This window comes from Nocardia sp. NPDC001965, from assembly GCF_053594175.1.
Window position 1 is genome coordinate 56,715 of sequence record NZ_JBSFDZ010000003.1, and the last position, 366,745, is coordinate 423,459.

Genomic DNA, 366,745 nt, shown 5'->3' on the forward strand with positions numbered 1-366,745 from the left:
CCGTGTACCTGATCATCGAGCGGGAGTGGGATATCGCGGTGCTCGCCGTGGCTCTCGGATCCGCCGTCGGGTTCGTACTGTGGGAGTTGCGGCAGAAAAATCCGATGCTGCCGCTGGGACTGTTCGCGAACCGTGATTTCGCCGGTACCTGTGCCACCGTGCTGCTGATGGTGTTCGGAATGGGCGCGGTGATGCTGATGCTCACCCAGTACCTGCAGTTCGTGCTCGGCTACGGCCCGATGAAGGCGGGTCTCGCCCTGCTGCCCTACGCGCTGGCGGGGGCGGTGTGCAACGGGCTCGGTGCGACGCTGGGCAAGAACCTGGCGAACAAGACGCTGATCGTCGCGGGCCTGGCCGTGACGGCCGTGGCCTTCGCGATATTGGCCGCGGGCACCGGGTACCTGTGGGTCCTGGGGAGCATGCTGGTCATGGGTATCGGCGGGGGTCTGGCCGGCCCGGCCGCCTACACCGCGATCATGAACGCCATCCCGTTGCGGCACGCGGGCGTGGGCTCGGCTCTCAACGACACCCTGCAACAGGTCGGTATGGCGTTGAGTATCGCGATCCTGGGCAGTGTGCTGGCCGGGGTGTTCACCGCGCGGATGCCGGACAACGCCCCCGCGGCCGCTCGTGAATCCATCGGCGCGGCGTTCGAGCTCGGGTACACCGATGCCGCGAAAGCCGCCTTCGGCGACGCGGTGTCGGTGGGAGCGTGGGTGAGTGCCGGGTTCAGTGTGGCGGCCGCCCTGCTCGGTGCCGTCGTCCTGCGGGCCCGCCCGGCCCCCACCGAACCCGGCGAGCCGGCCGCCGCGGAAATCCCGGTCCGCAATCCGTGACGTGGGACCGGTCCCGGCCTACCGTGGAGCAATGAGCTGGGACCAGCTGGCACAGGCCAAGTACGTTTCGCTGACCACCTACAAGAAGGACGGCTCGCCCGTCGGGACCCCGGTCTGGGTGGCACCCGACGGCGACCTCCTCCTGGTGTGGACCAACCCGGACTCCGGGAAGGTCAAACGGATCCGCCGCAACCCCGAGGTCACCCTGCAGATCTCGGACAATCGCGGGCGGACGGCAGGCGGGGAGATCGTTCTCGGCACCGCCGAGATCTTGAATGCCATCGGCACCGAGCACGTCCGCGAGGTGGTGGGCAACAAATACGGCCTGATCGGAAAGATCATGATCCGCGGTCACCGACTGCTGCGCGGGCCGGACGGGTCGGTGGGGATCGCGATCAGCCGACGCCCGGGCTGAGGTCACCAGGGGCCGCGCCCGAAGACGACCTCGATCGGCATGTTCCGATATACGAACACGCCCTCCTTGTTCTGCACGTTGTAGATCGCCTCGGACAGCTCCTTGATCGAGGTGACCTGTACCGCGTCGGTCACCGTGGAATACGAACTGGTGTCCGGATCCCAGGTCATCTTGTGTTTCGGCAGATTCCAGGTCGAGTAGACCTCGGGTGACCCGTCCGCCGCGGTGCGGCCGGTGGCCATCGTGACATGTTCCGCGTTCTTGTTCCACATGACGATATCGCCGCGTTGCGGGCGTGGTGCGCCGGCTTCACCTGTGTACACCCGGCGCCCTTCCGGGATCAGCCAGTCGCCCGTCCGGTGCAGCCATGCCTGGAGGTGATCCGCACCCCAGCTGCCGTCCGGGCGCCGTTTCAGTTCGAGCAGTTCCCGCATCTGATGCTTGTCCAGAACGCCCACGCGGGCCGCTGCATAGCAGATCAATTCCCAGCAGCTCAATCCTTGGTGTTCATTGAGCGGTGCGAGCGGGCCCTCGGTCGTCAACCACCTCTCGAGCGCTCGATGGTCGTTCCGCCACAGACCCGGGTCGTAATTCGCCCAGCGGACCTTGTCGTCGGCGAGGTGTATCCGTTCGAGTTCGTCCGCGATCTGGGCCGGGGCGTTCTCCACCCGGCGAACCGGGGGCTGATGCCAGCGCCCGGGATAGAGTCCGGAATAGTACGAGGTGTCCTTGCGGTGGTCGGCACCGACAGCGCGCAATGTCGGCACACCCGATCTGTCGCCGTTGGTCAGCGTCCCGGTACCACGACGTACATTTCGCGCCTTCCACTCGATATCGCGCCGGAGAATCCCGGCCGCATCGTCGACGGATCCATGGATCCGTCGCAGGATCTGCGCAATGGTCGCGCCCAGTCGGCTTTCGGCCACCTCATGAGAATACGTAACGTTCGGTACGAAACCCATTCGCGCGCAACATATCAGCTGTTCCGTTACCGACTCGGTGCCGGGGACATCTCGCCGGAACCGGCCGGTACCCGGTCCCCTCGGCCGAGTGAGTCTGTCATGCGGATGCCCGACAACGTGGACATCATCCGGTGACCTGGTTAACGTCCAGGGAGAACCGGTCGGCGCCGGCCGACCGGCACACCGAAATGTGAGGTTCCGGATGCACCCGTTCCGCAAGGCCGTGGAGGACCGCGATTCCGCTGCCATCGAGGCGCAGCTGGCCGACGACGTGGTGTTCACCAGCCCGGTGGCGTTCAAGCCCTACCCGGGTAAACCCCTCACGGCGGCTATCCTGCGCGGTGTCCTGCGGGTGTTCGAGGACTTCCGGTATATCCGTGAGATCGCCGACCCGGGTGGGCGCGATCATGCCCTGGTCTTCGAGGCGACGGTCGCGGGTAAACGCCTCACCGGCTGCGATTTCCTGCATTTCGACGCCGACGGCAAGATCGACGATTTCATGGTGATGGTGCGTCCGCTCTCGGCCGCCACCGCGCTTGCCGAGGCGATGGCCGCCCAGTTCGACCGGATCCAGAGCGAGGCGATCGCCGCGACCTCGGACGCACCGTAGCGGGGGCGCAGCCGCGGAACCGGGCCGGCCGGACCGATCGGCACTCACCAGGGGCCACGCCCGAAGAGGACCTGGAAAACCGTGCCCGGGTCGTAGATGGGTTCGCCCTCTGGATCCCGCATGGCGAGCATCCCGTCGGTCAGTTCTCTGACGCTCGTCACCTGTACGGCGTCCACCACCTGGGAATACGTCCCGGTTTCCGGATCGTGGGTGAGCTGGTACTTCGGCAGGTACCAGAAGGAATACAGTTCGGGGGAACCGTCCTTGCCGGTGCGCCCGGTGGCTACCGCGACATGGTGTGCGGTGTTGTTCCACATGACGATATCGCCGCGCTGCGGTACCGGGCTGTCGGCCGCCCCGGTATAGACGCGCCGACCTTCCGGGATCATCCAGTCACCCATACGTCGGGACCACGTGGTGTCGAGGAAATCCCCGTCACAGGTTCCATCGGCATTACGCGGTACCAGGAGCAACCTACGCAGGAAGCTCTTGCTCGCCACGCCGGCCCTGGCCGCCGCGTAGCCGACCATCTCCGTGCAGTTGAGTCCGTAACGCCCGTTCAGTGCCCCGAGCGGCTGGTTTCCCTCGGATCGCAACCAGTTCTCGAACCCGCGGAGACCGTCCTGGAACAGGCTGGGGGTGTAGTTCGCCCAGCGTGCCTCGGTGCCGGATCGGTGGATACGTTCCAATTCGTCCGCGATCCGTTCGGGTGCGCCGGCGATCCTGACCACCGGCGGCTGGATCCACTGTGCGATAGGTTTCCCGACGTAGTCCCGGGATCCGACACCGCCCAGCGTGATATCGGAACGGTTCAGTCTGTCCCGGCTCACCACGGTATCCGTGCCGCGCCGCAGCCCGGCGGCGATCGCGTCGGAGTCACGACGGAGCACCGCGGCCACGCCGTCGAGGGATCCGCCGATCCGGTGCAGGGCCTGCGCGATTATCGCGTCCAGGTTGCTACCCGCCACAGTCCATCAGGTTACGGAGCGAACCGCTCGAAACAGTAACTTGCGTAATGTGATTCCGACTCCGTCACCTGTCCGTGGGCGCGAACTCGGCGGCATCGGATCGCCGCGCCGGGAACCGGGCCCCGGCAGCGGAACCCACCGCACCCGACGTTCCCTGCCCGGACGATAGTGGACGTCACCGGGCGATCAACTGGTCAGCGGCGCGCCGTCGGGCCGAAGTGCAGGGCCGAGTGCCCGGAGCGTGCCGGGTGTGCGGCCTTTACCCCAGCCGATCTGCTCGCGATAGCTGCCGAGCAGTCCGCTGCGGACCAGTTCCTCCTGATCTCGTGCCGTCGACGATTCGGGTTCCGGGGTCGTCCGGGGGGAGACGAACAGGGCATCGGCCGGGCAATTCGCTTCGCACTGAAAGCAGGTCTGGCAGTCGCTGTGCCGGCTGATCACCGGTATACCGTCGGCGCCGCGGTCGAAGACATCGGTCGGGCAGACCGCGATGCATTTATCGCAGGCGATGCAGCGTTGCGCGGAGACGAGTTCGATCACGACGCCACCGCCACCGGGGTCGCCGCCTGTTCCGGACGGACCCAGACGCGATCCAGGCCGCCGGTGATCAGCCGATGGTGCTGATCGGGGTCCTGATCGGGGAAATCGAGACGTTTCGCCATACCGCGGGTCTCGCTGCGGGCCAGCGCCGCCCGGTACATCCAGCGGGCGTGCGCGGTCATCGCCGCCGCCTGCCGGGTGCGTACCCGTTCCTCGCCGTCACCGCCCAGGGATTCGCGGATATCGGTCCAGAGCGTGTCCAGGGTCGCCAGCGATTCGGTGAGTACCGGGCCGCGCCGCAGGTAGTTCTTGTCATAGGGCAGGACCTCGCGCTGTACGGCCTCCACCACCCGGCGTGGATCGCGGTCGATCCGGCGGCCCTGTGGCCGCGCGCCGACGGTGCCGATCCCGGTCACCCGGCGGCCCGCAGCGGCGGCGCCGAGTGCCACCGCGTAGCGGGCGGCGCCCGCCCCGGCCCAGGTGCCCGAGGAGATCGCCCACGCGGCATTGTGGCTGCCGCCGCCGGTGAATCCGCCGCAGATCAATTCGCGGGTCGCGGCGTCACCGGCGGCGTAGAGACCGGGCACGCTGGTACCGCATTCGTCGGTGACGAGCCGGATTCCCCCGGTCCCGCGGACGGTGCCCTCGGCGATCAGCGTGATCGGGAACTTGTCGGAGAACGGGTCTATGCCCAGCCGGTCGAAGGTCAGAAAGAAGTTCGGCTGGGCGCGGCGCATGGCCGCACGAGCCGGTTCCCCGGCTCGGTCGAGACGGCAGAAAACCTTGTCGCGCAGCAGTTCCGCCGCGATGAGGGAGCGGTTGTGGCCGCCGGCGCCTTCGAGCACGCTGCCGTCGGCGCGGTAGAAGGTGGCGAAATGGTAGAACGCCGTCTTGGTCACCGAGGTGCCCTCCGGCGCGATGCCGTAGGCATTGGAGAACTCCATCCCGGAAAGCTCGGCCCCGGCCTCGACAGCGAACAGCGCGCCGTCACCGGTGTTCACATCGCAACCCAGCGCTTTGGACTGGAAGGCGCAACCGCCGGTCGCCAGCACCACCGCCCCGGCCCGGACCAGGTAGCTCTCCCCGGCCTGTCGCCGATACCCCGCGGCCCCGGCGACCGCCCCGGCTGCGTCGACGAGTAGCTCGGTGACCGGGCTGTGGTCGAGGATCCGCACACCGGCGCGGCGCACTCGTATCCGCATCCGCCGCATGTACTCCGGGCCCTGTAGCCCGTTCCGGAGTTGCCGGCCGTCCGGCCCGACCGGGAACGGATAGCGGGCCTCCTCGGCGAGTTCGTTCAGCCGATCGTAGGTTTCGTCCAGCACCCGTGCCGACCACCGGCGATCGGCCAGATAGCCGCCCAGGCTCTCGCGGCTCGCGATCGCGGCCTCGCGTTCGACCGGGTCCGGCGGTACGTACCACACCCCTGTACCGGCGGACGCGGTCGCGCCACTGGTTCCGCAGTAACCCTTGTCGGCGAGCACCACATCCGCCCCGGCCCGGGCCGCGCGCAGGGCAGCCCAGGTGGCGGCCGGGCCACCACCGATCACGAGAACATCGGTGCTCGACTCGTGCACATCCGTCATTCGAACCCCTCGTTGGTGAGCGACTGCCGCGTCGGCGCGGGTCACAGTGACGAATGCCAGGCTGCACCCGGGTCACTCGAGCGGACAACGGTTGGAATCGCGGGTAGTGCAAATCTCGTCGCCGACCATCGGGGTCGCCATGATCACGCAATGCGAAAACGTGTGCCGGCCCTGCTCTTCGCGCTGCTCGCGGCGGTCTCCCTGGCGTCGGCGTGCGGCACCTCGTCGGAAGCCCGGACGACCGAGGACGGCCGGACGCTCATCCGGTACCAGGGCTGGGCCGGCCAGGTCACCTACCCCGAACTCGCCGCCGACCTCGGCTATTTCGACAAGGTCGCCCTGGACTGGGTCGGTAATACGACCAGTGGCCCGCAGGACATCCAGTCCGCGGCCACCGGAGCCACCGATATCGGCGGGGCGTTCAACGGCGCCGTGGTCAAACTCGCCGCCGCCGGGTCCCCGATCACCTCGGTGATCAGCTATTACGGCTCGGACAAGGAGAACTTCACCGGGTACTACGTGCTCGACAAGAGCCCGATCCGAAGCGCTCGTGATCTGATCGGCAAGAAATTCGGGGTGAACACCCTCGGTGCGCACCACGAGTTCGTGGCGCGGGAGTGGCTGGCCCAGCAGGGCTTGAGCAACGACGAGATCGCACAGGTGGAGCTGACGGTCGTACCGCCGGTGAACGCTGAACAGGCCCTGCGGCAGGGGCAGATCGATGCGGTCGCGCTCTTCGACATCTGGCGTGACGAGGCGGTGGCCCGCGGCGGGGTCCGGCCGCTGTTCACCGACGGTGATCTCTTCGGCACTTTCAGCTACGGCACCTATATCGTGCGCGACGATTTCCTGGCCCGGAACCGCGATGCCGTGGCCGATCTGACCCAGGGGACCGCCCGCGCGATCCGCTGGGCGCAGACCACACCACGCGATCAGGTGATCGCGAAATTCAAGGACATCATCACCCGGCGGGGCCGCGAGGGTGAGAGCCCGGACAAGGCGAACTACTGGAAGAGCACCGGTGTCGCCGGGCCCGGTGGGGTGACGCGCGAGCAGGAGATCCGGTTGTGGATCGACTGGCTGGTGCGCAACGGCGAGGTGGAGAGCGGAAAGCTGGCGGCGAAGGATCTCTACACCAACGAGTTCAACCCGTACGCCAACGGCACATATCCGGAGAACGCCGGACCGGACGGCAAGGTGGTCGGGTAGCACGCGGACATCGCCCGACTCGAACATATGACATCGACCTGGACAACGCTGCGCCCACTACTGCCCACCGTCTTCCTTCCCTCCGCCGTGTTCGGGATCGGTCAGGGCGCCGGTTCCCCCGTGATCGCCCTGACCGCCCGTGATCTCGGTGCCTCGGTGGGCGTCGCCGGGGTGATCGTGGCCCTCGTCGGCCTCGGCGCGGTACTGGGTGATCTCCCGGCGGGCCGGGTGGTGGCCCGGTTCGGGGAACGGCGGTCGATCATCGTCGGATCGATGATCGGCACCGCCGGTGTACTGCTGTCCCTGCTGGCGTGGACCCCTGCGGTACTGGCGGTGGGCGCCCTGCTCACCGGTGTCTCGAATGCGGTGTGGGGGCTGGCCCGGCAGAGCTATCTGGCCGAGGTGGTACCGGATCATATGCGGGCCCGGGCCATGTCGACGTTCGCCCTCATGTGGCGGCTGGGCTTTCTCATCGGCCCCTTCGCGGGCGCGCTGATGATTCTCGCGATCGGAACGCGCGGCGGATTCGCTGTCCAACTGGCCGGTGTGATCATCTCCGGCTGTCTGATGTCGAGAGTTCCCGACCCGCCCCGCGCCCACGATGCCCCGGCGGGCGGGGTCTCGCTGGGGACGATTCTGCGCCGGCATCGCGGGTTGCTCGCGACACTGGGCGCCGGGTCGATGCTCATGGGGGCTGCCCGGGCGTCCCGAGAAGCGGCGCTTCCCTTGTGGGCCGACCATATCGGTTTGGACGCCGCGTCGGCCTCGATGGTCTTCGGGATCGGTGCCGCGTTCGATCTGCTGTGTTCGTACCCGGCCGGGCAGTTGATGGACCGCTACGGTCGCCGGTTCGTCGCGGTGCCGTCGCTGCTGATCATCGCGCTGTCCTATTTTCTGCTCCCCCTCGCCCACGATGTGTCGACCATCGGCGCGGTGGCGGTGATCATGGGGATAGGCAACGGCTTCGGCAACGGCGTGATCATGACGTTGGGGGCCGATGTGGCGCCGCCGGCCACCCGCGCGGAATTCCTGGCGGCCTGGCGGTTGACCCACGATTTCGGGATGTTCCTCGGCCCGCTGGCCGCCGGAGCGGCGGCCACGACGGTCGCGCTCGGGATTGCGGTGGCGGCGCTGGGGGTCGTTTCGGCGACCGGCGCCGGGGTGATGTTCCGCTGTATTCCGCGATACGTACCGGTCCCGGGCCGGCCTGCGCCCGATCTGGTCTCCCGATAGGCCACCTGGCATACCGAGAATACGCGCGGTCCTCGGCGCGGCGGCCGAGCGTGCGCAATCGCGATGTCACCGGCGCTCGGTGATCCGGCTACGTTCCGTCGCGATCCGGCGGCGCGCGGCTCAGCCGAGGGGGAGCGGTGGCGTAGGCGGAAAGACGACCGGCAGCCCGGCGAGAGTGCGATGCAGCGGTCCCGGCCGCCAGACCAACTCTTCCGTCGGCACTGCCAGCCGTACTTCGGGCAGTGCGTCGAGCAGTTGATCGATGGCTTCCTGGGCGATCAGATAGGCGGTGGGCCGGGCCGGGCACGCGTGCGGCCCGGCACCCCAGGCCAGATGGGCACGATTGCCGGTGTGGTTACCGGTGCGGATCTCCGGATCGTTGTTGCAGCCGGCGAGACTGATCACCACCGGCTGGTGGGCGGGCAACCAGACACCGTCGACCAGGATGGGCTGGCGAGGATAGGTGACGCTGGCATTGGGTAGCGGCGGATCGTCGAAGAGCACATCGTCGAGCGCGTCCCGGGTCGCCAGGGCACCGCCGATCATCTCGTCGGCGAACCGGTCGTCGGTGAGGATCAGGGACAGCGTATTGATGATCAGGCTCTGCATCGGGCCCATCCCGACGCCGTACAGGGCGACCACCTGGTGGGTCATCTCGGTGTCGTCGAGCCCGGCGGAATGGTGTAGCAGTCGGCTGGTGACATCGTCGCCCGGTTCGGTGGTCTTGGTAGCCACCAGTTCCTGTACCGCCTCCCCGAACATCAGGTTGCCCTTCTCCGCATCGACCCCGTCGAAGATGGCGGCGGTCGCCGCGGCGGCGCGCGCACCGATATCGGGCGGGCAGCCGAGCATCGCGTTGATGACCTCGAAGGTCAGCGGAAACGCGTACTCGGTGACCAGATCGGCCGAACCGGTCGTGCAGAACGAGTTGATCAGCGGTACGGCGAGGCGCTCCACGGTGCCGCGCAACGCGTGCAGGTCTATCCCGTTCAGGGCCGCGGTGGTCGCGCCCCGATAGCGCGCGTGTTCGGTGCCGGCGCTACGTGGTGCGTTGGGGCGCCACTGCAGTACCGGCAGAACCGGGCAGTCGGCGGGGACGGTTTTCTCCCAACGGCGGGGATCGGCGGGAAAACGGTCAGGGTCGTTCAGGATGCGGAGTGCGGCGCGATAGCCGATCACCAGTGTGGCGGGTACCCCGGGCGCCAGCTCCACCGGCACCAGCGCGCCGTGGCGTTCCCGCATCTCCTGGTATGCGCGGTGCGGATCGGCGGCGAATTCATCGGAATACAGTGCGACCCGCTCTTCGGCGCTCCGTCCGGGCACCTGCGGTGGCACGGATTCGGGCGGCGAGTTCATGGTATTGCTCCAAGCAGGTCGGCAGACAACGGCAGGGACGATCGAGAAGCGTCGGCCCGGGGAGTGGTTCGGCCGGTTCCGCTGCGCTGCGGGCACCAAGAGCATAGGTCATTTCGCCCGGAAAAGGTTGCGCCGGGGTTGCCGCTCGTGGGCACAGGGGCATCGACTTTTGACAGAGGGTGCCATATCGTCGGCTCTGCGGTAGACGGCACAGCATTCGGTGCGGATAGGGGTAAGTCATGGGCAAATTGGACGGCAAGGTCGCATTCATCACCGGCGCCGGACGTGGCCAGGGACGATCACATGCGGTGCGGTTCGCCCAGGAAGGCGCCGATATCGTCGCGGTCGATACGACCTCCCGGGTCGACAGCGTCCCCTACCCGCTGGCCGATGCCGACGACCTCGCGGAGACCGTCCGGCTGGTGGAGGCCACCGGTCGCCGAATCGTCGCCCGGGACGCCGATGTCCGGGATTTCGGAGCCCTGTCCGCCGCGGTCGCCGCGGGGGTGGACGCGTTCGGCCGCCTCGATATCGTCGTCGCCAATGCCGGGATCTCCAGCCCGGCCCCGACTCTGGAGATGAGCGAGGACGTCTGGCAGGACATGATCGATATCAACCTCACCGGAGTATGGAAGTCGCTGAAGGCAGCGGTACCGCATGTCGTCGACGGCGGCCGCGGGGGTTCGGTGGTGATCACCAGTTCGCTGGCCGCGTTCCACGCCAACGAGAACACCGCACACTATTCGGCGTCCAAATCCGGTTTGGTGATGCTGATGAAAGTGCTGGCAAAAGAGCTCGCGCCGCACGATATCCGGGTGAACACCGTGCATCCGACCACCGTGGCCACGGAGATGATCCTCAACGACGCCACCTATCGCCTCTTCCGTCCCGATCTGGCGGCGCCGGATCGCGCCGATTTCGAAGAAGCGGCCCGGACGCTCAACCGGCTACCGGTAGCGGCCCTGGAACCCGAAGACATCACCGCGACGGTGCTGCACCTGGTCTCCGACGATGCCCGCTACGTCACCGGGACCACCCAGTTGATCGATGCCGGTGGAGCACTCTGAGCGACGACCCGGTCCCGCCCCGGGCGACTGCGACTCCGCTGCTCGTCGCGGCTCCGGGACAGCTACACCCGGGGGCGCGGATGCTTCTCCTCCCCGCCGGTGACATTCGACGGGCTGTGAACCACCGGACCGGCTCCCTGCTCGACGGGTGTTCCGGCTGCGGTCGGGCGCACCGGCCCGGTCCCGGTCACCGTGGCGAGTGCAAGGACTTCGAAAGGTTCTCTCGAGCGCGCCGGATAGATTTGCGGATATGACGCGCGATGTTGTCCGCCGGCTGCTGCTCGGCGCGGGGTGGTGTGCGCTGCTGACCGGGATACTCGGGATCGCCCTCTATTCCGGGGGCTGGCAGCGGCGGGAACTGATCCTGCTGGCGTCGGGAGCGACGTATCTGATGTTCGCGACCGTGCTCGCGCTACTGCTGTTCCTGAGCGCGCGTGGTTGGCGCAGCGCCGCGGCGGCGGTGGTGGTGCTGGCCGGGGTGCTGTGGACCCAGCTGCCGTTGTTCGTTCCGGACAGTCGCGCCGCCACCGGCGGCGGCGCCGAACTGACAGTGCTGCAATCGAATCTGTTGTTCGGCGGCGCCGACACCGATGCGCTTGTACATGCGGTCCGCGACCGCGATGTCGATGTGCTCACCGTGGACGAGCTCACCCCGGAAGCCGTCGACGCGTTGACCGCCGACGGTCTGGGCACCCTGCTCCCGTACACCTATCTGGATCCGGGCCCCAGTGGCGGAGGTACCGGTATCTACAGCCGCTTCCCGCTGTCGGACCCGGTGCGGCACCAGGAGTTCGTCCTGGGCAACCTGTCCGCGATACTCACCCATCCCGACCTGGGTCCGGTCACGGTGTACGCGTTCCATCCGTTGCCGCCGACAGTGGATTCGGCCGCCTGGGCTCGGGAGATGAGCGCGGTCGATACGATCCTGCGGAAATCGCGGGGACCGGCGGTGGTCGGCGCCGATTTCAACGCCACGAGTGATCACGCGGCTTTCCGGCGGCTGGTGACCGGAGGTTTCGCCGCCGCGGCCGAACAGGCCGGGGCGGGAAGGCTGCTCACCTATCCAGCCGACAGAACGTGGGGTCCGCTGATCGGTATCGATCATATTCTGGTATCCGGCGGCACCACCGATCACATCAGCACGTTCACCCTCGCGGGCACCGACCACCGGGCCGTGGTGGCCCGGCTCCGGCTCACCCGCTGACCCGCCACCGAGCGCCCCGATCCCCGTCGACAACTGGAGAGAACATGTATTCCGGCATCCGTCTGCGCACTGTCACCGGCACCATCGCGATCGCCCTCGCGGCCGGTCTCGGTTCGGTCGCCTGTAGCAGCAACCGGTGGTGCGAATTCGACGCGACCGATACGAAGGTCGCCGATTCCTACTGTGAGAACGGGACTCCCGGCTACGAGTGGGAGCCCGACAGCGACGGCAAGAACAGCAAGAAGAAGCCCAGCAAACCCACCACCTCCAAACGTACGCACTGAGGCGGCCACCGGGCCCGCCGTCACGGGTGATCCGCACCGGTGTCGAGCACGTCGATGATCCGGTGCGCCGCGGCGATCCGGGCGGGAATGGGGATGTTCCTGTTCATCAGCAGGACCACCGCGATGGATCGGCTCGGTACGTAAGAGACATAGGTACCGAATCCATCGGTCGAACCGGTTTTGTCGAACAGGAGCGGCCCGGCGGCGGGAACGGCCGGACCGATCGGCTGCGGCCGACCGATGACCTCGGGCGAGTTTCCGGTCTGTAGGGCCTCGAGGGATATCGGGTAGTCGAAATACTCCCAGCCCAGAGCTTGGGTCATCCCGCCGACCCGGTATTGCCCTCGATGGGTCGAGTCGAGAGCTTCGCGCAGCGCGGGCGTCGCGCGCTGTGTATCCATATTCACCGCGACGAACGACAGCAGATCGGACACGGTCGTCTTCAATCCGTAGGCCTCGGCATCTCCCGGGCCGGGCGAGACACGCTTCCTGTCACCCGATCTCGAAGTGCCCCAGGCATATTCGCTCTGAATCGCGGCCGGTACCTCGAAGTAGGTGTCTCGGAGCCCCAGCGGTTCGAGTACTTCGGCGCCCATCGCTTCCTCGAACGGCTCTCGCAGCGCTGCGCCGGTGGCACGGCCGAGCAACGCCATGCCCGGGTTCCCGTACAGGCGGGTGGTGGCCGGGGGATACGTGGCGCGCCACTGCTGGAAGTAGTGCCACATATCGGCTTCAGCTGTCACATCATCGGGAAACTGTTGCGGCAGACCGCCCGCCGTGTAGGTCGCGATATCGCGCAGCCGTACGCCGCCGATCGGATGACCGGCGAGCTGGGGCAGGTATTCGCCGACGGCGGCGTCGAGGTCGAGACGTTGCCGGGATGCGGCGGTGGCGGACAGCAGCGTCGTGAACAACTTGCTGACCGAGCCGATCTCGAAAATCGTCCGCTCGGTGACCGGGCGATCACCGTCCGGGGCGGTGGTTCCGAACACGAAGTGCCGGCGGCGATCCCCGTGGATCACGCCCACCGCGACTCCGGGCACGTCATACCTCGCCTGCAACTCCACGGAGATTTCGTCTACCGCGGCCCGCAGCGGATCCGGGGTCGCCACGGGCGCGGCCGATCCTCCGGTACACGCGGCTACGAGCAGGCCCGCGAGCGGCAGGACCATCCGCCGGACCCACCGTGCGGGGCCGTCGGCCCGAGTCCCGCGGACGGTGTGCCCGTAACGATATCCCGCCGCTGTGGGCCCGATGGTGCTGCTCCGGGATTCGTCCCCGGAGCCGCTGACCGAATGAACCATGAGCCGAACGGTAGGCGAGGTATCGGCGACCGTAAATGCCTGCGTGGCGGTTCGTGGTCTGCCGCGTCCGCGCCGGTAGAGTCCGGTCCGCTCGAGTACGTGTCGATGGATCTGGCCGGTAGCACGATGCGATCGGGGTGGCGATGGACAGGCGTACGGTGTTGTCGTTGCTGGCCGCGGGTACCGTGGCCGCCTTGACCGGCTGTCATGCCGCGCAGGGGGAATCGGCGGTCGCGGGTGAGGTGCGGATCCCCGAAGCGGTGGATCCGCCGATATCACCGCCGTCCCCGCTGCTACCGCCTCCGCCGGGTGGCCCGCCGACGGTGATTCCGGCCGGCGTGATCACCGCGCTGCCCGGGCCGGGCAGCACCATGGCGCTCACTGTGGACGATGGAGTGAGTCCGGAGGTTGTCGGCGCCTATATCCGGTTCGCCCGGGATACCGGGGCTCGCTTGACCTTCTTCGTCACCGCCTGCTACGACTCCTGGTCCACCCACCGGGACGAGTTGCGTCCTCTGGTGGAGGCCGGTCAGGTGCAGCTCGCCAATCACACCTGGGCCCATACCGATCTCACCACCGGCTCGGAGTTCGCGGTCGCCGACGAGCTGTCCCGCTGCAAGATGTTCCTGCACAACACCTTCGGTGTCACCGGCGCTCCGTTCTATCGGCCGCCGTTCGGTCGCCACAATGCCACGGTCGACCGGGTCGCCGCCGATCTCGGCTACACCGTCCCGGTCATGTGGTTCGGCTCCCTGTCGGATTCCGGCCTCATCACCGAGCAATACCTGGTGGAGTGTGCGCACCGATACTTCAACCCGCAGTCGATCGTCATCGGGCACGCGAACTTCCCACCGGTGACCCGCTGCTACGGACAGCTGGTGGACATCATCCGGGAGCGCAATCTCGCCCTGGTCACGCTCGACGATGTGCTCTCCGTGGCCTGACCCGGTTCGTGAACCGCCTGGGTCGGGGCTGCAGAATGTATGCGATCCGCATGGCCTTTCACCCGCATCGATGGCCGATGGGCATCGATTGGACACAGTAAAATAGACTGACTGGTGTCATTTTCTGTTCTTCGGGAAGGGTGCCGGTGTCGCGGGTTCCGGACGAGTACGCCGCGTTCGCGAACCGGCTGGCCGGCTATGTGCAGACCTACGTGCGGAGAGTGCGGGCCGAAGTCGGCGATCTGATCGACGCCGGGGCCGGGGCCGGGCCGGGGAAACTCGAAGGAGCGGACGCCGCGGGCGCGGGGCGGATCCGAGGGGCGGAGCCCGCCGGAAGCGCCGCGGTGCCGGCGGACGGTCCGAACCGCGGGGCCGGGACGGAGCCGGTGCCGCCGCGCGAGCCCGAGGGGAAGCGGACATCTGCGCGTCCGGACCGGCAGCGAGTGGTCGAGATCGTCCGGAGTGCCCGGTCGCGTGGTGGCAATTTCGGGATCGGCCGGGCGCGCCGGGCCGAGGCGGATGCCGCCGGACTGGCCTGGGTGGGCGTCGAGCCACGCCGGTTGCCCTACGGCGACGGTCATCGGTGGGTGAGCGGCGATGGATTGCGGCAGTACCGCCCGCCGCAACAGAAACCGTCCGGCCGTGGTGTGGAAGCCAATTACGAGTCGCGGTCGGCGACCGCGCGCCACTGGGAGAGCAACGCGCACCTGGAGATCGAGGAGCGGTGATGAGAGCCGAACTCAAGGGAATGTACAGCCCGGATGCCGATCTCACGGATCCGGTTGTGGTGGGCGCGGCCGATGCCCTGCTGGTGCAGTTGATGATCGGCCCGGCGGGCGCGCCGGGAGCCGAGTCGTTCGATCTACTCGTCCGCGCAGCCGGGAATGCCGATGCGACCGCGAGCGGGCCGGGATTCGATCCATCGGGGCGCGCTCTCGTACTCGACCGGATCGATATCGACGAGGTGCGCCGCCGGGTCGACGCTTTCCTGCGTGAACTCGAGGAGCCCACCTGGCAGGCGCTGGCACAGGCGATCGGCCGGATCGCGCGCTGGGAGTTCGCAGGCTTTCTGCCCGGTCGCCCGCCGGGCGAATAGTCCCGGCCGCGCGCGTAGCGGCCCGCGGCCGGGGCGGCTGCGGCCGTTCTGTCAGGCGGATTCGGCGAGGTTGTCCGCGGTCCAGATCTCGGCCAGCTCGTCGAGCGGGAGTTCGAGAACGCGGCTCAGGGAAACGACGGTGCCGAAGCCCGGGGAGGGCAGGCGGCCGGTTTCGATCTTGCGAAGAGTTTCCGGGGAGATACCGGCCGCCCGGGCGACTTCGGTGAGGTCGCGTCCTTCGCGGGCGGTGCGCAATCGGAGTCCGAGGCGGCGGCCGGCATCGATCTGGGTGGCGGTGAGTGGCAGGCGGACCATGGGCTCCACTCTAGGAGTGGTATTAATGTACCGCAATGACGGTATAGAAATACCTGTGACGGTGGAGGTCCTGATGGTGGAGTTGAAAACGCCCGGCGAGATCGAGCGGATGCGCGTCGCGGGCGCGTTCGTGGCCAAGATCCTGGCGGAACTGCGCGCGGTGGCGGCGGTGGGCGTGAACCTGCTGGAACTGGAGATGATCGTGCGTGAACGGATCCGGCAGCGGGGCGCAGTGTCCTGCTACTGGGATTACGCGCCCTCGTTCGGGCGGGGGCCGTTCCGCAATACGGTGTGCCTGTCGGTCAACGACGCTGTGCTACACGGCCTGCCCTTCGACTACGCCCTGCGCGACGGCGATGTGCTGACCGCGGATCTGGCGCTGAGCATCGACGGCTGGGTCGCCGACGCGGCCACCACGGTCATCGTCGGCACCGCCGCTGCCGAGGATCTGCGCCTGGTACGGGCGACCGAGGAAGCCCTGGCGGCGGCGATCGAGGCCGCGCAGCCCGGTAACCGGATCGGTGACATCTCGGCTGCCATCTCCGCGGTGGCCGCCACCCACGGGTATCCGGTGAACACCGAATTCGGTGGTCACGGGCTCGGCCGGACCATGCACGAGGATCCGCACGTCGCCAATGCCGGGCGCGCGGGCCGGGGCTTCCGGTTGCGACCCGGGCTCACCCTCGCCCTGGAACCGTGGTTCGCCGCGACCACCGACCGGATCGTCACAGACGCGGACGGCTGGACCATCCGCTCGGCCGACGGTTCCCGCACGGCCCATTCCGAGCACACCATCGCGATCACCGCCGCCGGTCCGCGGGTTCTCACCGCGGCTGCGTGACGGACCGGCGACGGGGCGCACCGCGGGCCTGTCGCGACAATCGGCTCGACCACCCGAAACCCGCCCGGTGGACCCGTACGCCTCGAGCGGGTCGGTATATGTGTCGCCCACGGCCGACCCGCCGGTCCGGGCTCAGGTCGCCCGGCTCACCGACGACATGTGGAAATCGGGGATCCGCAGCGGCGGCATGGCGGTACGGGTGAACCAGTCCTTCCATTCCCGTGGCAGCGTGAGTTCGGTGGCCCCCGCCTCGGTGACCCGGCGCAGCAGATCCAGTGGGCTCTCGTTGAACCGGAAATTGTTCACCGCTCCGGTGACCTCGCCGTTCTCGACCAGATACACACCGTCGCGGGTGAGGCCGGTGAGCAGCAGGGTCGCCGGGTCCACTTCGCGGATGTACCAGAGCGTGGTCAGCAGCAGACCGCGCTCGGTACGGGCGATCATATCGTCCAGTGTCGCGGTGGAACCGCCGGTGAGCAGCAGGTTCTGCACCTGCACCGTCGGTTCGGTGTCGTAGTCGGCGGCGATGGCCCGGGGGTACACCAGATCGGCTATCGCCCCGTCGCGCAACCAGTCCACCCGCTGCGCGGGCAGGCCGTTGTCGAATATCGATACCGTCTCCGACGAGGCCTGCGTGGCCACAAAGGGCAGGCACTGCAAACCGGGTGCCTGCGGATCGGAGAAGAGCGTCAGCGGAATATCGGTGAGTTTCTCGCCGACCCTGGTACCACCCGCGGCGGCGAAAGCGGTGTGGCCCTCCTGCGCGCCCCGGCCCTCCATCGACCAGTACATGTAGATCAGCAGATCGGCGACCGCCGACGGCGGCAGCAGCGTTTCGTAGCGTCCGGCGGGCAGATCCACCCGGCGCTCCGACCAGTCCAGCCGCCGGGACAGTTCCGTGAGCAGGCCCGGAGTGTCCAGATCGGTGAAATCGGTGGTGCCCGCACCGACCCAGGCACTGGCCAGTTCCGCGCCGTCCCCGCGTTTGCCGTTGATCTCCACCGACCCGGTGGGCTGGGTGTAGCGGCGCCGGATACCGGTGGAGGTCCCGAGCCAGGTGGTCTGCACCTGGTGGTGCGCGAATCCGTAGAGGCGGTCGGCGCCGTCGAAACCGGTGGACAGATCGGCGGCGAGCCCGGTGAACACCTCGATACCGGTGACGGCCGGAGCCTCTTCCCAATCCGGGTCCGCAGGTACCGTATCCGCGTCCAGCAGTGGCATCGCGTCGCGCGCCGGCTCGGCCGCCCGGGCCGCCGCCTCGGCGGCCCGCACCACGGCCGCGATATCGGCCGGGTCGACACTGGTCGAGGCCACACTGCCGACCCGGGCCGAACGTGGCCCGTCGCGGAACACCGCGATCACCGACCAGCGCCGCGATACCGAGGCGCCGTTCGTGGTCATGGAGTTCCCGGCCCAGCGCAGCGAGGCCTCGTATTCGTCGGTGACGATGACGATCGCCTCGTCGGCCCGGGATTCGGCCAGGGCCCGCTCGACTACCGCACCCGCGGGCAGCACTCCCGCACCGGTCACCGTCATCGCCCTGCCTCCGTCCGGGTGTTGAGTACGTTCACGCCGCGCACCAGTACCGACGGGCAGCCGTGGCTGACCGCGGCGACCTGCCCCGGCTGGGCTTTCCCGCAATTGAACGCGCCACCCAGCTGCCAGGTCGACGGGCCGCCGACCGCCTCCATCGACCCCCAGAAATCGGTGGTGGTCGCCTGATAGGCGACATCGCGCAGTTGCCCGGCCAGTTCCCCGTTGCGGATACGGAAGAAACGCTGCCCGGTGAACTGGAAGTTGTAGCGCTGCATATCGATCGACCAGCTCTTGTCGCCCACGATGTAGATACCGTCGGTCACCCGCGAGATCAGCTCCGCCGTGCTGGTATCGGCGGCGGGATCGGGTTGCAGCGAGACATTGGCCATCCGCTGGATCGGCACATGATGTGGGGAATCGGCGTAGGAACAGCCATTGGAACGCTCGAGGCCCAGCCGCGGCGCGAAGACCCGGTCGAGCTGATAACCCACCAGCACCCCGTCGCGCACCAGATCCCAGCGCTGACCGGCTACCCCGTCGTCGTCGTAGCCGACGGTGGCCAACCCGAACGGCTGCACCCGGTCGGCGGTGACGTGCATGATCGGGGTGCCGTAGCGCAGGATGCCCAGCAGATCCGGCGTCGCGAACGAAGTCCCGGCGTACGCGGATTCATACCCGATCGCGCGGTCGTACTCGGTGGCGTGGCCGATGGATTCGTGGATGGTCAGCCACAGATTGGTCGGGTCGATCACCAGATCGGTCGGTCCCGCGGTGACGGTCGGCGCCTTCACCTTCTCGGCGAGCCATTCCGGGATCCGGGCCAGTTCGGAATCCCAGTCCCAGATCCCGTCGGCGCCGGTGACGTACTCCCAGCCCCGGCCGACCGGTGGTGCCAGGGTGCGCATGGTCTCGAAGCCACCCGAGACGGTGTCGACGGTGATCGCCTCCAATTGTGGCTGTAGGCGCACTCGCTGCTGGATTATCGAGGAGCCGGCGGTGTCGGCGTAGTAGGTCTGCTCCTTGACCTGCAGCAGTGTCGCGGTGACGTGATCGACGCCGTCGGCGGCCGTGAGACGACCCGAATAGTCCTGTAACAGCGTTACTTTGTCCGCCGAGGCGATACTGAACGGATCGATCCGGTAGTCCGAGATCCAGCGCGCGTTCTCGTAGCGGGGTTCCCCGGCGAGTTCGACACGTTCCCGGTTCAGCGCGCGCAGGGTGGTCGCCACGGCCACCGCCGAGCGTGCGACCTCGGCCGCGGTTTCCCGGGTCAGTGCCGCGTGCGAGGCGAAACCCCAGGTGCCGTCGACGATGACGCGCACCGCGAAACCGAGTTCGACGGTATCGGTGAGGGCCTCCACCCGACCGTCGCGCAACCGAAGTGTCTGCGTACACAACCGGTGCACCCGCAGATCGGCGTGCTCGGCCCCGGCCGTGCGGGCCGCCGAGAGCGCCGCCTCCGCCAGCGCCGCCAGCGGCAGGTCCGCGAACTCCGGATCGATATCGTGCCCGGACGGTAGCCCGCCCGATTCATTGGAGATTGTCGCCGTCACTCTGGACAACTTAGTCCGCCATGACGATTTCCGGGGGTGCGCCGGGCTCAGCCGAACTGCTGCCAGCCCAACCGGATCACCATGGCCACCACGACCACCAGCAGCACTACGCGGACGAACTCCGCGCCCCGGTCCAGGGCCATCCGCGAACCGACCACCGCACCCGCGATATTGGCCAGCGCCATCGCCCCGCCCAGCGCCCACAAAACATGACCGGTGGAACCGAAGTAGATCAGCGCCCCGATATTCGAACCGCAGTTGATCACCTTCGCCATCGCGGCCGCCCGCACGAACTCGGTGCCCAGCAGGGTGGCGAAGGTGATGATGAGAAATGTCCCGGTCCCGGGCCCCAGCAATCCGTCGTAGGCGCCGATCAGACCGGCGGCCAGCGCCACCACCAGGACCACCTTGCGCCGCGACGGGGGGTGGGTGGCCAGGGTGATCCCGATCGACGGCCGGGCCGTCACGAAAACGGCCACTCCGATCAGCACCGCGAGCACGATCGGGATGAACAGGTCCCGGTCGATCAGCGATACCGCGGCCGCTCCCGCGGCTGCAGTACCCGCCGCCAGCACCGCGGCGGGTATCAGCAACCACCACTCGATCGGGACCTTCCGGGCAAAGGTGGCCGCCGCCGCGGCTGTTCCCGCGACCGCCGACAGTTTGTTGGTGCCCAGCGCTGTCTGCGGGGGGAGGCCGGGGGCCACCAGCAGCAGGGTCGGCAGCACGATCAGGCCGCCGCCGCCCACCACGGCATCCACCCAGCCCGCGGCGGCCGCCGCGGGCAGCAGCATCAGCCAGTCGGTCACATCCACCCGCTCAGCAAACCAGACGGTGTGCAATGTGGCCGGGGCAGCATATGGCCGGGCGGACGTTCAACGGTAGGTCGGACGAGAGCGCCGGACGCTGCACCGCTTTCGTACACGGTTCGCGCCGAGCACGAATCGTGTATGTTCATTTGCCGTCCTGCCGGGTCGATGCTCGGAGTATCGGCGCCGAGGGCGGCGCGGCCGCGAGCCGGCTCCGGGGCAGACCGTAGCGAACGGAGGGCGGCCTGTGACATCGCCTCAGTGGCAGCAAATTGCTCGGCGCCTCCTCGACGCCGGCGAATCGGTTGCCGAATTCGCCGGTGAACGAGTGATAAGGCCGACGGCGCGTGGAGTGGACGATGCGGCGCATACGTTTGTCGCCGGAGACGGCACTATCGTGTCCAACAGATTCACGGCGCCGCCCGAGCGCCATATCGGGCACCCGATCCATACATCCGCCGCCGATGGGGCCGCGAGTGATCGCCTCCTGCAGAACGTCTACGGGGACCTGTATCACACAGATCATTCCGCGGTGTCTGCGTGGCAGGCCAACGAGTTGGTCATCAGACTACCCGCGGAATTACATTTCAAGATGAGAGACTTCATGGGTGACCCCGACCACCGAGCCAATGGTTACAACGATCCGGGAATATGGTTGGGGGATTCCGATATATTGGATCTCGGTCATCAGTTCATGAATCGTCACAACTGGCCTTTCATCGAAATGATGAGATTGGGAGGCAATGACGTAGAGAGGAAGATCGCCGGTGTCTACATCCCCGACCACAGGGCGCTGCTGCTCGGTAACCAGTCGACACGGTCGCAGAACATGGTGCTGCACGAGTACGGGCACGGTACGGACCATCTGCTCTCGCGGATGTCCGCTGACAAGGACAATTATATTCGACGAGTGCATATCCCTGCATTGAGGGACATAATCGAGAATGGATCCCCGAAGGCGAGTGACGCTATAGATCGCTGGATCGAGAAACCCGGTGAGACTTGGGCGGAAGGATTCTCATGGTATTACGACAAATACGATGATCTGTTCTACGATTCACGTAGGGCGACCAAGCTGATGTCGGAATATTTCAGTGAAGTGGACAGTATGATCAAGTCGTAGTCTCTGAGCCCTCGCGGAGGATTCGGCGTGTGGCTGTGGTTCTAGGCTGGTCCGGTGCGCCGGTTCAGCTTGTGGCTCCGAGACAACCCCATAGTCGCCGATTCCGTCCTCGCGGTCGTGCTGCTGCTGCTCGATCTCGCGGTGGCCCGCGACAGCACGAATCTCGTCGCGTTCCTGGTGTTCTCGGTGCTCATCCCGCTGCCGATCGCGCTGCGCCGGATCTACCCGCGGGCGATGGCAGCGACGTTCATGGCGTTGTCGTTCTGTGCCAGCACAATCGGCTTCATCGTGGGCGATCCCACCGTGCACGGCGCGCTGCTCGGTCACGGGATCATGCTGTACACACTGGTGGCCTACGTCGGCCGGCGCGCCGGGCTCTGGTACGTCCTGGCGCTGGTCGCCGATACCGCGTACGGGATGGCGCTGGTGAGCGGGTTCAAGGCCGGCGACGCCGCGTTCGTCTCCGTGTTCTTCGCCCTGTGCTGGGCGCTGGGCGAATTCACCGGCGCTCGCCGTGCCTATGATGCCGAGGTCGCGGCCCGGCTCGCCGTCGCCGACTCCGACCGGGAACGGCGTGCGCACGACGCGGTGTCGGCGGAGCGCACCCGGATCGCCCGGGAACTGCACGATGTGGTCGCGCACGCGGTGAGCGTGATGATCGTCCAGGCCGACGGCGCGCGATTCGCTCTGCGCACCGATCCCGGCACCACAGAACAGGCGCTGGTCACCATCGCCGGAACCGGCCGCGAGGCATTGCGCGAACTACGCCGCACCGTCGCCCTGCTGCGTACCGAACACGCCCCGGACGAGGTTCCGCAGCACGGTACGGCCGGGCTCGCGGCGGTCGTACAGCTGATGCGCGACGCCGGCCTGGCGGTCGAGCTGGAACTGGCCGGCGAACTGGACGGTGTCGCACCCGAAACCAGTCTGGGTATGCACCGCATCGTGCAGGAGGCGCTGACCAACACCCTGCGCCACGCTGGGGCCCACCCGAAGGCGTGGGTGCGGGTGCGGCGCCACTCCGACCACATCGAAGTGGAGGTCACCGATTCCGGCGGGGTCCCGGTCCGGCCCGAAGACCGGATCGAGGGCAGCGGTCTGGGGCTGGCCGGTATGCGTGAGCGGATGGCGGTGCTCGGCGGCAGCCTCGAGGCCGGGCGCCGGGCCGACGGAGCCTGGCGGGTGTACGCGCGTATTCCGCTGTCCACACCGGATCGGGAATAGGCAGCGCCCGCCGCTACATTGGATCCCGTGCCGATCACCGTGCTCGTAGTGGACGACCAGGAACTCATGCGCGTAGGACTGAAAATGGTGCTCGGCGCCCACCCCGATATCGAAGTGATCGGTGAAGCCGACAACGGGGCCACCGCGGTGGCCCGCGCCGCAGAACTCGTCCCCGATGTGGTGCTGATGGACGTCCGGATGCCGGTGGTGGACGGAGTCACCGCCACCGGCCGCATCCTCGAGGCCGATCACGGGACCCGGGTCCTGGTGATGACCACTTTCGACCTCGACGAACACGCCCTGGGTGCGTTGCGCGCCGGAGCCAGCGGGTTTCTTCTCAAGGACACGCCACCCGAGGATCTGATCTCGGCCATCCGCAGTGTCGCGGCGGGTGACGCCGTCGTATCGCCCAAGGTGACCAAACGCCTGCTCGACCGGTTGATCGCCGAGGAGCCCGCGCCGTCGCGTGATCCGGAGATACTCGAGGTGCTGACAGCGCGGGAGCGTGAGGTGCTCGAGCAGATCGCCGCCGGACGGTCCAATGCCGAGATCGCCGGTGAACTGTTCCTGTCCGAAGCGACCGTCAAGACACATGTCGGGCGGGTGCTGACGAAACTCGGCCTGCGTGACCGGGTGCAGGCAGTGGTGCTGGCCTACGAAACCGGGCTGGTGCGGCCGGGCGGCTGAGCTTTCGGGACCGGACTCACAGCGGTCCGGGAGAAAATCGGACATCTCGTTCGTTGGTCGGGTAGTCCGACCCGAAAGGTTCGCTCATGCCCGCTCTCGGTTTCCTCGTCTACCTCGTCGTCGAGATCGCCGCTTTTGCCGCCGCCGTCGCCTGGCTCGGCGCGTTCCCCGCGATTCTGCTGCTCATCGCCAGCTCCGCCGCCGGCATGCTGCTGCTCGGTTCCCAGTGGCGACGGGTGGGTGAACAGTTCCGCCGCGCCTCCCGCGGTGAGATCACCCCCGGCGCCGCGGTCGCCGACGGCGCACTGGTGGGGTTGGGCAGCCTGCTCATGTTCGTACCCGGCCTGGTCACCTCGGTGGTCGGCCTGCTGATGCTGCTTCCGCCGACCCGCGCCGTGTTCCGGCCGGTACTGGCGGCCCTGGCCGCGCGACGGGTCGCGAAGATCGCCGCGGCGGCGCCGTACCGGCCCACGGTGATCGACGCCGATATCGTCGACGGTGTCGTGGTGAGCGAGTGGTACACCGACGACCGCCCGAAATCCGCGACCGCGCTGGAACTGCGTCCGCCCTCGACGACCGAGCGGAATCCGGGCGATCCGGCCTAGTCCCGGCGTTCGTCGACGGGTGACGGGCCGACGGCCGGGCTACGAATCGTCGGCCATGCGGTATTCGCCCCGTTCCAGCCGGGCGAGTACGCCGGCGGTCCAGCCGGTGAGGTTGTCGAAGACGCCGCTCCACAGATCCAGCAGGTCGATGGCGTGTGGGGGCTCGTAGCGGCTCGGATAGTCGTCGGCCATGGCCACAAGATCGTCGCGGACGGCACGACTGTTCTCGCGCTGTTCGCGTAGTTTCGCGATCACATGTGCCCGGGGTAGCGCGTCCATGAATGCGATTCCGGCGCCGAGTTCCTCCATGTCCACGCTGGTCAGCGCCTCGTCCATCCGTTCGAGAAACTCCGCCTCGCCGGTGTCGGTCAGTTCGAACAGGGTCCGGCCCGGGCCACGGCCGCCGTCCTCGGTGCCGAGTGTCCGTAGTTTTCCTTCCTGGGTGAGCTGTTTGACCGCGTGGTAGATGGAACCGGGCTGCACATTGGTCCAGGTGTCGGCGCGCCAGGACAACAGTTCGCGGCGCACCGCGTACCCGTGGGTCGGCTGCTGCCGACGTGTCACTCCGAGAACCAGCAACCGAACCGCTGCCATCGTCGCTCCTTCCGTCATCGGAACAGTACGGTACTCAAATTTGACTTCTTGATGTAGTGGGATCTAACCTCTGGTAGTCAAAATTGACTATTGGGAGGGTTCTCATGGGAGATATCGCGGTACCGGTGCTGCCCACTCACGATCTGGCCCGCACGCTCGACTTCTACCGGGCGCTGGGATACACGGTCACCTACGAACAGACGAGGCCGTATATATACGGCGCGATCTCGGCCCACGACTGTGAACTCCATTTCGCCGACCCGCCCGCCGATAGCCCACCCCGGGAGCAGACGGGCTGCCTGGTCATGGTGGCGGACGCCGCGCAGCGGCACCGGACTTTCAGCGCGGCGCTACGTGAACGATTCGGCCGGATCCCGGCCCGGGGACTCGGGCGGATCACCCGCTTCCGTCCCGGCCAGACCCGTTTCAGCCTGATCGACCCGGACGGCAACTGGGTGACCTATATCCAGCGCAGTGAACCGGAGAGCCTGGAATACGGCGGATCGGCGACGTTGTCCGGTTTGGCGCAAGTGCTCGACAACGCCCGGATCCTGCGCGATTTCAAATCCGACGACAAGGCCGCGGAGCGAGCGATCGAGGCCGGGCTGCACCGGCACGGCGCCGAAGCCGGGCGGACGGACCGGGCCCGGGCCTTCGCGGCACTGGCCGAACTGGCGATCGCGCTCGGCAAACCGGACCGGGCAGCCGAGCGCCGCGCCGACCTGGCGGCGCTCGGGTTGACCGAGGCGGAGCGGGCGGAACTGGCCACCGAACTCGGTGCGGCCGATGACCTGGAACAGTGGCTGCGTCCGCACGCGGAATGATCCGCCTGGCCGTATCGAGGGCGGGAGCGTTGTCATCTGCCCGGTCCGTTCACAGCAGCCGGAGAGCGGATTCGCGATCCGCAGCGCCTGCCTGCCGATTGCGTGAATGTTGCGCCCTTCGCGGCGGAACAGCAACAGATCGCCCCGGCCCGCCCAGGTGCTCGGCCGTGCCGGGCGTCCGCGACGAAGGGTGAAATAGCCCGGCGCGGGCACTTCCCGGATCCCCACCCGGTGAAGTGCCCGGCCAGCCGGGGCGCCGTTATTCCGGGGCGGCCGGTGTGGAGCTCGGGGTGAGTTCGATTCCGACGGTGCCGGACTTTCCGCGGCGCAGCGTGCTGCCCAGCACCACCAGCGGACCGGTGAACCGGTATTTGCGGCGGATCAGGCGGCGTACGCGGGCACTACCGTCGGCGTCGAGAATGCGTCCGGTGCCGTGGACGACCTCGCCGCGCGGGGTGCCCTTGTAATCACACGGTTGCAGCGTCACCGCCGGGTTACGCCGCAGCCGCTTCACTTTCCAGCTGTCGGTGACGGTCCAGATATAGAGTTTGTCGTCCTCGGCCACCGCCCACAGCGGTGTCGGTACCGGGGTGCCGTCCTTGCGGAAGGTGGTGACCAGGACGTATTCGGCCGTGCCGACCGCGCCGAGCGTGTTGTTCATGAAAGGCAGCGTAATTCGCCGCCGCCCGGTGGGCGATCCGGTGCCGCGGCGGCCCGGCGCCGGGCGTCCGTCGGCGGGACCGGGCCGCGCGACGCCCACGGTGGTGCGGCAGACTGGACCCTCGTGAGTACGCAGCTGCTGGTCGGAGGCCGGATCTACAGTTCGAGTGCGCCCGATGCCACCGCCATGGCGGTGACAGACGGTGTCGTCGTATGGCTCGGCGCCGACCATGTGGGCCGCGCGTTGCATCCGGACGCAGAGGTCGTCGAGCTCGACGGCGCGTTCGTGACCCCCGCGTTCGTGGAGCCCCATCTGCACACCACCGCGCTCGGTCTCCAGCTCTCGGGACTCGACCTGTCGGCGGCGCGTTCGCTCACCCACTGCCTGGAACTGGTCGCCGGATACGCCGCCCGGCACCCCGGCGCCGCGATTCTGGCCGACGGCTGGGACGAGACCCGCTGGCCCGAGGGCCGGCCGCCGACCGCCGCCGAACTGGATGCCGCCGCCGGACCCGGTCGAGCGGTCTACCTGGCGCGGGTGGATGTGCATTCGGCGGTGGCCTCCTCGGCGTTGCTCGACGAGGTACCCGGGCTGCGGTCGGCTGCCGGGTTCGTGGCCGGCGAGCCGGTCCGGGCCGATGCGCACCATCTCGTCCGGGCCGCGGCCCGGACCAGGCTCACCCGGGAACAGCGGGATACGGCGCGGCGGACCGCGCTGGATGCCGCGGCCGCGCACGGGGTGGCGGTGGTGCACGAATGTGCGGGGCCCGATATAGAAGGCGAGATCGATCTGCGTGAGCTGCTCGCCTTCGAGCACGGTGTGCAGGTGCGGGCCTACTGGGGGCAGGGGGTCCGGACCGCGGACGAGGCGCGCACGCTGCTGGCCGAGCTCGGCGCGCACGGGCTGGCCGGTGATCTGTTCGTCGACGGTTCGATCGGCTCGCATACCGCCTGGTTGCGTGATTCCTACGCCGACAACCCCGGGACCGGTATCGGCTATCTCGACGCCGCGGATATCGCGGCGCATGTGCGGGCCTGCACCGAAGCGGGTGTGCAGGCCGGTTTCCACGCGATCGGTGACGGCGCGCTCGATGCAGTGGTGGCCGGGTTCGGGCAGGTCGTCGCCGAACTGGGCGGTCCGGCCGTGGCCGCCCGCGGGCACCGGGTCGAGCACGCGGAGCTGCTCGACGCGGCGCAGATCGAGGCGCTCGCCTCCTGGGGGGTCATCGCGAGTGTGCAGCCCGCATTCGACCTGGCCTGGGGCGGTCCCGACGGTATGTACGCCGAACGCCTCGGCACCACCCGAGCCGCCGCGCTGAACCCGTTCGCCGCCATGGCCTCGGCCGGAGTATCGCTGGCCATCGGTTCGGATGCGCCGGTGTCGGCCCTCGATCCGTGGGCGGCCGTCCGCGCGGCGGTACACCACCGCACGCCCGGGCACGGGCTCTCCCCGCGGGCCGCTTTCGCCGCCGCCACCCGTGGTGCCTGGCGGGCGGGCGGCGTGCGGGACGGAGTCGCGGGGACACTGGTACCTGGAGCGCCCGCCTCGTACGCGGTGTGGGAGGCCGGCGAGTTGGTGGTCGCCGCGTCCGCCGATTCGGTACAGCGCTGGTCCACCGATCCGCGGTCGCGGGTGCCCGGCCTGCCGTCGCTGACCCCGGATGCCGTGCTGCCGCGCTGTCTGCGGACCGTGCACGACGGCGCCACCATCTACAACGCGTGATCTCGGCCCGGACGGAACAGGACGCAGCAGTGGTACAGGGTGACAGTTCGGCGATTCGGTGGATCGGCGGGCTCGCCCGCTACCCGGTGCTGGTGCGGTGGGTGGGCGCGATCCTCGCCGGTGCCCTGCTCTTCGGCAGTTTCCCACCGCGGCCGTGGTGGTTTCTCGCGCCCGCCGGTATCGCGCTGCTGACTCTGATCGTGCGCAGCGGGACCGGGCTGCGGTCCGGTTTCGGGTACGGGTTCCTCGCGGGGCTCGGTTTCTTCCTACCGCTGCTGCCGTGGACCGGTATATATGTGGGCCCGCTGCCGTGGCTCGCGCTGTCCATCGCGTGCGCGGTGTATGTGGGTCTGTTCGGCGTGCTCGGCCGGTTGCTGGGCCGGCTGCCCGGATGGCCGTTGTGGCTGGCGCTGGCCTGGTCGGCCGCCGAATGGGGGCGGTCGAGTTTCCCGTTCGGCGGGTTTCCGTGGGGGCGGCTGGCGTTCGGCCAGGCCGACGGGTGGTTTCTGCCGCTGGCCGCCTACGGTGGTGCACCGCTGGTGAGTTTCGCGGTGGCGCTCAGTGGTACCTGCGGGGCAGCGGTGGTGCTGGGATTGCTCCGGGAGATCGGTTTCCCCGCGACGGCGGCGACCGTTGCGGGGAGCCGTGCCGGTACCGACACCGACGGTGCGCCAGGGGCAGGATCCGGGCCTAACGGTGCCGGCCGGGTGGCGACCGCGGCCGCGGCGGCGAGTTGTGTGCTGCTCGCCGCGGCCGGGCTCGGACTCCGCGCGACACTGCCCGACCCGATGGACGGTGACCGGACCATTACCGTGGCCGCTGTGCAGGGCAGCGTGCCGCGCCTGGGGCTGGATTTCAATGCTCAGCGCCGAGCCGTGCTCGACAATCATGTCCGCCGGACCGAGCAACTGACCGACGAGGTGGCGGCCGGTCTGTTTCCGGCCCCGGATGTGGTCGTGTGGCCCGAGAACTCCTCCGATATCGACCCGTTGCGCAATCCGGACGCCGCCGCGCTCATCTCGGCGGCCGCCCGCCGTGTCTCGGCGCCCATCCTGGTGGGAGCTGTGCTGGTCAACGGGGACGGGACCACCACCAATTCGGTAATGGTCTGGACCGCGGAAAGCGGTCCGGGAGACCGTCACGACAAAAAAATAGTACAGCCTTTCGGGGAATACCTGCCGATGCGCGGATTTTTTCGTCTCTTTTCGGACTATGCGGACAGGGCAGGATACTTTGTGCCGGGTCACGGGGACGGAACAATTCGGGCCGCGGGTACGGAAATCGGGGTGGCAACCTGTTATGAGGTCGCTTTCGACCGGGCCTTCCGGGATTCCCTGCGCTCGGGTGCGCAATTGCTCACGGTCCCGACGAACAATGCGACTTTCGGCGACAGTGAAATGACTTACCAGCAACTTGCGATGTCCAGAGTGCGGGCGGTCGAACACGGGCGCTCGCTGGTCGTGGCCGCCACCTCGGGGGTCAGCGCGATCATCGCCGCGGACGGATCGGTGCGGCAGGAGAGCGCGCTGTTCGTGCCCGAGGCGCTGGTCGCCGAGGTGCCGCTACGTGATTCGCACACCCCGGCAACCGTGCTGGGGCCCTGGCCGGAGTTGGTCGCCGTGCTCGTGACGGCGGCCGGTGTGATGCTCTCGATCGCCGGGCGAGTTGGTCGCAGGCGGGCCGGGGCCTCCACTGCGCCCGTGCGCGGCTGACCGCCGAATCGGTTTCCCGTCGCCACCGGCGGGTAAGCGATGCCGCGCGGGCTGCTTGCGGTTCTTCCGATTTGCACAGTGTTTATTTTTCGGTAGCGAAGGGTAAACATGCTGGCCTCTTATGCGTAGTATCTAGGCATTGCCCGGCCCCGCCGGGCAAGAAGTGAAGCGATCTTCCGCGTCTCTGCGTGACCGACGCGCCGGAATTCGGACACCGTGGTCCGATGTCTCCTCCGGCTCCAGGTAACCATTCGGTTTCGACTGCAATCCATTCAACGTGATGCTCCGAATAACCAGTCGTGAATCACACCCCATGGCCGGTACGGGCCGGTTGTGGGCTGTTCGGGGAGTGTCGAGCTGTAGAACGGAGTGATTGATGAGATCGTCGGCCACCGGGGTCGATAGCAGTTCGTCGGCCGGAGTTTCGGTCGAACCGTTTCCGCTCACACCCGCCCAGACGGCGATGTGGTACGCCCAGCGGATCCAGCCCGATATCCCGCTCATCGTCGCCGAGTACGTGGAGTTCCACGGGGATCTCGATCCGGGCCTGCTGCTGTATGCGATCGAGCGTTTCGGGGTGGAAACCGAGGTCGGGCTGCAGCGCATCGTGCAGGTCGACGGGGTGCCCCATCAGGTGATCGATCCGACGACCCGGCCGGGCTGGGCGCGACTGGATCTGCGGTCCGAGCCGGACCCGCACGCCGCCGCCCTGGCCTGGATGAAAGAGGACGCCCGCACTCCGATCGATTTCGAGCACGACCCGCTCGTCTTCAACGCGGTGCTGCGCACCGGCGACCGTGACTACATCTGGTACTCGCGGGTCCATCACATCGTCATCGACGGCTATGCGGCGATGAACGGGCTGATCCGGACCGCGGAGATCTACACCGCCTACTACGAGTCCCGGGAACCGTCGGTTTCCCGGGCCGCACCGCTGGCCGAGCTGTACGCCGGGGAGAACGAGTACCGGAACTCGCAGCGGTTCGACAACGACCGTGTCTACTGGAGCGAAATCCTGGACGGCGCAGGGGAGGTTGTCAGCCTGTCCACGGTCGCGAATCCGCCCGCGACCGCGGACGCGGGCCGTCGGCTGGCCACCGCGATTCTCAGCGAGACCACGGAGGCGGCCGTCGAGGCGGCGGCCGCCGAACGCAGCGCCTCCAATCCAATCCTGTTCGCCGCGGCCACAGCCTGCTATGTCCGGGCGATGACCGGGGAAAACGATGTGGTGCTGAGCCTTCCGGTGTCGGCGCGCACCACGGTGTCACTGCGTCGCTCCGCCGGTGTGGTGTCGAATGTGGTGCCGTTGCGGATCCGGTTCGAAGCCGACACCACGATCGAGGATGTCGTACGAGCGGTGGAGCGCCAGATCACCGGCGCACTACGCCATCAGCGATACCGGCACGACGATATCCGCCGCGACTGCGGTTACGACCGGGACACCCGCGGTTTCTTCGGGCCGATGATCAACATCATGTTGTTCAGCAAACCGTTGCGCTTCGCCGAATGCGATGTGACGGTGCATGTCCTGGCGACCGGGCCGGTCGAGGATCTCTCGGTCAATCTGTACAACGGTGACGGCGGCCGGGTGCATCTCGATTTCGAGGCCAACCCGCTGCTCTACAGCGAGAACGAGGTCCAGACCCACCACCACAGGTTCCTGAACTTCCTGGACCGCTTCCTCACCACCGAGATGGACACCACTGTCCGGGAACTGCCCGTCCTCACCGACGCCGAACAACGGCAGGTGTTGCATACCTGGAACGATACGGCGGCCGCGGTCGAACCCGGCACGCTGGCCGGTATTTTCGACGCGCAGGTGCGCCGGAGCCCGGATACCGTGGCGCTGGAATTCGAAGGTACGTCGCTGACCTACCGCGAACTGGACGCACGCGCGAACCGGTTGGCCAGGCTGTTGATCGAGGCGGGAGCCGGACCGGAACGTGTGGTCGGACTGTGCCTGCGGCGCAGCGCCGAACTGGTGGTCGCGATGTACGCCGTGGTCAAGACCGGGGCCGCCTATCTGCCGTTGGACCCGGAGCATCCGGTCGCGCGGCTGGAGCAGATCGTGGCCAGATCCCGCCCGGTCGCGCTCCTGGTGGCCGACCGGGACGGCCTCGAACTACCCGGCAACGCCGATCTCGTCCCGGTCGATACCGTCGACCTCGCCGGCTTCGCCCCGGAACCGGTCACCGATGCCGACCGGACCACGGCCCTGCGCGGTGACCATCTCGCCTACCTGCTGTTCACCTCCGGGTCCACCGGTGCCCCGAAGGGGGTCGGTGTCACCCACGCGGCCATCGTGAACCGGCTGCGCTGGATGCAGCACGAATACCCGCTCGACCCGACCGACGCCGTACTACAGAAGACCCCGGCCACCTTCGACGTCTCGGTCTGGGAGTTCTTCTGGCCGTTGCAGACCGGTGCCCGGCTGGTCGTCGCCCGCCCGGACGGGCACCGTGATCCGGCCTACCTGGCCTGGGTGATCCGTGAGCGGGGTATCACCACAGCGCATTTCGTCCCGTCCATGCTGTCGGTGTTCGTCACCGATACCGAGGTCGGCGACTGTGTCTCGCTGCGCCGGGTGTTCTGCAGCGGCGAAGCGCTGCCCCCGGCGACCGTGCGCGATTTCCACGCCGCGCTACCGGGCCCGCAACTGCACAACCTGTACGGCCCCACCGAAGCCGCGGTGGATGTCACCTCCTGGCACTGCCCGGCCGAAACCGATGTGGTCCCGATCGGCTCCCCGGTGTGGAACACCCGCACCTACGTCCTCGATGCGGCCCTGCGCCCGGTCGCGCCCGGCGCGGTGGGCGAGCTGTACCTGTCCGGTGTGCAACTGGCCCGCGGTTATCTCGGGCAGGCACCGTTGACCGCCGAACGGTTCGTCGCCGATCCGTTCACACCCGGCGCTCGTATGTATCGCACCGGCGATCTGGCCCGCTGGCGGCTGGGCTCCGCCGACAGCGGCCGCGGCGTCCTGGAGTATCTGGGGCGTACCGATTTCCAGGTCAAGATCCGCGGTCTGCGGATCGAGCTCGGTGAGATCGAATCCGCCCTGCTGGCCGATACCCGGATCGCGCGCGCTGTCTGCGTCGCCCACCGGGCCTCCGCCGGCGACCAACTCGCCGCCTATGTGGTGGTTCGCGGTGGCACCGACCTCGACCCGGCGGAGATCCGGGCCTTTCTGGCCCGCTCGCTGCCCGGATATATGGTGCCCGCCACGGTGACCGTGCTCGACGAACTGCCGCTCAACAGCAACGGCAAGATCGACCGGGCCGCACTTCCGGCCCCCGGCCCCACTGTCCGGCGCGGCCGCACCGCGCCGCGCAACGAAGTGGAAGAAGCGCTGGCCACGATATTCGCCGAACTCCTGAACGTTGCGGAGGTCGGTATCGACGACGGATTCTTCGAACTGGGCGGGAATTCGCTGGTGGCTGCCCGCGCGGTGGCACGGATAAACACCGCACTGGGCACCGCGCTGACCATCCGCGACCTGTTCGAGGCCGGCACCATCGCCGAGCTGACCGATCGGTTCCCGGTACACGAACTGGACCTCGCCTCGCCGCAGCTGGTCCCGATGCCCAGGCCCGACCGGATTCCGCTGTCCCCGGCCCAGCAGCGGCTGTGGATCCTCAACCGTTTCGCCGAGCACGCAGCCGCCTACAACATGCCGCTCGCGGTACAGCTCGATGGCAATCTCGATATCGAGGCATTGCGGGCCGGTCTGCTGGACGTCCTGGACCGGCACGAGAGCCTGCGCACCACCTTCCCCGACTCCGGTGAAGGGCCGTATCAGCGGATCCATTCGGCCGCCGAGGCCGGTCGGGCGCTGGAGGTGATCGACGCGTCCGGTGTCGACATCACCGGCCCGGCCACCGAATTCGTTTCCCGTCCGTTCGATCTGCGCAGCGAGTTCCCGGTCCGGGTGGCCCTGTACGCCACCGATGTGGACTGTCACGTACTCGTGCTGGTGCTCCACCACATCTGCGGTGACGGCTGGTCGGTCACACCACTGGTCCGGGATCTGACCGCCGCGGTCGAGGCGCGGGCGGCCGGGCGCGCGCCGCAGTGGACGCCCCTGCCGGTGCAGTACGCGGATTTCGCGCTGTGGCAGCGGGAACTGCTCGGTGAGGAATCCGATCCCGGGAGTGCGCTGAGTCGGCAGGTGGCCCACTGGCGGGCCGAGCTCGCCGGCCTGCCCGATCAACTCGATCTCCCGCTGGACCGGCCCCGACCGGTCCGCCGCTCCACCGGGGGTGGCCGGGTCGCGTTCACCATCCCGGCCGGAACCCGGCGCGCGGCAGCGGAACTGGCTGCCTCGCGCGGGGCCAGCATGTTCATGGTGGTGCACGCGGCGCTGGCCACACTGCTGGCCCGGATCTGCGGCAGCACCGATATCGTGATCGGCACCCCTATCGCGGGCCGTACCGATCCGGCGCTCGACGAATTGGTCGGGATGTTCGTCAACACCCTGGTCCTGCGCACCGAGGTGGATCCCGGTGCCGATTTCGACCGGATGCTCGATATCGTCCGGGAGACCGATCTCAATGCGTTCGCCAATGCCGATGTGCCGTTCGAGCGGCTGGTCGAGGTGGTGAACCCGGAACGTTCCGGGGCGCGTCATCCGCTTTTCCAGGTGATGCTCTCCTACGACAACGCAGGTGAACTGGAACTGGCGCTACCCGGGGTGCGCACCGAGATCCTGCCGCTCGACGGTGCCATCGCGAAATTCGATCTCCAGCTCGAAGTGCACGACGACAACTCCGGCGGTGAACTGCACGCCGAGATCGGTTATGCGACAGATGTTTTCGACGAACGCACGGTCGGTGCGATCGCGCGCCGGTTCGTCGCGGTCCTGGACGCGGCGGTCGGTGATCCGCGGCGGCCCGTCGGCGATATCGAGGTACTGGAGCGCCGGGAACGCGGCAATCTCGTCCCGCTCGCCGGTGGTCCCGCCGAACCTCCGGTTCTGCTGGCCGATCTGTTCGGTCGGTCCGCGGTCCGCGACCCCGACGGGGTCGCGGTTCGCTACCGGGGCATCGACACCACGTACCGGGAACTGGACGAACGCGCCAACCAGGTCGCGCGGCTGCTGATCGATCAGGGCGCCGGGCCCGAGACGGTTGTCGCGCTGGCATTTCCGCGTGGTCTGGACGCGTTGACCGCGGTCTGGGCGGTCGCCAAGACCGGTGCCGCCTATGTACCGGTCGACCCCGGCTATCCGCCGGAGCGGATCGCCCATATGCTCACCGATTCGGGCGCCCGTCTCGCGGTCACCGGCCCGGACCAGGTTCCCGCGCTGGCCGAGGTGCCAGGTGTCGTCGAGTCGTGGCTGGTCTTCGGTACCCCGGAATTCGAGAAGGACTGTGCGGCAGTGTCCTCGGCGCCCGTCACGGATGCCGATCGGATCGCCCCACTGCGCGCCACGCATCCGGCGTACCTGATCTATACCTCCGGCTCGACCGGCACGCCGAAAGCCGTGGTCGTCACCCACGGTGGACTGGCCTCGTTCGCCGCCGAACAGTGCTACCTGTTCGGCGTCACCCCGGATTCGCGCACCCTGCACTTCTCCTCGCCGAGCTTCGACGCCTCGGTCCTCGAACTGCTGCTCGGTTTCGCCTGTGGCGCGACCATGGTGGTGGCGCCGCCGGATATCTACGGTGGTGGGGAACTGGCCGAGCTGCTGCGCACCGAGGCCGTCACCCACGCGTTCGTCACGCCCGCCGCCCTCGCCACGGTCGACCCGGCAGGGCTCGACCAGCTGCATGCTGTCCTGGTCGGTGGTGAGGCGTGCAGTCCCGAACTCGTGGCGACCTGGGCCGACCGGTACCGCATGCACAATATGTACGGTCCGTCCGAGGCGACGGTGGCCGCGACCATATCCGGGCCCATGCGCCCCGGCCGCCCGGTCCCGCTGGGTCATCCGGTGCGCGGTATGCGGTTGTTCCTACTGGATTCGCGATTGCGGCCGGTGCCGCCCGGCACCCCGGGCGAGCTGTATGTCTCCGGGCTCGGTGTGGCCCGCGGCTATCTGGGCCGGTATGCCCTGACGGCGGCGCGTTTCGTGCCCAATCCGTACGGACGCCGCGGTGAGCGGATGTATCGCACCGGCGATCTGGTGGTGGCCGACCGGTCCGGCCGGCTCCGGTTCCTCGGTCGCGCCGACGATCAGGTGAAACTCCGCGGCTTCCGTATCGAACTGTCCGAGATCGACCATGTGCTGCGCGGCCATCCCGGGGTGCGCTCCGCCCTGACCGTCGTACACACCGACGCGTACGCCCGGCAGCGGCTGGCCGCCTATATCGTCGCCGACGCCGGGCTGGATCCCGCCGCCGTCCGGGCGGCCGTGCGCGGGCAGTTGCCCGGATATATGGTTCCCGACGCCGTCACCGTGCTGCCCGAGTTCCCGACGGCACCTTCGGGCAAGCTCGACCGCCGGGCACTGCCCGAACCGGTCTTCCTGAACGCGGTCGCCACTTCGCGCGCACCCGCCACCGAGGCCGAACGCCGGGTGGCCGAGGTCTTCAGCGAGGTGCTGGGATGCGAGGTCACCGGTGCCGAGGACGGGTTCTTCGATCTGGGTGGTAACTCGCTGCTGGCGACCCGGCTGGTGGGCGCGCTCTACGAGCGGTTCGGGGTGGACCTGCCGGTACGCACCGTATTCGAGGCCCCGACCGTCGCCACGCTGACCGAACAGCTGCTGCGCACACCGGCCACCACGCGGGTTCCGCTGACCGCCTACGATCCCCGGCCGCAGCGGTTGCCGCTGTCGCTGCCGCAGCAGCGGCTGTGGTTCCTGAACCGGTTCGCACCCGAGTCCAGTGCCTACAACATCGCCTTCGTGCTCGATATCGAGGGCACACTGGATGTGCCGGCGCTGCGGGCGGCACTCGGCGATATCGTCGAACGGCACGAAGTGCTGCGCACCGTCTTCCCCGATGACGGTGCCGGCGCCCAGCAGCGGATCCTCCCGGCCGCGTGGGCACTGCCCGCGCTGGAATTGCGGGATGCCGATCCGGCCGGCGCCGAGGCGATACTCCGGGAATCGGCCACCACCGGTTTCGATCTCACCGCGGGTACACCGCTGCGGGCGACACTGTTGCGCACCGGCGCCGACCGGTATCGGCTCGGGGTGATCGTGCACCATATCGCCGCCGACGGCTGGTCGCTGGCCCCGTTGACCCGTGACCTCGCCCTGGCCTATCAGGCTCGGCTCGCCGGTGCGGATCCACAGTGGCCGCCGCTGCCGGTGCAGTACGCCGATTTCGGGCTCTGGCAGCGTGAACATCTCGGTGATCAGAACGACGCGGACAGTCTCGCCGCGCGTCAGCTCGGCTACTGGCGCGAACAGCTGGCGGGTCTGCCCGACGAACTGCCGCTGCCCTACGACCGGGCCCGTCCCACCGAACCCGAGCACACGGCCGGGTCGGTGCGCCGCGTTGTCCCGGAGCCGGTGCGTCGCGCCCTCGCCGAGGTCGCTCGTGGTCAGGGCATGAGCTCGTTCATGCTGCTGCGTTCGGCGCTCGCGGTGCTGTTGCGTTCGGTCACCGGTGGCCGCGATATCGCCATCGGCACCCCGGTCGCCGGACGGGCCGATCGCCGGCTCGACGAGCTGGTCGGAATGTTCGTCAACACACTCGTCCTGCGTTCGGAGGTCGACCCCGCCGCATCGTTCATCGAACTGCTGCGCAGCGACCGGGACACCGAACTCGCCGCGCTCGCGCATGCCGATATTCCGTTCGAGCAGGTGGTGGCCGCACTCGGTCACGATCCCCGCGCCACCGGCCGCCACCCGCTGTTCCAGGTCGCGCTCACCGTGCAGGACACCCCGGTCCCCACCCTGGAACTGCCCGGTCTGTCGGTGAACGCGGCCGCGCTCGATATCGCCCGCGCGAAATTCGATCTGGAGCTGCGGGCCGGTGATATCGGCGACGGTGAACTCGAATTCGTCTACGCAGATGAGCTGTTCGACGCCGCGACGGTGGAGATCCTGGCGGATCGGTTCGTCCGGGTGCTCGGCGCCATCGCCGCGCGACCCACGGTCGTAGTGGGTGATATCGACACCCGCACCACCACCGAACGCGAAATGCTCTGTCCGGCATACGGGCCCGTTCCCGGAGTGCCGCGCACCCTGGGCGCTCTGTTCGGTGCGACCGCGCTCGCCCACGGTCCGCGTCCGGCGCTGTACGAGGACGATACGGTGCTCACCTACGCCGAACTCGACCGTCGCGCGAACCGTCTGGCGCGGGCATTGATCCGGCGCGGCCTGGGTACCGGCGACAAGGTCGCGCTGGGGCTCACCCGGTCGGCGGATTCGGTGACGGCCGTGCTCGCCATCGCCAAATCCGGTGCCGCGTTCGTCCCCGTGGACCCGAACTATCCGGCCGAGCGGGTCACCCATATGCTCGCCGATTCCGGGTGTTCGGTCGGGATCACCCGGACCGGCCACGCCGAGCGGTTGCGTGCGGCGGGCGGGGCCGGAATCGAATGGATGCTCCTGGACTCGCCGGCCGGCCGGAGCGAGATCGGCGGTGAGACGGCGGGCCCGGTGACCGATCTGGATCGGATACGCCCGGTCCGGGTCGCCGATCCGGCCTATCTCATCTACACCTCCGGTTCCACCGGAAAACCCAAGGGTGTCACGGCGACGCACGGTTCACTCGCCGATCTCGCCGACGAGTTCCGGGACCGGCTCGCGGTGAACCCCGCCGCCCGGATCCTGCACTTCTCGTCGCCGAGCTTCGACGCGGCGGTCCTGGACCTGCTGCTCGCGATCGGCGCCGGTGCCGCCTTGGTGATCGTGCCGCCGGAGGTCTACGGCGGTGACGAACTGGCCGAGCTCATGACCCGCGCCGAGGTCACCCACACCTTCATCACGCCGGCCGCGCTCGCCACCATCGACCACGAACGCTGGCCGCTGCCCGCGCTGCGGGGTCTGATGGTGGGCGGTGAGCATCTGGGCCCGGAACTGGTCGCGCGGTGGGCGCCCGGCCGCCGCATGTTCAACGCATACGGACCCACCGAGACCACCGTGGTCGTCTCGGTGACCCCGGTTGCCGTGGACCGCCCCGCCGAACTGGGCAAGCTGATCCGCGGAATTCGTGCCCTGGTACTCGACGAACGGTTGCGTCCGGTACCCACGGGTGTGCCCGGCGAGCTCTATCTGGCCGGTCCCGGACTGGCCCGCGGCTACCACGAGCGGTTCGGGCTGACCGCCGCGCGGTTCGTCGCCGACCCGTACGGGCCGGCCGGTGCCCGGCTCTACCGCACCGGCGACGTCGTCCGTTGGACCCGCACCGGCGGACTGCGATACCTGGGTCGCAGTGACAACCAGGTGAAGATGCGCGGTTTCCGGATCGAACTGGGCGAGATCGCCGGCGCGCTCACCGCGCATCCGGCGGTGCATTTCGCCCATGTCGCGGTACGCAACATCGGCGATTCGGACCGGCTGGTCGCCTATGTGCATCCGGTCGATCCCGCGAACCGGCCCGAGCCCGAGGAACTGCGTGATCATCTGAGCCGGCGTCTGCCCAGGCATATGGTTCCGGCCGCGTTCGCCCTGCTCGACGAGATACCGCTGACCCCGGTCGGCAAATTGGATATCGCCGCGCTGCCCGAGCCCCGGGCACTGTCCCTGGCCGCATCCGGCCGCGCACTCGGTTCGGATACCGAACGCCGGGTCGCCGCGATCATGGGCGAACTGATCGGCACCGTGATCACCGATGCGGACGACAGCTTCTTCGATATCGGCGGCAACTCGCTGCTGGCCACCCAGCTGGTGGGCCGGCTCGACGCGGCGACCGGGGTCCGGCTGCCGGTGCGCGCGGTATTCGCCGCCCCGACGGTCGCCGAACTCGCGGCCCGCCTCGACGGGGAATCCGCCGGCACCGGCGCCGCTCTGGTACGCCGGGAACGGCCGGCGCGGATCCCGTTGTCGGCAGCCCAGCAGCGATTGTGGTTCCTCAACCGCTACGGCGGTGCGGACGGTGGCGCGTACAACATTCCGGTCGTCCTGCGGCTGCGCGGTCCGCTCGACCACGCGGCACTGCGCCGGGCCCTGCATCTGTTGCAGGAACAGCACGAAACCCTGCGCACGGTGTTCCCCGAGATCGACGGTGAGCCGGCCCAGGTGGTCCTCGACCCGGCCGAAGCCGCCGTGACGGTGGAAGCCCCGGTGGCCGGCGGCGCGGATCACGGCGCCGCCATCGAACGGTTCATCGCTCCCGGATTCGATCTTTCCTCCGAAATACCCTTGCGAGCAGCGATTTTCGTGGTGGCACCGGATGAGCACATCCTCGTGCTCGTCGTGCACCACATCGCGATGGACGGCTGGTCGCTGGAACCGCTCGCGGCCGATGTGGCCGCGGCCTACCGGGCGATACGGCTCGGAGCCGACCCGCGGGCCGATCCCGAGCAACTCCAGTACGTCGACTACACGCTGTGGCAACAGGAGGTGCTCGGTGACGAGGCCGATCCGGCCGCGCTGATCCGCCGTCAGCTCGACTATTGGCGCACCCGGCTGGAGGGATTGCCCGAACTGCTCGCGGTGCCCGCCGACCGCCCGCGCCCGCCGGTGCCGTCCTATCGCGGCGGCACGGTGGAACAGCGGGTCGGCGCCGGGGTGCACCGGGAACTGCGCGAGCTGGCCGCGCGCCACAATGTGAGCCTGTTCATGGTGCTGCACGCCGCGCTGGCGGTGCTGCTGCACCGGGTGACCGGCGTCGGCGATATCGCCGTCGGTACTCCGGTCGCCGGACGCGGTCGGCCCGAACTCGACCGGATGATCGGCATGTTCGTCAACACGCTGGTGCTGCGGACCCCGGTGGCGCACGATGCTCGCTTCACCGAACTGCTCGATACGGTGCGCGATACCGACCTCGATGCGTTCGGTCACGCGGATCTGCCGTTCGAACGGCTGGTCGAGGTCCTCAACCCGGTACGTTCGCAGGCCCATCATCCGCTGTTCCAGGTGATGCTCTCGGTCCGCGACGAACCGGTGCGGGCACTGGAACTTCCAGGGCTGAGTATCGAGGCGATGGATATCGACGCGGGTATCGCCAAATTCGATCTCCAGTTCACCCTCACCGAATCCCGGACCGCCGACCGCTCGCCGGACGGAATCAGTGTGGCCGTGAACTACAGCGGGGATCTGTTCGACGAACCGACCGCGGCCCGGCTCAATCGGCGGCTCATCCGGTTGCTCACCGCGATCGCCGCCGACCCGGCCGTGGTCGTCGGTGATCTGGAACTGCTGGAACCCGAGGAATGGTCGGCGCTGGCGCCGCTGCGCCGGGCCGACCCCGACCAGCCGTGCACCCTGGCCGAGGTCTTCGCCGCAGCGGTGGACACCGACCGGCAGGCCGTGGCGCTGGCGGGGGCGGGAGTGGAGGTCACCTACGACGCGCTCGATCGCTGGAGCAATCGGCTGGCGCGAGTCCTGGTCGGCTACGGAGTCGGGCCGGAAACACTGGTGGCACTGGGTATTCCGCGGACGGTCGAATCGGTGGCCACGGTATTGGCGGTCACCAAGACCGGCGCCGCGTTCGTACCGGTGGATCCCGGCTACCCGGCCGCCCGGATCACCCATATGCTCTCCGATTCCGGCGCCGCGCTGGGGCTCACGCTGGCCGAATATCGTGATCGGCTGCCCGACGGGGTCCGCTGGCTGGCGCTCGATGATGCCGAGATCCGCGAGCAGGTGCTGCGGGCATCCAGCGCGCCGCTCGGCGCAGCGGACCGGATCGCTCCGCTGCGGATGGACAATCCCGCATACGTGATCTACACCTCCGGTTCGACCGGAACGCCCAAGGGTGTGGTGGTCACCCATCGTGGACTGTCCAATTTCGCGGCCGAGACGGCACAGCGGTTCGATGTCCGGCCGGGCAGCCGGATCCTGCATTTCGCGACCCCCAGTTTCGACGCCGCCATGCTGGACCTGCTGTTCGCGCTCGGTGGTGCGGCCACCTTGGTGCTCACCCCGCCGGGTGTGGTCGGCGGCGCGGACCTGGCCCGAGTGCTCATCGCGGAACGGATCACGCACGCCTTCATCACCACGGCCGCGCTCGCCACCGTGGATCCGGAGGGCATCACCGATTTCCGGCATGTCCTGGTCGGTGGTGAGGCGTTGCCCGCCGAGGTCGTCGCGCGCTGGGCGCCGGGGCGGAATTTGCACAATGTCTACGGGCCCACCGAGACCACCATCGTCACCGTGATGTCGGCGCCGCTGGTACCGGGTGGGCCGATCCCGATCGGTGAACCGATCCGCGGGGTCGCGGCCATGGTGCTCGACGCCCGGCTGCGCCCGGCGCCGCTGGGCGTCACCGGCGAGTTGTATCTGGCCGGTGGGGCGCTGGCCCGCGGGTACCACGACCGTCCGGGCCTCACCGCCCAGCGGTTCGTGGCCAATCCGTACGGGAAGCCGGGGGAGCGGATGTACCGCACCGGCGACCTGGTACGTATCCGTACCGCCGCGAACGGCGGTCCCGGCGATATCGAATATGTCGGCCGGACCGACCATCAGGTGAAGATCCGCGGTTTCCGGATCGAACTGGGCGAGATCGACGCGGCGCTGAGCCGGCATCCGGCGGTCGAGTTCTCCTATACCGCCGGGCATCGTACGGCCGCGGGCGCCACCGCCCTGGTGTCGTATGTGAAGGTCGGATCGGTCACCACGGCGGCCGAACTGACCGCGCATGTGTCCGAACTGGTGCCCAACTACATGGTTCCGCAGTCGATCATGCTGATCGACCGGCTGCCGCTGACCCCGGTGGGCAAACTCGACCGGGCCGCACTGCCCGAGCCGGTGTTCGCCACCGCCGAGGGCTACCGGGCACCGGAAGGACCGGTGGAGGCCGCGCTGTGCGAGATCTTCGCCGAGGTGCTCGAGGTCGAACAGGTAGGGGCCGGGGACGGATTCTTCGAACTGGGTGGTAATTCGCTGCTCGCCACGAAGGTGGTCGCCCGGGCCCGGGAAGCCGGATACGAACTGCCGATGCAACTGTTGTTCGGCGAATCCACGCCGGCGGCACTGGCCGCGCGGCTGGGCGACGGCACCGCCGCCGACGCCATGGCGATGGCGCTCGCGCCACTGCTGCCGCTGCGCCCGGACACCGGCACCGGCCGGCCTCCGCTGTTCTGTGTGCATCCGGCGATCGGCCTGGCCTGGTGCTATGCCGGGCTACTCGCCGAACTTCCTGCCGATCAGCCCGTCTACGGTTTGCAGGCGCCGCAGGCGAGCGGGAAACCCGGATTCGGTTCCATCGGTGAGGCGGCCGAGCACTACATCACCCATATCCGGACCGTGCAACCGCACGGGCCCTATCAGCTGCTCGGTTGGTCGCTGGGTGGTCTGATCGCCCACGAGATCGCCGTGCGGTTGCAGGCGGCCGGCGAGGAGGTCGCGCTGCTCGGCATGCTGGACAGCTACCGGCTCTCCGACGAACTGGCCGCCGACGCCGTCCCCACCGTCGCCGAGATACTGGGCGAATTCGGCGGCGATCTCGTCGCCGACGGAGCCGAACCGACTCTGGCCGAGGCCGCCGAACTGCTGCGGTCCCGGCCGGGACCGTTCGCGGCGCTCACCTTGGATCATCTGGAACGCCTGTACGCCGGTTATGCCGACGGCACGGTCCAGGCCAACGGATTCGGTCCGGGGGTGTTCGACGGTGACCTGCTGTTCTTCGCCGCCGCGACCGATCCGGTGAACCTCGCCGCCGCGGACCGCGAACCCGGAGCCTGGCGGGCCTTCGTCACCGGCACGGTGCGCCCGCACGCTGTCGCCTGCACCCATGCGGAGATGACGACCCCGGAATCACTGGCAGTGATCGGTCCGGTGCTCCGGGCGCATCTCGGTGACCGGATGCCGGCGGCGCACGCACGATCACAGCCCGATGTCGAAACGAAGGAGAACGCTCAGTGAAGCCCGCGGTGCAGATCACCGGTCTGGTGAAGAACTACGGCCGGGTCTGCGTTTTGGACGAGGTCGATCTCGAAATTCCCGAAGGCACGGTGATGGGGCTGCTCGGCCCCAACGGGGCGGGTAAGACCACCGCCGTCCGGATCGTCACCACCCTGCTGCGGCCCAACGCCGGATCCGTCCACGTCGCGAATGTCGACGTCCTGCACGACCCGGCCGCGGCACGCAAACTCATCGGTCTGTCCGGTCAGTACGCGGCGGTGGACGCCAATCTCACCGGCTACGAGAACCTGCGGATGGTCGCGCGACTCTACGGGATGTCGCGTGAGCGCGCCGTCGTCCGGGCCCGGGAACTGCTCGGCGAATTCGGGCTCGAGGACGCCGCGGACCGCCGGGCCGGAACCTACTCCGGCGGCATGACCCGGCGTCTCGACCTGGCCGGTGCCCTGGTCGCGCGGCCGCCCGTGGTGGTGCTGGACGAACCGACCACCGGGCTGGACCCACGCGCCCGCAACGATATGTGGCGGGTGATCGGCGAACTCGTCCGGGACGGCACCACGGTTCTGCTGACCACCCAGTATCTCGAGGAAGCCGATCGGCTCGCCGATCAGATCACGGTGATCGACAAGGGCCGGGTCATCGCCCGCGGTTCCGCGGACGAACTCAAATCCTCGATCGGCGGTGACCGGCTCACCGTCACCCTGAGCCCCGGCCAGGATCCGGCGCCCGCCTTGCGGGTCCTCGCCGAGATCGGCATCGGTGAACCCGCGCACGAGGCGAGTGCCGACGAGGTATCGGTGGTGGTGGCCGATGGTTCCCGCACCATGGTTCAAGCGCTGCGCCGGCTCGATGACGCAGATGTGAATGTCGTCGATGCCCGGGTACACAGGCCCAGCCTCGACGACGTCTTCCTGTCCATCACCGGCTCGCCGGCGCTGCCGGATGCCGAGCCGGAAACCAGTGACGTACCCGAGGAGATCATGTCGTGAGCACCGCAGAAATCGCGGTCGAATCCGAAACCACCAGCCCGACCGATGAGACGGAGGCGGAACTGTCACACGCGACCGGCTCCCACCGGATTCCGAAGTCCGGCGAACCCCGATTCCGGTTCTTCCGGGACAGCGCGATCGTGGCGCACCGCAATCTGCTCACCATCATGCGGGTACCGACACTCCTGGTCACGGCCACGGTGCAGCCGCTGATGTTCGTGTTCCTGTTCGCCTACGTTTTCGGTGCCTCACTGGGTGGTGGTGAGTACCGGGAGTTCCTCATCGCCGGGATCATGGCCCAGACCGTCGCGTTCAGTGCCGCGTTCACCACCGTCGGACTCGCCGGTGATCTGGAGAAGGGCATCATCGACCGGATGCGTGCGCTGCCCATGTCGCGGCTGGCGGTGCTGATGGGGCGCACGCTCTCGGATCTGGTGGTGAGCATGGTCAGCTTGCTGGTGATGACGGTGTGCGGATACATCGTCGGCTGGAGCATCAACGGCAGTGTGGCCGATGCCGTACTCGCCTACGGGGTGATCCTGCTGTTCGCGTTCGCCATGTCGTGGGTCGGTGCGCTCACCGGCCTCCTCGCCCCGAACGTCGAGGTCGCCCAGAGCGCGGGGTTGATCTGGTTGTTCCCGCTGTCGTTCATCTCGTCCGCGTTCATCTCGGCTCAGACCCTGCCGGGCCCGCTGGCCACCATCGCCGAATGGAATCCGATCACCGCGGTCGCAGCGACCGGCCGGAAACTGTTCGACAACAGCGCGCCGCCGACGTTCCTCCCCGCCACCGGCTGGCCGGCCGTGCACTGCGTCGAATACGCGGTCATCTGTTCGGGGGCCATTCTGTTGATCGCCATGCCGTTGGCGTTGCTGCAGTACCGCCGGGTGGCCAGTCACTGAGCCCCGGCCACGACGAAAGGCCGTGCCCGCCGGATCTCCGGCGGGCACGGCCTTTCGTTCTGTGTGCGAACTATCCGGACGCTCAGCCCCGACGGCGGGTCTTGAGCAGTTCCAGCCGCTCCTTCAGCAATTCCTCGAGTTCCTCTTTGCTCCGCCGCTCCAGCAGCATGTCCCAATGTGTACGCGGCGGCTTCACCTTCTTCGCCTCCTGCGTGGTGCCTTCGATCAGCACGCCCTCCTGGCCGTTTCGGCACAACCAGGTCGGCGGGATCTCGGCGTCGTCGGCGAACGGGACGTCGAACTCTTCACCATTGTCGGTCCGGTACCGGGCGATCCGGCGGGGTGCCAGATCATGGTCGCGGTCGGTTTCGTAGCTCACCGCTCCGAGCCGGCTGCCCCGGAGTACGCGATCTGCCATCTGTACAGGTCCTCTCTGTGTTGTCGGCGCGTTGCCGCGCGCGGGCTCGCAGTTCCCGGCCGTCGGCTTCGATGATCCGGAGCGGAAACACCTGTGGTGTATCCACTGCGCGGGCACCGGAACCCGTACCGGGCGCGAACCGGTGGGTTGACCCCTGTCGTTCTGCTACCGCTTCCTCGTGGGTTGCGTTTCGCCGGCCGTTGTCGTCCGCCGACCGTTCGGGTCACATGCGCGGGCCGTTCGCTGTGCGACGAATCGTGGATTCGTGCCGGTCCAGGCCGTGCGCCCTGTTCTTGTCAACGTTCGTGAGGGTCTTTCCGTTCCCAGTTCGGGAGAGCCTTGTAATTGTACGGGGTTCCGCGAACGGGGTTGCGCGGTGTGCGGTGTGTGCTGCTGCGAGAGTGCCTATTAGGGTGTCGGGTCATGTCGCGCCGGTTGGAGTCGTGCCTGTGGTGTGGTCGGGAGATAGTGGATGCGGAGGCAGGGCGGCGGCGCCGCTACTGCCGCCAATCCTGCCGTCAGCGTGCCTATGAGCACCGCAACAATGTGAAGGGCACTGGAATCCCCGCCGATTCGGTCGTCCTCAGTGCCGCCGAGGCCGCCGCGCTGGCCGACCGCTGGTTCGCCGCGCGTTGCGCCGCCGAGGATGTGGCCACCGCGGTGGACGAGGGCGCCGGCCGGGAGGAGCTCGCCCGGCTCAGCGCGGTTCTGCTCGAACTCGCCCGGGACGCGGAACGGTTGCGCTGACCTGCGCCGAATCGTGCTGCAGGACCGGTGGTGAGTTCTGTCCGGGCGCCGGGACCGGGGTGGACCACAGGATCGCGGTACTGAAACCCGCGACCAGTACCCCCAGGCCGAGCACCGTGAGCAGGGTGGCGGTATCGGGGTGAACGAGCGACTGCCCGCGCATCGCCTGCCAGAACGTGATCGCCTGCAACCCACCCCAGCCGAGGATCACCACCCCGATCAGTCGGCTGCGGGTACGGGCCGGGCGCAGCCGGGGGTAGCGCGCCGCGCACCACATCAGCAGCACCACCGCGGCCAGTACCACCTGGATTCCGTGTAGCCCGACGAAATGCGGGATGCGCAGATCCCCGCCCACCGTGCTCCAGTGGGTGATCGGCATGCCCGCCACCGCGTCCGGTGCGCCGATGTCCTGCCGGGTTCCGGCATCGACGACGGTGTGCCCGGCGGCCAGTTCGACCAGCCGGCCGTCCGCGGTGCGGGTGAGCTGGGTGCCGGTGAATCCCATGAGGTAGCCCAATGCCATCGAGACCACTGCCATGGCCAGTCCGCCGCGAATCGCCCAGACCGTCGGCCGATCCGCGCCCGGACGTATCGAAACGATCACGGCGATCAACAGATTCGCGAGGAAAAGTCCCGGTACGCCGGAGGCGAATACCTTCTGCCCGATTTCGTTGACCGCGTCGGTTTCGGTGTTGAAATGACTGAAAGTGCCGCGTGCGGCCTGGAGCACGATGAATCCGACATCCACGAACGCGGTGACCGAGAACACGACGCCCAGCCACCAGGTGATCCGCCGGCCGCGGTGCGGTAGCGACAGCAGCCAGGCCAGGGTCAGCGAGTACAGCAGGAACGCCAGCCCGAATTTGACCGGTTTGAGCCAGACGGATTCACCGAGCAGGAGGCGGTCGTCGATCGTCATCGCGATCAGGCCCACAACCACCAGACCGGCCATTGCCGCAGAACTGAGCAGCAAAGGCCGGTGCAGGCGTCCGATCACCCGACAAAGATCGGAAGTCGTGGGGCGTCCGGAGCGAGCGGGAACGCCGGGGAGCGGGAGTACTGACATGAACCGACGGTAGGAACGGGAATCCGGCCGCGGCGTCCCGCTACGGGACTGTCTGCGGCCGGTACCCCGGTATGCCGGTGGCCGTCGGTTGGATCGAGGGTAAGGGTCAGTCGGGGATGGGGCCCAGGTTCAGCCCGCGCCCGGCCAGATAGGGTGCCGGGTCGACCGGGCCGACACCGGGCTGGTGGACCTCGTAGTGCAGGTGCGGTCCGGTGGACTGGCCGCGGCTGCCGACGGTGGCGATCACGTCACCGGCGCGCACGGGCTGGCCGACCGATACCAGGATGTCCTGCATATGGCCGTACACGCCGACGCTGCCGTCGTCCTGCTGGACGCGGACCCACAGCCCGAACCCGGTGGCGGGACCGGCCTCGATCACGACGCCGTCGGTGACCGTCCGGATGGGGGTGCCCATATTGGCGGCGAAGTCGATGCCGTTGTGGTTGGTGCCCCAGCGTGACCCGAAGCCCGAGGACACGACGCCGTCGGCTGGGTATACGGTGGTCGGTCGCGGCGGCTCGAAGAACGGGAACGAGACCGGGGCGGGCTGGGCGGCCTGATGGGGATCCCAGGCGGCGGGGTCGTGTGAGACGGCGGGCCGCTCGGCGGGGGCGCGGTCGGCCGGGTCGGCCGCGGCCTCCGAAGTGGCGGCCACCGGAGTGATCTGTTCGTTACCGGAATCGGCTCCCGCGGCGAAGAGGGCGAAACCGGCGCAAAGGGCTGTCGAGGTGGCGACGACCTGCGTCGTGAGGTGGCGACGGCCGATCGGCGGCACCGTGAGCTTACGGAAAGGTAACGGAAGGGTCACGGGCATGGTTACAAGCTAGGGGAGCGACACGCCGATTCAGCAATCGTGTGGCAACAGTCACGAGATCATATAAGCCCAGGTCGAGTATTACCGAACGATAACGAAACCGGAGATATCGGCCGACGAGCTGCACAAATGAGACATTGATCTAGATTTGACCGGAGTGTGCCAGAAGGGCCACACTATTTCAGTGGTCGCTAACAGAGTTGCGCCGCTGACGGCGCTGGCGGACCCCACCAGGCGCGCGATATTCGAAGCGTTGCCGGCCGGACCGCGCTCGGTCGGCCAGCTCGCGGCGCAGATCGGAATCAGTAGTTCGGCGGTATCCCAGCATCTGCGTGTCCTGCGGGATGCCCGGCTGGTGATGATGCGGCCGGCCGGTAATCGCCACCTGTACTCACTGGACCCGCGCGGACTCGGCGACGCCCGCGACTACCTCGAACAGTTCTGGCAGAGCGCACTGGCCGCCTACGCCGCCGCGCTCAGCGAGGCGAGCGAGCGGGGCTGACGGCCTCGTGGCGCTCTACCGTCGCCTCAGCCGACCCTGCGGTACGCCGCCCCGGTCACGCTCGCTTCGCCGCGGCGTTTGTTCAGCTGCCGGTCCAGCGCCGCGATCACCTCGGCCGAACCGATCTGTAGCAGGCCGGGGTCCGGGGTGGCGGCGAAACGGTCGCCGGTGCGGCCCGCCCACAGCACCTCGTGCCGATTCAGCAGATGGCGCGGCGGTCCGCCCTGCTCGGGCGGGGTGGGGCCGAACAACTGCACCGTGCGGGTACCGAAGGCGGTGGCCAGATGCGCCACCCCGGTATCGCCGCACAGGACGACGGAGGCCTCGGCCACGGTCGCCGACAGTTCGATGAGGTTCTGGGTTCCGGCCAGTACCCGATGCCCGGACAGGCCGGCGCGCGCCGCGATCCCCAGGGAGTCTTCCCGGTCGGACTCGTCGCCGGTCAGCACCACCTCGTGCCCGAGGACCAGCAGATGCCGGATCACCGCCGCGAACCGGTCGGCGGGCCAGCGACGGGCCGGTGCGCCCGCGCCGATATGGACGACCACGCTGTCGCGGTGACTGGTGGTGGCCACCGGCGGTAGCAGCCCCAGATTGCGGCGGTCCGCGCCGATCCCGTCGAATTCGAGCAGGTGACACCAGCGGTCGATGGGGTGATGGTCGGGCTGCCACTCCGGTGCCGGGATCTCCGGGAACCCGGGATCCCGGTAGGTGAGGATCCGCTCGGCGCCGGTTTTGCCGAGCTGCGCGATAGGGGTGGCGCCCGGGCGGTGCAGGTTCACCGCCAGTTTCGGCGGTGGACCGTCCCAGCGCAGGCCCTGCGGATCGGCGACGGGGACCATCTCGTCCACGCAGGCGATCACATCGACGATGGGACGCAGATGATGGGGCGCGGCCAGTACCAGATGATCGCTGCGCCGGGCCCGGCGCAGCGCACGCAATGCCGGGACCGCAGTCAGCAGATCACCGAGACCACGTGCCTGAAGCACGAGAACTACCGACACCCGACTCTCCTAGCCACCTGTTGCCCGTTGCGCCGCCCCCTCCCGCACCGTCCTGGTGGGGAACGGACCACGACGAGAGCATTTCCTTGGATGACTACCCGTGACACCCGGGTGCAAACGTTGACCGGTCGCGGCCTGGATCACATGCTGGGCGTTCGCCCTGCGCGCCGCTACCGCCCGCCACCTGCCGAGACAGGTTTCGCGTGCGATGAGCCCGTGGTCACCCGAGGGACGCTCGCGTAATGTGTCCGATGTCCGAGGGGAAGTCCGGTGTGAATCCGGCGCTGTCCCGCAACTGTGTGGCTCGTGCAGAGCCGCAGCCAGATACCCGCGGATGAACCAGGAACGGTCGTGATCACGTGGGTATTGATCGATGCGCCGAACGAGCCGCTCGATTCGCGGCCCGTTTCGCATGTCTTCGTCGCGTGACACTGCCGGACGCGACAGGAGTCGGATATGCGTTGTGCACCCTCGAAACCGAGCCGCCGGTCGATTCTGATCGGGGGTGTGCTGGCCGCCGGAGCGCTGGCCGCCGGATGCGGCCGCGGATCCACCTCCGATACCGGCACTTTCACCGCCGCTTTCCAGGGCTCCGGCGCCGGAGAGGGCATCGATCCCGGGGTGAACACACTGTTCATCGACGAGGCGCGGATGAAGGCGGTCTACGACGGCCTGTTCGAAGTGGACGGTTCGATGACCCCGATCCCGCGCTTGGCGGAGTCGGCCGAACCCAGCGCCGACGGCACTCGGTGGCGGATCGCCCTCCGGGACGCGGCCTGGCACGACGGGAAGAAGTTCACCGCACGCGATGTGCTGTACACCTTCGCGCGGGTCCTGGGTCCCGCTCGGCAGCGCCCGTTCATCGCGGCCACCTCGCTCGACCAGGTGGATCTGTCGGCCAGCCGCGCGGTCGACGACCGGACCGTCGAAATCGTGTTGAAGCGACCCTCTTTCGAGTTTCTCATCGCACTGTCGGGGTACGGCACCAAGATCGTCCAGGACGGGGCCGCCGATTTCACCCGCCCGGTCGGCACCGGGCCATTCGTCTTCGACTCCTTCGAAGCCGGCCGGCAGTTCACCGCGCACCGGAACGAGAACTACTGGGACGGTGCACCGGGTATCCAGGAGTTGCGCATCCTCAGCGCGGAGGCGGACGCTCGGGTGAACGCGGTGCGCGGCGGCGAGATCGACTACGCCGACAACCTCACTCCGTCGGCCGCACGGACACTGGCGGGTGGTTCCGGTGTCACGCTGGTGTCCACCCCGGGGAGCGGAATCTACTTCTTCGCCATGAAGACCGATCGCCCGCCGTTCGACAACCCGGATGTACGCCGTGCCGTCATGCGGATGGTCGACCGGACCGAACTGGTGAAGGTGGCGCTCGAAGGTCAGGGGGAGCCCTCCAACGATGTCTTCGGTAAGGGCTACCAGTACTACGCCGACCTGCCGCAGCACGAATACGATCCCGACGAGGTGGGCAGGTTGCTGCGCCGGGCGGGCGTCCGGGATCTGACCTTCGATCTGTTCACCGCCCCGGTCGCCTACGGGTTCGTCGAGGCGGCCCGGTTGTTCGCCGACCAGGCCGCCGCCTGCGGGGTGAAGGTGAACGTGGTGCTGGGCTCGAAGGACAGCTACTACACCGACGCGCTGCGGACCGGGCAGCTCACGATGGGACAGTCCGGCCCGTTGCCGATCCCCAACCACTTCGCCTCACGGCTGCTGACCGGCTCGCCGCAGAACCGCACCAAATGGTCCGATCAGCGGTTCGATTCGCTCTACGCCACCGCGCAGGCCACCCCGGATCCGCAGCGCCGCGCGGCACTCTATCGGGATATGCACGAAATACTGCAGGACAGAGGAGGTTTCGTGTTCTTCGGGACCACGCACTGGAACAGTGCAGCCCGCGACAGGTTCCGGCAACTCCCGGCCGCCGTACCCAATTCGCACGACTGGGCCCGGTTCGACGCGGTCGCGCCGCGATGACCACGATGCGGCTCGACCGGGAGCGGGCACGCTACTGGGTGGCGCGCTGGGATCGCCAGCAAGAGCACTACATGCCCGACCGCGAAGCCCGTTTCGAGGTGATCGGCGAGGTACTGACCGAGCTGATCGAGCGGCCCGATCCGCTGATCGTCGATCTCGGTGTCGGCCCGGGCACCCTGGCGGACCGGCTGCTCGCCCGCCTCCCCGGTGCCACCGTCGTCGGGGTGGACGCCGACCCGCTGCTGCTGGCACTGGCCGATTCCGGGTACGGATCGGTCCGGTTCCGAACCGTTTTCGCCGATCTCCGCGAGCCCGGCTGGTTCGCGGCGCTGGGTCTGGAGCGGGCACCTGACGCATTCGTGAGCACCACGGCCCTGCACTGGATGAACCGGTCGCCGCTGCGGGCGCTGATCGAGACGTGCGCACAGGCGCTGCCGCCGGGCGGAGTCTTCGTCGACGGTGACCACCTGTACGAAGGACCGGCCGGGCCACGGCTCGACGGTCTGGGCCGGGCGCTGACCGCGCGGCGTGCCGAACGGGTGGGTTCGGCGACCGCGGAGGATTGGTCGGCGTGGTGGGCGGCGGTCGGCGCGGCACCCGAGCTCGCCGAGCTGGTGCGCCTGCGCGCCGGTGGTTTCGAGCACACGGTCACCGACCGGCCGACCGTCGGCGACTACACAGCTTTCCTGCGCGCCGCCGGTTTCGCCGAGGCCGGGACAGTCTGGCAGTACGGTGACGACCGCGTCGTGGTCGGGATCCGGTAGCGGCCCGGTGGCGGGGGATTCGCAGGTGGTCCGCCGGTTGGTGCTGCGCCGGGCCGGATTCGGCGTCGGCCAGCTGGTGGTCCTGCTCGTCCTGGTATTCGTGTTGTCGCTGCTGCTGCCCGGCGATGCCGCCGATATCCAGAGCAACACCATACTGAGCGAGGCACAGCAGCAGACCGCGCGCCGGCTGCTCGGGCTCGATATGTCGCCGGTGACCAGGTTTCTCGATTGGATCGGTCGTGCGCTGCACGGTGATCTGGGCACCTCCTACGCCGGCGGCGAGCCGGTCGGCACCGTGATCGCGGGTCCGTTCCTGATCACCGGGCTGCTCGCCGGAACAGCACTGATCCTGCTGGTCCCGATCGCGGTGCTCGCGGGGTTCGCGGCGGGAACGCGCCCGGGATCGGCGCGAGACCGGGTGATCACCTCGATCAGTATCGGATTCGATTCGATTCCCGATTTCGTTCTCGCCGTCCTGCTGGTGACTTTTCTGTCGATCCGCCTCGAGCTGTTTCCCGCGACCTTCCTGGGCGTCGATCCGGGCACGCTGCTGGAACGGCCCGAATATCTGGTGCTTCCGTTGATCGTCACAGTGGCCCGGGTCGCGGCGCCGCTGGTGCGTCTGGTACGAGCGGGAGTCATCGATGTGCTGGACCGGCCGTATATCGCCCAGGCCCGCCGGGCCGGAGTGGGCCGGGTATCGCTGCTGGTGCGGCATATCGCGCCCAACGCGCTGGCTCCGGCGATGCAGGAATTGGGCCGCACCGGGGATGGGTTGCTGTCGGGCGTCTTGATCGTCGAAGCCGTTTTCGCCGTACCCGGTATCGCCACAGAGCTGATCGGCGCCATCGCCAATCGGGACGACCCGGTGATCCTGGCGATCGTCACGGTCACCGGAACGATCGCCGTCGTGGTCAACACGCTGATCGATATGGCCGGTTACCGGATGCACCCGCACGCCGTCGCGGAGCAGCCCGGATGACCCCGCGGCGCTGGTCGTATTCGGTGCTCGTGGCGGTGCCCCTGATATTCGCCCTGGCCGGACCACTCCTCGCGCGGTCGGCCCCGGCCGGGCGCGCGGTGCCGTTCGGGCCCTCGCAATGGTCGCCGCTGGGTACTGACCGGTTGGGGCGTGATGTGCTGGCGGCGGCGCTCACCGGCGGGCAGAACTTCCTGCTGACCGCGCTGCTGACCGTTCTCGGCGCCTACAGCGCGGGACTCCTCATCGGAGTGGCCGCGGCTGCCGCGCCGCGGGTCTGGCTCGACGAACTGCTGATGCGCCCGATCGATGTGCTGTTGTGTGTGCCGTCGCTGCTGATCATCATGGTCGCCGCGCTGCGCACCCAGGGGTCGGCGCCGGCGATCGCGGGCGCGATCGGCCTCGCGCTGCTGGCTCCGATCGCGCGGTTCGTCCGAATGGCGGCCGCCGGTGTGGTGCACGGGCCGGTGATGGACGCCCTGCGGATGCAGGGCCGGAGTCGCGCCTTCCGCTACGGGCGCTACGCGACGCGCGAAATGGCACGGCCGATCGCCGCCGACCTCGGGGTCCGGTTCACCGCGGCGGTCTACTTCCTCGCCTCCGCAAATTTCCTGGGACTCGGCTTCGACACCACCTCCACCGACTGGGCGGTATCGGTGGCGGCCAACAAGGACGCTCTGCTGATCGCGCCGTGGGCGGTGGCGCTGCCCGCCGCGCTGATCGTTTTCCTGGTGGTCGGGACGAATCTGCTGGTCGACGATCTGCTCGCCGATCCGCGGGCGGCGGCGGCCGGAGATCTGCGCCGGGCGGGTGGATATGCCTGATCGGCCGCTGATCTCGGTACGTACTCTCGGGGCGCGCGCGAACGGCGTGGTGATCCTGCGCGATATCGGATTCGATATCGCGCCCGGTGAGATCCTCGCGTTGTTCGGGCCCTCGGGCGCCGGTAAGACGACCGTCGCCGCCGCTCTGGCCGGCGCGGCCGGGCCCGGGATCGAACTGTCCGGCGAGATCCGCCGGGCGTCGGAGGTCCGGGTCGGGTACCTGCCACAGCATGCGGCGTCGACACTCAACCCGGCCCGGCGGATCGGTGCGGCACTGAGCGAACTGGTGGCCCTACAGCACCGGCAGGCCGGCGGCGGACGGTTGCGGGCGAGTGAGCGGCGGGCACGGATCGCCCGGGCGCTCGCGGCGGCGGCCTTCGATCCGGACGACCGCGCTCTCGCCACGATGCTGCGCAGGTATCCGTTCGAATTCTCCGGCGGCGAACGGGTCCGGCTGGCGCTGGCCCAGGTCCTGATCGGTCGACCCGATGTCCTGGTGGTCGACGAACCGACCGCCGGCCTGGACGCACTCGCCCGGGCCGTACTGCTCGACGGATTGGCGGGCTTGCGTTCCGCGGGTACGGCCGTAGTCCTGATCACCCACGATTCGCTCGCGGTCGAGCGGATCGCGGACCGCACATTGTTCGTCCGTGCCGGGCGGCTGGTCACCGACGGCTCGATCGAGTCGGCCCCGGTGCGGCGGCCGGTCGCCGCACCGGTCGCGGCCGAACCGGCCGAACCGGCTCTGCGGATCCGCGACCTCACGGTGCGATACCGCGGCCGGGTGATCCTCGACCGCATCGATCTCGATCTGCGCCCGGGGGAGCACTTCGGACTCGTCGGGGTATCCGGTGCCGGCAAAACGACACTGGCCCGGTGTATCGCCGGACTCACCCGCCCCGACGCCGGTGAGATCACGGCGCGGGGGGAGCGGCTACCGGTGCTGCGCCGCCGGTCGCGGCGACAGCTCGCCGATATCCAATATGTATGGCAGGAGTCGGCGGCCTCGTTCGACCCGCGTCGGAGCGTGCTGGAGCAGGTCGCCGCCACTGGGACCGGCCTGTGCGGGATGACCCGTACCGAGGCCCGCGCCGCGGCGACGGATCTGCTGGCCGGATTCGGGATCGGCCCGGAGCAGGCGGCCCGGCCGCCGGCTGGACTGTCCGGTGGCCAGCTGCAGCGTGCCGCGCTGGCCCGGGCGCTGCTGGCGCAGCCGCGGATACTGCTGTGCGACGAGGTGACCACCGCACTGGACGAACCCACCGCTCGGCGGATCCTCGACCGGCTGGACGACTATCGCGCACGCACCGGGGCGACACTGGTATCGATCAGCCATGATCTGCGCGGCCGGTCGGCCCGCTGTGATCGCCTCGCGGTACTCGACCGCGCGGTGATCGCGGCGTCCGGGGCGCCCGCCGATCTGATCGAGAATCCGCGTACCGAGATACTGGCCCGGTTGCTGCGCGCCGACGGCCCCGAGCCGGGACACCCGGCCATCCAGCATCAGCTCGAGCGCAATCGGTGACGGCGCCGGCCCGGCCGTCGAGACTCGTCGCTGTGGCAGCAAACCTGCAGCACGCGTCGTCGGCGATCGCGCCGACGGCGTATCCACTTCCGGCCGTCACCGGCCCGGACCGTCGAGGAGCCGACCCGTGTCCCGTGAACTCCATCTGGCAGGCTTCCTGATCGCCTCGCACGTCACGCATTCGCATGCGGCGTGGCGTCATCCCGCATCGGAGACCGACTATCTGGGACCCGGCTACTACCGGCGGGTGGCCCGCACCCTGGAGCGGGGCAAGTTCGATTTCCTGTTCTTCGCCGACCTGCTGGCGACACCGGTGCGGTACGGCAACGATATCCGGGTGCCGCTGCAGAGCGGTACTCAGGCGTCGGCGACGCTGGACCCGTCGCTGGTGGCGGCCGGGCTGGCGAATGTGACCGACCGGATCGGGCTGGCGATCACCAAGTCCACCACCTACTTCCACCCCTACGAGGTCGCCCGGATCTTCGCGACGCTGGACCACCTGTCCGGCGGCCGGGCAGGCTGGAACGTGGTGACTTCGCTGAACCAGGCCGAGGCGCAGAACTTCGGCGCGCAGGAGCATCTCGGGCACGACGAGCGTTACGAACGCGCCCAGGAATTCCTGGAGGTCGCCTACAAACTGTGGGGCAGCTGGGATTCCGACGCTCTGGTGCGGGACAAGGTCTCCGGTGTCTTCGCCGATCCGGACAAGGTGCGGACCGTCGATCACGAGGGCACCTGGTTCCGGACCCGTGGTCCACTGACCGTGCCGCGTTCCCCGCAGAGCCGCCCGGTGATCATCCAGGCCGGCTCGTCGCCGGTGGGTAAGGATTTCGCGGCGCGCTGGGCGGAGGCGATCTTCGAGATCGACCCGACTCCGGAGGGCCGGCGTGCCTACTACGACGATGTGAAATCGCGAGCGGTGAACTTCGGCCGCAACCCCGACGACATCAAGATCTTCCCGTCGTTCGTCCCCTTCGTGGGCGAGACCGAGGCGATCGCCCGGGAGAAACAGGCCTTCCACAACGAACTCGCCGATCCGATCTCCGGGCTCATCACGCTTTCGGTGCACACCGATCACGATTTCTCCCGCTACGATCTGGACGCTCCCGTCGAAGAGCTCGTCGTCCCGGGTACGCAGGGACTTTTCGAGGTGGCCCGCCGGCTCAGCGCCACCGAGAACCTGACCCTGCGCGATATCGGGAAGCTGTACGCCCAGGGAGTACTGCTACCGCAATTCGTCGGGACCGCCGAGCAGATCGCCGATCAGATCGAAGCCGGATTCACCGGCGGCGAGGCGGACGGCTATATCCTCTCCGCCGCGCAGGCGCCGGGTACCTTCCACGATTTCGTCGATCTCGTGGTGCCCGAACTCCAGCGCCGCGGGCTGTTCCGCACCGAGTACACCGGCAATACCCTGCGCGACCATCTCGGGCTGGGTCCGGCGTCGCTGGCCCCGGCCGTCCGGTCGGCGAGCGTCGCCGGCTGAGCCGGCACCGGACCCGGCCGGGTCAGCCGTCGTTATTGGATACGTTGTCGAGCAGTAGCTCCCGGGCCTCGGTGCCGCCGTCGAGGGCGCGGGTGCGGCGATGGGTGATCCGCCAGCCCGCCGGGGTGCGGGTGAGCCGGAAACTGTTCGCGCCTGCCCGCCATACGCGGTAGCTGTCGTCGTATCGGCGCACGAGCAGCGATTCGCAGACCGCCGTCGCTTCGTCGCCGTCGAGCACCACGCGGGCCGGGCCCAGGAAATGGGTACAACCCGCGTCGATCAGCGACCGGTGCGCCGCCGACTCGACCATTGCGTGGATATCCGCGCGATTGCGCATGGACCAGCCCTCGACGTCGTATCCGCCGTCCTCGGTCCACAGCTGGGCGACCGCCGGGGCGGCTCCGGCGTCGACGAACGGGCCGTAGGAGGCGAGCAGCCGGGTGATCTCGACTTCGTCCTCGAGGCGGCGTACCCGTTCTTCCAGGTGTGCCAGGCGATCCTCGTCCACAGTTGTCCTTCCGTCGTGGGTCTCAGAGCGGAGCGGCCACTTCGATCAGGGCCGCGAGCTGGTCGCAATAGTGATCGATATCGGTGGCCCGGACCGCGCAGCAGGCGACGGTGGCGCCGATATCGCGCAGCCCGGTCAGTCGCCGCCGGGTGTCGCCGGGGTCGGCCAGCGGATCCAGCGCGCGACCCGGGCTCAATACCAGTTCGAAATCCGGTGGCAGGTCCATTGCGCGCAGATGCGCGGACAGTGCCGCCGGGGCCAGGCCGAACGGTACCCAGCCGGTGCCCAGGGTCACGGCGCGGCGCAGCGACCGCCGGGTGCGGCCGCCGACCCAGAGGGGTGCGGTGGTCGAGGTCGCGGCCGGATCGACCACGAAATCGCCGACCTCGCGCCGGCCCCACGCGTCGCGTATTTCGGCGAGCGCGTGGTCGGCGGCCGCGCCGCGGTCCGCCCACTCCGCGCCCAGGAGTGCGAATTCGGCTTCCAGCGATCCGACGCCGACACCGAGCACGACCCGGCCGCCGCTCAGCCGATCCAGCGTGCCGTAGCTCTTCGCGAGGGCCAGCGGATGGTGGTAACCCAGGACGACGACGGAGGTGGCCAGGCGGATCCGGTCGGTTCGGGCCGCGAGATAGGACAGGGTCGCCAGCGGGTCCCAGTAGGTGGATCCCCGGGTGGCCGCGTCGGCGGCGGGGATCGCGGTGTGTTCCGAGCAGGTCAGGTGGTCGAAGCCGAGAGCATCGGCGATTTCCGCGATCCGGGCCAGCTCGGCGGGGCCACCGCTCGTTTCCCATGGAGAGGCGATCCCGGGGACCCGGACCACGATCGGGGTGGAGAGGCCGACCCTCACCGGCGCCGGTCCTCGGCGGCCCCGATGAGGCGGCGCATCATCCGATCGGCCCCCAGCACTGCTGCGGCGCGATCCGGATCGCTGCGCCGGACCGCCAGCTGCTCATGGGCACCGATGACATGGACCGGACCCCGGCCCAGCGCGGCCAGCCCCTCGGCGGCCACCTCGGCGGGCTCGGAGACCGGCATCCCGGGGATGTCGAAGTCGAGGCCGACCCGTTCCATCGCCGGTGTCCGGGTCACTCCCAGGACGAGTTCGAGTACGTCCACACCGGCTTCGCGGAGCTCGAGCCAGAGGCTCTCGGCGAAGATCCGCCCGAAGGCCTTCACGCCGCCGTAGACCGTATGCCGCCGCGATCCCAGGTATCCGGCCAGCGAGCCCACCAGGAGGATGCCGCCGCGGTGCCGGTCCCGCATCGGGTTGCCGAACCCGTGGACCAGGGCCAACGGCGTGGTGATGTTGAGGTCGATGACCTGATGGAAGGCGGTGAGGTCGCCGTCGAGGAAATCGGCGCTGTGCGTGTTGGCCCCGGCATTGTGGACCAGTAGCCCGACTTCGACATCGGAGACCGCGTCGAGGACGGCTGTCGCCGCGTCCGGTTCGGTGAGATCGGCGGTGAGGGTGCGTACCTCGACGCCCAGCGCCCGGCACTTTTCGGCGGTTTCGGCCAGCGGGCCGGGGCGGCGGGCCACCAGCAGCATGTGGAGCCCGGATTCCGCGAGCCGCAGCGCGAAGGATTCGCCGACCCCTTCGGAGCCCCCGGTGATCACTGCCCAGGGGCCGTAGCGCGCAGGGTCGAGATGGGTCATAGCTGTGTCTCCGTTCGGGTCCGCGGTCGGGCCACACCCAGTTCTACAACCGGCGGCGCGGAAATACTAGAGTGAATTCTACTTTTCCGATCGGAGGTACCCAGTGCCACGGATTGCCGAACCCCGGGAGCCGGGCCGGGCGACCACCAGCAGCCAGCACGCCCGGCGCCGCGCGATCCTGCGCGCGGCCGCCCGGCTCGGAGCCGAAGAAGGGCTCGAACGGGTCCAGATGTCCGACGTCGCCGCGGCGGCCGGGGTCGCGCTGGGGACGCTGTACCGCTACTACCCGTCCAAACACCATCTCTATTCGGGTGTCCTGGAATCGGCCGTCGCCGATCTGCCGCTGCCCGCGCATCCGCCCGGCGATCCGGTGGAAGCGGTCGGTGATCTCCTCGAATCCGCGGTGACCGGCCTGCTCCGGCGGCCGCTGCTCGGCCGGGCCATGCTGGTCTCGGCCAACGCCGTCCGGTCGGCCGGAACGGTGGCGGTCGACAATACGATGCGTGACCGGATAATCGCCGCCGCCGGTATCGCCGAGCCCGATGCCGCGGACCAGCAGCTGGCCCGGCTGGCCGAACAGTGCGCCTACGGCATTCTGACCTGGGCGACGGCCGGCCAGCTCAGTACGGATCAGGCCGTGGCCGATATGCGCCGGGCCTGCACCCTGCTGCTCGAACCCTGGGCCGGCCGGTAGCGATACCGTCGGTCAGCCGCCGGCGGCGCCGGTCGCCGGTACCGGTGGTGGCGCGGCGGGTGCCCGCCGCCTTTCCCACATCCGGGCCAGCAGGATCGCCAGCCCGACGTACACCCAGCCGAGCAGCACATCGATCACATAGTGCTCACCCCCGTAGACCAGGGTGAACCCCATCGCCACCGGGAAGACGGCCAGGAGAACCCGCCACCACCAGTGCCGGGCCGACGGCCACAAAGCGACCGAGACAAGGAGTGCGAAGGCGGCGTGCAGCGACGGTATCGCGGCCACGGGATTGCTGTGCGCGGCCAGCCAGTCTGCGCCGATATCGACCGAGTACAACCGGAACCCGAAACCGGTACTCCGGTGTATCTCGGCCTGGATCACCCCGATCCGAGCCGCGTACCAGGGCGGCGCGGCCGGAATCAGTACATAGGTCAGCAGGCCGAGATAGGACAGCAGCAGGATCCGGCGCATATATCTCGCCCAGCGCTCCCGCGACTGGACGTAGAAGATCGCGGCGACCAGCCACGGGACCAGGAAATGACTGGAATACACCAGCCCGGTGAGCACCGTCCACCAGGGTCGCCCGCCGTCGCCGGCCAGCTGTTCCTGGAGCCACACTGTCGGGACGGTCCCCCCGAACAGTCCACGCTCCACCAGGGCCGGTTCCCGGACCCGCACCGGCATCCCGAGCGTGTTGGCGATGCCCCGGCTGTGGTCGTAGACCACCAGTGCGGCGATCAGCGGGACCCAGTCGACGAGAATGCGTACCTGGTCGCGCCAGGGGCGGTCCGGTGTGAACGCCGCGATACCGGCGACGATCCAGAGCGCCTGATAGATCCGCTGCGTCGGTGGGCCGAAGAGCACCGTCACGACGACGAGTGCCAGCAGGTACGCCGACCACACGCCACTGCGCAGCAGCCTGCGGTGCCGTCGTGGGGCCGAAACCTCGGTGGTGGGGGCACCCATCCCCCCAGTTTTCATCAGCGGCACCGAAGTCGCTGTCGCGACCTGCGGAAACGACGCGCGATCGAGACCGCCGGGAAAGGTCGGTGCCGGGCGAACACGCGGCGGTGGGCCGCCGCGGAATGCGATCCGGGCAACCGGTCCCGACCGGCTCGCGGCGACGACCCGGGAAGGATCACCGAGTCGGATCGGTCGTTCGGATGCGTCGACGTGCGGTCCGGTGTTCTGGTTCGCCCACGGTGCAACCTCTAGGCTGGGTCGGTATGAGTCTGGCCGAGGTGGCTGCCGACCTGTACGGGCTGGCGCCCGAGGACTTCGTCGCCGCGCGCCGGGCTCGCGCCGCCGCGGCCACGGAGGCCGGTGATCGGGAGCTGGCGGCGGCCATCGCCGCGCTGCGCAAACCGACGGTCGCGGCCTGGACGGTGAACATGCTGGTGCGCAGCGCGCCCGGGGAGATCGAGGCCCTGTTCCGGCTCGGCGCCGACCTCCGTACAGCGCAGCGCCAACTGTCCGGTGCGCGCTTGCGTGAGCTGACCCGGCAGCGCCGGCAGGTGGTGGACTCGCTGGCCGACCGAGCGGGCCGGGTGGTCGCCGATCAGGGCAGACCCGTCTCGGCAGCGGTTCTCCGGCAGGTGAGCGAAACGCTGACCGCGGCGCTGGCGGATTCGGAGATCGCCGAGCGGGTCCGGACCGGTACCTCGGCCGCGGCGGCGAGCTACGCAGGTTTCGGTCCGGTGGGGCCGGACCTCGGCGTCGTCCGGGACGCGCCGGAAGCCGCCGCCGGCTCGCGACGGAAAACGGGACGTTCCGCCGGATCCGCCACGGAGCGGGACGGTCACCGATCGCGGGCGCAAGCGCGACGGCAGCATGAACGGGAACAGGCCCGGGCGGCGGAGGCGGCCGCGCAGGAGGTTCTCACCGCCGCCGAGCGGGCGGCGCGACAGGCCGCCGACCAGCTCGGCGCCACCGAAACCCGGCTGGTGGAGTTGCGCGCCGAGCTCACCGCCGTGGAGGCCCGGCACCGGTTCGCCCGGGAGGCCGATCGTGCCGCCCGGGACGCTGTCCGGGCGGCAACGGTCGAACTGGAACGCGCGCGGCGCCGGGCGCGGTGAATCGGTCACGCCGGGGCGATCAATTCCAGTCGTCGATCTTCACATCGTGCGGGTCCGGAGCGCCCGCACCTGTTTCCACCAGCGCTTTCAGGCTCAGGAGGAAGACCGCCCATTTGGTGCTGCAGTGGTACATGAATTCCACCGGCTCCCGCCAGCCCTCGTGTTCGAAGAGTACGACGGTGTACGCGCCGGAGCGGGTGAGTTTCCAGTCGATATGGGTGCCCACCCATTCGGCGGGGCCGTCGACCACCTCCCACCGGACGTGCTCGTCCGGCGTCAGATCGGCCACTTTCATATCGAAACCGCCGGCGACGAAGCGGAACTGCAGCAGCCCGCCGATATCGCTGCCTTTGCCCCGGGTGTCCGATGCCCACCAGCCGGCCAGTCCAACGGGTGTGGTCAAAGTCGTGTACACCTCGGCCGGCGCCGCTTCGACGCCGACCCGGTGCAGAATGCTCACCATGGTCGCTACCTTCTCTCTCCGAATGTATCTTGTTCTGCGCTGAAGGAATTCACTGTGGACCGCCCTGTTGGTCCCGGGTTCGCTGGATGGTCTCGGCGATGCCCTTGATCCGGCGCAGCCGGGCATCCCAGGCCGCTCCCACCGAGGACAGCTGGGCGACCGCCCGGGCGAGTTGCGCCTCGTCCACCCGGTATCTGCGTTCCCGGCCGGCGGCGGTGGCGTGGACCAGTCCCGCGCGGTCGAGGACCCCGAGATGTTTCGCGACGGCCTGCCGCGTCACCGGGAGCCGCTCGCTGAGACCGGTGGCGGTGCCCTCGCCCGTGGCGAGCAGCAGGTCGAGCATCCGGCGGCGGGTCGGGTCGCCGATGGCGGACCACAGGTAGTCGTCGACTGCGATGGTCACCGGGTGGAGGCCAGCCGGGTGACGTATTCACCCAGGCGGGGCAGGTAGAGGTCCCAGCCGGTGACATGTTCGCGGTGCTCCGCCTGTGCCAGCGCGTCCGCCCAGCCCATTTCCCGGAAGCCGGTCTCGGTGAGCCGGATCCTGGTTCCGTCTCCCACCGGGGTGAGTTCGAAGGTGACCAGCAGCGATCCGGCGGAATTGTCGACGGTATCGCCGGGGTAGCACCAGCGGAACGAGAACAGGCGAGGCGGATCGACTTCCACGACCGACATCGGCGCCACCTGTTCGCGCTCACCCCAGACGAGCTCGCCGATCGCGCCGGGCACCGGTTCGAATCCGGCATCGTCGGTCCACCATTGTGCGATGTGCTCGGGCCGGCTGACCACCTCGAAGACCACCTCGGGCGAGGCCGCCACGTGGATCTCGCGTTCGATACTGCCGTACTCCATACGCTTCCTCCGATGTGCAACTTATGGTTGCGTATGACAGTAGCGCCGACGGGCATGATGCGCAACCATTGGTTGCTCATCACGCCTTCGTGTCCCGGGCGCCCTTCGGCGGGCCGGTGGCCGGCACGGCCTGTTCGATCACCCGGTCGCTACCGCAGTGCCGGTGCCGGTGCGGTGCGGTCACCGGCGGCGCCGACCGGCGTCACGCGCTCACCGGTCGGCGGTGTTGTTCCGACCGTGACCGGTGCGGCCGGCAGCGGAACATCGAAATGCGTGCCGACTGTGCGGGACTCCGAACCGGCCGGCGCCTGTTCGCGGTATCCGGGCGGCGCGAGCAGATAGCCGAAGCGGCCCGGCCAGGTCTTCGCGTTCTTGATATCGCGGAGCATCGCGGAGAATTCACCGTAGTTCACCCGGATCGGATTCCGGGTGTCGATATTGTGTACCAGTCCGTACCGCACCGGCTCGATCTCGTCGGCGTAGCTGCCGAACCACCGGTCCCAGACGATGAAGACACCGCCGTAGTTCTTGTCCAGGTACGGGTTGTTCGAACCGTGGTGCACACGGTGATGTGACGGTGTGTTGAAGAGGTATTCGATCGGCCGCCACAGGATCCCGACTCGTTCGGTGTGGATCGGGAACTGGAACACCAGATTGAGCGATTGCATCAGGAGCACCATCCACACCGGGACCCCCAGCAGTACCGCCGGTGCGAAGAACATGCCGCGCACCAGCATCGACGGGTTCAGCCAGGGCAATCGGATCGCGGTGGTGAGATTGAAATACTGCGACGAGTGGTGCACCGAATGTGAAGTCCACATCAGCCGCACCCGGTGATCCGCGCGATGGGCCCAGTAGTAGCAGAAGTCCACCATCACGAAGGCCAGCGGCCACACCCACCAGATCCCGGTGTCGAGATGGAAGGGGGCGAGGGCGGCGGCCAGCGCGAGCGGGCCCACGGTACTGATCGCGGTCAGGATCGGTTTCGTGACCCGGCCGAGTACGAACGTCACGATATTGGTCGCCACCTCCCTGCTGTCGTAGCCGTGCAGGCCGGGCCGGGTGTCCGGATCGATCCGGCTGGCGATCCACTCCGCGAGCATCAGAAGTGCGAAGGCGATCATGGTGGGGACCGCGAAGAGTAGATCGTGCATCTGCCGAACCTTTCGCCGAGGAAATCCGCTGGTCATGGAGAAGAATGCCGGGTGATGGTGGGGCGTCGGTATGACGACCATGAGGAGTCTCTGAGGAATCCACCCCTTGACGACTCCGCCGGGTGACAGGCGGCCGCGCAACGGTAAGGGCTGTTACCGCAACGCACGACGGGCCTTGCGGAGCGGGAGCGGTGGGCCCGGGCGGTTTTCGGGCTCGAAACCGCTGGTCAGAAGGTATGTCGCCGCTGACGGATTCCGGAGAACGGGCTCCGCAGCCGATCCGAAGGCGCAGTGCGCGCGCTTTTCCGGCGACCGACACCGGCGCGTCGGCGGGAGACCGCGCAGCGGGTCGACTGTAATGGTCGGCGCCCGATCGGTTTACGAGTGTGATGTCCTCCCTGTCAGGAAGGTTCTTGCATGCGTCGTTCTGTGATGGCTCTGGGTTCGCTGGTGTTCGCGGTGGTGACGACCTCGGCCGTGGGCAATACCGCGCATGCCGCGACCGGGCAGGTCGCGCTGCGGTGGACGGTCGACGGGAGCCGGGTGGAAAAGGTCATCGACAACCCCAGTGGCTGTATCGATCTCAGTACCGTGGGTGCCATCGGCCGCGTATCGGTCCGTAACCTCACCGATCGCAAGGTCAAGCTCTGGAACGGTATCGGCTGTCGCGGAACCTACGGCGGCGGTATCGAGCACGGTGAGCGCAACGGCCGGTGGGGTTATCCGGACTGGAGTATCTACATCTCGTCCCAGCCTCCGGCGCCGAGATAGCGGGCGGGGGCCGGTTTCCCGGCGGATCCGATCCGTGAGCGCAGCGGAAATCGGGGTATCCGGCCCGCGAGACCCACTGGAGGTGGTTTGTGAAGGCCGAAGACGAGAGTGCCGCGCCGAGTTCGGTGAGCCCGTTCAATCCGGCAGACCCGCTCGATCCGCAGAGTCCGGTGAATCCGGCGAATCCGGTGGATCCCGAGGATGTGATCAATCCCGCGGGTACCGTGGTGCCGGTCGTCCCGCTGACCGAGGAGCAACCGATGCGGACCTGGTTGTGGCCCACGCTGATCATCTTCGGCCTGGTGGTCGGGGTGGCGATACTGGTGATGATCCTGGTGAGCACTGCGGATTTCGGCGGCGATCCGGCGGAGGTGACGCCGACCCCGGCCGGGTGCCAGGGCTTCTGCACGACCACGGTCACGCCACCTCCGAGGTGAGCGCGGCGGGGGTCCGGCGCACCGGCCCCCGCCCACGAGTCCGGTGAGCGCTACTGTGCGCCCTGCTGTCCGGTGTCCGGATCCCCGGCCGAGCGCAGCGCGGTCTCCAGTTCCCGGCGCAGCCGGGCGATGGTGTCCTGGATTGTCATCGGTCCTCTGTTCCTCCGCGGGACGATCCGCGCCGCGCGACTGCGCCGCCTGCCGCCGGGGCACATGACCGTGTTCGGGCCTTCGAAACAACGCGGGTGCCCATCTGTTCTATCGGCCCTGCTCAGGAGCCTGTCGTGGGTTCGCACTCACGGGTTTTTCAGATTACGTTTCGATTACCGGGCGATGCGGGTATCCCTGCTCCAACGAGACGATTGGGAAAGCCCGAGGTGCCTCCGGTGAACGAGACAACCGAATCCGCGACCGACCATCGCCCGGCCGCCCGGCCGGCGCGTACCGGCCATACGCCCGGGAACGGTGACAGCTACGACAATATCGAGCCACTGTTCGCCGAACTCGACGCGCTGGCGGCCGAGGATCCGCGCCGGCGGGCGATGCGCGAGCAGATCGTGCACCGCTGCCTACCGCTGGCCGAACATATCGCCCGGCGTTTCGCCGGCCGCGGCGAGTCGTTCGACGATCTGCTCCAGATCTCCCGGCTCGGCCTGGTCCAGGCGGTGGATCGCTTCGATCGGTCGCGGGGCAGTTCGTTCCTGTCCTTCGCGATCCCGACCATCATGGGCGAGGTGCGTAGGCACTTCCGCGATCACACCTGGGCCGTGCGGGTGCCGCGCGGGACCAAGGAACTCCACCTGCGGATCGGCCCGGCCACCGAGACCCTGTATCAGCGGCTCGGCCGGATGCCCACCGCGCGGGAGATCGCGACCGAACTCGGCGCCGATCTCACCGATGTCACCCGCGCGCTCATCGCCGGTAACGCCCACACCAGCAATTCGCTGGACGCCGGTGCCGACGACCAGGACGACGACACCTCGCCGCCGGCGGTACTGGCCCGGCTGGGCGGGGAAGACCCCTGCTACCGGTTGCTCGAGGACGCAATGACGCTGCGTCCGCTGATCGCGGAACTGCCGCAGCGGGAACGGCAGATCCTGGTGTGGCGGTACTTCGCGAACATGACCCAGGTCCAGATCGCCGAACGGCTCGATATCTCGCAGATGCAGGTGTCGCGGATCCTCGCGAAAACGCTGCGGACCCTGCGCGAACAGGCACTCGCCGAACCCGAGGGTGACGAGTCGGTCAGCACGGCCGCCTGATCCCGGGCGGGACCGGCCTCAGCGGATGTCCACCGCGACGGCCGGTCCGGTGCCGGCCGCGGCCCGCAGCCAATCCGCTGCCCGCGCCCGGTACCGGCTGATCCCTTTGTAGTCGGCCATATCGTCGGGTAGTTCGTCGAGCACGGTCGCGGTCCGGGAACGCCACTGGTCGACTGTGGCCAGTTCCGCCAGTGACAGCAGATGGGTGCGGATCAGGAACATCACCGCTCCGGAGTCCGGCAGCCGGAGCAGATGTTGCACCTCGACCCGTAGATGTACCAGCCGGCCGAACGTCGGGTCGTCGACGTGCCGGATCATCTCCCGGTCCGGCCCCCATTCCGGATAGCGCTCGGTGGATACGTCCAGTCGCCGCCCGATCGTCATGGTCCAGTTGGTGCGCCGATAGGGCTGGTGCGGTTGCAGGCGGGTCAGGAACCGGTGTGCCCGGGTGATCACACCCTCCCGCCGGATACGCGGCACCGGCCCGTGGATCTCCAGAAAGCTCATGCCGACGTCGAATCCGAAACTCCAGTCGGCGGCGAAGGTCACGACCCCGGCGTCGGCGAAGAGTTGCCCGTCACGTTGATCCAGCAGGACCACATCCTCCTGGATCTGTGTGCTCAGGAAGCGCAGCGGTTCGTCGGGCAGGGTGGTGTCGGCGCCGTAGACGAAATCCTGCGTGCTGCCGAGGACATCGTTCTCCCAGCGCCAGGATCCGGCGCCGGTACCGATGAGCCGGAACCGGTCCGGACAGGCCCGTGCCAGTTCGCCCAGCACCGTGACCATCGCGTCCCAGGCGGCCGGGCGCATATGCGGGAGAACGGTGTACCGGCTCGGATCGGCGGCCAGTATCCGTGCACGTTCGGCCAGTTCGGAGTGGTACTCGGTATCGATATCGACGAAGGCGCCGCCCCACTGCCCGGCCGCGGTGGGCACGATCGTGCGGGCCGGCTCGACATTTGTGCTGTAGCGGTAGGTGTCGGCCGTGAACGGGAAGGGGAAGCCGGTGATCGGCGCGGTTCCGGTGGACGATGTTGTCACAGGGGTACCTCCAGAGTCGTGCCGCGCGCCGCGCGGGATACACACGGCATGATCGCCGCTGCTTTCTCGTGGTCGCCGAGATAGAGGTCGCGATGGATCGGCGTCCCGCCGCGCAGCGGGATCACGCATTCGCCGCACACGCCCTGGCGGCACCGGCTGGGCACCCGGACCCCGCCGGCTTCCAGTGCTTCCAGGAGGCTGGTACCGGTAGGCACCGGGATGGTGCGGTCCGATTCGGTGAGGGTGACGGTGAACGGTTCGCCGGGATCGAGTGTGCCGGCGCCGAAACGTTCGGCGTGGATCCGCGATTCCGGCCAGCCGGCTCCGCGCGCGGTCGCGGTGACATGGTCGATCATGGCGGCCGGACCGCAGATGTAGAGATGTGTCCCCAGCGGCTGCGTGGTCAGGACCGCGGGCAGTCGGGCGCGGAACGCCGCGCCGCTGTCGAACAGTTCGGCTGCCGGTCCGGCCAGGTCGAGGACCTCCCCGGAGTGCGCGTCGCGCCCCGGCCGGTAGGTGTAGAGCACCCGGACAGTCCGGCCCCAGCGCCGCGCCGCGCGCAGATGCGACACCATCGGTGTGATGCCGATACCGCCGGCGACGAGCAGATGTCCTGATGCCCGGGCGATCGGCGGGAAAGCGCTGCACGGTGGCCGGGCGGCGAGCGTATCGCCCACTTCGACGCTGTCGTGCAATACGCGAGATCCGCCCGCGCCGTCGGCGACCCGCAGCACCGAGATCGTGTACTCGGTGGGAGCCACGCCGTCGGAGGTGAGGCTGTAGGCGTTCGTCCGGTCACCGGCCCGGACGAGTAGATGGCTTCCCGCGACGAATCCCGGTAGTGGCGCGCCGTCGGCGGCGGCGACGGTGAAACTCTTGATCAGCGGCGCTGTTTCGGCGATATCGGTGACCACGAGGCGGAGTTCCGGTGCCGTCGTTCCGGTACCCGGCGCGGCTGTCACGGTTCGGTTCACGACGACCATTCCTCCCCGTGGGCCAGATAGCCCAGATACTGTCCGGTCCGGCGCGAGACATGGTGGTAGACGACGAGTTCCTGCTCGCATCCCGAACATGCGGTGATATCGCCGATCTCGGTGTGTACCGCCGTCACCGCACGGCAGTGCGCGCAGAACAGCTGCCGCGTTCCCGGTGCCGTCGGCGCCACCTGGAGTTCGTCGTCCTCGAGACCGGCCGAGGTGGCGGTGGCGCGCAGTGCGAGACAGTCGCCCACGGATCCCGCGAGCCGGACGCGCACGCCGACTCGGGCCGTGCGCAATGCGGCGGCGAGCAGGGTGCGGCCGCGACCGATATCGGCGGTGAGGAGGGTGTGGAACTCTGCCGCACCGGTCAGCGCGCGGGACCATTCGTGCACGGTCGGTTCGGCATCGGGGCCGATGCCGACCAGCAGATAACAGCTACCGGTGATATCGGGCGGGGTCGGATCCGGCCGTGGTGAGCGCGCCCAGACCGGGATGCTGGAGTAGTCGATCTGCGACATGGGCGGTCACAGTAGATCGCCGTCGCGGTGGCCGGTGTAGAAGGCCAGCGCGTAATCCGGGGTGCTGAAGTAGATCTTGGATCCTTTCGGGAAGAAGATCGCATCCTTGGCCCTGGCGATCGAGGTCTGCCCGGTCTCCTTGTTCTCCAGCAGGAACTCGCCCTGTAGCACCACCTTCATCTCGTCGTACGCGTACTCGTAATAGAGCGGTGCGTCGGTATGGCGAAGTTCGAAGAAGCCGCTGCACATCGCAGCGCCGTCCGGGTTCTCGTAGACATCGCCGATGAAACCCTCGGTCCCCGGATACTCCGCCTCGGGCATCTTCGGCAGGTTCGCCCAGGCGCCGCTGGTCACCCGGAAAGGTGGGGTGTCGGTGGTGTGCTGCGGGGTCATGGCTCTCCTCGATGGTTCCAAGCGACTCTTTTCAAGAATCGCTGTTTCATTACATGAGACGGTCTCGGTATTTCGTTGTCGTAACGTGCAGGTTGAGTGTGGCGAACGAAGATCGACGTTCGGGCGAGCACTGCAGCGGTGCGCCGAAGTCGATCGGAAAGTGCTGTACCGCACTGGCTGTCTACTGTTGGGAAACATCGACTAGAGTGGGTCGATGGCCGATGATCCGAGCACCCAGATCCATCGCGATACCGGTGATCCGGCGCCGGTGCAGCGCGAGGTGATCGGCGATCCGCCCACCGGCGGTGATCTGGAGGCTGCCATCGCACGCCAGGTGCGGGCGCTGCGGAAGGCGAGCGGTCTGTCCGTCGGTGAGATGGCGGCGAAGGTCGGTATCTCCAAGGCCATGCTCTCCAAGATCGAGAACGCGCAGACCTCGTGCAGCCTGTCCACGCTCGCCCGCCTCGCGGCCGGGCTCGACGTACCGGTGACCTCGCTGTTCCGCGATGCCGACATCATCCGTGAGGCCGTGTACGTCGCGGCCGGACAGGGTGCGGTGATCGTGGGCCGCGGCACCAGGATCGGCCACCATTACGAACTGCTCGGATCGCTGCGCGGGCAGCACAAGCGGCTGGAACCGGTGCTGGTGACGCTGACCAGCTCGAGTGAGGTGTTCCCGCGTTTCCAGCATGCGGGTACCGAACTCATCTACATGCTCGAGGGAGTGATGGTCTACGGCCACGGCGCCGCGGAATACACCCTGCGGCCCGGGGATTCGCTGTTGCTCGACGGGGAGGGTATCCACGGGCCCAACGATCTGGTCCGGCTGCCGATCCGTTTCCTCGCGGTGACCGCCTACCCGGACAACCACGAGGAGATATGAGAACGGACCGGCCCCCGTCCGGAAGCCGGTCCGCGCTGCGGTCGGTCAGTCGGCCACCTCGACACGTGCCGCGCCCGCGGTGATGGATTCGGCGGCGGCAACGGCCTCCACCGGCCGAACCGGTGTGGAGGTCATCGTGACGACCTCCATCACGTAGGCGGTCTCTCCGTGTACCGAGGCGTCGAGGCCGTCCTGTTCGCTCTCCGCGGGAACACGCAGCCCCATGGTCATATCGATGATCTTGGCGAGGACGAACGTGACCGTGAAGGTGAAGGCCAGGACCGCCAGGACGGCCACCACCTGGCGCCACAGCACAGCGACACCGCCGCCGTAGAAGAGGCCCGCCGCGCCGTTGGGTGCGGCGGGATCGGCGAGGAAGCCGATGAGGATCGTGCCGAGTACGCCGCCGACCAGGTGGATGCCGACCACGTCGAGCGAATCGTCGACGCCGAAACGATATTTGAGCGAGACCGCGTAGCAGCAGACCATGCCGGAGGCCGCACCCACGACGAGTGCGCCGATCGGCGAGACCGCGCCGCAGGCGGGGGTGATGCCGACGAGCGCCGCGATCAGTCCGGAGCCGGCGCCCAGTGAGGTGGCACGGCCCTCCCGCAGTTTCTCCACGCTCAGCCAGCCGCATACTCCGGCGCAGGCGGCGGCCACAGTGTTGAGCACCACCACGGCGGCGCTGTTACCGGCGGCCAGCGCGGAACCGCCGTTGAATCCGAACCAGCCGAAGAACAGGATCCCCGCGCCGAGGGCGGTGAGCGGCAGATTGTGCGGTCGCGGCACGTTCGGGAACACTTTTCGTCGGCCGAGCACCAGGACCAGAGCCAGTGCGGCCACGCCCGCGTTGATGTGCACCGCCGTGCCGCCGGCGAAGTCGATCGCGCCCAGTGTGTTCGCGATCCAGCCGCCGAGCACCGAGCCGTCCGCGGAATCGAAGGCGAAAACCCAGTGCGCGACCGGGAAATACACCACCGTGGCCCAGAGCCCGGCGAACAGCATCCACGCGCCGAACTTCATCCGGTCGGCGACCGCGCCGGAGATCAGCGCCACCGTGATCGCCGCGAACAGCAGCTGGAAACCGGAGACGAGGGCCGGGGGTAGCCCCGGTTCGGCGGGTGCGGTGAGTAGATCCGCGGATCCGAGATATTCCAGCGGATTACCGAGCAGCCCGGCACCGCCCAGCGAATTGCCCAGGACGGCCGAATAGCCGAACAGGATCCAGAGCACGCCGACCACGGCGAAGGCGCCGAAGGTCATCATGGCCATATTGAGGGTGTTCTTGATGCTGACCATGCCGCCGTAGAACATGGCGAGCCCGGGCACCATCAGGCTCACGGCGGTGAAGGCCGCGAGTATCCACGCGGTATCCGCCGCGGCGATCGCTTCTGTCATGTCTTCCTCGCCTTCGTGTACTCCCGGGGAACCCTGCTGTATCGCATGAGTGGACCGGTTCGTCCACCAGTAGACGATGGCCCGGGTTGCGGGAGATTGTTCGCCGGTGACTTCTCTGTTAATTCCACTGCCGGGCACCGCCGCCGGGTGGCGGTGGTTCTCTTGTTGATCTTGTCTGTCGCGCGGCCGGAGTGCGGACGGCTGGGGCGGTGAAGTCATTCGGTACTGACGCCGCGGTAACAGCACCGTCATATCCCGCGTGTTTCATAGCAAATGACATCAGATAATGACAGGAAACAGCAGTGAGGATGCCGGTGCGCGAAACCCATAGCTACGTGATCGTGGGCGGGGGACTGGAAGGGCTCGCCATCGCCTGGTCGCTGGCCGAACAGGGCGAGACCGATGTGCTGGTGTTGGAACGCGGCACCCTCTGCTCGGGCATGACGGGTAAGTCCAGCGGTGTCGTGCGCTGCCACTACGGCGTACCGTCGCTGGCCGCCATGGCCTGGTACGGAGTCGATGTGTTCACCCGCGCGGCGGAGCTGTTCGGCGACGATATGGGCTTCCAACAGTGTGGATACGTGGTCGGGGTGGGCGCCGACAATATCGGCCCACTGCACGCGAACGTCGCGATGATGCAGGCGCTCGGCATCCGGGTCGAGCTGATCGGCCACGACGCGATGGGTGAACTATGGCCCGGCCTCGAGCTCGCGGATTTCGCCGCCTTCGCCTACGAACCGCTCGGCGGGCGCGGCGAGGCGTACCTGGCCGGAATGGCGTTCGCGGCGGCGGCCCGGAAACTCGGGGTACGGATCCGCCAGTCCGCACCGGTCCGCGAACTGATCGCCGGACCCGACGGCGCGGTGCGCGGGGTCCGGCTCCACGACGGGACCCGGATCCACGCGGGCACAGTGGTGCTCGCGGCCGGCCCGTGGACACCGGCGCTGGCGGCGTCCGCGGGCGTCCCGGTCGATGTGCGGGCCCAGCGGGCGCAACTGGTACTGGTCGATCAGGGTGCGCCACTGCCCGTGGTCCCGGTGCTGTCCGATCTGGCTGGACTGTCCTATCTGTGCCGGGAGCCCAATGGTGAACTGCTGACCGGAAATTCCGATCACCGGGCGCCGGAGTACATCGATCCCGACAACTACGTGAACCGTGCCGACGAGAGCACCGTGGACACCGTCATCGGCAAACTCGGCCACCGGCTACCGGATATGCCCGACCCACGGATCACCGGCTCCTATGTCGGTGCCTACGACGTCACCCCCGACTACAACCCGATCATCGGTCCGGCACCGGTCGAGGGACTGTTCCTGGCCACCGGCTTCTCCGGCCACGGATTCAAGATCGCCCCGGCGGTGGGCCGGTTGGTGGCCGATCTGCTCACCACCGGAAAGACCGACCTACCCGGGGTGGATCCGCACGATTTCCGCTGGTCCCGTTTCGCGGAGGGCGATCCGCTGGTGAGCCCGCATCCGTATCAGGGGGCGGGGGAGATGCGCTGACACCTTCCCGCCCGTACCGCCCACCGATCGTCTGGAGCGATAATGACCATCGACACTGTCCCCGGTCCTGTACCCGTGCGGGAGACCGCCACCACCGCGCGCACACTCACGGCAGCGGCCGAGGCCACCGGCACCGAATACATCCTCGCGCTGTTCACCACCCTGGCGGGTAAACCCTGCGCCAAACTCGTACCGATCGAGGCGGTCGCCCAACTGGAGGCCGACGGCGCCGGTTTCGCCGGCTATGCCGCCGGCACCATGGGGCAGCAGCCCCGGGATCCGGACCTGGTCGCCGTCCCCGACCCCACCTCTTTCACGCCGATCCCGTTCATCCGCCCCGGTCTGGCGCTCGTGCACTGTGACCCACATGTGCACGGCAGGCCGTGGCCGTATTCGCCACGGGTGATCCTGCGGGCGGCACTGCGCCGGGCCGCTGGGCGCGGACTCACGGTGCAGGCCGGTGCCGAGATCGAATACTTCCTGGTGCACCGGGAACCCGACGGGACGCTGCGCACCGCCGACCGCGCCGATACCAGCAGGCAGCCGTGCTACGACGCCCGCGATGTGACCAGGATGTACGACCACCTCACCGAGATCTCGGCGGCGATGAACACGCTGGGCTGGGGAAACTATGCCAGCGACCACGAGGACGCCAACGGCCAGTTCGAACAGAACTTCGCCTACGCCGAGGCCATGACCACGGCGGACCGGGTGATCACCGCGCGATATCTGCTGTCGGTGATCGCCGAGAAACGCGGTATGCGTGCGACTTTCATGCCCAAACCGTTCGCCGATCGCACCGGATCGGGTATGCATCTGCACCTGTCGCTGTGGCACGGGGAGCAGCCGGTCTTCCCCGACAGCGGTGACACCCGCGGTCTGGGACTGTCCGGTACCGCCTACGCCTTCATCGCGGGCCTGCTCGACCATGCCTGCGCGATGCAGGCGGTGCTGGCACCCACGGTCAACTCCTACAAACGGCTCGGGGCGGTCGCCACCAGCAGCGGTGCCACTTGGTCGCCGCGTTACGCCACATACGGCGGTAACGACCGGACCCACTATCTGCGTGTCCCCGACGAGCACCGGGTGGAGTTGCGCGGCGGTGACGGTTCGGCCAACCCCTATCTGGCGCTGGCCGCGGGGGTGGCCGCGGGCCTGGACGGTATCGAACGCGAGCTCGATCCCGGCGCCCCCGGTGATCAGCGGCATGCGGCAGCGATGCTGCCGATGACCCTGCTGCACGCCATGGACGCGCTCGACGCCGACCCGGTGGTCGCCGACGCGTTGAACGGGGCGGGGCCCGGCGTCAGCGATTACTTCGCCCGGCTCAAACGGGACGAGTTCTTCGCCTGGCACAACACGGTCTCCACCTGGGAGATCGACGAATACCTGACCGCTTTCTGATACCGCGACCGAACGAGGAGTTCATATGTGCGGAATTGTCGGGTTGCATCTCCGCGACCCCGCGCTGCACCCACGGCTCGGCGAACTGCTGACCACGATGCTCGACCAGATGTGCGAGCGCGGTCCGGATTCGGCCGGGATGGCGATATACGGCGATCCGCGATGGTCACCGCCGGACTCGGCGACGGTGTCGCTGCTCGGGGCCGGGATGCCCGCCGCGGAACTCGCGGCAGTGATCGGCGCCGAGATCGGTGTGCCGGTCACCGGTATCGATCTGGCGCCGACCACTGTCCTGTCCGCGAACGCCGAACCCGCGGACCTCGCCGCCGCCGCGCGCCGGGCGGCCCCGCTCGCCCGTATCGTCGGGCTCGGCCGCGATCTCACCGTGCTCAAGGGGGTCGGCGATCCGAGCATGCTGGCCCGGCGGTTCGGGTTACCCGCCGCGGCGGGCTGGCAGGGTGTCGCGCACACCCGGATGGCGACCGAATCGGCGGTCACCGCGGCCGGTTCGCATCCGTTCTCGGTCGGACCGGATCAGTGCCTGGTACACAACGGATCGTTCTCGAACCATATGAGTGTGAAACACGAATTGGAACGAGCCGGGGTGGTTTTCGACAGCGAGAACGATACCGAGGTGGGAGCCCGGTTCCTGGCCCGGCAACTCGCCGCGGGCGCCGATCTGGAGAAGGCGCTGCGCCTGCTGGCCGAACGTTTCGACGGCTTCTACACCCTGCTGGTCGCCAACCGTGAATCGTTCGCCGTGGTACGCGATCCGATCGCCTGTAAACCCGCGGTCGTCGCCGAAACCGAACGCTGGGTGGCGATGGCCTCGGAATACCGCGCGCTGGCCGACCTGCCGGGCGTGGCACAGGCGCGCATCTTCGAACCCGAACCGGAGGAGGTCTACGTATGGCACCGACAGTGAGCACCGCGGACGCCGTGCGGGCCGGATCCGCGCCGCCGGCGATGGATCTCGGCACGCATACCGTGCGCGAGATCAACGCGCTGTTGCACGCGCCGGACGCGCCACGCCGCGTCACGATCACCGGGCCGCGGGGGGCGCATGCGCTGGCCTGTGGTCTCGACGACGATATCGAGGTGGTCGTCGAGGGGCATGTGGGTTACTACTGCGCCGGAATGAACCAGCGGGCGACCGTCACCGTTCGCGGCAACGCGGGTGTCGGAGTGGCGGAGAACATGATGTCGGGCACCGTCCGGGTCACCGGTAACGCGTCCCAGTCGGCCGGTGCGACCGCACACGGCGGCCTGCTGGTGATCGAGGGTGACGCGGGCGCGCGATGCGGTATCTCGATGAAAGGCGTCGATATCGTCGTCGGCGGCGATATCGGGCATATGAGCGCTTTCATGGGGCAGGCCGGTCGTCTGGTCGTCTGTGGTGATGCCGGTGAGGCGCTGGGTGATTCGCTCTACGAGACCCGGATCTATGTCCGCGGCCGGGTGGCCTCGCTCGGCGCGGACTGTATCGAGAAGCCCGTGCGCCCGCAACATCTGGCCGAACTCGGTGAGCTCCTCGCGAGGGCCGGGTTCGACGCCGACCCCGCGGAGTTCACCCGGTACGGCTCGGCCCGCACGCTCTACAACTTCCATGTCGACAACCTCGGCGCCTACTGACGCGCGATCAGGAGAGACCGCATATGACCACTCCCACGCCGGTCGGCCCGGCCCTTCGTGAATCGGCGACCTATCCGCGCTCTGTCATCGCCGAGATCCAGCGCGCCGCCGAAACCGGTATCTACGATATTCGCGGCTGGGGCGCCAAACGCCCGCTGCCGCATTTCGACGATCTGCTGTTCCTCGGTGCCTCCATGTCCCGCTATCCCCTCGAGGGTTATCGCGAACGCTGCGATACCGCTGTCGTACTCGGCGATCGGTACGCGACGAAACCGCTGCACCTCGATATCCCGGTGACCATTGCCGGAATGAGTTTCGGCGCGCTCTCCGGCCAGGCCAAAGAGGCGTTGGGGCGGGGTGCGAGCGCGGTGGGCACCTCGACGACCACCGGTGACGGCGGAATGACCGCGGAGGAACGCGGCCAGTCGGAAAATCTCGTCTACCAGTACCTGCCGTCGCGATACGGGATGAACCCCGATGATCTGCGCAAGGCCGACGCGATCGAGATCGTGCTCGGACAGGGCGCGAAACCGGGTGGTGGCGGGATGCTGCTCGGGCAGAAGATCACCGAGCGGGTCGCGCGGATGCGCACCCTTCCCCAAGGCGTCGATCAGCGGTCGGCGTGCCGGCATCCGGACTGGACCGGGCCGGACGATCTGGCGATAAAGATCATCGAACTGCGCGAGATCACCGGATGGGAGAAACCCGTCTATGTGAAGGTCGGCGCCACCCGGACCTATTACGACGTGAAACTCGCGGTGCAGGCCGGCGCCGATGTGGTCGTGGTGGACGGAATGCAGGGCGGCACGGCCGCCACACAGGACGTGTTCATCGAACATGTCGGTATCCCCACCCTGGCCGCCCTGCCACAGGCGGTCCGGGCGCTGCAGGAACTGGGCGTGCACCGCAAGGTGCAGCTGATCGTCTCCGGCGGGATCCGCAGCGGCGCCGATGTCGCCAAGGCCATGGCACTGGGCGCGGACGCCGTGGCCATCGGAACGGCGGCGCTCATCGCACTCGGCGACAACAGTCCGCGTTACGCCGAACAGTATGCCGCGCTCGGTTCGGCGCCCGGTTACTACGACGATTTCCAGGCCGGCCGCGATCCGGCCGGTATCACCACCCAGGACCCGGAACTGGCCCGCAATCTCGATCCGGTCGCGGCGGGCCGGCGGCTGGCGAACTACCTCCGGGTGCTCACCATGGAGGCACAGACGCTGGCCCGGGCCTGCGGTAAATCGCATCTGCGCAATCTGGAACCCGAGGATCTCGTCGCGCTCACGGTGGAGGCGGCCGCCATGGCCGGTGTTCCGCTGGCGGGCACCGACTGGATCCCGGGCCGGTTCTGAAAGGACGGGTATGCGCACTTTCGACACCCTGTGGAACGACATCCTGGACATCGGCCGGGCCCCGGCGACCGGTGGCTACCGCCGGTTCGCCTGGAGCGACGCCGATCTGACCCTGCGCGAATGGTTCACCGGCTGCGCCGCCGCGCGCGATATGCAGGTCGAGGTGGACCGTAACGGCAACCTGTGGGCATGGTGGCTGCCGCCGGGATGGAACGGCGACCCGGTCGACGCCTTCGTCACCGGTTCGCATCTGGACTCGGTCCCCGACGGCGGCGCCTTCGACGGGCCGCTCGGGGTGGTGAGTGCCTTCGCCGCCGTGGACCTGGTCCGCGACCGCGGAATCGTGCCGGACCGGCCGGTGGCCGTCGTGGCCTTCTGCGACGAAGAAGGCGCCCGGTTCGGTGTCGCCTGCGTCGGATCGCAGTTGAGCACCGGTGCGCTGAGCGCCGACCGCGCGCTCGGATTGCGCGACGCCGACGGCATCACCCTGGCCGAGGCATTACGCGGCGCGGGCCACGATATCGGTCACCTCGGACCGGACCCCGATCTGGTGAAGCGGGTCGGGGTCTATGTCGAACTGCATGTGGAGCAGGGCCGGGCCCTGGACCTGGTGGACCGGCCGGTCGCGGTGGCCTCGTCCATCTGGCCGCACGGGCGGTGGGTGTTCGAGTTCGCCGGGGAGGCCAACCACGCCGGGGCGACCCGGCTGATCGACCGCCGCGATCCGATGCTCACCTACGCCACCGCGGTGCACACTGCCCGGCGGGCCGCCGAACTGCACAGCGCGGTCGCGACCTTCGGCAAGATCACGGTGCTGCCCAACGGGGCCAATGCGATCGCCTCGGAGATCACCGCCTGGCTGGACGCCCGGGCCGCCGACGAGGACACGCTGCGCCGGCTCGTCGCCGACATCGGGGAACAGACCACTGCCGATGCGGCCGTCGCCGGTATCGGTCTCCGGATCGAGGCCGAATCGGTGACGCCCGTTGTCGAATTCCCGGCCCGGATCCGCGACCGGGTCGGACGGGCGCTTGCGCAGCTCGGGGAGATACCGGTACTGCCGACCGCGGCCGGACACGACGCGGGCATCCTGTCGGCCCTGGTGCCGACAGCGATGCTGTTCGTCCGGAATCCGACCGGTGTCTCGCATTCGCCCGTCGAGTTCGCCCGGCCGCAGGACTGTCGAACCGGGGTCCGTGCCCTCGCCGATGTGATGGCGGAGTGGGTGTGCCCGGCCGTGCCGGCCGCCGGCGGATGAGGATCGGGACCGGGATCGGATCCCCCCGGCTGCCGATGAGGTCCGGTCGACCGGAGTTCGAATCGGTCCGAGCGGGATCCGCGACCCGCGCCGCACCGGCCGTTAACGTGCTCGGGGTGGATCTGGAACTGAACGGGAAACGGGCGATCGTCACCGGCGGCAGCTCGGGAATCGGGCTGGCCGTCGCGCGCGGGCTGGCGAGCGAAGGCGTGGAGGTGGCCCTCGCGGCCCGCTCGGCCGAACCGCTCGCGGCCGCGGCCAGCGCACTGTCGGCGGAGTCGGGCCGACGGGTGATCGCCGTACCCACCGATACCGGTGACGACGATCAGGTCCGGGAGCTCGTCGCGCGGACGGTCGCCGAACTCGGCGGAGTGGACATCCTGGTCAATGCGGCGGCCACACCGTGGAGTGCGGGCGCGCCCGCGGATCTGGCCGACACCACCGACGCGGTGGTGCGCCGGGAGATCGAGATCAAGGTACTCGGCTATTTGCGCACTGCCCGGGCGGTCGCACCGCATCTGATCGCACAGGGGTGGGGCCGCATCGTCAACGTCAGCGGACTCGGCGCCCGGCAAGCGAATTCCATCGCGCAGACCGTGCGCAATATCAGCGTTTCCGCGCTGACCAAGAACCTCGCCGACGAGCTCGGTCCGAAAGGGGTGAACGTGACGGTCGTACATCCCGGGCTGACCAGGACCGAACGGCTCACTGCGCGGCTGGCCGAACAGTCCGCGGAATCCGGCACGCCCGTCGCCGAGCTGGAGCGCGCGCTGGCCCGCAACTCGGTGGGCCGGATCATCGACGCCCGCGAGGTCGCCGATGTGGTGACCTTCCTGGCGTCACCGCGCAGTATCGCCGTCACCGGTGACGCGGTCGCGGTGGGCGGCGGCGTCCCGGGCCCGGTCTTCTACTGACATCCCGGCCGGGCGCCGCGGCTGACCGTACCCGGGCCGGCCTGATATACCGGGTTCATGCCGGCGAATTCGGAATCGGAATCCCATGCCTTCGACGATCTGGTGGCGGCCGCCGACGCGCCGGTCTATCTGATCACCGTCGCCGCGGGCGGCGAGCGGTCCGGCTGCCTGGTCGGGTTCGCCTCTCAGATCGGGATCGACCCGCGGCGGTTCCTGGTCTGCCTGTCCGCGGCGAACCACACCTACCGGGTAGCGCCGCAGGCGGAGTTCCTGGGTGTGCACCTGGTGAGCGCGGCGAACACCGGCCTCGCGGAGCTGTTCGGTGCCGAAACCGGTGACGAGATCGACAAATTCGACCGGTGCCGCTGGCGGAGCGGACCACACGGAGTGCCGGTGCTGCTCGATGCCGTGGCCTGGTTCTGCGGCCGTATCGTCACCCGCTACGACTTCGGTGATCACATCGGAGTCGTGCTCGCGCCCGAGACCGGCGAGGTGCAGGCGGATGCTCCGGCCGTGCTACGGCTAGGTCATGTCGCCACCATGACACCGGGGCATCCCGCCTGAGAACGGTATTCCGTGGCGGATCAGATATCGCCGGTGGTGATCCAGTGGTTCATCGCCGCGAAGGTCTGCGGTGCACTGGGATGCAGGGTGAGGTTATGAGCGACCCCCGGGGCGACGAGTGTGTCGAAATCGGCGGCACCGCTGTAGTAGGGCGCTTCGTTGGCGGCGACGGCGCCGGCATCGCGGCAGCTCACCGCGAAATTGCAGAAGATATCGTCCTCCGCGCCCATCACCACCAGAACCCGGGCGGTGATGCCCTGGCTCACGTTCCCTGCTGCGGGACTCAACAGCGTGGTCGACGACTCGGCGACCTCACCGACGGTGGTCACGTCCTTCGTGCGTTCGTCGTGCGCGATCACAGCGGGGTCGGCGGTACGCGGGTTGTAGAAGGCGGCGCCCCGGCGGCCCGGCTGGGTCGTCAGATAACCGGGGTCGGTGTCGCGCCCCGCCGCGATCGGATCGAGCGCCGCCGGATAGAGGCTGGTGAAGAAGCCGGTCGAATTCAGTCCGATCCCCGGCAGATGGATCACACCGGTGAGGATCACCCGCTCCAGATCGTGCCAGCGCGAGGCCTCGTGGGTGAGGGTGGCCGAGCCGAGCGAATGGCCGACGGCGTTGACTTCGGTGTACCCCCGCGCATGCACCCAGCCGATGAGCTGGTGCAGCACCAAGGCATCGCTGGACACGGTCAGCGCGCTGCTGGCGGGGCGCGAACTCGCCCCGGTACCGAGCCGGTCGAAACCGAAGGTCGCGCGACCGGCGGCCAGCGTGTCGTCGACATAGGAATAGGTTTCCGGTTCGTACGAGGAGTCCCAGTACCCGCGGTTGTAGGTCGCGCCCGCCACCAGCACGTCCGCCTGCCGGGGTCCGTCGGCCCACTGTCGCGGGGTGCAGAAGGTCGCGGCGACGGTATTGTCCGCCGGGCCGCGCTCGGTGACCGATACGGGTATCGACACCTCCTGACACGAACCGGGTTTGTCGTACGCCGCGGCGGCGGGCGCGGCGCCGGCGGTGAGCGTCGCGAGCAGCGCCGCCGACAGCAGCAGTGCGCGCCGCACGGAAGTGCTACGGCGGTGCGAGGGTACGGACGGGGCGGGGTCGAGCATGATTCACCTCGGGCGGGCCCGGTCGCCGGAGGCGGGCCGGGATGGATTCGGAAAGGGGCGGCGGTGGGATCGGTCAGCCGGGCAGCGAACGGGCTCGGTCGTGGGTTCGTACCAGCAGGCGCTGGGGTCCGCGGATGACCCGCGACGGGCAGTACGCGGGTTCACCCACGGCATGTATCCGGGGGAACCGGCGGAACAGCCCGCGCAGTGCGATCTCGCCCTCCATCCGGGCCAGTCCCGCCCCCAGGCAGTAGTGGGCGCCGGCCGCGAACGAGAGATGGTCGCGGGCGTTCGGCCGGGCGATATCGAACCGGCCGGGATGGGTGAACACCGCCGGATCCCGGTTGGCGGCGGCCAGCAGCGCGACCACGGGGGTGCCCTTGGTCAGCTCTCGACCGGCCAGTTCGAGCGGCTCGCCCACCACCCGCACGCTGTACTGGGCGGGTGCCTCCCAGCGCAGCGTCTCCTCGACCACCGCGGCGGCCAGATCGGGTTCGGCGGCGAACATCTCGTGCTGATCGGGACTCGCCGACAGCGCGATCATCGCATTGCCGATGATATTGGCGGTGGTGACGAAACCGCCGATCAGCAGTGCCTGGCAGGTGGATACCAGGCCGGCTTCGGTCATCGCGCCCTCGTCGACCGCGGCGGTGAGCGCCGTGATCAGATCGGGGCCGGGTTCGGCGCGGCGGGCGGCCACGGCCGCGGCGAAATAGTCGGTGAGTTCGGCCAGCAGTACCTGGGTGCGCCGGCGTTCGCGCGCGCCGCGCGCCCCGTCTACCGTCGCGCCGAATTCGATTCCCCAGCGCGCGAAATGATCGTGATCGGTAGCCGGAAGACCCAGCAGTTCGGCGATCACCAGACTCGGGATCCGCAGCGCGAAGGTGTCGATCAGATCCACCGGTTCGGTTGTGTCGAGCGCATCGAGTTGCCGGTCGACCAGTTCCTCGACGAAGTCGCGGCGGGCGCGCATCTGGGCGGCACCGAACAGCGGTGCGACGAGTTTACGGAGCCGGGTGTGCTCCGGCGGATTGGCCGAGGCCAGGGAATCGTCGAGCGGGTGTACCAGGAAATCCGTCCGCTGGCCGGGTAGCGGACGTAATCTCAGCCGGACCGCGGACGTGGGCGCCACCCGGAACCGGTTGTCACGCAGTACTTCGTTGGATACGGCGTGCGAGGCGGTCATGCACAATCCGCTGCGCCCGCGGACCAGATCCCCGCGGGCCCGGATCCGTTCGTAGTGGGTGTGGCCGTCCGCACCACGGGGCAGGTCGAGTATCGAGGCCACCGGGTCGCCCAGCGCGGTGGAGGTGCGCAGGCGCAGTGAGTTCCGGTACAGCCGGGCGACGGTGCGTAGTTCGCCGCTCATCGGGCATCCTGCGGCGCCCGTAGCTTCGGGGCGCGGTCGATTCCGCGTTCGGCCAGTTCGTCGCGGATACGTTCCCGCAGTACGTATTTCTTGATCTTGGTGCCGGACATCGGCCATTCCTCGACGAACCGGACGTAGCGCGGGGCGCGATAGGTCGCGATAGCGCCGAGACAGTAGTCGATGATCTCCTGTTCGGTCACGACCGCGCCCGGCACGAGTTCGATGAAGGCCGCGGGGACCTCGACGTAATAGGAATCCGGCGCCGCGACCACCTGCACGATGTGGACCGCGGGATGCCGGAGCAGGAAATCCTCCACTTCGACCGCGGAAACATTCTCGCCGCCCACCTTCAGCATGTCCTTGAGGCGGCTCACGAACGTCACCCGGCCCTCATCGTCCATGACCGCGACATCCCCGGTGTGGAACCAGCCCTGCTCGTCGAAACATCGTGCGGTGAGTTCCGGATCGTGCAGGTAGCCGTCGAAGCAGTTGGTTCCGCGGAAGAGTAGTTCGCCCTCGGTGCCGGGTGCCAGGTCGAGCCCGGTCTCGGGATCGACCACGCGGCATTCCATTCCGGGCAACGGCCGTCCACCGGTGGTGGTCCGCTGCTCCTGCGTATCGGTCTGTTCGCTCAGGGAGAGGAACGAGGATGCCTCGGTCATCCCGAAACACGAGACCTGGACCGCGTGCGGCAGGCGGTTCGCCATATCGCGGACGCGTTCCGGGACGCCGACGGTCATCACCAGGCGCAACGCCGAAAGGTCCCGGGTGGCGAAATCGGGATGGTTCAGCACGGGCAGCCAGACCGTCTCGAAACCGGGCAGCGCGACCGTGGCGCGCTGGGCCTCGAGTTGCTCCAGCGCGGTATCGGGCCGGAAGAAACCGACGTGACAGTAGGTGCAACCCGCGTAGATGCTGGCGACGGCGAAGGCCACCGCCCCGATGTGGAACAGGGGCAGCGGCGTCCAGACACGGTCGTCCGCGTGGAGCCCGAGCCGGCTGTGTACGGCGCCTGTCGCGAACCGGATCAGCGCCTCGTGGCTGATCATGGCGCCTTTGGGGCTGGCGGAGGTGCCGGATGTGTACATGACGACCGCGGTATCGCGGACGCGCACGTAGCGGCTTCGGTCCCGGGACAGTCCGGGGTCGATCCCGGCCGCGGCCCGCAGGAATTCGGATTCGGGGCGTACGCCCGCGGGGGCATCGCCCGGGCCGAGCTGGACCACCTCGCGCAGTCGCGCGGCCTGTTCCCGGACGGCGTGCGGAACCGGAGTGGCGGAATGGACGAACAACAGTCGCATTCTCGAGTGGTTCACCACCTGGGCCAGTTCGTGTTCTTTGAACCGGCTGTTGATCGGCACCGGGAGGGCGCCGATCCGGGTCACCGCGAAGAGCGCGGCGATGGAATCGGGGCAGTTCGGCAGCAGGATGCCGACCGTTTCGCCGGGCGCCACCCCGGCGGCGAGCAGCCCGCGGGCCAGCAGATCGGCCCGATCCGCCAATTCCGCGTAGCCGACTTCGATATCCGGGAAGGCGAGGGCGATGCGTTCGGGATGTTCGTGGGCCCGCCGTTCCAGTAGATCGCTCAGTGTCGTGACTTCCACCCAGCGAAGCGGCGTGCGATCTCCACGGTTCATTTCGTGACTCCAAATCCACCGGAACAGCGCCCTCCGGCAGGCCGGAACGTACCGCACCGATTGCGCTGTCGCAAACGGTAGCTCGAAAGCCGGGAAGCTCGCTCGCAATGTCTGCCGAAGGGCATCCCCGCGCCCGGCAAAAGGATTACCCTGTGCCCGATTTCGCGTGTTTGCGCAAGTTCCCGCTTCCCACACTTGGGAAGCGCGCGGGTGATTGCGTTGTGTTAGCTTCGCCGGTGTCGGCGTTGCATTCGCCGTGTGATTGTCCCCGGCGGTACGCGGAGTGAAATGTGAACGATCGGAATGCTTCTGGCTGCTGCAGTTTCCCGGAAAACACTCCGCGTTAGTCGGCCATGCTTTCCGATCATTTCGAAAAACGCGCACTGTCGGTCGACCGAGTGGTCTTCGAGGCCTGTGAGTACTTCCGCGCGGGCCAGCAGCCGGACGGATCGATCGCCGAGGATTCCTCGATCGTGGTGTTCCAGGAGTGGGACTCCGTCAACGCGCTCAAGGCGATATCGTTGTGGCAGAAGGAGTTACCTGCGGATTTCGGTCCGGTGACGGAGCGGATACTCGCTTTCCTCGCGGGCCGCGAGAAGCCGACCGGTATGCTCAGCTGGGGCGCGACGGAGATCGGTCCCGCCGAGTACTGCACGGAGACCAGTAGCGAGTACATCTCGTCGCTCGCCCTGCTGGGATTCGACGAGAAGGCCGGGCGCAAAGCGGAATTCCTGCGCAGTAGACAGCTCGCGGACGGCCCCTGGGAAGAAGTGCACAGCCATATCCCCAGAGCATTTCAATTGGAGCCCTCGGTAACCGGATTTGCCCTGTGCGCGCTGGACGAGGCCGGTGTCGATCCGATCCATCTCGACGAAGCTCTCGACTTTCTCGCCGGAAAGCAGGACCGCGAAGGTCATTTCGGGATCAACTGGTACTACTACTGCACGCACTACTACCTGATGCGCCCCGCGGTTGCCGCTCTCGTGCAATTCGGCAACTACGCCGCCGCCGCCCGCGCTCGCGATTTCGTCCTGAAACAGCAGCGCCCGGAAGGCAGCTGGTTCTCCGAGGTCGCCGGATTCCGCGGCGAGCCGTCGGTACCCGAACTGCAGACCGCGCTCGCCCTGATGACCCTCGCCCACACCGGGATGGATATCGGCGAACCGCCCGTACGGCGCGCGGTGGACTGGCTGCTGGACCGGCGGCGCGAGGACGGGTCCTGGTACGGCGGGCGTTACCCCTACCCGGAAACCGAGAGTTACAGCGCCTTCCGAGCGACACAGGACGTCTACACCACGGCACAGGTGCTCGCCGCCTTCAAATATCTGGAGCAGCAATGAACTACAGCGACAGTGAGCCGGTGGCCGTCATCGGGATCGGCTGCCGGCTTCCGGGCGGCGTATCCGGTCCCGCGGACCTGTGGGAACTGCTCGAACAGGGCGTGGACGCGATCACCCCCACCCCGGCCGACCGCTGGGACGTCGACCGGTTCTATTCGCCGAAACCGCAGCAACCGGGCCGGATCAGCGCCCGGAGTGGCGGCTACCTCGACCGGGTGGACACCTTCGACGCGGCTTTCTTCGGTATCTCGGGGCGTATTGCCGAGCAGATGGATCCGCAGCAGCGGCAGTTGCTGGAAGTCGCCTGGGAGACCTTCGAGGACGCGGGCACGGTGCCGGGCTCCTGCGCCGGCAGCCGGACCGGTGTGTTCATCGGTGCGTGCAGCCAGGACTACGGTGCGCTGCAATCGGCACCGAGCGAAGTGGAAGGGCTGGGGCCGCATTCGGCCACCGGCACCTTCATGAGCATCGTCTCCAATCGGCTCTCCTATACCTTCGACCTGCGCGGGCCGAGTATGACCATCGATACCGCGTGCTCGTCCTCACTGGTAGCCGTGCACCTGGCCGTGGAGAGCCTGCGCCGGGGGGAGAGCGAACTCGCCCTGGCCGGCGGGGTGAACCTCATGCTGACGCCGCAGTTCGGGATCGCGCTCAGCCAGGCCGCGATGCTCTCGCCCGACGGCCGGTCCCGGGCGTTCGACGCCTCGGCCAACGGCTACGTGCGCGGCGAGGGGGTCGGCCTGGTATTGCTGAAACCGCTGAGTGCCGCCCGTGCCGACGGTGACCGGATCTACGCGCTGATCCACGGCAGCGCGGTCAACCAGGACGGCCGCACCCAGGGCATCACGGTCCCCAGCGGCGAATCGCAGGAGGCCAATTTCCGGGCCGCGCTCGCGGCGGCGGGGGTCGCGCCCGCTGAGATCGGCTACGTCGAGGCACACGGAACCGGTACACCGGTGGGTGATCCGATCGAGGCGAACGCACTCGGTCGTGTCCTGGGCGACGGACGGGAGCGAGGCCGGGCCGCGCTGCTCGGCTCCATCAAGACCAATATCGGGCATCTGGAGGCGGCCGCGGGGATCGCCGGGCTGATCAAAGCCGCGCTCTGCGTGCGGAACAGGCGGGTGCCCGCGAGTCTGCACTACCGTGCGGGCAACCCGGATATCGATTTCGGGAACCTGCCCATCGCGGTCGCCGCGACCGGACAGCCATGGCCCGAGGGCTATTCCGTGGCCTATGCCAGCGTGAACTCCTTCGGCTTCGGCGGCACGAACGCAAATGTCGTACTGGGCGAGGCGATCGCGGAGACCGGGGTGACCGCCGAGCCGATCGGCCCGGAATCCGGCCCGGCCGTGCTCACCTTCAGCGCCCGCAGCGCCGCGGCGCTCGACCTGCTGACCGAACGACACGCGGCAGCCCTCGAACGGCCCGGCGCCGATCTGGTCGCCCACAGCGCGGCCACCGCGCTGCGGCGCGGGCACCACGAGTTCCGTCGCGCGGTCGTCGCCGCCGACGCGGCGGAGGCGGTGGCGAAACTGCGCGCGGACGAGGTGATCACCGGACAGGTCCGCCGTGGCGGCAGCGGGAAGATCGCGTTCGTTTTCAACGGGCAGGGTCCGCAGTGGTACGCCATGGGACGCACACTGCTGCAGACCTCCCCGGTGTATCGGGACAAGATCCTGGAATGCGACCGGGTCGCCCGGCAGTACATCGACTGGTCCATCCACGAAGCCCTCACCGCCGACGAGGAGTCGTCGCGGATCGGGGAGACCCGCTATCTGCAACCGACCATGTTCGCGCTCCAGGTGGCGCTGGTCGAACTCTGGCGGTCCCGGGGTATCGAACCGGACGCGGTGGTCGGGCACAGTATGGGTGAGATCGCCGCCGCGCATGTATCGGGCGCGCTCGGCCTGTCCGAGGCGCTGAAGGTGATCTGCCACCGCGCACGGATCCAGGACACGGCGGATCCCACCGGCGGCATGATGTTCGTCGCGGTCTCCGAGGCACAGGCCGGGGAACTGGCGGCACGGTATCCGGACGAGGTGTGGGTCTCCGCGCTGAACAGCCCCAAGGCCAGCACCCTGTCCGGGCGGCGTCCGGTACTCGAGACACTGGCCACCGAACTCGCCGACCAGGGCGTCTTCGCCCGCTTGTTGCGGGTGAACTGTGCGTGCCACAGCCGGGATATGGATCCGCTGCGGACCGAACTGCTCGCGGCGCTGGGCGAGATCGAGCATTCGGATACCGATATCCCGCTGTACTCGACGCTGACCGGCGCCCGTATCGAGGGCTCCGAACTCGGGACCGAATACTGGTGGCGCAACTTCCGGCAGCCCGTACTGTTCGAATCGGCCATCCGGGCGATGTTGTCGGACGGCTACGACACCTTCGTCGAGCTGAGTCCGCATCCGGTACTGGCGAACTCGGTCACCGAGATCTCCGCGGACGCCACCATCGTGCCGTCGCTCATGCGGACCAAGGACGACTGGGCGGTATTCCTCGATACCTTCGCGCGTCTCTACACCGCGGGCGGCGCGGTGGATTGGCGGCGGTGCCAACCCGGGGAGACCCCGGTGCTCGAGCTACCGAAGAATCCGTGGATCCGGCAGTCGTTCTGGAACGAGAGCGAGGTCTCCCAGCGCTACCGAGCCGGCGGGCAGCGGCACCCGATGCTCAAACCGGTCGACGGTGCCCGTCCGACCTGGGAGATCAGCTGGGACGACCACCGGTTGTCCTGGGTCCGCGAACACGATGTGTTCGGTTCGGTGATCGTTCCCGGTGCGGCCTATATCGAGGCGGCACTCGCCGCGGCGGCCGAGGCGACCGGGCAATCGTGCGCCCTGGAATTCGTCGAATTCGAACGTGCGTGCGTGCTGTCCGACGAACCCCAGATCAGCCGGCTCGAGCTGGATCCGGACGACGGCACCTTCGAATTCCATCAGCGCTCGGTACGCGGCGACACCTGGTTGCGTAATGCGCGCGGGCGGTTCCACATCATGGACGGCGGCCCCGGGAGCGGGGAGATGTTCGACCTGACCGCGATCCGGGAACGGTGCACCACCACCGTGAAGGCCATCGATGTGTACGGGCGTTTCGCGCAGAGCGGCTATGCGTACGGACCCGCGTTCTGCGGTATCGAGCGGATCGATCTCGGCGCCGGTGAGGCGCTCGCCCGCATCGAGGTCCCGCGGGTGCTGCGCCGCCGCCGCGACGGCTATCTGCTGCATCCCGCGGTGCTGGACGCCTGCTTCCAGAGCGCCATCCTGCATCCCGTTCCGCAGCATCCGGGCCTGCTGCTGCCGATCAGCTATCTGCCCACCGGTATCGAGCGGGTCCGGATGTACGACCGGGTCGATCCACCGGTGTGGTGCTACACCCGGCCGCGTAAGAACGACGACACCCTGCTGGTCGATATCTATCTGCTCGACGATTCGGGTGCGGTGGTCGCCGAGTACTCTTCGCTGTCCGGTAAAGCGGTGCGAGCCCGCACCGAGACCGGATCCGGCGAACTGGGCGAGCATTTCCACACCCTCGAATGGCAACCCGCCGGTCCGGTGACCGCGCCCGAGCGCAGCGCGTTCACCGCGGAACCCGCCGTGCTGGCCGCGGAGATCGCGCCGTTGGCGCAAACGCTGTCCCGGCGACTGGACAGCGCGGTGTATGCCGACGGGTACCAGCGGGACGTCACCCTGCTGTGCGCGAGCTATGTGGCCCGCTGCCTCGACGCTTTCGGACCGGCGGAGGAGTTCACGGTGGCCGGATTGCCCGGCCTGCTCCCGAAGTACCGTCGCGCGCTGGCGGGACTGCTGCGGCTGCTCGTCGACCGGGGCGCGCTGCGCGAGAGCGGCGAACAGTACCGCCGCGCCGGACAGATCGCCGACGACGCGGAGACACAGTGGGCCGCGATGTTCGCGGAATACCCCTCCTGCGCGTGGGAGTTGCTGCTGTTGCGCCGGACCGGGCCGCGGCTGCACGAGGTGCTGACCGGTACCGTCGACGCCGTCGAACTGCTGTTCGCCGACGGGGCGCTCGTCGACCTCGAGGCGATCTACCAGAATTCGCCGATCGCCCGGTTCTACAACGTGCTGGGCGGGGAGATACTGCGCCGGCTGGCCGAGTCCGCCGATCCGCGCCGGACCGTCCGGGTACTCGAGGTCGGTGGCGGTACCGGCGGACTCACCGCGAGCCTGCTGCCCGCTCTGCCCGCCGACCGATCCGAGTACGTCTTCACCGATATCTCCCCGGCGTTCCTCGGCGCGGCCCGGGAACGTTTCGCCGAGCACGATTTCGTGGATTATCGCGTACTCGACATCGAACACGATCCGGCCGCGCAGGGTATCGAACCCGCGACATTCGATCTCGTGGTCGCCTCCGATGTGGTGCACGCGACCGCCGACGCCAAGAAGACGCTGCTGTACCTCCAGGACATGCTCGCCCCGGGCGGCATGCTCATGCTGCTGGAGGCCACCCCGGACAATGCCTGGCTGGACCTGACCTTCGGCCTCACCGAGGGCTGGTGGTCCTTCCGCGACCAGAGGTTGCGCCCACAGACCCCGCTGCTGTCGGCCGCCGGCTGGGAAGAACTGCTGCGTTCGCTCGAATTCGACGAGGTGATCGCACTGGGTGATCCGGCGCATCCGGGTGCCGGGTCGCAGTCGATGATCGTGGCCCGCACCGCCGCGGAGCCGCTGCGCCCGGCCCGGCCCGCCACCGCACAGTCGGCGGGCAGCTGGCTCGTCCTCACCGGCGGCGACCCGGCGGCCGCCGGGCTGGCTGCCGAACTGGCCCGGCACGCGGGTCGTGCGGTCGTGGCCGGCGACCCGGGCGATATCGATATCGACGAGGTCGCGCCCACCGCGATCATCGATATACGCGATCGGTGGGACGGCTCTTTCGAAGCGGGACTCACCGGGCGGACCCTCGCCGTCATCGATCTGCTGCGCCGGGTGTGTCGCGACGATCTCGAGGATTGGCCGCGAGTGATCGAAGTGACCCGGGGAGCGCATGCTTTCCGGAATACCGAGACCGACCCCACCGGTGCCGCGGTGTGGGGTCTGGCGGCGGTGGTCGCGGTGGAGATGCCGCGGTTGTGTTTCACCGCGCTGGATCTGGATGCCGAACCCGGCGCCGGCGATCTCGACGCGATCTGCGCGGAACTGCGGTCCGACGGCCGGGAACGAGAAGTACTGGTCCGCGGCGGTGAGCGGTTCGTCCGCCGACTCGAACCCTGGTCGCCACGTCTGGATCTCGTCTCCGGTACGACGATTTTCACAGACCACAGCTATGTTCTGACCGCGGGGACCCCCGGCGCCCTGGACTCGCTGCGCTACCACCGGCACGACCGGGTCGCGCCCGCGGCCGGAGAGGTCGAGGTCGAGGTCGTCGCGGCGGGGCTGAATTTCCTCGATGTCATGATCGCGCTCGGCCAGATCCCGCCGCTGGAATCGGCCGCCGGGCCGCGTTTCGGCGCCGAATGTGCGGGTGTGATCACCCGGATCGGCAGCGGAGTGCGGGATCTGCGGGTGGGGGACGCGGTGGTCGCGGTCAGTCCGGCGCAGGGCAGTCTGGGCACCCATCTGACCGTTTCGGCGGCGCATATCGTTCCGAAGCCGGAGAATCTGGGCTTCGACGCGGCCGGATCGGTGCCCATCGTATTCCTCACCGCCTGGTACGCCCTGCACGAACTCGCCCGGGTGAACGCGGGGGAACGGGTCCTCATCCATGCGGGCACCGGTGGCACCGGCCTGGCCGCGATCCAGATCGCCCGGGCGGCCGGGGCCGAGATCTTCGCCACGGCCGGCAGTCCGGCCAAACGCGATCTGCTGCGTTCGCTCGGTGTCCGCGAGGTATTCGATTCGCGCTCGATGGATTTCGCCGACCGAATTCGGGCCGCCACCGACGGCGCGGGCGTGGACATCGTGCTGAACTCCCTCGCCGGCGAAGGCGCGGCCCGCAGCCTGGCGTGCCTGGCTCCCTACGGGCGATTCGTCGAACTCGGGAAGCGGGACCTGTTGCAGGACCGCAGGATGGGGTTGCGTCCGTTCCTGCGCAACCTCACCTATTTCGCGTTCGATCTGCGGCAGTTGCTGGTGGATCGCCCGCAGGCCACCAATACGGTGTTCCGGGCTCTGATGGGGCGTTTCGCCTCCGGCGAGCTGAGACCGCTGCCCTACCGGGTGTTCCGTCCCGCACAGACCGAGGCGGCGTTCCGGCAGCTGGCGGCCGCCCGGCATGTGGGCAAGGTGGTCCTCGCGATGGACGAACGGCAGGTCGCGGTGGTCCGTCCGCCGCATACGCCGTCGTTCGGCGGAACCTGGCTGGTCACCGGTGGTCTCGGCGGTTTCGGGCTTGCGATGGCGGAGGCGCTGGCGGAGTCGGGGGTGCGCAGTCTGGTCCTGCTCGGCCGCTCCGGCATCGGTGGGGGCGAACAGGCGGCCCGGGTCGACTCCTTGCGCGAACGCGGTGTCCGGGTGACGGTCGAGGCCGCGGACGTATCCTCGCGAACCGAACTGGCCGCGGTGCTGGATCGCATCGCCGATCCCGTGCCGCCGCTGCGCGGTGTGCTGCATTGCGCGATGGTGCTCGACGATGCGCTGCTGGCCGATCTGGACGCCGATCGGGTGCGTACCGTCCTGGCGGCCAAGGCCTTCGGAGCCCGGCATCTCGACGAGCTGACCGCCGATCTGCCGCTGGAGGCCTTCGTACTCTTCTCCTCGGCCACCTCGATGGTGGGCAACCGGGGCCAGGGCAACTACGCGGTGGCCAATGCCTTCCTGGATCAGCTGGCCCACACCAGGCGGGCCCGCGGTCAGGTGGCGCTGTCGGTGAACTGGGGTGCGATCTCCGACGCCGGTTATGTGGCCCGGCACGACGATATCGGCCGCTTCGTGGCCGCGACCGGTATGCGCGGATTCACCGCTGCCGCCGCCTATCGGGCGCTCACCACGCTGTGGACCGGTACCGCGGCCCAGGTCGGGGTGCTCCCGATGGACTGGCCGCAGTTCTTCGGCCATCACGGCATCACCCCGGAAACCCACCCACGCTACGAGCGGCTGGCCGCCCGGGCCCACGGCGCGGTCTCGGCGGCGGCCGGTGGATCGCTGCGGCAGCAACTGGATGCCTGCGCCGCGGGTGCGCACGCCGAACTGCTGAGCGGGGCACTGAAGACCCGGCTCGCGGCGGTACTCGGGATCCCGCTCGACACGCTGGACGAGAACATGCCACTGATGGACTACCTGGATTCCCTGCTGGCGGTGGAGATCAGCGCCTGGCTGGAACGGGAGCTCGCGACCAAGGTCACTATCATGGAACTGATGAAGGGGCCGAGTGTGCTGCAGTTGTCGGATCTGGTGCTGGAACGGCTCGAGCGCCGATGACCGCCCTGGACGAGGTCGCTTTTCCGCTACCGAAGGCCGGTATCACCCTGCGGGGCCGGCGCAGCCGCGACGGCAGTGGATTACCTGTGCTGTGCCTGCACGGCATTCTGGACAATTGTGCCGGTTTCGATCCGCTGGCCGGATACCTCACCGGCACCGATCTGATCGCGATCGACCTACCCGGGCACGGGTTGTCGGATCCGGTGCCCTCGATCGTCTGCGACTATCTCGACTACGCGGCCTGTGTCCTCGAACTGGCCCACACCCAGGGCTGGGACCGGTTCCGGCTGATCGGGCATTCGCTCGGCGGCGCGGTCGCGTCGCTCGTCGCCGGGATCCATCCGGACAAAGTGGACCGGCTGGTTCTCATCGACTCCATCGGACCGCTGTCCGCCGAACCGGATCGCGCGGTGTCCGGGATCGCGCGATACCTCGATACCTATCTCCGCGGCGACCGGCATCCGGTGTATCGCAGCCGGATGCACGCGGTGAAGACCCGGGTCCAGCTGGCCGATATCCTGCTCGATACCGCGGAACTGCTGGTGGACCGGGATCTGGTGGAGGTTTCGGACGGATTCTCCTGGCGCCACGACATACGGCTCAATCGCGGTATCACCCCGACGCTGCCGGAAGAGCAGGTGCTCGCCTTCCTCGGGGAGATCACCGCCCCGGCGCTGCTGGTGCTGGCCGAGCGCACCGCGCTGGTGGAACCCTATTACCCGGTCCGGATCGATACCGTCCCGAAGCTGCGCCAGGTCACGCTCGCCGGCGGCCACCATCTGCATATCGAGAACGCCGAGGCCGTGGCACAGGAGATCGCCGGGTTCCTGATCTCGGGGTGACGTAGGCCGCTCATCCGCCCTGCAGGACACCCGACAGGACGGATCGGTCCTCGCGTCCGGGAACTGTGGTGCGGTAGTGATATTCGCCGTCGCCGGTCCAGACCCGGATACGCAACGAGTCACCGGGGAACACGATGCCGGTGAACCGGCCGGTGAAGGCGCGCAGCCGCGCGATATCGGCGTCGAGCACGGTATCGACCAGCGCCGCGCAGACCATACCGTAGGTGCACACCCCCTGCATGATCGGTCCGTCCAGGCCGGCCGCGCGCGCGAAGGCCGGATCTGTGTGCACATTGTCGTGCAGCGAATTGTTCTTGCCGCAGCGTTGATACCGGACGGCCTGCTCCCGGTCGGTACGCACCACCACCTCCGCGTCCGGCGCCCGGGCCGGGGTGGCCGCGGTCACCGGGCGGGCAGCGGATCCGGCGGCCGTGCCCTCGCCACGCGCGTGGATCCGGGAGATCCCGGACACCAGCAGTGTCCCATCGGCATCCAGTAGTTCGGTGCGCTGCACCAGCACGGCCGCCGTACCGCGATCCTCGACGCCCAGTACCCGGCTACGGCACCGGGCACTGCCGGACTCCGGTAGCGCGGCGTGCACCCGCAGTTCCTGCTCCTGCTGCAACAGGGTGGCCAGTGACAGGGTGATTCCGGGAAAACGGATCTCCGGGGGCCGGGAATGATAGAAATCCGGCGACGCGACGCCGAAGGCGCCGGGCGCGGTCATCGCGAAGGTGGGCAGCAGACCGAGTTGGCGGTCGGACTGGCCGACAGCTTGCCGGTAGCGCCGCGCATCCGCTTCGTTCCAGCGGAATTCCTGTTCGGGGACCGTCAGGCCGGTTGCGATGGGCACGTCTATCGGCACCGGCGGCCGTCCTGCTGCTCGCTGCTGCTTATCACGGCCACGGGGGCAATCTACCCGGGTGTGACGGTGACGCGTTCCCGTGACCGGGGAAACTCCGGAGTCGTCGCTCCTCCACCGCGATCATGTTCCCGCGAAAGTCCGCCGATAGGCCGACGGCGACATGCCGAGGCCGCGCCGCATGTGGTGGCGGAGGTTGTCCGGTGAACCGAGCCCGGACAGCTGCGCCACCTCGTCCACCGAGAGACCGGCCGATTCGAGCAGTTCCCGGGCCCGGTCGATCCGGCGATCACGAATCCACGCTCCCGGTGACATGCCCGTCTCGGCCCGGAACCGGCGACTGAAGGTCCGCGGGCTCATCCGGGCCCGGGCCGCGAGGACCGCGACGCCGAGCGGCTCGGCGAGATGGGCCAGTGCCCAGGCCCGGGTCGCCGCCGTGCTGCGTTCGTCGTCATCGGGAACCTGATGTTCGATGAACTGGGCCTGTCCGCCTTCGCGCCAGGGCGGTACGACGCAGTGCCGCGCGACCCGGTTGGCCACGGCGGCACCGTGATCGCGCCGGACAATGTGCAGGCACAGGTCGATTCCGGCCGCCAGGCCCGCTGAACTGAGTACGGTGTCCTCGTCGACGAACAGCACGGTCTCGTCGAGTTCCACGGTGGGGAAGAGGCGGCGGAAGTCGCCCGCGTATCGCCAGTGGGTGGTGGCGCGGTGACCGTCGAACACCCGCGCGGCCGCGAGGACGAAGGCGCCGGTACAGATCGACACCATCCGGGCATCGGCGGGCACGGTCGCCAGCGCGGCCGCGACCTCGGGAGTGAGCGTGCCGCCGGATCGCGCGGAGTGGTATTTCGTCCCCGGAACGATCACGGTGTCGGCGTGGGCGAGCACGTCCGGTCCGGCCGCGGCGACCATCGAATATCCGGAGGTGGCCGGGACGGGTCCGGTGTCGAGGGAACACGTCACCACCCGGTAGAGCGGCGTGCCGTCGTCGGCGGTGGCCTCCCCGAACACCAGCGACGGGATGGTCGCGTCGAAGCCGACCACCGGCTCCAGCAACAGCACGGCGACCAGATGGGGCGGCCGGGCCGGACCATCGATGGCACGATTTTCACGCATATTGTCGATTCTGCCACTGGTGGCCGGGTGGGTGACTGCCGGAAGCTGATCAGCGTGATGACGAAGATCGATCCGGGTGCCGCCGTCGGGCGGTCCGCCCGGCGGCCGCGCGTACATTTCGCCTGGATCGTCGCGGGCGTGAGTTTCGTGGCGATCCTCGGTGCGGCGGGGTTCCGGTCGGTGCCCAGCGTCATGATGACGCCACTGCACCACGAGTTCGGCTGGTCGCATGCGACGATCGGCGCCGCGATGTCGGTGAACATGGTGCTGTTCGGCGTCACCGCGCCGTTCGCCGCCGCTCTCATGGACCGCTTCGGGGTCCGGCCGATCCTCACCGGTGCGCTGCTGCTGATCGCCGCCGGAACCGGCGTGGGCACAATCATGACCGCGAGCTGGCAACTGGTCCTGCTGTGGGGAGTGCTGGTCGGACTCGGGACCGGGTCCATATCGATGGGTTTCGTCGCCACCGTCTCGACGCGCTGGTTCGTCGCCCGGCGCGGTCTGGTCACCGGGGTGCTCACCGCCGCGAGCGCCACCGGCCAGCTCGTGTTCCTGCCCGTCGTCGCCGGGGTGACCGAACGGTTCGGGTGGCGCTGGGCCTCGGTGATCGTGACACTCGCGGCACTGGTGGTGATCCCGCTGGTGCTGCTGTTCATCCGCGACCGACCGAGCGATATCGGCGTCACGGCCTACGGCGGGGAACCCGGAACCGCCGACGAACCACTGCCCGGCGGCACCTTCGCGGCGGCCCTCACCGGATTGGCGCAGGGCGCCCGCGTGCCGGCGTTCTGGCTGCTCGCCGGTAGTTTCGCCATCTGCGGTATGACGACGAACGGGCTGATCGGTACCCATTTCATTCCCGCCGCCCACGACCACGGCATGCCGGTCACCGTGGCCGCTTCGCTTCTGGCCACCATCGGGATCTTCGATGTCGCGGGCACGGTGTTCTCGGGGTGGCTCACCGATCGCGTGGACCCCCGCGTGCTGCTGGTGATCTACTATCTCGGCCGCGGGGCGTCGCTCCTGTTGTTACCGGCCCTGCTGGCGCCCGGCGCCGCACCCGGCACCTGGGTCTTCATCGTGTTCTACGGGCTCGACTGGGTCGCTACGGTGCCGCCTACGATCGCGATCTGCCGCAGCTGGTTCGGCGCCTCGACGCCGGTGGTCTTCGGCTGGGTGTTCGCCGCCCACCAGCTCGGTGCCGCGGTCGCCGCGTTCGGTGCAGGGTATGTCCGGGACGCGCACGGTTCCTACGACCCCGCCTTCTACGTGGCGGCCGGTCTGTGCGTGGTGGCCGCGCTCATGTGCGGGCTCGCCCGGATGCCGGGCGCGCGGGTCCCGGTGCCGGGGAGCAGGTTCGCACCGGCGCGATGACGGCCGCCGGAGTCCGCGACGCTGTCGAAGGGCTGAGCGCCGCGCCCCGGCTCGGTGCAGCCGGTCTCGCGCGCGCTGGGCGCGCCACGCGTCTGTCATCCCTCTGTGTCCGGGCCGGGTCGTATCGGCGGCCGTTACGAGATCGGACTGTTGTCCGCCGGGGCCTCGCGGGGAGTTTGTGCCCGGTGCTCCGGGGAAAACCGCCGGTGTCCGTGGGCCGCCGCGCCCGCACCGACGCCGGGAGAACAGATATGGACTGTCGTGCGCTCGCGTTCACCGCCCTCCTCTCCTGTTGTGTTCTCACCCCGCCCCTCGCGAGCGCTGCTCCGGCGCCCGTGCCGATACCGTTCCCCGCGGCGAACGAACCCGCCCCGTCTCGTACGGTCATCTCGGTTCGTACCCAGAGCGGCCTGCACTGGGGCACTGCCGGAGAGCATCAGGTGCGGAGCGCGTTATCGCTGGCCAAGCTGTATCTCACCGATTACGCGCTACGCCACGGCGACGGTTCGGCCGACGACCGCGCGCTGGGCGAACGAATGATCCGTTACTCCGATGACGCGGCCGCCGACGCGGCGGAAGCGAAATATCCGCAGGCCATTGCGATCGTCGCCGCGGAGTACGGGTTGGCGCAGACCCGGCCCGGTGCGAGCTGGGGCAGTTCCACCACCAGTACCGCCGACGTGGCCGACTTTCTCGATGCCAAACAGCGAACCGACGCGGGCTCACCGCTGCTGGCCTGGATGACGGCCGCGGCGCCCCGCGCCGCCGACGGGACCGAGCAGAACTGGGGAACAGCCGTATTGCCCGGTGTACAGGGCACCAAATGGGGCTGGGCGGACGCGCCGCCGCCGGAGGTCGCCTCGGCCTCGTTCGGTCCCGGTTTCTCGGTGGCCGCGCATACCGCCGGCAGCCCCGAGGATCAGACCGCCGATGTCCTGGGTGCGCTGCCGATGTTTCGCGCCGACAGCGGCAGTCCGACCGGGATTCCGGGACCGGAGCGCACCGGCGGACGGACGGGGGCACCGGTGGGAGCAGGGCCGGGTTGAGCGCGTCCTGCGTTCCGCCGGCCCGGGGTCTGCCGGCTCACCGGCCGCGCGCGGGGCCCGGGTCCGAGCAGAGCCGCAGCGCGAACAGGAGATCGGTGTTGCGCACATGTTCCGGCTGGGTGGCGCCGCGCAGCAAGCCGGTGCGCCGGATCCAGCTGTGGTGCCAGTGATAGAGGTCGGGCACGGTGACCCCGCACCGCGCGGCGGTCCGGCGGAGACGGCCACTCCCGCCACCGATGGCCCCCGCGAACAGTTTCGACCGGAAGCCCCGGCGTGCTTCCTGATATGCCCGGGCGTCCTGCAACAGTCGCCGGACCGGTGGCGGTACGACCCACACGTACACGTCGGCGGCCCGCCCGAGGCCGATCGGTCCGGTGAAGATGAGCGCGTCCGGCGTTATCGCGGTACACGGAACGCAGCCGAGCTCCACCATGGTGGCGCCGGTGCAGAGCACCGTGGCGAGGGCTGCCGCGTCGACCGGGTTGGTGGTGCGCGTCCGGATCCGCTGGACCGTCTCGTCGTCGAGACGCTCGGTGGTCAGGCCCGGCCCCACGGAATAGTTGAGGTCGGCAGGCAGATCCAACCGCATTCCGTGCAGCAGGAACCCCGCCTGTGCGCCGCGCAGCCGGGCGATGGTGTGCCCGCGGCCCGGACTGTCGCAGACGAGGTCGCCGAGGAACCGGTACAGTGCCAGGATCTCGCGGCGGTCGCCGGTGTTGCCCGCTTCGGGTAATTCCGGGCGGGCCTGCGATTGCGGCTGGTCCCACGGGTAACCGGCCGAGCCGTATTGCGTGCCGGGGCCGGCTGCCGTGCCCGGGTCGGCGTGGTGCAGGCACGGCCGGCCGGTGCGCAGTGTGAACCAGCGGCAGGTCGCGTCGATACCCTCGGCGTAGCTCATATCGATCCGGGCGAACTCTTCCGATGTCAGGCCGCGGAACGCGTCGGCCCGGAAGGTGGGCACATCGCTGTCGGGTATCCGGGACACCACATCGTCTCCGGTGGTCATCGTGACTTCGGGAATCCGCGTCGGTAGCTCGGCTTCCCGATACCCCATCTTGCGGGTCGCCGATTCGGGCACCGCATTGGCCGTCACGGTGGCGCGCTGCGCCCGGTTGCTCGTCAACCACTGCTGTACTTGCTGTTCGGCAACTCCCAGTTGCTGTGCCGCATTCCGCACATCGTCGACGGACAACCCGCCGCTCTCGTCGAGCTGAATCAACTGTTCCAGCACCGACGGACGACGCAGCGCGGAGTCGCTGGTCTCGGTCACGGCGACAACCTCCTGGGTCCGGGGCCCGGACGATAATGCATTTCTCCCTGGGAACATTCGATCACTTACTCGGCGCGAGTGGAGACGATCAACCAGAACTTAACCGCCGTTGACAAAGAATGTGTACTCGGAACAGTTGCGGAATGTTGGCAGGATTTGTTGTACGAATGGTGAAAGCGATCGGTTCACATGATTTTTCGCTGGATCCGATACGCCGGACGGAAACCGTACGCGGTACGAAAAGGTGGCCATCGGATTGCTGACAATTCGGGATTCGCGGACTTTCGGCGGGCGCGCGGGTCAGTGTTCTTGCCGCCGTCCCGCTTCCAGCTGACCGCCGGCCGCGCGCCAGTCGACCAGGCCGCCGGACATGTTCTTCGCGTCGAAGCCGTACTCGACGAGGAGATTTGCGGCGCCGTACGATCGGAGGCCGCCGGTGCAGAAAGTTATCAGGAGCCGGTCGTCGGGCAGGTTTTCGCATCCGGTCGCCAGCTGCTCTAGCGGTAGATGGACCGCGCCCGGGATATGGGTGCGATTCCACTCGAACTGCCGGCGCACATCCACGATCAGCGCGCCGTCGCGGACGGCGTCGATCGCTTCGCGGGCCGAAAGTGCCGGTGCGCGATACAGATAGTGACGGATGCTCACGGGAATTGTCCTCGTTTCGTCGGGCACGACTTCGGATCCGGCCGTGCTGGGGGGTGCCGGGGTGTCAGGCGGAGGCGCCGGGCCGGACGATCATGAGCACCACCACGATCAGCCACAGCATGTTGTAGCTGCCGGTGAGCATGCTCAGGGTCTGTAACCGCCGGCCGGTGTCCGGGGTCGCGAGGGCTTGGCGCTGCATGGGATGGATGGTCGTGATGACGACCGCGGCAGCGCAGGCGGTGAGGACGATGGCCAGGGTGATCCAGATTTCTCCCATACGTCCCTGGACGAGGGCGAGGGCGAGTCCGGCGGCCGGTACGGCCAGGCCGAGCCGGGCGTAGGTGCCGGTGATCCGATGCAGCGCGGCGGCCACGGCGCGATCGCGTTCCGGTGCCGCGGCGGTGGTTTCGGACAGCGGCGCGCAGCGGGGGAACAGGCTGGTGGCGACGGTCGAACCGCCGATGAAGACAATGGCCGCCACGACATGGACCGACAGTAGTAGATGGTGCACGGCAGTTCCCTCTCGACCTTCAGATGGGCTGAAGCCTAGCAGGCCTTTCAGTCTGACTGAAGGGTGTTGGAGGGTGGGCTGTGGCACCACGACGGGCAGCCGCACCGATCAGGTGTGGCCGCCCGTCGCGGCGTGTTCCGTACTCGCGGGCGCCTACGTCAGGCCGGTACCGCGTCCAGGGCGAGGGTCGCCACGATGGCGTCCGCCAGTTCCGCGCCCTTGACCTCGAAATGCCGGGCGAAGTAGGTCAGGTGCTCGCCGTGTTCGTGGAAGTGATGCGGAGTGAGCACGGCCGAGAACACCGGCACATCGGTGTCGAGTTGTACGCGCATGAGCGCGTCGACCACGGTCCCGGCGACGAAATCGTGCCGGTAGATACCACCGTCCACCACCAGCGCGCACCCGGCCAGGGCGGCATACCGGCCGGTGGCAGCCAGCCTTTTCACACGGAGCGGGATCTCGAAGGCGCCGGGGACCCGGATCACCTCGACATCGGCGAATCCGTGCTCGGCCAGTCCGTCTCGGCAGGCCGTTACGGCCCGGTCGACGATATCGGCGTGCCAGCCGGCGGCGACGAGAGCAATACGATCGGGTGTGGGTGACATCGGTTTCTCCTGTTCGCTGTGTCACCCAGGGCATAGCAACGCGAACGGGAGCGGCCCACGCGGGCACTCCGATGCCGCGTTCTCTTTCATCCGGACTGTGACCGTCGGCTCCGGAATCACACCGGGATCTGCTCGACCCACCGCATCCACCGATGCCGTGGCGCTCGCGGGCTCGTGCACCCGGATCGATCCGGATGCCATTACCGCCGGTGGGGAATTCCACCCCGCCCTGAGAACGTGTACAGAACGGACACTAACAACGCCGGTAGAACACCGCAACAGCCGCCGGTCGCCGCGGGCGCCGCCCACGTTCCGGCGCTAACCCTGTTCGGCGGCCGCCTTGATCCCGCCGACATGTGACTCCCACATGCCGCGAGCATGCGCGGCGGCCTCCTCGCTCGCATTGTTGTCCTGAGTCAGCGACAGATGCGTCGCGGTCGCGTTTCCGCTCAGCTCGTAGGTGAGTGTGTGGTAGTTCTCCGGGACGTCCGGTAGTCCGCCGAGCGGGCTGAAATGCGTCATGCGCAGTAGCCGGCCGGGCTCGACGGCGAGGATCGTGCCCCGATCTTCGTACGGTCTGCCCTGGTACTCGCCCTTCCAGACGATCGTGCTGCCGACCCGCCAGTCGGTGCGCACCTCGGCCCCGAACATGAACCGGCGGATCTGCTCGGGGTCGGTGAGTACCGTCCACACCCGTTCCGGTGAGGCGCTGATATCGGTTGCCGCGGTGGCCGGATGATCGGTCACTGATCCCAACTCCCTTCGGTCGAGGACTCGAAGATAGGACGGCTGTCTCGCGTGGTCTTGTAAATAGGCGTCACAGAAAACGGCGGATCGGCCGGATCGCGGCCTCCCTGGCGCGCTGCCCGAGCGAACGCCGATGCCAGCGCTTCTCCGCGATCGGTTCGCTGACTGTCTTGTCGGTGTCGAACTGCGCATCGAGAGTCGCGGTGAACTCCCGATCCATGGCCACGAGCATGATCTCCTCGTCGTGGTCCAGCGAGCGGCGGTTGAAGTTCGTCGAACCGATCAGGGCCGCGATTCCGTCCACGGTCATGACTTTCGCGTGCATCATAGTCGGCTGGTACTGCAGAATTCGCACGCCGCAGGCGAGCAGGTCGCTGTAGAAATGCTGTCCGGCCAGTTGGCAGACGCGTTTGTCGGTATACGGTCCGGGCAGCAGGATCTCGACTTCCACGCCGCGCCGCGCGGCCGCACAGAGCAGTTCCACGAAATACGCGTCCGGTGAGAAGTAGGCCGTGGCCAGCCGCAGCCGGTGCTCGGCCGATTCGATCACCACTCGCAACAGCGTCTGCATATCCTGCCAGCCGAGACTTGCGGAGCCGCGAACCACCTGGACGATCGCCGAACCGGTCGGCTCCTGAGTGGGAAAGCGGTCGCGGTCGTCGAAGAGTTCGTCGTGGCATTCCGCCCAGTTCTGGGCGAAGGCCGCCGCGACTCCGTCCACTGCGGGTCCCTCGATCCGCACATGGGTATCGCGCCATTCGTTCTCGTGGCGCGCGTCCCCGCACCACTCTTGGGCGATGCCCACCCCGCCGGTGAACGCGATCCGCTCGTCGACGACGAGCGCTTTGCGGTGACAGCGGTGATTCTGTTTCAGCGGGGACAGGTACAAGGGTTTACGGAACCATGCGATCTGGACGCCCGCCCGCTCCATCAGTGTCAGCAGGTCCTTCTCGATCGACCGGCTGCCGAAACCGTCCAGGAGCAGGCGCACCCGCACGCCGGCTGCGGCGCGCTCGGCCAGCGCGTGGGCGAATCGGCGCGCGATCTCGCCCTGCCAGTACACGAAGGTCATCATGTCGACGGTGTGTCCGGCCGCCTCGACCGCGCTCAGCATCGCCGGGAAGATCTCGTCGCCGTTGCGGAGCGCGACCAGCCCGTTCCCCTCGGTGGCGGACACTCCGAGCAGCCGTTCCAGCCGCCTGCGCATCCGCAGGGTCGCGGTCTCGGGGTCTACGGGTAGTGGCGCCGATTCGGCGGAATCCCGCAGATCTCGGGTAACGGTCATGGCAACTCCTCTGTCCTGCGCACTGGGCAGTTCCGGATATACCCCCTGCCGTCACGAGATCACTGTGCCGGCCACCACCCTGAGTTCCCGGGCCGGGCCCGGGGCCGGATGTCGTTCCCGGACCGGGCCGGGGACCGGGTCGATCTGCCGCCCGCGGGCTCGACCGCCCGCAACTGTTGTCAGGTAGCGGTGGCGTGCGCCAGGACGATACCGCCGACGATCATAGACAGAGCCAGCACCCGGCCTGCGGTGAGCGGATCCTTGTCGATGATCACACCGAGACCGATGGCGCCGACGGCGCCGATTCCGGTGAAGACGGCGTAGGCGGTGCCGACGGGCAGGGTGCGCATCGCGTACGAGAGCAGGTAGACAGCGACGGCGGCGAGTGCGAAGCAGAGCAGGGTGGCCGCCGGCCGGGTGAAGTTCTGGGTCGGTTTGATGCTCTGCGACCAGGCTATTTCGACGATTCCGGCGGAGATCAGGATGAGCCAGTTCATTTCGGTGCGCGCTGCCGTTCGCCGATGGTGCCGAGCGCGGGGCCGGTGTCGCTCGTGTTCGGGGGTGGTGAGATCATCGTCAACCTCTCAAAAGTGGACACAGTGTCCACTTGAGACTTTAGGCCGAAGCGGACGTACTGTCCACTTCTGGCTAGAGTGCTGATATGGATCACCGCCCGGATCTGTTCGCGGTACCGATGCCCGCAGCGCCCGAACGGGCGGACGCGGCGCGCAACCGGGCCAAGATCCTCACCGCCGCCGGGGAACTCTTCACCACCCGCGACCCGCGCACCGTCACCATGGACGACATCGCCAGAGCGGCCGGTGTCGGGCGTGGAACCCTCTACCGCCGCTATCCGGATACCGGCGCGATCGCCGTCGCGTTACTCGACGAGCACGAACGCGAACTCCAGCGGCGGTTGCTCGCCGGGGATCCGCCACTGGGCCCCGGTGCACCGCCGGCGGAGCGGTTGTCCGCCTTCTATGCCGCCATGGTCGACCTGCTCGACGCGCATGCCGACCTGGTACTGGGTGCCGAAGGTGGGGAAGCGCGATTCGCCGCCGGTGCCTACGGGTTCTGGTCGGCGCATGTGCGGGCGCTACTGGCGGAGGCCGGGGTGGCGCACGCCGATACGCTCGTGGACGCCCTGCTGGCCCCGGTCTCGGTGGAGGTGTACCGGTATCAGCATGCCCGGGGCCTCGACTCCGCCCGGATCGTCGCCGGCCTCACGGCGCTGGCGCACGCGGTGGTCGCCCCCGGCGCCGGACCGCCGCCGGAACGCCGGAGCCGTGGATCGGATGGACCGAACAATGGGTGAGGATTTTTTCATGGGGCCCGCCTAGGCCACGATGTGCACCTTTACGACTCCATGTAGTAGGCATATCGGTTTTCGAGTAGCGTCGTGTCCCATGGATTTCGTCTACAACGTCGTGGTCGTCACCCACCTGCTCGGTATGGCGGCGGTGGTCGGCGGGTATGCCGCCGGCCGGCCGGCCGTGAACGAGGTGATGGTCTGGGGTGCTCGGGCGCAGCTCGTCACCGGTGTCGTCCTGGTGGGTATGGCCGAATCGCTCACCTCCCTGGACAAAGACCTGAACATGGTGAAGATCGGCGTCAAACTCGTCATCTCGGTCCTGGTGGCCGCTTTCGCCGAGATGGGCCGGGCCGACGCGAAACGCGGCAAGGATCCCGCGTGGATGCCGGACGCCGCGGGTGGGCTGGCGATCGTGAATGTACTGATCGCCGTGCTCTGGACCTGATCGCCACCGATGCCGGTGCGCAGCACCGGCATCGGTGGCGATCAGGATTCGAACAGGGTCCCGCCGATGTACTCGCCGGGCTCACGGACTCCGGGCGGAATCACGAAAACCGCGGAACCGACCGGTGTCGTCCACACGTTCAACGCGTCGAACTCGGCCAGTCGCTGCTGGACCGGAAGGAACTGGGCCCGCGGATCCCGCTGGTAGGCGGTGAAGAGCAGTCCGGAGTTCGAGATCGCCCCGGGGCCCGGGGCGTCGTCGTAGTTGTAGCCGCGCCGGTGGAATCGTTCACCCTCGTGCCGGTGGTGGGCGCGAGCGATATGCGACGACGGCGGGATGACCGCGATTCCGTTGGTGTCCACCGCCGTGAAATCCGGTTCGTCGAACTCGCCGGTCCCGGTCAGTGGCGCACCGGTGGCGATAGTCCGGCCGACGGTGAGTTCCCTTGCCTCCGGATCGATTTCGTCCCAGGTGTCCAATGTCATCGCGATCCGGCGCAGCACCATCGAGGTGCCACCCGCGAGCCACGGGTGCGCGGATCCGTCGTCCCAGACGAGCCGATCGAAATCCGCCGCGGCGATACCGGCGGTGCCGTCGAGTTGGCCCATCAAGTTCCGCGGCGTGGTTCCCGGCGCTCCGTTGCGGAATCCGCGCTGGACCCAGCGCACCGACATCAGTGAGCGCACACTGCGGCACAGCACCCGCACCGCGTGCGCTACCGCAGTCGATTCCCCGGCGCATATCTGCAACAGCACATCCCCGCCGCAGAAGGCGGGGTCGAGCTTGTCGATCGGGAACGGTGGCAACGGTGTCAGCCAGGACGGCCGTTCGGCGTCGAGTCCGCAGCGCTCGAAAACTCCGGGGCCGAGTCCGACCGTGACGGTGAGGCGGGCGGGTCGCAACGCCAACTCCGGTTCGGTATCGGCCAGCGCGGGCCGGCCCTGGGTCAGGCGAGCGGCATCGTCGGTCCAGATCCGGAGGGCACCCGTGAGCTCGTCGCGGGTGGTCCCGGGCCGCAGATCCATGGCGACGAAAGCGACGCCGACCTGCGGGACGGTCGCGATTCCGGCCTGGTGCGGGCCGTAGAACGGCTCGGTCGCCGGTTCGCCCGGATCGGTATCGCGCAGTACGGCCGCGGACGCCGCACCTACCCCGAAGCCCACTGCGCCGGCGGCGCTGCCACCCAGGAAGCGCCGCCGATCGAAGCGTTGCCCGCGGCGTTCAGTCACCGTGTGCGGGCGGTCGGGCCCCGCCGTCGGGCCGGTAGTCCTCCTGGTTGCCGGAGAAGTCACGCACCGGCGCGGTGAAGGTGGTGGTGGACCCGTCCGAGAAGGTCAGCGTGACCGGAGCTTCCGTTCCCGTGCGCAACGCACCGTGCAGGTCGATGAACATGATGTGTTCCCCGCCGGGGGCCAGTTCCAGTGCGCCGTGAGCCGGCACGACGAAGCCGCCCGCCTTGGGCCGCATGAATTTCGCGCCACCGCCGTCGGTGGTGACCTCGTGCAATTCGACCGCGGCGGATACCGGACTGCTCGCCGAGACGACGGTGACCTCTCGCGTACCGGAGTTGCGAAGTTCGCCGAATGCGGCCGACATCCCACCGTCGGCGGCCTTGGCCCACTGATCGGTGATCGTCACCGAATCGGCGGCAGTGGCCGGGGCGCCGGAGGAACACGCGACGGCGAGTAGCGGGACGGTGGTCGCCGCGACGACCACACGCAGAATTCTGGGGATGCCGGCACGGGACGCCGGCGGGCGAAATGACACGAGTGCTCCGTTCGAGGGAGTGGGGTGCCCGTCGAGGTCGAAGTTCACCGGGCGCGCAGCAGCGGCGCACTCCGGACTCGTGTCCGGGGCGTGCGACGGCGAGAACTTCTCGACGAGCCGATATCCGGAGCGTGCACCGCCTCGGCGGCGATCACACTGCGGTGAGTGAGAACCGGACCACCGGTGGGGGCGGACCCCGGGTCCCGGCGCCGGAGGACAGGAGCAGTCGCCGGACCGACCGGCGAATCGAGCTCGGAACGAGCACGGTCCGGGGGAGAACGACCGACCGGGCGAACGAACCGCGCAGAGCCTTTTTCAGCCGCGATATCGCGTACCCGGCCGCGCGTTCCGCGGCATGGATCAGTACCGCGCCAACCGGGATCGCGAGCAGATGCGCCATCAGCATGGGTGCCGTCGATGCCGAATCATGCTGATGTCCAGGGGCGGCGGCCAGCGCACTGTGCCCGATTACCTGGCCGAAGACGAGCAATACCGGTAACGGAACCGCGCCCCGTCGCGTGCGCAGCGTCGTCGCCAGTGCGCCGGCGATCGCACAACCGCCGAGGAGCAGGGCAGTCGCCGAATACCCGAGTGTGACGGTCCCGCCGCCGATCGCGTGGGCGGCGATACTCACCGTCCCCGACGCCGCCCCGACGAACGCGCCGCGTACTCGCGCGCGGGTCGATGCGGGACGGGACACGCACCCATACTACGTGCGGTCGTAGTCATTCGGCGGATTCGGTCCCGGAGAACCGCAGTGGCGGTGGAGAAGTCGGTCAGGGGGACGGTGAACGCGTAAGACCCCGGGTATCTTCGTGATACCCGGGGTCTGCTCCGATGATGTTCCGCGCTCAGTGCTGCAGCGCCGGCTCCCGGTCGAACTCGCCGGTATCCGCGCCGCCGCGGCGGCCGGCCGCATCCTCGTCGTCGGTGCGCATCGGGTCGAGCCCGGGTTCGATATCGATCGTGCGCCGCAGCGGCCGGTTCGGCAGCAGGACGGTCGCCAGGAGCGCCACCACCGCCGCGACCGCGGCGATCAGGAAGATCCGGCCGGTGGCGTCGCCGTAGGAGGCCCGCACGATCGTGGCGATCGGTCCGGGGAGGCTGTCCAGATCGAGGTTGCTGCCGCCGCTTCCGGATGCCTGGATCCCCAGTCGCTGGAACCCCTGGGCGGACAGCTCGCTCACCCGAGTGGCCAGCACCGAGCCCAGGACCGAGACGCCGATGGCGCCACCGAAGGTGCGGAAGAAGGCGACATTGCTGGACGCCGCGCCGATATCGTGCACGCTGACGGTGTTCTGTACGGCCAGCACCAGGTTCTGCATCATCATGCCGACGCCCAGGCCGACGACTGCGATGAACGCACCGACCAGCCAGAGATTCGTCGCGTGATCGATCGTGCCGAGCAGCGCGAAGCCCACGACCAGCAGGCCCGCGCCGCCGACGACGAACGGCTTCCACTGACCGAAGCGAGTGATCAACTGGCCGGAGCCCACCGAGGCGACGAGCATGCCCGCGACCATCGGGATGGTCAGGATGCCGGCCACGGTCGGCGAATAACCCCGTGCGGTCTGGAAGTACTGTCCGAGGAAGGTGGTCGCGCCGAACATACCGACGCCGACGGCGATGGATGCGATGATCGCCAGTCCGGTGGTCCGTTCGGTGACGATCCGCAGCGGCACGATCGGCGATTTCGCCCGTGCTTCGACCCAGACGGTCGCGCCGAGCAGTGCGACGCCGGCGAGCACATAGAGCAGCGATTCGCGGGAGAACCACTCGTAGTACCCGGCTTTACCGGCGAAGGAGACCCAGATCAGCAGGATCGATACGCCGGCGGTCATCAGGACGGCGCCGAGCCAGTCGATGGACACGTCGTTCTTACGGTCGGTGGGCAGGCGCAGGGTGCGCTGCAGCAGGAACAGGGCGATCAGCGCCAGCGGGACACAGACGAAGAAGCACCAGCGCCAGCCGAGTGGGCTGTCGACGATCACGCCGCCGAGGATGGGTCCACCCGACATCGATACGGCCATCACCGCGCCCATGTATCCCGAGTAGCGGCCGCGTTCACGCGGCGCGACGATACTGCCGATGATGGCGACGACGAGTGCGGTCAGGCCGCCCATTCCGATGCCCTGAACGACGCGGGCAGCCAGCAGCAGGGCCACATTGTGCGCGAAACCCGCCATGACCGAACCGGCCACGAAGATGACGATCGCGGTCTGGACGAGGAGTTTCTTGTTGAACAGGTCGGCGAGTTTGCCCCAGATCGGGGTGGAGGCCGCGTTGGCCAGCAGCGCGGTCGTGATCACCCAGGCGAAGGCGGTCTGCGATGCCTGCAGGTCACCGATGATCGTGGGCAGCGCGGTGGCCACGATCGTGGTGCTGAGCAGCGCGGTGAACAGCGCGGCCAGCAGCCCGGTGAGCGATTCGAGAACTTCGCGGTGACTCATCGCGTAGGGGTCCGGCCGCGTCACCGCCTCGACTGATCTAGACATCTATTTCCTGACTCTCTTTCGATTGCTGCCCGGCCTTTTCCGTGACGCTGCGCTGCGTATCCGCGGATGCGGAGCAGGATGGTTGCTCGTGGTTCTGAGTCGCGGCACCGCGACCGTCCCGGGCGATGAGCCGGCCGCGGAGGGTGCTCAGTATCTGGTGGGCGTGTTCGGCGTCTTCCACAGACCAGTCCGCCAGTACCTCCTGCAGGCCGCGGACCCGGGATGTCCGGATCCGGCCGAGCAGTTCGTGACCGGCGGGGGAGACCTCGACCCGGATGGCGCGTCCGTCGCGCGGGTCGGTGTTGCGCAGGACGTAGCCGTCGGCGACCAGTTCGGTGATGTGGCGGCTCATGGCCGAGGCGCTGATACCTATCCGGTCGGCGAGTTCGACCTGCCGGCACGGGCCGGTCGATTCGAGGTTGACCAGGACGCTGATTCCACCCGGTAGTAGTCGGCCCTCTTCGGGCTGAGCCAGGGACCGGCGTAGCGCCCGGCTGATGAGGAAGAGTTCGTCGAGGATGCCCTGTGCGGTGCTCGGGGGAATTCTCATACGTACTCCAGACCTTGTTAAGTTGCTTGCGGTAATCAACTATATGATTGTTGCTTTCGCTAATCAACAAATGTGAAGTGTGCGTATTCCCACACTCCACCAGGTAAGACGTCGTGATCTCGACCACGCGTTGCCGAAGCAATCGGAAGCTCGGGCGAGAATGCATCGGCGCCCGTCGATCGCCCGGTTCGGGAGACTCATCGGCTTTTGTCAGTGCCGGGAGGGCCCGCGCCAAGCAGATGGTCCGCGCCCTCGCCGGGCGCGCGGGCGGAGCGAATCCCGGCCGACCTCGCACAACTGCGGCCCGGTGGAACAGCACGGGCCCGACGACCCTCGACAGCAGGGCAGCCGGGGCCGCGGGACGAGCCCGGGAGTCCCCTCCGGGCCGGGGATCGCTGCGCGGCTCATCGCTCGAGGCCTGCGAGCGCGGCGGGACGAAGCCCCGGATCTCGGGGCACCCGCCCCGGCGACACGGTGTGCACAGCGGCGGAACACCTTTCGTTCGATCGGCGTTCCCCGGTTCCGGCTAGCCCGACCGGTCGTTCGATCGGAGGCCGGAAGCCCATGTCCTATGCGATCGTGACCCCGCACTTCCAGGAGTCACCGGAGCTGCTCCGCGACGGTGACGGTGAACTATCACTGCCTGTGGTCGGTGATCTACGAATCGGTGGGCGAGACACCGCCGCCCGGGGCGAAGCCGAATCCGCCCTGAGCCGAGATCGATGCGTGATCGGCCGCGCTGTTCCCGGCCGAACGGGCGGCGGGCCGGAAGCTGTGCGGCCTGGAATCCTGAGCCGGCAGCCCGGTCAGCGGACGAATTCGCCGGCCCGATCGGCCAGGTCCAGCAGCGGTTGCGGAGTGATGCCGAGAATCAGGGTGGCGAATGCGGCGACTCCCGCGACCGTGATCGCCGCGGGTGGAGCGGCCACTTCGGGCGGATCGGCCGGTGGGTCGGTGAAGAACATCAGCACGATCACCCGGATATAGAAGAACGCGGCGATCGCGCTGGCCAGGACACCGACGATCACCAGCAATCCGGCATCGCTACCGGCAGCGGCCTGGAACACCGCGAATTTGGCGACGAAACCGGCGGTGATGGGGATACCGGCGAACGAGAGCAGCAGCAGGGAGAACACACCGGCGAGCCAGGGTGCCCGCCGACCCAGGCCGGCCCACCGTGAAAGCGCTGTCGCCTCGGTTCCGTCGGTTTCGCGGACCATACTCACGATGGCGAAGGCGCCGAGCGTGCCGAGCCCGTAGACGAACAGATAGAACAGGGTCGCGGCGATACCACGATCGTCGGCGGCCACCAGGGCGGTGAGCAGGAACCCGGTATGGGCGATGGAGGAATACGCGAGCATCCGCTTCATATCGGTCTGGGTGATCGCGAGGATCGCGCCCACCAGCATGGTGGCCACGGCGATCGCGGCGAGTACCGGCCGCCAATCGTCGGCGATCCCCGGGACACCCACCGACAGCACCCGCATCAGCGCGCCCAGCGCGGCGATCTTGGTCGCGGCCGCCATGAACGCGGTGATCGGTGTGGGGGCGCCCTGGTACACATCGGGCACCCATGCCTGGAACGGCACCGCGCCGACCTTGAACAGCAATCCCACGGCCAGCATCGCCACTCCGAGAAGCGCCAGGGTGGGCGCGCCGGAGTCGGCGGCGAGCGCGTCGGCGATACCGGCGAGGCGGACGGTCCCGGCCTGCCCGTACAGCAGCGCGACACCGTAGAGGAAGAAAGCCGAGGAGAACGCGCCGAGCAGGAAGTATTTCAGCGCGGCCTCCTGGGAGAGCAGCCGGCGCCGGCGGGCCAGCCCGCAGAGCAGGTACAGCGGCAACGAGAGGACTTCCAGCGCGACGAACATGGTGAGCAGATCGTTCGCGGCCGGGAACAGCAGCAGGCCACCCATTGCCAGGAGCAGCAGCGGGAACACCTCGGTGGGCGTGATACCCGCGGTGGCCGCTGATCGTTCGGCGCCACTGCCCGGTACGGCGGACGCCTGCGGGGTGAAAGCGTCCATACCGTAGTCGGCGGTGGCAGCGGCGCGACTCCAGGTTCCCGGACCGGAGCGCGGCCGGGGCAGTGGGCCCCGCTCGGCGACGAACAGCACCGACAGGATGCCGACGACCAGCAGGGTGCCCTGCAGGAACAGGGTGACCCCGTCCACGGCGACCGCGCCGACCGCGGCCGTCGTCGCGGTCCCCGAGAGCAGGAGCACGGCCACCAGCGCGGCCAGCAGTGCCGCCAGGGCCAGGATCAGCTGCGCGAAATATCGCCACGGTCGCGGGCAGAACGCGTCGACGAGAACACCGGCGACGGCCGCGCCCAGCACGATGAGAACGGGTGCCAGGACGTGGTATTCGATACTGGGGGCGGGTACGGACGCGGCAAGGACCGCGCCGGCGGACAGCTCAGCGCTCATGACGCACACCTCCGGGATTCGCCGCCTCCGGCTGAGCCGGGACCGGCGGTGATGGATCGACACTGCCGACGGTGGTGAGGGTCTGGGTCACCGCGGGATCGATGAAATCGAGCACCGGCTTCGGGTAGACGCCGAAGAAGATCAACGCGCCCAGCAGCGGTACCACGACCACGAGTTCGCGGGGCACCAGATCCCGGATCCGATCGCTGCCCTCGGCCACCGGGCCCGTCATCATCCGCTGGTACAGCCACAGCACATAGACGGCGGCCAGGACAAGGGCGCCGGCGGCGATCACCGCGGCCACCTGATATCGGCTGAACGTACCGATCAGCACCAGGAATTCGCTGACGAACGGGGCCAGGCCGGGCAGCGACAGCGTGGCGAGACCGGCGATGAAGAAGGATCCGGCCAGGACCGGCGCCACCTTCTGCACGCCGCCGTAGTCGGCGATGACCCTGCTGCCCCGCCGCGAGACCAGGAACCCGGCCACCAGGAACAACGCTGCCGTGGACAGGCCGTGATTGACCATGTAGAGCGTCGCGCCGGTCTGGCCCTGACTGGTCATGGCGAAGATACCGAGCACGATGAAACCGAAATGCGAGATCGAGGTGTAGGCGATCAACCGCATCACATCGGTCTGGCCGATGGCGAGCAGAGCGCCGTAGATGATGCCGATCACGGCCAACGTGATCACCAGCGGCGCGTAGGTGTCGACGGCGGTGGGGAACAGCAGCAGGCAATAGCGCAGCATGCCGAAGGTGCCGACCTTGTCCACCACCGCCATCATCAGCACCGCACTCGCCGGAGTGGCGGACACCGCCGCGTCCGGTAGCCAGGTGTGCAGCGGCCACAGCGGCGCCTTCACCGCGAACGCGAACATGAAACCCAGGAAGAGGGCGTTCAGTACCGCGGGCCCGGCGCCGAGCTGGCCGGAGTTCGCGGCCGCCACCACGGTACGCAGATCGAAGGTCCCGACACCGTCCGCGCCGAGGTCCTGCTGGACGGTCAGCACATAGAGGCCGATCACGGCGGCCAGCATGATCAGGCCGCCGAAGAGGTTGTACAGCAGGAATTTCACTGCCGCGCGGGAGCGCTGCTGCCGGACCTGTGCGTTGTCGGTGCGCGGCCCGAAGCCACCGATGAGGAAGTACATCGGGATGAGCATGGCCTCGAAGAACACGTAGAACAGCAGGATGTCCAGAGACAGGAAGGACACCAGCACCATGGCCTCGACCAGCAGTGTGAGCGCGATATAGGTGTGCGCCACTCGTTTTCCGGTGCCCACCTCACGGTCGTCGTGCCAGCCGGCGACGATGAGCAACGGCACCAATCCGGCGGTGAGCAACACGAGGACCAGTGCGATTCCGTCCACCCCGAGGGTGTAGCCGGCGCCGAACGCGGGGATCCAGGTGTGGGATTCGACGAACTGGAACTGATCACCGCCGGGCTGGAACGCGGCAGCCACACCCAGTGCCACTCCGAAGGTCGCGATCGCGAACATCAGGCCGACCCAGCGGGCCAGTAGTCGCTGCGTGGCCGGCAGCAGGAGTACGACCGCCGCGCCCACCACGGGCAACAGCCAGAGCACGGACAACCAGGGCACAGCGCTCACCAGATCCTCACGGCCAGCAGGGCGGCGGCCACCAGGGCCGCGCCGGCGAACATGGACAGGGCATACGAACGGACGAAACCGGTCTGGATCCGGCGGGCCCGCGCCGACAATCCGCCGATGACCGCGGCGGTACCGTTGACGAGACCGTCGATACCGCGGCTGTCGAGGAATACCAGGGCCCGGGTCAGGTGGCGCCCGGGCCGCATGAAGGTGGCCTCGTTGACGGCGTCACCGTAGAGATCGCGCCGGGCCGCCACGGTCAGCGCCGTCACCTGCTCCGGTGCGCTGTCGGGTACCGCGCTGCGTCCGTACTGCCGGTAGGCGACTCCCACGCCCACCGCGACCACCGCCAGCGCGAGCCCGGTGATGACCGGTACCGGGAGGACGGGTTCGCCGTGATGCTCCCCGACGACCGGTGCCAGCCAGTTCTGCAACGAGGAACCCCAGACGAAAATCGCTCCGGCGCCGATCGATCCGAGGGCCAGCAGGATCATCGGACCGGTCATCACGGCCGGGGATTCGTGCGGGTGGGTATCGGGCTTCCAGCGCCGCGCACCGAAGAAGGTCAGCAGCATCACCCGCGTCATGTAGAAGGCGGTGAGTCCGGCGCCGAGCAGGGTCACGGTACCCAGGATCGGACCGGCGGCGCCTTCGGCGGCGAACGCGGCCTCGATGATGCGGTCCTTGGAGAAGAACCCGGCGAACGGCGGTACTCCGATGATCGCGAGATAGCCGAGACCGAAGGTGACATAGGTGATCGGCAGCAGGGTGCGCAAGCCGCCGTAGCGCCGCATATCGGTTTCGTCGTCCATGGCGTGCATGACCGAACCGGCACCCAGGAACAGGCCGGCCTTGAAGAATCCGTGGGTGAGCAGGTGCATGATGGCGACCGCGTAACCGGCGGGGCCGAGCCCGACCGCCAGCACCATATAGCCGATCTGGCTCATGGTGGAGGCGGCCAGCGCCTTCTTGATGTCGTCCTTGGCGCAACCGATGATCGCGCCGAACAGTAGGGTCACCGCACCGACCACCACCACCGCGACCCGCGCGGTGGGGGCGAGGTCGTAGATCGGGTTGGAACGGGCGATCAGATACACACCGGCGGTGACCATGGTGGCGGCGTGGATGAGCGCCGACACCGGCGTGGGGCCCTCCATGGCATCGCCGAGCCATGATTGCAGCGGTACCTGAGCCGATTTACCGCAGGCGGCCAGCAGCAGGAACAGGCCCACCGCGGTGAGTGTGGCGTCGCTCGCCCCAGGGGAGGCGGCGAAAACCGCTGTGAAATCGAGGGACCCGAAAGTGGTGAACATGATCATCATGGCGATCGCCAGACCCATATCGCCGACCCGGTTCACCACGAAAGCCTTCTTGGCCGCCGTGGCCGCCGAGGGTTTGTGGTACCAGAACCCGATCAGCAGATACGAGGCCAGGCCGACACCTTCCCAGCCCAGGTACAGCACCAGGTAGTTGTTCGCCAGTACCAGCAGCAGCATAGCTGCGAGGAAAAGGTTCAGATAAGCGAAGAACCGGCGGCGGTCGGGATCGCCGCTCATATAGCCGACGGAGTAGATGTGGATGAGCGATCCGACGCCGGTGATGAGCAGCGCGAAACAGATCGACAACTGGTCCAGGGCCAGTCCGAAGTCGACCTGGAGCCCGGCTACCGGTACCCAGCTGAACAGGTCCAGCGCCACAGCACGGTCGGCGTCGGCGCGGCCCAGCATCGCGGCGAATGCGATCACCGCCACGACGAACGACGCCAGCGCCGTCACGGTGGCGAGCAGATGACCCCATGCGTCGGAGCGACGCCCGGTGAGCAGCAGTACGGCGGCACCTGCGAGGGGCAGGGCGGGCAGCAGCCACAGCGTTGCGGTATCCACGTCAGTGTCCTTTCGGCATGCTCGGGGGCGCTGCGTGGTTACGCTGCGCTACCGCCTCCGCGCGTGACCCGAGCACGTCAGAACTTCAGCAGGTTGGCGTCGTCGACCGAGGTCGAACGGCGGGCACGGAAGATGGTGATGATGATGGCGAGGCCGACCACGACCTCGGCCGCGGCCACCACCATGGTGAAGAAGGCGAAGACCTGACCGTCCAGATTCGCGTGCATGCGGGCGAAGGTGACGAACGCGAGGTTCACCGCGTTGAGCATGAGCTCGATACACATGAAGACGATGATCGCGTTCCGTCGTAGCAGGACCCCGGCGGCGCCGATGGTGAACAGGAGCGCGGAAAGGAACAGATAGTTCTCGGGATTCACCGGGTACCTTCCTCGTCGGCGGGGCGGGCGGTTCCGGTGGTGGCTCCGGTGTCGGCCGGCGAACCGACCGAGAGCACAGCCGCATCGGTGAGCGCCTGGGTCCGACGGTGGCGCAGGATGGTCGATACCGACAGCTCTTCGAACGATCCGTCCGGGAGCCGCGCCGGGACATCGACCGCGTTGTGCCGGGCGTAGACACCGGGGGTGGGCAGTGGTGTGGGCCGGTGCCCGGCGTCACGGAACCGCCGGCGCGACAGTTCACGCTGGCCGAGTTTCGGGCCGAAGTGCTCGCGATGGGCGAGCAGCATGGCGCCGATGGTGGCGGCGATGAGCAGCGCGCCGGTGAGTTCGAAGGCCCAGACGTAGCGCACGAAGATCAACTCGGCCAGGGCACCGATCACATCGCGGCCCGGGAAACCGTCGGCGGGGAATTCGATTCCGGAGTTGCGGACACCGTGCGCGATACCGGTGCACAGCAGTACACCGAATCCGATACCGACCACCGCCGCGGCGATTCGCTGCCCGCGCAAGTTCTCCCGCAGTGATTCCGCCGAATCGACGCCGACCAGCATGAGCACGAACAGGAAGAGCATCATCACCGCGCCCGTGTACACCACGATCTGCACCACTCCGAGGAACAGCGCGTCCTGGGCGATGTAGAACACCGCCAGCGTGATCATGGTCGCGGCGAGGCAGATCGCCGAATGAACCGCCTTGGTGGCGAACACCATTCCGAGGGCACCGAGTACCGCGAGCGGGGCCAGGATCCAGAACTGGACCGTTTCGCCGGTCCCGGCCCCGGTCAGCGGCGGTGCGGCGAGCAGAGCCGATTCGATCTCGATCATCGGGTGCCTCCCTGCGCGGTGTCGGCTGTCGGCCGGTCCGGTGCGGCCTCCACCCGGCCGAGGTAGTAGTCGTCCTCGGTGGTCCCGGGCTGCATCGCGTGCGGCGGGGCCTGCATCTCCGGGGCGAGCGGGGCGAGCAACCGGTCCTTCTCGTAGATGAGATCGGCCCGATTGTCGTCGGTGAGTTCGTATTCGTTGGTCATCGTCAGGGCCCGGGTCGGGCAGGCTTCGATGCACAGCCCGCAGCCGATACAGCGCAGGTAGTTGATCTGGTATACCCGGCCGTAGCGTTCACCGGGGGAGAAGCGCTCTTCGTCGGTGTTGTCGGCGCCCTCGACGTAGATGGCGTCGGCGGGACAGGCCCAGGCACAGAGTTCGCAACCGATACATTTCTCCAGGCCGTCGGGGTGCCGGTTGAGCTGGTGGCGGCCGTGGTACCGGGGTGCGGTGGGCACCTTCTCCTCGGGGTAGAACTCGGTGTTGGGCTTCTTGAACATGGTGAGTGCGGTGACCGCGAAGCCCGCCAGGGGTTCGAGAAGACCGGGAGAGGAGGTGATGGTCGAGGTCTGTTCCGGTAGCGGCGGAGTCGGGAATCCCAGGAAGACCTGAGTGCCTTCGGCCGCTCCGGGCGGCGCGTTCCCGGCCGGCAGGTCGTCCTCGGGACCGAACTCCGGTGCGCGGGCCGGAGCGTTGCCGGCCCGCAGGAACAGCCCGACCAGGAGGCCGGCGAGCAGCAGACCGCCGATCACGAGGATCGGGGTACGTACCGGATAGCCTTCCAGATCGAGGACACGTGCGGTGGCCACCACCATCACCCAGGCCAGTGAGGTCGGGATGAGCAGCTTCCAGCCGAGATTCATGAACTGGTCGTAGCGCAACCGGGGGAGGGTGCCGCGCAGCCAGATGAAGACGAACAGGAACATCCACATTTTGGCCGTGAACCACAGCAGCGGCCACCACCCCGAATTCGCACCTTCCCAGAGATCGATCGGGAACGGTGCCCGCCAGCCACCCAGGAACATGGTGGTGGCCAGCGCCGAAACGGTCGCCATGTTCACATATTCGGCGAGCATGAACATGGCGAACTTCAGCGAGGAGTACTCGGTGTGGAAACCACCGACGAGTTCGCCCTCGGCTTCGGGCAGATCGAACGGCGCCCGATTGGTCTCACCGACCATGGAGATGCAGTAGATGAGGAACGAGGGCAGCAGCAGGAACACATACCAGGTGGGCTGCTGCGCGGCGATGATGCCGGATGTCGCCATGGTGCCGCCGAGCAGGAACACCGCCGCGAAACAGAGGGCCATGGAGATCTCGTAGGAGATCACCTGCGCCGTGGAGCGCAGGCCACCGAGCAGCGGATAGGTGGAGCCGGACGCCCAGCCGGCCAGCACGATCCCGTAGACCCCGACGGAGGTGACCGCCAGGATGTACAGCACGCCGACGTGCAGGTCGGTGAGTTGCAGGGCGGTGCGGTGGCCGAAGACCGAGACCTCCGGGCCGAACGGAATCACGGCGAAGGCCAGTACGGCAGAGACCACCGAGATGATGGGCGCGAGAACGAAGATCGGTTTGTCCACGATCGCGGGGACGATATCTTCCTTGAACGCCATCTTCACACCGTCGGCGGCGCTCTGCAGCAGGCCCTTCGGGCCGACCCGGTCGGGTCCCACCCGCATCTGCATCCACGCGACGACCTTGCGTTCGATCAGTACGCCGAACAGGACGGTAAGCAGCAGGAATACGAAGATGGCGACGGCTTTCGCGGCGACCAGCCACAGTGGGTCGTACCCGAAGAGCGACAGATCAGTCATGGTCGGATGTCTCCGTCCGCTGGTCGGCGCGCCGCAAGGTGACGACATCGCCCGGTCGGGCGCCGAGATCGGTGTGGATCGAACAGCCGGGTGAGTTCATCGGCAACCACACCACCCGGTCCGGCATCTCGGTGACCGCCAGCGGCAGGGTGACCGCGCCGCGCGGGGTGGTGACGGTGATCGGATCGCCCTCGGCGACGCCTACTTCCGCGGCGGTGGCCGCCGATACCCTGACCACCGGTGGTCGCGCGATACCCGCGAGATTCGGTTCGCCGTCCTGCATCCGGCCCCGGTCCAGCAGCATCCGCCAGCTCGCCAGCACCGCCGTGCCGGGTTCCGGGCGGACGGGCCGCGCGGCCGGGTACACCGGTGCGGCGACCGTGGCACCGGTCCAGGCGCCCAGGCTGTCGAGTTCGGTCCGGGCGGCGGCGGTATCCGGGAGGCCGAGCGGCACACCCAGCTCTGCCGCCAGGCTGTGCAGTACCCGTAGATCGGACAGTGGTGCGGCGGTGCGGCGTACCGTGCTGTCGGTGAGTGCCGCGGCGAACGGGCGCGGGCGTCCCTCCCAGGTGCGGAAGGTACCGGATTTCTCCGTCGCCGTGGCGACCGGGAACACGACATCGGCGTAGGCGGTGACCTCGCTGTGCCGCTGTTCGAGGGAGATGACGAAATCGGCGGCGCGCAGGGTGTCGCGGGCAGCGGCCGGATCGGGCAGATCGGCGGGTTCGATACCGCCGATCACCAGGGTGCCCACGGTCGCCGTACCGTCGAGAATCGCACCGGTATCGCGCCCGGGCTTATCGGGGAGATCGGTGACGCCCCAGATCTCGCCGACCTGCCGCCGTGCTTCGGGGTCGGTCACCGGGCGGCCGCCGGGCAGCAGTCCCGGCAGCGCGCCGGCCTCCACCGCGCCGCGTTCGCCGGCCCGCCGGGGTATCCAGGCCAGGGCGGCGCCGGTATCGGCCGCGAGCCGGATGGCCGCGGACAGTGCGCCCGGTGCGGTCGCCAGCCGTTCGCCGACCAGGATCACCGCGCCGGGCTCACGCAGCAGCCGGGCCGGGCCGGTATCGGTGCCGGGTCCGGTCAACTCGGCGAGGATCCGGGCTTCGCTGCCGGGAACTGTGGGCAGGAGAGTCCCCGACATCCGTGCCAGGCCGCGTGAGGCGTAAGCGGCGAGCGAGAATATCGGGACGTTCCGGGTCCGGGCCGCCTTGCGCAGCCGCAGATAGACGATCGGCGATTCCTCTTCCGGTTCGAACCCCGCCAGTAATACGACCGGTGCTGTGACCAGGCTTGCGTAGGTGACGGCACCGATATGGCCGGCGACCCGGGCGCCCAGGAATTCCGCTTCCTCCGCCGAATGGGCGCGGGACCGGAAGTCGATATCGTTGGTGCCCAGTACCGTTCGCGCGAATTTGGCGTACGCGTACGCCTCCTCCTCGGTGACCCGGCCGCCGGTGAGTACCGCCGCGTTCCCCACCCCGGCGCGCAATCCTCGTGCGGCGGCCGCGAGCGCTTCGGACCACGAACACGGGGCCAGGGTCCCGTCGGCTCCGCGCAGCATCGGACCGGTGATCCGATCCCGCTCACCGGCATAGGCGAAGGCCCAGCGACCCTTGTCGCAGTTCCACTCCTCGTTGACCTCGGGATCGTCACCGGCGAGGCGTCGCAGCACCTTGCCACGACGGTGGTCGGTGCGCTGGGCACAGCCCGACGCGCAGTGCTCGCAGACATTCGGGCTGGAGACCAGATCGAACGGACGGGCCCGGAACCGGTAGCTGGTGCCGGTGAGCGCGCCGACCGGGCAGATCTGCACGGTGTTGCCGGAGAAGTAGGAGTCGAGCGGTTCGTGCTCGGCGGTCCCGACCTGTTGTAGCGCGCCGCGGTCCAGCAGTTCGATGAACGGGTCACCGGCGATCTGCTGGGAGAACCGGGTGCAGCGGGCACACAGCACACAGCGTTCGCGGTCCAGCAGGACCGCGGTGGACAGCGGGATCGGTTTCGGGTACTTGCGCTTCACCCCTTCGAAGCGGGTCTCCGCGCGGCCGGTGGACATGGCCTGGTTCTGCAACGGGCATTCACCACCCTTGTCGCAGACCGGGCAGTCCAGCGGGTGGTTGATCAACAGCAGTTCCATGACGCCCTGCTGCGCCTTCTCGGCGGCCGCGGAATCGAGCTGGGTATGCGCCACCATGCCCTCGGTGACCGTCATGGTGCACGAGGCGACGGGTTTGCGCTGCCCCTCTACCTCCACCAGACACTGCCGGCAGGCGCCGACCGGGTCGAGCAGCGGGTGATCGCAGAATCGCGGGATCTGGATACCGATCAATTCGGCGGCGCGGATGAGCAGTGTTCCGGCGGGCACGCTGACGGTGGTGCCGTCGATGGTGACGGTGACCAGGTCCGCCGGTTGCAGATCGGCGGAATCGGAACGAACGGTCGCTGTCATCGGATCCCCTCTCCGGCCGCGGAACCGGCCCATGCGGTGGCGCGGGCCGGATCGAAGGGGCAGCCGCCCTGTGTCATATGTGCCAGGTACTCGTCGCGGAAATACTTCAGTGACGACACGATGGGGCTGGCCGCGCCGTCGCCGAGCGCGCAGAACGACTTGCCGTTGATGTTGTCGGCGATATCGGCGAGTTTGTCGAGATCGGCCGGTGTGCCCCGACCGGATTCGAGGCGCGTGAGCAGTTGCACCAGCCAGTAGGTGCCTTCCCGGCACGGTGTGCATTTACCGCAGGATTCGTGGGCGTAGAACTCGGTCCAGCGCAGGACGGCACGCACCACGCAGGTGGTGTCGTCGAAGATCTGCAGGGCTTTGGTGCCCAGCATCGACCCGGCGGTCATGACATTCTCGTAATCCAGTGGCACATCGAGATGTTCGGCCGTGAACAGCGGGGTGGACGAACCACCCGGTGTCCAGAACTTCAGCGACCGTCCCGCGCGTACACCGCCGGCGTAGCCCAGCAGCTCCCGCAGGGTGACACCGAGCGGGGCCTCGTACTGCCCGGGCCGGGCGATGTGCCCGGACAGCGAATACAGCGTGAAGCCGGGGGATTTCTCGCTACCCATGGACCGGAACCACGCCGGTCCGTTTCGGATGATCGGCGGCACGCTGGCGATGGACTCGACATTGTTCACCACGGTGGGACTCGCGTAGAGGCCGGCGACCGCGGGGAACGGCGGGCGCAGCCGCGGCTGCCCGCGCCGCCCCTCCAGCGAATCCAGCAGTGCGGTTTCCTCACCGCAGATATAGGCGCCGGCGCCGGCGTGCACCGTGAGCTCGAGATCGTAACCGGAGCCGAGGATATCGCGGCCCAGCAGCCCGGCCGCATAGGCGTCCGCGACCGCGGCCTGTAGCCGCCGCAGCACCGGAACCACCTCACCGCGCAGATAGATGAAGGCGTGCTCGGCACGGATGGCGTAGGCGGCGATGATCACGCCCTCGATCAGCGAATGCGGTGCCGCGAGCATGAGCGGGATGTCCTTGCAGGTGCCCGGCTCGGACTCGTCGGCGTTGACCACCAGATAATGCGGTTTCATCGTGCCGTCGGGTTCTGGGGCCTGCGGGATGAATCCCCATTTCATACCGGTCGGGAACCCGGCGCCGCCGCGGCCGCGCAGCCCGGCGTCCTTCACGGTCGTGATGACCTGGTCGGGGGTCATGGCGAGTGCGATCGGCAGCGCCTCGTAGCCCTGGTGGGCCCGGTAGGTGTCCAGGGTCCAGGAATTCGGGAGGTTCCAGTATCTGCTGAGAACGGGGGTGAGGGTCATCGGGCACCGCTCTCGGGGCCGTCCGGGACCTCGGGGGCGCGCATACCCTGCTCACGCGCAGTGTGCAGGCCGGTGAGCGTCGGGGCGCCCGGATCGCCGTCGAGCACACCCGGCCGGGTGTCCGGGAAACCGGCCAGTACCCGCGCGGTTTCCCGGAAGGTGCACAGCGGCGCTCCGCGGGTGGGGGTGACCGTTCGCCCGTCACGCAGGGCGTCCACGAGCGCACGGGCCGATTCCGGGGTCTGGTTGTCGAAGAACTCCCAGTTCACCATGACCACGGGCGCGTAGTCGCAGGCCGCGTTGCATTCGATGTGCTCGAGGGTGACGGCGCCGTCGTCGGTGGTCTCGCCGTGCGCGATCCCCAGATGCTCGCGTAGTTCCGCGAGGATGGCATCGCCGCCGAGGACCGCGCACAGCGTATTGGTGCAGACGCCGACGTGATAATCGCCGGTGGGGGTGCGCCGGTACATGGAGTAGAAGGTGGCGACCGCGGTCACCTCGGCACCGGTCAGTCCGAGCAGGTCCGCGCAGAACTCGATCCCGGTGCTGCTGACGTACCCCTCCTCCGACTGCACCAGGTGCAGTAGCGGAAGCAGCGCCGAGCGGGGCTGCGGGTACCGCGCGATGATCTCCTTCGCGTCCGGTTCGAGGCGGGCGCGAACATCGTCCGGATAGGGCTGCGGGCGACTGCTCAGACGTAACAGGATCTCGGTCATCGCGCCTCCTTCGAAGGCTGTGCATATGGTCCGCGGCGGCGGCAGAGGTCTCGCATCAGCGGTCCACCCCGCCCATCACCGGATCGATACTGGCGACGGCCGCGATCACATCGGCCACCATGCCGCCCTCGCACATCGCCGCCACGGCTTGCAGATTGGTGAAGGAGGGGTCGCGATAGTGCACGCGATAGGGCCGGGTGCCGCCGTCGCTGACCATATGGACGCCGAGTTCGCCGCGGGGGGACTCCACCGCCGTGTACACCTGGCCCGGCGGGACTCGGATCCCCTCGGTGACCAGCTTGAAGTGGTGGATGAGCCCCTCCATCGAGGTACCCATGATCTTGCCGATATGTCGGGGGGAGTTGCCCAGGCCGTCGGGGCCCAGCTTCAGATCGGCCGGCCAGGCGATCTTCTTGTCCGCCACCATGACCGGACCCGGCCGCAATCGGTCCAGGCACTGTTCCGCGATCGCGAGGGACTGTTTCATCTCCTCGATCCGGATCAGGTAGCGGCCGTAGCAATCGCAGGTGTCGGTGGTGGGGACAGTGAATTCGTAGGTGTCGTAGCCGCAGTAGGGCATTGCTTTACGGAGATCGTGCGGCAGCCCGGTGGACCGCAGCACCGGACCTGTCACGCCGAGGGCGATACAACCCGTCAGATCGAGGTAGCCGATGTTCTGGGTGCGGGCCTTGAAGATCGGGTTGTGGGTGAGCAGATGTTCCATATCGCGCAGGCGTTTCGGCATCAGTGCCAGCAGGTCGCGGACCTTGGTCACCGCGTCGTCGGGCAGGTCCTGGGCGATACCGCCCGGCCGGACGAACGCGTGGTTCATCCGCAGTCCGGTGATGTTCTCGAAAACGTCGAGGATCAGTTCACGCTCCCGGAAACCGAACAGCATCGGCGTCAGGGCGCCCAGCTCCATACCCCCGGTGGCCAGTGCCACCAGATGGGACGAGATGCGATTGAGTTCCATGAGCAGTACGCGGATCACGGTGGCGCGCTCGGGGATATCGTCGGTGATACCCAGGAGCCGCTCGACGCCGAGGCAGAACGCGGTTTCGTTGAAGAACGGGGAAAGATAATCCATCCGGGTGACGAAGGTGGGGCCCTGTGCCCAGGCCCGGAATTCCAGGTTCTTCTCGATACCGGTGTGCAGATAGCCGATACCGCAGCGGGCCTCGATCACGGTCTCGCCCTCGATCTCGAGGATGAGCCGCAGCACCCCGTGGGTGGACGGATGCTGCGGCCCCATATTGACGACGATGCGTTCCTCACCCGCACCGCGCAGCGCGTCGGCGACTTCGTCCCAGTCCTGTCCGGCGACCGTCAGCACCTGTTCGGTCGACTTCGCGCCGGTCGGATCGGCCGGCGGGTGCCCGGTTCGGGAGTCGTCGTTGTCCGGCCCGCCGGAGACTCCGGGCCGGTAATCGGTCTCGCTCATCAGCTGTACGCCCTCCGCTCATCGGGCGGCGGAATCCGCGCGCCCTTGTACTCGACCGGTATCCCGCCGAGCGGGTAGTCCTTGCGCTGCGGATGGCCGCGCCAGTCGTCGGGCATGGTGATACGGGTCAGTGACGGGTGCCCGTCGAATCGGATACCGAAGAAGTCGTAGGTTTCCCGTTCGTGCCAGTCGCAGGTCGGGTACACGCGGTACAGCGACGGAATATGCGGATCGGTGTCCGGGGCGCCGACCTCGAGGCGGAGGCGGCGCCCGTGCGTGATCGAGTTCAGGTGGTACACCGCCCGCAGTTCGCGACCGGATTCGTCCGGGTAGTGCACCCCGCTGACACCGAGGCAGAGTTCGAAACGCAGCGCCGGATCGTCGCGCAGTACTCGCGCCACCTCCACCAGATGGTCGCGATCGATGTGGAGGGTGAGTTCGTCGCGGTCCACCACGACCCGCTCGACGGCGGCGTCGAACCCGGCGCCGACGGCGAGAGCCGCGCGCAGCAGATCGACCACGGTGTCGAAGTAGCCGCCGTAGGGCGGGGCGCTACCGCCCGGCAGCGCGACCTTGTGCACCAGGCGGCCGTAGCCGGAGGTGTCGCCGCTGCCGGAGATACCGAACATCCCCCGGCGTTCCCCGATGACCTCGTCGGTGGGGCCGATCGGCTGTTCGGGTTCCACGGCGCGGCTGTCGGTGGATTCGGAACGGTCGGCGCTCATCGCAGCAGGCCTTCCATCCGGATGGTCGGCGTGGCCGCCAGCGCCGCCTGTTCGGCGGCCCGGATCGCCTCGGTCCGGTTCACGCCCATCGGGGTCGCCTGGATCTTCTCGTGTAGCGCGAGGATGGCGTTGAGCAGCATCTCCGGGCGCGGCGGACATCCCGGTAGGTAGATGTCGACGGGCACCACGTGATCGACGCCCTGGACGATGGCGTAGTTGTTGAACATTCCGCCGGAGGACGCGCACACCCCCATCGCCAGTACCCATTTCGGCTCGGTCATCTGGTCGTAGACCTGACGCAGCACCGGTGCCATCTTCTGGCTGACCCGGCCGGCGACGATCATCAGATCGGCCTGCCGTGGGGAGGCGCGGAAGACTTCCATCCCGAAACGTGCCGAATCGAATCTGCCACCGCCGGTGGCCATCATCTCGATCGCGCAGCAGGCCAGGCCGAAGGTGGCCGGCCAGACCGACCCCTTGCGCATATATCCCGCCATGGCTTCGACCGTGCTGAGCACGAAACCACTGGGCAGTTTCTCTTCCAAACCCATGTCCGACTACTCCCTGGGTATCTGCCCGCGCCGGGGCGCGGTGCGGCTGATCGGAGGTTCGCGGCTCAGTCCCAGCTGAGGCCGCCACGCCGCCATTCGTAGGCGTAGGCGACCGAGACATTGACGATGAACAGAGCCATCGCGGCCAGGCCGAACACCCCGAGCGCATCGATATGGACCGCCCACGGGTAGAGGAACACGATCTCGATATCGAAGATGATGAACAGCATCGCGGTCAGGTAGTACTTCACCGGAAACCGCTGTCCGGTAATACTTCCCGTGCCTCCGGCCGTCGCGTGCGGTGTCGGTTCGATACCGCATTCGTAGGCCTGTAATTTGGCTCGGTTGTAGCGTTTGGGGCCGATCAGCCCGGCGATCAGGATCGAGATCACCGCGAACGCGGCGGCGACCGCGCCGAGGACCAGTATCGGCAGTTCGGTGTTCACGACTGCGCTTCCCCTCCTTGCGAACTGGAACCCCGCGGTGGTGCCACCGGGTTCCGCGAACGGGGTCGGGCGGTCGATGGGTCGGCCCGTCGCCGGATCGTCCCCGAATTCGTGAGTGGGCTGGGGGACCGATCTGTCGACGCGGGTCATATGTCATCTCCCGCGCTCATGTGAGCTACAGCACAGCCTACAACTGTCGCGGCAGGGCGAACGCGGATTCGTAGAGCCCTTTGATCGAATTCGCGACTGAGATTTATGAGCGAAAGAACGCAATCACGGATCAGGCCGCGGGGCGCCGGCGAAGCAGATCGACGACGATCTCGGTGAGTCGCAGCGGGTCGATCGGATGCGCTGCCACCGCTTCGGCCCGAGACCAGTTCGCCAGCCAGGCATCGTCGGCGCGCCCGGTGAGCACGATCAGCGGGGGGCAGTCACCGATCTCGTCCTTGAGCTGTTTGGCCAGGCCCATTCCGCCCACCGGGGCGGATTCGCCGTCCAGTACGGCCAGGTCGGCGGCGCCGGCGTCCATCCGTTCCAATACCACCGGCGCCGTGGCCACCTCGAGGTACTCGAGGGGCGGTAGGTCCGGGTGCGGGCGGCGCCCGAGAGCAAGGATCACCTGGCTCCGGGTGTCGGCGTCGTTGCTGTAGACCAGGACCCGCAGCGCGGCGGGAGGATTCGCATCGGCCACGTCCGCATGGTACGTCCGCGACCGCACGATCCGTGGCAGCTTGGCCGAGATCGGCCTGCGAGCGGTGGCAGCCGGTGGATGCCGGACATGTCCCGGTGGATGCAGACGGGGGCGGACGCCGGTGCGGATCCGGACGAACGCCGCGGCGTGCCTAAGCTGACCGCGTGACGGACGAACTGGTCGGAGAGCTCATCGATACGGTCGCCTGGGTCCTCGTCGAGAACGGGCGGATCCTGTGCGCGCGCCCGCGCGGCAAGGACGTGTTCTACATTCCGGGCGGGAAACGCGAAGCCGGTGAATCCGATGAGCAGACGTTGCTGCGCGAGATCACCGAGGAGCTGACCGTCGCCCTGGTCCCGGAGACGGTGGCACCGGTCGGTGTGTACGAGGCGGACGACGGCGCGGTGCGGGTCCGGATGAGCTGCTATCGCGCGGACTATCGCGGAACGCTGGCCGCCAGCAGCGAGATAGCCGAGCTCGACTGGTTCGGGTATGGTGACCGGCCCCTGGTGCCGCCGGTGGACCAGTTGCTGTTCGACGAACTCCACGCGGCCGGGCACCTCGCCCGCTGACCTCCGGCGGGCGGAGCCGGTACGGCTCCGCCGTGCCGGCCTACTTGGTCGTGAGGTTCTTCGGGCGGGTGGCCCGCTCGATGAGATGCTCGATCAGGCTGAGCAGCACATTCTTCGCCGAGACCCGGTCGCGTGCATCACACAGCATCACCGGGATGGACGGATCGAGATCGAGCGCGTCGCGGACCTCGTCGATCGTGTACCGCGGCGCGCCGTCGAAACAGTTCACCGCGATCAGGAAGGGCAGACCCCGCCGCTCGAAATAGTCGATGGCGGCGAAGGAATTACCCAGCCGCCGGGTATCGGCCAGCACCACCGCGCCCAGCGCTCCCCGGGCCAGTTCGTCCCACAGGAACCAGAAGCGATCCTGGCCGGGAGTACCGAACAGGTAGAGCACCAGATCTTTGTCGATGGTGATCCGGCCGAAGTCCAGCGCCACCGTGGTGGTGGTCTTGGACTCGACACCGGACAGATCATCGATCCCGGTGCTGAGTTCGGTGATCATCTCCTCGGTACGCAGCGGCGGGATCTCGCTGATCGAGGCCACCATGGTGGTCTTGCCGACGCCGAAACCACCGGCGATGAGGACCTTCACCGACGCGGCAAGCGCCGGCGCCCCGGGGTCCATCCGGGCAGGGTCAAATTTTTCGGATTCCATCCAGTACCGCTCGCAATATGTTGAAGTCGCCGGGACCGGACTCCATCTGCACGGGAGCCCGGAAGATCAGATGGCCGTCACCGATCAGATCTCCGACGAGAATCTTGGTCACCGCCAGCGGCAGTTTCAAGGCGGCTGCCACCTCCGCCACGGTTTGTGCTTCCGTGCACAGGTGCACGATATCGGTGTACTCGGGTTCGATCCGGCGCAACGACGGGGCACCACGAGCTTTGACCACGACAGTGAGCATATCCAGGTCGTGTCCCGCGCCCACAGTACGACCCTTGGTGATGGCGTACGGCCGCACCAGAGGTCCGGCGTCGTCGTCGAACCAGGGTTCCCGCTGCCCGGTCATGCCCGTATACCCGTCATCGCGTCTGTGTTGTTTCCGCGGTTACTGGGGTTCGGCCCCGGCCCCACCGCGGGAGCCGGTCGACAGATGGCTGCCGACCCGCTGAACGGTGAGGTTCATCTCGTAGGCCACCATGCCGAGATTGGCGTCTGCGGCGGCCTGTACGGCGATGCAGGCGTTGTCACCGGCCGAGGTGACGAACAGGACGGCGCGATCGAGTTCGATCACGGCCTGCCGTACCGCGCCACCTTCGAAGCGCGCGCCGGCGCTGCGCGCCAGCCCGTGCAGGGTGGACGACATCGCGGCGAAATGCTCCGCCTCGGTGCGATCCATTTTCGAGGAGTGGCCCAGCAGCATTCCGTCGGTGGACAGTACGACCGCGAGGCGGACCCCCGCGAGTCGCTCGACGAGATCGTCGAGCAGCCAGTTCAGGTCACCTTGTGTGGAAGTGGACACTTAGCCTTCCTGTTCATCCGGGGATGCGCCATCCGCCGCCGGGCTCCCGGCGCCGGATTCCGCGGCGGGCATCGGCTTACGGCCCTGTCGGGTGCCGATCTCGATCGCCGCCATCAGATCCCGGGCCTGCTCGGCCGAACGGGGCCGCGCCGTTGCGGCCTGAGGGGCGTCCGAAACTTCTGGTCGCGGTGCGACTTTAGCCTGCCTGCTACGGCGGGGTAAAGCTGGACGACCATCGGGCAGTACGGCCGGTTCGGTGGTCGTCTCGAGGGCTTCCGGCAGGGGCGCCGGGACAGTAACGGGCGCGGTATCCGCCGAGGCGGGTTCCGCGCCGGACTGCGCACCGGCGGGATCGGATTCCCGGGGCCGATCCGCCAGCAGTGTCGCGATGGCAGAGGTCTCGGGAAGCGGTTCCGTACGGTTCTCCGGCCCGCTCTCCGTACCCGAGGGCGCTGGCCGGAGGCCGGCCAGCGGGGTGGTCTCCTCGGCCGGATCGGTCAGCAGCGTACCGGGCACGATGACCACGGCCCGGACACCGCCGTACTCCGACTCCCACAACCGCACCGAGACACCGTGGCGGGCCGCCAGCTGCGCGACGACGAAGATACCCAGCCGCGAATCCTTCTGCAGGGACGCGACCTCGAAATTCGGCGGGTTCTCCAGGAGTTCGTTGAGCCGGTCGCGGTTTTCCTCGGGGATGCCCATGCCCTGATCGGTGATCTCGACGGCCACCCCCTTACCGATGACCGAACCGGTGACCTGGACTCGGGACTGCGGCGGCGAGAACGATGTGGCGTTGTCGACGAGTTCGGCGAGCAGGTGGATGAGGTCGCCGACCGCGTTGCCGGCGATCCGGAGTTCGGGGAGCCGGGCCAGCCGGACCCGAGTGTAGTCCTGGGTTTCCCCGACCGCGCTGCGGACCAGGTCGACCAGGGGTACCGGGGCGCGCCATTGCCGGCCGGGTTTCCCGCCGCCGAGGATGGTGAGGTTCTCGGCGTTGCGGCGTTCCCGGGTGGCCAGATGGTCGAGTTTGAACAGGATGTCCAGCATGGCCGGATCCTCTTCGCGCCGTTCGGCTTCGTCGAGTATCTCGAGCTGTTTGTGGACCACGATCTGGCTGCGGTGCGCGATGTTCAGGAAGATCGCCTTGACGCCCTCCTGGGTGCGCGTCTCGGTGATCGCGGCGTTCACCGCCACCGCGTGGGCGTGTTCGAAGGCGGTGGCCACCGCGCCGAGTTCGTCGCGGCCGAAGTCGAGTTCGGCCGCGGCCTCGGTTTCGTCGATATCCTCGCCGGCGCGCAGGCGTTCGAGCATATCGGGCAGCCGTTCGTCGGCCAGGGCCAGCGTATGGTCGCGCAACCGGACCAGCCGATGGATGAACCGGTTGGCCAGCACCAGGGAGACCCCGAACACCGCCGCGGAGACCACCAGTACCGCGAGACCGATCAGCAGCGACTGGTTGGTGGTCCGGGCCGCCGCGTCCAGCGAGATCTGCTGCATGAGCCGGTTCTGGTCGTCCCAGAGGTTCAGCATCTCCTGGTTTACGTGGTCGGCGGCCGCCTGCCAGGCCGTCAGCTGGCCGGGTGAGAGCCCGGCACCGGTGGCCGTGGGATCGGCGCCGGGGACACTGCGCGCGATCAGGGTGTTCTCCGTACGGTCCAGCAACCGCCACTCCGGGCTTTCGATCAGGGCGCGCAACCGTTCGCCGATCTCCGGATCGAGCTGGGTGGCCAGCAGTGCGGTCTCGACGTGGTAGAAGCCGGTCTGCTGGATGTATTCCTCGGGCAGTGCCACGGGGTTGCCGGTGCGCAGCGCGGCGCCGGCCAGGGCGTGGCTGCGGGAGGCCGCCTCCAGCGCGTGCATGATGCGGGAGACGAGGCTCAGCTGGCCGACCGCCTCCGGATTCTGTTCGAAGGTGTTCGAGAGCTGTGCGCCGGTGCTGAAGGCATCGAGGACGCGGACGTAGAAGGTGTAGGCGTCGCCGGTCGGCACCGCGCGGGCGTCGACGGCGCTGCGGATATTGCCGAGCTGCTGGGTGAGGGTGGTGAAGGAGCCGACGTCGTCGGTGATCTCCGCGGGTTGCAGCTCCCTGATCCGCTGGGCCCCTACGACCAGATCGCGCAGCGCCTGCTCGGTGTTGGGCCGGACAGCGGCGAGTGCCGCGGCCGCGCTGGGGTCACCGGCCAGATGCGCCAGGGTGAGCCGGCGTTCGTTCTGGACCACCTCGTACACATCGCGAGTGGGTCCCGAGACCTCGCGTAACGCCTCGGTCACCTGGCGGTTGTGCTGCCCCTGGTCGATCAGATAGCCCGTCGCACCCACACCGGCCACCAACAGGGTCAGACTCGGGATGAGTGCGATGGCCAGGATCCGGGCGCGGACACCGAGCCTCGCTCTGAACATCGCCACAAAGTAGCCGTCCACCGGGTTTCCCGCACATCGAATCCCATTGAACAGGACTCACTTTGACACCGAATCCGGCATATGCGGCGTGGCGGCGTTGTCATCGGCCGGTTCCTGCTGAGTAGATTTGTGCTCACCTCGCGGATACCGACAGGTAGGAGGCGTGATGCCCGTTCCGGATACCGAAGTCTTCGACAGGTTGCGCACCCTGGTCGCGATCGATGATGCCCGCACGCGCCCATCCCGGACGATCGAGGAGGTCTTCACCGGGCGGCCGCTGGGTTCGGTGCCGGTCGGCACGGCCGAGGACGTTGCCGCGGCCACTGCCCGCGCCAGGGCCGCGCAGATCCACTGGGCCGCGCGACCGCCCTCCGAACGAGCCCGGGTGCTGCACCGGTACCGGTCGCTGGTCGTGGCGCAGCGTGCGGCGCTGATGGATGTGATCCAGGCCGAAACGGGTAAGGCGCGCTGGGCGGCGCAGGAAGAGGTGATGGGGCTGATGTTCGCCGCGCGTTATTTCGCGCGAGTGGCCCCCGCACTGCTGGACGCACGCGTGGTCCCCGGTGCCTTTCCGGTGCTCAATCGTGCCTTCGTCGATATGCGGCCCAAAGGCGTCGTGGCGGTGATCTCGCCGTGGAATTATCCGCTGGTGCTGTCGCTGGGCGATGCGATTCCGGCGCTGCTGGCGGGTAACGCGGTGATCCTCAAACCGGACAGTCGCACCCCGTTCTCGGCGCTCGCGGGTGCTGAACTGCTCTATCGCGCCGGCTTGCCCCGGGATCTGCTCGCGGTCGTGACCGGTCCCGGGCCGGTGGTCGGCGAGGCGATGGTGGACTGCTGCGATTATCTGATGTTCACCGGCTCCTCGGATACCGGACGGGCACTGGCCCAGCGGTGCGGGGCGCGGCTGATCGGATTCTCCGCCGAACTGGGCGGGAAGAATCCGATGATCGTCACCGCGAACGCCGATATCGGCCGCGCCGCCCGGGCCGCGGTACGCGCGTGTTTCTCCAACGCCGGCCAGTTGTGCATCTCCATCGAACGCATCTACGTGGAGCGGGCGGTGGCGGCCGAGTTCACCGAGAAGTTCACCGCGGCGGTGGAATCCGCGAAACTCGGCGCCGCATACGACAACTCGGCGGATATCGGTTCACTCATCTCGGCGGCGCAATTGCGCACTGTCACCGACCACCTCGCCGACGCTGTCGGTAAGGGTGCCGAGGTGCGCACGGGTGGAAAACCGCGCCCGGATATCGGGCCGCTGTTCTTCGAACCGACGATACTCACCGGTGTGACCGACGAGATGGTCTGCGCGCGGGCGGAAACTTTCGGCCCGTTGGTTTCCATCTACTCCGTGGATACGGTCGCCGAGGCGGTGGCGGCGGCCGTCGACAGTGAATACGGGTTGAACGGAAGTGTCTGGGCGGGCAGCCTCGCCGAGGGCGAGCGGATCGCCCGGCAACTGAACACGGGCACGGTATGCGTGAACGAGGGCTATGCCCCGGCCTGGGGGACGACCGCCGCGCCCATGGGTGGAACCGGGATTTCCGGGGTGGGCCGGCGGCACGGTCCCGAGGGCCTGCTGAAATTCACCGAACCACAGACCGTGGTGTCGACGCGATTCCTGAATCTGGACCCACCGCCACCGATTCCGCGAGATCTGTGGCAGCGGGTGTTGATGACCATCGCCCGGTCGCTGCGGTTCCTGCCCGGCCGTTGAGGGGGTGCCTTTCAGTTGACGGCGCCGCGGCCGCCGCGTTTCCGGTTGTCGAGGGCGGCCGCCTCGGCGGCGCTGAGCCGTCGGGCGCGCAGCAGGAAGATCGCGGACTCCGCCGCGCCGGACCCGTCGCCGGATTCGTTGCCCGGTGCCGTTCCGGCGTCGGCGGGAACGTCCACGGTGAGATGTTCGCGCTCGAAGCGGGTGTAGACCTCCGCGCTCATCCACAGTTCGGTGTGCCAGGCCAGGCGGCCGAAGAGCATATCGCCCTCGGCGGCGCGGAAATCGCGGATCGGCAGCCAGTCCGGCTGCGGTTCGGCGGTGTCGCGGTGCGGAAGGTACAGCAGGATCGGCCCGTGCTGTTCGATCAACTCGCGTAACGCGTTGCGGGCCCGATCGGTGACCGCGACCCGGTCGCTGCGATACGCCATCAACAGCTCCGTGCGCGGCGGCACCGCGGTAGCGCTACCGAATAGATCCGATGAAACATATCGCTCCCTTGCACATCGTCTCCGGCCCCGAGTCGAACAGGGCCCGATGATTCCGGTCCGCCACTGCCCGATACGCCGGCTCGCTTCGGTCGGCACTTTTGCGAACACATTCTTGCGTATCGCGAGCGCGTGGGCGAGAGGGTGTCCATGGTTCGCCGAAAACGGCTGTGGTATAGGTCGGTGTGGCGAGCGGTATCGCGGGATGGTGTGGTAACGATGCCGCCGGTGGCGCCGACGGATTCTCGAAATCGCTGTGCTACAGCTTATTTCCGGATGAAGATACCGGCGACATCGGCTCGCTCGATCGGAGTGTCGGCATTGGCCTGAACACTGCACAACGCGTTGACCGCGGCAATGGACAGATCCACGTTCGTACCGGTCGGTTCCGCGCCCTGCTGCTCCTCGAGGAACTTGGTGATGGTGACGCGCTGCGTCTTCTGGTCCTGCCCGACGTACTCCCGGCACGGCGTATCGCCGCCCTTGTTCATCGCCCGCTCGATCTCGGTACAACCGGCCAGTGCGAGCACGGCGGCCGCGATCATCAGGCCGGCGCGGGCTTTCGTGGCGTTCATCGACAACAAATCCTCCTGGTCGGCGCGGGTCCGCAGCTGGCAGACCCGGGTCCGGTCCACTCTATTCCGGGCATACCCCGTTTTCCGGGCGGGTATCGGGCGGCGCCGGGCGCCGGCGTCCGGTAAGCAGGAGGGGTGAGCGCATCGACAGCTTTCCGTTTCGGCGTCAATATGGTGGTTCCGCAGTCGCGGGCGGAATGGGTCCGGAAATGCCGGCGGGCCGAGGAGCTGGGATACGACGTGATCGGGGTGGCCGACCATCTCGGCCTGGCCCCACCGTTCCCGGCTCTGGTCCTGGCGGCGGAGAACACCGAACGAGTACGGCTGAACACCTTCGTGCTCAATGCGGCCTTCTACAATCCGGTGCTGTTGGCGCGCGAGGTCGCCGGTACCGATCGGTTCGTGGAGGGCAGGCTGGAGCTGGGGCTCGGCGCGGGGTATGTGCGCGACGAATTCGAAACGGCAGGTATCGAATTCGGCACCGGCGGCACCCGGGTGACCCACCTCGAGGAGACACTGCGGACATTGCGGGAACTGTTCGCCGACCCGCGGTACCAGCCGCGTCCCGAACGGCCCGGCGGGCCGCCGCTGCTCATCGGTGGCTGGGGCGACCGGATGCTGACCCTGGCCGCGCGATATGCCGCCACGGTGGCCTTCACCGGGGCCGGGACCACGTCGGCCGGCGCCTTGCGGCTGGCCGGTCCGGCGGAGATCGAGGAGCGGGTCGCGTTCGTCCGGGCCGCGCTCGGACCACGAGCGCCGGAAGTCGAGTCGAATATCCTCGTGCAGGCGGTGGTGCCCGCGTCGGAGCGCGCGGCGTTCCTGGACAGGTACCGGGCGACGGTCGATCCCGAGGTGCTCGCGGTGGTGGACGAATTGCCCACTGTCCTGTTCGGCGGGCCCCGCGAGATCGCGGCGCGGATCCGGGAGAACCGCGAACGGTACGGTTTCGGCTATATCACCGTGCTGGAACCCGATCTGGAGGCCTTCGCGCCGGTCATCGCGCAGCTGCGGTGATCCGGGACAGTGGCGGTGCTCCGGGTCATCTCGGCGGAATATCCGCCGGCCCGGCTCCGGTATCGAGAAATCCGGTGATGCCGTCGAGAGCCGAATCGACCAGGGCGGTGGCCGTGGTGCCGAACAGGCTGCCGCGTTTGTCGAGCTGACCGTCGAGCCACAGTGACGCGAGACCGTGCCCGAGCGCCCAGAGGGTGACGGTGGTCGGCTCAGCGCGCTCGGGTGCCAGCTCGCCGGCGGCGACACAGGCCGCGACCGCGTCGGCCAGTACGCCGAACGCGGCTTCGCCCGCTGCGCGGGTGTCGGGATGTTTCTCCGGCTGGGAGAGCTCCGGGCGGAACATGAGCCGGAAGTAGCCGGGCTGGTCTCTGGCGAAGCGGATATAGCTGCGTTCGAGTGCGATCAGTGCGGCGGTGGGGGAGGCGGCCTTGGAGCAGGCGGCCGTGAGCTGCTCGGTGAGCAGCCGGAAACCCTGGGTGGCGAGGTCGGCCAGTAGCGCCGCGCGATCGGCGAAGTGGTGATAGGGGGCGCCGGAGCTCACGCCGGCCTCCCGGGCGACCCGGCGCAGGCTCACCGCCGCTATGCCCTCCGTTTCGATGAGCCGCAGGCAGGCGGCCAGCAGCGCATCGCGGAGAGCGCCGTGGTGGTAGGAGGTCCGGGTCACCTTCTGAGGGTAAGCGAGTCGCGATCGCCGGGCCGAAAGGGTCTGGACAGCGAATCTATGCAGTGCTTAGATTATCTGAGCACTGTTTAGATTTGCTACGACATCGGGACAGGTGGATATGAACACGCGGGTACTCGTGACCGGTGCGACGGGATTCGTCGCCGGGCATGTCATCGTCGAACTACTCGAACACGGATACGCGGTACGCGGCACGGTGCGCGGTGCGGCCGATACCGGCAAACGCGCGCATCTGGTCGAGTACGCCGCCCGGGTGGGCGGTGACCTCGAATTCGTCGCGGCCGATCTGAACGCCGACGAGGGCTGGGCCGAAGCGGTGGAAGGGTGTACGGAGGTGCTGCACGTGGCCTCGCCGTTCCCGTCTGCTCCGCCCGCCGACGACAGCGAACTGATCCGCACCGCGGTGGACGGAACGTTGCGGGTGTTGCGGGCGGCGGCGGCCGTGCCCGCGGTGCGGCGGGTGGTCCTCACCTCCTCCATCGCGGCGATCGCGCACGGTCACCACGACGACGCGGTGCGGACCGAGGCCGATTGGACCGTCGTCGAACGCAGTCCCGCCTATCAGCGCAGCAAGACGCTGGCCGAACGGGCCGCGTGGGAATTCGCCGGGTCGCTGCCCGCGGAGCGTGATCTCGAGCTGGTGGTGGTGAACCCGGGGATGGTCCTCGGGCCGCTGTTGTCGCCGGAGACGAGCACCTCGCACGAACCCGTGCGCCGACTGCTGGCGGGTGAGGTGCCGGGCCTGCCGAGGGTCGGCTGGTCGGTCGTGGACGTCCGGGATCTCGCGGTGGCGCACCGGCTGGCGCTGGAGACCGCCGATGCGGCCGGGAAGCGCTATATCTGCGCCGGCGAACACGTATGGATGCGGGATATGGCGCATACGCTGGCCGCCGAATACGGTCCGCGCGGGTTCCGGATCGCCACCCGTGGGCTGCCCAGCGTGCTGGTTCGCCTGGCCGCGGTGTTCGACCGCGGATTGCGGCTCACGGTCCCGGCCCTCGGGAAGGTCGAACGGGTCAGTGCCGCCCGGGCTCGCGAAGAGCTGGGGTGGACGATGCGGCCGGTGGCGGAGTCGATCCGCGATACCGCGGACAGTCTGCTGCGGCAGCGGATCGTGACCCCGCCGCGGTCGTCGGTGTCTGCGTCGGGTGAGCGACGCGTCCCCGCGGCCGGAATATGAGGTCCGGATGCTGATCGCGACAGTGCTGGTCGCTCTCGGAGCCCTGGGGCGCCGGTTCCGGAACGGCCGACGGCCCGGTGACGACCGGACGGAGCGGGTGCCCGGCCATCCGGTGGGTTTCCGGAGGTGGCGGGGCTTGGCGATGGGGATATCGGCCGCCGCCATCTCCTTCGGTGGTGTGGCGACTGTGGCGGTCGCCTGCTGCTGAGGCCGGGTGAGGTTGTGGGACCGTGGAATACGGGGGCGTCGCGGAATGTGTACAGGGTCCCCGGTTGCTCGCCGGAGGCCGGTGACAGCGCGGTGCGGGTGGGCTGTTATTTGGAGGCCGGATAAATATGTTTTGAATCACAAGCATCTGGGTACAGCGGGGTGTTCGTGTACCGAGGTCGCCGAAGTGTCATGTACTCTCAGTTACACGTAAAAGGTGTGTCTGTCATGAGTGGCGACGACCCCAGCACGAACAGACGAGGAACGCAATGACGCGGCATGTCGACGTACTGATCATCGGAGCCGGTCTGTCCGGTATCGATGTGGCCTGCCACCTGGAGAAAGAGAACACCGGCCGCAGCTACGCCATTCTGGAGCGCCGCACCGCGGTCGGCGGCACCTGGGATCTGTTCCGCTACCCGGGCATCCGTTCGGACTCCGATATGTATTCGTTCGGCTACGGCTTCCGGCCCTGGCGCGGCACCCGCATGCTCGCCGACGGTGCCGGTATCCGCCGCTATATCGGGGAGACCGCCGACGAATACGGGGTGACACCCAATATCCATTTCGGCCGCAAGGTCGTCTCGGCGAGCTGGTCCGACGCGGACAACCGGTGGACGGTCCGGGCGCTCGACGAGGCGACCGGCGACGAGGAGGTATGGACCGGCACCTTCCTGGTCGGCGCCACCGGCTACTACGACTACGACAGAGGCCACCGGCCGTCGTTCCCCGGTGAGGACGCGTTCACCGGCCGGATCGTGCATCCCCAGCACTGGCCCGAGGATCTGGACTACCGGGACAAGAAGGTGGTCGTGATCGGTAGCGGTGCCACCGCCATCACTCTGGTGCCCTCGATGGTCGGCGAGGCCGCGCACGTGACCATGCTGCAGCGTTCGCCCACCTATATCGCCTCCATACCCGGCGAGGACCCGGTGGCGCTGGGAATGACCAAGGTCGGTTCGCCCGCCGGGCTCACCTATCAGGTCGGGCGGGCTCGTAATATCGCGGTGCAGCAGGCCAGCTACCAGCTGTCGCGCCGACAGCCGAAGCTGGCCCGGCAGATGTTCCTGAAGTGGGTGCGGCTGGCGGTGGGGCCGGGCGTGGACATGCGCCATTTCACCCCCGAGTACGCACCGTGGGACCAGCGCCTCTGCGTTGTTCCCGACGGCGACCTGTTCAGAGCATTGCGCCGCGGCGACGCTTCGGTGGTCACCGACACCATCGATACGTTCACCGAGAACGGGATCCGGGTGTCCTCGGGGGAGGAGATCGAGGCCGATATCGTCGTCACCGCCACCGGGCTGAAGATTCAGATCCTGGGCGGTGTCGCCCTCGATATCGACGGTGAACCGGTGGTGACCCGGGACCGGGTCATGTACAAGGGGTCGCTGCTCGACGGGATTCCCAACGCGCTGATGGTCCTCGGGTACACCAACGCTTCCTGGACCCTCAAGGCCGATCTGGCCGCCGAGTACTTCAGCCGGGTACTCAACCGGATGCGGGACAAGGGATACACGCGGTTCGTGGTCCGCGCCCAGGACTCCGATCGCTCCGAGGTCTCGGTGATGGGCGGCGCGCTGAGTTCCGGCTATATCCAGCGCGGGGACGCGGTGATGCCGCGACAGGGCACCGGTGGCCCGTGGAAGGTGGTCAACAGCTACTTCCGGGACCGCGCGTATCTGCGCAAGAGCCCGATCGAAGACGGCATCCTGACCTTCACCGACCGCACCGGCACCGAAACCACCAGCTCCGGGCGCCGATCCCGTGGTGCGGTGGGCCGGCTACCGCTGATCGGGACCCGGTCCGCCTGACGCGCCGCGCGGCCGGAGCCGGTTTCACGATCTCGCAAGGGCTCCCGGCCGGGCGCTGTCCCGGCGCCGGCCGCGACTCGGCCGCGGGGTAGGAGGCGGTCCGGGCGGCACCGGCTCGCGGCTGGGTAGTTTGATCTCATGAGCGAGCGGTTGGTGATCGTCGGCGGTGACGCTACGGGGATGTCGGCGGCCGCCCAGGCGCGGCGTTTCCGGGATGCCTCGGAGCTCGAGATCGTGGTGTTCGAACGCGGGCACTTCACCTCCTACTCCGCCTGTGGGATCCCGTACTGGGTGGGTGGCCATGTGCGCGAGCGCGACGATCTCATCGCCCGCACACCCGCGGAACACCGGGCCCGCGGAATAGATGTCCGCCTGCGCAACGAGGTCGTGGAACTCGATGTGCCGGGTGGCCGCTTACGCAGCCGCGACGCGGCCACCGGTATCGAGACCTGGACGGACTACGACCACCTCGTTCTGGCGACCGGTGCGCGCCCGATCCGTCCCGCGCTGCCCGGTATCGATGCACCCGGAGTGCACGGGGTGCAGACCCTCGACGACGGCGAGGCATTGATCGCCGCGCTCGCGGCCGGGACCGGTCGCGAGGCCGTCGTGGTGGGAGCGGGCTATATCGGTGTGGAAATGGCCGAGGCGCTGATCCGGCGTGGATACCGGGTCACCGTCGTGCACAGCGGCACCGAGCCGATGTCGACGCTGGACCCGGATATGGGTGCCCTGGTGCGTACCGCCCTGCGCGGTCTGGATGTGACGGTGATCGGCGACAGCGAGGTCACCGGAATCCGTACCGGAGACGACGGGCATGCTCGCGCCGTGGTGGCCGCGGGGCGGGAGTACCCGGCGGATGTGGTGGTTCTGGGCATCGGGGTGGTTCCGGAGACGACACTCGCCGCTGCGGCCGGACTGCCACTCGGCGACCACGGCGGATTGCTGACCGATACGGCCATGCGAGTGCTCGGGCACGAGAACATCTGGGCGGGCGGGGACTGCGTGGAAGTGCTGGACCTGGTGTCCGGAATGCGCAGACATATCGCGCTCGGCACCCACGCGAACAAGCACGGCCAGATCATCGGCGCCAATATAGGTGGGGGTTACGCGACCTTCCCCGGCGTGGTCGGCACCGCGGTCAGCAAGGTCTGCGATCTCGAGGTGGCGCGAACGGGCCTGCGGGAGAAGGACGCCCGGGCCGCGGGCCTGCAATACGTCACGGCCACCATCGAATCCACCAGCCGGGCCGGATATCTCCCGGACGCGCCCCGGATGACGGTCAAGATGCTGGCCGAGCGGGTCACCGGCCGGCTGCTCGGGGTGCAGATCGTGGGTCGTGAGGGCGCGGGTAAGCGGGTCGATATCGCCGCGGTGGCACTGACGGCGCGAATGACGGTGGCGCAGATGACCACACTGGATCTGGGGTACGCGCCACCCTTCTCGCCGGTGTGGGATCCGGTGCTGGTGGCGGCGCGCAAAGCGGTGCGTGCGGTGGGGGAACGCGGGTGAACTCGCTCGCCGACATACCGCGTACTATCTTCGATCGTCAGCACGGAACGGGTCGAGCGAAGGGGGACGGTGTGCGGACCCGAGATATCCGGTATATCCGGATTCGCGAGCACCGGAAACTACTCATGAATATGGCGGCTGGATGAACCCTGACGCGAACGCCGGCGGCGCCGACCCGGCGGACATTCTCGACGCGGTGACCGAACCGGTCCCGCGGGTGCGGGAAACGATGGATACCCGCCGCCGCGCCGCGGCCACCGAGCCCACCGTGCCACGGCAATCGCTGGCGTCCGGTATCCACCGGGTCGCACTGCCCGACGACGAATTCGCCGAGGTGGTCTGCGTGAACTGCGGTACGCAGAGCCGGGGGCCACGATGTCCGACCTGCGAGCATCCGCATCGTGTCCAGGACCGGTTCGAGGCCGATCTCGGTATCGCGGGCCTGGTCACCGATCGCGGGATCCTGCATGCGCGCAACGAGGATGCTGTTGCCGCGGCGGTGGTCCCCGACGACAACGGGCAGCCGGAGACCATTGTGCTGGTGGTCTGCGATGGGGTCTCGTCCTCGCCGGATCCGCAGGCGGCCTCGGGGACGGCGGTGCGGACCGGGGTGGACGCCTGTCTGGCGGCGCTGGCCGGCGATCGCACCGCCGAGGAGGCGACCGCTGCGGGGATGGCGGCCGCGTCGGAGGCGGTCCGCAATCTCGTCGGCCCGGACGGCGACGCGCCGTCGTGCACCTACGTCTCCGCGATCGTGCGTACCGAGCCCGGGGGCCGGATATCGGTCACCGTGTCGAATATCGGCGACAGTCGCGCCTACTGGCTGGCGGCCGGTGATCCGGCCGCCGAGCAACCGGCCCGGCCCGGCCACCCCGGGCTGCTCGAAGGGGCGCAGAAGCTCACCGTGGACGACTCCTGGGCGCAGACGCTCGTCGAAGCGGGCGCCATGGACGAACGGGCCGCGATGGCCGATCCGCGGGCGCATACGCTCATGCGCTGGCTGGGCGCCGACGCCGGTCAGCAGCCCTGGTCCGCGGACAGTATCCGCACCTATTACGCGGACACTCCGGGTGTGCTGCTGCTGTGCACCGACGGGTTGTGGAACTATCTGCCCGGTCCGGCGGATCTGGCCCGGCGGGTGCTCGGTGTGCCGATCACCGAGGGCGCGCGGGCGCTCGTGGACTACGCGGTGGTCTGCGGTGGCAGCGATAACATCACGGTCGCGCTGACGCCTGTCGCCGGCGCCTGAGAACGCGATAACCGCCTCTGGCAAACTCCGGGCAATGGCTCGGAGGGGTGGGTCCGCCGTCGGTCCCCGGGTGGTCGGCGCGGCGGAGATCCGAACGTCCGTTGTGTTTGCAAAACTGCGAAGTCGGGTACAAGACGGGAAAGCCGGCGCGGACACCGAAGGCTGCGCCGGACTGAGCACATACGCACCTACCGCAAGGAGGTTCGTCATGAAGGGTGGCCTGTCCGCCGCTCCCGGAACAACCATGGTCACCACGAATCATGAGGTCATCCGCCAATGGGCCCAGCGGCGCGGTGCGAATCCGGCGACGACACCCGGCAGTGAGTACGACGGTGAGGTGGGGGTCCTGCGGTTGGACTTCCCGCACTACGGTGGCGCGGTCCTGCAGCCGATCAGCTGGGCCGACTGGTTCGCCACATTCGACGCCCGCAAACTGAACTTCCGATACCAGGAACTGCGCCCCGACGAGACGCCCAGCAATTTCTTCCGGCTGGAGCGGGTGGGCGATATCTGAACGTGAGGCATTTCACTCCGGGGGTTTACCCGGCAGGCCTTCTGGCTATTCGTATAACCGAAAGGTTGCTCGAGTAAGCTGAGTAGCGGGCTGTCGCGTCGGTACGGGGATGCGAAAACCCGCACCGCGGCACGCCACGTGCGTCTGCAAGGGATTGAATATTGAGCGCGAACCTGATGATCGTGGAAGACGACGACAGGGTCAGAGGCGCCCTGCGCCTCGCCATGGAGGACGAGGGCTACGACGTCGCCGAGGCCGAGGAGGCCGAAGCCGCGCTCACTCACCTGCGCACGATCGGTGTACCCGATGTGATGATCGTCGATCTGATGCTCGGCGGGATGGACGGGTTCACCTGCATCCGCGAGATCCGCCGTGACCACGACGTTCCGATCATCGTGGTGAGCGCCCGCGACGACACCCACGACGTGGTGGCCGCACTCGAGGCCGGCGCGGACGATTTCGTCACCAAGCCCTTCGAGATCAAAGAGATCACCGCCCGGATGCGGGCGCTGCGTCGGCGTGCGCGGTTGTCGGTGGAGCGGGATGCGCCCGTCGAGGTGGTGCTCGAGGCCGATTCCGATTCCCCCCTGGTGCTGTCCCCGGACGGAGGTTCGGTTCGGCGCGGCGACCAGGAGATCGGTCTCACCATCACCGAGTTCCGGCTGCTGTGCGAACTCGCGGAGGCGCCCGGCCGGGTCCTGAGCCGCGATGTCCTGCTCGAACGCGTCTGGGATCGGGGATTCTTCGGCGACGAACGAATCGTCGATGTGCATATGCGCAGGTTGCGCACCAAAATCGAGCGGGATCCGTCCGACCCGCGAATCGTGGTCACGGTCCGTGGCCTCGGTTACCGGCTGGACGTACAGCGCTAGGTCATGGGCAGCGCGATGAGCGCCACCCGCATCGGTCCCGATGCGGGTGGCCGGAGCCTGCGCAGCCGGGTGACGACCGCGTTCGCGGTGTCCTCCGGCCTGATCGCGCTGGCGCTCGTCCTGGGGGTGTTCGCCGTTCTCGGTGACCAGGGCCGGACTGTCGGCGATCGGATCCAGCACCGCCCGGTGCTGCTGCTGGGCTGCGCCATGGTCGCGGCACTGGCCGGTGCCGCCGTCGGTGTGTGGGTGAGCCGCCGGATGCTCAAACCGCTGCGCGACGTCGCCGCCGCGGCCGCGCTGATCGCCTCCGGCGAGCTGGACACCCGGCTGCCGCACAGCAACGACCAAGACCTGGCCAGCACGGTGGATTCGTTCAATCGGATGGCCGAATCGCTGCAACGGCGCATCGATCGGGAGCACCGGCTCTTCGGTGATGTCAGTCACGAACTACGCACCCCGCTGACCACGCTGACCACCGCTGTGGATGTACTGAATCGGTACCGCGAGGACATGCCGCCGCGATCGCAGCAAGCGCTCGATCTGGTGAGTGCCGAGGTCGACCACCTGCGCCGGTTGCTCGACGATCTTCTGGCGCTGGCCAGAGTGGAGGCCGGGATGCATCACGGTGACGCCGATCCGGTATCGGTGGGCGACCTGGTCGCGCATACCTTGCAGGACAGCCGTCGGCCGGCGGAACTGCTCGACGTCCGAGAGGACGTCACGGTTCGTGGGCGCAAGCTCGAGCTCGAGCGCGCTGTGGTCAACCTGCTGAAGAACGCCGATCGGCACGGCGGCGGCGCGGTCGCGGTGACGGTACGCCGCGACGGCGGTGACGCCGTCGTGGAGGTGGACGATGCGGGGCCGGGCGTCGCGCCGGCGGACCGCGAGCGCATATTCGAACGCTTCGCGACTTCGCGGTCCGGGCGTCGTTCCGCCACCGGCGGGACGGGTATCGGCCTGGCGCTGGTCGCCGAAACGGTGGCCACCCATCACGGCAGAGTGGAATGTGACGAACGTCCCGGTGGGGGAGCACGTTTCATCATCCGGCTTCCGGTTATTCAATAGGAGGGTCACTTAACAAGCCTGTAACACGATCGTAAAGAACTCGACCAGGTCACCTCAAAGTCAATTCGCAAGCCTGGAAAAGTACTGCACGCAGACATCGGAGTTGTATGCCTTTACAAACTGAGTCCACGCAGACCGCCGGCGGTGCCGGCACCGGCTCGACCGCCTCTTCCGCCGCGACCGATGCGGAGCCCGCCAGTACCGGCGCGACGCTGCGCGCCCCGCGGATCGCCGACGCCTCGCGACTGTGGCAGATCGCCGACGAGTCGCAGGTGCTGGACGTCAATTCGAGCTATGCCTACCTGCTGTGGTGCCGCGATTTCGCCACCACGTCGGTGGTCGTCGAGAGCGAAGGCCGAGTCGTCGGATTCGTGACCGGCTATGTGAGACCCGAAGCACCCGGCACCCTGTTCGTATGGCAGGTTGCCGTAGATGCCGACCAGCGTGGCCGTGGCCTGGGGGTCGCCATGCTGGACTGGCTGGTTTCCACTGTCACCGCGCCCGGCCACCCCGCCGGCGGCGCCGTCGAGGCGCTGGAGACCACCGTTTCCCCCGACAATCCTGCCTCGATCGCCATGTTCGCCTCGCTGGCTCGCCGCCGCGGTGCCGAAATGGTGCGCAGCGAACTGTTCGAACCGGATGTTTTTCCGGACAGCCACGCCGCCGAGGATCTTTACCACATTTCCCCGATCGCCCGTAAAACCGAAAGGGATCACTCATGATTGCCGCCGAAACGACGATCTTCGACGAAATCGAATCGAATGTCCGCGGCTACTGCCGTTCCTGGCCGACAATCTTCACGACCGCGCAGGGCGCCTGGCTGCGCGATGAGGCCGGGAAGGATTTTCTGGATTTCTTCGCCGGCGCGGGCGCGCTGAACTACGGCCACAACAATCCGATCCTGAAATCCGCGCTGATCGACTACATCGCCGGTGACGGCATCACCCACGGCCTGGATATGTCGACGGTCGCCAAGCGCAAACTGTTGGAAACCGTCCGCGACACGCTGTTGGCGCCGCGCGGTCTGGACTACAAGGTCCAGTTCCCCGGCCCGACCGGCGCCAACGCGGTCGAGGCGGCGCTCAAACTGGCGCGTAAGGTGACCGGTCGTCAGACCATCCTGAGCTTCACCAATGCGTTCCACGGGATGACCTTGGGGGCGCTTTCGGTGACCGGTAACGCCATGAAGCGCGCCGGCGCCGGTGTTCCGCTGAACCACGCCACCCCGATGCCCTACGACGGGTACTTCGACGGCACCACCACCGACTTCCTCTGGATGGAGCGGGTCCTCGACGATTCGTCGTCCGGCCTGGACCGTCCGGCCGCCGTCATCGTGGAAACCGTGCAGGGTGAGGGCGGGGTGAACCTGGCCCGCGACGAGTGGCTGCGGCATCTGGCCTCGCTGTGCTCGGCGCGCGGCATCCTGCTCATCGTCGACGATGTCCAGATGGGCTGCGGCCGCACCGGCCCGTTCTTTTCCTTCGAGTCGGCCGGTATCACCCCGGATATCGTGACCCTGTCCAAGTCGATCGGCGGCTACGGCCTGCCGATGGCGCTGGTACTGCTCAAGCCCGAGCACGATGTGTGGTCACCCGGTGAGCACAACGGCACCTTCCGCGGTAACAATCCGTCTTTCGTGACCGCGCAGGTGGCGCTCGAGCATTATTGGTCCGATGATGTACTGGAGAAGGCCACCCTTGCCAAGGGTAAGCGGGTGGCCACGGCACTCGGAGAGATCGCCGTGGCCGTTCCGGGAGTGTCCACTCGGGGCCGCGGCCTCGTGCACGGGCTGGTCTTCGAGGACGCTTCGCAGGCCGGGAAGGTATGCCAGGTCGCGTTCGACCGTGGACTGCTGACCGAGACCTCGGGCGCGTCCGACGAAGTCGTGAAACTGCTGCCGCCGCTCACCATCGCCGATGACGAACTCGATCAGGGTCTGCACATCCTGAGCGACGCCGTCGAAACCGTTTGCAGCTGAAAGGGAATCGTTCGATGATCGTGCGCACCACCGAAGAAATCACCGGCACCGACCGCGATGTGGGTGCCGAGGGCTGGCGCAGCAAGCGGATCGTGCTGGGTGGCGACAAGGTCGGTTTCTCCTTCCACGAGACCACCATCCAGCCCGAAACCACCCATGTCTTCCACTATCAGAATCATGTGGAAGCGGTCTGGCTGGTCGAGGGTGAGGGCACTCTCACCGACCTGACCGACAACCGCACCTACGAACTCGCCCCGGGCACCATGTACCTGCTCAACGGGCACGAGAAGCACGAGGTGCGGACACGGACACGGATGCGGATGCTGTGCGTGTTCAATCCTCCTGTCACGGGGCAGGAGGTGCACGACGAGAACGGCGTTTATCCGTTGATCGCCGTTCCGGCCGACTGAGAGGAAGGACGAACGACGTTGGTAGACAATCGGATCGATCGCTATCCGACCAGAACCGCCGAGCGCCTGCCGCTACAGGAGCGGCACGACGCTACTGTGTGGGGCCGGATCGGCAACGCGGAGCTGGCTGCGTTCGATACCGACGGTTTCGCGATAATGGATCGCTTGCTGGCGCCGGAGGAAGTGGCCGAGTACGCCACCGAGGTCGACCGGCTGGCAAGCGATCCGGATTTGCGTGGTGACGACCGGCTCATCGTGGAGAAATCGTCGCAGCAGGTGCGCTCGGTCTTCGAGGTGCACAAACTGAGTCCGGCGGTGGCGGAGCTGGTGCGGGAGTCCCGGGTTGTGGACCTGGCCCGGCAGGTACTGGGTTCGGATGTGTACATCCACCAGAGCCGGGTCAACTATCTGCCCGGATTCGGCACCGGTTTCTACTGGCACTCCGATTTCGAGACCTGGCACGCCGAAGACGGTATGCCCTCGCCTCGGGCGGTGAGCCTGTCCATCGCGTTGACCGACAACTACCCGTACAACGGCAGTCTGATGCTGATGCCGGGTTCGCACTGGACGTACGTGCCCTGTCAGGGCGTGACGCCGGCGGACAATTATCGGGAGTCGCTGCGTGAGCAGGAGACCGGAGTGCCGAGCAAGGCCGACATCACCGACCTGGCCCATAAGTACGGGATAGCCCAGTTCACCGGTGTGGCCGGTTCGGCGCTGCTGTTCGACTCGAACATCATGCACGCTTCGGGCAACAACATCACGCCGTTCCCGCGGTCGAATATCTTTCTGGTGTTCAACAGTGTGGAGAACGCCTTGGAGGAGCCGTTCGCCGCGCCGGCCCGGCGGCCGACCTATATCGCCGACCGCGATTTCACGCCGGTGTAGACGGGATACTCGCCGAGGGCGACGGGGACGAATCCAGGGGGTTCGTCCCCGTCGTCGTATCCGGAGGAATCATCCACCCGCCGGTCGCGTCTGGTGTAGTCGCCGGTAGAGGGTCAGCCACGCTTCCGGTGGGACCAGACCTACCGGGACATCGTTCGCTATTCCGGCGGCGGCGCAGGCCGAATCCACCGCGCGAGCGGTGTGGGCGCGGCGCAGCGAGGCGGCGAGTGACCCGCCCACCCCGGAAAACCCCAATTCGACCATTCGCCGGTACCGGCCGCGCGCGGCGGCGGGAATGAGCGGCGTGGGGCGGCGCGTGATGTGCAGAATCGCCCCGTCCACGCGCGGTACCGGGAAGAATTCCCGGCGGTCGATCCGGGTGCCCAGCGCGAGTGCCGATTCCGGCCAGTGCGTGACGGTCAGTTTCGTCCACCGTCCGTAGTCGCCGCTGTGTTTACGTGCGAATTCGTATTGAGTGAGCAGGGTAGCCGAGGTCAGCCGCGGCGCGGCCAGACACCAGCGCAGGATATCGGTGCTGACCGCGAACGGGATATTGGCGACGACCACGAACGGTTCGTCCGGTGCGGTGACGGTACGGAAATCCCGGTTCCGGACGAGGAGGCGGCGGTCGCCGGAGTATCGGACGGTGAGCCGGCGGGCGTAGTGCGGGTCTTTCTCGTAGGCCACCACGGCTGCGGCAGCCGGAACCAGGTGGCGGGTGAGCATACCGTCGCCGGGCCCGATCTCGAGCACGAGATCGTCGGCGCCGATACCGGAGGCCCGCACGATACTGCGGGCGATCCGGGGATCGGTGAGGAAGTTCTGGGAAAGCCGCTTGCGGGTCGCGGATACGCGGGTACGCGGGCCCGGGGCAGTGCGGGGCATGGGGATCCTCCGGGGGTGGGTCGAATCGAAAAGACGCTGATTCGCCCGGACCCGTGCCGGGGCAGGAGGTGGCGCGCGGGAGCGCCGGGTGATCGCCGTGGTACCGGTTCGATCGAACCGGTACCGAATCACGGCCGAGCGGTCCCGCGGTGGGGACGGCTCGGCCGGGTCAGCGGAGGGTGAGGTGCACCGGCAGAGTCCGAGCTGCCGTGCGCTGCCGGATGTAGTACGCGCCGACCGCGCACACCCCGTTGCACAAAGTTCCCATAGCGGCACACTGTAGGACGACCGCTTCGAGCCGTCCATCGATTTTCCGCTCGTGCGGGTGGAACGGAAACCGTTCGCGGCCGACCGGATACCCGATGCGCTCGTTCAGGCCGATCCGGCGGTCTGTGGGCACTGGAACTCGCGCGATTCGCCCGGCTCGTCGACGGGCACCCGGACAATCGAATCCGGTTCGAAGACAAGGTTTTCGGTCTCGGTCGCGGTGTCGGCTCCCTCATCTCCCGCCGTGCCGCCGGTCCGGTAGCTCGAGCTCAAGCGGCGGTAGTAGCTGCTCCTGAGAGCGAAACCGGTGAAGAGGAGCCCGAGAATGCCGAGCAGCACGAAGACCAGTGCCATACCGCGGGCTTCGCCGGTGCCGAACCAGCCGCCGATCCGGTGCGCACCCGCCCCGTCGGTCATGAACGGGATGAAGAAGAACTGGGTCAGCGGGCTCAGCAGGAACGCGGTGAGCGGTGACGCGGCCTGCTCGACGCTCTGGGCGAACCCGAACACCCGGCCCTGTCGCCGATAGGGCACCACCTTCTGCAGCACTGTCTGCTCGGCGGCCTCCGCGAACGGCATGAGCATCATGAACACGGCCATCCCGCCGATCAGCAACAGTGCGGAATCCCGCATCGGGAACAGCAGCATCACCGCCCACAGCGCGAGATTGATCAGCAGGATCAGCCGCACCGGATTCGAGGAGGTACCGGTGCGCGCCACCAGGAGCCCGCCGAGGATCATCACCCCGCTGAGGACGCCCCAGACGACACCCCAGACCTGTACCGACATCATCGACAACGCGTACGGGTCCATCAGCGCCATCAGGCCGCCGAACAGCAGATTGTTCAGCGCGGAGAAGACGATCAGCGGAACCATTCCGGGAATCGCGCGGATGACGCGGACGGTACCGCGCAGGTCGACGCGCTGGGGTTCGTCTGCGGCCGCGGCGCGGGCCAGCGATTCCGGCAGTGTCAGCCCCCGCAGATGCGCCACCGCGACCGCGAGTACGGCGACGGCCAGAACCAGTACGCCCAGCATGCCGTTCCACCCCACCAGCAGGGCGCTGGCGACCGAGGTGATCAGATGGGAGACGCCGGTCGTCGTGCCGACCAATCCGTTGGCGCGGTCGCGGACCCGTTCGTCGAACATGGCGGTCACCACGGTGGGCAGCGCGATCGTGCGCAGGCTCCCGGCGATCACCCCCGTCATCGCCAGGACGACGAACAGCCACAGCCGCACGCTCGCCGGATCGTGCCACACCTCGGTGGGCGTGATCGTGTAGTAGACCAGCGCGACCCCGTAGATCCCCAGCGAAACGAGTGCCGACATCTGCATGACACTCTTCTTGCGATGGTGGTCGACGATACTGCCGAACCACACCCCGGTGCCCGCCATGGCGAGCAGGAAGATTCCGGCGATCATTCCCGTGGCGAATACCGAACGGGTCTGCAGGTATACGAAGAACGTGATGCCGAACCAGACGGTGTAGTTGATGAACGAGACCAGGAGAACGTTCACCAGCAGCTGCGCGAAGGTCCGGACCGTGCGATCGGCGAAGTCGAGACGGTTCGCGCCTTCGGCGTCGGTGAGCCGTGTGGTTTCCATAGTCATGAACTCAACAACCTCGACATTGGTTCAGGTCAAGGGGTGACCTGCCGGAAGATTCACCATCTTCGACCGCCGAGGTCGGTGAAAATAATCGCCGTCCGCCGAATTACCGGATCGGCACTGCTCACCGCTCCGCAGTCGGCACCGGGAAGGAGTCCGTGATCTGAGCGGCATTGGCGATCACCTCTTCGGCGACGGCCTGGGTACGCCACATTCGGGCCTCGCGGATCTCACCGCGCTCTTCGAGCAGATCGGCGAGGCTCGCCATGGCGCGGATCTGCCGTCGTCCGGCCGCGACCCGCCACCATCGTTCGGCCGCGTCGAGTTCATCGTGCCGATAGTAGAGTTCGCCCAGATCGTAGGTGGCGCCGAGATGGCCCGCGTGCGCGGCCTCGGCCCAAAGCCGGGCAGCCTGCTCGTCGTCTCCGCTCGCGCGCCAGGCCGTGCCGAGGCCGTGCAGTCGGTCCGGGGTGTCGGCGGCGGGTTCGCTCCCGGTGTCCGTTATCGGGCCGAGTGAGCCGTCGGCGACGGTATCGGCTGTCGAAAGGCCACCGCTGCCGGTGTATTCGTCGTCGGCCCGGTATCGCGCGGCACGCGATGCAGTGAAATAGGCCGCGGGCAGCGGGAATACCGACGGGCCACTGTCTGCTACCGAATTCCGGGGCGGCTCCGGGCCGTAATCGGGAAGGTCTTCGCCGCCGATCACCGGTACGAGCCCGGTCTGGTCCGGAGCGGCGGCCCAGCTGAAGGACCCGGGCTCTGCCGGAGCACGGTCGGCGATATCGTCCAGGGTCCGGGTGTACCACTGTTCGGGCCCGGTGAGCAGCGTCGCCGGACCGGAGTCCTCGGGATCGGCCGGATCACCGGGCACCGGATCCTCGAAGAGGGACGAGTAGTCGAGGACCTCGTCGGTGTCCAGCGGGCCGACCAAGAGATCGGCGCCTTCGGTATGCCTGGACCGCAGGACAAGATCCGCGAGACTGCACGGATAACCCTCCGGCTCGACGCTGTCGGTCATCGCGATCCCGGCGAACTCCGGGACCGGCGCTGCGTATCGATCCGCTGCTCCGCGCGCGGTCGTGAATGCGCCCGGGGCCGGACGGGTGACGGCCGTACCGCCGGACCCCGGCCGGACGGCGGGAACCGAGACAGCCGGTACGACACCGGTGCCCGGGGTGAACAGCTGCGGATGCGGATCCAGGGGGGTGCTGCGGACCTCCACCACGAGATCGGCGAAATGCGGCGGCCCCTCGCCCATGCTGCACCACAGCACGGTGCGGCCGCTGTCGGTGCGTTCGACGACTATCCCGTAGTTCCCCGACCAGGATTGCGGTTCGCCGGCGGCGTTCGCCCAGACCGGCGTCAGTGCGAAGAGTGCGCCCGGGGCGGTCGCGGACAGGTCGAAGGTGATCCCGCGTTCGAGCGCGTCCCGCCAGATATCGACGCCGGTCAGCCGCCGCCGATCGATATCGATATATCCGTCGACCATGGAGAGGCCGATACCGACACCGGCCAGCCCGGCCGGGGGCGTGGCCGACAGCAGGGTGACCGTGAGTGCTGCCGCCGCGGTGGGCAATTGCTCGCTGTAGAGCGGATGGACCGCCGTACCCTCCCATTCGATCGGTTCGGCGCTGCGGTAGTGCTCGGCGAGGGTCGGATCGCCGGTGGACCGATCAGCCGTATTCCCGGCCGACTCGCCGTGTGTATCGCCGGTCAGCAACGGCGTGGCATCGAGGCGCAGCCGCCGGAGGTACCTCGGTAGTTGTCCGGCACGCGGTGCCGAAGCGGGCATATCAGCCTGCGATGGAACAACTCCGGTCGACGAAGATACCGGATCGAACATATCCTGCCCCGCCTTTCCCACCGCTCCCGTTGACCCCGCAGCAATGCGGTGGCTATACCGTACTAGCCGGATCCGTCGCGCGTGTGCCGATTCCGGGGGTGATAAAAGATCGACGATGCGCGCGATGCGGTCGTGGTCGGATCGGGCGAGAAACCGTGCTTCCGAACCGGTATCGCGGGAGGTCTCCGGCGCCACGGGGCACTGCATTTCCTGTCACCCGGGCCGGGTGAACGAGGTCGGTGCGGCGGCCGTCGCGGCGCAAGTGGTCGTTCGGCGGTGAACCCGCGCCGGGCCTTGTGCGAATTGCTTGCGGTGGAGGCGATGAGGGCGACCCCAGATTTATGTGTAACCGCCGGTTACACATAAATCTGGAACTGTCCCGGGTGTGGGGAATAGGCCGAGAACCGGCGGATATGCTCACCATACACGACCCGGCGCCGGCACGCCCGGCTGCACCGCGTTCCCGCTGCGCGGGCCGGGAACGCTCGTCCGATGGTCATCGGGGCGTCATCCGGGCGCCACGGGGCGGCCAGCCGGGTGCGGGATCCATGGAACATGGACACCACGCGCAGGCGTTTCCTGACCGCCGGCACCGCGGCGGCTGTGCTGTTCGCCGGCACCTCCGCGGCGGGCGGTGCGCGGTTCGGCCGCCGCGACTACCGGGTGATCCGTTCACCCTGGGCATTGCCTCGGGGGATCCCACACCGGACGGAATAGTGCTGTGGACCCGGCCGGCGCCCGATCCCGGCGCGCCGGACGGGTCGGGCGGGATGCATCGCGAACCGGTGACCGTCGACTACGAGGTCGCACACGACGAACGGTTCCGCCGGGTGGTCCACCGCGGCTCGGTGGTCGCCGATCGCGCGCTGGGTCATTCGGTGCACCCCGAGATCGGCGGTCTGGAACCGGCGCGCTGGTATTTCTACCGCTTCCGGGCCGGCTACGCGATCTCCCCGGTCGGCCGCACCCGGACGGCACCGGCGCCCGGCGATCCGGCCCGCCGCTTGCGCTTCGCTTTCGCGTCCTGCCAGGCCTGGAACGACGGGCACTACGCGGCCTACGACCATATGGCCCGGGAGAGTCTGGACCTGGTCGTGCACTTGGGCGACTACCTCTACGAATATCCGATCGTACGGAGCCGGCGTGGCACCGCGATCGAACCGGGGTTGCGGCACGAACCCCGCGATCTGCACGGCTACCGAATGCACTACGCGTGGTACAAATCCGACCCGGCACTGCGGCGCGCGCACGCCGCCTTTCCGTGGCTGGTCACCATGGACGATCACGAACTGGCAGACGACTGGGCGGGCGATACCGCGGGGCCGGGGTGGATCGCGATATCGTGGCACCGGTTTTCCGGGCGCGCCGGGCGGCGGCGTTCCAGGCGATGTACGAACATCAGCCGTTGCGCCTGGCGCAGTTGCCGTCCGGGCCACGGATCCGGCTGCATCGCCGCTACCGATTCGGCGAACTGGCCGAGATCACCATGCTCGACACTCGTCAGTTCCGTCGCGGCGCTTCGATTCTCGGTGCATCCCAGCGCGAGTGGCTTATCGACGGATTCGCGCGATCACCCGCGCGCTGGCAGATCCTCGGGAATCAGGTGGTGCTCGGCCGGACCGATCGTGATACCGGGCCGGGCTCGGAACTCTCCGGCGATGCCTGGGACGGCTATCCCGCCGAGCGAGCCGACGTACTCGCCGCGGCCGCGCGTTCGGTACGCAATCTGGTGGTGATCACCGGCGACCGGCACGAGAACTGTGCCGCCGATCTGCGCGCCGATCCGGCCGATCCACGCACACCGGTGGTGGCGGCGGAATTCACCGGCACCTCGATCACCAGCGGCGGCGACGGAATCGACACCGGTGGGCGGGGCGTCGACCTGCTGGCGGCCAACCCTGATCTGAAATTCTTCAACGCGCAGCGCGGGTACGCCCGGGTCGATATCGACGAAAGAGTCCGGCGTACCGATTTCCGGGTGCTGCCCTGTGTGAGCCGCCCGGGTGCGCCGATCTCGACGCGTGCGTCGTATGTGGTCGAAGACGCGGTCCGGGGTTACGCCGGGATCGCGACGATCGGCCGGACCAGGTCTTCGCCGCGCCCCCGCCGCCACCGGTACGCCGGCGGCGGCCGAGCAGAAGGATGCGCGGTGACTCGTGCGTCCCGGGTCAGAGGACAGCCATACCGGGGGTCGGCGGGAAGGTGACCGGAAGCGTTTCCAGGGCGCGCTGGAAGGGGTTCGGCCGCCAGACCGGTTCGTCGAGGCCGAACTCGGGGCGCAGATCAGGAAGAGCGTCCAGCAATTGGTCGACGGCCTCCGCGGCGAGCAGATAGGTGATCGACCGCGCCTGAGCCGGACACGCGTGCGGGCCCGCGCCCCAGGCCAGGTTCGTCTCGTGATGCGGATTGTGTCCGGGGGTTCGCTCGGGATCCTCGTGACAGGCCGCGGGTCCGACCAGCACCGGCTGATCGGCCGGGAGCCAGACATCCTCGATCAGTACCGGCAGCGGTGGATAGACGATGCTGTGGTGCGCCAGGGGTGGATCGGTCGCCAGCACCTCTTCCAGCGCCTCCCGGGTCGGCGGTGCGAAACCGACCTGGTTGGTCGTGAACCGCGGGTCGGTGAGCACCAGCAGCAGGGTGTTCGCGATGAGGTCGCGCGCCGGTTCGATGCCCGCCCGGTAGACGGCGAGCAACTGATCGACGACCTCCTCGTCGGTCAGTTCTGCGGAATCGCCGATGAGCCTCGAGGTGAGGTCGTCGCCGGGTTCGGCACGTTTGGCGGCCACGAGTTCGGCGAGCGCGGTCTCGGCGGCGTCGGTGGACTCCCCGTCGTCGCCCATATCGAAAACGACGGTCAGTGCCGTGGTCAGCCGGTCGGTCAGCGTGGGCGGGCATCCGGCCAGCTCGCCGAGCACCCGGAACACCAGCGGTGTGACGTACCGGTCGATCAGGTCGGCTGCGCCGTCCGCGCAGAATTCGTTGATCAGGGCGACCGCGGTCCGGGAGATCATCGACCGCAGCGAGTTGAGATCGGCGCCGGACAGGGCCCCGACCGTCGCGGACCGATAGCGCTCGTGCTCGGAGTCGTCGGTACGCAGCACATTCGGGCGGTAGCGCATCATTGCGACGATGGGCAGACCGGCCGGTGCTTTCTGCTGCCAGCCGCGTGGATCGGCCGGGAAGTGAGTCGGATCCTCGAGGATGCGCACGGCGGTGCGGTAGCCGAGAACCAGCGTCGCGGGTACACCGGGTGCTAGATCCACGGGCGCCAGCGCACCGAACCTGTCACGCATCAGCTGATAGAAACTATGCGGATCGGCGGCGAATTCCGCGGTGTAGATCGGTATCCGGGAACCACTGGACTCGGCGGCGGCATGCCGACCGCGTCTGTTCACCTGCTGGAGCCGGATAGGCCCTGTCACTCGAAGTACCCCCTGAGGTCGTGTGCCCGCTCCACCGGACGTGACTGTTCATCGGGCCGGGGAGGATTGCCTGCTCGAAGGTGCTCGGCCGGCGCACCTTTCGTACTGGCGAGAGATGATACCCAGGCCGCGCCGCGTGGCGCCTACGAACCGCCGGGCATTTCGCGACGGTGCCGCCGACCGTTCCGAACCGTTCCGATCGGCTCTCGGCTGCTGCCCCGGGTCTCGTCGGTCGCGCGGGAGCCGGGGCCGAATCCGGCGCCCCGGCCGCGGATTCCGCGCCACCGGGCGGACGCCTTCAGAGTTCGCGGGCGGGTGGCCGGTCGGTGGCGCGGAGTTCGATGGCGACCAGCAGCTCCACCAGGTCGGTGATACTGCGGATATTGCGACCGGTGAGCTGCTGGATCCGCCGTACCCGGTACTTGGCGGTGTTGTGGTGGATCCGCAGGGCGTCGGCTGCCGCCCGCAGGTTCAGATCGGCGGCGGCGAAGGCGCGGATCGTATCCGCCAGGACCGCGCCTTTGGCCCGGTCGTCGGTGAGTGTCCGGTCGATTCGCGGATCGACCAGGTTGCGTGCGGTCTCGTCGGAATTCAGGACCAGATACCGGAACGGGCTCAGCTCCGGCAGTGCCAGCACGCCGCCGTCCTCGGGTAGCAGACCGAGCGCCGTACGTGACTCCTGCCAGGCGCGGGGCAGATATTCGATCCCGGCGCCGACGTTGCCGATACCGACAGCGGTCGTGATGCCCTCGCGGGCCAGCCGATGATGAGTGCGCCGGAGCCGAGTGCACAGTTCCTCGACAGTTCCGGAATGTCCGAGACCGGCTACGGCTACGATCTCGGGGTCGCGGGCGCCCGGGTCGCGGACGACCGCCAGCGTGCGATGTCCGTTGACAGCGGTGCGGGCCAAGGCTGCGGAGACCAGCTGCGCGGCTTCGGTTTCGGTGGACTCGCCGGTGGACCGGCCCCGGATACCGCGCACTGTCACGGTGACGACCAGGAGACGTTCGGGGTCGGTGACACCGATGCCGTGGGCGGCCGCTGCGGCCGGGAGCGGGCCGCGATCGGGCAGTGTGCCGCCGAGCAGGCATTCCAGCAGGTCGCGATCGTCGCGGCCGGCCTCCGGCGACTGGTGCTGCTGATACTCCAGGTAGGCGTGGGTGGCCTGGGCGCTGACCAGGTCGCAGTAGCGGGTCAGCGGCAGCACCATCGACAGCGTCGCCTCCCGCGCGGCGGGGGAGTCACCGGCGTGGGCCACCAGTGATTTCCAGAAGGACTGCTGCCCGAGCCGGAACGCGGTGATGTAGTCGGTCAGCGGCAGCCCGGACCTGGCCCGGCGCACCGCGGCGCGGCGGGTGTGCGCGAGATCCGCTGCGGTGACGCGACGTTTGTCCAGGTGCGCGCCGAGTCCGGTGCGGCACAGGCGGGCGACCTGTTCGTGTACATCGGCGCGGAATTCGCCGTCTCGGCCGGTGTATCCGGGGATCTGCGCGAAGATCGCGCTGCTTCCTCGGTCGGCGATCTCGTCGGTGTGTTCGTAGATACTGCCGACGATCCGGGTGCGCTCGGCCCGCACCCGTTCGGGAAGTGGGTTTCCGAGCGTCTGTGATCCGGCTGACATAGTCGGATGGTCCACGGTGATATCGCGAAAGTCAACATACGCGGCAATTTGTATCAAATTATCCGCTGCTCGCTTGTCCCCGACGGACAATTCCGATTCCGATAATTGGGACGCAAAGGCTGATGTGTTCCATTCCTGGCGCTCTTACGCTGGCCTGACCCATAGCTGGCCTGCCCGACTGTGCTCTGCCCCAAAGGAATTCGCCCACGATCGACTCACCGGAGGCACCGTGCTCGACATATCCGGCCTGACCGTCCGATTCGGCGGTATCACCGCCCTCGACGACATCGAATTCACGGTGGACACCGGGGAGATGCTGGGGCTGATCGGACCCAACGGCGCCGGCAAGACCACCTTGTTCAACTGTCTGACCAGGCGTTGTGCGCCCACCGCGGGCACCGTGAACTACCTCGGGGCCGATCTGCTGACAGTACGCGCCGATCTGATGGCCCGGCTCGGGATAGCCCGGACCTTCCAGAATCTCGGACTGTTCACCCGTATGTCTGTGCGGGACAACGTGCTCGTGGGTGCCCACCACCGGGCCCGTGCCGGATTCCTCGGCGCGGGGCTGTCCCTCCCGACGGTCCGGTCCGAGGAACGGCGGCTGCGCGACCAGGTCGACGGCCTGCTCGAACGCCTGGAATTGCGGGAGATCGCCGAACATCCCGCGGCCGGGCTGCCCTTCGGCACGCTCAAGCGCATCGAGCTCGCCCGGGCGCTGGCTGCCGGGCCGCGTCTGTTGTTGCTGGACGAACCGGTCAACGGACTCAGCCACGGCGAAGTCGGCGCGTTCGCCGAACTGCTCGCGGGCCTACGGGTGGATTTCGACCTCACCGTGCTGGTGGTCGAACACCATATGGGTTTCGTGATGGGGATCTGTGATCGCGTCGTCTGCCTGGAATTCGGGCGGGTCATCGCCGACGGAGCCCCCGAAGCCGTCCAACGCGACCCTGCCGTGATCGAGGCATACCTGGGAACCGCCGCATGAGCGCCGATCCGTTCCTCACGGTCACCGATCTCACTGCCGGGTACGGCGCGGCCGAGGTATTGCACGGTATCGGCCTGGTGGTCGGCGTGGGGGAGATATGCGCCGTACTGGGACCGAACGGCGCGGGCAAGACGACTCTGCTGCGCGCCTTGAGTGGAATGATCCCGGTACGCGGATCAGTGGTCCTCGCAGGTACCGCGGTGGCGGGCCGGGCACCCGAGAAGCTGGCCCGGCTGGGAGTGGCGCACGTCCCGGAGGGCCGCGGCACCTTCGCACCGCTGACCGTCGAGGAGAACCTCCGGCTGGGCGCCTACGCACGGCGTGACCGCCGTGGAATCGATGCCGATCTGCACCGGATCTGCGGCTACTTCCCGATCCTGCGCGAGAAGCTGCGCGATCCGGCGGGCGGGTTGTCCGGCGGACAGCAACAGATGCTGGCGCTCGGCCGCGCGCTCATGTCCAGACCCCGGCTGTTGCTCCTGGACGAACCGTCACTGGGACTCGCGCCGCTGGTCACCAGGGAACTCTTCCGCATCGTCGAGACCGTGAACCAAGTGGAACACACCACGGTGATCGTCGTCGAGCAGAACGCTCAGTTGGCTCTGCGCGCCGCGCATCGGGCCCACGTACTGGAAAGCGGGCGGATCGTCCTGTCCGGCACCGCCGCCGAGATCGCCGCCGACGACCAGGTGGCGCAGTCCTACCTCGGATACCGGGTGGGACCGTGACCGGATTCGCCCAGCAGATCATCGAAGGCCTCAGTGCCGGTGCTCTCTACGCCGGGATGGCACTCGCCCTCGTCCTCGTCTACCGGTTCACCGGAATCGTCAACTTCGCCCAGGGTGAGCTGGCCATGTTCTCGGCGTTCCTGGCCTGGCAGCTGGTCGCGATCGGGATGCCGTTCTGGGCGGCGCTGCCGGTCACCGTCGCCGTCTCCTTCGCCGGCGGGATGCTCATCGAGCGGATCGTCGTCCGGCCGGTGGAGGGAGCTCCGGAACTCACTCTCGTGATCGTCACCGTCGGTCTCTTCTTCTTCGTCAATGCCGCCGCGGGATGGATCTGGTCGTATCAGCTGAAGTCGTTTCCCGACCCGTTTCCGGACGGGGCCCTGCGGGTGGGCGGTGTCACCGCTGGGTACGGCAGCCTCGGAATCCTCGCCGTCGTCGCGGCCGTGCTGGCCGTGCTGTATCTCCTGTTCCGCCATACCGGTATCGGACTGGCGATGCGGGCGGTGGCCGCGAATCCGCAGTCGGCGCGGCTGGTGGGTATCGGAGTCGGCACCGTCCTCGCGCTCGGCTGGGGTCTGGCGGCCGCGGTGGGCGCGGTCTCCGGTGTGCTGTCGGCGCCGCTGCTGTTCCTGGAGCCCAACATGATGGGCGGTGTCCTCATCTACGCCTTCGCGGCCGCCACGCTCGGCGGGTTCGACAGCCCCGGCGGCGCCGTGGCGGGCGGCTTGATCGTCGGTGTCGCGGAAACCCTGGCCGGTGCCTACCTCGACGTGGTCGGTACCGAACTCAAGATCGGCGTCCCGTTGGTGATCATCCTCGGCGTGCTGTTGCTGCGCCCCCGGGGCCTGTTCGGCACCGCGGTGGTGGAAAGGGTATGAGCGATATGGGAATCCGGAACTCGCTGCCGGAGCACACCGCGGCCACTCCAGCACCGGACCCCCGGGGTGTCCGCCGGGCCCGGAAGATCGGCGCATCGTGGCCGGCCGCGGCGGGCCTGCTGGTGGCCGCCTGCTGGGCGCCGTTCGAACTCTCCCCGTTCCACACCTTCCAGCTGTCGCTGGCCATGGTCTACGCGGTCGCGCTGCTCGGCCTGAACCTGCTGGTGGGGCATACCGGGCAGATATCGCTGGGGCACGGGGCGTTCTTCGCGGTCGGCGCCTACACCGCGGCGGTCATGATGGACCGCTGGGACACCCCCTATCCGCTGACGCTGCCCGCCGCGGCGGCGGTGACGTTCGTGCTCGGTATCGGGTTCGGTATCCCGGCACTGCGGTTACGGGGGCTGTACCTGGCACTCGTCACGCTGGCGATCGCGATTTTCCTGGTACCGCTGCTCAAACGGTTCGAATCGGTGACCGGGGGGTCCATGGGCCTCACGCTGGACAAACCACGACCCCCGGACTGGACCGGGCTGGCCGAGGACCAGTGGCTGTACTTCCTGGCACTGGTGGTCACCGTGCTGAGCTACCTCCTGGTCGCCGGGCTGTTGCGATCCCGGGTGGGCCGGGCCCTGCACGCCCTGCGGGACAACGAGATCGCGGCCGAGGTCATGGGCGTGCGACCGGCCTTCTACAAGACGATGGCCTTCGCCTGGGGCGCTGCGTTCGCCGGAATCGCCGGCTGCGTCCACATCTGGCTGATCGGCTATGTCGCACCGGATTCGTTCACCCCGACCCTGTCCATCACGCTGCTCGCGGGACTGGTGGTCGGCGGTTTGGGCGGACAGTGGGGGCCGCTGCTGGGTGGCCTGTTCGTCATGTATGTCCCGAGCTTCGCCCAGGACGTCAACCAGGCCGCGCCCGGAATGATCTTCGGACTTCTGATCATCGCGGTCATGTACCTCGCGCCGAATGGATTGGCCGGACTCGCCGGCCGGGCGGCGCACTGGCTCGGACACCGAGCGGGGAAAGGAAGAACCCATGCGCACTAGAGCGATACGGGCGGTGGCCACCGCGGCCGCGGTGCTGTTCGCGGTCGCCGGTTGCGGCGATCGCGAGGAGACCGGCGCTGCCGTCGCCACCGGCGACTGCCAGGGCCAGCAGACCACCGGCCTCACCGAGACCGGGATGAAGCTGGGCGGGGTGTTCCCGTTGTCCGGCCCCGCCTCGGCCTACGCCGAACTTCCCGTGGGTATGCGAGCGTACTTCGACTACGTGAACGCAGAACAGGGCGGAATCGACGGTCGCAAGGTCGAATACCTCCTGCGCGACGACGGATATCAGCCGCCGAAGACCGTGGAGGAGACCCGGCGCCTGGTCGAACAGGACCAGGTGTTCGCGCTCCTGTCCACCCTCGGTACCCCGACCTCGGCCGCGGTGTGGGACTACCTGAACCAGCGTGAGGTTCCGCAGATCTTCGTCGCGGGCGGCGCCACCCAGTGGGGAGTGGGCGACGCGCATCCGTGGACCATCGGATGGCAGCCGAGCTACCGATCCGAGGGGCAGGTGTTCGCCCGCTACGTGAAGGAACGCAAACCGGACGCGACGGTCGCCGTGCTCTACCAGAACGACGATTTCGGCAAGGATCTGCTCGCCAGTTTCACGGAGGAAACCGCAGGCAGCGGGGTTCGGGTGGTCGCCGAACAGAGCTACGAGGTCACCGATCCCACGGTGGACCCGCAGCTGCGCAACCTGGCCGGTTCGAAAGCCGATGTGCTGCTGAACTTCGCCACTCCGAAGTTCGCCGCGCAGACCCTGGCGGCCGACGCGCGCAACCCCGAATGGAATCCGCTGCACATCCTCACCCAGGTCTCCAGCACTATGAGCGTGCTCACCCCGGTCGGCTTGCCCAATGTGCAGAACGTCGTCAGCTCGGTGTTCGTGAAGGATCCGGCCGATCCGCAGTGGGCGGAGGATCCCGGAATGAAGTTGTACCGGGACAAATTGGCCCGGTACGCGCCCGGTGCCGACCCCACCGACGGATACACGCTGGTGGGCTGGGCGATGGCGCAGAGTTTCCACAAGACGTTCGACGCGGCGTCCTGTAAGACCCGCGAAGGACTGCGCGACGCCATGCGTTCGCTCGACGATATCGCGATCGACCTGCTGCTGCCCGGGATCACCCTGCGCACCGGTGCCGGTGACGGATTCCCCATGGAGGCCATGCGGATCCAGCGATTCGAAGGGGACCGCTGGGTGCTCGCCGGTGACCTCGTCGACACCGCCGGCCGGTGATTCGCCCCTTTCCCAGTTGTCCGCGGCGCGATCCGGCGCCGGCGGCCCGCCTCGACACCAGTGATGAGGACACACACCATGAAACTCCGAACCAGCGTAGCGACGGCCGCGATAGCGGTGGCCTCCCTCGGCGCGGCGGCCGCCCCGGTCCATGCGCACCCCGCGCCCGCACCCCGCGAACTCACCTACGAGATCACCCGGGAAGGAGATACCGCGGTGGTCGAGACGAACGGCAGCTGGCAGGTGGCGGGTGACCAGCTCATCCTGAAGGCTGTCGACGACACTCCGTTGACCACGGTGCCGCTGACCTACCGCAAGGACGACCTCGCGTTCCCCATTGCAGCGCGTATCCAGGGCGGTACCGCGGTGCTGACCCCGCAGCGGGCCGGCGGGGTGCCGGTGGCGCCGGTGCACGCGCCGGTCGTCACCCCGGAACAGGCGGGGAAGGAGATCGCCGAACAGTTCACGCCGCGGGATATGCAGGCGCTGGGCGTGTTCACCCAGCGCGCGACCATGAGCGCGGCCATCGCGGGCGCGATCGGCGCCGTACTCGGTGGCAGTATCGGCTGTGTGCTGGGCGCCGCGACCGGTGCGCTCGTATCCAGTCCGATCGCGCTGCTGCTGGTGCCGTTCGTCGGCGCGACGATCGGCGGCTGTGTGGCGGGCGCTGCGACACTGGGTGCTGCGGGCGGCATCATCGGCGCCTTCCTGATCGGTGGCCCGGTCGCGGTTTTCGCTGCCTTCCAGTACTTCTCGACCATTCTGTCGCCGTGCCCGCCCGAACACCCGGCCTGCCGGCCGACCACGCCGTAGATCCGCGGCCCGCATTTCCCGGCCCGTTCCGGAATCCGGAACGGGCCGGTTGCTGTTGCGGATCGCTCGGGCGGTGGGCCGGGCCCGCCCACTGTGCGAGCGCCGGTTCGTACCGTTCCGCCCGGGCCGACCCGATGGAATTGATATTCTCCGAATTCGGTAAGGATATTTTCGGAGCGTGGTATGGCGACATATGTGCTGGTACACGGTGGTGGGCCGACCGTGCGCACGACCGGGTGGGCAAACTCGTCTACCTGGACGCCGCGACCCCGGCCAACGGGCAGTCGCTGCGCGATGTGGCCGGTCCGATCATCGAAGCGGTCCGGCCGCTGGGCCGGGTCGTCGACGGTGTGGAACTCGTCCTGGCGCCCGACGAGAATTCCGGAATGCTCTACGGCATCACCGACCCGGCCGATATCGCCTGGATGGCCACGCGATTGAGCGAGCATCCGTGGCGGTGCTCCGAAGACGCGCTCGACCTGCGGGAAGAGGAAAAGCTCTGGGCCATACCGCAATTCCACATCATCTGTACCTCCACGCTGGCGACCCGCGACCCGGACCTGATCGCCCGGGCCCGCGCGCAGGGCCGGCTGTGGGATATCGACACCGGCCACGACCTGATGATCACCGAACCGGAAGCGACGGCCGCCGCGCTCGGCCGGGTGGCGGCCGCCTGATTCCCGCGGCGGGAGACCGTAGGGTGCGGTGGTATGTCGACCGAATTCGATATCTGCGCGGAGATCGCGGGCGGCCTCGCCGGCCGGGCCGGAGCCTGGGAGTTCGTCGCGGACTTCGCGGCCTGCTGGGTTTCGCCGTTGTCGGAGTCGGACGGATGCAGCGGTGCCGAGCTCGCGGCCGCCGAGGAGCGGTTGGGTCTGCGGTTTCCCGCGGCGGTACGCGAGGCGTACAGCTTGTTCGGGCACCGGCCCGATCTGACCGGCAATCAGGACGAGTTGCTTGCACCGGACCGCCTCGACCTGGACGAGGCGGCACAGATGCTGATATTCCGGACGGAGGCACAGGGCGTATGGGAGTGGGGCGTCGCCCTGGCGGATCCGGCACAGGCCGATCCACCGGTGGCGGTGCGGCTGTCGGAAGAGGACGACGGGCACTGGTCGGTGTGGCTCGATCGTTTCTCGGTGGCCTGTGTGGAAACCGTGCTGTCGGAGGCTCTCTTCGCGGCGCCGCACATCAGCGAACCGCTCGACGCGGATGGGCTCGACCTGGTGGATCGGATCTACCCGCGGTTGCCCGTCCCGGAATACCGCTTGTTCGCCGATGATCCCGGTTTCCGCTGGTTCGCGGGCCCTGATGTGGTGCTGCGGGTGGATCCGGCAGATTGCCTGCTGGCCCGGGCGCGCACGCCCGAGGCCTTCGATCTGCTTCGCCGCACGGTTCCCGAGGCATGGATCTCGACCGCGGATTTCGCCTGCCCGGCGTGGTGATGCGCCGTCGGGCCGCCCGTATCCGGGACACGAATGGCATGCTGTCCCGTATGGCCGATATTCGCCTCGATATTTCCGACTCCGTCGCCACCATCACGCTGGACCGCCCGGACAAACTCAATGCCTTCACGACCGCGATGGGTGACGAGCTGATCGAGGCGTTCGACACCACCGACCGGGACGACGCGGTGCGGGCCGTGGTGATCACCGGCGCCGGCCGGGCCTTCTGCGCCGGCGCCGATCTGTCCGCCGGTGCGGAGACCTTCGTTGCGTCGGGGGACGCGGCGACCGAGGAGTTCCGCGACGGCGGTGGGGAAGTCGTGCTGCGGATGTTCGAATCCCGCAAACCTGTGATCGCCGCGATCAACGGCCCCGCTGTCGGTGTGGGTATCACCATGACGCTGGCCGCCGATTTCCGGTTGGCGGTCGACAACGCCCGGATCGGCTTCGTGTTCAACCGCCGCGGGATCGTTCCGGAATCCTGCTCGAGCTGGTTCCTACCGCGACTGGTCTCCGTGCAGAAGGCGCTGGACTGGGTGTATTCGGGGCGGATCGTCGATGCGGCCGAAGCGCACGAGGCCGGATTGTTCTATGGGCTGTATCAGGCCGACACCCTGCTGGACGAAACCTACGCGCTGGCGCGCCGGATCACCGAGCATTCCGCACCGGTGTCGGTGGCGCTGTCGCGGCAGATGTTGTGGCGCGGGCTGGGTGCCGATCATCCGATGGTCGCGCACCGGGTCGAATCGCGGCGCATCCTCAGCCGAGGTGCCAGCGCCGATGCGCGAGAAGGCGTGTCGTCGTTCCTGGAGAAGCGGCCCGCGCGCTACCCCGACAGTGTGGCGCGCGATCTGCCGGAGATCTTCGGCGCGGATCTGCCGGTACCGCAGTCCCGGCGCTGATCCGGAATCCCTGCTGGGAGTGTACTTTCGGTGACAGATACCTTGGCAAAGGTGAGTTCGCAAAAGTGCGCGGGCACAAAGGCGCGGGTCTAGGATCTGTGGCACAACGAGTTTCGGAGGTGCTGCATGCCAGACGAAGTCCTGGCGCCCAATATCGAGCTTTTCTCCCGCAACGGTTTCGCCGGCCCCAACACGACGATTGCGCGCGCCCAGTACCGGCCCCGTTTTCTACACGCCCGTGGTGAATATGTGCCGCGCCGCTTCCACACCTGGGACCTACCGGCCGGTGTGTTCGCGGAGCCGAAGGCGCTTCCGGTCCCGATCCTCGAGGGCGAAGGCATCAGTTTCGAACTGAGCCGGCGTTCGGCCGCCATGACCTTCGGCTACGTCAACGTCTGGGCCGACGAGTTGCACTACATCGTCGCCGGGCGTGGTGAACTCGATACCGAGGTGGGCACGCTCGAGGTGCGGGCCGGGGATATCGTCCTGATCCCGCGCGCGGTGACCTACCGGTGGGGTGAGATCGCCGAGGAGATCAGCGAGTTCATCGTGGTCACGGCCAGCGAACTGCATCTCGATCCCGAGGGCGCGCCCGGAACCTTCAACCCCGACCTGCATCTGGACCGCCCCGTACCGCACGGCCGCCCGGGCCTGCCGACGGAAGACGAATACGAGGTGGTCGTGCGCACCGGCGACACCTTCACCTCGTATTTCTACGATGTCGATCCGATTCCGTGTCTCGATGTCCTCGGCGCCCCGCTCGTTCTCCGGTTCAACCTCGAGCATGTGCAGGGCCTCGCTGTCGCGGAGGGCGGACTCGCTCCGGCCCGGCTCATGAGCAGTACCTCGGGTCACGATTTCGTCTTCGGCACCGGCAGTCGGCGCAGTACCCGCCCGCCGGTGCACCACAACGCCGATTTCGACGAGGTCATCTGTTACGCCATGGGCCCGTCGGCGTGGGGTTCGGTCGATACGCCGGGCACCGTCACCTGGACACCCAAAGGCCTGCTGCATCAGGGGCCCGAAGAGGATGTGCGGCCCGGGTACCGGGCGTTCCTGGTGGAAACCCGGTCGACCCTCACCATGACCCCGGCCGGCCGCGATATCGCGCATCTGATGGAAACCGATCAGTACGGCGTCCATCCGGCCGAGGGGCAGACGGCCGCGGCGGCCCGCTGAGCGTCGTGGTGTTCCGGCCGGTTCGATGAAGGGACCGGCCGGAACGTCAGGCCAGTCGATCGAGCCAGCGCACCAGCGCGGCTGTTCCGTCGCGGAACCCGGCCGACCGGGGCCGGTTGAGGAAGCCGTGGCGGGTTCCCGGCACGATCAGATGCTCGGTCTCGATTCCGGCCTCGGCGAGTTCGCCCGCGAATTCGGTGCTCGACGCGCTCAACGAGTCGTACGCGGCGTCGAGCAGCAGCACCGGCGGCAACCCGGTCAGCTTGCCGCCGCCGGGGAACACATCCGGGTCACGCAGCAGTTCCTCCGAACCCACATAGTTGAGGTTCATCCTGCGGATGACCTGCGGAGTGAAGGTGCCGAGCCGGCGCCGTCCCTGTAACCGCTCGCGCACCGGCGGTGGCAGCCGGGGGAGTTCGGCGTGCAGGGTCGCGTACGCGAGGATCAGCCCGGCCGGTCCGGGGCCGCTCGTAGCGCGCAGCCGCAGCGCCGCCGACGCGGCGAGGCAGGCGCCCGCGCTGGCGCCGCCCAGGACGACGCGGGGTTCGTGGGCCAGGAGGTCGGCGACTGCGGTGAGCACATCGTCGAGCGGCGCCGGATAGCGGTTGTCCGACGGCCGGTATTTCGGCGGGCCCCAGGCGCGGAACCGGGGGATCAGCGCGTAATCGACGGTGTGCACCCGGCGCCCGGTCGCGGCGATCCGCAGTGCCACCGCATGTGATTCGAGTTGATCGAGCCCGCCCGATACGAACGCGCCGCCGTGCAGCCACAGCAGTGCCGGTGCGGTCGGATCCGATGTAGCGGGCAGGTATTCGCGAATCGGCACCCGGCCCCGGACGCCGGGAAGGTACCTGTCACGGATTTGCGGTTCGTCGCCCATCCACCGTCCTCGATCCGAGCTCGTACCCCTTCGGACGAGTCCGCGCCGGGGTCTGGGTGCTGCGTTCGCCGTCGGTTCGCGGTGCGGGGACGGCCCCGGCGATGGTATCGCCGGGGCTTCGTGCACCCGGAGGCGCCCGGTGCGCTCAGCTCTTCCCGAATGCCTCCGCTCGGAGGAGGTCCAGGATGCCGGGGTTGTCGGTGGTGGTGACCACACCGACGGCGGTACGGAGGTAGCGGCCGCTCTCCGCGAGGCTCAGCAGACAGGCCGCGAGATCGGTCCGCGAGGTGAACCGGCCCTCGGCCCGTTCCGGGGCGATCGTGTAGTCGGTGCGATGTGGCAGATCGAAGAGTCCGCTGGGCCGGACGATCGTCCAGTCGAGATCGGAGGCGCTGAGCAGGCCCTCCATCGCACGCATGTCCTGGTAGAGGGTTTTCCCGAGGACTCCGGTGATGAACGGTTGCAGCACCCGGTTGAACAGGAACCCGGCCTCCGCGTACGGATGGGGATCGACCGCGCTCGACGACACCACGGCGATCCGGCGCACCTCGTGCCGCCGCATGGCGGCGACGATATTGGCCACACCGGCCGAATAGGTCGTGATGGGCTTTCTGGTGAACGGCACGCCGAGTGCCGAGAGAACGGCATCGGCCCCGGCGACCGCTCGATCGACGGCGGCCGGGTCGTACACATCCCCACCCACCGTGGTGAGCCGTTCGTGGGTCACCGGGAAATCGCCGGGGCGGCGGGTGAGGGCCACGATATCGTGGCCGGCCGCGAGGGCCTGGCCGGTGAGCAGCCGTCCGGTGGGACCGTTGGCGCCGAAGATGACGATTCGCATGATTGCTTCCTTTCGGGTGTACGGGATGTCGCGCCGGTTCAGTGGGCGCGGATGTCAGTGGGCGCGGATGCGGGAGCGCGGCGGAAGTAGCAGGAGGCCGAAGGCGACCATCGCCGCGGCGGTGCGGACCGTATGGGCGGTCTGCCAGCGGTCGCGGACTGCGGACCAGTCGGCCGGTATCCCGTATTCGAGCCACGTCGCCTGCTGGGCGTTGACGGGCAGATTGACTGTGACGCTGACGATCGCGACCGCTGCCAGCAGCGCCACGGCGACCGCGATCGGTAGCCAGGTTCGGTGGGACCGGTACGCCGCCACCGCGAGCGCCGCGCCGAGGCCCAGCGCCGGGAGGAGAGTGACGCTCGCGAGGACATCCAGACGGTCCAGTTCCACGGATCGGACCAGGGTGTAGCCGGCGGCGTCGGCCGTCCGGAGCGAGGACTCGAGGACGAGTACCCCGAGCAGGAAACCGGCGAACGAACCGGCGAAAAGGCGAGCGGTGAACCGCAGGGCGGCGATCCGCCGGGTATCGCCGGTCGGGGTGGGTGGTGCTTCCAGGTGAGTGGTCATGGGTTTCTCCTGAAGCCATATAGTATGAGAACCATATAATATGGAAATGATGATAGATGCAAGAGTTGCCGTGAACTGGCTGCACAGGGCCCCCGTACTATCGGAGATCCAGATCATGTGGAGGGGTAGATGACCGAAGCCGATCCGGGCGTGACCCGGCAGCGCAGACAACTGATCGCCGGGGTCAAGGGTTCGTTGCGTGAACTGCGGGTCGCGCTCGCCCTGCTGAACCACCGGGTGGGGACGCGGGTGGAACTCAAGGATGTCGATCTCGACTGCCTGGACATCCTCGGCAGGCAAGGTCCGCTGAGTCCGAGCGGGCTGGCGCGGCTGGCGGGCCTGCACCCCGCGACCATCACCGGAATACTCGATCGGCTCGAACGCGGCGGCTGGATCGTCCGGGAACGGGCTGCCGGCGATCGGCGCGCGGTGAACGTCCGCATCGTTGCCGGGCGCAATGCCGAGATCTTCCGGCAGTACGCCGGTATGAACGCGCTCATGGACGAGCTCTGCGCCGGTTACACCGACGCCGAACTCGAATTGATCGCCGACTTCCTGCATCGTTCCGGTGCGGCCGGACAACAGGCCACTGCCCGCCTCACCTCGGAATAAGCCTTTCCCACCGGGCGAACCCTCCCGCCCACCGGCCGGTGGGTGCCTCAACTCACAGCTGCGCGCGGAAACCTCCCCAGCGGCCGTCTGTTACACCAGAGCGTGACTTCCACCGCAACCACCACGGCGAGCGCGGCTCCCGTCGCGCCCGCCCGCACCAGCTGGCACCTTCCGGCGATGCTGGCCCTCGCGCTCGGCGGTTTCGGTATCGGCACCACAGAATTCGTCACGATGGGGCTACTGCCCGATATCGCGGGCGCGTTCTCGGTATCCGAGCCGTCCGCCGGGCACGCGGTATCCGCCTACGCGCTCGGGGTGGTGGTCGGTGCGCCGGTGATCGCCGCGGCGTGCGCGTCGGTGGCGCGTAAACGGTTGCTGGTCGCGCTGATGGCCGCGTTCGCGATCGGCAACCTCGCCTCGGCGTTCGCCCCGAACTTCGGCACGATGATCGCCGCGCGTTTCGTCTCCGGGCTGCCGCACGGCGCGTACTTCGGTGTCGCCTCGCTGGCGGCCGCGTCGCTGGCGCCGGCCGGGCAACGTGCCAAGGCGGTCGCGGCGGTGATGCTGGGCCTGAGCACTGCCAATGTCATCGGGGTACCGGCCGCGACCTGGCTCGGGCAGCACTTCGGCTGGCGTAGTGCGTTCGTGGTCGTCGCCGTCATCGGCGCGGCCACGGTGCTGGCCCTGCTGCGCTTCGTTCCGCCGCTGACCGCGATCGTGACCACCGATCCGCTCACCGAACTCGGCGCGCTGCGCCGGCCGCAGGTGCTGCTCACCCTGGCGGTGGGTGCCATCGGCTTCGGCGGCATGTTCGCCGTCTACACCTATGTGAGTACCACTCTCACCGATGTCGCGGGTATGGGTGTGGGCCTGGTGCCGGTGGTGCTCATGCTCTTCGGCGTGGGCATGGTGCTCGGCAACATCGGTGGCGGGATCCTCGCCGATCGCGGCGTCGATCGGTCGATCTTCGTCGCGATGGGCGCCATGACGGTCGTGCTCATCGCCTTCGTGGCCGCGGCCCACAACCCGATCACCGCCGGAATCGGCGTACTACTGGTCGGCGCCACGGGTGCCGCGCTGGCCCCCGGCCTGCAGACCCGGCTGATGGATGTGGCGGCCGACGCCCAGACCCTGGCTGCGGCGCTCAACCATGCCGCCCTGAACATCGCCAATGCCGCCGGTGCCTGGCTGGGTGGCCTGGTGATCGCGGCCGGTTACGGCTACACCGCCCCCGCACTGGTCGGCGCCGGTCTGGCGGCCGCGGGTGTGCTGCTGTTCGCCGTGACCGTCCGGACCGCCCGCCGCTCCTGACCGTGGACCGAGCCCGCCGACCCGCCCGGGTCCGGGGGCTCGTGCCGCCGGGCGCTGCCCGGCGATCTTTCCGACACCCCCGGCAAACACTCCGGTTGATCCGGAGACCGGTCGCGATGATGCATCATCGACGATGAGCGTCGGCTGATGATCTGCGGTGTTACTCGGTAGCAGGGCGAGCGGAGAGGTCGTGGTGATGACCCAGCAGCAGGTGCCGGAGCGGGCGGCGAAGGTCACCGTCCTCACGCTCACCGCCATGGTCGTCGGGTCGATGGTCGGGGCCGGAGTCTTCTCGCTGCCCCGGCGCTTCGCGCAGGAGACCGGTGTCGGCGGCGCACTGATCGCGTGGGCCATCGCCGGCGCGGGGATGCTGATGCTGGCGCTGGTGTTCCAGCGGCTCGCGGTGCGCAAACCCGATCTGGACGCCGGTGTGTACGCCTACGCCAAAGCCGGGTTCGGCGAGTTCATCGGCTTCTACTCCGCGGCCGGCTACTGGGCCAGCGCCTGCGTGGGGAACGTGACCTACTGGGTGCTGATCATGTCCACGCTCGGCCAGTGGATCCCCGCGCTGGGCTCCGGCGATACGCTCATCGCGGTCGTCGCGTCCTCGATCGGACTGTGGTCGTTCTTCCTGCTCATCCGGCGCGGAACCGAAGAGGCCGCGGCGATCAACCGGATCGTCACCGCCGCCAAACTGGTGCCGATCATCGTTTTCGTACTGCTCGCCGCCTTCCTGCTCGATCCGCGGATCTTCGCCGGCAACTTCCGTGGCGCCGACTACGCGGGTTCGCTGTTCGATCAGGTCAGCGGCACGATGCTGGTCACGGTGTTCGTGTTCCTCGGTGTCGAGGGCGCCAGCGTGTACTCCCGCCACGCCCAGCGGCGCGAGGACGTCGGCCGGGCGACACTGCTCGGTTTCCTGAGCGTGCTGGCCATTTTCGCCTCGGTGACGGTGGTGTCCTACGGCATCATGCCGATGGCCGAGATCGCCGAACTGCGGCAGCCGTCGATGGCCGGAGTGCTGGAGGTGGCGGTCGGTTCCTGGGGGACCGCGTTCGTCGGCGCGGGACTGATCATCTCGGTGCTGGGCGCGTATCTGGCCTGGGCGCTCATGGCCGCCGAAGTGCTCTTCGTCGCGGCGAAGGACGCCGATATGCCGCGCTTCCTGGCGCGCGTCACCGACCGCGACGTCCCCGTCGACGCGTTGCTGCTGAGCACTGCGCTCTCCCAGACAGTGTTGGTGATCACCTTGTTCTCCGAGGACGCCTTCGATTTCGCTCTCGATCTCACCGCCTCGCTCACCCTGATCCCGTTCCTGCTGGCCGCCGGGTACGCGCTGAAGCTCTGCCGCACGCGCGAAACCTATACCGGCGAACGTGCCGCCATCCGGCGCGGCGATCTGATCATCGCCGTGCTCGCCACGCTCTACACCGTCTTCCTGCTGTACGCGGCCGGGTTGCGGTTCGTCCTGGTATCGCTCATCTTCTACGCGCCGGTGACCTTCCTTTTCGTGCTGGCGCGCCGTGAACAGGGCCGCCGGGTATTCACTCCCGCCGAAGCCGTCCTCTTCGCACTGGTCGCGATCGGCGGAGTGCTCGGCGTCGTCGCACTGGCGGCGGGATGGATCGATCTGTGACCGCTGTACCGGATCCGGTACCTCGAACCAGCCGACGGAAGGTAGCGCAATGACCGCGAACACCGAACCATCCCGGTACGGCGTCCATTCCGAGGTCGGCCGGTTGCGCCGGGTGCTCGTCTGCTCGCCGGGACTGGCCCATGAACGCCTCACCCCGACCAACTCCGACGAACTGCTCTTCGACGATGTCATGTGGGTGGAGGCGGCGCAGCGCGACCATCTCGACTTCGTGAACAAACTGACCAACCGCGGTGTCGAGGTGGTCGAACTGCACGATCTGCTGGCCGAGACCATGGGCGATCCGGTCGCCCGGAGCTGGCTGCTCGATCGCAAGATCATCGCGAACCGGGTCGGCCTCGGCCTGGTCGAGAACACCCGGGACTACCTGGAAACCCTGCCTGCTCGCGAACTCGCGCGCTTCCTCATCGGCGGGTTGGCCATCGCGGACCTGCCCGCCGACTTCCGCACCGGATATGCGGCGCTGGCCCGCGAGTCGCTGGGCAATCCGGAGTACCTGCTGCCACCCCTGCCCAACACCCTCTACACCCGGGACACCACCTGCTGGATCTACGGCGGGCTCACCCTCAATCCGCTGTTCTGGCCGGCCCGGCACGACGAAACACTGCTGATGAAGGCGATCTACCGGTTCCATCCCGACTACGCCGGTTCGACCGTGTGGTGGGGCGATCCCGAAAAAGATTGGGGCCAAGCCTCTCTCGAAGGTGGTGACGTGATGCCGGTCGGTAACCGCACGGTTCTGGTCGGTATGAGTGAACGTAGCTCCCGGCAGGCGATCACCCAGCTGGCGAAGGCCTTGTTCGAGGCGCAGGTGGCCGACCAGGTGATCGTGGCCGGTATGCCGAAACTCCGGGCAGCGATGCACCTGGACACGGTCTTCACCTTCGCCGACCGCGATCTGGTGACTGTCCACCCGGGCATCGTCGACGGTATCCATCCGTTCACCCTGCGGCCGTCGGACCGGACACCGGGTGTCGAGATCATCGACGAACGGGGCACCGCCTTCGTCGACGTGGTCGCGCGCGCACTCGGTTTCCCCGCACTGCGGGTGGTCGAGACGGCGGGCGACTTCTATGCTTCCGAACGGCAGCAGTGGGATTCGGGAAACAATGCCGTAGCGCTGGAACCGGGTGTGGTGTTCACCTACGACCGCAATACCCAGACCAATGCCGCGCTGCGCCGGGCCGGAGTGGAGGTGATCACCATCGTCGGTGCCGAACTCGGACGCGGGCGCGGTGGCGGCCACTGTATGACCTGCCCTATCGTCCGCGATCCGATCGACTGAACCGAGCGGCTCCCGCCTACGGCGCGATTCGCAGCATCCGGCCCACCGTGGCCTGCCAGTACGAACGGTCGGGACCGATTGTTCCGGTGAGCTGCAAGGGCTCGTCCAGCGGTGCGGCGCCCACCTCCCGGCGTGCCCGTGGCTCGCCGCTCCCGAAATCGACCGCGGTGTAGTAGACCGGGCCCACCTGCTGGATACCGCCGCCGGGCGGGAGCGGCCCGTAGGAGAGCCCGTAGATCAGTCCGTCTGCTCGGGACAGCCGGGGCAGCGATGCCATCCGGTCGGTGGTCTCCCACACTCGCCGGCATCCGGACTCCGAGACGTCGATGCGGGTCATTCCGCCGGTGAACGCCGCATTCGGTGGATCGCTGGGACCCGATGTCGCCTGCGGGGGATAGCCGAACCCGTAGGTACTGGGAATCACCAGCGAATTCCCCCAGGCCATCGGGGAATTCTCGGTGCCCTGACCGGAAGCCTCGAAGGCCGGTGTCCGGCATACCTGGGATCCGTCGTCGGCGCGGTAGACGATCAGCTGCGGTCGCGGCGCATCGTCCACGATTGCCACCCAGTCGTCACCACCCGGCCCGAAATAGGTGGGCGTGGTACCGGACCCGGGACCGAGCTGTCCGGGTTTACGAACTGTTCCCGCCTCGTAGGCCCGGCGCCAGACCACCTCCGGCGTACCGGAATCGGTGGCGCGCATCTCGTAGAGGGCGCGGGTGGTCAGCACCGAGGTGCCGGCCGGGCGCACACTCAGCCCGTTGGTGAGTTTCTCGCCGTCGGGTAGCCGGGTCGAGGCGATACGACCGGTGGAGTCGACGGTGCCGATCACGCCGCCGGTGGTGGCGAACCAGATCCGGCCCTGATAGTCGGGTGCCACACCGGTGATCGCATCGCCCGCCGGGATACTGCCGGCGATATCGATCCGCTCGTCGACGAACAACTCCCAGCGGCCGTCCGGTGTCCGCCGGTGCGCGACCTTGTCGATCGCACCTGCCCCGTCGGCGACGACCACCCGGTCGCCGCCGTCGAGGTATCCGTACACACCGCCCAGCAGCCCGCCCTTCGTCAGCTGAACCGAGGCGAGCGGGGTGGCGGACACCGGATCGAACAGTTGCACCGTCGGGACGGCTACCTGCGGCGGGGTGATCCCGACGAATCCGGTGCACAGTGCCAGCGGCATACCGTCGGAGGCCACGAAAGTGGCGCTGCACGCCCCACCCGGAACCGAGGATGCGACGAGCCGGCCCGCCGGGCCGGGACCGGCGAGCCCGGTGCTGTCGGTGGAGGCGAGGTCGCCGTGGATCAGCGAGGTACCGGCGGGCCCGAGATCGGGTTCCGGCCGGTCCGCGGCCGCGCCCCCGGCGGCGCCCACCACCATCAGTACGGCTGCCGCCGCCGGGAGAGCCCGGCGCAGGATTGCGCTGTACGAAGACCGCATCGATCACTTCTCTCGATCTTCCGGACCGGCCGGATCTGCTCGGTGCGAGAGGATCCGGACCGTCCGCTACGGGGCGGGGCTCCTCACCCGGGCAGCATAACGGGACCACCTGAGCACGCGGGAGAACGGCGGCCACGGAGTGGGAGGGCCGCCTCGGGCCGGTACTCGGCGCGGGACCGGTGCGGATCTCTTCTCGGTACCGCGGAGCGAGGCAGGCCGCTTCTTCTTCCCGGTGAAATCGTCGAGGGCGAACGACGGGCAAATTTTCGGGTATACCGCCGGAACAGCTGCATTTTCGTCCGCACCGGTACAGGAGGAGAGACGTGGACCCTGCGGTATTGCTCGCGGCGGGTTGGGTGGTGGCGGTGTTCGGCTCGGTCCGGATGCGCCGGGAACCACGCCGGTTGTCCACCGGATTCTTCCTCTTGGCGGCCGTCTCGCTGGTGGTGGCCGGCGTCGCGACGGTGGCCGCGCGACTCGCCGATCCGGCTGTGCCGGAATCGGGTTCGGTACTGCTCGGCGCACTGGTGCTGCCGGGTATCGTCGTCGCCGGACTCGGTCTGCTCACCAACGGGATCACCGTCACCCGGCGCGAGGGGCTGCGACCGATCACCATGACCCCGCTGCTGGTGGGGTCCGGCCTCGTGGTGTTGCCCGTCGCCGCGGCGGTCGCCCTGTGGCGCGGTCCCGCGGTACCGCACTGGTTGATACTGGTCGCCGCCACGGCGACCGCTGTCGGTGTGTACCTACTGGCCCATCTGCTCGCGTTCGCCGGGCAGGCGGTCGTCTACGGCGAACTCGCGACCGAGACGGGTGCGGACGCCGTCGTAGTTCTCGGCTGCGGCCTGAACCGCAACCACGTAACCCCCTTGCTCGCGGCCCGCCTGGACCGGGCGTTGCGGGTGTACCGGGCCGAAATTGCGGCCGGCCGCGCACCGGTCGTGGTCACTTCCGGCGGGAAGGGCAGTGACGAAGCACTGAGCGAAGCCGATGCGATGGCGAACTACCTGGTGGCCGCGGGGCTCGCCGAAACTGCGATCGTTCGCGAACGATGCTCGCGTAATACCGAGGAGAACCTCCGCAACACCGTGGACCTGCTCCGCAGCCGCGGACTCGACCTCTCCGAAGCCCGGATAACCGTGGTCACCAGTAATTTCCACGTGCTGCGCGCCGCGGCGCTCACCCGCCGCCTCGGCGTGGACGCACAGGTGATCGGCGCCCGCACCGCCCGCTATTTCATCCCCGCGGCCTTCCTGCGTGAGTTCGTGGCCGTCCTCGCCACCCACTACCGCCGTACCCACCTGGCGGTCGCCGCGGCGACGGTGGTCGCGCTCACCGCCGCCGCCGTCGACGCCTACCTGTCCACCTGAGCCGGTTCCCGCCGTGCCGGCGGCGACGCGCGGCTACCGACCGCGTCCGGGCGTATGCCGGGATTCAGCTCAGCGAGCGTTCGACTTCGGCCGGCGTGACCGCGGTTTCGTGCACCGTCAGCCACCGGTACCTGTTCTGCTCCGGGTCGGCACGCAGGACCGCGGTCGTGCGCCGGTAGTCGGTATCCGCGCCGTCGCGGTGCGTTTCCACGAAGCGCACCACGGTGGTATCGACGGTGGTGCACAGTATTTCGATCTCCGATACCTCGATTCTCAGACCGGGGCGGGTGTTGCGGGCGCGGTGCAGACCCGCGAGCAGTTCGGTTCTGCGCAGTACCGCGCCCGATACCGTCACCATGGAGAAGTCGCCGAGGTGGGCGGCGGCGAACCCGTCCAGCACCTGGGGAGACGCCGGCGTACCGAGCCAGGTGGCCAGCAGTGAGTGGACCTGTTCGACCTCGGGCAGCGCATCGATCGGGTGTTCGTCGCCGGGTAGCCCACTCGATTCGGTCATTCTCCGCACAGTACCGGCCCGCGGCGATCCCGCCCGGCAGCCCGGGCCCCGGCTTCAAGGGGTCGCCTCAGCCGGTGTGCGAAGCCGTCGTGAGCGGTGAGTTCGGCAGAGAGCGCCCAGAGCCGGGCGGCCGCGTCGGGATCGGTTGCCCACGGTTTCACACCGCCGCGGAGCATATCGTCGTCGACGGCCGGTTCGGCGATATCGCAGTCCTGGCAGTAGGCGCCGCCGTACCCGTCCAGCAGTGGTGAGGTCGCGGCCCATACCGCCGTGGCCGCGCCCTGTGCGGGGGTTTTGAAGCCGGCCGCGGGGTCGCCGTGTTCGGTGAGCCAGCCCTGGGCCAACTGTTCGGTGCGGGGGATATGCCGCTGCAGCGGCGTGAGGATACTGCCCGGATGCACCGCGAAGGCGCGAACGCCATCGGAGGTACCGAGTTCGTTCAGGTGCACGGCGAACAGCGCGTTGGCGGTTTTGGATTGTCCGTAGGCCGCGAGATGGTCGTAATCGCGCCGGAAATGCGGGTCGTCCCAGCGGATGCCGGAGAGGAAATGTCCAGCGGAGGATACCGAGACCACCCGTGCGCCGTCCGGAGCGAGAGCCGGACGCAGCCGGTTGACGAGTGCGAAGTGGCCGAGGTGATTGATGGCGAAATGGGCTTCCCAGCCGGGATCGATACGTTCGGCCGGATAGGCCATCACCCCGGCGTTGCAGAGGACGATGTCGAGGACCGTATCTGTTTCCAGGAACCGGTCGGCGAATACCCGGATCGCGGCCGGGGAAGCCAGGTCGAGTTCCAGTACCCGGATCCGCGGGTGGTCGGGTAGCGCGGCGACGGCGGCCGCCGGCCGGCGCGCGGGCACGATGACGTCGGCGCCGGCCCGGGCGAGTGCGGTGGTTGCCTCCCGGCCCAGACCGGAGTATCCGCCGGTGACGAGGGCGGTACGGCCGTCGAGGTCGAGGCCCGCCAGGACGTCGTCCGCGGTGCTGCGGGGACCGAAGCCGGAGCCGATCTTGCGTTGTGTGGTAGCCATGGGTGGAACGCTAGGATCTAGAGTGCGATCTAGGTCAAGCTGTGCGGGTGGTGTATGAGCGAGTTGTCCATCGGGGACGTGGCGGAGGCGACCGGTCTCGGCGTCCACGCGTTGCGCTTCTTCGAACGGGAGGGGCTGTTCCTGCGAGCGATTCCGCGGACGGCCGGCGGGCGCCGCGTCTACGGCGCCGCCGATGTGGAATGGCTGCTGCTGTGTAAACGGCTCCGGGATTCCGGGATGCCGATCGCCACCGTGCAGCGGTTCGCCGCACTGGTCCGATCCGGTCCCGGCAACGAGGCGCAGCGGCTGGCGCTGCTCGAAGAGCACCAACGGGCGGTCGAGGACAAGATCGCCGATCTGGCCGCGAGCCTCGACATCATTCGCGACAAGGTCGGTGTCTACCGTGGGCATCTGGCCGCCGGTACCGCTACCGGGCTCTGGTCGCCTACGCCGCCGGAGTAGTTCTTCACCGTTCAGCCCAGCAGTTTGCCCAGCAATGAGGCCAGTTGTTCGCGTTCGGCGGCGGTGAGCGTGGCGAAGGTACGCTCGAGGAAGTCCGGGATGTGTTTCTCCGCCTTCGTGAGTGCGCGGCGCCCGGCGGTGGTGAGGGTGACCGCGTAGGCGCGCCGGTCGGCGGGATCACGTTCGCGCCGGACGTATCCGGACTGTTCCAGCTCGTCGGCGATGCCGACCATGACACTGCGATCGATCCGCAATTCCGTGCTGAGCTCCTGCTGCGAGCGCGGTCCGACGGCCGCCAGCATTTTCAGCACCAGATGCTGGCCGACCCCGAGCCCGTGTTCCCGGGCTGCCGCCTCCGCCGCGCGGGCCACCGCCGCCGAGGCGCGGCACAGCGCGATATCCGGCCGTTCGGCGGCCAGTTTCGGGAAGTACGCGGTCGGGTCGGGGTCGGGCGTCCTGGCGGGCATGACCGTCAGGCTAGCACAATCATCTGTCGCGAGATCATTTGACAGCAGATCATCTGGGGCCGTACGGTCGAAAACAGTCTTGTTGAAGATGATTTGTGGGCAGATGGAACCGGCTGCGAGTCCGGCTCCGTCCACTCGCACCGGAGTAGGAGACCGCCCGATGTCGCTGAACCTGTCCGCGGAGGACGTCCTGTCCACCACCCGTGCGGTGCGCAAACGCCTCGATTTCACCCGGCCCGTGCCCCGCCACCTGATCGAGGAATGCGTCGACCTGGCGACCCAGGCGCCCACCGGCCGGAACCGGCAGCGTTGGCATTTCCTGGTCGTCACCGATACGGCACAGCGGGCCGAGGTCGCGGCCGTATTCCGCGCGGCGGTCCGGACCGGCGGCGCCGCCCCGGTCAGCCGCCGGGATCTACGCCGGATGAACGCCCACCCCGGATCGCTCCGGCGGATCGGCGAAGGATTCCAGCACCTCTACGACAACATCCACCGGGTACCGGCCTTCGTGATCCCGGCCGTCGAGGGCCGCACCGATCAGGCGAGCGTACTGGAGCAATCCATGACCTGGGGTTCCATCCTGCCGGCCGTCTGGAGCTTCATGCTCGCCGCCCGCGACCGCGGACTCGGGACGGTCTGGACGACGGCGCAGGGTCCACTCGAACGCGAGCTCGCCGCCGTTCTGGGCGTTCCGTACGACGAGGTGATGCTCGCGGCCCTCATCCCGCTGGCCTTCACCCTGGGTACCGAATTCCGCCCCGCCCCGCGTATCGGCCGGGAGCAGGTGCTGCACTGGAATCGGTGGTGAGCGCCGGTCCGTGGTGAATCGCGGGATACCGGCGTGCGGGGCCGTCCGGGCCGGGCGTGATCCGGACGGGGCCTGTGTATATCCCGCGCCGCGACGATGGTGGCGGTCGCCGGGTGGTGTCAGACGGCGATCCGCCGCTCGGCCGCGGTATCGGCCGCGGCCAGACCGAAGACGAGGGCCGGTGCTATACCGCCCGCGTAGGCATCGTAGTAGAGACCGCCGATATCGGATCCCGCCGCGTACAGGCCTTCGATCGGACCACCCGTGGTGGCGAGTACCCGGGCGGCGGCATCGATCCGGATGCCGTGGAACGGGAAGGTCAGCGCGGGGCAGGTTTCGATGATGTAGTACGGGCCGCGGTCCAGCGGTCGCGCGTCGTGGGTGCGGGTGGGGAGCACCCCGGCCCCGGCGGCGTTGACCGCCCTGATCTGTGCAGCGATCGCCGAGCCGTCGTAACCCCACTCCGCCGGGAGGTAGGCGAGATCGTCCAGCGAATCGGCGGTGCCGCAGCGGCCGTTGCGCCGCTGGGTGAGATCGAACTTGTCCACCGCGACGGCGCCTTCGACATAGCTGCCGAGAACCCATTCGCGATACACCCGCTCGTCGGCGACCAGCAGCCCGCGTGCCTGCGGCTGTTCGAGCAGCCGCATAGCGGTGAGATGGTCGCCGAGGGTTTCATCGGTGAAGCGCTCGTTGTCCAGGTTGAACAACAGCGCGTGTTCGCTGTAGTACAGCGACAGCGCGACGAAATCGGCGGGATCGCGGAACGGAACACCGGTGGGCACCAGGTGCCCGTAGAAACCGGAGTGCGGGGTACCGGTGGCGGCGCCGGCCTGTTCGGCCAGGCGCAGTCCGTCGCCGGCACTGGCCGGATTGGATCGCAATTGCATCTCCGGCGCCCGCGGATGGATGTACTCGGCGGTGAGGGCGCCGTCGGCTTGGAAGCCGCCGGTAGCCAGAATGACTGCCGTACTACGGATTTCGATCTCCGTTCGGTCGGGCAGACGTACCCGCGCACCCGCGACGGTCGTATCGCGGGTCAGTAGTTCGACGGTGTCGGTGCCGGTGAAAAGCTCCGCTACGGCGGTGATCCGGCGCCGGCATTCATCGATGTACTGATTGGTGTCGAACTGGTGGCCGATCCCGTATCTCAGGATGGGAACCGGATCGCCGCAGCGCACCCCGAGGGCGCGGATCCACGCGACCGCGGCGGCGAATCCGTCGACGAGTGCGTAGCGCAGTGCGGGATCACCGTGCGGGTTCACCTCGTCCATCACCGCGCGAGTGGGCGCGGTCCACGCGTAGCCGGCGTATCTCGCGGAGCCGCCCACCGTCTCGGCCTTCTCCACCACCACGACCGACCGGCCGCGGTCGATTGCGCGGGCCGCGGCGGTGAGACCGGCCATCCCCGCGCCGATCACCAGGACATCTGTCTCGATTGTTCGCATCGTCGTTTCCTCATCGCTCGAATCGCGGGTCGTCCCCGCGGTGGATCCGGAAGGCCGACTCACACGGTGAACCGGCCGCCGTTGCTCAGCAGGACCGCGCCGATCACATTGGCGGCACCCGGTGAGGCGAGATACAGGATGTTGTCGGCCAATTCGGTGGCGGACGCGTAGCCGCGCGGGGCCCCTCGGGCCATGGCGGCCCGCAGATGTGCCGGGGTCCGGGCGGCCATCCCGGTATCGACCGGGCCCGGCGCCACCGTGTTGACCCGGATTCCGAAATGCGCGACCTCTTTGGCAACGGCCTGACTCAGCGCGTGCACACCGGCCTTCGAGGCCGCGTAGTGCGGATACCCGGTCAACGTGTCGAACGCCGACGACGAACCCACGGTGACGATCGCACCGCCACCGGTTTCCTTCATAGCGCGGACGGCCGCGCGCAGTACATAGAAGGTGCCGTCCAGATTCACCGCGAGGATCCGGCGCCACTGCTCGTCGTCGAGATGGGTCAGGACATCAGCGGGCCGGTTCTGCTCGGCCGCCTCGTGGATCCGCTGTTTGCTGACCGGATCGTCGATACCGGCCGCGTGTACCACCACATCCACCCGGCCGTGGTCGGTGCGCGCGGTGGCGAACGCGCTGTCCACCTGGGCGGGGTCGGATACATCGAGTCCCACCGCGGTCGCGCCGGCGATCTCGGCCGCGACGCGCGCCGCGGCCCGCCGGTCGATATCGCACAGGTACACCGCCCGTGCGCCGCGGTGGGCGAGCAACCGCGCGGTGGCGGCACCGATTCCGGAACCGGCTCCGGTCACCAGCGCGACTTTGTCGCCGAACTGTGCGGCGGTCATATTCTGCTCACTGGTCGAGCGTTCGGCGTCTGTCACCGGAAGATGCCCTCCCAGTCGTTGCGGTAGCGTTCGGCTCCCGCGCCGATCGTGACCTCGAGGTTCTGCTCCGGTACGTCCTGCGCGAGGGCCAAAGCGCCGTCGATACCCGGGAGGGCGGAACCGTAGCCCGGTGAGGTCGCCTGCTGGCCGGGCCGGCTCACCATGAAATCGGCGAGCACCTGGGCCGCGTTGGGATGCGGCGCCGAACCCAGCGCGAGCCCGTACCACCGGGCACCCCATACGTGCGCTCCCTCGGTCCAGCCGACCGGTGCCCCGGCCGCCCGTTCGGGCAGCATCGGATTGCACATGAGCGCGGCCACGATCTCGCCGGCGGCCAACGCCTGTCCCAGCGGCTGCGTGCTGGGATAGATGCGGGGGCTGTTCTGTGCGAGCCGGCGCAGGAAATCGCGGCCGCCGTAGTTCCTCTCGATATGGTCGTAGTAGTCGATATAGGTCGGCGAGGTGGCCGGGGTGACGATGCCGACCTTGCCTTTCAGTGCCGGGTCGAGCAGATCCTGGGCGGTCCGGATGCCCCGGGGGTATGCGGCGGTGTTCCAGCCGAATCCCAGGACCACCGCGCCTTCGAGGAAGAACTTCGCACCGGCGATACTGTCCGTGCGTCGGTACTCGGGTGCGTCGAACGACGGCCCGGCCACTTCCACTGCCAGATCGGTGCCCTCGGCCTTCTGCATCCAGGAGACATCGGTGATCACCGCGATATCGCCCGATCCTCTGCCGGTTCGCGATTCGGCGTCGACCCGGGAGAGCAGGTCCGCGTCCACGCCGCGGACCACGGTGAGATCGATCTGCGGATAGGCGGTTTCGAACGCTGCCTCGAGCGCGGCGAGTGCCGGTTGTGCCTGGGTGGAGTAGATCGTCACCGCGCCTTCGGCATTCGCCGCGGCGACGATTTCGTCCCAGGTCCCGGCGACGGGCCGCGACACCTGGCCGGTGCTACCGCAGCCCGCCAGGGCCAGCGCGATCATTCCGAGTGTCGCTGTCGTTCGCACAATGCGCGCTCGACGGGATTTTCGCATGGGTACCTCATCATTTCGATTCGCCGCCGAATTCGATCGGCAGCGGGGGTTTCGGTGCTCCCGGTGGTCCACCGGGGCGCGGCCGGAGCGGGTCCGGTGAGACTCACCCGGTCCGGGCGGGGACACCGGCGGTGCGGCCGGCGACGGTCGCCGCGGCCGCGTAACCCTCGGCCACGGCGTGCGAGACCCGGCGTGGTACCACCGCGTCGCCGATCACTTGCACCCGGGCGTGGGGCAGTTCGCGCTGGAACGGCCCCGGTCCGGTGGCCCGGCGTTCGCCTGCGACGACGACGCGATCGCAGGTGAGCCGAGCGGTATCGCCGGAGAGCAGATTCCGGTATGCCACCACGGTCGCCGACTCTTCGTGTGCTACGTCCGAGAGCGCGGCTTCGACAACGAAGTCCACCGGAGCACCGAGCAGCCGCTTACGCAACTGGACCCGGCTCTCGGCGGGAATACCGGCCGCGACCGCCGGCCCCGGCACCAGCACAGTGACGCGGCCGGCCCCGCCCGCGAGCGCCGCCTCCACGACCCCGAGGGCCGGCCAGTAGCCGAATCCGTCGTCCACGACCACCACTCGGTCGCCTGGCCAGATCTGCCAGGGGTCGATCAAGGCCGCGGTGGTCGTCGCGGTGCCGGGAGTCGCGATCTCGGTCGCGCCGGTCGCCACGATCACCTCGTCGAAGTCGGTGAGGTCCGCCGGGCGGGCCCGGTATCCCAGTTCCAGCGTGACTCCGGCGAGGTTGTCCTGGTAGTACCGCAGCAGCGCCGACCAGCCGGTGCGATTCGGGGCCTGGGCGGCGGTGCGCAACTGTCCGCCCAGCCGGCGACTCGCCTCGAAAAGGGTGATATCGCGGGTGGGCGCCAACCGGAACGCGGCCTCCAGCCCGGCCGGTCCGGCGCCGACGATCGCGACCCGTGCCGCGCGATCGGGTGCCCGGCCGAATCGCAACGGCCGGGCCGGGCGGGCCGAGTGGCCCGGTGGCGCCAGCACCGGGTTCACCGAGCAGAGCAGCACCGGGGTGAACGACCGGCAGTCCTCGTTACAGGAGACGCACGGACGGATCCGGGAGTCCTCGCCGCGCAGCAGTTTCACCGCGAAATCCGGATCGGCGATGAACGGTCGCGCCATCCCGACCAGATCCGCGCCCGCCGCCAGCGCCGCCTCGATATCGGCCCGGGTCCGGAATGCCTGGGAGACCAGCAGCGGCCGATCGGTCGCGGCGCGTAACCGGTGTAGGACCGGTAGCAGCGGGGGAGCGGCGGTCGCCATATCGCGGACATAGGTGGTGCGCACCCCCACCGTCACGTTGATGTAGTCGAACATGCCCAGCAGTGGCAGTAGTTCGCAGAGGCCGTCGGTGTTCAGACCTGCTTCCTCGGCGCCGTCGATCGAAAGACGAACGCCGAGGACCAGTTCGGGACAGGCTGTGGTGATCGCGGTGTGCAGCCGGTGCAGTACCCCGGCCCGCCCGGCCGTCGTGGCCGCGTCCGGGCGGGTGTTCGATCCGGCCGAGAGGAACTGGGCCAGCAGGTATCCGTGGGCCGCGTGCAGTTCCACCCCGGCGAATCCCGCCTCGGCAGCATGCCGGGAACTGAGCACGAACGCGGCGACGATATCGTCGATATCGGCGTCGGAGAGCACGCGTGCCCGGACGGGTTCGCGAGGTGAGCGGATATCCGAAGGCGCTACCGGGTGCTCCCATATCTCGGCGCCGAGTGTTTCGCGCCCCAGGTGGACCAGCTGGCAGACCGGGACTGCGCCTTCTGCGGCGATCGCGCGCGCCCGGCGGCCCAATCCCGGCAGGCCGGCCGGATCGGAGGCGTCGGTGATATTGCCGGTCCGGTTCCCCGAGTCCGGGCTCACCACGGTGCCGCCGGCGATCACCACGGCGGCGCCGCCCGCTGCGCATCTACGCCAGTAGTCGTCGTCCCCGGGCTGGGCCGCGCCCGCGCTGACCACCCCGGATCCGTGCGCGGTGGCGACGAGACGGTTGCGCACGGTCAGCGGGCCGATCCGCAGCGGGGACGATATGAGAGGCGAGATCACCGTTCCTCCTTGAACTGGATTCACTTCATATTATTGCCACACAGTGATTGACACCACAATGGGTTTGGCATAGTTTCAAACTGACATCAGTTCAGTTCTGCGGGATGTGGGTATTCGCACCATGAAGTTGTTGTTCAAGGCCACGGCGGCCGCGGCAGCCCTCGCTGTCACCTCGGTTCTGGCGGCGTGCGGGGCGAGCCCCGGCTCCACCGGGCCCGTCACCGGCACCTGGTCCGACGTCGAGGCGGCCGCCGAAAAAGAGGGCAGCGTACTGCTCTATTCGAGTCAGAAGCCCGCCAATCTCGAACGGCTCGAGACCGCGTTCGAAAAGAGGTATCCGCGGATAGATCTGGAGTTCGTCCGGGGCACCGACGCGGATATCAACCCGCGGGTGGAAACCGAGAACCGCACCGGGCGCGGCACGGCGGATGTGCATATGCTCACCGACGCGACGTGGATCAGCAATGCGGCCCGATCGGGCACCTACTCCACCGAACTGGTCGGCCCCGATCTGCGGGCACCCGAATACCAGCCGGAGGCGAGTCTGCTCGAGAACCGGTTCGCACTCAGCAGCGCGGCCGTATTCGCACTCGGCTGGAACACCGGCGCCGTGCCCGGCGGCCTGCGCACCCCGCAGGATCTCCTCGATCCGAAATTCCGCGGCAAGATCGGCATCGTCAATCCCACCGGTATCGCGTCCTATGTCGATCTCTATCGCTTCTACGCCCGGACCTACGGGGACGATTACTGGGATCGGCTCGCCGAGTTGAAACCGCGTATCTATCCGAGCGCGCTGGGCATCGCCCAGGCGCTCACTTCCGGTGAGATCGTGGCCACTCCGTCGGTGCAACCGCTGGTCACCGAAGTGGCGGCCGGGGCACCGGTCGACTGGGCGCTGCCGCCGCAGCCCTGGGGCACACCCTGGTACAGCCATGCCCTCAGCGTCGCGCCGCATCCGAACGCGGCGCAGGTCCTGGTCGATTTCCTGGCCACCCGGGAAGGGCAGACCGCCCTGAACGACGGCTACGCCGCGGCCCTGCCGGATATCCCGGGCGCGGTGGTGCAGGCCCAGGAGATCGCCGCGCCGGATACCGCCGATCTCACCCCGGACAAGGTCACCCAGTACTCCCAGGAATGGGCGCGGCGCTTCCAGAGCTGATCCGGCTCAGATTCACACCGACCGACAAGGACAGGCATGGACAACAGGGCCGAGCCCCTGCACGGTACCCACGTGCTGGTCACCGGGGCATCCGGAGGGATCGGTGGGGCCACCGCCGAACTGTTCGCCGCCGAGGGAGCGACGGTCTACCTCACCGACATCGACGATCTAGCCGGCCGGAAACGGGCACTGACACTCGGACCCCGCGCGCACTATCGCCACCTCGACGTCACCGACGAAACCGATTGGCAGGCCGCGGTCACCGCGATGGAGCGGGCCGGCCACCGGATGAATGTGCTGGTGAACTCGGCCGGGACCGCGTTCAAGGCGCCCCTGGCGCAGACGACGCTCACCCAGTTCCGCCGCATGATCGACCAGCACCTGGTCGGTACCTTCCTCGGGCTGCGAGCCGCCGCGGCGGCCATGACCGACGGCGGCGCCATCGTGACGGTGTCGTCGTTACGCGGTGTGCTCGCGACCGCCGAACTCGGTGCCTACGGCGCCGCGAAATCCGGTGTGCGCGCACTGACCAGAGTCGCCGCACTGGAACTGGCCGAACAGGGTATCCGGGTCAATTCGGTCTGCCCGGGCAGTATCACCACCGAGATCACCTCGGCGCCCGGCTTCGCCGCCGACGATATGGAGAGCTACGTCCGCAGTATTCCGATGCGGCGCCGCGGCTCACCCGAAGAAGTCGCGGCGGTGATCGCCTTCCTGGCAGCCGCGGACAGCAGCTATGTCACCGGAATCGACCTCTTGGTCGACGGCGGAACCGCCGCCGGTGTCCGTACCCCGAAACTCTCGACTCAGAAGGCATGAGATGACGTCGACATTCACCGTTTCCGGCCTCACCAAGACCTACGGCACCAATATCGTCGTCGACGGGCTCGATCTCACCATCGAAGAAGGTGAGTTCCTGGTGCTGCTCGGGCCGAGCGGCTGCGGTAAGACCACGACGCTGCGCTGTCTGGCCGGGCTGGAGGACCCACAGGGCGGCTCGATCGCATTCAAGGATCGCCCGGTATTCGATGCCGCCGCTCGGGTGAACGTGCCCGCACACAAACGCAATATCGGCATGGTGTTCCAGTCGTATGCGCTGTGGCCGCATATGACCGTGCGCGACAACATCCGGTATCCACTGAAGGTCCGCAAGATGAAAGAGGCCGTCACGGACGGGGCGGTGGAGAAGGCCGCCGAGATGGTCGACTGCGGCGCACTGCTCGATCGCTATCCCGCGCAGCTGAGCGGCGGGCAGCAGCAACGGGTGGCCGTCGCGCGTGGTCTGGTCGCCCGCCCCGATCTGGTGCTCTTCGACGAACCGCTCAGCAACCTGGACGCACGCCTGCGCGATCAGGTGCGGTCCCAGATCCATCAGCTGCACCAGCGGCTCGGGTTCACCGCGGTGTTCGTCACGCACGACCAGGCCGAGGCCTTCGCCCTCGGTGACCGGCTGGCGATCATGAAATCCGGGAAGATCGAACAATACGACGAGCCCGAGCGGGTGTTCGAGAACCCGGTATCGGACTACGTGGCCGCCTTCATCGGAATGAGCAACCGGTTGACGCTGCGCCGAGGTCACGACGGATGGGCCACAGCGGCCGGGGATTCCATCGATCTGACGCATGCGGTGGTCCGCGATTCGGCGGATGAACACGGCACCGCGGTGGCCCGGTTGCGGCCCGACGATGTACTGCTGCACGCCACGACCGATGACGTGCCGCTGGGCAATGTGGCCCTGCACGCCGAGCTCGTGACCTACGAATACGGCGGCCGGTACTTCGACGTCACGGTCGAAACCGGGGGTGACCGGCTCATCCTGCGGGTTCCGGCGGCCCAGCACAGTGCGGCGCTGCGGGGGAGCAGCCCGGGTGCGCCGTTGGTGGTGAGTTTCTCGCCCGCCGCGCTCCGCGTATTCGCGGCGCCGGGCGGCAGCCCGGCCGCGGCGCCGGAGCCGGTGGCCGTGAGCGCCGGAGGACACGCCTGATGGCCACCGTGACCGCGATCGCTCCCCGGTCGTTCGCCGTTCCCGCGCGCTGGCGCTCGCGCCTGGGCTATGCCGCTCTGCTGGCGGTGCTCGGCTATCTGGTGGTGCTACCGATGATCCGGCTGCAATCACTGGCCTTCGCCGACGGTGCGCGCGGCTATCGGTCCCAATACACCCGCTTCGATATCGGCGAGACCGTCCGGACCACCGTGGCGCTGGCGCTGGGATCACTGGTGATCGCAATGGTGCTCGGCACTCTGCTCGCCTTCGCCGCGAGCCGGCTGCCGGACCGGCTCGGGTTCCTGCGGATCATTCCGATTCTGCCGATCGTGATGCCCGCGGTCGCCAATATCGTGGGCTGGGCGTTCCTGCTGTCGCCGGGACCGGGATACCTGAATGTGCTGCTGCGGAAATTGCCGTGGTGGAGCGGTTCGGACACCGGCCCGATCGATGTCTATACCGTGCCGTGGATCATCATCCTCACCGGTTTCGGCCTGACCTCGTTCGTGTATCTGTTCGTCAGCGCCGGTATGCAGAACATCAGCGCCGAACATCTGGAGGCCGCGCAGATCAGCGGCTCGTCGACGGTCGGTGTGTTCTTCCGGGTGGTCCTGCCGTTGCTGCGTCCGTCCCTCATCTACGGCGGCGGGATCGCGCTACTGCTGGGCCTGGGGCAGTTCACCGGACCACTGCTGCTGGGACAGAACTACGGTGTGAAGGTCCTGACCACGGAAATGTATCGCCGAGTCTCGGAATCCCCGTCGGACTTCGCCGCGGCCGCGGCCGCCGGATCACCGCTGGTGATCTTCGGGCTCGCCCTGGTACTGATCCAGAAAGGCCTGCTGGGCAACCAGTCCCGGTTCGTCACCCACGGCGGAAAGGCATTCGCCCCGCCCGCCGGACGGTCGTTGTGGGCCACCGCGACCATAGTCGTCTACGCGCTGTTCGCCCTGATCATCCCGCTGCTCGGCCTGGTGATCGTCTCCCTGACACCCTACTGGTCGGGTGCACTGTCGTGGGATCTGCTCACCCTGGACAACTTCCGCACACTGGCCGCGGACAACGCGATCGTGGGTTCGGTGGTCACCAGCGTGTCGACCGCCCTGGCCGCGGTGCTCATCTGTGTGCCGCTCGGCTACCTGATGGCCGGCCTGCTGGTGCGCGGCCGGCAGTTCAAGATCCTCGCGCTGCTCGCCGATCTGATGACCGCACTGCCGCTGGGCATTCCGGCCGTCATCTTCGGTGTCGGATTCCTGCTGACCTACACCGAACCGCCGTTGATCCTCTACGGAACCAAGACGGTGATCATTCTGGTCTACATCGTGCTGATGCTGCCCTACGCGACCAGAATGCAGATGACGGCGATGCTCTCCCTGGGCAACACCTACAGTGAGGCCTCGGCTACCAGCGGCGCTTCACCGCTGGTGACGAATCTGCGCATCATGTTGCCGCTGATGCGGCCGACCGTGCTCAGCGCGGTCGCCCTGATGTTCATTCTGCTGACCCACGAATTCGCGGCATCGCTACTGGTCCGGGCCTCGACCACGCAGGTGATGGGGACGTTGCTGTTCGACCTGTGGCAGAACGGGTCCTATCCGCTGGTGGCTGCGATGGCACTGCTGATGACGGCGGTCACCACCGCCGGTGTCGCGATCGCGATGCTGATCGGCGGGCGGAACGTGTTGAACAAACTATGAGGCGAGCCCGCTGCGCGGGTACCGGAACAGAAAGGGCCGCAATGCCGACGGGAGAGTCCCGACTCCGGAACAAGGTCGTACTGGTCACGGGGGCGACGGGCGGGATCGGTGTCGAGATCGTGCGCCGACTCGCCGCCGAAGATGCCGCGGTGGTGGTGACCGATCTCGGCGAGTCCGCCTGCGCGGAGCTCGTCACCGGGCTGGAACGGCCCGACCGGCATCTGACCCGCCCGCTGGATATCGCTCGCGAAGACGAATGGCGGGAAACCGTTGCCGCGGTGCAGGATCGCTACGGCCGACTGGATGCCCTGGTGAACAACGGTGCCATCGGCAGCCTGGCCACCGTGGTCGACGAGGACCTCGACCGCTACAACCGGGTGATCGAGGTGAGTCAGACCGGAACCTGGCTGGGGATGAAACACGCGGGTGCCCTGATCGAGGGCAGCGGGGGCGGTTCGATCGTCAACCTCTGCTCGATCCTGGGGACCGTCGGCGGCCTCGGTAACAGCCTCGCCTACGCGGCGGCCAAGGGCGCGGTGCGCACGATGACCAAGAACGCCGCGCTGCACTGGGCCACCAAGGGTATCCGGGTGAATTCGATCCATCCGGGATTCATCGAGACCGAGCAGCTGCTCGAACGGTACGAGGGCACCGAGCGGCACCGAAGAATGCTGGCCGGTACCCCGATGGGCCGTCTGGGGAACGCGGCCGAGGTCGCGGCGGCGGTGGCCTTTTTGGCCGGGGACGACTCGACTTTCGTCACCGGCACGGAACTGTATGTGGACGGCGGCTGGACCTGCGTGTGACGGCGCCCCGGACATCTTCGCTGGATGAGGGCGAAGATGTCCGGTTCGCGTCGCGTCGTCAGGTGGGTGCAGCCGGCGACACGGTCATCCCGACGCCGGACCCGCGAAATCGGACGGCCGGAGGGTGACGAATTCATCGCCGATCACGACCAGCGAGGAAAGGGTGACCCGGAGAGCGCTGTGCCGGTCGGCCTCGGGCATTGCCCGCGCCTGTGCGCGCACTCCGGCCACGGCGGTCCGCAGCTGGTTTCCGTAGGTGTCCTGAACCGTTCGGGCCCGGGTGGCCAGTCGCGATGTGGCTCGACAGAACAATTCCGCTGGTTCTCTTTCCCGACGAAATCCGGAAGATCGAAGGTCGCTGTCCGACGGCTCATCGTCTGGGCGTGACAAGCAACCCGGTGTCCCAGTGATGAATAGGTGAGCGAAAGATGTTGTTGCAGAACAGAATCGCTGCCCCGGCTGAGGGGTGTCCGCCGGACCGGACTGCGGCCGAGGGTCAGGGTCTGTCCAGGAAGGCGTACGGTGAGCCCCAATACGAATCGAATTCCGGATTGTGCCGGCCGACTTCGGTGACCAGAGTTTCGGCCCCCAGCCAGGACTCCCCGGTGTCTTCGTCGCGCCCGAAGAACATCGTGCTCCGAGGCATATGGATATTCCTGTCCATCTCGCCATCGGTGATGAGGTGCCTTGCTGCCAAGTCGCCGATGGAGCCGTACATCCTGGACGGGCTGCACGAAAGCGGCAGGAGCACGCCCATATCGTTGCCTTCCGCGGCTCTCAGGAGATGTGGGTTGACGGCGACCGATTCGCCATAGGATTCGCCGTCGAGGAACATCGTCCGGAGCGAGTTGTTCGTTCGAACCTGCACAGTGAAGGCGTGCGGATTGGCGTGCGATATCACGTACAGGGGCGGGATGCCGGTGCGGCGGACTTCCTTCGCCCAGGGTGCTTCCTGCGTCCAGGGTGCTTCCTTGCGACCGCCGTATGCCCAGATCGGATCACCGCCGGTCTGCGACGCGGGAACGCGCTCGTAGATCAACCGGTAGGAGAGGTCGCTGGTCCTGTTCCGCATCTGTGCCCAGGGTACGAAGTCCTCGATATCGGTGGGCTGGGACGGAAACAACACTCCGATTGGCCTGCCGTCGGCGTCGTGCAACGGGACACTCACGATATCTGCCGGATCGATCTCCACATCCCGGCCGTTGTCGTAGTCGGTGCCGGTGATCGGCCACCGGTTGCGGGCTGTGGTTACTGTTTCCGGCCGGTCGCCCGGTATTCTGATCCGCCCGGCGGCGCGGTCGTCGATATGGGACAGGTGATCGGCCCCTTGTACACCTCTGCTGGCGATACCTGTTGTGCGGCGGCGGATGTCGCGCGTCGCCGCGGTGGTCACCGAGATCAGGCGCTCGCCGGCGTCCTCTATGAGGGAGACAGCCGACATCCGGGAACTCCTTGCAGAGTGAACTCGGAGAGCAGATTAACCGATTCATTCGGTGTGAGTCCGGGCCGTCTTGCCGTCCTGGGGGATACCACAAACGCGGTGGCCTACAATCGGTCGCATCTGTTCACACCCGGTGGTGGTCCGGTGCGCCGCCGCGGACCGGAATGTACACCGCCGGAAGGGAAAGGCCGTCCACCGTGGAGTCGATATTCCGGACTGTCGAACGTGGAGATCGGCTGGTGCTTCTCGACCCCGGTTGGAAACCGGAAGATCCCGAGCAGAATCCCCCCGACTCGATGGTGATGGGTGGCTGGGCATTGGACGGCTCGGGCGGTATGGGCCCGTTCGAACCCAACCCCGGTTACCGGCCTGCCGACGCCACGACTCCGACAGATCCCGTCGACAGGATTCTGCGGCTCGTTGCCGGCGGTGCGGATATGAGCACGCGCATCGTGCCCACCCTGTGCGATTCCGTGGTTCAGATCGGCTGCGACGACCGTGGTGATCCGCTGGTCGGTCCCGCGCCCGACGGTGTCCTGTGTGTTCCGGTCGTGACGGCCGAGGCGCATAAGAAACAATCGGCGGGGGTCAGGTGGATTCCGGTCAGGGGAAGTGATCTGGCGGATGTGGTGCCGCCCGATATCGATATCCTGATCAACCCGGCCGGACCCGTTCCGTTCCGGCTCTCCACCGAGAGCCTGCGTCGCGCTCGGTAGCTACCCGCGATCCTTCGTGCTGGGTTCGTGTGGACACCGGGCATCCCGTACGGCGCGGGGCCGGCCTCCGGCGGACGGGTCAGCGTCTCCCGGTGAAGATGTTCACCCCGTCGGAGTCGTCGACGGCGAGTTCCTCCCGTGCCACCAGGACATCCAGGTGGGCCAGGGTTTCGCAGGCCGCGATCATCTGATCGAATATGCCCAGGGCCGCGAACGGGCGGTTCCGCCGAGTCCAGGGCAATGCCTGGGCTACTTCGAGCCCGGTGCACGGTGCGAGGTCGGCGAGGGCGGCTCGGATCTGGGCGAACCGTGTGTCGTGGTGCTCGACCAGCTCCCGGGCCCGCCGACCGACGCTGCCGCCGTCGGGGCCGTGGGCCGGCAGCATTATCTGGTCGTCGTCGTCGCGCAACAATTCCAATGAGCGCAGGAAATTGCCCAGCGGCAGTTCCCAGGTGCCCAGTTCGAATCCGATCGATGGAGTGATCGTGGGCAACAGGTGATCTCCGGTGAACAGCAGGCCCCGGGCCGGGTCGCGGAACACCAGATGTCCCTTGGTATGGCCGGGGGTGGCGATGGCTTCCAGTTCGTAACCGCCGAGGGTCAGTGGCCCCGGATCGATCCAACGATCCGGGGCCGCCCAGTCCGCGGTGTCGAAAGGTTCGTCGCTACATTCGGCATGGGCACGTGCCGCGATACCGGCCGCGCCCGCGCGACGGAGTTCCCGCAGCGAGCTCTCCGGAACATTGCTGCCCAGCTCTCGGATCTCGCGCAGGCCGGCGGATTCCGCCGCGCCGAGGTGTACCCGGCAGCCGTGCCGGCGGCGTAGCTCCACCGCGAAGGTGTAGTGGTCGCGGTGGATATGGGTGACGAGCACGTCGTGGATTTCGTCGGGGGAGCGCCCGATGCGGGCGAGTCCGCCGGACAGTTCGTCGTAGGTGTGCCGTCGATGCCATCCGCCGTCGATGAGGACGAGTCCTTCGTCTGTGTCGAGGGCGTACACATTGACCGCTCGTAAACCGTCCTGGGGCAACTGCAGTGGAATGCGATGGACACCCTCGGCGACCGGGTAGCAGCCGGGCTCGGCCCAGTGCGTGGTCATCGGTTACCGGCCGCGGGCACCATGGTGCGTTCCTCGCCGTACCAGATCATCCGGCGGCCGCGCATCGCGCCGACATGGCGGACGGCCGCTTTCCATTCCGGGCTGGCGAGTGCGGTGTCGAGTGCCGCCCTGGATTCGAAGCTCAGTACCGACATACCGTCCCAGCCCGCCGATCGTTCATCGGGGGTGTCCAGCAGTTCGGTGTGTTGCCAGCGCAGCAGCCCGGGCAGCGGGTAGGTCACCTCCGCGTGTTCGCCGCGCCACCATTCGATGAACTGCTCATGAGTCCAATCGCTGGGGCGTGACGCCAGGACGATGAGGTTGTACATCCGGGGATCCTAACTGAATTCTGTTTGGTTGACCAGCGCGTGCGAAGCCGCGCACCGGGGGCGGGTGGAGTCAGGCGCGCACCATGCGCACCGCGGTCTCGGTGACGGTCTCGGTGATCTCGGCCAGGGTGAGCGCGCCGTCCGGGCGGTACCAGCGCCAGACGCTGATCACCACCGCCAGCACCAGCCTGCCCTGAATACGTGGATCGGCGTCGGTGAAATCACCGGTTTCGATACCGCGCGCAATGAGATCGGTCCAGTTCTGTTCGATCTCCTGGACCAGTTCGCGCGAACGAAGCCGTTCGGCTTCCTCTTTCTCGGATTGGCGCGGCGCCGCCAGCAGGTCCATATGGTTCTGCAGGATCCGCCGCTGCAGCGCGTCGGTGGGTTCGGCGCGCAATGCCCCGGATACGGCGGCGCGCAGTGCCTTTTCCGGGTTTTCCGCACCTTCGGTGGCGGCCACGAAACGGTCGACGGAATCGGCCAATTCCAGGCGCATGATCGTCAGCAGGCAGTGCGCTTTGGATTCGAAATAGTGGTAGAGCGCCGTCTGGCCGATTCCGACCTCGTCCGCGATCGACGCCCATTTCGTATGCTCGTAACCGATTCGTCCGAATTGCTCTATTGCCGCGGCCAGGATGCTGCTCCGCTTGGATCGCGGGCTTTCCCGCCGAGCTCCGGTATCAACGGTCATGAGTGAAGTGCCCCCAGGATTCGACTGTGTGGATGCTTCAACTCTACCCCACCTGATATGAACTCGAGTCAGCTGCGGCCAGCTGCTCGGCGAGACGGACCGCGTCCGGGCGGGACAATTTCCCGACCCGATTCTGCGGGAGGTCGGCGACGGTGAACAAGTATTCGGGCCATTTGAATTTGGGGAAATCCGCGGCCGCGAGCTGTGCGGTCACCACCGGCAGTGTCAGCTCTCCGGTATCGGCGACCACCAGCGCCGCGGCGCGTTCACCGAGCAGTTCGTCGGGTACCGGGACGACGCATACCTGCACCACCCCGGGTAGCGCGGCGATCGCGGCCTCGATCTCGTTGATATCGATATTGCGTCCACCCCGGATGATGATCTGCTTCTGGCGGCCCATCACCCGGATGGAACCGTCGGGGGCGACCTCGACCAGATCGCCGGTGGGCAGGAACCCGTCGTCGGTGAGGCCGGGCGGAACCGGGACACCGCCGCGGGCGTAACCGACGAACAGCGAAGGGCCTTTCACCTGCGCGTCGCCGATCTCCCCGGCCGGGAGCGCGGCACCGTTCGCGTCGACCGCGCGCACAACCGTGCCGGGGAACGGGCGCCCGTCGCGGCCCAGCCGGATCTCCGGTGGATCATCGCGTCGCGGCGTGGTGTGCCCCAGACATTCCGACATTCCGAACACGCGCAGGAAGGTGGTGCCGAGTTTCTCCTCGGCTTCGGCGAGCGCCCGCTGGTTCATCGGTCCGCCGCCCACTGTCATCGCCCGCAGGGCCGACAATCGCCCGGCGCTGCCCTCCACCACGGAGAGCTGCAGGGCCATCGTCGGTACCAGCATGGTCCATGCCACCCGGTGGTCGGCCATCGTGTCCAGCGCCGCAGCCGGGGACCAGCGGCCGACAGTGACCATGGTGGCGCCGAGGAAGGCCGGCAGATACATACCGAAACAGAATGCGGCCACCGAGGACAGTGGCACGAACGCCCCCACCGATTCGCCCGGGCGCAGGCCGACGGCCTCGATGGTGCTACGGCACGCGTAGCGGATGGCGTCCTCGGATTGGACTACGCATTTGGGCCGGCCGGTGGAACCGGAGGTCATCGCGATGGCGCTGCCGCCGTGCCAGCGGCGGATCGGCCCGAAAGGCGTGCCGCGGGCCAGCAGCAGATGATCACCGAAGGCGGGGACGCGGTGCGACCAGACCTCTTCCGGTACTTCCCAGCGGCGCAGCGACTCGGGTTCGCCGATCACCAGATCGGGTTCGATGTCCTCGACTGCCAGCCGGAATTCCGATTCGGTGGCGTGCGGGCTGAACACCGCGACCACCCCGCCGCGCAGTCCGACCGCGAGCGCCGCGGCGAGGGTCCGCCAGGTGTTGTCGGCCTGGATCAGCACCGTGGGCGCGCGATCGTCCACGGCCGCTATTCGCCCGGCCAGCGCGTTCGCCGTCGCCGTGATCTCACCGAGGGTGTGCTGTCCGAGCTCGTCGATCACCGCGATCTCCGCCGGTGTCCGCCGCGCCCGTTCGAGCATCTCCTTCGCCAGTACTCTCATCGCCTGTTCCTCGTGCCGCAGTGCTCTCTGTTTACTCGTCGCCGCGCCACCGCGGGGCGGAATGCGCTCGTCATACCGGTGGCACCAGCACAGCGCGACCGGTGATATCACCCGCGCGCAGCCTGCGGTAGACCTCGACCGCTTCGGTGAGCGGAAATGTCTGTGCCGTGACGTGCAGGACGCCGCGGCGGGCCAGCTCCACCACCGCCGCCAGATCCGATCGTGGCCCCCAGAAAGGTGCCGTGACACCCCAGCCCATGGCCAACCCCACGTCCTTGCCGACGACCAGCCGGCCGCCCGCACTGCCGACCACCACCAGGCGCCCGCCCGGCGCGAGTGCGGGGCCGGCCTGGCCGACGGTATCGGGTGCACCCGCGAAATCCAGGATCAGATCCGCGCCGGACTCGGCCGCCGCGGAACAGATATCGGGGAACACCGCGTCCGCGCCGAGCCGGCGCGCCTGAGCGCGTGCCTCCGGCCGGTTGTCGACCGCGACGATGCGGCCCGCGCCGAATTCGCGCAGGATCTGCACGGCGAGATGACCGAGCCCGCCGATCCCGACCACCAGACATACGCTGCCGGGATCGATCAGATCGCGCTGCTCGCGTATCGCGTGGTAGGCGGTGAGCCCCGCATCCGCGAGCGGAGCGCAGACCACCGGGTCCAGCCCCGGAGCCCGCACCAGATATCTGGCCGCGGGCACGATCATCGCCTCCGCCAGCCCACCCGGATGACCGAGTCCGTTACCGATCGGCACGCCGCTGCCCCCCGGGCGCAGGCGCAGACAGTAGTTCTCCCGCCCCCGTGCGCAGTTGCGGCACGCGCCGCAGCTCCAGATGCCGTGGACCACCACGTTCTCCCCGATCCAGCCGCGGTCGGCGGACGGTCCCGCGTCGATGACGGTGCCCGCCACCTCGTGACCGAGGGTCAGCGGAAGCGGATAGTCGAAACTGCCGGCGGCGGAATCCATCACATGCAGGTCGGAGCGGCACAGACCGGCCGCCTCGACCCGCAGCAGCAGTTCCTCGCCCTTGGGCCGGGGGGTCGGGATCTCGCGCAGTGCGGGTTCCGATCCCCAGGAGGTGAGCTGGACGGCGAGCATCAGCGGGCCGTCCAGCCGCCGTCGACCACGACGGTCTGCCCGGTCATATACGACGACGCGTCCGAGGCGAGGAACAGCACCGCGCCGTCGACCTCCCCGCTGCGGCCGCCCCGGCCGAGCACGGTGTTGCGCCGGACCCAGCCCGCCGACTTCTCGTTGCTGAACAATCCGTCGGTCATCTCCGTATCGAACCAGCCCGGGACCACGGCGTTCACCCGGATACCGCGCCGGCCCCATTGCCCGGCGAGCTCGCGGGTCAGGCCCAGGGTCCCGGCCTTGGACGCGGCGTAGCTCGCGCCGCCGATCGGAGCGGTGGAGACCAGGCCGATCACCGAGGAGATATTGATGTAGGAAGCGTGGGCACCCGCGGGCAACCGCGTCGCCGCGTAGGTGGCGAGATGGAACCCGGCGAGCAGATTCAAATCCAGGATCGCGCGGAACTCCGTATCGGTTTCCTGTTCGGCGTTCGGCGGACCGGGCCGCCCCGCATTGTTGACCAGTACGTCCAGGCGCCCGGACTCCGCATAGCAGCGGTCCACCAGGGCGGCGCGGTCCGCGTCGCGGGTCACATCGCAGCTCACCGGCACGATCCGGGGATCGGTGCGGGCCAGCTCCTGTAACCGGTCGACCCGGCGGGCGGCCGCGTATACGGTGGCGCCCGCCCCGGCCAGCGTGCGGGCGAAGCCCAGACCCAGTCCCGACGAGGCGCCGGTGACCACCGCGACCCGCCCGCTCAGTCCGAACAGGCTCTCCAGCGTTCCGGTATCCGATCCGGTCGTCCGCGCCTCCATCAGTACACCGCGGTCCGGCCGCCGTCGACCGGGATCAACGCCCCGGTCGTGTACCCGGCGGCATCGCCGGCCAGGTGCACCACCAACCCCGCGATCTCCTCCGGCCGCCCCAACCTGCCCGCGGGCAGCCGGTCGACGATCTTGCCGACGAACTCGGCGTCCCAGTGCTCGGCCATATCGGTCGCGAAACCTCCGGGCAGGACACAGTTCACTCGCACCGTCGGGGCGTATTCCTGGGCGAAGGCCATGGTCAGCGCGTTGAGTCCGTTCTTGGCCGCGGCGTACATCGCCTCCGGCGGGCTGGGCCGGACCGCGCCGATACTGGAAATGTTGACGATCGATCCACCACCCGCGGCAGCCATTCTGGCCCCGGCCACCGCCATCAGCCGGAAGGGTCCTTTGAGATTGACTTCCAGGGTCTTGTCCCACAGTCCCTCGGTCACCGACGCGAGATTCTCGGCGAGTGGGGCGATTCCGGCATTGTTGACCAGGATGTCGAGTCCGCCGAATTCGGTGACGATCCGGTCGACCGCGGGTTCGATACTGTCCCAGCGGCCGACGTGCAGTTCCAGGGGATGGACGGTGCCGGGCCCGGTGCCGAGTGCGGCGACCGCCGCTTCACAGGCCGCGAGTTTGCGGCTGGAGACGATCACGGTGGCGCCGGCCTCGCGCAGTCCACGGGCGATCGCCAGCCCGAGGCCGCGGCTCGCCCCGGTCACCAGTGCGACCTTTCCGGTCAGATCCGTTGTGCTCATCGGTATTTCTTCACTTCCAGACGGGCGATGGTGCGCAGATGTACTTCGTTCGGGCCGTCGGCGATCTGCAATGCTCGGGTGATCGCGTGCATCCGAGCCAGCACGGTGTCGTTGCTGACCCCCGCCGCGCCGAAGGTCTGTACCGCCCGGTCGACCACGGTGTGTGCGACCTCCATGGCGGCCACCTTGATCGCGGCGACCTCCGAACGCGCCGCCGCATTGCCCGCGGTATCCATCAGCCAGGACGATTTCAGGACCAGCAGCCGGATCTGGTCGATCTCGATCCGGCTGCGCGCGATCCACTCCCGCACCACCCCCCGGTCGGCGAGCGGGCCACCGAACGCGGTGCGCTCCAGCGATCGGCGGCACATCAGTTCCAGTGCGCGTTCGGCCATGCCGACGGCCCGCATCGCGTAGTGCATCCGGCCCGGGCCCAACCGGCCCTGTGCGATCGCGAAACCGTCGCCTTCGGCGCCGAGCATATTCGCCGCGGGTACCCGGACATCGGTGAACTGCACCTCGCCGTGTCCGAGCCGGTCGTGGAATCCGAACATCGGCAGATCCCGGAGAATTTCGATTCCGGGCGCGTCCGCGGGCACCAGGATCATGCTCTGCCGCCGGTAGGCCGGCGCCGTCGGATCGGATTTGCCCATGAAGACGATGAGCTCGCAGTCCGGGTCCAGAATTCCGGAGATATACCATTTGCGGCCGTTGAGGACGTATTCGTCCCCGTCGCGGCGGATGGTCGAGGTGATATTGGTGGCGTCGGAACTGGCGACGGCGGGTTCGGTCATCGCGAATGCCGACCGGATCTCGCAATCCAGCAGTGGCCGCAACCATCGCGTCTTCTGCTCTTCGGTGCCGAACATGGCCAGGATTTCCATATTGCCGGTATCGGGTGCCGAACAGTTGATCGCCTCGTTGCCGATGATCGACCGGCCCACCATTTCGGCGAGCGGGGCGTACTCGAGATTGGTGAGTCCGGCGCCCAAACCGTCGTGGGTCATGAAAAGGTTCCACAGTCCGGCGTCTCTGGCCCGGGCCTGCAATTCCCGCATGATCGGCGGTTGCTCGTGCGGATTGTCCGCGGCGGCGATCTGCGCGTCGTAGATCGGCTCCGCCGGATAGATGTGATCGTTCATGAAATGCCCGAGTCTGCCGAGCAGGTCTCGGGTGCGGGCGGAATAGGAGAAATCCACGGTGCGGCTCCTGAACTGGGGACCTCAACCGGCGAGCAGCGCGGTTCCGGTCTCGATGAGGCGGTCGATGGTGGCGGGCAGTTTTTCCTGGTCCGGGTCGTGGTGCCGGCCCTCCCGGTGCCGCCGCAGGTTGTGCCCCATGATGGCGGCCATCTTGAGTCGGCCGAGGGCATCGAACCAGGTGAGCTCGGGTAACGCGGGGCCGCCGGAGCGGTAGCGGTCCACCAGTTCGGCGGCACTCGGCAAGCCGGGCACGATGCGGCCGACCTCGGGAAAGTTGGTGCCGTCGGCGAAGACCAGGAACCAGCCCAGTTCGACGCGTGGGTCCCCGGCGCTCCAGATCTCCCAATCGATCAGTGCTACCGGCTCGGTACCGGCGGCGATGATATTGCCGAGCCGATAGTCGCCGTGTACCAGAGTGGGGGTCAGCGGTTCCGGGATCCGGCGGCCGAGCAGCTCGAGCAGCCGGTCGCCACCGCCGACCAGTTCCGGTGGCACCGCGCCGAGCGTGCGGGCCCAGCGGGCGAGCTCGTCGGCCGGGGTGAGTGCCGCCTCGATGCCGGGGACCGTATCGAGGGCGACCGCGTGCAGGCGGGGCAGTACATCCGCTGCGCGACGCATGCGGGCGGCGGCGATATCCGGTGCGACCGCCGGATCGTCCAATACCGGTTCCAGCGACTCCCCGGCGACGAATTCCATTGCGAACCAGGCGGTTTCGCTGTCGTCCACCACGACGATACGTGGCACCGGTACTTCGGTCGGTGCCAGTGCGCGCATGATCCGGGCCTGGCGCAGCATATCGTGGCGGCCGATCGGTTCGCGGCCTTCGGGCACCGCTTTCACGACGTAGGTTCCACCGGTGGTCAGCGCGCGGTAGGTGAGTCCGGAATGGCCGCCGGGCAGCGGCTCGAATCCGGTGAGCCCGGCTCCGGTCTCGGCGGACAACCGTTCACGGACACGGGCTTCCAGCGTCATGGGCGCGGCTCCTTTGGCAGGCCGAGCACCCGCTCGGCGATGATGTTGTGCTGGATCTCGTCGGTGCCGCCCGCGATCCGGTAACCGGGTGCGCCGAGGATGTGCTCGGTCCAGGCGAAGGTTCCCCAGCGTCCCGAATCGGCGACGAGATCGCGGCCGAGCAGCAGTCGCACGACCTCGGAAGTCCGCGCCATGGTGTCGGTGGCCAGGAGCTTCCCCACCGATGCCTCCGGTCCGGGATCGCGCCCCGCGACCACGGCCGCCGCGACCCGCATACCCGCGACTCGCTGGACATAGCTGCGGGTGACCAGATCGGCGACCCGGTCGCGTTCGGTCTCCGACAGCGGCCGGCCCAGGTTGCGGGCCAGTGCCACCGCTCGGTCGGCATTGGCCAGACCGAGCGTCGCGCCGTCGAGGCGTTCGGCGGCGAGTACGGTCAGCGCCACCGGCCATCCTTTGCCTTCCGGTCCGAGGCGCAGCCCGTCGTCGAGCACGACACCGTCGAGGTAGACCTCGTTGAACGAGGATCCGCCGGTCATCTGGCGGATCGGCCGGACGGTCACGCCCGGCGAGTCCATCGGGATCAGGAAGACGGTGAGTCCCGCGTGTTTGGCCGCGGCGGAATCGGTTCGGCAGACCGCCACCCCCAGATCGGCGACGCGGGCACCGGAGGTCCACACCTTGTGACCGTCGAGTGTCCAGGTGCCGTCGGTATTGCGGGCGGCCCGGGTCCGGACCGCCGCCAGATCGGAACCCGCCTCGGTTTCGGAGAAGAGCTGGCAGGCGATCAGATCGGTCCGCAACATGGCCCGCACGTATCGCTCACGCTGGTCGGGGGTGCCCCACTGTTCGATGGTGGGAGCGACCAATTGCTGGGTCACCGAGAACATTTCGGTGCGGCGGGGTATCTCGAACTCGGCTTCGGCCCGGCGGAAGGCGAGCACATAGGACATCGGCAGGCCGTGTCCGCCGTATTCGGCCGGCCAGTCGAGCGCGCCCCAACCTGCGTCGTACTTGGCGCGTTCGTAGTCGCGGATGATGTCGGTGTGCCGACGTTCTTCCGCGGCTGTCCAGTTCTCGAATACGGCTACCGAATCGTCACCGTGACCCCACGCGGATTCGGCGCGGGGCGCGGCGATCCCGCGCAACCACGCCCGGGCGGAATCGGTGAACTCCGTGAGATCCGGCAGTGTCCGTGTACTCATGTGCTACCTCGACCTCAGACCGAAAGAACAGTGCAGGCGCTGATTCCGGGTGCGCCGTAGACGTGGGTGAAACCGGTGCGCGGACCTCCGGGGACCTGCCGCTCGCCGGCCGCACCGCGTAATTGGGTGACGATCTCGTGGACCTGTCGCAGTCCCGAGGCGCCGATGGGTTCGCCGTTGGCGATGCAGCCGCCGTCGGTGTTGATCGGCAGCCACCCGTCGATCTCGGTGGCGCCCGCGGCGATCATCTCCTCCTGCGCCCCGTGCACGCAGAACCCACATTCGGCCATATGCATGACCTCCGCGCCGCTCTCGGTGTCCTGGAGCTGAACGACGTCGATGTCGGTCGGGCCGATCCCGGCCTGTTCGAACGCCGCCGCGGCCGCGTCGGCGCTCACACTCGTGGGTTCCCCACTGCCCTGGACCGCGGGGCTGAACACCTCGAACGATCCGAAGCGGCGGGTGCGATGACTGATCGCCCGCAACCGGACCGGGCGGCCACCGAGGCGGCGCGCGGCGGTCGCGCTCGCGACGACTACGGCCGCGCCGCCTTCGCCGGGGGAGCAGAACATGAACTTGGTGAGCGGGTCGTTCACCATCTCGGCCGCGGCTATCTGCTCCACCGGCACCGGTTCGCGCCGCCAGGCATTGGGATTCCGGCTGCCGTTGCGGTAGGCCTTCGCGGCGACCCGGGCCAGGGTTTCCGCGGAGATATTGTGTTCGCGCATATAGCGGCCGATCTTGGCGCCGAAGAACTGGGTGGTCACCATGAGCCCGGCCGATCCGTAACCCTCGGGCAGCCCCCAGTCGGCGGGGTCCGGATCGAAGGCGCCGCGCGGATGTTTGTCGAAGCCGACCGCCAGTGCGATCTCGGCAGCTCCGGAACGTACCGCGTTGACCGCCGCGAACAGGGCGCTACCGCCGGTGGCGCAGCCGTTCTTGACATTGGTGAACGGGATGCCGGTGAAACCGAGTTCGGCCACCAGCGTGTCGGCGGAGCCGGAACCGTCGCTACCACCGAAGGCGACCTGGATATCGGGCCAGGTCAATCCGGCGTCGGCCATCGCGGCCGTGATCGCCGCCACCGCCATCTGCCGGCCGCTGACGCCCGGTTGCCGGCCGAAGCGCGACAGCCCGCTGCCGATGATCGAAACCTGTTCTGTCATCGGTCCTCGCTCTGCCGTGCGGATGTGGTGGCGAACCGGGGGACCGGCGTGACCGCGATCAGCCGCACCGGTGCCCGGTCGAGGCCGGTGAAATCCTCGCCGCAGTCGATGATCGCCTCGACCTTGATGCCCTCGGGGAGTTCGACATAGCCCACTGCGTATGGGCTGAAGCCGTCGGCGGGAACGACATACGGTGGCGATTTCGGCGGGAACCGCTGGACAGTATGGGCCCAGACCACCCCCTCGCCGCTCAGCGGCAGCGGGTCCGCTGTCGGCCGGGAGCAGCGCGCGCAGATCGCGCTCGCCGGGTACCCGACCGTGCCGCACACCCGGCATCTGCTGCCTTCCAGCACAGGACTCGCCTGCTCACCCATCTCGTTCCTTCCGAAAGCTCGCCACCTGCCGACGATTCAGCGGCCGACCCATTTGGGTTCGCGCTTCTCCAGGAACGCGTTGACGCCCTCGCGCGCGTCCTCGGACTGCAGGGCGTTACCGACCGCGAGATGTTCCATCACCATCAGCGACTGGATATCAGCATCCAGGCCGCGGTCGATGGTCATCTTGGTGAGCTTCATCGCGAACGGGCTCTTGTCGACGATCGGCGCGATGAAATCGGCTACCAGGGCGTCGAGTTCGGCGGCCGGAGCGGAGGCATTGATGAGATCGAACTCCTCGGCCTCCTTACCCGAGAGCAGTTTGCCGGTGAGCATCAGCTCCTTGGTCTTGCGGATACCGATCATCCGGGGCAGCCGGTAGATCGGGCCCGCACCACCGAACAGCGCCCGCCGGATATGGAAATCGCCTATCTTGGCGTCGTCGGCCGCGACGGCGAAATCGCAGGAGATCATCAGTTCGAAACCGCCCGCGGTGACGTATCCCTCCAGCACCGCGACCGAGGGGGTGTTCATCGAGTAGAGGCGATCGCACACCTTCGCCGAGAGCACCGCGACATCCATCGCATTGGTCTTGCCGACGTAGTTCTCCCGGAGTTCGTCGAGGTCGAAGCCGGAGCAGAAGGTGTTCGCCCGGCCGCGCAGCACCAGGACCTTGAGGTCGGGGTCGTTGTCGACCTCCACGATGATCTCGTCGAGCCGGTGCAGCAGCTCCACGGTGACCGCGTTCTTCTTGTGCGGGCGGTTGAGCCAGACGCGGGCGATCTCGCCGTCTTTCTCCAGGACGATGTGGTCGGTGTCAACCATCTCAGGCCTCTTTCACTATCGGTTATTGAACTGGATTCACTTCAGTTGTACTCGACGACGCGGATCGCGTCAATGCGGATTTCCGCACGGGTTTTCCGTCCGTCACACGCCGATCAGGTCGGCGATGCGCGCGCGATGAGTGCGCGAATCACCGTGCGCTGCTTCGTTTCCGAGTGCACGACGAAGATAGGAGTGCACGGGATGCTCCCAGGTGAAGCCGACGCCGCCGTGCAGCTGGACCGCTTCGGACGCGGCCAGCACGGTCGCCTCGGTACATACGGCGCCGGCCACCGCGATGGCCAGGCGCGCCGACCCGGGGTCCTCGGCATGGAGCCCGGCGGCGTATCGGGACGCCGATCTCGCGCGCTCCGACAGGACGAGCAGATCGGCGAGCCGGTGTTTGACCGCCTGGAAGGATCCGATCGGGCGGCCGAACTGATATCGCGTACCGGCGTAGTCGACGGTCAGCTCCAGGAGGTGATCGACGATTCCGGTGTTCTCGCAGGCTGTGGCCAGTACGGCGAGATCGTGCACGCGGGCGGCTGCCGCCGGGGTCGATTCGGGGGTGGTCAGCGCCACGGCCGGGCAGTCCCGCACGATCAGATCCGCCTGGCGCCGGGTGGGGTCGAGGGCTTGGCGTGGTCTGCGCTCGGTGGCGGGCCCGGGTCGCAGGGCGAAGAGCCGGCGGCCGCCAGGAGTTTGCGCCGAGGCCACGACGATATCGGCGGTCGCTCCGCCCGGAACATGCGTGATCTTTCCGTCGATGTGCCAGCCGTCCCCATCCGGGCGGGCGTGGAGCTCGTCGGTGCCGGTGGAGAGCGTGCTCACCGTGGCGAGTGATCGGCCGGCGAGAACATCGGGGAGGATGTCGGCGGTACCGGATGGAGCGGTCAGCAATGCCTGTGTGCCGAGTACCGCCGAGTGCAGGACGGGTTCGCAGACCAGCGCGCGACCACATTCCTCGAGCACGATCGCCAGTTCGGCGGTGCTGTATCCGAGCCCGCCGAATTCCTCCGGAACCGCGAGGGTGGTCACCGACATCTCGTCGACGAGCCGGGTCCACAGCTGTTCGGAGTATCCGGTGACGGATTGCGCGACCGCGCGGACCTGCTCGATCCCGCTGTGCTTCGCGAGCAGTGCCCGCAGTGTTTCGCGCAGCTGTTCCTGTTCCGGTCCGGGGGTGAGGGCTGCCGGTTCCGCCTCCGGCCACGGGGCTTCGACGGATGCTGAGGTGGAGGACATGATTCTCCGGTTGACTTGAGTTCAATTCGGTTTATTGAGCGTAGCGGTTCGTGCCCTCGACAAGAAGTGCTTTGCTGAACTAAGTTCATTTCATGAGTTACGTGATCGAGGACTATTACGCCACGGTCGACAGCGGCCGGTTGCGGGACGCGGTGGCGTTACTGGCCGAGGACGTCGACTTCGCGATGGTCCTGCCCACGGGAGTCAACCGCGACCGTGGGCGCTCGGCCATGCTCGGCTACCTCGACGGCCGGCCGCCGGTGAACCGCAAACACGTCCTGCTGCGGGTGGCCGCGGACGGGGATATCCAGTTCGCCCACGGCGCGGTCACCGAGAACGACACGGTGACCACGGGCTATTTCGTGGCAGCGATGCATCTGGACGCGGCCGGTCTCGTCGACCGCTACCAGGTCACCTTCAGTGCGGATTTCCCGCTCGTACCCCAGTTCTCGAACGAAGGACAACAGTGATGAACACGGATGTGACGGTGCTCTACCGGTGGTTCGGCTATATGGATTCCGACGATCCCGACCGGGTGCTCGGCATGATCTCCGACGATTTCACCATGTCGGTGCAGTTCTCCCAGGGGGCGGGCAAAAGCGCCGAATTCGTGGGGGACCGCGAAGGTTTGGTGGCGTATCTGGCGCAGCGTGAGAAGAGCACGCTGGTACATCACATCGATGTGGGTGCGGTGGTCGGCGAATACGAACTCGTACTCGGCCGCACGACCCGGGAGGGTGCGTTCGAGGCCTCGTTCAACGCGACCGCACAACTCGATCCTGCCGGTGCGGTACGCCGCCTGCTCATCGCCCGGACCCCGGAAGTCGCCTTCGCGCGCTGACCGCGCCACCGGGCGCGCTCACCGGCCGAACCTGCTGAGGAGAACCACGATGAATCGCCGGCTCTGCCTGGCCCGCCGACCGGCCGGGAAACTGAGCGCCTCCGATCTCGCCCTGATCGACGAACCCGTCCCGGTACCGGGCCCGGGCGAGGTGCTGGTCCGCAACACCTGGCTCTCGATCGACCCGTCGATCCGTATCCGGCTCGCCGAGACCACACCGGACGGATACCTGCCACCACTGCTTCCGGGCGACGCGCTCACCGGTCTCGCTCTCGGCATCGTCGCCGAGACCCGCAATCCGGACTACGTCGTCGGCGATGTGGTGTCACATACTCTCGGCTATCGCGAATACGCGGTGGTGGGGTCCGGATCGCAGACCATAGGCGGTTACGGGGCTCCGGCCCGGATCGACACCGGCGACCTGCCGCCGCAGTGGTTCCTCGGTCCGCTCGGTAGTGCGGGACTCACCGCTTATGTGGGTCTGGTCGAGATCCTCGAACTGACCGCCGCGGATACGGTCTGGGTATCGTCGGCCGCCGGGGCGGTGGGCGCGCTGGCCGCGCAACTCGCGGCCCTGCGCGGGGCCACCGTGCTCGGCTCGGCGGGAAGCCCGGAGAAGGTCGCCTATCTGCGCGACGAACTCGGGATCGCGGCCTTCGATTATCACGCACCCGCCATCGCCGAATCCCTCGCCGACCTCGCACCCAGCGGTGTCGACGCCTATTTCGACAATGTCGGCGGCGACCATCTGACCGCGGCGCTCGATGCCCTGCGCCCGCAGGGCCGGGTCGCCCTGTGTGGCGCGGTGTCCGGCTATGACGGCAGCACGCCGCCCGGTCCGCCGAACCTGTTCACCATGGTGGCGAAAGGACTTCGGATGCGCGGTTTCCGAGCGGGGTCCTTCACCCGGCTCCAGGAGCCGATGCGCGACGAGATCGCCGGTCACCTGGCCGCCGGACGCCTCGTGCACCGCGAGTCGGTTTTCGACGGAATCGAGCAGGCTGCGTCGGCTCTGGTCGCGATGCTCTCCGGTGCCACCACGGGCAAAACGCTGTGCCGCCTCGCGTGACGGTGATCGCTCACCGGACGTGAACCGGCAGTCCTTCCTGCCACGATCTCATACCGGATTCGGGCGGCTCCGGCAAATTCCGCGGCGGACTCGGCGCGGAGAAGGGCGGCCGGCTCTGAGCCGGCGACACCACGGTGCGTGAGCCGGCCAGTGAGGTTCTCACCGGGAAGTTTTCCGGTCGGCTGGTAGCGGGGTCGTCGTAGCACCCTGTGCCAGGCGTGCGTCGAGTGACCAGGCACCGGCACCGACGATGAACAAGAAAACGCTGCCGCGCAGCTGCGCGAGGTCGGTGCGGGACTCGTGGATGAAATCCCACGACCTGGACTTCCCGGTGAGCAGTGCCGCCTCACCCCACAGGATCGGCATCTTCGTGATCAGCAGCGCGCCGAGCACGCTCACGATGTCGCCCACGACTACAGCCCCGCGTCCGCCGATGTCACCCGCGGCCCGTTGCGGCTGCTGTCGGCGGGGCCGAAAAGCTCCGCCGCCCGGCCCGTGTCCGACGGCGCGACCCCGCAACCCGGCGGCTGGAACCGTATCCATCTCATCGTCGACGACATCTCCGCCGAAGTCGAACGGCTCTCTGCGGCCGGTGTCGGCTTCCGCAACAACATCGTCAGCGGCCTCCGCGGACGACAAGTCCTCCGGCAGGACCCTGCGGGCAACCTCGTCGAACTGTTCCAGCCCCCAGCTCATTTCGAGACACCGTGCGGAGCCGCATCACTCGACGGCTACCGACGAAAGGTCCGAACCTGCCGGGGAGTCGTCGTGGCCGGTCACCGGTGCGTGCGGCGACCGGCCACGCTCTCATTGCGGAGCGGTGAGATCGTAGAGGGTGATTCCGGCGATATCGGTGCTGGTGAAGTTCGCTGTGACCCAGCTGGTGATCTTTGCCCCTTCATTGCCCTCGGCGAAGCCGGGGACACCGCCGAAGTCCGCGGCGATGAAGTAGTGGATCGCGTGGTCGGCCACGTACCGCTGGAAGTGCTCGAGTGTCGGCGATGGGTCGCCTCCGGCGAATCCACCGATTGCCATGATCTGTCCATCGGTCGCCAACTGGTAGGTCCCCTGCTGCATCGATCCCACGGTCGCCGCGGTCCAGGTGTAGGAATCGGCGTCGCGGTCGAGCAGCGCAGCGACTGTGGCGTCGGCGGTGGGCATGGGTCCGCCGGGCAGTGCCGTGGTCCGAGGGCCCGGTCGGCCGGGACTACCGGTCGGAGCGGTAGCGCCCGGTGCGCCGGGTATCCAGCGTTCGATCGGTGGGCCCGCAAGCGGTACGGAACCGGTGTGTGCGACGAGAACGGTGTGGACTGTAAAGGCGACCGGCCCGGCCAGCCCCGTGACCAGGACTGTCAGTAGCGCGACCACCGCCGGTTTGCCGCGTGGCCCGGTGGTCAGGGCGGCTACCGCGAGAACCGCGGCACCGGCGACCCCCCAGCGCAGCCACGGTAGGAATTCGGGTGTCCGGGACAGTGCCGTCGAGGCGGTGACCGCGGTCGCTACCGCTGCCGCGATCAGGGATAGGCGAATCCACCAGCGGTCGCGGTGCGGCCACAGCATCACCAGCGCGGCAGCGAGCATGCCCGCGAGTGCCGGGGCCAGTGCGACGGTGTAGTACTCGTGGAAAATCCCGTTCATGAAACTGAAGACGATCCCGGTTACCAGGCCCCACAGGCCGAGCATGATCAGTACGGCCCGGCGCGGTTCGGTGCGTCGCGACCTCCCGCACAGGACGAGCGCGGAGATTCCCAAGATCAGGGCGGCCGGGATGAACCATGAGATCTGGCCGCCGACGGCGGTACTGAACAACCGGCCGATACCGCTTTCGGTGAAAGGACCTCGGCCGCCGGGTAACGCCGGGGGCGGGCCGCCGGGACCGGGACCCGGCCCGTTTCCGCCGCCGAGCCGTTCGAGGCCGTTGTACCCCAGGGTCAGTTCGATGATCGAGTTGTGTTGTGAACCACCGAAATAGGGTCGCCGGTCGGGCGGCCAGAGCTGGGCGATCAGCAACCACCAACCGGCGCCGGCCACCACGGCCCCGCTCGCGGCGAACAACTGCGCGATTCGCTTGCCGAGCGCGGGTGGCCCGGCGATGAGGTAGGTGAGCGCAAGCGCGGGCAGTACGAGCAGCACCTGCAACTGTTTGGCGAGGAAGCCCAGGCCGACGAACAGGCCGCACCAGAGCAGCCAGCGCCAGCGTCCGTCGGTGAATGCCCTGCTCATTGCCCATACCGCGGCGAGCATCAGGAACACCAGCAGCGCGTCGGGATTGTTGAAGCGGAACATCAGTGCCACCACCGGTGTCACGGCCAGCAGCAGTCCTGCCAGCAGTCCCGCCCCGGGGCCGAAATGCCGCCGTACCGTGGCCCACAGCAGAGCCACCGAAGCGATTCCCAAAAACACCTGCGGTAGCAGCATGCTCCAGCTGTTCATGCCGAAGAGACGGACCGACAGCTCCATCGGCCACAGCGACGCCGGTGTCTTGTCCACGGTAATGGCGTTCGCGGCGTCGAGCGAACCGAAGAAGAACGCCTTCCAGGACGTCGCTCCCGCCTCGACCGCGGCGGCGTAGAACGGGTTGGCCCAGCCGTTCGACGACAGGTTCCACATATAGCCGGCGCCGGTCCCGAGCAGCAGCAGGGCCAGGCCCGTCCATTGCCACCGGTCGCGCAGCCGGTGCCCACCGGCCGTGTCGCGGTGCGGGGCGGCTCCTGCACCCGACCGTGGATCCGGCGCAGTCACGTTATCGGTCATGCGAGCACAGTGACCGAAGATAATCCGCGCAGCCTGGATCGCAGCTGGGAACTACCTGTGAATCCAGGCTCGGCCCGAAGATATGGTGGGGACGGCGAGTCGCCGGCGGGCCGGCAGTCGCGTCACGTCGAGCGTGGGCACCGGTGAAGGCGTCGGCGGCGATGACGATCCGGCTGCCGTGACCACCAGGGAGATCTCGCTCATATCGCCAACTCTCGCGAACGAGCTCCGGTGTCGCCGGGGCCGAGCCGGCGACTATCCGGCAGTGTCGCCGGGCCGTTCGCGGGGCAGGGCGACCGAGAACGTGGCCCCGCCGCCCGGGGTTTCGCCTACCCCGATGCGTCCGCCGTGGGCGAGGACGAGGGCCTGCACGATTGCCAGACCCAGGCCCGCTCCGCCGCGCGCCCGGTTGCGTGAACTATCGGCTCGGTAGAACCGCTCGAACACGCGGTCGGCGTCCTCGGCCGACAGACCCGGCCCGCTGTCCACGACATCGATGTGCACATCGTCGCCGCCCGAGGACAACCGCACGAAGACCGGTGTACCGGGCGGAGTGTGGTGTAGGGCGTTGGTGACCAGATTCGTCAGCACCTGGTGCAGGCGGGCCGCGTCACCGAGAACGATCAGCGCACCGGCGCTACCGTCGACGTCGAGGCCGACTCTGCGGTCGGGCTCGTCGGGTGCCGTCTTGTGGTGGACTGCCACCGCGGCTGCGTTGTGCACTACTTCGGCGGCCACCGCGAGCATATCCACGGGCGCCCGGTCGAGCGGCCGGTCGTTGTCGAGCCGGGCGAGCATCAGCAGATCTTCGACCATGAGACCCATTCGCTGCGCCTCGGTTTCGACCCGGGCCAGCAGCGCGCCGGCATCGGTACTCGCGCCCTGCCGGTACAGCTCGGCGAATCCTCGGATGGTGGTCAACGGAGTACGTAGTTCGTGGCCGGCGTCGGCGACGAATCGGCGCATTCTCGCTTCGGAACGGCGTGCGTGCTCTTCGGAGGCCTCGGTGGCGCCGACCGCCAGCTGGATCTTGGACAGCATGACGTTGAACGACTGTGCGAGATGATCGACTTCGGTGTCGACACCACGGACCGGTACCCGTCGGTGCATATCGCCTGCGGCGATGGCGGCTGCGGTCTCTTCCACCACGTGTAGTGGCCGCAGGCTGCGGCGTACGACCAGATAGCCGAGTACGGCCAGGACGAGCAGGGCGGCGGCGCCGGTGAATACCTCGATCAGGACGAGACCGGTCACCGTGCGCTGGTTCTCGTCGAGCGGCAGGCCGATGGTCACCGTTCCGTATTCGTTGGTTGTCGTCAGTACCCGCCACCGCACGCCGGTGCTGTCGCTTGAGTCCACGGTGACCGGTCCCGGAGTGTCGGAGGTCGCCGGTGTCGAGGCGGACCCGTCGACCGAACCGGGGATCTCGAAGAACACATTTCCGGCGCGATTCTTGCGGAGTTCGTAGAAGCGGCGCGGTTGTTCGCCCGAGGGCAAGGGCGGCGGTACCACCGGGTCGGATAGCTCAGCGGGGACCCAGGTGGTGTTCCCGTCGCCGGTGCTGATCTGTTTCATCGGCCGTGGCCCGGCCCAGCTGTGCGCCGCGTCGAAGAGTTGTTCGTCGACCCGGTCGGTCAGCGACCGGGCCATTGCGGAGGTGAGGACTGCACCGGAGGCCAGCAGGACGAGTCCCGTGAGACCGATCATGGCAACTACCAACATTATCCGCAGCGGTACGGCGGACACCCCACGCGCCACTGCTTCGCGCAGGCCCTTCATCATCGGTCCTGTTCCGGTCGAAGCAGAAGGGTGAATTCGGTCGGCGTCAGCGAAACAGGTTGTCCGCCTTTCCACGCCTCGTGGCTGTCCTCGTCCAGCTCGATATCGGCCACCACCAGCCGCGTGGCCGAGTGCTTCGGGACGAGGCCGGTGCGGCGCAGAATCACCCGCAGCCGGCCGATCACCTTCTCGGGACTTGACGCCGTCGCTATTTCGAACCCCTGGAAACGCGGACTCGTGGCGAGGAGTTCGGTGATGATCGGCTCATCGTCGATGACGAGCACCCGAGCGTCCGGTTTATCGCTGTGCACACCCGTCAGGCTGCACGGGCAGGTATCGGCCCACCTCGAGACAACCTGGGAGTTTCCTGTGTATTCGGGGAATATTCGATCGAGGGCCTCGTCGGCGATGACCCCATAGCAGTCGATCAGCTTCGCTGCGTTGCAGCGGTCATTCGGCGTTCGGACGTGAGCACCAGGCAGTAACGGTACTGCTCAGCTGTCTCGGGTCCGGTCGGCGTTCCGTTCGCGTTCCCGTTCGGCGGCGGTGGCGAGATAGTCGCCGAGTTCGCGGCGCAGGGTGGTGTCGAGCGACCTGGCCAGGCTGGTGTGCACCGCGGCGACCCCGAGTTCGCGCATGGTGTTCAGCATCCGGGTCGTCGCGGCGATCTCGTCGTTGGAGTCCGGCAGCCAGCCGGGTCCGTGTTCGTCGACGATATGTTTCTTCGCCGCCTTGATGAGCAGACTGCTGATACCGTCGATCCGCGTCGCCACCTCGGCGTACACCGAGATCAGTGTCCCCAGCTCTACCCCGTACTCGTGCAATTCGGTGAACGAGGTGAGCAGCTGGGTATCGGTGATCACCACGGTTTCGCCGTCCACCCGGACCAGCCCCATCCGGCTCAGCTGCTGCACGAGCTCCTCGGTCTGCTCGCCGAGGATGGTGGCGAGCAGTTCCCGGGGGACCTCGAAGGTTTCCTCTTCCGACCAGTTCGCGGTGACAGCGTGCTGCAGACCTAGCACCTCGGTGAGGTCCTTACCGGTCTCCCAGCTGGTGATGAAATCGGCGATATGTGCGGTGGTGAAACCGCGCTGCAACAGCGCGTCGATCAACCGGAGCCGTTCCAGATGGGAATCGTCGTAGATACTGGCCCGGCCGTCCCGGTCGGCCGGTGGTGGGAGCAGCCCGCGTTCCTGGTAGGCGCGGACATTGCGGGAGGTGGTGCCCGCGGCGCGGGCGAGATCGTCGATCCGGTATCGCGCCATGAATCCGCACCTCCCTCGCCCGCCTGTGCCGGTGCTCCCGGCCGGAGAACCCGAGTCTAGCCGCCGGCTAGGAGACCGATGCGACGGTCGGCGCGATCCGCGACTCGGCCGTCACCACCGTGTAGTCGTCGAGATCCACCTCGCGCAACTGGTTGCGGTACTGGGTGGCGAATCCCGGATACATGGTCGCGTTGAATCCGTCCTCGGTGAGATACCAGCTGCGGCAGCCGGAGTTCCAGGTGGTCGCCCCGAGCCTGCGCTGGACGGCCGCGTTGTAGCGGTCCTGGCGTTCGCGGCGCACATCGAGCATGCGCAGGTCGCGATCGAGGATGATGCCGATCGCCCGGACCAGATAGTCGATCTGCGATTCCATGTACACCAGTGCCGAGTTGTGCCCGGGGCCGGAATTGGGGCCGAAGGTGAGGAACAGGTTCGGATAACCCGAGACCGTGATACTGCGGTAGGCGAAGGCGCCACGCCGCCATTCGTCGGCGAGTACCCGGCCGCCGCGGCCGGTGATAGGGATCGGTGTCCCGGTCTTGGACACCTCGAACCCGGTCGCGAACACGATGCAGTCGGCGCGATGCTCGATGCCCTCCGCGGTGCGGATCCCGTCCGGTGCTATCCGGGCGATCGGCCAGGTGATCAGTTTGCAGTTGTCGCGTTGTAGCGCCGGATAGTAGTCGTCGGTCATCAGCAGTCGTTTGCAACCGGCCCGGAAATCGGGGGTGAGCTGGCGGCGCAGCCACGGGTCGGCGACCTGACGGCGCAGCTGGGCCCGCCCGATCAGTTCGACCACCCTGGTCAGCGGGGTGTTCCAGACGACGCCGAGTGCCACCGATTCGTGACCGTAGTACCAGGCCTGCCGGGCCAGCGTTTCCGCGCCCGGCACATGCCGGTAGAGCTCCTTGGCCAGCGCGCCGGTCCGCCGGTTCACCCGGGGTAGTACCCAGCCGGGGGTGCGCTGGAAGACCTTCACCGAACCGGCCCGCTCCACCAGTTCGGGGATGATCTGCACCGCACTGGCCCCGGTGCCGATCACCGCGACCCGTTTACCGGCGAAATCGTAATCGTGGTCCCAGCGGGAGCTGTGGATCTTGTGGCCGGTGAACGTGTCGATGCCCGGGATATCCGGGTAGCCGGGCTCGGTGAGCGGTCCCGAGGCCAGCACCACCGCCCGGGCGTGGACCGGCTCCGCGCCCGCGACCGAGATGGTCCAGGTGCCGGCGCTCTCGTCGAACTCCAGCGCGGTGATGTCGTGCCGGAACCGGATATGCGGGCCGATACCGGATTTCGCGACCATCGATTCGATGTATCCGAGGATCTCGCCGCTACCGGAATAGGTGTGCGACCAATCGGGGTTCGGCGCGAAGCTGTAGGAGTAGAGCCGGGACGGGATATCGCAGGCGGCGCCGGGATAGGTGTTGTCGCGCCAGGTGCCCCCGACCGCCTCGCCGCGTTCGAAGACCGCGAAATTCGTGATTCCTCGGTCCCGTAACCGGATGGCCGCGCCGATTCCGGCGAAACCCGCACCGATCACGGCGACATCGAGCGGGGCTGTGCTGGTCGTGGTCATGGGTTTCCTCGTCACGCGGCGGGGGTGTAGGTGATTTCCTTCGACCACGACGGGTCCTTGCGCAGCAGCCGCCGCGGTATGCGCCCGGTGACCTTCACCAGCGTATCCGCGAGCAGATGGTAGGGGTGGCCTCGGTCGACGACCCAGTTACCGTGCATCTTCACGATCTGGTACATCGGCAGCCGGCGGGCGAATTCGCTGCGTTCGCCGACCTTGCGGTAGCGCTCGAGCGCCGAATACAGCTTCTTCTCGTCCACACCCATCGCGACGATGTTGTCGCGCATCTTGTTCAGCAGCGGCATATAGCTCAGCACACCGATGAGGAAGGTCGGTTTCACCCAGCCGCCCACCAGTTCGATGAGCAGTTTGCGCATCTCCGCATGCCCGAGCACGTCCATCACCGCGAAATCGACTGCGAGATGACGGGATTCGTCGGCATTGATCCGCCGGAACACCTCCTGGCACACCGGATCCTCGATCTCGTCCATGATGAATTTGACCAGCGCACCGTCCAGCGCGACCTCCAGCATGGGGATCACCGTCCCCAGGAACGACAGCGACATCTCGTCGGCGTACTTGTCCAGGAAGTCGATCACCAGCTTGACATTGATATTCGGTTGCGGGATCTCGTCACCGTCGAGCATGCCCCAGCGCCGCATCAGCGCCAGTTCGGCATTGGCGTGCTTCTGCTCCTCGGCGTGGAAATACCGATAGATCTCGCGCAGCGTCTCGTCGGGGGCCTTCTTGGCCATCGCGGCGAAACCGCGGGCGCCCACATTTTCGATCCACATCAGATCGGCCATGAACGGCTCGAGACGGGCGAGTTGTTCCGCGGTGAGGGTTTCCGCGCCCGGCGCGTCCCAGTCGATATCGGCCAGTGCCCACTGCCGATCCTTGATCTTGTCGAGCATATCCTCGAAGTCCATGGTCGCCATCTCAGACTCCTGTTCTCTGTGTGGTGGTCGGTGCGGCGGAATCGTCTTGTGGCAACAGCCGTTCGAGTAGGCCCGCCATCGTGGTATACGGCCCGGGGAAGGCGCGTTTGAGCAACCAGATCAGGTGCGCGTCGGGCTGGGGGAGTACATGCAGTCGGCCGCGGTCGTGCGCGTCGAGAGTGAGGCGGGCCACGCGCTCGGGCGAGAACCCGGTCCAGCGCATGAGGGTGGCGGCGAGATCGCGGGAACCCGCGGTGATCCGGCCGTCTCGGGCGACATTCGTCCGGACGAAGGTCGGGCAGAGCACGGTGACCGCGATATCGGTACCGCTGAACTCCGCGGCCATGGTCTCCGACAACGCGAGTACGCCGGCCTTGGAGGTGTTGTAGACCGCCATCGACGGCGCCGCGGCGAACCCGGCGGCCGACGCCACATTGATGATTCCGCCGCGGCCGGCGGCCCGCAGTCGCGGTGCGAAGATCTCGCAGCCGTGCACCACACCCCACAGGTTGATACCGAGTGCCCATTCCCAATCGGCGAATCCGATATCACCCACCGGCTTTCCGCCGATCCCGACCCCGGCATTGTTGATCACCAGGCTCACCGGGCCGTCCAGGACCGAATCGGCGAACCGGGCGAGGATCTCGACATCCTCGCGCCGTGCCACATCGCAGCGGAACGCGTAGGCGACCCCGGGATGGTCCCGTTCGATCGAGGCGGCCGTCTCGGCCGCCCGGGCTTCGTCGATATCGGCGCAGACCACGCGGCCGCCGCGGGCCGCGAGCTCCTGGGCGAAGGCGCGGCCGATACCGCTACCCGCGCCGGTCACCACCGCCCGCGCCCCGCGGCTGCGCGCGGTGGGGCCGAAGGGCAGCAACGCATCGAGTCCGAACATGTCAGCTCACTTTCCGCGGGGCGTGCGAGTACAGGGCGGCACACAGGAATCGGGCGCTCCGGTCCAGGGCGATATCGGCTTCCGGGGTGAACCGCGGGAGCGCCTGGAAGACGTGGAGCTGCCCCGGCCATATCTCGAGCGTGCAGTCACCGCCCGCGGCACCGACCATGTCGTGCAGGTGGCGGGCGTCGGCGCTGAGCATTTCCGCGCCGCCGGCCTGAACGAGTATCGGCGGTAGTGCTGTACCCGCCGTGATGCCGAGCCGGAGTCGGGGCGCGTCGTCGGCGTGACCGTGGGTGTAGGCACGCGGTAGGCGCCGGGCGGCACGGGCTGAGATCACCGGATCGCGTCGGCGGCGTTCCTGCGCGGCGGCGAGGGTGAAGGTCAGATCGATCAGCGGGGAGAACAGGGCGACCGCGGCAGGTTGGGCGGCACCGCGCCGCGCGTTCTCCAGCAGCAGATCCAGGGTCAGGTGCCCACCCGCGGAATCCGCCGCGATCACCGTATCGTGAGCGGCGAAGCCCTGGTCGAGCAGCCAGCGGTAGCCGGCGGCGATATCGTCGGCGGCCGCCGGGAACCGGTGTTCGGGTGCCAGGCGGTAGTCCACCACGAAAACGGGGAGCCCGGTCCGCCGTGACAACCGTGAGGCCAGTCCGCGATGTGTACGCGCCGAACACAGCACGTATCCGCTGCCGTGGACGTAGTAGATCGCCTTGTCGCCGAATACGACCCCGGGTGCGCGGACCCATTCGCCCCGGACACCCGGAGCGCGGACCTGTTCGACCGCGGTCCCCGTGATCGGCGGCCCGGCGGCGGCCATGATCGTGGCGATGAGGGTGCGGGCGAACAGGATTCCCGGCGGGTTGAGCGGAACGGCGCAGTTGAGGGGGCGCAGGCCGTATTCGGCCGCGGTGGCCGTCAGGCGTGCGCGGAGTGAGGGTGCGCCCGGCACACCGGACGGTGAGGTCCTCGTCGACCCAGTCATACGCCCAGAATCATTCACCAATGTGCCATTTGTCAATGGCGAATTAATGCCGGGTCGTCGGCGCGCATCGGTATCAGTCGTTCGAGTCGTTCGATGTGACGATATCGTTGCAGGTGAGAGCCGTATCCAGCGGGTGCGGCCGAGTGATTTCACACAACAGCGACCCTGGAAGCGCCCGGTGCGGTTCGCGACGGTTCCGCTCTTCGACGATCCGGGTGAGCGCTCCGATACCGTCGGACAGGCCGCGGGCGACGGTTCCGCGAAGCCGCGCGACGTTGGGATCGGCTACGCCCGCGAGTCAGATACGCGGCCGGGTGACGATGAGCGGCACCCGGGTGCCGTGCAGCACGGCCTGCCCGACCGAGCCCAGGGTCATCCCGGCGAAACCGCCCCGGCCGTGGCTGCCGACGATCACCGACCGGGCGCTGTCGGCCTCCTCGAGTATCCGCCGGGCCGGCCGGTCCGCGGCGACGATATGGGTCACGGGCACATCGGGATACCAGTCGGCGCGGGCCGCCAGACTGCGCCGCTGCAAGTCCCGGGCCCGCCGCTGCATCTCGGCGCGGGGTTCGTGATGGCAGACCTCCGGCCACGTGGTGACCGCGATCAAGCCGACCTCGTGCCGCGCTGCTTCCTCGAAAGCGATCTCGACGGCCTCTGCGCTGCAGGCGGATCCGTCCACACCCACGACCACCGGCCGGCCCGTCGGATCCGGTGCCATCAGATCGGCGTCGGGAACCACGGCGACCGGGCAGTGTGCGTGCCGGGCCAGGGCGTCGGCCACGGACCCGAGCAGTCCCCGGCCGATGGCGCCGCTGCCGCGGGCCCCCACGACCACCATGCGCGCGTTCTTCGAGCGATCGATCAATACCGCCGTGGGCGAGCGGCCGACGACCGTCCGAGTGATCTCCAGCTGTCCGGACTCCGCACGGGCGAGGTAGTCGGCAGCGGCCAATACCGCGTCACCTTCGGCGCGCAGCGCGGTGTCGTCGGACGGAACGAGACCGGAGCCGAAATCCACGGGCGGCCCGAATGCGTACACCAGCTGAAGGGGTGCCCGGTAGCGCGCCGCGGTCTGGGCCGCCCAGCGCAGCGCTTCCGTAGCGGCCGGCGATCCGTCTGTTCCGACGAGTACCGGAGCAGCGGAGTGCGTGGTCACGGAGGGCCTTTCGGTCGGCGGATCCGGAGTGCCCAGGGCCGTACGTCACTGCCGCCCCCCGGTCTGTGGTTGTCCGAGCGAGATTAACCGGCCCGTGATCCCGGGGATACGGCCGATGGTCCCCGCCCGGAAGGACCAAAGGCATTCGAGCCGGGACAGGGCGGGCGCGGCCGGGAGTGCCGGACCGCGAGCGAGTGCCGAGGGCCCGGATCAGCGTGGCATCGCCGAACCTCGCCCGCCGGTGCGGCACGATGTGGTCATGCACATCGATCTCTCCGGAAAGACCGCGCTGGTATCGGGTTCGAGCCAGGGGATCGGGCTGGCCATCGCCACGGCGCTGGCCCGGGCCGGCGCGCTGGTGGTGGTGAACGGCCGGGGCGCCGAACGCACCGAGCAGGCTCGTGCGTCGATCCTCGCCGAGGTCCCGGGAGCGTCGGTGCGCGCGGTGGCCGCCGATCTGGCCTCGGCGCCCGGGGCGGCGCTGGTGGGCGAGAAAATCCCGGAGCTGGACATTCTGGTCAACAACCTGGGCATCTTCGAAGCGAAGCCGGTCTTCGAGATCGACGACGACGAGTGGCGACGGTACTTCGAGGTGAACGTCCTGTCCGCGGTCCGGCTCATCCGGATGTACCTCCCGGGGATGATGGAGCGCGGGTTCGGACGGGTCATGAACATCACCAGCGATTCCGCGGTGGTCACGCCGCTCGAGATGGTGCACTACGGCATGTCGAAAACCGCGCTGCTCGCGGTGACCCGGGGGTATGCGAAAGCCGCCGCGGGCACCGGGGTCACCGTGAATTCCGTGCTGGCCGGACCGACCCATACGCCCGGTGTCGAGGAATTCGTCCACGATCTGGTCGGCACGGACCTGCCGTGGGAGGAGGCCCAGCACCGGTTCATGCTGGAACACCGGCCGCATTCGCTGCTGCAGCGCCTGATCGAACCGGCCGAGATCGGGAACATGGTCGCGTACCTGAGTTCGGAACATGCCTCGGCGACCACCGGTGGCGCTGTCCGTGTCGACGGCGGGTATGTCGATTCGATCCTGCCCTGAACCGTGATACTGCCCTGATCGCGCGACGGCTCAGGTGATATCGAATTCATTGCTGGTACCGACGACCGGATGCAGTGTGCCGTCCGGGGCCAGCCGGTCGGCGTAGTGGACGAAACGGTGGCGTCCGGTATCGGCGTCGCCGGGGATATCCCAGGTGAAACCGGCCACCGAGATGGCCGGTGGGCGTTTGCTCCAGTGGAACCGGATATTCCATTCCCCCTCGTTGGCCACCCGGACCCAGGCGCCGTCGACGAATCGCTGCACCTCGAGAAAAGTCCCGTTACGGCGCGGATTGTGTTTGGGGTGGGCCGAGACGAATTCGACCGACGCCCGGGTGCCCCGCTGGTACGAGGTGGCGGGCTGGGTGAGCGCCGCGCCGAAATCCCGACCGGGTGGCGCGGTATCGGGACCCGGCGGGAGCACGAAATTCGGTTGTAGATGCGACAGGTCGCGCGGCGCCGGACCACGGTCGACGGTCGTGCCGGCTGCCAGCGCGGCGGCGAGCCGGGTGAACTCCTGCTGGTACGCGGGCAGGGTGTTGCGGCCGAACAGGGTCGACGCGCCCTCGTACTGTTGCGCGTCGTATTCCTCCGGAGTGGTCACGTACTCGTGGTAGGCGTTGGCATAGCCCTGCATCAGCACCTGGTCCAGCGCCACACCCAGCGTCTCGGCCACCGCCCGGCGAATACGCAGACCGGCCACGATGGTGAATTCGCCGCCGGCCGCGGCCAGATACAGGTCGCCGATGCGCACGATCTGGACCGGAACGACACTGGGCACCCAGGGGGCCGGGGGCAGCAGGGTGAACGGCACCGCGACAGCCTTGGGTGCCTGGGCGTCGGCGAGCCAGGCGGGCACGGCCGGGTGCGGATCGCCGAGGGATTCCAGGAACGGGTTGCGCACACCCTCCTGGATCGGCCCGCCCGGGAGCCCCGGACCGTCCTCGACGCTACCGGCGAACAAGGACACCCCCGCGGCGGGCGGCGCGGTGTGGCGCGGCACCCCGCCCGGCGCGAAACGCGCGTCCACGGCGATATCGGAGAGGTCGACGTAGCAGAACACCGAGCCGAGGGGGCCGCTCAGCGGCCCGGCGTTCGCCAGGGCCGCGCGGGAGGCGTCGTACTGCCTTTCCCCGATGATCCGAGTGTTCTCGAACTCGTCGTCGGTGGGTCCCGAACCCGGCGCCAGATTGAGGTTCGGCGACATGTCCCCGGCATTGGTCTGGGCGAAGGCGGCGACGAATTCGGCTGCGCCGTCCAGATACCGGACGCCGTGGTCGGTGTGTTCGTGCGTGAACGACGCGTATCCCTTGTTGTCCGCGCTGATCATCCTGTTCTTGTTCGTCATCGAGGTGTTGTGGGTGGCGAACCAGGTGATCGCGCCGACCTGCCTGCCGCCCTTGGTGATACCCAGCACGGTCACTGCCGGATCGACGGCTCCGGGGAAGTGGTCGCGGTCCGCGGCGGGGTTGCGGTCGAAGGCGACCCGGGACCGGTTGACGCTGGCGTCGTGTAGTTCGGAGCGACCGAGTACGAGGCTGCCGGGCCCGAGATCGGCGTGCGCGGCGACGACGGCCTCGACCAGGCCGTTCACCTCGGCGTCGTAGACCTGCTGCTGGAAACCCAGGATCGACAGGTTGTAGGCGTAGTCGTGGGCGGCGCCGCCGCATACCGCGTGCGAATGGGTGGAGGTGAGCAGCACATTGTGCTCGGTGTAGAGATCGCCGAAGCGGCGGGCCAATTCGGTGAGCACCCCGCGATGGACCGATTGGAAGATCATGGCGTTCTCCGCGACGGCGAAGACGATCCGCTGGTCGCCGGCGGCGAATACGAAGGCCCGGGCCCGCGGCCGCAGATGGATACCGGCGGTGGTCTGGTCCTGCTGGGAGTAGCCCATCATTCCGCATTCGGCTGCCGGGCCGGTGATATCGGAGATGCCGAGACCGATCCGGTATCCACCGGAATCCGGTACTGCCCCAGCCCGGGCGCCGAGCGGTTCACCGAGTCCGGGCACCGTCGCGGTCGCGGCTCCGAGGGCCACCGTGCCCGCGGCCGCACCCGCCAGCACCGTTCGGCGTGGCAGCGCTGCCCGCGGGACGGTGTTGCGACCGTGCGTGGATATCCGGGGATCGGGGTGTGCTGCCATCGGAGTTCCTTCCTGTTCGAGTGGCAGCGAACCACAGAGTTGAACATCCGTCCAGATTTACCGTTCTCGTGTCCGATTCACCAGCGCCCGGGTAGTTCCGGCTCGTGGCCGGGCAGGTCAGTCGGGCAGCAGTGGTACCGACAGGCCTTCGCCGCGGCCGAGCAGCGCGGCCCGGGTCACCGCCGCCGAACCGAACCGGCCGCGCAGTTCGTCGAGTGCCGTATCCAGTGCCGGCGGAGGTTCGTGGTCGAAAGGCAGCGTGAGCTGCTGCGCCCCGGCATTGTCGAGATTGGTGAGCGACAACCCGATCAGGGTCAGTCCCCGTTCACCGATCAGCGGCATCGCCTCGGCGAGCAGGCTCCGGGCCGCGCGCAGGATCGTCTCGGTGTGATCGGTGGCCTCGGGCAGCGTGCGGGACCGGGTGGCCCGGGCGAAATCGTCGAACCGCATGCGCAGCACCACTGTGCGGCAGATCCGATCCGCGGCTCGCAGCCGCCGTGCGAGGCGATCGATCAGGCCGTGCAGGTACGCCTCGATCTCCGCCGGTGGATGCAGGCGCCGCCCGAGTGCGCGCTGAGCCCCGATCGACCGGCGCCGCCGCCCTGTCTCGACCCGGCGCGGATCCCGCGCCCAGGCCAGCGCGTGCAGATGCCGGGCGGCGGCCGGTCCGACGATCGAACGCAACCCGGACTCCCGGTACGCGGCGAGCTGGCCGATTCGCTCGATACCGTGCGCCTGCAGCGCGCTCGCGGTCACCGGGCCCACACCCCACAGCCGGTGAACGGGCAGTGGATGGAGGAATTCCAGTTCGTGCTCGGGATCCACCAGCAGCAACCCGTCGGGTTTGGATACGGCGCTGGCCACCTTGGCGAGGAACTTCGTGGCCGCGATACCGACCGAGATGGGTAGTCCGACATCGCGCCGTATCCGGGTGCGCAATTCGGTGGCGATGCCGTACGGTTCGCCGGCGATCCGGCGCAGCCCCGCGACATCGAGAAACGCCTCGTCGATCGAGATCCCCTCCACCATCGGGGTGGTATCGGCGAAGATCTCGAACACCGCTCGGCTCGCCTCGGCATAGGCCCGCATCCGCGGCGGCACGACGATCGCATCCGGGCACAGCCGCAATGCCTGCCCGATGTTCATCGGGGTGCGGACGCCGCGTTCTTTGGCCTCGTAGCTGGCGGCCAGTACGACACCCCCGCCGACGAGGACCGGTTTGCCGCGGAGTCGCGGCTGGTCTCGCTGTTCGACCGACGCATAGAACGAATCCAAGTCCGCGTGCAGGATCGAGGCCTCGGCGCGGGCGGTGATCCGCGGACGCCGACGCCCGCCCGCGGCGCCGTGTGTCCGGCCGGGCGGACCGTCTTCACCTGGCCTTTCCTGGTCGGATTCGAACATATGTTCACATTAGCAGGGTATTCGCTGATCTTCGGTGCGAGTAGGGCGCCCGCGACGACCGCTTCCGGTTGCCGGTCATCGGCGGTACTTGTTCGGTTGCGATGTTCAGGACCATCGCCCGGCGCATCGGGACTTCCGGCTCTGCCCCGGGTGTGGCAGCGGAACCGAAGCTGGATGAGCACCCCACCGGTGCATCGGACGAGCCTCGAGGAGGCGTGGCTATGACGCATCGCAATGATCCTCTCGCCGCCGCAGTTCGTACGGCGCGCGCCTGGCTCGACGCTGTCGCCGACAGCCTGGGAACCGAGGATCGTCAGTTCGCATTCCGCGTGCTGCGTGCGTGGATGCATGTGGTCCGCGACCGGATCGGGGTGTCCAACTCTGCCCACGTGGCGGCGCAACTGCCCGAGATGCTGCGCGGGGTGTGGTACGAGGGCTGGGTTCCCGCCACCGTTCCGGTCCACCACGGTGTCGCCGCCTTCGTCGAGCAGTTCGCCGAGCAGGCCCGGGTCGACCGCGACGAGGTCGTGCCGCTGGCTGGGAAGATCACCGGCGCATTGGACCAGCTGTTCGCCCCCGGGCAGCTGAACAGTGTCTTCGCGGTGCTGCCGGCCCCGTTGGGTATCGCGCTGTGGGGCGATTTCGTCGAGGCGGACCCCGGCGCCGCACACACGTCACGACGTCACCCCGAGCCGGGCCGTGGATACCGGCGTGATCGCGATCTCGCCCAGCATGTCAAGGCCCTCGGTGAGGCGGTGGCGGTGCTGGCCCGCGGTCTCGAGCAGGTCCCGTCGCTGCCGCCGGACGAGCAGCGAGTCGCTTCCGCAGCGCAGTCGGCACATCGCATCCTCCTGGCGGAGGGGCTGGTGGATCAGAGTGGGCTGAAGTGATGTGACTGTGCCGTAGTCGATCTCGTCGTGACGCCGGATGGACGGTGTCCGGATCGGTGCGCACCGGTCGATGAGACACTTCGCATCACGTGACAACCGGGAAGGAGCGACGACGTCACCACCTGAGGAAGGAGGATCACGCCCACAGGTCTTCCGGAACCACGAGGAGGACGGACAGGCACCGTCCTTTGCCTCGAGCGCGATTCTCCTCGGCACCCACCGCTACGGGTGCGATGCCGAGGTCACCTGTTTCGACGACGCATGACGATACATATCCGGGTGCGAGCCGGCAGGACCGACGACTCTCACTCCGGCGACGATCGGATCTCCCGCGCCGTCGCATCGGGGGCGAGTCTGGGTGAAAGGAGGTTCACCATGGTCTTCGAGGATCGCCGCGCCGCCGGCCGCAAGCTGGCGCGGCGTCTGGAATATCTTCGAGGGGAGGATGTCGTCGTGGTAGGCCTGCCCCGCGGCGGGGTCCCGGTGGCCTGTGAAGTCGCGCGCGCCCTCGAAGCCCCCATGGATGTCATCGTTGTGCGCAAACTCGGTGTCCCGGGCCAGCCCGAGCTCGCCTTCGCGGCGATAGGTGAAGACGACGTCCTGGTGAACAACGACGTGGTGATCGCCGCCACCGGCCTCACCAATGCGGAAATGGCGGCGGTATGGCGAAGCGAACACGCCGAACTCGTCCGGCGCACCGATCGCCTGCGGAGCACCTGCCCGCGGGTACCGGTCGCGGGGAGAACTGTGGTCGTTGTCGACGACGGCATCGCGACCGGCGCGACTGCGCGCGCCGCCTGTCAGGTGGCACGGGCGCACGGCGCACGGCGGGTGGTGCTCGCAGTCCCCGTGGCAGCCGGCGACACGGTCGCGCTCCTGCACGATGTGGCCGACGAAGTGCTCTGTCTGGAAGCGCCCTCGACACTCGGGGCCGTGGGATGCTGGTATCGGCGATTCGGCCAGACCACAGATGACGAGGTCGAGCAGTCGCTCCGTGCCGCACAGGGCTCCCGCCCGCCTCCTGAAAGTCTTGCCGACGACTCCCCGTGCGTCGATGAGGATCTGCAGATCCCGATCCGCGGCGGTCGACTGTCCGGCCACCTCACGGTGCCGCAGCAGCCGGTCGGCCTGGTGATTTTCGCCCACGGCAGTGGCAGCGGCCGCCACAGCCCCCGCAACCGTTTCGTGGCCGAGGTGCTGAACCGATCCGGACTGGGCACCCTGCTCAGCGACCTGCTCACTCCCGAAGAGGAAAGTAACAGGGCGCTGGTTTTCGATATCGGACTACTATCGGACCGACTGCTCGACATCACCGTCTGGATCACCGCCCGAGGTGACATCGGCGGCCCGGCGATCGGCTACTTCGGTGCCAGCACGGGTGCCGCGGCGGCACTTCGAGCGGCCGCCGACGCACCAGTGCCCATTGCCGCGGTGGTCTCTCGTGGGGGGCGGCCCGATCTGGCCGGTTCGGCACTGGCGGCAGTGCGCGCGCCGACGCTGCTGATCGTCGGCGGACACGACGATACGGTGCTGAGGCTCAATCAGGTCGCCGAACAACAGATGATGTGTCGGACCGAGTTGCGGATCGTCCCCGGCGCCACCCATCTGTTCGCCGAGCCGGGTGCGTTGGAGCAGGTCGCGGAACTGGCGTGCGAGTGGCTGGTGACATACTTCTCGGCACCGGGACAGCTCGGGGCCGACGACGGGGCGGACGTGCCACGATGACATCGATCCGGATATCGTCCGGCAGCGCCAACCCGGCACCGGCTGCCCGGGTCGCCGATCTGCTCGACGCGAGAACCGCCGAATGCGGGCTCGACCGATTGCCCGACGGCGAGATACGCCCCGCTGTCGCACGAGTTCACGGGACCGACGTCTACATCGTGCAGCCGACAGCGCCGCCGGTCAACGACAACCTCATCCGCGTCGCCGCCGAAGCGATCGCGTCGGCGGGCGCGGACCGCCTCGTCGTCATCGACCCGCACACCTCGACGCTGGAAGCGATATCTCCCATACCCGTCGAACGCTGACGGCGGTCCCGCTGCTGTCTTCGGCGATTTTTCCGTCCGGGCCCGGGCCGGCTGTCGTGGTGGCACCGGATCTGGGTGCTGCGGGACCGGCCGAGCAGTTCGCGGCCGCCGTAACGAATTCGGTGGCATCGTCGGCCGCCCAGCGCTGATCGTCGACGATATGATCTGCACCGGAGCGACGATCGAAGCCGCGGTGGAGCTGCTACACCACCATGCCCGCGCTATCGTCGTCGCCGCGACACATGGACCGCTCGGCGGCGAAATCACGCCTGCGCGAACTCGATCTGCGCCGCGTCGTGGTAACCGATACGGTCGCGCACCAGGATTCGGCGACGCCGATCGAAATATGCTCGTTTGCGCGGCTTTCGGCAGACAGCATCGCGTCTCTACACAACGATCCGCCTCGGCCCACCCGGGGCTGACATCATGGACGGAATCGCCGATCCGTCGATGCCACGGATTATCGGGTGCGGTCGTCGTGTTCCGAACGATCCGATCGCAAATGCGCGGGCCGGGTTCGCGAGTGGTCGTGTTCTCGAGGACGGTTGCGGTGCACTGTGGAGCAGCGCCGGACCTCGTGGTAGACGGGAATCATCTGTCACACTGCCCGCATGCGGTGGCTGAGTGCGGCGGTCGTCATCGGCGGTGTCGGAATGGCTGGGTGGGGGTGGCGGCTCGGGCAGCGGCAGCGGCTTCTCGCCGAGTATCGAGACCCCGGAAACGGCGTGTTCGTCTCGCTGACGACCGACGGGGCCGGCCGATTCGTGTATTCCTCGGTCGCATTGGCTGTTCTGCTGCTGATAGCAGGAGTGCTCCAGCGGCGCGGGGACGACATCCGCATCGGAGTGCGAGCCTGGCGGGAGCGTCCGGTCGCGTTTTCCCTCGGGGCGCTCGTCTGGGCCGCCGCACCGTGGTGTTGTCCGGTGCTCAGCTTGCTCTTGCGCACCTGGGCGGAAGGTGTACCGTTGGGCCGCAATCTGTTCCGCTGGTCGGTGGTCGACCGGCCGTTCTTCTGGTTCATCGGCTTGCTGTGCGCGGCCACGTCCGTCTTCCTGGTCGCGGTCGGTCCCTGGCTGACCGACAACCTCTGTCGTATGTTGCGCTACTGGCGTCGGTTCCGGCGGCTGCAGCGGCGGGGCGAGCAGGAGGCGCTGGCGCGGGAGGTATTGAAGCTGGGCGAAGAGATCGCCGAGCGCCCGTACCGCGAACAGATACTGTTCAGTGTGCTGCTCCGCATCGATGCGGGCGGTTCCCACGACGAGCTCTGGGACAGCGTACTGCGCACGCTGCCTCGCATTCCGCGGCTGGACGAGCCGGGATGGCTGTTCCGGCTCAATCCGCGGTGGGAAGTGGAAGTGAAAACGCGCCTGGTCCTTGCCGATGCACTGGTGACCGAGTATCACCGCACTCAGGCTGCGCCGCATCTGGACACGGCCCTGCGGGTGCTGGAGGGGCTTCATCGCTGCACCCCGGTTCTCGCCGGGCGGACAGCGCGTGCCGCGATAGCTTTGACCCTTGCCTGGGCTCTGGGGTTGCGGTACACGAGAAATCCTGCGGTCGGCGACGACCTGGAGCGGGCCCTCGCCCTGGCCGAGCGGGCTGCCGTCGTACTCCCGGCGGAGCGGGCGGGTGGGGTCCTCGGGCGGCTGCTGGTCAAACAATACGACCGGTGCCCGGACGCGGCTACGCTGTCCCGTGCGATCGAGGCACTCCGGTCGGCCGGTCCGTCGTCCGCGCTGATCTGGGCACTGACGCTGCGATACCGGACAGCGGCGAACAGCAGCGACCTCGCGGAGGCCACGGCGACCGCCCGAAACCTGGCTGCCGACGGTCTGAGCGACGAAGAAGGGCTGGCAACGCTGCTGTTCACAGCCGTCCAGGTGCCGGCGTGGCAAGCCGGGCCGGAACGTGCTCGGGTGGTGGAGCTGTTGGAAACGGTGGACGCGATGCCGAAGGTGTCGTTTCCGCTGAACATCATGTTCACCATGTTCAAAGCCGCTCTCGCCGTGGACGAAGACCCCGAGACGGCCCTCCGCTGGTACGAGCGCACCCTGATACTGACCGAACAGTCCGCATCCCTCGGACTGAGCCTCGACGACCGGATGGTGGTGCTCGGCGCCAGAGCTCTGTCTCCTCCGTCGTTCGCGGATATCGCGCTGTCCATGGGCCAGATCGAGCGGGCCGTCGAATTGCTCGAACTGGGCCGGACCGTCATCTGGTCACAGACCCGCCGGTTGCGCCGTACCGTGGCGTCGCCCGGCGCGCAGGACCGGCTCGGCGAGCTTCGCAGCGAGCTGGACATGCCGGACTATGCCGCCCCGGCAAGCCGCGACGTGCTGTCCGGACACCACGCGGCCAGGGCTCGCGCCGAGCTGGCCGCCGAGTGGGAGAGGCTGACCGTCGAGCACGGCCCCGTCCGGCGCACGGGTTTCGCCGAGCTCCGGGAGGCGGCTCGCGGCGGGCCCGTCGTCATCCTCAATATCAGCGAGATGGGTTGCGCCGCGATTGTCGTGCTGGCCGATCGCGATCCTGTGCGAATAGAGCTCCCTCTGGCGGATCATGCCGAGCTCACCGCCCGAGCCGGCGGCCTGCTGGCCCCCACGATCCGCGGTATGAACGCCCGCGCTCTCGCCCGGCTGCTCTGGGAGAGTATCGCTGTGCCCGTGCTGGAAGTGGTCGAACCACATCTCGGCCCGGACCGCCGGGTCCGGTGGTGCCCGACCGGGCCGTTGTCGGCGATTCCCGTGCACCTGGCCGGCTGTCACGACCAGGAAGACGGGCCCGCGCTGATCGATTACGTTGTCTCGTCTTATACGCCCAGCCTGTGGTCACTGCGAGACGCCCGCCGCAGCGGGACCGAGGCCGCGGTGCCCACCCGGCCCTCATCGATGCTGGTCGCCTCGCTCCGCGAGACGCCCGGCATGCCCGAAATAGAGCACGCGCAGGAGGAGTCGTCGATCGTCTCGGGTCGGTTTCCTTCTGTCAGGGTGTTGGGCGAGCATGAGGTCACCGTCGCTGCGATACGAGCCGCACTGCACGACCACCCGTGGGTACATATCGCCTGCCACGGCGATGAGAACGGGCTGATCCTGCACGACGGACATCTCGGTCTGGATGAACTGGCGGATATGAACCTGACCGGTGAGCGGTTGGCGTTCCTGTCGGCCTGCGTCTCGGCGCTCCCGGATGGTCGCGTCGTGGACGAGGTGCTCCATCCGGCCGCGGCGTTCCATCTCAACGGCTTCTCCCACGTGATCGCGACCATGTGGCAGATCAACAGCGCGGATGGGCCCACCATCGCGGACGACTTCTACCGCGTACTGCTGACCGAGGGGTGCAGTCCTGCCCTGGCACTTCATTACGCGCAGTGCCGTCTGCGCGAGAAGCATCGGGCCGATCCCGCTCGCTGGGCACCGTTCGTGCATATCGGTCCCTGAAATCGAGAGTGCTGGTGCGCAGTTGATACATGCCGTTCTTTTTCCGGCGCAACGTCACTGCCGAGACGAACCGGCTCCCACTCCGCCGCAGCCTGCTGAATCGAGCGCGCACGGCGCTGAGCCTGCTGTGGTGTCCGGCGGTTGAGCAGCCAACTCCGCTGCCGCACCACCGGCGGCCGTAATCATTATCCGGCAACGACTTCGAGGTTCCGACCGGCAGATTCCGCCAGTCGCCGTGGGATGAGCTCCCAGACAAGACTCGGGTTTCGTGTCCACTCGCCCGATGGTCGAGCATCCCGCGTGATCGACACGCTCTCCGAGCAGATCACTGCCTACGAGACTGTTCTCCCTCGTGGTTCCCCGCCGCCGGGTCGGCGCCGGGGATTCCTCGCCCGTCGGCCGAATATACCCCATGGGGTATAGTGGCAATCGATCGTTGATACCCCAGGGGGTATCAAAGGAGCGACCCGTGAAGGCGGAGGTAGGCAGTGACGGAGACGATCACCGGAAACCGGGATACCGGCCGGGCAGTGGGCGGACCGCTGTCGCGGCTGGGTGCGACCATGGCCGGGCACGCCCGTCGGGTGTTCGCTGTATGGCTGATTGTGCTGGTCGCTCTCGGCGCGGCGGCGCCGAGCGTGTTCACCTCGCTGGCCGGGGCCGGGTGGCAGGCTGACGGGTCGGAATCGGTGCAGGTGCGCGAACTCGCCCAGCAGCACTTCGGCGGTAACTCGTCGGCGGCGGTGCAGGTGGTCCTGCATTCCGACACCGAGACCGTGGACAGTCCGCAGATGCAGCGGGTACTGGCGGAGGTCACCGCCGAATTCTCCGGAGACAGTCGTTTCGGCAGCATGGTGCCACCGCAGCCCGGGATGACGATCAGTCCCGACGGGCACACCGGTATCCTCATCGCGGGCGCGAACGCCTCCACCGACGATATGGTGCGCGCGGTGGACGATCACAAGGCGGCGCTGACCGCGCTGTCGGGCGACGGGGTGGAGGTCTATCCGACCGGGGCGTCGGCGCTGTGGAGTGATTTCAACCGGGCCAACCACGACGCGATGATCAAGGCCGAATTGTTCTCCTGGCCGGTCACACTGGCGATCATGGTCCTGGCGTTCGGTTCGTTGGTGGCCGCCGGGCTGCCGCTCCTGCTGACCGTTGCCGGGCTGGTGGCGTCGGCCGGGGGGCTGGTGTTGCTGAACCAGGTCACGCCCATCTCGGTGTGGGCGATGAATTTCGCGATGATGTTCGCGCTGGCCCTGGGTATCGACTACGCCCTGTTCATCGTCGCCCGCTTCCGGGACGCGCTGACCAAGGCGGCGACTACCCGGGCGGCGGTCGCCGAGACCATGGACACCGCCGGGAAGGCGGTGGTGCTGTCCGGGCTGACGGTGCTGGTGAGCCTTTCGGCCGTGCTGCTGGTGCCTGCGCCCGCGGTGCGGACCATGGCGGTGGGAATCATGCTGGCGGTGATCTTCGTCCTCGCGGCGACACTGACCCTGTTGCCCGCTGCGCTGGGTGCTCTCGGCAGCCGGATCGACGCCGCGGCGCTGCCGTATGCGAAGCGTCAGCAGCATCGTTCGCCGCGGTTCGCGCGGTGGGGCGAGATCCTGCACGCGCATCCGTGGCCGTTCGCGATCGCCGGGCTCGCCGTGCTGATCGGGCTGGCGCTTCCGGTGCTGGGCCTGAAGGTCGCGATGCCCTCGATCCAGGTCGTGCCGGCCGACGCGGCGGTGCGGCAAGGCTACGAGCTGGTGCAACAGCAGCTCGGTCCCGGCGCACCGGGGGCATTGCAGATCATCGCTCCGGCAGGCGAGGCCGCCGAGACAGCGCGGATCGCGGCCGCCACCGACGGCGTCGCGATGGTCACGCCCGCGCAGTCCGCCGGCGACGGCTCGGGCCTGGTGATGATGCAGGCGCTGCCCGAGGTCGATCCGTCCGACAGTCGGATGGGGGCGATTCTCGACGGACTACGCGAGCGCCTACCGATGTCGGCTCCGGTCGGTGGTGCCCCCGCGGAGAATCTGGATCTGCAGAGTGCCCTGGACCACTATCTGCCGATCATCGTCGGAGTGATTCTCGTCTTGGGTTTCGTGCTGTTGCTGGTCGCGTTGCGGGCCCCGCTGATCGCCGCGCTGGGGACCCTGGTGAGCCTGTTGTCGACCGCGGCCGCGTTCGGGGTGGCCAAGCTGATCTTCCAGGACGGGCACGGTGCGAGCCTGCTCGGTTTCACCCCGCAGGGCTTCCTGGACGGGTGGGGGCCGGTGTTCTTCTTCGCGATGATCTTCGCGATCGCGATGGACTACACAGTGTTCCTGCTGGCGACCGCGAAAGAACACTACGAGCATTCCGGAGATCCGAAGGTCGCGCAGGTGGACGGGCTGGCCCACTCCGGCCGGGTCATCTTCGCGGCCGCGGCGGTCATGGTGGCGGTGTTCTTCACCTTCGCTCTTTCGCAGCCGCTTCCGCCGAAGGAAATGGGCATCATCCTCGGTGTCGCGGTCCTGCTGGATGCCGTCGTGGTCCGGCTCGTGCTGCTGCCGGTGCTGCTGCGGTTGTCCGGTCATGGCGCGTGGTGGTCACCCCGGTGGCTGAACAAAGTACTGCCGGCGATCGACTTCGCACATAGATGACGGGCGACGTGGAATATACCCGGTGGGGTATTATCGATGGTCGGGAAGAAGGAGGAGAATGTGATGATCGGCGACGAGAACAGCATCGCACCGGTACTCAACCGGTTGCGGCGCGCCCACGGCCAACTGGCCGGGGTGATCGCGATGATCGAGGCCGGGCGCGACTGCAAAGACGTCGTCACCCAGCTCGCGGCGGTATCGCGCGCCCTGGACCGAGCCGGATTCAAGATCGTCGCCACCGGTCTGCGGGAATGCCTCGACCGCGCGGACGACGACACCAACCCGATGACCGTCGAAGAACTGGAAAAACTGTTCCTCGCCCTGGCCTGACCCGCGGCAACCGCGGGCCCGGTAACCCAGAACAAAGGATGGCGCGCACGATGCAGAGTCCGCCGCGGTCCCGTGACTGGACCATCGACCGGATCGTCCCCCTCCTGGCCGGCGTCCTCACCCTGGCCGGCACCGCCCTGGCGGCGGCGACCTCACCGTGGTGGTTGCTGCTGACCACGCTGGTAGGTGCGAATCTACTGCTCTACAGCGCGGTCGGCTGGTGCCCTGCCACCCTGCTGATGGCCCGCCTCGGGATCCCGGCCCGTGCGGCGTGCGCGCATCCACGAACCTGATCAACCCATCGACAAGGAGGTCCGCGCCATGAGTGAAACCATCGACTTGGCACTGTCCACCACCCTCACCACCGGTTTCGAGGATGCGGTCGAGAGCACCCGCGAGGCATTGGCCGCGCAGGGCTTCGGCGTGCTCACCGAAATCGATATGCAGGCGACGTTGAAAGCCAAACTCGGTCACGACATGGAGGACTACCGGATTCTCGGGGCCTGCAACCCCCCGCTGGCCCACCGCGCGGTCGAGGTCGATCGGCAGATCGGACTGCTACTGCCCTGTAACGTCGTCGTCCGCCGGTCTCGGGACTCCGACGAGGTCATCGTCGAAGCGATGAACCCGCAGCTGATGGTGCAGGTAACCGATGATCCCGGCCTGCAACCCATTGCCGCGGAGGCCGCGATCAGACTCCAGGCTGCCATCGACTCACTGCACCCATAGGCGCCCGGGCATCCGTGGGTCGACGTCCGACTCGGGACGCTCCGGCGGCGGCACCGTGGGACCGGTCCGATTTCAGGACGGTTCTGCGGCGTCCGCGAAACCCGGTCGCAGCCCGAGGTTGTCGTTCGGTAGCCGGATACGCCGGCGCAGCAGCAGCGCGACGGTGGCGAGCGCACACCGGGACTGGATGCCCACCACCTGCTCCTGGTCGTCGACCACGGGCAGGGTGGCGAAGCCGTGGGCGGTCAGCGGCGGCATCGCCTCCGGGAGCGGAGTGTCACGACGAACCGTGACCACGGGCCGACCGAGAGTGTGGCGTGCACGCATGGTGATCACCTCGGATACGACTGGGAGTACGCTGCCGTCGGCTCGGTCAGAGGATGTTGTGCGAGCGTCCCGGTCGCGCCAGGGTCATCGGTCGGCCGGGAGTCATCGCGAACACGGGTCCATCGGCCCTGTCGATTCACGCGGGCCCGGTCCGTTCGTCGGCCTACGCGTTCTTGTCCGGAAGAGTCATCTTCGAGGCGATGACGGCGGCCTGGGTGCGCCGTTCGACACCGAGTTTGGTGAGCAGGCGCGAGACGTAGTTCTTCACGGTCTTCTCCGCCAGGAACATCCGGCCGGCGATCTGCCGGTTGGTCAGTCCTTCACCCAGCAGCGCGAGCAGGGTGCGTTCCTGGTCGGTGAGGCTCGCCAGCGGGCCGGTCGCCGCTTCGGCTTCGGCCCGGAATTTCGCCATGAGGGTGGCGGCAGCGCGGTTGTCCAGCAGCGATTTGCCGGCGCCGACCTGACGGATGGCCTCGGCCAGGTCGAGACTGGTGATGTCCTTGACGACGTAACCGCTGGCTCCGGCCAGGATAGCGTCGAGCATGGCCTGTTCGTCGGTGAACGAGGTCAGCATGAGGCAGCGCAATCCCTGATTCGCCGACAGCAGTTCGCGGCAGAGTTCGATACCGTTTCCGTCGGGCAGCCGGACATCGAGCACGGCGACATCGGGGCGCAGCGCGGGGATCCGGGCGAGGGCTTGTGCGGCGTTCGCTGCCTCACCGACGACCTCCAGATCGGCTTCCGACGAGATCAGCTCGGAGACGCCACGGCGTACTATCTCGTGGTCGTCGACGAGGAATACGTTGATCATCTGTCGCTTCTTTCGCCGCGGGTGGTTCAAGCGTACGGCTGGATGTGGCGCGCGGTTGAGTCCGTCGGCCCTGGATTCCAGGACGAAGGTCCTCTGCCGGGATCAGCGCGGCCGGACAGTGGGCGTGCCGAGCCCGCGGTACCGGTTACCGGACTCGACCGTCACCACCGAGACGACAGATGTCCTCATCGGTGCGGCTCTCATCGGCCGGTCGTTCTCCCTGCGGATGCTGGTTGCCGGTAGTCGCGGTATGGGTGCGTTCCAGCGTGGGCTGCTCGGTTCGGTGAGCACCGCGGTCACCCGTCACGCCCGGTGCCCCGTCGCCGTCGTCCACGCCGACACCCCGCTGGATGCGGTATCGGCCGGTCGGCCGGTGCTTCCGCATACCGTGGACACTCCGATGGTCATCGTCCGTGCCGCGAGCAGAGAGTGACCCCGTCCCCGGGATACAGACGAACGTCGGAGGCCGCCGAGAGGGCAAGGTATTTCCCGGCGTCCTGCCCGGGACAGAGGCGTGGTGGTGTCGGGCTATTCGGTGTGAGTGACCATGACCGGACAGTGGGCATGCTGGACCAGCGCGTTGCTGGTGGACCCCAAGAGCAGGCTACGGAATCCACCCCGACCGCGGCTGCTGACGACCACCAGCTGCGCCAGCCGCGACCATTCGATGAGCTGATGCCGGGGGCCGGCCAGGTAGACCTTGCGCATCACCTCGACCTCGGGGTATTTCTCCTGCCACCCCGTCAGCTGTTCTGCCAGCAGACGTTCCGCCGCCGCGGCGATATCGGGGTCGGCGATGGTGCTCGGGTAACCGGCGAACCGCCCGAATCGCTGGTCGCTCCAGGCATGCACCGCGATCAGCCGGGCCCGGCGTTCGGCGGCTTCGCTGAATGCGGCGCCCAGGGCGGCCTGACCACAGGCGCTGCCATCGACCCCTACGACGATCGGGTAGGCGCCGGGGCGTAGGTCGGCGCCGTCTCGACCGACCACCACGACGGCGCCGTGGCCGTGTGCGGTCACAGCGAGCAGGGTGGACCCGAGATGGGTGAACCTGCCGTTGTCCCCGGAGCCACCGAGCGCGACCATATGCGCGTCGGCCGAGCGTTCGATGAGCAATCGCGTGGGCTCGGCTTCGGAGAGTTCGGCGCGGATGCTCAGACGGGGTGCGGTCTCGCGCGCCTGCGCCACCGCCGAATCGAGCGCCGCCTCGCCCCGGCGGCGGACGGTGTCGATCACCCCGGGTGCGACCGCGTCGTAGATTCCGAGGGCTGCCGAAGCTGCCATCAGATCGAGTCCGTGCACGATGTGCAATGCACGTCCGCGCTGCGCGGCGGTATCCGCGGCCCATCGTACGGCCCGGTCAGCGGTGTCGGTGCCGTCCGTCCCCACCACGACCGCGGCCGAAGCCAGCTGGTGTGGTCGGTCCGGTCGATGAGTGGCCATGACGATCGGTCCCTCCGGTTCGTCGCCGGTGGCTGCCGGGTGCAGCGCTCCTTATCGGAAGACTAGGGGGCCGGACCACGAATTCTCGCCGGTCGTTGGTCCCGAAAGCAGGGGCCCAAAGGCAGCAGGGCACGACTCCCGCCTGCGCAAGCCCAGCGCCGGAGATCGGTGACCTTCGCCTCTGCTCACCGCACCGGGTGCGGAGCAGAGTAGAACACCCGAGGCCCGAATCATCCGGACCGGGAAGGCGGCCGACAATGGGATCTCGCTCCTCCCATATGAGTCAGGCGGACCTGTTCACCTGGAGCATGGAGCACGATCCCGTTCTGCGGTCCACGATCGTGACCGTTCTCGTGCTGGATTCTGCGCCCGACTGGGAGCGGGTGATCCGCACGCTGGATCGAGGGACACGGCTCGTTCCCAGGTTCCGGCATGTGCTGGTCGCGTCGCCGCTGGGACTCGCGCCGCCGCGTTGGACACCCGACGCGGATTTCGACCTCTCCTGGCATCTGCGGCGGGTGGCGCTGCCACCGCCGGCCGACGAGGAGAGCGCGCTGGAATTGGCCCGGATCGAGGCGATGACGGCGTTCGACCCGGCGCGGCCGCTGTGGACCTTCACCCTGCTGACCGGCCCGGCGGACGGTGTCTGTGCCGCTGTGCTCAAGGTGCACCACAGTTTGACCGACGGGCTCGGCGGAGTGCAGATCGCCGCGGAGATCCTCGACTTCACTCGGGAAGGCACTGAGCCTGATCCGGTCCGTGAGCGCGCGGAGACCTCGGTCTCACAGCTCGCCGACATCCTGGCCTGGAACTGGGCCACCGGCTACGAACTGCTCAAAGGAGGTCTGTCGACCGCGGCGGCCCTGGGCCGCGCGGTACTCGATCCGATCGCCGCCGCGCGTGCGGGTGCGGCCCTCGCCACGTCGGTGGCCCGGCTCGCCCGCCCGATCACCACCACCCTGTCGCCGCTGATGACCGAACGTGGGCTCGGCCGGAGGCCGGCGGTCCTCGATATACCCCTGAATCGGTTGTCGGCCGCCGCGGACCGAGCCGGATGCACCGTCAACGACGCGTTCCTCACGGGCCTGCTGCTCGGATTGCGGGCCTATCACGCTCGGCACGGCGCCGCGGTGGATCGGGTCCGGGTGACTGTCCCCATCAGTCTCCGGGAACCCGGCGATCCGATCGGCGGTAACCGGATCACATTGGCCCGCTTCGGCATACCGATCGCCGACGACGATGTACTGAACACGATGTGGACAGTGCACGAACTCGTCGACCGCTGGCGCCACGAACCGGCCATACCCCTATCGCATGTGGTAGCGGCCGTATTCAACCGTCTGCCCAGCAGTGCTCTCGCCGAGATGTTGAAACATGTGGACTTCGTGGCCTCCGATGTGCCGGGGTCGCCAGTCCCGCTCTACCTGGCCGGCGCACGGATCGAACGGATCCGAGCCTTCGGCCCCACCATCGGCACCGCGTTCAACGCGACACTGATCTCCTACGTCGGAACCTGTTCCGTCGGAATAACTGTCGACACCGCCGCCGTTCCCGACCTCCCCGAGTTCACCGCCTGCCTCCGTGTCGGTTTCCAGGCCGTCCACACCTTCGGCGAAGGCAGCCGGACCCCGGGCACCGGGCTTGTGACCGTCGTTCCGCACCAGGGGAAACAATGACCGAACTACGCCCTCTCGATACCGGGTTCATCGAGTTGGAGGACGCCGACCGGCACGTCGCCCTGGGTATTGCCGTGGTCGCCGTCCTGGCCGGTCCGCCGCCGCCGCGGGACACCCTGCGCGCGACTCTCGACCAGCGAGTGGCGGCCCTGCCTCGGCTGCGGCAGCGCGTGCGCCGCGCGCCCCTGGACCTGAGGACACCCCGCTGGGAGGACGATCCCCGTTTCGACCTGGACCACCATCTGCACTGGACCGCGCTGCCCCGGCCCGGCGACCGGGAGACGTTGTGTGAACTGATCGCCGGCGAATTGGGAGAACGGCTCGCCCGCGACAGGCCGCTGTGGCACTGCGTCGTCGTGGAAGGCCTGGCCGGCGGCCGCTGGGCATTGATCGTGAAAGCACACCACAGTCTGGTCGACGGGGTATCCGGAGTCGCAGTGTTCGAGAAGCTCTGCGATCCAGTACAGGCACCTGCGGCAAGCCCGCCTCCCCGGCGCCGGAAGCGGCCGTCCACGCTCGCCGGCCTGCTGGAACTCCCCGCCTCGATTCCCGGCTTCGTATTCCGGACCGTACGCAGCCTTGCCCCCGTCGCGGCCGCTGTCGCCGGGCCCGGGCAGTCTTCCTCGCTCAACGGGCCCATCGGCGATCAGCGCCGCTACGTCACGGTATCCGTGCCTCTACCGTTGGTGGCCGCGATCGGAGAGGAATACCACGTCACCGTCAACGATGTAGTACTGACCGCCATCACCGCGGGCTACCGCGACCTGCTCCGAGCCCGCGGTGAGAAACCGGGGCACGAGCTGCGGATCCTGGTACCGGTATCCATGCGCTCCGCTCACGGCAAATACCTCATGGACAACCGTGTCTCGGCTGTTCTGCCGTCCCTGCCGGTGGATCGGGACGACGCCGTCGACCGCCTCCGCACTGTGCACATGACGATGAAAGCTCACAAATCCAGTGGCGCCGCGAGTTCCGAACACGCCGTGCTCGCGATGGCGGGCCGGATCCCGTTCGGCGCGGTGGCCTGGACGCTGCGTTTGCTCGCGCGATTTCCGCAACAGGGGATCGCCGCCCTGGCGACCAATGTCCCGGGGCCCAGGCGCGAGCTGTTCTTCGACGGCCACAGAGTATTGGATCTGCTGCCGGCGGTGCCGATAGCTATGCGGCTGCGGACCGCGATCGCGGTTCTCAGCTACCACGACCGCTTGGTCTTCGGTATCACCGGCGACTACGACACAACTCGCGATATCGACCTGCTCGGTGCGGGTATCGAGCGTGCGATCGGAGAACTCGCCGACCGTGGGGAGTGCGGCGGCCCGCCCGCATCTTCGAGCTGAGACGCAGCGGGCGGTGGTGACACCATGGCTACCGGCAGTCCTGGGCGGGGACCGAAGTCCTTTGTCACAGTGGCGTCCAGCAGCGGGATCACGTGCGGTCCGTGCGCGCGTGGCAGTTCGAATGCTCCGCAAGGTCGTCGGACAGCACAGCCTCGACCAAGCACTCGCCGAGACGGACACAATCAATGCCGATATCCGCCAGATCCTCGACACCACCACTCTGGAGTGGGGCGTCGAAGTCACCCTCGTCGAACTGAAGGACATCCAACTGCCGGGATCCAGGAAACGGGCCATGGCCCGCCAAGCCGAAGCCGAAGGGGGTAAGCGAGCCAAAATTATTGCGGCCGAAGGCGAATCCATGGCCGCCGCAGCACTGGGCGAGTCATCCGACACCATGGTCGCCCACCCGTTGGCCCTGCAACTACGCAACTCGCAGACCCTCCTCGAACTGGGCGTCGACAAGAACACCACCGTCGTGTTCCCAGCACCGCTGATGAGTGCGATCGGCGATATCGGAGCCTTCTTCGCCCGCGAAACCACCGCCTCCAGAGTCTTGACCGCCACCGCTCAGACACCGCAGACGGCATCGCCGGTGTCCCCACCGATACACAGCGGGGCCGCGAGCACCGCGGCCGCCGCTCCTACGACCGATTGATGCCCAGCCATCACGCGGCAGGAATCCGGCCGAGACCCCCACCGCTGCTCGACGAAGGGACGATTTACGGTTCCGTCGCCGGAGAGTGATCGAAGCTCGAACAAACGCGCCGTAGCCGGACTCGCGTGGCTCGTGTGGGACAGGTGCTGGGCAGTATATGCCGGAAACGCCGTGGAACCGGGGCAGGCGCCGGCCCGACTCCTCGAGCAGCAGACCCCTCGTCCGTCGGGCACCGCGTCGCGGAACACACCGAAAGCGTGCCTCATGGGTCTGTGTCGCGTATGACGCAGCGGAAGCCGAGGTGGCAGGTGGCTGTGTCCTCGGTCTGTGGTTGCCGGGCGGCCGGCCGGTAGCGCAGGCAGTAGTTGGCTGCGCACAGATATGAGCCGCCCTTGACGACATGGTGTGGAAAGCGTAGTGCTGGTGCGGGTTCCGACGTATCGACGCGTGGCTTCAACGGGGCGCAGCAGGTCGGCGCCGGATGGTGAGAGTGGAAGTAGTCGGCCGTCCATTCCCACACGTTGCCGGTCATGTCCGAGAGACCGTAGCCGTTGGGCGCGTAGGTGCCGACCACCGTGGTGCCGGGTGTGCGCGCCTGCCCGCGACCCGGCTGGAATTGCCGAGGGAAGGCGCCGACCCAGATGTTGGCCATGCGCCGGCCGGTGGGTTCGAACTCGTCACCCCAGACGTAGGTGGCCGAGTCCAGTCCGCCACGTGCCGCGTACTCCCATTCGGCCTCCGTCGGTAATTGTTTGCCGGCCCAGGCCGCGTATGCCGCGGCGTCGTCGTAGGCGACCTGGGTGACCGGGTGGCGGTCGAGCCCGTCGAGTGTGCTGCCCGGTCCGCGTGGGTGGCGCCAGTTCGCGCCGGGAACATACCGCCACCACCGTCGCCAGTTGTCCAGTGCCACCGGCCCTGCGGGGGGCCGGAATACCAGAGCCCCGGGTGCCAGATCCGCCGGATCCGCGCCCGGGTAGTCCTCGACGACGGGCGTGCGTTCGGCGACGGTGAGGTATCCGGTTTGCTTCACGAAGCGCCGGAACGCCGCATTGGTCACCGGGTGCGGGTCGATGCGGAACGAGTCGATCCGCACCTGGTGCACGGGCCGTTCCTCGGGGAAGAAGCCGTCCGAACCCATGGCGAATTCGCCGCCGGGTATCCGGACCATGCCGCGGCGCGCGTCGGTGGGCATCCGGTGTCGGTTCAATCGCGTGAAAACGCTGCCGCTGCCGCCATTTCCAGGTCCCGATAGGGTTTGCCGCTCACGTCCTCGATGACCTGATGCACAGTGCCGCCGGTGAACGGGAACGGTGACCGGTAGCGCGCGGAAACCGACTGACCGCTGTCACGGCCCACGCGGACTCCTTCTCCGACACCGGAGAACACGATGGGTTGTGTTCGCATGTCGTCGAGTGAGCCGACCGGGTCCTCGTCGATGTAGAGGACGGCCTCACCGGTGGGGGTGAAGTTGTCGGACCGAGTTCCGTGCCGTTCGTACCGGATCCCGAGGACGTGGTCGCCGAGTGGAACCGGGCGATCGGAGACGATGGCCTGTTCCTCTTCTCCGAGGAAGTTGTAGACGTAATGCAGATGACCGTCCTGGAGGAACAGCGTGTGCCCACCGAGCCGCCCACCGTGGGCGAACAGCACCCCCTCCGCGCCCGGACCGGTGATCGCCGTCTCGGCGAGCAGCGCGAAGGAACGGCCCTGAATCTCGAGTGCCGCACCCGGGCCGACTTCGGCAATTCCCGGATAGTAGACGGCGCTGTCCCGCGACCTGGCGTATGTCGGGCGGTCTCGCATCATCGCGGAGACGATATCGAGATCGTAGAGCGGCATTCCGTTGTACTTCTCGGCCTCCGAGAACCACAGTGCCTTCATCTCCGCTAATTTCTCGGGATGAACCTCGGCGAGGTCGTGAATCTGGCTGCGGTCCTGGTCGAGATGGAACAGTTCCCAGCGGTCGGCGTCGAAATGTCCCCAGCCGGAGGGGCATGCCGCATGAACGGTGTCGGCGAACCATCCACGATGCCAGATACCGCGCGTGCCCAGCATCGAATAGAACTGGGTGTGCTTGCCGACGTCGGCGTTCGCGTCATCGAGCAACGCGCGGAAACCGACCCCCTCCAAGGGCCGCTGCGCCACATTCTTCACCGTATCCGGGGGCGTGATATCGAGCAGTTCGTAGACGGTGGGGGTGATATCGCAGACGTTGATGTACTGGTGCCGCACCTCACCCCGGGCCGCTATCCCGGCCGGCCACGACATGAGACACGAGTCGGCGATGCCGCCTTCGTGCGAGGCGTACCGCTTGTACAGCTTGTAGGGGGTGTTGAACGCCATTGCCCAACCGATGCTGTAGTGGTTGTAGGTGGTCGGCGAACCCAACTCGTCGAGCTTTGCCAAGCTGTCGTCGATCGTATCGATATAGCCGTTGAAGAATTTCATCTCGTTGACGGATCCGTTCGGACCGCCCTCGCCGCTGGCACCGTTGTCCGAGAGAGCGACGATTATCGTGTTGTCGAGTTGGCCGCTGTCCTCGAGGTAGTCGAGTAACCGGCCGATCTGGGCATCGGTGTAGGACAGATATCCCGCGAACACCTCTGCCTGCCTGCGGAACAGTCGCTTCTCGTCCTCCGACAGGGAATCCCACGCTCGCACCGTGTCCTGCGCCGGCCACGGTTTACCGTCTGCGCTGGTCGCGGTCGAATAAGGGTTCATGGGCGACAGTTCGGTGTGGTCCGGCACCAGACCCATGCGTTTTTGATTCGCCAGCACGATCTCGCGGTACTCCTCGTACCCCATATCGAACCGGCCGCGGTACTTGTCGGCCCATTCCTTCGCCACGTGGTGCGGCGCGTGACCGCATCCCGGGCACAAGTACATGAACCACGGTTTGTCGGGGGCGATCACCTTGGCGTCGCGGACGAACTCGATCGACTTGTCGGCCAGATCCTTCGACAGGTGATATCCGTCCTCCGGTGTGTACGGCTGCGGGATCGGGTGATTGTCGTACACCAGATTCGGATACCACTGGTCGGCCTCGCCACCCAGGAAGCCGTAGAATCGTTCGAATCCGCGCCCCAGCGGCCAATGTCGCTTCGACGCGGCCAGATTTTCCTCTTCCAGGGGCGTCATATGCCATTTGCCGACCGCGTATGTGTTCCATCCGCGCTCGGCGAGGACCTCCGAGCACAGTGCGGTATCGTCCGGGATCCGGCCACACATGCTGGGGAATCCGTCGGTGAACTCTTCGATGGTCGCCATACCGACCGAAGTCGGATTCCGCCCGGTCAGCAGCGAGGCACGGCTGGGGGAGCACAGTGCGGTGGTATGAAATTGCGTGAATTGGACACCGCGATCGGCGATGCGTTTCATATTCGGCATCTCGACCAGACCGCCGTAGCAGTCCCAGGTACCGATCCCGATATCGTCCCAGACCAGATACAACACATTCGGTGCATCTTGCGGCGCGGTCGCCTCCGCGAAAGGCGCCCAGTCTGCGACCGAATCACGGATATCGAGCGCTATATGCCCTTCGAAATCTTTGGCCATCATCCACCTCCGCAAAGGAGAGCGGTCGGTTCGCCGGTGATCTATCCTGCCGATCCAGGACCCACGCCGCATATCCCACGCACCTGACCATCGGATGCAGCCTCAACGCCTGAAACGGAACTCCCAGCTGCGGCGACACCGCTGAGAGTCGAAGACTGTTCGAGTCGACGTGCGGTGGCCGTGCTTCCTGCCGGACTCGGGGGCCAGGATGGTTGCGATCCACGCCTCCCACACTCACAAAGGGTACCGCCCGGGATGTTCTCGGCGCCGAATTCACCGAATCGGGCCCGGAGAACTCCCTACTCCGTCGCGCGGGCTCACCGCTGACGGCCGCCGCGGCGCCGGACCGGATCGCGGCGGCTGCCGGCCCGGGTGCCGCGGACCCGGTCGCCGCACCGGCACCCAGGGCCGCCGCGAACGCGGCGATCACCCCGGCCGTTCTCGGTGCTCTGTCCCGCCGGAGGCAACAAGCCGGTGCGGAGTTTCGACTCCCCTTCCGGGGTGCTGCGACCGCTCCGCCGCTTCGGCGAAGGCTGCCGCGACGCGGCATCACCGGCGCGGCCCCCGTCGACACCGACCACCACCGACCACCACCGGCCGGGCACCGCAGAACCCCTGATCCGAGGCGTGGCCCCGGACCACCACGACGCGGCCGCGCCCGTGCGCGGCGACGGCGAGCAGGGGAGAGCCGAGGTGGGCGAACGCTGAGCTCTGGCCGGATGCGCCGAGGACGACCTGATGCGCGGTGCCCGATCGCTGGATGAGCTCGCCGCGGGGACAGCCGCGGGAAGACAGGTGATCCGAATTGCCGAATGGAGGCTCCCACGATGCCCGAGAGCAGCGCGACCATGGATCGTGCCGGTCTCGATCGACTCGTCGATGTATTGCGCGGACACGGATACCGGGTGATCGGTCCGCAGGTTCGCGACAGCGCGATCGTGCTGGACGAGCTGGATTCGGGTGCGCAATTACCCGATGGCTGGGGTGTGGAGACCGCGCCGGGGCGTTACCGGCTCCACCGTCGCGAGGGCCCGGCGGTCTTCGCCCACTCCGCCGGGCCCGGTTCCTGGAAACAGTTTCTCCACCCGCCGCGACGCAACATACCGAGTGTCGGCCCCGACCTGACGGAGGAACCTGTCGAGGAGGCGTCGGATCGTTACGCCTTCCTCGGCGTCCGCGGCTGTGATCTGGCATCGATCGCGATTCTGCAACGGGTGCTCGGTGGCGGCGCACAGCCCGATACGGGGTTCGCGGGCCGATACAGAGACCTTTTCGTCGTCGCCGCCAACTGCACCGAGCCGGGCGGGGTGTGCTGATCGCGAGAATCGGGGGACGTCCCGCGGTACCGGTCATCGGATCGATTTCTTCGGCTCCGGTCCTTCGGCTGTGGGAGAGCAGGCATGCTCGACAGTCGGGTTTTCGCCCCTGCCCACGGCGGAGGTATCGGGGTGGATGGTGAGGAAATCGGATATCGGGCGACGGGGAGTCTGCGGGTGGTGTTCGCGGTCCGGTGCCAGCCCGACCCGCACGATCACTTGTGCTATGCCGTGGCCGCCGGCCGTGGTCGAGGCGATGCGCCGCGTCGTGGGCAGTTCGGTGATATGGGTCAACGGGCAGGTCGCCAGACCCGCGGCCGTGCATTCGAGCAGGATCTGCGAGAGCGCCTCGCCCGTACGCAACCAGGCCAGGGCGGAGTCGTCCGCAGTGGAGAGCACCCAGAGCCGGGCCCGATCCTGTCGGTCTCCTCGGCGCGCGGTGTGACCGGACGGGGGGAACTCGCGACCGGTCGGTACCCGAGCGGCCTCGTCTGCCGAGACCAGCGCGGCGGCAGGCACCCCTTCGGGGATCTGTTCGTGGCCGCTCCACCAGTACAGTTCGGCCAGATAGGGAATGTCGTAGTGGCGTAGTGCTGCCACATGTTCGGAGGCCGCGCTCAAGCGGCCCGCTGTGGCCGCGTCGAGGGGGTCGAGCATCACCTCGTACCGTTCGGAGAGCAGCCTGGCCGACCGGACCAGGCCGGTCAGATCGCCCGGTTCCCGCAGCGGCAGACGGTCGGTCCGGCGGCGCTCGATGGTTTCGGGACGGTTCCGCAGCACAGTGGGTGCGTTCGGTAACGGACGGAAGGTGAGCGTTGCCAGATGGTCGGGCCGGGCGGGGTCGGGCAGGCGCACGGTCTCGGCCCGCCAGCCGGCCGCGGCGAAGGCGGTCCGGGTGTGGTGCAACATCGTGCCGCAGCTGATCACCAGCTGTCTTCCGGTGGGGTCGGCAGCGCCGAGGAGACGCTCGTCGTCGCGGTAGAGACTCAGGCGATGATCTCGGTATATCCACCGCCACGGCTGGGTGTTGTGCACCGAGGGGGCCCGGGCTGCCATCCGCATGGCCGCGAGCAGCGTGGCCCGGTCGGGTTGCGAGGCCGAGGCAGGAATGTCGAGGCCGGTCATAGTCTCAGTGTGTTTCGGCTCGCCGTGACCGGCCAGAGTCCGTTGGGCCGGATGGGGCACCGGAATTCCGGGCCTTCGGCCCTGTTCGGTCGGGTCCATCTGCCCTATATGGTGTCGCCGCGGACGACAACGGCGATGGACGCGGCCGGTACCGTGTGGTCTGCCGACTCCGGAGCTGTCAGGGGAGAGGGGCGCTCCAGTGCAGGACGGTTCCTCCGGGCGGGTTGCCGGTGATCCGGCAGCTGCCACCCGCTCGTTGCGCGCGGGCCGTCAGATTGGCCAGCCCGCTGCGCCGGTCGATCTCGGGCGCCAGGCCGATCCCGTCGTCGGTGACCTCGAGAGTGACCTCGTCGTTCACGCGTAGCTCGACCGAAAGGGTGGTGGCATGCGCATGCCGGACGACATTGCTGACCGCCTCGCGTAGCACGGCTTCCACATCGTCGGACAGGGGCGGCATCAGCACAGTGAGGGGTCCGGCGAGTCGGATGGTGGTGCGCAGATCCGTTTCGGCGGTCAGCTCGGTGACGATGTCGTGCAGGTGTTTGCGGTAGTCGGTGGATGTCGCGGACGCAGTACTGTGCAGATCGAAGATCGAGTGGCGGATCTCCTCCACGATGGATTGGAGGTCTTCGATCGTTTCGCCGAGCCGCGCTTTCACTTCCGGGTTGCGTGCGCGCTGGAGGGTGCCCTGGAGGCCCAGACCGACGGCGAAGAGCCGCTGGATGACGTGGTCGTGCAGATCCCGGGCGATCCGGTCGCGGTCGGCGACCACATCGAGCTCCCGCATCCGCTGCTGGGTCTCCGCGAGCTGCAGCGCCAGCGCGGCCTGGTTGGCGATCACCGACATCATCGCCTGGACCGCGGGGTCGAGAGGGCGGTTGCCGGCGGGCTGTACGGCGGTGAGGAGCCCGATGACCTCGTCACCGACCACGAGCGGAAGGACGAGCGCGGGTCCCCAATCGGTGTATGTATCCGGTAGGAAGTCGTCGGGAATGCGGTCGAGGGTGACCGTCCGACCGTGCCGGAACACCTGGTCGGCCCGGGAGCTGTGCAGGAGGAGGCGTTGTTCGCGCAGATCGTCGGCTCGCTCGCCCGCGGTAGCGGCGATGGACAGTTGACCGACATCTCGGTAGGGCAGGTCGGGATCTTCCGGGAGTGCCACGAAGGTGCAGGCGGCTCCGGTGAGCTTCAGGGCTCGTTCGGTGACGAGATCCAGTATTTCCTGGGGTGTGCCTCCCGCGAGTAGGTCGGTGGCGACGTCCCGGGTCGCTTCCAGCCAGCGGTGGCGCGCCTGCGAGCGTTCGTAGAGCCGGGCGTTCTCGATGGCGATACCGGCGGCCGCGGCCAGCGCCTGCACCACGACCTCGTCGTCCTGGGTGAACTCCTTGGCGCCGATCTTCTCGGTGAGGTAGAGGTTGCCGAATACTTCGTCGCGGACCTTCACCGGCACCCCCAGGAAGCTGTGCATGGGGGGATGGTGCGCCGGGAAGCCGACGGAAGCGGGGTGGCCCGCGATATCGGGGAGGCGGATGGGCTTGGGGTCCTGGATCAGCAGTCCCAGTACACCGTGTCCGCGGGGGAGGTCGCCGATCAGGAGGCGGGTGTGGTCGTCGATACCTTCGTAGATGAACTGGGCCAACTGATCTTTCGCCCGGTCGGTTGCGTATACGCCGAGTGCGCCGTACCCGGCGTCCACCAGTTCGATGGCAGTGTGCACGATGGATCGCAGGGTGTCGTCCAGATCGAGCCCCGCAGTGATGGACAGCATCGCCTCTATGAGGCGGTCCATCCGGTCGCGGACGTCGACGATCTGGGCGATACGGTCCTGCACCTCATCGAGTAGTTCACGCAGGCGCAGCTGGGACAGCGTTTCGGTGACCGGTGACCGATCGCTGGTCGGGTAAACCCGCCGCTTCATGAACTGCATTCTTCCACCGACCCCGTCCCCGGCCAATGCGCGAGCAGCATCACCTGGGCGGCGGGCGTGACCGGAGCTACACCTCCTTGTCGGGCAGGGTCATCTCCGACGCGATCACGGTGGCCTGGGTCCGGCGTTCGACCCCGAGTTCGGTCAGTAATCGTGGTACGTAGTTCTCGACGGTTTTCTCCGCCAGGAACATCGCCTCCGGCGATCTGCCGGTTGGCGAATCCTTCACCGAGCAGCGTGAGCAGGGTGCGTTCCTGGTCGGTCAGGCCGGTCAGCGGCCCGGTGGCGGCTTCGGCTTCGGCCCGGAACTTCGCCATGAGCGTGGTCGCGGCGCGATCGCAGCTCGAATTCGACACCGGTCGTCCCGCCTCGGCGGAGGTCATCCGATCTCGACACGACGAACCGCCACGCCGAATGCACAGTGCCGCGCGATCTTTGCGAAGAGGACCTTCGGCTTCCCCGATGGCGCCCCGCCGCGACTCACCCGAACTGTAGATCTGCCCGCCTCGTGGCCCGCTGAGGTCAGGACTTCCTGCACTCCGGAAAGGGAATTCGACCCTGTTCGGAGTTTCGGCTCGATGGTGCCATCGAGATATGGGCCGAGCGAGAAAGCGGTGATATCAGGTGGCAGGTTCGGAGAGGATCCAGGCTCACGGCGCCGGTACGCGGCTGACCGTGGGAATCGAGCGGGCGGAGGCTTTGCGATTGCTCGCGGCCGCCCCGTTCGGGCGGATCGTGTTCACCCACGACGCTCTACCCGCGGTGCGCCCGGTGAACCATTTGATCGGTGCGGACGGGTCGATCATTTTCTGTACTCGCCTGTCCGCCGGGCTCGTTCCGGCATCAGGGCGGTCGGTGATCGTCGCCTACCAAGCCGACGATATCGACCCGGTGCGAAGGACCGGATGGTCGGTGCTGGTCATCGGTCCGGCCCGTGCCATCGCCGCCGGTGAACTGGCGGCAGAGTACGCACGCCGGCTCGGCACCTGGGACGATCCGGCCGCGGCGGTCCTCGGCATGGAACCCACCCTCGTCTCCGGCACGAGAATGATCGAGGAGGTCGCGGTGTGAACGGATTCCTGCACGGCGCTGCCCTGGTCGGCTCCGCCGGCGTGCCCGCGGTCGAGTTCGCCGAACTCGCGCTGGGCTGGTTCATGCCTCTGATGCTGGCCCCGGCGAGCCTCGCCGAACAGGCACCGAACCTGGACAAAGCCGCCTACCCTGGTGACCTCGGCACCATGCAAATGAACCTCAACGCCCTGGACCACATCGTTCGCACCAGCATCGAGCAGCGCGTCAACGCCGATCAGCCGCAGTTGATGAAGGATTTCGCCGAACTCGCGCTCGCTCAGGGGTACGGCTCCCAGAACTACTTCGCCATGTTCGAGATCTTCAAGAATCCGCAGGACCTCCCGCAATACCGATGAGCTACTGCCATCATCGGGCAGTATCGGTGCCTACATCCGCGATGCCGCCGGTCCTCCCCCCTGGCATGCGAACCGCACCCACGTCGACGAAACGTAGAAGGCAGCTCAGCGTCTATCGATGTGGTCGCTGAATGGGCCCTTCCGGGTGGCTGTTCCCGCGGCGTCCGTGCCCGGCCGAAGGCGGGCACGGACGCTGTCGTGGTGCGTTCAGTCCCGCGGCCGAGCGATGATCAGCGGCACCGACGTGCCGTGCAGTACGGCTTGGCCGGTCGAGCCGAGGGTCATGCCGGGGAAACCGCCACGCCCGTGGCTGCCGACCACGACAAGTTGTGCGCCTTCGGCCTCTCGGAGCAGTCTCCGGGCGGGACGGTCCTCGACGACGACGTGGGTTACCGGCACATCCGGGAAATCGTTCTGGTATCCGGCCAGGCTCTCGGCTTGGAACGCGCGCGCCTGTTCCTGCATCTCCGCGCGCGAGACATAACGGAAGAACTCCGACCAGATGGTTACGGCGACCAGTCCGACACCGGCTCGGCACGCTTCGTCGAAGGCGATCGCGACAGCGTCCTTGCTGCGGGGCGAGCCGTCCACGCCGACCACCACGGGCAGGCTCGCCCGCTCACCGGGTTCACGGTGGGTCGCCGGGATCACCGCGACCGGGCAGTGCGCGTGCCGGGCCAGCGAGGTGCTCACCGATCCCAGCACGCCCCGCGCGACCGCACTGCGTCCATGGGTGCCGACCACCACCAGGCGGGCGCGACGCGACCGTTCGATGAGAGTGGGTGCCGGGCCCGGATCCACCACTGCTGTGGTGATCTCCAGGTCGTCGGCGATTTCGCGGGCGATCTTCTCGGCGTCGGCGATATGGGTTTCGCCTTCGGCGCGCATGGCTTGATTGTCGAAGGCGACCACACTCAGTCCGGGGCCGTAGTCGATGGGTGCGCCGACTGCGTACACCATGGTCAGGGGCGCGCGATATCGGGCCGCGGCGAGCGCCGCCCACCGGACGGCGCCGAGCGAGTTCGTCGAGCCGTCGACGCCGACGACTACGGTCGGTTCGCTGTGTGTGTCCACTGGAGATGTCCTCTCATCGTCGGCTGCCGGGAGCCACGAACCCTTACCGGCCGGTATGCCACCGAGGCGGCAGTGCCGGTGTCTCGACGGTAGGTCGCGGGTCACGGCCGCCGCTGGTGGCATTGGTCCCGGGTCGGAGGGTCCGAAGTCGTCCGCGTCGAGATCCGCCCGGCCGACCGCGCCGAAACCGATATTCCCCGTTCCGGGACAGCAATTGGTCATCGTGGCCGAATGTTCGCCGAAGAAGTCCGGCGATGGGCATGCGGAGTTGCGCTACGGTCCGTTCTACCGTTCGGCGCCCGCCACCGCGCCGGGTGGCGGGGACAGCGTCCGGGGTGCGGCGGCCCGCCCGCATCTCCGAGCTGAGACGCGGCGGGCCGGCGGATACCGGATCAGGAACCGATCGCGGCGGAAAGCTGCCCGGGGTCGATCGGGTTGCCGTCGAGGAAGATCGACGGCGTCGACCGGATTCCGCTGTCGAGAATCTCCGATGTGTGGGCCCGGACGAATTGACGGTAGGTGCGATCCGTCACGCAGCGGGCGAACTCCGGGGCCGTATACCCAGCACCCCTGGCGATTTCGACGATCGCGCTGTCGGGCAGGCCGTCACCGCCCTCCGTGGGCTGGTGCTCGAACATGGTCTGCAACCAGCTCCGGTAACCGCTGGGATCGGATTCGGCGGCGCAGAACGAGGCGTTGGCGGCCCGGCTCGAGTACTCGGTGGACGACGCGTGGTCGAGGAAGGCGATTATGTCGTATTCGGCTGCAACAGTTCCCGCGTCCACCGCGTCGGTCAGCAGCTGACCGTAGTTCGCCTCGAAGCGCCGACATGCCGGGCACTGCAGGTCGGCGACAATTCGAACGGTCCGCGTGGCGGACGGTGCCCCGATTCTGATCGCGCCGGCCTCGGTGATACTCGCCGTGACCCCGCCCGGGGCGGCGCCCGGCTGTGCGGCGATGACGGGTGTCGGCCCCGGATCGTCGCGCTCGGCCTTCTTCAGCGCCACATTGATTCCGATTGCCGCGATGAGCCCGACCAATACTGCGGCCACGGCCGTTTGGACGAGGATCCGGCGGGTCCGGTCCTCCTGTCGCGCTGCGGACAGTGAGTTCTGCTGTTTCGTAGGTCTGTTCACCGTTGGTCCTTTGCCTCGATATGGGTGTGGGGTCGACGGGGCCTACGTCCGAGGTCCCGCTCGGTGGACAACCGAGGTCGGTGTCCACCCGGAGCGGTCCGGCCGGAACCTCCGGCCGGACCGCCGAGCACCGTCGCGTTACCGGAGTCCACGCCGACCGTGCGACAGCGTCGCCGCCCGGGCGAGTGCTACCGACGACGTGCCGGAATGCGCAGTACCGGGAGGGAAGACGTGGACCGTCCCGGAATCGGAGTCGCCGTCCCGCCACAACTCGACCAGGGTCTCCCGTGCCCGGGCGACGCGGGAGCGGATCGTGCCGACCGGACAGTCGGCGGCCGCGGCGGCCTCGGCATAGGTCAGCCCGAGGATCTGGGTCAGCACGAATGCCGCACGGCGATCCTCGGGAAGACGACCCAGGAAGTCGGCGACGACCAGATCCTCGCCCACATCGCTGTCGTGACGGTCGGGCCGCTGCTCGATCGCTGCTTCCCAGTCCGCGCCGCCGGCGGCGCGGGGGCGTGCCGAGGCATTGCGCAGCCGATCGATCACCGCGCGCCGGGCGATCGACAGCAGCCAGGTACGCGCGGTCGAACGCCCGGCGTAACGCGGCAAACTACCCATCGCCCGCAGGAAGGTTTCCTGGGTGAGATCGTCGGCCGACTGCACATCGGTGAGGTGGGCGACGAAGCGCCAGACATCGGCCCGGGTGCACCGGACGAACTCCGCCAGCGCGGTTCGGTCGCCCGCCCCCGCGGCGAGGGCCAGTGCGGTCAGGTGCTCATCGGTCTGCACGGTCGCCCACCTGGTGACGGCCGGACGACGGCGCCGGGTCGGGTGGGAGACAGCGTGGCCGCCCGCATCCGGGCAGCAGGAAATGCAATTTGTCCATCACAGCAAGCTTCTGATCGGGACGCAGCCGTGGACGGCATCGCGATCGCGCCGGTTTCCGCGCACGCATTCGCCGCGGCGGTGCGGTGCGGATATCAGGGGATCGCGTCGCCGTCGGTGCTGCGCCGGTGACGATGTTTCCGCCGCGCGCACCGGAAGTACCCACCGTCCGCGGAATTCACGGGCGAGCTCGGCCGGCAGTCATGCCGTCGCGGCGGAATGTGAAAGAAGGGTGATCGCGGCCCCGGGTGGGCCCCGGCGTGCCAGGAGGTGCCGCAGGAAAACGACCGCTCCCGCTGGTTCGTCCGCTCCGTCGGCCGGTGGCGCGGACATCGCCGGACAGGTGCCGGGCAGTGGTAACAGCAGCAGCGGAACCAGGATTCGCGTGAAAAGGGCCGCGGCGAGTGAGTACGCGACGCGTTCGCCACACCACAGCCAGATACCGCACAACAGAGCCGTCAGACCATGTGCCACCAGCATCGCCGGGGTTCGTGTCTCGGCCAGTCGCCCCGCGGCCTCGGTGTGGCCGGTGTGCGTGCCGGCGGGGTCGGCCGCGAACCACAGGTGCAGGAGGCCCTGACCGGCCAGCAGTGCTGTCGTGATCGATACCGGCCCGCGTTGCCGGTCGGCGACCGACCAGGCCGCGGCCGAGACGAAGCCGACCGCGAGCGCCAGCGTCGACAGGGAGACGGTGTGCGTCGAGGTCAGTGCGTGCCCGGCGACCGACAGTAGAACGCAGATCAGCGCGAAGACCCACGCACGGAATGCCCGGGCGAGTGGCGAACGGTGCGCTGGACTGGTCATGGTGCCGTCTATCGTCGCACCTCTGCGGGACGGGCGACGCGTGGGGCGCGGGACAGCTGGGTGCTCGTCTCCCCATCGCGTGCGGTAGCGGCTCGGTCACGTCCCGCTACGACGTAACCGGTTCTTCTCGGCGCGCTTTCGTTTCCGGCGGCTTGCCGGGTCCGTGGTGCGCTTGCACCGCTTCACGACGGCGGGTGCGCCGGGAACCGGGTGAAGTTTGTGAGCCACACCACGGGAACCACCGGTTGCCGGCGCGCGACTACTGCGAGGAGTGGGCCGAGGCCCGCGAGCGGTGAACCGAGCGAGGTGGGTACGTGGCATGACGAGACGACGAACGCTCGACGATGCCGCGGATGTTCCCGGCGGGCATCAGGACTCGGCGGCCGGCGCCGCCGCCGGATCGACTTCCGCTCCCACCCCGTGGAAACGGCCGTCGGCGAGGTGACGTTCCACGGCCGTTCGTAGCCGTTGTGGACGCCGCAGCGCCGTGTGGAAATCGCCGGCTCCGCCGACGACAGCACTGTCGGCGATCGAGATCGTGCCGCCGGGCCCATCCGGGCACCCGGCGGCCGGTGCGGCCTGATGAGGGGCCCGCACACTCTGGTGGCGGTGTTGGCGCACAATGCCGCCACCAGAGCACAGCAACCGGCGTTCATCGATCCGCGGAAGACGCCGGCCGCCGCGAACCCGGCCCGATATGTCCCGGGACACCCGCCCCGGGGGCGGCATTCAGACGAGCGGAGTGCGGCGCCCGCCGCCCTCGCCGTCACCGGCCGCGACCACATCGTCTTCGGCTCCGACTGGCCGTTCAGCGCGGCCACCCTGCCGCAATCGGGAAACAACGATCCCGCGCCCCGGCTGAGCGAGATCTTCGATACCGACCGGCGAATGGAGATCGAATGCCGCAATCCGCTGCGGCAGCTGCCGCGTCTCGCCGAAGCGGTCGGCGGTTGAGCGGCGTGCGCCCTGTCCGGCGCTCACGTCTCCGACGGAGGTAGGAATCAGTGCGTCGCGTCCCGGAGCAGGAACCGGGCGACCTGTTCGACGAAACCGGGGGCCGTCATCGTGGCGTTGTGGCCCTTTCCCGGCACGGTGGCCGACCGCGCGTCGGGGATCGCCGCGACCACTTCGCGGACATACTCGGGCGGGCAATTGAAATCACGCTCACCGGCTATGACCAGAGTGGGTGCCTGGATGGCCGGCAGCAACGGACCCAGATCCGCGTCGGCGATCGCCCGCAGCGTGACGACGGCATCGTGCGGATCCCAGTTCCGGCCGCTCCCACCCGGTCCGGCGAGCCAGGCCGCCGTGCCCAGGACCGCCCTGGCCACCGGGTTCCGATACGAGCTTCGGACGAGCGACCGCATCGCCGCTCGCGGCTCCCCGGACTGCGCGTGCTCGACGAAAGCCTCGCAACCCGCCCGCTCGCCCGGGCTGAGGCGATGCGCGATCCCGCCCACCACCAGTCTCCGCACCAGCGCGGGATGGCGGGCGGCGAGTGCCGCGCCGATCATGCCGCCGAGCGAGTAGCCCAGCACGTCGACCGGTTCGGCGAACCCTGCCCGGACGGCGGCGGCAGCGTCGTCGGCGAGATCCGCCACGGTGGCCCCTGTGGCCAAGCCTTCTCTGCGGTTGATCCAGTGGAGTCGGAAGTGTCGGGTGAGCCCGGCCACGGCATGTAGCGATGCGCGCCGTTCCCAGCCGTCGAGCGGCTTGTTGTGTACTCCGAACCCGGGCAGGTAAACCAGCGGCGGGCCGTCTCCGGCCGCCATATACCAGGTGTCGGGGGTCGGTCTGCCGGTCTCGATGTTCTGCCGACTCATCCCTGTCCTCCTCGAAACGGCCGATCCCGGTAACGGGACAGCGTCGGCCGGGTGCGTGTGATCGTATCGCTGCCCAGCGCCGCCGATCGCGATGCGGCCGCGGTCGTTCGACGACGGATACACATCCGTTCGGGTGGGCGGCTAGGTTGGTGTGGTCGCCGCATCGCGCACTTCGGGATCGGGATCGGCGGCCAAGCGGGCCAGCAGTCGGCGGGCTCGGCTACCGCGATAGTTGTGCAGCGCCACCGCGACGGCGCAACGGACCTCCGGCGAGGCGTGATCGATCAATTCCGCGATATCGGCGACATCGCCGCGGCTCCGGCGGGCCAGGCCGTAGAGGGCGTCGATCAGCTCGTCGTCGTTGTCCGCATTGCGTAATTGCGCCAGCAGTTGAGGTTTGGTGGGATCCGGGGGTTCGAGAGGGAAGCGCCGGCGCAGGTCGGCGGCCCGGTACTCGCCCCGCCCCAGGCACGCCGGACAGGTACACGGACGGCGGCCGTGCGCATCCGGGTGATAACGCCATCCCGTCACCTGCCGCACCCGGCGGATCCGATGCAGCTCGGCGGGAGCGATCGATCGAGGGACGACGATCTGGTAGCCGCGTGGGTCCGGCGCCCGCTGGATCACCGAGACAGCCTCGGCGGCGGTCAGCTCCGTACCGGCGGTCGAGTAGTGGCCCACGAGGACGGGTTCGACATCGGGTATCCGGAAATGCACCGCGCTGATCAGCCGCTGCCCGCCGCGGCGCAGTTCACGTAACCACTGATGGGACAACACATAGGACGGCAGCACCGGCATACAGAACACCCCGGAACGACTCGCGGTGATCCCTGCCCGCTGGATTCGCCGGACGTTCTTCGCCGGAGTCAAGTGCATCAGCAGGACCACGGGACAAACCCTAGCGATCCGATGGCGTGCGCTGCGCCCCCGGTGCCGGTTCCGCGCCTGTATCGCGGGCCCGGCCGGGTCACCGCAGCCGCCGAGGTTGACCCTGACCCTGCGTCAGGGTCGGAGGCTTGTCGTATGACGAACGACATCACTGCCCCGGCCCGCCCCACACCACCGATCGGCGAGTTCCGGGAGATCGACGCCCGCCGCATTTTCGTGCAGCGGTCGGGTACCGGCGGACCCGCGGTCGTGTTCCTGCCCGGTGCGGGCGCGGTCGGGCTCGACTATTTCGCTGTTCAGCAACAGGTTTCGCAATTCACGACGGCCGTACTCTACGACCGCGGCGGGACGGGTTTCAGCGATCCGCAACCGTTGCCACGCACCGCCGCCGCGGTCGCCACAGAGTTGCGCCGGCTGCTCCGCGCCGCGGACGTCGTCGCCCCCTACGTGCTCGCGGCGCATTCGCTCGGCGCCTGCTACGCGCATCGGTTCGCGCAGTTGTACCCGCGGGATGTGGCGGGCCTGGTGTGGCTGGACGGCCTGCATCGCGATTGGGACGAGTTCATGCCCGTATCGGGAAGCCTGGCCGAGGTCGAGCGGACCGCGGCCGACCCGGAACAACTCGACGGGATGCGTACCGTGCTGCGCGAGATGCGAGCCGACGTGCCGGCGGGCTACCCGGAGCACATCTGGCACGCGTTGATGGATGCGAAGGTGAGTGCGGAATGGATGGCGGCCGGTGTCGCCGAACGGTCCACCCCGGCCCGCCTCGCCGCCGAACTGCGCGCGGGGCCGGGCGTCCCCGATGTCCCGGTGATCGCGCTCACAGTGGTGGGGGACGACGCCGTGGGACAGGCGCCGGCCCAGCGAGAGTTCGACGACGCCAAGAAGCGAATGGACGCGGCCCTGGTGCGCGGGGTCTCATCCGGCGAACACCGCATCCTCACCGGCACGTTCCACCATCGGCTCTGCTTCGACTGTCCGGACGCCGTGGTCCGGGCGATCCGGGATGTGGTGGAGCGAGTCGCTCCCCGCTGAACCGCACAGGGCGCGGGCCCGGTGCGCCGCCGTCGCGGCCCGGCGCTATCGTCCTCTCCGAAGACTGGAGGAGGACGGTGCTCACGATCGGCCGGCTCGCGGCGACCGCGGGAGTGACCGTGCGTACCGTTCGGCACTATCACCGAATCGGCCTGTTACCCGAGCCCGAGCGCGACGCCTCCGGCTATCGCCGCTACAGCGCACAGGTGGCGGTGGATCTCATCCGGATCAGGACATTGGCCGACGCCGGTGTTCCGCTGGCTCGAATCGGCGCGCTGCTCCAGGCCCGGCCGGGCGAGTTCGCCGCCGCCGTCACCGAGATCGACGCCGAACTGCAGCGCCGGATCGACCGGCTCACCGAATCCCGGCGCCGCCTCGCCGACCTGGCGAGCGGCGAGAACCTGGTTCTGCCCAGCGCGGTGGTCGCGGTGCTGAACCGGATGCGCGGTCTCGGCATCAGCGAACGGCGGGTACTGGCCGAGCGCGATTCGTGGATCCTGCTGCAGGCGCTGGACCCGCTCGCCGTGCCGCGGCGGATCCGGGACAAGTCGGCGGGCTTCGACGATCCCGAGACGCTGCGGTTGTATCTGGCCTGTGACCGGGTGGTCGACTGGGATCCGCGCGATCCGCGCCTGGACCGGCTCATCGACGATCTGGACGCCTGGGAGGCCGAACACGAGCGGGCCGGCGGCCGGCCGGAGAGTCTGCAGCTGATCTCCTCCCGGATCGCCGAGGCGTCACCGGCCTGGCAACGCATTCTCGACGCCCTCGCCCACCGTGCCGGGCGGCGGGCAGCCGCCCGGCACGGGTGAGCCCGGCTCCGGTGCCGGTGAACTCGCTGTATACGGCGCACCGCGGCGCGCGGGCCGCGTACCGATACCCGCATCCGCCGGACGCTGGCCGACCGGCGGTCGTGGGCGCATGATCGATAGAACTTCACCTGCGATGAAGGAGGATCTATGCCCAACCCATCGGTCCACGTCGCATCGCTGTGGCAGGGCGAGAACATCTATCGCAGCGCACTCGGCTCGCTGACCAGGCTCACTGCCGACAACTTCCCGATCCTTTCCGGTCTGTCGATCAAACGCCTCACCCTGGCGCCCGGTGCCTTTCGCGAGCCGCACTGGCACGCCAATGCCACCGAGCTGACCTACTGCACCACTGGACAGGCATTGGTGTCGGTGCTGGACGACGGCAGCCGCTTCTCCTCGTTCCTCGTCACCGCGGGGGAGATGTTCCATATCGATTCGGGCGCGCTGCATCACGTCGAGAACGTCGGCGACACCGACGCCGAATTCGTCCTCGCCTTCCGCCACGAAAGGCCCGAGGATTTCGGCCTCAGCGCCGCCGTCGGCGCGATGACCGACTCCGTCCTCGGCAACACCTACGATCTGCCGGCCGCCGCTTTCGCCGATATCCGCCGCAGCACCACGGCCCGGATGGTCGCCCGGCGCGACGGCGACCCCGATATCCCGGCCGGCGCGCATTTCGGCGACCCGCACCATTTCGCGCTCGAGGCCATGCCCGCGCCGGTGGACTCGCCGGTCGGTTCGGCGCGGACCGCCCGCCGCCAGTTCTGGCCCGCCCTGCACGACATATCGATGTACTCGCTCCGGGTACGCGAGGACGGTATGCGTGAACCCCATTGGCACCCGGTGACCGCCGAGATGGGCTATGTACAGGAGGGGTCGGCGCGGATGACCGTCATGGACCCCGACGGGACCCTGGACACCTATACGGTGAACGCGGGCGAGGTGTACTTCGTCCCGCGCGCCTACCCACATCACATCGAGGTGATCGACGCCCCGAGGGTCCACCTGCTGATCTTCTTCGACCAGCCGACGCCGGCCGATATCGGGTACCGCGCGTCGATGAGCGCCTATTCGCGCAAGGTTCTCGCGGCCACTTTCGGCGTCGCCCCCGACGAGCTGCCGGAATTGCCGTTCACCCCGGTCGACCCGCTGATCGTGACCCGCGACAACCCGCTGGATCCCTGATCGGTGTCACCGTGGCGCGCGGTCACATCTGCTCGGGTCGCCAGGTCGATACCGCCCAGATGACCACCAGGTCCAGGGCGATGACCACGATCGACCACCACGGGTAGTAGGGAATCCACAGGAAGTTGGCGATGATCGACAACCCCGCCAGGAACACCGCGGCGATCCGCGCCCACAGCGCACCGGTCATCAGCGCGATCGCGACGAGCGCCAGCAGTGCGCCGAGAACGATATGGATCCAGCCCCACGTGCTGGTGGAGAACTGCAGAATGTAGTCCGGGCCGGTCACGAACAACTCATCGTTCGCCACGGCGGAGATACCCGCCAGGATCGACAGCACCCCGACCGCGAGCAGCAGTACCGCGGCCGCGATCGAGGTCACCGCGGCTACTCCGCGGGTGACCGGGGAACGCTCGGGTTGGGTCCTGTAGGTCATGTCCTGCCTTTCCGCGAATGGTCGACACACCACCCTCACGGGTGTCCGCGGTCGGCCACCTCACCCGGGGCGGGTGAAACCGCGGCATCCCGGAGTCCTGCCCACAGCCGGCGAAACGCCGCCGTATCCGGAGGTCGGAGTCCGTCGTACGCGGCTCGGTCTACCGTGCGGGCACGGCGTGTCACGGCCGGCGAGGAGCGTGGGAGGACACCGATGGACAACGACCGGCACACGCTGATCCACGGTCCGCTGTTCTCGCGCCGTATCCCGCTGAATCCGGATAACGCCGCCAGCCGTATCAGCGCCTACATCTACGGCAATATCCTGGTCCTGACCGCGTTGGTGCCGGTGGTGACCTCGGAAGAGCATATCGGGATCCTGGTGGTGCTCGGAACCACCGCCTCCACTTTCATCGCGCACAGTTTCGCCGAAACCGTCGGTGACAGTGTGCGGCAGCGCCGCACCGCGACGATGAGCGACCGGGTTCGCGAACTGCGGAACTCGGTGCCGATCCTGAGTTCGGCGGTACTGCCCTGCGCGATTCTGGCGACCGGTCTGCTGGGTTGGCTCGAGCCGCGGGCAGCACAGATTCTCGCCGAGGTGGTCGTACTGGTCCGGATCGGTGGGATCGTCTTCGTGATCGGCCGGTTGCGGGGCGAAAACCCCGGCCGGGCCTCGGTCGTCGCCGCGGTGCTGTTGACCTTGGTCGCGACCACCGTGGTGGTGGTGAAGATCGCTCTCTCGCACTGACCGCAGCCGCCCGGCCCGCTCAGATCTGCGGTTGCCAGGTGACCGCCGCCCAGATCACCACCACACTGAGCGCGATGACGAGTACCGACCACATCGGATAGTGGGGAAGGGACATGAAGTTCGCGATGATGGCCACCGCGGCCACCACCACCGCGGCGTAGCGGCCCCAGCGGGTGCCGAACATCAGGCCGAGAGCGCAGACGGCACCGATGACGCCGAGCGGTATGTGGATCCAACCCCACGCGGTCGAATCGAAGGCGTAGGCGTAGTGGGCGCGCTCGATATAGATGGCGTCGCGGGCGATCGCCACGATTCCTTCCAGAATCGACAGGACCGAGGCCAGCAACAGCATGATCGCCGCGACGATCGAGATCCCGGTGGCGACGCTCTGCTTCTGGAACGGCTCGGCCGGTGGGGCGTTCCGGGCTCGGGACTGCTCGGTCATGGCGCGGCTCCTCAACGTGGTCGAGATCCGATCCGGCGATTGTCGCGGCTCCGGCGGTGCCGAGCTTCATCTGTGGTGGGTGAACACGAAGCGACGTGTCCGCCGGGTCACACCGGTCGGCCGGAATAGTCCGCGCCGTGTGCCGGTTGAACCGACTGTCGGCGTCCGGACAGCCCCGGGCCTCACCCCATTCGTCGCTACGAGCGACCACTCGCCGAGAGGCGCTTGTGGGACGTCGGCACTGGATCGTCACACCAGGTGTGGTCGATCCGACGCCGCCAGGTGGTTCACCTGGCGGCGTTCTTCGTTTGCCGGGTCCGGCCTCGGGGGGTCAGCGGGCGGCGGCCGCGCGGCGGGCCGCGCCCACCGTACGTTTGGCGATGGCCCAGCGATGCACTTCGGAGGGCCCGTCGTAGACCCGGAACGGGCGGACCTCGCGGGAGAGCCGGGCCAGCGGCAGATCGTCGGAGACCCCGAGGCCGCCGCAGAGTTGGATACTGCGGTCGACGACGCGGAAGACGGCTTCGGCGGCGAAGGTCTTGGCGATGGATGTGGCGTTACCGGCCTGCTCGCCGTTGTCGAGTTCCCAGCAGGCGCGTACCAGCAGGGCGCGGGTCGCGGCGATATCGATCTCGTTGTCCGCCACCATCTGCTGGGCGAGCCCGAGGTCGCCGATGACCGAACCGAAACCTTCCCGTTCGGCGACATAGTCGACGGCGACGTCGTGCGCCCGGCGGCAGGCGCCGAGCCAGCGCATCACATGCGTCATCCGGGCCGGGCCGAGCCGGACCTGTGCGTATTCGAAACCGCGGTCGACAGCGCCGAGCACTGCCTCGTCGGGTACGAACAGATCCTCGAAGAAGACCTCGCAGTGGCCGCCGATCATGGAGCGGTCCAGTGTGTCGATATGGCGGCCGACGCGCAGGCCGGGCGTATCGGCCGGTGCGAGGAACATGGTGGCGCCGCCGCGCTGGCCCGGTTCACCGGAGGTGCGCGCCATGATGATGAAGAATCCGGCGCCGTCGGCACCGGTGATGAAATGCTTGTGGCCGTTGATCCGCCAGCCGCCGTCCACCTTCGCCGCCCTGGTGGCCAGAGCCGAGGGATCCGAGCCGGCACCGGGCGCGGGTTCGGTCATCGCGAAGGCAGAGCGCAGGACGCCCCGGGCCAGCGGCTCCAGATAGCGCGCTTTCTGTTCCGGGTCGGCGATATGGGCGAGCATGTGCACATTGCCCTCGTCGGGCGCGGCGATATTCAGCGCGGTCGGACCGAACAGCGAGTAACCCGCCTCTTCGAACACCGGTGCGCGGTCCGACATCGACAGGCCGTGCCCGCCGTACTCGACCGGCGCGTGCGGGGCGAACACGCCCGCCTCGCGGGCCTGTTCCTGCAGGGTGACCCGGATATCGTCGCCGCCGGCCGCGGCGATGTCCCCGCGGTTGTCGTCCTCGACCGGCAGGACCGACTCGCGCACGAATACGCGGGTGCGTTCCACCAGTGCCTCGACATCGGCGGAATAGGTCAGATCGATCGGCATCGAAGTCCTCCTGGCGTTCCCGCGGATCGCTGAGCCAACCGAGCGATCGCTCCGGATGAACACTCTCATCAGGGTGGATAAATGTCAAAACTGTGAGATGATCTGCACCGATACTTCCGCTGGGCGACCTTGGAGTGTTCGGTTATGCTGAACAGCATGCCGGATCCGATCACCGACGCGCCGTTGCTGCCGCATGAGGCGATCCGCGCGGCGCGCCGCGACGGCGGCTTATCGCTGCGCGAGGTCGCCCGGCGGATCGGAGTGAGCCCGGCGACGCTCAGCGCGCTGGAGAACGGCCGTACCGGCATCTCGGTGAGTCGTCTCACCGAGTTGGCCGCGGCCCTCGGCGTCCCCGCACCCGACCTGCTCGGCGGTTCCGGTGCCGTCGCGCCCGCCGGATCGGACATGCGCGAATCGGCAGGTGTCCGGGGCTGGCGGGAGTTCGGCCCGCCGGGATTCGATCCGGTGTTGACGGCCGCCATCGCCCTGTTCGTGGAGATCGGCTACCACGGCACCACGGTCCGTGCGCTGGCGCGCCGCGCGGGCACCAGTGTGCCCGGTCTCTACCACCACTACCGCGACAAGCAAGAAGTGCTGGTGCGGATTCTCGATCTCACCATGGACGATCTGCACTGGCGGGTCCGCGCGGCTCGCGCCGAGGGCCGGGACGGGGTCGAGCGGGTTCGGTCGATCGTGGAGGCGCTGGCGCTTTTCCACACCCACCGCCGGGAACTCGGTTTCATCGGCGCCAGTGAGATGCGCAGTCTGCGGCCCGCGGATCGCGCGCGGATCGCACGCTCGCGCAGTGAACTCCAGCAGATCCTGGACGAGGAGATCGCCGCGGCCACCGCTGCCGGGGCTCTCACCACCCCGAATCCGCGCACCGCGGGACGGGCGATCGCCACCATGTGCACAGGGATATCGCAGTGGTATCGCGAGGGCGGCGGGGCGAGCGCGGAGGAGATCGCGGCGCAGTACGGAGAATTCGCGCTCGATATGCTCGGCGTCGCTGTCCGGAGGTGAGTGTCGAAGCCGTGACCGCGCGTCCGTCGCGGCCCGAACGCCACGGTTCCCGCGGGCCCGGGTCAGCTCGGATCGAAGCTCTTCCGGGAAGCTTCGGCGTGGGCGACCCGTCGGAGCGCGGCCAGCAGGCTGTCGCCCAGTACGGTGCCGACCACCGCGCCCTCCACGATGTTGTCCGTGGAAGCCAATCGGGCGAGCGCCTCGATATCGGCCACCGCCACCCGGTCGGCGGATTCCGCGTAGGCGGAGAGGTTTTCGAGCGCCCATTCGTGCCCGACCGCCCGGTAGGTGCACAGCACCCCGGCCAGGGTCTCGATCAGCGACGAGCCCGGTGGCGGTTGCCAGCCACGTTCCGCCGCCACCTCGTCGATACGCCGTGCGACCCACTCGCGATCGGCTTCGGTGCCGGTTTCGGCCGGTGTTCCCGGGAGCCCGGGTTGTGCGGCGCCGAGTACATCGTGCAGTGAGGTTTCCGGTTCGTCGATCGCGGCCAGTACCTCCCGCACCGCGCCGACCGACAGGCCGGCCACCTCGACCAGCGCTCGGACGAGTTTGAGCCGGCGCACGTGTGCGGGGTTGTAGCGGGCCTGATTCGGGCTGGTCAGTTCACCCGGCGGGAGGAGTCCTTCGCGCTGGTAGTACTTGATCGTCGCGATCGCGACCCCGGACTCCCGGCTCAATTCCGCCATTCGCATCGGCTGTCGTCTCTCTCCTCGTGTCGTTCCCCGGTATCCGATCATGTCGACAGGGCGGCGTGTTACGCGGTCGCGGGCCGGGCGCGCAGCCAGGCCAGCAGGAAGGCGACCGCGAAAGTCATATGGACCACGCCGAATACGACCGCCACATCGCGGGCCTGGCCGCTGAGTACACCCCATACATCGTTGAGGGCGACCACGCCGAAACCGGTCAGATTCGCGAGGACGACAGTGTTGCCGATGGTGGCGGGTTCGGTATCACGCGATAGCCAGTCGAGCAGCGCGATGCCGAGGAAGGGGCCGCCCAGCAGGCGTAACAGCGCGATCAGTTCGGGCGAGGCATTCTCGGGTACCGCACCGACGCCGAATTGCGCCGGGGCCAGCAGCAGGGCGGACCCGATCACGGCGAGATAGGCCGCGGCGACGGTGAGCAGTGGTTTGTGCATCGGGCGAGGTCCTGTTCGGTGGCCGATCCGGCGAGGGATCGGCAGGGTCGGCGGGCGGGGATCGGTACCGCCATTATGGATAGTGAAAGTATCCATAATGGAAACCTACGCTATCCGTATTGCGGTGTCCAGTGGTAGCCGTGCGGGCTTCGGCGCAGTCGGATCGAAAGGATTTCCCGCACAGCGACTGCCGCGGACAATGGCTTTCGTCGTCTGTGAAACGAGGATTCCATGTACGATGTCCGCCGCTTGATCCTGCTCCGCGACCTTTCCGAACGTTCCACCATGACAGCCGTTTCGGAACTGCACGGCATCACGACCTCGGCTGTGTCGCAGCAACTGCGGATCCTCGAAGAGGAGGTCGGCACAGTTCTCACCCGCCGCGACGGCCGGGTGCTGCGCCTGACCTATGCCGGGCAGGTGCTGGTGGACCACACCTCGCGGATCGTCGCGGCACTGGAAGAGGCGGAGAGCGCGGTGGCCGTGACCGCCGAGCAGGTGACCGGAGTCCTCACCCTGGCGACATTCCGAACCGCCCAGACCCGGTTCGCGCTACCGGCCGCCGCCGAACTGATGCGTGAACACCCGGGCCTGCGGGTGCGGGTGGTGGAACTGAGGCCGGTGGAATCGGTGCCCGCCCTGTGCCGTCGGGAAGTGGATCTGGCGATCACCTACGCGTACTCGTTCGGTACCCGGGATCTGCCGGTCGGCCTCACCTCGGATTTCCTCGGCGACGATCCGCTGGTGCTCATCGCGCCTGCCGGACTGCGGGAGGAGGTGCGGCGGCGCGGGCTGGTGGCGGCTCGCGACGCCGACTGGATCGCGGCGCGGGACGGCGCACCCTCGATCGCCTCGGTCATGTTCGCCTGCCGGGAAGCCGGTTTCGCCCCGCGGATCCAGCACCGCAGCGGCAGTTTCGACGGAATGGCGGAGATGGTGGCACATGGGCTGGGTGTCGCCATCGTGCCGGAGATGTCGCTGTCCGTCGAACATCGAGCGCTGGTGTCGGGACCGGTGGCCGACAGCCTCCGCCGGGTCGGTGTGACCTACCGGCAGGCATCCGCGGCGCGTCCGGCGGTGGCCGCGGCCGTCCGGATCCTGCACAGGGTCCGCGCCCCACACGAACTGGTGTCCTGAAGGCGAGCTCCGATTCGTCCATCCGAACCATGCCGCCATGGGAGGCCACGATCTCGTCCACGATCGCCGGTCCGAGCCCGATGCCTCCGGTGTGGCGGCTTCGGTGCCCCGCAGGTCGGCGCCACGGTTTCGATCAGTTGGAGCTCAGGCGAGTAGTTCTCTGGTGCCGGTGGCGCCGGGTGCAGCGAGAACTTCTGCCGCATTCCCGGTCTCGACCACCCGGCCGTCGGCGATGACCACGATCTCCTGGCAGTATCGGACGACCAGATTCATGTCGTGGCTGATGACGATGACGGCGATCCCTTTCTCCAGCCGGCTGCGTTCGATCACGTCCATGACCGCCGTCGCCGTCTCCGCATCCAGGGCGGAGGTTATCTCGTCGCACAGAAGGACATCCGGCTCGGCGGCCAGAGCCCGGGCGATCGCCACCCGTTGTCGCTGACCTCCCGAGAGCTGCCCTGGGTAGCGATGCAGGAGCTCGGGATCCAGTTCGACACTGCGCATCAGGCCGTTCGCCCGGTGGGCCACCTCGTGCCGTGAAGACATGCCGGCAAGCTTCATCGGGCGGGACAGCGTCTGCAACACGGTGTGTTTCGGGTTGAGTGTGGACAGTGGGTTCTGCGGGATGAGTTGGACCCGTCGCCTGTCGCGCCGTGATCGCCGCGTCCGGCCGACCGGAATGCGGCGGCCGCTGACTTCCACTGTGCCCGATGCGGGGGAGTGCAGTCCGGCCAGCACCCGGGCCAGGGTCGTTTTTCCCGCCCCTGATGGGCCGACTACGGAGACAGCGCGACCGGCCGAGACCGCGAGGTCGACGGAATCGAGCAGTGTCCGGCCACCCGTGGTAGCGGAGATCGACCGGGCCTGCAACGCGGGTGCCCCCTCGGGCACGGGACACAGGGCGGGGCCCGCGGGCCGCTTCGGCGACTTCGGTGACTCTCCGAGGTGGACGACGTCATCCGCGATTCGATGCAAGGCAGCCGTGTCGTGGCCCGATACCACCACCGCGACATCGTCGTCGGTGGCGAGCGAACGCAGGAGATCACCGATCTCATTACGTAGTTGTCCGTGCAATCCGGCGATGGGCTCATCGACGACGACGACCTCGACTCGGCGAACCAAGGCGAGTGCGAGCGCCACCCGACGTTGCTCGCCACCGGACAGTTCTCCCGGCCGGCGGTGCAGACAGTGGTCGGGTAGTCCGACTCGTCCGAGGGCGGCGGCGAAGTCGGTATCTGTTCGTCTGCCGGTTGCTTCGGTGAAGTGGGACCGAATCCGCATGGTCGGATTCAGCGCCGCTCCAGGGTCCTGGCCGACGAAGGCAGTTCGGGCGCGGCGGAAGGTCTGCAGCGCTGCCGGCTCGAGGGCGAAGACATCCCGGCCGCAAACGTTCACGGCACCACTCGAGCGTGTGGTGCCGGCGGCGAGGTGGCCGAGTACTGCCCGCATCAGTGTTGTCTTGCCCGCGCCGGAAGGACCGGTGACAGCGGTGATGGTTCCCGGTGGCACCCGCAAAGAGATCGGGGCCAGCAGTTCGGTTCCCGATGTTGCGCGCACGGACAACTCGTCGACCAGGATCTTGCCGGTCTCGATCACCATTCGGTCGGTCATACCGCACGCCTTCCTCGACCGAACATCGCGACCGCGGTGTTCACACTGACTGCCAGCATCCCGATTGCCAGGCTCGGTGCCAGCAATGCTGCGGGGTTGAGCAGGATTCCGGATGCGTTCTCGCGGACCATGACCGCCCAGTTGGCCTCGCCGAGCGTGGTCGGCAGCTGGAGGAACGCGGCGGTGCTGACGAGATACATTGCCTCGACGAATCGCAGGCCCAATTGAGTGAGCAGCGTTTCGCGGAGATTGGGCAGTAGTTCCCGGAACACCAGGTAGGTGGTCTTCTCGCCGCGTCCCCGGGCAGCTTCGATGAAACCGGATGCCGCGATGCCGCTGGCCGCTGCCGCGAAGACACGCGCGGTATAGGGCGTGCCTGCTACCACGGAGATGACCACCAGCCCTACGGTTCCCGATTCCGGCCACGACAGCATGAACAGCAGGATCGCGAGGACCGGGGGAAGGAGCATGCCCAGATCCGCGGTTCGCTCGATCCACGTCCCGGCTCGGGGATACAGCGCCGCGACCGATCCCAGTACAGCGGCCGACGCCGTCACGAGCGCGGCGATGACCGTGGCTATCAGCAGCAACCCCCAACCGCCGTGTAGCAATTGGCTGAGGACGTCGTGGCCGAGCCGGTCGCCGCCCAGCCATGCTCCGCTGTGGGGCTTTTCGAACGTGATACCGACAGCGTGGTCGACCGGGTGCGGGGCGAACAAAGGCCCGACCACGGCCAGGACGATCACGACGACGGCCGGCAGCGCAGTGAGCCACAGCCGTCGTGTACTCGTCGGGTGGGCGAGAGCCGGGGCGGTGGTCACGGCCGCCCCCGATTCGACCAGGCTCGGAGGACGTCGGCTATCAACAGGATGCACATGATGGTGGTCCCGGTGAGCGCCACGACCGCTGCCACCAGCGCGGTGTCGCGGTCGGAGACGGATCCGGCGATCATGGCGCCCATTCCCGGATAGTTGAAGATCGTCTCGACGACGAGCGCTCCCCCGAACAAGGTGCCGACCGAGGTGGCCAGAGACATCGCGATGGTCGGGAGCGCGAAAGGCAGGATGTGCCGGAGCAGTACCGTATGTTCGGGCAGTCCGTTGAGGATGGCGCTGTCGACGTGCGGGGCGCTGCCGGCGTCGGTCAACGCGCCTCGGACGACGCGTAGATTCCATCCGGCCTGCGGGATGGCCAGGGCCAGTACGGGCAGGATGAGCATATGCGCGCTCGCGGGGTATCCGGACCGGTCGGTGAACGTCACCGCGGGTAACCAGTCCAGCCACAGCGAGAAAACGATCATCAGCATCGTCGCGACGACGAACTCCGGGACAGCGATCACGAACGCCGATCCCGGCTGCAGCACCCGTGCCAGGAGGCTGCCGGGACGGGCCGCCCACCACGCGCCGAGGAGTAGCGAGATCACGGTCGTCGCGAGCATTGCGAGCGAGGCCAGGAGCAGGGTCTGCGGGAATGAGGCCGCGAGGAGCTCGTTGACGGATCGGCCGCGAGCGGTCGTGCCGAAGTCGCCGGTCGCGGCACCGCTGAACCATTCCCAGAACCGGACCGGCAGCGGTCGGTCCAATCCCAGTTCGTGTTGTTTGGCCGCGACCTGCTCGTTGCTCGCGTCGCGGCCGAGTACTGCCCGTGCGGTGTTACCCGGCAGCAGGTCGACAACGACGAACACGACGGCGAGCAGGGCGATCAGCAGCCCGATTCGCCGTGCGACGACACCGGTGAAGGCGATCAATTCGACAACCACACACGCTCGAGTTGTACGCGACCATAGCCACCGAGCTTCGGGAGGTCCTGGACGGCGGTCGAAGCGATATCGATGCCGTCGGCCATACCCCACACGATGTAGCCGCCCCGGTCGTACTGAATCCGCTGGATCGCGTGACTGGCATCGGTGAAACCCATGCCGGGCGCCGCGGCGAGTGCGGCGGCACAGGCCCTGTCGAAGAACCCGTCGTGGAAGTTGGTCTCATTCCATTTCGTGCGTGAATACATGACCTTGCTGGCGTAGAACATGATCGAGTCGTTGGTGCCCCAGTTGACCGTGTACAGCGGTGCTTTCAGCCAGGTGTCATCGTAGAACGCGTTGGCCTCCTGCACCACGACCTCGGTATCGAGGCCGATCTCCGCGACCTGGCTCGCGAAGACCTTCGCCGACTCGACCTCGCCCGCGGCTTCCTGCTTCGTCATCAGCTGGTAGGTCCGGCCGGTGTCGAATTTCGCCTCGGCGAGCAGCGTCCTGGCGCGATCCAGATCACGGGATCGCTGCGGGATCGCAGCATCGTAGGTCGGATCTGCGGTGCCTAGGATATCGTTGGCGACGGTGCCGTAACCCGAAAGGACCTGTGCCACCATCGCTTCACGATCGACGGCCAGGCGCAGCGCTTCTCGCACGCGCGGGTCTGCGAAGGGGCCGTCGGAGGTTCTCATCGCGATAGCGACCGCCACATCGTCGGGTCGCCGGATCACTTGAAGGCCGTCGCGGGTCTCCGCCATCCGCCCCGCCACAGCACCGACGCTGGAGGCGAGATCGATCTGTCCCGCCAAGATCGCGTTGGCCATGGATTCGGGGCTCTCGAACAATGTCACTTCGATCGCGTCGAGCAGTGGAGCGCCACCGTGCCACCCGTCGTTGCGCACCAGGCGCGCATTTCCGTTGTTGTAGGACTCGAGCCGGAACGGGCCGGAGCCGACGGCTCGCGCGTAATCGGTCGTTCCCTTCGGAACTGCGAAGGTCATCATGCGGAGCAGCATGGGCAGCTGGCTGTTCGGAGCTGCGCAGGTCAGCACGACAGCATTCGGTCCGGCCGCTTCGATGTCGTCGACGGAGGCCACCGGAACTTTCGTTTCGCCCGCGATTTCGCGAAGTCGGCGAAGCGACCACACCACATCGTCGGAAGTGACCGGGCGACCGTCGTGGAAACGCGCTCCGTCCGCGATCGTAAAGGTCCAATTGCGCTGTTCGCGATCCGATTCCCATTTTGACGCCAGCCGGGGCGCGACATTCGGGTCGGTACCAGGGACGGTCAGCGCGTCATAGACGAGCGACATGATCAGAAAATCGCTCTCGTTGCTCATCGTCTGGTGCGGATCTCGTTCGGTCTTGGATGATTTGCCGATGGCACCCACACGCAGCGTGCCGCCACGTTGTGGCGGTCCGCTCACGCTGCCGTTCGGGGATGTTCCGCCACCACAACCGGCCAGCACAAGAACGGCACCGAGGCCCAACCCTGCCCTGAATATACGACGCCTGCTCAATTCCACTGCTCGACCTCATCCACAATAGAATTACTAAGGTTAGCCTGCGCTAACCGAACTGAGAATATCCCGGCGCACGCGCTCTGGGCAACACCAGCGACCACGGTCTGCCGAAGCGGGCTGCCCACGTCGGCGGCGCCGAACAACCCGATACTGCGGGGGGCAGCGGTTCGTCGGTGGATCCGCCACCGTAGACGTAGGAGAAGTCGAAGGACCCGCTGGGCATGACCGGCCGGGGCATCACCGACCAACGCGCTCCCTTGCGGAAGGTGGCCGTGGCCGGCAGGCCGGTGCAGAGTCCGACCCATACGCCGGGGCCGTGCAGTCCGAAGACGAACGCTCGCGACGGAGCCAGGGCTGCGTGTCGGTCGGCGGCACGGGCATTCAGGTGAGATGGTTCCGGTTGCCGACCGCGCGACGAGTGGCGGTGACTGCGACAGCGGCAGCGACCCGACGACGTCACCGATCCGGATCGCGATGATTCCCCGAATCGCGGTGATTCCTGGCCTGTCCACGGCGGGGTCGCCCTGGCATCTTTCGTCGTACTGCAACGAGAGATGAGGGATGCAGTCGATGGCAACCGAGATATTCGCGGTGGCCACGGAATGTGCCCGGGGTCCGGCGACATCCGCCGGACCCCGGGGGCAGACCACCGCCGACCCGATACGGCAGGTGATCCGCAATCCGGTGTCACGGTCGGGCCCCCACCCCGGCCCGTGGCGGCCCGACCGGGGCACCGGCGGCCGGCTGTGCCCAAGGTTTGGATTCAGAGTGATCGAGACCGGCGACGCTGCGCCGGTCGCTCTCTAACGTCATTTTCAGCAACCGGGAGACCGCCCTGTCGGCGGCCCCCGGCCCGACGATGCCGCGGCCGGTCGCCGGCCCGGTGCGATCCGGAGAACTCGATGAAACGACCCGTAGCCCTGTTCGGGGTAGTCGCCGCCACGTTCGCCCTCGCGGCGTGTGGAGGTGGGGTGGACCCGGCCGGTGCCACCGGTCCGCCGCAGCCCGGCGGAACCCTGCGGTACGGACTCTCCCAGGCGCCGACCTGCTCCGATCCGGCGCAGAGCGGTACCAACCAGACCATCTACGTCACCCGCCAGATCGCCGATTCGCTGACCGATCAGGATCCGGCGAGCGGGGAGCTCCGGCCGTGGCTGGCCCAGCGCTGGGAAGTGAGCCCGGATGCGCGAACGTTCACCTTCCATCTGCGCGACGGCGTGACCTTCAGCGACGGCACCCCGCTGACCGCGGAATCGGTACGCGGCACTCTCGATTCGATTGTGCACGTGCTGGGCGGCGCCAAAGCCCCGCTGGCCGCCACCTATCTCGCCGGCTACACCGGCACCGATGTGGTGGACCCGCAGACCGCGCGCGTGCGGTTCGATACCCCCAATGTGCAGTTCCTGCAGGCGACGTCGACTCCGCAGCTGGGTATCCTCGCCGCCGCCACCACGGCTGAGCAAGCCGAACAGCGCTGCCTCGGCGATACGATCGGCAGCGGCCCCTTCACCTATGCCGGATACCGGCAGGGTGATTCGGTCACCCTCGCCAAACGTGCCGGATACAACTGGGGTTCGGCGGTGTTCGCCCATCAGGGCGAGGCGTACCTGGACCGTATCGAGTTCACGGTCGTCCCGGAGTCCGGCGTGCGTACGGGCAGTCTGGTGTCCGGTCAGCTCGACGCGACCAGCGATGCCCTGCCCCAGGACGCGCCGCAGATCGAAGCCGCGGGCGGACAGGTGGCGACCGCCTCGAACCCGGGGATCACCTTCGGTCTGCAACCCAACGTGAACCGGGGCCCGCTGCGCGATCGCGCCGTGCGAACGGCCCTGCTGTCCGCGGTCGACCGGCAGGAACTCGTCGATACCGTGCTGGGGCCGCAGTTCCGGGTGGCGACCAGCCCGCTGGCCCATACGACGCCCGGCTATGTCGATCTCAGCGGTGACCTCGGGTTCGATATCGATGCGGCGAAGCGGCAACTCGACGCGGCGGGCTGGGCTCCTGGTGGGGACGGTATCCGCGCGAAGAACGGAGAACGCCTGTCCTTCGGTGTGCTGTTCAGTGCGGCGTTCGCCGGAAACCAGGCCATTCTCGAACTCCTGCAGCAGCAGTTGCGGGCCGCGGGTGTGGAGCTGCGACTGGAGCCGGCCGCCAACGCCGACTACACCGTGCGGCAGAACAGCAAGGATTTCGACACCATCTACTACAACGTCACCCGTGCCGACGGCGATATCCTGCGCGCCAATTTCGGCCTCGATGCCCGAAACCTCAACGATCGTGGCGCGATCCCCGCACTCGACGCCGTGCTGTCCGGCCAGCTGGCGACGGTCGATGCCGCGAAACGGGCTCAGCAGATCGGGGAGGCCCAGCGCCTGCTGCTCGACGAGGGACTGTGGATCCCGACCATCGAGCTGTCCCAGGCCATCGGCGTCGCGAACACGGTCGGGGGCCTGACCTTCGAAGCATCGGCGCGGCTACAGTTCTTCGATACCTGGCGCAGCGGCCGATGACCGCGCCGGTCCGGTACGTGCTGCTGCGTGTGCTCCAGGCCGCCGGCGTGCTGTGGGCGGCGTTCACCGTCTCGTTCGCCGTGCTCTATCTGCTGCCCGCCGACCCGGTGCAGCTCGCCGTGGACGCCAACCCGGGCACCCCGGTCGACGCGGCCGCGGTGGCCGAACTACAGGCCCGGTACGGCCTGGACAAACCGCTGTGGGAGCAGTACGGGACGGCGGTGATCCACGCCGTGCGTGGCGATCTCGGGCATTCGCTGAGTACCGGCCAGACCGTGGTCGAGGCCATCGGCGAGGCGCTGCCGTCCACGCTGGCGCTGGCCGGCACCACCCTGCTGCTGGCCGTACTGTTCGGCTCGGCCCTGGCCCTCGCCGCCTCCTATACCGAGAGTGATCGGCTGCGTGGCCTGCTGACCGCGCTGCCACCGGTGGGCGCGGCCATGCCCACCTTCTGGGTCGGGTTGATCCTGCTGCACCTGTTCTCCTTCCAGCTGCGGCTGGTTCCCGCGTTCGGCGGTACGGGTTTGCACGGGACGATCCTGCCCGCGGTCACGCTGGCTGTTCCGGTGGGAGCGGTGATCGCACAGGTGCTCTACAGCAATCTGATCACGACCTGGTACCAGCCGTTCGTCGCGGTCGCGTTCGCCAAAGGCGCTTCCCGTGTGTGGGTGCAGTGGCGCCATGTGTTGCGCGCGGCCGTCGGACCGGCCCTCACCATCGCGGGGGTCTGGGTCGGGACGGTGCTCGCCGGATCGGTGATCGTGGAAACGGTTTTCGCCCGCGCCGGGGTCGGTCGCCTCACCCAGACCGCGGTGCTGAACCAGGACATTCCGGTGGTGCAGGGGATCGTCGTCTTCAGCGCGGCGGTGTACGTCCTGGTGAATCTACTGGTGGATCTGGCGTACCCGTTGCTCGACGCGCGAGTGGTCGACGGATTCCGCGGGAAGGAGAAAGTCCTTGCCTGAGGTTCGTGAACTCGTCGCGCCGCAACCGGACAGAGTCCGGCCGTCCCGCCGGGACCGCCCGGGTGCCGGTGTCGTGCTCTCCGGTGTCGTGCTGGTTCTCGTACTCGGCTGGGCGGTGCTGCCCGCGCTGTTCGCCGGCGGCGACCCGCTGACGGGTGTACCGGGCGAGAAGTTCCGGGCACCGGATCTCGACCACTGGTTCGGCACCGACAATCTCGGCCGCGACCTCTACACCCGGGTCGTGCACGCGGCAGCACTGTCGCTCACCGCCACTGTGCTCGCCGTGGCGATCGGGCTGGTCGCCGGGTCGCTGCTCGGGGTGGTATCGGGTGTGCTGGGCGGAACCGTGGACAGCATCGTGATGCGCGGCGTGGACGTGCTGCTGTCGATTCCGGAACTGCTCGTCTCGCTCGCCCTGGTGACGGTGCTCGGCTTCGGGACCGGCAATGTCGCGCTCGCGGTCGGAGTCGCGCTCATCGCCCGGTTCGCCCGGTTGATGCGCGCGGAAGTGCTGCGGGTGCGGCAGGCACCGTATGTGGAGGCGGCCCGGGCCTGCGGGGTGCGCTGGTACGGGGTGCTGTTCCGGCATGTACTGCGCAATGCCTACGCGCCGGTCGCCGCGCTCGCCGCCGTCGAGTTCGGTCTGGCGGTGCTCGCCGTGTCCTCGCTGAGCTTCCTCGGCTACGGTGCGGCCCCGCCGACGCCGGAATGGGGATCGCTGATCTCGGAGGGACGCAACTATCTCGCCACCGCCTGGTGGCTGACCGCACTACCCGGTCTGGTCATCGTCGCGGTGGTGCTCTCCGCCCAGCGTCTCGGCCGGGCCTTCGCTCAGGAAGGATCGCGGTGACACCTCACGACACCGTTCACGTGCAGGCTCAGCACAGTGCTCACGTACCGTCGGATCGGCCGCCGGTGCCGGGAGCGGCCTCCGAGGCCGACCCGCTGGTGGCGACGGTCCGCCGGATCCGCGGTTTCCTGCGGGCGGGCTGGCGTTTCCAGACCGGGCTGGCCGAGCGGGCGCCGGGACTCTACCTGTCCGGAGGGGCGCTGTGAACGGCGCCGGGGAACCGCTGTTACAGGTCGAGGGATTGACAGTCGAATACCGGTCCGGCACCACCACGACCACGGCAGTCGACGGGATATCGCTCACGATCCGCGCGGGCGAGACACTCGCCGTGGTCGGCGAGTCCGGATCGGGTAAATCCAGCCTGGCCCACGCGGTGATCGGCCTGCTGAGCGGTGGGGGAGAAGTCACCGCGGGGACGGTCACCTTCGCCGGTGAACACCTCGAGCGCCTGCCCGCGCGGGCCTGGCGGCGGATCCGCGGTACCCAGATCGGGTTCGTCCCCCAGGATCCCGCGGTCTCCCTGAACCCGGTGCTGCGGATCGGTGACCAGGTAGCCGAGACGCTGCGGATCCACGGTCGCGCGGATCGGCGGACCGCGCGCGCCGAAGCGATCCGGATCCTCACGGAGGCGGGTATCGATCGACCCGCCCTGCGCGCCCGGCAGTTCCCTCAGGATCTCTCCGGTGGCCAGCGCCAGCGGGTGCTCATCGGGATCGCGCTCGCGTGCGGACCGCGCCTGGTCATCGCCGACGAACCGACCAGCGCCCTGGACGTCACTGTGCAGCGCCGGATCCTCGACCATCTCGCCGGGCGCACCGCCGAATCGGGCACGGCGGTGCTGTTGATCACCCATGACCTCGGGGTCGCCGCCGATCGCGCCGATCGGATCGTGGTGATGCGAAACGGCCGGATCGTGGAATCGGGTACCGCCGAGGCGGTGTTCACCGAACCGCGGCACGACTACACCCGCCGCCTGCTCGCCGCCGCGTCGAGGACCGGCCGGACGCACCGTCCCGAACGCCCGCGCTCGGCCACACCGCTGCTGTCGGCCCGGGGCCTGCACAAGAGCTTCCGAGTGGCGCGGGGTACCACCCTGGCGGCCGTCACCGATGTCTCACTGACGATCGACCGTGGCGAAACCCTCGCCGTCGTAGGTGAATCCGGCTCCGGAAAGTCCACGACCGCCCGGATCGTCGCCCGGCTGGAGAACCCCGACCGCGGCACCGTGGAATTCGACGGTACCGATATCGGTGCATTGCGCGGCGCCCGGTTGCGGGAGTGGCGGCGACGCGTGCAGATCGTTTATCAGAACCCGTACGGCTCGCTGAACCCGAAACTCACGATCGGCGATATCGTGGCCGAGCCGTTGCGGGCCTTCGGTATCGGGGATCGGTCCACCCGCCGCGACCGGGTCGCCGAATTGCTCGATCAGGTCGCGCTACCCGCTTCCGCGGCGGTCCGGCGTCCGGCCGAACTGTCCGGCGGTCAGCGTCAGCGAGTGGCCATCGCCCGGGCGCTGGCCTTGCGCCCGGATCTGGTGATCCTCGACGAACCGGTGTCCGCGCTGGATGTCTCGGTGCAGGCGCAGATCCTGAGCCTGCTCGACGCACTGCAAACCGAGCTGTCGCTCGGCTATCTGTTCGTCTCCCACGATCTGGCGGTGGTCCGCGGGATGAGCGACCGGGTCGCGGTCATGCGGGCGGGCCGCATTGTGGAAACCGGCCCGACTGCCGAGATCTTCGAATCGCCCCGGCACGAGTTCACCCGGGAACTGCTGATGGCCGTACCGGGAGCCGCGCGCCGGCACCGGCCGAGCGAGAGGACCGCGTGATGACTCCGGTGCCGCCACTGCTGTTCGCCGTCGAATTGACCGGTACGGGAATACATCCCGCATCGTGGCGGCGCCCCGATTCCCGGGCCGAGGACCTGTTCACCCCCGGTTACTGGGTGGACGCGGCCGCCGCCGCCGACCGCGCCGGACTGGATCTGGTCTTCCTGCCGGATTCTTTCGCTCTGCAATCCGGGGAGGAGCGGGGTCGGCTGGAAGCCGTCGGTATCGCGGCCCGCGTCGCGACGGCCACCACCCGGCTCGGTGTGATCCCGCAGGCCCCGGTGACCCATACCGAGCCGTTCCACCTGTCGAAGGCGATCGCGAGCCTGGACTACGCGACGCTGGGCCGTGCGGGCTGGGAGGTGACGGTATCTCCGGGCGCCGAACAGGCGAGGCTGTTCGGCCGCAAATCCGGACAGCCTGCGGATTCGCTGTGGCACGAAGCCGGTGAGGCGGTCGAGGTGGTCACCCGGTTGTGGGACAGCTGGGAGGACAACGCGGAGATCCGGGACACCGCGACCGGCCGTTTCGTCGACCGCGAGAAACTGCACTACATCGATTTCGCCGGTGACCACTTCTCGGTGAGGGGTCCGTCGATCACGCCCCGTTCCCCGCAGGGGCAGCCGCTGATCGCCGTACGGGCCGACGGACCGCATGCCACCCGGATCGCGGTGCGTTACGCGGATCTCATCCGGATAGCCGCCCCGGACCTCGCCGCCGCGGCGGAGACCCGCTCGATTCTGCGCTCGGCGGTAGCGGCGGCGGGCCGCGACCCCCGGCAGGTCCGGATCCTGCTCGATCTGGAAGTCCATCTCGCGCAGTCGGCGGCGCAGGCCGCGCGGGAGGTGGACCGGCTGGAGGAATGGACTGCCACCGCGGGTCCGGACAGTCTGCGCCATGTGGGTACCGCCGGTGCTCTCCGCGACCTGGTCGCGCAGGTGCGCGGGGAATGCGCCGCGGACGGCCTGGTCCTGCGGCCGCTCGCCCTACCCGCGTTCCTGAACCGTCTCCCGGTTCCGCTCACCACCTTGCGCGACAGGCTGGGCCTGCCGCGTCCCCTCAACCGCTACGCGACCGAACGGGGCTGATATGCCGACGACCCAGTCGGGTAAGCAGATCCATCTCGCCGCTCATTTCCCGGGCGTCAACAACACCACTGTCTGGACCGATCCCGAATCCGGCAGCCAGATCGATTTCGATTCCTTCACCCATCTGGCCCGCACCGCCGAGCGCGGACTGTTCGACTTCTTCTTCCTCGCCGAAGGGTTGCGGCTACGCGAGCACCGCGGCCGGATCCACGATCTCGACGTGGTGGGCCGCCCCGATACCTTCACCGTGCTCAACGCCCTCGCCGGGGTCACAACCCGGCTGGGCCTGGCGGGCACCATCAACACGACCTTCAACGAACCGTTCGAGCTGGCGAAGCAGTTCGCGACCTTGGATCACCTGTCCGGCGGCCGTGCCGCCTGGAACGCGGTCACCTCGTCGGACGCCTTCACCGGCGAGAATTTCCGGCGGGGCGGATATCTCGACCACGCCGACCGGTACACCCGGGCCGCGGAGGTGATCGCCGCGACCCGCGCGCTGTGGGACAGCTGGCCCGCGGACGCCCTGGTCGTCGACCGGGAACGGGGCGTGTTCGCCCGGCCGCTGCCGGAGTTCCGTTATCGGAGCGGGCAATTCGACATCGAGGGCACCTTCGTACTGCCGCGCAGTCCGCAGGGCCACCCGGTGCAGTTGCAGGCCGGGGATTCCGAGGAAGGCCGGGAGTTCGGTGCCGCCACCGCGGACGCGATCTTCAGCAGGCACGGCGAACTCGCCGCGGGCCAGGAGTTCTACACCGATATGAAGGACCGGCTCGCGCGGTACGGCCGCCACCGCGACGATCTGCTCATCCTGCCCGCGGCCACCTTCGTTCTCGGGGACAATCGGGCGGACGCCGAGGACCGCGCTCGGCACATCCGCCGCCGGCAGGTGGGGCCGCAGACCGCCATCGCCTTCCTCGAACAGGTCTGGGGTCGCGATCTGTCCGGCTACGACCCCGACGGGCCACTTCCCGATATCGAACCGCTCGACGATGTCACCATCACCCGGGGCCGGGTGCGGCACGCCCGGGATCCGCGGGCGGTGGCGCTGCAGTGGCGGGCCCGGGCCGAGGCGGAGAACCTCTCGATCCGCGAATTGATCATCGAGGTCACCGCACGTCAGCAGTTCGTCGGTTCGCCGGCCCAGGTCGCGGCCGAGATCGACCGATATGTCCAGGAGGACGCCGCCGACGGTTTCATCCTGGTGCCCCACCTGACTCCGGCCGGGCTCGACGAATTCGTCGACAAGGTCGTCCCCGAACTCCAGGACCGCGGCCATTTCCGCACCGAATACACCGGCACGACCCTGCGCGAACATCTGGGCCTGCGCCACCCCCATCGAGCCGACGAGAAAGCGCGTGCGTCATGACCGTACCCCTCTCCGTGCTGGACCTTTCGCCGATCAGCACCGGATCGACTGCCCGGCAGGCGATCCGCAACACCGTCGACCTCGCCCGGCACGCCGAGTCCTGGGGGTACCGCCGTTTCTGGGTGGCCGAACACCATTTCGTCGCGGTCGCCTCCTCGGCGCCCACCGAACTGATCGCCCTGATCGCCGGTGCCACCGAGACGATCCGCGTCGGCACGGCCGCGGTGCAGGCCGGGTATCGCACCTCGGCCTCGGTGGTCGAATCGTTCGGCACGATCGATGCCCTGCACCCGGGCCGGCTCGATCTGGGACTGGGCCGTTCGGCGCACCGGATCGGGCAACTGCGGTCGCCGGGCGCGCCGCCCGCGCCTGTTCCGCCCCGGCCGACCGTCGTTCGGGACGGGGTGGTCGTCCCGCCGCCGTTCGCTCCGACGCAGATCAGCGATACGACCCGATTGGTGGCGTCGCTGGAGGCGCTGCGGTTGCCTGGGGCCGAACCGCTCGACTACGCCCGGCAGGTGACCGAGATCCGGGCGCTGCTGGCCGGAACCTTCACGACGGCCGACGGTATCGCCCTGCACGCCGTACCCGGCGAGAACGCCGGAGTCGAACTGTGGTTGTTCGGCAGCAGCGGTGGCGAGAGCGCCCAGCTCGCCGGTTCGCTCGGGTTGCCGTTCGTGGCCAACTATCACGTGTCACCGGGGACCATCCTGGAAACCGTCGAGGCCTACCGTGCGGCATTCCGGCCCTCGGCGCGCTATCCGGAACCGTATCTGGTGGTCTCGGCGGATGTCGTCGTCGCCGCGGAGGAGTCCCGGGCCCGGCATCTGGCCTCCACCTACGGGCACTGGGTCGCCGGTATCCGCAGCGGCGCGGGCGCCGCGGAATACCTGGACCCGGATACCGCGCCGCCGCTCACCGAACACCAGCGGCGCCTGGTGGAGGACCGGGTGAACACCCAGTTCGTCGGGACGCCGGGCTGGGTCGCCGCGCGCCTGTCCGCGCTCCGCGCCCTCACCGGCGCCGACGAGCTCGTCGTCACCAGCGTCACCTTCCGGCACGCGGACCGTCTCACCTCGCATCGTCTCCTCGCCGAGGAGTGGGGACTGTCCGGGGCGCGGGCGGCGTAGCGGGCTGTCAAGGGTCGGGATACCCGCGACAGCGGGTCTCCGAGCTGCCGGGACATGGTGTCGGGTCGGCCGCCCGGCCGCACCGATCGGAACCGCCGCCCGGGGGCCGTCGCCGGGCACCGTGATCCGGTAACCTGCTCGCATGGGAGGCCCAGCTTGAGCGGCAATATTTTCGTCTCGGTCGCCGCATATCGTGACCCCGACTGCGTCAATACACTGCAGAGTCTTTTTGCCACAGCGCATGATCCGGATCGGCTCAGGGTGGGTTTGTGCTGGCAGGCGCTGCCCGGCGCCGACGACGAACTGTACCCGGTGCGGGATCGGAAGGACCAGTGCGCGGTCCTGGCCGTAGACGCACGCGAAAGCCGCGGCGCATCCTGGGCCCGGTCGCGGATAGAGTCGCTGTGGGACGGCGAGGACTACCTGTTCCAGATCGATTCACATATGCGTTTCGTGCCGAACTGGGACTTCGAACTACGCAGTATGCTCACGAAATGCGAGTCCGAGAAGCCGGTCCTGACCACGTATCCGCATAAGTATCTGGACGGATACCCCGAAACGACGCAAGAGCTCGCCACGAGTTTCTACCCCACCATGTATGCGGAGAAGTTCGACGACGACGGGGTTCTGTTGTGCAATGGGTACGGCACTCTCATATCGGACGCACCGGAACGACCCGCCCGTAACCCCTTCTTCGGTGCCGGATTCGTCTTCGCGGCGGCTTCGTTGATCGAGGAGGTGCCCTACGACCCGTACCTCTACTTCTTCGGTGAGGAGGTCACTCGAGCAGCGCGGCTGTTCACACACGGCTGGGATATCTTCACCCCGAACGCGGTCCTCGCCAACCACGATTACGAGCGGCGGCCGGAAAGAGCACTGCATTGGGATGATCACCAGGACTGGTCGGACCTGGATCGGCGCTCCCGTGCCCGTCTTCGCCACCTGCTTCGGATGGAGGAATCCGAGGAACCGGAAGTCTTGATCGATATCGACAGGTACGGCCTCGGCGCGGTCCGAAGTCTCGTGGAATACGAGAATTTCGCCGGAATCGATCTCCGCACCCGCACGATTCATCGATGAGTCCACTCCGAGAATCGCGTACACGCTTCTCGAGCGGTTCTCGGTCATTTCGCCGGCATTCCCAACCGGGATTTCAGAAGGCGCCGCCCGAGGCGGGTAGTGCCGCACCGGTGATCCACCGTGCCTCTTCCGAGGCGAGAAAGCCCACGATATCGGCGATATCGCCGGGTTCGCCCAGGCGGCCCATCGGTATCGATGCGGCGATCCGATCGGCCTGCGCGAGTCCCGCAGCAGCCAGTGCGTCGGTGCGAACGGGACCGGGCAGCACGCTGTTGACCGTGATCGCACGCGGGGCGAGTTCCCGGGCGAGTACGCGCACCAGTTGTTCGGCGGCGGCCTTGCCGGCGGCATAGAGTCCGGATCCGGGCCGGTGGGTGACGGTGGCGCCCGAGGACACCACCACGATTCGCCCGCCGTCGCGCAATCGGTTCGCGGCTTCGCGGAGTACGAGGAAGGTGCCTTTCGTATTCACCGCGAACAGCCGGTCGAAATCGTCGTCGGTGGCCTCGGCGATCGGGGAGAAGTGTGCGATACCGGCATTGTTCACGACGATATCGATACCGCCGAACGCCGCTTCGGCCGCGTCGAACAGGTTGCGGATCTGTCCGGGATCGGCTACGTCGCCGGCCACGGATACGGCGCGTCCGCCGGCTTCTTCGATCGCCGTGACGACCTCGCCGGCGGCCGCCCGGTCGGTTCGATAGTTGACCACGACCGCGGCCCCGGAAGCGGCGAGACGGAGTGCGACCGCGCGGCCGATACCGCGGGAGCCGCCGGTGACGACTGCGACGGACACGAGTACCTCCAGAAGTAGGCGATATGGATAGTCGATATACTCGACTAATTATCGTATCCCGTCAACTGTCGATCATCTAAACTGCTCGTCGTGGCAGTGAACGATCACGACCTGGTTGCCGCCCTCGGCGGGCTCTACCGTGAGGTGAACGCGTTCTACGGTGCGATAGCCCGGGAATTCGGGCTCACCGCTCAGCAGATCGCGCTGCTCTGCCTGGTCGCGGACCAGCAGCCGACCTTCGGCGAACTCGCCGCCGCGCTCGGCTGCGACAAAACCAATATCACCGGCATGGTGGACCGGCTGGAACGTCGCGGTTATGTTGCGCGGCAACCGGACCCGGCCGACCGCCGGATCAGCAGGGTCGCGCCGACCGCCGCCGGGGTGGCGATCGGCGCGGATATCCGGGCGGCCATCGCCGGAAAACTCGCCGCGACCCTCCCGCACGTCGCGCGGATCGAACTCGCCGCCGCCGCAGCCGATCTGGTCACCGCTCTGTCCGATCGCGGTGGATCGCGATAGCGCTACCCGGCCACCGGCTGCGGCGCGAATCGGTTCGCCGGCTTGGGCAGGCCGAAATGGTCGCGCAGCGTGGTCCCGGAATATTCGGTGCGGAACAGACCCCGCTGCCGGAGGATGGGCACGACGGTCTCGGTGAAGACCTCCAGCCCGCCGGGGTAGTAGGGCGGCATCACATTGAAACCGTCCGCGGCGCCGGAGCGGAACCATTCCTCGATCGTGTCGGCCACCTGCTCGGGCGTCCCGGCGAAGACCCGGTGCCCGCGGGCACCGGCCAGCCGGTGCAGCAGGCCGCGCAGGGTCGGCCGTTCCCGTGTGACGATACCGGCCACCACCTGCCGGCGGCTGGCCGAATTGTCGGTGACATCACCGGCGTCGGCGAACAATTCGGCCGGAACCGGTTCGTCGAGCCCGAGGTGCCGCAGAGATTCGTGCGCGAGGGATTCCAGCTGCGCGATCCCGTACTCGGGCACGGTGAGCTCGTTGAACTCCCGCTCGAGCTGCCTGGCCTCGGCCTCGGTACCCGCGATGAACGGGCTGATCCCGGGCAGGATCTTCACATGCTCGGGATCACGCCCGAATTCCGCCGCCCGTCGTTTGATATCGCCGTAGAACGCCTGTGCATCGTCGAGCCGCTGATGTGCCGTGAAGATCGCCTCCGCGTACCGGCCGGCGAAGGCACGCCCGTCGTTGGAGGCTCCGGCCTGCACCAGCACCGGATACCCCTGCGGAGTGCGCGCCGAGTTGAACGGTCCGCGCACCCGCAGATATTCGCCCGCGAAATCGATGGGATGGATCTTGTCCGGATCCGCGTACCTGCCCCCGGTGCGGTCCAGCAGGATCGCGTCGTCCTCCCAGCTGTCCCACAGCGCCGTGACCGCGTCGACGAATTCGCGGGCCCGGGCATAGCGTTCGGTGTGGCCGGGATGCCGGTCGAGTCCGAAATTGGCGGCGGCCAGATCGGTACCGGTGGTGACGATGTTCCAGCCGGCCCGGCCGCCGGAGATATGGTCCAGCGAGGAGAACAGCCGGGCCAGGTTGTACGGCTCGTAGTAGGTCGTGGACGCGGTGGCGATGAGCCCCAGATGAGTTGTCGCGGCGGCGATCGCGGTGAGCAGTGTGATCGGTTCGAGGCCGGGCGCCGCGTTGTAGGCGACATTGGTCCGTAGCGCCGGTCCGTCGGCGAAGAACACCGCGTCGAAGGTCGCGGCCTCGGCGGTGCGCGCGATCTCCTGGTAGTAGCCGACATCGTAGATCCGGTCCGGGCGGCTGTCCGGATGCCGCCAGGCCGCCTCGTGGTGCCCGGCCGGATAGATGAACGCGTTGAGACTCAGCCTGCGTGGTTCGGTCATCGTGAATCGTCCTCGTACGGAGTGGAATCGGTGGCCACACCGAGCGCGGTCAGGAGTTGTTCCCGGTAGTGGGTCACCGCTGGATCGCCGTGCCGGCGCGGCCGGGCCCGGTCGATGGACAGGTCGACCGCGATTCGGCCCTCGTCCAGAACCAGTACCCGATCGGCGAGCAGTACCGCCTCGTCCACATCGTGGGTGACCAGCAGTACTGCCGGGCGGTGCCGTGCGCACAGGTCCTGGAGCAGACCGTGCATCCGGATCCGGGTCAGCGCGTCCAGCGCGCCGAACGGTTCGTCGGCGAGCAACAGCGCCGGCTCGCGCACCAGTGACCGGGCCAGCGCCACTCGCTGCTGTTCACCGCCGGAAAGCTCGCGGGGCCACGCTTTCTCCCGCCCCGCCAGACCGACCTCGGCCAACGCGTCGCGGCCACGTTGCCCAGCTCCCGGACCGGTCAGGCCGAGAGTGACATTGTCGAGCACCCTGATCCACGGCAGCAGCCGGGAATCCTGGAACACCACCGACCGCTCCCGCGGAACGGTCAGTTCACCGTCGCCGGCGATATCGTGATCCAGCTCGCCGAGCGCACGCAGCAGCGTGCTCTTCCCGGAGCCACTGCGACCCAGCAGCGCCACGAACTCGCCCCGCGCGATATCGAGATCCACTCCGCGCAGGACGATCCGGTCACCGAAACCACGACGCAGACCGCGGACCCGCACGGTCAGTCCGACAGTGTCTGTCGCCATGCCAGCGCCCTCCGCTCGAGCGCGCGCACGGCCAGATCACCGAAAAGGCCGAGCAGACCGTAGATCACCAGCCCGACCACGATCACGTCGATCTGGCCGTAGGTACGCGCCTGGGTCATCAGATAGCCGATACCGCTGGTGGCGTTCACCTGTTCCACCACCACCAGGGCCAGCCAGGAGATGGTGACCGCCAGCCGCAGCCCGGTGAAGAAACCCGGCAGCGAACCGGGCAGCGCCACCCGGCGGATGAAACCCCACCGCGACAACCCGACCGTCTGCGCCAGCTCCACATAGCGGGCGTCGACCCCGCGCAGCGCGGCATGGGTGTTGATGTACACCGGCACCAGCACACTGGCGGTGATGACGATCAGCTTCATCTCCTCGCCGATCCCGAACCACACGATGAACAGCGGAATCAACGCGAGGGTCGGGATGGAACGCTTGATCTGCACCGGACCGTCGAGCAGCGCCTCGCCGACCCGGCTCAGACCGGAGACGAGCGCGAGCACCACACCGATCGAGACCCCGAGCACGAGACCGATCGCGGCCCGCTGCAGCGAGGTCAGCAGATTGGACTGCAGGGTGCCCTCGGCGATCAGATCACCGGCAGTCCGGGCCACATCCCACGGTGCCGGCAGCGTTTCGGCGTCGAGTGCACCCGACAGCGATCCGATCACCCAGGCGGCCAGCAGCAGCACCGGTCCCAGCGCGAAACCGAAGGGGATGGGCCGCCCGGGCCCGAGCCGGACCCGGCGACCGGCCCGGGCGGCCCGGCCCGGGGCCGCGAGCGGGGCGGAACCGACTCGCGCGCCCGCGGAGATATCCATGGTTGCCACTACCGTGTCTCCCGTTCGAATCGTGCCCCCACCGCAGGGACGGTCTCGGTGATCACCTGGTCGAAGCGGGTATCGAAACCGTCCTTCGCCTCGACCTCGCGCGGCAGCTGACCGGCCGCGTCGATAACGTCTACGGTCGCCTGCTGCGCGTCGATCAACTTCTGATCCAGATGCGGAAAGGTGAACTCCCCGAGCGAATCGACGATCCGGCCGGCATCCTCGGCGCTGAGCTTCTGATTCTCGATGTAGTAGATCCGGGCCCATTCGTCACGATGGGTGTTGCTCCAGTGGAACGACCGGACGAAGGCCCCCACCAGTGCGCGTAGCGCAGCCGATTTCGCCGGATCCTGGGTCGCTTCCCGGCGGGCGTACAGATATCCCAGCCCGAAATAGATGCCCTCGGTTTCCGAATCGGCGATTGCGGTGGCACCCGGAGTGCGCAGGAACCTGGTGAGCCGCGGCTCGTTCAGCGGCGCGATATCGACCTGTCCCGTCCGGACCGCATCGTTGAAATCTGCGAGCTTCAGGTTCACGAGCTCGACATCGGAGGTGTGCAGACCGGCCTTGTCGAGTGCCCGCAATACCGCGGCCTGCTGGGCGGTGCCCTCGGCGTAGGCGATCTTCTTACCTTTCAGATCCGTCAGCCGGGTCGCCGTCACACCCGGAGCGACAGCGAGTTTTATCCCGGCCGGATCGGTCTGGTAGGCGGCGATGATGGGGACATCCTGACCGGCGGCCAGCGCGTGGATCGGCGGCACATCACCCACGGGCGCCACATCGGCCGCGCCGGCCCGGAACGCCTCCAAGATCTCCGGACCGCCGATGAAATTCGCGAACTCCACCTTGAACGGCAATTTGTCCAGCTCACCGGATGCGCGCAGAGCAGTCTGGAATCGCTCCTGCTGATCGGCGACCACCAGGGTGGTGCCCGGTGGAACCGCGGTGGGCAGCGGCGTATCCAGGGCCGCCGCACCGGGGTCATTGCTGCTGGTGCACCCGGTAAGCGCCATACCGGCAGCGGCGACGGCGAGCAACATCGCGACCGGCCGGTAACGGAAACGCGCGGAAAGAGAACGAGAACGGTGCATATCGGCATTGAAACAACCCCACGGATGGGGGGGAATGATTAATAAGCCGGTGATCCGAACTGTGTCCATCGGCCCCGCCGTCGGCGAGCGGGTCGGATACCGCCGATCTCGTCACCCGGCCGGGCGGATCCGGCCCCCATGGGGTTGCTCCCAGCCCGCGGCGAGCCGGACACCGGTGCCCGGGTCGGTGATATCGCCGACGTAATACCACTCCATCCGCACCAGGTCGGACACGATCTCGACCACACCGTAACCGTGCGAGTCTATTTCCGTGTACCGGATATGCGGGTTGAGCGCACGTACCGAATTTTCCAGCGCCACCGATCCCGTGCGTGGCGCGGACGGCAGCATGTCCCCGATTCCGGGTGAGGTGACCGACGGGACCACGAACTCGGCGCCCGCGGTGGGCCCGGCCGGATAGCGGGCGGCCTCGAGCGGGACGTCGGCGGCCCAGGAGCTGTGGATATCCCCGGTCAGGAAGACGATATCGCCGGCGCCGCGATCGGTCAGGGCCCGGAGCAGCCGGTGCCGGTCGGCGGGATATCCGTCCCACTGGTCGACATTGGGCGCGAAGCCTTCTCGGGGGATACCGAAGACCTGGGTGATCGCCGCGGTGGTATCGGGGTCCAGTGGTGGAAAGGCCAGTGGTGCGATCATCACCGAATTGCCGACCACCTGCCAGCGTGCGGAACCCGAGACCAGACCCGCGGTGAGCCATTCCAGCTGGCGCGCACCGGTTATCGTGCGGGCCGGGTCGTCGGCCTCCCGGGTGCCCAGCGTAGGTTGCCGGTCCCGGTAACTGCGCAGGTCCAGCATGCAGAGTTCGGCGAGGGTGCCGAAACGCAGCCGCCGGTAGATCTGTGCTTCGCCCGCGCTGAACCGGATCCGGACCGGCATCCACTCCGCGTACGCGCGCATCGAGGCTGCCCGCCGATCGGGCCAGCTGCCCTCGGTGGCCGGGTCGTGGTTCTCCGCCCCGCCGGACCAGGCGTTGTTCGCGGACTCGTGATCGTCCCAGGTACAGACGAACGGGACCCGCGCGTGCAGCGCCATGAGGTCTGGATCGGTTTTGTACTGTGCGTGCCGGATCCGATAGTCGGCGAGCGAAACGATCTCGTGCGCCGGTTCGTGCCGCCGAACCGCCCCGGCACGGCCCCCGTGTGACCCGGCCGCGTATTCGTAGAGATAGTCACCCAGATGGATGACGGCATCGAGGTCGTCGCGGGCGGCGAGGTGACGGTAGGCGGCGAAATAGCCCGCCTCCCAGTTCGCGCAGGAGACCACTCCGAAACGCAGCCGGGCGGGGGCGGCCGAATTCGCGGGGGCGGTCCGGGTCCGGCCGGTCGGCGAGGTCTCACCGAGCGCCCGGAACCGGTAGAAGTAGTCGTGCGCCGGGGTCAGGCCACCGACATCCACCTTCACCGTGTGATCGGACTCCGCGTCCACGATCCGGGATCCAGCGGCGACCACACCGGTGAAATCGGGGTCGTCGGCGATCTCCCAGTGCACGGCGGCGGGCGCGCCGACACCTGAACCGGGCCCGGCATCCGGTCCCACGGTGACCCGAGTCCAGAGGATCACCCCGTCGGGTAGTGGGTCGCCGGAGGCGACGCCGTGCGCGAATACCGGGCCGGCCGCAGCCACGCCGGCCACCGGTAGGGCGGCCACGGCGGCGGTCACCGCTCCGGCCCGCAATACGGTCCGGCGGCCCAATGCGCCCGGGACCCCGATTTTCGAAACGATATCGTTTCCGCTCACGTGATCCGATCACAGCCGATGGAGCGGGAATCGGCAAGTCGGGCGTGTTCGGCGAGGCGTTTCTCCGGCTGATGCGCATCGACCGGGTCCGGCGAGATCGGAGGAAGCGGTGCCGGCCGAATCCGGCACGTGAGCAATTCCGGTGCGCCGGTATCGAGCACATGGGCGCAGTGCCGGTGCGGCCATCACGCCCTGCCGATCCACCACGGTGACCGGCCGTTCCGCGTCGGCTGCGCCGAACAGCACATTGTCCAGCCGGTAGTCGCCGTGCACGAGTCCGCGCGCATCGGTGTTACCGCGCCGGAGTGTCTGCGGGCGGTGGAACGAAAGATTTACTGTTGATTCGACAGGATGGCGTGTCGCCCGGGTCTCATGCCGCCTCGATCTCCGGCCGGCGGAGTTCGAGATTCAGCCGACAGGCGAGATAGCCGGCCGCCCAGGGGGCGAATTCGCAGGCGATCCAGGCGCCGTGCCGATCGTCGAGACCGAGTAGACGGCAGGCATGTCGCAGGTCGTCACGCATCCAGGTGACGTCGGCGTCGCGCTCGGTGGTGTCACTCATGGCCGCTCCGGTGGACTGGGGAATGAGAAAGGCGCGTTGGTCGGTTATCGCGATTGCGGCGCCGGACGTTTCGCAAACCGGGCCGATCGGTGGTGCGGCACACAGCGTTGCGTCAGTGGTGGGCGCCCGGATCCCGTTGTCCCGGGTGTTTCTGTTTACGTCGATACTGTTTTCCCGACGGGATCGGCCGGGCGGCGTTCGACGAGCGCTGCGCGTGCCGCCGGCGCCAGCCCGCCAGGCCCGGACGCTCTTCCGACTGCCCGGGTGAATCTCGAATTCGTGGTCGCATCAGGCAACCATCCGGATTCCACGTCCGCCACGCAACCGAATTCCGGTGTCGCCCGGCGGAGCGTCGGGCACGCGCGGGCGGGCGCGCTGCCGTCCCGCGTTCGGGCCCACCGGAAACACAGGGTTGACCACGGTGCCGGCTGCGGGCATGGTGAGCCGATGGCCGGTGACGAGGTCCGCTGCGGGGTTCCGGTGACGAACCTGGATCGACCACTGTTCGACGGAGCCGAGGCGACCAAGCGCGATCTGCTCGATTACCTCGAGGTGATCGGCGAGCGGCTGGTACGGGTACTGCGCGATCGGCCGCTGTCGGTGGTGCGGATACGGCCCGGACAGGATCCGTTCATGCAGAAGAACCTGCCGAAATACACCCCCGAGTGGGTTCGGCGGACCACCGTCTGGGCGGAGAGTTCGCGGCGCGAGATCGCCTATGCGCTGTGCGACGATATGCCGACACTGCTGTGGTTCGGTAATCAGCGCGCGGTGGAATACCACCCGATGCTGGTGGCCTCTGCTCGCGGCGCCGGCCCGACGCATCTCGTACTCGATCTCGACCCGTCGCCCGGACAGACGTTCCGGCACGCGGCGGAGGCGGCGAAACTGGTTCGGGCGGTGCTGGCGGGGTCCGGAATGGCCGGTGCGGTGAAGACGAGCGGTGCCAAAGGCGCACACGTATTCGTCCCGATCGAACCCGGTACCCGCCCCGAGGACGCGGCGGCGGCCACCCGTGCGATCGCCGCCCGGGCCGAGCGCCTCGATCCCGCGTTCGCCACCACCGCGTTCATCAAGGACGACCGCGGCGGCAGAGTTTTCCTCGACCCCACCCGCACCGGTGGCGCGACCGTGGTCGCGGCCTACAGTCCGCGTGCCCGTCCGGGTGTTCCCGTATCGTTCCCGCTCGACTGGTCCGACCTCGACGATGTGACGCCGACGGATTTCACCGTGCGCACCGCGCCTGCCCTACTGGCCGACACTGATCCCTGGGCAGCCGCCATGCCCGGCCCGCAGGCGATCCCGGCCGATCTGGTCGCGGAGGGCCATACGATTCCCGTGCCCCGGGTGCAGGCTATGCACGAGGGCAGACGTCGCGCTCGCGCTCGCCGCGCCACCTGATATCCGGGGCCCCCGGCCCATCCCCGCTCATTCCTGGATCGCCCTGCCGTGGCGGCGTTCGTACGCCAGCCGATCGTCGGCGCGCCGCCGCTGTCGCGCGGCGTCGGCCAGTTCGGGGTCGAGCCCGTGCTCGACGAGGCGATGGCGGCGGTAGACGTACACGAGGGCGACGGCGAAATAGGCGATCGGCAGGTAGAGCAGGCTCATCATGGCCAGGTGCATCCACAACGGTCCAGGCAGCAGCAGGAACAGGCACAGCGGCGCAATGACCGGCAGCAGGAAACGCAGCAGGTAGCGACGGGTGGCTCCGGGACCGGTGAGGTCGTCGACCACCCAGCCGGTCAGCGAAGCCGGCAGGGTCGCGCCGCAGATGTAGCGGATCCGCTGTACGGAGGTCGGTGCGGTTCGTGCGGGCATCGGCTGCTCCCTCGACTCCCGGTGAGCGTCGAACGGCTCACCCTCTTCCAGTTGCGCGATAATATATCGCACACTAACTAATTGTGTACGATGTGTCATCGGTGCCGACCGCTACCGATCCCGTCCGTATCATCCGATCGGATACCACGTGGAGAGGTGTACATGGACAGCGTGACCGAGGATCCGCTGCGGCTGGAGCGGCAGGTGTGCTTCGCGCTGGCGCTGGCGAACCGCGCCGTCCTGGCGATCTACCGGCCCCTGCTGGAGCCGATGAAGCTCACCCATCCGCAATACCTGGTCATGCTCGCACTGTGGGGCGACGCCCCACTGTCGGTCAAAGAGATCGGCGAACTGCTCCAGCTGGATTCGCCGACGCTGTCCCCGCTGCTCAAACGCCTCGAAGCCCTGGACTACATCACCCGCAACCGCGATCCCCGCGACGAACGCAATCTGGTCGTCGACCTCACCCCCGCCGGGCGCGCTCTCCGCGCCGAAGCCGAGAAGATACCGCCCGCGGTGGTCGAACGACTGGGTCTGGATCCGGACGATCTCGCGGAACTGCACGGCGTCCTGACCCGAGTGAATCGGGCGGCCCGCCGGTAGAAGCGGACGCGCCGGGGCTGGGGCCCGCGCCTTCGGGCGCCGATGAACTCGTCTGCCCGGCGGAATTCGTGACTACCACGTCCCTGTCGCGCGGCACAATGCGGCAGGGACGAGTGGGAACAGGCCGGAGCCCTGGCCCGCCACGTTTCCCCGAGAGATGAGGCTTCCACTTGGGAAAGCGGGACCTGCTATTCGCAGGCGACTCCGTCGCGGTCCCTGTCGAGTTTCGTGCTGTACCCGGGCTCACCCTTGTACAGCGGCGCGGCGCCGGCGGCCCGGACCGCGTCACAGTCCGGGTAGGAAACTCTGGACGGTGCGGGTGCAGGAGGTGTGGGCGGGGCGAGTGCAGGTGCGGGCGGTGTGGGTGTGGGTGGTACGACGATGGTGGGTTCGGGCGTCCACACCGGCGGGGGAGGAGGTGCCGGCGCGGCGGAAGCCTCCGGTCCGACCGGTGCCGGAATGGATGCCGTCGCGATCTCCGGCGCGGTCGGAGGCGAAACAGCGGGGCTCGCCGGACCCGGTGATCCGGCAGTGGCCGGTGCCAGCATCGGTTCTACGTGCGTCAAGCCGGTGGATCGAAAGGAGACCCGTCTCTTGCGCAGCGCGCGTCTTCGGGTGGCAGCAGGCCGGTGAACAAGTACTCCCGTTTGACCCGCTCGGTGCAGGTGCTCGGTACATACATGCTGCTGTGCCCGATTCCCTCGGTCACCACGACCCGCGCGTCGGCCAGCTGCGCGGCACCGGCCTCGGCTCCGGGCAGCGGTGTGGCCGGATCGAATGTGCTGTTGAGCACCAGAATCGGTGCGGCCGTGCGCCTGTTCCACGGCCCGGTATAGCGGTCGGCATCGTGCCCTTGCCAGAACGCGCAGGTGATGCTGCTGAAAACGGCGATCCGTCCGAAATACGGTACCCGCTGATCTTCCGAGGCCGCGGCGCGACTGTATACCGCCGGATCGGTCGGGACAGTGCTGTCACTGCACTGGATCGCGTGATACGCCTCGGTGCGGTTGCCGACATAGGATGCGCTGACCGGCTGCAATCCGGGAACAGCGGTACCCGCGTCGAACAACATCTGCAGCAGTTCCGCGAGCGCCCGGAAACCGGAGGGCTGCGAAAGACCGGCGGCCGCGTTGACGATGTCGGAATAAGTCCACATCCGGCCGTCCGCGCCGATCGGGGCCAGCCGGGCACGCTCGGCCAGAGCGGTCCATTTCAGCCGGGGATCCCCGGCCGAGAACGCGCAATTCGGACCGGCTTCCGAACACTGGCGCAGAAAAGCATCGAACGCGGCTGCGATACCGTCGGCGACGTTCTGCCGCGTATCCAGCGGCAGCACGGTGCCCTGCCCCTCGTGCCCCTCGATATTGCCCTCGAAGTCCAGCGAACCGTCGAACACCATGGCCCGAACCCGGCCGGGGAACATGTTCGCGTACACCGCGCCGACCTGGGTCCCGTAGGAAATGCCGTGATAGGTGAGCCCGGGGTCGCCGACAGCGCGCCGCAGCAGATCGAGATCGCGCGCGGTATCGCCGGTCGACGAATGGTTCAGGATCGGTCCCGCCTGCCGCGCGCAATGGTCGGCGAACTGCGCGGACCAGTCGTAGAACGGCGCCTCCTCGCCCGGAACGGCGGGCATCGGCGGCATAGAAGTGAGGAATGCCGACTGTTCGGCCTCCGTGGAAAAACACCGCACCGCGGCGCTGCGCCCGACCGCCCGCGTATCCCACGAGACCACATCGAACCGCGCCCGCAGGTCATCGGAGAACAGCCACGGCCAGCGCGCCCGCTCCCGCAACCGGTCGACACCGGACGCACCGGGTCCCCCGAAGTTCACGAACAAGGTCCCGATCCGCCGTCCCGGATCGGTGGCGGGCAGCTTGATCACCGCCAGTTCGATCTGCTCACCCCGCGCCTGGTTGTAGTCCAGCGGCACCTTTGCCGTCGAACACTGGAACCCGTCCTGGCAGTCCGACCACTCCAGTACCGGAGTCTCCGCGGATTCGGCCAGACGATCGAGATAGGCATCGGCGCCACCCTCGGCCGATACCGGAGCCGGTAAAGCGATGACGCCGACTCCGACCGCGAATGCGAGAACCACCCGCCGGACCCGACGAAAACCGTTGGCTCCGACACGCAATTTCACTCCAGAGCCCTTCGTGTGCACACTTCGACGAACCGAATGATCCTGTCACACGCACAGATCCGAAATCGAGCGCGGCCGGTTCGCGGCACGGCGGAAGCGGCCGCGCACGATCCTGCGGAGCCGGTCGGCGAGCGCCCCCACCACGATTTACCTCAGCCGGCCGAGGGGGCTCGCCGCCGCGTCCATGCGAGTGAGCCCGGTCGAAACGGTGGCCCGGGGTGGTCGGCAACGCCTCCGTCGGCGTCGGACTGCGTCCGCATCCATGGTCTGTCGAGCATGGGTTCGGTTGACAGCCAGGGGCTGACCCCTTCCTCGGGTCTGGCATCTCCGGCGTGCCGGTGTTCGACCCGACAGCTCGGAATCTGAACGGGAACATAGACTCTCGAACAACCTACAAAGCCCTCGAACGTGATCTCGAGGGCTGGTCGATCAAGGGGTTGTGAGAAGCTGATGAGCAGTCTCGGGTGCCCGTTCTGCGCGGTCGTGGCCGGTGAAGATCCCAGGGTTCGTGAGATCTATCGCGACGAACATACGGTCGCATTCTTTCCACTGGAGCCTGCGACCCACGGACACACTCTCGTTGTCCCGACGAGGCACGTTCCCGACGTCTGGGGACTGTTGGAGACAGAGTTGTTGCCGTTGGCGCACACGACAATGAAAGTCGCCCAAGCGATCCGGACAGCACTGGCACCCGAGGGGCTCAACGTCATACAGTCGAACGGCCGGGCTGCGACCCAAACAGTGGAGCACCTCCACATTCATCTGGTTCCGCGATGGTATGAGGATCGAATACCGGAGATCTGGCCTGCAGGGACCGACGAAACAGAGCAGACCTTGGATCAGGCCGCACTCGACATCGAGGCCGCTCTCACCCGCAGCCACCTGAACGTATCCGCGGAAGACCGCCGCCAGCACCTTGCGTTTATCCAGTCGGTTGTGGCGCGGATGTCCCAGGCATCTGCGACATCAAAAGCCTGGGTTCTACCTATCGTGACCGCCGCTTACGGCTTCGCCGTCACGAAGGACTCACCTCCGACGGCTCTACTGGGCGTGTTGGCTGTCCTGGTCTTCGGGGTACTGGACGCCAACTACCTCAAGCAGGAACGTGCGTTCCGTGCTCTGTACGACAAGGCCGCTCGTGGTGGAGATATCCCGGCCTTCGCCATGAACACATCGCTCGCTGCCACCGAGGCAGACCAGAGTAACTACTGGCCCGACGGCCGAGACCTTCGATCGTGGGCCGTCGCACCCGTCTATGGTCCGTTGCTGGTTGCAGGAATAACGATCGCGGCCCTGTGTCAGTGGGTGTGGTGAGCAATGCCCAGTGGTGGCGCATTGAGACGATTGGTCCGAGTGGTCTCGAACACAAGAGTTCCGGCGCGCGGGTGGTCGGGAGATCGACTTCGGCTGGCAGGGCGTAATCAGAGCACGCCCAGGAAGAGCTGTCCGACATGAGCAATCATTTGTGGGCAGTCGATATTCAGGCGGCATCGAGCGCGGGCCTGGTAGAGCGAGAACGCGTCAGCCCGATCGCTCCGCGCGATCTACCGACCGCAGTGGTATCGCCGATCGCGTCGGAATCGCAAGCGGCGCTGTCCTGGAGGTGGGATCTCGACGGTGACGGCCTCTCATGGAACATCGGTGCAGCGATCACCTTCGCGATCGAAATCGGCCTCGAGCACCTCTTCATAGACGTCGTGTCCGTTGACCAATCGTTGCCTGACCACGAGCTCATAGCGGCCGTTGCCGACTTTACAGCTCTCTTTGGTTCGCTCAGGGTCCTCGCTGCTTATGACGAAGTCGAGAGGAGAGGGTCTCGTGACTTCCTGAGGGTGATGCGCCGACCCTGGATCGCTCTGGAGATATCGCATATGCGACGCAGCAGGCAACCCGTGCACTATGTCGCCCATGTGAGCGATCAGGGAGCGGCCGAGTCGTTCGGATTCAGACATATGGCGGAGCGAATTTGGTCGACCAGCTTCGCGAACTCAATCCTCTATGTACTTGTCGGCCACAACGACATGCATCGGACCGACGAGCTGAGATTCATCGTCCCCGAATACTTCGACGTCCTGTCGAACATCGTGCATCTGCTCACGCGCACGGACTCGTTGCTGCTGGCGGCTCTGCTCGCGCAGACAGCGGATGGCTCGATTGATTGGAGGGTGAACGGGGACATCAACATCAGAGACTGCAGATTCGACAGACTGGAGTTGATGCGAACCGACGGAAGTCCCGGTTTTTGGAGCAACTGGAACATTCTGCTGGACGGTACCCATGTCGGAGTCTGGAGCGAGAAGGACTACGTCCGAGACGGCGGATCACGACGAAAGTTGGCACCGGTCACGATGTTGGAGGACGTGCTCCGGGCGAAGCTGGGAGTCGCGATTGCCCGTCGCAGCCCCGGCATGGAGACCGCTCGGTACAAATCTAGGGTCGCGGACGTGGAGCTGGACCGACTCGAGATTGTCGACCTGACCGATCGGTGTGACACACGCAGAAATCGTCGACAAGGCAGTTGACATCGTCACCTGTCAACCCGACCCCGACCGTCCACCGGCACGATCAGTGAGTGCGTTGTCGCTGCCAGACCACCCCCGGCCCGGGTGACATGAAGGACAAGGGGACCAAAGGAAAGAGGGCCCGACCGATTCCGATCATCGAGGAGGTTCGCCCGGTGGTCCTTCGTCGAATGAACGCCGCGTGGGCACGCATCACTGCGGACACGGCGCTCGCGGAGGCCGACGAGGACACACGCCACGATGCGTTCATGCGGGCGCGGTTGTTCGTCGGCCCGCGCGGCGGCCGGATCGCGACCGGTGTCCTGCGGAAGGCGACGCACTGGGACGAGGTGGTTACGACGCTGGGTTTCGAGCACCTGCGTCGCACGATCTGCGGCATACCGGTCTGACCTGGTTCGGCCGACGCCGGCGTGCCGTTGCACCGGCTGCAGCGGATCGCCGGGCACACGGATCCACGCATCACCCAGCGGTACCTGCACCCCGATCTGGACGAGCTGCGCGGCGACGGTGACCGACTGTCACGCTTCCTGGCCGCCCCTGGTCAAAGCCCTGCGACGGCCCGGCAGGGCCGAGATGGTCCCAAATTGGTCCCAAAACTCCGATTGGTGGAACAAGAGAAAACCCCTTCCCATGCAGGTGGGAAGGGGTTTCTCGATGGTCGGGCTGACAGGATTTGAACCTGCGACCACTTGACCCCCAGTCAAGTGCGCTACCAAACTGCGCCACAGCCCGTTGCGCCTCATGTTGTGGCGCCCGATGAGATTACCTCAGAGGGGTTCGAGAGTGGAAATCGGCTGGTCACGGCGTGTGCTGCGCATCAAGGTCGTCCCGGCCGGTCGGCATCGAGCCGGTCGGAGACCAGTTACCGAACTTCTTCGATCAGCGGAACGTGCCCGTGCGCGGTTTCGAAGTCGCCGCGGTCGCGGTGTCGAGTACCGGGATCGACGGCGCCGACCGAAGATGACGTCGAATTTCGTCGATGATCGGTTTCGACCTCGCCGGGCGACGCCGGAATTCTCCGGCGATGTCCGGATCCACCCATACAACTACACAACTGACGATGTCGAGCTACCACACGACGCGACCGGCCCCTCGACACACAGCAAGCAGCCGCGACATCGTAGCGGTCCGCCACGTCGGCGCCGGATGTGTTCTCCAGGTGTCGGTTACGTTGGTGGTCGTGTCGATGTTGAAGGGCGCCAATGTGGTGGTGCCGGTATCCTCGGTCCGGGTCGAATTGGGTTGGCAGGGTGGTGCGGGAGTTCCGGACGCGGATTCCTCGGCGTTGCTGCTGGTGAACGGCAGAGTCCGGTCGGACGACGATTTCGTCTTCTACAATCAGCCGGCGCATCCCTCCGGAGCAGTCCGGCACGAGGGTAAACGGTCGGGACCGACCGTGGTGGATGTCCTGACCGCCGACCTCGCCCGGGTGGAGCCCGATGTGGACACCATCGTGATCGCGGCTTCGGCGGACGGCGGCACTTTCGGGCAGTTCAGTGGCCTGCACGTGCGGGTTCTCGATGCGGTGAGCGGCGGCGAGGTGGCCCGGTTCGACAGTGTCGATGCCACGCGGGAGACGGCGTTTGTTCTGGGTGAGCTGTATCGGCGGCAGAGTGCCTGGAAGTTCCGGGCGGTCGGTCAGGGATATGCGTCCGGGCTCGCCGGGCTCGCCACCGATTTCGGGATTTCGGTCGACGAGGAACCCGTGGCCGCCGCGCCGCAACACCCGCCGCAGCCCGCGGCCCCGGTTCCACCACCTCCGGCGCAGGTCCCGGTGCCGGCCCAGGCTTCCGACGTTCGGCCGCCGGTGCCGAATCCGCCTCCCGCGCCGCCCGTCAGTATGCGGAAACTCTCGCTGACGAAGGAGGCGCCGGCGGTTTCGTTGAACAAGGCGGGCGCTACCTCGGGGCTGATGCGGGTGAACCTGAACTGGTCGGTGCCAGGCGGAAAAGGGCTGTTCGGTAAGCGCCGGAATGCTGCTGCGGCACTCGACCTGGACCTGCGCTGCCTATGGGAGATGCAGAACGGGGCGAAGGGCATCATCCAGCCGATGGACAACTCCTTCGGTGCCCTCGACCGCGTGCCCTACATTGCGCTGGGCGACGACGACCGCAGCGGTTCGAACAAAGACGGCGAGAACATGTTCATCGATCTCGGCCATCTCGCGGAATTCCGAAGGATCCTGGTGTACGCGACTCTTTATTCCGGCGCCGCCGATTTCCGAGGTGTGACCGCCACGGCCACGCTGTATCCGATCGGCGCCCCACCGATCGAGATCCAGGTCGGCGGCTGCGTGGACAATTCCAAGAACATGGCCCTGGCCGTTCTCGAGAACATCGGCGGTGAGCTGGTGGTGCGCCGAGAAGGTCGGTTCATTCCGCCGTCGCCGGACCCGCAGATATTCGGCAATCAATCGGTCGACCTCGCCTACAACTGGGGGATGACCTGGCATCGGATCGACGGCAAGAGCTGATGTCCTGACCGCAGGGTTCCCGGTTGGGAAAGGTGGACGACCGAGGTGATCGAAGCCGAGGTAATCGAATTTCGTAGGTGTGGCGTGTGCAGTCCGAGAAAGGACGTCGATCGGGCGTGTTGTAAGGGCTCCGCCGAATGTCCGGTCTGCGCTGAGCTCTGGAGGTGAAGCCGCGGTGCTGGTTGTTGTGCGCGGCCGGTTGCGTATCGGCGGCGATGGCGGCTCGTGCCCTGGCCTCGGCGCCGTCCTCGGCGTGCAACAGCCCGAGATAGATCTCGGTGCCGGACTCGGGCGCGAGAGTGGCGAGCGGTTGCCAGTGGGCGCGCCGGGTCCAGGTTGCGACGGTGGCGAACTGCTCGGCCGGGTCCGTTATCGCGCGGTGACCGGTCGATACCTGCCGGAGGCGATCGAATTGCGAGGCTCGATGTGTGTCTGCGGTATCGGAGGGGACGTGGTGATGGTGACACCGGGCCGATATCCTGTCCATATTGTGGGGAGGTCGACCATGGACGATGCTCTGCAAACACCGCATCCGAGAGCCACCGCAGACTTGGAACTCCGTCCGTGGTCGTTGTCCGCCGCAGACCTCGAACTCGTCAGGGAAGCCTCTGCCGACGATCTGATTCCGCTGAGCACAGTGTCGGCGGCCTTCTCGCGTAGGGCCGCAACGCGGTTTGTCGAACGGCAGTGGCAGCTGGCGGCCGATCGAACCGGATACCCGATGGTGATCGCCCGGCGCCGGGACAACACACCGTTGGGAAGTATCGGCTTGTGGTTGAGAGATATCGACGAAGGCCGCGCATCGCTCGGTTACTGGGTGGTCCGCTCTGCTCGCGGCCATGGCGTTGCCGCGCATGCTCTGGCGGCGACGGCTACCTGGGCGCTGGAAGAGCTGCATATCCCACGGCTCCAGCTCTATGTCGAACCTTGGAACCGCGCGTCGATCCGCACTGCGGAAAGAGCCGGCTTCGAATGCGAAGGACTCCTCAGATCGTGGCAGAAGGTCGGTGGTCGACGCCGGGATATGTTCATGTACGCGCGCCTGGCAATGGAAATCTCCGCCGAGACGGATGGGGCTTGCGGCGATTAGACCTCGATGGCCGATTTTCGGCGGTCGAGGGTGATCGTGAATCTCTTTCCCTGCCGAGCCCGTGTTCGCAGGCCCCGGCGGTGTAGAGAGGTACTCGATTCACGGTCGATTTCCGCGACCTCGCTTCTGAAATTGCTCGAGACTATGCTTGGTCTGCATTTGTACGCACCACCAGTGGATGAATCCGCTCGAAAACATCTGATGAATCGCTCCCCCTCTCCATGAGAGGACCGTCCGATGGGTTTTGCAGAGAGACGCCGGTTCCGGCGCGATCCGTTGGGATTTCTCGAGAATCTGCGTCGTACCAGCCCGGTCGAGGTGTTCGGGCTGCCGTGGGGCGGGTGGTGTGTCGGCGATACGGGTCTGGCGCTGACGGTGTTGAGTGACCGAGCTTTCAATGCGGGGAAGTCCGGGTTCTTCGGTTCTATGCTGCCGTCGCGGTCTGCTCAGGTGGATTTCGGCCGCGCGGTGCGCGCGATTCTGCGGACGTATACGCCCGAGTATCGCGAGTCCTTGGCGGCGGTGATGACCGAAATGCCCTCCGTCACCCGCTGGCCCGCAGCGGGGGTCGCGCTGGTGTACCGGTGCACCGCGAACGTGTTGCTACACCCCGATGGTTCTCCCGAGTTGCGGCGGTTACTGGAGCGAAATGCACGCGTGGGCGCGCTGCGCCCGGCCGGGACGGTGCAGCGGGCGCGAGCGCAACTACTACGCGCCGAGCTGTCCACCGCGCTGAACGAGCAGATCCGGGACCGGCGCAGCGCCACCGGCCGCATTGCGGAAGCCGAACCACGGGATCTGATCGATGCCGTGATCGGCGCCTGTCCCGACGACCTCGCCGATACGACGGTGGCCCAACTGTACGGGCTGATGTTCCGGTCCATTGTGGGACCGCTGGGCTACTCGCTCGCGTGGTCGGTGCTGCTGGGCAGTCTCTATTCTCCCGGCTCACCATGGCCATGGCCTGTCGACCGGGTGGTACGTGAGGCTCTGCGGTACCGGCCGGTCTCCTGGATGGTCAGCCGTCCCGTCCCGTATCCAGCCGAGTTCGGGGGAATCGCCTTCCGGACCGGTGACCTGTTGTCCGTCAGCCCCTACCTTCTTCATCACGACAAAAACCGCTGGACCAGGCCCGGGGCATTCCAACCCGACCGCTGGATTCGGCCGAGCGGACACGGTCCATTCGTTCCCTTCAGTTCCGGCCCCTTCACCTGCGCCGGCGCCGCGGTCGCCCACGATCTGGTCACCGATGCGGCCACCGCCCTCATCGAGAACACCTCTCTGTGCGTCATCGGCGGCGGTGATACCCGCCCGATCGTGACCAATGCGGCAATCCCGCGGCCGTTCACCCTGCGGCGGACCCCCACAAGCCTTGTCCACGCCCGACCGAGCCCCAGGAAGGAGGTGACATCATGATCAAGGCATTACGGTTCATCTTCACCAACAAGCCGACCCGTACCTGGAACCCGGCCGAATACGGATGATTCTGCTACCGGCTGGATGGCTCGCACACCGTCCGCAGTACGAGAGCCACCCAGTCGGCGTCCCACCGGCGTATTCGGGTGATACTTACTTCATCGGCTCGGATACGGAGTGACCGGGCGTACCGAACCGGCTCGGGCGGTGTCCCGGCCGCTTCGACCACAGTCTCCCGACCGTGTAGCAGCCCCGATAGTCGGTCGCGCCGAATGCGGTCACCACCTCGACGACGCCTTTCGTGTGGGCACGGGATTTGCGCACAGGCTCGGTTCGACGTGATTGGTGCCCAGCTGCTTTCCGCACGCGTCCGCCGGGGCCCGAGCCTCGTCCAGCGGCCGACTCGACCACTCCTTCACTGGTCGAGTGCGGCGTAGAACCGGGTGCTTCAGAGGGTCGACACTATGCAACAGCGATGGTGGGTGTGGATTGCTGCGTTCCTGACGACACTGGGAATGTGCGCTGTGTTCGCATGCAGTAATGGCCTCCGACCCGAGAGCGCTCCTCCCGGCCCGGCCACACCCTCCCGGGTGGGGGTGCCCGTGCTGGTCGCGAAGATAGACAACAGTCCGCAGGCACGGCCACCGGTAGGGCTCGCAGCCGCGGATGTGGTCTATGTCGAGCCGGTCGAGGGTGGTCTGAGCCGGTTGGCAGCGGTGTTCTCGACCGACAAACCCCCGGTGATCGGACCTGTCCGGAGTGCGCGGGAAACGGATCTGACGCTGTTGGACCAGTTCGGTAACCCGACGTTGGCATCCTCTGGTGCCGCACCCGAGCTGGTTGCCGCCGTCGATCGCTCGGCGCTGCAGAACGCCTCGGCCGAGCGGCAACCTGGCGCCTACTTCCGCGACTACAGTCGCGACGCTCCGCACAACCTGTTCGTCCGCTCGGATCAGTTGCCCGTGGGCGGCGGCTGGCCGCAGGCTTCGCAACTGCACTTCGGCCCTGCGCCTGCCGGTGGCGGGTCCACGCAACATCAGGAAGCGCGGTATCCGGACACGGTGATCGGTTTCGACTGGTCACCCGGCTATGACCGATGGCTGGTGTCCATGGACGGTGCCGCCTACACCGGTGCCGATTCCGGACAGCTCATGGCAAGTACGGTCGTGCTGCAGAGTGTGCAGGTGTACGACTCGGCCGTCAGCGATATCGCGGGCAGCGTCTCACCCCTGGCCCAGACGACCGGTAGCGGTCGGGCGCTCGTCCTTCGCGACGGTCGAGCGTTCGAGGCCGAGTGGTCCCGGCCCTCCCCACAGGCGGGCACAACCTATACAACTCCCACCGGTACAGCCATCCCCTTCGCGCCGGGGCAGGTCTGGACAGTCCTGATCCCAGCGCAGCTCTGGTCACCGGCGGCGTAAGCACTGCGAGCGATATCGTCGCCGCTGCGGCCATCGCTTCGCACATATTCTCAGCGCGACTGTTCGTGCACCTGTGGGTGCGTTCAGCTGTGGCTCGGTGGCGTTTCCCGGCGCAGACCGGTGACCTGTCTTCTCGGAACGTAAAGGGTCCATGGCTTGTCCCGGCGTTCGGGCAGCGTCACCGACAGGATCAGCACGGCGAGCGGCAGGCCGATCGCGATGGCGCGAAGAACGATCCGGCCGCCCCAGCGGCGCCGCACCTTCATATCGGATAACTATCATGGTGGTTGGGCTGGGAAAGGAGGTGACGATGCTGACTCGCACGTGGATCCGCTGGCTGCTCCTCCACGGCCTGTCCCGGTTCTATCTGCGGTGGGCGGCGCGTCGGGGAGACCCGCTCGCGCAGATCGTCTTCGGCCAGGATCGTTTGCTGGGCGCGTCCCCGTTCATCGAGGAGATCCGGCGGCGGGGCCGTCTGCCCAAACTGTCGGGAGCGTATGTCACCGCGGACTACGAACTGTGCCGTCTCATCCTGCGAGACAAACGCTTCGGCGTGCTCACACCCGACCATCCCGTCATTCCGAAGCCGATCCGCTGGATATTGGCCAAAACGGATCAGGGTCTTCCCGACCTCACGGAACCGCCTTCGATGCTGGCGACCGATCCGCCGGAACACACCCGGTACCGACGTCTGGTGGGGTATGCGTTCAGCCCGGAAGCGATCCGCAGATTGGAGCAACGGGCCGTCGAAGTCACCGACGAACTGCTCGAACGCCTGGAATCGAAGCCGCGACCGGACCTGATCGACGACTTCGCCGCACAGGTACCCGTGGCGATCATCGCCGAGATTCTCGGGTTCCCCGCCGATATGCAGCCGACCATGCTGAAGTGGGGTTTCAACAGTGCGCCGCTGGTCGACCGGGCCCTGCCCTGGACCACGTATCGGCAGGCCGTGGAAGAGTTGGCCGAGGTAAAACAGTACTTCGACCGACGCATCGACGAGCTCACCGCGGAGTCGGCCGATGACCTGCTCACTGTGCTGGTGACCAGCGGCGAACTCGACCGCCGCGAGCAGATGGCGAACGCGGCCCTGCTGCTGGACGCCGGATTCCTGACAACGGTGAACATGCTCGGCAACGGAATCGCACTGCTGACAAGTCATCCCGATCAGCTGGCACTGTTGACGGCGGAACCGGATCTGTGGCCGGTCGCGATCGAGGAAATCCTGCGCTATGACTGTCCCGTGCGGATGACCGGTCGGATCGCCAACCACGATGTCGACATCCTCGATCAGCACATCGAACGGAATTCCCTGGTCCTGCTGTCATTGGCGGGCGCGAACTACGATCCCGGCGTGTTCCCCGATCCCGAACAGTTCGATGTGACCAGAACCAACGCCGCGGATCACCTCGCGTTCAGCACCGGGATACACGGCTGTCTGGGATTCCGGCTCGCCCGTATGGAAGGTGTCATCGCGCTGCGGACCCTTTTCGAGCGATATCCGGATCTACATCTGGACGGACCGCCGATCCCGCGACACCTCGTGAACCTGCACGCCTACCGCTCCATGCCCGCCGAGCTCACTACCGGCTAGCCGGACAGGCGCACCGGTGGCGCGCCATGCTCATCCGGTATTTTCCAGCCGGGCCACCGCGTTGTCGGTGAGCCACCGGGCCTCACCCTCGTTCATCGCATTCGCCGCGTACCCGACGCTGAGGTCGAGGCCGCCGAGTTGCCGAATGGCGATCACGAACAATGACGGACCGAGCAGGTCGAGCGAGACGATCCTGGTGACATCCTCGAGGGTATAGGCCCCGTAGTCTGTCCGAAGTCCGGAATCGGCCACCGTGGTGACAGCGAGCCCGTCGATACGCCCGTGGTTCCGGATCGTCGGGCCGGCTTCGTGCCGATACACCTCGAATCCGGGAAACTTCATGATCGAGGCGGACTCGTGGTCCTTGGCCAGCACGGCGATCAGCTTGAACGAGGCGTCACGGGCGGTTGCCCAGAAGTCGTCGGTGATCGGGTGCGCGGTCCGCAGGATGTCGACATAGCAGCCGTAGGTGTCCGGCGCCAGCGCGAGTCCACTGAGGCGGCGGAGGTCGACGGTGGTCAACACGGTCATGGCGTCGAGCCGGTACCGCGCGCGTACGGCGAACAGGAATGCTGCCGTTACCGCACCGTGAAGCGTCGTCCTGTTGGTTTTGACGGCTCCCTCCAGCGTTGCCGTTGTTCCCGGTTCGAGGTGACGCGTCAGTACCCGCGTTTCCTTCTTCGGGTCGGGGACCTGCTGCGCGGGTAGCCGGATGGCCGCCGTATAGGCGGTCTCCCTGCCGGTTCGAGCGCGATGAGGCGAGCCGGCTTCGATCGGCGGGGGCAGGCCGGTGCGGACCGGCGATTTCTGCTGCGTCGTGGCCGGATCGGCGAGGAATTCGAGAAGTTCGCGAACGAATATGTTGGCGGATCGGGCGTCGAGCGTCGCATGGTCGGCGCAGACGACGATGTGATTGCGGGCAGCGTCCGGCGACTGCCGCACCAGCGTTATCCGCACGCGTGGATGGTTGCCCTTCCGGATGGGTGTGTGGATACCGGAGGCGAGAACCTTTTGCCAGGCGTCGGGGTCGGTGTCGTCGAGCACCTCGAACGGGATCGCCGTGGTGCCCTCGGTGTCGAACCAGGGCCGGCGATGGGCGAACGGCGGCAAGCGGTGCCAGATGATCTTGCCGTAACGGATATGGGCGCGCAGGATCGGGTGCTGGGTCTGCAGCCAGGAGAGTGCGCGCTCCACCAGCGCTGGATCGAGACGGCCGCGTATGTGCAACACCTGTGCGGCGATCAGCCCGCCCCGGGTGTGCAAATGGTTGAGCAGTTGTTCCTTTTCGCCCAGCGGGCGCGTTTCACCCAAAGCCGCCCTCCCATCTTTTCGGGATTTCAGGTCGCGATTAAATTGGCTGGTATGCCTACCACGCAAGGGGCGTAGCCGATGAACGGTATCGAAGAACCGATAATCGAGTATATCTCCGCAATGGTGGCCGAAATGGGCGGATTGCCGGTCCATCGCGAGACCCCGCTGCTCGAGGCCGGATTGCTGGACTCCATCAGCCTGGTAAAGCTGGTGCAGTTCCTCGAGAAGAGATTCGAGATCAGCATTCCGGATACGGAGATACGGGCGGAACTGTTCGAATCACCCGCGGAAATAGCGGCGTATGTCACGCAGCGAGCGGCTCAGTCTGCCTGAGGCTCGACCAACCGCGCGCGCAGCACCTTGCCGGCCGGGCTGCGCGGCAGTGCGTCGACGAACGTGATCTCGGCGGGCACCTTCTGAACCGAGAGCCGCTCCCGGGCGAAGCGGATCAACGCATCGGCCGATACCTTCCCCTCTTTGACGACGAACGCGATCAGCCGATTGCCCATGCGCCGGTCCGCGAGACCCACCACGGCGGCTTCGGCGACGGCGGGCGAGCTCATGAGCGTCTCTTCCACCTCGACCGGGTCGATCTTGTAGCCGGATACCTCGATCAGCAGTTTGCTGCGGCCCCGGATGAAGATGCGACCTTCCTCGTCGAGCGAGGCGAGATCGCCGGTCCGGAACCAGCCCTCGTCGAAGGCCCGGGTATCAGCCACCGCATCGTCGAGATAGCCCCGCATGAGCGAAGACGATCTTATTTCCATCTCGCCGACGGACGGGCCGAAGTCGGTGTCGAACGCCGCGATGCGGACCCGGGCGTCGCCTGCCGGCCTGCCCACCGAGTCCCAGCTCGAGTCGGGATCGGGGGAGTCGTTGTGCGAGAACATGCCCGCCTCGGTGGATCCGTAATCCTGTCGGAGCGTGATACCGAGGCGTCGGCGAACCGCTTCGAAGACCGGGCGCTTGAGGGCGGCGCCGCCCGAGAATGCCAGGCGCAGCCCGAGATCGAAACCACCGCCCTGCCCGGCGACGATTTCGTACATCGCCGGAACGGCACCCATGAAGGTGACATGCTCGCCGACCATGGTGTCCAGCAGCTTCCCGCGCGAGAGCGCCAGCGGCATGGGATCGCTCCAGTAGAGCGTCGTCGCTCCGCCGGCGACGGCCTGCGTAGCGCCGAGCAGGAATCCCATCGCGAAGTTGCCCGGCAGCATATCGAGAACGATATCGTCGGGCTGCAGGTCCCAGGCGGTGCTGGCTCTTTCACTGTCGGCGAGGAGTTCGGCATGTGTGTGCGGCACCACCTTGGGCGAGCCGGTCGAGCCGGACGAGAAGAGGTAGAGCGCCGGAGTCGCGCCCGGCAGTTCCGGCAGCCGAGCGGTGGCGCTTCCCTCGGGCAGGGCATCGGTCAGGAACAAGGGAAGGCCGGGGGCCGCGTCGGCGATCAGCAGCTCGGCGGCGGTGGCGAGGCCGGGAGTCGAGACGACGGCCGCTGGTCCGGTCCGTCGCGCGAGCGTGGCGCGCTCGGATCGCGTGGCTGTCTCGCTCAGCGGCATCGCGACGGCGCCGACGGCGAAGAGCGCATGGGCGGTGACGAAGAGATCGGGCGAGTTCGGAATCAGCAGAGCGACGGGGGCGCCGATCTCGATGCCATATTCCATGAAGCCGACAGCGAGCCGGCCGATCCGCTCGACCAGGGCGGCGTAGGGCGTAAACGTATCGCCCTGCCGCAAGCCGCTGGTGACCGGTGCTTTCGCGGTCAGCGTGAGCAGATTGTCGTAGATCATCTCTACTCCGCGGGGTCGCCCCCTCTACCGGTAAGGATAGGAGTGACGTACAGCACCTACAAGGCGTCGGCAGTGGTTTCGTCGACGATTCGGGTCGGCGAAGCGGGCCGGGCCCGGCATTTGCTCGTCCACTTCGACCACATCACCGATCGGGACGATTCGGGGCTGCGGCCCGGGGGATGAGACGAGTCGGCGCTGATCGGTGATCCGCGCGTGGTGCACCCAGTTGGGTCCCGATACCGCAACGTGCGGCGCGCGCATACCGGACTGCCCCTTTTCCCCACCTACACTCCCCCGAATGCATCGACCGATCATTCGGGAAGCCTGAGCGCATGCGGGGTATCGATCTCCGCGGGTTCGCGCGGCTCGCGGCAGGGGCGATGGCGTCGACCGTCCGTATCGGATCCGCTACCGCGCTGGTGGCGCCGGCGCTCGTGGGTCCGGCGGTCGGGCCGGTTCGCGATTGGGCCCGTGTCGTACTCGGCGGTCCACCACGCGAGGGTGCGGACGAGGCAGGTGTCGAGCCGGCGTGGGCGTCCGGACGCAGGCTGCACATCGATCTCGACCGGACCTCGCTCGGGGCGAACGGCGCAGTGGATCCGGCGGAGCTGGCACGGCTGGTCGCCGACGGGTCCGGCGTCGTGTCCGCACACGTCGAGGAGCTACTCGGGCGACTGGTGATCGAGCTGGCGGAGGCGGCGGATCCGGACGAGATCCGCACGATGATCCGCCCCGTTGCCGACTTGCCGCGTGCCCGGCAGGAGCCGGGAACGCACTACCGCGGGCTGTTCACCGACCCTGGGGACCCACTGGCGGTCGCGGTTCCGGTGGTGGCCGCGGTGGCCGATGTCCTGGCCATCGGTACCTCGGTGGTCGGATGGCTGGGCCGGTTTCCCCGCGCACCGCGGGCCGCCCGCGCCGCTGCGGCGGTGATCAACCATCAGCCGCGGATCGTCGCGCTACTGGAGTCGAAGCTCGGACGCGCCGGTACCGATCTGCTGACGACCATGTTCTCCGCGACCGCGCACGGGCTCGGTCTGGCGCCCGCCGCGCCGCTGCTGGATCTGGTCGCGCGGACCGCCCAGATCTCCGAGGCACTGGCGCGCCGGCAGATCTGGTGCGAGCGTGAACCCGGGCTCGCGGCCGCCGCCCGGCCGCGCGGCCCGGCTGCCGCGACGCTCTTCGCGGCGGAGCAGGCCGGCTCGGATCTCCGCCCGGCGGCCGAGGAAACGGTCGCCACCGTGGCGTCCGGCCCGGTCGATGAGTATGCCGAACAAGCCGCGAACGGATCGTTGGTGGCGGCCGCGGGCACACTGCTCGGGGGCGGTACGGCCGACGATATCGCCGATACGCTACTGGCCGGAATTCCGAAGGCCGCGCATATGGGCCGAGAGGCCTACGCGCTCGTCCTCGGTCGGGGATTGGCGAAGGCGGGCTCATTGGTGCTGGACCCGGGGGTGCTGCGCCGGCTCGACCGGGTCCAGGTGGTTGCCATCGACGGCGCGGCACTGCGTGGTGACACCCGGGCTGTGCTCGAGGTCGAGGTCTCGGCGCCGGCGTGGCGCCGGGGACGGATCTTCGAGATCGCTGATGCCCTGCTGCACGACGAGCCGATCCCCGCGTCCGTCGACGAGGTCGGTTTCTACAGCGCCGCGCTGCAGTGGCATGAGCCTTCGGCTTCCACTGTGCCGGGAACCGACCGTGCCGACCTGCTCGTCGACGGCGCGGTGGTCGCCACCGTGACGATCGGGTGGGAAATCGACCCGTGCGCCGTTCCGCTGATCGAGACCGCCCGACGTACCGGTGCGCGGGTGGTGCTGCGCAATGTCGCCGGCACCGAGGAACTCGGCGCCTCGGTCACCGCCGCCTACGACCCGAGTGTCGGCCTGCTCGAACTCGTCCGGGAACTGCGCGTCGACCGTGGCCCGGTACTGCTGATCTCGTCGTTGCATCCGGACGCCGACCCGGTGGATACCCTGGCCGCCCTGGCGCTCGCCGATATCGGGGTAGCCGTCGACGATCCCGCGGCACCGGCACCGTGGACCGCCGACCTCGTCACCGGCACCGATCTCACCGACGCCGTCCGGGTGCTCGCGGCGGTCGTGGCTGCCCGCCCGGCGATCGACACCGCGGTGCGCCTGGCCAAGGCGGGCAGCACATTGGCGGGCCTGCTCGTGGTCACCGGGGAAACCGGCCGGCGGACCCGGCTCGGGCTGGGACGCTGGCTTGCTCCGGTCGATGCCGCGGGCGCCACTGCCTGGATCCTGTGCGGGCTGGCCGCGCAGCGCGTGGTGCGGTCCCCGGACCCGCCGCCGCAACCACTCACCGCCTGGCACACCCTCGACCCCGCGATCGTGTACGCGCGAGTCCTCCGTGGCCGGCGGTCACCGATTCCCGAACCCGCGCCGAACTGGCGCCGCAGGGCCTCCGTCCTGTCGAACAACGTGGTGAGCGAACGACTGCGGGTACCCACAGCACTGCTGGCCCGGCTTGCCGGGGCGGCACGCCGGGAACTGAGTGATCCGCTCACGCCCGTTCTCGCCATCGGCGCCGCGGCTGCCGCGATCCTGGGCAGCAATGTCGATGCGCTGCTGGTCGCGGGCGTGATGAGCGTCAACGCACTGGTCAGCGGCATCCAGCGGCTGCGCGCCGAGGACGCCGCGGCGGCCCTGTTCGCGGAACAGGAACAGGCTGTCCGCCGGGTCGTTGTTCCGAAAGCGACCACCGGGAACCGACTGGAAGCGGCGCGGACCTCGGACCGGGTCGGTGTCGTCTCCGCGGCCCGGCTGCGGCCCGGCGATATCGTCGAACTGCGGGCGCCGGAGGTGGTACCGGCCGATGCCCGGCTGCTGGTCGCCGAGGATCTCGAGGTCGACGAGTCCTCGATGACCGGTGAGTCGGTGCCGGTGCTCAAACATGTCGAGCCGGTGGCCGGCCCCGCCGCGGAACGCGCCAGCATGCTGTTCCAGGGCAGCACGATAGTCGCCGGGCGGGCCCGCGCAATCGTCGTGGCCACCGGTCCGGCCACGGTCGCGAATCGCGCGATCTCCACCGTGTCCGGCGTGGCACCCGCCACCGGGGTCCAGGGCAGGCTACGTGATCTCACCGGCCGGGTTCTGCCGCTCACATTGGCAGGCGGTGCGGTGGTCACCGGATTGTCGCTGGTGCGCCGGGGACCGCTGCGCCGGGCAGTGGCCGACGGGGTGGCGATCGCTGTGGCCGCCGTACCGGAAGGGCTACCGCTGGTGGCGACAATGGCCCAGCTCGCCGCCGCCCGCCGGTTGTCGAAACTGGGGGTGCTGGTCCGGGCGCCCCGGGCATTGGAGGCCATCGGCCGCGTCGACACCGTCTGCTTCGACAAGACGGGCACGTTGACACTGAACCGGCTCGCCGTCGTGACGGCCGTGCCACCGGATTTCCCGCCGGGCGGCGACCTTCCGGCGATCACCGATCCAGCGGCCGCTGCGGTGGTGCGGGCCGCCGGGTGGGCCTGCCCGCGCCCGGACACGGGCGAGGGGCACACACATGCCACGGACGAAGCCGTCTTCACCGCTGCCGCACGCCTGCCGGAGGACGGTCCCGAACCGATCGTGCTCGCCGAGCTGCCCTTCGAATCCTCCCGCGGATATGCGGCGGCTGTCATCGTCGACGGCAGTCCCGGCACCTCGGCACGGTTGGTGCTCAAGGGTGCCCCGGAGGTGATCGTGCCGCGCTGCCGGTTCGACACCGGGTCCGCCGGCCGGGCCGCAGCGGATGCTCTCGTCCACCACCTGGCGGATCAGGGTCTGCGGGTACTCGCCGTCGCCCAGTGCGACCTCGACTCGATCGGGGACGGGACTCGATTCGACCAGGACCGGATCGAGGAACTGGCAACCGATCTGACCACTACCGGTTACCTCGGTCTCGCCGATACCGTGCGAGATTCGGCGCGTCCCCTCCTGCAGCAGCTGGCCGCCGCCCACTGCGCCGTCGCGTTGATCACCGGCGATCATCCAGTCACCGCCCGTGCCATCGCGCGCCAACTCGGTTTCCCGGCCGACGCCCGGGTCGTCACCGGTGCCGAACTGGCCGCCGCCGACGAGAACGCCAGGGTCGAACTGGCGGCCTCGGCCCAGGTTTTCGCGCGGGTCGGTCCGGAGCAGAAGGTGCAGGTGGTCGCGGCTCTGCAACAGTGCGGGCGAGTGGTCGCCATGGTCGGCGACGGCGCCAACGACGCTGCGGCGATCCGGATGGCCGATGCCGGTATCGGGGTGACCGGACGCGGTTCCTCACCCGCCCGCGAAGCCGCCGATCTGGTTTTGACCGGCGAGAACCTCACCGCACTACTCGACGCTCTCGTCGAAGGCCGCAATATGTGGATCGGTGTCCGCGATGCCCTGACCCTGTTGCTCGGGGGCAACGCGGGCGAAGTGGTGTTCACCATCCTCGGCACGGCCCTCGGCCGCGGCGGCGCCCCGGTGAGTACCCGCCAGCTCCTGCTGGTCAACTTGCTCACGGACATGTTCCCGGCGCTCGCCATCGCCGTGTCACCGCCGAGCCGCCCGGCCACGGGGGCGCCGGCCACGACCGGTACCGGCTATCCGGATTCGGTCCTGTCCGCACCCGCACCATCCCTCGGCCGTCCGTTGGTCGAGGCGATAGTCCGTCGCGGTGCGGCCACCGCCGCCGCCGCGACCGCCGCCTGGGCGATCGGCCGATGGACGCCGGGTACCCGGCGGCGCTCCGCGACAATGGGGCTGACGGCACTGGTCGGCACCCAACTCGCCCAGACGCTGGTACTGCGGCACGACGATCCGCTCGTGGTGGCCACGGCGGTCGGGAGTGCGGCGGTACTCGTTGCTGTCGTCGAAATACCCGGCGTCAGCCATTTCTTCGGGTGCACACCGCTGGGTCCGGTGGCCTGGGCCGGTGTGCTCACGGCGGTCACCGCCGCCACCGCGGTGGTCGTGCTCTCTCCGGCGTGGTTCGCTCGGCGCACCGAGGAGCTGATCGATCGTGTCGACCGGTTGCCTTCCACTCTTCCGAGCGCGACCATCGATCACGTTCACGCTCGTGGGCAGGCTTCTCCGGCGCCCGCCGGGGCGGTCCGGAACCGTTAGTCATCGACGACGAGAGGATCGTGTCCCATGCCTTCACCCAGTAAAGCGAACAGTACCGGTCGGACCACCGCGACCGGCACCGGCGAATCGGCTCGTAAGAAGGTCCGGGCGAAACCGGACGGGCAGGCCACCGCCGAGACCGCACCCGCGGCCACATTGGCGCTACCCTTCCTCGACGCCGAGGTCGCCATCCCTGGTCAGGGCATCAAGATGAAAGCGGGTCCGGTAGAGCTGTCTGTGCCCACCTCCTATCTGTATTACGGCGGGCTCGGTGCGCTCGCCGTGGTGGGAGCGGTTGAATGGCCTATCGCCGGTGCCCTCGCGGCGACCGGGCTGATCGTCGGCCGCCTGCGCAGATCCGCCCCCGAGCCAGCGGCCGTGGCCGCCACCGGGACCGCGACGTAGCGTCGTTTCGTGGCCAAGACCGGTAGCGTGCGAGACGGTAGGTGGAGCTACCGTCTCGCACGGTGAATCGGCGCAGATCGGGTAGGCCGATATCCGGCGCGAACGGGGTCCGCCGCGGTCGGGGGGTTCGGGTGGGATGGTGCCGGTGGTCGGGTCGACCGTCGCGGGAATCGCGGTGGCGGCAGTGTCTCTGATGGTGGTGATCTCGGCGCGCCCGCTGTCGATAGCGAACGACTCCTCGGGACGCAGGAAGCGGGAGACGCTGGATATCAGCATGACCAGGGACATCGGTGTCAACGTGTGATCGAGTCGACGATGACTACGTGTGCTTCACGCAGCGGCCGGGGTGCCGATTCGGGGCGGGTGTGTCCGGGATAATCTTGCCGAGCTGGACCGGCCGCGCCGGTGTGGAGTATCGCCAGGGGGAGAACGTGCGCGCCCATCGCCTTTTTTCGCGACCTACCACAGGTCGCTTCAACGGATCTCGGACGTCCGAGGGTTTCTCGCGGGTGCGAGCAACAGCTGCGGCGGTCACCGCCGCCGCGCTCCTGCTGAGCGGATGCCAGAGCGCGGCCGAGTCGGCGACGGGGGAGGCCACACCCTGCACAGCGGCGCCGGCGGAGACCGGCGAGGACGAGTTCGGTGATGGTGCACTCGCCGAAGGAGCGCGTATGGCCGAGGCTTTGGTGTGGCCGGCCGAGATCGACCCGGCTTACATCCGCCACAGCAGCTCCGGTGTGTTGACCGGTTCGCGGCTGATGGTGACCGCCGGACACAATAACGAGGTCGCCGACGCGGCCGAGGACCATGGGCTGCTCGCCGGGTTCGTGAGCACCCGGTTTGCCGGGGACGCCGGGTCGCGGGACAGTCGTTGGCTCATCCACGCGATCATGCGGTTCCGGGACAGCGCGAGCGCGTGTGCCGCGGCGACCGACCTTGCCGGGGCCGCCGTACGGTCACGGGGAATGATGGACACCGCAGACCGTGAGCCCGCAATTCTCCCGGGCGAGGCCGACACTCATTTCAGCCTGCGCGACCAGAGTGGGCGGCTCGACGGTCTGGCAGTCACCTCATATGACGATTATGTCGTCTACACCGAGGCCCGCGGCCGCGACCGCGCGGAGATCGAGCGCGTGCTCACCCGGGCGCTGGAACTGCAGCGCCCGCTGCTGAACTCCTTCGCGGCGACCCCGGTGCCGGAGCTGGCACGGCTTCCCTACGATCCCGATGGAGTATTCGCGTTGTCGGTCGGGGCGAACGCCACGGGACCGGGCGCCTATGGGCCGCGTGGTGCTGTGGTATTCGCCGAGGACCAGGTGACAGCTGCTCGGCTCTATCCCGAGCTGGGAGTGTCGGCGATGGCGAACAAGGGAACGACCGTGTACCGCACCGCCGATCCTGCGGGCGCCGCGCGGCTCCGCGGGTTCTTGACGGAGGCGATCGCCGCCGCGCACGGCAAAACCGCTGCGCCGGCGCCCGGCGAACTGCCCGAGACTTCCTGCCTTTCGGACGGCAGGGATCATCCGAACGCCTGGACCTGTGTCGTTTCGGCTGGTCCCTATGTGGCCGAGGCGTGGGGTCGCGGCCAGGACGAAACCCATCAACTCGTCCGGGAACAGCACGCGGTCCTCACCGCAGCCGAGTAGGCGACTCCGCGGTGATCCGCGTGGTCGGTGGCCTCCTGGCAGCGCTAATCGCGCCAGACGGGTGGGCGTTTCGCCAGGAAGGCCGCCATCCCTTCGCGGGCGCCGGGAAGTTGAGCGGCGGCGGCCATCACTTCCAGGGCGAGGGCATAGGCATCTGCTTCCGGGCGGTCGAGTTGGCTGTAGAGAGTGCGTTTTCCGAGTGCCTTGCTGGCCCGGCTGCCCCGGGTAGCGCGGGCGAGTAACGCGTCCACGGCTGTGTCCAGCTCAGCGTCCGGCACCGCTCGGTTGATCAGGCCCCACTGTTCGGCGGTGCGGGCATCGATCGGGTCGCCGGTGAGGGCCAGTTCCATCAGGCGTTTACGGCCGACAGCGCGGGCAACCGGAACCGCGGGGGTGTGGCAGAACCAGCCACCCTTCCCGCCGGGTAGCGCGAAACCGGCCGATTCGGCGGCGACGGCCAGATCGCATGACGCCACCAGCTGGCAGCCGGCGGCCGTGGCCAGACCGTGCACTCGGGCGATCACCACCTGCGGCACCGACTCGATGGTCGACATGAGCTCGGTGCACAGGATGAGTAATTCCCGCACGCCGAGCAGGTCGCGCGCGGCGACGTCGGCGAAATCATGTCCTGCGGAGAACACCGGACCGTGCGCCCCGAGAACTATCCCGGTGGCGTCGGTCTCGCCGACGGCCCGGAACGTGGCAAGCAGTTCGGCCAGAAACTCGCCCGACAGCGCATTGCGGCGCTCGGGCCGGTTCATGGTGATGCGCACGGTGTCGACGTCCCGCGCGACCAGCAGATGTCGACACTCCGAGGCGGTCATATCTTCACCGTAGATCTCTTCGGGCACCGAGACGACACCTCTGGGGGCATCCAGAACCACCGGCCCGGCCGCCGTTCGGTTCGTCGGGCCCGAAGACGTGGAGTCGCACGACTCCGGTAGCGGGTCGTCGAACAGGACGAGTTTCGTCCCGGACCGTGACCAGCTGAACTTCTACCTTCGTCTCGACCCCCGCACCCGGGGATGAGGAAGAGCCGGACCACCGGTCGGCGAGAGTATCGCGAGTTCCCCCCGTCGGGCAGCCCGCCACCACCGCTGTCCGGAGTGCACGGCACGCCGGACTCTGCGCACGGCGGGTACCTGTGTGAGCAGGTGTAGTTGATATCGCCATGGCGCTTGTGGCCCGTGCCGGGCCGCCATCGCACAGGCGAACTGTACGGCGTTACGGTCGAGATACCGGTCGGCGTGTTCGAACCAGGTCATGCTGGTACGGGCGGCGGCCTGTATCGGGCGCAGCGCAGCGCGCCGCTGCAGATCGTAGTTCGCCAGCGCATCGGCTACCTCGGCGTGCTCGTACAGGTTCTGCGCGAGTGCGATGGCGTCGACGATTGCCAACCGGGTACCCGAACCGATGGTGAAGTGCGTCGTGTGCGCGGCATCGCCGAGCAATACGACGTTGTCGTGATACCAGGTCTTGTTGGTTACCTCGGGAAAGCGGCTCCATTTCGCGAATTCGCCACGTGTCTTGCTGATCAACGAGTGACCGTCGAGAATGCGCGTGAATATGTTCTCCAGAACGCGCAGGTTCTCCAGGTGGTCCTGGGAATCGAAGCCCAGTCCGTGCCATGTCCACGGTTGGCACTCGACGATGCAGGTGCTGATCTTCCCGGCAACCGACGGGTAGGCATGAAACCAGATCCAACCGGCGGAAGTGTGTTCGAAGGCGAAGGTGAAACGGGTGAAGACCTCGTCGGTGCCGAGCCAGATATATCGATTCTCGCCGAGGCTGACGGACGTGCCGAAACAATGATCACCCAGCTGCCGTATCCGGCTGTTCGCGCCATCGGCGGCGACGACGAGATCGGTGTCGCCGAATCCGGACAGATCGTGGATCTCTCGCTCGTGCCGAACGTCGACGCCCAGATCACTCGCCCGCCGAGAGAGAACGTCGAGTAATGCCGCGCGCCCGATGCTGAACCCGTAACCGCCGAAATACGCAATCCGATCGTCGCCCAGGTGAATTGCCTGTTCGCGCCACAGGACCGACCCGGCACGCACCGCCCGGGCGCTCTCCGGGTCATTCCGATACAAGATGTCGAGCAGGTCGTCCCAATACACGACGCCCCAGCCATAGGTGGCCCCGGGCGGATCACGGTCGATCACCGTGATGTCATGGGCCGGGTCGCGACGCTTCATCGAGATGGCAAAGTACAACCCGGCCGGCCCGCCACCGACGCACACGATCTTCATCTCGTCACCAGCTCCAGCCCGGCTGGTCGAACTTCACCTCACATGGTGGGTGGTGGATGGGCCCGAGCCCGGCACGCTGTGCGCGGCCGGGCACGGTCACCGGCGCTAGAAACTGCCCCAGCCGCCCCAGCTGGACGGGTTCCACCAGTTCCATCCCCAGCCGCCGCCGTTGCCCCAGCCGCCGCCGTTGCCCCACCCGTCGCCGTTGCCCCAGCCGCCGCCGTTGCCCCAGCCGCCGCCGTTGCCCCACCCGTCGCCGTTGCCCCAGCCGCCGCCGTTGCCCCAACCCTCGCCACGACCCCAGCCGCCGTTGCCCCCACCGGGTTTGTCGACGCTCTGGCTGGCAGACGTGGGTGTGGTTGCGTGCGCGGTAGGCGCTTGCGGTGCGGTGGCGACAACCGGAATCGCGGCAATCGCGGCTATGCCGGCTGCTGCCGCCAAACGGGTGAACTTCGTGTGTGAATTCTTTCCAGTCATGATAGGGCTCCAGTTACTGTCCCGACCCGCTTGAATTCTACGCGCCGAACTCTGGAAATCGCCGCGTTCGCTCCTTTATAATTCGCCGAATTCCCGCCATTACCCCCGATCCGGCACTGCCCGCGTACTCCGCGGCGGAGCGAGCCGGTGGCGAAGCCGCACGAGGAGCAGTCCGAGTGCCCCGCGCTGTCTTTACCCGCAAACGGGCGAAGAGCACCCGGAACGACATCGCAGCAATCGGCCGTCCGGACACTGAACGACCTCACCACGGCAGAGCGGGATCAACACGACGACGGTCGGCGCCTGATATCCACCCTGATCCGGGCGGGGTCGGATGGATCGCACCGGAGAGGGTGCGTATCGCATTGCGGTGTCGGTGTTCGGAATCGGGTATACCGCGCAATCGAAACTCGATAGCGGTTCTGCGGCAGAGCCGTTGAGGTCCGACCGGCAACTGCCCTCGGCGACGTGGCCTGCCCGGTGGTGCCCGCAGAACAGGGCCGTTCTGCACGGATCTGCTCGAAGGGTGCAACGCTCTGGTCGTCGCCGGGGATCTGTGTGGGTCCTTGATACCCTGTCACACTGCGCCGGCCCGTCGTCACGGTCGTGCACTCGCAAGTTCTGCGGGACGGGTGGATCGCGACCGGCCTGCCCGCGATCACCGATCGGACCATGACCGGCATGGACAGGCTGGTCACCGCGAAGATCGACCGGATGTGCGTCGCCGGAGCACGGATCTGCGGATCGGCCCGAGTGCTACCGCGGGGTCGAGGAAATGTGCGGTCGCCGATCGCGACCTTCCTGAAATCGGGGCCCGAAAAACGTGATGCTTCCGTACGCTCGATGAAATCGAAATGTTAGCCGAGTGTATCCGTTTTGATCGATTTCGGTCCGGCCGGGCCGCCTCTGCTGAAGAGGTATCCGAAAATCTCCGATAGGTCCTGTTTCCTGATCGGAAAACGATATGGATAACCGGGCCAGATTTATGAAAAGTCTACCCCGGCCGGAAGTCGGGGCGGTAAATCCTCGTTGGTCTGTGCTGCGATCGCCTCAGCTGGGGAATTGCTGCACGAAGGCCTATCGATCTTATAAAGTTCCGAGCGAATGTGCTGTACAGGACATGTTTTTCGGGGTATACGCGGACGGGAGTTCGGCTTACACTAACTCCGGTCGGGAATCGAGGATGGGTCGTCTCTGGAGGAGCGCGATGGCAAGTCCGCGGCCGCATGTTCATTCTGGCCCGGTATTGAATGATACTGGCACCCGGCCACTTTCGGCGACACGGCCTGTGCCGTTGTCGGCCGGTCAGCGGGGGCTCTGGTTGGCGCAGCAATTGCGTCCCGATGTGCCGATTTCCGAAGCTCAATATATCGAACTCCACGGAGACCTGGATATTGGGTTGCTGCGCCGGACTTCTATTCGAGTGGGCCTCGAATTCCAGTCGGGATATCTACGCCTCGTGGAGGTCGACGGCGAGCCGCACCAGATGTTCGATCCGTCGCTGGAGTCGGCGGGGCCGGTTATCGATATGCGCGGCGCACGAGACCCTGTGGCGGCGGGGCTGCAGTGGATGCGCGAGGAGTACACGGCACCGCTGGATATGGCCCGGGACCGGCTGGTCGCGGGCGCGATCATCCAGGTCGGTGATCATTATTCTTTGTGGTACAACAGGATTCATCACGTCGCCGCCGACGGCTACGCCGCGATGACGATGGTGAACCGGATCGCGGCGCTGTACACCGCGGCCCTGGAGGACCCGGCAGCGGAGCAGCCGATAGCGCCGAACCGGGCGGCGGACCTGCGCACCCTGTACGAGGCCGATCGCAGCTATCGGGAATCGAAGAGATTCGCCGACGACCGCGCCTATTGGCTGAACCGACTCGCCGGCGTCCACGAGGTGTCCAGCCTCGCCCGCGGGTACGCCCCGGCGTGCGCGGACAGCGTGGCCGCGATCGGTGAACTCCCGGCGGTGACCGAGTCGCGCATCGAGCACTGCGCGAAGGCGCTGGACACCAGCCCGGCCGCGGTGGTGATCGCCGCGTTCGGATGTTATCTGGCCCGGATGACCGGGCGCGACGACGTCATGGTCGACATACCCGTCTCGGGGCGGACAAGCGCTGTACTGCGGCGGTCCGGGGGAGTATTCGTCAATGTGGCGCCGTTCCCGATCGCGCTCGGCACCGAGGAAACGGTCGCGACACTCGTGCGGCGGGTGCAGTCCGACCTCGTCGGCGCACTGCGGCATCAGCGCTGTGGCCTCTACGATATTCGGGCTGCCGCCGGGTCCGACGGGCAACGACGTTTCGTCGGCCCGATGGTCAATGTCATGTACTTCCACCAGGAAATCCGCCTCGGGCCGGTCACCGGGGACTTTCATATTCTCAGTTCCGGGCCGGTCGAGGATCTGCTGGTCGATCTCTATCGGACCGGAGATCCGCCACGGACGATCCTGCACTTCATGGCCAACCCCGACCTCTATACCCATGCCGAACTGTCGGCGCATCACGACCGGTTCGCGCAACTGCTCGACGCGTTCGCCGGTGCGGCACCGGATACCGAGCTCGGGCAGATCCACCCCGAGACGGCCGAGGCCGCCGCTCGGGTCCGCCGGCAGCGGCAGAGTCTCGCCTTCTGGCGGGACACGTTGGCCGATCTGCCGGCGGAATTGAATCTCCCCTTCGACCGACCGCGGCCGCGGATGGTCTCGGACCGGCACGACAGCTGCCGATTCGAGGTGGGGGCGGGGCCGACCGAGCAGCTGGCGAGACTCGCGCGGGAGCACGATTCGTCGTTGTTCACGGTGCTGCACTCCGCGCTGGCGATTCTGCTCGCGCGGATGAGCGGGTCCGGTGATATCGCGATCGGCACACCGGTGGCCGGGCGCGGCGGCGCCGTACGCGCCGGCGTGGCCGGAGTCTCGGCCGGGACGGCGGTATTGCGGACCGAAGTCGACAGTCGTGAATCGTTCACCGGGTTGCTCGCGCGGGTCGGCCGGTCCGAGCCGGCTGCTTTCGCGCATGCCGATGTGCCGTTCGAGCAGCTGGTGGCGGAGTGTGCTCCCCAGCGTCCGCTGTCGCCGAATCCGTTGTTCCAGGTCATGCTGGCATTTCAGGGCCCGGTGCGCGCCGATCGGGGTTCGCTCGGTGCGGTGACCGACCTCCGCGCGGGTCGGCCGCAGTGTGATCTGCGGTTCGTGGTGTCCGCCGGTGCCGATGCCGGTTCGGTGGTGACGGTCACCTACTCGACCGATCTGTTCGATGCGCGCACAATCGATTCCCTGGCGCGCCGATGGGTTCGGATACTGGAATCGGTGGCCGCCGATCCGACGGGCGCGGTGGGGTCGATCGATGTGCTCGAGCCCGCCGAACGCACTGATCTGCTGACCCGATCCGGAGCCCGCACGTCCGCGCCCGTCACTCTCGACGCATTGTTGACCGCGGCGGCGACCCGGAATCCGGACGCACCGGCGATCGCGTTCGACGGTGCGCAGACGAGCTACCGAGAACTGGACGGTCGCGCCAACCAGTTGGCCCGGATGCTCATCCAGCGGGGGGTCGGGCCGGAAGACATCGTCGCGGTGGCGATGCCACGCTCGCCGGATTCTGTGCTCGCCTGGTGGGCGGTGGCCAGAACGGGGGCCGCCTTCCTGCCGATAGATCCGGCGTATCCCGCCGAGCGGATCACCCATATGGCGAACGATTCCGAAGCGGTGCTCGGCCTGACGGTGGCATCGATGCGCGAGCAATTACCCGGCACCATCGAATGGCTGATACCCGGCAATCTCGACGGGACCTTCGACACCCGGCCGATCACCGACTCCGAACGCACCACCCCGCTGCGACCACAGCATCCGGCCTACGTGATCTATACCTCGGGCTCCACCGGTGTGCCGAAGGGTGTGACCGTCACCCATGCCGGACTGGCCGCACTCAGCGCCGAGCAGCGGGAAAGCTATGCGGTGGAACCGGATTCGCGGACACTGCATTTCGCGTCACCGAGCTTCGACGCCTCGGTCTGGGAACTGCTGCTCGCGGTGGGAGCCGGCGCCACGATGATTGTCGCGCTTCCCGGTACCTACGGTGGCGTCGAGCTGGCGGAGCTGTTGCGCCGCGAGCGGGTCAGCCACGCGGTGGTGACACCGGCCGCGCTGGCATCGGTCGATCCGGCCGGGCTCGACAGTTTGCGCGTCGTCGTCGCCGCGGGTGACAACTGCTCACCGGAGCTCGTGCGGTCCTGGGCGACCGGTGGTCGTGTGTTCGTCAATGCCTACGGGCCCACCGAAACCACGATCATGACCAATCACCGCGCGCTGGCGCCGGGAGCGCCGGTGACGATCGGCGGTCCGATTCGCGGTGCGGCGGAATGGGTGCTGGATCAGCGGTTGCAGCCCGTGCCGGTCGGCGTCGCGGGGGAGTTGTATGTCGGCGGTGCGCTGCTGGCTCGTGGTTATCATGCGCGGGCGGGGCTCACGGCCGCGCGTTTCGTCGCCTGCCCCTGGGCGCCCGGCGAACGGATGTACCGCACCGGGGACGTGGTCCGCTGGACCGCCGACGGCGCGATCCAGCATCTGGGGCGGTCCGATTTCCAGGTCAAGATACGTGGTCTGCGTATCGAACTCGGTGAGATCGACGCGGTACTCGCGGCGCACGAAACCGTCGGATTCGCCACCACCGTGGGCCACGCCAGCAGCTCGGGCGCCGTACTGCTGGCGTCGTACGTCGTCGCCGCACCGGATCGTTCGATCGATATCGCGATCCTCGGCGAATATCTGCGCGCCCGGCTACCGTCCTTCATGGTCCCGCCCTCGATCATGGTGCTCGAGCACATCCCGCTCACCCCGGCGGGCAAACTGGACCGCAGCGCACTACCGGATCCCGTACCCACCGACACCGCACCGTTCCGGGCGCCCGAAACGCCGGTCGAACGCGCGATCGCGCAGACCTTCGCCGAAGTACTGGGTATCGACAGCGTCGGTCTGGACGATTCGTTCTTCGCGCTCGGTGGGGACAGCTTGATCGCCACCCGGGTGGCCGCGCGACTCGGTACGGCCCTGGACACCGATATTCCGGTGCGGTTGCTGTTCGAGACACCGGAGGTCTCCGCGCTCGCGACCTGTCTCGAACAGCGGGCCCGGGCGCGGCGGCAACGGCCGCCGCTGGTTGCCGGGCCCCGCCCCGATCTCGTGCCGCTGGCCCCCGCTCAGCAGCGGATGTGGTTCTTCAATCAGTACGACACCGGTTCCGGGGCGTACAACATGCCGATCGCCCTCCGGCTACGTGGCGAACTCGACCTGGCGGCCCTGCGCTCGGCCCTCATCGATGTGCTGCGCAGGCACGAGTCCCTGCGCACGCGGTATCCGGACCACGACGGCACGATCGTCCAGGTCGTGGAACCCGCCGGCGAGCCGGATCGAGAGGTGAGCCCGGTGCCGGTTCGTCCGGACCAGTTGATCACGGCGCTGACCGCTTTCGTCCACGAAGGCTTCGATGTGCGTACCCGACCGCCGGTGCGTGCCCGGTTGTTCCGCATGGTGGGTGCCGAGGACACCGAATATGTGCTGGCGGTGGTGGTCCACCATATCGCCACGGACGGCTTCTCGATGATTTCACTGGCCCGGGATGTGACGACGGCCTACGCCGCCCGGGCGCGGGGCGAGAGTCCTTCCTGGACACCGCTACCGGTCCAGTTCGCGGACTACGCGCTCTGGCAGCGCGCTGTCCTCGGCTCTCCCGACGATCCGGAATCACTGTGCGCGCGCCAGCTCGAGTATTGGCGGGAAACCCTCGCCGACCTGCCGGAAGAGCTGCGGCTGCCGTTCGACCGGCCACGGCCGGTGGTGGGGTCGCACCGCGGTGGGAGCAACCGGTTCGAACTGGCGCCGGAAACGGCCACGGCGCTGGAAGAGCTCGCGAAGGCGCGCAACTGCTCAGTATTCATGGTGGTGCACGCCGCGCTGGCGGTGCTGCTCGCGCGGATGAGTGGCTCCGGTGATATCGCGATCGGTACCCCGGTCGCCGGTCGGGGCGCCGCCGAGCTCGACGACGTGGTCGGCATGTTCGTCAATACGGTGGTGTTGCGGACCCGGGTCGAGGGCAGTGAATCGTTCACCGGATTCCTCGACCGCGTCAAGACGACCGATCTGGCCGCTCTCGAACACGACGATGTGCCGTTCGAGCAGGTGGTCGACGCGCTCGGCCCGCCGCGATCCCAATCCCGGCACCCGCTGTTCCAGGTGATGCTGGCGTTCCAGAACTTGGCGCCCGCCGACCTGGAACTGCCCGGGGTGGATGTGTCGATGGTCGAACTGCCCGACGACGTATCCCGGTTCGATCTACAGGTTGTGCTGTCCGACAACGGCAGTGGCGGCTCGGCGGTGCGGGTGGTGTACTCGACCGAATTGTTCGACGCGGACACCGTGGATTCGCTGATGCGCCGGTGGCGGCGGATCCTGGAGTCGGTGGCCGCCGATCCGACAGTTGCGGTGGGTTCGATCGATGTGCTGGAGCCCGCGGAGCGAGCCGATCTGCTGACGCGTTCCGGAGCCGAGGGCTCCCCTCCGGTAACCCTGGCCGAGTTGCTGACCGCGGCTGTCGCGCGGAATCCCGACGCGCCGGCGATCGTGTTCGACGGTGCGCGAACGACATACAGGGAAATGGATCGACGTGCGAACCGGTTGGCCCGGATGCTCATCGCGCGTGGTGTGGGGCCGGACGATGTGGTCGCGGTGGCGATGCCTCGTTCCGCGGATTCTGTGCTCGCAGTATGGGTGGTGGCCCGGACCGGCGCCGCGTTCCTGCCGATCGACCCGGCCTATCCAGCGGAACGGATCACCCATATGGTGACCGATTCGGGGGCGGTGCTCGGTCTGACGGCGGCCTCCGTGCGGGCGCGACTACCCGAGGCTGTCGACTGGCTGACACTCGCGGACCTCGAGACGACCCACAGCGACCAGCCGATCACCGACGTGGACCGGGTCCGTCCGCTGCGGGTCGACAATATCGCCTACGTCATCTACACCTCGGGCTCGACCGGGCTACCCAAAGCTGTCGCGGTGAGCCACCGCGGCCTGCGCAATTGCTCCGACGAGCACCTGTCCGCCCTGCACATCGAACCCGGCACCCGGATCCTGTCGTTGTCCTCACCGGGTTTCGATGTCGCGATCGAGGAGTTGCTGTCGGCGCTGTGCGCGGGCGCGACCCTGGTCGTCGCGCCCGCCGATGTCTACGGCGGCGACGCGCTCGCCGAACTGCTCGACCGGGAAGAGGCCGGCCTCGTTTTCATCACCCCCTCCCCGTTGTCCACGATCGACCCGGCCCGCCGGCCGCTCCCAGCGCTGCGGACCATGGTGGTCGGTGGCGAGGGCTACGGCGCCGAATTGGTCGAAAGGTGGTGCGAGGGCCGTGCGGTGTTCAACGGATACGGTCCGTCCGAGACCACGATGATGGCCGATCACAGCGCGCCACTGGTGGCGGGGGAGCCGGTGACGCTCGGTGGGCCGATTCGTGGTGTGGCGGAGTGGGTGCTCGACGAGCGTCTGCAGCCGGTGCCGGTGGGGGTCGCGGGGGAGCTGTACATCGCCGGTGCGCTGCTGGCTCGTGGTTATCGTGCGCGGGCAGGCTTGACGGCCGCGCGTTTCGTCGCCTGCCCCTGGGCGCCCGGTGCCCGGATGTACCGCACCGGCGACGTGGTCCGCTGGACAGCCGACGGCACCATCCAGTATCTCGGTCGCTCCGACTTCCAGGTCGAAATTCGTGGTCTCCGGGTCGAACCGGGCGAGATCGACGCCTTGCTCGCCGCGCACGAAACGGTGCTCTTCTCCACGACCATCGGCCATCGCAGCAGTACCGGATCGGTATCGCTGGTCTCGTATGTCGTCCCGGCGCCGGGCCGTTCGATCGACGTCTCGATTCTGACCGGGTACCTGGGTGGCCGAGTGCCCTCGTATATGGTCCCGTCCACGATCATGGTGCTCGACCGGCTTCCGTTGACACCGACAGGAAAGCTGGACCGCAAGGCGCTCCCCGAACCCGTCTTCGCCGCCGGTGCGGAGTTCCGGGCGCCCGAGACACCGGTCGAACGCAGTATCGCACGGGCATTCGCCGAGGTACTGGGTTCCGACGATATCGGTCTCGACGATTCGTTCTTCGCGCTCGGCGGGGACAGCATCATGTCGATCCAGCTGGTGACCCGGGCCAGAGCGGCGGGGGTGTTGTTCACCGCGCGTGAGGTGTTCGAGCGCAGAACAGTGGCCGGACTGGCCCGGATCGCGGTCCGGGCGGGCCGCCCCGGCAAGATTCCCGCGCTCGCGGAGTTGCCCGGCGCGGGGGTCGGGCCGCTACCGCTGACACCGAATATGCGATGGCTTCTCGAACACGCGGAGTCTGGATTCGATCGTTTCTCGCAGGCAGTGCTGCTGAGTCTGCCGGTCGGCATCGATCGGCGGCAATTGGCGGATACGGTGCAGGCGGTACTCGACCGGCACGATATGTTGCGCGCCCGGTTGCGCCGGGCCGACGACGGGCGCTGGACCTGGGAAGTGTTGCCGGCCGGCTCGATCCGATCCGAGGATGCCGTCCATCGGGTCGTGACGGAGCAGGAGCCGGGCAGTGCCGGTTTCCGTGCCTCGGTCGCGGCGGAGCTGGATGCGGCCGTGCGCCGGCTCGATCCGGGCACCGGGGTCCTGGTGCAGGTGGTCTGGTTCGATCCGGTCGATGCCACCGACCCGGGCCGGCTGCTGGTGCTGGTGCATCATTCGGCGATCGACGCCGTGTCCTGGCGGGTGCTGGTGCCCGATCTCGCGGTCGCCTGGGCGCGGATCCGATCCGACGCGCCGGCCGATCTCGCCCCGGTCGGGACCTCGATGCGCCGGTGGGCGCACGGACTGGTCGAGGCCGCTCACGGGCCGGAGCGGCTCGCCGAGCTCGAATTGTGGCAGAAGATGACGGCCGTGGACGATCCGGTGATCGGGTCCCGGCCCCTCGACCCCGCGATCGACGTGACGGCCACCGTCCGCGCGGTCGAGATCGATGTATCCCCCGAAGTAACCGAGGCGTTGACGACCGAGGTACCCGCGGCGTTCCACGGCGGTGTGGTCGACGGGCTGCTGGCCGCCCTGGCGCTGGCGTTGACGAAGTGGCGTCGTGGAACCCACGGTGATCTCTGCACCGATATGGTGATCGGCCTGGAAGGGCACGGCCGTGAGGAGTCCGCGGTCCCCGGCGCCGATCTGACCCGCACAGTCGGCTGGTTCACCACGAGTTTTCCACTGCGCCTGGATTTTTCCGATATCGACCTCGACGACGCGTGCGCGGGCGGGCCGGCCCTGGGGGCGGCGGTCAAATCCGTCAAGGAACAGCTGCGCGCGATCCGGGACCACGGGATCGGCTACGGCCTGCTGCGGTATCTCGACGAGGACAGCGGATCCGCGCTGCGAACCAGGCCGGCACCGCAGATCGGGTTCAACTATCTCGGCCGCGTCACCGCGGGAATACCCGCCGGAATGCCGGCGGTGGGCTGGTTGCCGGTGGACGACGGCGGCGACTTCTCGGGGGCCGAACTCGCCCGCGCGCAGAATCCGGATATGCCGGTCACCGCGGCGCTCGATATCACCGCCCGCACGGTCGACGACGGGGGCCGGCCGCGCTTGCGGGCGATCTGGTCGTATCCCACCGGTGTGCTCACCGCCGACGAGGTACGCGAGGTGGCGCATTCGTGGCGGGCGGTGCTGACCGCGTTGGCGGCCGCCACCCGGCGCGGCGAGGTGGGCGGGCGGACACCGTCGGATCTGGATCTGGTCACGCCGACTCAGTCGCAGATCGAACGCCTCGAGGATCGGTACCCGGCATCGAGCGATATCTGGCCGTTGACTCCGTTGCAGGAGGGCTTGCTGTTCCATTCGCTGCTGGCGGACGAATCGACGGACCCCTATGTGGTACAGCTGGTCGTCGAGCTCCAGGGGGCCGTCGATCCACGCCGGCTGCGCCGAGCCGGGCAGCTGCTGCTCGACCGGCATGCGAACCTGCGCACCGCATTCGTCGCCGACGCCGGACCCGTGCAGGTGGTCGACGACGGCGCCGAGGCGCCCTGGACGGAGCTGGACCTGTCCGGGCTCGACGAGCGGGCCCGGGAAAGCCAGTGGGATCTGCTGATGGCCGCGGACCGGGCGACCCGGTTCGATCCGGCGCGCGCCCCGCTCCTGCGCTGGATGCTGGTCACCACCGGGCCGCAACGCTACCGGCTGGTGCTGAGCAATCATCATCTGCTGCTCGACGGCTGGTCGCTACCGCTGCTCCTGCGCGAGTTGGTGGTGCTCTACGCGACCGACGGTGACATTGCGGCGCTGCCCGAGTCCGGTCCCTATCGGGACTTCCTGGAGTGGCTCGCCGGGCAGGACCGGGCCGCGTCGCTCGAGGTCTGGCGCCGCGTATTCGACGGCGCCGACGAGCCGACCTTGCTGGCGCCCGCCGATCCCGGCCGGCGATACACCCGGTCTCGCGATGTGCTCGGCGATCTGACCGAGGAACGGACGGCGGCGCTGACCGAGCGCGCCAAGGCCAGGGGCGTCACTCTCAACACAGTCCTGCAGACGGCATGGGCGATCGTGCTGGGTTCGGCGACATCCCGCGACGATGTGACATTCGGATCGACCGTTTCCGGACGTCCCGCACAGGTTCCGGGTATCGAAACGATGATCGGGCTGTTCGTCAACACGGTGCCGGTGCGGGTCCGGCTCGACCCCGCCGCAAGCCTGGGGCAGCTGCTCGACCGGGTCCAGGCGGAGCAGACCGCCCTGCTCGACCACCATCAGGTGGGTCTGGCCGAAATCGAGCAGATCGCCGGCCCGGGTGCGGTGTTCGACACGATGACGGTGTTCGAGTCCTATCCGGTCGATCGGGGTGGGCTGACCGCGGAGACCGAGATCGCCGGCGTGCGGGTGACCGGTGTGACCGGTATCGACGCCGCTCACTATCCGCTGGGGGTGGTCGCGCATATCGACAATCGACTGCACCTCCGGATCAAATACCTGCCCGATCTGTTCGACCGCGACGACATGGCGGCGACACTGCACCGGGTCCTGCGGGTGCTGGACCTCATCGCCGCCGACCCGGATCTGCCGCTGGCCCGGCTGGAGCTGCTCTCGCCGGCCGAGTTCCGGGAGCTGACGCGGGTGGCGGGCGCTCCGGCCGCGCCGGAGCGCGCACTGCCGGAACTGCTGGCGGCGGGACAGGATCCGGCGGCGGTCGCGGTGGTGTGCGGGCAGCGCCGGTGGACCTACGGCGAGCTCGACGCGGAGTCGAATCGGTTGGCGCGGTTGCTGATCGGCCGGGGCGCCGGACCGGAGACCGGTGTCGCGGTGGGGTTGCCCCGGTCGGTCGAGTCGGTGCTGGCGGTATGGGCGGTGGCCAAGTCGGGGGCAGCGTTCGTACCGGTGGATCCGACGTACCCGGCCGGCCGGGTCGCGCATATCCTCACCGATTCCGGTGTGGTCTCGGGAATCACGCTGTCGCACTGGCTGGATCGGTTGCCCGGGACGGTGCGGTGGGCGGTGCTCGACGAGCCGACGGTCGCGGCGGAGATCGCGGAACTGCCGGCGACGCCGGTGACCGACGCGCAGCGAACGCTGCCGGTGCGGGTCGACCAGGCGGCGTATGTGATCTACACGTCCGGCTCGACAGGTGTGCCCAAAGGGGTGGTGGTATCGCATCGGGGACTGGCGAATCTGGTGGCCGAACAGCGTGCGCGATTCGCTGTCGGTCCGGACGCACGGGTGCTGCATATCGCTTCGCCGAGTTTCGATGCGGCCGTCCTGGAACAGTTGTGCGCGTTCGCGTCGGGTGGCCGGCTCGTCATAGCACCGCCCACAGTCCACGGCGGCACCGAGCTGGCGGAGCTCTTGGCGCGGGAGCGGGTGACCCATGCCGCGCTGACGCCCACGGTCCTGGCGACGATGGATCCGGCCGGGCTGGACGACCTCGCGAATATCGTGCTCGGCGGCGAGGTACTCCCACCGGAACTGGTATCGCGGTGGGCACCGGGCCGCACGATATCCAATACCTACGGTCCGGCCGAGGCCACGATCGAGACCGATGCCAGTGCGCCGATGACGGCCGGTGCGGCAGTGACCATCGGCGGGCCGATCCGCGGGGTCGGCCAGGTGGTCCTCGATGCCCGGTTGCGGCCGGTGCCGGTCGGGGTGGTCGGTGAGTTGTATCTGGCGGGTCCGGGTCTGGCTCGCGGCTATCACAACCGGACGGGCCTGACCGCGTCGCGGTTCGTCGCCGATCCCTTCGCCGGACCGGGACAGCGGATGTATCGAACCGGGGATCTGGTGCGCTGGCTGCGGTCACCGCACGGCAGTCCGGCGCTGGATTATGTGCGCCGGGCGGATTCCCAGGTCAAGGTTCACGGCGTCCGTATCGAAATCGGCGAGGTCGAATCGGTTCTGGGGGCCTGTCCGGGCGTGGCCGCAGCGGCGGCGGCCGTACACCGGGACGCCGGGAACGGAGGCCGGTTGATCGGATATGTGGTGGCCGAGCCCGGCGTGGATATCGACCCGGCCGCGGTCCTCGCCTACGCCGGAGAACAGTTGGCTCCGCAAACGGTGCCGGTGAAAGCGGTGGTGCTCGACGCGCTGCCGGTGACCGCGAACGGCAAACTCGATCGCACCGCGCTGCCCGCGCCGGAGTTCGGGACGGGCCGAACCGATTTCCGGGCGCCGGCGACCGAGACGGAAGAAACGCTGGCGCGGCTGTTCGCGGAGGTACTGGGACTCGACGAGATCGGGCCGGATGACTCGTTCTTCGCACTCGGTGGAGACAGCATCATGTCGATCCAGCTGGTGACCCGGGCCAGAGCGGCGGGATTGCTGTTGTCCACCAGTGAGGTGTTCGACCACAAAACGGTTGCCGGGCTGGCGCGGATCGCGGTGCGCGACGAGAGTCCGGCGGCAGTCGCCCGGCCGGCGGAACTGGCCGGCGGCGGAGTGGGACCGGTACCGCTGACACCGATCATGTGCTGGATGTTCGAGCGCGGCAGTTTCGACCGCTTCTGCCAATGGGTGATGCTGACACTGCCGGACGGTATCGACACCGCGGGTATCAGTGCCACCGTCCAGGCGGTTATCGATCACCACGACATGCTGCGGGCCCGGCTGTACCCGGACCCCGCGCACCCGTCGGGGCGGGGGTTGCGGGTGCAGGCCACCTCGATGTCGGCCGCCGGACTGATCCGGCGGGTGCCGGTGGATGTGGCGCCGGACAGCAGCGCGTTCGCCGCGATCGTCGATTCCGAGGCGAATGCGGCGGCCGAACGCCTCGACCCCGACGCGGGAATTGTGCTGCAACTGGTCTGGTTCGAGTGGTCCGGACCGGCGGGTCGGCTGCTCGTGGTGGCACACCATCTGGTGACCGACGGCGTGTCGTGGCAGATCCTCGTTCCCGATCTCGCCTCCGCATGGGCCCAGGTGAGCGCTGGTCACCGACCCCGGCTCGCGTCCGTCGGTACATCGATGCGCCGCTGGTCGGCTGCGTTGCAGACCGCCGCCGAGAGCCACGACGAACTGGAACTCTGGCAGTCCACCCTCGCCGCCGACGATCCACCGATCGGCTCCCGTCCGCTCGACCGCGACGTGGACGTGCAGGCCACCGCCGCCGCTGTCATGGTTACCTTGTCCACCGCGGTGACCCGCGACGTACTCACCACCCTGCCCCGGGCATTCCGTGCCAATGTGGACGACGCCCTCGTCGCGGGGCTCGCTCTGGCGCTGACGCGATGGCGCCGCGACCACGGTGAAACCTGTGCCGAGACGCTGCTCACCGTCGAAAGCCACGGCCGGCACGACACCGTGCTGCCCGGTGCCGATCTCACGCGCACCGTCGGCTGGTTCACGACCACCTATCCCGTGCGGCTCGACCTGTCCGGTACCGATATCGACGACGCGTTCGCCGCCGGGCCGGCCGCCGGGTCGGCTGTCAAAACCGTCAAGGAACAACTCAGGCAGGTACCCGGACACGGAATCGGCTACGGACTGTTGCGCTATCTCGACCCAGCCACCGCCCGCGTCCTGAGCGCGCTGCCCACCCCGCAGGTGAGTTTCAACTATCTCGGCCGGTTCGACACCCTACCCGCGGCGGCGCGCGACGCCGGATGGATGCCGGCCGGCGACACTCTCTCGGCGGGCGGGGTACAGAACCCCGACGCCCCCGTCGCTGCCGTGCTGGGCATCAACGCCGTCACGACCGACACACCCGACGGCCCGACGCTCACCGCTGTCGCGGACTACCCGACCGGACTGCTCACCTCGGCCGAGGTGACCGACTTCATGGGCCTGTGGCGCGATGCCGTGACCGCGCTGGCCGCCCACGCGGCCCGGCCCGGGGTCAGCGGGCTGACCCCCTCCGACCTGGATCTGGTGGATCTCGACCAGGCCGCGATCGACCGGCTCGAGGCCCGGCAACCGGGACTGGACGACATCTGGCCGCTCACACCGCTACAGCAGGGATTGCTGTTCCACGCCGAGCTCGCCGCCGGCGATCTCGATGCCTATGTGGTGCAACTCTGCCTGGAACTCGGTGGGCACGTCGATGCCGGGCGGCTGCGGCGTGCCGCGGGCGCTCTCGTCGGGCGGCATCCGAACCTCCGGACCGCGTTCGTGCGCGACGGTGCCGGGGAACCGTTGCAGGCGGTTCACCACCACGTCGAAGTGCCGTTCACCCTGATCGATTCGACCGATGGTGACGAGCCCGCGGCCGCACTCGAACAGATCATGGATGCCGACCGCCGCGCCGGCTTCGACACCGGATCGGCGCCGCTGCTACGCGTCACCCTGATCAGCACCGGTCCCCGGCGGTACCGGCTGGTACTGAGCATGCACCACATCCTGATCGACGGGTGGTCCACACCGCTGCTGATCCGGGAACTGCTGACGCTCTACGCCGGGGACGGCGATCCCGCGGTGGCGGCACCTGTGCGCCCCTACCGCGACTACTTGAGGTGGCTGCGAACGCAGGATCAGCACGCGGCGGAAAGGGCATGGTCGCGGGCACTCGCGGGTACCACCGAGCCCACTCTCCTGGCGCCCGCGGACCGCGGCCGCAGGCTCACTGTCGGTGCGCGTGAGGTCGACCTACCACTGAGCGAAGACCGCACCGCGGAGTTGGTCGCGACCGCCAATCGGCAGGAGATCACGCTCAACACCCTCTTCCAGGCCGCCTGGGCGATTGTGCTCGCCACCGAGACCGGCCGCGACGATGTCGTTTTCGGTGCCACCGTCTCCGGGCGCCCGGCACAGATCCCCGGCATCGAATCGATGATCGGACTGTTCGTCAACACGGTGCCCGTCCGGGTCCGGCTCGATCGCCGGGAAAGCCTTGCCGGGCTGTTACGGCAGATCAGAACCGAGCAGACCGCACTGCTCGACCAGCACCATCTCGGCCTCGCCCAGATCCAGAACACGGTCGGGCCCGGCGCGATATTCGACACCGTGACCGTCTTCGAGTCCTACCCGGTCGATCGGGCCGGGCTGTCCGATGCCCTCGATATCGCCGGGATGCACGTCCTGGACGTGCACGGACGCGATGCCGCCCACTATCCTCTCGGCCTGATCATCCATCACGAGACCGGGCTGCACCTGACCTTCGAATACCAGCCCGCGTTGTTCACCCGCCCGCGGATCGAGGCCATCGCCGACCGGGTGCGGCGCGTTCTCGACGCCTTCATCGACGATATCGATCTCCCCCTCGGGGACCTCACACTGCTGTCGCCGGAGGAGCACACCGCGCTGGTTCCGGCTCGCGGTCGGCCCGGCGTGGTGACGTCGGTGTTACCGCAGGTGCTGGCCTCTGCGGTGACCCCCGATACCGAAGCGGTGGTGTGCGACGGCGTCAGCCTGTCCTATCGCGAACTCGACGAGACCTCGAACCGGTGGGCACGGGTACTCGCCGTCACCGGGATCGGACCGGAATCGGTAGTGGCCCTGGCTTTACCGCGTTCCCTCGATGCCGTCACCGCCGTATGGGCGGTCGCGAAAACCGGCGCGGCCTTCGTGCAGATCGACCCTGCTCATCCGCGTGATCGGATCGCGCGAATTCTGGCCGATTCCGGTGCCGCCACCGGGTTGGCGCTCGACACCTGCCGAGACCTGCTGCCGGAGAACATCGAATGGCTCGTCCTCGACCGGCCCGCCTTCGCCACGCAGGCGGCAGCGGTATCCGCTGCCGCCGTCACCGACGCCGACCGCACCACGGCGCTCCGGCCCGAGCACCCGGCTTACCTGATCTACACCTCGGGCTCCACCGGGACCCCCAAAGGAGTGGTCGTCACCCATACCGGGATCGCGAACCTGGCCGCCGAGGCGCGGGAACGGTTCGGTCTCACCGCGGCCGCACGGGTACTGGCCGCCGCCTCGCCGAGCTTCGATGTCTCGATCCTCGAATGGCTCGGCGCTGCGGCCGCGGGAGCAACCGTGGTGCTCGCGCCCGCATCGGTGCTCGCGGGCGCCGAACTGACCGAAACGATCGAGGCCGGACACGTCACCCATGCGGCTCTCACACCGACAGTCCTCGCCACTGTGGACCCGGACGCCGTCGGTACCCTCGGCACGGTCGTTCTCGGCGGCGAAACCTGCCCACCGGATCTGGTCGCCCGATGGGCACCGGGGCGTACGGTGATCAACACTTACGGGGCCACCGAAACCACGATCATGAGCTGCGCCGCTGCCGCGCTGACCACGATTGCCGACGGCCCGATGTCGATCGGCGGTCCGGTGCGTGGGTTCACCGCCGTCGTCCTCGACCGCGGATTGCGCCCCGTCCCACCGGGAGTGGTCGGCGAACTGTACCTGGCCGGGCCGGGTCTGGCCCGTGGTTACCACCGGCAACCCGCCACCACCGGAGCCCGGTTCGTGCCGGACCCGTACGGGCCGCCCGGGACCCGGATGTACCGCACCGGCGACCTGGTCGCCTGGACCACCGACCGGACACTGCGCTACCGCGGCCGCAACGACCTGCAGATCGAGATCGGGGGCAACCGCATCGAACCCGGCGATATCGAGGCCGCGCTCCGCAGCCATGCCGATGTCGTCCAGGCCGCCGTCGCGGTCCGCACCCGTCCCGACGGCGCCGACCAGCTCGTCGGCTATGTGGTGCTCGGACCCGGTGCCACGCTCGACACTTCCGCGCTGACCACCCACCTCGCTGCCCGGCTACCCACCCATATGATCCCGACCGGCCTCGTCGCCCTCGACCGGATCCCACTCACCGCCGGCGGCAAACTCGACTACCGGGCACTGCCCGTACCGGGCCGGCCGACCGCCCCGTTCCGGCCGCCGTCCACTCCGCTCGAGGCCACGGTCTGCACTGCCTTCGCCGATACGCTCGATATCGAACGAGTCGGTGTCGAGGACGGCTTCTTCACGCTCGGCGGCGACTCGCTGGCCGCTGCCCGGCTGGCGGTCCGGCTGCGCGAATCGACCGATGTCGACGTCGGGGTCCAGTGGATCTTCACCGATCCGACCCCGCAGGCATTGGCCCGCCGCATCGAGGCTCGCCGCCGCGGCCTCGACCAACCGGAATCCGGTGACGGACTCGCGGTAATGCTCGCCCTACGTGCCACCGGCAGCAGCCCACCGCTGTTCTGTGTGCACCCGGCCATCGGCCTGGCGTGGTGTTTCAGCGGACTCGTACAGCACCTCGACCCCGACCGTCCCGTCCACGGGCTGCAGTCCCCGGTATTCACCGAACCCGACGCCCGGTTCGACACCTTGGACGAACTCGCCGCCCGCTATGTGCAGGAGATCCGCTCCGTCCAGCCGCACGGTCCGTACCATCTGCTCGGTTACTCGCTCGGCGGCACCATCGCCCACGCGATCGCCGTCCGGCTCCGACGGGACGGTGACCGCGTCGACACGCTGGCCATGATGGACACCCGGGTTGTCACCGCCGACAGCGTCCGAGCTCCCACACCCACCATCGGGAAGATGCTCGCCGAGGTCACGGGCCTTCCCGTTGCCGAGGACTCCGCTGAGCTCGCCCTCGCCGCCGTGGCCGATCCACCGGCCCGGTACGACGGACTCGGCGCAGCCCTGACCCCGGAACATCTCGAGGTCCTGCACCGCGATTACACCCGGCTCGTCGACCTCACCTGGAACCACCGGCCGGCGCCGTTCGACGGTGACCTGATCTACTTCAGCGCCGCCCAGGGCGACGAAGACACCGGCTCCTCCCCGGCTCTCGCATGGGCCGAGCACATCACGGGTCATATTGCCGAGCACCATATTTCGGTCCGGCACGACCGGATGACCGATCCCGGCGCATTGCGCTCGATCGGACTCGTCCTCACCGAACACTTCCGCTCCGCCCTGATCCCTGTGTCGGAGACCCCGACTCCAGTAAGGGAAAACCGATCATGACCACCGAACCCGCTGTAGGCACCCGTTCCGGCATCGAGCCGGTCAACCTTTTCGATCCCGACCCGGTGAGCGCCGTTACCGAACACCCGCTCGCCGCCGAACTACGCCGGTGGACCACCGAGTATCTGTGCCGACCCCATCAGGATCTCGGCCGCCACGGTCCCGTCTGCCCCTATATGTCCCATGCCGTCAACCACCGGTTCCTGTGGGCCGCATTCTTGGGCGGTCGCCGTTTCGAGGTCGAGCGGATAGCCGCCGTCGTCGACGACCTCTACGACCTGTATCCGGTCCTGCCGCCCCAGGACTCGCCCGATTCCGGTTTCAAAGCCGTTCTCGCGGTCTTCCCCGACCTCACCGACTACGCCGAGATCGAAGCCGTGCAGCGCGATCAGAAATCCCGGTTCGTGGAACACGGCCTGATGCTCGGCCAGTTCTACCCGGGCTGTACCGTCGCCGGCCTGCACAACCCCGACTTTCCGGCACTCGATTCGCCGCTGCCCCTGCTCGCCGTCCGCCATATGGTCCCCACCGATTTTCCCTTCCTCACTACTCGCTCCGACTGGATAGACTCCTACCTCAGAATCTTCGCCCCGGCGATACCCGAAGTCATCACCACCGCCATGGCGGACGAACTCGCGCACAGCGCCGACGGCGCGTAGGGGATCCGATCGCGCGCGGCGCGTGCATCGATGGGGATCTCCTGACCTCGGTGCGGGCGCAACGAATGGTCCACGGTCGCGGCGGTGACCAGATCGCAGCCTACCGGGACTTCGGGGATGAAAGTGGTGCTGTCCCACTGCTGTCGGCGACCCGTTCCCGCCCGGGAACGGGGCTGCACTGTACCGTCGGAGATGGAAGGATGGACCGGGAATATTCCCGTGGTCGATCAGTGGAGCTCAGGAGAATCCATGCCTACATCAGGAGAGTTCCCCGGCATCGGAATGCCCGGTTTCGAAGCGTCGTCGGCTATGGACGGCCTGGGTCCGGTGGAAATGGAAACACCCACGGAGGATCTCGTCGTCGACGGTATCCTCGACACTTTCGTCACCACCGGTCCCGATTCGACGAGTGTCTGGACCGATACCGATCTCGACGGTTACGCCGACCGGTTGAGCGTGGTGGACAACGACGGCGACTATTCGGCGTGGGAATACCATCGCAATCCGGATGGGACGGGTGAGTGGCGGCAGACCGATCAGGGGAAAGTGGGGGAGTGACGGGGGCGCCGGACGCGCGGAGCGGGATGGAAGCGATATCGGCGGGGCGGCGCGGGTCGGCCGGGACCGGGCTGTAGAGAGCGCGGGCCGGCCGGTTCATGCCCGGTACGCTGCCGCGAGCCTGCTGTGTTCCATCCGGCGGGAACCGAAATGCGAACGTATCGACTCGGAAACGAGAACGGGGCCCGCTGGTCGGTGACACCGCGAACGGGTCCCGCGCACCTAGCGTGGCCGCTATGAGCATTCCCTCGATGGAACTGAACAACGGCGTGACGATCCCGGTACTCGGGTTCGGTGTGTATCAGACGCCGCCCGACGAGACGATCGCGGCGGTCGGTGCCGCGTTGTCGACCGGCTATCGGCATATCGATACCGCAGCCGTCTATGGCAACGAGCGTGAGGTCGGCGAAGCGATTCGCCGCTCGGGGCTCTCGCGTGCGGAGGTGTTCGTGGAGACGAAGATCTGGATCACCGACTACGGCTATGACACCACCCTGCACTCGTTCACCAAGAGCGCCGGCAAGCTCGGCGTGGAACAGATCGATCTGCTGATCCTGCATCAGGCGCTGCCGGATGAATTCGACCTCACCATCCAGGCCTACCGGGCGCTCGAGACACTGATCGCCGACGGCAGGGTGCGCGCTGTCGGCGTCTCCAATTTCATGCCCGATCACCTGGCCCGGCTCCGGGAGGCCACGTCGGTGGTGCCGGCCGTGAACCAGATCGAGGTGCACCCGTACTTCCGCCAGTCCGAACTGCTCGCGGTCGACAGTGCGCACGGCATTGTGAACCAGGCGTGGTCGCCGATCGGCGGCATCACCTTCTACCGTGACGGCTCGCACGGTTCCACTCTGGAAGATCCGGTGATCGGTGCGATCGCGGCCGCGCACGGCAAGTCACCGGCGCAGGTGATGCTGCGCTGGCATATCCAGCAGGGGCGCCAGGTCATCCCGAAGTCGGTCACCCCGTCGCGTATCGCGGAGAATTTCGCGGTGTTCGATTTCGAGCTCGACGCCGACCAGCTGGCGGCCATCGACGCGCTGGACACCGGTGTGCGCGGTGGTCCCGAGCCGGAGCAGATCACGCGGGCAGATTTCGGGATCGAAATTCCCGAACCCTGATTCCGATCGGCGATTGCCGGAAAGGAACGCATTGCGAAGGCCGTTGCGCGCGTCCCGACGATCGAGAACCCGCCCAGGGCCGTGCACGGCGTTCGCGCCGATGCGCTCCACATCCCACCGACGGTCTTGCCGTCCATCTGCGTGCCCCGGCCGAGTCGCGGTCGGTCGCCGTCGAGCGGGCACCCGTTTGCCCGCTGTCGGTCGACGCCTGTTTCGAGGGGTTCGAAGAGGAGGCCGGCGATGACGATGTGCAGCTCAGCGAGTGGACTGTGGAATCACCCTATCGGTGCCGAACTCGTTCGCGGTGCTGCCGAGCTGGAGCGGGACCGAGCGCGGGTGGCTTTCGCATCGGCTGTCCGCGGCGGCTCGTGCGCAGTGCGACGATCCGCGGCTGGCCGCCGCGGAGACACAACCATCGGGTGTGCGGCTCGTGTTCCGGACCTGCTCGACCGTGGTCGAAGTCGATCTGCTGCGGACCCGTAGTTGCCTCGTCGGAGTGCCGGATCGTCCGGACGGCACAGTGGATCTACGGGTGGACGGCAACCTGGTCGGCAGTGCGACCACCAGCGGCGGCGATGTGGTGCGCACGGATATGGTCTCGGGGTCGACCGAGCTGCAACGCGGTCGCGTCGGCATGGTGCGTTTCACCGGATTGCCACCGCGAGAAAAGCTGATCGAGATCTGGTTGCCGCACTATGAGCGCATCGAACTCGTCGCGTTGCGTACCTCGCCCGCCTGGCCTTCGACGACGATCTCGGTAACGGTGATTCCGGCTGGTTCTCTCAGTAGTCGTACCCGGTCCAGCGGGGAGCGCACGGCCCCCGGCGTCGGGTTCGACTCCGGTGACGGGCCGCGCCTGGAACAGAGCTTTCGGAATCAGGTACCGCTCTGCATCGACGGTGTGACGGTCAGCGCAGCCGGGCGGGGCGGTCTGCGTCGGCGATACGCAGTTCGAGCTCTACCGCGATCTCGTCGATTTCGAGGGCGTGCCGGAGATCGGTGACGGCAGCGCCGGCGATGCGCTGACGCAGGGCGGCCATATCGGCGTCGGGTTCGGCAGTCACGACCAGGAACAGCTCGGGGGTTTCGCGGGACCCGGTCAGCCAAGCGGAAGCCGATCTGACACCGGGGAATTCCTCGATATCGGCAGCGATCGGGGCCGCGGCGGTTCGAGAGGTCAGGGTGGTGCGCCCGGCTGCACCGTCGGCTTCGATACGCCACGTCCGGGACGCAGGCATTCGGAAGGCCTGGGCGAACAGCCAGCGCAGGCACAGGAGTGCGAGTACTGCCGCGCCGGCGATCACGGCCACGAATACCCACGTCGGTGGGGCGGCGGTCCCCGGCACCAGCCGGGCGTCGGTGTCCACCCAGTTCAACCGGTCGAAGTGGGCGGCCAGCGCGAGGCCGCCGACGGTGGCCAGTACCGCGCCGAGCACGGCGAGCACGGCCCTGTTGGCGATCGCGGGATGGTTGGACCGAGCCATCGTCAAGCTCCTGTTCGCGGCGCCGGAACGCCGGGTGTGGGTGGAGCGGCAGCGGTGGAGCGGCGTGCTGTCTCACCGGACTGTCGATCTTTTCCGCGCTGCTGCGCCGCGGGTCGCGGTCCGCGCAACCTGACACCGACCTTCTTCACGGGGCGACCTGTCTGCTGGATCCGGGCGCCGACCACGCCGCAGATCTCGTCGGCCAGATCTTCGCGGTCGTGGAGGTCGGTGCGGGCGGTGACGGTCACTCGGGCGCGGCGGACCTGCACTTGCGCCGAACGCACCCCGTTCACCGAAACCGCTGCGCTGCGCAGTGTCGCCTGCAGATCCCGGCGGGCGACCCCGGCCTCGATATCGTCGTCGGCAACGGCATCCAGCGGCAGCACAAGCGCCCGTCCCGGGATCACCGCGGCCAGCAGCAGTACCGCGCCGAGCGCAACGGCGGCCACGGCCACCGCAGCAACCAGCGGATCGTCCCAGGTGAGATCGTGCAGATATTGGGCGATCTCGTCGTAGGAGAGATACTCGCGGGCGCCGGTCAACCGCTGGACCAGCGAGACGATCACCGCGACGCAGGCCGTCAGCAGGATTCCGGCGATCAGTATCGCCGGAACGATTCGCCGCGACCGGCGGATCACCGGATCCTCCCGTTTGCCGGGGTCGATCTCGTCATCTCGTCGACGACGATATCGACGCGGGAGACCCCCAGCCCGGTCAGTTCCTCGGTGCGTCGGATCAGGTGTTCTCGGCAGGCCTCGGTGACCTGTCCGACCGGTTCGGGGTAGCGCACGGGCAACCGGATCTCCAGCGCAGTGCGGTCGCCGGAGATCGTCGCGTTCGCCCGGGGTCGCTCGCCGACCCCGCCGACCTCGCGGGCGGCTTCCGTTGCGATCCGCCCGATCGCTCGTTCGCTGATGGTGGTTTCGCCGGGAAGCTCGGCGGCCGTCGTGGTCACCGCCGGTCCCTGGTTCGCCCGATATTGCGTCGCAGGGCATCGAGGTCGACCTCACCATCGAGCCATCGGCCTACCAGCAGCCCGGCCGCGGCGAATACCAGCACGATCGCGAAGGCCCCGAACCCGCCGAAGGCGGCGGCGAATCCGAGCGCGAGACCGACAGCAAGGCATATCGAAGTGGCATTCACGACTCGATTCCTCTCTACGGCGGCCGGGCCGGCTACTGAACCCGGCCGGTGGGAGCTTCGGCCTCGTCGTCGTCACCGGGGACATGAACATCGTTGACATTGATATTGACCTCGACGACCTCGAGCCCGGTCATCTGTTCGATCGCGGAGATCACGTTGCGGCGTACCACGCGGGCAACTTCGGCGATGGCGACGCCGTATTCGACGACGATCTGCAGATCGACCGCGGCCTGCGTTTCGCCGACTTCGACCGAAACCCCTTGCCCGATACTGGCGGAGGCGCCGGGAATTCGATCGCGCAGCGCGCCGAAGGCCCGCGCGGCGTTGCCGCCGAGTTCGTGGACACCGTTGACCTCGCGCGCGGCCAGGCCGGCGACCTTCTGTACCACGATATCGGCGATGGTGGTGCTGCCCTGCTCGGTGACCAGCGGATTCTTCCGGGCGGGTTCGCGCACCTCGGGTGTCTTCACTGCTTCGGGCGTTGTGGTGGAATTCTTTTCACCGGTCGGAGTGGTCATCGTTGCTCCTGTCGTATAGCGGACCCGCTGCGGCGCAGGTGGATCCGGCTGTCCCTGTACGTGGTCGACACCGGCGGGGCGGAAACCTCACGCCCCGATGGAGTGATCTGGGTCACCTCCCGAAGTGAGGGCCTCGGCGTCGAGTTCGGCGACCACCAAGCGCAATTCGGCCGATTCCCATCGCGTACCCGCCAACAGCGGGCGGATGGCGGCAGCGAGGCCGTCCAGTAGGGGAGCCAAGGGTAGTCCGGTGGCGACCACCCGGACTTCCACCAACGCCGCGGACAGGCCGACCGCGTATCTGCGTGGGTCGAAAGGCCACCACCCGGCATGTTCCCGGGCGATCGGTGCCGCCGGGCGCAGCCCGGGAGCGGCCGTCACGGCGCCGATGATCTTGTCGCTCAGCTCGGTATCGGCGGTCATGGTCGCCGACCCGCGATATCGATGATGCACACGCACACCCGATCCACCTGTTGACCGGTGTGCTCGAGTACTGCCCGGGTGATCTGCCGTTGTACGGCGTGTCCGATCTCGATGGCCTGTCCATCGGCGCCGATCGTGATGTCGGCGGATACGACGAGCCCGGTCGGCGTGTGCCGGATACGCACCCCGTCGGCCGGTGCCGGGTCGGTATCCGACCACCGCTGCCGCCCCGCACGGACGAACGTGTTCAGCAGCCCTCGGAACCCGGGCTCCAGCCGCACCACACCGGGTGTGTTCGCCGCGGCGTGGGCGGCGACGGCGGCGATCACCGGCGCCGCCACCACTGTGGTGTGCCCAGGGCTCATCGGACGTCTCCGCCGGCGTCGCCGGTGTCGGAATAGAGGTCGGCGATGTGCACATCGAGTTTGTTCAAGTCCACTCCGATGCGGTCGGGCAATGCCGCGGCGATCCGGGCCCGCACCGAGGGCAGCAACTCGCCGACGGTCGGCCCGTCGGCGCGGATGGCGATACTCATCTCCACATCGACCAGCCGTCGTCCATCCGGCCCGCTCCCGGCTTCCTGGATCCGGCACCGCCGGGCCCGCACGCCCGGTACCGAATCCGCCGCGTACCGCAGGACCGCGGCGACGGCCTGTTCGCTGATCTCCACGATGCCGGAATGGTGTGTCGGCAGGTCCAGGGTCCGTCCACGCCGGATCTCGGCGCGAACCGCCGACATGATGCGTCCGGTGAGATCGGGCGGGGCCGGGTCGGATTCGGTGATCAGCTCCCGGGTCGCCGCCCGCAGGGCGAGAAGGCTTTCGCGCGCCGCCCGGCAGTGGGGGCAGGTCGCCTCGTGGGCATCGGCCTCGCCGGCCTCGACCGCGTCCAGGCGTTCCCACACCTGTTCCAGTTCGCGACCGCAGGGAAGCCGGTAGTCCTGTTCGGTCGAGTTGTTCACCGCCATGGCTTCATCACCTCGGACAGTTGGGCTCGCGCCCGCGCGATACGACCGCGGACGGCGGTGGCGTTGGCGCCGACGATGTCGCCGATCTGGTCATACGGCAATCCGTGCACCTCCCGCAACAGCCAGCAGGCGCGCTGTTCGGCGGTCAGCACCTGCAACGCGTCGTTGAGCGCTTCGAGTTGGGTGCTGATCTGTACCGCGTGTTCGGGCTGGATCTCGGTACGTGGCGACTCCGCGGTCTCGAGATCGACTTCGACCTGTGGGCGGCGCGCGCGGATGACATTGAGGCAGCGGTTCGTCGTCATCCGGTACAACCAGCCCACGAAGGCCGCGTCATCGTTGAGCTGCGGCAATCGCCGCCAGGCACGGAGAAAAGCCTCCTGGACGACATCCTCGGCCTCGCCGCGATCGGCCAGCATCTTGGTGGCCAACCGGAACATCTGGCCCTGATAGCGCACAACCAACTGCTCATAGGCCTGCACATCGCCGTCCCGAGCGCGGCCGACCAGAGTCGCGTCGTCCAGTCTCGCGATCGGCGCGGATCCGAGCGCGGTCACACCACCACCTCCTCCACCCACAACATCCGCACATACGAAGGACACCGCGGCCCGGTGATCGTCACGCAGGATTATCGCGTGATCGGAGTCACAGCGGCTGCGATTGTTCACGACCAACCGCGTTCGGGCGTGTCACACCGGCGTACTTACCCGCCCGGAGCGGTGCGCAACAGTCTGTTGCAGACTCGAGTCCTTGATTTCGCGGGAGTGGCTGTCCACTGTTTTCGCCATCGGTGAGCCGCCGCGCACGCTGATGTGACGACGCTCACGACGCAACAGGCGTGCCGTTTCCGGCGCGACCGGGTCGTTATGTTCAAGCACCGAAAAGGGTGCGGAACGGACACGGAAGGTTTTCCGACATGGCTCTCCGTATCACCTCTCGGGATCGAAAAGCGCGCCTGCGGCCGGTACGAGTCGCGGGTATGGAGTGGGGGACCGCCGTACTCGTGATCCTTGCCTGCCTCGTCGTCGCGGTAGGAACCGCCGTACTCACCGGCTCGATCATCGCTGCCGTGCTCGCCACCGTCGTTATCACGCTCGGGCTGATTCTCACCCTGCGGATACTGCGTTTCCCCGGCTGACTCGCACCATCAGGGGCATGAATGCCCCTCGCCCTCGCCCGCCTCCTCTGGGATACCGTCGAGGCCCCGTATTATTCGGCCCGGTTTTCGGCGGTCCGGGTGTTGGGAGAGCAAGAGGTCACCGTCACCGCGACCCGAGCCGCGCTGAACGGCCACCCGTGGGTCCATATCACCTGCCACGGCGACGAGAGCGGTCTGATCCTGCACGACCGACGTCTCGGCCTGGACGAACTCGCGGATGTGAACCTGACCGGAGAGCGGTCGGCGTTCCTGTCTGCCTGTGTCTCGGCGCTCCCGGGCGCCCGGGCCAGGGAGGAGGCACTCCACCCGGCCGCAGTGTTCCACCTGAACGGTTTCTCCCACGTGACCGGGACCATGTGGCAGATCGACAGCGCGGACGGGCCGACAATCGCAGACGACCTCTACCGCATGTTGCTGACCGAGGGGTTGCGGGCCCGCCCGCGCGCTCCACGATGTGCAGTGCAGGCTGCGCGAAGAACACCGGGCCGATCCCGCCCGCCGGGCGCCCTTCGTGCATTTCGGTCCCTGAAACAGCAAGTGCTGGTGCACAGTTGACGCATGCCCTCTTTCTTTTTCCGGCGAGGTGGCCGCCGGGGCGAACCCGAACCCGAACCCGATCCCGCCCCGCCACAGCCCGCCGAGTCGATGACCCCGCCGGAGGACCCTGTATCGGCTCATGCCTGGTTCTGCGAACGACTGCCGAATCTGCGCGCCGCCGCCGACCATTACGGCTGGCGGCGCGAGCTGGAAGCCCAGGTGGTGGCTGTACGAGACGGACGGCCTGCCACCGAGGCGCTGGCGGCACTGCTGCTGAATACGTCCGGCACCCTGCGCGGGCTCGGCGAATTGCCCCTCCGGGACGTGTGGGATCCACGTCCGATCGGTGAGCGTTTCCAGTGCCCGCGTTTCCAGTGCCCGCCACGCAGTCGTGGCCGGGACGGGCACGAGCCGCGGTGCCATCTCGAAGACCGTCAGTGCCTGCCCAGCACCTATCGACTCGACCTCTAGGGGCGATATCGTGGACGCCCTTCTCACCGGTTTGGGGTCCAAGTTCGCCGAGCGGTGGATCACGCTGCTCGCACTACCCGGCCTGCTCTTCGCCCTGACACTGGTGTTGTCCTGGTGGGTGCACCCGCTCGGTGTGGCCCACGCCCTGGACCCGGCCCTGCTCAGCGACCGGCTGGACAAGCCGCCGCCCCGGTGGCTGGCGAACACCCCACACCGGCTGGTGTTCGCCGCGCTGGTGACGCTCGCCGGGGCGGCCTCGGCCGGCATCGCCGCGGAATCGAGCCGCGTCATCGCACGACTGTGGCTGGGACGCGGTGTGGTGAGCGGCAAGCTGCTGGGATTCTTCCTCCGCCGCCGGATCCGGCAGGCCGAGAACGAAGTTCCGCGGGATCAGCGTGCCCGCTATCTCCCTGAACGAGCGACCCGCATCGGAGACCACCTACTCCTCGCCGAGAAGCGGATACACGCTCAGTACGGGGTGGGGCTGATCCGGATATGGCCACGATTGTGGCATCTGTGTGACGACAGTGAACGCGGCCCGGTCCAGCTCGCCTGGAACCGGTACACCGCGGCCTCGATGCGGGCGGCATGGTCGCTCGGCTACCTGGCGCTGGGCCTGCTGTGGTGGCCGGCCGCGATAGCCGGCGGCGCCCTCTACCTCTCGGCCTGGATCGCCGCCCGCCGCGCGGCCGCCGAAATCGGCTTACTCGTCGAGGCGCTCACCGACATCAAACTGCCGGAGCTGGCCGCGGCCCTGGGCGTGCCTTTGCCGCACGGCCGGTTCACTCCAGCCGACAGCCACACCGTCGAAACCGTCCTGGACAAGGGCACATATCTCCCCAGGGACCCGAACGCCACAAGTTCTTCGGAGTAGCCGCCGATATCGCCGGCACAATCACCATCGAGGGCGCGGCCGCGCACCTCGTCCGTGCCGCTGCCGACCGCGATCCGAGGGCTGAAGACCATCCTTCCGAACCCGTGGCTGGTGCGCACCGCTGCGGTGGTCGGTGTCATGAACCTGGCCCAGACCGCGGGAGGGAGGAACGCGCCGGTGGGCGAGCGGGCTGTGTTCGTAGTGGCCGAGCGGCGTGCAGAAATGGGCTCGGACCGCCTCCGTTACCTCATCGTCCGCCTGCCCGGGATGTTCCGGCCTCGAGATCGAGTGTCACGCTACCCAGATCCTGTAATTCGACTTTCACGTTCGCCGCCGCCGCGATGGAGGCGGCGGCTGTTGCCGCACCGGCGAGGATCACCGCACCATCATGTAGTTCGAACTTGTACCGTCGGGCAATCGGTACCAATTCGCGGAGTGCGTTCCACGGGCTACCCAATATCGCCGATGTAGAGCCGTGCTCGACCGGCCTGCCGTCGAGGCTCAGGACGACGTCCAGATTCGCGACCTCGGTGGTAGCGGTCGCCGGTTGCCACTCGCCGATGACGAACCGGCACGCCGAGGTGTTGTCGGCCACCACATCGGGCAGGCTGAAGGTGAAGTTCCGATAGCGCGAATCGATGATCTCGAGCGCAGGAGCCACCGCGTCCACGGCATGGACGATGTCGTCGTCCGGGCCGTCGAAGTCCACCGCACGGCCGAGCCTGAAGGCCACCTCCGGTTCTGCCCGCGGATGCACCAGCCCGTCGAGGGAGAGCACCCCGCCCGCGGGGATCCGCATATCGTCGAGAAGCCAGCCCACGATCACCTCGTCGACTCCCATCTGCGCCATTTTCGCGCGGCTGGTGAATCCGAGCTTCGGACCCAGGTAGCGGGCTCCCTGTGCGCGGCGGCGGTCGAGCAGTGTGCGTTGAACGGTGTAGGCATCGTCCAGGGTGAGGTCGTCACCGAACTGGTCCACTGCCGCACCTGTCCGCTGTGCTTCGGCCAGCGTGTCGGAGATGCGGGAGAGATCTGGCGATTGCATGGGGCTCCTTGGATGCGGGTCCGCTCGACCTCGTGGACGAGAGGCGAACCGTGAAACGTCTCTGCGCCGACAGGGCTCTGAAGACCATCGATTTCACACGGATTTTTCGGAAACCGTTGCCCGAGCAGATTGACTGTGATTGATTATAGTCAATAGAAATCGGCACCGACAAGGAGACCCATGCCGAACTTTCCGAAACGTACAAGGGCCTTTGCCGTTGCCGTGAGCTTGTTCGCGACTATCTCGCTGGTCGGTTGCAGTACGAGCGGATCCGATCAGGACGATTCCGGGGTCAGACTCGGCGTCATCCCGATCATCGATGTGGCTCCGGTGAAGCTGGGCATCGACCGCGGCGTATTCGCCGACAAAGGTCTCGAGGTGACCACTCAGGATGCGCAGGGCGGGGCCGCGATCGTCCCGGGTGTCATGAGCGGTGACTTCGACTTCGGTTACTCCAACATCGCGAGCCTGTTGGTCGCCCGAGATCAGGGCCTGCCGCTGAAACTGATCGCGATCGGCGCCCGCGCCTCCGACGATGTCCTCGACGACGGATCGGGCCAGCTGATGGTCTCCGATCCGTCGATCCGGACTGTGCAGGACCTGAAGGGCAAGACGATTGCCATCAACACGCTGAAGGGGATAAGCGAGGTCGCAGTGCGTGCGGGTCTCGAGAAGGGCGGCGTCGACCCCGGCGAGGTCACATTGGTCGAACTCCCCATTCCCAATATGGTTGCCGCGCTGGAATCCGGGCGGATCGCCGGGGCGCTCGTCGGGGAACCGTTCATCACGGTTGCCGAGAATGCCGGCGCGCGACCGCTACCGGTGAGTTATCCGGCCATGGGTGCGGGCATCCCGTTCGCGGGCTGGTTCACCTCCGAGAAAATGCTGACCGAGCGTCCGGACGTGGTCGAACGCTTCACCACCGCGCTCGAGGAGTCGTTCCGATACGCCGATGCCCACCCCGACGAGGTGCGCCGATCACTGAACACCTACCTGAAGCTCGATCCGAAGGTGGCGGAAAGTGTTCGGCTTCCGGTCTGGGGACCGGCGATCGATCGGGACGAACTCGGTGGCCTGGTAGCACTCACCGTCGACGCGGGCTTGATCGGCAATGGAGACGCACTCGACGGCTTGATCGAGAACTGATGAGTCCCGACCGAGCGTCGACCGCCGATGGGCCGGTACCCGGGGCGAGGAACGAGGTAACAGTGCGAGCTACACACTCCGAACCGATCACCGCCTTCGATTCGCCGGAGCGCGACTCCGGGACCGCCGCGGCACAACTCCGCCCTGTCGCCGCCGGCCGGGGCCCAGGTATCCGAAACCTACCGGATTCCGTGTTCGGCGTCGCCGGGGTCCTCGCGTTCGCGGCATTGCTGGAGCTGCTGCCACGTACGGGTGTGCTGCCCCGCGCGTACTTCCCGCCACTGAGCGAGATGCTGGCGGCTTTGATCGACTTGCTGGGTCGGTCGTCGTTCTGGACGGCCCTGTTCGACACCGTGCGCGGCTGGGGGATCGGGCTGACGATCGCGGTGGCGGCGGGGATCATCATCGGGTTCCTCATCTCGACCTCGACCCAGCTGATCCGGATCACAGCGTCGACGATCGAATTCCTGCGTCCGATACCGTCCGTGGCGCTCATTCCGCTGGCAGTCCTGTTGTTCGGCACGGATATTCGCAGCACGCTGCTACTGGTGGTGTACGCATCGTTCTGGCCGGTTCTGATCCAGGTGCTCCACGGTGTGCAGGACATCAATCCGGTGGCACGGGATACGACTGCGTCGTACGGGTTCTCGCGATGGGCGGTGTTCCGGTACCTGATCTGGCCGACAGCACTGCCGTATCTGATGACCGGCGTACGGCTGTCCGCCTCGGTCGCCCTGGTTCTCACCATCTCGGCCGAGCTGATCATCGGCAGTCCGGGATTGGGTACCGAGATCGCGCGTTCCCAATCGAGCGACGCGACGGCCGACGTGTACGCCACGGTGATCGTGACCGGAGTGCTCGGAATCGCCCTCAATATCCTCGTTCGGTCGATCGAACGGCGGGTGTTGAGCTGGCACGCGTCGATGCGAAAGGAAGTGTCGGCATGACAACTGCTGTCGCGGTATCGAAGAAGACCCTCTATGTGATCGGCCTGCCGGTCGTTCTGATCGCATTGTGGTGGGCCTGTACTGCGAACTCGACCAGCTACTATTTTCCCTCGCCGGCCAAGATTGCCGACACATTCGCAAGCACGTGGCTGACTGCTGATCGGTTGACCGACGACGTGCTGCCGAGTATGGCGCGATTGGCTGCCGGCTACGCCGTGTGTGCAGTACTGGGTGCCGGACTCGGAATGTTCCTCGGGCTGCACCGCCGCGCGCGTGCCACCGCCGAACCGGTACTCGAGTTCTTCCGGGCGATTCCACCGCCGGTGTTGATTCCGGTGCTGATGATCGTCGCGGGTATCGGTGACGGGATGAAAGTTCTGGTCATCGTGCTGGGGGCGGTGTGGCCGGTCCTGCTCAACACTGTCGAGGGTGTACGGGCGGTCGACGAGGTACTCTCCGATACCTCGCGGTCGTACGGCATCACCGGTATCGCTCGTATCCGGTACCTCGTCCTGCCCAGCGCGAGCCCGCAGATCATCGCCGGCATGCGTCAGGCTCTGTCCATCTCGATCATCCTCATGGTGATCAGCGAAATGTTCGCCAGTTCCAGTGGGCTCGGTTTCACCGTGGTCCAGTTCCAGCGCGGGTTCGCCATTCCGCAGATGTGGAGCGGAATCATCGTTCTCGGCCTGCTCGGCTTCCTACTGTCGCTCGCGTTCGGGGTCTTCGAACGCCGTGCCCTCGGCTGGTACCACGGCCTACTCCAATCACAACCAGGAGAGAAATGATCATGACTCGAACACGCTCCGTCGAGACCGCGCCCGAGACCACGTCCGCCATGCTCGATGTGCGCGGGGTGCAGAAGATCTACTCCGGCCACGGCCGTCGCGTGGAAGCAGTGCGTGATCTGACTTTTCGGATCGGCCAGGGTGAACTGGCCTGCATCGTCGGCCCCTCCGGTGCCGGCAAGACAACCCTGCTCAAATGCATCGCCGGCTTGCTCGCCCCCACATCCGGAGAAGTGCGGCTCGGCGCCGGTAGGGTCGTCGGTCCACCGCGCGATATGGCGATCGTTTTTCAGGAGTACGGCAGAAGCCTGTTCCCGTGGATGACCGTCGAAGAGAACATCGAACTGCCGCTCAAACAGAAGAAGGTCCCGAAGGCCCGGCGGTCGGAGCTGGTCGAGAAATCGTTGAGCGCAGTCGGTCTGCAGGATGCTTCGCGAGCTCATCCCTGGCAGCTGTCCGGCGGAATGCAACAGCGCGTCGCGATCGCCCGAGCCGTCGCCTACGAGCCGTCGGTGCTTCTCATGGACGAACCGTTCGCGGCCGTCGACGCTCAGACCAGGTCGGAGCTCGAGGATCTCACCCGCTCGCTGTGGAAACGGCTGGGCATGACCGTTCTGTTCGTCACCCACGATATCGACGAAGCGGTGTACCTGGGCCAGCGTGTGCTGGTGCTGTCGTCGTCGCCGACGGTGGTGATGGACGACATCGCGATCGACCTGCCCGACGATCGTGACCAGCTGCGGACGCGCGCTCTGTCCCGCTTCGCGGAATTGCGCGCGCACGTCTACCAGCGGATTCAGGATGCCAAGACCTTCCACGATTCCCGGATCGAGAGCTGAACTCGATGGATATCTTCGGCGAATCGATGGCGGAGATGACCTGGTACGAGGTCGCGGCCGCGGCCGCGGCGGGCGCGGTCCTGCTCTGGCCCATCGGGGTGATAGAACAGCACGGCCCGCACCTGCCCACCGGAACCGATGTCTATATCCCTACGGATCGAGCCCGCGGGGTCAAGGCCGCCCTCGCCGAGCGCGGCGTCGATGCTCTTGTCGTTCCGCCCTACTACTGGGGCGTCAACGTGGTTTCGGGCTCGTTCCCCGCGTCGTACAGCATTCGGCCGAGCCTGATGCGGGAGGTGCTCGCCGACCTCTTCGTCGGTATGTCGAACGACGGTTTCGGCCACATCTTCTGTTTCTCCGGGCACGGGGACGCACTGCACAACAGGACCCTCTACGAGGGCATCCGGGCGGGTTCGCAACGAGCATCGGCCGACATCAGCTTCGTTGTCGACGCGGCACTCGCCCAGCGTCTCGAACTCCGTGTGGACGACCCCTTGCTGACCGTCCACGGTGATCTCGCGCCGGAACTCCCGCCGTCGGCGCCGCCGGTGCGGACCACGCCTGAGGGACACCCGTTCGTCGACGTGCACGCCGGTCGGTGGGAGACCTCGATGATGATGAGTTCGTATCCAGATCTGGTACGCGAGGACGTACGCAGGGATCTGCAAGCCACCGACCACGGGCCCGAAGAGCTGGCCGTATGGCGGCGCGGGTACGACGATGCCCGTCGAATCACCCCTCGCGGATATCTCGGCGACCCGGCGGGCGCGACCGCCGACGAAGGCGGGTGCACCCGGGCCGCCTCGGCCGGAGCCGCCGCCGACGCGATCTGCCGTCGCCTCGACGCGCAGCTGACCTGAATATCGTCCCGACATTCCTGACCAGGTGCCCGCGCGCGCGGGACCGACACGTACACAAACGAACTCGGAGGTATCATGGCGACGATCAGTCTCGCGGTGGCGGCGAGTCACACGCCGGGCTTGACAGGGTGGTTCGACAAGGCGCCCCAATCCGATAGAGACACAGTCCAGCGGGCCTACGATGCCATCCACGACGAGGTGGCCGCCGCGGACCTCGATGCGCTGCTGATCATCGGCAACGACCACGTGGCCAATACCCGGGTGAGCGAGCCGTGGGACTTCTCGTTCGGCCTCGCCGATCGGCACCCGGGGCCGGACGAGTGGTTCAAACCATGGCTCCGCGTGGCGGATTACGATCTGCGCGGTGCCCCGGAAATAGCGAAGACGTTGTTCGAGTCCGTTCGTGAGTGTGGGCCCAACGTGCGCGGGGTTCGCGAGAATTTCCGATTCGACGACAACGTCTCGGTACCGGTCACCATGGCCGGGTTGACCTCACTCGATATACCGATCATCCCGATCCTGCAGAACTGCACGGTGCCTCCGGTTCCGGACGAGTGCGTCTGCTACGACTTCGGGAAGGCCCTGGGCCGAGCCATCGTCGAGGACCTCCCGGCCGACGCACGTATCGGTCTGCTCGGCTCCGGTGGTCTCAGCCACGAGCCCGGCGGGCCCCGCTATCTCGAGATCGACGAGAAGTTCGACCGCTGGTACATGGATCTGCTGGTCCAGGGCGACCACGATCGGATTCTCGCCGAAGCGACGTTCGAGCGGATGGAGGAGGCCGGCTCGGGAGGCACCGCGGAGCTGCTCTCCTGGACGGTCGTCATGGGAGCCATCGGGCCCCGTCCGTGCACAGACCTCGGTTATGTCGCAGTGGACCAGTGGAGATGCGGCGTCGGTGCGGTGCGGTGGGACGTGTGAATTCGGTATCGAAAGGAAGGATCTGAGACCATGCCGTTGGATCGGTTCAATCCACTGTTGAAAACAAACGATCTCGTACAGGATCTCAAGTGGGACCACGAGTTCCGGGCACGTTTCGAGTCGGACGAGAACGACGTCCTCGACGAATATCCGCTGTCCGACGCCGAGCGGCAGGCCATCAGAGATCGCGACTTCCGCGGACTGCACGAAATGGGTCTGCACCCGTACCTGCTCTCCCAGCTCGCGCGCCTGATCTACGGCACCGGTGAGAAAGCCGGTACGTCCGGCGCGGCGACGGCCTTGATCCGCTCGTTGCTGGGTGACGACTACGACGCGTATATGGCCGAGCGAAGTGGCTAGAGCAACGGTGCCGACCGGCGCACTTCCCACACCCGTCATCGATATCCACAGTCATGCCATGCCCCTACCACTGCTCGAATGGCTGGAGGCCGGTGGACTGGCGGACTTGTCCGATATGGCAACGGGATCGGTGTCGATAGATCCGGCGGTTTGCGGATTGAACCGCGGTGCGGCGATCCCTTTCCCGCCCGAGCAGTTCGACGTCGAAGCACGAATTCGTTCGATGGACGCCGCAGGCGTATCGGTTCACGCGGTGTCGGCCCCGCCGTTTCTGTTCGCATCCGAATCCACCGAGAACGCACTGACACTGGAGGTGGTTCGGCAATCCAACGATGCGCTGGCGGAATTCGTCGGACAGGCTCCGGACAGGTTGGTGGGTATGGCCACTCTTCCGGTCGGTCTGACCGAGGCGAGTGACGAGCTGCGCCGCTGCGTGGACGAACTCGGATTCGCGGGGGCGACCATCGGAACCTACGGTGGCAGCGCGGAGCTGGATGCCCCGGTCAACGAACCACTGTGGGACGAGCTCTCGAAACGGCAGATTCTGGTTCTGGTGCATCCCAGCAGGGTCTCGGACCGGACCCGTCTCGCCGACTATCACCTCGTCCAGCTTCTGGGCTACCCGGTCGAAACCGGCCTGGCGGTCTCGCGTCTGGTGTTCGGCGGTGTCCTCGATCGCTATGACCTCCGGCTGTGCCTCGCGCACGGCGGTGGGTGCCTGCCCGGCATCACTCCTCGGTTGGATCTGGGCTGGGAGCGCAAGTCGTCCGCGCGAAAGGTGGATCGGCCGCCGTCGGACTATCTGCGTATGTTGATGTACGACACGGCGGTGTTCGACGATGACGTGCTCGCACGCCTGATCGGCAGGGTCGGCGTATCGAACGTCCTGATGGGCAGCGACTTCCCCTTCGATCTCGCGGACCGATCGCCGCTGCAATCGGTTCGGGGGCTCGACCTGACAGACGAGGAGAAGCAGCTGATTCTGGGTGGGAATGCCGTCCGGTACCTGTCGGGGCATACGCGAGCCGGATCGGCGTCGGCGGGCACCACATCCACGGCAGAACAGAGGGGCGCACTATGAGCAAACGTGAATTGGTAACCCGATCCTCGTCCTCCCGGGCGGACGAGGTGGCCCGCGACATCGAGCAGATGATTCGCAACGAGGGACTCGTCAACGGTCATCGGCTCGGGACCAAGGAGAGTCTGCGCGACCGGTACGACGTGGCGGTCGCGACCTTCAACGAAGCGATCAGACTGTTGAGTGCGCGAAAGATGATCACCATCCGCCCGGGTGTACGTGGCGGGGTTTTCGTTGCCTCGCCGCCGCCGCTGGTTCGTCTCGGGCAGAAGATGCTCGAATTGAGTGGGGACTCTGTCTCGGTGACCGACTGCCTCATCGTGCGCGAAGGACTCGAACCACTCATCACCCAGGACGCCACTCGTTTTCGGAATGCAGTCGATATCGAGGAGTTGCGGTCGTTGGCCGAAGTGATGTTCACCCCCGATCTGAGTGCGGAGGCCTATCTCCGGGCCAACTGGGCTTTGCACAAGCGCATAGCCGGGGTCACCACCAACGAGATCCTCAAGCACACGTACCTGTCGCTGCTGGAGTTCGTCGAATCTCGGCTGGAAGGCGTTGTAGCGCCGGATCCTTCGATGGATATCGGAGTGGGCGCCAGGGTGCATCGTGAACTCGTGGAAGCCATCGCCAGTGGTGACGCCGGCAGAACCGCGAAGGCGCTCGAAGCGCACGCTGCGCTCACCACCAACGCCGACCGGGGATGAGCGCCGTGGCTCCGAACGCCGGTCGCGCCGCCGAGGCGGTGGTCGTCATCGATATGCAGAACGACTACTGCCACTCGAACGGTGTATTCGCCGAGGCCGGTTTGGTCATCGACGATCTGCCGGGTCTGGTCGGCCGCGTCAACACGCTGGTCGGGTCGGCTCGCTCGGCCGGCATTCCGGTCATCTGGGTACGGATGGAGTGGGCCGATGATGCCGCTGTCGGAATCCTGGCCCAGCGCAGTCCTTTCCTGCGGGACTCCGGATTGCGAGCCGGCACGTGGGGTAGCGACTTCGTATCGGAACTCGACGTTCGGCCGGAGGACGCCGTCGTCGTCAAGCCGAGGTTCAGCGCGTTCTATCGGACGAAACTCGATGAGGCGCTTGCCGACGTCACCCGAATAACGGTCGCGGGTGTGCGCACCGACTTCTGTGTCGAATCGACCGTCCGAGACGCGTTCTTCCGTGACTTCGAGGTCGTCGTGGCACGCGACGCCGTCGCCGGTTACTTCCCCGAACTGCACGAGAACAGTCTGCGCGTGATGGGCACCGTATTCGCCCGCATCGACTCCGTGGCCACCATTGTCACGTCCTTCGAGGCGGTGCGCTGATGCCGTTCGTCGAAGTGACACTCGTGGAAGGACGCAGTCCGCAGACCCTGCGCGACCTGATCTCCGCACTCACCCATGCCACCGCCGACACCACCGGCGCCCCACTGGCCAGTATTCGTGTCGTCGTCCGAGAGGTCCCCGGTACTCATTGGGCCGCCGGAGACGTCACCATTCAGGAACGAGAGAGATGACAATGGAACTGATTCCTCACTTCATCGACGGAAAAGAGATCGAGTCGAAGGACGACGGCCGCTTCGACAACGTCGATCCGTGGACTCGCGAGGTACGAACGCAGGTCGCGCTCGGCGGCGCCGAAGAGGCCGCGCTCGCCGTCGGCGCGGCTCGCGACGCCTTCGATTCCGGTGCGTGGCCGCGGATGGGTTTCGCCGAGCGTGGCCGGATTCTGCACCGTCTCGCCGACCTCATGGACCAGAACACCCACGAGTTGGCGATGGCCGATACGCAGGACATGGGCAAACCCATCAGTGACAGTTCGTCGAAAGATGTGCCGCGCTCGGCACTGAACTTCCGATTCTTCGCCGACCACGCCCGGATGTCGGCGGCGGAGACTCTTCCGATGGACTCCGGTCACCACGCCTACACGCGGTTCGAATCGGCCGGCGTAGTCGCGGCGATCGCGCCGTGGAACTTCCCGCTGATGCTCGAGACATGGAAAATCGCGCCGGCGCTGGCGTGGGGAAACACCGTCGTGCTCAAACCTGCCGAGGACACCCCCAGTTCGGCAGCCATCCTGGCTCGACTCGCGCTCGAAGCCGGTATGCCCCCGGGCGTGCTGAACGTGGTCCACGGTTTCGGCCCTGATTCGGTGGGCGAGGCGCTCACCACCGACCCCCGGGTCGATCGGATCACTTTCACCGGAGAATCGACAACGGGCCGCGCCATCGCGCGGGCTGCCGCGGGCAACCTCACACCGGTGAGTCTCGAACTGGGCGGAAAAGGTGCGAACATCGTGTTCGCCGACGCGGATCTCGAGTCCGCGGTGCAGTGGTCGATCAAGGCCATCTTCAACAACGCGGGACAGGTCTGTCTCGCCGGCAGCCGTCTGTTCGTGGAACGCGGTATCTATGACGAATTCCTGCGCCGCTTCTGCGAAGCCGCCGACGCGCTGATCATCGGCGACCCGAAAGACCCCTCGACACAGCTCGGCCCGTTGGCTACCGAGGAGCACTACACCAAGGTCCGATCGTTCGTAGACGGGGTGGAAGCCGACGGCGGCACGACGATAATGGGTGGCCTCGGTGAGGGCTGGGTGGTTCGCCCGACCGTCGTCACCGATGCGCCCGCTACCGCCCGTGTCTGCCGTGAGGAGATTTTCGGCCCGGTAGTCGTCGTGACGCCGTTCGACTCCGAGAAAGAGGCTGTCGACCGCGCGAATGACACGCCGTTCGGCCTGAACGCGATGGTGTTCACCCAGAATCTGTCCCGGGCTCATCGGGTCTCGTCGTTGCTGCGCGCCGGCACCGTATGGGTGAACTGCTTCTTCGTCCGCGATCTCCGGGCGCCGTTCGGGGGGGTCGGAGATTCGGGTGTCGGTCGCGAGGGCGGCAATTTCAGTCGTGAGTTCTTCACCGAGCCCAAGGCTGTAGTGATGGAAATCGACAGCTGACCCGACCGGTAGCTCGAAGTGACCGACCACAGAAGCTGAGCGCCGTGGGCCCGGAGCCCTCCGGGGGCCGCGCTGGCGGATGTGGGAGGAGAATCGCCCCGGCGAGACGGCGGCCCGCGGCCCCCGACGCCGCACTGCGGTCTCTACGGCGGGCTGCGGTGCTCGAGATGACGGTGGAACTGTTCGAGCTGGCACAACGTGTACGCGGCCCGGTCCACGGTCTCCTCCGGCCGATCGGCCGGAAACGCCAGCCGCAACCACGCCCGCCGATCAGGTCGTGATCGACGTGGCGGGCATCGAACCAGCAGGCAGGAACACCACGGCTCCTCGGCCCGCGACCCCTCCAGCTCGGCGTCCGACGGCGGCATCAGGTCGTCGACCGTGGCCAGCACAGTCCGCAGCTCGGCCCGGGTCACGGTGTTCTCGATCAGATCCCACACCAGCTACAGCGACAGCTCCGGAGCGGTGTAGGTCATCTCCATCAGTGCCCGAACCGCCGCAGCGGGCTTGCCCGCGCTGCGGCGAGACCCGCGGGCACCGGCGAGGCGGCGTAGCCGCGATATCCACCCGGTCTCCGGCGCGAGAGGCGGCAACGCGAGCATCGCCTGCCTATCGGCGATCCGGCCGGTCGGCGCGCAGCCCAGCACGCGGCGTGGCCGGCGGTTCACCAGCAACTCGCGGTGAGCGGTGATGAACTGCTCAAACCGGAACGAGCGGAACGAAACCTGCGGACCTGTTCCAGCTGCGGCAACGAACGACAACCGGGCAAACGTCTGGGTCCGCAAGAATGGCTCTGGCACATGCCGGAGAAGGATCAGGGCAGGGGGAGTCCGGCAAGGCCGGCGAGGAGCCCGAACGCTGCGCTGATAGCGAGGACTCGGGGCATGGACCAGCCGAGTTTGAAGGTGAGCAGCGCCGCGAGGGTGGTGATGGATACCGCGATCGGGTTAATGCTCCCGAGGTCGGGGACCTGCACGTTCAGGGGGCCGGTGGTGCGTGTGCGGGTATCGGCGAACACGGTGTGCAGGGCGAAGTAGACGCCGAGGTTGGCGATGACGCCGACGACGGCCGCGGTGATGCCGGTCAGCGCCGCCGACAGTGTTCGGTTGTGACGTAGGCGTTCGACGTAGGGGGCGCCGAGCAGGATGAACAGGAAGCAGGGCACGAAGGTGACCCAGGTCGTGAGCAGCGATCCGAGCAGACCGGCAACCCACGGGTTGAGGGTGCCAGGGTTGTTGTAGGCGCCGAGGAACGCGACGAACTGGACGACCATGATCAACGGTCCGGGGGTGGATTCGGCCAAGGCGAGGCCGCGGACCATGTCGGTGGGGGCGAGCCAGCCGTAGACCTCGACGGCACGTTGCGCGACGAAGGCCAGCACGGCGTAGGCGCCGCCGAAGGTGACCACCGCAGTTCCGGAGAAGAACACGCCCTGGGTGGTCAGGGTGCTGGAGGTACCGGTCAAGACCGCGGCGGCCAGCACGGGCAGGGCCCAGACGAGCAGCCCGACGCCGAGCACGAACAGGTTGCGCCGCGCCGAAGGCGGTTCGTGATGTAGCGCGTCGTCGGCGATCAACGGCGCAGGCCCGTCATCGGTTTCGCCGCCCTGATCGGTAGCGGTCAAGGTGCCTGGGAAGGCGCGGGCCAGCACCCAGCCGGCGAGCGCGGCGGCGGCGATGACGATCGGGAACGGGATGGCGAACAAGGTCAGCGCCAGAAACGCGGCCGCGGCGATCGCGATCAGGCCGCGGTGGCGCAGTGCGCGGCGACCGACCCGGAGCAGCGCTTGAGCGACGATGACCACCACCGCAGGGGCGAGACCGGCGAACAGCGCGGTGACCAGGGTGGTGTCACCGAAGCCCACATAGATCGCAGACAGCGCCAGCAGGGCGAGCATGCCGGGCAGGACGAACAGGGTGCCCGCGATCAGCCCGCCCCGGCGGCCGTTGAGCAGCCAGCCGACGTAGATGGCCAGCTGCTGGGCTTCGGGGCCGGGCAGCAGCATGCAGTAGTTGAGGGCGTGCAGGAAGCGTTGCTGGCCGATCCAGCGATTCTCCTCGACCAGGGTGCGTTGCATGACCGCGATCTGACCGGCCGGTCCGCCGAAGGTCTGCAGCGAGATCAGGAACCACGCCTTGGTTGCGGTGCGCAGCGGGATGACATCTGTCGTGGTGGTGTCGTGTAGCAACGGCGGAGTTCCTTTTCGACCGAATCCAGCACCGGATGTAACCATGGTTGCATGAAACCACGGTTGCGGCGATTCTGGACTGTGAGAAGAATTGCAACCATGGTTGCGTTAGGATTGGTGGGGTGAGGACGGTCGATGAAACCGGGGTCCGCGGATGAGCGGCGCGAAACCCACCCGCGCAAGCGGGCCGAGGCAGTGGGTGCTGCTGTCCTACCGAATGCCACGCGAACCGTCCACAGCCCGGATCACCGTGTGGCGCAAACTCAAACGCCTCGGCGTAGCCACCCTTGGTGACGGGGTCGTGGGGCTGCCGGCCGATGCCCGTACCCGCGAGCAACTGGACTGGCTCGCCGAGGAAATCGTCGAAAGCGGCGGGGAGGCGATGGTGTGGCTGGCCCAGCCCGCCGCCCTCGGCCAGGAACGCCGCCTGGCCCAGTCGATGGCCGATGCCCGCGCGGGCGAATACACCGCGGTGATCGCCGAGGTTAGGCAGGCCGCCACTCTGCCCGAGGCCGAACGGTTGCGGGCGCTGCGCCGGCTGCGCGGTGAACTGCGCCGTATCCAGCGCAGAGACTACTTCCCGCCCCCTGAACGCACCGCCGCGGTCCGGGCGGTGCAGGCCTTGCATCCCGACAACGTTTCCGAGGAGTCCGCATGAAATGGGCCACCCGCGCCGGTATCCACATCGACCGCGCCGCCTGCGCCTGGCTGATCCGCCGCGACATAGACCCCGACGCCGAATTCGTGTTCGTCAACGACCCGACCGAGGTACCCGCTGACGCGACGCCGTTCGATATGCGTGGGGTCGAGCTCGGCCACCACGGTGGGGACTGCAGCTTCGAAACCATTCTGCGACGCTACGAACTCACCGATCCGGTGTTGTGGCGGCTGGCCGAGATCGTGCACGAAGCCGATCTCGACGACGAACGCTACGACGCCCCCGAAGCCCCTGGCCTCGACGTCGTGCTGCGCGGGCTGTCGCTGGCCGGCGATGACACCCGCACCCTGGCCGTGGCCGGACCGATCTTCGACGGCCTCTACGACTACTACGACCGTGAAACCCTTCTCGGCCGCGCGCCGGCCTGACCACCCCAGCACCGAACCCGTACCACGAGGCGCGGCGGGTGGTCCTCGGCCGGGCACGGGGTTCGAGATCGACAAGGTGTCCCTGCGCCGCGGCGCGGTCACGATCCTCGACCGGCTCACTGCCGACATCGCGGCGGGGGCCTGCACCATCGTCATCGGCCCGAGCGGCGCGGGGAAATCCAGCCTGCTGCGGCTGCTGAACCGCCTCGACGAACCCGATACCGGCCACATCACCTTCAACGGGATCGCGCTCAGCGACCATGATGTGCTCGACTTACGCCGCCGGGTGCAGCTGGTATCCCAGCACCCCACCCTACTGACCGACACCGTGCTCGGCGACCTACGGTGCGCGCAACCCGACCTGGCCCGGACCGACGCCACAGTCCTACTCGAGCAGGTGGGCTTTGCGGCCCGGTTCTGCGATCGAGCCACGGTCGGGCTCTCCGGCGGGGAAGCCGCCCGCGTGTGCCTGGCCCGTGCCCTGGCGATGGATCCGCAGGTGCTGCTGCTGGACGAGCCCACTGCCGCCCTAGATCCGACCACCGCACACGCGATCGAACACACCCTGAACGAGTTCACCACCCGCGGTGACACGGTGGTGCTGGTCAGCCACAACCCCGCACAGATCCGCCGCCTAGCGGACCAGGTGATCACCCTCGACCACGGCCGTATCCACTCCGAATCCGGTGAGCACCCGTGAATACGGCAATGACGTGGTGGCAGGTGGCGGCCTCGATCCCATTGGTAGCCGTCGCCGTCGGTGTTGCGGCGTCTCAGCGGCTGGGCCTGACGCGCGACCTGCTGACCGCAGCGATCCGCGCCGCCGTGCAGCTGGCGGTGGTTGGGGTGGCGTTGCTGCTGCTGTTCACCCACGCCGCCACCGCCGGAGTCATCGGCTGGGTGATGGTGATGCTGCTCATCGCCGGGCAGGTCGCCGGGAGCCGCGGCCGCGCCGTACCCCACGCGCGGACCTTGGCCACCGCCGCGATCACCGCGGGATCACTGCCCACCCTGGCTGCTTTGACAGTGTTCGAGATCCTGCCCGTACGGGCCGCGGTGATCATCCCGGTCTCGGGCATGATCGTGGCCACCGCCATGCAGGCCACCGGCCTGACCATGTTGCGCGTGGGCGAGGACATCCGCGACGCCCGCCCCGCGATCGAAGCCCGCCTCGCGCTGGCCATGCCCACTACCACCGCGTTCGCCCCGCACCGCCGCTCCGCTGTCCGGACCGCGCTGCTGCCCGCCATCGACTCGACGAAAGTCGTGGGCCTGGTCAGCCTCCCGGGTGCGATGACCGGTCTGATCATCGCCGGCGTGGACCCGTTGACCGCCGTCCGCTACCAGATCGTCGTCATGTACATGCTGCTCACCGCCGCGACTCTCGCCGCCACCACCGCAGCGCACTTCTCTCAGCGCGCACTGTTCGACACCACCACCCACCAGCTCCGCTTCCCGAAGTAGGCCAGGCGCAACAAATCTGCCCGGCCTGACGGAACAACAGCCGCAGTTCAGCACCAGCAGATACGAGGGCCACTACTAACGCCCAATGCCGCCTACCCGCGCACCCACGTCGTATCCGCGGCCCAGCACGCTGACATTCCTGCGCCGACTCGCACCTAGGAATGGCGCAGGCTTTCAAAAGTGGCTACTTGCCAGTTGGCGAACACGCGCTCGTAGTCGGCGAGGGCGAGCTCGACCGCGGTGATCGCGTCGTGCTGGTTCGCTTTGGGTGATACATGCCATGGGTGCTCGTATTTCGACCAGTAGTCGCGGCAGCCCGCGATCCGCCATGTCCCGCCCGAAGTGGTCTCGAACTCCGAAAGGTCGAGCTGCCACACTTGATTCGGTCCGGTCGACTCGTCGGCGAACGCAGCTCTGCGGCGCGCAGCCGACGCGCGGCGTTCCCGCTTATAAGCAGCCGGCAGCAGCAGCCCTTCGTCGCGCAGCGGCCGCAGGACGGTCGCCTGCGATACCTGGTGGCCGTCGCGGCGGCACATCGCCCACACCGTGCGATGGCCCCACGCCGGGTGCGCCAGCGCATGCCGCCCGGCGGCCCCACACACCGCCTCCCGCGCAGGTCGCGGCCGCGGCCCCTTGACCGGCGCGCCGGAACGGACGCGGGCCTGCCGGCGACGCCAGGTCCGCTCGGGCATGCCGATCACCTGGCAAAACCTCGCGGTCGGCATGCCCGCGGACGCACAGATCACCTCGAGGTCCTCGAAGGGCCCAACCGGCCCTCCGTGGATTTCTTCCACACCCGCGCCTCCACATGCGCCTCACCGGGGGCCTGGGTCAACTCGGCCACCTCGGCCTCGAGCTGCTGCTCCCGCGTCGAAGGGGCCCGGACTCACCGGCTACCGGCCCGGCCCGACTCGAGGAACTGCCGCTTCCAGTTCCCCACCGACTGTTCGGACCCTTCGCCGAACCGGAAGCCGGCATTCCGTTAGAGTTCCGGACGAGGTCGGCAGGCTGTGGTGGAAGTGCAGAGGGTGGCGTTGTGCTGGTCCGGTCGTACGAGATCACGCAAGCTGTTCTCCGAGCCGGCCAAGACATGAGCAGTTGGTTCGTGAGATTGGAAGGGGCCGATGTCGGCCACGGCATCAGACCCTTCGCCCGGAAACTCGAGAAGACGTCCGCGGAATTCTCCGACGCCGACAAAGGATTTCCTCATGGCTCCGGCGGCGGTTCCGATGGCGCGGCGCTGCCGGGTCCCGGATCCGCCGACCCGTATCCGAAGATCGAACTGCATGTCCATCTCGAAGGCACGATCCGGCCGCAGAAGTTGCTGGACATGGCCCGGCGCAACGGTGTGGCACTGCCCGCGGACAATGTCGAGGCGCTGTCGGCGCTGTATCGGTACCGTGACTTCGGCCACTTCCTGGAGATGTGGCGCACTACTACCGGCACGATGCGCACCGAAGACGATTTCCGCCGGGCCGTCCTCGATTACGCCCTGGATGCGAAAACGCACGGCGTGCAGTACATCGAAACAACCTTTTCCCCCATCAATCGCAACAAATGGGACGGTATCCCCTATCCGGCGATGTTCGACGGTGTCACCGACGGCATCACCGCGGCGGCCGAACACTACGGCGTCACGGTGCGTGCCATGCCCAGCCTGATCTGGGGAGTCGACCGCGACCTCGCCGAAGAATGCGCGCGATGGGCTGTGCGCTACCGGGACCGGGGCATTGTCGGCCTGGACGCCGGCGGCGACGAATTAGCGCGCGGCGACGTCTCGGAATTCGACCGGGCGGTGGCCATCGCCCGGGAGGGTGGGCTGGGGATCGTGCCGCACGCGGGAGAAGCCGGAGGTGTGCACGCTATCCGAGATGTCCTGCGCTGGAACCCCGACGGGCTACAGCACGGGATCGCCGCGGCGGGCGATCCCGCCCTCATGGCCGAGCTCGTGGATCGAGGAACCGTACTTCGCGTGACCCCGACCTCCAACGTCGCCACCCGTGTCGTGGCCGATATCTCGGAACACCCTCTCCCCCGGCTGCGGGAGGCGGGCGTTCGATGCAGTATCGGCACCGACGACCCGGCTCTGTTCGGTACCACGCTCGGTCAGGAATACGAGCTGGCCGAGCGGCTCGGTATCAGCCCCGCCTCGGCCTATCGGGCCGGCGTCGACGGGTCTCTGTGCGACGACGCCGTGCGCCAGCAACTGCGCGAAATCGGCGACAGCGCCTTCGGATCTCCATCCGGCTGACCGCACACGAATTACAGCCCCGGATCCCACACCGGTCACAACACCGGGCAGGCCGAGCCGAGGTTCAGCCCGGAGCCGACCTCCACTTCGAGTGACTGTTCACCGGCGATGTTCACGGCGTACAGCGTGTGCATGCCGGGAACCTCCGGGGTCTATTCCGCGGTCGCGGTGCCGGACTTCCCGACAAGAATCGCGCCGGGCTGATCGAACGAACCCTTCTGACTGTCGTAGAAACTCACGTACTCGCTCGGCTCCGCGGTGGCGGTCGCGAGGTAGGTGCAGTGGGTCCTGTAGGGCGCCGCGGCACTTCCTCCGCCGGTCACCGGCGCCAGGATGTCGTCTCACCCGGGATCTCCGACAGCCTCATCCGCACCGGTCTGACCGTGGCGGAGCGTCACCCGTGGTGCTCGAGGCGCCGTTTCTGTCCATCCTGCGCGCGGCGGCCGCCGTAGCCTGCTCATTCGGTGAATTTCTTCGACAGCATGCCCAGGCGGCTGCGCAACTGCCGGTCGTGGCTGTGTGGATCGATTCTCCTGCTGAGCAGATCCGGCAGCGGATGATCGCGCGTGGATCGGCCCGCGACGCTCCCAAGCTCGCGGACTGGCCCGCCTACCGCTCCGGTGTTCTCGACTCCGGCGTCCGCGGACTCGCCCACACCGTGTGCGATCTCGTGATCGAGAACTGACCACCGGCACCGATCAGGTGCTACGGCTGTAGCCACGGAGCAGCGGCAGCATCGAAGCCATGACCGGGTGGATCTCGCTGCTCTGCTGGGTCGTCGCGGTGATCGGCGGCGGCCGGACCTGTGCGGGAAACCTGCCGGACCCGAACCGTCGAGCCGTCACGCAAACCGCCCGCGGTCCGGCGCGCCACGGCCTGGATCATGACCCAGCCCGCCAACCTCGATCCCGACGAACAGCGCGACCTCGACGCCATCCTTGCCGCCAGCCCGGAATTGGCCGCCCTCGCCACCCACGTTCGCGCGTTCGCCGAGATCATGGGCCAACGCCGAGGCCGCGACCTCCAGCAATGGATGGCAACCGTGGATGCCGACGACCAGCCCGCGCTGCACTCGTTCGTGCGCGGCCTGCGCCGCGACCACGACGCCGTCACCGCCGGTCTCACCCTCCCCTGGAGCAGCGGCGCCGTCGAAGGCCAGGTCAACCGGATCAAGATGCTCGAGCGACAGATGCTCGGCCGAGCGAACACCGACCTGCTCCGAAAGCGAATCCTGCTGAGTAACTGATCATCTCAACGGCCGAGATCGCGAAATTTGTGCCAGATCCCAATATCCACGATCACAACTTCTCTGGCGGTGGATCGTGGGGGTCCTGCGTCATGGGAAATACTTGATGCGGCGCGCCGCTATCATGCGAGCAATTACATCTCGGAAACCCTCCGTAAATCGCCCACAGTCGGTATGCGCGAAGCGATTGCTCTGACGGTACTGGCCTCCGCACCGAACGTGGAAGCACTCGACGGGTTGATGATTCAGGTCGAGGATCATCTCGAGGGGACCGACGTCCGAGCGGCGACGCGGAAGGCCCTGACCGGACTCTCGAAGGCTCACACCGCTGAGGTCGAGCGAGTGTCCAGAGCTCTCGATGTTGAACTGATCTGAGGAGCGGGCGTGCTGCAAGGAAGATTCGGCCGGCTGTTGGCGATGGCGGGTATCACCAATTTGGTGGATGGTGGTGCTCGGATCTACCTTCCGCTGCTGGCCATCGCCTGGG

General features: G+C 67.9%; 329 protein-coding genes, 1 tRNA gene, 7 pseudogenes and 2 riboswitches (1 of these 339 running past the window's edge). Of the genes and pseudogenes, 171 read left to right on the plus strand and 166 right to left on the minus strand.

Annotated elements, in window-relative coordinates; all coding sequences use genetic code 11:
• Positions 1–836 carry the 3' portion of an MFS transporter gene (locus ACWCPQ_RS06790; RefSeq protein ID WP_449895624.1) on the plus strand. Its footprint begins 637 nt before the window's first position, so the window shows 836 of its 1,473 coding nt (coding positions 638–1,473); the start codon falls outside the window, past its left edge; it ends in the stop codon at positions 834–836.
• A gap of 31 nt (positions 837–867) precedes the next feature.
• Positions 868–1,251: a PPOX class F420-dependent oxidoreductase gene (locus tag ACWCPQ_RS06795; protein WP_449895626.1), complete on the plus strand. Its 384-nt coding sequence runs from the start codon at positions 868–870 to the stop codon at positions 1,249–1,251.
• Between the two features lie 2 nt (positions 1,252–1,253).
• Here the strand turns inward: ACWCPQ_RS06795 and ACWCPQ_RS06800 are convergent, their stop codons facing one another.
• Complete coding sequence (locus tag ACWCPQ_RS06800; protein WP_449895628.1) at positions 1,254–2,177, minus strand: hypothetical protein; 924 nt, start codon at positions 2,175–2,177, stop codon at positions 1,254–1,256.
• 238 nt (positions 2,178–2,415) lie between these two features.
• On the opposite strand from ACWCPQ_RS06800, the gene ACWCPQ_RS06805 reads away from it, so the two are divergent.
• Positions 2,416–2,823: a nuclear transport factor 2 family protein gene (locus ACWCPQ_RS06805; protein ID WP_449895630.1), complete on the plus strand. Its 408-nt coding sequence runs from the start codon at positions 2,416–2,418 to the stop codon at positions 2,821–2,823.
• 44 nt (positions 2,824–2,867) lie between these two features.
• Here the strand turns inward: ACWCPQ_RS06805 and ACWCPQ_RS06810 are convergent, their stop codons facing one another.
• From ACWCPQ_RS06810 to ACWCPQ_RS06820, 3 genes are all read right to left on the minus strand, one after another.
• Positions 2,868–3,791, minus strand: coding sequence for a hypothetical protein (locus tag ACWCPQ_RS06810; RefSeq protein WP_449895631.1), 924 nt, complete (start codon positions 3,789–3,791; stop codon positions 2,868–2,870).
• A gap of 186 nt (positions 3,792–3,977) precedes the next feature.
• Positions 3,978–4,331 (minus strand): 4Fe-4S dicluster domain-containing protein, encoded by a 354-nt coding sequence (locus ACWCPQ_RS06815; protein ID WP_449895633.1) that lies wholly within the window; start codon positions 4,329–4,331, stop codon positions 3,978–3,980.
• Entirely contained in the window at positions 4,328–5,917 is a 1,590-nt protein-coding gene (locus ACWCPQ_RS06820) for an FAD-dependent oxidoreductase (RefSeq protein ID WP_449895635.1), read from the minus strand. Before ACWCPQ_RS06820 ends, ACWCPQ_RS06815 begins: the two co-directional genes overlap by 4 nt.
• A gap of 150 nt (positions 5,918–6,067) precedes the next feature.
• Here ACWCPQ_RS06820 and ACWCPQ_RS06825 point away from each other — a divergent pair, with 150 nt between their 5' ends.
• Both ACWCPQ_RS06825 and ACWCPQ_RS06830 read left to right on the plus strand, forming a co-directional pair.
• On the plus strand, positions 6,068–7,126 hold the full coding sequence (locus ACWCPQ_RS06825) for an ABC transporter substrate-binding protein (RefSeq protein ID WP_449895637.1): 1,059 nt from the start codon (positions 6,068–6,070) through the stop codon (positions 7,124–7,126).
• 27 nt (positions 7,127–7,153) lie between these two features.
• Positions 7,154–8,359: an MFS transporter gene (locus tag ACWCPQ_RS06830; RefSeq protein WP_449895639.1), complete on the plus strand. Its 1,206-nt coding sequence runs from the start codon at positions 7,154–7,156 to the stop codon at positions 8,357–8,359.
• Between the two features lie 120 nt (positions 8,360–8,479).
• On the opposite strand, the gene ACWCPQ_RS06835 is transcribed toward ACWCPQ_RS06830, so the two are convergent.
• Positions 8,480–9,715, minus strand: coding sequence for a cytochrome P450 (locus ACWCPQ_RS06835; protein WP_449895641.1), 1,236 nt, complete (start codon positions 9,713–9,715; stop codon positions 8,480–8,482).
• A gap of 239 nt (positions 9,716–9,954) precedes the next feature.
• Between ACWCPQ_RS06835 and ACWCPQ_RS06840 the strand changes: the two genes are divergently transcribed.
• From ACWCPQ_RS06840 to ACWCPQ_RS06850, 3 genes are all read left to right on the plus strand, one after another.
• Complete coding sequence (locus ACWCPQ_RS06840; protein WP_449895643.1) at positions 9,955–10,782, plus strand: mycofactocin-coupled SDR family oxidoreductase; 828 nt, start codon at positions 9,955–9,957, stop codon at positions 10,780–10,782.
• A 250-nt stretch (positions 10,783–11,032) separates the two neighbouring features.
• Positions 11,033–11,986: an endonuclease/exonuclease/phosphatase family protein gene (locus ACWCPQ_RS06845; protein ID WP_449895645.1), complete on the plus strand. Its 954-nt coding sequence runs from the start codon at positions 11,033–11,035 to the stop codon at positions 11,984–11,986.
• 44 nt (positions 11,987–12,030) lie between these two features.
• Positions 12,031–12,270 (plus strand): hypothetical protein, encoded by a 240-nt coding sequence (locus tag ACWCPQ_RS06850; protein WP_449895647.1) that lies wholly within the window; start codon positions 12,031–12,033, stop codon positions 12,268–12,270.
• 20 nt (positions 12,271–12,290) lie between these two features.
• Here ACWCPQ_RS06850 and ACWCPQ_RS06855 read toward each other — a convergent pair whose 3' ends face one another.
• Entirely contained in the window at positions 12,291–13,574 is a 1,284-nt protein-coding gene (locus ACWCPQ_RS06855; protein WP_449895649.1) for a serine hydrolase, read from the minus strand.
• 143 nt (positions 13,575–13,717) lie between these two features.
• On the opposite strand from ACWCPQ_RS06855, the gene ACWCPQ_RS06860 reads away from it, so the two are divergent.
• From ACWCPQ_RS06860 to ACWCPQ_RS06870, 3 genes are all read left to right on the plus strand, one after another.
• Positions 13,718–14,518, plus strand: coding sequence for a polysaccharide deacetylase family protein (locus ACWCPQ_RS06860; RefSeq protein ID WP_449895651.1), 801 nt, complete (start codon positions 13,718–13,720; stop codon positions 14,516–14,518).
• 146 nt (positions 14,519–14,664) lie between these two features.
• Entirely contained in the window at positions 14,665–15,246 is a 582-nt protein-coding gene (locus ACWCPQ_RS06865) for a hypothetical protein (protein WP_449895653.1), read from the plus strand.
• Positions 15,246–15,614 carry an Imm8 family immunity protein gene (locus ACWCPQ_RS06870; RefSeq protein ID WP_449895655.1) on the plus strand — a complete coding sequence of 123 codons (369 nt, stop codon included), beginning with the start codon at positions 15,246–15,248 and terminating at the stop codon, positions 15,612–15,614. Before ACWCPQ_RS06865 ends, ACWCPQ_RS06870 begins: the two co-directional genes overlap by 1 nt.
• A gap of 51 nt (positions 15,615–15,665) precedes the next feature.
• On the opposite strand, the gene ACWCPQ_RS06875 is transcribed toward ACWCPQ_RS06870, so the two are convergent.
• Positions 15,666–15,929 carry a helix-turn-helix transcriptional regulator gene (locus ACWCPQ_RS06875; RefSeq protein WP_449895657.1) on the minus strand — a complete coding sequence of 88 codons (264 nt, stop codon included), beginning with the start codon at positions 15,927–15,929 and terminating at the stop codon, positions 15,666–15,668.
• 73 nt (positions 15,930–16,002) lie between these two features.
• Between ACWCPQ_RS06875 and map the strand changes: the two genes are divergently transcribed.
• Positions 16,003–16,770 carry a type I methionyl aminopeptidase gene (gene map / locus ACWCPQ_RS06880; RefSeq protein WP_449896220.1) on the plus strand — a complete coding sequence of 256 codons (768 nt, stop codon included), beginning with the start codon at positions 16,003–16,005 and terminating at the stop codon, positions 16,768–16,770.
• Between the two features lie 132 nt (positions 16,771–16,902).
• Here map and ACWCPQ_RS06885 read toward each other — a convergent pair whose 3' ends face one another.
• From ACWCPQ_RS06885 to ACWCPQ_RS06895, 3 genes are read right to left on the minus strand one after another with little or no spacing between them, the layout of a single operon-like run.
• Positions 16,903–18,306 (minus strand): metallopeptidase TldD-related protein, encoded by a 1,404-nt coding sequence (locus tag ACWCPQ_RS06885; RefSeq protein WP_449895658.1) that lies wholly within the window; start codon positions 18,304–18,306, stop codon positions 16,903–16,905.
• Entirely contained in the window at positions 18,303–19,847 is a 1,545-nt protein-coding gene (locus ACWCPQ_RS06890; protein WP_449896221.1) for a TldD/PmbA family protein, read from the minus strand. The genes ACWCPQ_RS06885 and ACWCPQ_RS06890 overlap by 4 nt, the downstream gene beginning before the upstream one ends.
• 59 nt (positions 19,848–19,906) lie before the next feature.
• On the minus strand, positions 19,907–20,674 hold the full coding sequence (locus tag ACWCPQ_RS06895) for a TSUP family transporter (RefSeq protein WP_449895660.1): 768 nt from the start codon (positions 20,672–20,674) through the stop codon (positions 19,907–19,909).
• Positions 20,675–20,915: 241 nt separating this feature from the next.
• Here ACWCPQ_RS06895 and ACWCPQ_RS06900 point away from each other — a divergent pair, with 241 nt between their 5' ends.
• From ACWCPQ_RS06900 to ACWCPQ_RS06915, 4 genes are all read left to right on the plus strand, one after another.
• On the plus strand, positions 20,916–21,791 hold the full coding sequence (locus ACWCPQ_RS06900) for a hypothetical protein (protein WP_449895661.1): 876 nt from the start codon (positions 20,916–20,918) through the stop codon (positions 21,789–21,791).
• A gap of 54 nt (positions 21,792–21,845) precedes the next feature.
• On the plus strand, positions 21,846–23,015 hold the full coding sequence (locus ACWCPQ_RS06905; RefSeq protein WP_449895663.1) for a sensor histidine kinase: 1,170 nt from the start codon (positions 21,846–21,848) through the stop codon (positions 23,013–23,015).
• Between the two features lie 27 nt (positions 23,016–23,042).
• On the plus strand, positions 23,043–23,702 hold the full coding sequence (locus ACWCPQ_RS06910; RefSeq protein WP_449895665.1) for a response regulator: 660 nt from the start codon (positions 23,043–23,045) through the stop codon (positions 23,700–23,702).
• A gap of 86 nt (positions 23,703–23,788) precedes the next feature.
• On the plus strand, positions 23,789–24,307 hold the full coding sequence (locus ACWCPQ_RS06915; RefSeq protein ID WP_449895667.1) for an FxsA family protein: 519 nt from the start codon (positions 23,789–23,791) through the stop codon (positions 24,305–24,307).
• 39 nt (positions 24,308–24,346) lie between these two features.
• Here the strand turns inward: ACWCPQ_RS06915 and ACWCPQ_RS06920 are convergent, their stop codons facing one another.
• Complete coding sequence (locus ACWCPQ_RS06920) at positions 24,347–24,901, minus strand: PadR family transcriptional regulator (RefSeq protein WP_449895669.1); 555 nt, start codon at positions 24,899–24,901, stop codon at positions 24,347–24,349.
• A gap of 104 nt (positions 24,902–25,005) precedes the next feature.
• Between ACWCPQ_RS06920 and ACWCPQ_RS06925 the strand changes: the two genes are divergently transcribed.
• Positions 25,006–25,725 carry a VOC family protein gene (locus ACWCPQ_RS06925; RefSeq protein ID WP_449895671.1) on the plus strand — a complete coding sequence of 240 codons (720 nt, stop codon included), beginning with the start codon at positions 25,006–25,008 and terminating at the stop codon, positions 25,723–25,725.
• A gap of 259 nt (positions 25,726–25,984) precedes the next feature.
• Here ACWCPQ_RS06925 and ACWCPQ_RS06930 read toward each other — a convergent pair whose 3' ends face one another.
• Positions 25,985–26,386 carry a PPOX class F420-dependent oxidoreductase gene (locus ACWCPQ_RS06930; RefSeq protein WP_449895673.1) on the minus strand — a complete coding sequence of 134 codons (402 nt, stop codon included), beginning with the start codon at positions 26,384–26,386 and terminating at the stop codon, positions 25,985–25,987.
• 123 nt (positions 26,387–26,509) lie between these two features.
• Here ACWCPQ_RS06930 and ACWCPQ_RS06935 point away from each other — a divergent pair, with 123 nt between their 5' ends.
• The 5 genes from ACWCPQ_RS06935 to ACWCPQ_RS06955 all read left to right on the plus strand — a co-directional run bounded on the left by ACWCPQ_RS06935 (position 26,510) and on the right by ACWCPQ_RS06955 (position 45,629).
• Positions 26,510–28,108, plus strand: a complete 1,599-nt coding sequence (locus ACWCPQ_RS06935) for an amidohydrolase (protein WP_449895675.1) — start codon at positions 26,510–26,512, stop codon at positions 28,106–28,108.
• Between the two features lie 29 nt (positions 28,109–28,137).
• Positions 28,138–29,820 (plus strand): apolipoprotein N-acyltransferase, encoded by a 1,683-nt coding sequence (gene lnt, locus ACWCPQ_RS06940; RefSeq protein WP_449895677.1) that lies wholly within the window; start codon positions 28,138–28,140, stop codon positions 29,818–29,820.
• 376 nt (positions 29,821–30,196) lie between these two features.
• The gene (locus ACWCPQ_RS06945; RefSeq protein ID WP_449895678.1) at positions 30,197–43,741 is read left to right on the plus strand and encodes an amino acid adenylation domain-containing protein; all 13,545 of its coding nucleotides are present in this window, start codon (positions 30,197–30,199) and stop codon (positions 43,739–43,741) included.
• Positions 43,738–44,727 (plus strand): ATP-binding cassette domain-containing protein, encoded by a 990-nt coding sequence (locus ACWCPQ_RS06950; RefSeq protein ID WP_449895679.1) that lies wholly within the window; start codon positions 43,738–43,740, stop codon positions 44,725–44,727. Before ACWCPQ_RS06945 ends, ACWCPQ_RS06950 begins: the two co-directional genes overlap by 4 nt.
• A gap of 89 nt (positions 44,728–44,816) precedes the next feature.
• Complete coding sequence (locus ACWCPQ_RS06955; RefSeq protein WP_449896223.1) at positions 44,817–45,629, plus strand: ABC transporter permease; 813 nt, start codon at positions 44,817–44,819, stop codon at positions 45,627–45,629.
• Positions 45,630–45,711: 82 nt separating this feature from the next.
• Here ACWCPQ_RS06955 and ACWCPQ_RS06960 read toward each other — a convergent pair whose 3' ends face one another.
• Entirely contained in the window at positions 45,712–46,047 is a 336-nt protein-coding gene (locus ACWCPQ_RS06960; RefSeq protein ID WP_449895681.1) for an RNA polymerase-binding protein RbpA, read from the minus strand.
• A 423-nt stretch (positions 46,048–46,470) separates the two neighbouring features.
• Between ACWCPQ_RS06960 and ACWCPQ_RS06965 the strand changes: the two genes are divergently transcribed.
• On the plus strand, positions 46,471–46,794 hold the full coding sequence (locus ACWCPQ_RS06965) for a hypothetical protein (protein ID WP_449895683.1): 324 nt from the start codon (positions 46,471–46,473) through the stop codon (positions 46,792–46,794).
• On the opposite strand, the gene ACWCPQ_RS06970 is transcribed toward ACWCPQ_RS06965, so the two are convergent.
• Complete coding sequence (locus ACWCPQ_RS06970; RefSeq protein WP_449895685.1) at positions 46,745–47,791, minus strand: hypothetical protein; 1,047 nt, start codon at positions 47,789–47,791, stop codon at positions 46,745–46,747. The two genes, ACWCPQ_RS06965 and ACWCPQ_RS06970, sit on opposite strands and share 50 nt — an antisense overlap.
• 175 nt (positions 47,792–47,966) lie before the next feature.
• Entirely contained in the window at positions 47,967–48,674 is a 708-nt protein-coding gene (locus tag ACWCPQ_RS06975; protein WP_449895687.1) for a M23 family metallopeptidase, read from the minus strand.
• A 184-nt stretch (positions 48,675–48,858) separates the two neighbouring features.
• On the opposite strand from ACWCPQ_RS06975, the gene ACWCPQ_RS06980 reads away from it, so the two are divergent.
• A complete protein-coding gene (locus tag ACWCPQ_RS06980; RefSeq protein ID WP_449895689.1) occupies positions 48,859–49,176 on the plus strand; it encodes an ArsR/SmtB family transcription factor in 318 nt (105 codons plus the stop codon).
• A 26-nt stretch (positions 49,177–49,202) separates the two neighbouring features.
• Here the strand turns inward: ACWCPQ_RS06980 and ACWCPQ_RS06985 are convergent, their stop codons facing one another.
• Positions 49,203–50,180 carry a glycosyltransferase family 9 protein gene (locus tag ACWCPQ_RS06985; protein WP_449895691.1) on the minus strand — a complete coding sequence of 326 codons (978 nt, stop codon included), beginning with the start codon at positions 50,178–50,180 and terminating at the stop codon, positions 49,203–49,205.
• A 207-nt stretch (positions 50,181–50,387) separates the two neighbouring features.
• A riboswitch (cobalamin riboswitch) is annotated at positions 50,388–50,530 on the plus strand.
• Between the two features lie 106 nt (positions 50,531–50,636).
• Between ACWCPQ_RS06985 and ACWCPQ_RS06990 the strand changes: the two genes are divergently transcribed.
• The 6 genes from ACWCPQ_RS06990 to ACWCPQ_RS07015 all read left to right on the plus strand — a co-directional run bounded on the left by ACWCPQ_RS06990 (position 50,637) and on the right by ACWCPQ_RS07015 (position 57,741).
• Complete coding sequence (locus ACWCPQ_RS06990) at positions 50,637–52,163, plus strand: ABC transporter substrate-binding protein (protein WP_449895693.1); 1,527 nt, start codon at positions 50,637–50,639, stop codon at positions 52,161–52,163.
• Positions 52,160–52,927 (plus strand): class I SAM-dependent methyltransferase, encoded by a 768-nt coding sequence (locus tag ACWCPQ_RS06995; RefSeq protein WP_449895695.1) that lies wholly within the window; start codon positions 52,160–52,162, stop codon positions 52,925–52,927. The genes ACWCPQ_RS06990 and ACWCPQ_RS06995 overlap by 4 nt, the downstream gene beginning before the upstream one ends.
• Complete coding sequence (locus ACWCPQ_RS07000) at positions 52,896–53,909, plus strand: ABC transporter permease (RefSeq protein ID WP_449895697.1); 1,014 nt, start codon at positions 52,896–52,898, stop codon at positions 53,907–53,909. The genes ACWCPQ_RS06995 and ACWCPQ_RS07000 overlap by 32 nt, the downstream gene beginning before the upstream one ends.
• Positions 53,906–54,730, plus strand: a complete 825-nt coding sequence (locus tag ACWCPQ_RS07005) for an ABC transporter permease (RefSeq protein WP_449895699.1) — start codon at positions 53,906–53,908, stop codon at positions 54,728–54,730. The genes ACWCPQ_RS07000 and ACWCPQ_RS07005 overlap by 4 nt, the downstream gene beginning before the upstream one ends.
• Positions 54,723–56,255 (plus strand): ABC transporter ATP-binding protein, encoded by a 1,533-nt coding sequence (locus tag ACWCPQ_RS07010; RefSeq protein WP_449895701.1) that lies wholly within the window; start codon positions 54,723–54,725, stop codon positions 56,253–56,255. The genes ACWCPQ_RS07005 and ACWCPQ_RS07010 overlap by 8 nt, the downstream gene beginning before the upstream one ends.
• 127 nt (positions 56,256–56,382) lie before the next feature.
• Positions 56,383–57,741 carry an LLM class flavin-dependent oxidoreductase gene (locus ACWCPQ_RS07015; RefSeq protein ID WP_449895703.1) on the plus strand — a complete coding sequence of 453 codons (1,359 nt, stop codon included), beginning with the start codon at positions 56,383–56,385 and terminating at the stop codon, positions 57,739–57,741.
• A gap of 22 nt (positions 57,742–57,763) precedes the next feature.
• Here the strand turns inward: ACWCPQ_RS07015 and ACWCPQ_RS07020 are convergent, their stop codons facing one another.
• Genes ACWCPQ_RS07020 through ACWCPQ_RS07030 form a run of 3 tightly spaced genes read right to left on the minus strand, consistent with a single transcriptional unit; the run spans position 57,764 to position 59,908 of the window.
• On the minus strand, positions 57,764–58,249 hold the full coding sequence (locus ACWCPQ_RS07020) for a nuclear transport factor 2 family protein (RefSeq protein WP_449895705.1): 486 nt from the start codon (positions 58,247–58,249) through the stop codon (positions 57,764–57,766).
• 22 nt (positions 58,250–58,271) lie between these two features.
• Entirely contained in the window at positions 58,272–59,099 is an 828-nt protein-coding gene (locus tag ACWCPQ_RS07025; protein WP_449895707.1) for a TIGR03619 family F420-dependent LLM class oxidoreductase, read from the minus strand.
• Complete coding sequence (locus tag ACWCPQ_RS07030; RefSeq protein WP_449895709.1) at positions 59,096–59,908, minus strand: SDR family NAD(P)-dependent oxidoreductase; 813 nt, start codon at positions 59,906–59,908, stop codon at positions 59,096–59,098. The genes ACWCPQ_RS07025 and ACWCPQ_RS07030 overlap by 4 nt, the downstream gene beginning before the upstream one ends.
• A 103-nt stretch (positions 59,909–60,011) precedes the next feature.
• Here ACWCPQ_RS07030 and ACWCPQ_RS07035 point away from each other — a divergent pair, with 103 nt between their 5' ends.
• Positions 60,012–60,602 carry a TetR family transcriptional regulator gene (locus ACWCPQ_RS07035; RefSeq protein ID WP_449895711.1) on the plus strand — a complete coding sequence of 197 codons (591 nt, stop codon included), beginning with the start codon at positions 60,012–60,014 and terminating at the stop codon, positions 60,600–60,602.
• 12 nt (positions 60,603–60,614) lie between these two features.
• Here ACWCPQ_RS07035 and ACWCPQ_RS07040 read toward each other — a convergent pair whose 3' ends face one another.
• The gene (locus ACWCPQ_RS07040) at positions 60,615–61,586 is read right to left on the minus strand and encodes a phosphatase PAP2 family protein (RefSeq protein WP_449895713.1); all 972 of its coding nucleotides are present in this window, start codon (positions 61,584–61,586) and stop codon (positions 60,615–60,617) included.
• A 245-nt stretch (positions 61,587–61,831) separates the two neighbouring features.
• Here ACWCPQ_RS07040 and ACWCPQ_RS07045 point away from each other — a divergent pair, with 245 nt between their 5' ends.
• Entirely contained in the window at positions 61,832–62,680 is an 849-nt protein-coding gene (locus tag ACWCPQ_RS07045) for a hypothetical protein (protein ID WP_449895715.1), read from the plus strand.
• 19 nt (positions 62,681–62,699) lie between these two features.
• Here ACWCPQ_RS07045 and ACWCPQ_RS07050 read toward each other — a convergent pair whose 3' ends face one another.
• The 4 genes from ACWCPQ_RS07050 to ACWCPQ_RS07065 all read right to left on the minus strand — a co-directional run bounded on the left by ACWCPQ_RS07050 (position 62,700) and on the right by ACWCPQ_RS07065 (position 65,149).
• Positions 62,700–63,143, minus strand: a complete 444-nt coding sequence (locus ACWCPQ_RS07050; RefSeq protein WP_449895717.1) for an SRPBCC family protein — start codon at positions 63,141–63,143, stop codon at positions 62,700–62,702.
• Between the two features lie 49 nt (positions 63,144–63,192).
• Positions 63,193–63,546, minus strand: coding sequence for an ArsR/SmtB family transcription factor (locus tag ACWCPQ_RS07055; RefSeq protein WP_449895719.1), 354 nt, complete (start codon positions 63,544–63,546; stop codon positions 63,193–63,195).
• Positions 63,543–63,995 carry an SRPBCC domain-containing protein gene (locus ACWCPQ_RS07060; protein ID WP_449895720.1) on the minus strand — a complete coding sequence of 151 codons (453 nt, stop codon included), beginning with the start codon at positions 63,993–63,995 and terminating at the stop codon, positions 63,543–63,545. Before ACWCPQ_RS07060 ends, ACWCPQ_RS07055 begins: the two co-directional genes overlap by 4 nt.
• 149 nt (positions 63,996–64,144) lie before the next feature.
• On the minus strand, positions 64,145–65,149 hold the full coding sequence (locus ACWCPQ_RS07065; RefSeq protein ID WP_449895721.1) for a sterol desaturase family protein: 1,005 nt from the start codon (positions 65,147–65,149) through the stop codon (positions 64,145–64,147).
• A gap of 417 nt (positions 65,150–65,566) precedes the next feature.
• Between ACWCPQ_RS07065 and ACWCPQ_RS07070 the strand changes: the two genes are divergently transcribed.
• From ACWCPQ_RS07070 to ACWCPQ_RS07080, 3 genes are all read left to right on the plus strand, one after another.
• Positions 65,567–65,920, plus strand: coding sequence for a hypothetical protein (locus tag ACWCPQ_RS07070; protein ID WP_449895723.1), 354 nt, complete (start codon positions 65,567–65,569; stop codon positions 65,918–65,920).
• Positions 65,921–66,009: 89 nt separating this feature from the next.
• The gene (locus tag ACWCPQ_RS07075; RefSeq protein WP_449895725.1) at positions 66,010–66,357 is read left to right on the plus strand and encodes a hypothetical protein; all 348 of its coding nucleotides are present in this window, start codon (positions 66,010–66,012) and stop codon (positions 66,355–66,357) included.
• Positions 66,358–66,743: 386 nt separating this feature from the next.
• The gene (locus ACWCPQ_RS07080) at positions 66,744–67,619 is read left to right on the plus strand and encodes an RNA polymerase sigma factor SigF (RefSeq protein ID WP_449895727.1); all 876 of its coding nucleotides are present in this window, start codon (positions 66,744–66,746) and stop codon (positions 67,617–67,619) included.
• A gap of 39 nt (positions 67,620–67,658) precedes the next feature.
• Here ACWCPQ_RS07080 and ACWCPQ_RS07085 read toward each other — a convergent pair.
• The 4 genes and pseudogenes from ACWCPQ_RS07085 to ACWCPQ_RS07100 all read right to left on the minus strand — a co-directional run.
• Positions 67,659–68,660, minus strand: a pseudogene (locus tag ACWCPQ_RS07085) (heme-dependent oxidative N-demethylase family protein); the annotation flags it as partial.
• On the minus strand, positions 68,657–69,643 hold the full coding sequence (locus ACWCPQ_RS07090; RefSeq protein ID WP_449895728.1) for a PDR/VanB family oxidoreductase: 987 nt from the start codon (positions 69,641–69,643) through the stop codon (positions 68,657–68,659). The gene ACWCPQ_RS07090 and the pseudogene ACWCPQ_RS07085, both read right to left, overlap by 4 nt.
• Positions 69,631–70,158, minus strand: a complete 528-nt coding sequence (locus ACWCPQ_RS07095; protein ID WP_449895730.1) for a dimethylamine monooxygenase subunit DmmA family protein — start codon at positions 70,156–70,158, stop codon at positions 69,631–69,633. Before ACWCPQ_RS07095 ends, ACWCPQ_RS07090 begins: the two co-directional genes overlap by 13 nt.
• A 6-nt stretch (positions 70,159–70,164) precedes the next feature.
• Positions 70,165–70,551 carry an ethanolamine utilization protein gene (locus tag ACWCPQ_RS07100; RefSeq protein WP_449895732.1) on the minus strand — a complete coding sequence of 129 codons (387 nt, stop codon included), beginning with the start codon at positions 70,549–70,551 and terminating at the stop codon, positions 70,165–70,167.
• Positions 70,552–70,765: 214 nt separating this feature from the next.
• On the opposite strand from ACWCPQ_RS07100, the gene ACWCPQ_RS07105 reads away from it, so the two are divergent.
• Positions 70,766–71,434 (plus strand): helix-turn-helix domain-containing protein, encoded by a 669-nt coding sequence (locus tag ACWCPQ_RS07105; protein WP_449895734.1) that lies wholly within the window; start codon positions 70,766–70,768, stop codon positions 71,432–71,434.
• A gap of 45 nt (positions 71,435–71,479) precedes the next feature.
• Here the strand turns inward: ACWCPQ_RS07105 and ACWCPQ_RS07110 are convergent, their stop codons facing one another.
• Positions 71,480–72,835: an ammonium transporter gene (locus tag ACWCPQ_RS07110; protein WP_449895736.1), complete on the minus strand. Its 1,356-nt coding sequence runs from the start codon at positions 72,833–72,835 to the stop codon at positions 71,480–71,482.
• A gap of 308 nt (positions 72,836–73,143) precedes the next feature.
• On the opposite strand from ACWCPQ_RS07110, the gene ACWCPQ_RS07115 reads away from it, so the two are divergent.
• The 8 genes from ACWCPQ_RS07115 (at position 73,144) to ACWCPQ_RS07150 (ending at position 81,461) form a co-directional block, all read left to right on the plus strand.
• On the plus strand, positions 73,144–74,340 hold the full coding sequence (locus tag ACWCPQ_RS07115; RefSeq protein ID WP_449896225.1) for an NAD(P)/FAD-dependent oxidoreductase: 1,197 nt from the start codon (positions 73,144–73,146) through the stop codon (positions 74,338–74,340).
• Positions 74,341–74,382: 42 nt separating this feature from the next.
• Entirely contained in the window at positions 74,383–75,744 is a 1,362-nt protein-coding gene (glnT, locus tag ACWCPQ_RS07120; RefSeq protein ID WP_449895738.1) for a type III glutamate--ammonia ligase, read from the plus strand.
• Between the two features lie 25 nt (positions 75,745–75,769).
• Positions 75,770–76,669 (plus strand): class II glutamine amidotransferase, encoded by a 900-nt coding sequence (locus ACWCPQ_RS07125; protein WP_449895740.1) that lies wholly within the window; start codon positions 75,770–75,772, stop codon positions 76,667–76,669.
• On the plus strand, positions 76,654–77,376 hold the full coding sequence (locus tag ACWCPQ_RS07130; protein WP_449895742.1) for a GltB/FmdC/FwdC-like GXGXG domain-containing protein: 723 nt from the start codon (positions 76,654–76,656) through the stop codon (positions 77,374–77,376). The genes ACWCPQ_RS07125 and ACWCPQ_RS07130 overlap by 16 nt, the downstream gene beginning before the upstream one ends.
• Before the next feature lie 23 nt (positions 77,377–77,399).
• On the plus strand, positions 77,400–78,725 hold the full coding sequence (locus tag ACWCPQ_RS07135) for an FMN-binding glutamate synthase family protein (RefSeq protein ID WP_449895744.1): 1,326 nt from the start codon (positions 77,400–77,402) through the stop codon (positions 78,723–78,725).
• Between the two features lie 10 nt (positions 78,726–78,735).
• Complete coding sequence (locus ACWCPQ_RS07140) at positions 78,736–79,983, plus strand: allantoate amidohydrolase (RefSeq protein ID WP_449895746.1); 1,248 nt, start codon at positions 78,736–78,738, stop codon at positions 79,981–79,983.
• A gap of 116 nt (positions 79,984–80,099) precedes the next feature.
• Entirely contained in the window at positions 80,100–80,897 is a 798-nt protein-coding gene (locus ACWCPQ_RS07145) for an SDR family NAD(P)-dependent oxidoreductase (RefSeq protein ID WP_449895748.1), read from the plus strand.
• A gap of 57 nt (positions 80,898–80,954) precedes the next feature.
• Positions 80,955–81,461 (plus strand): flavin reductase family protein, encoded by a 507-nt coding sequence (locus ACWCPQ_RS07150; protein ID WP_449895750.1) that lies wholly within the window; start codon positions 80,955–80,957, stop codon positions 81,459–81,461.
• 20 nt (positions 81,462–81,481) lie between these two features.
• On the opposite strand, the gene ACWCPQ_RS07155 is transcribed toward ACWCPQ_RS07150, so the two are convergent.
• The 3 genes from ACWCPQ_RS07155 to ACWCPQ_RS07165 form a co-directional block, all read right to left on the minus strand.
• Positions 81,482–82,567, minus strand: a complete 1,086-nt coding sequence (locus ACWCPQ_RS07155) for an alpha/beta hydrolase (protein WP_449895752.1) — start codon at positions 82,565–82,567, stop codon at positions 81,482–81,484.
• A 73-nt stretch (positions 82,568–82,640) separates the two neighbouring features.
• A complete protein-coding gene (locus ACWCPQ_RS07160; protein WP_449895754.1) occupies positions 82,641–83,936 on the minus strand; it encodes a cytochrome P450 in 1,296 nt (431 codons plus the stop codon).
• Complete coding sequence (locus ACWCPQ_RS07165; protein ID WP_449895756.1) at positions 83,933–85,573, minus strand: class I adenylate-forming enzyme family protein; 1,641 nt, start codon at positions 85,571–85,573, stop codon at positions 83,933–83,935. The genes ACWCPQ_RS07160 and ACWCPQ_RS07165 overlap by 4 nt, the downstream gene beginning before the upstream one ends.
• A gap of 353 nt (positions 85,574–85,926) precedes the next feature.
• Between ACWCPQ_RS07165 and ACWCPQ_RS07170 the strand changes: the two genes are divergently transcribed.
• From ACWCPQ_RS07170 to ACWCPQ_RS07180, 3 genes are read left to right on the plus strand one after another with little or no spacing between them, the layout of a single operon-like run.
• Positions 85,927–86,913, plus strand: a complete 987-nt coding sequence (locus ACWCPQ_RS07170; RefSeq protein ID WP_449895758.1) for a prenyltransferase/squalene oxidase repeat-containing protein — start codon at positions 85,927–85,929, stop codon at positions 86,911–86,913.
• Complete coding sequence (locus tag ACWCPQ_RS07175; RefSeq protein WP_449895760.1) at positions 86,910–94,289, plus strand: type I polyketide synthase; 7,380 nt, start codon at positions 86,910–86,912, stop codon at positions 94,287–94,289. The genes ACWCPQ_RS07170 and ACWCPQ_RS07175 overlap by 4 nt, the downstream gene beginning before the upstream one ends.
• Positions 94,286–95,131, plus strand: coding sequence for an alpha/beta fold hydrolase (locus tag ACWCPQ_RS07180; protein ID WP_449895762.1), 846 nt, complete (start codon positions 94,286–94,288; stop codon positions 95,129–95,131). The genes ACWCPQ_RS07175 and ACWCPQ_RS07180 overlap by 4 nt, the downstream gene beginning before the upstream one ends.
• 10 nt (positions 95,132–95,141) lie before the next feature.
• On the opposite strand, the gene ACWCPQ_RS07185 is transcribed toward ACWCPQ_RS07180, so the two are convergent.
• Positions 95,142–95,984, minus strand: coding sequence for a MaoC/PaaZ C-terminal domain-containing protein (locus tag ACWCPQ_RS07185; RefSeq protein ID WP_449895764.1), 843 nt, complete (start codon positions 95,982–95,984; stop codon positions 95,142–95,144).
• Positions 95,985–96,116: 132 nt separating this feature from the next.
• The gene (locus ACWCPQ_RS07190) at positions 96,117–97,112 is read right to left on the minus strand and encodes a GlxA family transcriptional regulator (protein WP_449895766.1); all 996 of its coding nucleotides are present in this window, start codon (positions 97,110–97,112) and stop codon (positions 96,117–96,119) included.
• A 57-nt stretch (positions 97,113–97,169) separates the two neighbouring features.
• Here ACWCPQ_RS07190 and ACWCPQ_RS07195 point away from each other — a divergent pair, with 57 nt between their 5' ends.
• Positions 97,170–98,486: an MFS transporter gene (locus ACWCPQ_RS07195; protein ID WP_449895768.1), complete on the plus strand. Its 1,317-nt coding sequence runs from the start codon at positions 97,170–97,172 to the stop codon at positions 98,484–98,486.
• Between the two features lie 251 nt (positions 98,487–98,737).
• Positions 98,738–99,532, plus strand: coding sequence for a hypothetical protein (locus ACWCPQ_RS07200; RefSeq protein WP_449895770.1), 795 nt, complete (start codon positions 98,738–98,740; stop codon positions 99,530–99,532).
• A 37-nt stretch (positions 99,533–99,569) separates the two neighbouring features.
• Here ACWCPQ_RS07200 and ACWCPQ_RS07205 read toward each other — a convergent pair whose 3' ends face one another.
• The 7 genes and pseudogenes from ACWCPQ_RS07205 to ACWCPQ_RS07235 all read right to left on the minus strand — a co-directional run bounded on the left by ACWCPQ_RS07205 (position 99,570) and on the right by ACWCPQ_RS07235 (position 105,095).
• Positions 99,570–100,802 (minus strand): hypothetical protein, encoded by a 1,233-nt coding sequence (locus ACWCPQ_RS07205; protein WP_449895772.1) that lies wholly within the window; start codon positions 100,800–100,802, stop codon positions 99,570–99,572.
• Between the two features lie 300 nt (positions 100,803–101,102).
• The gene (locus tag ACWCPQ_RS07210; RefSeq protein WP_449895774.1) at positions 101,103–101,450 is read right to left on the minus strand and encodes a rhodanese-like domain-containing protein; all 348 of its coding nucleotides are present in this window, start codon (positions 101,448–101,450) and stop codon (positions 101,103–101,105) included.
• A gap of 64 nt (positions 101,451–101,514) precedes the next feature.
• A complete protein-coding gene (locus tag ACWCPQ_RS07215) occupies positions 101,515–101,961 on the minus strand; it encodes a hypothetical protein (protein WP_449895776.1) in 447 nt (148 codons plus the stop codon).
• A 158-nt stretch (positions 101,962–102,119) separates the two neighbouring features.
• Positions 102,120–102,569: pseudogene (locus ACWCPQ_RS07220) on the minus strand (6,7-dimethyl-8-ribityllumazine synthase); the annotation flags it as partial.
• A gap of 71 nt (positions 102,570–102,640) precedes the next feature.
• Positions 102,641–102,807: riboswitch (FMN riboswitch) on the minus strand.
• Positions 102,808–102,884: 77 nt separating this feature from the next.
• Positions 102,885–103,313, minus strand: a complete 429-nt coding sequence (locus ACWCPQ_RS07225) for an SRPBCC domain-containing protein (RefSeq protein WP_449895778.1) — start codon at positions 103,311–103,313, stop codon at positions 102,885–102,887.
• A gap of 70 nt (positions 103,314–103,383) precedes the next feature.
• Positions 103,384–104,598, minus strand: a complete 1,215-nt coding sequence (locus ACWCPQ_RS07230; RefSeq protein WP_449895780.1) for a phospholipase D-like domain-containing protein — start codon at positions 104,596–104,598, stop codon at positions 103,384–103,386.
• Positions 104,599–104,777: 179 nt separating this feature from the next.
• Positions 104,778–105,095, minus strand: coding sequence for a DMT family transporter (locus tag ACWCPQ_RS07235; protein WP_449895782.1), 318 nt, complete (start codon positions 105,093–105,095; stop codon positions 104,778–104,780).
• A gap of 164 nt (positions 105,096–105,259) precedes the next feature.
• Between ACWCPQ_RS07235 and ACWCPQ_RS07240 the strand changes: the two genes are divergently transcribed.
• Entirely contained in the window at positions 105,260–105,913 is a 654-nt protein-coding gene (locus ACWCPQ_RS07240) for a TetR/AcrR family transcriptional regulator (protein WP_449895784.1), read from the plus strand.
• Positions 105,914–106,004: 91 nt separating this feature from the next.
• Complete coding sequence (locus ACWCPQ_RS07245) at positions 106,005–106,355, plus strand: hypothetical protein (protein WP_449895786.1); 351 nt, start codon at positions 106,005–106,007, stop codon at positions 106,353–106,355.
• Between the two features lie 41 nt (positions 106,356–106,396).
• On the opposite strand, the gene ACWCPQ_RS07250 is transcribed toward ACWCPQ_RS07245, so the two are convergent.
• The 19 genes from ACWCPQ_RS07250 to ACWCPQ_RS07340 all read right to left on the minus strand — a co-directional run bounded on the left by ACWCPQ_RS07250 (position 106,397) and on the right by ACWCPQ_RS07340 (position 128,471).
• The gene (locus tag ACWCPQ_RS07250) at positions 106,397–107,584 is read right to left on the minus strand and encodes a Dyp-type peroxidase (protein WP_449895788.1); all 1,188 of its coding nucleotides are present in this window, start codon (positions 107,582–107,584) and stop codon (positions 106,397–106,399) included.
• Positions 107,577–108,071 (minus strand): copper chaperone PCu(A)C, encoded by a 495-nt coding sequence (locus ACWCPQ_RS07255; RefSeq protein ID WP_449895790.1) that lies wholly within the window; start codon positions 108,069–108,071, stop codon positions 107,577–107,579. Before ACWCPQ_RS07255 ends, ACWCPQ_RS07250 begins: the two co-directional genes overlap by 8 nt.
• Before the next feature lie 202 nt (positions 108,072–108,273).
• The gene (locus ACWCPQ_RS07260; RefSeq protein ID WP_449895792.1) at positions 108,274–108,822 is read right to left on the minus strand and encodes a hypothetical protein; all 549 of its coding nucleotides are present in this window, start codon (positions 108,820–108,822) and stop codon (positions 108,274–108,276) included.
• Between the two features lie 151 nt (positions 108,823–108,973).
• Entirely contained in the window at positions 108,974–110,617 is a 1,644-nt protein-coding gene (locus ACWCPQ_RS07265) for an MDR family MFS transporter (RefSeq protein ID WP_449895794.1), read from the minus strand.
• Positions 110,610–111,167 carry a MarR family winged helix-turn-helix transcriptional regulator gene (locus ACWCPQ_RS07270; protein ID WP_449895796.1) on the minus strand — a complete coding sequence of 186 codons (558 nt, stop codon included), beginning with the start codon at positions 111,165–111,167 and terminating at the stop codon, positions 110,610–110,612. Before ACWCPQ_RS07270 ends, ACWCPQ_RS07265 begins: the two co-directional genes overlap by 8 nt.
• Positions 111,168–111,973: 806 nt before the next feature.
• Positions 111,974–113,596, minus strand: coding sequence for an NADH-quinone oxidoreductase subunit NuoN (nuoN, locus tag ACWCPQ_RS07275; RefSeq protein WP_449895798.1), 1,623 nt, complete (start codon positions 113,594–113,596; stop codon positions 111,974–111,976).
• Positions 113,586–115,208 carry an NADH-quinone oxidoreductase subunit M gene (locus ACWCPQ_RS07280; RefSeq protein ID WP_449895800.1) on the minus strand — a complete coding sequence of 541 codons (1,623 nt, stop codon included), beginning with the start codon at positions 115,206–115,208 and terminating at the stop codon, positions 113,586–113,588. The genes nuoN and ACWCPQ_RS07280 overlap by 11 nt, the downstream gene beginning before the upstream one ends.
• Positions 115,205–117,091, minus strand: coding sequence for an NADH-quinone oxidoreductase subunit L (gene nuoL, locus ACWCPQ_RS07285; protein ID WP_449895802.1), 1,887 nt, complete (start codon positions 117,089–117,091; stop codon positions 115,205–115,207). Before nuoL ends, ACWCPQ_RS07280 begins: the two co-directional genes overlap by 4 nt.
• 77 nt (positions 117,092–117,168) lie before the next feature.
• Positions 117,169–117,468 carry an NADH-quinone oxidoreductase subunit NuoK gene (gene nuoK / locus ACWCPQ_RS07290; RefSeq protein ID WP_058855693.1) on the minus strand — a complete coding sequence of 100 codons (300 nt, stop codon included), beginning with the start codon at positions 117,466–117,468 and terminating at the stop codon, positions 117,169–117,171.
• Positions 117,465–118,313, minus strand: coding sequence for an NADH-quinone oxidoreductase subunit J (locus tag ACWCPQ_RS07295; RefSeq protein ID WP_449895805.1), 849 nt, complete (start codon positions 118,311–118,313; stop codon positions 117,465–117,467). The genes nuoK and ACWCPQ_RS07295 overlap by 4 nt, the downstream gene beginning before the upstream one ends.
• The gene (gene nuoH / locus ACWCPQ_RS07300) at positions 118,310–120,127 is read right to left on the minus strand and encodes an NADH-quinone oxidoreductase subunit NuoH (protein WP_449895807.1); all 1,818 of its coding nucleotides are present in this window, start codon (positions 120,125–120,127) and stop codon (positions 118,310–118,312) included. The genes ACWCPQ_RS07295 and nuoH overlap by 4 nt, the downstream gene beginning before the upstream one ends.
• Entirely contained in the window at positions 120,120–122,576 is a 2,457-nt protein-coding gene (locus ACWCPQ_RS07305; RefSeq protein ID WP_449895809.1) for an NADH-quinone oxidoreductase subunit G, read from the minus strand. Before ACWCPQ_RS07305 ends, nuoH begins: the two co-directional genes overlap by 8 nt.
• Positions 122,573–123,901 (minus strand): NADH-quinone oxidoreductase subunit NuoF, encoded by a 1,329-nt coding sequence (gene nuoF / locus ACWCPQ_RS07310; protein ID WP_449895811.1) that lies wholly within the window; start codon positions 123,899–123,901, stop codon positions 122,573–122,575. Before nuoF ends, ACWCPQ_RS07305 begins: the two co-directional genes overlap by 4 nt.
• Positions 123,898–124,617 (minus strand): NADH-quinone oxidoreductase subunit NuoE, encoded by a 720-nt coding sequence (nuoE, locus tag ACWCPQ_RS07315; RefSeq protein ID WP_449895813.1) that lies wholly within the window; start codon positions 124,615–124,617, stop codon positions 123,898–123,900. Before nuoE ends, nuoF begins: the two co-directional genes overlap by 4 nt.
• Positions 124,618–124,672: 55 nt before the next feature.
• Positions 124,673–126,058, minus strand: coding sequence for an NADH-quinone oxidoreductase subunit D (locus ACWCPQ_RS07320; RefSeq protein WP_449895815.1), 1,386 nt, complete (start codon positions 126,056–126,058; stop codon positions 124,673–124,675).
• Positions 126,058–126,783 carry an NADH-quinone oxidoreductase subunit C gene (locus ACWCPQ_RS07325; RefSeq protein ID WP_449895817.1) on the minus strand — a complete coding sequence of 242 codons (726 nt, stop codon included), beginning with the start codon at positions 126,781–126,783 and terminating at the stop codon, positions 126,058–126,060. Before ACWCPQ_RS07325 ends, ACWCPQ_RS07320 begins: the two co-directional genes overlap by 1 nt.
• Complete coding sequence (locus ACWCPQ_RS07330; protein WP_058855699.1) at positions 126,780–127,334, minus strand: NuoB/complex I 20 kDa subunit family protein; 555 nt, start codon at positions 127,332–127,334, stop codon at positions 126,780–126,782. Before ACWCPQ_RS07330 ends, ACWCPQ_RS07325 begins: the two co-directional genes overlap by 4 nt.
• Positions 127,335–127,399: 65 nt before the next feature.
• Positions 127,400–127,780 carry an NADH-quinone oxidoreductase subunit A gene (locus tag ACWCPQ_RS07335; protein ID WP_449895820.1) on the minus strand — a complete coding sequence of 127 codons (381 nt, stop codon included), beginning with the start codon at positions 127,778–127,780 and terminating at the stop codon, positions 127,400–127,402.
• Between the two features lie 280 nt (positions 127,781–128,060).
• Complete coding sequence (locus tag ACWCPQ_RS07340) at positions 128,061–128,471, minus strand: Rv3143 family two-component system response regulator (protein WP_449895822.1); 411 nt, start codon at positions 128,469–128,471, stop codon at positions 128,061–128,063.
• A 164-nt stretch (positions 128,472–128,635) separates the two neighbouring features.
• On the opposite strand from ACWCPQ_RS07340, the gene ACWCPQ_RS07345 reads away from it, so the two are divergent.
• Positions 128,636–129,043 carry an NUDIX hydrolase gene (locus ACWCPQ_RS07345; protein ID WP_449895824.1) on the plus strand — a complete coding sequence of 136 codons (408 nt, stop codon included), beginning with the start codon at positions 128,636–128,638 and terminating at the stop codon, positions 129,041–129,043.
• 40 nt (positions 129,044–129,083) lie between these two features.
• Here ACWCPQ_RS07345 and ACWCPQ_RS07350 read toward each other — a convergent pair whose 3' ends face one another.
• Genes ACWCPQ_RS07350 through ACWCPQ_RS07365 form a run of 4 tightly spaced genes read right to left on the minus strand, consistent with a single transcriptional unit; the run spans position 129,084 to position 132,912 of the window.
• Positions 129,084–129,671, minus strand: coding sequence for a GTP-binding protein (locus tag ACWCPQ_RS07350; RefSeq protein ID WP_449895826.1), 588 nt, complete (start codon positions 129,669–129,671; stop codon positions 129,084–129,086).
• A 10-nt stretch (positions 129,672–129,681) separates the two neighbouring features.
• Positions 129,682–130,056, minus strand: coding sequence for a DUF742 domain-containing protein (locus ACWCPQ_RS07355; RefSeq protein WP_449895828.1), 375 nt, complete (start codon positions 130,054–130,056; stop codon positions 129,682–129,684).
• A gap of 39 nt (positions 130,057–130,095) precedes the next feature.
• Entirely contained in the window at positions 130,096–130,509 is a 414-nt protein-coding gene (locus ACWCPQ_RS07360) for a roadblock/LC7 domain-containing protein (RefSeq protein WP_058855702.1), read from the minus strand.
• Entirely contained in the window at positions 130,510–132,912 is a 2,403-nt protein-coding gene (locus ACWCPQ_RS07365; protein ID WP_449895830.1) for a nitrate- and nitrite sensing domain-containing protein, read from the minus strand.
• Between the two features lie 166 nt (positions 132,913–133,078).
• On the opposite strand from ACWCPQ_RS07365, the gene ACWCPQ_RS07370 reads away from it, so the two are divergent.
• Entirely contained in the window at positions 133,079–134,632 is a 1,554-nt protein-coding gene (locus ACWCPQ_RS07370; protein ID WP_449895832.1) for a succinic semialdehyde dehydrogenase, read from the plus strand.
• Between the two features lie 11 nt (positions 134,633–134,643).
• Here ACWCPQ_RS07370 and ACWCPQ_RS07375 read toward each other — a convergent pair whose 3' ends face one another.
• Both ACWCPQ_RS07375 and ACWCPQ_RS07380 read right to left on the minus strand, forming a co-directional pair.
• Positions 134,644–135,060, minus strand: a complete 417-nt coding sequence (locus ACWCPQ_RS07375) for a DUF779 domain-containing protein (protein WP_449895834.1) — start codon at positions 135,058–135,060, stop codon at positions 134,644–134,646.
• Positions 135,061–135,383: 323 nt separating this feature from the next.
• Positions 135,384–135,692 carry a hypothetical protein gene (locus ACWCPQ_RS07380; RefSeq protein ID WP_449895836.1) on the minus strand — a complete coding sequence of 103 codons (309 nt, stop codon included), beginning with the start codon at positions 135,690–135,692 and terminating at the stop codon, positions 135,384–135,386.
• A gap of 135 nt (positions 135,693–135,827) precedes the next feature.
• Here ACWCPQ_RS07380 and ACWCPQ_RS07385 point away from each other — a divergent pair, with 135 nt between their 5' ends.
• Positions 135,828–136,709 carry a TIGR03621 family F420-dependent LLM class oxidoreductase gene (locus ACWCPQ_RS07385; RefSeq protein WP_449895837.1) on the plus strand — a complete coding sequence of 294 codons (882 nt, stop codon included), beginning with the start codon at positions 135,828–135,830 and terminating at the stop codon, positions 136,707–136,709.
• Positions 136,710–136,734: 25 nt separating this feature from the next.
• Here ACWCPQ_RS07385 and ACWCPQ_RS07390 read toward each other — a convergent pair whose 3' ends face one another.
• Positions 136,735–137,373, minus strand: a complete 639-nt coding sequence (locus tag ACWCPQ_RS07390; protein WP_449895839.1) for a TetR/AcrR family transcriptional regulator — start codon at positions 137,371–137,373, stop codon at positions 136,735–136,737.
• A 118-nt stretch (positions 137,374–137,491) separates the two neighbouring features.
• On the opposite strand from ACWCPQ_RS07390, the gene ACWCPQ_RS07395 reads away from it, so the two are divergent.
• From ACWCPQ_RS07395 to thpD, 12 genes are all read left to right on the plus strand, one after another.
• Positions 137,492–138,571, plus strand: coding sequence for an NAD-dependent epimerase/dehydratase family protein (locus tag ACWCPQ_RS07395; RefSeq protein WP_449895841.1), 1,080 nt, complete (start codon positions 137,492–137,494; stop codon positions 138,569–138,571).
• Positions 138,572–138,578: 7 nt separating this feature from the next.
• Entirely contained in the window at positions 138,579–138,779 is a 201-nt protein-coding gene (locus tag ACWCPQ_RS07400; protein ID WP_449895843.1) for a hypothetical protein, read from the plus strand.
• Between the two features lie 268 nt (positions 138,780–139,047).
• Positions 139,048–140,589, plus strand: a complete 1,542-nt coding sequence (locus tag ACWCPQ_RS07405) for a flavin-containing monooxygenase (RefSeq protein WP_449895845.1) — start codon at positions 139,048–139,050, stop codon at positions 140,587–140,589.
• Positions 140,590–140,727: 138 nt separating this feature from the next.
• The gene (locus ACWCPQ_RS07410; RefSeq protein ID WP_449895847.1) at positions 140,728–142,101 is read left to right on the plus strand and encodes an FAD-dependent oxidoreductase; all 1,374 of its coding nucleotides are present in this window, start codon (positions 140,728–140,730) and stop codon (positions 142,099–142,101) included.
• A gap of 142 nt (positions 142,102–142,243) precedes the next feature.
• The gene (locus ACWCPQ_RS07415; protein ID WP_449895849.1) at positions 142,244–143,350 is read left to right on the plus strand and encodes a PP2C family protein-serine/threonine phosphatase; all 1,107 of its coding nucleotides are present in this window, start codon (positions 142,244–142,246) and stop codon (positions 143,348–143,350) included.
• 208 nt (positions 143,351–143,558) lie between these two features.
• Positions 143,559–143,864 (plus strand): hypothetical protein, encoded by a 306-nt coding sequence (locus tag ACWCPQ_RS07420; protein ID WP_449895851.1) that lies wholly within the window; start codon positions 143,559–143,561, stop codon positions 143,862–143,864.
• A gap of 161 nt (positions 143,865–144,025) precedes the next feature.
• On the plus strand, positions 144,026–144,736 hold the full coding sequence (locus ACWCPQ_RS07425; protein WP_449895853.1) for a response regulator transcription factor: 711 nt from the start codon (positions 144,026–144,028) through the stop codon (positions 144,734–144,736).
• Positions 144,737–144,739: 3 nt separating this feature from the next.
• The gene (locus tag ACWCPQ_RS07430) at positions 144,740–145,801 is read left to right on the plus strand and encodes a HAMP domain-containing sensor histidine kinase (RefSeq protein WP_449895855.1); all 1,062 of its coding nucleotides are present in this window, start codon (positions 144,740–144,742) and stop codon (positions 145,799–145,801) included.
• A 107-nt stretch (positions 145,802–145,908) separates the two neighbouring features.
• On the plus strand, positions 145,909–146,523 hold the full coding sequence (ectA, locus tag ACWCPQ_RS07435; RefSeq protein ID WP_449895856.1) for a diaminobutyrate acetyltransferase: 615 nt from the start codon (positions 145,909–145,911) through the stop codon (positions 146,521–146,523).
• The gene (gene ectB, locus ACWCPQ_RS07440; RefSeq protein ID WP_449895858.1) at positions 146,520–147,779 is read left to right on the plus strand and encodes a diaminobutyrate--2-oxoglutarate transaminase; all 1,260 of its coding nucleotides are present in this window, start codon (positions 146,520–146,522) and stop codon (positions 147,777–147,779) included. Before ectA ends, ectB begins: the two co-directional genes overlap by 4 nt.
• A 14-nt stretch (positions 147,780–147,793) precedes the next feature.
• On the plus strand, positions 147,794–148,189 hold the full coding sequence (locus ACWCPQ_RS07445; RefSeq protein ID WP_449895860.1) for an ectoine synthase: 396 nt from the start codon (positions 147,794–147,796) through the stop codon (positions 148,187–148,189).
• A gap of 18 nt (positions 148,190–148,207) precedes the next feature.
• Positions 148,208–149,077: an ectoine hydroxylase gene (thpD, locus tag ACWCPQ_RS07450; RefSeq protein ID WP_449895862.1), complete on the plus strand. Its 870-nt coding sequence runs from the start codon at positions 148,208–148,210 to the stop codon at positions 149,075–149,077.
• Positions 149,078–149,146: 69 nt separating this feature from the next.
• Here the strand turns inward: thpD and erm are convergent, their stop codons facing one another.
• The 3 genes from erm to ACWCPQ_RS07465 all read right to left on the minus strand — a co-directional run bounded on the left by erm (position 149,147) and on the right by ACWCPQ_RS07465 (position 153,629).
• Positions 149,147–149,962 (minus strand): 23S ribosomal RNA methyltransferase Erm, encoded by an 816-nt coding sequence (gene erm, locus ACWCPQ_RS07455; protein WP_449895864.1) that lies wholly within the window; start codon positions 149,960–149,962, stop codon positions 149,147–149,149.
• Between the two features lie 372 nt (positions 149,963–150,334).
• A complete protein-coding gene (locus ACWCPQ_RS07460; protein ID WP_449895866.1) occupies positions 150,335–151,840 on the minus strand; it encodes an MFS transporter in 1,506 nt (501 codons plus the stop codon).
• A 121-nt stretch (positions 151,841–151,961) separates the two neighbouring features.
• Entirely contained in the window at positions 151,962–153,629 is a 1,668-nt protein-coding gene (locus ACWCPQ_RS07465; protein ID WP_449895868.1) for a hypothetical protein, read from the minus strand.
• Between the two features lie 599 nt (positions 153,630–154,228).
• Here ACWCPQ_RS07465 and ACWCPQ_RS07470 point away from each other — a divergent pair.
• Both ACWCPQ_RS07470 and ACWCPQ_RS07475 read left to right on the plus strand, forming a co-directional pair.
• Positions 154,229–154,936 (plus strand): annotated as a pseudogene (locus ACWCPQ_RS07470) (alkaline phosphatase D family protein); the annotation flags it as partial.
• An 86-nt stretch (positions 154,937–155,022) separates the two neighbouring features.
• Positions 155,023–155,886 (plus strand): alkaline phosphatase D family protein, encoded by an 864-nt coding sequence (locus ACWCPQ_RS07475; protein WP_449895870.1) that lies wholly within the window; start codon positions 155,023–155,025, stop codon positions 155,884–155,886.
• Here ACWCPQ_RS07475 and ACWCPQ_RS07480 read toward each other — a convergent pair.
• Both ACWCPQ_RS07480 and ACWCPQ_RS07485 read right to left on the minus strand, forming a co-directional pair.
• Positions 155,849–157,078 (minus strand): cytochrome P450, encoded by a 1,230-nt coding sequence (locus ACWCPQ_RS07480; RefSeq protein ID WP_449895872.1) that lies wholly within the window; start codon positions 157,076–157,078, stop codon positions 155,849–155,851. The two genes, ACWCPQ_RS07475 and ACWCPQ_RS07480, sit on opposite strands and share 38 nt — an antisense overlap.
• A gap of 325 nt (positions 157,079–157,403) precedes the next feature.
• Positions 157,404–158,726, minus strand: coding sequence for a PucR family transcriptional regulator (locus tag ACWCPQ_RS07485; RefSeq protein ID WP_449895874.1), 1,323 nt, complete (start codon positions 158,724–158,726; stop codon positions 157,404–157,406).
• A gap of 229 nt (positions 158,727–158,955) precedes the next feature.
• On the opposite strand from ACWCPQ_RS07485, the gene ACWCPQ_RS07490 reads away from it, so the two are divergent.
• From ACWCPQ_RS07490 to ACWCPQ_RS07535, 10 genes are all read left to right on the plus strand, one after another.
• On the plus strand, positions 158,956–159,714 hold the full coding sequence (locus ACWCPQ_RS07490) for an ABC transporter ATP-binding protein (RefSeq protein WP_449895876.1): 759 nt from the start codon (positions 158,956–158,958) through the stop codon (positions 159,712–159,714).
• Positions 159,711–160,442: an ABC transporter ATP-binding protein gene (locus ACWCPQ_RS07495; protein WP_449895878.1), complete on the plus strand. Its 732-nt coding sequence runs from the start codon at positions 159,711–159,713 to the stop codon at positions 160,440–160,442. Before ACWCPQ_RS07490 ends, ACWCPQ_RS07495 begins: the two co-directional genes overlap by 4 nt.
• Positions 160,439–161,320, plus strand: coding sequence for a branched-chain amino acid ABC transporter permease (locus tag ACWCPQ_RS07500; RefSeq protein WP_449895880.1), 882 nt, complete (start codon positions 160,439–160,441; stop codon positions 161,318–161,320). The genes ACWCPQ_RS07495 and ACWCPQ_RS07500 overlap by 4 nt, the downstream gene beginning before the upstream one ends.
• The gene (locus tag ACWCPQ_RS07505; protein WP_449895882.1) at positions 161,317–162,372 is read left to right on the plus strand and encodes a branched-chain amino acid ABC transporter permease; all 1,056 of its coding nucleotides are present in this window, start codon (positions 161,317–161,319) and stop codon (positions 162,370–162,372) included. Before ACWCPQ_RS07500 ends, ACWCPQ_RS07505 begins: the two co-directional genes overlap by 4 nt.
• Positions 162,362–163,615, plus strand: coding sequence for an ABC transporter substrate-binding protein (locus ACWCPQ_RS07510; RefSeq protein WP_449895884.1), 1,254 nt, complete (start codon positions 162,362–162,364; stop codon positions 163,613–163,615). The genes ACWCPQ_RS07505 and ACWCPQ_RS07510 overlap by 11 nt, the downstream gene beginning before the upstream one ends.
• A gap of 78 nt (positions 163,616–163,693) precedes the next feature.
• Positions 163,694–164,428 carry a hypothetical protein gene (locus ACWCPQ_RS07515; RefSeq protein WP_449895886.1) on the plus strand — a complete coding sequence of 245 codons (735 nt, stop codon included), beginning with the start codon at positions 163,694–163,696 and terminating at the stop codon, positions 164,426–164,428.
• A 236-nt stretch (positions 164,429–164,664) separates the two neighbouring features.
• On the plus strand, positions 164,665–165,105 hold the full coding sequence (locus ACWCPQ_RS07520) for a hypothetical protein (RefSeq protein WP_449895888.1): 441 nt from the start codon (positions 164,665–164,667) through the stop codon (positions 165,103–165,105).
• A gap of 33 nt (positions 165,106–165,138) precedes the next feature.
• Positions 165,139–165,873 (plus strand): hypothetical protein, encoded by a 735-nt coding sequence (locus tag ACWCPQ_RS07525; protein WP_449895890.1) that lies wholly within the window; start codon positions 165,139–165,141, stop codon positions 165,871–165,873.
• 50 nt (positions 165,874–165,923) lie between these two features.
• Positions 165,924–166,775, plus strand: a complete 852-nt coding sequence (locus tag ACWCPQ_RS07530; protein WP_449895892.1) for a crotonase/enoyl-CoA hydratase family protein — start codon at positions 165,924–165,926, stop codon at positions 166,773–166,775.
• 126 nt (positions 166,776–166,901) lie between these two features.
• Entirely contained in the window at positions 166,902–167,954 is a 1,053-nt protein-coding gene (locus tag ACWCPQ_RS07535; protein WP_449895894.1) for an AraC family ligand binding domain-containing protein, read from the plus strand.
• Positions 167,955–168,000: 46 nt separating this feature from the next.
• Here the strand turns inward: ACWCPQ_RS07535 and ACWCPQ_RS07540 are convergent, their stop codons facing one another.
• From ACWCPQ_RS07540 to ACWCPQ_RS07550, 3 genes are all read right to left on the minus strand, one after another.
• Positions 168,001–168,834, minus strand: coding sequence for an alpha/beta hydrolase (locus ACWCPQ_RS07540; RefSeq protein ID WP_449895896.1), 834 nt, complete (start codon positions 168,832–168,834; stop codon positions 168,001–168,003).
• Between the two features lie 145 nt (positions 168,835–168,979).
• Complete coding sequence (locus ACWCPQ_RS07545) at positions 168,980–169,675, minus strand: NAD(P)-dependent oxidoreductase (protein ID WP_449895897.1); 696 nt, start codon at positions 169,673–169,675, stop codon at positions 168,980–168,982.
• 54 nt (positions 169,676–169,729) lie between these two features.
• Positions 169,730–170,242 (minus strand): anthrone oxygenase family protein, encoded by a 513-nt coding sequence (locus tag ACWCPQ_RS07550; protein WP_449895899.1) that lies wholly within the window; start codon positions 170,240–170,242, stop codon positions 169,730–169,732.
• A gap of 129 nt (positions 170,243–170,371) precedes the next feature.
• Between ACWCPQ_RS07550 and ACWCPQ_RS07555 the strand changes: the two genes are divergently transcribed.
• The 4 genes from ACWCPQ_RS07555 to ACWCPQ_RS07570 all read left to right on the plus strand — a co-directional run bounded on the left by ACWCPQ_RS07555 (position 170,372) and on the right by ACWCPQ_RS07570 (position 175,104).
• Complete coding sequence (locus ACWCPQ_RS07555) at positions 170,372–170,854, plus strand: MarR family transcriptional regulator (RefSeq protein WP_449895901.1); 483 nt, start codon at positions 170,372–170,374, stop codon at positions 170,852–170,854.
• Between the two features lie 102 nt (positions 170,855–170,956).
• Positions 170,957–172,165 (plus strand): MFS transporter, encoded by a 1,209-nt coding sequence (locus ACWCPQ_RS07560; RefSeq protein ID WP_449895903.1) that lies wholly within the window; start codon positions 170,957–170,959, stop codon positions 172,163–172,165.
• 196 nt (positions 172,166–172,361) lie between these two features.
• Positions 172,362–173,801, plus strand: a complete 1,440-nt coding sequence (locus tag ACWCPQ_RS07565; protein WP_449895905.1) for a basic amino acid/polyamine antiporter — start codon at positions 172,362–172,364, stop codon at positions 173,799–173,801.
• A gap of 49 nt (positions 173,802–173,850) precedes the next feature.
• On the plus strand, positions 173,851–175,104 hold the full coding sequence (locus ACWCPQ_RS07570) for an arginine deiminase (RefSeq protein WP_449895907.1): 1,254 nt from the start codon (positions 173,851–173,853) through the stop codon (positions 175,102–175,104).
• Between the two features lie 16 nt (positions 175,105–175,120).
• On the opposite strand, the gene ACWCPQ_RS07575 is transcribed toward ACWCPQ_RS07570, so the two are convergent.
• On the minus strand, positions 175,121–176,485 hold the full coding sequence (locus ACWCPQ_RS07575; RefSeq protein ID WP_449896226.1) for a hypothetical protein: 1,365 nt from the start codon (positions 176,483–176,485) through the stop codon (positions 175,121–175,123).
• A gap of 383 nt (positions 176,486–176,868) precedes the next feature.
• On the opposite strand from ACWCPQ_RS07575, the gene ACWCPQ_RS07580 reads away from it, so the two are divergent.
• Positions 176,869–177,915, plus strand: coding sequence for a YdcF family protein (locus tag ACWCPQ_RS07580; protein WP_449895909.1), 1,047 nt, complete (start codon positions 176,869–176,871; stop codon positions 177,913–177,915).
• Positions 177,916–177,979: 64 nt separating this feature from the next.
• On the opposite strand, the gene ACWCPQ_RS07585 is transcribed toward ACWCPQ_RS07580, so the two are convergent.
• Together ACWCPQ_RS07585 and ACWCPQ_RS07590 are read right to left on the minus strand one after the other, a co-directional pair.
• Positions 177,980–178,429: a hypothetical protein gene (locus tag ACWCPQ_RS07585; RefSeq protein ID WP_449895911.1), complete on the minus strand. Its 450-nt coding sequence runs from the start codon at positions 178,427–178,429 to the stop codon at positions 177,980–177,982.
• Positions 178,426–179,460: an oxidoreductase gene (locus ACWCPQ_RS07590; RefSeq protein WP_449895913.1), complete on the minus strand. Its 1,035-nt coding sequence runs from the start codon at positions 179,458–179,460 to the stop codon at positions 178,426–178,428. The genes ACWCPQ_RS07585 and ACWCPQ_RS07590 overlap by 4 nt, the downstream gene beginning before the upstream one ends.
• A gap of 54 nt (positions 179,461–179,514) precedes the next feature.
• On the opposite strand from ACWCPQ_RS07590, the gene ACWCPQ_RS07595 reads away from it, so the two are divergent.
• Positions 179,515–179,922 carry a MerR family transcriptional regulator gene (locus tag ACWCPQ_RS07595; protein WP_449895915.1) on the plus strand — a complete coding sequence of 136 codons (408 nt, stop codon included), beginning with the start codon at positions 179,515–179,517 and terminating at the stop codon, positions 179,920–179,922.
• An 11-nt stretch (positions 179,923–179,933) separates the two neighbouring features.
• On the opposite strand, the gene ACWCPQ_RS07600 is transcribed toward ACWCPQ_RS07595, so the two are convergent.
• Positions 179,934–180,389: a MarR family winged helix-turn-helix transcriptional regulator gene (locus ACWCPQ_RS07600; RefSeq protein ID WP_449895917.1), complete on the minus strand. Its 456-nt coding sequence runs from the start codon at positions 180,387–180,389 to the stop codon at positions 179,934–179,936.
• Between the two features lie 160 nt (positions 180,390–180,549).
• Here ACWCPQ_RS07600 and ACWCPQ_RS07605 point away from each other — a divergent pair, with 160 nt between their 5' ends.
• Positions 180,550–181,197, plus strand: a complete 648-nt coding sequence (locus ACWCPQ_RS07605) for a nitroreductase family protein (RefSeq protein ID WP_449895919.1) — start codon at positions 180,550–180,552, stop codon at positions 181,195–181,197.
• Positions 181,198–181,316: 119 nt separating this feature from the next.
• Here the strand turns inward: ACWCPQ_RS07605 and ACWCPQ_RS07610 are convergent, their stop codons facing one another.
• From ACWCPQ_RS07610 to ACWCPQ_RS07625, 4 genes are all read right to left on the minus strand, one after another.
• Positions 181,317–182,645 carry an FAD-dependent oxidoreductase gene (locus ACWCPQ_RS07610; protein ID WP_449895921.1) on the minus strand — a complete coding sequence of 443 codons (1,329 nt, stop codon included), beginning with the start codon at positions 182,643–182,645 and terminating at the stop codon, positions 181,317–181,319.
• A gap of 59 nt (positions 182,646–182,704) precedes the next feature.
• Complete coding sequence (locus tag ACWCPQ_RS07615) at positions 182,705–183,493, minus strand: SDR family NAD(P)-dependent oxidoreductase (protein WP_449895923.1); 789 nt, start codon at positions 183,491–183,493, stop codon at positions 182,705–182,707.
• A 32-nt stretch (positions 183,494–183,525) separates the two neighbouring features.
• Positions 183,526–184,569: an ABC transporter substrate-binding protein gene (locus ACWCPQ_RS07620; RefSeq protein ID WP_449895925.1), complete on the minus strand. Its 1,044-nt coding sequence runs from the start codon at positions 184,567–184,569 to the stop codon at positions 183,526–183,528.
• 103 nt (positions 184,570–184,672) lie between these two features.
• Positions 184,673–186,619 carry an oxidoreductase gene (locus tag ACWCPQ_RS07625; RefSeq protein WP_449895927.1) on the minus strand — a complete coding sequence of 649 codons (1,947 nt, stop codon included), beginning with the start codon at positions 186,617–186,619 and terminating at the stop codon, positions 184,673–184,675.
• Positions 186,620–186,740: 121 nt separating this feature from the next.
• Here ACWCPQ_RS07625 and ACWCPQ_RS07630 point away from each other — a divergent pair, with 121 nt between their 5' ends.
• Genes ACWCPQ_RS07630 through ACWCPQ_RS07650 form a run of 5 tightly spaced genes read left to right on the plus strand, consistent with a single transcriptional unit; the run spans position 186,741 to position 192,265 of the window.
• Entirely contained in the window at positions 186,741–187,778 is a 1,038-nt protein-coding gene (locus ACWCPQ_RS07630; RefSeq protein WP_449895928.1) for an ABC transporter substrate-binding protein, read from the plus strand.
• A 36-nt stretch (positions 187,779–187,814) separates the two neighbouring features.
• Complete coding sequence (locus ACWCPQ_RS07635; protein ID WP_449895930.1) at positions 187,815–188,597, plus strand: SDR family NAD(P)-dependent oxidoreductase; 783 nt, start codon at positions 187,815–187,817, stop codon at positions 188,595–188,597.
• A 1-nt stretch (position 188,598) separates the two neighbouring features.
• Positions 188,599–189,762 (plus strand): ABC transporter ATP-binding protein, encoded by a 1,164-nt coding sequence (locus ACWCPQ_RS07640; RefSeq protein WP_449895932.1) that lies wholly within the window; start codon positions 188,599–188,601, stop codon positions 189,760–189,762.
• On the plus strand, positions 189,762–191,459 hold the full coding sequence (locus ACWCPQ_RS07645) for an ABC transporter permease (protein WP_449895934.1): 1,698 nt from the start codon (positions 189,762–189,764) through the stop codon (positions 191,457–191,459). The genes ACWCPQ_RS07640 and ACWCPQ_RS07645 overlap by 1 nt, the downstream gene beginning before the upstream one ends.
• 41 nt (positions 191,460–191,500) lie before the next feature.
• Complete coding sequence (locus tag ACWCPQ_RS07650; RefSeq protein ID WP_449895936.1) at positions 191,501–192,265, plus strand: SDR family NAD(P)-dependent oxidoreductase; 765 nt, start codon at positions 191,501–191,503, stop codon at positions 192,263–192,265.
• A gap of 84 nt (positions 192,266–192,349) precedes the next feature.
• On the opposite strand, the gene ACWCPQ_RS07655 is transcribed toward ACWCPQ_RS07650, so the two are convergent.
• Positions 192,350–192,577 carry a hypothetical protein gene (locus ACWCPQ_RS07655; RefSeq protein ID WP_449895937.1) on the minus strand — a complete coding sequence of 76 codons (228 nt, stop codon included), beginning with the start codon at positions 192,575–192,577 and terminating at the stop codon, positions 192,350–192,352.
• A gap of 184 nt (positions 192,578–192,761) precedes the next feature.
• A complete protein-coding gene (locus ACWCPQ_RS07660; protein ID WP_449895938.1) occupies positions 192,762–193,706 on the minus strand; it encodes a hypothetical protein in 945 nt (314 codons plus the stop codon).
• A gap of 239 nt (positions 193,707–193,945) precedes the next feature.
• Between ACWCPQ_RS07660 and ACWCPQ_RS07665 the strand changes: the two genes are divergently transcribed.
• A complete protein-coding gene (locus ACWCPQ_RS07665) occupies positions 193,946–194,422 on the plus strand; it encodes a type VII secretion system-associated protein (RefSeq protein ID WP_449895940.1) in 477 nt (158 codons plus the stop codon).
• 79 nt (positions 194,423–194,501) lie between these two features.
• Here ACWCPQ_RS07665 and ACWCPQ_RS07670 read toward each other — a convergent pair whose 3' ends face one another.
• The 14 genes from ACWCPQ_RS07670 to ACWCPQ_RS07735 all read right to left on the minus strand — a co-directional run bounded on the left by ACWCPQ_RS07670 (position 194,502) and on the right by ACWCPQ_RS07735 (position 207,736).
• Positions 194,502–195,521, minus strand: coding sequence for an MBL fold metallo-hydrolase (locus tag ACWCPQ_RS07670; protein ID WP_449895942.1), 1,020 nt, complete (start codon positions 195,519–195,521; stop codon positions 194,502–194,504).
• Positions 195,518–195,850 carry an EthD domain-containing protein gene (locus tag ACWCPQ_RS07675; RefSeq protein WP_449895944.1) on the minus strand — a complete coding sequence of 111 codons (333 nt, stop codon included), beginning with the start codon at positions 195,848–195,850 and terminating at the stop codon, positions 195,518–195,520. The genes ACWCPQ_RS07670 and ACWCPQ_RS07675 overlap by 4 nt, the downstream gene beginning before the upstream one ends.
• Positions 195,851–195,920: 70 nt before the next feature.
• Entirely contained in the window at positions 195,921–196,544 is a 624-nt protein-coding gene (locus ACWCPQ_RS07680) for a TetR/AcrR family transcriptional regulator (RefSeq protein ID WP_449895946.1), read from the minus strand.
• A 43-nt stretch (positions 196,545–196,587) separates the two neighbouring features.
• A complete protein-coding gene (locus ACWCPQ_RS07685) occupies positions 196,588–198,102 on the minus strand; it encodes a class I adenylate-forming enzyme family protein (RefSeq protein WP_449895948.1) in 1,515 nt (504 codons plus the stop codon).
• Positions 198,103–198,172: 70 nt separating this feature from the next.
• Complete coding sequence (locus tag ACWCPQ_RS07690; protein ID WP_449895950.1) at positions 198,173–199,204, minus strand: NAD(P)-dependent alcohol dehydrogenase; 1,032 nt, start codon at positions 199,202–199,204, stop codon at positions 198,173–198,175.
• Entirely contained in the window at positions 199,204–199,995 is a 792-nt protein-coding gene (locus ACWCPQ_RS07695; protein ID WP_449895952.1) for an SDR family NAD(P)-dependent oxidoreductase, read from the minus strand. The genes ACWCPQ_RS07690 and ACWCPQ_RS07695 overlap by 1 nt, the downstream gene beginning before the upstream one ends.
• A complete protein-coding gene (locus tag ACWCPQ_RS07700) occupies positions 199,995–200,750 on the minus strand; it encodes an SDR family NAD(P)-dependent oxidoreductase (RefSeq protein ID WP_449895954.1) in 756 nt (251 codons plus the stop codon). Before ACWCPQ_RS07700 ends, ACWCPQ_RS07695 begins: the two co-directional genes overlap by 1 nt.
• Positions 200,747–201,949 (minus strand): acyl-CoA dehydrogenase family protein, encoded by a 1,203-nt coding sequence (locus ACWCPQ_RS07705; RefSeq protein WP_449895956.1) that lies wholly within the window; start codon positions 201,947–201,949, stop codon positions 200,747–200,749. Before ACWCPQ_RS07705 ends, ACWCPQ_RS07700 begins: the two co-directional genes overlap by 4 nt.
• 24 nt (positions 201,950–201,973) lie before the next feature.
• Entirely contained in the window at positions 201,974–202,924 is a 951-nt protein-coding gene (locus ACWCPQ_RS07710; protein ID WP_449895958.1) for a phosphotransferase family protein, read from the minus strand.
• Entirely contained in the window at positions 202,921–204,129 is a 1,209-nt protein-coding gene (locus ACWCPQ_RS07715; RefSeq protein ID WP_449895960.1) for an acyl-CoA dehydrogenase family protein, read from the minus strand. Before ACWCPQ_RS07715 ends, ACWCPQ_RS07710 begins: the two co-directional genes overlap by 4 nt.
• A gap of 14 nt (positions 204,130–204,143) precedes the next feature.
• Positions 204,144–205,295, minus strand: coding sequence for a thiolase family protein (locus ACWCPQ_RS07720; protein ID WP_449895962.1), 1,152 nt, complete (start codon positions 205,293–205,295; stop codon positions 204,144–204,146).
• Entirely contained in the window at positions 205,292–205,669 is a 378-nt protein-coding gene (locus ACWCPQ_RS07725; protein WP_449895963.1) for a Zn-ribbon domain-containing OB-fold protein, read from the minus strand. Before ACWCPQ_RS07725 ends, ACWCPQ_RS07720 begins: the two co-directional genes overlap by 4 nt.
• 36 nt (positions 205,670–205,705) lie before the next feature.
• The gene (locus ACWCPQ_RS07730; protein WP_449895965.1) at positions 205,706–206,494 is read right to left on the minus strand and encodes an enoyl-CoA hydratase/isomerase family protein; all 789 of its coding nucleotides are present in this window, start codon (positions 206,492–206,494) and stop codon (positions 205,706–205,708) included.
• A gap of 102 nt (positions 206,495–206,596) precedes the next feature.
• Positions 206,597–207,736: an acyl-CoA dehydrogenase family protein gene (locus ACWCPQ_RS07735; RefSeq protein ID WP_449895967.1), complete on the minus strand. Its 1,140-nt coding sequence runs from the start codon at positions 207,734–207,736 to the stop codon at positions 206,597–206,599.
• 92 nt (positions 207,737–207,828) lie between these two features.
• Between ACWCPQ_RS07735 and ACWCPQ_RS07740 the strand changes: the two genes are divergently transcribed.
• The 3 genes from ACWCPQ_RS07740 to ACWCPQ_RS07750 are packed head-to-tail and all read left to right on the plus strand — an operon-like array spanning position 207,829 to position 209,646.
• Positions 207,829–208,206, plus strand: a complete 378-nt coding sequence (locus tag ACWCPQ_RS07740) for a nuclear transport factor 2 family protein (protein ID WP_449895969.1) — start codon at positions 207,829–207,831, stop codon at positions 208,204–208,206.
• Positions 208,206–208,577 (plus strand): hypothetical protein, encoded by a 372-nt coding sequence (locus ACWCPQ_RS07745; protein WP_449895971.1) that lies wholly within the window; start codon positions 208,206–208,208, stop codon positions 208,575–208,577. The genes ACWCPQ_RS07740 and ACWCPQ_RS07745 overlap by 1 nt, the downstream gene beginning before the upstream one ends.
• Before the next feature lie 49 nt (positions 208,578–208,626).
• Positions 208,627–209,646: a zinc-binding dehydrogenase gene (locus ACWCPQ_RS07750; protein WP_449895972.1), complete on the plus strand. Its 1,020-nt coding sequence runs from the start codon at positions 208,627–208,629 to the stop codon at positions 209,644–209,646.
• A gap of 159 nt (positions 209,647–209,805) precedes the next feature.
• Here the strand turns inward: ACWCPQ_RS07750 and ACWCPQ_RS07755 are convergent, their stop codons facing one another.
• From ACWCPQ_RS07755 to ACWCPQ_RS07800, 10 genes and pseudogenes are all read right to left on the minus strand, one after another.
• Entirely contained in the window at positions 209,806–210,342 is a 537-nt protein-coding gene (locus ACWCPQ_RS07755; RefSeq protein WP_449895973.1) for a hypothetical protein, read from the minus strand.
• A gap of 111 nt (positions 210,343–210,453) precedes the next feature.
• The gene (locus ACWCPQ_RS07760) at positions 210,454–212,400 is read right to left on the minus strand and encodes a glycosyltransferase family 39 protein (RefSeq protein ID WP_449895975.1); all 1,947 of its coding nucleotides are present in this window, start codon (positions 212,398–212,400) and stop codon (positions 210,454–210,456) included.
• A gap of 255 nt (positions 212,401–212,655) precedes the next feature.
• On the minus strand, positions 212,656–214,182 hold the full coding sequence (locus tag ACWCPQ_RS07765) for a sensor histidine kinase (protein WP_449895977.1): 1,527 nt from the start codon (positions 214,180–214,182) through the stop codon (positions 212,656–212,658).
• 20 nt (positions 214,183–214,202) lie between these two features.
• Positions 214,203–214,376 (minus strand): annotated as a pseudogene (locus ACWCPQ_RS07770) (DNA-binding response regulator); the annotation flags it as partial.
• Positions 214,377–214,673: 297 nt separating this feature from the next.
• The gene (locus ACWCPQ_RS07775) at positions 214,674–215,444 is read right to left on the minus strand and encodes a MerR family transcriptional regulator (RefSeq protein WP_449895979.1); all 771 of its coding nucleotides are present in this window, start codon (positions 215,442–215,444) and stop codon (positions 214,674–214,676) included.
• A gap of 67 nt (positions 215,445–215,511) precedes the next feature.
• Positions 215,512–217,020: a flavin-containing monooxygenase gene (locus tag ACWCPQ_RS07780; protein WP_449895981.1), complete on the minus strand. Its 1,509-nt coding sequence runs from the start codon at positions 217,018–217,020 to the stop codon at positions 215,512–215,514.
• 11 nt (positions 217,021–217,031) lie between these two features.
• A complete protein-coding gene (locus ACWCPQ_RS07785) occupies positions 217,032–217,955 on the minus strand; it encodes a ferritin-like domain-containing protein (protein ID WP_449895983.1) in 924 nt (307 codons plus the stop codon).
• A 1-nt stretch (position 217,956) separates the two neighbouring features.
• Positions 217,957–218,850, minus strand: coding sequence for an SDR family NAD(P)-dependent oxidoreductase (locus tag ACWCPQ_RS07790; protein WP_449895984.1), 894 nt, complete (start codon positions 218,848–218,850; stop codon positions 217,957–217,959).
• Between the two features lies 1 nt (position 218,851).
• Positions 218,852–219,835: an alpha/beta hydrolase gene (locus ACWCPQ_RS07795; RefSeq protein WP_449895986.1), complete on the minus strand. Its 984-nt coding sequence runs from the start codon at positions 219,833–219,835 to the stop codon at positions 218,852–218,854.
• 298 nt (positions 219,836–220,133) lie between these two features.
• On the minus strand, positions 220,134–220,994 hold the full coding sequence (locus ACWCPQ_RS07800; RefSeq protein ID WP_449895988.1) for a universal stress protein: 861 nt from the start codon (positions 220,992–220,994) through the stop codon (positions 220,134–220,136).
• A gap of 259 nt (positions 220,995–221,253) precedes the next feature.
• On the opposite strand from ACWCPQ_RS07800, the gene ACWCPQ_RS07805 reads away from it, so the two are divergent.
• Positions 221,254–222,048, plus strand: a complete 795-nt coding sequence (locus tag ACWCPQ_RS07805; RefSeq protein WP_449895990.1) for an SDR family NAD(P)-dependent oxidoreductase — start codon at positions 221,254–221,256, stop codon at positions 222,046–222,048.
• Between the two features lie 30 nt (positions 222,049–222,078).
• On the opposite strand, the gene ACWCPQ_RS07810 is transcribed toward ACWCPQ_RS07805, so the two are convergent.
• Complete coding sequence (locus tag ACWCPQ_RS07810; RefSeq protein ID WP_449895992.1) at positions 222,079–224,193, minus strand: neutral/alkaline ceramidase; 2,115 nt, start codon at positions 224,191–224,193, stop codon at positions 222,079–222,081.
• A gap of 117 nt (positions 224,194–224,310) precedes the next feature.
• Positions 224,311–225,594 (minus strand): DNA polymerase IV, encoded by a 1,284-nt coding sequence (dinB, locus tag ACWCPQ_RS07815; protein ID WP_449895994.1) that lies wholly within the window; start codon positions 225,592–225,594, stop codon positions 224,311–224,313.
• A gap of 221 nt (positions 225,595–225,815) precedes the next feature.
• Here dinB and ACWCPQ_RS07820 point away from each other — a divergent pair, with 221 nt between their 5' ends.
• The 8 genes from ACWCPQ_RS07820 (at position 225,816) to ACWCPQ_RS07855 (ending at position 235,646) form a co-directional block, all read left to right on the plus strand.
• On the plus strand, positions 225,816–226,484 hold the full coding sequence (locus tag ACWCPQ_RS07820; RefSeq protein ID WP_449895995.1) for a DUF2267 domain-containing protein: 669 nt from the start codon (positions 225,816–225,818) through the stop codon (positions 226,482–226,484).
• A 375-nt stretch (positions 226,485–226,859) separates the two neighbouring features.
• On the plus strand, positions 226,860–228,209 hold the full coding sequence (locus tag ACWCPQ_RS07825) for a phosphoribosyltransferase family protein (RefSeq protein WP_449895997.1): 1,350 nt from the start codon (positions 226,860–226,862) through the stop codon (positions 228,207–228,209).
• Complete coding sequence (locus tag ACWCPQ_RS07830) at positions 228,206–228,514, plus strand: ribose-phosphate pyrophosphokinase-like domain-containing protein (RefSeq protein ID WP_449895999.1); 309 nt, start codon at positions 228,206–228,208, stop codon at positions 228,512–228,514. The genes ACWCPQ_RS07825 and ACWCPQ_RS07830 overlap by 4 nt, the downstream gene beginning before the upstream one ends.
• Positions 228,515–229,125: 611 nt before the next feature.
• Positions 229,126–231,951, plus strand: coding sequence for a CHAT domain-containing protein (locus ACWCPQ_RS07835; protein ID WP_449896000.1), 2,826 nt, complete (start codon positions 229,126–229,128; stop codon positions 231,949–231,951).
• A gap of 563 nt (positions 231,952–232,514) precedes the next feature.
• Positions 232,515–234,587, plus strand: a complete 2,073-nt coding sequence (locus tag ACWCPQ_RS07840) for an MMPL family transporter (RefSeq protein ID WP_449896228.1) — start codon at positions 232,515–232,517, stop codon at positions 234,585–234,587.
• A 63-nt stretch (positions 234,588–234,650) separates the two neighbouring features.
• Positions 234,651–234,917 carry a metal-sensitive transcriptional regulator gene (locus ACWCPQ_RS07845; protein WP_449896230.1) on the plus strand — a complete coding sequence of 89 codons (267 nt, stop codon included), beginning with the start codon at positions 234,651–234,653 and terminating at the stop codon, positions 234,915–234,917.
• Positions 234,918–234,967: 50 nt separating this feature from the next.
• A complete protein-coding gene (locus tag ACWCPQ_RS07850) occupies positions 234,968–235,210 on the plus strand; it encodes a YgaP family membrane protein (RefSeq protein ID WP_449896002.1) in 243 nt (80 codons plus the stop codon).
• A 28-nt stretch (positions 235,211–235,238) separates the two neighbouring features.
• Positions 235,239–235,646 (plus strand): DUF302 domain-containing protein, encoded by a 408-nt coding sequence (locus ACWCPQ_RS07855; RefSeq protein WP_449896004.1) that lies wholly within the window; start codon positions 235,239–235,241, stop codon positions 235,644–235,646.
• 72 nt (positions 235,647–235,718) lie between these two features.
• Here the strand turns inward: ACWCPQ_RS07855 and ACWCPQ_RS07860 are convergent, their stop codons facing one another.
• Together ACWCPQ_RS07860 and ACWCPQ_RS07865 are read right to left on the minus strand one after the other, a co-directional pair.
• A complete protein-coding gene (locus ACWCPQ_RS07860; protein ID WP_449896006.1) occupies positions 235,719–235,973 on the minus strand; it encodes a CBS domain-containing protein in 255 nt (84 codons plus the stop codon).
• 163 nt (positions 235,974–236,136) lie between these two features.
• Positions 236,137–236,784 carry a response regulator gene (locus tag ACWCPQ_RS07865; protein ID WP_449896008.1) on the minus strand — a complete coding sequence of 216 codons (648 nt, stop codon included), beginning with the start codon at positions 236,782–236,784 and terminating at the stop codon, positions 236,137–236,139.
• A gap of 124 nt (positions 236,785–236,908) precedes the next feature.
• On the opposite strand from ACWCPQ_RS07865, the gene ACWCPQ_RS07870 reads away from it, so the two are divergent.
• A complete protein-coding gene (locus ACWCPQ_RS07870) occupies positions 236,909–237,217 on the plus strand; it encodes a universal stress protein (protein ID WP_449896010.1) in 309 nt (102 codons plus the stop codon).
• Positions 237,218–237,312: 95 nt separating this feature from the next.
• Here the strand turns inward: ACWCPQ_RS07870 and ACWCPQ_RS07875 are convergent, their stop codons facing one another.
• Positions 237,313–238,227, minus strand: coding sequence for a universal stress protein (locus ACWCPQ_RS07875; RefSeq protein WP_449896012.1), 915 nt, complete (start codon positions 238,225–238,227; stop codon positions 237,313–237,315).
• A gap of 257 nt (positions 238,228–238,484) precedes the next feature.
• Between ACWCPQ_RS07875 and ACWCPQ_RS07880 the strand changes: the two genes are divergently transcribed.
• The 3 genes and pseudogenes from ACWCPQ_RS07880 to ACWCPQ_RS07890 all read left to right on the plus strand — a co-directional run.
• On the plus strand, positions 238,485–239,903 hold the full coding sequence (locus ACWCPQ_RS07880; protein ID WP_449896014.1) for a wax ester/triacylglycerol synthase domain-containing protein: 1,419 nt from the start codon (positions 238,485–238,487) through the stop codon (positions 239,901–239,903).
• Positions 239,900–241,240 carry a wax ester/triacylglycerol synthase family O-acyltransferase gene (locus ACWCPQ_RS07885; protein WP_449896016.1) on the plus strand — a complete coding sequence of 447 codons (1,341 nt, stop codon included), beginning with the start codon at positions 239,900–239,902 and terminating at the stop codon, positions 241,238–241,240. Before ACWCPQ_RS07880 ends, ACWCPQ_RS07885 begins: the two co-directional genes overlap by 4 nt.
• 118 nt (positions 241,241–241,358) lie before the next feature.
• Positions 241,359–241,895: pseudogene (locus ACWCPQ_RS07890) on the plus strand (SPFH domain-containing protein); the annotation flags it as partial.
• Between the two features lie 262 nt (positions 241,896–242,157).
• Here the strand turns inward: ACWCPQ_RS07890 and ACWCPQ_RS07895 are convergent.
• Both ACWCPQ_RS07895 and ACWCPQ_RS07900 read right to left on the minus strand, forming a co-directional pair.
• Complete coding sequence (locus tag ACWCPQ_RS07895; RefSeq protein WP_449896018.1) at positions 242,158–243,087, minus strand: formylglycine-generating enzyme family protein; 930 nt, start codon at positions 243,085–243,087, stop codon at positions 242,158–242,160.
• 11 nt (positions 243,088–243,098) lie between these two features.
• Complete coding sequence (locus ACWCPQ_RS07900) at positions 243,099–245,450, minus strand: arylsulfatase (RefSeq protein WP_449896231.1); 2,352 nt, start codon at positions 245,448–245,450, stop codon at positions 243,099–243,101.
• A gap of 827 nt (positions 245,451–246,277) precedes the next feature.
• Here ACWCPQ_RS07900 and ACWCPQ_RS07905 point away from each other — a divergent pair.
• On the plus strand, positions 246,278–246,766 hold the full coding sequence (locus ACWCPQ_RS07905; protein ID WP_449896020.1) for a hypothetical protein: 489 nt from the start codon (positions 246,278–246,280) through the stop codon (positions 246,764–246,766).
• Positions 246,767–246,799: 33 nt separating this feature from the next.
• On the opposite strand, the gene ACWCPQ_RS07910 is transcribed toward ACWCPQ_RS07905, so the two are convergent.
• The 3 genes and pseudogenes from ACWCPQ_RS07910 to ACWCPQ_RS07920 all read right to left on the minus strand — a co-directional run.
• Positions 246,800–247,891: an Acg family FMN-binding oxidoreductase gene (locus ACWCPQ_RS07910; protein ID WP_449896021.1), complete on the minus strand. Its 1,092-nt coding sequence runs from the start codon at positions 247,889–247,891 to the stop codon at positions 246,800–246,802.
• Between the two features lie 178 nt (positions 247,892–248,069).
• Entirely contained in the window at positions 248,070–249,809 is a 1,740-nt protein-coding gene (locus ACWCPQ_RS07915; RefSeq protein ID WP_449896022.1) for a GAF domain-containing protein, read from the minus strand.
• Between the two features lie 76 nt (positions 249,810–249,885).
• Positions 249,886–250,156: pseudogene (locus ACWCPQ_RS07920) on the minus strand (response regulator transcription factor); the annotation flags it as partial.
• A 286-nt stretch (positions 250,157–250,442) separates the two neighbouring features.
• On the opposite strand from ACWCPQ_RS07920, the gene ACWCPQ_RS07925 reads away from it, so the two are divergent.
• Together ACWCPQ_RS07925 and ACWCPQ_RS07930 are read left to right on the plus strand one after the other, a co-directional pair.
• A complete protein-coding gene (locus ACWCPQ_RS07925; RefSeq protein ID WP_449896024.1) occupies positions 250,443–250,889 on the plus strand; it encodes a pyridoxamine 5'-phosphate oxidase family protein in 447 nt (148 codons plus the stop codon).
• Positions 250,886–251,245, plus strand: a complete 360-nt coding sequence (locus ACWCPQ_RS07930; protein WP_449896025.1) for an imine reductase family protein — start codon at positions 250,886–250,888, stop codon at positions 251,243–251,245. The genes ACWCPQ_RS07925 and ACWCPQ_RS07930 overlap by 4 nt, the downstream gene beginning before the upstream one ends.
• A 207-nt stretch (positions 251,246–251,452) precedes the next feature.
• Here ACWCPQ_RS07930 and ACWCPQ_RS07935 read toward each other — a convergent pair whose 3' ends face one another.
• From ACWCPQ_RS07935 to ACWCPQ_RS07950, 4 genes and pseudogenes are all read right to left on the minus strand, one after another.
• Positions 251,453–252,319, minus strand: a complete 867-nt coding sequence (locus ACWCPQ_RS07935; protein ID WP_449896027.1) for a universal stress protein — start codon at positions 252,317–252,319, stop codon at positions 251,453–251,455.
• 392 nt (positions 252,320–252,711) lie between these two features.
• A complete protein-coding gene (locus tag ACWCPQ_RS07940) occupies positions 252,712–253,455 on the minus strand; it encodes a DsbA family protein (RefSeq protein ID WP_449896029.1) in 744 nt (247 codons plus the stop codon).
• Positions 253,456–253,695: 240 nt separating this feature from the next.
• Positions 253,696–254,247, minus strand: a pseudogene (locus tag ACWCPQ_RS07945) (sigma-70 family RNA polymerase sigma factor); the annotation flags it as partial.
• A 297-nt stretch (positions 254,248–254,544) separates the two neighbouring features.
• The gene (locus ACWCPQ_RS07950; RefSeq protein ID WP_449896031.1) at positions 254,545–255,147 is read right to left on the minus strand and encodes a hypothetical protein; all 603 of its coding nucleotides are present in this window, start codon (positions 255,145–255,147) and stop codon (positions 254,545–254,547) included.
• 582 nt (positions 255,148–255,729) lie between these two features.
• On the opposite strand from ACWCPQ_RS07950, the gene ACWCPQ_RS07955 reads away from it, so the two are divergent.
• Positions 255,730–256,101 carry a hypothetical protein gene (locus tag ACWCPQ_RS07955; protein WP_449896033.1) on the plus strand — a complete coding sequence of 124 codons (372 nt, stop codon included), beginning with the start codon at positions 255,730–255,732 and terminating at the stop codon, positions 256,099–256,101.
• A gap of 47 nt (positions 256,102–256,148) precedes the next feature.
• On the opposite strand, the gene ACWCPQ_RS07960 is transcribed toward ACWCPQ_RS07955, so the two are convergent.
• Entirely contained in the window at positions 256,149–256,970 is an 822-nt protein-coding gene (locus ACWCPQ_RS07960; RefSeq protein WP_449896035.1) for an alpha/beta fold hydrolase, read from the minus strand.
• Positions 256,971–257,111: 141 nt separating this feature from the next.
• Positions 257,112–257,858: a HEAT repeat domain-containing protein gene (locus ACWCPQ_RS07965; protein WP_449896037.1), complete on the minus strand. Its 747-nt coding sequence runs from the start codon at positions 257,856–257,858 to the stop codon at positions 257,112–257,114.
• Positions 257,859–257,993: 135 nt separating this feature from the next.
• Here ACWCPQ_RS07965 and ACWCPQ_RS07970 point away from each other — a divergent pair, with 135 nt between their 5' ends.
• The 3 genes from ACWCPQ_RS07970 (at position 257,994) to ACWCPQ_RS07980 (ending at position 260,893) form a co-directional block, all read left to right on the plus strand.
• Entirely contained in the window at positions 257,994–258,896 is a 903-nt protein-coding gene (locus tag ACWCPQ_RS07970) for an alpha/beta fold hydrolase (RefSeq protein WP_449896039.1), read from the plus strand.
• Positions 258,897–258,973: 77 nt separating this feature from the next.
• A complete protein-coding gene (locus ACWCPQ_RS07975) occupies positions 258,974–259,708 on the plus strand; it encodes a MerR family transcriptional regulator (RefSeq protein ID WP_449896041.1) in 735 nt (244 codons plus the stop codon).
• Positions 259,709–259,855: 147 nt separating this feature from the next.
• Complete coding sequence (locus ACWCPQ_RS07980; RefSeq protein WP_449896043.1) at positions 259,856–260,893, plus strand: cupin domain-containing protein; 1,038 nt, start codon at positions 259,856–259,858, stop codon at positions 260,891–260,893.
• 22 nt (positions 260,894–260,915) lie between these two features.
• On the opposite strand, the gene ACWCPQ_RS07985 is transcribed toward ACWCPQ_RS07980, so the two are convergent.
• Positions 260,916–261,329: a DUF7144 family membrane protein gene (locus ACWCPQ_RS07985; protein WP_449896045.1), complete on the minus strand. Its 414-nt coding sequence runs from the start codon at positions 261,327–261,329 to the stop codon at positions 260,916–260,918.
• Between the two features lie 213 nt (positions 261,330–261,542).
• On the opposite strand from ACWCPQ_RS07985, the gene ACWCPQ_RS07990 reads away from it, so the two are divergent.
• The gene (locus tag ACWCPQ_RS07990) at positions 261,543–262,079 is read left to right on the plus strand and encodes a hypothetical protein (RefSeq protein WP_449896046.1); all 537 of its coding nucleotides are present in this window, start codon (positions 261,543–261,545) and stop codon (positions 262,077–262,079) included.
• A gap of 19 nt (positions 262,080–262,098) precedes the next feature.
• Here ACWCPQ_RS07990 and ACWCPQ_RS07995 read toward each other — a convergent pair whose 3' ends face one another.
• Together ACWCPQ_RS07995 and ACWCPQ_RS08000 are read right to left on the minus strand one after the other, a co-directional pair.
• Positions 262,099–262,524, minus strand: a complete 426-nt coding sequence (locus tag ACWCPQ_RS07995; RefSeq protein ID WP_449896048.1) for a DUF7144 family membrane protein — start codon at positions 262,522–262,524, stop codon at positions 262,099–262,101.
• A gap of 331 nt (positions 262,525–262,855) precedes the next feature.
• On the minus strand, positions 262,856–264,061 hold the full coding sequence (locus tag ACWCPQ_RS08000; RefSeq protein WP_449896050.1) for an acyl-CoA dehydrogenase family protein: 1,206 nt from the start codon (positions 264,059–264,061) through the stop codon (positions 262,856–262,858).
• A gap of 156 nt (positions 264,062–264,217) precedes the next feature.
• On the opposite strand from ACWCPQ_RS08000, the gene ACWCPQ_RS08005 reads away from it, so the two are divergent.
• Positions 264,218–265,084: a TetR family transcriptional regulator gene (locus tag ACWCPQ_RS08005; RefSeq protein ID WP_449896052.1), complete on the plus strand. Its 867-nt coding sequence runs from the start codon at positions 264,218–264,220 to the stop codon at positions 265,082–265,084.
• A gap of 62 nt (positions 265,085–265,146) precedes the next feature.
• On the opposite strand, the gene ACWCPQ_RS08010 is transcribed toward ACWCPQ_RS08005, so the two are convergent.
• Both ACWCPQ_RS08010 and ACWCPQ_RS08015 read right to left on the minus strand, forming a co-directional pair.
• Positions 265,147–265,779 carry a MerR family transcriptional regulator gene (locus ACWCPQ_RS08010; protein ID WP_449896054.1) on the minus strand — a complete coding sequence of 211 codons (633 nt, stop codon included), beginning with the start codon at positions 265,777–265,779 and terminating at the stop codon, positions 265,147–265,149.
• Between the two features lie 62 nt (positions 265,780–265,841).
• The gene (locus ACWCPQ_RS08015; protein ID WP_449896056.1) at positions 265,842–266,225 is read right to left on the minus strand and encodes a hypothetical protein; all 384 of its coding nucleotides are present in this window, start codon (positions 266,223–266,225) and stop codon (positions 265,842–265,844) included.
• 231 nt (positions 266,226–266,456) lie between these two features.
• Between ACWCPQ_RS08015 and ACWCPQ_RS08020 the strand changes: the two genes are divergently transcribed.
• Positions 266,457–267,362: a LysR substrate-binding domain-containing protein gene (locus ACWCPQ_RS08020; RefSeq protein ID WP_449896058.1), complete on the plus strand. Its 906-nt coding sequence runs from the start codon at positions 266,457–266,459 to the stop codon at positions 267,360–267,362.
• Positions 267,363–267,506: 144 nt separating this feature from the next.
• On the opposite strand, the gene ACWCPQ_RS08025 is transcribed toward ACWCPQ_RS08020, so the two are convergent.
• The 4 genes from ACWCPQ_RS08025 to ACWCPQ_RS08040 are packed head-to-tail and all read right to left on the minus strand — an operon-like array spanning position 267,507 to position 272,063.
• A complete protein-coding gene (locus ACWCPQ_RS08025; RefSeq protein WP_449896060.1) occupies positions 267,507–268,973 on the minus strand; it encodes an ABC transporter ATP-binding protein in 1,467 nt (488 codons plus the stop codon).
• Complete coding sequence (locus ACWCPQ_RS08030; RefSeq protein ID WP_449896062.1) at positions 268,970–269,794, minus strand: ABC transporter permease subunit; 825 nt, start codon at positions 269,792–269,794, stop codon at positions 268,970–268,972. The genes ACWCPQ_RS08025 and ACWCPQ_RS08030 overlap by 4 nt, the downstream gene beginning before the upstream one ends.
• Complete coding sequence (locus ACWCPQ_RS08035) at positions 269,791–270,732, minus strand: ABC transporter permease (RefSeq protein WP_449896064.1); 942 nt, start codon at positions 270,730–270,732, stop codon at positions 269,791–269,793. The genes ACWCPQ_RS08030 and ACWCPQ_RS08035 overlap by 4 nt, the downstream gene beginning before the upstream one ends.
• A complete protein-coding gene (locus ACWCPQ_RS08040; RefSeq protein WP_449896066.1) occupies positions 270,717–272,063 on the minus strand; it encodes an ABC transporter substrate-binding protein in 1,347 nt (448 codons plus the stop codon). The genes ACWCPQ_RS08035 and ACWCPQ_RS08040 overlap by 16 nt, the downstream gene beginning before the upstream one ends.
• Before the next feature lie 1,085 nt (positions 272,064–273,148).
• On the opposite strand from ACWCPQ_RS08040, the gene ACWCPQ_RS08045 reads away from it, so the two are divergent.
• The 9 genes from ACWCPQ_RS08045 to ACWCPQ_RS08085 all read left to right on the plus strand — a co-directional run bounded on the left by ACWCPQ_RS08045 (position 273,149) and on the right by ACWCPQ_RS08085 (position 283,066).
• Positions 273,149–274,756, plus strand: coding sequence for an ABC transporter substrate-binding protein (locus ACWCPQ_RS08045; RefSeq protein ID WP_449896068.1), 1,608 nt, complete (start codon positions 273,149–273,151; stop codon positions 274,754–274,756).
• Entirely contained in the window at positions 274,753–275,721 is a 969-nt protein-coding gene (locus tag ACWCPQ_RS08050; RefSeq protein WP_449896069.1) for an ABC transporter permease, read from the plus strand. The genes ACWCPQ_RS08045 and ACWCPQ_RS08050 overlap by 4 nt, the downstream gene beginning before the upstream one ends.
• Positions 275,722–275,794: 73 nt before the next feature.
• Positions 275,795–276,571: an ABC transporter permease gene (locus ACWCPQ_RS08055; RefSeq protein WP_449896233.1), complete on the plus strand. Its 777-nt coding sequence runs from the start codon at positions 275,795–275,797 to the stop codon at positions 276,569–276,571.
• Positions 276,568–276,777, plus strand: a complete 210-nt coding sequence (locus ACWCPQ_RS08060) for a hypothetical protein (protein ID WP_449896071.1) — start codon at positions 276,568–276,570, stop codon at positions 276,775–276,777. Before ACWCPQ_RS08055 ends, ACWCPQ_RS08060 begins: the two co-directional genes overlap by 4 nt.
• On the plus strand, positions 276,774–278,402 hold the full coding sequence (locus ACWCPQ_RS08065) for a dipeptide ABC transporter ATP-binding protein (RefSeq protein WP_449896073.1): 1,629 nt from the start codon (positions 276,774–276,776) through the stop codon (positions 278,400–278,402). The genes ACWCPQ_RS08060 and ACWCPQ_RS08065 overlap by 4 nt, the downstream gene beginning before the upstream one ends.
• Positions 278,402–279,490 (plus strand): LLM class flavin-dependent oxidoreductase, encoded by a 1,089-nt coding sequence (locus tag ACWCPQ_RS08070; protein WP_449896075.1) that lies wholly within the window; start codon positions 278,402–278,404, stop codon positions 279,488–279,490. The genes ACWCPQ_RS08065 and ACWCPQ_RS08070 overlap by 1 nt, the downstream gene beginning before the upstream one ends.
• 1 nt (position 279,491) lies before the next feature.
• A complete protein-coding gene (locus tag ACWCPQ_RS08075; RefSeq protein WP_449896077.1) occupies positions 279,492–280,856 on the plus strand; it encodes an NtaA/DmoA family FMN-dependent monooxygenase in 1,365 nt (454 codons plus the stop codon).
• The gene (locus ACWCPQ_RS08080) at positions 280,853–281,986 is read left to right on the plus strand and encodes an LLM class flavin-dependent oxidoreductase (protein WP_449896079.1); all 1,134 of its coding nucleotides are present in this window, start codon (positions 280,853–280,855) and stop codon (positions 281,984–281,986) included. The genes ACWCPQ_RS08075 and ACWCPQ_RS08080 overlap by 4 nt, the downstream gene beginning before the upstream one ends.
• A 54-nt stretch (positions 281,987–282,040) precedes the next feature.
• Positions 282,041–283,066 (plus strand): GlcNAc-transferase family protein, encoded by a 1,026-nt coding sequence (locus tag ACWCPQ_RS08085; RefSeq protein WP_449896081.1) that lies wholly within the window; start codon positions 282,041–282,043, stop codon positions 283,064–283,066.
• A 73-nt stretch (positions 283,067–283,139) separates the two neighbouring features.
• Here ACWCPQ_RS08085 and ACWCPQ_RS08090 read toward each other — a convergent pair whose 3' ends face one another.
• Complete coding sequence (locus ACWCPQ_RS08090) at positions 283,140–283,862, minus strand: glucose 1-dehydrogenase (RefSeq protein ID WP_449896083.1); 723 nt, start codon at positions 283,860–283,862, stop codon at positions 283,140–283,142.
• A gap of 90 nt (positions 283,863–283,952) precedes the next feature.
• Between ACWCPQ_RS08090 and ACWCPQ_RS08095 the strand changes: the two genes are divergently transcribed.
• Positions 283,953–284,381: a MarR family winged helix-turn-helix transcriptional regulator gene (locus tag ACWCPQ_RS08095; RefSeq protein WP_449896085.1), complete on the plus strand. Its 429-nt coding sequence runs from the start codon at positions 283,953–283,955 to the stop codon at positions 284,379–284,381.
• A gap of 2 nt (positions 284,382–284,383) precedes the next feature.
• Here the strand turns inward: ACWCPQ_RS08095 and ACWCPQ_RS08100 are convergent, their stop codons facing one another.
• The 6 genes from ACWCPQ_RS08100 to ACWCPQ_RS08125 all read right to left on the minus strand — a co-directional run bounded on the left by ACWCPQ_RS08100 (position 284,384) and on the right by ACWCPQ_RS08125 (position 290,717).
• Positions 284,384–285,730: an LLM class flavin-dependent oxidoreductase gene (locus ACWCPQ_RS08100; protein WP_449896087.1), complete on the minus strand. Its 1,347-nt coding sequence runs from the start codon at positions 285,728–285,730 to the stop codon at positions 284,384–284,386.
• Complete coding sequence (locus tag ACWCPQ_RS08105) at positions 285,727–286,473, minus strand: ABC transporter ATP-binding protein (RefSeq protein WP_449896089.1); 747 nt, start codon at positions 286,471–286,473, stop codon at positions 285,727–285,729. The genes ACWCPQ_RS08100 and ACWCPQ_RS08105 overlap by 4 nt, the downstream gene beginning before the upstream one ends.
• Positions 286,449–287,300 carry an ABC transporter permease gene (locus ACWCPQ_RS08110; protein WP_449896235.1) on the minus strand — a complete coding sequence of 284 codons (852 nt, stop codon included), beginning with the start codon at positions 287,298–287,300 and terminating at the stop codon, positions 286,449–286,451. The genes ACWCPQ_RS08105 and ACWCPQ_RS08110 overlap by 25 nt, the downstream gene beginning before the upstream one ends.
• An 8-nt stretch (positions 287,301–287,308) precedes the next feature.
• On the minus strand, positions 287,309–288,397 hold the full coding sequence (locus ACWCPQ_RS08115; protein ID WP_449896091.1) for an ABC transporter substrate-binding protein: 1,089 nt from the start codon (positions 288,395–288,397) through the stop codon (positions 287,309–287,311).
• A gap of 111 nt (positions 288,398–288,508) precedes the next feature.
• A complete protein-coding gene (locus ACWCPQ_RS08120) occupies positions 288,509–290,155 on the minus strand; it encodes an alkaline phosphatase D family protein (RefSeq protein WP_449896093.1) in 1,647 nt (548 codons plus the stop codon).
• A gap of 370 nt (positions 290,156–290,525) precedes the next feature.
• Complete coding sequence (locus ACWCPQ_RS08125; RefSeq protein WP_449896095.1) at positions 290,526–290,717, minus strand: hypothetical protein; 192 nt, start codon at positions 290,715–290,717, stop codon at positions 290,526–290,528.
• Between the two features lie 447 nt (positions 290,718–291,164).
• Here ACWCPQ_RS08125 and ACWCPQ_RS08130 point away from each other — a divergent pair, with 447 nt between their 5' ends.
• The gene (locus tag ACWCPQ_RS08130; protein ID WP_449896097.1) at positions 291,165–292,118 is read left to right on the plus strand and encodes a DNA polymerase domain-containing protein; all 954 of its coding nucleotides are present in this window, start codon (positions 291,165–291,167) and stop codon (positions 292,116–292,118) included.
• Positions 292,119–292,145: 27 nt separating this feature from the next.
• Here the strand turns inward: ACWCPQ_RS08130 and ACWCPQ_RS08135 are convergent, their stop codons facing one another.
• Positions 292,146–292,535 carry a DUF5313 family protein gene (locus ACWCPQ_RS08135; protein ID WP_449896099.1) on the minus strand — a complete coding sequence of 130 codons (390 nt, stop codon included), beginning with the start codon at positions 292,533–292,535 and terminating at the stop codon, positions 292,146–292,148.
• A 162-nt stretch (positions 292,536–292,697) separates the two neighbouring features.
• On the opposite strand from ACWCPQ_RS08135, the gene ACWCPQ_RS08140 reads away from it, so the two are divergent.
• Positions 292,698–293,138 (plus strand): MarR family winged helix-turn-helix transcriptional regulator, encoded by a 441-nt coding sequence (locus ACWCPQ_RS08140; protein ID WP_449896101.1) that lies wholly within the window; start codon positions 292,698–292,700, stop codon positions 293,136–293,138.
• A gap of 188 nt (positions 293,139–293,326) precedes the next feature.
• Here the strand turns inward: ACWCPQ_RS08140 and ACWCPQ_RS08145 are convergent, their stop codons facing one another.
• On the minus strand, positions 293,327–293,686 hold the full coding sequence (locus ACWCPQ_RS08145) for an excalibur calcium-binding domain-containing protein (protein ID WP_449896237.1): 360 nt from the start codon (positions 293,684–293,686) through the stop codon (positions 293,327–293,329).
• Between the two features lie 14 nt (positions 293,687–293,700).
• Complete coding sequence (locus ACWCPQ_RS08150) at positions 293,701–295,236, minus strand: alpha/beta hydrolase (protein ID WP_449896103.1); 1,536 nt, start codon at positions 295,234–295,236, stop codon at positions 293,701–293,703.
• Positions 295,237–295,731: 495 nt separating this feature from the next.
• Here ACWCPQ_RS08150 and ACWCPQ_RS08155 point away from each other — a divergent pair, with 495 nt between their 5' ends.
• From ACWCPQ_RS08155 to ACWCPQ_RS08165, 3 genes are all read left to right on the plus strand, one after another.
• Entirely contained in the window at positions 295,732–296,595 is an 864-nt protein-coding gene (locus ACWCPQ_RS08155) for an HIT family protein (protein ID WP_449896105.1), read from the plus strand.
• Between the two features lie 137 nt (positions 296,596–296,732).
• Positions 296,733–297,803, plus strand: a complete 1,071-nt coding sequence (locus ACWCPQ_RS08160) for a hypothetical protein (RefSeq protein WP_449896107.1) — start codon at positions 296,733–296,735, stop codon at positions 297,801–297,803.
• 155 nt (positions 297,804–297,958) lie between these two features.
• A complete protein-coding gene (locus tag ACWCPQ_RS08165; RefSeq protein ID WP_449896109.1) occupies positions 297,959–298,192 on the plus strand; it encodes a hypothetical protein in 234 nt (77 codons plus the stop codon).
• Positions 298,193–298,458: 266 nt separating this feature from the next.
• Here the strand turns inward: ACWCPQ_RS08165 and ACWCPQ_RS08170 are convergent.
• Positions 298,459–298,535: transfer RNA gene (locus ACWCPQ_RS08170), tRNA-Pro, on the minus strand.
• Positions 298,536–298,989: 454 nt separating this feature from the next.
• Here ACWCPQ_RS08170 and ACWCPQ_RS08175 point away from each other — a divergent pair.
• The 4 genes from ACWCPQ_RS08175 to ACWCPQ_RS08190 all read left to right on the plus strand — a co-directional run bounded on the left by ACWCPQ_RS08175 (position 298,990) and on the right by ACWCPQ_RS08190 (position 304,203).
• Positions 298,990–300,276 carry a TerD family protein gene (locus tag ACWCPQ_RS08175; protein ID WP_449896239.1) on the plus strand — a complete coding sequence of 429 codons (1,287 nt, stop codon included), beginning with the start codon at positions 298,990–298,992 and terminating at the stop codon, positions 300,274–300,276.
• Between the two features lie 505 nt (positions 300,277–300,781).
• Positions 300,782–301,366: a GNAT family N-acetyltransferase gene (locus ACWCPQ_RS08180; RefSeq protein ID WP_449896111.1), complete on the plus strand. Its 585-nt coding sequence runs from the start codon at positions 300,782–300,784 to the stop codon at positions 301,364–301,366.
• 237 nt (positions 301,367–301,603) lie between these two features.
• Positions 301,604–302,782, plus strand: a complete 1,179-nt coding sequence (locus ACWCPQ_RS08185; protein WP_449896113.1) for a cytochrome P450 — start codon at positions 301,604–301,606, stop codon at positions 302,780–302,782.
• 590 nt (positions 302,783–303,372) lie between these two features.
• On the plus strand, positions 303,373–304,203 hold the full coding sequence (locus tag ACWCPQ_RS08190) for a DUF3048 domain-containing protein (RefSeq protein ID WP_449896115.1): 831 nt from the start codon (positions 303,373–303,375) through the stop codon (positions 304,201–304,203).
• Positions 304,204–304,286: 83 nt separating this feature from the next.
• Here ACWCPQ_RS08190 and ACWCPQ_RS08195 read toward each other — a convergent pair whose 3' ends face one another.
• Positions 304,287–304,469, minus strand: coding sequence for a hypothetical protein (locus ACWCPQ_RS08195; protein ID WP_449896117.1), 183 nt, complete (start codon positions 304,467–304,469; stop codon positions 304,287–304,289).
• A 44-nt stretch (positions 304,470–304,513) separates the two neighbouring features.
• On the opposite strand from ACWCPQ_RS08195, the gene ACWCPQ_RS08200 reads away from it, so the two are divergent.
• Entirely contained in the window at positions 304,514–305,797 is a 1,284-nt protein-coding gene (locus tag ACWCPQ_RS08200; RefSeq protein WP_449896119.1) for a cytochrome P450, read from the plus strand.
• 30 nt (positions 305,798–305,827) lie between these two features.
• On the opposite strand, the gene ACWCPQ_RS08205 is transcribed toward ACWCPQ_RS08200, so the two are convergent.
• On the minus strand, positions 305,828–307,174 hold the full coding sequence (locus ACWCPQ_RS08205) for a phthiocerol/phthiodiolone dimycocerosyl transferase family protein (protein WP_449896120.1): 1,347 nt from the start codon (positions 307,172–307,174) through the stop codon (positions 305,828–305,830).
• Positions 307,175–307,186: 12 nt separating this feature from the next.
• Here ACWCPQ_RS08205 and ACWCPQ_RS08210 point away from each other — a divergent pair, with 12 nt between their 5' ends.
• On the plus strand, positions 307,187–307,441 hold the full coding sequence (locus ACWCPQ_RS08210) for an acyl carrier protein (RefSeq protein ID WP_449896122.1): 255 nt from the start codon (positions 307,187–307,189) through the stop codon (positions 307,439–307,441).
• Here the strand turns inward: ACWCPQ_RS08210 and ACWCPQ_RS08215 are convergent.
• Positions 307,429–308,898, minus strand: coding sequence for a class I adenylate-forming enzyme family protein (locus ACWCPQ_RS08215; RefSeq protein ID WP_449896123.1), 1,470 nt, complete (start codon positions 308,896–308,898; stop codon positions 307,429–307,431). The genes ACWCPQ_RS08210 and ACWCPQ_RS08215 overlap by 13 nt on opposite strands.
• A gap of 42 nt (positions 308,899–308,940) precedes the next feature.
• Between ACWCPQ_RS08215 and ACWCPQ_RS08220 the strand changes: the two genes are divergently transcribed.
• From ACWCPQ_RS08220 to ACWCPQ_RS08240, 5 genes are all read left to right on the plus strand, one after another.
• Positions 308,941–309,081, plus strand: coding sequence for a hypothetical protein (locus ACWCPQ_RS08220; RefSeq protein ID WP_449896125.1), 141 nt, complete (start codon positions 308,941–308,943; stop codon positions 309,079–309,081).
• 149 nt (positions 309,082–309,230) lie between these two features.
• Positions 309,231–313,997, plus strand: a complete 4,767-nt coding sequence (locus ACWCPQ_RS08225) for a cation-translocating P-type ATPase (RefSeq protein WP_449896127.1) — start codon at positions 309,231–309,233, stop codon at positions 313,995–313,997.
• A 27-nt stretch (positions 313,998–314,024) separates the two neighbouring features.
• Positions 314,025–314,402: a hypothetical protein gene (locus ACWCPQ_RS08230; RefSeq protein WP_449896129.1), complete on the plus strand. Its 378-nt coding sequence runs from the start codon at positions 314,025–314,027 to the stop codon at positions 314,400–314,402.
• 145 nt (positions 314,403–314,547) lie between these two features.
• Positions 314,548–314,706: a hypothetical protein gene (locus tag ACWCPQ_RS08235; protein WP_449896131.1), complete on the plus strand. Its 159-nt coding sequence runs from the start codon at positions 314,548–314,550 to the stop codon at positions 314,704–314,706.
• 205 nt (positions 314,707–314,911) lie between these two features.
• Positions 314,912–316,048: a DUF7373 family lipoprotein gene (locus tag ACWCPQ_RS08240; protein ID WP_449896132.1), complete on the plus strand. Its 1,137-nt coding sequence runs from the start codon at positions 314,912–314,914 to the stop codon at positions 316,046–316,048.
• A 44-nt stretch (positions 316,049–316,092) separates the two neighbouring features.
• On the opposite strand, the gene ACWCPQ_RS08245 is transcribed toward ACWCPQ_RS08240, so the two are convergent.
• The 3 genes from ACWCPQ_RS08245 to ACWCPQ_RS08255 form a co-directional block, all read right to left on the minus strand.
• Positions 316,093–316,872, minus strand: a complete 780-nt coding sequence (locus ACWCPQ_RS08245) for an enoyl-CoA hydratase-related protein (RefSeq protein WP_449896133.1) — start codon at positions 316,870–316,872, stop codon at positions 316,093–316,095.
• A 171-nt stretch (positions 316,873–317,043) separates the two neighbouring features.
• Positions 317,044–318,300 carry an FAD-dependent monooxygenase gene (locus tag ACWCPQ_RS08250; RefSeq protein ID WP_449896135.1) on the minus strand — a complete coding sequence of 419 codons (1,257 nt, stop codon included), beginning with the start codon at positions 318,298–318,300 and terminating at the stop codon, positions 317,044–317,046.
• A gap of 105 nt (positions 318,301–318,405) precedes the next feature.
• Positions 318,406–318,777, minus strand: a complete 372-nt coding sequence (locus tag ACWCPQ_RS08255; RefSeq protein ID WP_449896137.1) for a hypothetical protein — start codon at positions 318,775–318,777, stop codon at positions 318,406–318,408.
• 1,207 nt (positions 318,778–319,984) lie between these two features.
• Here ACWCPQ_RS08255 and ACWCPQ_RS08260 point away from each other — a divergent pair.
• The 4 genes from ACWCPQ_RS08260 to ACWCPQ_RS08275 all read left to right on the plus strand — a co-directional run bounded on the left by ACWCPQ_RS08260 (position 319,985) and on the right by ACWCPQ_RS08275 (position 339,521).
• On the plus strand, positions 319,985–337,183 hold the full coding sequence (locus ACWCPQ_RS08260) for an amino acid adenylation domain-containing protein (protein ID WP_449896139.1): 17,199 nt from the start codon (positions 319,985–319,987) through the stop codon (positions 337,181–337,183).
• Complete coding sequence (locus ACWCPQ_RS08265) at positions 337,180–337,842, plus strand: DUF6875 domain-containing protein (protein WP_449896141.1); 663 nt, start codon at positions 337,180–337,182, stop codon at positions 337,840–337,842. The genes ACWCPQ_RS08260 and ACWCPQ_RS08265 overlap by 4 nt, the downstream gene beginning before the upstream one ends.
• 249 nt (positions 337,843–338,091) lie before the next feature.
• On the plus strand, positions 338,092–338,400 hold the full coding sequence (locus tag ACWCPQ_RS08270) for a DUF6802 family protein (RefSeq protein WP_449896143.1): 309 nt from the start codon (positions 338,092–338,094) through the stop codon (positions 338,398–338,400).
• A 236-nt stretch (positions 338,401–338,636) separates the two neighbouring features.
• Positions 338,637–339,521: an aldo/keto reductase gene (locus ACWCPQ_RS08275; protein WP_449896145.1), complete on the plus strand. Its 885-nt coding sequence runs from the start codon at positions 338,637–338,639 to the stop codon at positions 339,519–339,521.
• Positions 339,522–340,429: 908 nt separating this feature from the next.
• Here the strand turns inward: ACWCPQ_RS08275 and ACWCPQ_RS08280 are convergent.
• The 9 genes from ACWCPQ_RS08280 to ACWCPQ_RS08320 all read right to left on the minus strand — a co-directional run bounded on the left by ACWCPQ_RS08280 (position 340,430) and on the right by ACWCPQ_RS08320 (position 344,613).
• The gene (locus ACWCPQ_RS08280) at positions 340,430–341,005 is read right to left on the minus strand and encodes an alkaline shock response membrane anchor protein AmaP (RefSeq protein WP_449896146.1); all 576 of its coding nucleotides are present in this window, start codon (positions 341,003–341,005) and stop codon (positions 340,430–340,432) included.
• Positions 341,006–341,007: 2 nt separating this feature from the next.
• The gene (locus ACWCPQ_RS08285) at positions 341,008–341,643 is read right to left on the minus strand and encodes a DUF6286 domain-containing protein (RefSeq protein ID WP_449896148.1); all 636 of its coding nucleotides are present in this window, start codon (positions 341,641–341,643) and stop codon (positions 341,008–341,010) included.
• Positions 341,640–341,960, minus strand: coding sequence for an Asp23/Gls24 family envelope stress response protein (locus ACWCPQ_RS08290; protein ID WP_449896150.1), 321 nt, complete (start codon positions 341,958–341,960; stop codon positions 341,640–341,642). The genes ACWCPQ_RS08285 and ACWCPQ_RS08290 overlap by 4 nt, the downstream gene beginning before the upstream one ends.
• A complete protein-coding gene (locus ACWCPQ_RS08295) occupies positions 341,957–342,148 on the minus strand; it encodes a hypothetical protein (protein ID WP_449896152.1) in 192 nt (63 codons plus the stop codon). Before ACWCPQ_RS08295 ends, ACWCPQ_RS08290 begins: the two co-directional genes overlap by 4 nt.
• Before the next feature lie 32 nt (positions 342,149–342,180).
• Positions 342,181–342,666 carry an Asp23/Gls24 family envelope stress response protein gene (locus tag ACWCPQ_RS08300; RefSeq protein WP_449896154.1) on the minus strand — a complete coding sequence of 162 codons (486 nt, stop codon included), beginning with the start codon at positions 342,664–342,666 and terminating at the stop codon, positions 342,181–342,183.
• 87 nt (positions 342,667–342,753) lie between these two features.
• The gene (locus ACWCPQ_RS08305) at positions 342,754–343,089 is read right to left on the minus strand and encodes a hypothetical protein (protein ID WP_449896155.1); all 336 of its coding nucleotides are present in this window, start codon (positions 343,087–343,089) and stop codon (positions 342,754–342,756) included.
• Positions 343,086–343,454, minus strand: a complete 369-nt coding sequence (locus ACWCPQ_RS08310) for an Asp23/Gls24 family envelope stress response protein (RefSeq protein WP_449896157.1) — start codon at positions 343,452–343,454, stop codon at positions 343,086–343,088. Before ACWCPQ_RS08310 ends, ACWCPQ_RS08305 begins: the two co-directional genes overlap by 4 nt.
• Positions 343,451–344,056 carry an anti-sigma factor family protein gene (locus tag ACWCPQ_RS08315; protein WP_449896158.1) on the minus strand — a complete coding sequence of 202 codons (606 nt, stop codon included), beginning with the start codon at positions 344,054–344,056 and terminating at the stop codon, positions 343,451–343,453. Before ACWCPQ_RS08315 ends, ACWCPQ_RS08310 begins: the two co-directional genes overlap by 4 nt.
• Complete coding sequence (locus ACWCPQ_RS08320; protein WP_449896159.1) at positions 344,047–344,613, minus strand: RNA polymerase sigma factor; 567 nt, start codon at positions 344,611–344,613, stop codon at positions 344,047–344,049. The genes ACWCPQ_RS08315 and ACWCPQ_RS08320 overlap by 10 nt, the downstream gene beginning before the upstream one ends.
• A gap of 359 nt (positions 344,614–344,972) precedes the next feature.
• Here ACWCPQ_RS08320 and ACWCPQ_RS08325 point away from each other — a divergent pair, with 359 nt between their 5' ends.
• The 4 genes from ACWCPQ_RS08325 to ACWCPQ_RS08340 are packed head-to-tail and all read left to right on the plus strand — an operon-like array spanning position 344,973 to position 347,097.
• Positions 344,973–345,194 carry a hypothetical protein gene (locus ACWCPQ_RS08325; RefSeq protein WP_449896161.1) on the plus strand — a complete coding sequence of 74 codons (222 nt, stop codon included), beginning with the start codon at positions 344,973–344,975 and terminating at the stop codon, positions 345,192–345,194.
• 21 nt (positions 345,195–345,215) lie between these two features.
• Complete coding sequence (locus ACWCPQ_RS08330; RefSeq protein WP_449896163.1) at positions 345,216–345,770, plus strand: CHAT domain-containing protein; 555 nt, start codon at positions 345,216–345,218, stop codon at positions 345,768–345,770.
• A 3-nt stretch (positions 345,771–345,773) separates the two neighbouring features.
• Entirely contained in the window at positions 345,774–346,223 is a 450-nt protein-coding gene (locus ACWCPQ_RS08335) for a hypothetical protein (protein WP_449896165.1), read from the plus strand.
• 10 nt (positions 346,224–346,233) lie between these two features.
• The gene (locus tag ACWCPQ_RS08340; protein WP_449896167.1) at positions 346,234–347,097 is read left to right on the plus strand and encodes a hypothetical protein; all 864 of its coding nucleotides are present in this window, start codon (positions 346,234–346,236) and stop codon (positions 347,095–347,097) included.
• Positions 347,098–347,344: 247 nt separating this feature from the next.
• Here ACWCPQ_RS08340 and ACWCPQ_RS08345 read toward each other — a convergent pair whose 3' ends face one another.
• Positions 347,345–348,142, minus strand: a complete 798-nt coding sequence (locus tag ACWCPQ_RS08345) for a 2-keto-4-pentenoate hydratase (RefSeq protein WP_449896169.1) — start codon at positions 348,140–348,142, stop codon at positions 347,345–347,347.
• 222 nt (positions 348,143–348,364) lie between these two features.
• Here ACWCPQ_RS08345 and ACWCPQ_RS08350 point away from each other — a divergent pair, with 222 nt between their 5' ends.
• The 12 genes from ACWCPQ_RS08350 to ACWCPQ_RS08405 all read left to right on the plus strand — a co-directional run bounded on the left by ACWCPQ_RS08350 (position 348,365) and on the right by ACWCPQ_RS08405 (position 358,023).
• Positions 348,365–349,288, plus strand: a complete 924-nt coding sequence (locus ACWCPQ_RS08350; RefSeq protein WP_449896171.1) for an ABC transporter substrate-binding protein — start codon at positions 348,365–348,367, stop codon at positions 349,286–349,288.
• 62 nt (positions 349,289–349,350) lie between these two features.
• Complete coding sequence (locus ACWCPQ_RS08355; protein WP_449896173.1) at positions 349,351–350,235, plus strand: ABC transporter permease; 885 nt, start codon at positions 349,351–349,353, stop codon at positions 350,233–350,235.
• Entirely contained in the window at positions 350,232–351,023 is a 792-nt protein-coding gene (locus ACWCPQ_RS08360; RefSeq protein ID WP_449896175.1) for an ABC transporter permease, read from the plus strand. Before ACWCPQ_RS08355 ends, ACWCPQ_RS08360 begins: the two co-directional genes overlap by 4 nt.
• A 2-nt stretch (positions 351,024–351,025) precedes the next feature.
• Positions 351,026–351,862: an ABC transporter ATP-binding protein gene (locus ACWCPQ_RS08365; RefSeq protein ID WP_449896176.1), complete on the plus strand. Its 837-nt coding sequence runs from the start codon at positions 351,026–351,028 to the stop codon at positions 351,860–351,862.
• 5 nt (positions 351,863–351,867) lie between these two features.
• A complete protein-coding gene (locus tag ACWCPQ_RS08370) occupies positions 351,868–352,722 on the plus strand; it encodes a creatininase family protein (protein WP_449896178.1) in 855 nt (284 codons plus the stop codon).
• 75 nt (positions 352,723–352,797) lie between these two features.
• The gene (locus ACWCPQ_RS08375; protein ID WP_449896179.1) at positions 352,798–353,643 is read left to right on the plus strand and encodes a DODA-type extradiol aromatic ring-opening family dioxygenase; all 846 of its coding nucleotides are present in this window, start codon (positions 352,798–352,800) and stop codon (positions 353,641–353,643) included.
• Between the two features lie 30 nt (positions 353,644–353,673).
• Positions 353,674–354,003, plus strand: coding sequence for a hypothetical protein (locus tag ACWCPQ_RS08380; RefSeq protein WP_449896181.1), 330 nt, complete (start codon positions 353,674–353,676; stop codon positions 354,001–354,003).
• A gap of 7 nt (positions 354,004–354,010) precedes the next feature.
• Entirely contained in the window at positions 354,011–355,084 is a 1,074-nt protein-coding gene (locus ACWCPQ_RS08385) for an amidohydrolase family protein (protein ID WP_449896241.1), read from the plus strand.
• Positions 355,081–355,788: a FadR/GntR family transcriptional regulator gene (locus ACWCPQ_RS08390; RefSeq protein ID WP_449896183.1), complete on the plus strand. Its 708-nt coding sequence runs from the start codon at positions 355,081–355,083 to the stop codon at positions 355,786–355,788. Before ACWCPQ_RS08385 ends, ACWCPQ_RS08390 begins: the two co-directional genes overlap by 4 nt.
• Positions 355,789–355,793: 5 nt before the next feature.
• Positions 355,794–356,396, plus strand: a complete 603-nt coding sequence (locus ACWCPQ_RS08395) for a cysteine hydrolase family protein (protein ID WP_449896185.1) — start codon at positions 355,794–355,796, stop codon at positions 356,394–356,396.
• A complete protein-coding gene (locus ACWCPQ_RS08400; protein ID WP_449896187.1) occupies positions 356,396–356,587 on the plus strand; it encodes a tautomerase family protein in 192 nt (63 codons plus the stop codon). The genes ACWCPQ_RS08395 and ACWCPQ_RS08400 overlap by 1 nt, the downstream gene beginning before the upstream one ends.
• Positions 356,584–358,023 (plus strand): aldehyde dehydrogenase, encoded by a 1,440-nt coding sequence (locus ACWCPQ_RS08405; RefSeq protein ID WP_449896189.1) that lies wholly within the window; start codon positions 356,584–356,586, stop codon positions 358,021–358,023. Before ACWCPQ_RS08400 ends, ACWCPQ_RS08405 begins: the two co-directional genes overlap by 4 nt.
• A gap of 143 nt (positions 358,024–358,166) precedes the next feature.
• On the opposite strand, the gene ACWCPQ_RS08410 is transcribed toward ACWCPQ_RS08405, so the two are convergent.
• The 3 genes from ACWCPQ_RS08410 to chrA are packed head-to-tail and all read right to left on the minus strand — an operon-like array spanning position 358,167 to position 360,211.
• Positions 358,167–358,463, minus strand: coding sequence for a hypothetical protein (locus ACWCPQ_RS08410; RefSeq protein WP_449896191.1), 297 nt, complete (start codon positions 358,461–358,463; stop codon positions 358,167–358,169).
• A gap of 3 nt (positions 358,464–358,466) precedes the next feature.
• On the minus strand, positions 358,467–358,823 hold the full coding sequence (locus ACWCPQ_RS08415; RefSeq protein ID WP_449896193.1) for a hypothetical protein: 357 nt from the start codon (positions 358,821–358,823) through the stop codon (positions 358,467–358,469).
• A 14-nt stretch (positions 358,824–358,837) separates the two neighbouring features.
• Entirely contained in the window at positions 358,838–360,211 is a 1,374-nt protein-coding gene (chrA, locus tag ACWCPQ_RS08420) for a chromate efflux transporter (RefSeq protein WP_449896194.1), read from the minus strand.
• A gap of 154 nt (positions 360,212–360,365) precedes the next feature.
• Here chrA and ACWCPQ_RS08425 point away from each other — a divergent pair, with 154 nt between their 5' ends.
• From ACWCPQ_RS08425 to ACWCPQ_RS08440, 4 genes are all read left to right on the plus strand, one after another.
• The gene (locus ACWCPQ_RS08425; RefSeq protein WP_449896196.1) at positions 360,366–360,869 is read left to right on the plus strand and encodes a Chromate resistance protein ChrB; all 504 of its coding nucleotides are present in this window, start codon (positions 360,366–360,368) and stop codon (positions 360,867–360,869) included.
• Positions 360,866–361,297, plus strand: a complete 432-nt coding sequence (locus ACWCPQ_RS08430; RefSeq protein WP_449896198.1) for a chromate resistance protein ChrB domain-containing protein — start codon at positions 360,866–360,868, stop codon at positions 361,295–361,297. The genes ACWCPQ_RS08425 and ACWCPQ_RS08430 overlap by 4 nt, the downstream gene beginning before the upstream one ends.
• A 76-nt stretch (positions 361,298–361,373) precedes the next feature.
• Positions 361,374–361,997 carry an ABC transporter ATP-binding protein gene (locus ACWCPQ_RS08435; RefSeq protein WP_449896200.1) on the plus strand — a complete coding sequence of 208 codons (624 nt, stop codon included), beginning with the start codon at positions 361,374–361,376 and terminating at the stop codon, positions 361,995–361,997.
• Positions 361,998–362,005: 8 nt separating this feature from the next.
• On the plus strand, positions 362,006–362,761 hold the full coding sequence (locus tag ACWCPQ_RS08440; protein ID WP_449896202.1) for an ABC transporter permease: 756 nt from the start codon (positions 362,006–362,008) through the stop codon (positions 362,759–362,761).
• Positions 362,762–362,916: 155 nt separating this feature from the next.
• Here the strand turns inward: ACWCPQ_RS08440 and ACWCPQ_RS08445 are convergent, their stop codons facing one another.
• A complete protein-coding gene (locus ACWCPQ_RS08445; protein WP_449896204.1) occupies positions 362,917–363,555 on the minus strand; it encodes a hypothetical protein in 639 nt (212 codons plus the stop codon).
• Positions 363,556–363,569: 14 nt separating this feature from the next.
• Here ACWCPQ_RS08445 and add point away from each other — a divergent pair, with 14 nt between their 5' ends.
• Positions 363,570–365,012: an adenosine deaminase gene (add, locus tag ACWCPQ_RS08450; protein ID WP_449896205.1), complete on the plus strand. Its 1,443-nt coding sequence runs from the start codon at positions 363,570–363,572 to the stop codon at positions 365,010–365,012.
• Positions 365,013–365,164: 152 nt separating this feature from the next.
• Here the strand turns inward: add and ACWCPQ_RS08455 are convergent, their stop codons facing one another.
• Positions 365,165–365,335 (minus strand): hypothetical protein, encoded by a 171-nt coding sequence (locus ACWCPQ_RS08455; protein WP_449896207.1) that lies wholly within the window; start codon positions 365,333–365,335, stop codon positions 365,165–365,167.
• A 77-nt stretch (positions 365,336–365,412) separates the two neighbouring features.
• Between ACWCPQ_RS08455 and ACWCPQ_RS08460 the strand changes: the two genes are divergently transcribed.
• The 3 genes from ACWCPQ_RS08460 to ACWCPQ_RS08470 all read left to right on the plus strand — a co-directional run bounded on the left by ACWCPQ_RS08460 (position 365,413) and on the right by ACWCPQ_RS08470 (position 366,633).
• Positions 365,413–365,697, plus strand: coding sequence for a hypothetical protein (locus ACWCPQ_RS08460; protein WP_449896209.1), 285 nt, complete (start codon positions 365,413–365,415; stop codon positions 365,695–365,697).
• 120 nt (positions 365,698–365,817) lie between these two features.
• Positions 365,818–366,258, plus strand: coding sequence for an ISL3 family transposase (locus tag ACWCPQ_RS08465; RefSeq protein WP_449896211.1), 441 nt, complete (start codon positions 365,818–365,820; stop codon positions 366,256–366,258).
• Positions 366,259–366,432: 174 nt separating this feature from the next.
• Positions 366,433–366,633 carry a hypothetical protein gene (locus tag ACWCPQ_RS08470; RefSeq protein WP_449896213.1) on the plus strand — a complete coding sequence of 67 codons (201 nt, stop codon included), beginning with the start codon at positions 366,433–366,435 and terminating at the stop codon, positions 366,631–366,633.
• The last annotated feature ends 112 nt before the right edge of the window (positions 366,634–366,745 follow it).

Excerpts from the sequence above, each read along its gene's own strand:
- ACWCPQ_RS07030 (WP_449895709.1), bottom strand. The coding sequence starts at position 59,908 with ATGACCCATCTCGACCCTGCGCGCTACGGCCCCTGGGCAGTGATCACC.
- ACWCPQ_RS07530 (WP_449895892.1), top strand. The coding sequence starts at position 165,924 with ATGGCCGATATTCGCCTCGATATTTCCGACTCCGTCGCCACCATCACG.
- ACWCPQ_RS07100 (WP_449895732.1), bottom strand. The coding sequence starts at position 70,551 with ATGACCCCGCAGCACACCACCGACACCCCACCTTTCCGGGTGACCAGC.
- ACWCPQ_RS07735 (WP_449895967.1), bottom strand. The coding sequence starts at position 207,736 with ATGTCCTCCACCTCAGCATCCGTCGAAGCCCCGTGGCCGGAGGCGGAA.
- ACWCPQ_RS07915 (WP_449896022.1), bottom strand. The coding sequence starts at position 249,809 with ATGAAGCGGCGGGTTTACCCGACCAGCGATCGGTCACCGGTCACCGAA.
- ACWCPQ_RS07785 (WP_449895983.1), bottom strand. The coding sequence starts at position 217,955 with ATGGCGACCATGGACTTCGAGGATATGCTCGACAAGATCAAGGATCGG.
- ACWCPQ_RS07905 (WP_449896020.1), top strand. The coding sequence starts at position 246,278 with ATGCCCGAGAGCAGCGCGACCATGGATCGTGCCGGTCTCGATCGACTC.
- ACWCPQ_RS06925 (WP_449895671.1), top strand. The coding sequence starts at position 25,006 with ATGGGAGATATCGCGGTACCGGTGCTGCCCACTCACGATCTGGCCCGC.
- ACWCPQ_RS08245 (WP_449896133.1), bottom strand. The coding sequence starts at position 316,872 with ATGACCGCCTCGGAGTGTCGACATCTGCTGGTCGCGCGGGACGTCGAC.
- ACWCPQ_RS07695 (WP_449895952.1), bottom strand. The coding sequence starts at position 199,995 with ATGGAGGCGCGGACGACCGGATCGGATACCGGAACGCTGGAGAGCCTG.
- ACWCPQ_RS07330 (WP_058855699.1), bottom strand. The coding sequence starts at position 127,334 with ATGGGTTTGGAAGAGAAACTGCCCAGTGGTTTCGTGCTCAGCACGGTC.
- ACWCPQ_RS08335 (WP_449896165.1), top strand. The coding sequence starts at position 345,774 with ATGCCCTCTTTCTTTTTCCGGCGAGGTGGCCGCCGGGGCGAACCCGAA.
- ACWCPQ_RS08260 (WP_449896139.1), top strand. The coding sequence starts at position 319,985 with ATGGCAAGTCCGCGGCCGCATGTTCATTCTGGCCCGGTATTGAATGAT.
- ACWCPQ_RS07370 (WP_449895832.1), top strand. The coding sequence starts at position 133,079 with ATGCCCGTTCCGGATACCGAAGTCTTCGACAGGTTGCGCACCCTGGTC.
- ACWCPQ_RS07140 (WP_449895746.1), top strand. The coding sequence starts at position 78,736 with ATGCGCACTTTCGACACCCTGTGGAACGACATCCTGGACATCGGCCGG.
- ACWCPQ_RS06860 (WP_449895651.1), top strand. The coding sequence starts at position 13,718 with ATGGACAGGCGTACGGTGTTGTCGTTGCTGGCCGCGGGTACCGTGGCC.
- ACWCPQ_RS08400 (WP_449896187.1), top strand. The coding sequence starts at position 356,396 with ATGCCGTTCGTCGAAGTGACACTCGTGGAAGGACGCAGTCCGCAGACC.
- ACWCPQ_RS07415 (WP_449895849.1), top strand. The coding sequence starts at position 142,244 with ATGAACCCTGACGCGAACGCCGGCGGCGCCGACCCGGCGGACATTCTC.
- ACWCPQ_RS07125 (WP_449895740.1), top strand. The coding sequence starts at position 75,770 with ATGTGCGGAATTGTCGGGTTGCATCTCCGCGACCCCGCGCTGCACCCA.
- ACWCPQ_RS08380 (WP_449896181.1), top strand. The coding sequence starts at position 353,674 with ATGCCGTTGGATCGGTTCAATCCACTGTTGAAAACAAACGATCTCGTA.
- ACWCPQ_RS07565 (WP_449895905.1), top strand. The coding sequence starts at position 172,362 with ATGACCCAGCAGCAGGTGCCGGAGCGGGCGGCGAAGGTCACCGTCCTC.
- ACWCPQ_RS08270 (WP_449896143.1), top strand. The coding sequence starts at position 338,092 with ATGCCTACATCAGGAGAGTTCCCCGGCATCGGAATGCCCGGTTTCGAA.
- ACWCPQ_RS07850 (WP_449896002.1), top strand. The coding sequence starts at position 234,968 with ATGCAGAGTCCGCCGCGGTCCCGTGACTGGACCATCGACCGGATCGTC.
- ACWCPQ_RS08045 (WP_449896068.1), top strand. The coding sequence starts at position 273,149 with ATGAAACGACCCGTAGCCCTGTTCGGGGTAGTCGCCGCCACGTTCGCC.
- ACWCPQ_RS07755 (WP_449895973.1), bottom strand. The coding sequence starts at position 210,342 with ATGAGCTGGGGGCTGGAACAGTTCGACGAGGTTGCCCGCAGGGTCCTG.
- ACWCPQ_RS08100 (WP_449896087.1), bottom strand. The coding sequence starts at position 285,730 with ATGACCGAACCACGCAGGCTGAGTCTCAACGCGTTCATCTATCCGGCC.
- ACWCPQ_RS07985 (WP_449896045.1), bottom strand. The coding sequence starts at position 261,329 with ATGACCTACAGGACCCAACCCGAGCGTTCCCCGGTCACCCGCGGAGTA.
- ACWCPQ_RS08225 (WP_449896127.1), top strand. The coding sequence starts at position 309,231 with ATGCGGGGTATCGATCTCCGCGGGTTCGCGCGGCTCGCGGCAGGGGCG.
- ACWCPQ_RS07980 (WP_449896043.1), top strand. The coding sequence starts at position 259,856 with ATGCCCAACCCATCGGTCCACGTCGCATCGCTGTGGCAGGGCGAGAAC.
- ACWCPQ_RS08040 (WP_449896066.1), bottom strand. The coding sequence starts at position 272,063 with ATGAGCAACGAGAGCGATTTTCTGATCATGTCGCTCGTCTATGACGCG.
- ACWCPQ_RS08365 (WP_449896176.1), top strand. The coding sequence starts at position 351,026 with ATGACTCGAACACGCTCCGTCGAGACCGCGCCCGAGACCACGTCCGCC.
- ACWCPQ_RS07875 (WP_449896012.1), bottom strand. The coding sequence starts at position 238,227 with ATGGCCACTCATCGACCGGACCGACCACACCAGCTGGCTTCGGCCGCG.
- ACWCPQ_RS07150 (WP_449895750.1), top strand. The coding sequence starts at position 80,955 with ATGCCGGCGAATTCGGAATCGGAATCCCATGCCTTCGACGATCTGGTG.
- ACWCPQ_RS07860 (WP_449896006.1), bottom strand. The coding sequence starts at position 235,973 with ATGCGTGCACGCCACACTCTCGGTCGGCCCGTGGTCACGGTTCGTCGT.
- ACWCPQ_RS07675 (WP_449895944.1), bottom strand. The coding sequence starts at position 195,850 with ATGTACAACCTCATCGTCCTGGCGTCACGCCCCAGCGATTGGACTCAT.
- ACWCPQ_RS08135 (WP_449896099.1), bottom strand. The coding sequence starts at position 292,535 with ATGCCCGCACGAACCGCACCGACCTCCGTACAGCGGATCCGCTACATC.
- ACWCPQ_RS07715 (WP_449895960.1), bottom strand. The coding sequence starts at position 204,129 with ATGAGTACACGGACACTGCCGGATCTCACGGAGTTCACCGATTCCGCC.
- ACWCPQ_RS07640 (WP_449895932.1), top strand. The coding sequence starts at position 188,599 with ATGACGTCGACATTCACCGTTTCCGGCCTCACCAAGACCTACGGCACC.
- ACWCPQ_RS07635 (WP_449895930.1), top strand. The coding sequence starts at position 187,815 with ATGGACAACAGGGCCGAGCCCCTGCACGGTACCCACGTGCTGGTCACC.
- ACWCPQ_RS08010 (WP_449896054.1), bottom strand. The coding sequence starts at position 265,779 with ATGCGAATGGCGGAATTGAGCCGGGAGTCCGGGGTCGCGATCGCGACG.
- ACWCPQ_RS07485 (WP_449895874.1), bottom strand. The coding sequence starts at position 158,726 with ATGTCAGCCGGATCACAGACGCTCGGAAACCCACTTCCCGAACGGGTG.
- ACWCPQ_RS07135 (WP_449895744.1), top strand. The coding sequence starts at position 77,400 with ATGACCACTCCCACGCCGGTCGGCCCGGCCCTTCGTGAATCGGCGACC.
- ACWCPQ_RS07170 (WP_449895758.1), top strand. The coding sequence starts at position 85,927 with ATGCTTTCCGATCATTTCGAAAAACGCGCACTGTCGGTCGACCGAGTG.
- ACWCPQ_RS07155 (WP_449895752.1), bottom strand. The coding sequence starts at position 82,567 with ATGCTCGACCCCGCCCCGTCCGTACCCTCGCACCGCCGTAGCACTTCC.
- ACWCPQ_RS07515 (WP_449895886.1), top strand. The coding sequence starts at position 163,694 with ATGAAACTCCGAACCAGCGTAGCGACGGCCGCGATAGCGGTGGCCTCC.
- ACWCPQ_RS06885 (WP_449895658.1), bottom strand. The coding sequence starts at position 18,306 with ATGACGGTGACCGGTGCGGGAGTGCTGCCCGCGGGTGCGGTAGTCGAG.
- nuoE (WP_449895813.1), bottom strand. The coding sequence starts at position 124,617 with ATGACCGAGATCCTGTTACGTCTGAGCAGTCGCCCGCAGCCCTATCCG.
- ACWCPQ_RS07840 (WP_449896228.1), top strand. The coding sequence starts at position 232,515 with ATGGCCGGGCACGCCCGTCGGGTGTTCGCTGTATGGCTGATTGTGCTG.
- ACWCPQ_RS07885 (WP_449896016.1), top strand. The coding sequence starts at position 239,900 with ATGACCGAACTACGCCCTCTCGATACCGGGTTCATCGAGTTGGAGGAC.
- ACWCPQ_RS07545 (WP_449895897.1), bottom strand. The coding sequence starts at position 169,675 with ATGCGAATCGTCATCTTCGGCGCCAACGGTCCCACCGGACGGCTGCTC.
- ACWCPQ_RS08430 (WP_449896198.1), top strand. The coding sequence starts at position 360,866 with ATGAAATGGGCCACCCGCGCCGGTATCCACATCGACCGCGCCGCCTGC.
- ACWCPQ_RS07730 (WP_449895965.1), bottom strand. The coding sequence starts at position 206,494 with ATGGTTGACACCGACCACATCGTCCTGGAGAAAGACGGCGAGATCGCC.
- ACWCPQ_RS07740 (WP_449895969.1), top strand. The coding sequence starts at position 207,829 with ATGAGTTACGTGATCGAGGACTATTACGCCACGGTCGACAGCGGCCGG.
- ACWCPQ_RS08140 (WP_449896101.1), top strand. The coding sequence starts at position 292,698 with ATGGACAGCGTGACCGAGGATCCGCTGCGGCTGGAGCGGCAGGTGTGC.
- ACWCPQ_RS06820 (WP_449895635.1), bottom strand. The coding sequence starts at position 5,917 with ATGACGGATGTGCACGAGTCGAGCACCGATGTTCTCGTGATCGGTGGT.
- ACWCPQ_RS08075 (WP_449896077.1), top strand. The coding sequence starts at position 279,492 with ATGCCGACGACCCAGTCGGGTAAGCAGATCCATCTCGCCGCTCATTTC.
- ACWCPQ_RS08390 (WP_449896183.1), top strand. The coding sequence starts at position 355,081 with ATGAGCAAACGTGAATTGGTAACCCGATCCTCGTCCTCCCGGGCGGAC.
- ACWCPQ_RS07050 (WP_449895717.1), bottom strand. The coding sequence starts at position 63,143 with ATGGTGAGCATTCTGCACCGGGTCGGCGTCGAAGCGGCGCCGGCCGAG.
- ACWCPQ_RS08425 (WP_449896196.1), top strand. The coding sequence starts at position 360,366 with ATGAGCGGCGCGAAACCCACCCGCGCAAGCGGGCCGAGGCAGTGGGTG.
- ACWCPQ_RS07065 (WP_449895721.1), bottom strand. The coding sequence starts at position 65,149 with ATGCACGATCTACTCTTCGCGGTCCCCACCATGATCGCCTTCGCACTT.
- ACWCPQ_RS06850 (WP_449895647.1), top strand. The coding sequence starts at position 12,031 with ATGTATTCCGGCATCCGTCTGCGCACTGTCACCGGCACCATCGCGATC.
- ACWCPQ_RS08325 (WP_449896161.1), top strand. The coding sequence starts at position 344,973 with ATGGCTCTCCGTATCACCTCTCGGGATCGAAAAGCGCGCCTGCGGCCG.
- ACWCPQ_RS07995 (WP_449896048.1), bottom strand. The coding sequence starts at position 262,524 with ATGACCGAGCAGTCCCGAGCCCGGAACGCCCCACCGGCCGAGCCGTTC.
- ACWCPQ_RS08130 (WP_449896097.1), top strand. The coding sequence starts at position 291,165 with ATGGCCGGTGACGAGGTCCGCTGCGGGGTTCCGGTGACGAACCTGGAT.
- ACWCPQ_RS08210 (WP_449896122.1), top strand. The coding sequence starts at position 307,187 with ATGAACGGTATCGAAGAACCGATAATCGAGTATATCTCCGCAATGGTG.
- ACWCPQ_RS08080 (WP_449896079.1), top strand. The coding sequence starts at position 280,853 with ATGACCGTACCCCTCTCCGTGCTGGACCTTTCGCCGATCAGCACCGGA.
- ACWCPQ_RS07720 (WP_449895962.1), bottom strand. The coding sequence starts at position 205,295 with ATGACAGAACAGGTTTCGATCATCGGCAGCGGGCTGTCGCGCTTCGGC.
- ACWCPQ_RS07825 (WP_449895997.1), top strand. The coding sequence starts at position 226,860 with ATGGTCTTCGAGGATCGCCGCGCCGCCGGCCGCAAGCTGGCGCGGCGT.
- ACWCPQ_RS07835 (WP_449896000.1), top strand. The coding sequence starts at position 229,126 with ATGCGGTGGCTGAGTGCGGCGGTCGTCATCGGCGGTGTCGGAATGGCT.
- ACWCPQ_RS06990 (WP_449895693.1), top strand. The coding sequence starts at position 50,637 with ATGCGTTGTGCACCCTCGAAACCGAGCCGCCGGTCGATTCTGATCGGG.
- nuoN (WP_449895798.1), bottom strand. The coding sequence starts at position 113,596 with ATGAGCGCTGAGCTGTCCGCCGGCGCGGTCCTTGCCGCGTCCGTACCC.
- ACWCPQ_RS07595 (WP_449895915.1), top strand. The coding sequence starts at position 179,515 with ATGAGCGAGTTGTCCATCGGGGACGTGGCGGAGGCGACCGGTCTCGGC.
- ACWCPQ_RS07420 (WP_449895851.1), top strand. The coding sequence starts at position 143,559 with ATGAAGGGTGGCCTGTCCGCCGCTCCCGGAACAACCATGGTCACCACG.
- ACWCPQ_RS06960 (WP_449895681.1), bottom strand. The coding sequence starts at position 46,047 with ATGGCAGATCGCGTACTCCGGGGCAGCCGGCTCGGAGCGGTGAGCTAC.
- ACWCPQ_RS07895 (WP_449896018.1), bottom strand. The coding sequence starts at position 243,087 with ATGCCCACCGACGCGCGCCGCGGCATGGTCCGGATACCCGGCGGCGAA.
- ACWCPQ_RS07465 (WP_449895868.1), bottom strand. The coding sequence starts at position 153,629 with ATGCCCGCTTCGGCACCGCGTGCCGGACAACTACCGAGGTACCTCCGG.
- ACWCPQ_RS08125 (WP_449896095.1), bottom strand. The coding sequence starts at position 290,717 with ATGAGTGACACCACCGAGCGCGACGCCGACGTCACCTGGATGCGTGAC.
- ACWCPQ_RS08050 (WP_449896069.1), top strand. The coding sequence starts at position 274,753 with ATGACCGCGCCGGTCCGGTACGTGCTGCTGCGTGTGCTCCAGGCCGCC.
- ACWCPQ_RS06870 (WP_449895655.1), top strand. The coding sequence starts at position 15,246 with ATGAGAGCCGAACTCAAGGGAATGTACAGCCCGGATGCCGATCTCACG.
- ACWCPQ_RS08185 (WP_449896113.1), top strand. The coding sequence starts at position 301,604 with ATGGGTTTTGCAGAGAGACGCCGGTTCCGGCGCGATCCGTTGGGATTT.
- ACWCPQ_RS06805 (WP_449895630.1), top strand. The coding sequence starts at position 2,416 with ATGCACCCGTTCCGCAAGGCCGTGGAGGACCGCGATTCCGCTGCCATC.
- ACWCPQ_RS07680 (WP_449895946.1), bottom strand. The coding sequence starts at position 196,544 with ATGACCGTTGATACCGGAGCTCGGCGGGAAAGCCCGCGATCCAAGCGG.
- ACWCPQ_RS07305 (WP_449895809.1), bottom strand. The coding sequence starts at position 122,576 with ATGACAGCGACCGTTCGTTCCGATTCCGCCGATCTGCAACCGGCGGAC.
- ACWCPQ_RS08370 (WP_449896178.1), top strand. The coding sequence starts at position 351,868 with ATGGATATCTTCGGCGAATCGATGGCGGAGATGACCTGGTACGAGGTC.
- ACWCPQ_RS07820 (WP_449895995.1), top strand. The coding sequence starts at position 225,816 with ATGACGCATCGCAATGATCCTCTCGCCGCCGCAGTTCGTACGGCGCGC.
- ACWCPQ_RS08440 (WP_449896202.1), top strand. The coding sequence starts at position 362,006 with ATGACGTGGTGGCAGGTGGCGGCCTCGATCCCATTGGTAGCCGTCGCC.
- ACWCPQ_RS07605 (WP_449895919.1), top strand. The coding sequence starts at position 180,550 with ATGTCGCTGAACCTGTCCGCGGAGGACGTCCTGTCCACCACCCGTGCG.
- ACWCPQ_RS06830 (WP_449895639.1), top strand. The coding sequence starts at position 7,154 with ATGACATCGACCTGGACAACGCTGCGCCCACTACTGCCCACCGTCTTC.
- ACWCPQ_RS07865 (WP_449896008.1), bottom strand. The coding sequence starts at position 236,784 with ATGATCAACGTATTCCTCGTCGACGACCACGAGATAGTACGCCGTGGC.
- ACWCPQ_RS06840 (WP_449895643.1), top strand. The coding sequence starts at position 9,955 with ATGGGCAAATTGGACGGCAAGGTCGCATTCATCACCGGCGCCGGACGT.
- ACWCPQ_RS07630 (WP_449895928.1), top strand. The coding sequence starts at position 186,741 with ATGAAGTTGTTGTTCAAGGCCACGGCGGCCGCGGCAGCCCTCGCTGTC.
- ACWCPQ_RS07620 (WP_449895925.1), bottom strand. The coding sequence starts at position 184,569 with ATGCGAAAATCCCGTCGAGCGCGCATTGTGCGAACGACAGCGACACTC.
- ACWCPQ_RS08280 (WP_449896146.1), bottom strand. The coding sequence starts at position 341,005 with ATGGCTCGGTCCAACCATCCCGCGATCGCCAACAGGGCCGTGCTCGCC.
- ACWCPQ_RS07955 (WP_449896033.1), top strand. The coding sequence starts at position 255,730 with ATGAGGGGCCCGCACACTCTGGTGGCGGTGTTGGCGCACAATGCCGCC.
- ACWCPQ_RS06855 (WP_449895649.1), bottom strand. The coding sequence starts at position 13,574 with ATGGTTCATTCGGTCAGCGGCTCCGGGGACGAATCCCGGAGCAGCACC.
- ACWCPQ_RS07900 (WP_449896231.1), bottom strand. The coding sequence starts at position 245,450 with ATGGCCAAAGATTTCGAAGGGCATATAGCGCTCGATATCCGTGATTCG.
- ACWCPQ_RS07070 (WP_449895723.1), top strand. The coding sequence starts at position 65,567 with ATGCGTCGTTCTGTGATGGCTCTGGGTTCGCTGGTGTTCGCGGTGGTG.
- ACWCPQ_RS07365 (WP_449895830.1), bottom strand. The coding sequence starts at position 132,912 with ATGTTCAGAGCGAGGCTCGGTGTCCGCGCCCGGATCCTGGCCATCGCA.
- ACWCPQ_RS07725 (WP_449895963.1), bottom strand. The coding sequence starts at position 205,669 with ATGGGTGAGCAGGCGAGTCCTGTGCTGGAAGGCAGCAGATGCCGGGTG.
- ACWCPQ_RS07265 (WP_449895794.1), bottom strand. The coding sequence starts at position 110,617 with ATGTCTAGATCAGTCGAGGCGGTGACGCGGCCGGACCCCTACGCGATG.
- ACWCPQ_RS07230 (WP_449895780.1), bottom strand. The coding sequence starts at position 104,598 with ATGACCGTTACCCGAGATCTGCGGGATTCCGCCGAATCGGCGCCACTA.
- ACWCPQ_RS06845 (WP_449895645.1), top strand. The coding sequence starts at position 11,033 with ATGACGCGCGATGTTGTCCGCCGGCTGCTGCTCGGCGCGGGGTGGTGT.
- ACWCPQ_RS07295 (WP_449895805.1), bottom strand. The coding sequence starts at position 118,313 with ATGATCGAGATCGAATCGGCTCTGCTCGCCGCACCGCCGCTGACCGGG.
- ACWCPQ_RS06995 (WP_449895695.1), top strand. The coding sequence starts at position 52,160 with ATGACCACGATGCGGCTCGACCGGGAGCGGGCACGCTACTGGGTGGCG.
- ACWCPQ_RS08345 (WP_449896169.1), bottom strand. The coding sequence starts at position 348,142 with ATGCAATCGCCAGATCTCTCCCGCATCTCCGACACGCTGGCCGAAGCA.
- ACWCPQ_RS08000 (WP_449896050.1), bottom strand. The coding sequence starts at position 264,061 with ATGCCGATCGATCTGACCTATTCCGCCGATGTCGAGGCACTGGTGGAA.
- ACWCPQ_RS07760 (WP_449895975.1), bottom strand. The coding sequence starts at position 212,400 with ATGACCGATAACGTGACTGCGCCGGATCCACGGTCGGGTGCAGGAGCC.
- ACWCPQ_RS07600 (WP_449895917.1), bottom strand. The coding sequence starts at position 180,389 with ATGCCCGCCAGGACGCCCGACCCCGACCCGACCGCGTACTTCCCGAAA.
- erm (WP_449895864.1), bottom strand. The coding sequence starts at position 149,962 with ATGCCCCGCACTGCCCCGGGCCCGCGTACCCGCGTATCCGCGACCCGC.
- ACWCPQ_RS07175 (WP_449895760.1), top strand. The coding sequence starts at position 86,910 with ATGAACTACAGCGACAGTGAGCCGGTGGCCGTCATCGGGATCGGCTGC.
- map (WP_449896220.1), top strand. The coding sequence starts at position 16,003 with ATGGTGGAGTTGAAAACGCCCGGCGAGATCGAGCGGATGCGCGTCGCG.
- ACWCPQ_RS07570 (WP_449895907.1), top strand. The coding sequence starts at position 173,851 with ATGACCGCGAACACCGAACCATCCCGGTACGGCGTCCATTCCGAGGTC.
- ACWCPQ_RS07045 (WP_449895715.1), top strand. The coding sequence starts at position 61,832 with ATGAGTCTGGCCGAGGTGGCTGCCGACCTGTACGGGCTGGCGCCCGAG.
- glnT (WP_449895738.1), top strand. The coding sequence starts at position 74,383 with ATGACCATCGACACTGTCCCCGGTCCTGTACCCGTGCGGGAGACCGCC.
- ACWCPQ_RS07430 (WP_449895855.1), top strand. The coding sequence starts at position 144,740 with ATGGGCAGCGCGATGAGCGCCACCCGCATCGGTCCCGATGCGGGTGGC.
- ACWCPQ_RS07190 (WP_449895766.1), bottom strand. The coding sequence starts at position 97,112 with ATGCGTGAAAATCGTGCCATCGATGGTCCGGCCCGGCCGCCCCATCTG.
- ACWCPQ_RS08020 (WP_449896058.1), top strand. The coding sequence starts at position 266,457 with ATGTACGATGTCCGCCGCTTGATCCTGCTCCGCGACCTTTCCGAACGT.
- ACWCPQ_RS07460 (WP_449895866.1), bottom strand. The coding sequence starts at position 151,840 with ATGACTATGGAAACCACACGGCTCACCGACGCCGAAGGCGCGAACCGT.
- ACWCPQ_RS08275 (WP_449896145.1), top strand. The coding sequence starts at position 338,637 with ATGAGCATTCCCTCGATGGAACTGAACAACGGCGTGACGATCCCGGTA.
- ACWCPQ_RS08005 (WP_449896052.1), top strand. The coding sequence starts at position 264,218 with ATGCCGGATCCGATCACCGACGCGCCGTTGCTGCCGCATGAGGCGATC.
- ACWCPQ_RS08195 (WP_449896117.1), bottom strand. The coding sequence starts at position 304,469 with ATGAAGGTGCGGCGCCGCTGGGGCGGCCGGATCGTTCTTCGCGCCATC.
- ACWCPQ_RS07115 (WP_449896225.1), top strand. The coding sequence starts at position 73,144 with ATGCCGGTGCGCGAAACCCATAGCTACGTGATCGTGGGCGGGGGACTG.
- ACWCPQ_RS07540 (WP_449895896.1), bottom strand. The coding sequence starts at position 168,834 with ATGGGCGACGAACCGCAAATCCGTGACAGGTACCTTCCCGGCGTCCGG.
- ACWCPQ_RS07910 (WP_449896021.1), bottom strand. The coding sequence starts at position 247,891 with ATGACCGGCCTCGACATTCCTGCCTCGGCCTCGCAACCCGACCGGGCC.
- ACWCPQ_RS07685 (WP_449895948.1), bottom strand. The coding sequence starts at position 198,102 with ATGAGAGTACTGGCGAAGGAGATGCTCGAACGGGCGCGGCGGACACCG.
- ACWCPQ_RS07130 (WP_449895742.1), top strand. The coding sequence starts at position 76,654 with ATGGCACCGACAGTGAGCACCGCGGACGCCGTGCGGGCCGGATCCGCG.
- ACWCPQ_RS07700 (WP_449895954.1), bottom strand. The coding sequence starts at position 200,750 with ATGAGCACAACGGATCTGACCGGAAAGGTCGCACTGGTGACCGGGGCG.
- ACWCPQ_RS07505 (WP_449895882.1), top strand. The coding sequence starts at position 161,317 with ATGAGCGATATGGGAATCCGGAACTCGCTGCCGGAGCACACCGCGGCC.
- ACWCPQ_RS08115 (WP_449896091.1), bottom strand. The coding sequence starts at position 288,397 with ATGCACCGTTCTCGTTCTCTTTCCGCGCGTTTCCGTTACCGGCCGGTC.
- ACWCPQ_RS07795 (WP_449895986.1), bottom strand. The coding sequence starts at position 219,835 with ATGACTGGGTCGACGAGGACCTCACCGTCCGGTGTGCCGGGCGCACCC.
- ACWCPQ_RS07670 (WP_449895942.1), bottom strand. The coding sequence starts at position 195,521 with ATGACCACGCACTGGGCCGAGCCCGGCTGCTACCCGGTCGCCGAGGGT.
- ACWCPQ_RS08105 (WP_449896089.1), bottom strand. The coding sequence starts at position 286,473 with ATGGCGACAGACACTGTCGGACTGACCGTGCGGGTCCGCGGTCTGCGT.
- dinB (WP_449895994.1), bottom strand. The coding sequence starts at position 225,594 with ATGTTCGAATCCGACCAGGAAAGGCCAGGTGAAGACGGTCCGCCCGGC.
- ACWCPQ_RS07325 (WP_449895817.1), bottom strand. The coding sequence starts at position 126,783 with ATGAGCGCCGACCGTTCCGAATCCACCGACAGCCGCGCCGTGGAACCC.
- ACWCPQ_RS07555 (WP_449895901.1), top strand. The coding sequence starts at position 170,372 with ATGACCGAAGCCGATCCGGGCGTGACCCGGCAGCGCAGACAACTGATC.
- ACWCPQ_RS07805 (WP_449895990.1), top strand. The coding sequence starts at position 221,254 with ATGCACATCGATCTCTCCGGAAAGACCGCGCTGGTATCGGGTTCGAGC.
- ACWCPQ_RS07990 (WP_449896046.1), top strand. The coding sequence starts at position 261,543 with ATGGACAACGACCGGCACACGCTGATCCACGGTCCGCTGTTCTCGCGC.
- ACWCPQ_RS08230 (WP_449896129.1), top strand. The coding sequence starts at position 314,025 with ATGCCTTCACCCAGTAAAGCGAACAGTACCGGTCGGACCACCGCGACC.
- ACWCPQ_RS08405 (WP_449896189.1), top strand. The coding sequence starts at position 356,584 with ATGACAATGGAACTGATTCCTCACTTCATCGACGGAAAAGAGATCGAG.
- ACWCPQ_RS08155 (WP_449896105.1), top strand. The coding sequence starts at position 295,732 with ATGAGCAGTCTCGGGTGCCCGTTCTGCGCGGTCGTGGCCGGTGAAGAT.
- ectB (WP_449895858.1), top strand. The coding sequence starts at position 146,520 with ATGATTGCCGCCGAAACGACGATCTTCGACGAAATCGAATCGAATGTC.
- ACWCPQ_RS07105 (WP_449895734.1), top strand. The coding sequence starts at position 70,766 with ATGGCCGATGATCCGAGCACCCAGATCCATCGCGATACCGGTGATCCG.
- ACWCPQ_RS08110 (WP_449896235.1), bottom strand. The coding sequence starts at position 287,300 with ATGGATATCTCCGCGGGCGCGCGAGTCGGTTCCGCCCCGCTCGCGGCC.
- ACWCPQ_RS08310 (WP_449896157.1), bottom strand. The coding sequence starts at position 343,454 with ATGAGCCCTGGGCACACCACAGTGGTGGCGGCGCCGGTGATCGCCGCC.
- ACWCPQ_RS07525 (WP_449895890.1), top strand. The coding sequence starts at position 165,139 with ATGTCGACCGAATTCGATATCTGCGCGGAGATCGCGGGCGGCCTCGCC.
- ACWCPQ_RS07750 (WP_449895972.1), top strand. The coding sequence starts at position 208,627 with ATGAATCGCCGGCTCTGCCTGGCCCGCCGACCGGCCGGGAAACTGAGC.
- ACWCPQ_RS07495 (WP_449895878.1), top strand. The coding sequence starts at position 159,711 with ATGAGCGCCGATCCGTTCCTCACGGTCACCGATCTCACTGCCGGGTAC.
- ACWCPQ_RS07845 (WP_449896230.1), top strand. The coding sequence starts at position 234,651 with ATGATCGGCGACGAGAACAGCATCGCACCGGTACTCAACCGGTTGCGG.
- ACWCPQ_RS07160 (WP_449895754.1), bottom strand. The coding sequence starts at position 83,936 with ATGAGCGGCGAACTACGCACCGTCGCCCGGCTGTACCGGAACTCACTG.
- ACWCPQ_RS07320 (WP_449895815.1), bottom strand. The coding sequence starts at position 126,058 with ATGAGCGAGACCGATTACCGGCCCGGAGTCTCCGGCGGGCCGGACAAC.
- ACWCPQ_RS08160 (WP_449896107.1), top strand. The coding sequence starts at position 296,733 with ATGAGCAATCATTTGTGGGCAGTCGATATTCAGGCGGCATCGAGCGCG.
- ACWCPQ_RS07235 (WP_449895782.1), bottom strand. The coding sequence starts at position 105,095 with ATGAACTGGCTCATCCTGATCTCCGCCGGAATCGTCGAAATAGCCTGG.
- ACWCPQ_RS07375 (WP_449895834.1), bottom strand. The coding sequence starts at position 135,060 with ATGGCGTATCGCAGCGACCGGGTCGCGGTCACCGATCGGGCCCGCAAC.
- ACWCPQ_RS08470 (WP_449896213.1), top strand. The coding sequence starts at position 366,433 with ATGCGCGAAGCGATTGCTCTGACGGTACTGGCCTCCGCACCGAACGTG.
- ACWCPQ_RS07550 (WP_449895899.1), bottom strand. The coding sequence starts at position 170,242 with ATGACCACTCACCTGGAAGCACCACCCACCCCGACCGGCGATACCCGG.
- ACWCPQ_RS08300 (WP_449896154.1), bottom strand. The coding sequence starts at position 342,666 with ATGACCACTCCGACCGGTGAAAAGAATTCCACCACAACGCCCGAAGCA.
- ACWCPQ_RS08265 (WP_449896141.1), top strand. The coding sequence starts at position 337,180 with ATGACCACCGAACCCGCTGTAGGCACCCGTTCCGGCATCGAGCCGGTC.
- ACWCPQ_RS07380 (WP_449895836.1), bottom strand. The coding sequence starts at position 135,692 with ATGAACGCCACGAAAGCCCGCGCCGGCCTGATGATCGCGGCCGCCGTG.
- ACWCPQ_RS07660 (WP_449895938.1), bottom strand. The coding sequence starts at position 193,706 with ATGTCGGCTGTCTCCCTCATAGAGGACGCCGGCGAGCGCCTGATCTCG.
- ACWCPQ_RS08175 (WP_449896239.1), top strand. The coding sequence starts at position 298,990 with ATGTTGAAGGGCGCCAATGTGGTGGTGCCGGTATCCTCGGTCCGGGTC.
- ACWCPQ_RS07970 (WP_449896039.1), top strand. The coding sequence starts at position 257,994 with ATGACGAACGACATCACTGCCCCGGCCCGCCCCACACCACCGATCGGC.
- ACWCPQ_RS07110 (WP_449895736.1), bottom strand. The coding sequence starts at position 72,835 with ATGACAGAAGCGATCGCCGCGGCGGATACCGCGTGGATACTCGCGGCC.
- nuoF (WP_449895811.1), bottom strand. The coding sequence starts at position 123,901 with ATGACCCTCACCCCCGTTCTCAGCAGATACTGGAACCTCCCGAATTCC.
- ACWCPQ_RS07775 (WP_449895979.1), bottom strand. The coding sequence starts at position 215,444 with ATGGCGCGATACCGGATCGACGATCTCGCCCGCGCCGCGGGCACCACC.
- ACWCPQ_RS07765 (WP_449895977.1), bottom strand. The coding sequence starts at position 214,182 with ATGATGAAGGGCCTGCGCGAAGCAGTGGCGCGTGGGGTGTCCGCCGTA.
- ACWCPQ_RS07615 (WP_449895923.1), bottom strand. The coding sequence starts at position 183,493 with ATGACCGCCGCACAGTTCGGCGACAAAGTCGCGCTGGTGACCGGAGCC.
- ACWCPQ_RS07010 (WP_449895701.1), top strand. The coding sequence starts at position 54,723 with ATGCCTGATCGGCCGCTGATCTCGGTACGTACTCTCGGGGCGCGCGCG.
- ACWCPQ_RS08215 (WP_449896123.1), bottom strand. The coding sequence starts at position 308,898 with ATGATCTACGACAATCTGCTCACGCTGACCGCGAAAGCACCGGTCACC.
- ACWCPQ_RS07645 (WP_449895934.1), top strand. The coding sequence starts at position 189,762 with ATGGCCACCGTGACCGCGATCGCTCCCCGGTCGTTCGCCGTTCCCGCG.
- ACWCPQ_RS07095 (WP_449895730.1), bottom strand. The coding sequence starts at position 70,158 with ATGTCGCAGATCGACTACTCCAGCATCCCGGTCTGGGCGCGCTCACCA.
- ectA (WP_449895856.1), top strand. The coding sequence starts at position 145,909 with ATGCCTTTACAAACTGAGTCCACGCAGACCGCCGGCGGTGCCGGCACC.
- ACWCPQ_RS07240 (WP_449895784.1), top strand. The coding sequence starts at position 105,260 with ATGGATCACCGCCCGGATCTGTTCGCGGTACCGATGCCCGCAGCGCCC.
- ACWCPQ_RS08085 (WP_449896081.1), top strand. The coding sequence starts at position 282,041 with ATGGTGTCGGGTCGGCCGCCCGGCCGCACCGATCGGAACCGCCGCCCG.
- ACWCPQ_RS07575 (WP_449896226.1), bottom strand. The coding sequence starts at position 176,485 with ATGGTGGTGGGCGCCGCCGGGGGCGCGGCCGCGGACCGGCCGGAACCC.
- ACWCPQ_RS08200 (WP_449896119.1), top strand. The coding sequence starts at position 304,514 with ATGCTGACTCGCACGTGGATCCGCTGGCTGCTCCTCCACGGCCTGTCC.
- ACWCPQ_RS08145 (WP_449896237.1), bottom strand. The coding sequence starts at position 293,686 with ATGCTGGCACCGGCCACTGCCGGATCACCGGGTCCGGCGAGCCCCGCT.
- ACWCPQ_RS07855 (WP_449896004.1), top strand. The coding sequence starts at position 235,239 with ATGAGTGAAACCATCGACTTGGCACTGTCCACCACCCTCACCACCGGT.
- ACWCPQ_RS08015 (WP_449896056.1), bottom strand. The coding sequence starts at position 266,225 with ATGCACAAACCACTGCTCACCGTCGCCGCGGCCTATCTCGCCGTGATC.
- ACWCPQ_RS07005 (WP_449895699.1), top strand. The coding sequence starts at position 53,906 with ATGACCCCGCGGCGCTGGTCGTATTCGGTGCTCGTGGCGGTGCCCCTG.
- ACWCPQ_RS07355 (WP_449895828.1), bottom strand. The coding sequence starts at position 130,056 with ATGACCGGGCAGCGGGAACCCTGGTTCGACGACGACGCCGGACCTCTG.
- ACWCPQ_RS08315 (WP_449896158.1), bottom strand. The coding sequence starts at position 344,056 with ATGGCGGTGAACAACTCGACCGAACAGGACTACCGGCTTCCCTGCGGT.
- ACWCPQ_RS07090 (WP_449895728.1), bottom strand. The coding sequence starts at position 69,643 with ATGGTCGTCGTGAACCGAACCGTGACAGCCGCGCCGGGTACCGGAACG.
- ACWCPQ_RS07590 (WP_449895913.1), bottom strand. The coding sequence starts at position 179,460 with ATGGCTACCACACAACGCAAGATCGGCTCCGGCTTCGGTCCCCGCAGC.
- ACWCPQ_RS07710 (WP_449895958.1), bottom strand. The coding sequence starts at position 202,924 with ATGACGCTGGAAGCCCGTGTCCGTGAACGGTTGTCCGCCGAGACCGGA.
- ACWCPQ_RS06835 (WP_449895641.1), bottom strand. The coding sequence starts at position 9,715 with ATGAACTCGCCGCCCGAATCCGTGCCACCGCAGGTGCCCGGACGGAGC.
- ACWCPQ_RS08375 (WP_449896179.1), top strand. The coding sequence starts at position 352,798 with ATGGCGACGATCAGTCTCGCGGTGGCGGCGAGTCACACGCCGGGCTTG.
- ACWCPQ_RS07410 (WP_449895847.1), top strand. The coding sequence starts at position 140,728 with ATGAGCGAGCGGTTGGTGATCGTCGGCGGTGACGCTACGGGGATGTCG.
- ACWCPQ_RS08180 (WP_449896111.1), top strand. The coding sequence starts at position 300,782 with ATGGACGATGCTCTGCAAACACCGCATCCGAGAGCCACCGCAGACTTG.
- ACWCPQ_RS07350 (WP_449895826.1), bottom strand. The coding sequence starts at position 129,671 with ATGGACCCCGGGGCGCCGGCGCTTGCCGCGTCGGTGAAGGTCCTCATC.
- ACWCPQ_RS07880 (WP_449896014.1), top strand. The coding sequence starts at position 238,485 with ATGGGATCTCGCTCCTCCCATATGAGTCAGGCGGACCTGTTCACCTGG.
- ACWCPQ_RS07445 (WP_449895860.1), top strand. The coding sequence starts at position 147,794 with ATGATCGTGCGCACCACCGAAGAAATCACCGGCACCGACCGCGATGTG.
- ACWCPQ_RS07270 (WP_449895796.1), bottom strand. The coding sequence starts at position 111,167 with ATGAGAATTCCCCCGAGCACCGCACAGGGCATCCTCGACGAACTCTTC.
- ACWCPQ_RS07745 (WP_449895971.1), top strand. The coding sequence starts at position 208,206 with ATGAACACGGATGTGACGGTGCTCTACCGGTGGTTCGGCTATATGGAT.
- ACWCPQ_RS08305 (WP_449896155.1), bottom strand. The coding sequence starts at position 343,089 with ATGACCGCCGATACCGAGCTGAGCGACAAGATCATCGGCGCCGTGACG.
- ACWCPQ_RS07405 (WP_449895845.1), top strand. The coding sequence starts at position 139,048 with ATGACGCGGCATGTCGACGTACTGATCATCGGAGCCGGTCTGTCCGGT.
- ACWCPQ_RS07690 (WP_449895950.1), bottom strand. The coding sequence starts at position 199,204 with ATGCTCGCCGTCCAGCTCACCTCCTGGGGATCGGAACCCGCACTGCGC.
- ACWCPQ_RS07585 (WP_449895911.1), bottom strand. The coding sequence starts at position 178,429 with ATGACCGAATCGAGTGGGCTACCCGGCGACGAACACCCGATCGATGCG.
- ACWCPQ_RS06875 (WP_449895657.1), bottom strand. The coding sequence starts at position 15,929 with ATGGTCCGCCTGCCACTCACCGCCACCCAGATCGATGCCGGCCGCCGC.
- ACWCPQ_RS07245 (WP_449895786.1), top strand. The coding sequence starts at position 106,005 with ATGGATTTCGTCTACAACGTCGTGGTCGTCACCCACCTGCTCGGTATG.
- ACWCPQ_RS06920 (WP_449895669.1), bottom strand. The coding sequence starts at position 24,901 with ATGGCAGCGGTTCGGTTGCTGGTTCTCGGAGTGACACGTCGGCAGCAG.
- ACWCPQ_RS06975 (WP_449895687.1), bottom strand. The coding sequence starts at position 48,674 with ATGCCCGTGACCCTTCCGTTACCTTTCCGTAAGCTCACGGTGCCGCCG.
- ACWCPQ_RS06795 (WP_449895626.1), top strand. The coding sequence starts at position 868 with ATGAGCTGGGACCAGCTGGCACAGGCCAAGTACGTTTCGCTGACCACC.
- ACWCPQ_RS06945 (WP_449895678.1), top strand. The coding sequence starts at position 30,197 with ATGAGATCGTCGGCCACCGGGGTCGATAGCAGTTCGTCGGCCGGAGTT.
- ACWCPQ_RS08330 (WP_449896163.1), top strand. The coding sequence starts at position 345,216 with ATGCCCCTCGCCCTCGCCCGCCTCCTCTGGGATACCGTCGAGGCCCCG.
- ACWCPQ_RS07200 (WP_449895770.1), top strand. The coding sequence starts at position 98,738 with ATGGACTGTCGTGCGCTCGCGTTCACCGCCCTCCTCTCCTGTTGTGTT.
- ACWCPQ_RS08250 (WP_449896135.1), bottom strand. The coding sequence starts at position 318,300 with ATGAAGATCGTGTGCGTCGGTGGCGGGCCGGCCGGGTTGTACTTTGCC.
- ACWCPQ_RS07060 (WP_449895720.1), bottom strand. The coding sequence starts at position 63,995 with ATGGAGTACGGCAGTATCGAACGCGAGATCCACGTGGCGGCCTCGCCC.
- ACWCPQ_RS07510 (WP_449895884.1), top strand. The coding sequence starts at position 162,362 with ATGCGCACTAGAGCGATACGGGCGGTGGCCACCGCGGCCGCGGTGCTG.
- ACWCPQ_RS07790 (WP_449895984.1), bottom strand. The coding sequence starts at position 218,850 with ATGTTCGGACTCGATGCGTTGCTGCCCTTCGGCCCCACCGCGCGCAGC.
- add (WP_449896205.1), top strand. The coding sequence starts at position 363,570 with ATGCGCCTCACCGGGGGCCTGGGTCAACTCGGCCACCTCGGCCTCGAG.
- ACWCPQ_RS06825 (WP_449895637.1), top strand. The coding sequence starts at position 6,068 with ATGCGAAAACGTGTGCCGGCCCTGCTCTTCGCGCTGCTCGCGGCGGTC.
- ACWCPQ_RS07810 (WP_449895992.1), bottom strand. The coding sequence starts at position 224,193 with ATGGCAGCACACCCCGATCCCCGGATATCCACGCACGGTCGCAACACC.
- ACWCPQ_RS07960 (WP_449896035.1), bottom strand. The coding sequence starts at position 256,970 with ATGAGTCGGCAGAACATCGAGACCGGCAGACCGACCCCCGACACCTGG.
- ACWCPQ_RS07535 (WP_449895894.1), top strand. The coding sequence starts at position 166,902 with ATGCCAGACGAAGTCCTGGCGCCCAATATCGAGCTTTTCTCCCGCAAC.
- ACWCPQ_RS07950 (WP_449896031.1), bottom strand. The coding sequence starts at position 255,147 with ATGACCAGTCCAGCGCACCGTTCGCCACTCGCCCGGGCATTCCGTGCG.
- ACWCPQ_RS07040 (WP_449895713.1), bottom strand. The coding sequence starts at position 61,586 with ATGAAAACTGGGGGGATGGGTGCCCCCACCACCGAGGTTTCGGCCCCA.
- ACWCPQ_RS07395 (WP_449895841.1), top strand. The coding sequence starts at position 137,492 with ATGAACACGCGGGTACTCGTGACCGGTGCGACGGGATTCGTCGCCGGG.
- ACWCPQ_RS07195 (WP_449895768.1), top strand. The coding sequence starts at position 97,170 with ATGACGAAGATCGATCCGGGTGCCGCCGTCGGGCGGTCCGCCCGGCGG.
- nuoH (WP_449895807.1), bottom strand. The coding sequence starts at position 120,127 with ATGACTGATCTGTCGCTCTTCGGGTACGACCCACTGTGGCTGGTCGCC.
- ACWCPQ_RS07830 (WP_449895999.1), top strand. The coding sequence starts at position 228,206 with ATGACATCGATCCGGATATCGTCCGGCAGCGCCAACCCGGCACCGGCT.
- ACWCPQ_RS07400 (WP_449895843.1), top strand. The coding sequence starts at position 138,579 with ATGCTGATCGCGACAGTGCTGGTCGCTCTCGGAGCCCTGGGGCGCCGG.
- ACWCPQ_RS08360 (WP_449896175.1), top strand. The coding sequence starts at position 350,232 with ATGACAACTGCTGTCGCGGTATCGAAGAAGACCCTCTATGTGATCGGC.
- ACWCPQ_RS08255 (WP_449896137.1), bottom strand. The coding sequence starts at position 318,777 with ATGACTGGAAAGAATTCACACACGAAGTTCACCCGTTTGGCGGCAGCA.
- ACWCPQ_RS08070 (WP_449896075.1), top strand. The coding sequence starts at position 278,402 with ATGACTCCGGTGCCGCCACTGCTGTTCGCCGTCGAATTGACCGGTACG.
- ACWCPQ_RS08025 (WP_449896060.1), bottom strand. The coding sequence starts at position 268,973 with ATGACCGACCGAATGGTGATCGAGACCGGCAAGATCCTGGTCGACGAG.
- ACWCPQ_RS07610 (WP_449895921.1), bottom strand. The coding sequence starts at position 182,645 with ATGCGAACAATCGAGACAGATGTCCTGGTGATCGGCGCGGGGATGGCC.
- ACWCPQ_RS06930 (WP_449895673.1), bottom strand. The coding sequence starts at position 26,386 with ATGAACAACACGCTCGGCGCGGTCGGCACGGCCGAATACGTCCTGGTC.
- ACWCPQ_RS06965 (WP_449895683.1), top strand. The coding sequence starts at position 46,471 with ATGTCGCGCCGGTTGGAGTCGTGCCTGTGGTGTGGTCGGGAGATAGTG.
- ACWCPQ_RS07165 (WP_449895756.1), bottom strand. The coding sequence starts at position 85,573 with ATGAACCGTGGAGATCGCACGCCGCTTCGCTGGGTGGAAGTCACGACA.
- ACWCPQ_RS07180 (WP_449895762.1), top strand. The coding sequence starts at position 94,286 with ATGACCGCCCTGGACGAGGTCGCTTTTCCGCTACCGAAGGCCGGTATC.
- ACWCPQ_RS06915 (WP_449895667.1), top strand. The coding sequence starts at position 23,789 with ATGCCCGCTCTCGGTTTCCTCGTCTACCTCGTCGTCGAGATCGCCGCT.
- ACWCPQ_RS07780 (WP_449895981.1), bottom strand. The coding sequence starts at position 217,020 with ATGACCACGACCAGCACAGCCCCGCTCGATGTCGCCGTGATCGGTGCG.
- ACWCPQ_RS07650 (WP_449895936.1), top strand. The coding sequence starts at position 191,501 with ATGCCGACGGGAGAGTCCCGACTCCGGAACAAGGTCGTACTGGTCACG.